Here is a 461,373-nt window from a genome sequence, read left to right on the forward strand (position 1 = left end):
TGAGTTAGGGTAATTGCAATTTTGGTGATATTGGCAGGAAGGAGTGAGAGATCGAAATCGATACAGTGAATGACGGTTGAATTTTGGGTGGAAGGCGAGATAAACGATGCTGCTCCGGAGGCATGGCGCGGAGCATTGAAGAAGACCATGTCATTATCGCTAATAGCTTTTCCGGAATCAGTGACTAAAAAGGCGGTCAGATTAATATCAAGATTAGCCGCAGCCGAATGAGAAACGCGTACTTGTCCTTTGGCCTGAGAAAGTGAGGTGTTCTCACCGGGTTTTAACGATTGAAGCATTAAACCTCTCCTTAAATGATATTCCTTTTGAAGGGCGTCCGTAACACTAACCCGCACACCAGATAAAACACATTACGATTTTATCTGGCCAGAATTAGTGATTTCCTTCAACGTGGTGGTATTTTGATATTAAGAATAAGCAATTGCTTGATTATACATCATAAATACTCAACCCAGAATAAATCGATGGTTCAATACTGTCCATTGGCATGGGTGGGAAGTGAATTATCCCTCCAATCAAAACACCTTTTCCTGCAACACCCACACCGCCGCTTCGACCCGCGATTTAAGCTTCATTTTTCTCAGCAGATGTTTCACATGAACTTTCACCGTGCTTTCTGCAATATCCAGCTTACGGGCGATAAGTTTATTGGATAACCCCTGAGCAATCAGTTTTAATATTCCCTGTTCACGCGGAGTGAGCTGCTGTATGTCGCGTTCGCCGGAAGGTTGGGTGGTACGCAAACTGGCGGCCAGAATGGGCGTCAGCTTTTCACTTAATACCATCTGACCGGTAGCGGCCTGACGCAGTGCTTCCAGCAGATCTTCTGGTTCCATATCTTTTAACAGGTAGCCATCGGCACCGCGTTTTAAGGCAGAGACAATATCGTCTTCATGATTGGAGACGGTAAACACCACAATACGACCTGAGAGCTCCCGTTTGCGCAGCAAATCCAACGTTTCTAAACCATTCAGACCGGGCATATTTAAATCGAGCAGAATAAGATCCGGATCGTACTGTTCCGCAAGCTCAACACCCTGTTCACCGCTGCTGGCTTCCGCGATAACGCTCAGGGAAGTATCCATACTAATCAGCTGCTTAACACCATTACGAATCATTGGATGATCATCGATCAATAAAATAGAGGCGGTCTGGTTAGTCATTGATTGCTCCTGGTAATCTGATCTCGGCAGGCTGTGGGGTAAATTCAACGTTGACTTCAGCCCCACCCTGCGGTCGATTATAAATTCCAAATTTGCCGTTCAGGCTTTTAGCCCGGTCACGCATGATGATCAGCCCGTAATGATTTTGTCGGGCGTGCCCTTCCGGTAGTCCACATCCATCATCACTGATAAGCATCTGAATATTGCCCTGATGTTGTTCAAGACTAATGGTGACCTGGGTGGCATTGGCATGTTTATAGATATTATTCAGTGCTTCACGGGCGATTTGTATCAGATGAATCGCCTGATGGCTGGGAACTTGATGTAGCGATAAGTGATAGTTGAGGGTTACCAGAAAGTGTAATTTTTCACTGAACTCCTGAACCGTCGCCTGTAACGCCGCCAGCAGCCCGGCCTCCGGCAACTGTAGACGGAAGGTGGTAAGCAATTCCCGCAACAGCTGGTAGGCGCTGTTCAACTCATTGCGCATTTCTGTCAGGCGTTTGGCGCTGCTCTCTTCCGGAAAAGCATTTTCCATCTGCAGGCAACTGACCTGAATTTTGAGAAAAGAGAGAGACTGGGCAATAGAGTCATGCAACTCCCTGGCGATAGCTGAGCGTTCTTCCATTAACAGCAATTGCTGCCGTTGGTGGGACTGTCGCTCCAGCGTCAACGTGCTGGTTAGTTGGTCAATAAGCATATTAAGAAGCTGCTGGTGCTCGTCGGTTAATGCGATATCAATCGGGCGCTCAGCTAATATTAGTCCATATTGCCCGTGTTGATCGGCTAAGCGCCAACTTAAGGTTTGACGAGGCCCGCTGTATCGCGGGTGTTTTGTCATACATGCATGACAACTCTCCTGACGGCAGTGCTCCGGGCGGATGAGCTCGTCATTACTAATCTGTTGAAAATAATTAATATCATTATTTTCATACAGCCTGATTTGCAGGTTATACAACGGCGTAATGTTCTGAAACTGATTCAATACCGACAGCAATCTTGAACAGAGCGGCTGATTAGTATGTAACTGCTGGCTGGTGTGATAGAGAAATGACAACGTCTGGTTCTTATTTTGTAGTTCGGCGGTTTTCTCTTTAACGCGGGTTTCCAGACTGGAATAGCTCTGCGAAAGCTCATCAGACATAGTATTCAGCGTTGATCCCAGTATTCCCATTTCATCGGCGCTGGTGGCATTAAAACGCTGGGTGAAATCGCCATGACCAATAGATTCAGACATCGACAGCAGCTTGCGCCACGGGCGTAAAAAGCGAGTACGCAAATAGTAGACGGCGATAGCCATCACTAACAGCGTCAGAACAATAAAGGTAATTTGCTGATGGCGAATCGCTATCAGACTTTGTTCTGTTTTATGGTCGATGGCCAGTACCAACTCATCCAACTGATGAACGAACTGAATAACCTGAGCGGTAGCCTGTTCAGGGCTGGGAGCCCGTTCCAGCTGTGGACGTAGCTGCTGACGCCAGTAGTTTTTAAGCGCGGTTAATTGTGAGGTTAACTGCTCTTTTTCCACCGTTTGTTCGAGCATTGGACTGTTCTGATCCTGCTCTAACTCATCCAGATAGCGTTTACTCTCATCATTTAGCGGCACCATGGTTAGAATGCGGTAGCTCTGCATCCTCAGTGAACCGGCTTTATTGATGGCATGGGCATGTCCCTGAATTGCTTCAGCTCTCCAACTGGAAATCGACATACTGATAATACTCAACAGGCCAAGTATCAGTAGTAGCAAAATAACCTGATTCACAATGGAAAAGGGAACAGGGCAACGTTTTATCACAATGCAATTATTCCTGAATGGATCTACACAGCTTCTTTTTAGACCAAATGTTCACCAAACCACATACCCAGATGGGATTACTCCCAAATAGTTGAGTGGGTAAAAATTGCATTGGTTATCAAATACTCTGGCATTCAATTTGGTGATAAATAACAGGTTTTCTTTGAATGGTGGCATACCCACTAAGGGGATAGGGGGATTTACAGGCTAAAATATTACTACAGCCCCTTTGATGTGCATCAAATATAACTGACAAATTGGTACTAGGGTAGCGGCTAAACAGCTTGCAGATTTTTGAATTGAATTCAACTTAAGAGGCCTATATGAATAACCAATCTGCCACTCAATCCCCTAACAATCGGGCATTGATTCAGGACTGGAAACCGGAGGATCCGAAATTTTGGCGAACCACAGGCCGAAAAATTGCACAACGTAATTTATGGATTTCCGTTCCCTGCCTGTTATTGGGGTTCTGTGTCTGGATGTTATTCAGCGCGGTAACCATTAATCTGAATAAAGTTGGCTTCCAGTTCAATACCGATCAGTTGTTTATGTTGACGGCGTTACCTTCCATTTCCGGTGCCATATTACGGGTACCTTACTCCTTTGTAATCCCTATTTTTGGTGGTCGTCGTTGGACCGCGTTCAGTACCGTGATTCTGGTGATCCCTTGTATTTGGCTGGGGATTGCGGTGCAGGATCTTTCCACCTCTTACAATACCTTTGTGATGATCTCTTTGCTGTGTGGTTTTGGTGGCGCTAACTTCGCTTCCAGCATGGCGAATATCAGCTTTTTCTTTCCCAAAGAGCGTCAGGGTGGGGCGTTAGGTATTAACGGCGGTTTAGGTAATCTGGGGGTTAGCGTTATGCAACTGGTTGCCCCGTTGGTCGTTACCTTAGCGGTTTTTGGTGGTGCAGGTCAGGCTATCGGTGGTGGTGAAACGCTGTGGTTACAAAACGCGGCTTTTGTCTGGATCCCGTTACTGTTGATTTTTACTCTGGCGGCCTGGTTTGGCATGAACGATCTGTCGGCGGCTAAGGCATCGTTGAAAGATCAACTGCCGGTGTTGAAGAGCGGACACCTGTGGTTAATGAGCCTGTTATATCTGGCAACTTTTGGCTCGTTTATCGGTTTTTCTGCCGGTTTTGCCATGCTGTCAAAAACTCAGTTTCCGGATGTGAATATTCTGCACTTTGCCTTTTTTGGCCCGTTGTTTGGCGCTCTGGCTCGTCCGGTTGGCGGCATGTTATCTGACCGTTTTCGCGGTACCCGGGTTACGCTGATTAACTTTATCTTTATGGCGATTTTCGTGGCGTTGCTGTTTACCACTTTACCGGGTGAGGGTAAGTCCGGTTCGTTTATGGCTTTCTTTGCGGTATTTATGGGGTTGTTCCTGACGGCAGGTTTGGGTAGTGGTTCCACTTTCCAGATGATCTCAGTGATTTTTCGTCTGATTACGGTGCAGAAGGTGAAAGCGCGCGGCGGTAGCGATCAGGAAGCACAGCGTGAAGCCGCGACAGATTCAGCGGCAGCGTTAGGATTCATTTCAGCCATTGGCGCAGTGGGCGGATTTTTTATTCCTAAAGCGTTTGGTACCTCGTTACATATGACAGGATCGGCAGTTGGCGCGTTGGACCTGTTTTTGGTGTTTTATATTGTTTGTGTGGTGATAACGTGGGGAGTGTATGGGAGACGGAAGGGGTAGTGTTGTTTTAGTATCGGGATATTTCGTCCACTAGTAGCCCCGTGTATTAATTAACAGTTATGAGAAGGCGTATAAACTCGCTTTTATGCGCCTTCGTTAGTAGACAAGTCCTGTAGCAGTGATTATAGGTACGTTAGTTGTCGTACTATTTCGGTCTATTTCCCAATTTCTTGATTTCTGCCAGACCTATCAGTGAGTGCATCTGTGTGATAGCAATCGTATTTAACTGTGACAGCCGTTCTTGTGCTGTCAGTCCCTGATGAATGAAGACAGAGTTGATGCTCTCCAGATTGGATAGAATAACTAACTGTTCAAGTGTAGCGAAGTCTCGCATATTGCCGGATTGTTCAGGATTTGTTTGTCTCCATTGGGCGGCTGTCATGCCGAACAGAGCAACATTAAGTAAATCGGCTTCGCTGGCGTAGACGGTAACCATCTGTGCTTTGGTTAGCTGTGGTGGGATTAATCGCTCTTTGATGGCGTCAGTGTGAATGCGGTAATTGACCTTTGCCAGTGTACGTTGAAAACTCCATTCCAGTGAAATCGTTCGAGCTTCTTCATCTTTAAGCCTCTGAAATTCCTTGATCAGATACAATTTGAATTCTGGGCTGAGCCATGAACCGAACTCAAAAGCGATATCTCGGTGGGCGTAAGTGCCACCGTAGCGTCCTGCTTTAGCGTTTAAGCCAATTGCGCCTGTAACATCGCACCACTTTTTTGCTGAGAGGTAGAAACTGTTTCGGCCAGCTTCATTTTTAATTCCCCCGAATTCGGGGGAATTAAAATCAGGATTGTTGATTTTTTCCCACACGCCTAAAAACAGTACCGTGTCCTTTCACCCTACGGTCAGCGTTAGTGCTGTTCTAACTGGTTTTATGTCTTAGGATAGCTCATCGTTGGGAGGGACGGGTGTTGGGGTCGACTTGGCGTAAGCCAACGAAGCGCCCCTAACCCGGCCAGGCCCAACGCACTCTGTAGTTGAGTACAGATGGTTTACCGACCGTTCCTGGTGCAGATATAAGCACCATGCTTTTACGGTCGGAATATTTTCAGGTGCTGATTATTTAGATTCTTAATAGCTCCTCCACTAATCGAAAAATCCTCGCTGCATTTCTGGCGGGGATTTTCTATTTTTAGCTTTAATCATGTTTCTCCTCCCTCCCTCTACCCCCAAATAGTTCACTGTGAAATTATTCATATGCTTTTTGTTAATGAAATTTAAATTTAAGTTAAATATCAATAAATTAAATTAATAATACTGTGTGCCACTTTGGTGGTAGTTACGCTTTTTCCAGAATTTCAAGTGTCAGGCAGGATTGATTAAAGTCAACTTTACTCAAAGCGACACGGATAAGATGTGCCCATTCCATAAGTAATGCGTTCTGCATTTTTATCATAACGGCAGCGACTTCAGGCTGTGTTGCAGGAGAGTCCCGGATGAGTAAATTTCTCGATAGGTTCCGCTATTTTAAGCAGTTGGGTGATACCTTCGCCGATGGGCATGGTCAGGAGTTGAATGTTAACCGAGATTGGGAAGATGGTTATCGTTCACGCTGGCAGCATGACAAGATTGTTCGTTCTACCCATGGTGTTAACTGTACCGGTTCCTGTAGCTGGAAGATCTATGTCAAAAACGGTTTGGTCACCTGGGAAACCCAGCAAACCGATTATCCTCGTACCCGCCCCGACTTACCTAACCATGAACCACGCGGCTGCCCGCGTGGTGCCAGTTATTCATGGTATCTGTATAGTGCAAACCGCCTGAAATACCCTCTGATGCGTAAGCGCCTGATTAAGCTCTGGCGTGAAGCGAAAAAGCAATATAGCGATCCGGTTGAAGCCTGGGGCTCGATTGTTGAAGATGCAGAAAAAACCAAAAACTATAAGCAGATTCGCGGTCGTGGCGGCTTTGTGCGTTCTGACTGGCAGGAAGTGAATGAGCTGATCGCTGCGGCTAACGTTTATACCGCTAAACAATATGGCCCGGACCGGATTGTTGGTTTTTCGCCTATTCCGGCCATGTCGATGGTCTCTTATGCCGCAGGAACGCGCTATCTGGCGTTGATTGGTGGTATTAATCTGAGCTTCTACGACTGGTATTGCGATTTACCTCCGGCATCACCGATGACCTGGGGGGAGCAGACTGATGTTCCGGAATCTGCCGACTGGTATAACTCCTCTTATATTATTGCCTGGGGTTCAAACGTACCCCAAACCCGGACGCCGGATGCGCACTTCTTTACTGAGGTTCGCTACAAGGGCACCAAGACCATTGCCATTACTCCGGACTATTCTGAAATCGCCAAGCTGTGCGATCAGTGGCTGAGTCCGAAACAGGGTACCGACAGTGCCATTTCGCTGGCAATGGGTCATGTGATCCTGAAAGAGTTCCATCTGGATAAGCCAAGTGACTATTTCACTGACTATGTGCGTCGCTATACCGATTTACCAATGCTGGTGATGCTGGAGCCGCGTGAAGAGGGTTATTATGCTGCCGGACGCTTGCTGCGTGCTGACGACTTAGTTGGAAAGCTGGGTCAGGACAATAACCCGGAGTGGAAAACCGTTGCCATTAATCAGGCCACCGGTGAACTGACCGCGCCACAGGGCTCGATTGGTTTCCGTTGGGGCGAGAAAGGCAAATGGAATTTGGAGCAGAAAGACGGCAAAGATCAGCAGGAGATAGCATTACAGCTTAGCCTGTTGGGTCAGCATGATGAAGTAGCGACCGTTGGTTTCCCTTATTTTGGCGGCATTGAGAACGAAAACTTCAAAAGCGTTGAGCTGCAGGAAGTGCTTCATCACCAATTGCCGGTTAAGCGCCTGCAACTGGCGGATGGCAGCAGTGCATTAGTGACCAGCGTTTACGATTTAATGATGGCTAACTACGGCATCGATCGTGGTCTGAATGATGAAAACTGCGCTAAAGATTATGACGATGTGAAAGCCTATACGCCAGCGTGGGCAGAGCAGATCACCGGTGTTAATCGTCAGAACATTATTCGTATTGCCCGCGAATTTGCCGACAACGCAGACAAAACTCACGGTTGCTCAATGATTATTGTCGGTGCCGGTTTAAACCACTGGTACCACATGGATATGCAGTATCGTGGCTTAATCAATATGCTGATTTTCTGCGGCTGTATCGGTAAGAGCGGTGGTGGCTGGGCTCACTATGTAGGACAAGAGAAGCTGCGCCCACAAACCGGTTGGCTACCGCTGGCGTTTGCCCTCGACTGGCAGCGTCCACCGCGTCATATGAATACCACGTCATTCATCTATAACCACTCCAGCCAGTGGCGTTATGAAACGCTGGCAACAGAAGAACTGCTGTCTCCACTGGCGGATAAATCCCGCTTTAGCGGTAACCTGATCGACTTTAACGTACGGGCTGAACGTATGGGCTGGCTGCCTTCGGCGCCTCAGCTTAATACTAACCCGTTAAAAATTGCAGAGATGGCCCGTGCTGCAGGTCAAAGCCCGGTGGATTACACGGTAGACAGCCTGAAGAACGGCAATCTGAGTTTTGCCGCTGAAGACCCGGATAACCCGCAAAACTTCCCGCGTAACCTGTTTATCTGGCGTTCTAACTTACTGGGATCTTCCGGTAAGGGGCATGAGTACATGCTGAAATATCTGCTGGGTACCGAACACGGTATTCAGGGGATGGATCTGGGCCAGCAAGGTGCGACTAAACCTGAAGAAGTACAGTGGTGCGACGATGCCGGACAAGGAAAGTTGGACCTGGTGGTCACGCTGGATTTCCGTATGTCCAGCACCTGTCTCTATTCCGATATCGTATTACCAACCGCGACCTGGTACGAAAAAGACGATATGAACACCTCGGATATGCATCCGTTTATCCACCCGCTGTCTGCGGCGGTAGATCCTGCCTGGGAGTCAAAAAGCGACTGGGAGATCTATAAGGGTATCGCGAAAAAGTTCTCCGAAGTGGCAGTAGGACACTTGGGGGTAGAAACCGACGTAGTAACGCTGCCGATTCAGCACGACTCTGCCGCTGAACTGGCGCAGCCTTATGGTGTGAAGGACTGGAAAAAAGGCGAATGCGATCTGATTCCGGGAAAAACCGCACCGCACATTATGGTGGTAGAGCGCGATTATCCGAATACCTATGCCCGTTATACCGCGTTAGGACCACTGATGGACAAACTGGGCAACGGTGGCAAAGGCATTAGCTGGAATACCCAAACCGAAGTGGAATTCCTGAAAAAACTTAACTATGTGCAGACCGACGGTGCAGCCGCAGGGCGACCTAAAATTGAAACTGCCATTGATGCCGCAGAGGTCGTGTTGTCTCTGGCACCGGAAACCAACGGTCAGGTAGCGGTTAAAGCCTGGGAAGCGCTGGGCCAAATTACCGGTCGTGACCACCGTCATCTGGCGCTGAATAAAGAAGATGAAAAAATCCGCTTCCGCGATATTCAGGCACAGCCGCGTAAGATTATCTCCAGCCCAACCTGGTCGGGTCTGGAAGATGAACATGTTTCTTACAGTGCAGGCTACACCAACGTTCATGAGCTGATCCCGTGGCGCACCATCAGCGGCCGTCAGCAGCTGTATCAGGATCATGAATGGATGCGAGCCTTTGGTGAGAGCCTGCTGGTGTATCGCCCACCAATCGATACCCGTGCGGCTAAACCGTTACTTAACGCCAAACCGAATGGCTACCCGGAAAAAGCGCTGAACTTCCTGACACCGCATCAGAAGTGGGGCATTCACTCCACTTACAGCGATAACCTGCTGATGCTGACTCTGTCACGCGGTGGTCCGATTATTTGGATCAGCGAAGAGGATGCCAAATCGTTGGGTATTGAAGATAACGACTGGATTGAAGCCTTTAACAGCAATGGTTCACTTAGCGCCAGAGCGGTGGTGAGTCAGCGTATTCCATCGGGCATGACCATGATGTACCACGCTCAGGAACGCATTATTAACCTGCCGGGTTCAGAGATTACCGGTCAGCGGGCGGGTATTCATAACTCGGTCACGCGGGTGAGTCCAAAACCAACCCATATGATTGGTGGCTATGCCCAACTGGCATACGGCTTTAACTACTACGGTACCGTGGGTTCTAACCGTGATGAGTTTGTGGTGATTCGCAAAATGAAAAACATTAACTGGTTGGATGACGAAGGCCACGATCAGGTTCAACAGGATACCAAACGGGAGAAAGCCCAATGAAAATTCGTTCACAAGTCGGGATGGTGCTGAATCTGGACAAGTGTATCGGCTGCCATACCTGTTCAGTAACCTGTAAAAACGTCTGGACCAGCCGGGAAGGCATTGAGTATGGCTGGTTTAATAACGTAGAAACTCGCCCGGGAATTGGTTATCCCAACGACTGGGAAGATCAAGAGAAGTGGAAAGGCGGCTGGATCCGTAAAATCAACGGCAAGCTGGTGCCGCGCATGGGGGGAAAAGTGGGCCTGTTAGCCAAAATATTTGCTAACCCCCATCTGCCTCAGTTAGATGAATATTACGAGCCGTTTGACTATGACTACCAGCATTTGCAAACCGCCAAAGAGGGCAAAGCACAGCCGGTTGCCCGTCCACGTTCGCTGATCACCGGTCAGCGCATGGATAAAATTGAAGGGAGTGCCAACTGGGGCGAACTGCTGGGCGGTGAGTTTGAAAAACGCGCCAAAGATCAGAACTTTGAAAATATGCAGAAGGAGATGTACGGCCAGTTCGAAAATACCTTCATGATGTATTTACCTCGGCTGTGCGAACACTGTCTGAACCCTGCCTGTAGCGCAACCTGTCCGAGCGGTGCAATTTATAAGCGCGAGGAAGACGGCATTGTACTGATCGATCAGGATAAATGCCGGGGCTGGCGCATGTGCGTTACCGGCTGTCCGTACAAAAAAATCTACTTTAACTGGAAGAGCGGTAAGTCAGAGAAATGTACCTTCTGCTACCCGCGTATTGAGAGCGGTCAGCCAACGGTCTGTTCCGAAACCTGCGTAGGGCGTATTCGCTACCTTGGCGTGCTGCTGTATGACGCGGATATGATCGAAAAAGCGGCATCGGTAGAAGACGAAAAAGATCTGTATCAAAGCCAGTTGGATGTGTTCCTCGATCCTAACGATCCAAAAGTGATAGAGCAGGCGCTGAAAGATGGCATTCCTTTAAGCGTGATTGAAGCTGCTCAACAGTCACCGGTATATAAAATGGCGGTGGACTGGAAACTGGCTCTGCCGCTGCATCCGGAATACCGTACCTTACCCATGGTGTGGTATGTACCGCCGTTGTCGCCAATTCAGTCAGTTGCCGATGCTGGCTACCTGCCGCACACCGGCATCTTACCGGATGTTGAAAGCCTGCGTATTCCGGTGGAATATCTGGCAAACCTGCTGACTGCCGGTGATACCAAGCCAGTGCTGCTGGCGCTGAAGCGCATGATGGCAATGCGCCACTATAAGCGCGCCGAAACCGTAGAAGGCCAAAAAGATCTGCGGGCACTGGAAGAAGTTGGGCTGACAGAGGCTCAGGCGCAGGAAATGTATCGTTATCTGGCGATTGCTAACTACGAAGATCGATTTGTGATCCCATCCAGCCACCGTGAAATGGCGCGTGAAGCCTTCCCGGAAGCCAAAGGCTGCGGTTTCAGCTTTGGCGATGGTTGTCACGGTAGCGACAGCAAATTCAATTTGTTTAATACCAAACGTATTGCTTCGATTGACGTGACGGCGAAAACGCCAAAAGACGTGGGAGGACAGGAGTAATGATCAGTTTAAAAATACTCTCTTACTTGCTGGAGTACCCGGATCGGGCGCTGTGGCAGGGAGCAGATGAACTGCTTGCTGCGACCGCTGAAGCGGATGAACTAACTGCGGAGCAGAAAAGTACACTGGCGGCGCTGATCCACTGGCGTTGTCAGGGCAGCTTGCTGGATGCTCAGGAAGAGTACAGTAGCCTGTTCGATCGCGGCAGAGCAACATCGCTATTGCTGTTTGAACATGTACACGGTGAATCGCGGGATCGCGGTCAGGCGATGGTGGATCTGCTGGATCAGTATAAGCAGGCCGGTTTACAAATTGACAGCTGTGAACTGCCGGACCATTTACCACTGTTTCTTGAGTTTCTGTCGGTTTTAGATGAATCACAGGCACGTGGCTGGCTGCAGGATATTGCTGCCATTCTTGCGCTGTTGGGAGCTCGTTTGCATGAACGCGATAGCGGCTATGCCGCGCTGTTCGATCTGTTAACCGATATCTCCGGTAGCGAAGCCCGTAGCGCAAACCTGAAAGAAACCGTTGCGGCAGAAGCCCGGGACGATACCCCACAAGCTCTTGATGCCGTATGGGAAGAGGAGCAGGTGAAATTTATTGATGCACAAAGTCAGAATGAGTGCGGTAATTCTGCACAGCAGGCTCACCAGCGGCGTTTTGCCGGTGCCGTTGCTCCGCAATATCTGAGTGTTGAATCAGCCTCGGCGCGAACCGGAGGAAACCCTGTATGAATTACGTGAACATGTTCTTTTTTGATATTTATCCTTATATGGCAGGCACTATCTTTCTGGTAGGCAGTTGGATCCGTTATGACTATGGTCAGTACAGCTGGCGTGCCGGTTCTACCCAGATGCTGGATAAGAAAGGCATGCTGTGGGCATCGAACCTGTTCCATATTGGTATACTGGGGGTTTTTGCCGGTCACTTTCTCGGAATGTTAACACCGCACTGGATGTATGAATCATTTTTGCCGTTGGAAGTGAAACAGAAGATGGCGATGATTGGCGGTGGAACCTGCGGCTTGTTAATGCTGATTGGCGGCGTGGCATTGTTAAAGCGCCGTTTAACTAACCCACGGATTCGCGCTACCACCACTACCATGGATATTCTGGTGCTGACTCTGCTGTTGGTACAGGTAGCATTAGGTTTGCTGACTATCCCATTCTCTGCTCAACACATGGACGGCAGTGAAATGATGAAACTGGTGGGATGGGCGCAAAGCGTGGTGACTTTCCACGGTGGTGCATCAGCCCATCTGGAAGGGGTAGCGCTGGTGTTTAAGATCCATTTAGTTTTGGGTATGACACTGTTTGTATTGTTCCCGTTCAGTCGTCTGGTTCATATCTGGAGTGTTCCGGTGGAATATTTAACCCGTCGCTACCAATTAGTGAGGAATCGTCACTAACAGAGAGGATTTTGGGCAATTGTCTCTATCCTGTTAGTTATTGGTTCAGTCATAATATCGCATCGTACAGACCCGGCTATTTGCCGGGTCATTTATTTCAGATACACCACGTAATGAATACAAATCCATTTGTCGCTCGTTGGGGGCGATCCGGTAATCTTTTGTGTCACGGCGAATGGCACATTACCTATCTTGAACATCCTTTTATTCTGCCGGAAAACCGAAGGGATAAAGACATGGGAACCTACGGCATCTATTACATTATTGACCCGGAAAACCAGCTGTTTGCCGAGGGGCGGGATGAAGATGACTGGATACTGGAAAACATAGACTGGCTGGCCGACAGTTTAGTGGATAACGGCCTGCCTATTGATGAAGAGCATGTTCGGTTTTTTTATCGGGCGATTAACCCACAGGACTGGCGCTGTGGCAGCTGTGCCGGATGTATGTAAATCTATTACCATGCCTGGCCTCTCTTCTGCCGGTGGGCAAACCCGTGAAGGTTGATTAAACCACTCTTTTGCCAAATTATAAATTAAAAATCTAAAAGGTACCCTTGGTGCCTTTTTTTAGTTCTTAATGTGTATTTAATTCTGTTTATTTATTCTGGTTAATGACTTTGTTTAATGGTTGTCTGATATCTAAAATATTGTAATAGTTTATTTTGTTACTATTAATACTTATTGGTTATTAATCTTAAAGTGTTTTTCCTTTTTTCTGCATCATTTCTTGATTTTAATTTTTTTATTTTTTTGTCGACGCTTTCTTTCCTTTCAATATTTATCATCATTTTTTTATTTAAGTCGATCGATTATTTTGGCTTTTTATTATTAATCAATATTAAAATCTTTAGTAACTTTTTTTAGATTGATTTATCGAGTAATTCGTTGTTAAATCCATTTTGTTCGATCTATTGTGTTGGTTTTTTGTTCGATTTTAGTGCTGATGAATTTATTGTTTATGAACATTTTTTCTGATTAAGATATTTTATTATTTTCATGAAATGCGTTGCTAATTTGTTTTTGTTGTATTGGTTTTTGGGCTTAATCATCAGTACTGAAGGGGTGTTGCGCTGTGCTGATGTAAAAGTTAACTACGCATTTTGGTATGTTGATAACCTTGATTTTTAGAGGGTTATTCAAACAATAAAAATTGATATGTTCATTTAATTTATCAGGCATTAAATATCATGACTGGCACGGTAATTATAGTGATATGGCATTCAGCAGCGAAATGTAAAGAATAAACTAGTATGTGTTCAGTTCTCGCCTGAACGGTGGGGAACTGGCAAGTAAGGCAATTCACGGGAGGTTTATATGGTATGGGATGCATACAAATTAATGACGACACCGGAATGTAAATACTGCGGTCAAAAAGAACATATCCGTAAACATGGTAAAGGTAGTACAGGTGCACAGCGTTACCAATGTGTGGCCTGCGATAAAACATTTCAGCAGAAATACATTTATATCGCCTATCAACCGGAAGCGATGGAAGAGATTATTGCTCGTTACCAGACAGGGGAATCTACTCAGCAAATTAGCGAACATATGAAAGCTAATATGAGTACGGTGAAACGCTGTCTGGGACAGGCGGATCTGCTTGAAAAAGTTTGATCGATAGAAAAAAGAAACATCCCAATATCAATCATGTTTTCAGGCAACGGAAGGCTGATTGAAACAGTATCGATAGGAAGACTCGTACTTCCTGTCGATATTTATGCAGGAATAGCCCCTTAGTTAAAGAATGTTCTGTTCATATCAGGTTTTCATTACCTGCTTCTGATGGTTTCTCTACTTATACGCTAGCCAGTGTTATAAATCTCCCGCAAATATCACTTTTGAGTTTTCGTACTATAATTTGAATAACAATATGATTACGGTAGTTATAATTAATCATGTTACTTTTTGAGTTAATTAAATCGAACATACTTTGAATTTTTAATCATTAATTCATAGCAATATATTCATTTCTATTTATTTGACACTATTTCTCCCTTTATTTGTTATAAAGGCATTTTCTTTTGATTTTATCGTACTTTCAAAATCATAAGATTTATTATCTTTTAATTTATGATGTTACAGAATAATTTTCTGAAAATATTCTATATGATTGATCTATTGTGTTGATGTATGTTTTTGGTTGTAGCGTTATTGGTTTTACCATCGATATAAGAATTTTTATTGTCTGAAATATAATTTTAATTTCGTAAAAGGAGTTGATGGCTTTAGTGTTGAATAACCTGAGTCGGCATATAAATAAAGGGTAAATGACGTGGCGATAGGGAAAACTAAATCATTTTTTATAGGTAAGGCGTTGCACATGCCTTAGGAATTAGACAGTGCAGCAATTATCAATTCACTGTTAGAATTATCATAATCGTTGGGTTGTATTATGAGTGGGATTTTTGCGCTGAATAAGGATATGGCAATGAGTACCTGGCTAATTGTTGACGATCACCCGGCAATCTGTTTTGCGGTTAAAGCAATTCTTGCTCCTTTGGGCGATAACACCATTATCAGTGCCACCGACGGCATAACCGCGCTGGCTCAGATAAAAGAGAAGCGACCGCAGTTGGTGATTTTGGATATCATGCTGAATAAGATGGATGGCCTGCAAATTTTGCAGCATCTGCGTCAGTTAGAAAATCCGGGCAAAGTGATTATCTATACCAGTTTACCGGCAGAAACCTATGCCGAACGCGCATGGCGTGCCGGAGCCAGTGGCTTCTTTGGTAAAGATCAAGACATCAGTCAACTGGCCTCCATGTGCCAGTTGGTATTACAGGGCTATCACTGCTTCCCTGACTTTATGACCGAGTCTCTGCAGCGAGTCGTGGAGCCGGAAGAAAAAGATAAGCATGCACTGGCGCGCTTGTCCGATCGCGAATTAACCGTTTTACGCTACTTATCCGAAGGATTAAGTAATAAAGATATTGCTGACAGGCTAATACTCAGTAATAAAACCATCAGTACCTATAAGTCGCGCCTGATGGAAAAATTGCAGTTAAACAGTGCAGAAGAGCTGGTTACTTTCTTCGATAATTATTCTGCCAGTGAGCGACCTGATGAAGATCAATAAGCTATTTTTTATTCTCTTATTCTGGTGTTTTGCAACGTTGGCAGACGAGCCGCCATCATTTCGCGAAGTGAATCTGGTCAGTCGCGAGCAGGTACAGTTGCCTGAACCAACGTTAAACGGCAGTGACTGGCAATGGCTACGCCAAAAACGCACCCTGGTGTATGGTACTTCAGCACCCAATTATCCCCCTTATGACATCACCTCTGGCGTACAGGATTACGGCGGCATTAATGGTGACTATCTCGGTATTATCGCCTATACCCTTAACGTCCAGATTCGAGTGCGTTATTACAACAGTGAAGCGTTATTGATGCAGGCGTTGGCTAATGGCGATGTTGATCTGATTGGTAATGCCGGTAGCGAAGAGGCGAAAAAATATAAGCTACTGCTAACTCAACCCTATCTGACAGCTGTACCTGCTCTGGTGGAACGCACCGACAGCCTGTTGCATGACAAACCACCGCAGCGTATTGCCATTGAGCGACTTTACAGTAATCGCAAAGCATTAACCGGGCGCTACGCGGGTGAGGATCAGGTTTATGACTCGCCAAGACGTGCGCTGGAAGCCTTGTCGTTTAACAATCTGGATGCTTTTATTGGTGATGCCACCTCGGCCCAGTATCTGATTAATCAGTCCAACCTGAATAATTTACGGCTACAGCTGCTACCTCAGGAAGATGTTGATGGTTTTTCCTTTGCGGTAGCAGGTAATAATACCCGACTGGTAAAAGCGCTAAATTCCGTTCTGACCATTATCCCCGATCGTACTAATGCTACTATTCAAAGCCGCTGGAGTGGTGGCAGCCCGGAAACCACCAACGCTCGCCACCTGCTGTTTACTTCGCTGGAACGCAAATGGATAGAAGAGAATCCTACCGTGCGGGTGGTGGTAAATGATGATTTTCCTCCGCTGAGTTTCTTTGATGCTCAGGGCGATTTTCGTGGGCTAACCGCGGATATTATGGAAGAGATCACCAATCGAACCGGACTGAAGTTTGACGTCATTCGGGCAAATACCTTGCGGCATTCGTTAGAAGAGGTCAAATCAGGCAAAGCGGATGTGGTGGCAGGCGTTACTCTTGATACCGTATGGCCTAATGGACTTTTAACCACGCGCTCCTATTTGTTTAGCTCATGGGTACTGGTCGGGCACGAAAAACAGCAGGATGAAGCGGAGTTACGGCAAATTGCTCTGGTAAAAGGGCATCCACTGGAGGCATTTCTGAAACAGCAATATGCCGAAAGCCGTATCTTACCGGTAGATTCACCACAGGATGGCATCGATGCTTTAATGGCGGGTCGCGCTGATGCCTTAGTGCTGCCGATGATTAGCGCTGATTTCCTGCTTTCTCATGACCAGATGGCCGACTTAAAAATTATCCGTGGGCTAGAAACCGAGCCAGCACGTTTTGTTATGGGGATTTCAGAAAATGAATATCCGCTGGCGACTATTCTCGATAAAGCACTGCTGAATATTCCGCCAGAAGAGATGCATGCCATGACCCGTAACTGGTATAGCAAAGCCTATTTAATGAAGGTGGCGGATAACAAAAAAGATCGGCTGACCGAGTATTATCCTCTGTTGTTCACGGTGCTGGCCCTGTTATTAGTACTACTACTGTTCGCGCTGCTGATTGGACGCCGTCGTTTACGTACCGCGTTACAGCGTCAGCAACAGGCATTATTAGATGCGTTGCCTCTACCGGTTTATCTGACCGATTTTAATGAACGCATTGTTGCCGCCAACAGCCACTTTCACCGTGCGGTAGGTGATACACCACCTCAGGCGGTTGGGCAGTCACTATCCCATTATCAGTTAAGCCAGTCGGGTGCGGTAGATAAAGTTTTATACTCTGATGACAGCGATCCGAATGCGCTGTTTATTACCCGCAGTTGGGAGGTTGCGGGACAACAGCGAACGCTTCAACAGTGGAGCATGCTGCTGATGAATACCGCTGATTATGCCGGTAATAAGGTGGGCGGCTGGTTTGATATCACCGAACGGGAACGACTGATTAGCGAACTGCAACAGGCGAAAGAGCGCGCCGATGCTGCTAATCGGGCTAAAACCACCTTCCTTGCCACCATGAGCCATGAAATCCGCACGCCGCTCAATGCCATTATCGGCATGCTGGAACTGGCATTACGCCAACAGCGGCAGGGTGAACCGCTGGATGACGGGCTGCTAAATATTGCTCATGACTCTGCGCACTCCTTACTGGCCCTGATTGGCGATATTCTGGATATTTCACGCATAGAGTCTGAGCGTCTGGTGCTGCATCCGGAAAGAGCTGACCTGCGTCATTTGATTGAGGCGGTAGCCAGTTTATTTGACGGTGTAGCCCGCCAGAAAGGGCTGGATTTTGGTCTGGAAATCGATGCCGAAGTGCATGGTGATGTGTTAGTGGACCCATTGCGCTTTAAGCAAGTGCTATCGAATCTGGTAAGCAATGCGATTAAATTTACCCAGCAGGGCCAGGTCACTCTGAGCGTGATGGTTGAACAAATCAGTACCGAACGACTGGATGTGTGCATTCAGGTACGGGATACCGGCAAAGGCATTGATGAAGTGACTCGCCAGCGACTGTTCCAGCCATTTTCTCAGGCGGAAAACTCCGGTAGTGGCGCAGGGCTGGGGCTGTATATCAGCCGAACGTTGGTAGACATGATGGGCGGCAGCATCACCCTGAACAGCGAACCGGCAATAGGCAGTGAATTCACCGTACAGCTGTCATTACCTCGTCTGGTTACACTGGAACTTCCGGCTTCAGCGATAGCGACAAATGAAACCAGCCAACGTCTGCGTATTTTGATTGCCGAAGACCATAGGGCAGGCAGAATGCTGCTGACCCATCAGCTAACCCATTTAGGGCATCAGGTGACAGCAGTGACGGATGGACAAGAAGCACTAACCGCCTGCGAAAACCAAAACTTTGATTTGGTGATCACCGATTGCCAGATGCCAAATATGGATGGCTACCACTTTACCCGACGACTGCGAGGATTGGAGCGAGAGCTACAGCGCCCGGCAATCACCGTGTGGGGCTTGACCGCCAATGCTCAGGACAGCGCCTATGATGCCTGTTTGCAGGCCGGAATGAACGATTGCCTGTTTAAACCTATCAACCTGAAAGGGTTAATGGAAAAGCTGGCGACCCTGATTACAGCCTCTCCGGAACTGAAGCCGGAGCCTGAAGCACAACCTGCGGCATTCAATGTTGCCAGTTTACCTGCGGCATTACAGCAGCCTGAGGTGTTGGCGGAATTTATCACCACGCTACAACAATGCCTGACAGAGGACGCGGCAGCATTAACCGCAGAGGCAGAACAGGAAACGCTGAACGTTGAAAACATCGCTGCTCTGGCACATAAACTGGCAGGCTCGGCCCACCTGGTACACGACGCCGGACTGGCTCAGGCGTGCCAGCAATTAAGACAACAGTGCGACCGGGAAGGGATTGCGCTGGTTCAACAACAGATTGCCAGACTGCAAATACAGCTACGGACTACAAACGGTTAAGCCGTTCCTACAAGCTTCTGAGGAAGGCGCAGGGTATCAAAGTAATTAGCGAAAAACTTAATATGCAATGGAAGGGAGGGGAGTGAATGCTCCCTACTGTAAAAGCAAATTGAGGATTTTTAACATGAGCAAAGCTAAATTACTGATTTTACCTTTAGTACTGGCAATGGGCGTTGGTTTCTCTTCTATGGCATCAGCTGCCGGTAATGATTGCGCTGCTAAACGTGCTGCAATTGAAAACCAAATCAGAGAAGCGCAAAAGTACGGTAACGCGAACAAAGTAGCCGGCCTGAAAAAAGCGCTGAGCGAACTGAACGCTAACTGCACCAATGGCGGTCTGGTTAAAGATGCCGAGAAGAAAGTTGCCAAACTGGAAAAGAAACTGAACGAAAAACAGGAAGATGTACGTGAAGTACAAGCTGACCTGCGTGAAGCTCAGGCCAAAGGTGATGCCAAGAAAGTGGCTAAATACCAAAGCAAACTTCAGGAAAAACAGAGTGACGTAAAAGAAGTTACTGCTGACCTGAACCAGGCCCGCGCTGAACTGGCAGCCCTGAAAGGCTAACAGAATCAATTGATGAAAGGTGCTTCGGCACCTTTTTGTTTGATGGCTAAATCTGATGGTTAACTATCTATATCTGGATACAGCCAATCGGAGGGAGAGCTTTCCGTTGGGGTCGACTTGGCGTAAGCCAACGAAGTGCACCTAGGAAAGGTAGGCCCGACGCTCACCAATGCTGAGTATTTGGCCCTTCCGGCCGGGCACGATAGTTATATTCGCTCATTGAATTTACGGCCGGAATATCCACAAAAATAAACAAAGCTGCCACCACTAGCGGAATGAATCATGGACCGAATCAATTCCACCTTACGTACTTTTTTGCTGGGGCTGATTTGGGTTGCACCCGTCTGCTACGCCGAAGCAGATAAAACCTACGTTATGGTTAACGATGCTTATCGGGGCCGCGTACTGCTGGATTTTCAACGCATCGATGAACCCTGCCTGACCGCGCCGCTATTACGTGAATGGGGAGTACATCACGAAACAGTAGAGAAAATGAGTTTCTCTGCCAACCATTGCGTAATGCCCAAAGCACTGGACCGGCTGAACATTCTGCACTTTTACGATCCTATCGCACAGCTACTGACACTGGTGATCCCCACAGAGCTATTTTCTAATATGGAAAATGGCGTAGCCACCAGCCGTTGGGATGACGGCATAACGGCGATGTTCGTCGATTATCACATCAATTACGCCAATTACCTTGGTGAAAAATATCAGGATGCCGATCGCAATGACAGCCTGTATGCGGATATCACCACTGGTATTAACCTCGGAGCCTGGCGCTTACGTTATGAACCGGTTTATCAAAAAGATACCTGGGGCAATCCCCAATGGCATACCGAACGGGCGGTGGCATTTCGCAGCCTTCAGACATGGCGTTCCCTGCTGACACTGGGTGACAGCACCTCTTCATCAACACTGTTTGATAGCGTGAAATATCGCGGCCTGAGCCTGAACTCCGACGATCGTATGCTGCCCGATGGACTACGTACCTTCTCCCCCTGGATACGGGGTTATGCCCGTAGCAATGCGGAAGTCAAAGTGCGGCAAAATGGTGAAGTGATCTACCAGACGTTTGTTTCTCCCGGCACTTTTATTCTGAAAGATGTATATCCACCGGCCCCGGATGGGGATATCGATATTACCATTAAGGAAAGCGACGGAACCGAAAGCTCCCGCAAGATCCCCTATTCAGCCATGCCGAATCTGGTTCATTCCGGTCAGTGGAAGTACGATCTGATTGTCGGTAAATATCAAAATTATTTCGGCATAGAACAGCAGGAACCCGGATTCCAACAAGTTTCCCTTAGTTATGGTTTGCCGGGCAATACCACATTGTATGGTGGAACCCTTAACTCAGGAATCTATCGCAGCACCGTCATGGGAATGGGCAGAAGCCTGGATAAATGGGGAGCGCTGTCGCTGGATTATAGTTATGCCGTAGCAGACGATCCGCGTATTAAGGGCAAAGATCGCGGCAGCATGGTACGGATGCGCTATGCCAAAGCATTTCCTGCTCAGGAATCAGCCCTCAGTTTGCTGGCCCAGTATTATCCAAACCAGCGTTACCGCACTTTGGGGGAAACGGTGGCACAACAAAAGACCTACTGGTGGGATTGGGACGAAGGAGTATACGTTGGTGATTTCGATGATGAGCGAAAATATCGGCTGGAAGCCCGCTATAACCAGTACATTTCCGACTCCAGCAACCTGTATCTGACACTGTCGCGAGAAGCCATGCGCGGCAAAGATAAAGGGGAAACCAGCGTAGAACTGGGCTACAGCAATACATGGGGTGATGTGGACATCAGCCTGTATGCGGAATATACCAATTACAGTTACAGCAAAGCACAGGCTCAGGTTGGGATTTCGTTTTCGGTCTCGCTGGGAGAGATTGGCATGCCGCGTATGAAGCTTAATTACGATCATACGCAGACAAAGAATGGTGCTAACAGCCGACGGGTAGGGGTTAGCGGCACCATGCTGGATGACTATAGCCTGAGCTATAACGCCAGCACCAGCCAGAGCCAGGAATATGGCAGCAGTCAGGATCTCAGTGCCGATTACCAATATAACGCCGGAGGGCTGCGGTTAGGCTACTCACAGGGAGAAGGCTATCGCCAGAAAACCCTTGAGCTTACCGGCAGCGCCGTGGTTCATCAGCATGGTGTCACATTGGGACAAAGTTTGGGTGAAACTATGGCAATCGTGAATGTGCCAGACCGGCCGGGAGTCGGGGTGGATAACCAGTATGGCACCACCACCGACCGAAGAGGCTATGCGGTAGTGACTACCTTAACCCCTTATCGGGTGAATCGACTGTCACTCAATACCTACGATTTACCGGAAAGTGATGATTCACCGTTAATGGAGATCGAAGTAGTTCCTACCGCGGGCGCTATTATGTTTAGCCGCTTTGAACCGGAACAAAAAGTGAATTGATGTTTTTTGATGGAGGCTTGAATCACATCGATTTTACGAGCATTATCGCAATAACTTCAAATTGTTAGCAGGCTGCTTATATGGTCACCGGTAAAACACTGCAAACAGCAATTTCTCATCTTTCCATCTGGCGTAAGGGAGATCAGCGCGCACCACATAAGCCATTACTGCTGCTATTTGTTTTATCTGAATATCAAAAAGGTCATCAAAGGTTATTTAGCTATGGTGACGAAATTCATCCTGCACTGCTTGAGTTACTTAAAAGTTTTGGCCCTCAACGAAGAGAGCACTATCCTGCGATGCCGTTTTGGCGCTTACGTGGAGATGGTTTTTGGCAATTGCAAAACGATGAACTCTGTACCCTACAAAAAGGCAGTAAAGAGCCACCAAAGCGGGAATTGATTGAACACAATGTGATGGGCGGTTTTAATCTGCAAAGCTATCAACTATTACTCGATAATCCTAAGTGGATTGATAAATTAGCCCAGCAGATCCTGAGTGAGCATTTTCCCGATAGCGTTCAGGAATTGATTGCCAGCCGTTTAGAACTCTCTCTTAGTGATGTTCGTAAAGCTCGCGATCCTAATTTTCGTCAGAACATATTACGAGCATACAACTATCAATGTGCGGTATGCGGTTATAACCTGAGACATGACAGTACTCCCGTTGGATTGGAAGCGGCACATATTAAATGGAAACAATATGGTGGCCCCTGTACCGTAACTAATGGACTGGCGCTGTGTTCATTGCACCATTCTGCATTTGATATGGGTGTGATTGGTATTGATGATGGTATGAAACTGCTGGTTTCCGAAGGGGTAAATGGTAGCAAAATGGTTGACCGTTTGTTCTGGGATTTCGCCGGACACGCGATTTTTTTGCCAAAAAGCCCGGAATATTATCCGCTGGAACAGTTTGTTGAATGGCATCAGAAACAGGTGTTTAAAAGCTGATATTCGTAGCTTAAGTAATATACGTTTACAGCATTCTCTCTATGTTCTTTGGCTGTAGCGCTCATGCCCGCCAGGTAATAATATCTGACATTAGCTTCAGGCTGATATCTCATCAAAACAACTCGTCCATCATTCCATTAAAAATGTCTGTAATACTATTGTTAATGAATTTTATATAAATTAACAACGTATTCACTATTTGTATGACTGTATTTTGATCGAATCTTAATGTGATTTTTTCAGAATTGTTGTTATTTTGCATCAGATGAGTTGGTATTTCATGAACATTGAAATTTATTATTTAATGTATAAATTAATAATTTTCAAAATAAGCTTGTCGATCTTAAAATCTATTTTTTGTTTATTATATCAATATAAATATTGATAACGTATTAGGTCGTAAAATTAAATATAGAAAAAGATCTAAATGTCAAAACATTCAATTAGGCGATGTCGCTAAAAAATCACATAAATAAGAACTAAAATCTACTTAATTATTGATAAGTAGATTTTTAGATCGTTTACACTCAAAAATCGATATGTTAACTTAAAAATAAGAGCGGGGTTTGAACCGGAATTTTATCTGGTTTTATCTGAGATATAACCGCATGTAAATTAAATTTAACACTCTTTAGTTAATTGAAGGTCTATATGAACGTTATGGCTTGCCATATTTCGTGCGGGCTCGCTTTTTCTAAAAAGTGAAATAGGGAGGCTCTCTTCCTTCCTTATTTCATCGGCTAAAACAGAAGAGAAGAAGAAACACTTTTATCAAAAAATGGAGTTTTTATGAAACTGAAGAACGTATTTTTATCCGCTGCTATTGTCGCTGCATTAGGAACCACTGCTGCACAGGCTGCTTCTAACGGTACCGTGAATTTTACCGGCGAAGTCATCGATCAAACCTGTGATATCACCATTGATGGTAACACCAGCCCGGCTACCGTGGCACTGGATGCAGTTGATAAAGCACAACTGGCAAGCCCGGGCGCAACGGCTAAACGTACTGGTTTTAACATCGGTCTGTCTAACTGTTCTGGTACCGCAACCGTAACTAAAGCGTCCGCGTTCTTTGAAAACGGCGCAACAGTTGACCCAATCAACTACCGTCTGCTGAATACCCTGACCGGTGCTACTGCGGCAACAAACGTTCAGCTGCAACTGCTGGATGCCACTACCGGAACACCCATTCAGGTTGGTAACCCTAGCCAGTCAACTAACTCAACCACTTATGACCTAACCTCAGGTTCAGCCACCCTGCCATATGCCGTTGAATACTATGCAACAGGCGCGGCAACACCGGGTTTGGTTGCCAGTGCGGTTAACTTCACCATCAACTATTTCTAATCGTTATACGGTGAATTTCCTTCAGGGTGCGGCATAAGCTTCACCCTGTATCAGGGAGGATAAGCAAATGAATAACAGAAAAGTATCCCGTCAATTGATTGCGCTGGCTTTCACTTTATCGCTAACCGCTCCGGCTATTGCCGGTGTGGTGATTACCGGAACCCGGGTGGTTTATCCGGCGGGGGAACGTGAAGTGATGGTGAAAATTGATAACAAAGGCGACAAACCGGTACTGATACAAAGCTGGGTGGATGATGGCGATCCTGAAGCGACACCAGAAACTGCTAAAGCACCATTCACCATTACTGCACCGGTTAACCGGGTGAATGCCGGTAAAGGCCAGACGCTTCGCCTGATGTTTACCGGAGAAGATTTGCCGAAAGACAAAGAATCGGTGTTCTGGCTTAGCGTACTGGAAGTACCGCCGCGGGCTAAAGAGCAGAAAAATCAGTTACAGATGGCGTTTCGCTCGCGCATCAAAGTTTTCTATCGCCCGCAGGCTTTGCCGGGTGATGCCAATATTGCCGGTGAGTCAGTGACCTGGCGCAAAGTGCAGGGCGGTGTGGAAGGCAAAAACCCAACGCCATATTACGTTTCTCTGGCCAATATCGCTTCCGATAAAGACGGCAAAAATCTGGTTGGTGAAGGTGGAATGATTGCTCCCAACAGCACTGAATTTTTCCCGATGAAAAAGAGCCTGAGCACCATATATCCGTCTTATATCAATGACTATGGCGGTATTCGACCAACGTTACAGCAGGTAGCGCCCTGACAGTTGCCGGGCAATCGCAGAACAATAACGGGGAAGTTATGGCTTCCTGAAGATGAAATGATGTCTTGAGTGAAAGGAATTCACATGTCAGCTTTTAACCGTTCGCTTTCTCCATTGACAGCTGCCATCCTGCTTGCCCTGTCCGGGTGGGCCGTAGCGGATGACACCAATGACGCGTTTGAGTTTAACCCCTATTTTATGAGTCCCGACAGCCAACAGCGTATCGATCTGACCCGTTACAATCAGGACTTAACGCCGGTTGGCACCTATCGGGCCGAGCTGATCGTTAACGGTCGACGTATTGGCCGTGATGAAGTATCGATTAAAGATCGCCTGGTTGATGGCCAAACCGTCGCCAGAGTGGATGTTTGTATTAAGCGTAGCACCCTGAGTGCGCTGGACCTCAATGTTGAAAAGTTCAGCCCGGAAGCGCAGGCACAGATTAATGATGCTAAAGAAGATAGTTGTCTGGCACTGAATCAACTGCTGCCGGAAAACAGCGTAGTTTTTGATGCTAACGATCTGACCCTCAATTTAGATCTGCCGGAAATTTATCTTATCCAGCGCCCACGGGGTTATGTGAACCCGGAACAGTGGGATCAGGGGATAACTGCTGCCACGCTGGGTTATAACCTTAATGCCAGCCGTACCCACTACGGTAATCAGGATTATGACAATCTGTACGGTAACCTGAATGCCGGTTTTAACCTGAAAGGCTGGTATTTCCGCCATAACGGTATCTATACCAAGCCCAATGACAGCAGCGGCGATTACAACAATATCAATACTTTTGTACAGCGGGATATTACCGCAATACAGGGCCGCCTGTTAGTTGGGGATGCTAATACCAAAGGTGAGCTATTCGACACTCTGTCATTTCGCGGTGCACAAATTGCTAACGAAGAACAGATGCTACCCAATGCACTACGGGGCTATGCACCGGTGGTACGGGGCAGTGCCAGAACGGCCGCGAAAGTCGTGATCCGCCAGTCCGGCGATATCATTTATGAGAAAAATGTCGCGCCGGGGCCATTTGAAATTACCGATCTGTATCCCACCGGTTATGGCGGTAATCTGGATGTCACCATCGAAGAAGCGGATGGCAGCTCACAAAATTTCCAGATGCCTTATGCCTCCACCAGTAATCTGCTGCGTCCTGGCACCCATCACTACAGTCTGACCTACGGCAAGTTACGTTCCAGCTGGCTGAAAAGTGAACCGGTACTGGTGGAAGGAACCTATCGTCGCGGTATCAATAATAGCCTGACGCTGTACGGCGGCGTGCAGGGTAACGAAGATTATCAGGCATTACAGGGGGGAACCTCTATTGGTACGCCAATTGGCGCTTTCTCCTTTGATGTCACTCATGCCAAAACCAAACTGGGTGAGGCCTGGGGTGTGGATCAGGGCTCAATGTCTGGTCAAAGCTATCAGTTGAAGTACAGCCAGAATATTGAATCCACCGGCAGTAATTTATCGGTGGCGGCCTATCGCTTTTCTACCGATGGTTATATGGATTTCACCACTGGCATGTCCACCCGGGAAGTGATTGGCGATGGCTACAACAAAGACTGGATCCGTCGGGCGAAGAATCGCCTGTCGGTGAGCGCCGCGCAGACATTGCCGGAAAACTACGGTCAGTTTTATCTCAGCGCCTGGCAGCAGGCTTACTGGAATGACGATCGTACCGATCGCCAGTATCAGTTTGGCTATAACAATCGGTTTAAGAGTATCAGCTATGGTCTGAACATGACCCGCAGTCAGGATGCTTATGGTAAAGCGCAAAACACCTACATGCTAAACATTATGGTGCCGCTGGATAACCTATTTGGCTTCAGTCAGATGGGGATCACCGTTAACCGTGGACCGGAAAGCACCATGAACGAACAAATTTTTGCCAATGGTACCGCCGGTGAAGATCGCCAGTATAACTACAACATTACCGCAGGGATGACCCGTGATGGTCGTGAAGACAGTCGCAGCAGTAGTCTGGTGGTGAACGGTTCTGCCCGCACCCCTTACACCACCATCAATGCGCTGGCGGGGGCCGGAAAAGGTTATGAAACCTACTCCGCCGGTTTAAGCGGCGCCATGGTAGCTCACAGCGGCGGCCTGACCCTGACGCCATATAGCGGAGATACCTATGCATTGGTCGAAGCCAAAGGTGCCAAAGGAGCGAAAATGGTCAGCTATCCGGGCATTAAAGTGGACAGCTTTGGCTATGCGGTGGTGCCTTATCTGACCGCCTATCAGATGAATGATGTGGAAATCAGTCCTAAAGGACTTTCCAACAACGTTGAACTCAACCTGACCCGTCAGAAAGTAGCACCGTACAGTGGTGCTGTAGTGAAAGTAACCTATGACACCACGGTCGGCTATCCGGCTCTGATTAATGCGCCGTTGGCCAGCGGTAAGCCACTGCCTTTTGGTGCCGATGTGTATGACGAACAGGAACGACACATTGGTGTGGTCGGGCAGGGGGGACGTCTGTTTGCCCGCGTGCCATCCACTGAAAGTAAGTTAAAAGTGGTATGGGGTGATGCTATCGATCAGCAGTGCTCTCTTAGCTATCTGATGCCGAAAGATGCCAATCCGGAGAAGGATAACGTGATTAAATTTAACTCAGTCTGTCAGTAAGGAGGACGTGATGATACGTCTAAACCCAGAGTGCCCTCATTGCCACCGAAAGGAGGGGATCAGAAAGCATGGTATCAGCAGAACTCGATTGCAGCGCTACATGTGTATTGACTGCGGTAAAACGTTTCAGACTCGCTATTACTATCGGGCCAATTACCACAACATCAACAGCCAAATCAGCGAATTAGTCAGGAAAGGCTGGAGCGCGCAGAAAATAGGTATTCATCTGAAGATCAGCGTTAACACGGTGAATCGTCGGTTGAAAGATCTGTTAATTCACAGTGACTCGCTAACGGACTAAGGGACGAGTAATGATGCAATCAATGATTAATGTAATGCCGCGTGGCAAAAGGAAGATAGGGCTGCCAGGTCAAGTGGTATTGGGATTACTGGCGCTGGTGGCAGTAGAGGCGAAGGCGGCCACCTGTGCCCCTTACGATCCTGCTTACTATCGGGATATTTCTGTTCCGGTGGTTGGACCGGGTATTGCCAGTGTTGGGGAAGAGGTCGCTGTTGGATCGATCATTTATTATGGTTCATATCAGATTGAATACATGAATATGGGATGGCGCTGTACATGGGCTTATGGTGAAGCACCTGTAACCATAGAAGCGTTTACCAAAGTTAATGTAATTTCTCAGCCATCCGGCGCTCCGGTGCTTTTAGGGGGCAAAACAGTCTTTCCAACCAATATCCCGGGAATTGGCATGGCTGTTCAGATGAGCACGGGTATTATGACCAGTTGGCAATATCCGGTGGGCTGGATTCATACTCCCTATGTGAGTACCTCGCCTACTGGAGGGGGGATGTCGCATTCACCTCTGGGTCATTTCAACGTTCAACTCATTAAAACCGGACCTATTTCAACTTCGGGCACTCAGCAGGTGCTGGCGTCATCATTTCCTGTTTTTGAGGCATCACAGGGAACGACTGCTCCCTCATTTTTTAGTCAGAAATTCTGGACCGTGCGTTTTAACGGCGCGATTAATATTGTGACTAAAACCTGCCAGGTCGAAGATGTGGATGTGGATTTAGGCTCGCATCAATTATCTGACTTTCCTACCAGATACAGTACTTCTGAGTGGAAGGATTTTAATATTACGCTGAAGAATTGCCCGCCTTTTCATGGGTATATGACAGGTACCGGCAGATATATTTATGATGAAAAAACCGGTCAGACAACCTCCTCAGGCTCTCCGATAACGGCCAATAAATTGAATTTTTCATTTACCAGCGTTCACGGTAATTACAATACTTATGCTGCCAATACCGAAACCGGACCGGGTACGGCGGAAGGGTTTGCCATTCAGATGGCAACTCAGTCCAGCAGCAATGCAAATATTAGCCTTACATCAAACGTTCCGCATACTTCATTAGGCATTACGTTGACGACTAATGATGGGGCTAATTATGTGATCCCATTGAAGGCCCGGTATTATCGATATGGGGAGACGGCGAAGGCCGGGAAAGCGAATGGGGCGGTGACGTATACGGTGAATTATTACTAGGTGTTCTTTTGGGCGGATTTAGTGTGGAGTAAGTTTCGTCCGCAAATAATACCGCTTTTTACTCGGCGGCTGTGCGGCGGCCGAGCAAGAGGTGCTTGGGCGAGCGCCTCCTGCACCTCCGCGCCTTCGCACGCGAATTCAGGTCGCCTGATGGCGACTTCCTTCCTCCTTCGTTCGGCCTTTACGCACCGGCACAGAGCCGCTCCAGACGTCGCTGTGCCTCGCCCCGCGTCCATGCGGGGCGTGCTGGCCTCTCTCAGTCGTCAGCTGAATTCCAGTGCTCCTGAAGGTCAAAGGATTTAAGGTCAAAGGATTTAAAGTCAAAAGATTTAAGATCAAGGGATTAAAGGGGGGATATTTGAAGTTGATAGTTTACCGACCGCATTCAGTGCTGATTTAAGCTTATTACTTTTACGGTCGGGATATCCGCTGAAGTTAATTACTTGATATATAAAATAGTTAATTGAAGGGCAGTCTGCCGTAGGCAGGTTTTTATCGTCAGATACAGACGGTCTTCCGGTTTCCGGCCGGGTGCGAAGGTAAGATGAGCAATAGGGCTTTTACGGCCGGAATAGGCACAGTTGCTGATTTATCAGGTTTATCAGCAGTCAAAAAAAGACGCCATTTGGCGTCTTTTTTATCTTTCGGTCAACTAACCGCTTATATCCTGGCTGTCGCCAGATATTTCGCCATTTCGACTTCTGGTACCATGCCGCCGCCGGTTGCCCATACCAGATGGGTGGCGTTACGCATTTTTTCAGCAGTTAGCTGTTTGCTTTCCAGATAGGTTTTATCAGCGGTTACGCGGGATGGGCCCGGTATACCAGCCAGTGCGGAAGGTTCCAGTTGGATGCCTTCGTCGCGGTTCATCAGGCCTAACAGGTCGTACATTTCCTGATCGCTTAAGGTGTAGTAGCCGTCCAGCAGGCGTTCCATTGCCCGGCCAACAAAGCCGGAGGCGCGGCCTACTGCCAGACCGTCTGCGGCGGTGACGTTATCAATACCGATATCCTGTACTGAAGTACCATCATGTAAACCGGTATGCACTCCTAGCAGCATGCAAGGGGAGTGGGTTGGCTCGGCGAAAATACAGTGAACGTTATCGCCAAAGGCCAGTTTCAGGCCAAAGGCCACACCGCCGGGGCCACCGCCTACGCCGCAAGGCAGATAGACAAATAATGGATGGTCTGCATCTACCACCACATTCATCTGCTCAAACTGGGCCTTTAATCGGCCTCCAGCCACAGCATAACCAAGGAACAGGGTTTGAGAGTTTTCATCATCAATAAAGAAGCAGTTAGGATCGGATTCAGCCTCTTTACGACCTTGCTCAACCGCTACACCGTAATCCTGTTCGTATTCCACTACGTTCACACCGTGGGAACGCAGTTTTTGCTTTTTCCATTCGCGGGCATCGGCGGACATATGAACGCTGACGCTGAAGCCTAACTTGGCGCTCATGATGCCGATAGACATACCGAGGTTACCGGTTGAACCAACCGCAATGCTGTACTGGCTGAAGAACTGCTTAAACTCTTCAGAGAACAGTTTGCTGTAGTCATCGCTCTCTTGCAGTAATCCTGCCTGCATAGCCAGCTTCTCGGCGTGGGTCAGAACTTCATAAATACCGCCACGCGCTTTAATTGAACCGGAAATAGGCAAATGGCTGTCTTTCTTCAACAGTATTTTTCCCGTGACCTCCACGCCATAGCGCTGGTTCAGAGTTTGCTGCATGGTGGGGATTGCCACGACTTCTGATTCAATAATACCGTTAGTCACCTGCGTTTCCGGGAAGGCTTTGCATAAGTAAGGAGCAAAACGCTTGAGTCGGGCTTCGGCCTGTTGCACGTCGCTGATGTTCAGCCCTACGTATGGCAGACCTTCTTTCAGCGTGGTGGCTCGCGGGTTAAACCAGCTCACTTCCTCTAAATCAATCAGGCGTTTAACCAGAGGGAAGTCGTTGATTAATTGTTGAATCTCTGTGCTTTTCATAATGTATCTCTTTTTCAATTAAACCACGTAAGAAAGGAGGAATGTGCCAGCCAGGGCAATCAGCGAGGCGATAAAGGTTGCCGTGGTGTAATACTTGAAGGTTTCGTTCAGGGTTGCTCCGCAGTATTGTTTCACCAACCAGAACAGAGAATCGGTCACAATGGTACAGCCGATAGCGCCGGAACCGATAGCTAATGTAATGATTTCAGGGCTGATATCCGGATACATTGGCAGCATTGGAGAAACAATCGCCGTTGCGCCCATCATGGCAACGGTGGCAGAACCTACTGCGGCGTGCAGGATGATAGCTACCAGCCAGGCCAGCAGAATTGGATGCATATCCAGATTCGACAGAATAATCGCCAGCGTATCGCTCAGGCCGCTGCCTTTCAAAATACCGTTAAACGCACCGCCAGCACCGATAATCAACAGGATGTTAGCAATAGAACCAAAGCACTCTTCGGTTTTTACCAGCAGGGTGCTCATACCCATGTTGCGTTTAATACCCAGAATGTAATAGGCCACGAACGCTGCAATAAACATGGCGGTAATTGGGTTACCGACAAACTCCAGCACGGTATACAGGGTGGTGCCCTTGGTCATGTTCAGTTCTGCGGCGGTTTTGATTAGCATCAGTGCAATAGGTAGCAGAACGGTAAATAACGTGGCGCCCAGCGAAGGTAAATCTTCTTCTTTACGTACTTCGATATCGGAGAACTCGGCCGGAACTGGTTTAAACGGCAGACGGTTGCCTAAAAACTTCAGGAACAGCGGGCCGCCGATCAGTGAAGCAAACAGACCAACAATCAGGCCGTACACAATGACCGAGCCAATATCGGCACCCAGTTTATTGGTAACGAACAGTGCCGCCGGATGCGGAGGAACAATACAGTGTACCGCCATCAGTGCGGTACACAGAGGAATAGCCAGTTTTAATAAGGAGGTATTGGTCTTTTTAGCAATGGAGAACGCCAGAGGAATAAGTAATACCACACCGACTTCCACAAACAGCGTGATACCACATACCAGACCAACCAGCACCATGATGACATCAGGGGAGAGCCAGCGGCAGCGTTGCAGGGTGATACCAATGCGTTCTGCTGCACCGGATATTTCCATCATCTTACCCAGAATAGTCCCTAAACCAATGACTGCCGCCAGGAAACCCAGCGTGCCGCCAATACCGCCTTCAATGGCGTTGACCATTTCCAGCGGATTCATTCCCATTAGCGCACCAACGTAGAAGCTTGCCAACAGCAGCGCCAGGAACGGGTGAATCTTTAATTTTACAATGGTAAAAACAATCAAAATGATACTTGTCAGTAAAGTACCGATAACCCAGAGATGTGAGTCCATATCCGACCTCGTTTTATAATAATAAATCCCGTTTGTATTGGATAAGAACCGGCGTTTCCTGACAAACGATAAAAACGACGTCTTAGATGAACCAGATTGAATCAAATTGGTGATGTTTATCAAAAAATCATCACGCTTTGCGCTTTGAATCACATAAATTCATGCTAAAAGCCTGTCAGGGCATGCTCTTCGGTATACTTGTTAAACGCTTTAGCATCAGATTTAAGACTTATGTATACCGAAGACAGTTACCTTGCCAGAAATCGACTGCTGAACAGTTATCAGTTATCAAAACTTCACACCTTTGAGGCAGCTGCACGCCACAGCTCTTTCGCCATGGCAGCGGATGAACTTAGCCTTAGCCCCAGCGCCGTTAGTCATCGGATTAATGGGCTGGAAGAAGAGCTGGGCATTAAGTTGTTTCAACGTTTTCATCGTAAAATTGAGCTGACGCCAGAAGGGCAGCGGGTTTACTGGGCGCTGAAGTCATCTTTGGAGTATCTGAATCAGGAAATTCTGGAGATTAAAAACCAGGAGCTGTCGGGTAATCTGACGGTATATTCCCGTCCCTCTATCGCTCAGTGCTGGCTGGTGCCCAAACTGGCAGATTTTGGTCGTCAGTATCCTTCCATTAGCCTGAATATTCTCACCGGCAATGAAAACGTAAATTTTCGCGGTTACGGTATCGATCTGGCGATCTATTTTGATGATAAAACGCCGGAAAAGCTGGCCTGTCAGCATCTGATGGATGAGTCGATGGTGCCGGTATGTAGCCCGGAATATGCTGAGCAGCATCAATTGCAGGGAAATATCCATAACCTGAAGCACTGCACATTGCTGCACGACAGACAGGCGTGGAGTTATGATTCAGATACCGATGAATGGAGCTCATGGGCCCGACACTTTAACGTCACGTTAGAGGCAGATCGACACAGTATGGGGTTCGATCGTTCCGACTTGGCAATTATTGCGGCGATTAACCACGCGGGTGTGGCAATGGGCAGGAAGAAGCTGGTGAATAAACGACTGGCGAATAACGAACTGGTAATGCCATTCCCTGAAATGGAAGTGATGTGTGAACAGCGCTATTACATCGCAACATTGCCGGAACGTAGGGACCCTAAAATTGATGCGTTTATTGGCTGGTTAAGGGCGGTGGTGTGAGGGCATGATGTTCGGTTTGGGGTAGTTTCATTCACGACATCGCGTCTTTGGCGCTAATTGTGCATTATTCTGACTCATTAACATGATGGGTAATTAGCACCGCTCAAATATCTTTTTTAAGTTTGGGAGCAATATGATCATTGAATATTGTTAGACACTATATCGCTGCATAGTGTTTATATTCTGTCTGTATCCTCATTATTGGTGATAAATTAAACTTTCCTTACCTGTAATTCATATTAGCCTTACCTTTAATTTGTATTAGTATTTTTTGAAGTGAGTATTTATTATTTCAATGTGTTGCTGTGTTTGTTTGTTTTTTTAAATTTATGTTTTAATGTTTTTTATAAGATTGTTAATTTCATGTATTTATTGAATATTAAATTATTATTTTGATTGGTAATGGTTTTTGGTTTTTATTTCATTAACCATTTGAAATTATTGGTTTAATGCTCAATTCGTGAAGTGATTGCTTCTTATTGAATATCATAGCTTAAAAATAAATAGCATTGTAATTAATTAGTTCTTATAAGCATTATTTTTTGAAGTGGACTCAAATATATTGGTTGAATTAATTTATTTCAACGCATTAATTAGCAGCCATTTTATTAATATTTTTGGGAATTATTATGAGCTTTAAGTTAAAGAGAACGCAACCTATATGCCATATTTGTGGTAGAAATGATAGCACAAAAAAATATGGTATCGGTAAGGCCGGACAGCAACGTTATTATTGTATGAACTGTGGTAAAACGTTTCAGACAACCTATATATACAAAGGTAAAGAATTTAATATTGCCGCTCAGGTGGAGATACTATGGGAGAAGAGCCATTCTGTTGAGGAAATCAGTACTGCGCTTCAGGTACCTTTGGTGAAAGTGAAAGCGGTTGTTGCGCTGTTAGAAAAAGATAATGTGTAGTATCGACGGTAAGCATGGTTTTTGTTTATCCATCAGCGGGCAATGGATTAAGAGCCTATTGCTCAAGAGGTTAAAGGGCTTAAATATATTAAAACCCAAGGCTTGGTGTTATTCAGCCTTGTAGAGAGTGTGGAACAGGGACGCCATCTTTTCATGCAGAATAAACAATAACGACTCTTTTATTGGCTGGTTAAGGGGAGGGTGTGAAGGCATGATGTGCTGTTTTGAGGCAAGTTTGTTCACTATGCCATACGTGTAACACCATGCCCTCACTATACAAATCTTGCAGAAGCTGGGCGGACTAATATAACCGACAGGTTCTCCTTTAAAGCGATGAGGGGGGATCGACCATATTTTTTATAAAATCAATGGTTTCTTGTACTTGTGAAGCTAACGGTTTACCTGCAATCCATACCGCACCTACCACCAGATCGGGAATTTGTTCGCTAATATCTCGTCGAATAATACGATTACCCTCCAGCGACCAGGGCCTGTAGGAAAAATCGGACAGAATTGAGACACCCAGTCCGAGTGCAATCATGCTGCGAACGGCCTCAATGGATTTAGTTTGCAGCTTTATGTTGGGACTAAGCTGGTATTCCCCCCAAAACATATCGGCCATTGCGATATGCCCTTCCATATCCAATAGCAGGTAATGTTGCTCAGCAATATCGACTAAGGATATTTCCTCTTTTTTCTGTAGTGGATGGTGAGGCGCGATCCAAAGTTTTTGTTTAGAGCGTAATAATGGCGTGACACCGGTAGCAGGGGTTAGTTGATAGTTTGATGTTACCATCAGTGCGAAATCGATGGTTTCTGCCAGCAGTGCTCTCTCCAGTCCCTCCTGATCGTCTTCAAATAAAATCATAGATAGTGCAGGAAAACGCTGATCCATAGCCTGAAGGACATTCGGCATGAGATAAGCGGCGATGGTATCGGTTATACCAATACGGATTTCCCCGACTAAAGCATGAGGTTGTTGAGTGGCAGAATAGAGGGCGGTTTGCACCGAATCCATAATCTGCCGGGCATGTTCTAAAAAAGATATCCCAAAACCGGTAAGCCGAATCCCTTTGGCATGACGGGTATACAGTTTTGCCCCCAGTATCTTCTCCAGGTTTTGGAGTGAGATAGTCATTGAGGATTGTGAAATATTACACCGCTGCGCTTGATATTTTGCCTGTCTCCGCAACAGCAATAAAAAATTCAAGTTGCCTTAATGAGAATGACATTGATAAAACCAATAATGTGAAATAGAAAATTTATATTAGCATTCCTTGTTGGAGATAAGTACCATCCAAACATAAATTCTAATACGTTGCTTTTACTATAAGGTTTGACTCTTAATAGTATAGATTAGTATTGGTTTTTTTACATAAAATAATAATTAAATTTGAATTTATTTCGTTGTTATCATTTTGTTTAAATTAATTGAATTTTAACTTTTAGCGTTATTGAGTATACGTGTTTTATCTGTAATAAAATCAGGCGTACCTGATTGAAATTATTTTATATGAAATATATTTATTCGTGAATGTGTCTTACTTATTGTTTTTACTTGACAAAATAATCATAACTACATGTATTAATTAATTATTTTTATAATCATTCATAAAGAATAAATTATTGTATATATCATTTTTTAACTAATTTCTTGCTACTAAAAAATAAAAAATATTTTCAATTATTCATCATTTAATAATTTTTGTGATTTTTATTAATTATTTTTGATGTGGCTTATAACATTTTCAGAAATAGAATTCATTTAAGAATCTATGTGGCCAAATAATCTATAACAGGTATTAAGAATGTCATTTAAATTGTATTTCTTATATCAAAATATTTAACAGGATTCATTTTACTATAGCTATTAAATCTGGAGGGATATATGAAGATTAGCTCAAAGAAAATACAACCAATGTGCCACATTTGCGGCAGAAACGACGGCACTAAGAAGTATGGTGTTGGGGCGGCCGGGCAGCAGCGTTATTATTGTATGAACTGTGGTAAAACGTTTCAGACAACCTATATATACAAAGGTAAAGAGTTCAATATTGCCGCTCAGGTGGAGATGCTATGGGAGAAGAGCCATTCTGTTGAGGAAATCAGTACGGCGCTTCAGGTACCTTTGGTGAAGGTGAAAGCGGTTGTGACACGGTTAGAAAAAGATAATGTGTAGTATCGGCAGTAAGCATGGTTTTTGTTTATCCACCAGCGAGCAATGGATTAAGAGCCCATTGCTCAAGAGGTCAACGGGCTCAAATATATTAAAACCTGAGGCTTGGTGCTATTGCGCGTTGTAGAGTGCGTGGAACAAAGACTCCATCTTTTCATGCAGAATAAACTGCAGCGATTCTTTTATTGATGCATTGTTAATCTTGATGACTGCACTGGCAAGGGCAAGACATTGTTCAGCCAGTTCCAACGGATCACCCGGGGTTGAATCGATAAGATTAAGCATGGGAGCATCTCCCAATTTTCAGGTAACAAACTGAAATCGAGGATCGTTTTTCCGATCCGGATCCGTAATTGGATCGTTGTGAGTGTATAAATTCAGGGTGAGTTTGGGTATGCTTCACGACAGCCATGATGTTACTCCATTAACGTTGTGGTCAGAGACCCCGTTAGTGTTCGCGCACTGCGGGGTTTCGCTTTTTTGACTACCGGCAAAATTGCGGGTAGTGAAGGGACTGTATATTTGTGCAGTCCTGGGGTCAATGGCGAAGCCATATCGTTGGTTGATTTCTTTGATATTTTGAAGAAGGTTCGCAAAATGGTTAAAAATATAAGAGATGTGAAAATTTTTATTTTATTAATAAGGACATGTCATCTAAGATAAATTTTATATATCAGTTAGTGTCATAAATTAAACTAATTGCTTATCTTAATAGTATATTTTTTATATTATTTTCTCATGGATAAATAAAATGGATAATTTGCTCTTTCAGAAATTTAATGAATTTAATCATGATGATCCTTTCTTTGATTCCTTAAAAAATGATTATATTGATTTTTCTCATTGGTTAAATAGAAAGTCGCTTTCAGGGGATTCAGCATATGTTCTTTATGAAGAGTCAGGATGTATAGAAGGTTTCATGTATTTAAAAGACCATGATGATGGTGAAGATATATCCCCAAAGTTACCTGATGGTAACCTTTTGAAAATTGGAACATTTAAGTTTTGTTCTAAACAAACATTGAGGGGGCAAAGATTTCTTAAGAAGGCATTTGACCGTGCTATTAGCACAAAGGCTGACTATATATATTTTACTGTTTTTGAAAAACATAGTTCATTAATTAACTTGTTTCAGACATATGGTTTTTATAAGCACGGTGAAAAACAAACTATCAATGGTATTGAATATGTTTATTTAAGAAATCTTAAAAATATCAATGGAGACATTTTACTGGATTATCCTTTTATAATGACTAAAAATGCAAATAAGTATTTATTATCAATATATCCTGAATATCATACTAAATTGTTTCCTGATTCAAAACTGATTACTGACTCTCCTGATATTGTGCAAGATGTTTCCCATACAAACAGTATACATAAAATTTATATATGCGGAATGAGGCAAGTCGCTGATTTAAAACGAGGAGATTTATTAGTTATTTATCGTACGGGCGATGGAAAAGGCCCGGCCTATTATCGCGCTGTTGCTACATCTATAGTAGTAATTGAATCAGTAACTCATATAAGTCAATTTTATTCAGAAGATGATTTTATCAATCGATGCAGAAAATTTAGTATTTTTAATGAATCAGAATTAAAAGGCTTTTATAGAAAAAAGAACCTTCCTTTTGTTTTAAGGTTTACTTATAACCTCGCTTTATCTAAACGTCTCACCCGTGCTAAATAACTGCGCCTAATAGTAGATCACCGAATGGAACTCAATCCGGTTTGAGCGATCTGATCAATCGCCAAAAAGAACATATCGCCAACCGGACTGAGTTATGCCGATCATAGCACCGATACCCAGAAATGAACGACGTCAGATGGAAAAAATTGTCCATAAAACAACAGACAAAAACCATTCCAGACGTCTCATGGCCATGCTGATGTTACATCGTGGTGAATCACTCAGTTATGTCGCTAAAAACCTGTGTGCAGCACGTTCCTCCGTCGGTCGCTGGATTCACTGGTTCACACTATTTGGCATCGAAGGCCTGAAAAGTCTTCCGCCCGGACGCCCAAAAAAGTGGCCTGTTGAGGCGATGATGCGCATGCTCAATTTACTTGTTGAGCGCTCTGCACAGGACTTCGGATATCTGCGGTCACGGTGGAGTACTGAGATGCTAACGATTGAAATTAATAAACTATTTAATTCAACTTTGCATCCAGGAACGATCCGTCGCTGGCTACCTGAAGGTGGGATTGTCTGGCGCAGGGCAGCTCCGACATTACATATTCGCGATCCCCTCAAAGATGAAAAACTGGCAGCGATTAATGAAGCATTAGAAAAAAACTGCGCTGACCATCCCGTCTTTTACGAGGATGAGGTGGATATCGATTTGAATCCCAAAATAGGCGCTGACTGGCAGAAAAAAGGACAGCAAAAACGAATCCCTACGCCGGGAAAAAATGAAAAGCATTACCTTGCCGGAGTACTTCATGCGGGAACGGGCAGAGTGGACTACGTCAGCGGGACAAGTAAGAACTCAGGTCTATTTATCAATATGTTACGAAAGTTGAAAAGTACATATCGCAGTGCAAAAACAATTACGCTAATCGTTGATAATTACATCATTCACAAGAGCAAAAAAACGTTGAAATGGTTGGAGGATAATCCGAAATTTACTGTTATTTATCAGCCAATTTACTCTCCGTGGGTAAACAAAATAGAACTCTTATGGTTGGCCTTGCACGAGACCATCACGCGCAATCATCACTGCAGAACAATGTGGCAATTATTGAATAATGTCAGACAATTTATGAAAGCCGCTTCACCTTTCCCGGGCAACAAACATGGGCTAACGAAAGTGGAGCGGTATTAGGCGCAGTTATTTAGCCTCATTAACAATATTGGGTTGGATGGTAGGCCAGATGTTCGTTGGGGACTGTTACAATTGAGCAATCAACAATTCGAAAGCATAGTAGCTCTTGGTGAAGTAAATGAAAGTTTTATTATCAATTAAGCCTGAGTTTGTAGATAAGATTTTAAACGGCACAAAACGATTTGAGTTTAGAAAAGGGGTGTTCAAAAACGATAAAGTAAAGTCAGTGGTGATTTATGCCACGATGCCTGTAGGTATGGTCGTTGGTGAGTTTAATATACAAAGCATATTTTCAGGTTCCCCTTCTGAAGTTTGGAATGAAACAAGTGAATATGCTGGAATATCTAAGAGTTTTTTTGATAGTTATTATGAAGGCAGAGAAAAAGCCGTAGCTATTGAGATTGGTGATGTAACTAAATTTGATATCCCTCTTCCTTTAGACGCTTTAGGAGAAAACATTACACCGCCACAATCTTATCGATATCTTTATACATAGATTTATACATCCCTCTTTAGCGGAGTTTTGTATTACTGGATATAAGAAAATAAAATGAAAAAAACACCAATCCTTCTTTCCATAATATTGTCAGCGATATGGCTTTTACTCTCAGCCCCAGCCATCTCGGATTCCGGCAACCTCAAACCCACCCAACTCCCCCTAAAATTCATGGACATCTACACCTGCGACTCCAACTGCGAGTCCCGCTACCCCATGCATCAGCTATCTCAACTTCCTGCGCCACTACAGCAGATAATCAACCAACAAAACCAGAAAAACATCTATAACCTGGATGGCGGCGAAGACGACGGTTACCTCTTTCTACCCGCACGAGGTGAAGTGCAAATTGTGATAGCAGCGCGCTCCATCGTGGTTAACAGCTTCAGATTAATGACCATAAAAGACAACCAACTTATCGACCAACAGCTGATTGGCTTTTCCGGCCCGGATGACGAAGGGGTAATTGATTTCAGCATTGATAAAAACTATCGCCTGACAATCAAACGCGGCATGGCGGATATCGAACATGAGAAGCCGGTTGTCTGGAGCGAACAGCGAGTTTATGAGATTAGCGAAAACGGCAAACTTTCTGAAATTAGCAAAAAGACGTTTAACGCTCAGAAGGGGAACAGAGGTTAATATTTTCTGCCGATCGAGGTTTTTGATTCACAGGCCGCGAATAGCAGCCTGTAAACAATAACCATGATTAATGACAAAACTGAATTTCACAGTTTTCGATAATCACTTTCTCGCCGGGTTTGATCTCTTTCTTTGTGCCGGTTTTGGTGTCATTCAAATAACACTTACCGTTTTCCAGCGTAATCAGAGAAACCTCTTTACTCATGGCAATGCCTTTGCCTTTCAGCAAGATATCCATATCCGATGAGTAACCAACCTGAATCGCATCTTTACCAAGATTGAGCACATACTGGTTAATCGGTTTCGCCATACTGATGCCGCTCTGCTTCAATGGTTCAGAATAAACCGTCACATCAACCCAGCCTTTACGGAACATCACTTCAGCGCTTGCTACCACAATTCCGATAGCGGCACCGGTTACAGCAACTCCAGTCACAAAACCTAAATGGAGATACATTAATAAACAGCCCGCTACGCCGCCGACGGCACCGGCAATAATTGCCAGCTTAGCGCCCATATTGGGTATATTTCTGGATACCAGAAATCCACAGGTCGCCCCACAGATGCCCCAGCCAACAATACGACCGTAATAGGCAAACTCAGAGTTTGTCATAATGCAGAAATAAACAATCGCACCGCCAAGCGCACCAAATATAAGACCCTGAAACAGAACAGCAGTCAGTTTTGATAAGATCGGGAAGGTTTTTGATTGGTAATAGGACTGACCAATCACGATAAATAACGAAATCAGTGCGGCATTATAACCACCACCAACGGACCAGCTTGTCAGCGGACCTGGAATAGGCATTGCATGATATAACAACGCGCTGAGAAAACCGGCCACGCCCCCGGTAATACCAAAAACGATACTTTTCTTACCGTTAAAAACTGCCATAAAACCATCCATTTTATTAAGAGAATATCCAACAAATGCCAACCTGAGGATTTAAGCGTCCGGATAGTATCGTGAATTCTGGTTATCAGTAAACCAACTATAAGCTGTTAATTTTTCACAAATCAGTTAATTGAAACTAATGGTTTTATATTCTTGTTAGTAAAAAAACAACGCAATCTAAAAAGCATTATCAACTCTATGTCAGGATAATTCATTGTGATGGTTTTAATCTCAAAACCATGGCTGGCATCATTAACCATATGTAACTTCTTCTGTGGTTTATTATATAAAAAACGAGTATTTGCAAGGCGTTATTGATTATGACTTAATGCGCTTTCCGCAGGGGAAGTGGTAATCAAAAGCAGCTAATGGATAATGTTTTTTCTGCCTTTTTCTCACTGATTTTTATAGTGAATTTCTACTTTCATTTTGAATGACGTCAATATAATAAGAGATAATTTATAACCAATAAGTTATTCACATCAGACCTACTTTTGGAAAGCCGACTTTTAACTTATGCCCGAAATAGAGAAGCGTACTATTTTTATCATCGCTTAAGATATTCGCTTATTCAGGGGAATTGGTCTGTTCTCTGGCGGAAGAAACAACGCTTAAACTTGCTGGTGAATCTATTGCTCAGTTAAGCAGGCTACAGCATTTTTTAGCGTGGCAATAGCATTTAAGCTGCAGGCAAAAAGGTGTACCAATGGCACAACTCAATGGAACGGTAAATGGATAATTCTCGCTTTTGGATATGGATGACGGCCATCATCTTATGTGCTTTTTCACCAATAAAAACGGCGTTTGCCGATCAGACCGATATAATTCGTCCGGAAAAAACGGCGCTGACAGTGACGACTATGTCCCCCAAAATGATGGAGTGGGACAATACACTGCTTGCCACCGGTAATATTGTTGCCTGGCAGGAAGCCAATGTGAGTACCGAAGCCAGCGGTTTAAGTATCACGCGCGTGCTGGTTGATGTGGGGGATAAAGTCGATAAAGGGCAACTGTTGGCCGAATTGCAAAACCATACGCTGGAATCGGAACTGGCTCAGGCAAGTGCAGAGCTGGTTCAGGCCATTGCACAGCGGGAAGAGGCGAGAGCCGATGCCGAACGTGCGCGTAAATTGCAAAAGTCAGCGGCATTAAGTGCCCAACAAATTACTCAATATCTGATTACGGCAAAAATCGCAGAGGCGCGGGTTAAAGCCCACGAGGCGAAAGTCAGCTCCGCACAGTTTCGCCTTTCTCAAACACAAATCGTCGCTCCGGACGCGGGGACGATTACCATCCGGCAGGCTACATTGGGCCATGTTGTCTCCCCCGGCGATATCCTGTTTAAACTGAACCGTCAGGATCGTATGGAATGGCGTGGTGAATTGCCGTCAAATGAACTGGCTCAGATTCAGCCAGGGCAAAAAGTAAAACTATCGATTAACGGGCAAGATGTCGTTACCGGCCAGGTGCGTCAGGTTGCTCCTACGGTGGACCAAAAAACCCGTAATGGGCTGGTGTATGTTGACCTGCCTGATGCCCCATCGATTCGTGCAGGAATGTTTGCCTCGGGAAATATTACCATCAGCCAGCGCAAGGGGCTGGCGGTTCCCCTGTCGGCATTGTTGTTACAGGATGGTGCGGCGTTTGTTTCTCGTGTCGGTCCCGATAATAAAATTGTGCAAACCAAAGTGACTGTCGGATCTCAGGTTGATGGTTGGGTGCCAATCCTCAATGGATTGCAGCCAGAGGATAGCATTGTTGTCAGCGGCGTCAGCTTCCTGTCCGAGGGTGATTCCGTACGCATTGCCTCTCATCAGGCCGACTAAGGAGAAATGCATGAACGTTTCATCCTGGTCTATCAATAATCCTATTCCGGCCATATTGCTGTTTATGCTGCTAACCATTATTGGGTTAGGGGCGTTTAACAGCATGAAGATTCAGAGCATGCCGGATGTTGAACTTCCTATTGTTACGGTTACTGCAACCCTGCAAGGGGCTGCGCCTTCTCAAATAGAAACGGATATCGCGCGTAAGCTGGAAAATACCATTTCCTCAGTACAGGACGTCAAACATATCACTACCACCGTGCAGGATGGCGTCGCGACTCTGGTTATTGAGTTCCGGATAGAGAAATCGATTCAGGATGCCATGGACGACGTGCGTGATGCAGTGGCTCGTGTTCGCTCTGATTTACCCGCCGCCATGAATGAACCCATTATTGCCAAGTTGGATCTGGCCAATATGCCGGTTTTGGCCTATGCGGTGCACTCTTCCAAAATGGATGAGCAAGAACTGTCATGGTTTGTGGATAACGATATTGCCAAAACATTGTTGAATGTTAAGGGTGTCGGTTCCGTAAGCCGCGTGGGTGGAGTGACGCGGCAAATTAATGTGGAGCTTTCGCCAGAACGTTTACTGGCATTGCAAATCTCTGCCGCCGATATCTCCCGACAGCTAAAAATGACTCAGCAGGAAGCATCAGCAGGACGTGCAGATATTGGTCAGTTAGAGCAGCGCGCTCGTACATTGGCAACGGTACGCAACGTTGATGAGCTGGCAAACATGAATATGCTGCTATCCGACGGGCGGCAGGTACGTTTAAACCAAATCGCTACCGTGAGTGATGCTACGGCAGAACAGCGCAATGCCGCCTTTCTTGATGGAAAACCGGTGGTGGCGTTTGAAGTGGTACGAACCAAAGGCGGCAGCGATGTGGATATCATGCACGCCGTACGGGAACAGCTGGCAGAACTTCATCAAAAACATCCGGACGTAGTAATAAGCGAAGCGTTTAACTTTGTAGACCCTACGGTTGAAAACTACGAAGGCTCTATGAGCTTGCTGTATGAAGGTGCTTTTCTGGCTATTATCGTGGTGTGGATTTTTCTGCGTAACTGGCGGGCAACCTTTGTGGCTACGGTCGCTTTGCCACTGTCGATTATTCCTACCTTTGCCGCGATGTACCTGATGGGATTTACGCTTAATACAGTCACTTTGCTATCGCTGTCACTGGTGGTGGGCATTCTGGTGGATGATGCGATTGTTGAAATTGAAAACATCATGCGTCATCTGTCGATGGGAAAAACGCCGATGGAGGCTGCCAGAGAAGCAGCCGATGAAATCGGTCTGGCAGTTATTGCCACCACATTCACTTTGATTGCGGTCTTCTTACCGACTGCATTTATGCCCGGTATTGTTGGGCGCTTCTTTATTCAGTTTGGCTGGACGGCGGCTATTGCGGTATTTTTCTCGCTGGTGGTTGCCCGTTTATTAACGCCGATGATGGCGGCTTATATACTCAAGCCATTAAAACATGCACATCGTCAGGCCGGGTGGGAGCGAGGCTTTTCCCGGGCAGCGGTCTTGGCAATGAAAAACCGCTTCAAAACCGTCATGATAACGATGTTATTTTTCTTTGGCGTGTTACTGGGGTTAGGGCCACTTCTGCCTACGGGGTTCACCACGCCGGACGATTTGTCACAAACTCAGGTTAATCTGACACTGCCGCCGGGCAGTCGTTTTGAACAAACGCTGGCGCTGACTAAGCAGGCAGAAGCCATTGTCAAAACTCATCCTCATGTGCGAACCATTTATACCACCATTGGCGGCGGTACTGCCGGGGGTAATTTGGGGGACGATCAGGGCGCGTCAGATCCTCGTCAGGCTACTCTGACCATTAACCTTTCCCCACGAGGGGAACGCAGCGGTATCAGCAAACAGCAAATTGAAGCGCAATTACGGGAACAACTGGATGTGTTACCAGGAGTCCGACTGAAGGTGGCTTTTGGTGGTTCAACGGAGAAATATGAAATTGCGTTAACCGGGGATGACAGCGAAGCGCTTATTGCTCATGCCCGAAAAGTCGTCAGCGAAATGCGGCGTATTCCCGGTATTGGACATGTTACCTCTAATGCCAGTCTGGTGAGATCAGAAGTGATCATTCGTCCGGATTTTGCTCGGGCAGCGGATTTAGGCGTGACGACCGAAGCCATTGCAGACACGCTGCGGGTTGCCACCATCGGCGATTACGATCAGGCGCTGGCTAAACTCAATTTGGATCAGCGCCAGATTCCAATCGTTGTCAAATTAGAGGAGAAGGCGCGGCAGAATCTGGCGTTATTATCCCGCCTTACGGTTCCTGGTGCTCAGGGGCCGGTGATGCTGGCGAATGTGGCAACGGTTACCGTGGTTGACGGTATAGACCAGATAAAACGCTACGATCGTCGCCGTACTGTGGATATCGAAATAGAACTTAACGGTATTCCTCTTGGTGATGTTGATGAGAGTGTTTATAACTTGCCGAGTATGCAACAGCTTCCACCGGGGATTTACACCACTCAGGTCGGTGATGCCGAACTGATGGTGGAGTTAATGTCAGGGTTTGCGGTTGCCATGGGAACTGGCGTTCTGTGTATTTTCATTGTGCTGGTGCTGCTGTTTAAAGATTTTATGCAGCCAGTCACTATTCTTGCTGCCCTGATATTGTCAGTACCTGGCGCAATCCTGTCGCTGTTTCTTGCCCAGAAGGCGTTTTCTATGCCTGCCATGCTGGGGCTGATTATGTTAATGGGGGTAGCGACTAAGAACTCGATTCTACTCGTGGAATATGCGATTAAAGCCAGGACAGAAATGGGCATGGCGCGTTTTGAAGCGTTAGTTGACGCCGGTAAAAAACGCGCCCGTCCTATTGTGATGACTACCTTTGCTATGGGGGGCGGTATGTTACCTATTGCGCTGGGTCTTGGTGTAGACCTCAGTTTCCGCTCTCCAATGGCGATTGCTGTAATTGGTGGCTTAATCACATCGACATTTCTTAGCCTGATCGTTATCCCGGTAATTTTTACCTATATCGACGATCTGCGGTTGTGGGGAATACGTTTGTTTGAGCGCCTGCGGCGTCGTTAAGCACTATTTTTTATTAGAAGGGCAAAACTCAGGTTTGCCCTTTTTTATTATCAGCAATATTTTTACGCTCGCCCTTCAAATCAAACTCTGCATTAATTCAGACATTTTACTTTAGCAATCAATAAACTACCTTCTCTGACAGCAGGTTTTCTTATAGTTATTCACTAATTACCAGTTTAAAAATATTAATAGGGCGATTTTATTTATTGTTGGTGAATATAACTACTCTTACACAAGCTAACCAATAGAATTGATCGTAAATTCATTTTATTTTTTATTTAATGTTTATTCTATTTATTTTTATTTATTGCAACACTTATTGTTTTTTGGTTTTTATTTTTCAAGCTAAGAATTAAAAGTGAAAAATAGTATTATGGGCTACATAACTAGCTAATGCCTGTTGAAAATTTCATCAGGCAACCAAAAAATAGTTGTTTATTGATATTTTATGACTTTTTTAGGGGTAAAAGTTCGGCTTATTGAGTTTACTTGAAGTTATTGATCGTGTTTCAATGTGTAAAGAGTTGTTTTTATGTGTGAGTGAAAACGTATTGAAATACTGAACGTGCTGAAAGTTTATATATAAAAATATGGAGATACGCTATGTTCAAAAGAAGAGTTCATTGTCGTTATTGTTCCAAAACGAATGCTGTGAAAAAGCATGGTACTGCACCTTCAGGGTATCAGCGCTATCGATGTGGCCATTGCCAGAAAACATTTCAGATAAATTACATTTATCAGGCCTATAAAATCTCTGATGAGGAGATTGTAAATAAAATGCAAAATGGTTTGGATAATGAGTTTAATGATTTAAGTATTAATGTTAATTATCTTTAATAGTAAATACGTAAGTATTCAGCCGTCCATTTTAATTATTATCAGGTATTTCTGGTCTTTGTTTTCTATCAATTCATATTGATAAATAAAGTATGAAAATATTTTAAAGAGTTAGTTTTTGACGTGTTTTTTAATAACCATCATTTAATATTAGAAAGTAATTAAAAGAAAGGTATCTAAAGTTGCAACTCGTTTGGTGATGAATGATATGCCGAATAGAGAGGATAGAAAAGTATCAATATGGAGAATTATAACATCATGAGAAAACAATGGAAAAAAGTGATGCCGGTAGTATTGGGGGGGCTCTTTTCTTTATAGCTTCATGACTCAGGCAGCGGAACTGACAGATCAGTTTTATACCAGTAGCATTAGTTCGATTACCAGTGGAAACCATACCGTTAACAATGGTGATGTCACTTTAGATGCTTCCGGTTATACCGGGGCATTTGCCTACCAAAGGGCAATCATCAATACAATGAATGGTGCAGTTAATATCGGTATTGGCCAAAGCAACACATTAACCATAAAAGGTTTTAATAATAATTCCTCTCAGCAAAATTCTACGCTTTACGCTTACAAGAGAGCGCCAACCCTCAGTGGAACCATGACTTTTACCGGCGGCAACATTGTTGTCAGTAACGAAGTCACCAATAGTTATGCCAATATTTATGGTCTGTTTGCAGATAATGAAGGGCAATTTAGTTTTAAAAGCGACGGGGACAACAAAGTCAATCTGACCGTATTAATGCCACAGGCCGGGCTGGTGGATACCCATCGTCATGGTATTGCACTCTATAATTCCGGACTCGATTTTGATGGTGGAAATTTTATTGTCAAAGTGGATGGCGATCCTGGTGCGAATTCTATTGATCGGCGGATTGGTATTGCAGTATCGGCGGGGAGCAATGTGGATGTCAAAGCCGATAACGTTTTGATTGAAGCAAATGAGGTAGCGTTATTCTTTCCGGCTACTATCGGGGATTATCCTAATCATCCAACGGCTTACGATGTGGTTAATACGGCAAAGTTTGATGCAGAGACCATTATCTTTAGGGGCAGTCAGGGCATTATGGCAGGGCTGTCGAGTAATACCTTCAGAACTCGAAACGTGGTTGAGTTTACCGGCAATACGCTAATTGAAGCCATTGTGCGAGGTGATGAAAATAATATTTTTGGGGAAATCGGAGGTGGTCGGGCAATTGATGTGATGGCTACTGATATTACCTTTAACAGCAACGATACCGTCAGGATTATTGGTGAAAACTTAACGCCATTGGGTATTCGTCCTGGCTATGAACATGATTATTTAGGATGGATAGATGGTTACTGGCTTAGAACCGTTTCTCTTACTGATGGCTCAACGCTAACATCAAATGCTGACCTGTCATTAAGCAGTAACGGCGGTTACTACAATACCGGCTTGTATGTATGGAAAAGCCAGGCGCAATTTAATGGTAAAACCGATATTACGCTTAAAAATGGTGTCGATACCGCAAGAGCAGTGTATGTCTATGACGGCGGCACAGGAACCAGTAAAGCAGAATTTAATGATGATTTAAGCATCTCTCTGATTGATACCGAGGCATCTTATATTGCCGGAATTGAGGTCACGGCAGGAGGTAAGGTCGATGTGAAAAATGGCCTGCTGTTAAATGATAACAGCGATATTTACTGGTCGCTTTATTCGCGAGGTGCTGATAGTCAGATTGGTGTGAATACCACCGCCACAGGAACGGTACAGGTGAAAGGAGATATTGGCGCTATTAATGACGGTGCAATTGATATGACGTTGAATAATCAAAACTCATATCTGACGGCGGCCAGCTACACGTCGACTTCTGGTTCAACCAGCAGAGGTATTGTTAATTTGGATATTTCCAATCAGGCAGTCTGGAATATGACTGACAACTCCAGCGTAACCAGTCTCTCTTTAGCTTCGCAAGGTCGGGTTAATATTTTGTCTCCGGACAATAATGGTTCGTTTAAAACCTTGACGGTTCACGGTGATTATACCGGCGGCGGTTCCCTGACTATCAATACCGCATTAGGTGGTGATGATTCTGAAACTGATAAGATGATGGTGGAGGGAAATACCTCTGGCATTACCGATTTGTATGTTAACAACTACAATGGTATCGGTGGGCAAACCACCAACGGTATCGAGGTGATTAATGTCGCCGGTGAGTCAGATGGTATCTTTCAGTTAGCTTCTGGTCATCGGGTGGTGGCGGGAGCTTATGAATATAATGTCACTAAGTCTGGTAACAACTGGTATCTGGTTAATACCATTCCGCCAGTTGTTATTCCACCGGAACCAGAGCCGGAGCCAGAACCAGGCCCAACGCCGGAACCAACTCCAGAGCCGGAACCTGAAGATAATGGTGGCGGTATCAAAGTTATCCGCCCTGAAGCCGGTGCCTATATTGCCAACCTGGCAGCCGCAAATTCGATGTTTACCACCCGATTGCACGATCGTTTAGGTGAAACTCAGTATACCGATCTCTTAACTGGTGAAAGCAAAGTAACCAGCCTGTGGTTGCGTCAGGAAGGCGGTCATAACCGCAGCAAAACTCAATCGAGCCAAAGCAAAACTCAAACCAATCGCTATGTGGTACAAATGGGTGGCGATATTGCTCAGTGGAGCAGCGATGGGCTGGACCGTCTGCATTTGGGGTTAATGGCCGGTTACGGTTATGCCAGCGGTAATACCGATGCCAAATACACCGCTTATCGGGCGAATAGCCGGGTGGATGGTTACGCGCTGGGATTATACGGCACCTGGTACGCCAATCAGGCTGACAAGTCCGGGCTGTATGTTGACAGCTGGGTGCAGTATGCCTGGTTTGATAACAGCGTGAAGGGCGATGGTCTGGCGGAAGAGAAGTATGATTCCAAAGGCTGGCTGGCCTCAGTAGAAACCGGCTACAGTTTTAAGCTGGGCGAAAATGAACGTACCAGCTACTGGTTACAGCCTAAAGCACAGCTGACCTGGATGGGTGTTCATGCCGATACGCATTATGAAACCAACGGCACTAAAGTGACCGGTAACGGCGATAACCTGTCCACTCGCTTAGGTCTGCGGGCTTATGCTCAGGGTCATAATGCGGTAGATGACAATACCGGTCGGGTATTCCAGCCGTTTGTCGAAGCCAACTGGTTATACAACAGCAAAAACTTTGGCGTCACCATGAACGATACCTCTGACTATCAGGCCGGTACTCGTAATATTGGTGAGCTAAAAGTGGGTGTTGAAGGCCATTTAAACAAAAACCTGAACCTGTGGGGCAACGTAGCTCAGCAGATTGGTGATAAAGGCTATAGTGATACTCAGGCGACGATTGGGGTTAAGTATAGTTTTTGATCTCTTCTGACTTTATTCTCTGATAAAAAGAGCAGAACTTAAGTTCTGCTCTTTTTTGTCGTTCTATCCTCAAACTCATTATTCAATCAATAAATTGCAATAAGTTAGCTTAGCTGACGGCAGGCGCTCATTGATATCAACCGGACCTGAACTAATTATGCTATTGAACAAATAGCAATAGGGGAATTTAATTTTTTCAAATGAAAAATACACGTGAACGATATTTATATCCATGAATTGATATGTGATTAATATATTTGTTTTATTTGATGTAAATCATTTAATGATAATTATATGCAACACATGTGTTTTTATTTAAATATTCATTTTTTTGATTAAATAGTGTCATTAACTACATTTTTGCTAGATTGCTGGTGAATGTGTTGGTTTATCGTCAATTGCTCGATCTGTTAATCTGGGTATTGGTCATTATTGTTTTATAATAATCTGTATTTATCAATTTGATTGGAATTATAGATCGTGTTTAAATATGTTTTAGTACATATGATGCTCATAAGAGCCACGTGAACCCTATTAATAAGTTAAGTTCTGGTTTTATCAAATTTTGAAAGTTAAGGCGTATTTATATTAATCGGTCACTGATTTTTATGAGGTTTTATATAGGTAAGAATATTGGAGAAGCACTATGTTCAAAAGAAGGATTTATTGTCGGTATTGCTCCCGCTCGAATGCAATTAAAAAACACGGCACGGCACCTTCAGGCTATCAGCGCTATTTGTGTGGCCATTGCCAGAAGACATTTCAGGAAAACTATATTTATCAGGCTTATAAAACTCCGGATGAGGTAGGCGTAAAAGAAACCCAAAGGGGGTTGAGCAATGAATTTATTACTCAGGAAATTAGTGCTAATTAAATTTAATCAGAATTAACTATACATAGAAAAATAAATATAAGACTAATTTTATTGTTGGTCTGATTAGCTATTCCCCATATTTTTTAGATAGTGTCAGTAACAAGTAAGCAAATAAAAAAACATATTTTTACGTTCTTATGGGGAATGCCACACAGAAATTAAGGATGGCAAAAATATCAAAATGGAGAGTTATAACATAATGAAAAAACCATGGAAAAAAGTGATGCCGGTGGTATTAGGGAGCAGCCTTTTTGCTACTCCGCTAATGGCTGATGCAAGAGAGTTGACAGATGAAACCTATACTACCTCGATTAATCGAATTGACTATGGAAATCATACCGTTAGCAATGGTGATGTTACGCTTGATGCCAGTGGATATACCGGAGCCTATAATAATCAAAGATCGATCATCAGTACGCTTAATGGGGCAGTAAATATCGATATTAGCGAGGGTAACACCTTAACGATAAAAGGTTTTAACTATAATTCGGCAGACTATTATTCGGCATTACACGCTCATAAAAGAGGCAATTTAAGCGGAACCATGACGTTTACGGGTGGTAACGTTGTTGTCAGTAATCATGCGACCAGTGTTAACTCATTCAGTAGTTATGGAATGTATGGTAATGAAGGTGGGCAATTTGATTTTAAGAGCGACGGTGATAATAAAATCAATTTGACCGTTTATGTACCTGTGTCTGGTAAGTCTACCAACCGGACTGGTATTTATCTTAATGATAGTGCATTAAATTTTGATGGGGGGAATCTTACCGTCAATCTTGATGGTGTCCCTGCTCCTAATCTTTATAACAGTGAGACCCGCACTGGTATCAATATTAATGATAGCGCATTCAATTTTAATGGAAAAAATCTTACCGTCAGTATTAATGGTGACCCTACTCCTAATCCTTATAACAGTGAGAGCCGAACGGGTATCAGTACTTATGATAGTGACTTTACGTTTAATGGCGAAGATTTTACTGTCAGCATGGATAGTAATTTTGGCAGTGGTGGGCGTCGAACAGGCCTGAATATTAATAACAGTGAGTTTGACCTTAACGGGAAAAACTTTAGTGTCAGAATTGATGGTAATCCCGAGAGTGGCACACTTGAGAATCAGGTAGGGATGAGAGTATACGGCGGGAGTAATGTAGATATTAATGCCGAGCACATTTCAATTGAGTCTGATGGCTATGCATTACGTATGGGAAATTATGCATCTTATGATCCGGTTAATACGGCGAAATTTGAAGCTGACACCCTTATTTTTAGAAGCCGGGGTGGAATTCATGTTGGAAACCATGCCTATGCGTTAGGCATTTATGATGGTATTCGAAATACCCTTGAGTTCACCGGTCATACGCTAATTGAATCAATCGCCCGGGGAGGCGAGGATGATACCTATCGGCTGAATAGTAATGGTCAGGCACTGAGTCTGGTGGGAACGGATATCACCTTTAACAGCGATCGTGGTGTGACGGTTTATAGCGAAAATCTTACCCCTCAAGGGCTTATTCCTGAAATAGTCGGAGATTTAGCGCCGTTAGAACCCGAGCCCTACTGGTTACGGGCTGTTTCTCTGATTAAAGATACTGAGTTAAAGGCGAATACGGATTTCTCAATAACCAGTAATGGTGGTTACTATAATGTGGCGTTATATGTGTCGGAGAGTCAGGCGCAATTTAATGGCAAAACCAGTCTTACGGTGAAGAATGGCATAGATACTGCGAGGGGTATCTATCTGAATGGGGGAGTGTATGGTCGGCCGACTAAGGCAGAATTTAACGACGACTTGTCGATTTCATTAGCCGATACTCAGGCTGGTTATATTTCCGGAATAGAAGCGGTAGCTGGCGGCAAAGTAGATGTAAAAAAAGGCTGTTTATCAATGATAATAGTGACATCTACTGGTCACTTTATGCCAGCGGCGTGGATGACCAGGGTGTGGGGAGCCAAATTGACGTTAATACCACCGGAACGGGAACCGTACAGGTAACGGGTGATATTGGAGCCTATGATAATGGCGTGCTTCAGATGACGTTAAATAATGAACGTTCATACCTGACAGCATCCAGCTATACCTGGGACAATAGCGGTACTGTTAATCTGGACATCTCCAATCAGGCGGTCTGGAACATGACAGGAAATTCCAGCGTAACCAGTCTTTCTTTAGCACAACAAGGTTGCGTTAATATTTTATCTCCGGACAATAACGGCTCGTTTAAAACCCTGACGGTTCAGGGCGATTATATCGGAGGCGGTTCCCTGACCATTAACACCGCGTTAGGCGGTGATGATTCTGAAACCGATAAAATGATGGTGGAGGGAAACACCTCTGGCGTTACCGATCTGTATGTTAACAACTACAACGGCAGTGGTGCTTATACTGTCAACGGTATTGAAGTGATTAACGTTGCCGGTGAGTCCGATGGTGTTTTTCAGTTAGCTGCAGGTCATCGGGTAGTTGCGGGTGCACATGAATATCATGTGGCTAAATTCGGTAAGAACTGGCATCTGACCAATACATTTTCACCACAGCCACCCGATCCGACTCCAGAACCAACACCTGAGCCAACGCCGGAGCCAACACCAACGCCGGAGCCAACACCAACGCCGGAGCCAACACCAACGCCGGAGCCAACACCAACGCCAGAACCAACTCCGACACCAGAACCTGAAGAGGGTGACGAAAGTATCCGGGTTATCCGCCCTGAAACCGGTGCTTATATCGCTAATCTGGCGGCGGCAAACAGTTTGTTCACTACGCGCCTGCACGATCGTTTAGGTGAAACTCAGTATACCGACTTCTTAACCGGTGAAAGCAAAGTAACCAGCCTGTGGTTGCGTCAGGAAGGCGGTCATAACCGCAGCAAAACTCAATCGAGCCAAAGCAAAACTCAAACCAATCGTTACGTGGTACAAATGGGTGGCGATATTGCCCAGTGGAGCAGTGATGGACTGGACCGTCTGCATTTGGGGTTAATGGCCGGTTACGGTTATGCCAGCGGTAATACCGATGCCAAATACACCGCTTATCGGGCGAAGAGCCGGGTGGATGGTTACGCGCTGGGACTATACGGTACCTGGTACGCTAATCAGGCCGACAAGTCCGGGCTGTATGTTGACAGCTGGGTGCAGTATGCCTGGTTTGATAACAGTGTGAAGGGTGATGGTCTGGCGGAAGAGAAGTATGATTCCAAAGGCTGGCTGGCCTCAGTAGAAACCGGCTACAGTTTTAAGCTGGGCGAAAATGAACGTACCAGCTACTGGTTACAGCCTAAAGCACAGCTGACCTGGATGGGGGTTCATGCCGATACGCATTATGAAACCAACGGCACTAAAGTCACCGGTAACGGCGATAACCTGTCCACTCGCTTAGGTCTGCGGGCTTATGCTCAGGGTCATAATGCGGTAGATGATAATACCGGTCGGGTATTCCAGCCGTTTGTCGAAGCCAACTGGTTATACAACAGCAAAAACTTTGGCGTTACCATGAACGATACCTCTGACTATCAGGCAGGTACTCGTAACATTGGTGAGCTAAAAGTGGGTGTTGAAGGCCATTTAAACAAAAACCTGAACCTGTGGGGCAACGTAGCTCAGCAGATTGGTGATAAAGGCTATAGCGATACTCAGGCGACCATTGGGGTTAAGTATAGTTTTTGATTTTCTTTAATGACTCCTGCGAATAGCAGGTAATCAGAAACCCCGCAGGTGTTAACTCCCTGCGGGGTTTCACTTTTTTAGCTACCCTTAATGTAATCATCATTAAGGAGCCGCTATGAGTGAGAAAATCCCTGTTGGTATCAGCGCCTGTCTGTTAGGGGAAAATGTTCGTTTCGACGGCGGGCATAAGCGACTTACGTTTGCGGTAGAGGAACTGAGCCCCTGGGTTCAGTTTGAACCGGTCTGTCCGGAAATGGCTATTGGCTTGCCGGTACCGCGTCCGGCGCTGCGACTGGTTAAACAACAGGATGGACAGATTGCCTTGAATTACAGCGATAAGCGCCAAGGTGACTTAACCACCGCGATGGTTGAGTTTTCGCAAAAGCGTACGGCTCAATTCTCCCATTTATGCGGCTATATCGTTTGTGCCAAATCGCCAAGCTGCGGTATGGAGCGTGTGCGGGTTTATGAAGCGGACGGGAATAATAACCGTAAAGCAGGACGTGGTGTCTATACCGATATTCTGATGAAAACCATGCCGTGGTTGCCGGTAGAAGAAGATGGACGGTTACAGGACCCACATATCAGAGAAAATTTTGTGGAACGCATTTATGCCCTGCATGAACTGAATCAGTTGTATCAGCAAGGACTGACGCGGGGTGCGCTAATGGCATATCACAGCCGTTACAAATTGCTGTTACTGGCCCACTCTCAACCGGATTATCGTCAACTGGGGCGTTTTGTGGCGGCAATGCATCAGTGGTCACAGCTGGAGGATTTTTTCGTAGAATATCGCCAGCGGCTGATGGATCTTCTTTCGCATCAGGCAACCCGCCGCAATCACACTAACGTTTTGATGCATGTTCAGGGTTATTTTCGTCCTCATCTTAATCCACGTCAGCGCCATGAGCTGACAACGCTGATTGAACGCTATCGTCAGGGAACTCAGCCGTTGCTTGCGCCGGTGACATTACTCAAACATTATCTGTCGGAATTTCCGGATGCTTATCTGGCCGGACAGCGCTATTTCGATCCCTGGCCGGAAGCGCTACGCTTACGTTACGGGCATTAATACTGGATAAATATGGCTTCTCATCTGATGTGGTTTCGCGCAGATTTGCGCGTGCATGATAATTTGGCTCTGGCTGCCGCTTGTAGTTCTGGCGATGTGGACGTATTGGCGTTGTTTATTGCCCCGGTTAAACAATGGCAACAACACGCCATGTCACCCCGTCAGGCGGCATTTATGCAGAGCCAGCTTAATGCCTTGCAGCAGGCACTGGCACAGAAGGGCATTCCCCTTATGGTTAAGCAGGTAGACGACTTTACTGCCAGCATAGATACGTTACGCGAAGTATGTGAAACCCATAAGGTGACGTCACTGTTTTATAACTACCAGTATGAGTTTAATGAGCGCCAGCGTGATGTTGCCGTTGAGCAAGCGTTGAGCCATATCACCTGTCAGGGGTTCGACGACAGCGTAATGCTGGCACCGGGTAGCGTGATGACCGGTAATCATGAGATGTATAAGGTTTTCACGCCGTTTAAAAATGCCTTTTTACGCCGACTGCGTGAAGATCTACCAGAATGCGTTAACCCACCAAAGGTAAGGCCGGAAGGCGCTTTGTCCGATAAGTTGGTACCCATTGAGCTGAATTATCCACAACAATCATTTGATTCAGATTTGTTTGCTGCGGATGAGGAAAGTGCGTTGTCCCGGTTGCAGCATTTTTGTCAAAACCATGTGGCGAATTACGACACACAGCGGGACTTTCCCGCTATTGATGGTACCAGCCGGCTTTCTGCCTGTCTGGCTCTGGGAGTATTGTCACCGCGCCAGTGTTTGCACGCTTTGCTGAAAGCTTGCCCTGATGCACTGGAAGGACAAGCCGGAGCGGTCTGGCTTAGTGAACTGATCTGGCGAGAGTTCTACCGGCATTTGATAACTTACCACCCAAACTTATGTAAACATCGCCCCTTTATTGACTGGACCGATAAGGTGCAGTGGAATCCCGATAGCGCCGCACTGCTGGCCTGGCAGCAGGGGAACACCGGTTTTCCTATTGTTGATGCGGCGATGCGTCAACTAAATCAAACCGGCTGGATGCATAATCGCTTGCGGATGATCGTCGCCAGCTTTTTGGTGAAAGATCTGCTGATCGACTGGCGAGAAGGGGAACGCTATTTCATGTCACAACTTATCGATGGCGATCTGGCTGCGAATAACGGCGGCTGGCAGTGGGCGGCATCTACCGGTACCGATGCGGCACCGTATTTTCGTATTTTTAATCCCACCACTCAGGGGGAAAGGTTTGATAAACAGGGGGCATTTATCCGTCAATGGTTGCCTGAATTGAATGATGTTCCAACAGCAGCGATACATGCGCCATGGATATGGGCTGATAAGGCGCAGCAAACGATTGATTATCCGCGCCCGATAGTGGATCACAAACTGGCACGAAACCAAACTTTAGCGGCTTATGAAGCGGCAAGAAAGAGAAACTAACGGAATATTAGCGCAATACTGACGAAAATAAGGGGAGGAAGTCGATCAATCCTCCCTACCTCAAATCGGGTATGCTTTCATTAATACAACATAGTTTACTTATATAAACGCTTTTCAGTTAATCATTAAACTAAAAATCGTTAATTTAAACACACGTATAATGTTGGGTTGATATTCGTTTTTTAATTGTTTATTTCAATAATTCCTAATCATTTTCAGTTATGCTTTATGCCATTAAATGAATTCTATTAAAATAGTTTTTTGGCTAACTATTTTAGCTTGTTATTAATCTGGTATTGTAAAGGTTATTAATTTTTAATGCGCATTAACTTTATAATAACAACCAGCTTAACTTATTGTTTTAATTGATTAAATAAAATAAATTTTGATTTTAAAAGAGTTGTTGTTGAAAACATTATATTTTTATATAGAATGATTATTGATTATATAAATATTTCTGATTTTCTATTTACAACATGATTTTTTGTAATTGTATGTTTGATTAACAGTTGTTGATGGTCTTTTTTTGGTTTTTAGCAACACTTTAATTAAATGGATTTATAACGTATTTGAAATGGATGTCACTATGTCTGTTTATAGCAAGTATTTTCTTCTTATCAGTGCAGTAGCCACCCCTTCAATTGGCTTTTCAGTTAATGCCGCCCCTCCTTATTACAATGAATCTGGCACTGCCAGTAGTGGCCTGTGGGACTGGGAAAATAAGGGTAACATTATTGGTGGCGGCGACGGAAATAGCGGTGAGTTAGTTCTGCAAGGTTCCGCCAGTTACAACAATATGTTTTCCGTTGGCTATAACGGCGGCAACGGTACACTGACAATTAAAGATAATGCTACACACACCGGTGAGATTACCCGTTTTTATGTAGGATTTGTTAGCAATACACAAACGCGAACCGAAGACACGGTTGGTGTTTTGAATCTGATCGGCTCTGGTATTGGACATATTGATACCTCGGTATTGAGGGTCGGTGATACCACGGTATATGACAGGAATACCGTGCGGGATAAAACAATTGCAGGGACACTCAATATTCTTGATGGTGCCAGTGTGAATGTTGGTCCGGTTTCAGGTACGCCAGGAAGTGTTTCTGGTGGAGTGATGTGGGTAGGAACCGGAAACTCAGTTAACACCGGCACCGTTAACGTTAGTGGCGCAAACAGCAAGCTGTCTCTGATTAATAAAGTTTTTGAGGAGAGCCCTTATGTTGTCGATTATCTGGTCGATGGTGATGCCTATTTAGGTTATTTCGGCGATGCCAACATTAATATCACCGATGGTGGCTCACTGGTTACCGGCCGTATGATCGCTTCATTTGCAAAATACAACGACGTCATCAATAGTGGTGAAAAACTGTCTACGGTAAACATCAATGTTAGCGGCGCAGAGAGCAAATTAGCCATTCAAAGCGTATTAGCACTGGCTTCAAGCGCGGGTGGTGTTGTTTCCAGTATCGATTTCTCCTCCAACATTAAGGGAGTGGGAAGCGCCATTTTAACCGTTGAAGACAGTGCTGAAGCCTATTTCGAAGGCAAAGCCTATGCAGATGTATTTGGTTTTCCTGAGAAAACCTCGGGGTTATTCCTGGCCAGTGATGTAGGTTCTTCGGCAACGGTTAATCTTAACGCTGGTGGTACCATTTCTATTTCCGACAGCAATTTAGCACCAGAGAAAAATGGCATAGTGGCCGGTGACGGTAATTATGCTTTCAATCTGAATGGCGGAACGCTGCGGGTTAATTCATGTGAATATTGCGATGATAAGCTGACCACCTCGGTGAATATGAATGTGCTTTCCGAATCGTTTCTGGAGGCCGATACCGCCGATAAACGCATGCTGTTAAACGGCAATCTGGTGGGTGACGGTGGGCTGGTTAAGACCGGTGAAGGCGCGGTTATTTTCTCCGGTGATAATAATTACACCGGTGGAACTCGCGTAGAAGCAGGGGAACTTCGGGCAGATTCTGCCGGAGCATTCGTTGATAACACCACCTATATTGTTAACGGCGGTCTGTTAAATCTAAACCAGCATGACCTGATTATGTCGTCATTGTCTGGTGCTGGCGGTGTGGTTGATGTGACACCTGCAAATCTGACAATAAACCAAAACAATGATAGCTATTTTGCCGGTCAGTTTGCCGGTTCCGGCACCATTACCAAGTCAGGAACCGCTCAGTTAGCCCTCAGTGGCGACAGTAGCGGTTATAGCGGTTTGACCACCGTTTCCAGCGGTAATCTTGATTCAACGAATGCACTGGGTTGTCAGATCGTGGTTGAGCAGGGTGCTCTGCTTTCTGCCACCGGTTATCTTGGTGATACCACGGTAGCATCTGGCGCAAGCCTGATGGTAGGAAGCCTGTACCATGCCAATCAACCCGCTTTATCAACGCTGAATATTGATACTAACCTGAATAATCAGGGAAATGTCTATGTGGGGCGAGCCAATAACAGCGCTCAGTCACTGGTAGGCAATAAACTGCTAGTGAATGGTAACTATCAGGGTGGTGGTGCGTTGCACTTTAATAGCATCATTGGTGATGATAGCTCTGTTACTGACCATATGACGGTGACGGGTGATACCGCAGGGGAAACCAAAGTTTATGTAACTAATGTTGGTGGTATGGGGGCTTATACCGAAAAAGGTATTGAACTGATTAACGTTCAGGGCCAATCCAATGGTGACTTCCAACAGGGCGGGCGTATTACTGCCGGTGGTTATGAGTATTTCCTGAACCGAGGAAATACGGAAAAAGGGGCCGATGAGAAAAACTGGTATCTGACCAACTATCAGCCAAGCCCAAATCCGACGCCGGAAGAGCCGGATCCTGAGCCAACTATCAGACCAGAAGCCGGTGGTTATATTCATAACATCGCCGCTTCTAATATGCTGTTTGTACATCGTCTGCACGATCGTTTAGGGGAAACTTACTATACCGACGCACTAACCGGTGAAGAAAAAGTTACCAGTATGTGGATGCGTAATGTAGGCGGTCATACTCGCTCAAGAGACAGCAGTGGTCAGCTCAAGACGCAAACCAATCGCTATATTTTACATCTCGGTGGCGATGTTGCTCAGTGGAGCAGCGATGGTCAGGACCGTTGGCATTTAGGGATTATGGGTGCTTATGCTAACAGCCACAGTAATACCCGTTCAGCAGTCACTCGCTACGGTGCGGATAGCTCGGTGGATGGTTACAGCCTGGGTGGTTACGCCACCTGGCAGCAAAATAAAGGTGAGAACACCGGTGCCTATGTTGATACCTGGGCCTTATACAGCTGGTTTGATAATGAAGTGAAAGGGCATCAACTGGCGACGGAATCCTATAAGTCTAAAGGGGTTACCGCTTCCATCGAAACCGGCTATACCTTTAAAACCGGCGAATACAAAGACAGCAAAGACGAAACCAATGAATGGTTTGTACAGCCTCAGGCACAAATCGTCTGGATGGGCGTTAAAGCCGATTCATTCAAAGAAGCCGACGGCACCCGAATTAACAGCGATGGCGATGGTAATATCCAGACGCGCTTAGGGGTTCGTACTTTTGTTAAAGGACATCATCAGTCTGATGAAGGAAAAGGACGGGAGTTTGAACCATTTATTGAAGCTAACTGGATACACAACACCAAAAAATTCAGTACCGAGATGGGCAATGAACGCATCAAACAGGCCGGTACCGATAATATCGGCGAACTTAAACTGGGTGTGGAAGGCCAGATAAATCCTAACTTTAACCTGTGGGGTAATGTTGGTGTGCAGGTTGGTGACAGTGGGTATAGTGATGCAGCCTTTACCTTAGGGTTTAAGTATAACTTCGGGCAGGCTTCGAAGAGATAACCCTGCTGTATTTGTGAAGTAATACCGATGCCCTGGCAATATGCCGGGGCATTTTTTTGCTGCCGGAATGAGAGCCAGATCAAAAACTGTTATTGCCTGACAGGACATTTTATCAACGCTACCTTTATAGTGAAATTTATCGTGGAGCGTTGTAAATGGGATCGTTAGCGCAAATCGGGAAATAAAATAGTGGTATTTCAATAAACCTACCCAATGCCATCATGTTATTAAGCCGAGCTTTTAAATATGAATGAGATAAATTCACCAATCTTGCCGACTCCTCAGCAAATGACGGCTGAGCAGACAGACGATAATCCGCTTTCTGCTTCAGCGGCCGATAGTAATAGCCCTACAGCTGATAGCCTGGCAGCGCTTATGGTGCCGGTAGGCATCTCGAACCGGCATGTTCACTTGTCCCGTGAAGATATGGATACACTGTTTGGTTCTGGTTCATCATTAACTCGCCTGAAAGCGGTTAAACAACCGGGGCAGTTTGCCGCCGAAGAGACAGTGACCCTGAAAGGGCCGAAAAAAGAGATTAACCATGTGCGCATTCTTGGCCCGCTGCGCAGTGAAACCCAGATTGAAATTTCGGTGGCTGACAGCTTTGTTCTGGGTGTGGATGCGCCGATTAAAATGTCCGGCGATCTTGCTGACTCCTGCCCGATTGAGATTATTGGTCCTGAGGGCCGCGTGAGTAAACCAGGCGGTGTGATTGTGGCATGGCGGCATATCCATATTCCCAGTGATATGGCAGCGAAGTACGGACTCACTGATGGTCAGGAAGTTAGCGTGCAAATAGAAGGAGATCGAGCCGGTATTATGCAGCGCGTTATGGTGCGGGCGACTGAGACTTCAGCACTCGAAATACACGTTGATGTGGAAGAAGCGAATGCCTACGGATTAAAAAATGATAGTCTGGTTAAAGTTGTTAAATAGGGCATTGAGTATGGTTAGCACTTACTCACCTGAAGCGTTCAGGTCTCGCAATCAATAAAGGAATATTAGAAAGTAATGCTTTTGGCTATTGATGTTTATTATATTGATAATTTAGCAAAAACGGTTGGGGTTTTGTTTGATAACTGGCAGGCTGATTCTCCAGCTGAAATCTTAGTGGCTTATAAACATGACATAGCGCCTTACCAGTCTGGCGAGTTCTATAAGCGTGAGCTTCCTTGTATTACTGAACTGCTTAAACAGGTGGATTTATCCACGCTATCTGCGATTATCGTCGATGGCTATGTCTGGCTGGACAATCAGGGAAAATCGGGTCTGGGAGACTATCTGTATCAATATATCAACCAGCAAGTGCCGATAATTGGTGTGGCAAAAAAAGCGTTCAATGAAAATACCCAATACGTCGCGGAGGTTTTTCGTGGCAAGAGTAATAAGCCACTGTATGTTACCGCGGTGGGTTTGCCATTAGAGAGCGTGGCGGAAGCGGTTCGCACTATGCACGGCAAGCATCGAATGCCAACGCTACTGACGCTTATGGATCAGCAGACCAAAATATTTAAGCTGGAGTGATGTTTATCTGTGGCCGCTCTGCGATCCCACTTATAGCTGAAACAGCTATAAGTGGTCGGATTGAATAACGTAATTACTGGTCAGGTGTGGCCAATATCAGACTGACCCCTCTGTGTGATAAAGCGCCTGAAACAGCGCTTCCATCTTCTCATGCAAAATAAACTGCAATGACTCTTTTACCGATGCTTCATTGATTTTGATTACCGCCGTAGCCAGAGCCAGGCACTGCTCCGCCAGTTCCAGCGGATCGTTGGGGGGTGAGTCGATAAGATTAAGCATGGAAACATCCTCCAATTTTCAGGCAATTTGCTGAAACAGAGGATCGTTTTTCCGATCCGGATCTGAAATTGGATCGAGGGTGATATATAAAATCAGGACGAGTTTGGGTATGCTTCACGACAGCCATGATGTTACTCCCAGTAACGTTGTGGTCAGAGACCCCGTTAGTGTTAGCGCACTGCGGGGTTTCGCTTTTTTCATTACCCGCAAAATTACGGGTAATCACCACACGGTATATTTGTACAAGGAAAGGGTCAATGGAGGAGGGAGGGGATATTTGGAAATGTCGGGGAGGATCGCAAAAGTTTGCAAGTGGATGATATTAACGTTACTTATTCATGAGCCAGATAAATAGGGCTATTCAGGGTGGCTAAATAATATACCTGAACAATTCAGGTAATATTAAGCAAAACTGACAGAGAGGACATAGCCTTGAAGACACTTATAAAAACGCTGGTGTTTTGTATGATAGCAGGTGGTTTTGTAGCCCAGTCCGTAAATGCAGAACCATTGATTATTCAGGAGCAAGGAAGCTTTTCCGTCGGTGGTACCGTCATTAACGCTCCCGGGACATTCGATGCTAAAAAGCCGCTGGATTCTGCCGGGCAGACTTATCATGGCGATCATGCTTATGTGTTTTATCAAATTCCGGAAAATCCCCATAAATATCCACTAGTCATGTTGCATGGTGCGGGACAGTTTTCTCGTACCTGGGAAAGCACACCGGATGGTCGTGAAGGGTTCCAGAATATATTCCTGCGTCGTGGGTTCTCAACTTATCTGGTGGACCAACCTCGCAGAGGTAACGCAGGCCGTAGTACAGTTGAAGGAATCGTGACACCAAAACCGGATGAGCAAATGTGGTTCAATCAGTTTCGAGTTGGCGTCTGGCCGGACTATTTTGAAGGCGTTCAGTTTTCTCATGATAAACAGGCTTTGAATCAATATTTCCGTCAGATGACTCCGAATACCGGGCCTTTTGATGTCAACGTCATTTCTGATGCTATGTCGGCAGTTGTTGATAAAACAGGGCCTTCAATCCTTTTTACTCATTCTCAGGGGGGCGGTCCTGGTTGGTATACTGCGATGAAAAACAACAAGGTGAAAGCGATTGTCGCCTTTGAGCCCGGCAGTAGCTTTGTGTTCCCGGAGAATGAACTGCCTGCACCGATGCCTAGCGCTTTTGATACCTTGAAAGGTGAGCCAGTACCTTTGAATAAATTTATAGCGTTAACCAAAATCCCTATTGTGATTTTTTACGGTGATAATATTCCGGATAAACCAACTGCAATGCCTGCGCAGGATAGCTGGCGTGTACGTCTGGCGATGGCCCGTGAATGGCGTGATGTGGTGAACAAGCACGGTGGTGATGTTACGGTTATTCATTTGCCTGAGAACGGTATTAAAGGAAATACGCATTTTCCGTTCTCCGATCTGAATAATGTCGAGATTGCCGATCTGGTCAGTAAGTTTCTGAAAGAAAAAAATCTTCAATAGCGTGAACACAGAGAGCAGGATTTATTCGTTTGTTAATGAATCCTGCTCATTAACCCTATCAAATTACCACCTCTAATCGAATAAATAATTCTGCGTTATGCTTTCTTCACACAGAGTATTGAGGATAACGTCATGCAAACAGTAAAACTGAATAACGGTATTGAAATGCCCCTGTTGGGCTTTGGTGTCTTTCAAATGACGGATACTGCAGAATGCGAACGTGCAGTTATTGACGCTATTGAGACAGGTTATCGCCTGATTGATACTGCTGCTTCCTATCAGAATGAAACGCAGGTAGGAAATGCACTTCAGCAGAGTGGTATTGCACGAGATGAACTGTTTATCACAACTAAATTGTGGTTGCAGGATACTAATTATGAAGGCGCAAAAGCACAGTTTGAACGTTCATTGAATCGCCTGCAATTGGATTATGTCGACCTGTATCTGATTCATCAGCCTTATGGCGATGTTCATGGCGCATGGCGGGCGATGGAGGAATTACATCAGGCTGGTAAAATCCGTGCAATTGGTGTCAGCAATTTTCAGCCTGATCGCCTGGCTGACTTGATGGCATTTAACAAGACGATTCCAGCTATAAACCAGATTGAAGTGAACCCGTTCAATCAGCAGTTGCATGCTGTGCCATGGATGCAAAGTCGTGGTATTCAACCGGAAGCGTGGGCACCGTTTGCGGAAGGCAAAAATGGCCTGTTTCAGAATCCAGTATTAGCCGCGATTGGTAACAAGTATGGCAAGAGTGTGGGACAAGTTATATTGCGTTGGCTCCTCCAGCGCGGCATTGTTTCGCTGGCAAAATCGGTACGTAAAGAACGCATGATAGAAAATATTAACCTGTTGGACTTCGAGCTTAATAATGAGGAGATGATAAAAATCAGTGCGATGGACACGGCAACCAGCGCTTTTTTCTCTCATCGTGACCCCGCCATGGTTGAATGGTTAACTGGCCGCAAACTCGATGTTTAATGACGGATCGTTCAGGTGTTGGTAAACGTTATCCCGTTTTTTACGAGCTTGTTGAGATCGTTAATATGGCTTGTGGTCACTCGCAAGCCATTATTCAGAATAACGCAGTGCATCAATCATAAGAGCAAAAGCGGTTGGATGTTGTTTTCTGCTTGGGTAGTAAAGGTAATAACCCGAAAAAGACGGACACCACTCTTCAAGAACCTGAATAAGTTCGCCTGATTTAACAAAGTCATCAATCATATCCTCCGGCACGCAGGCAATACCAAATCCTGATAACACCGCATCTATTCTTTCTGACAACAAATTAAATGTCAGTTGTCCTTCAACCCGGACACGTAGTGGCTTTCCTTCTTTCTCAAACTCCCAGTGATACAGGCCACCGGCGGTAGGTAAACGCATATTGATGCAGCAATGGTGTTGTAGTTCATGTGGGGTCAGGGGAATACTGTTTAATGCAAAATACGCAGGGGCGCCAACTACCGCCATACGCATATCCGGGCCTATTTTTACTGCAATCATATCTTTATCGACACTTTCGCCAAGACGAATTCCGGCATCAAAGCGGTTGTCCACGATATTAACGAAACCGTTATCAACTACCAGTTCAACATTAATGTCCGGATACTTGCGGAGAAACGGCTTCAGTTTTGGCCACAACAGGCTACGTGCTGCATGCTCCCCAGATGAAAGTCGGATATTACCAGATGCCGTACCGCTTAACTGAATGAGAGATTCCAGTTCCTGTTCAAGATCGGCAAGGCGGGGTTCGAGACAAGCGATGATTCTTGAGCCAGCTTCAGTAGGGGCAACACTCCGGGTGGTCCGGGTTAGAAGGCGAATATTTAAACGCTCCTCTAGTGTCTTCATTGCATGACTGAGCGCTGACTGTGAAACACCAAGTTTACCTGCTGCTTTGGTAAAACTTCTCTCGCGTGCAATAACAAGAAAAATTTGAAACTCATTGAAATTCTCTTTAAGCATTGTGCATTTCCTTAGTTCATACCCATCACCGTAGACAGAATTTATGAAACCGGTTCATAGATGCAATCATTTTAGCCTGATTACTCATGGCTATTACAGTTGGTATCCTTGAAATAGAGCACCAGCCATGAACTATATACTGTTTTTATAGGTAACCTATTTACTGAACCGGATGTGCCCATAATGAGTAGTAGATACTGATAGAAGTAAATATAATAAAAACATATTAAAATCAAAAAGATGTTGATAGGGTTGGCGATTTCAGACACAAAAAAAGACGCCCTTAAGCGTCTTTAACTGTCATTTTAATGGTGCTGAGGCTGACTCGAATTTTTTATTAATTTATTGATATTTAATTAAATTAATATTATTTTGAATTTTAAACCCCATTATTGACCCCTTTTACGTTAATCTTATATGAGTGTTAATTTATTGAATTAAATGTATTTTAATTAAATTATATTAAAATTCAATTTAACATACGAATCTTTATTTTTTGTGATTTTAAAATTTATCCACCAAGTTGTTGTAACTTGGCTCTCTGAACTTTTTATGCTGACTTTATCAAGTCGCTCTTAGGCTTAAATTGAGATGCATGTTTAATTTTGACAGCTGATATGTGTAAATTCCTTATCCCCCAGCGTCAGATATTATCCAAAAGATCAGCGATAACATATAGCTTAATAATCTATATTTTTTCTATTTAAATTTACGAGTGAAAATATTTAATCTTACTCACAGTAATATAATTAATTTTATGAGATATGGTATTAGTAACTTACATTTCATTTAGGTTTATAATGGGGAATATATGAAAATATCAATTTTATCTAAATTATTGATAACTTTTTTTACAATAACTTTATCCAGCGTATGTTTTGCTGATAGTGTCATGAAAGCTGAATTTGAAAATTTAGATGAGTGTCTTAAAGAAATAAAAATGAATACTGGATTAACTCTTAAAATTATCAGAGATAAACCAAGTATTGTTACTGGTAACTTGTCAAATGGTAAAACATTCGCTTGTGAAAGAAAAGAGTCTGGAACTAAAGGTGTTTATTATGAGGGATGGTATATGGTCGATGATAAGTAAGTGTTTTTTTAGTGTTTAGTATAGGTGTGTTGAAATCATCATAAAGATTAATTAATTTAGAGTTGCATAATTACAATACGTTATTAATTAGGTGTTAAGGTGAGAGTGATGAAAGTAGAAGCTGTTCTTTTTGACTTGGATAATACATTAGCAAACACAGATATATTACAGGATATTAGAAATAGACGTGCTTATGAAGAGTTAACTGATGCTATATTGAATAAGGTTATAGTATTTGAAAAGGGTGTTGAAATATTAAAGGAATTAAAATCAATGGGGGTGAAAATCGGCGTGGTAACAAACTCAGGTCGTGCATATGCCGAGAGGTTATTAACGTATTTTAAATTAAATTATTTTGATGTGGTGATAACATATACTGATGTTGGTGCTGGAGGTAAAAAACCATCTCCTGATGGGATTTTAATGGCTTTAAAGCAACTGAATGTTAGTCCAAGTCAAAATGTATGGTTTGTTGGTGATGACTATACGGATATTGAAGCTGCTTATAGAGCAGGTGTGAAACCGATAATCCCTACATGGGGACCAAAAAATTCTGTATCCCAGATGCCAGCAGCAGTTCTGAGTAGTACTTTTTTTTTTAGAAAGTGTAGAAGATAGTGATGCTGTAATTTTAGCTGCAGAAAAAAGTGCTGAACTTGGAACATTTAATTTTCCTAAAAAAAGACTCTATTTTGCACCATTAGATTTATCTTCAAATGTAATAATAGTAAAAAATGAATTTAAAATTGTATGTTTTGGTAGATATTATAGTCAAAAAAATATAATAACAGCGGCATTGCACGATGAACATGCGTTATCTCAGGATATCTATGAAAAAGAAATTGATCCTGATTTTATTGCACCAAAATATTGGGTTGACCTTTTAAGTCATGCAATAAAATCTCTGTATCAATATTATTTTAATAATAATACTGGTTTCGATATTGTTAGTGTAATTCCAGCAAAAAAGAATAAAAATCCAAGGTTAGAAAATCTATTGGAAAGAATATCTAAGAATTTTATTGGTGGAGTTAATTTTATTCCAGATCTTTTTATATTTTCAGAGAATGCTCGGAGCTTAAAAACCTTAAATCAACAGCAACGATATGTTGAAATAACTAATACACTTTTCTTAAATGATAAATATAGAAATTTAGTTCGTGGGAAAAGAGTATTAATCATTGATGATGTAATTACAACAGGTGCTACATTTGAAAGAGCATTTAGTATATTGAATGAAAATCAATCTTATATCGTTCTTGGTTTATGTTTAGCTAAAACGGTATCAATAAATGAAACCAGTAAAATTTGTGATTCTTGTGGTAGAACTATGAGAATTCTTAAGAACTCTGATACTGAAATAAGATTTTGGGGGTGCACGGGTTTTAATGATACGAATACCCCTTGTAGCCATACAGAAAGTATAGTTGTTAAAGATTGCCCTCTCTGTGGACGTTCAATGTATAAACACTATAATAGGCAGCATAACTCTTACTTTTTATCTTGTGAGGGTTGGAACAAAAATCCGAAATGTACTTACAGCGAGTCATTATAATGAATGTAATATCTTCAAATACAAAGAAGATTTTAGAGTTGAGTGCTATAACTGGTGTCGGTGCTAAAACACTTAACTCACTTAAGAATCTACCTGATTTTTCAGCAATGACTACCAAGGAGTTAATTAATTTGGTTCCTTCATTAGATAATAAAATTAATAAATTATCTGATTTATATGATTTTGCTGAAAAACAAATTAGTTTTGGTGAAACACTAAGCCATACGATAATTTCTCAATTTGATGATGTGTATCCGAAAAATTTGATGGGATTAGAGGATGCACCTGCCTTATTGTATTGTTCTGGTGATGTGAGTATTTTAAATAAAAAATGCATTTCTGTTATAGGTACTCGTGAACCTACTGAACATGGGAAAATATTTGCAAAAAATATATCTAAGTGGTTTGTTTCTAATGGCTGGAATATTGTGAGTGGCTTAGCAAAAGGGATAGATACAATTGCACATGAATCTTGCCTTAACTCAAATGCAAAAACTATAGCAGTGCTTGCTCATGGACTTGGTAGTAAAGTCTATCCAGCTGAAAATAGAGGGCTTGCTCAGAAAATTATTCAAGATGGGGGAGTGTTGCTTAGTGAGTATCCTTATGGCTCGAGTATTTTTAAAACAAATTTTGTTCAGCGAGATAGGATTCAAGCAGGATTGTCAGCGGCTGTATTTCTAATACAAAGTGATATATCTGGCGGAAGCCTACATGCTTCAAGAGCAATTTTGAAATATAAAAGACCCTTAGTTGTCACAGGGCAATCATCTAAAGATAGAAAGAATAATGAGCCTAAGATTCAAGCTAATTTGGGATTATTATACGGAGAGGATAATGATATTAGGAATATTTTAAAATTGGATCATATTGATAGAAATCTAATTCTGAAGATGTTTACAAGTAAGGATTATTTCAGCATTGAGAAGTTAATTGAGAACTTAGCAAAAAAAAATGATGTTAACTATTCTCAGCAATTCGATTTCTAATTTTATTTAATTTATAACGATATGATATATTTTGTACGAAGTAATAGCGAAGGCAATCACACTTGGAATCCATGATAATATCTGAAAAAATATTAAGTATTTTGATAGTGTTTCTTGATTTGTATTGAGATTTTCATTTGTACTGTTAATGATCTTTTTTAAATCCTCTGGGTAGGTATTACTTTTAATCAAAATGGGGTCGAATGTTATGTCTTTCGCATTACATATTATTTTGAATTGCTTATATTGATTTCTAACTACTAAAAATATAAAAATAGATGTTAATATAATTCCTCCAAATAATATAATTATTTCCATAATAGAGTCCACTTTAATTATTCCAAGGGATGCAACAAGAGAAATTGGAATTCCAAGTAGTTTAGTTATCATATCAGTCATTATTTTTGATGACTTTTCTGCCAGTGCTATTTCAGTTTCTGCAATTTCTTTTCTGACTTTATGAAATGAAAATCCACTAAGATATGTATTTAGATTATTTTGATATAACTTTATAAAATCATCCCATTTATTTAATAGGGTAAAGAATATTTTTTCGTATTCTATATTTGATAAAAAATCAAATAGAGTATTAACGAAAATACCTTTTCTGTCATAATAGTGAATATCTTTTAGTTTTTGGTTTTCAGATAGTAATGTTAATATATCAAAGTTGGCATTGCTTATTAATAAAGTTTCCTCGCTTATTTGAGTATTAATAATTAATGGGTGAGTATTTGAACTCGCACTTTTTAGGAAAATAAGATTGTTCTGCCAATTATCACCGCCTGAGTGATTATAATTAGATATACTTGTTAATGAGTTAATGAGTTAATGAGTTAATGAGTTAATGAACGTGCAGATCTTTTCTAATTTTTCTACTTCTTTTGGTTTGTTTTCATCATCAGGATAATAATCCTCTTCAATTAAATAATATTCATTTGAAAGTTTTCCTGTATTAAGGTGTGGTGTTTTTTTAATAAAATCTTTTATGTTAATAAAGAACGATGATGATGTTCCTGTAGATATATGAATAGAAAGAAAAATTTTATTCCCTGATGTTGGAATTACATCATGATCATCGTATTGTTCATCATCTATAACGATTTCTGAAAAGTATCCCCAATCAGTACTGTCAGGATCGTGAACTTTAATCGCGCATAGAATTTCATGGATTTTATTGGTATATGTAGTTTCAATTTCAAAACTATAACTTTCTTCATTAAAGGTTGGTTTACCTAATAATCTATATAGCTCAACGATACTTTTTAGTAAACTCATTTTATTCCCATAAAGCTCAGTTTTTAAAACAAAGAAGAAATATTCTTCAGTGGTGGGCAGATTACCTTGACTATATTATCATTACTCCAGCCTCACCAGATGAATATGCTCAAATAAATGATGGTTCATATCAATCTATAAAATAAATTCATTTTTAATAAACCCAATGAAATATATTGATATGATTTTATTGGGTTTATATTATCATTGAGTGATATTGACAATAATAAAATTATATATGATAATATTACACATATGTTTGATAATATAATTTATCAATTTGATGTTTAGTGTTTAAAATAAAGAGTAATGAACTAAAGATAAAATGTAGTATCCCTACTTTTCTCCCATCTTTCATCCGATTAACCCCATCAATGCACAGAATATCTTCACTTGCAGCTTAGAGAACCAAGCATAGGTATTGTTCTGTGAAACTTCACATATAGAAAAAGCAACAAGGTTATTCGATTAACTATATGTTAATACTAAGCTTTCATCTATGAAGTGCATATAACTAAATCAAAGGACTATATATCGAGTAAAAAAATGAAATTTCTTAAATTAAAAGATGTCATAGAAATGACCGGAATGGCAAAAAGCACTATCTACGCAAGGATTCAAGCAGGAACATTTCCTAAGCAATATAAGTCAGGTACAAAAAGTTCAGTTTGGCTTCTCAGTGAGATTATTACATGGATGGAAAATATTATTAATAAATAACAATAGAATTTTAGCAAAAAAATCATTGTTTATCATTCAACCTGAGACATAAGGTTGACTTCAGCATAAAAGAGAAAAAATGAAAGTAATAAAAAAATACACTCCAAAAAATAATAATTGGAGTGAAATAAATAAATTAAAATATAAACGAGGTGGCAAGGTGCATTATATCTATATTTTAGACATTAGTTACATATTATTTTGTATTATAATGGATAGGCAAGTGTATATAATAATTACCAACACTACCTCTTACAGAGGTAATAACCATAAATATGAGATACACATTAATACATGAAATAACAAAATACTTAAATCCATTAACAAATCACTTTATAGATAAATTTAATACTCATTATTCTACTCTACAAAAGCGTAAATTTGATGATGAGTTACTTCTTTATTCTATAAACTCTTTACTAACAAACGCTTTATATTCTATTCATAACAATTACACTACTGGTGTACTTCCTATGAATCGAAATAAATATATAACAACCATCGTTAATGGACATGAAATTAAGTTTAAAGGATGTTATAAATATTCTTTATTATTCTGGGAAATGTTAGAGGATTTAAACTATATTTCTATAAAGCGAGGGCAACGATCTTATACTAAAATCTGTTATAGTTATATAACTCTACTTGAACCCTTAATAGAATTATTAACCCCTTATCTGAAAAATGTAAATCTATTACCTTTGAATAATTGTATAATACTAAGAGATAAGGAAAAGAATACTGTTAATTATAAACGTTGTAAACTAATCAGACATAAGATAAATCTTATTAATAATTACAATAAATTATTACTTAATACTTCTGTCAATGAAATATCTACTAATTCTGATTTCTGTATTCAATTTCATCGAATTTACAATACTAACTTTGAAAAGGGCGGTAGATATTATGAACATAATGGTCTCGTCCAATGTATGAAATCATCATTGCGTAGAAACATATTAATTAATGGACAAGAAACTGTTGAAGTAGATTTTAAATCTTTACACCCAAGATTAATTTATACTGCTTCGGGTATTGATTTGGCTGATGATTTCGATCCTTATGCTATTTCTCCTATCTTATTTGGATTATCCGATACTCCTGAGGTCAGAAAGCAATTAAGACGTCTTGCTAAATTCGGATTGTTGATACTTATTAATGCTTCAAATTATCATAAATCCCGTGGAGCTTTAGATAAAGAATTTAATGAAGCTAAGATTGAAGGTGAGTTTGATCTATTACCTGATGACTTGTGTATTCGTACTGTTATTAATGCATTGAAAAAGGTCAATCCTAATATAGCAAAATGCTTTCATACTGGTCTTGGATCTTTACTTCAGTGTCATGATAGTGATATTGCTGAACTAATAATTCAGCATTTTACTGATAAGAATATACCTATTATTCCTATTCATGATAGTTTCATCATTGCTAAAGAATTTGAACACGAAATGCATGATGTGATGAAAAGCTCTTATAAGTGTATTATGAAAACTTCATCAAATTGTATTGTTGAAACAAAATAAATAATATAGTCCTGACCTCAAGTCAGGATTTTTTTTAAATAGATATAATGATTTTTTTTAGCTCTGTAAGAGATTTTAAGCTGTTTTTATCACTACCCTACCTTACTCTATACCTAATCAATCTAATCTCTTCTAACTGCGTTATAGTTCGATAAACAATAGGTTAAATATCAAACCACTCTTACTGGCAATAGACTGCCATGTTTGCTCTCCGTAAATCCTCCCAGCTCTTTTTTTTCTTTCTCTCATATTCTAAAAAAATACCTTATCACATTGATTTAAAATAAAAAATAAACCTTTCACTAAGAATAACCATCAATTTAAAAGACTTAACTTGAAACAAATGACTACATTGATCAATGATAACGATCAATTTGATCGATAATTAATTATTTTACAATATATAAATTTATTTTAAATTTAATATTCGATATAAATGGGTTGGCTTTTTGATTAAGTGCAGAAGAAAATCTGGTTAAGTCACTACATATCATCAGAAATAGATAGGAAATGGAGATAAATGAAAGGATTAGCCATTACAGGATTAGTTTTAGCCATATTATCAATACTTGTGCCATCAGGATTTTTATCATGAAAAGGATATTGCTACTGATACCACTACTTTATTGCTCGTATTCCTACGGAGAACCAGAACCATTCTCTGTAGAAAGTATTGAAGGATTTGAGCAAAACATGCCTACAGAGCCACAACAACCCGAAGAAACAAAGCCCAAAGCCTCTTATGAAGAAATGACTACATACCGTACTGCAATCCATGATTCGGTTATGCGTAATTTTGCTAAGTCAGAGGAATATAAAGGTAAGCAGTGTGAAATTCGTCTTCACTTTGATGAAGATGGCAAACTTCATTATGAAGGTAAAAGCCTCAGAATGTTCAACGGTGATGGCACACTCTGTAGTGCTGCATTTAAAGCCATTACCACTGCAAAACTTCCTAAACCACAAAATTCAGATATTCATAACGAATTTAAAATCATCTTTTTCTACTTTCATTCTAATGATTTTGTCATGAAAAACTTTAGTGAATATGAGGAATAATTATGGTCAGTTCTTGGCTAAAAACACTTATCGCTATTGTTGGAATGACAGCATCATTTTATAGCGCTGCAACCATACCTGATTACGATAAAGCCTATGGTAATACGAGATGTCATGATAACCATAAGCAATATAAGGCAGTAAGAGAAAAGATTTCGCAGTTAGGACAAATTACAGACTCAAAAGTAAAGCAACTCACTGGTAAGCCAACATTGGGAAAACAGTTTAACTTTCTTCCTAATCTATTAATGATCCCTTTTCCTCAAAAGATATCTGACAGGGTTAATCAGGACAAAATGTATGGGGGAGAATTCGCAGATAAATTAGCGTGTGTGCAAATGTTTGAAATTGACTATCACAAGATTGCTTATCATTTGTTTTATCGAATTAAAGGTGACCAAATCCAATATCACGATATTGGCACTGTTATTGTTGCTGACAACAAGAAAAAAGATGAGTTTTTGTCTTGTAAAGAAGCCGCCAAAAACATTATTGAACATCATGAAAAACAAGGCGAATACAGAAAATCATATCTGGTCGGTATAGGAATTCCTTTTGGATTTAACCGCGTAGATAAATTCAATAAAGGAAAACTGAATGGTGTTCCCTCAAATGCAGTGCAATGTCAAATGAAGGCACTTCCGAGAGAAAATGCAAAACATGAATATATTCTTTATTACACATGGGAGACCACTAAAAAGGCAAGATTTATTGGTGAAGATAAAATCTATATCAATGTCCGGATTGTTGATGAGAAATAATTAAAGGAACTTAATATGAACGTTAAAAAAGTAGAAAATCAGATTATTTTGAGCTTATCCATTATAGGGTTAGCTTTGTCAGTTATTTCAATTATATATCTGCTAAATATTTCATCGAAAAATGAATATACAGATTGTCTATTTATCTCTTTAGCTTCATTTTTATTTAATTTAATCTCATCTGTTAATGGAAGGTATAAAATCATTTTAATAACCGTAGGTCTGAATCTAACTTTTTCATTTATCATGACAATGAGTTCCAGCTTTTCTAATGAAATAAAAGATACCTTTAGAGATTATCACTTTTGGTTTACAGGGCTGACATTAGCAGGTGTGGCAATAAATTATATTCAGGAAAGAGCACAAGGTGTAAAAAACATCGCTAATGAAGAAGCATTAAATGTAAATGCTGAGAGCTGATATTATGACTAATTTTGAAAGATATAATAAAGTGATGAAGATAATAAAAATGACAGTAATTATCATTAGCCTGTTATTGGCAATTTTATCACTATATGAAGTATTTAATAAGAAATTAACAGGAGGATATAATCTTTCATTCTTGTCATTAGCTATCGTTTTAATTTATTCACTGAGTCAATATAAAAGAATTATCTTGGCTACTATCTCAATAAATACATTCAACATATTTTTTATACTCTTTATTGAAGCCATCAATAATAGAATAATTAATGAGTATAACAATCTTAATTATCACTTCTTTGTTTTGGCGACATCAATCATCTTTTTCATGTTAAAGCATTATTCTCAAAAAGAATCATCAAACAATTCCGTTCATTAAATCACGAGGTAAAAATGAAAATCTCAACAGTCTTAATCATTGCTATTTCAGCCATATCATTCTCAGCCAGTGCAAGCGTATGGACGATTAAAACACAGAAAAACCTGAACGCTCCTTATGGTTCAAAAGTGATTGAAAAAAACAGTGTCTGTACATTTGATAAGGCTTTTTACAATGATGTCAACAGCGCTAATAAAGTCGGTGCTGGCGTAGCTAAAGAGCTCATTGATGAACAAATGGAAAAAGATGAAGCAAACATTAATCAGGCTATAGCCGCCGCCTCTTCAGAAAAAGAAAAGAACAAAATCATGCGTGAAACACAAGATGTTGGAAGTTGTTATATGCATCTGAGACGACAATTCTAATTGTTTATTACCTAAATAATAAGAGAAAAATCATGAATACATTCATTTTAATTATGGTTCTTATGGGTAGTAAATAAATCACTGTAGACCATATTGAATTTGATAGTAAAGAAAGTTGTGAAACGGCAATGCATAACATTATGGAAAGCATTGGCAGTGAAAGACATCACCTTTCATGTGAAAAGAAATAACATCATTTAATATTTAATGTGGTTCTGTCAGGAACCACATTTTTTTGGAGAAAAGATGAGAGAAGTTGAAGCCATCATTTTATTAGATAAAAAACATGTCAATAACAATATAAAACATTTAATCTTTCAGGAAAAAGATCACCATCTTTTTATAAAGATAAAAACATTTAATAACTATAGAAAAGATGATGAGACTGTTTTACATAACATTTATCATCATCTTTTTGAATTGGGTATCGATGTTTACAATATTGAAGTAAATATTTTATGGAATGAATTTACATATTAGTGTTATTCAATGAAATCTATAAGCTTTAGTAAGATATTAACTAATCAGGAAGATTAGCCGCCAAATTAATGACGGCTACAGAAAAATTAGTTAGAGTCTTTGAAGTTGGGTAACCCTTGCGAAGAGCGCCATTGTTTAATTATTTTAGTGATTGCTTCCGGAGTACTATCAGCATCTGATGGGGCATAGTAAATTAAATCGGCTCCTTCGGGATGAGCCGTAATACGTTCAAAATGTTCCAATAATATATCTAACTTTTCGTCTGTTGGTGCTGCATTTTCTTTAAAAATTTCCTTCATACATTCAATGAATTCATATTCTGTGTAATCTGTAATAGAATTTTTTAGTTTCATTATATTCGAGTCTGTCCATAATTCTGTGTAACTGCCAACCTATTAAAAGTGATCGTCTAAGCGGTCACCGAACTCGATAATAAAACGACTCATTGCCAACCGCCAGTTCTGGATCGGCATATTCCATTTTTTCGACGCCGCCTGGATTGCCAGATAAATCACTTTTCGCACTGAATCGTCTGTCGGGAATACTTTACGCTTCTTAATCGCCTGCAGGATCACGCTGTTCAGCGATTCGATAGCATTGGTCGTATAGATGGCCTTGCGGATATCCGCGAGATAACCGAAGAACGTGTTGAGATTTTCTCAGTGAGTTCGCCAGCTTTTGCTGATTTGCGGGTATTTCTCATCCCAGACGCCTGCGAACTTCTCCAACGCCATCAGAGCCGCTTCCTCTGTCGGAGCCTGGTACACCATTTTCAACCCGCTGGTGACCGCTTTATAGTCTTTCCACGACACATACTTCAGGCTGTTACGCACCATGTGGATAATGCACAGCTGAATGTGGGTTTGCGGATAACGTAGGGATGACCGCCGAGACTCATCATTTTCATTAATGACTTTATCCGCATCATGCAAATGTACCAGTGCGACCAGCATATATATGCAGAAATAAAAGTTAATACCACTGCTGTTAACAGTGGTATTTATTAAGGAAAATATGATATAGCACCTATTCGATTTTAGGCCTTTTTAAATCCTGGCTTATTGTTGGCTGCTCGCCATTCTTTTACTTCTTTAACAATACCTTCTGGACTGTCCTCTCTACCATCATTTGGATAAAATATAAGATCACTTTTATCTGGATGCTCTGACAATTGTTCAAATTCTATGACAGCTTTTGTTTGTTCAGATTCTGATTCATAATCAGCATCACATATTTTACGGACAAAATCTAAGAATTCACTTTCGGTATAATCAGAAATAGTTTTTTTATCCATTTTATTTACCTTCTTTATGTATTTCAATGTGACGTTTAGGTGTTGTGATAATAATATTATCAATATGATAAACAAGTCCACCTTTACTAATTTGTTGTATATGGTGGAGTTCAAACCGTTTTCTACCACCAACACTCTCTGAATTTTTAGTAAAAGGCGAGTGTCCTTTCCTTAAGTAACTTTGGTTATTCGGGTTAAACTGTGCCATTAGTTCAGGTTCTTTTCCAACTTCTTCCCACAATGCTTTTCTGAATTGATCGAAGTTTGAAAATTTACGCCCCCTCATCCTATTCGCAATTTGAACTGGAATTGGGGCACCCTCTTGGGCTGCGCTATTCAACCACCCATCTCCGACAACAGCACCATTCCCTGAAACTTCGCCTGGTTTATATCGGGGACTGCTAAGCATGATATAAATAGCTTCAAGTCCACTATCAGCAGGGAAAATTAAAACAAAATCACTAAAGTGAATATCTTCCGGCACTGGTGATATAAATACCTGAGGGAAATCGAATAACTGTGCTGTTGTACCAGTATGTGTTGGTAGCTTAATTTCAGGAATAGGAATGCCTAACGGTGGAATATTTGTTTTAGGTGGATTTATTGGTGTTATTAAAATAGTTTCAAATGTTCCTGGTAAGCTTACACTATATAACTCAGAGTGCTTATCAAACTGAGGGAATAAAACCGGAACCAGTGATGGTACCCCACCTTCAGTTGCCTGATAGAGAATTAAATTTATTTCGTCACCATTTAGCACCATTTCACCACGTAGTGAGATATTGGCTACAAAATTGTTAGGTTCTATCTCGTAAACATCATCCAAGCCAACGGGTATTGCCAGGGCTAAATCTTTGTGATTAGGTGATGTTATTGAGAGTAATTCAAAACCTGAATCATCAAGGGGAACTTCAAAATTATTGATAAGAGATGAAACGCTATGCAATACAGTTTCAACGTCTTCCGACAGTTCACATTCACCAGAGCCTAAAACGGATAACTGGAATATTTTATCGGTAGTGCTGCCTTTGAAAGGAATAACATTTTCGTTGGTTAATAAATCAGAAATTTCTTGTTGTCTGGATTGAATGGCTACCTTCTTTAATCTTTCTTCCTCCGCTCTTTTCTCAGCTTCGATCCTGTCTTTTTCTGCCTGTATCTCAGCCGCAATCCGATCTCTTTCGGCTTGTGCTTCCGCAGCGATACGATCCTTTTCTGCCTGAATTTTAGCGTGTTCAAAGGCCAGTTTATCTCGCTCGTTTTTCAACAGATTTTCAGCATTATTTAGTGCGGCTTTAGCATTATTAATGGCTGTTTGAGCCAAAATTAACTGATCACTGAGATAATATAAGTCTTCAAGATAATATTTACGTTGTTGTATCTCAATACTTGTTGTTACTGGTGGTAATGGATGTGTGGTTTCCCAGCTTTTTCTTATATAATAGACAACATTTCCGGGTATATTAATTCGGATAGTTTTGGGTGACATTGGATAGTCAAATGCACCATATACAATACGGCGTTCAGGGCGAACAAACGTCATTGGATTATTTGTTACATCAGTTATTAATAATCCAAATGGTGTACTTTTAGCCTGACTTAGCAGTAATTGCTTCTTATTTACATCAAGTTCAGCGGTTGCAATTCTGAGTTCCAGTGCCTCGATTGGATAAGCTTTTTCCCAGGCCTCTTTTTCTTTTCGGGCTTTTTCTGCCTGAGCTTCTCGTTCAGCCTCTGTTAATATTGGGGATACTGATACATAGACGGGTGCATGTCCGGAACCATCAGGGAATGCAACAATAGCATGATGAGTCTCTACTTTTTCTGCGGCTGATACTGGTGTGGTAAATGTTGGGCCAGTTTCGGCTATTTTGGAAGGAGCAGATACCAGCTGGTTCGTCATATTAATCTGCATTGCGGGTTTACCTGGCACAATCGCTGCGGTGTATACGTTTTTTTGCGATGTGGGTTGGGCCTTTACAACGGTAGCAATATCTCTTTTATTAGATGCTACAGGGGTATTTAAACTCATCATTTGTAGTGCAGACGAAATGATGTTTGCCGGAACACCTTGACATCCTCCCCGCCCTAAAGGGCGAGGAGGATGTCAACCTGGAACAATATTGGTACCGTGGCCTATAACCAGGTGATTTTGCGTCAGAATGGTGCTGTCGTGCTATCGGTTCAGGTACCCGGTTCATTGACCCGGCTTAGCGGGCTGCTGCGCGGTACTTATACGGCCCATGTGACTGCCGTTAACTTTATGGGTGCGCGATCGCCGGAAGCCTGGCTGGAATTTGTTATTGATGCGCCGGATGCACCTTCCTCAATCCGGGTGGAGCAGGGGTATTTTGCTATTACGTTGTTCCCCGTGCTGTCGCAGTTGACCAACGTCTCCACCCAGTTTGATTTCTGGACATCAGGTGAAACCCCGTTATCGGATACGTCAACCTATACTGTGGAGACTCACGCCAGCCGAATGGGGGTTGGTAGTCACTGGTCATCACATGAACTTAAAAACGACCATACCTATTACTGGTATGTGCGTTCTATTAACGCGTTTGGGGCATCTGCCTTTACTGAGGTAGCGGCGCTGTGTCTGACGGATACCGGACAGTTAATTGATTATATCGATGAAGCGGTCAGGGATAGCGGGGCATTCAGACGACTGCAGGATGGCGTGGATAATAATCTGGAAGCCATTATTCATAATGCGCTGGCAGCGGATGCCGCAGTTGACCATCAGTGGAAACAATACGGTGAAGTCAGAGCCGATGTTATTCATATCACCACGACAATTGCTGATGTAGAAGGCGCCTTTGCGGAGTTTCAGACTCAGGTACAGGCTCAGGTTAGTGATGTCACTGCGGCAGTAAATCAAAAGTTAACGGCTGAGGTGAATTCAGAAGGGACAGCCAGCGCTTTCTATACCCTTAATATGGGGATCACCCGTAATGGCGTGAAGTACAATACCGGACTTTCGATGGGTATTGAACCCGATGGTTCAGGTGGTTATCAATCGACAACTGTCTTTGCAGCTGATCAGTTTGGGATTTACTCTGGTAATACCCCCGGTAATTATCAGGCTGCTTTCTTTGTCTATAACGGTCAGGTCTTTATGAACAGTGCGTTCATTCAGGATGCCTCGATTACGTCTGCAAAAATTCAGGATGCGGCAATTGGGTCGGCGAAGATTGCTGACTATATCCAGTCAAATAATTATGTTCAGGGGGTTACCGGGATACGGATAGGCTTTAGGACCGGTTCTATGGAAATCAATGGCTCTACTGCCGGACAAGGAAGGACAGTCACCGACAATACTGGCATTGCTACTTATGATGCGGGTGGACTGCGCAGAGTTAAATTGGGTAAATTACGATGAATGAGTATGGATTATCAATCCTGCCAAATGTGACAGGCAAAGAGATCGAGATTACATCAGGTTCACGAGCAATGAGTTATCTCGGATATTACAAAACAGTAACGGATAGTAATAATTACATCACCGTAACAGTTCCCAATAAAACACCGGGCTCTACGTTATATATTGTTCCAGTAAATATGGGAACCATGGTCAAAGGTGGTACAGGTGCCGCTACCAGCGCCATTATCGTTGACAGGATCGCTATCAATGATAACGTCATTACTCTTCATATCAATGAGTATTATATATTCATTGAACCAAGCTTTGCCGTGTTTGAAATTTTAGGGGCCAGTGACATAACAGAAAGTTATGGAATTGCTTTATCGGATGCCACTAACTATTTGGAAATCTCTGACACTTCTAAAGCAGGGTGCTGTGTCTGGAGTGGGAATGTCACGATTAATGGTTCCTGGAGTATTCCTCTGGATGTTCCGGGGCGACAAAATGCCGTTGTGTTTGTTAACTGGAGCTCACCTGATGCCACCCTGATGTTTGATGACTCAACAAAAACAATCAGCTGTTATCAGGTCGTAGGCGCTGGAAACATTCAGTCGGCAACGGTTAATGCCAACATTGCCATTTTCTCTTCTGATTTTAATCTTGAACTTCCCGAATACGGACTGGCTATCTGGAATGCCAATGGCGTCTGTACTTTCTCATCTAAATATGCGCCGATGCTTTTAGCCGGAACGGTATCGTTAAACACCAATCCGGGTACATGGGTTTATTGTCCCGTTGCTATGCCTATGGTCCCGGTAGGCGGTGTCGGCGCGATGAAAGTCTGGACATCAGGCGGGCAGGCGGGATGGAGTGAGTGTGGTGTTAAAATGTCAGGCAATGCCATCACCGGTGGTGCAGGCCGGTATATGAATGCTGTGACCGATACCAACATGAATCAATCGCTTGTTACACCAATTAGCTTCCCTGTTCTTGACGGAACGAATTACTTCTAATCGATTAACAAACCATTGACATCCTCCCCGCCCTGAAGGACAGGGTTTTACGGCACACCGGATAAGCCCGCTATATGCGGGTTTTTTATTTATTGAATAAGGCTAAAACATGAGCGCAGGAACTATTACATTAACCAATGGATCAGACCAAATAACGGGAAGCGGGACGGCCTTCCTAACTGATAGCGCCGCTGGTGACATGATCGTTGCCGTAGTTGGTGGCGTTACGTATACGTTGCCAGTGAAAAGTATTGAGAGCGATACAGCACTGACTACCACACTTAAATACGATGGCCCAACACAAAGCGGAAGCGCCTGGACAAATGTCCCCCGTGATACATTAAATAGTATTACAGCTCAACTGGGTGCTGAGGCGGCAAGGGCATTGAGAGGGTTAAACCTCGATAAGCAAAACTGGCAAAGCGTTTATAGTGCCCCTGGTAATATTACTGTAACCCTTCCAGATGGTTCAACGTTCAGTGGCCCATCATGGAACAATATTGTTGATATGATAGATGCTGTTACAGCGGAATTTACTCCATTCGGACGAACAATTATTGCCTCAGAAGACGCTCCTGAAGCCCGTTCTAATTTAGGCCTGGGCAATTCAGCAACAAGAAATACAGGGATTACATCCGGGATGGTTGCTGCTGGTGATAATCCCAGACTGAATACTGTCGGTGGTAAGTCTGGTGGTGTGATAGCGGGAGATATTGCACTTGAGAGTGGCAACCTTGATTTGAGGTCTACAATTGCCGCAGGGTGGCCTTCTATCATCAACTTTATGGCAGGAGCCGGGCAAAATGTAGTGCTAGCCCGTATTTATCAGGAGCAGTACGGAAATATTAATATAGCCACTAATATGCAATATAGCGCAAAGTACTTTCAATTCATCCAAACAGGGCAGTTTGTTGCTCCAGGTAATATTACTTGCGTCAGTCTTACCCAGACTTCGGACAGAAACCACAAATCTAACATAGAGGTTATTAATGGTGCGCTGGATAAGATTGAGAAAATAAGTGGCTACACTTACATACTAAAAGATACCGGCGAGGAATCTGCAGGCGTTATAGCGCAGGAGTTAAAAGATGTGCTTCCTGAAGCGGTTGGTGAGATTACGCGAACTGTTCAGACACTTGATGAGTCTGGTTATTCAACAGGGGAAACAACAGAAGTTACAAATTGTACAGTTGACTACTCTGGTGTATCAGCTCTGACAATCGAAGCGGTTAAAGAACTTCACATGCTCGTTAAAAGCCAACAAGCACAAATTGAAAAGCTTCAGGATAAAATCAAAAGCTGAGTTTGCTGGATATCCTATAGCGTACGACAGCACCGACGCAGATATTGAGTGGCCGGAGAAGCCGGAGTAATCCACTAACACAACAATCTAGCTCACCCAGTTAAGCAAAAACCCCGAACCATTAGCAGTGGTACGGGGTTTTTTACTTTCCAGCGTTACGGAACTAACGAGGAACATAGATGAATTTTACTACAGGAGATTGGATTGTGAAAGCTTTACGCCTCCTTGAAAGAAGCAAGCCGTTAAAAAGAATCATTTACGCGGTCATTGCCCTGTCGGCGTACTACATTACGCCAATGATGTTAACGGCGGTTGTTGAGCTGCTAAAAGTACTGAAATAGTCCCGCCGCGCGTGTGCATAGCGGGGTGGGTGGTTAAGCTCTTAACTGTGGTAGAACCGTTCGCCAGTTTCGCGACAGGCTCGGTGTATCCTGAATATGGCGGGATTCGCGCTCCAGTATCTCTCTGGTTTGTTTTTGCGTATAACCGAACTCAGCACTTATATCGTAGCAACGTCCGGCATAGCGTGAATCTATAGCTCTTAATGCCGGGTATATTTCTTTGGCAAATTCGCTCATGGTGATTGATGCTTTCCAGAGCCAGCAGAGCGAACATAATTCTTCATCGGTCAGGGTTAAAGTATGAGTTTGTTGCTGAGTTGGCTTATTACCGCTTAATTCGGCTTCCATGCGGTTAAACTCACTAATGTAAGCTTCTTTGAACTGAGCTGCTTTTTTGCCTATGAATCCCATGACCAGAAATATGAAGCCGTCTTTGGTCATTTCGTAGGCTGGACGTTTTTCACCTTTTGCATCGATATAATCAACCTCCTTAAAATTAAGGGCGTTGAATTCTGGTGAGCAATCCAGTGATTTAATCTTCTGAATAATATTGTCATGACGCTTAACGAAATAATCAGCAACAGACTGCGAGGAGGTAACGGCTTTGCCATCATGGATTATTACATTTGGTGAAGATAGAGAGATTTGAGTATTCATTTTTACGTCCTCGTATATGTTCAATTTATCCCACTGTTCAGATGGGTGGTCGGGTACTTGAACACCGATACGAGACGGCCAGCAGTTTTCCCTTTCATCCCGAAAGGTATTGTATGTGCTGCTCGCTACCCGACCATAATCTATGGACGTAAAAAAACCGCATAACTGTCGGGTGCGGATATCCGCTCGTATGGTGTGTTCAGCACCTACAGCGAATATAGCGCACAGACAGGAATAGGTCAATTGGTGGTTAGTTTGCTATTGATGAGAGCGGGGATTTTGTGAAGGCAAGGTAGATGCTGGTAAATAGGTATGGGGCAAAAATGGGGCAAAGGATTATCTCAAATGAGCTTTGATAAGCATTATTTGTAAAAGCTTGCTTGAGATAATTCTATGTTTTTCAATGATGAGTGAAGATAAGCAAAGTTGAATATATCTAACACATTGCCGTGTAGACGTATTGTGCCACTGTATTATAAGCCTCTTAATTACTGGGTTTCTTGATTATCCGTAAACGCTATACAACATAATCACCGAGCTATATCCCTTACATGCCGCGATATCTGTTGGGTCAGCCCAGTTGATAACTGTCGGCTGGTATAACAGGATTCCAGCAGACAGATATTATGATGGCGTAGTTTAGCCCTTTTCATCGTGCTATCCCAGCTATCTGCGAGTAATGTTGCAACAAAGTGATGTTTGACACGATTTCATCTGAAATGACGTAACGGATTAGATTGACCTGATTTTGATTCCCTGACGTTCTTTATCGTGATTACAGCGCGTGATTATTAATTTTACTTATTAATCCAAGGTGTTAGTTACTTCTTTAATAATATTAAAATTTCTTATTTAATATTTTTTCTAATCAGTTGTTTTTCAATATATCAATGGTCTTGATGGCGGTGTGAATACACGTAATGCATTGACTTAGACTCGCTTATTGGCATTATATAGGCCCTATTTACCAACGTTAGCAACATCACCTTACAAGGATGTCCCATGAATAAAAAGAAATCGACCCAGGAAAAGAAAATAACTCACGGATTATATAAAGTCGGTGAGTCAAACTATTTACTATCCAATGGTCCGGACATGATTAGTGTTCATCTGCGTAAAGGAAAAGTATGGGAACAGGCTTGTCTCGATATTGCGCAGCTATTAATTGAACGAATTCAAAATCCGGTTTTGATTGATGTTGGCGCGAATTTAGGCGCATGGTCAGTACCAATGGGGCGTCATGTTAAAAAAGTTGATGGTCAGATTTATTCTTTTGAGCCACAACGTCAGGTGTTTTATCAACTCTGTGCTAATTATCTAATTAACGATTTATCTAATTGCTATGCCAATAATATGGCGGTTGGTGATTACAATGGTGAAATCGATGTTCCTCAGTTGGACCCTCATCGCTCACATAATCTTGGGGCACTATCTTTAAACCCGGAGATTCGAATAGAACAGCGATTTATTCTTTCCCCGGAAACCCGTTCTGAAAAAGTCCGTATTGCTACTTTAGATAGTCTCAACCTGCCAAAGGCTCATTTAATTAAAATAGATGTAGAAGGCCTGGAACTTGAGGTTATTTCTGGTGCTAAAAACTGGCTATCAGAATCTGGCTATCCTCCTATTTTGTTTGAAGTATGGGGGGATTATATGCAAGGTATGATCGCTAAAAGAAACGAACTGATGAGTCTGGTTGAAGGGCTTGGATATCATGTCGACTTGTTTGGCGAGTTATGTATTGCTCAGCATCATACTAATAAGCGTTTGGAATTGACGATAGGTGAAAACCAATTAACTATTAAACGGTTATAATATTTTTAATCCATTGTCTGATATAAACCCTCTCAGGAGGGTTTTTTGTTACCTGGTCTTTTTTGAGGGAATCAAACGGGTATTTCGTTGTCTTAGTGAAATTACGGCCTCTGGCAATTTAAAAGAGATGCTATTGCCAACAATGGCAAAGTTTCATTGTTTATCATTGATATGATGTTTTTAGTTTAGTTAATTTCTTCAGAGCGTTGGTTTTTTCAGCGTCGGTCAAGATAACGCTATACTCTATATTACATACTTATAGTGGCGTGGATGTCGCGTGTGATGCTAACTGAATTAGCTCTGAATCAGGCTAATATTAATAGCTTAATTGCAGAAAAAGTGGAGATATTTGTGACGGAAAATTGGCGCAGCTTAATCAATAAAAGTACATTTATAGCGGGGCTGATGGTCGCCGTAACGGCTCAAAACGCATGGGCTGATTCTCTCGGCGCTCAGCGTGAGCGCTATCAGCAAGTGAAAATGGCATGGGACAGTAACCAGATGGATGAGGTTTCTCGTTTAATGCCAACGCTAAGTAGCTATCCACTCTATCCTTATCTGGAATATCGCCAACTGACTCAGGATTTAACCGCTTTAAGCGTTAAACAAGCCGGGCAGTTTGTAACTCGTTATCCTACGCTGCCGCTTTCGCGCAATTTGAAAAATAACTTTATTAATGAACTGGCTCGTCGTCAGGACTGGAATGGTATCGTTAGTTTTACGGTAGAAGCGCCGTCTTCTGTTGCGGCTCGCTGTAATTTCCACTATGCCCAATGGGCCACCGGTAATCGCCAGCAGGCCTTTGATGAGGCCAAAACTATCTGGCTAACCGGTAAATCATTGCCTTCATCCTGTGACAAACTGTTCAGCGAGTGGCGTAATGCAGGCCATCAAACGGCATTGGTCACTCTGGAGCGAATCCGTTTAGCCAGTGCAGAAGATAATACTTCATTAGTGAGTTCTCTGATTTCACAACTACCTGCTAACTATAAAAGTATAGGGGATGGGATCAGTCGATTACAGAAGGATCCGTTAAGTGTTGATGCTTTTGCCCGTGAGTTTTCACCAACGGACTTTACACGAGAAGAAACCCGTTTAGCGTTTGCAAAAGCGGCCCGTAAAGATGTGGAAAGAGCTCGGGCGATGTTACCGCAAATCGCCAGCGCACAAAAAATGAGTCAGCAGGATAAACAAGCGCTGGAAAGCAGCATTGCTATTCGCCTGATGAATAATAATGTCACCAGCGAGCAGGCCAACTGGCGTGATGCCGCAGTGGCGCGTAGTACTGATGGTGATTTGATTGAACGCCGTATTCGCCTGGCATTGAGTAATGGCGACCAAAATGGCATCGCACAGTGGATTACCCGCTTGCCTGCCGAATATGCAGCAAAAGATGAATGGCGCTACTGGCTTGCTGATAGCTTAATTACTAAAGGTAAGAAGAGTGAAGGGCAAACTATTCTGCGTGACTTAATGACCAACCGCGGTTTTTATCCGATGGTTGCAGCTCAGCGCCTGAATGTACATTATCCGGTCAGGGTGGAAAATGCAGTCAAACCAACCAAGTCGTTAACTCAACGTGCTGAAGTCAATCGGGTACGTGAGTTGATGTACTGGAATCAGGATAATCTGGCGCGCTCTGAGTGGCGTAATCTGGTTGAGAGTTTACCAAAGCAACAGCAGGAAGCTTTAGCCCGGTACGCTTTTGAGCAAGGTTGGGCGGATCTCAGCGTTCAGGCGACCATTGTCGCTAAGCTGTGGGATCACATTGAAGAGCGTTTCCCTCTGGCTTATCCAAGCATGTTTAAAACCTCAACCAATGATAAAGATATTACGGTTTCTTTCGCGATGGCGATTGCCCGTCAGGAAAGCGCCTGGAATCCACAGGCTCAGTCACCGGTTGGGGCGCGTGGATTAATGCAACTAATGCCAGCAACGGCGAAGCAGACTGCACAGCGTAATAGCACCATTAGCTATAATAATGTCAGTCAGTTGCTCGACCCTGAAACCAATATCCAGTTGGGAACAACCTATCTGGAACATACTTATCAGATGTTCGGCAAAAACCGTATTCTGGCTGCTGCGGCATACAATGCGGGCCCGAGTCGGGTTAATAGCTGGCTAAATAACAGTGCAGGGCGTCTGGATGCCGTTGCATTTGTGGAAAGTATCCCATTTAACGAAACTCGTGGCTATGTGAAGAACGTATTGGCTTACGATTTGTTCTACCGTAGCTTTATGAGTCAGCCAACTGTTGTTATGACTGACACCGAATGGAAACGCAGCTACTGATAATATGTTTATCTCTGCATTTTTCTCCGGCTTATGCTATTGTACTAGCAAGATAGTTCATCAGCCGGAGAGAATCTCATGTCAGCATCAAATCAACAGCAAGAGTGGCAAGATTTTGTCACTCTGTTACAGAAATCTTTTGCCGATGAATATCAGCTTGACCTGTTACAGCTGTTAATGACGCCAGATGAGCGAGAAGCACTGGGTACACGCGTCAGGATCATTCAGGAACTTATGCGTGGTGAAATGAGTCAGAGAGAGCTGAAGAGTGAGCTGGGTGCTGGTATTGCTACTATTACCCGTGGTTCAAACAGTTTAAAAATGGCCAGGTCTGAATTCAGAACCTGGCTGGAAGAGACATTGCTTAACGAGACTGATAAATAATCTGAGTTTTGGTTTAATTTATTTATCATGTACCTGATAAATATCGTTATGAAAGGGTACAAAAGCCAGTAAAAGCGCTTGTTGATAGACGCTGGTACGGGAAAGCCGACCTTCAGTAAACAGACCAATTGCTCCACCCTGTTGTTTAATATTACTGATTCCGGTTAGCTGAGCCATTTCATCACCCAGCTCTTTACCTTCATACAGGCTTTTCAGGATCACTGGAGGTAAAGTCAGACTGGCTGAACGAGCTTCACCACGACACTGATTATTTTCAATGACAATCCAGGCAAATGTCATATCATCATCAATCCCGGCTTCGATACCGATCCAAAAGTCAGCTTCCGGTCTGACCTGACGGGCAGACATTACCCGATGACGAGCGCCGGTACGGGTTTCTTTATCGCCCATAGGTTGATTAGGGACTCCGCTGTTGACTTCAACGCTCTCGATTCGACAGCTATCAGGGCCAAACAGTTCGGTGAATGCCTCGCTAATGGCATTGATCTTAGCGGGGTTAGTGATTGCTGCAATCACATGATACATAGAATTAAATCAAGGTAGTAAGAAAACAATTTCCACAGTATAACGGATAACAGGCATGACACAGGTATACTTAATTCGACATGGTGAAACAGAATGGAATGTTGCCCGCAGAATTCAGGGGCAAACGGACAGTAAATTGACCGCTCTAGGCGAGTTACAGGCCCGTCAGGCCGGTAAACGCTTAAAGAGTATGGGTATCACCCATATTATTGCCAGTGATTTGGGGCGAACTCGCCAGACAGCTCAATTGCTGGCCGAATATTGTCGTATTGAACCCACTTTTGATTCTCGCCTGAGAGAGTTGAATATGGGGGTTTTAGAACAGCGCCGTGTCGATTCACTTACCCCGGAAGAAGAACAGCAGCGCATGTTGATCCTTGATGGCACGCCAAATGGTCGTATTCCTCAAGGTGAATCGCTAACTGAGCTTTCAACTCGTATGCGTGCAGCATTAGAGGATTGTAAAAAACTGCCTGAGGGTAGTCGCCCGATTCTGGTTAGCCACGGTATTGCACTAGGTAGTTTGTTGGGAAATGTGCTGGGGCACCCCCCTTATGCGGAACGCCGCTTACGTTTGCGTAACTGTTCTCTTTCTCTGGTAGAGAGTCAAAACAGCCCATGGCTGGCACCGGGATGGATAGTGGAGTTTGCCGGAGATACTCAGCACCTCACGGCAGATGCTCTGGATGAGATCCAGCGTTAACGCTGGATCGGAATCATATATTCGCCGGAAATTACCGCCGGGGCGCTGTCACCAACTTTAACGCCTTTAGGATGGAATATTTCAATATCATAGCCTTTACGGCGCGTCAGCTTCAGAAGCGGCAGGCAGGTTCCGTAGAGCGTCATGACAAACTGTTGTAATCCATCCGGCGGCCCATTGTAGCGGAACAGGGCATATTCACCCCCCTGAAGGATAACTTCATGGCCTTCAACGCCTGGCGGCACATGTTCAGGTTCAATGGCTGTGGTATAGAATACTTCCTGCTCATCATCCTTCTCCTGACTTGGCCGGGTGTGGTTAAGACCATACAGAATCGGCGGAACTTCAGTCAGGGCATTACCTAAATACTGGGTCCAGAACTGGGTACGAATTGCCGTTTTAGACCGAGATAGCTCTTCCAGAGTACAGGTATAGCTCTGGGTCATTCCCACCAGCTGTTTCTCTTCCTGAATAACATATTCTACTGGTACTAAATTGTTGCCGGATAATTTAATTGGTGGACACATACCAATAGCGCTCCATGAATCGGAGCGACGATAGAATGCCGGTGTTTGAGCAAACTGCTTTTTAAACGCCCGGGTAAACGTTTGTTGGGAGTCAAAACGGTACTGTAGCGCCACATCCAAAATTGGCCGGGCCGTCAACCTTAAGGCTACGGCAGCTTTGGATAAACGGCGAGCGCGTATATAAGAACCAATAGCTTGTCCGGTAACTTCTTTGAACATTCTCTGTAGGTGCCATTTAGAATAGCCTGACTTCGCAGCAACATTATCCAGAGATAATGGTTGGTCTAAATGATTTTCTAGCCAGTCTAGAAGATCGTGGATAATACTGGCTTGATCCATAAAAAACTTCCTCATTAATTGGGCGCATTATCTACAGAATTGGCGTAGCTATACTGACTTATAACACTTTATGGTTGGTTTTAAACACTGCATCACAAAAAATGTTTTTTTAACAGGTGAAGGATACTGGCGTAATCCTTAGCTTGAAACAAGGTATTACTGTGCTATATCACAACACTTCCCGTGCATCATAACAATTTTTAAATGTTCTGTTCCACGTCTATTTGACATAAGTTTGTGGCTATGGTTCAGCGGGTTGAAACCGGGCTTTAGTTGTGTACCGACGGGTCATAATTGCATTAATATAGTAATTAATTGATGTTCACTGGAGATAGCGAATGAAGAAGGCCATTTTAGCACTTTGCTCTGCCACACTGTTTTGGTCGGCCTGTGCTCAATCAGAAGAGATTGGCTCTGTTGATACGGTATTTAAATTGTTGGGGCCTGACCATAAAATTGTCATTGAAGCTTTTGACGATCCGGATGTTCAAAATGTGACCTGCTATCTGAGTCGGGCAAAAACCGGTGGCATCAAAGGTGGGCTGGGACTGGCAGAAGATACTGCTGATGGCGCGCTTTCCTGTATTCAGGTGGGACCAATCACGCTGACCGATCGAATTAAAAATCGTAAAGCGGATGGTGAAGAGGTATTTCGTAAGCGAACTTCGATAATCTTCAAGAGTATGCAGGTGGTTCGTTTTTATGATAACAAGCGTAATACGCTGGTGTATCTGGTCTATTCCGATAAAGTGGTTGATGGTTCGCCTAAAAATGCGCTGAGTACTGTGCCTATCATTCCCTGGGGCAATAGCCAGTCCGGTAAGTAAATTTAGATAATAAAAAACCAGCATAAATGCTGGTTTTTTTGTTCGCTAGTGCTGATTATTCTTCGAGATCGCCACAGAAACGGTAGCCTTCACCATGAATCGTTGCAATGATTTCTGGTGTATCCGGCGTTGATTCAAAGTGCTTACGAATACGACGAATAGTCACATCAACTGTACGGTCGTGAGGTTTTAGTTCACGTCCGGTCATTTTCTTCAATAGCTCTTCACGAGACTGAATTTTGCCCGGATTCTCACAGAAATGCAGCATCGCGCGGAATTCGCTACGAGGCAGTTTGAACATTTCTCCGTTAGGATTAATCAGAGAACGGCTATTGATATCAAGAGTCCAGCCGTTGAACTTATAGTTTTCAACCAGCTTACGCTCTTCACCACTCACTGCGCCAAGATTCATCGTCCGGGATAGCAGATTGCGTGCACGGATAGTCAGTTCACGTGGATTAAATGGTTTAGTGATGTAATCATCTGCACCAATCTCCAGGCCAAGAATCTTATCTACTTCGTTATCTCTGCCGGTTAAAAACATCAATGCAACCGCAGCTTGCTCACGTAACTCTCGAGCTAGCAGTAGTCCATTCTTGCCGGGCAGATTGATATCCATGATGACCAGATTAATATTATGGTCGGACAAAATCCGATGCATTTCTGCACCATCATTGGCTTCAAAGACAACGTATCCTTCCGCCTCGAAAATGCTTTTTAATGTGTTACGAGTTACTAGTTCGTCTTCAACGATCAGGATATGCGGGGTTTGCATGTCTGTTACCTAATTTGCCAACAAAATCAATTTAATATTACAGTGGTCTGGTTTTGTTTTTAAAACCATCTATAGCTAAAACAGACTACCGCAGTATAAGGGACGAATCCCCGTGCTATTTCAAATTTCAACACAATCGCTGGTTCGGCCAAGGCAAACTACCTACATACCTGTGATTTGTTAAAACTGATCACTTATTACTCTTTATTGTAGCAGCAATATAACAGGAGTCTTTCTTTTGCCGATCAACAAACTTGTGGCTTGTTGATATATATCAATAATAGTTATAGCACATTAGCTGATTTGTGAGAAAAATCTACAAAAACAATGCATATCACATGCCAGTTTTTGACCTTTTTTTCACAATTCAACCTCAATAAAAACCTCAATTTGAAACATTTATGCCGCTGTGTTTTTCACTAAAGCCAAGGCGTGTGTGGCAGCGGGAGGATTTTCCTTCTTTTTATCCTAAAAAGAAATATATTTTAACAAATATTTTTCAATTGCAACTTTTATGAGCACAAAAACGTGTTCAGGATAAACGGGCCGTAGTAAAAGATAATGTATTAATATTATAGCTAATATCATCAATATTGAGACTGTATCTTCATTTTTCATCTGAACGGTGTTTATTTGTCAGGTTCTACGGCATGAATTCTCATCACTATCAAAATGAGAGAGCGTTAATGAAAAATCAGATGCTGATAAATAGTTGCGATTTGATGATTTTAATTATTTGAATTTAATTGAAATTATTTAAATTCGATATAAAAATTCGTAGTAAAATCAGAGAATAAATTTTAATGAAATATGAAAAATAATTTGACTCTGAGTCGCAATTGCTTTAACCAGTATATAGCGTTAATAAAACAAACCAGAGACAAACACCAAACATGCAAAACGTTAGCCTGATGATTACAATCATTACCACCACCGGTACAACCAGTAGCGGGGCGGGCTGACGCTTACAAGAAATAAAAAAAGCCCGCACCGTAGAATCGAGTGCGGGTTTTTTTTTGCGAATAATTTACATCATAACTGGATTAAGGCAGGAGAGGCCAAGAGATGCGAGTTCTGAAATTTGGCGGTACATCAGTAGCAAATTCCGAACGCTTTATGCGCGTGGCGGATATCATTGAAAATAATGCGCGTCAGGGCCAGGTTGCTACGGTACTGTCTGCTCCGGCAAAAATTACTAACCATCTGGTTGCCATGATTGAGAAAACGGTAGCCGGTCAGGACGTAATGACCAATATGATGGATGCCGAACAGATCTTTGCTGAACTGCTTTCCGGGTTGGCTGAAGATCAGCCAGGATTTGAATATGGTCGATTAAAGAGTTTTGTGGAGCAGGAATTTGCTCAACTGAAACATGTACTTCACGGTATTTCTCTGTTGGGCCAGTGTCCTGACAGCGTTAACGCTTCTATCATCAGCCGTGGTGAAAAGCTCTCTATTGCCATTATGGAATCCGTTTTTCAGGCTCGGGGATATGGCGTAACGGTAATTAATCCGGTCGCTATGTTGCTGGCTCATGGGCACTATCTGGAGTCTACGGTTGATATTACTGAATCAACTCGCCGTTTGGTTGAGTTGGGTATTCCTGATAATCACGTTATTTTAATGGCTGGTTTTACTGCCGGTAATGAGAAAGGCGAGCTGGTAGTCTTGGGGCGTAATGGTTCCGACTACTCAGCAGCGGTTCTGGCGGCCTGTTTACGCGCTGACAGTTGTGAAATATGGACTGATGTTGATGGGGTATATACTTGCGATCCGCGTTCTGTTCCGGGAGCCAAGTTGCTTAAATCAATGTCTTATCAGGAGGCGATGGAGTTATCCTATTTTGGCGCTAAAGTTCTTCATCCTCGTACTATCGCCCCCATCGCCCAGTTCCAAATTCCTTGCCTGATAAAAAATACCGCTAATCCACAAGCACCGGGAACTCTCATCAGCCGTGAGAGCGGTGACGATCGTTACCCGGTTAAAGGCATCACCAATTTAAATAATATGGCGATGATTAACGTTTCCGGTCCGGGAATGAAAGGGATGGTGGGGATGGCTGCCAGAGTATTTTCCGTCATGTCCCGTGCTGGTATTTCAGTGGTGCTGATTACTCAATCCTCTTCTGAATACAGTATTAGCTTTTGCGTACCGCAAAGTGAGCTGGCCCGCGCCAGCCGTGCGCTGGAAGATGAGTTCTATCTGGAGTTAAAAGATGGACTGTTGGATCCACTGGATGTGGTCGACAAACTGGCGATCATTTCAGTGATTGGTGACAATATGCGGACGCTACGCGGCATGTCTGCGCGTTTCTTTAGTGCATTAGCTCGTGCAAATATCAATATTGTAGCCATTGCTCAGGGTTCTTCAGAACGTTCGATTTCTGCGGTAGTGAGTAATGACTCAGCGACTACTGCCGTACGCGCCAGCCACCAGGTATTATTTGATACTAATCAGGTGCTGGATGTGTTCTTAATTGGCGTTGGTGGTGTTGGTGGCGCGTTGTTGGATCAGATCTATCGCCAGCAGCCATGGTTGAAACGCAAGAATATTGAGTTGCGGGTATGCGGCATTGCCAATTCTCGCGGTATGGTTACCAACACGCTGGGAATCGACTTAACTAACTGGCGTGAAGCGCTGGCTGCGGCAGAAGAGCCGTTTAATTTGGGGCGTTTAATTCGTCTGGTAAAAGAGTACCACTTACTCAATCCGGTGATCGTAGATTGTACTTCCAGCCAGGAAGTCGCTTCTCAATATGCTGATTTCCTTGCGGATGGCTTCCATGTGGTAACGCCAAACAAGAAAGCAAATACCGATACGATGAACTATTATCATCAGTTGCGACAGGCGGCCAGCAGCGGTAACCGTAAATTCCTTTACGATACTAACGTAGGTGCGGGATTACCGGTTATTGAGAACTTACAGAACTTGCTAAATGCCGGTGATGAGCTGATGCGCTTTTCGGGTATTCTTTCTGGCTCACTGTCGTTTATTTTTGGCAAGCTGGATGAAGGATTAAGCCTGTCGGAAGCGACCCGTCTGGCAAAAGAAAAAGGTTATACCGAGCCCGACCCGCGTGATGATTTATCCGGTATGGATGTGGCACGAAAATTACTGATTCTGGCTCGTGAAGCAGGCCACTCGCTGGAGTTGGATCAAATTAAAGTTGAATCCGTATTGCCGCCATCTTTTGATGCCAGTGGTGATGTGGCAACCTTTATGGAACGTTTGCCACAGTTAGATGCTGAATTTGCAGAACGTGTAGCATTGGCCGCCAGTCAGGGCAAAGTGTTACGCTATGTAGGTATGATTGAAGAGGGTGAATGTCGGGTGAAGATTGATTCAGTGGACGATAACGATCCATTATTCAAAGTGAAAAACGGCGAAAACGCGCTGGCATTCTACACCCAATATTATCAGCCACTACCACTAGTATTACGCGGTTATGGTGCCGGTAACGATGTTACCGCCGCTGGTGTTTTCGCCGATATGCTACGTACTCTGTCAGGAAAGCTGGGAGTTTAATATGATAAAAATTTATGCGCCGGCCTCGATAGGTAACGTTAGCGTGGGGTTTGACGTATTGGGTGCAGCAGTATCGCCCATTGACGGAGCTTTGTTGGGAGATTGCGTCAGCATTCAATCGTCGGACAGCTTTAGCCTGAGCAATAAAGGGCGTTTTGTTAGCAAATTACCGACAGAGCCTAAAGAAAACATCGTTTATCAATGCTGGGAGTTATTCTGCCAGCGCCTGGGGCGCGAACTGCCTGTGGCGATGGTGTTAGAAAAGAATATGCCGATTGGTTCCGGGTTAGGTTCCAGCGCCTGTTCAGTGGTAGCCGGTTTAATGGCGTTGAATGAATTCTGCGACCGACCGTTTAATCAGACTGAACTGCTTGGCATGATGGGCGAGCTGGAAGGGCGAATCTCCGGCAGCGTGCATTACGATAACGTGGCTCCTTGTTATTTGGGGGGTATGCAACTGATGCTGGAAGAAAATGGCATCATCAGCCAGTCGGTACCCGGTTTTGATAACTGGTACTGGGTGATGGCCTATCCGGGCATTAAAGTTTCTACCGCCGAAGCGCGAGCGATATTACCGGCGCAGTATTTGCGTCAGGATTGTATCCGTCATGGTCGCTATCTGGCTGGCTTTATTCATGCCTGCCATACCCAACAGCCAGAGCTGGCAGCTAAGCTGATGCAAGATGTGATTGCTGAACCGTACCGTACCCGCTTGTTACCGGGCTTTGCTGAAGCTCGTAAAGCCTCACAGGATATTGGTGCACTGGCATGTGGTATTTCTGGTTCTGGCCCAACGCTGTTTGCGGTGAGCGATCGTCTGGAAACTGCACAGCGCCTTGCCGACTGGCTGGCAAAACACTATGTACAAAATGATGAAGGCTTTGTTCACGTCTGCCGTCTGGATACTGCCGGTGCCCGTAAATTGGATTAATGGAAAATAGCGACACAATGAAACTGTATAACTTAAAAGATCATAACGAACAGGTTAGTTTTGCTCAGGCAGTACGTCAGGGATTAGGTAAACAACAGGGGTTATTTTTCCCGGCTGATTTGCCTGCTTTTGATAGTTCAGAAATCGATGATTTACTCTCACTGGATTTTGTTACCCGCAGCGCCCGCATTTTGTCAGCCTACATCGGTGATGAAATATCAGCGGATGCTGTAGCTAAACGAGTCGCGAATGCTTTTCAGTTTCCAGCCCCGGTAGTGGCGGTTGAAAAAGATATTGCGACCTTAGAGCTATTCCATGGTCCAACGCTGGCGTTTAAAGATTTTGGTGGACGCATTATGGCGCAAATGCTGGCTGAAGTAGCTGGTGATACGCCGGTAACCATTCTGACGGCTACCTCCGGTGATACCGGTGCCGCCGTTGCTCATGCATTCTATGGTTTAAAGAATGTACGAGTTGTAATCCTTTATCCTGAAGGCAAAATCAGCCCACTGCAGGAAAAATTGTTCTGTACCCTGGGCGGTAATATTCATACCGTGGCTATTGATGGGGATTTTGATGCCTGTCAGGCACTGGTTAAACAGGCTTTTGATGATGAAGTACTGAAAAAAGAGCTGGGTCTTAACTCTGCTAACTCCATCAATATTAGTCGACTGCTGGCGCAAATTTGTTATTACTTTGAGGCAGTAGCGCAACTGACTCAGGAACAGCGTAATCAATTAGTAATTTCGGTCCCAAGCGGTAACTTTGGCGATCTGACGGCAGGTCTGTTAGCGAAATCATTAGGTTTGCCGGTGAAGCGCTTTATTGCCGCCACTAATGCCAATGATACCGTTCCTCGCTATCTGGCAAATGGCCAATGGCAGCCTCATAAAACTGTTGCCACCTTATCTAACGCGATGGATGTCAGCCAGCCAAACAACTGGCCGCGTATTGAAGAGTTATTTCGCCGTAAAGAGTGGCCTCTTAGTTCATTAGGCTATGGTGCAGTGAGCGATGAGACTACGGCTAAAACATTACGCGAGCTGGCTGCGCAGGGATACACCTCCGAGCCTCACGGTGCCATTGCCTATCGTTTGCTGCGTGATGAGCTGAAAGAAGGTGAGTTTGGATTATTCCTGGGTACCGCGCATCCGGCTAAATTTAAAGAGAGCGTAGAGCAGATCCTTGGCACCACATTGCCACTGCCAAAAGAATTGGCTGACCGGGCTGAGTTACCATTACTGTCTCACTATTTACCGGCAGACTTTTCACCGTTACGCGCATTCCTGATGGCGTTGCCAGCGTAAGACTTATTGAATAGAAATGGCCTCCTGATGCATCACTGCATGGAGGCCATTTTTTTATCTGTCACTCTATTAATATCTATTGCTCAGGACGTTTAAATACCAGTTCATTACCCTGAGATGCGCTTTCATCAAACTGATAACCTTCCAGATCAAAATCAACTAATTGTTCCGGGCGGGTCAATCGATTTTTAATAATAAAGCGACTCATCAGGCCGCGAGCTTTTTTGGCATAGAAGCTGATGATTTTATATTTACCGCTTTTTTGATCTAAAAATACTGGTTTAATGATGGTGCCGTCTAATGATTTGGTTTGAACCGATTTAAAGTATTCATCAGAAGCTAGATTAACCAGAATATCGTCCCCCTGGTCTTTCAGTGCCTGATTTAGCTTGTCAGTAACCCGTTTGCCCCAAAATTCGTACAGATCTTTACCCCGTTGGTTTTCCAGCTTTGTACCCATCTCAAGGCGATAAGCCTGCATCAGATCCAGCGGACGCAAAACACCATACAGGCCTGACAACATACGCAAATGCTGCTGGGCGAAATCAAAATCAGCATCGTTAAAATCATCAACGTGCAGGCCAGTGTAAACATCCCCTTTAAACGCTAACAGTGCCGGACGGGCATTTTCGGGCGTGAAGTCCGGTTGCCACTCTGAAAAACGAGCGGCATTCAGACCGGCTAATTTATCACTGATACTCATCAGGCTGGCGATTTGCGCTGGGGTTAACTTGCGACACGCTTTAATTAAAATTTTCGACTGGTCCAGCATTTCAGGTTGGGTGTAACGTTCAGTCACCAGAGGGCTTGTATAATCGAGAGTTTTTGCCGGAGATATAGTAATCAGCATAATCATATCCTGTGATAAATCGTTTTTTGCTACTCTAGCAGAAAGTGGCAATGGAAAAAGCGATGGATTTAATAGGGGGCGTAGGAAATTCTTTGAGTAATGTGATTTTTGTATTATTTATCATTGAGTAATCACCTTGTTAGCCAATGGGGTGAGATAAATTTTATGGCTAAAATCTGCGACCCATACGTTCCGTCGTTGCACCCTTGTTAAGTCATGTTATTATCAGGCTAGTCCGATAATACTTCGATGCCTCACAAGCTTAACAAGAGATCTATCATGACAGATAAACTTTCCTCTCTACGTAAAATTACTACCGTTGTGGCTGATACCGGCGATATTGCAGCGATGAAACTGTATAAGCCTCAGGACGCGACAACTAACCCTTCTCTGATTCTGAATGCGGCTCAGTTACCTGAATATCGTAAGCTGATTGATGATGCGATTAGCTGGGCCAAGAGCCAAAGCAGCGATCGTGCACAGCAAATTGTAGATGCATCCGATAAGCTGGCAGTGAATATCGGCCTGGAAATCTTAAAACTGATTCCTGGTCGTATTTCTACTGAAGTTGATGCGCGTCTCTCTTATGACACTCAGGCCAGCATTGTTAAAGCTAAACGTTTAATCAAACTTTATAACGATGCGGGTATCAGCAATGACCGCATTCTGATCAAACTGGCTTCTACATGGCAGGGTATTTGTGCAGCAGCTCAGCTTGAGAAAGAAGGCATCAACTGTAACCTGACTCTGCTGTTCTCCTTTGCTCAGGCACGTGCTTGTGCTGAAGCAGGCGTATTCCTGATTTCTCCATTTGTTGGCCGTATTCTTGATTGGTACAAAGCTAACGGCGATAAGAAAGAGTTTGCACCTCACGAAGATCCAGGCGTTGTTTCTGTCACCAGCATCTACGAATACTATAAACAGCACGGTTATAAAACTGTGGTCATGGGTGCCAGCTTCCGTAATTCTGGTGAAATTCTGGAACTTGCCGGTTGCGATCGTTTGACTATTGCACCTGCATTATTAAAAGAACTGTCGGAAAGCCAGGGTGAAGTTGAGCGTAAACTGGCTTATAGCGGCGCAGTAAAAGATCGTCCGGCTCCGTTGAATGAAGCGCAGTTCTACTGGGAGCACAATCAGGATCCAATGGCAGTTGATAAACTGGCAGACGGTATCCGTAAGTTTGCTATCGACCAGGAAAAACTGGAAAAGATGATTGCAGATTTACTGTAATTATTTTTGATAAAAATATGAATACCGGCCATCAGGCCGGTATTTTTTTATCTGTGGCTCACTACGGATAATTGCATCCACTGTGCGTGCCATGCTGCAAAAATAACGCCAACAATAGTATGATAGCGCGCGGGTAAGAGTACAGTTTAGTGACAGAGGATTAGATATGAATAAGTTACGCATTGGTTTGGTTTCTATCTCCGATCGCGCATCCAATGGGGTTTATCAGGATCAGGGGATTCCGGCGCTGGAATCATGGTTAAAAACGGCGTTGAGCAGTGAGTTTGAAACGCAAAGTAGATTAATTCCTGATGAGCAAGCGCTGATAGAAGAAGCCTTGTGTGAACTGGTTGATGAACGAGGCTGCCATCTGGTTCTTACCACTGGTGGAACCGGACCGTCTCGCCGTGATGTGACTCCGGATGCCACGTTAGCCATTGCCGATAGAATTATGCCGGGGTTTGGTGAACAGATGCGCCAGATCAGTTTGTATTATGTACCAACGGCAATTCTTTCCCGCCAGGTGGGAGTGATTCGTAAACATGCGCTGATTATCAATCTTCCAGGGCAACCAAAGTCGATTAAAGAGACACTGGAAGGAGTGAAAGATAAAGATGGAAAAACCGTGGTATCCGGTATTTTCGCCAGCGTCCCCTATTGTATTCAACTGCTGGATGGTCCTTATGTTGAGACTCATTCGCAGGTAGTAGAATCCTTTAGGCCTAAGAGCGCAATCCGCGATATAAAAGGTTAAATTAAGACTTTTTACAAAATAAGATTTCCATCTACTGGTGTATCGTAAAGAGTACGATATAGTAAAAATTAATTTACAGATGGTAAGTTAATTTTTTTATCAACCTATAGAAAAAGATGGAATTTTATGATTCAGCAACAAAATCGCCGACTAAACAAACAGGATTATAAAACGCTGACTCTGGCAGCATTAGGCGGTGCGCTGGAGTTTTACGACTTTATTATCTTTGTATTCTTTGCCGTAGTTATCGGCCAACTTTTCTTTCCTGCCGATATGCCCCAGTGGCTGGTGCTAATGCAAACTTACGGTATTTTTGCCGCAGGTTATCTGGCCCGCCCGTTGGGGGGAATCATTATGGCGCACTTCGGTGATTTGGTAGGGCGCAAACGCATGTTCTCGTTGAGCATTTTGCTGATGGCGCTACCTACACTGGCCATGGGGATGCTACCAACCTATCAATCAATCGGCATTGCTGCTCCACTTTTACTGCTACTGATGCGTATTTTTCAGGGCGCAGCTATTGGGGGTGAAGTTCCGGGTGCCTGGGTATTTGTGGCTGAGCATGTGCCTTATAAACGTATCGGTATTGCCTGTGGCGTACTGACGGCGGGCCTGACTATCGGAATTTTGTTGGGCTCTCTTGTCGCAACCATGATTAACTCCATGATGAGCGTGGAAACGATTCATAACGGTGGATGGAGAATACCTTTCTTTCTGGGCGGTATTTTTGGTCTGATCGCCATGTATTTGCGCCGCTGGTTAAAAGAAACACCGATTTTTATCGAGATGCAACAGCGTAAGGCGCTGGCCGCAGAGCTGCCGTTAAAATCTGTGGTAGTGAATCATACCCGAGCGGTAACGGTTTCTATGCTGCTCACCTGGTTACTTTCTGCTGGTATTGTGGTGGTTATTTTGATGACACCAAACTACCTGCAAACTCAGTTTGGTATTGAGCGAGTCATTGCGCTGAAGGCTAACAGCATAGCGATTATCTCACTGTGTGTAGGCTGTGTGATTGCAGGTATGTCTGCCGATCGTTTTGGTGCCAGCAAAACCTTTATTGGTGGCGGTTCGCTGCTGGCGGTTGCCAGTTGGACGTTTTACCATTCGGCAACCAATGTAGATCTGCTGTTTATTACTTACAGTATCGCAGGGCTGTGTGTGGGAGTGGTAGGTGCCGTTCCTTATGTGATGGTACGAGCGTTTCCGGCTGAGGTTCGTTTTTCTGGTATCTCTTTCTCTTATAACGTCTCTTACGCCATCTTTGGTGGTTTGACACCGATATGTGTCACTTCTTTAATGAAACTCACACCAATGGCTCCGGCATATTATGTTTTGGCGCTATCAGTGATGGGAATATTGCTGGGAATTTATCTGCGTAACGATCTCAGAGCGACGGATAATATTGTAGAACACAGTGATTCTGAGTTAGAGAAAACACCAGTGACGGCGATATAAACGAATCATATTGCGTTTAGTTAAAAGCCATCTGTTATGTGGGTGGCTTTAGATTGCTGGCAAAGTCTGATAGTTTTATTTTGTCTTGCAAGATGGCTAATCGTTGGGAGGGACGGGTGTTGGGGTCGTAGCAGCTTTAGCTGCCGAAGCGCCCCTAACCCGGCCAGGCCCAACGTACTCTGCGGCTAAGTACAGATTGTCTTCCGGTCGAGCACCAAGTCAATATAAGCATTTTGAATTTTACGATCGGAATAATCTCAAATGCTGATTTATTCGGTTTGTCAGCAGTCTGAAACTATCGTTTATACAAGTGGCTTTGAATATTTGTAGTATTAAAGATATTTAATAAATCTAGTTTGCCCATCGGCCTGTAAACCATCCTCAATCCATCCCAAATAGCGATAGAATCCATTAGCACGTACATTGAGGTTGCTATCCGTTTCCAGCCATATTTTGGTGCATCCCATCTCTGCCAACCATTGTTCTGCGGCGAACATCAGCTGTCGGCCAATTCCCTGTCCTTCAAAAGCAGGTTTGACGAAAAGTGCAAAAATGCTGGCTTCAGTAGCATCAGCCATGGCAAACGCGACTATTTGTTGTCTATCTTCTGCCACCCAGCCTCGCCCCTGACCGGTTAACATGGCAGGAAGTGACTGATGAGTGATTCCGTGGGCGCTCAGCTCTTCCTGCGTCATTTTATTGTCATTAACGCTGAGTCGTACGCGAAACATCTCAGTGACGTCATCAGGATGCGCGATTCTTATTTGCATCTGTCATTTCCTGTTTATTGATTTATGAGAATAATACAAACAAAAACGCCTGCATTAAGCAGGCGTTTTTTAGTGATAAATAAAACGAGGATTAACCTGCTTTACGTTCACCAATAGGCAGAACGGTACGGCCATACTGTTCATTCAGTACTTCCGCCATTGCCAGATAAATTGCGCTGGAACCACAAACGATACCAACATAACCAGCGACGTTCAACAGACCGGTATTCGCTGTAATGTTACCGATAGATAACATAAAGAACAGCACCGTCAGGCTGGCAAAAACAAACTGTAAGCCACGATTAGCACGTAGGGTACCAAAGAACATAAACAGGGTGAAAATGCCCCATAATGCTAAATAGATGCCCAGGAAGGTAGAATCTGTAGCATGTGCATGTCCGACTTCAGGAAGCAGCCAGATACCCACTAAGGTCATCCAGAAAAAGCCATAAGAAGTAAATGCGGTAACGCCAAAAGTATTACCTTTTTTGAATTCTAAAATACCGGCAATAACTTGTGCCATACCACCATAAAAAATACCCATAGTAATAATAGCTGTGGTTACCGGGAAGAATCCGGCGTTATGGATATTTAACAGAATAGTGGTCATCCCAAATCCCATTAATCCTAGTGGACCTGGGTTTGCTAATTTATTCGAGTGCATATTTCCTCTGTACTCACGAATGCTGATTTATTAAGTGGATTTTTATCCGCATAGAGGCGGAATTAACTAACAACGACCACGGGTAAATGACACCGCGTATTACACGTGAGCGCGCATAATAATGAGGCACGAGTCACGAAACAATGGTTTTGATCAGGATTAATGCGAAATTTTTTTTATTTGCCCCCCTTGATGCCGGATTTGTCGCCCCCATCTTATGAACAACGGTGAAGCAAGCCTATGGATGTAAGACTTTTATTGGCAGTTGAAAAGTCATTTTGCACCCCCATATAGGTGAGTATGTGAACGAATATAGTTTTTAAGTGGAGAACATGTAATGGGTAAAATTATTGGTATTGACCTGGGTACAACGAACTCATGTGTTGCTGTTATGGACGGCACGCAGGTTCGCGTAATTGAGAACGCGGAAGGGGATCGTACAACTCCGTCAATTATCGCGTATACCCAGGACGGCGAAATTCTGGTTGGTCAGCCTGCAAAACGTCAGGCAGTGACTAACCCACAAAATACACTTTTCGCAATTAAGCGTCTGATTGGTCGTCGTTTTGGTGACGAAGAAGTTCAGCGCGACCGTGACATTATGCCTTTTAAAATTATTGGGGCAGAGAACGGTGACGCATGGGTTGAAGTAAAAGGTCAAAAAATTGCACCACCTCAGATTTCTGCTGAAGTTTTGAAAAAAATGAAGAAAACAGCAGAAGACTTTTTAGGTGAACCAGTAACCGAAGCGGTAATTACCGTTCCGGCTTACTTTAACGATTCTCAACGTCAGGCAACCAAAGATGCCGGTCGTATCGCTGGTTTAGATGTAAAACGTATCATCAACGAACCAACCGCAGCTGCTCTGGCTTACGGTCTGGATAAAGAGATGGGTAACCGCACTATCGCCGTATATGACTTAGGTGGTGGTACATTCGATATCTCTATTATTGAAATTGATGAAGTTGACGGTGAAAAAACCTTCGAAGTATTGGCAACCAACGGTGATACTCACTTAGGTGGTGAAGACTTTGATACCCGTTTGATCAACTACTTAGTTGATGAATTTAAGAAAGAGCAGGGCTTTGATTTACGTAATGATCCGCTGGCGATGCAACGTCTGAAAGAAGCGGCAGAAAAAGCGAAAATCGAGCTTTCTTCTGCTCAGCAAACGGACGTTAATCTGCCGTATATTACTGCAGATGCAACCGGTCCTAAGCATATGAATATTAAAGTGACTCGTGCAAAACTTGAGTCACTGGTTGAAGATTTGGTTAACCGCTCTTTAGAGCCGTTAAAAGTTGCATTACAGGATGCTGGCCTGTCAGTAAATGAAATCGACGATGTTATCCTGGTCGGTGGTCAAATCCGTATGCCATTAGTACAGAAGAAAGTATCTGATTTCTTCGGTAAAGAACCGCGTAAAGACGTTAACCCGGATGAAGCAGTAGCTATCGGTGCTGCGGTTCAGGGCGGTGTGTTAGCGGGTGATGTAACTGACGTATTGCTGTTAGACGTAACGCCTCTGTCTCTGGGTATTGAAACCATGGGCGGCGTGATGACTTCATTGATTGCCAAGAACACCACTATTCCGACTAAACACAGTCAGGTGTTCTCAACGGCAGAAGACAATCAGTCTGCGGTAACTATCCATGTTATCCAGGGTGAGCGTAAGCGTGCGGCAGATAACAAATCTTTGGGCCAGTTTAATCTGGACGGAATTCAGGCTGCTCCACGTGGTATGCCACAAATCGAAGTCACGTTTGATATCGATGCCGATGGTATTCTGCACGTATCGGCAAAAGATAAAAACAGCGGTCGTGAGCAAAACATTACCATTAAGGCCTCTTCTGGTTTGAACGAAGAAGAAATCCAAAAAATGGTGCGTGAAGCTGAAGCCAACGCCGATGCTGACCGTAAGTTCGAAGAGCTGGTTCAAACCCGTAACCAGGGTGACCACCTGTTGCACAGTACCCGTAAGCAAATTACGGAAGCTGGCGACAAGTTACCAGCGGATGATAAAACCGCTATTGAAGCTGCGTTAAGCGCACTGGAAACTTCATTGAAAGGTGAAGATAAAGCGGATATCGAAGCAAAAATCCAGGCTCTGGTTGAAGTATCCGGTAAGCTGATGGAAATGGCTCAACAGCAACATGCTGAAACCGCATCAGAAGGTGCACAAAGCGCGCCGGGTAAAGATGACGACGCCGTTGACGCTGAGTTCGAAGAAGTTAAAGACAAGAAGTAATCGCCCTTAAGCGGGCACGGTAATGATGCTTAAATTGTGGTATCGTTAACGGAACTTGGCACGGGCGTTGAGGTAACTCTACGCCCGTGTACGCATATATAGGGTAAAGTCCACAGATGGCGAAGAAAGACTATTACGAAGTTCTTGGCGTTGGCCGTGACGCTGATGAGCGTGAAATTAAGAAGGCCTATAAACGCTTAGCGATGAAACATCACCCGGACAGAAATCAGGGTGATAAAGAATCTGAAGAGAAGTTCAAAGAGATCAAAGAAGCCTATGAAATACTGACCGACGCGCAAAAGAAAGCGGCCTATGATCAATATGGTCATGCTGCTTTTGAGCAAGGTGGTATGGGCGGTGGTGGTTTTGGCGGCGGCTTTAGCGGCGGCGGCGATTTTAACGATATCTTTGGTGATGTATTTGGCGATATCTTTGGTGGTCGTCGTCAACGCGCAAGCCGTGGTTCCGACCTGCAATACACCATGACGTTAACGCTTGAAGAGGCAGTTCGCGGTGTAGCGAAAGAGATCCGTATTCCAACGCTGGCTGAGTGTGACGTTTGCCACGGCAGCGGTGCGAAAGCAGGAACCAGCTCAACTACCTGTTCAACCTGTCACGGTGCTGGTCAGGTTCAAATGCGTCAGGGCTTCTTTGCGGTACAGCAAACCTGTCCAACCTGTCATGGTCGTGGCAAGATCATTAAAGATCCATGCAATAAATGTCATGGTCAGGGTCGGGTAGAGAAGACCAAGACGCTGTCGGTTAAGATTCCAGCTGGCGTTGATACCGGGGATCGTATTCGCCTGTCAGGCGAAGGTGAAGCCGGAGAAAACGGAGCACCGGCAGGTGATTTATACGTTCAGGTTCAGGTGAAACAACATCCAATCTTTGAACGTGATGGTAATAACCTCTATTGTGAAGTGCCAATTAACTTCGCAATGGCAGCTTTAGGTGGCGAAATTGAAGTCCCTACGCTGGACGGCCGGGTAAATCTGAAAGTTCCGGCAGAAACCCAAACCGGTAAGTTGTTCCGCATGCGTGGAAAGGGCGTGAAATCGGTTCGTGGTGGAAGTCAGGGTGACCTGCTGTGCCGCGTAGTGGTTGAGACACCGGTTAAGCTTAATGAGAAACAAAAACAACTTTTACGCGAGCTTGAAGAATCTCTGGGTGGAGAAAAAGGGGCTAAAAATAGCCCGCGCTCCAAGTCATTCTTTGATGGCGTGAAGAAGTTTTTTGATGATTTGACTGGCTAATTATTTAGCGTTTTATTATCAGAATAAAAATCCCCGATCTGTGATTGGGGATTTTTTTGCCTGAAATCGAAAAAGTAACGGCTTGATTTCTCAGTTTAATGATTAATAAGAAACAAGTGTTATGTTTTTAGCAATTATTAATATTACATCATGATTAATAAGAATGTTTTAGTTCGCCTGCTATGGATAACTTTGGGTATTAATGTAATTAAAGACTGATTTTTGTAAAATTATAGATTCTTAGTCTAATTTGAGAGTATCAGGTGAAATTTTATAGTACTATTCGATACTGCTAAATTGAATAATAACATTAAGGTATCTTGTTATAAGGTATTAAAGGAGCCGTTTTTATCATGACTCACTATTTGCGCCAGTTTCTAAAATTAGAGGCATCAGGCGGTATTTTACTGATTATTGCAGCATTAATTGCCATGGTTATGGCGAACTCTCCTTTACAAACCGCTTATGAAGGCTTTTTGCATTTACCCATAGTTATCAAGATTGCCGCTCTGGATTTAAGTAACTCACTGGCTCATTGGATCAATGATGGTTTGATGGCCATCTTCTTTCTGGTGATTGGGCTGGAAGTTAAAAAAGAGCTGATAGAAGGATCGCTGGCGGGAAGAGACAAGGCGATGTTCCCGGTGGTAGCGGCGATAGGTGGCATGGTTCTACCCGCACTGGTTTATCTGATATTTAATATGGATGATACGGTAACTCGTACTGGTTGGGCCATTCCTGCTGCAACGGATATTGCCTTCGCACTTGGGGTTATGGCGTTGTTAGGAAGCCGGGTACCAACCAGCCTGAAAGCATTTCTGATGGCGTTAGCCATTATTGACGATTTAGGGGCGATAATTATTATTGCTCTGTTTTATACCAAAGAGCTTTCAATGGTTGCGCTTGCTGGTGCCGCAGTGAGTATCGCCATGATGGCGGTGATGAACTGGCGTGGTGTAGGTAACAAACTGGCTTACATTGTAGTTGGCGCGATACTCTGGGTATTTATGCTTAAGTCAGGTGTGCATGCCACATTAGCGGGAGTAATTACCGGCTTTTTCATCCCTCTTAATGGCTCTGAGGATAGTAAACCACTGGATAGCCTGATTCATCAGCTACATCCTTGGGTCACCTATTTTATTTTACCGCTGTTTGCTTTTGCCAATGCCGGTGTTGCTCTGGCGGGAGTTACGCTAAGCTCACTAAGCGGTATTTTGCCATTGGGAATTATGCTGGGTTTAGTGGTAGGTAAGCCGTTGGGGATCTTTGGTTTCTGCTGGGTTGCATTAAAAACTGGTTTGGTAAAAATGCCAGAATCCATTCAATTGAAGCACATCTTCTCTGTTTCTGTGCTCTGCGGTATTGGCTTTACCATGTCTATTTTTATCTCCTCTCTGGCATTTGAAGGTTTGTCCGCTGAATACATCACCTATTCGCGCTTAGGTATTTTGATTGGTTCAACGGTGGCCGCAGTATTAGGGTATTTCCTGTTAAAAATCTCATTAGCGAAATTACCGTCACATGAGATTGTGAAGTAATTAATAATAAAGCCTGATTTCTTCAGTCTTGTGTTTAAAAAGAGCTAATTGCCCGTAGGCAGCCCAGGCCCGACACGCACTGAAGCTAAGTACAGATGGTCTTCCGGTCGAGCACAAAGCTAATATGAGCATTTTAGATTTTACGACCGGAATATTAATTGGGGCCAATTTATTAGGTTTATCAGCCGCCTCAAAGGTTCTGCCAAAAGGCAGAACCTTCACTCGGGTAAAATAAAAAATGATATCAGGCTACCGGAACTTTAAGATTTTTATAGCGCTGGAAGACCGGCATATTAGCATCTTGTGGATTCTGTAACTGCCACAGGTTCCGATTGATACCATCGTTAATCAGATAGATAACCCCAGTTTCAATAGCAGACATCAGACACATCATTACGGGTTCATTAGAGGTATAGCCTACTTCACCTTCCAGCAAACGCTGATAATCAATAAAGCGGAATACACCAGCCTGAACTTCATAAGAAAGAATCGTTTTGCTGGTATTCACCGATGAAAGAATTTCCCCGGTACTAACATTAACGACCCGTAAGTTAACGGCAATCTGATCGAGTTGATATTGGGTACTGCCTCCGATACCAAAGTACCTTGCACCGATTCCCCCTGATTTCACATTGCTTTCGTAACCAATTATGGAGCCTTCAATCAACACGTTTGCTGCGACCAGTGAGGAAAGTGGCTGCATATTATTAACTGCCGCTTTACCATTCTCTTGAGCTGCCCGAATAATTTTCCGTTCATTTAACAGGTTTTGCAGACCTTGCCGTTCCAGTGGAATAAACCAGTTGGAGTCCTTTAAGGCTGATATCAACATAGCCGTTGCGCTCTGTGGTACAGAGGTCGAGAAGTTACTGGCAGGATAGGGTTTAAACTGCCCGGTTTCATCCTGAATATTGTATACCGAGACAAAAATTTTACCTTTTGGCGTTGGTAACTGTACTAAGTCCTGATAGCTTGGGCTGCGAGGCAATAGTGTTGGTTCAGCTGCTTGTCTTGGTGGATTGGTCAAACAACCATTTAGTAAAAACAGGCTGGCAAGTAATAAGAGATGGCGCATAGGTCGTTACCTTGTCTTAGTTAGCGCTGATACTGGTCAAGCCATCGACTTGAATGGTCGAGCTTTTACCACTGGCACGGTCGAGAATGTTCATGGTCAAGTTGCCATCGGTATTAGTGACATCAACAATAAAGTCTTTTGTCACCAGTCGGCCCGGTTTTCCCTGATTGATGTTGCCCATCAGACTACCCAGAAGTTGCGATTGAATGGCCGAAGTAAAATTATCCAGTGCTGAAGGCGTAGAGGATTCAAAATCATATCCGTCAGGATCTTTATATGAGTTTTGAGCATTGGCTTCAGATAGCAGAAAAGAGCCATTATTTGGGTTACCGCCAAAGTTAGGATTTACGAATTGGAATACCATGTTTCCGCCCCAGGAGAGGGGAGAGAACAGAAGCAAAGATAGAACCAAGTTTTTGATGCGCATAATACTCTCCTTAAAATTCATCGTGGGTTAAATCACCAGTATTCAGAAGGCTTTGATCTATCTGTCTTCTGGCCAGCTTTTGTGCCACCTGATCGATAGCTAAATCTACGTTACGGTTAAAGTCGCGTTTGCTTGGAAACAGAAACGCCTGATGTAACACGTCCTGATCAATTTTTATGGTTATCCAGCTTCCCCAGCGTGCGCTGGGTTTTTCGCTGATGGTGATGTTCCCTTTAAAATCCTTTTCCCATTTATCACTAAAGGCGCGATAAAAGTCGTGCCCGGTGGCGGTTACCGTGTGATCGGTAATCAAACCAGGTACTTCAACTTCAACGGCCCATGTGACCGGGCTAAACGCTAAAAAGAGTGAAATAACAGCCGCAGACAGATAACCGTTCATGATTCAGCGCCTAAGATGTTCATTAGCCCAGGTTGCTGCCTGAGTACGATTCTTCACGGAGATCTTCTTGAACAGGTTATACAGGTGAGTTTTAACCGTGTTTTCACTGATAAATAGCAGTCTGGCAATCTCTAAATTGGAGGCGCCCATACTTAATTTATGCAGGATCTCTTTCTCTCGATGTGTCAGGTCGGTTGCATTATCACTATGGTTATAGTGATAAAAACGGGACTGATTGAGCAGATGACTGGCTAATCGCTGAGAAAAGTAATATTCGCCACCCATAACGCTGTTGATCCCTTCGATTAATTTTTCCTGGTCGGCAGAAAGATAAAATACAGCACTAATCTGCGGCCATTTTTCAATTTCTTCAAAGTGATAATCTTCAGGCGTATTAAGCAACAGCAATTTGATACGATCGCGATTTTGGTTGAGAACTCCTTGCCAAAAAGTAATCAACTTTCTGTCTACGCTCATTAAATCAAAAAGAACCAATACTTTTTCAGTCGGTGGTTCATCAAGTGGTTTATGAATGTTTTGCAACTTAACATTAATGGGTAAGGCTGTATTTAACTGATGTAATAACGCTGTAGCTAATAACGATGGTTGTGTTATTAACAGCAACAGGCTTCTGTTTGCTTCATTACTCATAATGAAACTCCAAAATAATAGACTAACCCATCCGCGCAGAATCTTAGAGACTGCAGTAAACGTAATTATTTAATGACTTTCTATTTTTAATAAAAAGATTTCATTTGAAATATATATGACAAATAAATTGGTGTTTTTTTGGTTTTATCGGTTCCTTTTATTGTGTGTTTTTTACATATTCAATCTAGTATTAACGATTCCTAAAGCAAGGTCTATTTTTGTTGCAAAATGTTTCTTTTGATTTATAACATTTTCAATCAATTCAACTAACTAATGATGGGTATGATTTAAAAAATCAATAAAATCATGCGGTAGTGCTATTTAATAAAGCAATTAACAATGTGAAACGTAATTTTTTTCTGCGTTATATGGCGCATTTGAGATGTATCTATTAGCTGATCATTATTGCTTAATGATGAATGGTTTAGTGTTTCTTTTTTAAATTTTTGATAATGGAAATTATTAATGAGATTTTTGATGAGAAATGATTGGGTAGTATGGTAATAGCATTTTTTATTTTTCAGATATGGATTTTTTATATGGATTAAATGATTCTTCCTCTTTTTTAAATTAAATATTAATAAATAGAAGTGTTTCTTTTTCGCTCTAAAACTTTTGTATCAATACCGAAATTTTAAAATACGAAAAGAAGGTGAGTTTTTTATTTTTGAGTGATTGCATACTCAAATCATTATGTAACGAAGCGAATAATCATGATGGTAATTATCTGAAAGATAATCATTGATTTTATTCTTCATGTTTATGCTAAGTCAGCCCATTAGATTTAATCAGGGTGACAAAATGAAAAGATTGATATGTGCATTAGCGTTGCTTTCTGTTTCTGGCGTATCGATTGCTCAATATGACATGGCAGGTTCTGAATTTGTTTCACCTGATTATCAGATGAATCGAAGTTCTGCTGCGGGACAAGGAAATCGAGCGAGTATTGAGCAAAACGGCACTTCCAACCTGGCAATCGTTGTACAAAAGGGTGGAAATCAGGCGCAGATTAAGCAATCAGGGAGCAATAACACGGCGGTTATGGCTCAAAGAGGAATCGCAAATAACGCTGAAATTATTCAGACCGATGCTAACAATGTGGCTTATATAGCACAGTCCGGTGTGGCAAATTCGGCGTCTATTGAGCAATCAGATTTTGATAATGAAGCTTATATTATCCAAAAGGGTAAAGGGAACGTAACGCAAATTATTCAAAACGGTGTAAACCGGTCAGCCGGTGTTATACAAAATTCGTCAGGAATGGCCATTCGAGTGATTCAACACTAAGAATGACTGTTTTTTGACAATCATAGAAAGCCTATCTACGACGGGGTAGTATCATGAAACTGTGGAAAATTCTTGCTGTAACAACGTTAGTGATTTCAGGCAGTGCAATGGCAGATTCTAGTAGCTTTGGCCATGGCGGCGGCGGCGGCGGTGGTGGCGGCGGTGGTGGCGGCACACCAACAGTACCTCAATATACTTCAGCGTCAGCAGAGATTCGTATTTATCAGGCAGGTACCAGCAACTTTGCAGATGCCAGCCAAACTCAGGCTTATAAATCTTTAACGGATATTGAGCAACGTGGCGATCGTAACAAGTCTTACAGCAATCAAAGCGGTGACAACAGTCTGATTAACGTTGACCAATTTGGTAATGATAACTTGAGCGTAGCAGCGCAAACTGCCAATAAAGCAGCAATCTATGTTTCTCAAAGCGGTAGCGGCAACGTTTCTGGTGCATCACAAAGCTATGATGGCGGCTTAATCTCCGTTACTCAACTTGGTGCAGGTAACGTTGCATACTCTAACCAACACTAATTTGGTTCTTTCTGTGAAAAAACAGGGCTATTGCCCTGTTTTGTTTTTTTGGGTTTCCCGGAGGAGTTCTTATGTCTTTCTTACTTGCCGCCGCCCTCAGTAATCAGCTTTGGTTTAGTACGCAGCAGGATGCCCGTTATTACACTATTACCCCCATGGTAAATCTTGATAGTAGCTGTGAGTGCACGATATCAATAGAGGTCCAACGTAAGGGCAGTCAGGGAGAGAGCCGAAGCTTACAACAACGCCATATTTCTCTGGAAGCCAAAAAAGAGCATGCATTAGGACAAATGAAGTTCAATGTTTCTCAGGGGGATCGGGTGGATATTACCGTTACCTTAAGCAATGGTAGCAATATAGAAATGAAGAAGCAGTGGAGTTCATCTTCTGAGGTTTGATTTTTCAGGTTACGGAGGTTTTTCTGGACTTTGTTAAATTGCAGACATAAAAAAACCGGCATTGCCGGTTTTTTTAAGAAACGCTCAACATTAATTACATAGCGTTGATTTGTGCAGTCAGGTTTGACTTATGACGTGCAGCTTTATTCTTATGAATTAAGCCTTTTGCTGCCTGACGGTCAACAATTGGTTGCATGTCATTAAATGCTGCCTGAGCAGCAGCTTTGTCACCTGCTGTAATCGCCATTTGTACTTTCTTGATGAAAGTACGCATCATGGAGCGACGGCTTGCGTTATGCTTGCGGCGCTTCTCAGATTGGATGGCGCGTTTCTTAGCTGATTTGATATTAGCCAAGGTCCAACTCCCAAATAGTTTCTTGAGGACATTCTAAAGGCGAAGGAATATGCCCTTTCGACCTTCTTTTGTCAACGGATTTGTGCAAATTAGCGCCGCCATTTTCTCTTTTTACTAAAAAAGAAGGGGCGACACCGCGGTTATCGATGGCGCAGAATTCTAACAGCTTTGTACAACAGAATACAGTAATTAACGCGTTTTCTTTATGTGGATGTTGAAGATATAAGCATTACTGTATATTTATCGATAGATTAACGCCTGAAGACCATAAACCACAGAAGATTTTCGTTTATCACGTAATCGCGGGTTAACCTTAGGCGCGGCTATTGCTATAATCGATGGTTTCCAACTGTACAGAGCCCAAAACTGATTATGGAGCTGATTCGCGGTATACACAATATCCGACCTCGCCACCACGGGTGTGTTTTGACGATTGGTAATTTTGACGGCGTTCATCTGGGTCATCAGGCGTTATTACGTCAGTTAAAACGAGAAGGGAAGCGCCTGGGCCTGCCAACCATGGTGATGATCTTTGAACCCCAGCCGTTGGAGTTATTTGCCCCACAGCAGGCCCCTGCAAGGCTTACGCGCCTGCGCGATAAGTGTAAGTATCTGGCGCAAGCCGGTATCGATTATCTGTTGTGTGTGAAGTTTGATTCTGTTTTTGCAGCCAACAGCGCTGAACAATTTATTTCTAAGTTGCTGGTAGATTTGTTGGGTGTTAGGTTTTTAATGGTTGGCGATGATTTTCGCTTTGGGGCGAAGCGGCAGGGAGATTTCTCTTTACTGAAAACCGCCGGAGAAACCTTTGGTTTTTCTGTCGCCGATAGCGAAAGTTTTTGCGAGTCGGGTACTCGAATCAGTAGTACCATCATTCGTCAGGCATTGAGAGACGATAATCTGGCACTGGCGGAATCTTTGCTTGGGCGACCATACAGTATGTGTGGAAGAGTAGTGCATGGTGATGAGTTGGGGAGAACCATTGGTTTTCCTACGGCGAATCTCCCTATGAAACGACTGGTAGCGCCAATTAAAGGTGTGTATGCCGTAGAAGTTAATGGATTGGCTGATAAGCCATTACCCGGCGTTGCCAATATTGGCACCCGACCTACAGTTTCCGGCGTACGCCAACAGCTTGAAGTGCATTTATTAGATGTTGATATGGATCTGTATGGTCGCCATATTGATGTAGTAATCAGAGAAAAATTACGCAGCGAGCAGCGTTTTGCTTCGCTGGATGCTTTAAAACAGCAGATTGAAAATGATGTCGTGACCGCCCGTGAATATTTTGGGCAAGCGGTACGGACTTAAATATCTAGCCGAGAGATAGGGAACCGAGAATCGAATGACTGACTATAAGAACACGTTGAATTTGCCGGAAACCGGTTTTCCAATGCGCGGCGATTTAGCCAAGCGCGAACCGGATATGCTAAAACATTGGTACGAATCTGACCTTTATGGTGCGATTCGCCAGGCCAAAAAGGGGAAGAAAACCTTTATTCTTCACGATGGCCCTCCTTATGCAAACGGCAGCCTTCATATTGGTCATGCAGTAAATAAAATTCTCAAAGATATTATTATCAAGTCAAAAAGCATGTCTGGATACGATGCGCCATACGTGCCGGGCTGGGACTGCCATGGGTTACCTATCGAACTGAAAGTGGAACAACTGGTAGGTAAGCCGGGTGAGAAAATCAGCGCTGCGGAATTCCGTAAAGCTTGTCGTGACTATGCAGCGGAACAGGTTGAAGGCCAGAAAAAAGATTTTATCCGTTTAGGTGTGCTGGGTGACTGGGATCATCCATACCTGACCATGGAATATAAGACTGAAGCCAACATCATTCGTTCTCTGTCAAAAATCATCGGTAATGGTCACCTGCATAAAGGCGCTAAGCCTGTGCACTGGTGCATTGACTGCCGTTCATCTTTGGCTGAAGCAGAAGTTGAGTATTACGACAAAACCTCTCCTTCTATTGATGTGCGTTTTGCCGCTGTTGATTCAGCTGCAGTAGCCGCCCGGTTTGGCGTAAACCAGTTGAATGGTTCGGTTAATGCAGTTATCTGGACCACTACGCCCTGGACCTTACCGGCAAACCGCGCTATCTCCCTGCATCCTGAGTTTGAGTATCAGTTAGTTCAGGCTGGAAGTGACAACCTGATTCTGGCTACCGACTTGGTTGAAAGCGTGATGAAACGCGCCGGTATTGATAGCTGGAAAGTTCTGGGTAGTGCGAAAGGTGCAGACTTAGAGTTGATGCGCTTTAAACACCCATTCCTGAATTTTGATGTGCCAATTGTTCTGGGGGAGCACGTGACTCTGGATGCGGGTACCGGTGCGGTACATACGGCTCCTGGCCATGGTCCTGATGACTATGTGATTGGTCAAAAATATCAGTTAGAAGTGGCTAACCCGGTAGGTCCGGATGGTTGCTATCTGCCGGGAACTGGCGCTGGCCTTGATGGTTTAAACGTATTTAAAGCCAACGACGTGATTGTTGAGATGCTGCGTGAACACGGCGCTTTATTGCACGTTGAAAAAGTGCTGCATAGCTATCCATGCTGCTGGCGTCATAAGTCACCGATTATCTTCCGTGCAACCCCTCAGTGGTTTATCAGCATGGATCAAAACGGATTACGTAAACAGTCGCTGGAAGAGATCAAAAGCGTTCGCTGGATCCCTGACTGGGGTCAGGCGCGTATCGAAAACATGGTAGCAAACCGCCCTGACTGGTGTATTTCACGCCAGCGTACCTGGGGTATGCCAATGTCACTGTTCGTGCATAAAGAGACAGATGAACTGCATCCTCGCGCATTAGAAATTATGGAGCAGGTAGCTCAGTGCGTTGAACAACATGGCATTCAGGCATGGTGGGATCTGGACCCTAAAGATGTATTGGGTGAAGACGCCGATAATTATGTGAAGGTACCAGATACGCTGGACGTTTGGTTTGATTCGGGCTCGACACACTCCTCAGTTGTTGATGTACGTCCTGAGTTCCACGGCCACAGTGCGGATATGTATCTGGAAGGTTCAGACCAGCATCGCGGCTGGTTTATGTCTTCCCTGATGATTTCAACTGCAATGAAAGGCAAAGCGCCTTATCGTCAGGTTCTGACTCATGGTTTCACCGTGGATGGTCAGGGCCGTAAGATGTCTAAATCTATCGGTAACACCATTAGTCCTCAGGATGTAATGAATAAACTGGGTGGCGATATTCTGCGTTTGTGGGTGGCTTCAACGGATTACACCGGTGAAATCGCAGTATCCGATGAAATTTTAAAACGTTCAGCGGATGCTTATCGTCGTATTCGTAACACCGCGCGTTTCCTGCTGGCTAACCTCAACGGTTTTGATCCGGCAAAAGATATGGTGAAACCAGAAGAGATGGTAGTTCTGGATCGCTGGGCCGTTGGTCGTGCTCTGGCAGCACAAAATGAAATTGCAGCCAGTTATGATAATTACGACTTCCATGTGGTTATTCAGCGTCTGATGCAGTTCTGTTCTGTAGAGATGGGTTCGTTTTATCTGGATATCATCAAAGATCGTCAATACACCGCGAAAGGCGATAGCCTGGCGCGTCGTAGCTGCCAGACCGCGCTGTATCATATTGCTGAAGCGTTGGTACGCTGGATGGCACCGGTGATGTCGTTTACCGCTGATGAAATCTGGAACTATCTGCCGGGAGATCGTGAGAAGTTTGTATTTACCGGTGAATGGTATCAGGGATTATTTGGTCTGGCCGATGGCGAAAGTATGAATGACAGCTATTGGGAAGAATTGCTGAAGGTCCGTGGTGAAGTGAATAAGGTGTTAGAGCAGGCGCGTAACGATAAGCAGCTAGGCGGCTCTCTTGAAGCATCGGTTACTTTATTCGCAGATTCTGAGCTGGCAGATAAGCTGAATGCACTGAAAGACGAGCTGCGTTTTGTGCTGCTGACTTCTGGTGCGGAAGTTGAACCTATTACACAGGCAACGGCAGACGCACAGCAAAGCGAAATGATGAAAGGTTTGAAAGTTGGGCTGGCTAAAGCGCAGGGTAATAAGTGCCCTCGTTGCTGGCACTATACGCTGGATGTCGGTCAAAATGCAGAACATCCGGATCTTTGTGGCCGCTGTGTAACTAACGTTGCTGGCAATGGTGAAGAGCGTAAGTTCGCCTGATGAGTAAATCTATTGGTTCTACCGGGCTCCGCTGGCTATGGCTGGCGGTTGCCGTTCTGATTGTCGATCTGGCCAGTAAGTTTTGGGTGGTAAAGAATTTCCGCCTGGGCGAATCGGTGGATTGGTTACCGTTCTTTAATTTCTACTATGCGAGAAATTATGGTGCAGCCTTTAGTTCCTTTATGGGACAGCGTTGGGCGTTGGCGGCTGTAGCGATAACCATTACTATTGTATTAATGGTGATGATGTACCGCACGGCAGCAACGGCTAAATGGAGCAATATTTCCTTTGCTTTGATTATCGGTGGTGCATTGGGCAACCTGTTTGATCGCCTGTACCATGGTTTTGTCGTCGACTTTTTTGATTTTTTCATTGGCGATTGGCACTATCCAACTTTCAACGTTGCTGATTGTGCAATATGCATCGGGGCAGTGATGGTGGTACTGGAAGGTTTCATTTTCTCTAAAAAAGAGAAAAAACCAGCGTAATGCAAGTCACAGTGACGTAACGGTTTTATTGACGGTGTAGCCAGCAAGGTTGCTGACTACACCGTATATATATTTGGAGAGTAAAAATGCAGATATTGTTAGCCAATCCGCGAGGTTTCTGTGCAGGAGTCGACCGGGCTATCAGTATTGTTGAACGTGCGCTGGAAATTTATGGCGCTCCAATTTATGTACGCCATGAAGTGGTGCATAACCGTTATGTTGTTGACAGCCTGCGTGACCGTGGCGCGGTATTTATTGAACAGCTTAATGAAGTTCCCGATGGTGCGATTTTGATTTTTTCCGCACACGGCGTGTCTCAGGCTGTTCGTGCTGAGGCAAAATCCCGTGACTTAACGGTATTCGATGCCACTTGTCCGCTGGTAACTAAAGTGCATATGGAAGTGGCTCGCGCCAGCCGTAAAGGCCGTGAAGCGATTCTGATTGGTCATGCCGGGCATCCTGAAGTGGAAGGCACTATGGGGCAATACAGCAATCAGGAAGGCGGCATGTATTTGGTCGAGTCACCGGAAGATGTATGGCAGCTAAAAGTCAAAAATGAGAAGAATCTCTGTTTTATGACACAAACCACGCTGTCCGTTGATGATACATCTGATGTGATTGATGCCCTCCGTGAGCGTTTCCCGGATATTATCGGCCCGCGTAAAGATGATATTTGCTACGCCACCACTAATCGTCAGGAGGCTGTGCGCAATTTAGCACTGCAGTCAGATATGGTGCTGGTGGTTGGTTCAAAAAACTCATCTAACTCAAACCGTTTAGCTGAACTGGCTCAACGTATCGGTAAGCCCGCCTATCTGATTGATACCGCAGAAGACATTCAGGAAGATTGGGTAAAGAATTTGAATTCTGTTGGTGTAACCGCTGGCGCTTCTGCTCCCGACGTTTTAGTTCAGGCAGTGATCACTCGCCTTCGTTCTCTGGGTGGAGAACCTGCGGTAGAAATGGAAGGGCGTGAAGAGAGTATTGTATTTGAAGTACCAAAAGAGCTAAGAGTTAAGCAGGTGGATTAAACCTGAGTGGCTGTTTTGAATAAAGACATTTGCGGGCTGATATATTCAGCCCGTTTTCATTTTTATCGTTTTATTTTTTCACCAATATAAGCTTAGCTTTTAATTAGTTCGGCATAATTAGTAAATTTATTTGTCACCGTTCAGGGTGAACGTTAATCTGGTAGTTAAGTTAGTTACAGAATAAAAATTCAGAGGATCATTATGACCAATAAGCAGGTTAGGATTGCGATTGCCGGTGCTGGCGGACGAATGGGACGTCAGCTGATTCAGGCTGTTCATCAGGCAGAAAACGTAACGTTAGGAGCCGCATTAGAACGACGTGGTTCTTCACTGGTTGGTGTTGATGCTGGTGAACTGGCTGCCATTGGTCAGATAGGCATTCGGGTTAGTGATAATCTGGAAGCGGTTGCAAAAGATTTTGATGTGTTTATTGATTTCACTCGTCCAGAAGGCACTCTGGAACATATCTCTTTTTGCCGTCATCACCATAAGGCAATGGTTATTGGTACCACCGGATTTGATGATGCCGGTAAAGCTGCCATTCAACAGGCTTCAGCAGAAATTCCGATTGTATTTGCCGCTAATTTTAGCGTTGGGGTTAATCTGGTGCTTAAATTACTGGAGCAGGCGGCAAAGGTAATGGGAGATTATACCGATATTGAAATCATTGAAGCGCACCATCGCCATAAAGTTGATGCGCCTTCAGGAACCGCGCTGGCAATGGGTGAAGTTATTGCCGATACATTAGGCAGGGACTTAAAAACCTGTGCAGTATACGGTCGGGAAGGGCATACCGGCGAACGAGCCCGTGAAACGATCGGATTCGCTACTCTGAGAGCGGGTGATATTGTGGGAGAACATACGGCGATGTTTGCTGATATTGGTGAGCGAGTTGAAATTACTCATAAAGCTTCCAGTCGTATGACCTTTGCTAACGGAGCGGTAAGGGCTGCCGCCTGGTTAAGTCAGCATAAGTCTGGTCTTTATAGTATGCGTGATGTTTTATCACTTAACGATTGATTTTTGTATGTTTAGTGTCGAGATTAATTGATTTATTATAAGATTAATCTCGATGTTTGTTTTTTTAATTCATTTTTAACCAATGAGTTAGTGTTGAAAATTATATTTTATACTCTTAGTGTTAAATTTAATTTAATTTGCTTTTTTTTGTAAGTTAACCTTGATTTTTTATCCTTAAGTCTCATTTTTTCACCTGAATTTCTCTTTTTTGTATTCAAATATCGTTTTATTCTTTCATATGCTTTAGCAATCGTTTTCTAAGCATGCTTTATTGGTATTTTTTGCCATTACATCCCGGTTTTTATGTTGAAGTGCCAAAAATACAATAAAAAATGTGTGTTTCAGTAGACAAGAGACGATTCGATCATTAGAATGCGCCCAATTTGCCAAAAATTTGCCAGTAAGGCTTTTTTTGTGCCTTTTTAAAAGGTATAGTTGTGAATTAATATGCATATTTTGTGACTGTTTATTCTAGGAGGGTGTTTTGAGTAAGACAGCGCTACTGGTTCTCGAAGACGGAACCCAATTTCATGGTCGGGCCATCGGGGCCAAAGGGATGGCAATTGGGGAAGTGGTTTTTAATACCTCAATGACAGGCTATCAAGAAATCCTTACTGACCCATCTTATTCCCGCCAAATTGTTACTCTTACTTATCCCCATATTGGAAATGTCGGCACGAACTCTTCAGATGAAGAATCCACTTCTGTTCATGCTCAGGGATTAATTATTCGTGATTTGCCACTGATTGCCAGTAACTACCGCAATCAGGAAGGACTGTCAGAATACCTGAAGCGCCACAATATAGTTGCTATTGCTGATATTGATACGCGTAAATTGACCCGTTTGCTTAGAGAGAAAGGGGCACAAAACGGCTGCATTATTGTAGGCGATCAGCCAGATGCTCAGTTGGCTTTGGAAAAAGCGCGCGCCTTCCCTGGTCTGAAAGGCATGGATTTAGCCAAAGAGGTAACAACGCAAGAGTCCTACCGTTGGGCTCAGGGTAGCTGGACGCTGGAAAATGATTTACCGGCAGTAAAAAATGACAGCGAATTACCTTACCACGTCGTCGCTTATGACTATGGTGTAAAACGCAACATCCTGAGAATGTTGGTGGATCGCGGCTGCCGTCTGACGGTAGTTCCGGCACAAACCTCCGCAGAAGAGGTTTTGAAACTTAATCCGGATGGTATTTTCCTGTCAAACGGACCGGGCGACCCTGCACCCTGTGACTATGCGATTAAAGCTATTCGCCAGTTTCTGGAAACTGATATCCCGGTATTCGGTATCTGTCTGGGCCATCAACTGCTGGCTCTGGCTTCCGGAGCGCAAACCATCAAGATGAAATTTGGTCACCACGGCGGTAACCACCCGGTGAAAGACCTCGATGCTAATAGCGTTATGATCACTGCACAAAACCATGGTTTTGCAGTAGATGAATCCTCATTACCAGCGAATTTGCGCATTACTCATAAATCGTTGTTTGATGGCACATTGCAGGGTATTCACCGCACCGATAAAGCCGCATTTAGTTTTCAGGGGCACCCGGAAGCCAGTCCCGGGCCGCATGATGCTGCACCGCTGTTCGACCATTTCATCGAGCTGATTGAATCTTACCGTTCTACCGCTAAAAACAAATCAGGAGCCTTGAGCCATGCCAAAACGTACTGACATAAAAAGCATCCTGATTCTTGGAGCCGGCCCAATCGTCATCGGTCAGGCTTGTGAGTTTGACTACTCTGGTGCACAGGCTTGTAAAGCGCTGCGGGAAGAGGGATACCGGGTGATTCTGGTGAACTCCAACCCGGCGACGATTATGACTGACCCGGAAATGGCTGATGCAACCTACATTGAGCCTATCCAGTGGGAAGTGGTACGCAAAATCATTGAGAAAGAGCGTCCGGATGCGGTTCTGCCTACGATGGGCGGACAAACCGCTCTTAACTGTGCGCTGGAACTGGAACGTAAGGGCGTACTGGCTGAATTTGGCGTAACCATGATTGGTGCCACTGCGGATGCTATTGATAAAGCAGAAGATCGCCAGCGCTTTGACAAGGCGATGAAAAAAATCGGTCTTGATACGGCACGTTCCGGCATTGCTCATAATATGGAAGAAGCTTATGCCGTGGCTGCGGATGTGGGCTTCCCTTGTATTATTCGCCCATCATTTACCATGGGCGGTACCGGTGGTGGTATCGCCTATAACCGTGAAGAATTTGAAGAGATCTGCGAACGAGGTCTGGACCTTTCCCCTACCAAAGAGCTGCTGATTGATGAGTCGCTGATTGGCTGGAAAGAGTATGAGATGGAGGTAGTTCGGGACAAAAATGATAACTGTATTATCGTCTGTTCCATCGAAAACTTCGACGCCATGGGTATTCACACCGGTGATTCTATCACTGTAGCTCCGGCACAAACCCTGACTGATAAAGAGTATCAGATCATGCGTAACGCCTCGATGGCTGTGTTGCGTGAAATTGGTGTAGAAACCGGTGGTTCCAACGTGCAGTTCTCGGTGAACCCTAAAAATGGTCGCCTGATTGTTATCGAAATGAACCCGCGGGTTTCCCGTTCTTCAGCATTAGCCTCTAAAGCAACGGGCTTTCCGATTGCCAAAATTGCCGCCAAGCTGGCGGTTGGCTATACCCTCGATGAACTGATGAACGATATTACCGGCGGCAGAACTCCGGCATCGTTTGAACCTTCTATTGACTATGTTGTGACAAAAATCCCTCGCTTTAACTTCGAGAAGTTCGCCGGTGCCAATGACCGACTGACCACTCAGATGAAGTCCGTCGGGGAAGTGATGGCCATTGGCCGTACACAACAAGAATCGCTGCAAAAAGCATTACGCGGCCTGGAAGTCGGCGCCAGTGGATTTGATCCAAAAGTCAGTCTGGACGATCCGGAAGCGTTGACCCGAATTCGTCGTGAACTGAAAGAAGCGGGCGCTGAGCGTATCTGGTACGTTGCTGATGCATTCCGTGCCGGTATGTCAGTAGACGGCATCTTTAACCTGACTAATATTGACCGCTGGTTCCTGGTACAAATCGAAGAGCTGGTTCGTCTGGAAGAGCAGGTGGCTGAACGCGGCATTAACGGCCTGGACTATGATTTCATGCGCTTGTTGAAACGCAAAGGTTTTGCCGATGCGCGTCTGGCTAAGCTGGTTGGCTTCTCTGAAGCGGAAGTGCGTAAGTTGCGCTATAAGCATGGCATTTATCCGGTATACAAACGGGTTGATACCTGTGCGGCTGAGTTCGCCACGGATACCGCTTATATGTATTCAACCTATGAAGATGAGTGTGAAGCTAACCCAACTAATGACCGGCCAAAAATTATGGTGCTGGGCGGTGGCCCTAACCGTATTGGACAGGGAATTGAGTTTGATTATTGCTGCGTTCATGCTTCGCTGGCGCTGCGGGAAGATGGTTATGAAACCATCATGGTTAACTGTAACCCTGAAACGGTTTCTACCGATTATGACACTTCCGATCGCCTCTACTTCGAGCCGGTTACGCTGGAAGATGTACTGGAAATTGTACGCGTCGAGCAACCTGCCGGGGTTATTGTTCAGTACGGCGGTCAAACCCCATTAAAACTGGCTCGCTCATTAGAGGCCGCCGGTGTACCGATTATTGGTACCTCTCCGGATGCTATTGACCGGGCAGAAGACCGCGAACGTTTCCAGCAGGCGGTTCATCGTCTGGGCTTAAAACAGCCGGCAAACGCAACGGTATCAGCGATTGAAATGGCGGTAGATAAGGCTGCTGGTATCGGTTATCCGCTGGTAGTTCGTCCTTCTTATGTGCTGGGCGGACGAGCGATGGAAATTGTCTATGATGAAACCGACCTGCGTCGTTACTTTCAGACTGCGGTTAGCGTTTCTAACGATGCGCCAGTACTGCTGGACCGCTTCCTGGATGATGCAATCGAAGTTGACGTAGATGCTATCTGTGACGGAGAGCGAGTACTGATTGGTGGCATCATGGAACACATCGAACAAGCGGGCGTTCACTCCGGTGACTCAGCCTGTTCTTTACCGGCCTACACCTTAAGCCAGGATATTCAGGATGAAATGCGCCGACAGGTTGAAAAGCTGGCATTTGAGCTCTGTGTTCGCGGCTTAATGAATGTGCAGTTTGCGGTGAAAGGAAACGATGTTTACCTGATTGAGGTGAACCCTCGGGCAGCACGTACCGTACCGTTTGTTTCCAAGGCAACGGGCGTACCGCTGGCTAAAGTGGCTGCACGAGTAATGGCCGGCAAATCACTGCTGGAGCAAGGTGTAACCAAAGAAGTTATTCCGCCTTACTACTCGGTAAAAGAAGTGGTGCTGCCATTCAACAAATTCCCTGGAGTAGACCCAATTTTAGGGCCTGAAATGCGTTCAACGGGTGAAGTGATGGGCGTTGGCCGCAGCTTTGCTGAGGCGTTTGCTAAGGCGATGCTGGGTAGCAGTCCAAACCGCATTCCACGTGGTCGCGCACTGTTATCGGTACGTGAGGGCGATAAAGCTCGGGTGGTTGATTTAGCTGCCAAGCTGCTGAAGCAGGGCTTCGATCTGGATGCTACTCACGGTACCGCAGTGGTGCTGGGTGAAGCGGGTATTAATCCCCGTCTGGTGAATAAGGTACATGAAGGTCGCCCACATATTCAGGACAGGATTAAAAACGGTGAGTATAACTACATCGTCAACACCACCGAAGGGCGTCAGGCCATTGAGGACTCTAAGTTGATTCGCCGCAGTGCGCTTCAATATAAAGTTCACTATGACACCACGCTAAACGGCGGTTTTGCTACCACGATGGCAATGAATGCGGACCCTACGGAGAAAGTGATTTCCGTTCAGGAAATGCATCAGTTGTTGAAGTAGTTAATAGATAATTGGGACCGGAGTAAGTTTCGTCTGCTAAACCTATAGAGTCTATCTGAACGATGGTTTATGCAGCCGAGCAGGGGCATTAGGGCGAATGCCCCTGCACCCCGCGCCTTTCGCACAGGAATTCAGGTCGCTTAGGCGACTGCCTTCCTCCGTCATTCGGCCTTAACGCACCGGTGCAGAGCCGCTCCCGGCGTCGCTGCACCTCGCCCCGCATCCGTGCGGGACGTGCTGGCCTCTTTCAGTCGTCAGCTGAATTCAAGTGCTCATTAAAGGGCATAAATAGAAAAAGGCATAGAATTAGCCTCTTTGATAATCTGCATCTAAACTTTAAAAACCATAATAAACAGTAACTGAGCGTTTGAAGCGGTTCAAAAATCAGTGTTATTCTAACTGGCGCTTTTGAAAGCCCGGCAAACGGTAGGGTTACCCGTTTATTTCCTCTCTATTTCACTCAGGTAAACATAAAGTGGAATTTGATAAAGTCCATCAACGCCAGCGGGAAATTACCCGTTTGTGTATACAGTGTGCGCTGTTATTGCTACAGCACGGTGCGGAAAGTATGTTGGTCGAGCAGCTTTCTACTCGACTTGGCAAGGCACTGGGTGTTGATGAGGTAGAAAGTTCTATCTCTGCGAATGCAATAGTGTTGAGTACCATCTATAAAGGGCACTGCCTTACCTCTACACGTAAGAATGTCGACCGCGGCATAAATATGCATGTGGTAACTGAAGTTCAGCGAATAGTGATATTAACTGAGCATCGCTTATTAGGCATTGATGAAGTTGAAAAACGGCTAAACCATATCAAGCCACTACGCTATCCACGTTGGTTAATGGTGCTGATGGTGGGATTATCCTGTGCCAGCTTCTGCAAACTGGCCGGTGGTGACTGGGATGCGGTATTAGCCACGTTATTAGCCAGTGGTGTAGCGATGTATGCTCGTCAGGTTATCACTTCTTTTCAGATTAACCCGCTAATTAACTTTTTTGCCACTGCCTTTGTGGCCACTACCGTTGCAGGCTGGCTGGTTGACTGGATGGATATTTCCAAAGCTTCAATAGCCATGGCTTCCAGCGTATTGCTGTTAGTTCCCGGCTTTCCGCTGATTAACTCAGTGGCGGATATGTTTAAAGGGCATATCAATACCGGTATCGCCCGTTGGGTGATGGCCAGTCTGTTAACCCTTTCAACCTGTATTGGGGTTGTGGTGGCGATAACCGTTTGGGGGTTTCGGAGCTGGTTATGAATCTGATATTAACGCTTATCGAAAATATGTTTCTTGCAGCCATTCCGGCGGTTGGCTTTGCGCTGGTGTTTAACGTACCGGTAAAAGCCCTGAAGTATTGTGCATTGCTGGGGGCAATAGGCTATGCCTGCCGTACCATATTAATTTATTACCAGTTTCCTCTGGAGTGGAGCACATTACTGACTTCTATGCTGACAGGTACTATCGGTATTCGCTGGTCGCGATGCTTTCTTGCCCACCCGAAAGTCTTTACCGTTGCGGCGGTGATCCCTATGTTCCCCGGCGTTTTTGCCTATAAGGCAATGATTGCTCTGGTAGAGATCTCCCATAAGGGGTATTCTGCCGAACTGTTTGAAACCATGATTACTTATTTTTTAAGGGCTTCGTTTATCGTTGGGGCATTGTCCATTGGGCTTTCTTTACCGGCTCTGTGGCTGTATCGCCGTAAGCCCAGCGTTTAACTGCCTGTTAGCAGGATGTTGTTATGATTATTAGTCTGATTGCCGCAATGGCAGCAAACCGGGTGATTGGTGCCGAGAATGCGATGCCCTGGCATCTTCCCGCCGATCTGGCATGGTTTAAGCAAAACACCCTGAATAAACCGATAATTATGGGGCGTAATACCTATCTGTCCATTGGTCGTCCTCTACCTGGCAGATTGAATATTGTCATCAGCCGACAGCCTCAAACCGATGAAAGAGTTACCTGGGTTACTTCACTGGAGCAGGCTATTCAAGCGGCTGGCGAAGTGGAAGAGGTGATGATTATTGGCGGAGGAAGCGTTTATCAGCAGGCATTAGCACAAGCTGACCGCCTGTACCTGACTCATATTGAAGCTGAACTGGCGGGAGATACCCATTTTCCTGACTATCAGCAACTGGCATGGCATCAGGTATTTTCTCAGCATCATCCGGCTGATGAAAAGAACCCACATGCTTATCAGTTTGAAATACTGGAACGGCAAAAATAATGATTTTCCGGCACATCAGAACGATATGCCGGAATGATTTTACTCATCGTTTTCAGCGATTTTCGCCAGAGAGTGTTGTTGAAAATACTGTTTATCTTCCCATCTCAACATCGTGAGCTTCCCTCCCCAACAGCAGCCGGTATCCAGTGCATAAATACCTTCTGGCGCACCTTTTCCTTCCAGTGAAGCCCAATGGCCAAAAACAATTGAATAGTTTTCAGAAACTGGCCCGGAGAGTTCAAACCAGGGTTTTAACGGTGCAGGCGCTTTTTTAGGTACGTCTTTACAGATCATATCCAGACAGCCGTTTGGATAGCAGTAGCGCATGCGGGTTAGTGCATTAGTGGCGTAGCGTAATCTGGGTAACCCTGACAGCTCATCGTGCCAGCAGTTGGGTAAATCGCCATACATTGAGTCGAGAAACAGCGGGTAGCTATCACTGGACAGAATAGCTTCAATTTCACGGGCGCAGCGTTTAGCGGTATCAATATCCCATTGAGGCGTAATACCTGCGTGCCCCATAACTAATGCCTTTTCTTCGTCTACCTGTAGCACAGGCTGGCGGCGTAACCAATTGATTAATTGGTCACAGTCTGGTGCTTCAAGCAATTCAGTCAGGTTATCTTTCGGTTTATTGCGGCTAATACCAGCATAAATTGCCAACAGATGAAGGTCATGATTACCCAATACGATACGGACTGAATCGCCCAGCGATCGAACATAACGAAGAACTTCAAGGGAATCTGGTCCTCGGGCGACTAAATCGCCCGTTAACCAAAGGGTATCTGTGGTGGGGTTAAAACTGGCTTGTGCCAGCAAAGCTTGTAGTTCCTGAAAACAACCGTGCACATCACCGACTAAAAGTGTTGCCATAAGCGGGAGCTAACCTTTTATTATTATTGAATCTTTTTTAGTGAATCAGGGACGGAATCGCCAGGCGGAATACCGGAATCACTATCTGAAATGGTTGCCCCATATGATCGATCATATTGTAGTGGCCTTCCATTGTACCCAGCGGCGTTTCCAGAATAGCGCCACTGGTATATTGAAACTCATTGCCTGCTGAAATAACCGGCTGTTCACCAATAACGCCTTCACCCTGAACTTCAGTATGCTTGCCGTTAGCGTTAGTGATCAGCCAGTATCGGCTAAGAAGCTGTACCTGCTCCCGGCCCAGGTTGCGAACTGTCATGGTATAAGCAAAAACAAAGCGCTGTTCATCCGGCAAAGATTGGGCTTCAACATAGAAACTTTGTGCCTGAATAAAAATCCTGGGTTTATCGATCACGGTATTACTCCTGTTCAGCCTCCGGCAGTTTGGTGCCTTTGGTTGATAACCAATTTGCCATTTTGCAATACAGTTCAACAGAGATATTTTCTGCCCGCATATTCAGATCTAAGCCCAGTGCTGTCAGTTGTTCTGGCGTGAATAGATGGCCCAGACTGTTGCGGATAGTTTTACGCCGTTGATTGAATGCCTCTGTAGTCAGACGGCTCAGGATACGAATATCTTCTACAGGATAGGGGATGCTGTCATGCGGAATCAGACGTACCACCGCTGAATCTACTTTTGGCGCAGGGCGGAATGCCGTTGGCGGCACTTCCAGTACCGGAATCACCCGGCAATAATATTGCGCCATTACGCTTAACCGACCATAGGTTTTGCTATTTTCCCCAGCCACCAGTCGGTTAACTACTTCTTTCTGTAACATAAAATGCATGTCACTTATAGCATTAGTATAGCTGAAAAGATGGAACATCAGCGGCGTTGAGATGTTATACGGCAGGTTGCCGAATACTCTCAGCGGTTTTCCCATCTCTTTGGCCAGTGCCGCGAAATCAAAGGTCATGGCATCTTGCTGGTAGATAGTCAGTTTATCTTTCAGCTTAGGATTAACTGCCAGACGAGCGGCCAGATCGCGATCCAGCTCAATAACGGTCATGTGTTCTAACCGTTCAGCAACCGGTTCGGTTAACGCAGCCAGACCCGGACCAATTTCCAGCATAGCCTGACCCGGTTGTGGATGAATCGCCGAGACGATGCTGTCGATCACATAAGGATCGCTTAAAAAGTTTTGCCCGAAACGTTTGCGGGCAAAGTGGCCCTGATGAACACGATTATTCATTACGATTATTTATCATTTTAATAGCGAGATTAAGCGCAACGGTAAAACTACCTGCATCGGCAGTACCCGTAGCGGCAAGGTCTAATGCGGTGCCGTGGTCGACAGAGGTCCTGATAAAAGGAAGGCCCAGAGTGATATTCACTGCCCGGCCAAATCCCTGATATTTCAAAACAGGTAATCCCTGATCGTGATACATGGCTAATACTGCATCAGCATGTTGTAAATATTTAGGCTGAAATAGGGTATCAGCCGGAAGCGGTCCAATAAGGTTAATACCCTGTTGGCGCAGTTTTTCCAGAGTAGGGGAGATAATATCTATCTCTTCATGACCCATGTGACCACCTTCACCCGCGTGAGGGTTTAGCCCGCAAACATAAATTTGTGGATGCGAAATACCAAACTGAGTGACTAAATCATGATTCAGAATGGAGATGGTCTCCGTCAGACTCTCTGGTGTAATAGCTTCAGAAACGCGAGACAGAGGCAGATGAGTGGTCACCAAAGCTACGCGTAACTCTTCCGTTGCCAGCATCATGACAACCCGTTGCCGATGGCTGCGTTCTGCAAAAAACTCAGTGTGGCCGGTAAAGGCATGTCCGGCATCATTGATAATGCCCTTATGCACCGGACCGGTAATTAATGCGGCAAATTCACCACTCAGGCAGCCATCACAGGCGCGGGCCAGTGTATCTATAACATATTGGCTGTTTTGAACATTAAGTTCCCCAGGGATAACAGAGTTGCTCAATTTAACCGGCAAAACGGTTAATGTGCCTTTTTTCTGCGGTTGAGGTGATTGCTCTGGCTGGTAAACATGTAATTGCAAAGGCAGCCCGAGGAGGGCTGCCCTTTGCTGGAGCAATTCTGGCGCGGCGCAAACCACCAGCTCAACGGGCCATTCCCGCTGAGCCATCTGCACAATTAAGTCAGGTCCCACACCGGCAGGTTCTCCCGGTGTGATAACCACGCGTTGAATATTACTGAGCATTTGCGCTGGTACTGCTACTGTTGCTGCCATTCATAATTTTAACGTAAGCACTGGCGCGAATTTCCTGCATCCAGCTTGGTACTTCTTCAGAGAACTTACGGTTGAACAGCATGCGGTAAGCACGATCTTTTTGAGCAACGTCGGTTTTATCAACCTGACGGGTGTCCAGCAGCTGGATCAGATGCCAGCCAAATGAAGAGCGAATCGGCGCGCTGATTTCATTTTTCTGTAAACGCATCAGAGCGTCGCGGAATGCCGGATCGAAAACTTCCGGTGAAGACCAGCCCATATCACCACCCTGACGGGCAGAGCCTGGATCTTCAGAATATTTACGCGCCATTTCGGCAAAATCTGCTTTTCCGCTGCGGATATCGTCAGCAATCGATGCTAATTTTGCCTGAGCCTGTTCGTCAGTGACGACAACAGATGAACGAATCAGAATATGGCGGGCGTGAACTTCCATCACAGAAATGGCTTTCTGCTCACCACGAATGTCGTTCACTTTTAAAATATGGAAACCTACGCGAGAGCGAATTGGTCCAACGATGCCACCTTTTTGGGATGATTGCAGCTCGCTGGCAAAAATGGATGGCAGTTCCTGCATTTTAGCCCAACCCATTTTACCGCCTCTTAGTGCTTGCGGATCGGCAGAGTAGGTTGCAGCCATTTTGCCGAAATCAGCACCATTTTTTAACTGTTCAACAATGCTTTTTGCTTGTTCATCCGCTTTGGCTACTTGATCCGGACTTGGATTTTCACCTAAAGGAATCATGATATGGCTCAGATTCAGTTCTGCGCTGGCATCTAACTGATTAGCCATTTGACCGGCTAATGCCTCAACTTCCTGAGGTAATACGGTAACCCGACGGCGAACTTCGTTATTACGCACTTCACTCATCAGCATCTCTTTACGGATTTGCTCACGATAAGTTTTGTAGTTCATGCCTTCGGCAGAAAGACGGCTTTTTAGCTGGGCAACACTCATACGGTTTTGCTGAGCAATGTCAGCAATACCTTTATCAAGCTGAGCATCGTCAATTTTAATGCCCATGCTGGTACCCAACTGACTGATGATGCTATCCATAATCAGTCTTTCAGTAATTTGGGCACGTAAGGCTTCGTCATCTGGTAATTGTTGACCAGCACGGCGAGCGCCATTCTTAACGGAAGACATCATATTGTTGACGTCACTCTCTAAAACGACACCGTTATTGACGATGGCTGCAACACGGTCAACGTGTTGTCCCGCAGGTGCAGCAAGTACAGCATGTGAAGCCAATGACATTGAAGTGACTGATGCACAGAGCGCCAGACTTGCGGCAAGCGATCTCCAGTTTTTCATTACTTTTCTCATATAGTCCATCCGCACGGGGCGGTTTATCTTAGAAATAATACCAACGTCTTCACGATGGATATCAGAAAGCCTGTTGATATGGCAAAATTCCGGTACGTAACATTTTGCTTCCGCCTAAGTTATGGTTGCCACTTAAGCCGCGCAGTTCGATGTTAAAGGATACCTTGTTGTCGTAATCACTCTGGAAGTCACCCTTCGAGTTCCAGCCAATAATTTTTCGTTCATAGCCAACACCAATTGCCCAACAGCAAGTGTTGTACTGAACGCCTATTAGACCATCGGCAGACTGTTTTAGTTTCGTGTCATAGTAATATGCACCAGTAACAGACCATCTGTCTGCAATTGGCCAGGTTGCGATACCACCAACTTGTGAAATATCCTGATTATACGCGGTATAACCGTTAGATATGTTAGTGGTCATTGCTGACACGTACTCTTTGCTGGCATAACGATAGCTAAGCTGAACGACACGCTCGCTGTCTTTACGATATTCAGCTACCGCGTTACCTACAGCGAAAGTATCCAGACGAGTATCATATTGTACGCCACCGCGCAGACCGAAGTTAGAGTCAATCTTCCAGTAGCTATCCGCAGCCCAGACTACGCTGCCGGTTTCTTTGTTCTCATCTATTTTGTTTGAGTAGTAATCGTCATCACCAGTACGGGATTTCTCAAAGAAATAGATTTGCCCGATAGAGGCGTTAAAACGTTCGTTTTGGCGATCGTCATACACCCGCGTAGTTAAACCGGTGGTTACCTGATTGGCTGAAGCAATACGGTCCAGACCGCCATAAGTGCGATCGCGGAACAGGCCGGTATAGTCTGATTGCAGCAATGTCGAGTCATAGACATAGATATCGCTCTGATCCTTATATGGAACATAGAGATATTGAACCCGAGGTTCCAGCGTTTGAGTAAAGTCTTGCCAGGTGTCCATTGGACGGTCAAACACTACTTTTCCTGAAATTTTGTATTGTGGTAATACCCGATTTACTGAATCTTTCAGGTCCGGGGCTCTGGTACCATAATATTTGTAGAAGTTATCTGAGAAATCTTGTTCGTAGTGAGTTGCCATCAGCTTAAATTCACTATCAATACTTCCCCAGTTATTGGCGATTGGATAGTTAAATGTTGGCTCAAGGTGTGCCCGTACAGCCGTTGGGTTATTCGGGTTTTCACTGGAGAATTTGGATAACTGACCGTAAGTATGCAGATCGAAACCAGCTATATCATACAGGTAGTTATTGATATCAATTTGTGGCTCTGCACGATAGGCGTTGATGTTACCGCCGCTGGCGAAGATCTGGAATTTTTTCATCGCGATAGTCGCATCCCAGTTCTGATTAGCATATCCCACACTGTATTTCTGGGTTGCATAGCCATCGGTACTGGAACCGTATTCGCTGGTAAAATCACTTAAATAGCGGCTGTCACTGAGCTTGGTATAGTCAATATTGAAGCGCCAGTGTTGATCCATTACCCCACCGTGATTCCAGTAGAATAACCAGCGGTCGGTATTTTTCTCATTTGGGAAATCGGAGGCGTACTGGTCATCACTTTTCAGCCAGTCAAATTCCATGATGCCAGCACCAGGGGAGAGTAAGTAACGAAACTCATTCTGGAACTGCATTCCACGTTGTTCAATATAGTGTGGGGTAATGGTGGCATCGAAGTTTGGTGCAATGTTCCAGTAATACGGCAGAATAAATTCAAAACCGCTGTTGTTACCGTACTTGGCATTCGGTAACAGGAAACCGGAACGGCGCTTATTACCAGTAGGTAATTGTAAGTAAGGGCTATAGAAAACCGGTACCGGGCCAATTTTAAACCGGGCGTTCCAGATTTCTGCCAGCTCTTCTTCATTGTCATGAATAATTTCAGAACCGACTACGCTCCAGCTGTTATCGTCTGGCAGACAGGAAGTAAAAGTCCCGTTTTCTAAAATTGCATAACGGTTATCTTCCCGCAGTTTCATGGTATCAGCCTGGCCACGCCCCTGGCGCCCAACCATCTGATAGTTACCCTGATAAAGATCGGTATCTTTGGTATTTAAATTAGACCAGGCTTTTGGACCGCTAAGTTTGATCATATTGTCATCATACTTAACATTGCCGGTTGCCGTAACGGTACGAATAGGTTCCGCCTGGCCTTGTTGTTCTGTCTGATTTACTTCTGCCTGATCGGCAATCATCAAGCGGTTACCCTGAGCAACGATAACGTTACCAGTAAAGATCGCACTCTCAGGATAGTTAACCTGACTGTCATCAGATTCAATATTGACCGGTAAAGAGTTTGGATCGCCCGACACCAGCGGACGCTCATAAATAGGGATTCCAAGCCGACATTGTTCGGCCAATGGGTTAGCCAAAGTATTCTGGCTGTATAATGCCATCCAAATTGTGGTGGCCAGCAGTGTGGGATAACGTTTTTTCATACGGTTATTCTTGGTATTCCGTTGGTTACGGCTATGTAGGCAGAAGCAAGCCCGATGAGATTATCGTACTCGTCTCTGTTACACCAGCGTTAAATCTTACCATCACCGTTAGGTGGTTCAATATTTGGCAGGTATGATAATGCAATTTGCGACAGACGGCATTGTCAATTAGAGGGTGATATGCAGTATTGGGGAAAAATCCTTGGGGTTATTTTAGGTGTAATATCCGGCGGCGGCTTCTGGGCAATAGTTCTGGGCCTGATTGTTGGCCATATGGTAGACAATGTAAGAAGTGCCCGTCGCGGTGGTTTTTTTGCCAATCAGCAGGCGCGTCAGTCGCTATTTTTCCGTACCACCTTTCAGGTTATGGGCCATCTGACTAAGTCAAAAGGTCGGGTAACCGAAGTTGATATTCAAAACGCGTCTATGATTATGGATCGTATGCAGATACATGGTCCGCGCCGCAGTGATGCTCAGCAAGCGTTTCGCGAAGGCAAGCAGAGTGGTTATCCTTTGCGGGAAAAACTGCGAGAGTTAAAAAGCATCTGTTTTGGTCGTGCCGATTTGATTCGTATGTTCCTGGAGATCCAGCTACAGGCAGCATTTGCTGACGGTGTACTGCACCCTAATGAGCGTCAGGTGCTGTATGTGATCGCTGAAGAGTTGGGCATTTCCCGCGTGCAGTTGGATCAACTGCTGAGCATGATTGATAGTGGTCGTCAATTTGGGCAATCCGGTGGATGGCAAGGGCAGCAGCATAATGGCTATCGCCCGGCATCCGGACCTACGTTGGAAGATGCCTGTAAAGTATTAGGTGTAAAACCAGGTGATGATGCAGCCACGATTAAGCGTGCCTACCGGAAATTAATGACAGAACATCACCCGGATAAACTGGTGGCAAAAGGTTTACCGCAAGAGATGATGGAAATGGCTAAACAAAAAGCTCAGGAGATTCAAGGCGCCTACGATTTAATTAAGCGAGAGAAGGGCTTTAAGTAATTTATCCTCTTTTTATGCGATTGATTGAACATTATCAGTTAAAAAGCGTGTGTAATTAAGTCAAATCTTGGTATGTTGCAGTAGATTAATTTTTCATATATTCATTACCTTGAGCTTTGTTATAAAAGCTCAAGGTAACAGCCAAAGCGGTATTAGTTGTCCGGATCTTTGAAACGGAGAGCACCATCTTTTAAACCCATCCGTTGCAAGCCCATCCGGTAAGTCTGGTGATAAACCAGAAGTAAAGATCTGCGCAAGTCAGAAATGACTCATCTTAATTGACTGGAGGCTTAGATGTTAATCGTATTCAGCGGGTTACCGGGCGTTGGTAAAACCTCAATAGCTAAAGCACTGACAAAAAAGATGGGCGGCGTTTATCTTCGCATAGACTCCATTGAACAAGCTATTCGTAACGCCGGAGTACTGCTGAAAGACGTAGGAACCTCCGGGTATGACACCAGCTATATGCTGGCAAAGGATAACTTGCTGTTAGGACAAACAGTAATTGCTGACTGTGTTAATCCGGTGAGTTGGTCGCGGGATAACTGGATGCAGGTTGCTACTGATGCACAAGTGCCCGGTGTGGATATTGAGATTATCTGCAGTGATATTGATGAACATCGACTGCGGGTCGAATCCCGCCAGAGTGACATTCCTCATTTGGCATTACCCGCCTGGCAGCAAATTGTAGAAAAAGAGTACCAGGAGTGGAAACGCCCACGCATTGTGATTGATAGTGCTGCTAAGGATATCGAAGGTTGTGTGGATGAAATTCTGAACCATCTTCAGGTGTGTACCTGAAGAGTTTTTGCATGCAATAGGTTAAAAATCTGGCTCACATTTAAAATGCATTGGACCACCGAATGCCGGGTGATGGATGCATAACTCTTGAGCATGTAACTGTAACCGCGGAGCCATCGCTTTAGCTTCCGGGTGCGCATAAAATTTATCACCTAAGATAGGATGGCCCATCTCCAGCATATGTACACGTAGCTGATGAGAACGTCCGGTAATTGGCATCAGTTTTACCCGTGTGGAACCATCCTCGTCACGACTAATCACCTGATATTCTGTTTGGGCGCTCTTCCCGGTGTCATAACAGACTTTTTGTTTCGGGCGATTAGGCCAGTCACAAATCAGCGGCAAATCAATCAAACCCTCATCTTTTTCCAGATGACCCCAAACTCGAGCAATATAAGATTTTTTGGGTTCACGTTCGCGAAATTGCCGTTTTAGTTCCCGCTCTGCCGCCTTATTTAATGCCACCACCATCACACCACTGGTTGCCATATCCAGCCGATGAACCGACTCGGCCGTGGGGAAATCACGCTGAATTCGAGCCATGATGCTATCTTGATGTTCCGGTGCTTTACCGGGAACAGACAGCAAGCCGCTGGGTTTGTTCACCACCATGATATGTTCATCCTGATACAGAATGTATAACCATGGGTCTTGTGAAGGGTGATAGGCTTCCATCATGTTGAAGAGCTCCGGTGATGTCAGGTCAACGTCAGTACTGATACCGGCCGCACGTAGCGTGACAACCGGTATCCTGAACCATCGTTATTGATGAGAAACAACTATCATGCGTATTGCATCCAGCCGCCAGCTGGCTTGCTGCAGGCAGTCGAGGATTTGCTGACGGTTATCTTCAATGGCTTGCAGTTCGTCATCACGAATCGTGGGGTTGACGGCTTTCAGCGCATTCAAACGATTAAATTCCAGCGTCAGGGTATCATCAGCTTCCTGCTTGGCGCCATCAATCAAGGCTTGAGCCTGTTTAGCGATCTCTGTTTCTGCCATTTGCAGCACTTCATGAATATCTTTCTGTACCGCGTTAACCAGCTTGCTGCCAGTATGGCGATTTACTGCGCTAAGTTGACGGTTAAAGCTTTCAAAACCTACCTGTGCAGCAAGGTTGGTTCCTTTGCGATCCATCATCAGGCGAATTGGGGTTGGCGGCAGGAAACGGGTAAGCTGCAAGTTCTTTGGTGCCTGCGCTTCAACCACATAAATCAGTTCCATTAGCATGGTACCAACAGGCAGAGCTTTATTTTTCAATAATGAAACGGCACAACTTCCGGTATCACCTGACAGAATTAAATCCAGGCCGTTACGCACAATCGGGTGTTCCCAACTGATAAACTGTGCATCTTCCCGCGACAGCGCTTTTTCTCTGTCAAAAGTAATGGTGCAGCCATCTTGTGGGATCCCCGGAAAATCCGGCACCAGCATATGGTCAGATGGGGTAAGAATCATCAGGTTATCGCTGTCATCTTCTTGATTGATACCAATAATATCAAACAGGTTGATGGTGAAGCCTATCAGGTCGACATTGTTATCCTGTTCGGCAATGGCCTGAACCAGTGCCTGAGCCCGTTCTCCACCGTTGGAGTTCATTTCCAGCAGTCGGTCACGACCGTTTTCCAACTGCGCTTTCAGGCTTAAATGTTTTGTGTGGCAGCGCTGGATAAAGTCATCAAAGCCTGCTTGCTCTGCGGGTTCAGCCAAATAGGTCATTAGCTCATCATGCACTGCATCGTACACCGGACGCCCGGTTGGGCAGGTGTGTTCAAAGGCATCTAAGCCTTCATGGAACCAGCGGATTAGAATAGCCTGCGCCGTGTTTTCCAGATAAGGCACGATAATTTGGATGTCGCGGGTTTGGCCGATACGGTCCAGACGACCGATCCGCTGTTCTAACAGATCCGGATTAAACGGCAGGTCAAACATCACTAACCGGCTGGCAAACTGGAAATTGCGGCCTTCAGAGCCTATTTCAGAACACAGCAGAACCTGAGCACCATTTTCTTCAGAGGCAAACCAGGCGGCAGCGCGGTCACGTTCTATGATGGATAAGCCTTCATGGAATACGGCAGCATGGATACCTTCACGCTCACGCAGCGTCTGTTCAAGCTGTAAAGCGGTTGCGGCCTGGGCGCAAATCACCAGAATCTTTTCGTTGCGATTTTGCTTCAGGTATTCCATCAGCCACTCAACGCGTGGATCGAAATTCAGCCAGCTGACGCTATCCCCTTCAAAATTCTGGAAGATTTGCTCAGGATAAAGCATGTCATGGGCCTGAGTATCAATTGGCTTTTTGCCATTCATGATTTTCGCGACTTTAAACGCGGTTTGATACTGAGTTGGCAGAGGCAGTTTTATTTGATGCAAATAGCGGATAGGGAAGCCTTTCACACCCTGACGGGTGTTACGGAACAGGACACGGCTGGTACCGTGGCGGTCCATTAGCATATTAACCAGCTCGGTACGGGCTGATTCATTCTCTTCGCTGTCAAGATTCGCTGCCTTTAATAACGGCTCGATATCCTGCTCGCTGATTAATTCACTCAGGGAGTTTTTCGCCCGATCGTCCAGCATATCGCCGCTGACTAATAAACTTACTGCGTCAGCAACCGGGCGATATTTCTGCTGTTCGTCAACAAACTCCTGATAATCGTGGAAACGATCCGGGTCCAGCAGTCGCAAACGGGCAAAATGGCTCTCTTGTCCCAGCTGTTCCGGGGTTGCCGTTAGCAATAACACGCCGGGCGTATGCTGGGCCAGTTGTTCAATCGCCAGATAGTTGCGGCTTGGTGCCTCTTCGCTCCACGCCAGATGATGGGCTTCATCGACCACCAGCAGGTCCCAGTTAGCTTCAACCAGATCGTTCAGGCGCTGTTTGCTTTGACAAACGAAATTCAGGGAGCAGATAACCAGTTGTTCAGTTTCAAATGGGTTATCGAAGTCCTGACGGCTTTCCGCATAGCGCTCTTCATCAAACAGAGAAAAATGCAGGTTAAAGCGACGTAGCATTTCAACCAGCCATTGGTGTTGCAGGGTTTCAGGTACCACAATCAGCACTCGCTCAACCCGACCCGCCAGCAATTGCTGGTGGATAATCATCCCGGCTTCGATAGTTTTTCCCAGACCTACTTCATCCGCCAGCAAAACACGTGGTGCATGGCGATGACCAACTTCATTGGCAATATGTAATTGGTGGGGAATTAAGCTGGCGCGTATACCTGTCAGGCCACTCCACGGCATACGATACTGTTCGCTTTGATATTTTCTTGCCCGATAACGCAGACTAAAACGATCCATACGATCGAGCTGACCAGCAAACAGACGGTCCTGTGGTTTGCTGAAAGTCAGTTTGCTATCCAGCATGATTTCCCGCAGGGTGCTATTTTCTTCATTGGTATCAAGACGACGACCGATATAGGTCAGAACGCCATTTTCTTCTTTAACGCTGTCAACCAGTAACTGCCAACCTTCGTGGCTGGTTATGGTATCTCCCGGATTAAACATGACGCGGGTTATCGGAGAGTCAGCTTTTGCATACAGCCGATTCTCCCCAATGGCAGGGAACAATAAAGTTACGGTTCGGGCATCCTGCGCAACGACTGTTCCTAGTCCTAAATCACTTTCCGTATCGCTAATCCAGCGTTGACCTAAAGTAAAGGGCATATATTTATCGGCTTCTCATTAATTAACATTTACCCCAAGGTTGCCATCGGGAAACGATGGAACACAACGTAGTCAATTATTACGATGATTTTTAGGGGTATGGAGCAAGGGCGCTATGGTAATGATCGACGGGCGTTAAAACAACCCCATTTGACCAGTAACCAGTGAATCAAAATTATCGTGCATAAATGGCAATATTGCATCTGCAATTGGTTCTAACTGGCGAGAAATATAGTGTTGATAGTCAATAGGCGACTGTAGGTTTTCCAGCGGTTGCGGGCCCTGTAGGGTAATTAAATAGCGAATGGTCCCCCCGTTTTGATACTGCAGGGGGCGGCCGTGGGCCTGATTATATTCATCGGCCAGTTTTGCGGCTCTGGCATGTGGTGGTACATTTTTTTGGTATTCCGACAGCCGTCGGCGCAGTCGCTTACTGTAAATCAACTGCGAATCAAATTCGCCATTGAGGGTTTTTGCCACATAATCGCGGATAAATTCCTGATAAGGCTGATTGTGAAATATCAAGGAGTACAACTGCTGCTGAAAATGTTGTGCTAATGGAGTCCAGTCGGTCCGTACCGTTTCCATGCCTTTATAAATGATCTCACTATCGCCATTATCGCTTGAGATCAGGCCAGCATAACGCTTTTTACTGCCTTGTTCAGCCCCACGAATAGTTGGCATTAAGAAGCGGTTAAAGTGAGTTTCAAACTCCAGTTCAAGTGCTGACTCGAGGCCCATCTCCTCTTTGAGCATGGTTTGCCACCACAGATTGACATGCTTAACCAGCTCTCGCCCTATTTGGTTAGCCTGTTGGTTAGTATGGGCTTTTTTGAGCCAGACGAAAGTTGAATCAGTATCTCCGTAAATGACCTGATATCCCTGTTGTTCAATCAACTCACGAGTTTTCAGCATGATTTCATGACCACGCAGGGTGATAGATGAGGCAAGACGAGGATCGAAAAACCGGCAGCCGCTGGAACCTAACACACCATAAAAGGCATTCATGATAATTTTTAGCGCCTGAGATAGCGGTTTATTATCGGAACGTTTAGCTTCTTCGCGTCCACGCCATATTTGCTCAACAATGTCGGGCAAACAGTGGGTGGTTCGGGAAAAACGGGCATGGCGGAAACCGGGTACCGTTTGCTGTTGTTCTTCTTTTAGCGTTCCGGCAATCAGACCAACAGGATCAATGAGAAAAGTACGAATAATAGAGGGATACAGGCTTTTATAATCAAGAACCAACACTGAGTCATACAGACCGGGAGTGGAAGACATCACATAACCCCCGGGGCTATGCTCTTCCGGTAAAGTACCCAAATTAGGCGCTACATAGCCGATTCGATGCATACGGGGAAGATAGAGATGAGTAAAAGCCGCAACCGAACCGCCACTGCGATCGGCCGCTAAACCCGTGACGGTTGCTCGTTCTGACAAGAAGGTCATTAACTGGGTTTTATCAAAAATGCGGGTAACCAGCACGCAGTCCATCAGATTGTAGTAGGCCAGCGCAGGCTTATCCTCCCTGAACATGCGATTGATTTCATCCATTCGCTGGTAGGGATTATCGATGGCTTTTCCTTCGTTTAATAATTCCCGGGAAACATTTTCCAGACTAAAGGAGGCAAAGTTCCAGGTGGCGCTTTTCAGTGCTTCAATACCATCAATAATTAAACGCCCGCTAGCAGAAGCAAAGAAATGCCCCTGTTTGAAACCATGTTCTCGCCATTCCAGTGGGCTATTATCCCGGCCAAAAGTGAGGGGTATCTGATAGCGTTCAGCATGTTTTTGTAACACCCGTAAATCGAACTGCACCAGATTCCAGCCAATAATGACATCGGGATCGTGTTCTGCGATCCATTGGTTAAGTTTTTGCAGCAGCAAGGGACGGCTGGCGACATACTCGAGATTAAAGTCATGCTGGTGAGGTGTGCCATTTTCCGGACCGAGCATATAGACCTGCTTTTGCCCACAGCCGTACAGACCAATAGAATAAAGCTCTCCGTGTTCTGTGGTTTCAATATCCAGAGAAACGGTAGTTAAGTTAGGGCGATAATCAGGTGCCGCTTTTATCTGAGCATTTATCAGGCTACCATCGGCAGCTGGTTCCCCCTGAAACCAGACCGGAGCTGTAATAAAACGTTCCATCAGATAACGTTCTGGCGGTCGGATATCCGCTTCATATAGCGTAATGCCTGATTCGTTCAGACTCTTTTCTATGCGTTGCAGTTGGCGATACTGGCGGCAGTACAATCCATCTACCGGCTGGCAGCTAAAATCCTGCATTTCCAACGGACGCAAACTCCATCCTCGTTCAGAGGAGAGCAAGGTAGTAATACGGGCATTACTGGATGCAGGAGAAAAAGCAACGGCTTGCTGTAAGGGTAAACGTATACGCTGTGGGCCACTGTCCGTTGCCAGCCAGTAGTCAATTTCAATGCCTGAAGGGGTATCCCGCCAATGACGAGTCAGGATAAAACCTTGTTGAACTGAATTCACCGTATGCTTACCTTTAGTCGTTTAATGCAGTAAAGAATCGAGCTGGCAGAAGTATATTCTAATATGTATATTTATACAGCTGTTATCCATTGTCATTTTTATTGGGAATGAAATGGTTTTGTTCTATCTTTAAAGAGCAGAGATGTTCTTTTTAATTGCCGTAATGACCTACGATATATTCTGTATGACCTGTTTTTTAGATGTATCCATTGGGTTGGGGGCATTTAATCAGAAATAATGGGAATAACGTGATGCTAAAAATATTTATTGGGTGCTAGCTTTGTTGCCCCCACTTTTATTCAACGGTTAACTCAGAATTATCGTGAAGGACAAAAGTATTATGAAAATACAAATATGGTCTGATTTTTCCTGCCCGTTTTGTTATATCGGTAAACATCATCTCAAACAAGCGCTGGTTTCTTTTGCGGAAAAAGAGAGTGTTGAGATTGTATTGCGTAGCTTTCAGCTGGACCCCAGTGCACCAAAGCTAAAACAAAAAGATATTTATACTCATCTTTCTGAAAAATATGACATGAGTATACCTGAAGCCAATGAAATGACGGCGAACATTGCTCAGCAGGCAAAACAGACCGGACTTGATTTTCATTTCGAAAAACTGATACCAACTAACACTTTTGATGCACATCGATTATTACATTACGCTGCAGAACAGGGTGTGATGGAGGCCACCAGTGAGGCCTTGTTCAAGGGTATGTTCACCGATGGACTCAATTTGGCGGATATTGATACGCTGATTAATCTGGCTAATGAAGTTGGATTGGAGCCATCCGAAGTTAAGGCAGTATTAAATTCCGATCGTTATGCGGATAGCGTTCGTACGGATGAATCCTTTGCCCGACAGTTAAAGATAACCTCAGTACCTTTCTTTGTATTTGATAATAAATATGCGGTATCCGGAGCGCAGCCTGCAAATGTGTTTAGCGACATTCTGGTAAAAGTGCAGGAAGAGAAGGCTCGCTTAATTCAACTGGATAATGCCTCACAGGGACCATCCTGTTCTGATGATATTTGCTATTGATTATTATCTGACCGATGTTTTCCGGCTGGTGGCATATTCTGGTCGGAAAAATACCGGATCATCTGGCGACAGGCCAAATCGGACTGTTTAGCTTTAGCTGGTTACACCCAATATGCGTGCTGCATCAGATTTTCCACTGAGAAGGTCCTGTGTTGAATCGTCATAAACGATATTACCTTCTACCACCAACAGTGTTCTCGGTGCGATACGTGCTGCATCATCCAGATTATGCGAAACCATCATTAATGTGAGCTGTTGTTCATCACATACGCTTTCCAGCAGAGATAACATGTCGTAGCGCAAAGCAGGATCGAGCGCAGAGAATGGTTCATCTAAAAGCAGGATAGGTTTATCTCTGACCAGACAGCGGGCCAGCGCAGTACGTTGACGCTGGCCACCGGATAGCTGAGAGGGCAAACGGTCAAGGTAATCAATGAGTCCTACCCGACGGCAAATCTCCAGCCGTCTTTGTTGCTGATCTGGCGTTAACTTAAGGCCGGGATTAAGCCCCAATCCAATATTTTGCTCAACGGTAAGGTGAGCAAACAGATTATTTTCCTGAAATAGCATAGAAACCGGACGCTGAGCCGGTGGCGTATGGCTGTGTTCAATATTGTTCAACCATAAGCTACCGCTTTCAGGCATGACGAATCCGGCAATCAGATGTAATAAAGTGCTTTTCCCGGCCCCGCTGGGGCCTAGAATGGCAACGCGCTCACCAGCCTGAATATTCAGGTCAAAACACATGGATAGCGGTGGATAAAGATAGCTTAATTTATTCAGAGCGATCATGGCTACGTCCGGGAAGTCGTTCAATCAAAGAAAACAGAAAAAAGCACAGCAGCAATAACAGTAAGGCCGTTACGGCACCAGATTCACTGCGGTAATTTCCCAACTGCTGATAGAGATAGTAGGGTAAGGTGCGAAATTGTTCATTGCCGAACAGCGCGATCACGCCAAAATCACCAATCGACAGCACACTGACAAAGGCTAATGCCTGAGCCAGTGGGCGCTTCAGGGCTTTTAACTCAATCCAACGTAATCTGTTCCAACCGGTTAACCCTAACGATAAGCTAAGTAAAGAATAGCGCTCACCCAGATCGCGCATCGGGTTTTCCAGTACTTTTAACGCATAAGGAATTGCCATCAGTGCATTAACCAGTATTACGATGCCATCAGCAGAGTCTGGCAGTCCGGTGGTGCTGTTTAGTAGTAAAAAGAAACCGGTGGCTAACACAATGGCTGGCATAGCCAAAATGACCATACCGCTGATTTCGAGTCTGGCTCCCCAGGGGTTGTGGCGTAGGCGAAGTTCTCTGCTGCTCCACAATAACATCATAGTTAGCGCCAGGCTGAGCAACCCGGAACCCAGAGCAATACGCAACGAGGTAAATAATGATTGCCACATTGCGCTTTGTTGAAGCACCTCAAGTGCTGCGCTATTAATACCATCCAATATTACGGCCATCAGAGGTGGAAGCAGCAAACATAAGGTCAGGGTAATCAGCAGACCATCGGTTATTTTACTTAGCTGGGAATCTTGCCGGTCTCGCCATTGTTGACCGTAGGTATTTCCCACGGGTAATGACGGGTTGAGGCGCTGGCTGAGAAGTACAATAGACAGACAACAGACCAGTTGAATTAATCCTAATAAAGCGGCGCGTTGAGGATCAAAGTCATAATGCAGCGCCTGATAAATGGCCAGTTCAACGGTGGTTGCTTTAGGACCGCCACCGAGAGATAACACGGTAGCAAAGCTGGCAAAACATAACATAAACACTAATGCACCGGTTGGCAGGATTTGACGCTTTAAGGCTGGCCATTCAACAAAACGAAAGCGCTGCCATGAGTTCATGCCTAATTGCGCAGCTAACTGACGTTGCTCAACCGCAATACCTTCCAGCGACTGGAGCAGCAGCCGGGTCGATAACGGTAAATTGAAGAAGGCATGCGCCAGCAAAATGCCCTGTAATCCATAGGGAGAGAAATCATAGTCAAACCCCATGGAGCTTAGTAAGTTAGCCAGCCAGCCTCGTTGACCATATACGCTGAGTAAGCCAAAAACAGCGACCAGCACCGGCAATACCAGCGTCATTGCGCACAGGCGCAACATCAACGTTCTACCAATAAAACGTCGGCGATAAAGTGCCCGGGCAACAAAAATGGCCGGTATCAGAGAAACCAATACTGATAAAAAGGCCTGCCAGAAAGTAAAACGTACCACATGCCACAGGTAGCTGTCATTTAATAGCTGCCGGATATCCCCGGCAGGAGAATAAAACCACAGCGCAGCAAAAGCAGCGAACGCAACGCTGAGGATCAACGTTGCGGCAATCAAACCCGGCCAAAGCCAGAAGGGAATTAGCGGCTGACGGCGTTTTGCCATGCCTGAATCCATGAACTACGGTGTTGTGCTACATCTTCAGGGCTAAACTCCAGCGTTGCTGCAGGTTTTGCTGTTTGCGTAAACGCTTCCGGTAGTGGAATATCAATAACCGGATACATCCAGTTGGTGGTTGGAATTTCCTGTTGGAATGCTGGCGTCATAATAAAAGCCATAAATTTGGCTGCCAACTCAGGCTGTTTGCTATTAGCCAACATACCTGCAACTTCAACCTGCATATAGTGACCTTCACTAAAGTTAGCCGCAACGTAGCGATTATCTTTCTCTTCAATCACGTGATAGGCCGGAGAAGTGGTATAGCTGAGGACTAAATCGGCCTCGCCTTTAAGAAACAGGCCATAGGCGTCACTCCAGCCTTTGGTTACGGTAACCGTTTTCTTTGCTAACTTTTGCCAGGCCTGTGGAGCCTTATCGCCGTAGACTTTTTGCATCCATAGTAGTAAACCAAGACCCGGTGTGCTGGTACGTGGATCCTGATAGATAACTCGCCATTTCTCAGGGCTTTCAATCAATTCATTCAGGCTTTTTGGTGGCGTCTTTAGCTTTTCGGTATTGTAAACAAAAGCAAAATAGCCATAGTCATAGGGAATAAAGGTGTCGTCTTTCCAGCCGCCGGGTAAGGTTAGTGAGTGGGCATTTACATCTAGTTTATGTGAAACAAATAAGCCAGACTGCTTCGCAGCAACCAACAAGTTGTTATCTAAACCCAAGACCATATCTGCGGTACTTTTTTTCCCTTCCATCTTTAAGCGATTAAGTAATGATACGCCATCAGCCAGCGGAACCAGTTTCAATTCACATTGGCACTGCGCTTCAAAAGCTTTCTTAATCTTTGGGCCAGGGCCCCAGTCAGAGGCAAAGGAGTCATAAGTATAAACGGTTAGAGTAGGGCGGTTGTCTGCCGCATTAGCCAGTAACGGGCAAATGGCAAGAAACCCGATTGCGGTGATGAATTTTTTAAACACTTTGCACTTCCCTAAATAGATTAGTCGGAAACAAAGGTCTTTGAGTAATTTAAGCTATTCAGCGAGCGGATAAAAAAACTGAACAAACTCTCAAATCCCTCCGCCGGGATTAACCGGATCAGGTTCTACGGGTATGGTCTGGTGTGGTTTCACACGATGAACACATTCTCAGCTTTATTTAGCACCCCGTTGAGAAGGGCACATTGTAGAGTCTGTTTAGCTTGTGGGAAAGGGATTATTATCAGGAGTGAATACTAACTTATTTATTACTGCTTTCAGCCACAGCCTGACAGCTTTTCAGACAGTGGCGGTTTATCAACGGCAATTGCCATTAGCCCATAAATTTATGCCAGTACAAAGAGATAGGAATAATAAGAATTAAAGCGGGTAAGAAGTTGACCACGGCAAAGGTTTTTATCTGAGCAATACGTAATCCAACGGCAATCATAATAATACCTCCGCAGGCGGAGAAATCCCCCAGCGTAATCTCTGTCATATACGGCATAATCAAGCGAGCAGAAAAATAGAGGGTACCCTGAACTAAAAGCTGAGGGATAGCGATAGACATGACGGCTGCCCCCATGGTGGTGGCAAAAATCATGGCAGTGAAGATATCCAGAATAGACTTAACCACCAGCAGTTGATAATTACCCGTCATCCCTTCAGTGAGCGCACCAACAATACCGGTACCTCCAGCACAAAACAGAACGATTAATGCGGTAAAATTCTGGGTGTAAAGCTCAGGCGTCATGCTATGGTTTCGCACTGGAATAATTCGAGCTAGTCCACGTTGCACCAGAGAGCCAAACTTTTGCACGCCTTTTTCCATATAGCAGATTTCACCGATAGCCAGCCCCACGATCAGGGCAAGTGCAACAGCGGGTAATTGCTGAACTTTAATCGTCATTACCACACCCATGGCAATGGATATCATGGCGAATGCAGCCGGCAGGCCATCTTGCAAACGTTTTGGCATCACTGGTGCTAAAAAAAGGCCTAATCCTCCGCCAATGAAAACGGCTGCGCTGTTTAGTAATGGACCAACCATGATTTCTTCCTACTTTTGTTTTTTTACAGGCAACGTCATCCTGTTCTTTTGGAGATAGCCTGGTTATCAGTACCCATATGGGCTAGGGGATGAACGCTTATGAAGTTTGTTGTTAGCAGAAGGTACAGATTCAACAACAAAGAGTAATGTAGATGATATCCCATTTTATCAAAGTTGTTTTTGCTTATTGTGGGCAAATTTATATCACATAGTGTGTAAATTAAAAATGACGGCAGCCTGATAGAGAGCGAGAGTGATTACGCGGGTTTATCAGGCAGAACTCGCTACTTTTTGATACTTGTCAGGATTATCTTGTTTTTATTAGTTATTTATAATAAATATATTTATCAGAAACTGTCATCAATATATTCTGGTTTATAGCTTAAATAATATTTGTATATTGATAGAAATAAGTATTTCTTAGGTGTTTTACTTACGCTGTATTTGTCATTTGTTGTTTTTATAAGTACCGTCTTGCACCGTTTTAATGTATTAATTATTCGGTCTTATATATGATATAAAATTAGTTTAAATTAATAGAAATAAAAAAATCATTTGTGATAAAAATAATCACGCCTTAGAACTTCGAGGCTTTTATTTCGACCATCAGCTTTTGATTGGTTTTTATATCTATAAAAGGGAATTATCATGCGTGAATTACAAAACAGTGAAATTGAACAAGTAAGCGGTGCTTGGGCTGCAAACTTTACTGATGCTCTGGAAGGTGCTTTAGTTGGTTTCGGCGAAGGCTTCTCAACTGGCCTGGGTTTAGGTACTAAAGTTGGTGGCTCTGGTGGCGGCGTATTAGGCTTTGGTCTGATCGGTTCTCTGGTTGGTGCTTTTGTTGGTCCAGTTGTTGGCGGCATTTACGGCACAATCGGTGGATTTGCTTTAGGTAAAGATGAAATCAAATCTATCGCTAAAGATTACCGTGACGCGTTCACTAAATAATCTTAGATTATAGTTTGTGTGTAAAACAGAGAGCCTGGCTCTCTGTTTTTCGTTTTTGATTATAATTATTTGAAGATAAAAAGCGATTCTTCAATAATAGTGATTATCATTTAATCAATCTTCTGCTGTACGGTAATAATCAAAATTAATTAGCCTGTAAGGCTAACTAATACTCAACATTATGATTTATAAAAATTAATATATTAATAATTGATTAATGTAAAACAACGCTTTTGAGGTGCGTATACTGACCTGGATTTAAAAAGAAAATTCGTTAACAGGTCAATTATATATAAATTAAAGTGTGTTACTTGATTAACGAATGATAGGAAATTATCTTAGTCAGGTGAAATATTATGCACCCCAAACCAGTTTCTTCTGCGAGTGACACCACCTTTGTTGCTATTTCTCCTGCCTCTTTAAATTTATTTTCTCAAGCAAAAAAGATCGCTAAATACCATGTTCCGGTGCTGATTACCGGAGAAACAGGCACGGGAAAAGAGTGTATTGCCAGATATATTCACCACCATGCTTTTGGTCAGGATGCGGCCCCTTACGTCGGCGTAAACTGTGCCGCGATTCCGGAAGATATGCTGGAAGCCATGTTGTTTGGTTATGAAAAAGGCGCTTTTACTGGTGCGGTAAATAGTATGCCGGGAAAGTTTGAGCTGGCGAATGGTGGAACTTTACTGTTGGATGAAATTGGCGATATGCCGTTATCGCTGCAGGCTAAATTATTACGCGTTTTACAAGAACAGGAAGTGGAGCGATTAGGGAGCCACAAGAAGATTGCTTTAAATATTCGCCTTATTGCCTCTACCAATAAAGTTCTGGAAACAGAGATTGAACAAGGACGTTTCCGGCAGGATCTATTCTATCGTTTATCGGTTGTACCTATTCATATTTTGCCATTGCGGGAACGCCCGGAAGATATTTTACCGTTAGCTAAACGTTTTATTCGTAAATATAGTTCTTTCTCTGATGATGTTCTCCATTTGGATGAGTGCGCTGAACAAACACTTTTACACCATGCGTGGCCTGGTAATGTTCGGGAATTGGAGAACGTTATTCAGCGGGGCATTATTATGAGCAATGGTGGATTAATTCAGCATGCGGATTTAGGGCTAAATAATAGCGTTGTCACAGAGGGGATTTCCGCTTCAGAACCATCAGAACAATCAATAAAAAATCTAAAAACGCGCGGACGTCTGGCTGAACACCAATACATTATGGACTTGCTGAAACGGCATAAAGGCAGTAAGTCCAAAACAGCACAATTTCTTGGTATTACTCCCCGAGCGTTACGCTATCGCCTCGCCTCTATGCGTAAGCTGGGGATTGATGTGGAATGCATTTCATCATAGCGTTTTATATCTGAGCCTGTTATGCCCGGGTGGATAATATCTGATGGTTAAGCGCACTAAGCCTGCTGCATTCATGCATCCGTTGCATGATATCGTTCCATAACTCTTTAGCCTGAATATGATGATTGGCGGGTAAGCGGGAAAATAAAAACAAAATGCCTTCGTCATGCGGGGGAATGCATAAGTTTTTTAGTGTCGATATACGTTTCTGTGCAGACTGAGTCAACTGATGATAAATATGGCTAATACGCTGGTTAATCTCATCTATTGCATCAGTTTTACGTGCGGTAATCATAGCCTGCTGCTGTTTTAGCAACAAAATAAGCCTGATATAAGATCTTCGGTCGAGCTGAAGTTCCGCCAGCAATTCCATAATTTGTTCTTGTAGCATCTTCACTTGTCCACACCCCGATAGTAATCCAGGATCGTGCTGGCAATGTGCTCTGGGTTGACGCCTATTCTTCCAAGTTTGAGTGCTGCTTTAATAGTAGTGACTTTTTGAATATCCACTTCCGGCAAAATAGCGAGTATCCGCAAGGCTTCTTTCAGGTGTGAAGGTGAATCTTCATCGCCTTGTATGCTATGACTTTCTTGCGATTGTTTAGTTAAGGTTGACCGATTTTTACTTTGATAATCAAATAAATGTGGATGAGTTTCTTGAGTATGAATCGCTTTCATAACGCTTCCTTTGGCTTAATTAATCAGAGGTAAGCCATCTGCTGTTATCATCGAACGTATATTGTTACGCTCCGTAGAAAACCGACACTCACCGGTTTTATTCAGGTGAGTGTCGGTTTTGTCATACTCAGATTAAGCGGTTGTACCTGATTAAAACTTTAACTGTTTGGTCAGGAATTTTTATTTCAGGCGATATTTGATCTTTTTCAGAAGAACCAAAAGGATCGTTTTGCCGTCGTATTTTTAGGTGCCGGTATCATACTAATCGGAGAGCCGTTGACATTGGATATCTTATCCTGAACGACGCTATTGGGATAAACGAATAGTAATCCATTCTGAGAAACGATTAGCTGGTTGGTTTCTACGGCATAGCTACTGAGAGCCAGATTTCGCTGTTTACTAAAGTCCATTACGCTATTAATCAATTCATCGTGCTCTGGGCTGTAGTAATAGAGTGGTGTAAATGTAAAATCTGGGTATTCATCATCATGATTTTCTTCATCCAGAATCATTTTTCCTTTAAAAATGAATCTCTCATCAGTTGGTTTGGTAATGCTGACTAACAGGTTCTGAATACCGGAATAAAGACGAATGTTGTAGACCTCGTCTTTTTCAGATAGCAGATCGTAAAAACCAATTTGCGACTCAAGATCAATATTTGATAAGGATGGTATTCTGACGGATTCCGGTATCGCAGGTAACTCGGCAGATGTTGTTCCAATACATAACCCTGTGATAAATATAATGAATGATAATATTTTTAATTTGTTAGCTATGACAAGTAACCAGTTCATTTAATTTTCTCTCTGTTTCCTGATAAACCAGCGTATTTAATTTTTCGCCGTTAACCCGCCAGTGAAAAATGTTCATGCTGAGCTCTTTATTTTCACAGGCTGATTGAATTGAGAAGGTGTAATGCAGTATTGAATCCGTAGCCCGATAGTAAGCATGAATAATGGTTTTGGTATTACTCAAAGACTGGTTAATTTTATTTAGTGATTCTTTTAGCCTTTCAGGAACACTGTAAGATTCCTGTCTGGTTGGTGTGGCTTTTTTTGCTACATTGTGAAGAATTATATGGTCATAAGGCTGAATCTGATCTCTTGTCACGCTCATTCCATCAGGTGGTGAAAGGGGTGCCGGAGAGCTAAATAATAATTTGCCAGAAGCAAAAGCCATCAGCATTATTGCGGCCATCCCAAAAAGATATTTTTTGGTTTTTTTCAGAATAGCCCCTACATTGCGTTTCTTAGTCGGAACCTCTTCCTGTTTAAGAGCTGCTGCCAGGCAGAAATCTTCAGCAACAATTTTAGTTCCTGTCTGATGCTCTATCGATTGATCTTCAATCTGCTCAATATTTTTGATATCAGAATCATGGAGGACTTCATCGTTACTGATTTCATAGGTTTCATACTGACAGTACTCTTTTTCCAGCAAGTAGCCTTTTTTAGGAATGGTTTTAATAATGCGCTGATGTTTACCGTTATCATCTAACGCAGATCTCAGTGCATGAATGGCATTTGGTAAACTGTTATTACCAATAACTCGATTTTCCCAAACCAGATTAGTTAGCTGTTCTCTTGAAAGTACGGTACCTGCATGTTGTGCAAGCACGTCCAGTAGCTTTAACTGATATTCACCAAGGCGTTTAACGTCTTTTGTTTCTCTGTGGTTAATCGCTCCTTGTTGGTAATCGATTAACCAGCCGTCGATGAAACAGTGTGTGTTAGTTACGTTCATGTGAATGAATTTTTGCCTTTTCAAGTTGTATTTTAAGTAAGTGATGCTATCGAGAATTATATATAGAGAGGCAAAGGAATAATTATTTCGTTTCAATGAGTGTTTTGTCATTAAAACAATTGCGAGTTCCATTCAGGCAGGGGAAACGAAAGGGTACTAAAATGTCTGATTAACTATTAATCCTCAAGTGGAGGTTTCAGACAGTTGTATAACGTTTATTTTAACCTTTACCTAATTTATCGTATGTTCGATGGCTATATTTTTACGCGAATAATCATAAGCATTCAATTGTTTTGAAAAAAAACCATTATTAATAGTTGTAACAAAATAAGTTTTATTTATTTATTTTTGATTTAATTATTTGATTTTTATGAAATTAATTTCATTAATTGTTTTAATTAATGAAATTAATTGTTTTAATTAATTGTGTTTGTATTGATGGTTTTTTGGGGTTTTAACTCTGTGTGGATAATGTTTTTATTGTTGATTATTTGTTATTTTATCACTTGTTATTGTTAAGTTTAAAGCGTTTTTTATGTGTATGTTATATTAGTGAATTAAATGTCTTAGTGATGATAATTATTATTTCAAATTTTAAGACGTTTAGCTGTCTTTTAAAGAGCACATATCTTTAATTGGTATTTTATTATTCTGACAGATAATGCTTGTGAAGCCATATATAGAGTTTATTGAAATACTCATTTATTTAAAGGTGGGCATTCTTAATAAAGAATTAAAATTTTTATACATGGCTTCTATAAATTCTCCTGATTATTGGATGATCTTTATTCACATCATTATCTCTTTTAATCATCTCATCTTATCGCTGAGTTAAACCACCGGAAATGAGGAGGATGGTAAGCCTTCCTTTTCCGGAAAATTCATTTCCCCTATTTATCTATTTGATTGTTTTTTAAAAAAATAATTTCTGGCACGTGAATTGCTATACAAAGCTCAGAGAATAACCTGAGAGAAAAGTCAGGAAATTTTTAAAGCATTAGCGTCATGACTATTCAAACCAAAGAATACATGACCATTCACATGCCAGCGGGCTTGCTGGCCCTAAAAATGGATAAGCAAAAGGACATGTTACTACCGGGTAACAGCAGCTTTTGATAGGGAGTAACAGACCACATGCAGACAACAGCACGCAATATATCCAACATTAAAGCCCCTGTTTTAATGAGTTCTCAGGAAGAGGGGCAATACTTGCAATGCTATTTGCCTCTGGTAAAACGAATCGTCAATCAACTGGCTTATCAGGCAAATAGCGTTATGGACCGTCAGGATATGGAACAGATTGCACTGATGGGATTGCTGGAAAGCCTGAGGCGTTATGGCCGACCCGATGAACAATTTGCGGCTTATGCAGTACATCGGGTCAGGGGCTCGATTTTAGATGAGCTTCGTCAACTTGACTGGCGACCACGTAGTTTGCGTCAGAAGACCCATCGGTTTAATGACGCGATTAGAGAATTGGCTAAAAAGCTGGGTAAACAGCCAGATTTTGAAGAGATTTCGAGTGCTTTAGGTATTTCTGCTCAGGAGTATCTGGAATATCAGTTGCTGGAAGGCGCAAGAGCAATGGAGAGCCTGGACGAACTATTAATGCCGGAATCTCACTGTGATGCGTTACAAAGTCGTTCTATTGAAGATCAGGAAGTAACACGAAGAATGTTTGTTGATGCCATTCGTTCGCTGGATGAAAAGGAGCAAATCATTTTGCGTCTTTATTATCAGGAAGATATGAACCTGAAGGAAATTGCGTTGGTGATGGAGTTAACTGAAGCTCGTATCTGTCAGATCAATAAGAAGATATCTGAAAAGATTAGACGTTTTTTTTATCAATAGTTGTTATTGGGGATTTTGTTTGGTGATTGTTGATAAACTAGATAAATTGGCAGCAATGAATATTCCGGTCGTAAAATCTAAAATTCTTATATTGGTTTTTGTGCCCGACCGGAAGACCGTTAGTGCTTGGCTTTAGTGCGTGTCGGGCCTGGTCTGCCTACGGGCAGTTATGAAACACCTTGCGGTGTTTCACCCTTCGGGCCAGCGCAAGCGCAGTTCAAACAGGCTTCGCCTGTTTGTCGTTGGCTTACGCCAAGTCGACCCCCACGGCAGCCCCTCCCGGCAATTGGCTATTTTAGAACGTAAAACTGAACTACCAGACTGTATCATTAGACGAAAACAAACAGGCCAGCATATTGCTGGCCTGTTTGTTTCTATCTCTTACCGCAAAAACACTGGCTGTTTAGCTTCATAATCGCTAATTGCACTATCATGCTGTAGCGTCAGGCCGATGCTATCCAGCCCGTTAATCATGCAATGCTTACGGAAAGCGTCAATATTGAAGCTATAGCGTTTACCACCAGCAATCACCTGTTGGTTTTCCAGGTCGACAGTAAATTCAACACCTTCCTGACTGGCGACCAGCTTAAACAACTCATCAACTTCTGCTTCAGTTAAGATAACTGGTAACAGCTGGTTATTGAATGAGTTTCCGTAAAAGATATCAGCAAAACTTGGGGCAATAACTACTTTAAAACCGTAATCCGTTAAAGCCCATGGAGCATGTTCCCGTGAGGAACCACAGCCGAAGTTTTCTCGAGCCAACAGAATTGAGGCCCCTTTATAACGTGGCTTATTTAAAACGAAGTCAGGATTTGGCTTTTGACCTGCATCGTCCAGAAAGCGCCAGTCGTTAAACAGATGCTGACCAAAACCGGTACGGGTTACTTTTTGCAAAAACTGCTTTGGAATAATGGCATCGGTATCGACGTTTGCTGCATCTAACGGAACTACAATGCCAGTATGTTGAGTAAATTTAGTCATGTTGTAGTCTCCTTAGCTCAGCTTGCGAATATCGGCAAAGTGACCGGCAATTGCTGCCGCTGCGGCCATTGCCGGACTCACCAGATGAGTGCGTCCACCGCGGCCCTGACGACCTTCAAAATTACGGTTACTGGTTGATGCACAGCGCTCTCCTGGTTCTAACCGGTCATTATTCATGGCTAAACACATGGAACAACCTGGTAAACGCCATTCAAAACCCGCATCAATAAAGATCTTATCCAGACCTTCGGCTTCAGCCTGAGCTTTGACCGGGCCTGAGCCGGGAACGACCATCGCCACCACACCAGCGGCAACTTTGTGACCTTTAGCAATAGCGGCAGCAGCGCGCAAATCTTCAATACGAGAGTTAGTACATGAACCGATAAACACTTTATCAATAGCCACATCGGTCAGTTTGGTTCCCGCTTTTAAATCCATATAGGCTAGCGCTTTTTCTGCTGATGTACGTTCAACGGGATCGCTGAAAGAAGTTGGGTCGGGAATGCTTTGGTCGATAGCCATGACCTGACCAGGGTTTGTTCCCCAGGTTACCTGCGGTGCGATATCAGCGGCATTCAGGGTAACAACGGCATCAAATTTAGCACCGTCATCAGATTTCAAGGTGCGCCAGTAGTCGACCGCGGCATCCCATTGCTCTGCTTTAGGGGCAAATTGACGGCCTTTTACATAGTCAAACGTGGTGTTATCCGGAGCAACCAGACCTGCTTTAGCACCCATTTCAATCGCCATATTACACAGGGTCATACGGCCTTCCATGGACAGTGCTTCAATGGCTTTACCACAGAATTCCACCACATAACCGGTACCACCGGCATGGCCAATTTTACCAATAATAGCCAATACAATATCTTTAGCCGTAATGCCTTTTGCGGTATCGCCCTGAACTTCAATTTTCATGGTTTTAGCACGCGCCTGTTTCAGGGTTTGGGTGGCTAAAACATGTTCAACTTCAGAAGTACCAATACCAAACGCCAGTGAACCGAAAGCACCGTGGGTAGCGGTATGGGAATCGCCGCATACGATGGTCATACCCGGCAACGTCATACCTTGTTCAGGTCCGATAACGTGAACAATACCTTGATAAGGATGGTTCAAATCATATAAAGAGACATTGAACTCTTTGCAGTTTTTAATCAGCTCTTGCATTTGAATACGAGCCATCTCACCGCAGGCATTAATGTCTTTGGTTTGCGTGGAGACGTTATGGTCCATGGTGGCAAAGGTTTTACCTGGTTGACGAACCGGACGCTTCATTGCCCGTAAGCCATCAAAAGCCTGTGGAGATGTGACTTCATGTACCAGATGGCGATCGATATACAATAAAGGTGTTTCGTTCGGCGCTTCGTAGACTACGTGGGCGTCGTACAATTTTTGATACAGTGTCTTAGCCATTTTATGCCCCCTGAGCGACGAACTGAGCGATAATATCGCCCATTTGACTGGTGCTGACAGACTTACCGTCACCGGCTAAATCTGAAGTACGGTAACCTTGTTCTAAGGCCTGATTGATTGCTTTTTCGATAGCATTGGCAGCATCGTCAGCATTCAGGCTATAGCGCAACAATAATGACAGCGAAAGAATTTGCGCAATTGGGTTAGCAATATTTTTCCCGGCAATATCAGGAGCAGAACCACCAGCCGGTTCGTATAAACCAAAGCCTTTTTCATTCAGGCTGGCTGATGGCAACATTCCCATCGAACCGGTAATCATGGCGCATTCGTCTGACAGAATGTCACCAAACAGGTTGGAGCACAGCACAACATCAAACTGAGAAGGCTCTTTCACCATCTGCATGGTGGCGTTATCGATATACATATGGTTTAGCGCCACATCCGGGTACTGCTTAGCGATTTCAGTGACCACTTCACGCCATAAAATAGAGCTTTGTAACACGTTAGATTTATCGATAGAGGTGACCCTGGCGCGACGCTTACGGGCAGCTTCAAAAGCGATATGAGCAATACGTTCAATTTCGAAACGATGATAAACCTCGGTATCAAAAGCTTTTTCCTGTGGGCCAGAACCTTCACGACCTTTAGGTTGGCCAAAGTAGATGCCGCCAGTTAACTCGCGTACACACAGAATATCGAAGCCTTTATGGGAAATATCACTTCTTAATGGACTAAAATCTTCCAAACCCTGATACAAACGGGCAGGGCGCAAGTTACTGAATAACTGAAAGTGTTTACGTAAAGGTAACAATGCACCGCGTTCTGGTTGCTCTGCCGGTGGCAGATGTTCCCATTTTGGTCCACCAACAGAACCAAACAAAATTGCATCTGCCTGCTCGCAACCCGCTACGGTTGCTGCGGGTAATGGCATGCCGTGACGGTCGATGGCAGCACCACCTACATCATATTCACTGGTGGTAATTTCAATATTAAAGCGCTGGCGAACAGCTTCCAGTACTTTGATTGCCTGCTGCATCACTTCCGGGCCAATGCCATCTCCGGGCAATACTGCAATGTGGTAAGAACGCGTCATAATTGCTCCATACTTTATGGTTGTTTTGTTGCAACAAATGTTGTTGTAGCTAATGTTTGCTTAAAAATAAAATCTAAATATTACTCAGTGGTTTGCGCCAGGCGTTGTTTTTGCATTTCCACCTGTTGAGCGCGCCAGATATGATTCAGTACGTGAACCAGTGCCTGAGCAGAGGATTCAACGATATCCGTTGCCAGGCCAACACCGTGGAAACGACGGCCTTCATACTCAGCAACAATATCTACCTGACCTAAAGCATCTTTTCCCTGACCTTTCGCAGTTAATTGATACTTCACAATTGAAATAGGGTAGTCAGCAATACGGTTAATTGCCTGATAAACCGCATCTACCGGGCCGTTACCCGTTGCCGCTTCAGACTTAATTTCACCACCACAGGTCAGGCGCACAGAGGCGGTTGCCATCAAATTAGTACCTGACTGCACGCTGAAGTAATCCAGTGCGAAATGGTCCTGTTCTTCCTGCTGCTTACGAATGAATACCAGCGCTTCTAAATCGTAATCAAATACCTGACCCTTTTTATCCGCCAGTTTCAGGAAGGCTGAGTACAAATCGTCCAGAGAGTAATCATTCTCACTGTAACCCATGGCTTCCATACGGTGTTTCACCGCTGCGCGACCAGAGCGAGAGGTCAGGTTTAATTGTACCTGACTGAAGCCAATAGATTCCGGCGTCATGATTTCGTAAGTTTCGCGGTTTTTCAGCACGCCATCCTGGTGAATACCGGAAGAGTGAGCATAGGCATTAGAACCAACTACTGCTTTATTTGCCGGAACAGGCATGTTACACAACTGGCTAACCAACTGACTGGTACGATAAATTTCCTGATGGTTGATGTTAGTGTGTACGCCCATAATGTCCTGACGCACTTTAATCGCCATGATGACTTCTTCCAGTGCGCAGTTACCTGCACGTTCACCAATACCATTGATGGTACCTTCCACCTGACGGGCACCTGCCTGAACGGCAGTAATCGAGTTAGCTACTGACATACCTAAATCATCATGACAGTGAACGGACAGAATCGCTTTATCGATATTAGGTACGCGCTGGTACAGGGTTTCGATGATATTGCCAAACTGACGCGGTACGGTATAGCCCACAGTATCTGGAATATTAATGGTGGTGGCACCGGCGCTAATGGCGGCTTCTACCACACGGCACAGGTTGTCAATGGGGGTACGACCAGCGTCTTCACAGGAGAATTCAACGTCATCGGTGTAGTTACGGGCTCTTTTAACCGAACGTATTGCCATTTCCATGACGTCTTCAAAAGAGCGCTTCAGTTTAGATTCGATATGCAGGGTGGAGGTGGCTAAAAAAACGTGGATACGGAAGGCTTCAGCTACGCGTAATGCTTCTGCAGCAACATCGATATCTTTATCGACGCAACGTGCCAATGCGCACACCCGGCTATTTTTGATCTGTCGGGCGATGCTTTGTACCGATTCAAAGTCACCGGGAGAAGAGACCGGAAAGCCAACTTCCATTACATCTACGCCCATACGCTCTAACGCCATGGCAATTTGCATTTTTTCTTTTACGCTCAGGCTTGCCTGTAAAGCCTGTTCGCCGTCTCGCAGGGTGGTATCAAAGATAATTACTTGCTGGCTCATATTCTGTACCTTCTGTTTTTAAATCGTTTAATCGGGTTAAAACTTCCTGCGAGGCCAAAAAAAAACCCGCGCAGGTAGCGCGGGTTTCTTGTGTTTTTTCTGAATCTAATCAGTTCGTCTTCCACAAGCCAGCCGCGCAACAAGATGCGAGGAGGAGGAGGCTGAGAAAACGAATAGATGCAAACATGCGATTCAGTACTCTTTATAAAAAATTCAGTAGTGGGGTAAATTGATACTGGATTGCTGAACTATTGTCAACGGTTGTTTTGTTTTTAACTAAAAAATGTTTGCTCGCGGTGAGTGAAAAAGGATAAGTAAAAAACTTGATGTAATGGTTAACAGATTCTTTTTTCCTCCAGTTACCCCTTTCTCCTGGTAGCAACTACACTTACTAAAGTTGTGTCATTTATTGAACTTTCTTAGCGTTATTAGGAGGATGTATGAGGAAATGGTTAGTGACGGCAATTGGCCTTACGGTACTGGCAACCAGTGCTATTACCCAAGCGAATGGTGTTGATGATCAAATGAAGTTGATTGCCAAAAATTACCGTACGGTATTAAACACAGATTCGCCCGATGAATTTAAGCAAAGTTTAGCCGCCATGAAGCAGGCGGCGCAAAAAGCACAGCAAGGCACTCCTGATAAGTTGGAAGGGCAGGCAAAAGATAGCGATAGCATGAAAGACTTTCGCCATGGTCTGGATACATTAATTGGTGAGATTGATAGTGCTACAGCCTTAGCGGATTCCGGTAAGTTTGATCAGGCCAAACAGGCGGCAGAACAGTTCAAACAGACTCGCGATCAGTATCATAAGAAGTATAAGTAAATGATTCAGCGTTGGGATTGGGTGGTCAGAACCACGCACTGGTGCGTGGCGTTAGGTTTTTTGCTCAATCGACTGCATATTACTGAACCGGGTAAAACCCTGCATCAAATCGTGGGGTTAACCGTTGCTACATTGGTGATTGTACGTCTGATATGGGGAATGACTGGAGCAAAAGGGCCTGCTCGTCTTTCGGCTATTGTCCCAACCTGCACGGCAATACGTCAGCATCTGGAGGAGGTGCGCCAGCGCTCGGCTCACCGAACTCTGGGGCACAATCCTATTGGCGCTATCAGCATTTGGTTATTTTGGTTATTGTTACCATTAGTGGCTTTCAGCGGATGGGCTCAGGATACCGCGTTGATGGATCGCTGGCCAGTGGATGAATGGCACTACTGGCTAGTCAATGTAGTGACTGTTTTGGTTATTTTACATATTTTAGCGGTTGTAACCCTTTCGATTTGGCTTAAACGCAATCTGATTGTTGCCATGCTACCGGGTAAGCGTTAAACACGCCTCTGAGACACTTCTGTTTCTCTCATAAATATTCATCCTTTAGAACGCTGTTTCTAAGGGATTTTCAGCTCAAAGTTTGCAACCATTCACGCATATTTAGTTAATTCCCATTGACCCGCACTCGAGAAAATGTAGACTTCCCAGCATAAAAATAGCGAACAGCTGTAAGCTGAAAATGAGAGTCATTTATGAACCAAACACTCAGGCAATTTCACCCGGTTGGGCGTGTGCAAGATCGTATCCAGCAGAACCCAGGCAGAATTGCATTCAGAGAGTGGGATCAACATCAGGAAAAATCACTCAGTTGGCAGCAAATTGGTGAGTGTATTTCTCAAACCGCCAGAGCGTTATTAAGCACCGGTGTGCAGGTTCAGGACCGTATTGCTATCTTTGCTAATAACAGTATTAACTGGGCGATTACTGATTTATCTATTCTTCATTTACGCGCTATTGCGGTACCCATTTATTCGACCAATACGCCAGTACAGTCTGCTTTTGTGATTAATGATGCACAGGTCAGAACGCTGTTTGTTGGCGCTCAGGCTCAGATGGATGCGGCATTAACTATTTGTGAACTGTGCCCTCAGCTTGAAAGAATCATTGCGTTTGATAACAGCATCGATTTACATGGATGTGATATTGCCATCCATCTGGATGATTTCTGTCAACGAGCTGATGATAGTCAAATGGCTGAATTTCAGACGCGTATTGACGCTCGCGATATTGACGATCTGTTTACTCTGATCTATACCTCGGGTACTACTGGTGAACCTAAAGGGGTGATGCTGGATTATCGAAATCTGGCTACTCAATTTTGCCTGCATGATGAGCGCTTAACGGTTAGTGCTGATGATGTTTCGCTGAGTTTCCTGCCGTTATCCCATGTTTTTGAGCGTGCCTGGAGCCTGTATGTGATGCATGCTGGCGCTCAAAACGTCTATTTGCGTGATACCGCTTTAGTACGTGAAGCCATGTCAGACGTAAAACCTACCGTGATGTGCGCAGTGCCGCGGTTTTATGAAAAAGTTTTCTCAGCGATTCATGACAAAGTCGCTCAGGCTCCATGGCATCGTCGAGCCTTATTCCATAGCGCGTTGTGGTGCGGTAAGCGTAAATTCTGGGCTGCTCATCAGGGCAAAAAACTCAATCCTCTGATGGCTGCAGGTCATCGTCTGGCGGATAAGCTGGTGCTGAAAAAACTGCGTGGCGTATTAGGTGGAAATATTCGCTTTTTACCAGCGGCGGGTGCCAAGCTGGATGACAACATTATCCTGTTTTTCCATGCGGTAGGACTGCACATTACTTACGGTTACGGTATGACCGAAACTTGTGCCACAGTATCCTGCTGGGAAGAGACCGGTTTCCGTTTTGGTTCTATTGGTCGTCCGTTACCGGGTGTTGATGTTCGTATTGGTGATGAAAACGAAATTCAGGTGCGTGGTCCGATTGTGATGCGTGGTTATTATAATCGTCCGGAAGAGAGTACTGCGGCATTCACTGCGGATGGTTGGTTAAAAACCGGTGATGCAGGCATGTTGGATGAGTCTGGCAATCTGTTTATTACTGAACGTATTAAAGATTTAATGAAGACTTCGTGTGGCAAATATATTGCTCCGCAGGTGATTGAAGGAGCACTAGGACAGGATCGTTTTATCGATCAAATTGCGGTTGTAGCCGATGCCCGTAAATTTGTTTCTGCTCTGATTGTTCCCTGCTTTGTAAGTCTGGAAGAGTATGCTTGTTCGATGAATTTGATTTATAAAGATCGGATGGAGCTATTACGTAATAGCCATATTGTGGAACTGTTTGAACAGCGTCTGAATGAACTGCAAAAGGAATTGGCACGTTTTGAACAGGTGAAGCGTTTTACGTTATTGCCAGATGCTTTCAGTATGGAGCTGGGGGAATTGACCCCGACGCTTAAATTACGGCGTAAGGTGATACTGAGTCGTTATCAGAATGAAATTGAGATGATGTATAGGGAATAGTGGTGACAGGAAAGCGATTTAATTTTCTGAAAAACCTATGCAATTGACTGCTGAGAATATTCCGGCTGTAAGAGCTTCATATTTATATAGACATTGTACCCGGCCGGAAAACCATTTATACATAATCTCGGAGTGCGTCGGGCCTAGGCTGCCTACGGGCACTTCGTTGGCTCGCGCCAAGTCGACCCCCACGGCACCCTCTCCCGACGATTGGCTCTTTTTAGATGCAAAGTTTAAACCACCAATAATTTTATCAACCCTGGGCGCATGTAATGCGCCTTTGTTTTTTCTGGGTTTTATCTGATGTGTGGGTTTTTAATCGGAACACTCAGGTGGAGGATGACCGATTATTCTGCTGGTTATCGGCTTAATGGCTTGAAAAACTTTCTTTTTAATGATGAAAAAATGCTTTTGCCAGTATGAATATACGGCGGTATGGTAATAAGCTGGTCCTTGGCTATCTTTTATGTGATGTCTTTTGGCAATGTGATGCTTTTAGAGTAGTAATACACAAGCAGGCCAGACAAGAACAATATCATGGGTAAAACCCTGTATTTCGCCTTATGGCTTATTATCGCCTGAGTGCACAACAACAATAACCTGGAGGAAACCCATGGAAACGTTATCCGGAGCTGAGATAGTTGTCCGATCGTTGATCGATCAGGGGGTTAAGCATGTATTTGGTTATCCGGGTGGGGCAGTGCTGGATATCTATGATGCATTGCATACGGTGGGTGGTATTGACCATGTGTTAGTTCGCCATGAGCAAGCCGCAGTACATATGGCTGATGGCTTTGCCCGCGCAACCGGTGAAGTAGGGGTGGTATTGGTAACTTCGGGGCCGGGGGCAACCAATGCTATTACCGGTATCGCTACTGCCTATATGGATTCTATTCCTCTGGTGGTACTTTCCGGTCAGGTGGCGACCACATTGATAGGTAACGACGCCTTTCAGGAATGCGACATGGTGGGGATTTCCCGTCCGGTGGTAAAACATAGTTTTTTAGTTAAGCATGTCGAAGATATCCCAATGGTGCTGAAAAAGGCATTCTACGTTGCCAGTACAGGCCGTCCCGGTCCGGTAGTGGTCGATTTGCCCAAGGATATTCTCAATCCGGCGATTAAGATTCCGTATTCTTATCCCGATCAAATTTCTATGCGTTCCTATAATCCAACGGTGCAGGGCCACCGGGGGCAAATTAAACGTGCTTTGCAAATGCTTCTGGAAGCCAAAAATCCGGTGGTATACGTTGGTGGTGGGGCTATCACTTCAGGCTGTGATGCTGAGCTGAAGACGCTGGTAGAAACGTTGAATCTACCGGTAGCCAGTTCATTAATGGGGCTGGGCGCTTTTCCTTCAACGAATAAACATTTTGTTGGTATGTTGGGTATGCATGGTACTTATGAAGCCAATATGACTATGCACCATTCCGACCTGATCTTTGCGGTTGGTGTACGTTTTGATGACCGTACTACCAACAATCTGGCTAAGTATTGTCCGGGGGCGACGGTATTACATATTGATATTGACCCTACCTCAATTTCTAAAACGGTGAATGCCGATGTACCTATCGTTGGTGATGCCAGACAGGTTTTGACCCAGATGCTGGAACTGCTAAAACAGCGGGATCCTGCGCAAGGTTTTGAGAATCTGGAGAGCTGGTGGCAGAACATTGAAGAATGGCGTTGTAAACAGTCGCTGGCTTACGATCACAGCGGTGATCGCATTAAGCCACAGGCGGTTATTGAAGCCTTGTACCGTTTAACTCAAGGCAATGCTTATATCGCTTCTGACGTAGGGCAACATCAAATGTTTGCTGCGTTGTACTATCCGTTTGATAAACCTCGTCGTTGGATTAACTCCGGTGGTCTCGGCACCATGGGCTTTGGTCTACCTGCTGCGCTGGGAGTTAAACTGGCGTTACCAAGAGAAACCGTCGTTTGTGTCACCGGGGATGGCAGTATTCAAATGAATATTCAGGAGCTATCCACGGCACTGCAATATGATTTACCTGTTGTGGTCCTCAACCTGAATAATAAATTCCTGGGCATGGTAAAGCAGTGGCAGGATCTGATTTATGCTGGCCGCCACTCCCATTCTTATATGGATTCTCTGCCAGACTTTGTCAAACTGGCGGAAGCCTATGGTCATGTGGGAATCTCCATTAGCAAACCTGAAGAGCTGGAAAGCAAACTGGCGGAAGCGCTGGCAATTAAAAATCGCTTGGTGTTTGTTGATGTTGCCGTTGATGAAAGAGAGCACGTCTATCCGATGCAAATTCGCGGCGGTGCAATGGACGAAATGTGGCTAAGCAGAACGGAGAGGAGCTGATTATGCGCCGTATACTATCAGTATTACTGGAAAATGAATCCGGCGCTCTGTCGCGGGTGATTGGCCTGTTTTCCCAACGGGGATACAACATTGAAAGTCTGACCGTAGCGCCAACGGACGATCCGACTCTTTCGCGTATGACAATTCACACTAAAGGCGATGCGAAAGTACTGGAACAAATAGAAAAACAGCTACATAAGCTGGTTGATGTTCTGCGGGTATCTGAACTAACCGATGGTGACTGTGTTGAACGTGAAATCATGCTGGTGAAACTACGCACTTCCGGTGATGGCAGGGAAGAGGTCAAGCGCTGTGCAGATATTTTCCGTGGTCAAATTGTGGATGTTACATCCTCGTTGTACACCGTTCAGCTAGTGGGCGCCAGCAGTAAACTGGATGCGTTTTTAGCCGCTATTCGTGAAGCGGGCGAAATTGTAGAGGTTGCCCGTTCAGGAATCGTCGGTGTAGGGCGCGGTGAGCGGATTATGCGCTAACCATTTTTCAGGCAAAAACAGGAGCTCTACCGGTGGTGTAGAGCTTTTTATTTTGTATTACACTGACTGAATGGATTAAGCAGTTGCTGAATCGTCATATCTTGGGTTAGATCTACATTACTTAAAGCCATTTATATTAATATGGCTATTATGCCACCAATGACGGGGCGAAATGATACTTAAGGGGTTAACGTGAAACTGGATGAAATTGCGCGTCTCGCTGGTGTTTCACGCACGACGGCCAGCTATGTAATTAATGGCAAAGCCAAGCAATATCGTGTGAGCGATAAAACAGTTGAGAAAGTCATGGCGGTAGTCCGGGAACATAATTATCAACCTAATGCGGTTGCTGCTGGCTTACGTGCTGGTCGTACACGTTCTATCGGGCTGGTTATTCCTGATTTAGAAAACACCAGCTATACAAGAATTGCTAACTATCTTGAACGTCAGGCGCGCCAGCGAGGCTATCAGTTGCTGATAGCCTGCTCTGAAGACCAGCCGGATAACGAAATGCGCTGCGTTGAGCATTTACTGCAACGTAAAGTGGACGCCCTGATTATTTCCACCGCGTTACCGCCGGAGCATCCGTTCTATCAGCGCTGGGTAAACAGTTCTCTACCGATTATCGCTCTGGACCGGGCGCTGGATCGTGAACACTTTATCAGCGTTGTTGGAGCCGACTACGAAGATGCTGAAATGCTGGCATCGGAGTTACGTAACTTTAAAGCAGATAGCGTGGCGTATCTTGGTGCGTTACCTGAATTATCCGTCAGCCAATTGCGTGAGCAGGGGTTCCGTCAGGCGTGGAAAGGGGATAAGCGTCAGGTTAGCTATATTTACGCCAATAGCTATGAGCGTGAATCAGCGGCAGAAGTCTTTAAAAACTGGTTGGAATCTAACCCGATTCCTCAGGCAATTTATACCACGTCCTTCTCATTGCTACAGGGTGTGATGGATGTGATTTTACAGAAACAGGGCCGTTTACCTGCCGATCTGGCGATTGCTACCTTTGGTGATAATGAACTGTTGGATTTCCTTGAGTGCCCGGTATTATCCGTTGCTCAACGCCATCGTGAGGTTGCCGAGCGGGTGCTGGAATTAGTTCTGGCAAGTATTGATGAAACTCAGAAACCAAAACCAGGGCTGACACGCATTCGACGCAGTCTGTTCCGCCGCGGTAGTTTGAGTCGCGTATAGTGTGTAAATCATATTAAGAGTATCCGTTTGATAATCGGAGAAAACCGCAGGGGGCCTGAAACGGGCTCCCTGTTTTATTATCAGCAAGCCGCATTGAGCTTACTTCAAGGCGTTACGTTATGTTACTATTACGCGCTAAAGTATCGGTCAGGTCGACGAGTAAAATAGCCAACCACATCTATTCCCTTCCATTCACATCAGATCGTGTCAGATTTATGCTGTAGTGGTTATAGAAACATTTTTTTTATATTAACGGATTTTTTATTGATTGATTGCCAACGCTGTTAACCGCCAGCTACTCTGATTCTGAATTAGATAAATAATTATTATTATTCATATTGTTAGTTTGATTCCTTTAAGATTAACACTCATTTATTCCATTTTCAGAAAGCTAAATAGCCCCTCTATTTAGTGTAAAGTCGCGGTTCTTCGCCTTGACAAGCTTTTAATACCCTCCGTAAACTCTATTCAAGTGGGAATTTGTGGGGTAAAGTGGTAAAACTTGTCGCGAAGGAGTGACCCGCCCATGTTTCGTGGAGCAACAACAATAAATCTTGATAGTAAGGGGCGATTAGCTATCCCCACTCGCTATCGGGATTCACTGCTGGATGAATGTGAAGGACAATTGGTATGTACCATTGACCTCCATCAGCCGTGCCTGTTGCTTTACCCCCTTCCTGAATGGGAAAAAATTGAACAGAAGCTATCCCGACTATCCAGCATGAATCCGGCGGAGCGCAGAGTACAGCGCCTGTTATTAGGCCATGCCAGTGAATGCCAGTTGGATAGCGCTGGTCGTGTATTGATAGCGAATACATTGCGGCAACATGCGCTTTTAGTAAAAGAAGTGATGCTGGTCGGACAGTTCAATAAATTTGAATTGTGGAGTGAAGAGGCTTGGTATCAACAAGTTAAGGAAGACATCGAGGCTGAGCAGTCTGCTAAGTCACCTCTCTCAGAGCGGTTACAGGATTTTTCATTATAAGCTATGTTGAATAATTATCAGCACACCACAGTGCTTTTGGATGAAGCAGTTAATGCCTTAAGCATTCGACAGGATGGTATCTATATTGACGGTACTTTTGGCCGTGGTGGACACTCGCGCCTGATCCTATCCCAGTTAGGACCTCAGGGGCGTCTTATTGCGATAGACCGCGATCCTCAGGCTATTGAAGCCGCATCTGCAATTTCAGATTCTCGTTTTTCCATTATTCATGGTCCTTTTTCCGATCTGGCCAGCTATGTCCGTGATCTTGGCTTAGAAGGTAAAATTGACGGCATTCTGCTGGATTTGGGTGTCTCTTCACCACAGTTGGATGATGCCGAACGTGGTTTTTCATTTATGCGTGATGGGCCACTGGATATGCGTATGGACCCTACTCGTGGTTTGTCAGCAGCACAATGGCTGTTAAAAGCGGAAGAAGAAGATATTGCCTGGGTGCTAAAAACCTTTGGTGAAGAGCGGTTTGCCAAGCGTATAGCCCGGGGCATTGTTGAACGCAACCGTACCGATCCAATGACCCGCACCCACGAGCTGGCAGAGGTTATCGCGACAGCAACACCTGTTCGTGACAAACATAAACATCCGGCAACACGTAGTTTTCAGGCGATTCGAATTTATATCAACAGTGAACTGGAAGAGATTGAGCGTGCACTGGATGGCTCTCTCGAAGCGTTGACGGAAGGCGGACGCCTTTCGGTTATCAGCTTTCATTCACTGGAAGACCGTATTGTTAAGCGTTTTATCCGCCAGCATAGCAAGGGACCACAGGTTCCGGCGGGTATTCCGTTGACTGAAGAGCAATTAAGACAACATGGCGCAAGAAAGTTAAAAGCGCTGGGAAAAATGATGCCGTCTGAGCAGGAAGTGGCAGATAACGCACGGGCTCGTAGCTCAGTATTGCGTATCGCCCAAAGGACAGCTGAATGATATCGAATGAGCGCCACAGTTTAGCCAGCATCATCGGTGATGATTTGCTGCGTAACGCAAAGTTACCGCTGTTACTGACTGTGTTAGTTCTGGTATCGGCAATAGCGGTGGTGTTGTCCAGCCACCGTACGCGTTTGCTAACCGCAGAGCGCGAACAGCTGATTTTAGAGCGTGAAGCGTTGGAAATTGAGTGGCGTAACCTGATTCTGGAAGAAAATGCGCTGGCTGACCATAGCCGTATTGAACGTCTGGCTAATGAAAAGCTGCAAATGCTGCATGTAACACCGGATCAGGAACAAATAGTTATCCAGAAGCAGTAAAAAGAACTGATAAAACAGTCGGCGTGCGGAGCGCGTTATAAATTAATGGATTGATGAACTTACCATGGCTAATGAAATGAGATGAAAGCAGCACGAACCAATAAGATTAAAGTAAAACGTCCTGAAAATGAGGCCGGCTTTGTAAGCTGGCGTTTTGGTTTGCTCTGTTTGTTTATTGTATTAGCTATGTTTGGTTTGATGGCCCGCGCTGCATGGTTACAGGTTATTGAACCAGACAAACTGGTTAAAGAAGGGGATATGCGCTCTTTACGGGTGCAGGAAGTGCCTACTGTTCGTGGGATGATCTCCGATCGCTTTGGGCGTCCATTAGCGGTTAGCGTTCCGGTTAATGCGATTTGGGCCGATCCAAAAGAACTGAATGAGCGTGGTGGCATTTCGCAAGACATGCACTGGAAAGCGCTGGCTGATGTGGTTGGTTTACCTCTGGATAAACTATCAGAAAAAATCAATGCTAATCCTAAAGGGCGCTTTGTCTATTTAGCGCGTCAAATCAATTCTGAAACCGCAGAGTATGTGCGTAAGCTTAAACTTCCGGGCATCTACTTAAAACGTGAATCTCGTCGTTTCTATCCTGCCGGCCCCGTGACTGCTCACATTGTTGGTTTTACCAATATCGATGATAACGGTCTGGAAGGTATTGAAAAGAGCTTTGAAGACAAGCTGGTGGGTAAATCGGGTGAGCGTACAGTACGTAAAGATCGCTATGGTCGGGTGATTGAAGATATCTCCTCAGTGGATAGTCAGGCCGCTCACAACCTCACGTTAAGTATTGATGAACGCCTTCAGGCGCTGGTTTATCGTGAGTTAAGCAATGCGGTTGCTGCGAACAAAGCTGAATCAGGTACCGCTGTGCTGGTCGATGTGAACACCGGTGAAATTCTGGCGATGGTTAACAGTCCTTCTTATAACCCAAATAACCGGGTTGGCTCACCGGAAGACTTCTTCCGTAACCGGGCAATAACTGACATTTTTGAACCGGGATCAACCGTTAAACCGATGGTGGTTATGACGGCGTTAGATCGCGGCATCATCAAAGAAAATTCTGTATTGAATACCAGACCGTATCGGGTAAATGGTCATGAGATAAAGGACGTTGCGCTTTATCCTGAACTGACTGTCACCGGTATTTTACAAAAATCCAGTAACGTCGGTGTTTCTCATCTGGCGTTGGATATGCCAGCCGATGCGTTAGTTGATACTTACTCGCGCTTTGGTCTGGGACAACCTACCAATTTGGGATTGGTCGGAGAAAGCAGTGGCTTGTTTTTACAAAAAAAACGGTGGTCTGACATAGAGAGGGCCACCTTCTCATTTGGCTACGGGCTAATGGTAACGCCATTACAGTTAGCGCGAGCTTATGCAACCATGGGGAGCTTTGGGGTTTATCGCCCGCTCTCTATCACCAAAATTGACCCGCCAGTACAGGGAAAACGAATCTTCCCTGAAAGTACCGTTCGTACTGTGGTTCATATGATGGAATCAGTAGCCTTACCAGGAGGCGGTGGTACTAAAGCCGCAGTGAAAGGTTACCGTATTGCAATCAAAACCGGTACCGCGAAGAAAGTGGGTCCTAACGGTGGTTATATCAATAAATACATTGCTTATACGGCCGGTCTGGCACCCGCCAGTAAGCCGCGTTATGCGCTGGTGGTGGTGATCAACGATCCTGGTGCCGGTCAATATTATGGTGGTGCCGTTTCTGCGCCGGTGTTTGGCGCAATTATGGGCGGGGTTTTACGGACAATGAATATCGAACCAGATGCATTGCCCGTAGCGGATAAAAACGAATTAGTGATTAATCAGAAAGGAGCTTCCGGTGGCCGATCTTAATTTAAGCGATCTGCTCGCTCCGTGGAATATTCAGGTTCCTGAGCGCAAATTAAAAGAGATGACGCTGGATAGCCGCGTGGCTGCCTCTGGCGATCTGTTTATTGCCATTGTGGGCCATAAAGTGGATGGGCGTCGTTATATTTCTCAGGCGATTGCTCAGGGCGTAGCGGCAGTGATTGCCGAAGCCGAGGGCGAAGCCCCTAACGGTACTGTTGTGATGTCTCACGGCGTTCCCGTTATCTATATTGAGCATCTGAACTTACATTTGTCGGCTATTGCGGGTCGTTTTTACCAGCAGCCTTCAGAGAAAATGCGTTTAGTTGGTGTAACAGGAACTAACGGTAAAACCACTACCACTCAGCTGTTAGCACAGTGGAGTCAGCTTCTGGGAGAGAGAGGCGCGGTGATGGGTACCGTAGGTAATGGTTTATTGGGCCATGTAGTGCCAACCGAGAATACCACCGGCTCAGCAGTTGACGTACAGCGTGAACTGAATGAACTGGTAAAAAGTGGTGCAACTTTTACCGCGATGGAAGTGTCTTCCCATGGCCTGGTTCAGGAGCGGGTCGCTGCTCTGCATTTTGCTGCGGCGGCATTTACCAACCTTAGTCGTGACCATCTTGATTATCATGGCAGCATGGAAGAGTACGAAGCAGCTAAATGGCGTTTGTTTGAACGTCATCAGGTTGGTGAGATCATCATTAATGTGGACGACCGCGTAGGAGCTCACCGCATAGCGACTATGCCAAATGCCATTGCCGTTACGATGGAAGATAACCTTCCTCAAGGCTGGCAAGGTCGTTGGTTAAAAGCCCATGAGGTTTCTTATCACGACAATGGCGCGACGGTGAAGTTTGACTCCAGCTGGGGTGGCGGTGTAGTTGAAAGTCGTTTGCTGGGGGCATTTAACGTTAGCAACCTGCTTGTTGCTTTGACTACGCTGTTGTCACTAGGCTATTCACTTAATCATCTGGTAGAATCTGCGCCGAATTTACAGCCTGTTTGTGGCCGTATGGAAGTGTTTACTGCACCTGGTCGTCCAACCGTGGTGGTTGATTATGCTCATACACCTGATGCACTGGAAAAAGCTCTGGAAGCGGCGAGACTGCACTGTAAGGGTGAGCTGTGGTGTGTATTCGGCTGCGGTGGCGATCGCGACCGTGGTAAGCGCCCGCTAATGGGCGGAGTGGCTGAACAGTTTGCCGATCGCGTTATTGTTACTGATGATAACCCTCGCAGTGAAGATCCTCAGGCGATTGTAGCCGATATCCTGACCGGATTTACCGATACCAAACGTGCCAATGTAATTCATGGTCGGGCAGAGGCCGTAACCAGTGTGGTTATGCAGGCTGGCCCTGATGATGTGGTAGTGATTGCGGGTAAAGGTCATGAAGATTATCAGCTGATTGGCAATCGTAGACTGGATTATTCTGACCGTACCACAGTGGCAAACTTGCTGGGTATGGCGGCAGGGGTATTAGCATGATTCCCATTACCCTAAAACAGCTGGCCGAAGTGGTCGATGGTAAACTTATCGCCTCTACGGCAGATATTACCGGACAGCAAATTGTGGATGTTATTACTGACACCCGCAAAATTGTCGCTGGCTGTTTGTTTATTGCTCTAAAGGGTGAACGTTTTGATGCTCATGATTTTGCCGCAGAGGCAATCAATCAGGGAGCCAGTGCTTTAATAGTTAGTCAGCACTTACCGCTGGATGTGGCTCAGGTCATTGTTGCGGATACCCGTATTGCTTTGGGCAAACTGGGTGGCTGGGTAAGACAGCAGGTACCTGCACGCGTAGTAGCATTGACAGGATCGTCTGGCAAAACCAGCGTGAAAGAGATGACTGCTACCATTTTGCAGCAGTGTGGTGAAGTTCTGTATACCGCAGGTAATTTGAATAACGATATTGGCGTTCCGCTAACGTTACTACGTCTGACGAAACGCCATCAGTTTGCTGTTGTAGAATTAGGCGCCAACCATGCCGGTGAGATTGCCTATACTACGGCGCTGACCCATCCGGAAAGTGCGCTGGTAAATAATCTGGCAGCTGCACATCTGGAAGGATTTGGTTCACTGGCTGGCGTCGCGAAAGCCAAAGGCGAGATCTTTCAGGGATTGCCTTCCCACGGTATCGCTATCATCAATATGGATAGCAATGATTTACCCGGTTGGCAAAGCCTGCTGACCGATAAAATCGTGTGGCGCTTTTCTGCCAGCCACACTGAGCAGGTTGAGTTTTATGCAACAGATGTAACGGTAAAACCACAAGGTACCCGTTTTGTCTTGCATTCGCCGGTAGGAGAAATGGAAGTTTTACTTCCTCTGCCGGGCAAACACAATATCGCCAATGCGCTGGCGGCTACTGCATTAGCCATGTCCGTGGGTGCATCGTTAGAGAATGTTACAACAGGGTTGTCACAGCTTAAAGCGGTTCCGGGGCGTTTATTCCCGGTCCAACTGAGCGCGGAAAAACTGCTGTTGGACGATACCTACAACGCCAACGTAGGATCGATGACTGCCGCCGCTCAGGTGCTTGCTTCTATGCCTGGTTATCGGGTCATGGTTGTTGGCGATATGGGTGAGCTGGGTGATGAAGCCGAACAGTGTCATCGTCAGGTTGGTGAAGCAGCCCGCGAAGCGGGTGTAGATAAAGTATTAAGCGTTGGTCATTTAAGCGAAATGATCAGTAACGCAAGTGGCAATGGCGAGCACTTTAAGGATAAAGAGGCAGCCGCCCAACGTCTGGGTGAATTGCTATCTGAGCATGCGGTCATAACAATTTTAGTTAAAGGTTCACGTAGTGCCGCAATGGAGCAGGTAGTACGCAGAGTACAGGAGATAGCACAATGTTAGTATGGCTGGCGGAACATCTGGTCTCAATTTTTTCAGGCTTTAACGTCTTTTCTTATTTGACGTTTCGCGCCATTGTCAGTCTGTTGACCGCGCTGTTTATCTCTTTGTGGATGGGACCGCGTCTGATTGCGTTCTTGCAACGTTTACAGATTGGTCAGGTGGTCCGCAACGACGGTCCGGAATCGCACTTCAGTAAACGTGGTACGCCAACCATGGGCGGCATCATGATTTTGACATCAATTACCATTTCGGTACTGCTGTGGGCGAACTTAAGCAATCCTTATATCTGGTGTTCGCTGTTTGTTTTGCTGGGTTATGGTGCCGTTGGTTTTGTGGATGACTACCGTAAAGTCGTGCGCAAAGACACCAAAGGATTAATTGCCCGCTGGAAGTATTTTTGGCAGTCAGTGATTGCTCTGATCGTAGCATTTAGCATGTATGCCATCGGCAAAGACACACCAGCGACTCAGCTGGTTGTGCCGTTTTTTAAAGACGTCATGCCGCAGTTAGGCGTGCTTTATATCCTGCTGGCCTATTTTGTTATCGTTGGTACCAGTAATGCCGTTAACCTGACCGATGGTCTGGATGGTCTGGCAATTATGCCAACCGTATTTGTGGCCGCTGGTTTTGGTCTGGTTGCCTGGGCGACGGGTAACGTCAATTTTGCCAGTTATCTGCATATTCCTTATATCCGCCATGCCGGTGAGTTAGTCATTTTCTGTACTGCAATTGTTGGCGCAGGGTTGGGCTTCCTCTGGTTTAACACCTATCCGGCGCAAGTCTTTATGGGTGACGTTGGTTCACTGGCGTTGGGTGGTACTTTAGGTGTGATTGCAGTGTTGCTGCGTCAGGAGTTTTTGCTGGTAATTATGGGCGGGGTGTTTGTGGTTGAAACTCTGTCAGTCATTCTGCAGGTGGGATCGTTTAAACTTCGCGGCCAGCGTATTTTCCGTATGGCACCGATTCACCATCACTATGAATTGAAAGGCTGGCCGGAGCCACGAGTGATCGTGCGCTTCTGGATTATCTCATTAATGCTGGTGCTGATTGGCCTGGCAACCTTGAAGGTGCGGTAATCATGACAATCGACTATCAGGATAAACAGGTTGTTATCATTGGATTAGGTTCCACAGGGTTGTCCTGTGTCGATTATTTTATTGCCCGGGGTGTTTCCCCCAAAGTTATTGATACGCGCTCAACCCCTCCGGGGTTAGACAAACTGCCGGAAAACGTGGAACACCATACCGGTGGTTTTAACCGTGAATGGATACTGGCTGCCGATCTACTAGTGGTTAGCCCGGGTATCGCTCTGGCAACCCCAGTTCTGCAAGAAGCTGCCGCCGCAGGTATCGAAATTGTCGGTGACATTGAACTGTTCTGTCGTGAAGCTAAGGCTCCGATTGTGGCCATCACTGGCTCAAACGGAAAAAGTACCGTTACCACGCTGGTGGGTGAAATGGGAAAAGCTGCCGGTTGGAACGTTGCCATGGGCGGCAATCTGGGACAAACCGCACTATCTCTGTTAGATCCTGAATGCCAGTTGTATGTTATGGAACTATCCAGTTTTCAACTGGAAACTACATCCAGCCTTCATGCTGCCGCTGCGACTATTCTGAACGTTACTGAAGATCATATGGATCGCTATCCGCAGGGGATGGAACAGTATCGTGAAGCTAAACTGCGCATTTATAACAATGCCAGCGTTTGTGTAGTTAATGCTGATGATGCACTAACCATGCCGCTGCAAGGGGCTGACAGCCGCTGCGTTAGCTTTGGGGTAGATGTGGGTGATTATCACCTCAGCTATCAGCAGGGCGAGACCTGGCTGCGAGTCCACGGTGAGAAAGTGCTTAATGCCGCAGAGATGAAAATTGTTGGTCAGCATAACTATTTGAACGCACTGGCTGCATTGGCGCTGGCTGATGCGGTATCACTCCCGCGCGCTTCCAGTTTGCAGGCGCTGACTCAGTTCACTGGTTTAGCGCATCGCTTTCAACTGGTGTGGGATAATAAAGGTGTTCGCTGGATTAATGATTCTAAAGCCACCAATGTGGGCAGTACTGAAGCTGCATTAAACGGTATTCGCGTTGATGGCGTTTTACACTTATTGCTGGGTGGTGATGGAAAATCAGCTGATTTCTCACCGCTGTCGACCTATTTAAAGGGTGACAATATTCGTCTTTATTGTTTTGGTCGCGATAAACAGCCGCTATACGATTTACGTCCTGAAGTGGCGGAAATGACCGATACCATGGAACAGGCAATGGTTCATATTGCACAGCGAATCAAACCGGGAGATATGGTGTTACTGTCTCCCGCCTGTGCCAGTCTGGATCAGTTTAAAAATTATGAACAGCGTGGGCTGGAGTTTGCCCGTCTGGCTCAGGAGCTTGGCTGATGAGCGCATTTAGTTTAGTTAGACCTTTCCAGTCATTTACCCAATGGGTAACTGGATCTCGTCAAAGCAGTGAAGCGGTCGATTATGATGTTATGTACGATCGTACTTTGCTGTGGATGGCTATTGGTTTAACTATTGTTGGTTTTGTTATGGTGACATCGGCATCAATGCCGATTGCCCAACGATATACTGACGATCCATTTTTATTTGCCAAGCGTGATGCTATTTACATTCTGTTGGCTATTGCTGCTGCACTGGTAACGCTGCGTATTCCAATGGAGATGTGGCAGCGCTACAGCCCGATTATTCTGTTGATTGCTATCGTAATGTTACTCATTGTACTGGCGGTAGGCAGCTCGGTTAACGGTGCATCTCGTTGGATTGCTTTTGGCCCGGTGCGCATTCAGCCAGCGGAACTTTCCAAGTTGGCGCTGTTCTTCTATCTGGCCAGCTATCTGGTTCGTAAGGTAGATGAAGTTCGTAATAACTTCTGGGGCTTTTGTAAGCCGATGGGCGTTATGGTGATTCTGGCGGTTTTACTGCTGGCTCAGCCCGATCTGGGAACGGTAGTTGTCCTGTTTATCACTACGCTGGGCATGCTGTTTTTAGCAGGTGCTAAGCTTTGGCAGTTTTTAGCAATTATCGGTTCTGGCGTGTTTGCCGTAGGATTACTGATTGTCGCAGAGCCTTATCGTTTACGTCGGGTAACTTCATTCTGGGATCCATGGGCTGATCCTTTTGGTGCAGGTTATCAGCTGACGCAATCGCTGATGGCATTTGGGCGGGGAGAGCTTTGGGGACAGGGATTAGGTAACTCAGTACAGAAACTGGAGTATCTGCCTGAGGCCCATACTGACTTTATTTTTGCCATTATCGGTGAAGAATTAGGCTATTTTGGTGTGGTTTTGATCCTCTTAATGGTATTCTTCGTCGCTTTTAGAGCAATGCTGATTGGTCGCCGTGCTTTAGAGGCAGGGCAGCGTTTCTCTGGTTTTCTCGCCTGCGAGATTGGTTTGTGGTTCAGCTTCCAGACGTTAGTTAACGTTGGTGCAGCGGCCGGTATTCTACCAACCAAAGGTTTGACTTTACCGCTAATCAGCTACGGTGGTTCCAGTTTACTGGTGATGTCTACCGCGCTGGTTTTATTACTTCGAATTGACTATGAAACGCGTCAGGCTAACTGCCAGGCGCATGTAAGAGGTACCCGATGAAGCAGAAGCGTTTAATGGTGATGGCAGGTGGAACCGGAGGACATGTCTTCCCGGGGCTGGCTGTTGCTCATGACCTGATGGCGCAAGGCTGGGAAGTTCGCTGGCTGGGAACTGCGGATAGAATGGAAGCCGATTTAGTGCCAAAACACGGAATAGAAATCGATTTTATTAACATTTCCGGACTTCGTGGCAAAGGTATCATTGCGTTATTATGTGCGCCATTCAGAATTTTCCGCGCCGTATGTCAGGCTAAAGCCATCATGCGTAATTATAAACCGGACGTGGTGTTAGGCATGGGCGGCTACGTTTCTGGTCCGGGTGGTTTGGCTGCCTGGATGTGTGGCATTCCGGTGGTATTACACGAACAAAACGGCATTGCAGGATTAACTAACCGCTGGCTGGCAAAAATTGCTAAGCGCGTGTTGCAGGCATTTCCGGGTGCATTCCCGAATGCAGAAGTGGTAGGCAATCCAGTTCGCACAGATGTATTAGCGTTACCGCTACCGGAAGTTCGTTTATCTGAACGCAGTGGAGCGATTCGGGTTCTGGTGGTTGGCGGTAGTCAGGGCGCGCGGGTACTCAATCAAACTGTTCCACAAGCGGCTGAACGTCTGGGAAATAAAATTATCCTCTGGCATCAGGTTGGTAAAGGTGCTCTGGAAAGCGTACAGCAGGATTATCAGCAGCGCGGTCTGGATGGACATAATATCACTGAATTTATTGACGATATGGCGTCTGCCTATGCGTGGGCCGACGTGGTGGTTTGTCGTTCCGGTGCTTTGACGGTAAGCGAAGTTGCGGCCGCGGGTTTACCGGCTATTTTTGTGCCATTTATGCATAAAGACCGCCAGCAATACTGGAATGCACTACCGCTGGAAAAAGCGGGTGCCGCCAAAATTATTGAACAACCTCAGTTTAATGCAGATTCATTAACTGAAGCGTTGGAAGAATTGAATCGATCAAAACTACTGGCAATGGCGATGGAAGCCAGAGCGATAGCCATACCGGACGCGACTGAGCGCGTTTCTGCGGTAGTTAAAAGCGTCGCCCTGTAGTTTTGAAGTGAACTTTAAATATGACAAGAGTAAATAGAAAACCGTGAATGAGCATGTAGATATACAACGATTGGCGAAACTTCGCACCATGGTGCCGGAAATGCGACGCGTCCGGCATATCCACTTTGTTGGTATTGGTGGAGCAGGCATGGGAGGTATCGCTGAAGTTCTGGCTAACGAAGGTTACCAGATCAGTGGTTCCGATTTGGCGCCAAATGCTGTCACGCAACAATTAATTGCGCTGGGTGCAGAGATTTATTTCAATCACCGGGCAGAAAACGTCAAGGGTGCCAGCGTAGTTGTCGTTTCAACCGCGGTGCCTGCGGATAATGCCGAAGTAGTTGCAGCGCGAGAAGCACGAATTCCGGTTATCCGCCGTGCAGAAATGCTGGCCGAACTGATGCGTTTTCGTCATGGCATCGCTATCGCCGGTACTCATGGCAAAACTACCACTACTGCATTAGTGACCGGTATTTATGCAGCAGCAGGATTAGATCCAACTTTTGTTAATGGTGGTCTGGTTAAAGCAGCAGGAACTCATGCTGCATTAGGTTGCAGCCGTTATCTGATCGCTGAAGCCGATGAGAGCGATGCATCGTTCCTGCACTTACAGCCAATGGTTGCCATTGTGACCAATATTGAAGCCGACCATATGGATACTTATCAGGGCGACTTCGAAAACTTAAAACAGACGTTTATTAATTTCCTGCACAATTTGCCGTTTTATGGTCGGGCAGTGATGTGTGTAGACGATCCTGTGGTGCGTGAGCTTATTCCTCAAGTTGGCCGTCAGGTGATTACTTACGGTTTCAGCGAAGATGCAGATGTGCGCATTAAAGATTATGAACAAAAGCGCTCTCAAGGATTCTTTACTCTTTGCCGTCATGACAAAAGCGATTTAAAGGTGATGCTTAATGCACCGGGCCGCCATAACGCGTTGAATGCGGCCGCGGCAGTGGCTACCGCAACGGAAGAGGGCATCGGTGATGATGCTATTGTTCAGGCGCTGGCTAACTTTCAGGGCACCGGTCGTCGCTTTGACTTCCTGGGTAAATTTGAGCGTGAAGGTGGCGGCGACATCATGCTGGTTGATGATTATGGTCATCATCCAAGCGAAGTGGATGTCACCATTAAAGCGGCCAGAGCAGGTTGGGAAGAGCGTCGTTTAGTGATGATTTTCCAGCCGCATCGTTATTCACGTACCCGTGACCTGTACGATGATTTTGCCAACGTACTGTCTCAGGTTGATGTGCTGTTTATGCTGGATGTTTATCCGGCTGGAGAAGCGCCAATTCCGGGAGCAGATAGCCGTTCACTGTGTCGAACCATTCGTGGGCGCGGTAAGTTAGATCCGATTTTTGTGTCAGATGTAGATACGCTACCGGATATGTTGCAACAGGTGTTGCAGAGTGGCGATCTGGTTCTGACGCAGGGTGCCGGTAATATTGGGCGAGTGGCCCGTCGGTTAGCAGAATTAAAATTACAAACAATAAATACAAACGAGGGAAATCATGACTGAGAAAGTGGCAGTCCTTCTTGGCGGGACATCAGCAGAGCGTGATGTATCACTGAACTCTGGTGCTGCTGTGTTAGCAGGCTTACGCGAGGCGGGCGTTGACGCTCATCCGATTGACCCGAAGACCTATCCTGTGGCTCAGCTAAAAGCTGATGGATTCGATAAAGTATTTATTGCATTACATGGTCGTGGCGGTGAAGACGGTACTTTGCAGGGCGTATTAGAGTTTCTGGATCTGCCATATACCGGCAGTGGCGTAATGGCTTCTGCATTAACTATGGATAAATTGAGAACTAAATTGCTATGGCAAGGCTCTAACCTTCCGGTGTCGCCTTATGTTGCATTAAGTGCCGATCAACTGACGCAGGTTGATACCGATGCCATCATCAAACAGTTGGGATTACCGCTGATTGTGAAGCCAAGTAGTGAAGGTTCAAGCGTTGGTATGAGCAAGGTAAATGCAGCAGCAGATTTACTGCCGGCATTAAAAGAAGCCTTTAAGCATGATACCAGCGTACTGGTTGAGAAGTGGCTGAGTGGCCCGGAATTCACCGTGGCGATTTTAGGCGATGAAGTATTGCCTTCTATCCGCATTCAGCCAGCCGGTGTGTTTTATGACTATCAGGCAAAATATATCTCTGATGATACTCAATACTTCTGTCCAAGCGGCTTAAGTGACGAACTGGAGAACCAAATTCGGGCATTAGCAGCGGCAGCTTATAAAGCCGTAGGTTGTCGGGGTTGGGGTCGTGTCGATGTGATGCAGGATAGCGATGGTCAGTTTTATCTGCTGGAAGTGAATACGGCTCCGGGTATGACTAACCATAGTCTGGTACCAATGGCGGCACGTCAGCATGGTTTAAGTTTTTCTCAGCTAGTCGTTAAGATTTTGGCGTTGGCTGATTGATATGTCCCAGGCAGCAAGAAACGTTCGTGATGAGCAGGAAAAAAAGAGCACCGGACGCAGTAACGGAACTCAGCTCATTGGTCTAATCTTTCTGCTGATGGTAATCGGTACCGTGGTATGGGGATGCTGGGCAGTTATTCACTGGATGAATGATGCTGAACGCTTACCGCTTTCTCGTTTAGTAGTTACCGGTGAGCGGCATATTACTACCAACGATGATATCCGGCAGACCATTTTGTCGTCGGGTGCACCGGGTACCTTTATGTCTCAGGATGTGGACGTTCTGCAACAGCAGATTCTACACCTGAAATGGATTAAACAGGCCAGCGTACGTAAGCAATGGCCTGATGAGCTTAAGATTCATATTGTGGAGTATGTCCCTTACGCTCGCTGGAATGATCTCCAGCTGTTAGACAAAGATGGCAATGTATTCAGCATACCGGCAGAGAGAGTGAGTGATAAGAATCTTCCTCTGCTGTATGGCCCGGAAGATGGAGAAAAAGAAGTTCTGGAAGGATACAACAGCATGAACCAAGCGTTGGACGCCGCAAAGTTTAAGCTGAAAACCGTGTCAATGAGTGAACGACGCTCTTGGCAGTTAGTGTTAGATAACGATGTGCGCATCGAGCTGGGAAGAGAAAACCGAACCAAGCGTTTAGACCGCTTTATCGCTCTCTATCCTACGCTGTTGCAACAAGTACCTGCGGATAAGCGTATTGCCTCGCTGGATATGCGCTATGACACCGGTGCTGCGGTTGGTTGGGCTCCCGCATTTATTGACAGTCAGGCAATTTTTTCTGATTGAGTGAAACAACAACTAGAGTCAGGCAATAAATAATGATCAAATCGACAGACAGAAAACTGGTGGTTGGACTGGAAATCGGCACAGCGAAAGTCGCTGCGCTGGTTGGAGAAGTACTGCCTGACGGTATGGTTAATATTATTGGCGTAGGAAGCTGCCCGTCCCGCGGAATGGATAAAGGCGGAGTTAACGATTTAGAGTCAGTGGTTAAATCAGTACAGCGAGCCATTGACCAGGCCGAACTGATGGCAGATTGCCAGATTGCTTCTGTTTATCTGGCGCTGTCAGGTAAACATATCAGCTGTCAAAACGAGATTGGCATGGTGCCTATCTCAGAAGAAGAAGTCACACAGGAAGACGTGGAGAGCGTGGTTCATACCGCTAAATCGGTGCGGGTTCGTGATGAGCACCGGATCCTGCATGTGATCCCGCAGGAATATGCCATCGATTATCAGGAAGGCATTAAAAACCCAGTGGGACTTTCTGGTGTACGGATGCAGGCAAAAGTGCATTTGATTACTTGCCATAATGATATGGCTAAAAACATTGTTAAAGCGGTAGAACGCTGTGGACTTAAGGTAGATCAACTTATTTTTGCTGGTTTGGCCTCAAGCTATGCCGTTTTGACAGAAGATGAACGTGAATTGGGTGTCTGCGTCATTGATATTGGCGGCGGAACCATGGATATCGCTATTTATACTGGTGGTGCTCTGCGTCATACTAAAGTTATTCCTTACGCAGGTAATGTGGTTACCAGTGATATCGCTTATGCATTCGGGACTCCGCCAACGGATGCCGAAGCAATAAAAGTGCGTCATGGATGTGCTTTGGGTTCTATCGTCAGCAAAGATGAGAATGTGGAAGTCCCTAGCGTTGGTGGCAGACCACCACGTAGTTTACAGCGTCAGACGTTAGCTGATGTGATTGAGCCGCGTTATACCGAGCTGCTTAATCTGGTAAACGATGAAATTTTGCAGGTGCAGGAACAACTGCGTCAACAAGGGGTTAAGCATCACTTAGCCGCCGGTATCGTGTTAACAGGGGGAGCCGCTCAGATTGATGGTTTAGCTGAGTGTGCTCAAAGAGTGTTCCATACCCAGGTGCGTATTGGACAGCCACTGAATATCACTGGACTAACGGATTATGCGCAAGAGCCTTACTACTCAACGGCAGTAGGTCTGTTGCACTACGGTAAAGAGTCTCATCTTCGGGGCGAGACTGATGTAGAAAAAAGAACATCTATGCGTAGCTGGGCACAGCGTTTGACGGGTTGGTTACGTAAAGAATTTTAATCAGTAGTGCAATTAGCGTGTTTTAAGCGATAATTCATTGCGTAAGAGTTAAAACGGAGAGAGAAATTATGTTTGAACCAATGGAGCTAACCAACGATGCGGTGATTAAAGTCATCGGCGTTGGCGGCGGCGGCGGTAATGCCGTCGAACATATGGTGCGTGAGCACATTGAAGGCGTTGAGTTCTTCGCCATCAATACTGATGCTCAGGCGTTGCGGAAAACGGCCGTTGGCCAAACTATCCAGATCGGTAGTGGCGTAACCAAAGGCTTAGGCGCAGGTGCTAACCCTGAAGTGGGTCGCAATTCTGCAGAAGAAGACCGTGAACAACTACGTACTGCACTGGAAGGTGCGGATATGGTGTTTATTGCTGCCGGCATGGGTGGTGGTACCGGAACCGGTGCTGCACCAGTTGTTGCTGAAGTGGCAAAAGATTTGGGTATTCTGACCGTTGCCGTAGTAACCAAACCGTTTAACTTCGAAGGTAAAAAGCGTATGACGTTTGCAGAGCAAGGCATTGCCGAACTCTCCAAGCATGTTGACTCGCTGATTACTATTCCTAATGACAAGCTACTGAAAGTATTAGGCCGCGGTATTTCTCTGCTGGATGCTTTCGGTGCAGCCAATGACGTATTAAAAGGAGCGGTGCAGGGTATTGCCGAACTGATTACTCGTCCAGGCTTAATGAACGTTGACTTTGCAGACGTACGTACAGTGATGTCTGAAATGGGTTACGCCATGATGGGTTCAGGCATTGCTCGTGGTGAAGATCGTGCTGAAGAAGCTGCTGAAATGGCTATTTCCAGTCCGTTACTGGAAGATATCGATCTGTCTGGTGCCCGCGGCGTTCTGGTTAACATTACGGCTGGCTTTGACTTACGTCTGGATGAGTTCGAAACCGTTGGTAACACGATTCGTGCCTTTGCATCGGATAATGCCACCGTGGTTATCGGTACTTCACTGGATCCGGACATGAGCGACGAGCTGCGTGTGACTGTTGTTGCAACAGGTATCGGTATGGACAAGCGTCCTGAAATTACGCTGGTTTCTAAATCACCGGCTACTCAACCTGTCGATCATCGCTATGCTCAACATGGTTTAGCTCCTCTGCAACCGCAAGAGAGTAAACCTGCTGCAGCTAAAGTGGTAAATGACCAGGGTGTTCAGCCGAACAAAGAGCCTGATTATTTAGATATCCCAGCCTTCTTACGCAAACAAGCGGATTAATTAGGCTGTTAACGCTGAATGATTTGGATTCTCCGCTCTTTATGCTAAACTGGCGCGGAGACCGTGGTGTAAACTACGGTAAATTGGATCAACAATGCGAGATAATACGATGATTAAACAGCGGACACTAAAACGCATCATTCAAGCTACTGGCGTCGGTCTTCATACCGGACGCAAGGTTAGCCTGACTCTGCGCCCGGCCGCAGCTAATACGGGTGTCATCTATCGTCGTACTGACTTGAATCCACCGGTTGATTTTCCGGCAGATGCAAAATCCGTGCGTGATACCATGCTGTGTACTTGCCTGGTAAATGAAGATGACGTACGTATTTCTACTGTGGAACACCTTAATGCTGCATTAGCAGGATTAGGCATCGACAACATTATTATTGAAGTTGACGCACCAGAAGTTCCAATTATGGATGGTAGTGCGGCACCTTTCGTCTACTTACTGTTAGACGGCGGAATTGAAGAACTTAACGCACCGAAGAAATTCCTGCGTATTACTCAGCCTGTTCGCGTCGAAGACGGCGACAAGTGGGCTGAACTGACACCTTTTAATGGTTTCAGCTTAGACTTTACTATCGATTTCAACCATCCGGCGATTGATTCCGGTTCACAACGCTATCGTATGGATTTCTCTGCCGATGCGTTTGTTCGTCAGATCAGTCGTGCACGTACCTTTGGGTTCATGCGTGATATCGAGTATTTACAGTCTAAAGGCCTGTGCCTGGGTGGCAGCTTCGATTGTGCTATCGTAGTAGATGATTATCGTGTGCTGAACGAAGATGGTTTGCGTTTTGAAGACGAATTTGTTCGTCATAAAATGTTGGATGCTATCGGTGATCTGTTTATGTGTGGTCACAACATTATTGGCGCATTTACTGCGTTTAAATCTGGTCACGCATTAAACAACAAGCTTCTGCAAGCTGTATTAGCGAAACAAGAAGCCTGGGAATACGTTACTTTTGAAGACGAAGCTGAAATGCCACTGGCTTTCAAAACGTCGAGAACTGTACTGGCTTAATAGTCAGATAATATTACGGTTTTTTAGTACGATTTAAATTATTACGGCTTGTTGCGCTGGTTAACTCTCTCTCCAGCTAGTGCAGCAAGTCGTTCTAGTTTCTCTCTCAGCCTTTTTGGGCTCCTCGCTGCCAATTCCTTCAACTGTTTTGCACTTTGTTCACTAAGCTGACGCATAGGCATTTCATCTTTTGTGCTTTCCGGAATGTAGCGATGGACTAAATTTTCAGCAGTCTGCTTATTTGTGCTTAACTTTGGATTAATCTTTATGTCGATTGACACTAAAGATGGTAATATTTCACCCCTGAGTGTGCTTAATAACGTTTGCTGTTCATAACGTAAAAGTGTCAACCAACTGGCATTTGCCACCTCAAGGACTAAAATACCTTGACGGTAGTTAGCAACTCGACAGAATTCGTGCAGTTGTTTAGGTAACAGAGCCTTAACTGCCTTATTAAGTTTTATCAGCGCTATGGCACGTTGCTGGACGTTCCGCAACAGGTCAGTATCATCAAATAGCGTATCTAATAATAATGGGCGACTATCGCGCATAAGCAGATTCCGGCAGGTAATAGTTAGTTGATAATGGGTATTTTAAATCGTTGGCGACAATTTGGTAGGCGTTATTTTTGGCCGCACCTCTTATTGGGGGTTGTGGCAGCCAGTATTGGCGCGCCTGCAAGCCTGAACGGTTTACCTCAACAAGTTTCATTATCTGCGGCCTTTTCAAACGTCAATCCAATTAATCCGGCGGTTCCGGGTGTTGGGCAGTTGGCGTTATCCAGCGAAGTTAACAGCCGACCACTGCAGAATCTTAATCCGTGGCAGCACTTTGCGATTCGTAATTATCTTACCCGTCTTGCTGTTTCCTTCCCTCAGGATGAAGTGACCCCCGATGAGGTGAAGGTGAGTGATGATAAGTTAAGACTTAGTCATCACGCTCTTCTTGATTCATTATCAATACAAGCGGCAATTGAAGCAACGCTGCCTTCGACAGTATCGCGTCTAATTCCCCTTGAGTCGACTTTTATCCTCCACCCTGTCAGATTTTGGCTGAGCAAGGTTCAGGGTATCCGCGCAGGTCCTTCTTCATACGCATGATAATCCCGGTAATGAGGCTATTCTTGTTACTGCGGGCGCATTTTTTCTGATTTTTTTCTTTGAATTCATATTGCCAAAAACGGCAGTACTAAAGAGATATTTAGACCTATGTTAACTAAATTAATGACAAAAGTTTTCGGTAGCCGTAATGACCGGACACTGCGCCGTATGCGTAAAAACGTTGAGACGATTAACCGCCTTGAACCAGAATATGAAGCGTTATCTGACGATGAGCTGAAAGCTAAAACTGAGGAGTTTCGTGAGCGTCTGGCTAAAGGTGAATCGCTGGAATCAATTATGCCAGAAGCGTTTGCTGTAGTGCGTGAAGCCAGTAAGCGTGTATTTGGTATGCGTCACTTTGACGTCCAGATGCTCGGTGGTATGGTGCTGAACGATCGCTGTATTGCGGAGATGCGTACTGGTGAAGGTAAAACCCTGACCGCAACACTGCCAGCCTATCTGAATGCCATCACTGGTCGTGGTGTACACGTGGTAACCGTGAACGACTACCTGGCACGACGCGATGCGGAAAATAACCGCCCACTGTTTGAATTCTTAGGTTTAACCGTTGGTATTAACTTGCCTGGCATGCCACCTCCGGCAAAACGTGAGGCTTATGCTGCGGATATCACCTACGGTACCAATAACGAATTTGGTTTCGATTATCTGCGTGACAACATGGCATTTAGTCCTGAAGAGCGTGTTCAGCGTAAGCTGTACTATGCGTTGGTGGATGAGGTTGACTCCATCTTAATCGACGAAGCGCGTACTCCGCTGATTATCTCCGGTCCTGCGGAAGACAGTTCTGAGCTGTACAGAAAAGTTGATAAAATTATTCCTAAACTGTTGCGTCAGGAAAAAGAAGATTCTGATACCTTTGAAGGTGAAGGCCACTTCTCCGTCGATGAGAAGAGCCGCCAGGTCAACCTGACCGAGCGCGGTCTGGTACTGATTGAACAACTGCTGATGGAAGCAGGAATGATGGAAGAGGGTGAGTCGCTTTATTCACCTGGCAACATCGTATTAATGCACCACGTAACGGCAGCGTTGCGTGCTCATGCGCTGTTTACTCGTGACGTTGACTATATCGTTAAAGATGGTGAAGTCATTATCGTTGACGAACATACCGGTCGTACTATGGAAGGTCGTCGCTGGTCAGATGGTCTTCATCAGGCCGTGGAAGCAAAAGAAAGGGTTGAGATCCAGAATGAGAACCAAACTCTGGCTTCTATTACTTTCCAGAACTACTTCCGTCTGTATGAGAAACTGGCCGGTATGACCGGTACTGCGGATACTGAAGCATTCGAATTCCGTCAAATTTACCGTTTAGACACTATTGTAGTACCAACTAACCGTCCAATGGTTCGTGATGATATGCCAGATCTGGTCTATATGACCGAGAAAGAGAAGATCGATGCCATCATTGAAGACATTAAAGATCGCAGCACTAAGGGACAGCCGATTCTTGTGGGTACTATCTCCATTGAAAAATCGGAAGTGGTCTCTAACGAACTGAAAAAAGCGGGTATCGCGCATAAAGTTCTGAACGCTAAATTCCACGAAATGGAAGCAGAAATCGTGGCTAATGCAGGTCAGGAAGGTGCAGTAACCATCGCTACCAACATGGCGGGTCGTGGTACCGATATCGTGCTGGGTGGTAGCTGGCAGAGCGAACTTGCTGAACTGGAAGATCCAACAGAAGAACAGATTCAGTCGATTAAAGCTGCATGGCAAGAGCGTCACGATCGCGTACTGGCAGCAGGCGGTTTACATATTATTGGTACCGAGCGTCATGAATCTCGTCGTATTGATAACCAGTTGCGTGGCCGTTCTGGCCGTCAGGGTGACCCGGGTTCATCGCGTTTCTATCTGTCGATGGAAGATGCTCTGATGCGTATCTTTGCTTCTGACCGCGTAGCCGGAATGATGCGTAAGCTCGGTATGAAGCCTGGAGAAGCGATTGAACACCCATGGGTAACCAAAGCGATTGCTAACGCTCAGCGTAAAGTAGAAAGCCGTAACTTTGATATTCGTAAGCAACTGTTGGAGTTTGATGACGTAGCTAACGATCAGCGTCGTGCGATTTATGCTCAGCGTAATGAATTATTGGATATCAGTGATATCAGCGAAACTATTGACAGCATCCGTCAGGATGTGTTTACCACGGTGATCGATAATTACATTCCACCTCAATCTCTGGAAGAAATGTGGGATGTTCCGGGACTGGAAACACGTCTGAAGAACGACTTCGATCTTGACCTGCCGATTGCTCAATGGCTGGATACTGAACATGAACTGCACGAAGAAACACTGCGTGAACGTATTGTAGAAGAAGCCGCTAAAGTTTATCACCAGAAAGAAGAAGTGGTTGGTGATGAGATGATGCGCAACTTTGAGAAAGGCGTAATGTTGCAGACTCTGGACACTATGTGGAAAGAGCACCTGGCTGCGATGGATTATCTGCGTCAGGGTATCCACCTGCGTGGTTATGCTCAGAAAGATCCTAAGCAAGAATATAAGCGTGAGTCATTCTCTATGTTTGCCAGCATGCTGGAAGCGCTGAAATATGAAGTTATCAGCGTGTTGAGCAAAGTTCAGGTACGTATGCCGGAAGAAGTTGAGGCTGTGGAGCAGCAACGTCGTGAAGAAGCAGAGCGCTTGGCTCGCCAGCAGCAGTTTAGCCATCAGGAAGAAAATGCGTTGGAAGAAGAACCAGCACCTAATCAACCAATGGTACGGGAAGAGCGCAAGATTGGCCGTAACGATCCATGCCCATGCGGTTCCGGTAAGAAATATAAACAGTGTCATGGTAGTTTGCAGTAATATCCTTAAGAAATGAGAGCGCCTATTGGCGCTCTCAGGCCAGATTTTCAGTTTTGTGTTTTGACAGAATTAATCGTTGGGAGAGATCGCCGTTGGGGTCGACTTGGCGTGAGCCAACGACAAACAGGCAAAGCCTGTTTGAACAGCGCTTGCGCTGGCCCGAAGGGTGAAACACCGTAAGGCGTTTCATAACTGCCCCTAGGCGGGCTAGGCCCAACGCACTCTGAACTCAAGTATCAGGCCCTTCCGGCCGAGCAGGATAGTGATATAAGTAAATTATATTTACGGCCGGAATATCCACTGAAATAAATAAGTTTATTAGCTGTCCAAGAGCGCCATTGGCGCTCTTACTTTATCTACACAATAATAACTGACCTGCGAGTATGCATATGAAGCGAATAGAAATAGCCGTTGGAATAATAATCAATACCGAGCAGGCTATATTTGTTACCCAAAGACTTAAAGGTAGCCATCTTGCCGGTTATTGGGAGTTTCCCGGTGGAAAAGTGGAATCAGGGGAAGATGCAAAACAGGCGCTAAGGCGCGAGCTTCAGGAGGAAGTTGGCATTGAGATGACTCATTCTAACCTGTTAACAACGTTGGAGTATGACTATCCCGATCGCCAGCTAACGTTGCATTTCTTTATTGTAGATAGTTGGAAAGGTCAGCCGGAAGGGCGTGAAGGTCAGGTATCTCGCTGGATTGATGTTTCACAGCTGAATGTTGCAGAGTTTCCGGAGGCTAATCAGCCGGTGATTGCTGAACTTAAGCAGCGTTACCGCAAGGCATAATCGGTTATCCATGCGGTAACTTGTAAAGGATAAGGAGGTGAAAATTACTTCTCCTCTTCACTCCATTCATCACTATCTGACTGGTCACCAGAGCTTGGAATTCGTTTTTCTTCATCGGCCCATTCACCTAAATCAATTAACTGGCAGCGCTTACTACAAAATGGCCGGTAAGTGCTTTGTTCATTCCAGATAACCGGTTTTCCACAGGTAGGACAGTTTACCTGAAGGGGGGTGTCACTCATGAAATACTCCCAAATAACATAATCAATAGCAAAACTAAAGGGTCACCCATTTGAGGTGATAATCTGACATCGCAGATATCAGCGACACCAGTAAATAATTATTAGCAGCAGGCAATCTCAAAATTAAATTTTTCCGGTGTATCACCAATATCGCTGTCAAATGGCATAAAGCGAATGGCAAAGCGAGACTTGTGACCGGAAACCTGCGGATAAAGTTGATAAGTTGAATCCACTCTGATGCGCAAAATATCACAGTCTTCGGCATTATCCTGGTAGAAACCATTCAGACTGGTTTGTTTTTGAAAGACACCAGACTGTCGAACTAAATCGAGACAGGCATTAAGTGCATTACTGAGCGGTGTTGTAGTTTCAATCCATTCAGCTACCTGTTCGTCTCGCTGTAATTTTGGATTATGTAGCCACATATGCAATACGGGTAAATCAAAGCTGCAACAGCCACCAGGAATGCTTAAACGTTGACGAACCATACTAATTAAGCGGTCGTCTTTCAACTCCTGTCCAAGACGTGGCGCTGCCAGTAATGTATTTGCCAGCTCTTTTAAGGTATGACGTAAAGTACTAAGGCGCTCGCTATCAACACCGGGAACATCAATCCACTGCAGTAGCTTATGCTGTTGACGGTCCAATTCTTTAACCAGCTCGGTACGAACATCACCACGATCCATGATGTCCAGCAGTTCACTAACCGTACGGAAAAAACTTAATGTGTTGGTTAAATTAGTTAAAGAGCGATTGTGTTGTAACTGTTGTAGCAGGAATTCAAGGCGTAACCAGGTACGGACTTTTTCATTAAGCGGATGTTCAAAAAGTATGTTCTGGGATAAATCACTCATATCGACAAATCCTGCTTGTTGAATTGGTTGGCTAAAGCTAAATACTTTTGATGCAATAGGGCAATTTGCGGTATTAACGCTTCAGGTTCCCTATCATTATTTAGCACATCATCTGCATGAGACAGGCGCTCAGCGCGGGAAGTTTGGGCAGATAAAATTTGTTCTGCCAACTGTAAACTGCTTCCATCGCGGGCTATTAATCTACTTAATTGGGTCTCTTTGCTAACATCTACCACTAACACGCGGTTAGCTCGGGAACATAAATTATTCTCTATCAATAATGGGACAACCCAAAGCAGATAAGGTGCAGTTATATTTGCAAATTGACGTTGGGTTTCCTGTTGAATCAGTGGATGGAGCAGATTATTTAACCACTGTTTGTCAGCAGAATGACTAAAAATACGTTCACGTAACTTTTTACGGTTCAGAGTACCATCGGCCAACAGTATTGAATGGCCGAAATGATGAGCAATTTGTTGGAGAGCATCGCGACCCGGCTCTACCACCTGACGGGCAATAATATCAGCATCGATGACGGGAACGCCCAAACGGGAAAACTCATTGGATACGGTTGATTTCCCGCTACCAATTCCGCCGGTAAGTGCCACGATATAACTCATATAAAAGCCTGTAACAGTATTGATAGCTCAATAATAAAGGGATCTCACAGAAGTGCAAGCCATCCGGCAACAGCAAGGAAAGGGCCAAAGGCAATTGTGTTGTTTTTAGTTTTCTTATTCAGCTTAATTAGCAAAAAATAAGTTAGTCCACTCAGGCTGGCAATTAGCATTATTGTTGGTAAAGCCTCTATTCCAACCCAGCCACCAAGTCCTGCCATGAGCTTTATATCACCGCCACCCAACCCATATTGATCTTTTATTAATCGAAATAGCATTCCAGGTATCCAAAGAAATATGTATCCAATGAGTGTTCCTGTCAGAGATTCTGATAAAGACAATGGCGATAAACCAAGTAGAGCAAAAATTAGTCCGCTCCAAATTAGTGGTAGTGTAAATATATCCGGCAACAGTTGATGAGATATATCAATCAGCGATGCGGTCACCAACCATAGGGTTACAGATAACAGCATGATTATTCTGACAGGATCGGCACTTGAAGCGGCAATAATCATAAACAGTAGACTACAAATCAGTTCAGTTAAGGGATAACGGCAACTGATAGCTTTATGGCAGGACGGACATCGACCATGAATACATAGCCAGGAAATAACTGAATATACGCAGCGTTTAGAAAATGGTTGGTGACAGTGAGGGCATCGAGGATGGGAAAGTAAAGCCAGAGAGAATTTTGTTGGTCCGATTGATAAGTGGAGGTTGGTATTGGTTATCTGGCAATATTGTTGCTGCCAGCGAGCAAATAAAACAGCAGGGATTTGGTGGGCGATGCGAGTGGTCAGACTACCACTTAACAGACCAAATAATCCAAAACCAAGGATTACAAAGGCGTTATCCATGAATTACCTTAGATCTGCTTTTTCGCAGATAAATTTATGGGATTATAGCTGAAATTTTTTGAAAATCTCAGACTTGTTCATTAATTATTCATGTGTATGATAACGTCACTGGAAATGGCCAACATTCAGCTTATAGCTAATTTGCGATACGTCGCCAAAAACCAGGAAAACTACAGATATGCGCATTGAAGAAGATTTGAAGCTGGGCTTCAAAGATGTCTTAATCCGTCCTAAGCGTTCCACGCTGAAAAGTCGTTCTGAAGTAGAACTTGAACGCACCTACACCTTTAAACATTCAGGCCATCAGTGGTCCGGTATTCCTATTATTGCTGCGAATATGGACACGGTAGGCACCTTTACCATGGCTGAGGCATTGGCGTCGTTTGATTTGCTAACTGCCGTGCACAAACACTATACCGTTGAGCAATGGCGTGAGTTTGTTGCCCGCGTACCTGAATCTGTATTACGTCACGTCATGGTATCAACCGGAACATCAGAAGCGGATTTCACTAAACTGGGCCAGATTATGGCGCTTTCACCAGCACTGAAATTTATCTGTATTGATGTGGCGAATGGCTATTCTGAGCATTTTGTTGCTTTCTTGCGTAAAGCGCGTGAAGCCAATATGGATAAAGTGATTTGTGCCGGTAACGTGGTTACGGGTGAGATGGTGGAAGAGCTGATTCTTTCCGGTGCGGATATCGTTAAAGTCGGTATTGGCCCTGGCTCTGTTTGTACTACGCGCGTGAAAACTGGCGTTGGTTACCCACAACTGTCAGCGGTAATCGAATGTGCTGATGCAGCTCATGGCCTTGGTGGTCAGATCGTCAGTGATGGCGGTTGTACAACCCCGGGCGATGTGGCTAAAGCTTTTGGTGGTGGCGCAGACTTCGTCATGCTAGGCGGAATGCTGGCTGCTCATGAAGAGTGTGAAGGCAAGATTATCGAAGAGAACGGCAATCAATATATGCAGTTCTATGGCATGAGTTCTGAATCAGCGATGAACCGTCACGTAGGCGGTGTTGCAGGGTATCGCGCAGCAGAAGGTAAAACCGTGAAGCTGGCTTACCGTGGCTCAGTAGAAAACACCACCAGAGATATTCTTGGTGGCCTGCGCTCAGCCTGTACCTATGTTGGTGCTGAACGCTTGAAAGAGCTGACCAAGCGCACCACTTTTATTCGGGTCGCTGAGCAAGAAAACCGAGTTTTTGGACAAGGTTAGACCGAGCCTGAAATTTTAAAGTATTAAGAAAAGTGCGCCATTTGGCGCACTTTTAGTCATTAAGATTGTTAATCATTGAGTCTGGCTTGATGCTCCTGATGTTAAGTCCTAAATTGTATTACGCAGAACTCACCGCGTTAATATCATGAGGATTACTACCAATTCGTCTTGCGGTAGAAATCTGACGATTCGCCCAAAATACTGTTAATATTCTCTGCAATCCGATAAACCCAAACAGCAGGATGCCAATAACAATCTTGGTCCACCAGGAGCTAAGCGTACCGTCGAAATTAATGTAGGTCTGGATTAGCCCCTGAATTAATACGCCAAACAGAGTACCAAATACGGTACCAACTCCTCCACTTAGCAAGGTTCCTCCGATAACTACAGCCGCAATGGCATCTAACTCAACGCCGATTCCGGCTAGTGCGTAACCAGCGGAGGTATAGAAAGAGAAAACAATACCTGCCAGAGTTGCCAGTCCGGTAGAGAGCATATAAATACCAATAGTGGTTTTGCGGGTTGAGATCCCCATTAGTTCAGCAGAGGTAGCGTTGCCCCCGATAGCATAAACATTGTTACCAAAACGCGTTTTATGAGCGAGAACCATACCGAAAATGACTACCAGTAACATAATGACGGCTAACAGGCTAAAGCGACCACCACCCGGGATCTTCCATGCTACTGAAGATAATGTGCTGTATAACGGATGATCGATAGGAATCGATCGTTCGGAAACTAAAAAGCTAACGCCCCGCAGAAAGAACATTCCGGCTAACGTAATAATAAAGGCGGGAATTTTTAAGGCATCGATTAACCACCCCATCAGGGCGCCAAATGAGCAGCCCATTACCATAATAACCACAAAGGCTGTTAATGGATCAAAGCCCCATTCACCAATGGCTTTAGCCAAAAATACACCGGTAAAAGCAATCACCGAACCAACAGAAAGGTCGATACCACCAGACAGAATGACAAACGTCATGCCTACCGCCACAATGCACAAAAAGGCGTTATCCGTCAGAATATTGCAAATAACTCGGGTGGATGCAAAGCCGGGGAAGCGGGCAAAGCAGAACATATAGCCCATTACAAAAACGGCGATGGTAATCATCAGGGGAAGGTGACGTTTAAACATGACCGGTTCTCCTTTTAAACAAACGGATAAATGCCGGAGACTGCAATACCAGAACCAGCAAGACTACTAACGCTTTAACCACTAGGTTCCATTGAGGCTGATAGCCGGAGAGTAAAATACCGGTATTCATCCCCTGAATAATCAATGCGCCGATAAGAGAAAGAATCAGGCTAAAGCGTCCCCCCATTAATGAAGCTCCACCAATGACCACCGCAAGAATAGCATCCATCTCCAGCCATAAACCGGCGTTGTTAGCGTCGGCACCACGTATATCCGCAGCAACAATCACACCAGCAATTGCCGCACAAATACCGCTGAGAATATAGGTCGACATCACTACCATGCTGGTATTAACACCGGCATTTTTGGCTGCCCGAATATTGATGCCTGCCGACTCAATAAATAGCCCCAACGCGGTTTTACGGGTAAGTAGCCAAAGCAGCACAAATACTGCAACAACAATAGAAACAGGTGTCGGTAAGAACAGGAAAGTACCACTACCAATCCAGGCCAGAGCCGGATCGTTAAAGGTGACAATTTGACCTTCAGTAATTAGCTGAGCGATGCCTCGACCTGCAACCATTAACATTAGAGTGGCAACGATGGGCTGTATTTTGAAGATAGCCACCAGAAATCCATTCCATACGCCACATAATGCCCCGGCACCCAGGGCTGTAAGCAGTACGATATACAGTGGAAAACCAGCGGTTGTCATACTGGCGGCGGTTGCTCCGGCAATGGCCATAACGGCACCTACGGAAAGGTCAATACCACCGGTAGCAATCACCAGAGTCATACCCAGTGCGAGAATAGCCACCGGAGCGCAGCGATTTAAAATGTCAATAATACTGCCAAACAGACGCCCATCCTGAATATGAATATCGAAAAAGTTATTCGCTACCAGTGCATTGACTATCAAAATAGCAATCAATGCGGCGATCTGGGCACTCCCTTTAGGCAAACTAAATCCTTTTCTGTTTGCTGATGGGACAGGAGGTGCTGAGTTTGATGCCATGGATTCCTCCCTTAAGCCGCAATGGCGTTCATGATGGCGGGAACCGATAGCTGTTCCGCTGGAATTTCTGCAATTTGCTTTCCATCCCGTAAAATAATCACCCGGTCGGCGTAGCCAATAAGCTCTTCAAGTTCAGAAGAGATAACCAATAATGCCAGACCGTCGGCGCACAGCGTTTCGATCAGGCGAATGATTTCGGCGTGTGCTCCAACATCGATACCCCGGGTAGGCTCATCAAGGATCAGAAACTGTGGTTTGGTTACCAGCCAGCGCGAGAGCAGGACTTTTTGCTGATTGCCTCCGGAAAGAAATTGAATTGGCTGTTCAGCACTCGGTGTTTTGATGCCCAACTGGCGAATAAAACGAGCAGCGATATCATCTTGCTCTTTACGTGAAATTGGGTGTAGCCAGCCGCGTTGGGTTTGCAAAGCCAGAATAATATTTTCTCTGACTGATGCCGCAGCAATAATGCCTTCAGTTTTACGATCTTCCGGACAGAAACCAAAACCTAATGATGATGCCTGACGAGCTGATTTTATTTTTACTTCCCTACCTTTCACCAAGGCTTTACCACTATCCGCGGGTTTAATACCAAAGATAACCTCAGCAGTTTCGGTTCTGCCTGAGCCCAGTAGCCCCGCCAGAGCAACCACTTCACCAGGACGAACCTGTAAATCAAAGGGAAGAATAGTGCCTTTTTTACCATACTGCTCAAAAGAAACCGTTGGTTTATCGCTTCTTAGCGTGCGACCGGCACGGCGCAGGGCATTATCTTCTAACTCTCTGCCAAGCATCATTTTTACCAGTTCAATTTGTGGTAGCTCAGCAGTAACTCGCGTACCCACCAGCTCTCCATTGCGTAATACGGTAATTCGGTCAGTAACTGTGTATACCTGTTCAAGAAAGTGAGTAATAAAAATCAGGCTTACACCCCGATTGCGCAAATCACGCATAATACTGAACAATAACTCTACTTCGCTGGTATCCAGACTGGCAGTAGGCTCATCAAGGATTAAAACTTTAGCGGAAAGGTCAACTGCTCGGGCAATAGCAATAATTTGCTGCATGGCGACCGAGTAATAACCCAGCGGTTGGGTAACATCCAGCTCGAAGCCATAGCTGGCCATAATCTTCTGAGACTGGTGAATAATTTCTTTTCGGTTTACCAGCCCAAATTTTTTGGGTTCACGACCAATAAACAGATTATCTGCGACTGACATATTGGGTAGTAGGTTAACTTCCTGATATACCGTTCCAATACCAATCGATTGGGCATGGGCGGTACTGGTTGGATTAATCTCTTTTCCTTCCAGATATATGGTTCCACTGTCTTTTGGGTAGACACCAGTTAACGCTTTAATCAGGGTTGATTTACCTGCGCCATTTTCCCCTAGTAGCGCCATAATCTCGCCACGGCGAAGCGTCAGTGAAACATCGTGCAGTGCTCTGACGCCGGGAAAAGATTTACTGATCCCTTTGATATCCAGAAGAATATCGTCTGAGTGCTGTTGCTCTGTCATAGATTCCCCTGTTTTCACCGGTGATAATATTTTCGATTGCAGACAGATATGGGTTAGAACCGCTGCTATGGCTTGCCATAGCAGCGGGTGAAGCAGGTTAATGGATATTAGTAACCCATGTTTTTCTTCAATTCGATTTGTTGCTGAGCACTGTCCGGACCAAAGGCTTTAGACTCGGTCAGAATGACTTTAGGTGGAATGGTGCCATCTTTCTTATAGGCCTGCAGAGCATCAAATGCAGGGCCAGCCATATTTGGGGTCAACTCAACGGTTAAGTTAGCTTCACCAGCCTGCATAGCTTTAAAGATGTCCGGTACGGCATCAATGGAGATGATCTTAATATCGCTGCCTGGTTTTAAACCTGCTTCTTTAATGGCTTGAATTGCACCGATGGCCATATCATCGTTATGTGCGTAGACCGCACAAATGTTTTTGCCGCGGTCTTCGGCTTTAATAAAGCTTTCCATTACCTCTTTACCCTTACTGCGGGTAAAGTCACCAGACTGAGTACGAACGATTTTTATTGAAGGCGTTGAAGCTATAGCATCAGCAAAGCCTTTTTTACGGTCTAACGCTACGCTGGCACCAACGGTACCTTGTAATTCAACAACGTTACAGGTTTTGCCTGCCATCTCTTTCACTAACCAATCACCAGCAACTTTGCCTTCGTAAACGTTATCAGCAGTAACCACTGACATATAAAGCGACTTATCTTTAGCGGTAATATTGCGGTCTAACAGGAATACGGGGATTTTTGCATCTTTAGCTTCTTCCAGTACTGGTTCCCATCCGGTTTGTACTACCGGAGCAATAAAGATGGCGTCAACGCCCTGAGCGATAAAAGAGCGTACTGCTTTAATCTGGTTTTCCTGCTTTTGCTGAGCATCAGCAATCTTTAGGGTAATACCGCGCTGTTTAGCCTGTTCTTTTGCGACAGACGTCTCTGCAGCCCGCCAGCCTGATTCAGAACCAATTTGTGAAAAGCCAACGGTAAGGGATTGTGCATAAGCTGCGCCGGAAAGAAGTGTTGCGATAGAACTTACGAGCAATAAGCGTTTTAGCATGTTACTTTCCTCTAATAAAATTTAGCGGGTTGGTAAAGCAGTAAAATGATTGCTACTACAATTTTGCAAAACTCACAGAATAAAAAGAGAGCAACTTCTCATATAGTTACAAATAGCAGAATAGTGAATATAAATAACCCAATATGTATGGTCTTCTGAATTATAGTTGTAACCTTATTTTTGTGATTATAATTTTTTTGTATTTTGTTTTTTATAGTGTTTTTAATAATGTGCTCGCAAAATATGAGACATGAGTTTTTATTTGAGCTTATGTGTGGCTAATTATTATTGGCTATCTGCCGTTGGTCTTTTAATGAAAAATAGAGCTTCTGATTTTGTATTATCCCATTACATTACCCAGCTGAAATATAGGGAGATAGATGGCAATAACTAGCCCACCAACAATGATGCCAAGTACTAGCATCAATACAGGTTCTAAACGAGAAGAGAGGTTCTCAGCCTGACTTTCAGATTCAGCCTCATAGATACCAGCGAGTTTATCCAGCATCACATCTAACATTCCTGACTCTTCTCCAACACGTATAAGCTGATAACAAAGCGGTGGAAAAAGAACTTGTTGGTGTAATGCTTTAAATAGCGGTGTTCCTTGTTCAATCAGTTTTATTGTTGTTGTTAGTGCATTCAGAAACTGAATATTTCCGGAAGCGTTGGCTGCTGATTTTATTCCAGCTATCAGCGAAATGCCTGCATGTTGTGTCATTGCCAGCGTGCGGAATATTTTTGCCAGTGCACTTATTTGCAGCAACTTCCCACATAGCGGCAGGTTTAATAGTATTTTCTGTTCTTTCTCTTTCCAGTTGTCCTGTGTTTTCAATTTTTTGATGTAATAGCCATACAGTAAAACAGGAAAGGAGCCGATAAATATCCCGTAATCAATAATAGCTTCTGATAGCGAGATAATAGATTGGGTAAACCAGGGAAGGGGAGCATTAAACGAACGATAAATCTCGGCAAATGAAGGTAGCACAAAGATCAGCATTAAAAGCGTAACTATGCTGGCAACTGCAAGAATAAACAGTGGATAACGTAGTGCTTTACGTACCTTTTTCTGTAGTTTTAATAACTTATCCTGCTGTTCGGCAATTAAAAAGCAGCATTCATCCAGTTTACCAGTAAGTTCACCCGTGGCTATTAACTCTCTAAATAGTGGAGGAAATGCATAGGTGTGTTCATTTAATGCCAGCGAGAATGACTTTCCCTGTGAAATAGCCATTTGCAGCTCTTTTAACAGGTAGCGCCATGCCGGATGAGGGTGTTCAGCGGCAATTAACAATAAGCAGTTAGATAATGGTAATCCAGCCTGAAGCATGGTAGCTAATTGGCGAGTAATAATTGAGAGAGCAGTTAACTGCCAGCAATTTTTTCCTAACCTTATACTGGCCTCTATTTTTATGGGAATAACGCCCTTAAGTATTAGCATTTGTCGTGCATTGATGATGGATGAAGCAGGGATTTCGCCACTTAGGCCATCAACACTACGCCAGATGTAGAGTCGGGAGTTATTCATCATAAAATATCCATTATGAATTATCGGACTCTGAGGATGAGCCCAATGTTCGATAGAGTTCAGTTAAAGAGGTTGTGCCTTGTTTTACCAATGCGATACCTGCCTGTAAAAGTGAAGTCATACCGTGATGACAGGCTAACTGATGCAACTGGGTAGCAGATTGGCCTTTAAGTAACCCGTGACGGATACCCTCATTGATAACCAACATTTCATATAGCCCTGTTCGCCCATAGTAACCGCCGACACAATGTTCACAGCCAGATGCATCAAAAGTACGGCAACTAATGGTACCTTGTTCAAAATGAATTTTATCGGGTTCAGGGCGTTGCTGTTTGCAATGAGGGCATAAACAGCGAATAAGGCGCTGTGCAACGATAAGTTTCAGGCTGGAAGCTAACAGGTAGCCAGGTATCCCCATCTGGCCCAGACGAGTTAAGGTTTCTGCAGCAGAGTTAGTATGTAAGGTTGCTAATACTAAATGCCCGGTTTGGGCCGCTTCTACTGCGATTTCCGCCGTTTCTTTATCGCGAATCTCTCCTACCATCAGCACATCAGGGTCCTGACGCAGAAAAGCCCTTAATGCCGTATTGAAAGTGATACCAATTTTGCTGTTTACCTGAGTTTGGTTAATACCGGCTGTGGGAATTTCCACCGGATCTTCCACACTACAGATATTGCGGCTGGTATCATTCAGCAGACGTAGCCCGCTATATAGAGTAATGGTTTTGCCACTACCCGTTGGTCCGGTAACCAAAATCATGCCCTGAGGTTGATGAAGCATCTGAATATACAATTGTTGTTCAGTGTCAGACATACCCAAGGTATCAATTGACTGTTGATGTTGTTCTGATTCCATAACCCGTAGAACGACTTTTTCACCATCAGAAATGGGTAATGTGGATATTCGTAGAGCACGCTCCTGTTTATCGTGCTGAAAAGTGAGCTGTCCATCTTGTGGCAACCGCCGTTCGGCAATATTTAACTGCGCCATGATTTTTAGTCGGGCAACTAACTGGGGGGCCAGAACCACGGGCGGTGAAGCCGTTTCTTGCAAAGCCCCATCAATGCGCAGGCGAATACGAAAGTGGCTGGCATAGGGCTCAAAGTGAATATCTGAAGCCCGACGCTTTAGAGCTTGATGGATAACCTGATTGATAAACTGTACTACCGGTTCATCATCATGTTCCTGAGTCGTTGAGATCTCAACAGGTTGCTGTTGTCCGGCGGCTTCCAGCAATGCTTTATTTGGCCGATGATGGTTTAGTGTGCTGAGATATTGCTCAACTTTGATACGTGGCCAGTATTCAATTTTAACCTGCCTCCCACAGGTAAAGGTGAGGGAGGCAGTGACTTGATGAAGAGGTTCTCCTGGTACGGCGGCGATGGTCAGGTATTGTGGGTTTAGCGCTACCGGAACGACCTGATGGCGTAAACATTCAGTAATGATTTCTTCACTTATCTGTTGAGTCATTAAACTGAGATCACTCATGGGTTACTTACATCATCAAAACGGAAGATGTCATTACAGGCCTGGACCATATTAATCGTTTTGCTTATCGCTGGAGCATTTGCGCTGCCATTGCAGGCCGCCAGATGCATTATCGAGAGTAGGTGTAAGGTCAACGCTTAATCCAGACAGGGCATTTTTGCCTGCAAGTGATATCACACCATTAGCCACAGCAATTCGGGAAACGTAGCGGGTTTCTTTCGTCGCTGCGATACCAGCGTTGCCGTTATTACACTGACTGAGTTCACCACTTTCTAGAGCACAGAGCTCGACTGCGGTTTTGTAAGGCACCATTGCCTGTAACATATCGGTAAGGGCTGCTTTTTGAATATATCCCTGATAGGCGGGTAATCCAATGGCGGTCAGAATGGCAATGATTGCAATAGCGATCATTAGTTCGAATAGGGTAAAGCCAGCTTGTTGATTCATATTTTTACTCCTGAATAATTGAAAGTGCTGACATCATATTCAGGCCTGAAAGGAAGAAAATGGAGAATCTAACGTTTAGGAAACTGGCTTCAGATAATGTTGTGATAACGTATTTCTTGCATCAAATAGTGGGAGACGTTTTGCATATTTGGTCGGGTGAGTATTTCACGTAAAGAGAAATCAGTACGCAGAAGTGGCCGGTATATTTATAATCAGGTGATAACAGCAGGGTAATTGAGGCATTAAATGAAGTTAGAGCAAGGATGGATAGTTGGTGTTAAGCGTGTACCGTCCCCCCATTTTGATGAAAGGCCTGAAGGGGAGATACCCTCGCTGCTGGTGATCCACAATATTAGCCTGCCACCTGGCGAGTTCGGTGGCCCCTATATTGACCAACTGTTTACCGGTACTTTAAATCCGCAAGAACATCCTTATTTTGCTGAAATTCAACATCTACGAGTCTCGGCTCATTGCCTTATTCGGCGTGACGGTCAGATTGTTCAGTATGTCCCCTTTGATAAACGTGCCTGGCACGCTGGCGTCTCTCTGTTCGAAGGCCGGGAACGTTGCAATGACTTCTCCATTGGTATCGAACTGGAAGGAACCGACACCACGGACTTCACCCCGGCACAATATCAAAGCCTGCAACAGCTAACCCAACAGTTAATTCAACATTACAACATCGTACCGGAAAGAATCACCGGCCACAGCGACATCGCCCCCGGCCGCAAAACCGACCCCGGCCCACACTTCGACTGGCAACGTTATAAAAAACAAATTAAGACCGGTAACTAAATTTGAACTAATGGATTCCAAGCCTTGAGTTTGTGGTCTTGGCTTTTTTTGGGGTGTTAGCAATGGTTATCAGAGGGAGAGGCCGCCGTGGGGGTCGACTTGGCGTAAGCCAACGAAGCGCCCCTAGGCGGACTAGGCCCGATGCACTCAGGGCTTATGTATTAATGGGTTACCGACCGAGCACAATGATAATTTAGAGATACAGTTTTTACGGTCGGAATATCCATTAAGGCTGATTTGTTGGGTGTTTCAAATCCCCCTTAAATTTACTAAAGGCAGTCCAACGCTCTTTCAAAACACCAGATACAAAAATCCCCGCCAACTTCAGCAGGGATTTTTCATCAAAAAACAGCAACAGTTCTTACTTCACCGTCTTCCGAGTAATCAAATACCCAATCCCTAAAATAATCAGCCAAACCGGAATCAGTTGTACTGAAATACGAATTCCTGGCGTCATATACATAATGACCAATACACCAGCCAGGAACAGCAAACACAGATAGTTACTGAATGGGTAGAGAATTGCTTTAAATTTCGGCGTCACGCCTTCACGATTTTTAGCTGCGCGGAACTTCAGGTGCGACAGGCTAATCATCGCCCAGTTAATTACAATACTGGAAACCACCAATGACATCAGAATACTGATAGCTTCTTTAGGGATTAAGTAGTTAACGACAATACCGATAGCTGCCACCGTGCTGGAAAATATAATAGCATTAACCGGCACGCCGCGACTGCTGGTTTTCGCCAGTGCCTGAGGTGCGTTTTTCTGCAGAGCCAGACCGTAAAGCATACGGCTATTACTGTATACACAACTGTTATATACCGATAGTGCGGCAGTCAAAACGACGATATTCAGAGCTGTAGCCACCATGCTGCTGTTTAGGTGATGGAAAATCATCACGAATGGGCTACCGCCTTCTACTACTTTGGTCCACGGATAGAGCGAAAGCAGAACGACTAACGAACCAATATAGAAAATCAGAATACGGTAAAGTACCTGATTGATAGCTTTTGGGATGGTTTTTTCCGGGTTATCAGCTTCAGCCGCGGTAATACCAATCAACTCCAGACCGCCGAAAGAGAACATAATAATAGCAGTAGCCATTACTAAACCTTCAAAGCCAAAAGGCATAAACCCGCCCTGCGACCAGAGATTACTGATTCCAGCTTCCGGACCACCAGTACCGGTTGCCAATAACCAAATACCAAATGCAATCATACCGATGATGGCGGCAACCTTGATAATGGCAAACCAAAACTCCATCTCTCCATAAACTTTAACTGTGGAGAGGTTAATCAGATTGATTAATACAAAGAAGAAAGCCGCAGAAGCCCAGGTAGGTATATCTGGCCACCAGTATTGAACATAAATACCCACGGCAGTTAGCTCTGCCATGCTGACCAGTACGAATAGCATCCAGTAGTTCCAGCCTGACAGGAAACCGGCAAACGGCCCCCAGTATTTATAAGAGAAGTGACTGAAAGTACCTGCTACCGGCTCTTCAGTAATCATTTCACCCAACTGACGCATAATCAGAAAAGCAATGATGCCGCCAATAGCGTAGCCTAATATAACCGACGGCCCCGCCATATTGATGGTCTGGGCGCTACCTAAAAACAGGCCAGTGCCGACGGCACCACCTAAGGCAATTAACTGAATATGGCGATTTTTAAGACCGCGTTTGAGCTGATCACTCATTATTATTCTTTCCTCACAGGCTTTTTTGTATTCATTTAGCGGTTTGTTCTTATTGGGTTTTCAGAATGATGTTTGAATATCAGATAAGTGATAATCATCATTCTGTATAAAAAGATTTACAGTCGCCAATAAAAAGTTTTTAGATACCGTCTATCAGTGCGGCAAGAATAGTGGTAAACAAAAATGTTTGCATTATTTTTCTTCCTTCAACGCTTTATTCTCTTCTTTTCTGTGTAATAAATTAAAAACGATAACTGTAAAATCGTCTATTTTTCAATGAAATAATATCGTTGTTTTAACCTGAGTCGCTGAGTGTTCAACCACGTTGTAATGGTAAACAGCTTATTTCATCCCTCTCATTAACAACAGATGTCATATAAAGGTGTTTTTACTGGTTTTTGTCATCTATTACACCAGATAAAAATAATGTGCTTTTAGTGCTAAAAATAGCATCTGATAAAGGCTTTTCCTTCATTTACTGATGTTATTAACCGGGCAGTTGCACAGATCTTCAGTAAATTTTTTGGAAGGGGATAGTTGAATACTTCCATTCATTCACTTCAGTTTAATTGAATTTAATTTCTTTATTTTTGATTTTATATTCAAAAATTGGTTTGCTGATCCGCTTCAGTTTCAGTTTTTATTCGTTTCAAAAACGTTAAATCCTTGTGGGTGTTGCTGAATCGTTTATACCTCTGCAGAGGTACGTCAGTTAACGATATCCTGTATAAATCACAGTGATAGGTGAGGTTTTATGATTTAGGTCAAAGGCTATATGGACACAAGGTGAATAATTTGTTACTTTATCGTCACACTTTTGATATTGGTATTACCAATTGACTTCGGGGCATTTTGAGAAGCATTATGGTTTATAGCAAGGTTCGTCAACCCAAGTTATCCGACGTGATTGAGCAACAGCTCGAGGCGCTGATTCTTGAAGGAACCCTCCGTCCCGGGGAGAAACTTCTTCCTGAACGTGAGTTAGCTAAACAATTCGATGTTTCCCGCCCGTCATTAAGAGAAGCCATCCAGCGTTTGGAAGCCAAAGGATTATTGTTACGTCGCCAGGGGGGCGGTACTTTTGTACAAACCAACCTGTGGCAAAGTTTAAGAGATCCTTTAAGCGAGCTGTTGGCCGATCATCCTGAATCCCAGTTTGACCTGTTAGAAACACGGCATGCCTTAGAAGGTATTGCGGCCTACTACGCAGCTTTACGCGGTACTGATGAAGATTTTCAACGTATCCGTGAATATCACCAACAAATCGAAGTCGCACAGGCTTCTGGTGATAAGCAAAACGAAGCTGAAGCCGTAATGCAGTATCAAACAGCGGTAACCGAAGCCAGCCACAATGTGGTACTGCTTCATCTGCTGCGCTGCATGACGCCGCTGTTAGAACAAAATGTCCGCCAGAATTTCGATTTACTCTATTCCCGCCGTGAAATGCTGGAAAGAGTGAGTAATCACAGGGCTAGCATATTCGAAGCTATTGTTGCACGTGAACCAGAAAAAGCGCGTGAAGCATCGCATCGGCATTTAGCCTTTATTGAGGAAGTGCTGCTCGACCTCGACAGAGAACACACTCGCCGCGAGCGATCGCTGCGGTTGTTACAGCAGCATAGGGATTAGAGCTTTCGGCTCACCACAACACCGAGCCTGTCTTAATAACGTCTGCGTCCCTCTGGTGTAAGACGCTATTAAGACAGGCTTTGAATAACTAACGTAAAGATAGAATAAGGAAACAACCATGTCGGAAATTGTAAATCAAGACGTGGATCCGATTGAAACCCGCGATTGGTTGCAGGCGATCGAATCGGTCATCCGTGAAGAAGGCGTTGAGCGAGCTCAATACCTGATTGATCAGGTTATGGCGTCTGCACGTAAGGCCGGCGTCAATTTACCTTCAGGTGAAGGTTTCGTCAGTGATTACATTAATACCATCCCACTGACTGAAGAACCTACCTATCCAGGTAACCTTGATTTAGAACGTCGTATCCGTTCTATTATTCGTTGGAATGCGGTAATGACCGTGCTGCGTGCTTCCAAGAAAGATCTGGAACTGGGTGGCCATATGGCATCATTCCAGTCTTCAGCGACCATTTATGATGTGTGTTTTAACCACTTCTTCCGTGCTCGTAACGCTAAAGATGGCGGCGATCTGGTGTTCTTCCAGGGCCATATTTCTCCGGGGATCTACTCTCGTGCTTTCCTTGAAGGCCGTCTGACCGAAGAGCAAATGAATAACTTCCGTCAGGAAGTTCACGGTAAAGGTCTTTCTTCTTATCCTCACCCTAAACTGATGCCGGAATTCTGGCAGTTCCCAACCGTTTCCATGGGGCTGGGGCCAATCAGCGCCATTTATCAGGCTCGTTTCCTGAAATATCTGCATAACCGTGGCCTGAAAGATACTTCTGCACAAACCGTTTACGCTTTCCTGGGTGATGGTGAAATGGATGAGCCAGAATCTAAAGGCGCTATCACCATTGCGACCCGTGACAAACTGGACAATCTGGTGTTCATCATCAACTGTAACCTGCAGCGTCTTGATGGCCCGGTTACAGGTAACGGTAAAATTGTTAACGAACTGGAAGGCATCTTTAAAGGCGCCGGCTGGGACGTAATTAAAGTTATGTGGGGCAACCGTTGGGATGACCTGCTGCGTAAAGACACCACTGGTAAACTGATTCAGTTAATGAATGAAACCGTTGATGGTGACTATCAGACATTCAAGTCAAGAAACGGTGCTTACGTTCGTGAACACTTCTTCGGCAGATATCCGGAAACCACTGCGCTGGTCAAAGATATGACCGACGACGAAATCTGGGCTCTGAACCGTGGTGGTCACGATCCAAGAAAAGTGTATGCCGCACTGAAGAAAGCACAAGAAACTCAGGGCAAACCAACCGTGATTTTAGCTCACACCATTAAAGGTTATGGTATGGGTGAAACCGCAGAAGGTAAAAACATCGCTCATCAGGTTAAGAAAATGAACATGGAAGGCGTTCGCCAATTCCGCGATCGTTTCAATGTGCCTGTTGCTGATGCAGATATTGAAAATCTGCCGCTGCTGACGCTGGATAAAGATTCTGAAGAGTACAAATACCTGCATGAACGCCGTAATGCGTTAGAAGGCTATCTGCCAAGTCGCTTGACTGAGTTTAGTCAGCCGCTGACCATTCCTGCATTAAGCGAATTCGGCCAACTGCTGGAAGAGCAAAATAAAGAAATCTCTACCACTATCGCCTTCGTTCGTGCCCTGAACGTTATGCTGAAAGATGCTTCAATCGGTCCACGTTTAGTGCCGATTCTGGCTGATGAAGCGCGTACCTTCGGTATGGAAGGTCTGTTCCGTCAAATCGGTATTTATAGCCCTAAAGGCCAGCAATACGTTCCTCAGGACCGTGAGCAAGTGGCTTACTATAAAGAAGATGAGAAAGGTCAGATTCTGCAGGAAGGTATTAACGAGCTGGGTGCAGGTGCATCATGGTTGGCTGCTGCGACATCATACAGCACCAATGATTACCCAATGATTCCGTTCTACATCTACTACTCCATGTTTGGTTTCCAACGTATTGGTGACCTGTGCTGGATGGCAGGGGATCAGCAAGCACGTGGCTTCCTGGTGGGTGGTACTTCTGGTCGTACTACGCTGAATGGTGAAGGTCTACAGCACGAAGATGGCCACAGCCATATTCAGGCACTGACTATCCCTAACTGTATCTCTTATGACCCAACTTACGCTTATGAAGTGGCTGTTATCATGCATGACGGTTTACAGCGTATGTATGGCAATCAGGAGAACGTTTATTACTACATCACTACCCTGAACGAAAACTACCATATGCCAGCAATGCCGGCAGGTGTGGAAGAGGGTATCCGTAAAGGTATCTATAAACTGGAAACCGTAGCGGGCAATGGTAAAGGTAAAGTTCAACTGATGGGTTCAGGTTCTATCCTGCCTCACGTACGTGAAGCGGCTCAGATTCTGGCTAAAGACTACGGCATCAGCTCTGATGTTTACAGCGTAACGTCATTCACCGAACTGGCTCGTGATGGTCAGGACTGTGAGCGTTGGAACATGCTGCATCCATTAGAGACGCCACGCGTACCTTATGTAGCTCAAGTAATGAATGATGCACCAGCCGTAGCTTCAACCGACTATATGAAGCTGTTTGCTGAACAGATTCGTAACTTTATTCCAGCCAGCGAGTTCCGCGTACTGGGTACTGATGGCTTCGGTCGTTCAGACAGCCGCGAAAACCTGCGTCACCACTTCGAAGTTGATGCTTCCTACGTTGTGGTTGCTGCACTGGGTGAACTGGCAAAACGTGGCGACGTACCGGCCAGCGCTGTGGCTGAAGCGATTACCAAATTTGGTATCGATGCAGACAAAGTTAACCCACGTCTGGCATAAGAGGTAAAGATTAAATGACTATTGAAATCAAAGTGCCGGATATCGGCGCTGACGAAGTAGAAGTAACCGAACTGCTGGTGAAAGTGGGTGACACCGTTGAGGCTGAGCAATCACTGATTACCGTTGAAGGTGATAAAGCTTCAATGGAAGTTCCTTCACCACAGGGTGGTGTAGTTAAAGAAATTAAAGTACAGGTGGGCAGTAAAGTGTCTACCGGTACGCTGATTATGATCTTTGATGGTGCTGATGCAGCGCCAGCTCCAAAAGCAGAAGCTCCGGCTGCTGCTCCGGCAGCCACTGCTCCAGCGGCTTCAGCAGCTAAAGATGTTCAGGTTCCTGACATCGGTGGTGATGAAGTTGAAGTGACCGAAGTATTGGTGAAAGTAGGCGATAAAGTTGAAGCTGAACAATCACTGATTACCGTTGAAGGCGATAAAGCCTCAATGGAGGTTCCGGCGCCGTTCGCTGGTGTGGTTAAAGAGATTAAAGTACAAGTGGGTAGTAAAGTGTCTACTGGTACCTTGATTATGGTATTTGAAGTCGCGGGCGCTGCGCCTGCTGCGGCAAGTGCACCGGCTCCAGCGGCTGCTCCTGCAGCAACGGGTGGCGTATCAGCTAAAGATGTTCAGGTTCCGGATATTGGCGGTGACGAAGTAGAAGTGACCGAACTGCTGGTGAAAGTAGGCGATAAAGTTGAAGCTGAACAATCACTGATTACTGTTGAAGGCGATAAAGCCTCAATGGAAGTCCCGGCTCCGTTCGCTGGTACGGTTAAAGAGATCAAAGTTCAGGTAGGCAGCAAAGTGTCTACTGGCTCGCTGATTATGGTGTTTGAAGTTGCGGGCGCTGCGCCTGCTGCGGCAAGTACACCAGCTCCGGCAGCCGCTGCTCCGGCTCCTGCAGTTGCAGCGGCTAAACCAGCGGCACCGGCTGCTTCTGGTAGCAATGAGTTTGCCGTGAACGACGCTTATATTCACGCGACTCCGGTTATTCGTCGTTTGGCTCGTGAGTTTGGCGTTAACCTGGCGAAAGTGAAAGGTACGGGTCGTAAAGGCCGTATCCTGAAAGAAGACGTTCAGGCCTACGTGAAAGATGCAGTGAAACGTGTTGAATCTGGTGCGGTTGCTGCTTCTGGTGGTTCTCTGCCAGGTCTGCTGCCGTGGCCGAAAGTTGATTTCAGCAAGTTTGGTGATATTGAAGAAGTTGAACTGGGTCGTATCCAGAAGATCTCTGGTGCTAACCTGCATCGTAACTGGGTGATGATCCCTCATGTTACGCAGTTTGATGAAACTGATATTACTGATGTTGAAGCTTTCCGTAAGCAGCAAAACGTTGAAGCCGAGAAGAAAAAGCTGGATGTGAAAATCACTCCGCTGGTGTTCATTCTGAAGGCAGTTGCAAAAGCGCTGGAAGAAATGCCTCGCTTTAACAGCTCGCTGTCTGAAGATGGTCAGAAGCTGACGCTGAAGAAATACATCAACATTGGTGTAGCTGTTGATACACCAAATGGCCTGGTGGTTCCGGTATTCCGTGATGTGAATAAGAAAGGTATCGTTGAACTGTCTCGTGAACTGGCTGAAATCTCCAAGAAAGCACGTGCCGGCAAGCTGACAGCGTCCGATATGCAGGGTGGTTGTTTCACCATTTCCAGCCTGGGTGGTATCGGTGGTACTGCGTTTACACCAATCGTTAACGCACCAGAAGTGGCTATCTTAGGCGTATCTAAATCGTCAATGAAGCCGGTTTGGAACGGTAAAGAGTTTGCACCACGTCTGATGCTGCCACTGTCTCTCTCCTACGATCACCGCGTGATCGACGGTGCTGATGGTGCGCGTTTCATCAGTTTCATTAACGATGCGATGTCTGACATTCGCCGTTTAGTGATGTAATTTGAGGGCCGGCCAGTGGCCGGCCTTTTAATTCTTGTTTTTGTACGGAATTATTGGGAACTCTTGTTTGCAGAATTGTTATGTTTCTGTAAACTGAAGTGGTCACACAGGTTCCGGCAATGCACGCTATGATGAAACAGAACCAACGCCGGTCGGCCGGGAAAAAATTTAAGAGGTCATAGATGAGTACTGATATTAAAACTCAGGTTGTGGTACTTGGAGCAGGTCCCGCAGGTTATTCAGCAGCTTTCCGCTGCGCGGATTTAGGTCTGGACACCATTATCGTTGAACGTTATTCCACTCTGGGTGGCGTATGTTTGAACGTAGGTTGTATCCCTTCAAAAGCGCTGCTTCACGTTGCTAAAGTAATTGAAGAAGCGAAAGCACTTGCCGTACACGGTATTGTTTTTGGTGAGCCAAAAACTGATATCGATAAGGTTAGAGTCTGGAAAGAAAAAGTTATCGACCAACTGACTGGCGGTCTGGCGGGTATGGCCAAGATGCGTAAAGTTCAGGTGGTTAATGGCTATGGTAAGTTTGTTGGTCCGAATACCATTGCGGTTGAAGGTGAAAATGGCGTAACTAACATTAATTTTGACAACGCTATTATTGCTGCGGGTTCGCGTCCTATCCAGTTGCCATTTATCCCTCATGAAGATCCACGCGTTTGGGACTCTACCGATGCGTTAGCACTGAAGACTGTACCTAAGCGTCTGCTGGTTATGGGCGGCGGTATTATCGGCCTGGAAATGGGTACCGTTTATCACGCTCTGGGTTCTCAGATCGACGTAGTAGAAATGTTTGATCAAGTGATCCCTGCTGCAGATAAAGATGTGGTTAAAGTATTCACCAAGCGTATCAGCAAGCAATTTAACCTGATGCTGGAAACCAAAGTCACTGCGGTTGAAGCGAAAGAAGACGGTATCTATGTGACAATGGAAGGTAAGAAAGCGCCTGCCGAGCCACAGTGTTACGATGCGGTTCTGGTTGCCATTGGTCGTGTGCCAAATGGAAAACTGCTGGAAGCGGGTAAAGCAGGTATCGAGGTTGACGATCGCGGCTTTATCCATGTTGATAAGCAAATGCGCACTAACGTTCCTCATATTTTTGCTATCGGTGATATTGTTGGTCAGCCAATGCTGGCACACAAAGGTGTCCATGAAGGCCACGTAGCCGCAGAGGTTATCTCTGGTAAGAAACACTACTTTGATCCGAAAGTTATTCCATCTATTGCCTATACCGAGCCAGAAGTGGCATGGGTTGGTCTGACAGAGAAAGAAGCAAAAGAGAAAGGGATTAACTATGAAGTCTCCACTTTCCCTTGGGCGGCCTCTGGTCGTGCGATTGCTTCTGACTGTGCAGACGGTATGACTAAGCTGATTTTTGATAAAGACTCTCACCGTATCATCGGTGGTGCCATTGTTGGTACCAACGGTGGTGAACTGTTAGGTGAAATTGGCTTAGCAATTGAAATGGGCTGTGATGCTGAAGATATCGCATTAACTATTCATGCTCACCCAACATTGCATGAATCAGTTGGTCTGGCTGCGGAAGTTTATGAAGGTACAGTGACCGACTTACCTAATCCAAAAGCTAAGAAAAAGTAGTCAACAGACTATCCAGTCATATTAAAAAAACCGCTTCGGCGGTTTTTTTATGTCGAAAATTTACTGAATTATTCATTACTACCACCTTTCCATTTTGGTTTTGACTTCCGCATTATTCTTCCCTGATTGAACTGATATAACCATTTTTTTGCTAAAAATGACCGGCTATCATTTTTCGTTATAGAAAATATGTTAAATGATTAGTCAGTTATTTAATTTTGATAATTATCTTTGTGATAACACGCAGGGTTACTTTTGTATTCAATGTGTTTTAAAGCTATACATTTTTGCATGTAAAACAATCGATTATTTTAGTTAGTCGGTTTTTTTCTCCATTTGTGCCTTTTTTATCATTTTGTGCCACAGGTCATGATTTTAACATTTACTTATAATATGCGTTGATAATTCGCGTCGCGAAAAATATGCTTGAGCTTACTAAACATTACAAAAGCTCATTCAGTGGGGATTCTGAGATGAGCAATTTTAACGATGTGATATCTTGGAGACTTCGAGGATGAGAGCAATTAATAGTTTCAAGCGCAAGTATTTGGCATATGTTATCGCAGGAGCCACTTTAGCTTCAGGACAATTTTTTATTCCTGAAGCAGCGGCAGAAGGTAAAGGCTTTGTTGAAGATTCGAGCCTGACCGGTGGTATTTATTACTGGCAGCGTGAACGGGATCGCAAAGACGTTAGCACTGGTCATTATGAAACTAACCTGTCTCACTCAACCTGGAACGCTAATCTGGATTTTTCCTCCGGTTATGCAGCCGATATGTTTGGTCTGGATGTTGCGGTATTTACTGCCATTGAAATGGGTGAAGCGCACGACAGTGGACATCCAAACGAAATTGCATTCTCTTCGAAAAACCGTACTTACGAAGAAGATTACTCCGGTGATAAGAGCGGAGTCAGTTTGTACAAAGCTGCGGCTAAATTTAAATATGGTCCGGTTTGGGCGCGAGGCGGATATATTCAACCAAGTGGTCAAACTCTGCTGGCTCCACACTGGAGTTTGCTGCCAGGTACCTATCAGGGTGCTGAAGCAGGTGCTAACTTTGATTTTGATAAAGCAGGTGCACTGAGCTTCTCCTATATGTGGGCTAATGAGTACAAAGCACCATGGCACACTGAAACAGATAATTTCTATCAGAATGATAAAAAAACCAAAGTAGATTATCTGCACTCTATCGGTGCTAAATATGATTTCAAAAATGACTTTGTGTTAGAGGCTGCTTTTGGTCAGGCGCAGGGTTATGTCGATCAGTACTTCGGTAAAGGTTCTTACAAGTTTGATGTGTTGGGTAACCCATTAAGCACCAGCTATCAGTTCTACGGTACCAGAGACAAAGTAACCGGTGGTGGTGTTAACGATATTTATGACGGCTTAGCCTGGACTCAGGCGCTGACTATGGGCTACAAAGCGGGCCAGTTTGATTTCCGTTTAGAAGGTACCTGGGTTAAAGCCGAAGGTAATCAGGGCTTCTTCCTGCAGCGTATGACGCCAACTTACGCCTCTTCTAACGGTCGTTTGGATATCTGGTGGGATAACCGTTCAGACTTCAACGCCAACGGTGAAAAAGCCGTATTTGCTGGCGTAATGTATGACCTAAGCAAGTGGGATTTAGCCGGATGGGCAGTGGGTGGTTCTTATGCTTACGCATGGGATGCTAAACCAAGTACCAATGATGCCTATGACCAGAGCCAGCGTGTTAAAGAGAGCTCTTATAGCCTGGATGCGTTATACACCGTACAGGAAGGTCGTGCGAAAGGTACACTGTTTAAACTGCACTTTACCCAGTATGACAACCATTCAGATAACCCAAGCTGGAGCAATGGCTACGGCAACATGTTCCAGGACGAACGTGACGTTAAGTTTATGGTTATTGCACCATTCACTATTTTCTAATGCCTTCACCTCAGCCTGATTTTTCAGGCTGAGGTTTTTTTACAGGATTATCCGCCATGAAAAAAGTTTTACTAGTTATTGCGATGACCGTTGCTTTAGGCGCCTGTGCCCCACAAACAGAAACCGTGCAGGAAGATGTTTCGCTGAGAGATGCTTACAGTGCCTGCATTAATACTTCTAAAGATTCTCCGGAAAAACTTCAGGCCTGCCAGTCAGTGTTGGATGTTTTAAAGAAAGATAAAAAACATCAAGAGTTTGCCGAGAAAGAAAGTGTTCGCGTACTGGATTATCAACGTTGCCTGCAGGCAGCTAAAACCGGTAATGGTCAGGCATATGAGAAGCAATGCGATAAGGTCTGGCAAGAAATTCGCGCAAATAATGGTTAATTAAAAATGGAGCAAGATAAGCATGAATAAGTTCAAACTAAGTACCCTTGCAGTCTTAGCCGCCACCTGCGGTTTTGTTGGTAGCGCTAATGCGGACCAAAAAACCGTCGATCAGTTGAGCCATCTTAAAGTTAATTACAAGATTGTTGATAATCTGGCGGCTGAGCACGGCGTAGATTGTAGTGCGCTGGGCGCCGACTGGGCATCTTGTACTAAAGTCATGATTACTCTGACTAACCCTTCTGCAGAAATTAAAGGTAAAGATTGGGCGATCTATTTCCATAGCATCCGTCAGATCCTGCGGGTTGATAATGACCAGTTCAAAATTAGTCTGGTAACCGGTGACTTACACAAGCTGGAACCAACTGATAAGTTCACCTCTTTCCCTGAAAACAAAGCCATCGAAATTCCAATTATTGCTGAATACTGGCAGATCTTTAAAACTGACGCGATACCACGTTGGTATGCGGCTGCTGAAGGTGCAAAAGCAAAAGTTATCGCCAGCACTGACACCGAAGATTTGAGTAAATTCAGCGATCCACTGGCTGGTGAAGATTATGGTGATGTATGGAAACGTACTAAAGACGACCATAACATCCTGATGAATACCGCTAATCGTTTTGATAAAAACGCAGACGTGAAAGTATTGCCTGCCGCGGATCTGCGCGGACAAATCATTCCAACGCCAATGGAAGTGAAAGTTCACGAGAAAGATGTGGATCTGAGCAAAGGCATCTCTCTGGAAGCGAAAGATCTGGATCAAGTCGCCGCTGACGTTGTACTGAAGCACTTTAAAGCACTGGGTGTTGCTACCAATGCTTCTGGTTACCCGATCAAAGCAGCAATTTCAGCTGATGTATTTAAAGGCCCAATGGCCGTTTCTGGTGCCTATGAGCTGAAAATCGGAGAGAAAGGCGCTGAAATTACCGCGTATGATAAGGCCGGTGTATTCTATGGTCTGCAATCGATTCTTTCCCTGTTACCTGTTGATGGCAGCAAGAAAATTGCTACGCTGGATGCTAAAGATGCGCCACGTTTTGAATACCGTGCGATCTTCCTTGATGTGGGACGTCACTTCCATACCAAGCCAGCAGTACTGCGTCTGTTAGATCAAATGTCGACCTACAAGCTGAACAAGTTCCACTTCCACTTAAGTGATGATGAAGGCTGGCGTATCGAGATCCCAGGGCTGCCTGAATTGACCGACGTAGGCAGTAAGCGCTGTCACGATCTGGATGAGAAGAGCTGCCTGTTGCCTCAGTTAGGTTCAGGTCCGGATAGCAACAATAACGGTAGCGGTCACTTCACCCGTGCTGACTATATCGAGATTGTAAAATATGCTAATGCTCGTCAGATTGAAGTGATCCCTGAAATTGATATGCCGGCTCACGCCCGCGCCGCTATCGTATCAATGGAAGCGCGTCACGATCGCCTGATGAAAGAAGGCAAAGAGAAAGAGGCAAATGAGTTCCGCCTGCTGGATCCTACAGATACCTCTAATACTACTTCCGTTCAGTTTTATAACCGTATGAGTTACCTGAACCCATGTCTGGATTCATCCAAACGCTTTGTAGATAAAGTGATTGGTGAAGTTGCCGCGATGCACAAAGAGGCCGGTCAGCCAATCGGCACCTGGCATTTTGGTGGCGACGAAGCGAAAAACATTCGCTTGGGTGCAGGCTATCAGGATCTGAATGCAGAGAAGAAAGAAGCATTTAAAGGCACTATCGATCAGAGTAAAGAAGACAAACCTTGGGCTAAATCTCAGGTCTGTCAGACGATGATCAAAGAAGGTAAAATTGAAGATTATGAACATCTGCCAAGCCATTTTGCACAAGAAGTCAGCAAGCTGGTTAATGCTCACGGCATTGAAAGAATGCAGGCATGGCAAGATGGTCTGAAAGATGCCAAAGATTCTAAGGCATTTGCAACCAAGCGCGTTGGCGTTAACTTCTGGGATACCCTGTACTGGGGCGGTTTTGACTCAGCTAATGACTGGGCAAACAAAGGCTATGAAGTGGTTATCTCTAACCCGGATTACGTCTATTTAGACTTCCCGTATGAAGTGAACCCACAAGAGAGCGGTTACTACTGGGGCACACGCTTTAGCGATGAGCGCAAAATATTTAGCTTTGCACCAAACAACTTACCGCAAAACGCAGAAACCTCCGTTGACCGTGATGGCAATGCGTTTGCCGCTAAGAGCGATAAAGAGTGGCCGGGAGCTTATGGTATCTCCGGACAATTGTGGAGCGAAGTAGTACGTACCGATAATCAAATGGAGTACATGATCTATCCACGTATGATGCCGCTGGCAGAACGCGCATGGCACCGTGCTGCATGGGAAATGGATTACCAGAAGGGTAAAGAGTTCAAAGGTGGCGAAACCACATTTGTTGATAAAGCGTCATTGCATAACGACTGGGTCCGTTTTGCTAACATTGTTGGTCAGCGTGAACTGGCAAAACTGGATAAAGCCGGTGTTGCTTACCGCTTACCAGTACCGGGTGCAAAAGTGGTGAATGGCAAACTGGAAGCAAACGTTGCTCTGCCAGGGGTTATCATCCAATACACCACCGATAACGGTAAGAGCTGGAAACGTTATGATGACAGCGCAAAACCAGAAGTGAAGGGTGATGTGTCTGTACGCAGCCAGAGCCATGATGGTAAGCGCTTCAGCCGTTCCGGCAAAGTAAACTAAGCAGTTAGTTAATAACGTTCTCTGTTTTGGCCACGGCAGAGAACGTGAACTTAGTGGCTACTTTCTCATAGGAGTGGTGAACCTCTGGTGCTATAGGTGCCAGAGGTTTTTTTATTTATAAGCAATAAAGGGGGAATAACGATTGGATAGTATAGGTATCCGGAGATAAGTTTTACCTGTTATGTTCGAGCCTGACTATTTAACTTCCTTCATCTTTAAAGCTAAAGAAAAAGAACATGGAAAGCAGGGAGCCAATAGAGATCAAAACGATTAACAGGTAGTGCAGACCAAACTCCAGAGAGGAGAGTAGTGGATTCCATTCAACTTCCGATTCAACTTCATGCAGCGGTAATTCAATTTCACCGGCAGGATGATAAATATCAGCATTAAAATGGTAAATCGAGAAGCGAGCTATCACCAGCAAAATGATTGTAATGATAATAACTAACAGTATGTAATGATAGGGTTTTAAACCCCGTTTGAGGTTCATTCTGGCATCCTTGCTTGAATGATGTGATAAGCCTCAAATATACCTGATTACCCCTTTAAAAACTAATGCTATTTTTTTTGCGAAAATGTAAAAAAAATGTAATAAAATACTATACTCGATGGGGCCGGTTAAGGTAGTTTGGAGCAAGGCGTAATTTGCTTCATAAAGACCATAATGCGCATATAGACTTAGTGTGATTAGATTAACAAATTGCAGGTATATCACTAGGCTAACGGCGTGCGCTGGTGCAATTTATCCGAAGTGAGAATATACCGCTGATTAACAAAATTGTGGTCTTTAACGCTATAAAGTTCACTGCTTAATATAACAATGATAGTGGGGGAAGTCGTCGTGCTAGATGAATACCGTAAACACGTTGCTGAGCGTAGTGCCGAAGGCATTGTGCCAAAACCGTTGAATGCTGAGCAAATGGCCGGTTTGGTGACGTTATTAAAAAGTCCACCTGTTGGAGAAGAAGCCTTTCTTCTCGATCTGTTAACTAATCGCGTACCGCCGGGTGTAGATGAAGCAGCTTATGTTAAAGCGGGTTTCCTGGCTGCTATTGTTAAGGGTGAAGCAACATCACCACTGATTTCACCAGCAAAAGCCATTGAGTTACTGGCTACTATGCAGGGTGGGTATAACATCCAGCCGCTGATCGATGCACTGGATGATGAAAAGCTGGCTCCGATTGCGGTAAAAGGCTTATCCCATACTCTATTAATGTTTGATAACTTTTATGATGTTGAAGCAAAAGTCAAAGCCGGAAATAAATACGCTCAACAGATTATGAAGTCCTGGGCCGATGCCGAATGGTTTCTCTCGCGCCCGCCGTTAGCCGATAAGCTCACCATGACCGTATTTAAAGTCAGCGGTGAAACCAATACTGATGACTTGTCACCAGCTCCTGATGCCTGGTCTCGTCCTGATATTCCTCTGCACGCGCTGGCGATGCTGAAAAACCCTCGCGATGGCATTGTGCCGGATGAGCCAGGAAAAGTAGGTCCAATCAAAAAACTGGACGAATTGAAGCAGAAAGGCTTCCCGCTGGTCTATGTAGGTGACGTAGTGGGCACCGGCTCTTCCCGTAAGTCAGCGACTAACTCCGTTTTATGGTTTATGGGCGACGATATCCCATTTGTACCAAACAAACGGGGTGGCGGTGTGGTGTTAGGTGGCAAGATTGCACCTATTTTCTTTAACACGATGGAAGATGCAGGCGCTCTGCCGGTTGAAGACGTTGATGTTTCTAAACTGAATACCGGTGATGTGATTGATATCTATCCGGTGAAAGGTGAAATTCGTCGCCATGATAACAATGAACTGCTGGCAACTTTTGCACTGAAGACCGATGTTCTGTTAGATGAAGTGCGTGCCGGTGGTCGAATTCCATTAATTATCGGACGTGGTTTAACCACCAAAGCCAGAGAGTCACTAGGTTTACCTCGCAGTGAGGTGTTTGTTCAGGCACAGTCAGCCGATGCCTCCAGCAAAGGTTATACTCTGGCACAGAAAATTGTGGGTAAAGCCTGCGGCGTGAAAGGCGTGCGTCCTAAAGAGTACTGCGAACCTAAGATGACCTCAGTAGGATCTCAGGATACCACTGGCGGTATGACTCGTGATGAGCTGAAAGACCTGGCCTGTCTTGGCTTCTCTGCCGATTTAGTCATGCAGTCATTCTGTCATACTGCTGCTTATCCTAAGCCGGTAGACGTTCAGATGCATCACTCGCTGCCTGATTTCATTATGAATCGTGGTGGTGTATCTCTGCGTCCGGGTGATGGCATCATTCACTCATGGTTAAACCGTATGTTACTGCCGGATACCGTGGGTACCGGTGCTGACTCCCATACCCGTTTCCCAATAGGTATTTCCTTCCCGGCAGGCTCCGGTCTGGTAGCGTTTGCTGCGGCAACAGGGGTTATGCCTCTGGATATGCCGGAATCTGTACTGGTGCGTTTCACCGGTAAAATGCAGCCGGGTATTACGCTGCGTGATTTAGTGCATGCGATTCCTTATTATGCGATCCAGCAAGGTATGTTGACCGTAGAGAAACAGGGTAAGAAGAATATCTTCTCTGGTCGTATTCTGGAGATTGAAGGTTTACCGGATCTGAAAGCAGAACAAGCCTTTGAGCTGGCCGATGCCTCGGCAGAGCGTTCAGCAGCAGGTTGTACCATCAAGCTGAACAAAGAGCCGGTGGAAGAATACCTGAGATCTAACATTGTTATGCTGAAGTGGATGATTGCTGAAGGCTATGGCGATGAGCGTACTATCGGTCGTCGTATTGAGGCAATGGAGAGCTGGTTAGCCGATCCTCAGTTACTGGAAGCCGATGCTGATGCAGAATATGCAGCGGTACTGGAAATCGATCTGAACCAAATCAAAGAGCCTATCCTTTGTGCACCAAACGATCCGGACGATGCCCGTCTGCTGTCTGAGGTTACTGGCGATAAGATTGATGAAGTATTTATCGGTTCATGTATGACCAATATCGGTCACTTCCGCGCAGCCGGTAAGTTACTGGAAAAAGTGAAGGGTAAACTTCCAACTCGCTTGTGGGTGACTCCACCAACCAAGATGGATGCAACCCAGTTGAGCGAAGAAGGGTATTACAGCATCTTTGGGCAAAGCGGGGCGCGCATTGAAATGCCGGGCTGCTCTTTGTGTATGGGTAACCAGGCACGAGTCAACGAAGGCGCTTCAGTGGTATCCACTTCCACACGTAACTTCCCGAACCGCTTAGGTAATGGCGCTAACGTCTATCTGGCTTCCGCCGAGCTGGCAGCGGTAGCTGCACTGCTTGGTCGCCTGCCAACGGTAGAAGAGTACCTGGGCTACATGGCTGAAGTCGATAAAACTGCGGATGACACCTATCGCTACCTGAATTTCGACCAGTTAAACGAGTACACCAAAAAAGCCGAAGGCGTAATCTTCCAAACGGCTGTTTGATAGCACGCTGTTCTACAATAAAACCACGCCCCAGGGCGTGGTTTTTTACATAAAAAGTCTTTCAGAAAGCAAATCGTCGGGAGAGGCCGTCATACACCGTTGCTAAGTACAAATGATCTTCTGGTCGGGCACAATGCATATATGCGTATGAAGTTATTACAGTCAGAATACCCGCTAAAGCTGATAAGAGTATTTCCTACTATATTTCCCCTCTGACATTGCAATACCCCAAAAAGATCATAGTACCTAACCCCATTCCATGACTATTATAGAGATATCATCTACGGGATTATCCCGCAGTAAAACTAACGGAAACCGCACCGCGACAGGAGCATATTATGGACTATGAACTCAGGCTGGATGTTACTGGTCAGGTCTTTGCCAGTTTCTCTATGGGCCATGAAGCTATTGGCCACTGGCTAAATGAAGAGGTGAAAGGCAACTTAGCCCTGTTAGATGAAGTAGAGCTGGCTATACAACAGGTTCGGGGTAGTGAACGCCAATGGCAAAAAATTGGTCATGAATATACGCTGTGGCTGGATGGAGAAGAGGTAATCGTACGTGCCAATCAAATCGATCTGGAAGGTGATGAAATGGAAGAGGGCATGTTTTATTACGATGAAGAAAGTCTCTCCTGCTGTGGCGTAGAGGATTTTCTTGAGGTGCTCAAAGGCTATCGTGAATTTATAGCAGGAGGCTAACTATTACCGGCGTTATTCCTGCTGGCAGACCAGCAAAGCAGAGAACCTAAAATAACCATCACCAGCCCGGACCAAAAGCTGTTGCCCGGCCAGGTGCTAAGCCACAGGCTGGCAATCAGAATAGAGAACAGCGGCGTAAAGTACGAAAGCGCTGCCACCAGCGTCATATTGCCCTGACGCATTGCCTTATCCCAGCAAAGATAAGCAATGGCAGTGGTTCCCCCCATAAGCAGTAATTCCAGTAATGTGGCCGTAGAAGGCATCTTCGTTGGAAGACCGGAAAACACAAAAGTCATTCCCCACAGGCAGACTGAGGTGGCTAACAAGAATAATGGTAAAACACCTTTTCCCTGACAGTATATTCTTACCAGATTAGAATAAAGGGCCCAGGACAGAGCCGCGATTAGCGCCAGTAGATAAGCAACAGGGTTTTCCCTTGCATGGGTAATAAATTGCTGAAGGCTCAGCGTGCCACCGCTCACCACCCAAACGACACCGCAAAATGCCAGGAATACTCCTGGCCATAGCCACCAGCGAGCCTTTACCTTTAATAACGGCATGGCAAAAGCCAGCGTCAGGCTTGGCCAAAGGTAATTGATTAATCCAATTTCTAACGTTTGGGCGCGATTGGCTGCCATACCAATTGCCAGAGCAAAACAGACCATATAAACCACAAACAGTGCACCACAGCCCCAAAGATAGGTGGATCGCTGTTCTCTGACCTTTGGCAGACCAATGACACACAGCACCAACAAGCCACTTACGCTATATATTGCGGCACCGGCACCAAAAGGGCCTAAGGCTTCAGAGATACTGCGAGTTAAGGCTACGCTCATACTCCACAGTAAGATCGCAATAACGCCGCACAGAGTGGCAAGTTTGTTCATAGAGTCAGATATAGTGAAAAAGAGATAATGGGCATGGAGTTTACCATTATCTTATCTGTTTAGTAGATCTGACGTTTGAGAGTAGCAGATAATTTTATATTTATATTAACAGGGATATTTGCGCTTTCCTGAAAAATAGCTATTAAATATTAATTTTCATCAATCGTTGTGTATATTTATTTATAGCGGTTAAGTTTTATAAATAAATGAATTTAGCATCATTGATAACTGCTAAATATATTGGTTTTTACTATGTAAAATCTAATTTTACGCCATCAAAACACCCATTTATTTTTTGTCTTTTTTCTTGTTGTTTTTTAGCATCCTGATTTATCACTATGTTATTTATTTGAATTTTTTAATAACAATATTTTTATATAATTAAAAAATATATCAAATTATTTTTATAATTCTTTTTTAATTTTTCAAATGATAATGAAAATCAATAACCTTATTTTTTATATGGTTATTGTTTTTTAATTGATAACGATCACGGATTATTATCATAAAGAGGGTGATTATTAAATCAGATACCCACTTAGAGGTATCAGATTTTCCCTTGTTTTATAAAAATAATTTTAATTGCGTTGTTATTTTAGCGAGTACGGAAGAGGATGTGAATTAAATGCCTAATAATGCTGAACGCCCATTGTTAGCAATGGGTTTAACACGACTCGAGTTTTTACGTATCTCAGGTAAAGGTCTTACCGGATTGGCAATAGCACCTTCTCTGTTATCTCTTTTTGGTTGTAAACAAGAGGATGTTGATAACGGTACGGTTGGCTTAATAACAACGCCAAAAGGTGTGTTGGTAACACAGAGAGCGCGATGTACCGGTTGTCATCGCTGTGAAACCTCCTGCACAACCTTCAATGACGGCTCTGTCGGTACCTTTTTTTCCCGAATTAAAATTCACCGCCACTATTTCTTTGGTGATAACGGTGTCGGCTCCGGCGGCGGCCTGTTTGGTGATTTAAATTACACAGCGGATACCTGCAGACAGTGTAAAGACCCTCAATGTTTGAAAGTCTGTCCTATTGGCGCTATCTCCTATAACGAAAAAGAGGGCTGTATCGCCGTCGATCATAAACGTTGTATTGGATGCAGTGCCTGCACCACAGCCTGTCCATGGATGATGGCCACCGTAAATACTGAAACCAAGAAATCATCAAAATGTATTTTGTGTGGTGAATGCGCTAATGCCTGTCCTACCGGGGCATTAAAGATCATTGAGTGGAAAGATATCACTGTTTAATCGGCAACATCCGAAAACAGCTCCTTTTGATTTATGTGCTCTAAGGAAAACATCATGGCTAATGGTTGGATGGGTAACATCTTAAGAATCAACCTCTCTTCAGGAGAGATTAGCGTGGAAGACACCAGCAAATATAAGAAATTTGTTGGTGGCATGGGGATTGGTTACAAAATCATGTATGACGAGGTTCCTGCCGGAACCAAACCCTTTGATGAAGCTAATAAGCTGGTGTTTGCCGTCGGTCCCCTGACCGGGTCTGGAGCACCATGTAGTTCAAGGGTCAATATCACCTCTCTTTCTACCTTCACCAAAGGCAATTTGGTGGTTGATGCGCATATGGGCGGTTTTTTTGCCGCACAGATGAAATTTGCTGGTTATGACGGAATTATTATTGAGGGCAAAGCCAGTTCCCCGGTATGGATCAATATCAAAGACGATAAAGTCACCATTGAAAAAGCTGATTTCTTATGGGGCAAAGGAACCAGAGCAACCACGGAAGAGATCTGTCGGATAGCCGGTTCTGAAACCTGTGTCGCGGCCATCGGCCAGGCAGGTGAAAATCTGGTACCGCTCTCTTGCATGCTGAATAGCCGTAACCACAGCGGTGGTGCGGGTACCGGTGCCATTATGGGTTCCAAAAATTTGAAGGCGATTGCCGTTGAAGGCACCAAAGGGGTCAAGGTAGCAGATCGTAAAGAGATGAAGCGTCTTAACGATTACATGATGACCGAGTTGATTGGCGCCAATAATAACCATGTAGTGCCAAGTACACCTCAGGCATGGGCTGAATATTCATCTCCAGGTTCCCGCTGGACGGCGCGTAAAGGATTGTATTGGGGAGCGGCAGAAGGTGGACCAATTGAAACCGGTGAAATACCTCCGGGTAATCAAAACACCGTTGGTTTTCGCACCTATAAGTCAGTGTTTGACCTGGGGCCGGCAGCAGAAAAATACACGGTAAAAATGAGCGGCTGTCACTCTTGCCCGATTCGCTGCATGTCCCAGTTGAATATTCCCCGGGTGAAAGATTTTGGCGTACCGACCACTGGTGGTAACACCTGCGTGGCTAACTTTGTTCATACCACTATTTTCCCAAAAGGCCCTAAAGATTTTGACGATAAAGGCGATGGTAGCGTTATTGGCAATCTGGTGGGGCTCAATCTGTTCGATGATTATGGCATCTGGTGTAACTATGGTCAGCTGCATCGTGATTTTACCTATTGCTATACCAAGGGTGTTTTCAAGCGTGTTTTACCGGCAGAAGAGTATGCGGAAATTCGCTGGGATCAGTTAGAGGATGGCGATCCTAATTTTATTAAAGACTTCTACCACCGCCTTGCTCATCGTACTGGCGAGCTGAGCCATCTGGCGGACGGCTCTTATGCCATTGCTGAACGCTGGAATCTGGGAGAAGAGTACTGGGCTTACGCCAAAAACAAACTTTGGTCTCCGTTTGGTTTTCCTGTTCACCATGCGAATGAAGCTTCCGCGCAAGTGGGTGCTATTACCAACTGTATGTTTAACCGTGACTGCATGACCCACACCCATATCAATTTTATTGGCTCGGGTTTGCCGCTCAAATTACAGCGAGAAGTAGCAGCAGAACTGTTTGGTTCTGAAGATGCTTATGACGAAACCAAAAACTATACCCCAATTAATCAGGCCAAAATTAAGTATGCCAAATGGACCTTACTAAAAGTCTGTTTACACAATGCGGTCACCTTATGTAACTGGGTATGGCCAATGACGGTCTCTCCACTGAAGAGCCGTAATTATCGCGGCGATTTAGCGTTAGAAGCCAAGTTCTTCCAAGCTATTACTGGTGATGAAACCACCCAGGAAAGTCTGGATTTGGCAGCCGAACGTATTTTTACGCTGCACCGGGCTTATACCGTGAAGCTGATGCAAACCATGGATATGCGCAATGAACACGATCAGATCTGTTCATGGGTGTTTGATAAGGATCCGCAAATTCCGGTATTTACTGAAGGTACTGACAAAATGGACAAGGACGATATGCATAAAGCATTCACCATGTTCTATACCGAAATGGGTTGGGACCCTGAGCTGGGTTGCCCGACGAAAGAGACGTTACATCGTTTAGGTATGGAAGATGTGGCCACTGATTTGGCTTCATTGAACCTGTTACCTTAAATCAGAACGGTGGAAATATGCGTGAATCGACTGAAGACCTCTCCTTGATTAATGAAGGCGCTGTTAATACTACGGCAACCGAGGCGGTTGATAGCGGTAAACGGCGCTGGATAACGGCGATAAGGGATGAGGCCGGTACTCTTCAACAGGATATTGAGTCAGCACAGCAACAACTGGCTGAACAACAAGATTCTCCTGCTGATGTGGTGGTCGATTTTATCCGGCAGAGTTCCATCGCAGGCGCGCTGGTGCCCCGAAGTATGTTACTGGAGCCTCCTTACTCGATGTCAGAACCGGATCTGGCACAAGTACTGGAAGAGATCGAGCATACCGAAGCCTTTGCCGACATTATGATCAGTGCCGGAGCCAGGGATGATTATTACTATTCTAGCCAAAGTATTTCGGTGAATTACGCCAACATGTGCGTGCTGGTGATTGAGAAAGATGTTTGTCGAACCATCGCACAAGCGGTGAGGTTTGAATGTGAAACCTATCCCCGTCCTTACAAAGTTGCGATGCTGACTCAGGCTCCTTACTTTTTTGAACCGGAACAGATTGAAGCGGCTTTGACGGCGATTGACACTCATCCTGATTATGCAGATATCCGGCCGGTAGCTTCATCTGACGGGCAGGCGTACTTGTTCAGTGAGCGGTTTATGAGTTACGGAAAAGCTTATGGACTGTGTGAATGGTTGGAAGTTGAGCAGTTTCAAAATCCATAACGCATCAAAATGGCCAGACAGTACAACGTTGCGTATGGATTACAGGGTGTAATGACAATTAAAAAACAGAAGATTCAGGTCATTATTCATAAGCAGTACCTTGCTATTTCATCATATTAGAAATAGAGAATGGCGGAGAAAGAGAGATGAGCAATGCATTGTTAACGTTGTGGATGATGCCGGGATACTGCAGTCAACAGAATCAGGGGATAAGCAGATGACCTACACTCGGCGTAAATTTGTCATCGGTATGGGTACGGTTATATTTTTCTCCGGCCCGGGCCAAAGCTTACTTGCAGCATCAAACAAAACCAATCAGGTTCGTTACGCCATGATTCATGATGAGACTCTGTGCAATGGCTGTAATCTGTGTGCCAGAGCCTGTCGCAAAGTGAATCATGTTCCCGATCGGGGAAGCCGTCTATCCATTGCCCATATTCCGGTTTCCGACAATGAAAACGAAACCCAATATCACTTTTTCCGCCACTCCTGTCAGCATTGTGAAGATGCGCCCTGTATTGATGTTTGCCCAACGGGAGCCTCATGGCGTGACGATCGGGGAATTGTGCGGGTAGATAAACAACGTTGTATTGGATGTAGTTACTGCATTGGTGCATGCCCTTATCAGGTTCGTTACCTTAATCCGGTGACTAAAGTGGCGGACAAGTGCGATTTCTGTGCCGAATCCCGACTGGCAAAAGGTTTTGCCCCTATTTGCGTTAATGTTTGCCCGCAGAACGCGTTAATTTTTGGCCGTGAAGACAGCGAAGTGGTACAGAACTGGCTAAAAAATAATAAATACTATGAGTACCAGTTAAAAGGTGCCGGTGCTCCTCATCTTTATCGCCGTTTTGGTCAACATCTGATTAAAAAGGATAATGTATGAACGCGATGCCAAATGCTGAACAGTTTCAGTCCCAGCTAAGTCTCTACATTCCCGTATTTACGCCAGAGTTCTGGCCGGTATGGTTGGTGATTGCAGGAATAGCGTTAGCAGGGATGTTATTGGTGCTGGCGCTGCATGCCTTTTTACGTTTCAGGCAAGCTAACCGACAAATGCAGGACCACGGCGAGAAAGTTTATCTCTACTCGAAAGCCGTGCGTTTATGGCACTGGTCTAATGCCCTGTTATTTATTCTGTTACTGTGCAGCGGTTTGATTAACCATTTCAATTTAGTTGCTCCGGCAGCGGTTAAAAGCCTGATTGGGGTACACGAAATTTGCGGGTTTCTATTGTTAGCCTGCTGGATTGGTTTTGTGCTGATTAATGCATTGGGGGGTAATGGTCATCATTATTTGATCAAGCCTCAAGGTTGGTTGGGGCGTGCTATAAGGCAGGTGAACTTCTATCTGTTTGGCATTATGAAAGGAGAAGAGCATCCTTTCCCTGCGACTCAAAGCTCTAAGTTTAATCCCCTACAACAGGTTGCCTATCTGGGAGTCATGTATGGACTGGTGCCTCTGCTGCTGATTTCAGGATTGATCTCCCTCTATCCGGAGGCTTTGGGTTTACAGCAGATTGGTATTCGATACTGGATCCTTCAGGCTCATTTCTTACTGGCAGTGTTTAGTCTGTTTTTTATATTTGGTCATCTGTATTTGTGTACTACAGGGCGTACACCAACAGAAACCTTCAAATGTATGATTGATGGTTATCATCGTCACTAATGCTGCTGATTACCCGCAAAGAGCTAAGGGCCTGGCGAACAGGCCCGAAAATTTACCGCTGGTTTCTCAGGAATTTTCCTGAGGGCGGGCGTTACGCTGATGTCCACAATGCTTTGATTCGGCATGGCTATGTTGACTGGGCTACCAGTCTGGTTGAGTACGCCTATTCCCTGTGGCTGGAAAAAGAGAACTTTGCCCTGCAGGAAACGGATGCCACCGACCTGCTGGCCGATGTGTTAAGCCATCGGCTGATGACCGTTGATATCTCTTCATCTTTGTTTCTACCCTCACTGCATTCTTCAACACCAAATGATTTCAAGTCGGCCGTTGCCAATCAATATGCAGGGCGGCAAGCGAGTGGTGCAGACTATTTCAGCGTAATGAATATTGATAATGGTAGCCAGATTAGCAATAGCGGCGATGAAGCCCGGATAGGTAGCACCGGCAGTAGCGTAAGAATCGCCAGCTCTGGAGTAAACAGTCAGATTGGCAGTTGTGGCGAATATGGCTGGATTAGCAGCTCAGGCTACTCAACTCAGGTTGCCAGCTGTGGCTATGGTGCCCGAGTTGGCTGTGTCGGACATGATGTTCGGGTCGGGAGTTCAGGGGACAGGGCGCGTATTGCCGCTGCAGGGAATTCGGCCAAGATTAGCAGCTCCGGGCGAGGCGTAAAAATAGGCAGCGCAGGAATGCGAGCACGTATAAGTAGTGTGGGAGATAGCTCTAAAGTGGCCAGTGCTGGCGATCTCTCACATATTTCCAGCTTTGGCACCGAAGCCAGAGTGGTTAGTGCCGGAAATGATGCACGTATTGTGGCAATGGGAATGGGTTCACTGATAGCTTGTGCTGGCTCGATTGACTATGTGGTATTAGGAAAAGGAGGCTGTGCTTCTATTCCCTATTTTGATGGTGAACGGATTCGTTTTGCTGTTGCTTATGAAGGGGAAGGAAACATTAAGGCCGGAGTGAAATACTGCCTGAATCACCAGCATCAGTTTGTAGAATGGGATAGCGAAATCCGGTGATATCAGGGATATCACCGGAGAGTAATCACTTACGCAGCCAGTTTTGCAAAGCAGCGTTCAGCGGCATCAATAGTGCGTTGAATATCTTTCGCTGAATGAGCCAGTGACATAAAGCCCGCTTCAAATGCTGATGGCGCCAGATAGACACCTTCCTGCAGCATCAAATGGAAGAAGCGCTTAAAGCGTTCAACGTCGCATTTCACCACGTCCTGATAACAGGTTACGCTGTCAGTATCAGTGAAGAAAATACCAAACATACCGCCAACGTAGTTCATCACCAGAGGGATACCTTGTCTTTTTGCTGCTTCCAGTAAACCATTAGCTAACTGCTCGGTTCTTTCTGCCAGCTGTGAGTAAACACCCACATCGGTAAGCTGGCTCAAGCAGGCATAACCTGCGGCCATTGCGATAGGGTTACCTGACAGGGTTCCTGCCTGATATACCGGACCAGTTGGAGCCAGAGCGGCCATTACATCGCGACGACCACCAAATGCACCAACTGGCATACCGCCACCGATGATTTTACCTAAGCAGGTCAGGTCTGGCGTAACGTTGTAGTAAGCCTGAGCTCCGCCCAGCGCAACACGGAAGCCGGTCATCACCTCATCAATAATTAACAGTGCGCCGTACTGGTCACACAATTGACGTAAGCCCGGCAGGAAGTCGGCAGCCGGAGGAATACAGTTCATATTGCCAGCTACGGGCTCAACAATAATACAGGCGATAGAGTCAGGATTTTGTTCAAACGCCTCACGTACAGTATTGAGATCGTTATAAGTACAGGTCAGGGTATGTTTAGCAAAATCAGCTGGTACGCCCGGAGAGTTTGGCTGGCCTAAAGTTAGTGCGCCCGAGCCTGCTTTTACTAACAAACAGTCGGCGTGGCCGTGGTAGCAACCTTCAAATTTAATGATTTTATCGCGACCGGTAAATCCTCGAGCCAGGCGAATAGCGCTCATAGTGGCTTCAGTACCAGAGTTAACCATCCGTACCATATCCATGGATGGAACCAGTTCGGTAACCAGGGTTGCCATCTCCACTTCCATTTCGGTTGGTGCACCAAAGCTTAAACCGCGCTGTACAGCTTCAATGACTGCGTCACGAATAACATCATTATTATGGCCAAGGATCATTGGACCCCATGAGCCTACATAGTCGATATAGGCTTTACCATCAGCATCATACAGGTAAGCACCGTCAGCACGTTCAACAAACAGTGGTACTCCGCCCACGCCGGTAAATGCACGTACTGGTGAGTTAACTCCGCCGGGGATGACCTGCTGGGCCTGTAGATAAAGACTTTCTGATTTACTCATGAAGAGGCTCCTGCCTTGTTATCGGAATAGGTTATATCCGCCTATTCTAAAAGAACTGAGGATAAATATCAGCTTTAGAATCTTTACCAGTCTTGTCAAAGGGTTTCAATAGTTTGAGTATTATTGAAAAAAGGGAGGTAAAGGCAGGAAAAAATAAAGCGTAATTTGACGCATTTTGTTACCGGCGTTGGTGGTAAAATGAAGCAATCAGGCGTAGCTTACGGGCTATGTTTTTCTTATGCCTCTTGTTGATTTATTGTGGAATGAGGCGCGACTGCGTATAATACTTGAACGTTTTAGTCAACTATTAGATAATTATAAGATTATCAGACTCGCCCGTGTCGCGAGTCTGAACCAGATAAGCCGGAGACAATTGATGAGTGATTCAACTGCTTTGCCCCTCGAATTTACCGATGCGGCAGCAAATAAAGTAAAGGCGCTGATTGCGGATGAAAGCAATCCTGAATTAAAACTGCGTGTTTATATTACCGGTGGTGGTTGTAGCGGCTTCCAGTATGGTTTCACCTTTGATGAAAAGGTTAACGACGGCGATATGATTATCGAGAAACAGGGTGTTTCTTTGGTTGTTGACCCAATGAGCCTGCAGTATCTGGTTGGCGGTGCGGTTGATTATACTGAAGGTTTGGAAGGTTCTCGTTTTATTATTCAGAACCCAAATGCGAAGAGTACTTGTGGGTGTGGATCGTCGTTTAGTGTTTAAGTTTTAGCATTGCGAATTTGCTGGTAAATGTTGTAAATCGGCATTTGAGGATATTCCGGCCGTAATGACTGTGTGCTTATATTTGTATTGAGTGCGGCCGGAAGACCATCTGTACTTGGGCCCGAGTGCGTTGGGCCTGGCCGGGCTAGGGGCAGTTATGAAACACCTGGTGGTGTTTCACCCTTCGGGCCAACGCAAGCGTTGTTCAAACAGGCTTTGCCTGTTTGTCCGGCAGCTAAAGCTGCTACGACCCCAACGCCCGACCCTCCCAACGATTGACTGTTTTAAGAAAAAATTTCAACTGCCAGACGTTGTTATCAATCTGGAATAACCTTTACCTGTTTTTTCTGGCTTAATCTAAGTCAATCCCTGAATTTTCGGACAATTAACTCTTCAATTTTTTTACTGATTCTATTTCTTACTTTTCCAAACTAAACGTTGGGAGTTTCAGGCTCCAGCGGATGGCGGCCAGGCGGATGGTGAGGGTGATGACCATGCCTATCATACCGGATTCTTCCAGGCCCAGATTGAAGTAATAGTGGGCGGTGGCGTGCACACAACCGCCGATAATACAGGCAGTGGCGTAGACTTCGGTGCGTAGAATCATTGGGATTTCACGGGCCAGTACATCGCGGATGATACCGCCGCCAACGCCGGTTAATACACCCATGCAAGTTGCCACCAGTGGACCGGTTCCGGCCAGAAAGGCTTTGTTAACGCCAATACCGACGAACACCGCGAGGCCGATGGCGTCCAGTACCGGTAAGATCCATTTTGGCAGGCTGCGGGGGTGGCGAACCAGCAGAATAGTGAACACACAGGTTACCAGTGCTACCACTAAATCGGTGGGGTCTTTAACCCAGAATACCGGGCCATTGGCTAATGCCATATCGCGGATAGTTCCACCGCCTACTGCTGTTACCACACCAAGTACTAAAACCCCAAATGGGTCCATGCGTAACTTTCCCGCTAACAGTACGCCAGAAATAGCAAAAACAGCAGTTCCAAGAATATCCAGCCAATAAACCAACATATAACAGGTACTCCAATCCTATGGTGTATCTAGGGTGTAGATGATATTTCAGACATCTTTTGGCATATGACTTCAGCGGCCTGTATTATCCTTGGTCCGCTGCGGTTAAACCAGTCTTCCGGAACGGTAACGACAGGAATATCTAACTGACCGCGCCAGAATGCTTGAACGTTTTTAATTTTTTCCTGTTCACCCGCAATCACTATTAACTGTGGTTTGCGGGTAAGTACCTGCTCACGACTAACCTGAGGCCAGGGGACCGGGCTGTCGGCAAAGATATTTTTTCCACCGCACAGAGAAATGACTTCGCTCTGTAATGTCTTGCCTGAGGCAGTAAACAGCGGCTGATTACTAAATTGTAGAAACACTCTGACCGGTTCGCCTTTTCGCTGATAGCGCTGTTCCAAAGCCTGTTTGTCAGTCAGCAGTTTAGCGGCGGCCTGATGGGCTACTGCTGGTTTTGGGCTGTAGCTGGCTAACTGGTTCAGATTATCCGCAATTTCCTGAATAGTTTGTGGGTCGGAATAGAATAGCGAAATACCAAATCCGGATAGCTGATCCAGGACTTTCTGTGGATTGCCACCACGCCAGGCCAGTATCAGGTCGGGCTTTAGCGCCAGTACACGCTCCAGATTTATACCCTGCCAGGAAGCCACTTTTTCTAACTTGCTGGCTTCAGGAGGGTAGTCTGAATGATCACTGGCGGCTATCAACACCTCACTCATTCCAGCGGCATAGGCCAGCTCGGTGGTATGAGGTGCCAGGCTGATAACCCTCTGTGGGGTAGCCTTTGCCTGATGAGAGCCCATAAACAAGCCAACCGCTGCTAGCAGAACTAACAGCGGCATGGTCAGGTATTTTTGTCGTAAAGGCTGAACGGTCATTATTGTTGTTCTGCCAGTGCCTTAAGCATAGTGCCAACCATCAGAGAAGACTGCTGGGCGGCTAACACCAGAAACTCATCAAAGCTTAGATGAGATTCCCGATCGGCAACGTCAGAAATAGCACGAACCACCACAAAAGGTGTACCAAACTGATAGCAAACGTGACCAATGGCGGCGGCCTCCATCTCAACGGCAATGACGGAAGGGAAGGTGGCACGAATACGTGCCAGCGGCTCAGCACCGTTAATAAAAGCATCACCGCTGCAAATCAGGCCACGAACCGCATGCAGGTCGCACTGTTGAATACAGCGTTCCGCCAGAGTAATTAATTTTGGATCTGCCGGAAAAGCAGCCGGGCAACCCGCCATTTGACCTGGCTCGTAGCCGAATGCAGTGACATCGGCATCGTGATAGCGAACTTCGTCTGATACCACGATATCACCCACTTTAAGTGTTGATGCCAGACCACCAGCAGAACCGGTATTAATGACTACATCGGGCTTACAGGTTTCCAGTAACAGAGTAGTACCCAGCGCAGCGGCGACTTTACCGATACCAGATTTTAATAAAGCTACGTCAATACCATTTAAACGACCGGTATAAATTTCGCAGCCAGCGCGTTTAATGGTTTCACCGTGTTCGATTTGAGAACGCAGCAGGGCAACTTCTTGCTCCATGGCGCCAATAATACCTATTTTCATCGCGATCTCCTGCTAAGTTCGATGCATAAATTGGCGCGTAGTCTATCATGCTAATGAGCGAAATGAGTCGCTTCAAATGCAGAGATTTTTACCTGCTTTTGATTAATCTTTAATCCGTGAGCGGATAATGTATGATTGTGGCTGAAAATGTCATATCGCGATGAAACAGAACAGCTTTGGTTTTCATCAGGATAGAATCAAAAAGGCAGGGCTCCGGGGGAAGAACGTAGCACTGCCACCAGCAGAATGGGAAGAGGCTATGTCCGGGATTGATTTTGGCAAGCGAATAACAGTGCAGCGTCCTTTTAGTTCATCATCGCCAGCCCCGGTGGGGGAATACGAAATTACCCGCCAGTTTGAAAGCGATCGCGGGCGTATTATCAATTCTGCGGCTATTCGCCGATTACAGCAAAAAACACAGGTATTTCCACTGGAGCGCAATGCGGCGGTACGTAGTCGTTTGACCCATTCTATGGAGGTACAACAGGTCGGTCGTCATATTGCTAAAGACATCTTCCACCAGTTGAAAAAAGAAGGGAAAATTGAGCAACTGGGGTTGGACAAAACCTTAGAGGCTTTTGAAAGTATCGTTGAAATGGCCTGTCTGATGCACGATGTGGGTAATCCTCCTTTTGGTCATTTTGGTGAAGCAGCAATTAATAACTGGTTTGGCAAACGCCTGAACGCTGGGGCCGGTAAGCTATGTCACTACAATTGCCTGCGGCTGGAAGATGACCAGCCAGAATTAAACCAACTGCGCTTGCGCATTTGTCAGGACTTAAGCAATTTTGAAGGAAATGCTCAGGCGATTCGTCTGGTGCATACGCTGCTGAAACTGAACCTCACCTATTCTCAGGTTGCCTGCATACTGAAATACACCAAACCCGCTTACTGGTCAGACAGCGTTCCGGCCGAGTTCAGCTATCTGATGAAAAAGCCTGGCTATTATTTGGCGGAAGAAGCCTTTGTAACCGAGCTGCGTTATAAGCTGGGCATGGAAGAGTTCAGCCGTTATCCGCTGACTTATATTATGGAAGCGGCAGATGATATTTCTTATTGCATTGCCGATCTCGAAGATGCGGTAGAGAAAAGCATTCTGACCATTGAACAGCTGTATGACCACTTGAAATGTGCATGGGGAACGGTATCAACAGGGGATCTGTTTGATAAAACCGTTGGCAGTGCCATTCGTAAAATGGAGCAGGGCAGCGGTTATCGTCATCGCGAAGATCAATTTTTTATGTACCTGCGGGTATATACCGTCGGTCAGTTAGTGCCTAAAGCGGCTCAGCGCTTTATTCAAAATTTACCGGCGATTTTTGCCGGAAACTTTAATCAGGCATTGCTGGAAGATGGTGATGAAGCCTTTAAGTTATTGAGCGTCTATAAAGATGTGGCGCTGAAATATGTCTTTAGTCATGAAGAGGTTGAACAATTAGAACTACAGGGCTACCGGGTGATCAACGGCCTGCTGGATATTTACAGCCCGTTGCTGGATATGCCTATGGCTGATTTTACCCGATTGGTAAAAGAGAATAGTCACCGAAGCTATCTGATAGAGACCCGATTGTTTCATAAGCTCTCCACCAAACACTGTATGGCCTATAAAGAGGCTATGGCTAAATTAGTGCATTTGCCTGAATCACAGTTGGAGATTCGGGAGTTCTATTATCGTGCCAGACTGATTCAGGATTACATCAGTGGCATGACCGATCTCTATGCTTATGATGAGTACCGTAAATTAATGGCGGCAGAGTAACGCTCTGTCACCAGTTTTACTGTTTCCTGCCATATCCCGCTTTATCTTCTCCCTGTTTCAGGGAGATATGCCACTATTGTTATCAAATTGATATTTTTTCTATACAAATTGCTGTTTTCTCCGTGCATAAATGTGACTGTTTCCGCAATTTGAACAAATAGAATACAAATTTGTGCATTTGCACAATGCTCTGAGTAAAAACAGCAATTAGTCTTGAGGGTCAGAACCACTTCAGGGATACCGCCATGTCTTTTTATCACCTTGATGCCAAACTCGCTCAGGATATCGTCGACAGAACGATGCAGATTATTGACAGCAACATTAATGTGATGGATGCCAAAGGAACCATTATCGGTAGTGGCGACATTAACCGTATTGGTGAGTTACATGAAGGGGCATTGCTGGTTCTTTCGCAGGGGCGAATAGTAGAAATTAATGAAGCAGTAGCCGCCAGCCTTCATGGGGTTCGTCCGGGTATCAATCTACCTCTGAGGGTTGAAGGTGATATCGTTGGGGTGATTGGCCTGACGGGGGAACCTGACGTTTTACGCCAGCATGGTCAACTGGTCGGCATGGCAGCAGAGATGATGCTGGAGCAGGCGCGGTTGATGAATATGCTGGCACAGGATAGCCGGATGCGCGAAGCGCTGGTATTAAACCTGATCCGCAGCGATGAGTTACCCACATCACTGATGGAGTGGGCACAGCGTTTAGGCATTGATCTCTCTCAGCCGCGAGTCGTAACCCTGATCGAGCTGGACAGCGGTCATCTGGGCGTAGATGTCTCGATGAAAGAGCTGCAACAGTTGCAAAGCCTGTTAACGGTTCCGGATCGGGATAATCTGATCGCTATCGTCTCGCTAAATGAAATGGTGGTGCTGCAACCTGCTTTAAATAGCCATGGACGTTGGGATGCGGAAGAACATCGTAAGCGAGTCGATAGTCTTCTGCTGCGTATTTCTGAAAGCAGTCGTTTGAATGTCAGAGTCTCTTTGGGTAACCATTTCTCTGGTCCGGGCTGCGTTGCCCGCTCTTACAGTACTGCCAAAGCGGCAATGTCAGTGGGTAAGCAGCGAATGCCTGAACAACATAGTTATTACTATCAGGATTTGATGCTGCCGGTGTTACTCGATAGCCTGCGCGGCGGCTGGCAGGTTAATGAACTGAATCGACCTCTGTCCAGGCTGAAAGCCATGGATAATAACGGCTTATTACGTCGCACCTTATTGGCCTGGTTCAAACATAATATGCATCCTGGAGCTACGGTTAAATCTCTCTATATTCATCGCAATACGCTGGATTATCGCTTAAATCGTATCTCAGAAATTACCGGATTAAATCTGAAGAAGTTTGATGACCATATGCAGCTGTATATTGCGTTACAGCTGGATGATGAATGATTGGTCTTATCAACAGACTACCGGTTTTTTTGTGGTTTATCGCAACAGAAAAATATGCGATGTTTCTCGAAGGGTTGTAGTGTGTATCTTGGTTTAAAAAATATGAGGCGCTATACTGATTAAAATCTCAACAGGGAAAGAAACTAAGGAAAAGGGGGATATAGCGTGACAACAAAAAGCATGGCGACAAAATTATTGCCAGTTCGATCTGAGCCTGAACGTCAAGAGCAGGCTGATAGTTACGAGCGTTGGTTTCGCGACAAAGTTGAATCTGCAATGAATAGCACTAAGCCCAGAATTCCTCACAAAAAAGTAATCGCTGAAATGCAGTCGCGTTTAAACGCAAAGCGGAAAGGACATAATGTGGGTTGAATGGACAGAAGAAGCTCAGGAAGAGCTATGGACAATAATTAATTATATCGACGATCGTAATTCTCAGGCAGCCCTTCATCTTTATCGAGATATCATAACTTCAGCAGAAATGTTACTTCCTTACCCCTATATGCATCGTCAGGGGAGAATTTTGGGTACCAGAGAGATAGTGGTTCATCCCAACTATATTGTGGTTTATCGAGTGACCAGTTGTGTTGAAATCATTAGTGTCCTTCACGCCAGGCAAGAATATCCATAGTGAGATAAATAACGCAGGGAATTGGGATATTTTCAGGGTTTGATTTATTAAGTTTATCAATAGACTGAAAGGTCAGTGCATAATGACTGACCTTTCTTTAATAAAAGAAATCAGGTCACCGGAGCTGGATTAAACACCGCCAGCGCATTATGTAATCCCCAATGATCTGACCATGGTTTTTTACGTCCGCTGGCAACATCCAACAACAGGTGGAACAGTTCCCAACCAACTTGCTCAATGGTTGCATCACCGGTAGCGATAGTACCTGCATCAATATCCACCAAATCGAACCAACGCTTGGCCAGTGCGCTACGGGTGGACATCTTGATTACCGGTACCGCAGCCAGACCGTAAGGCGTTCCGCGACCAGAAGTGAATACCTGCAAGGTGATACCAGAAGCTAGCTGCTGGGTTCCACAAACAAAGTCACTGGCTGGGGTTGCAGCATAAATAAGCCCGCGTTTAGTAGGGCGCTGACCGGGAGATAGCACTTCAACAATGGCGCTTTTACCTGATTTAGCAATCGAACCTAAGGCTTTCTCAACCACGTTAGCCAGACCGCCTTTCTTATTGCCCGGTGAAGGGTTGGCGCTACGGTCGGTCTCACCGCTGTTCAGGTAGTTATCGTACCAGGCCATTTCACGCAATAAGTCTTTACCCACTTCTGGCGTTACGGTACGAGGCGTAAGTAAATGGATCGCATCACGAACCTCTGTAACTTCAGAGAACATCACGGTAGCGCCACAGCGCACCAGCAGGTCGGAGGCATATCCAACTGCCGGGTTGGCGGTAACGCCGGAGAACGCGTCACTGCCGCCGCACTGCATACCCACCACCAGCTCTGAAGCCGGGCAAGTTTCTCTCTGGCGCTTATTCAGCCGCAGCAGATGTTTTTCCGCGACAGACATGATCTCTTTGATCATGGCTTCGAAGCCAACATGCTGCTCATCCTGCAGGCGAATGATAGGACTATCAGTGAGAATGATGGTTTGTACGTCCGGCGTGCCTTCCAGCAATCTTTCTGGCTGGAGCTTTTCACAACCCAGACCGATCACCATCACTTCGCCACCAAAGTTCGGGTTCAGTGCCAGGTTATGTATCGTTCGGATAGGAATAACTGCCGCTGGTGCATTAATCGCAACCCCGCAACCATAAAGGTGGTTCAGGCCAACAACGCCGTCAACATTAGGGTATTTAGGGAGCAGGTCCCGTTCGATTAGTTTCACTACATAGTCAACAACACCAGCAACACACTGAACGCTGGTGGTAATACCTAACAGATTTTTGGTGCCGACACTTCCATCTGCATTACGGTAGCCTTCAAAGGTGTAACCTTCTAATGGAGGAAGTGCATCAGGAACTTTAGTGGATAATGGCAGGGTTTCTAATGCAGGAGCCTGAGGAAGTGTCACCAGCGACTCTTCAATCCAACTACCCTGAGGAATATCGTGTACAGCGTAACCAATAATTTCCCCATAGCGCACAATAGCGGCATCTTTGGCGATGGTTTGCAGAGCAACTTTATGTCCCTGAGGGACATATTCAGTTAACTCTAAACCACAGCCAAATCTGGTGCCGGCAGGCAGCCCATTATCATTCACTACAATCGCCACATTGTCCTGCTCGTCGACTTTAATATAAAGCGGAGCAGCAAGATTGTTGTCTTTATTCATTATAAATACCTTCAGTGTTAAAGAGTTTTAACAGGTGATAATTTTAAAAGTATTGTAATTAGCGGCGGTTTAGCGAATTTTTTCTATTTACATTTATATTCTGTTTATATTTTTACTGCCTATCTTTGCAAATAACAATGGCTATTTTTTTTACTGATTTAATAAATGAATAATTGGCGATTGATATGTGACAAGTATCAACTTTCTGGACTATTTTTTCACTGATTTTTGGGTGAAAGCAAATGTAACAACAAAATGATTTTATTGGTATTTTTTATATAATCACCTAAATTAATGCGCAAAAAATGGTCTGAATTACATAAATGATTGTGCATATGCCCAATGCTTTAGCTAACCCGAAACAATTAGTATCCTCCCAGCGGTTTTATGAATTTTTAATTTTTCTATTTTCTTATTTCTGACGAAATAAATCTGCGGGTTTATTTATTACTTGCTCGAAGAATAATTTTTATCACAACCATTATCACTAACAATATTAAAAAATGATGGATAAGTTGACCGAATAACTTTATCTACAGGAGAATACCATGGAGTCTACAAAGTCGGTGACAGGGGTAGGGGAAAAACCCACTCACGTTCGCTTTTGGATCGTTGTTATGCTGTTTGTGGTCACCGCAATTAACTATGGCGATCGCGCAACCTTATCGATCGCTGGTGCCCCAATGTCTACCTCACTGGGGCTGGATGCTATCGGCATGGGATATGTGTTCTCTGCATTCTCATGGGCCTATGTACTGGGCCAATTACCGGGCGGCTGGTTACTGGATAAGTTTGGTTCTAAACGCGTTTATTTCTGGAGTATCTTTATTTGGTCAACCTTCACGCTATTACAGGGCGCTATTGGATTCCTGAGCGGTATGTGGGCACTGGTATTACTCTTCTCATTGCGTTTTCTGGTTGGTTTAGCTGAATCCCCATCATTCCCGGGTAACAGTCGAATAGTTGCTGCGTGGTTCCCGGCACAAGAACGTGGTACCGCAGTTGCTATCTTTAACTCGGCGCAATATTTCGCAACGGTAATCTTTGCTCCAATCATGGGCTGGCTGACTCATACTTTAGGCTGGCAGTTTGTGTTCTACTTCATGGGTGGTCTGGGTATCGTCGTTAGCTTTATCTGGCTAAAAGTGATCTACAACCCGAAAGAGCACCCAAGCATCAACCAGGGTGAAATCGACCATATCGAACGTGGTGGTGCGCTGACCAATATGGATCAGCAGAGCGCTAAGAAAGATGGCGGCCCTAAACTTCACTACATCAAACAACTATTAAGTTCACGTATGCTGGTGGGTATTTATATCGGTCAGTATTGTATCAACGCATTAACTTACTTCTTTATTACCTGGTTCCCGGTTTATCTGGTCCAGGCTCGCGGTATGTCCATTCTGAAAGCCGGTTTCGTAGCGTCTGTTCCAGCGCTATGTGGTTTTGCCGGTGGTATTCTGGGCGGCATTATCTCTGACTATCTGATGAAGAAGACAGGCTCCATTACGCTGGCAAGAAAACTACCAATCGTACTGGGTATGCTGTTATCTATCTCAATGATCTTCTGTAACTATGTTGAATCTGAAATGATGGTAGTTGGCTTTATGGCACTGGCATTCTTCGGTAAAGGTATTGGTGCATTAGGTTGGGCAGTTATGGCAGATACCGCACCTAAAGAGATCAGTGGCCTGAGCGGCGGTCTGTTCAATATGTGCGGCAACATCTCCGGTATCGTAACGCCAATTGCTATCGGCTACATCGTACACACTACCGGCTCATTCAACGGTGCTCTGGTTTACGTTGGTATCCATGCGGCAATCGCTATTGTCAGCTATCTGTTTGTGGTTGGTAAGATTCAGCGTATTGAACTGAAAGTGTAATCATCGGGAGACAAGTACTATGCATATGCAAGATACACCAAAAATTGTTTCCATGCGGGTTGTTCCGGTTGCCGGTCATGACAGCATGTTGATGAATATCGGTGGTGCTCATGGCGCTTACTTCACTCGCAATATTGTGATTATTAAAGACAACGCCGATCATACTGGCGTAGGTGAAGCCCCCGGTGGTGAAGTAATTTATAACACGCTGGTGGAGGCTATCCCTCACGTGGAAGGTCAGTCGGTAGCAATTCTTAATCGACTGGTCGATAAAATGCACCAGGGCAATTTGAATTCAGATTATGACACCTTTGGCAAAGGCGCATGGACCTTCGAATTACGGGTCAATGCGGTAGCTGCTGTAGAAGCAGCACTACTGGATTTGATGGGCCAACATCTTGGCGTTCCGGTTGCGGAATTGCTGGGGCCAGGCAAGCAGCGTGATGAAGTTACCGTGCTGGGTTATCTGTTCTACATCGGCGATAGCGAACAAACCGATCTGCCTTATCTGGCACCAGAAATCGGTAAGCATGACTGGTATCGTCTGCGTCATCAAAAGGCTATGGATACCGCATCAGTGGTGGAACTGGCTGCTGCCGCTAAAGACCGCTATGGCTTCAAAGATTTTAAAATGAAAGGTGGTGTGCTGGCAGGTGAAACGGAAATTGAAACGGTCACTGCGTTAGCCAAAACTTTTCCGGATGCACGAATCACATTAGATCCTAATGGTGCCTGGTCACTGGATGAGGCTATCCGCTTATGTAAAGGTATGGACCATGTTCTTACCTATGCGGAAGACCCTTGTGGTGCCGAAAATAGTTATTCTGGTCGCGAAATCATGGCTGAGTTTCGTCGGGCAACCGGATTACCGACGGCAACTAATATGGTAGCGACTAACTGGCGTGAAATGTGTCACTCCATCATGTTACAGGCGGTAGATATTCCGTTGGCAGATCCACATTTTTGGACATTAACTGGTGCTTCCCGCATTGCTCAAATGTGTAACGAATGGGGTCTAACCTGGGGTTGCCACTCTAACAATCACTTTGATATTTCACTGGCGATGTTTACCCACGTAGGTGCTGCGGCACCGGGTAACCCAACCGCACTGGATACCCACTGGATCTGGCAGGAAGGCCAGCATCTGACCAAAGAGCCAATGCAAATCGTTAACGGCAAAATTGCCCTGAGCGATAAGCCCGGTTTAGGTATCGAGCTGGATATGGATCAGATAGAGAAAGCCCATGAACTGCATAAAAAAATGCCATCCGGTGCACGTAATGATGCCATGGCGATGCAGTATCTGATCCCGGGATGGACCTTTGATAAAAAACGTCCGGCAATGGTGCGTTAATGATGATTTGCCGATGGGTTGTTAACACCAGCCTGTCGGCTAAAACAGACTTAATTTATTGAATAATACAGAACAAGGTGGATTAATTATGAGTTCTTCAGCATCCCCAATTATTACCGAAATGCAGGTGATCCCGGTTGCCGGACACGACAGCATGTTGTTAAACCTTAGTGGTGCTCATGCGCCTTACTTCACACGTAATATTGTTATTATGAAAGACAATGCCGGTAATACCGGTGTAGGTGAAGTTCCGGGTGGAGAGAAGATCCGCCAGACGCTGGAAGATGCTAAGCCATTAATCATCGGTAAAACTCTGGGTGAATATAAAAATGTCATGAACGCCGTTCGTGCACAGTTCTCCGACAGAGATTCCGGTGGTCGGGGTACTCAGACATTTGACCTGCGCACCACTATTCACGTAGTAACCGCGGTGGAAGCGGCAATGCTTGACCTGCTGGGACAGCATTTAGGGGTAACCGTTGCTTCTTTACTGGGTGATGGTCAACAGCGTGATGAAGTGGAAATGCTGGGCTATCTGTTCTACATCGGCGACCGCAAGAAAACCGATCTGCCTTATCAAAGCCAGCCGGATGACAAATGCGATTGGTATCGCCTGCGTCATGAAGAAGCGTTAACACCGGACAGCGTAGTGCGTCTGGCGGAAACCGCTTATGAAAAGTATGGTTTCAATGACTTTAAATTAAAAGGCGGCGTACTGGCAGGAGAAGAAGAGGCTGAGTCTATCATTGCTCTGTCTAAACGTTTCCCACAGGCGCGTATCACGCTGGACCCTAACGGTGCCTGGTCGCTGGATGAAGCAATTCGGATTGGTAAATACCTGCGTGGTTATCTGGCTTATGCGGAAGATCCATGTGGTGCGGAAGCGGGCTATTCTGGTCGTGAAATCATGGCTGAATTCCGTCGCGCGACGGGCCTGCTAACAGCAACCAATATGATTGCCACCGACTGGCGTCAAATGGGGCATACCATTCAGCTTCATTCGGTGGACATTCCACTGGCTGACCCACATTTCTGGACTATGCAAGGTTCGGTTCGCGTAGCGCAAATGTGCCACGAATGGGGCCTGACCTGGGGTTCTCACTCCAATAACCACTTTGATATTTCACTGGCGATGTTTACTCAGGTTGCCGCTGCGGCACCGGGTAAAATCACCGCTATTGATACTCACTGGATCTGGCAGGAAGGTAATCAGCGCATCACCAAAGAGCCACTGCAAATTAAAGGCGGCATGGTACAGGTGCCGAAGAAACCGGGTCTGGGTGTTGAGATCGATATGGATCAGGTATTTAAAGCCCATGAGCTGTATAAAAACATGGGACTGGGTGCCCGTGATGATGCAATGGGTATGCAGTATCTGGTTCCAAACTGGACCTTTGATAACAAGCGTCCTTGTCTGGTTCGTTAATCAAAGAGGGGCTGCGGTCATTGCCGTAGCCCATCTGAAACGCTATCACTCAGGCTCAATTAATACTGAATCACCAGCCACTGCGCTGCAGATAATAAAAAGGATTCATGATGTCTAAATCTACCGTTGTTAACCAATTTCGTCAGGATCTCCTGGGTGGTAAAACATTAATTGGTTGCTGGGCTTCACTTGCCAGTCCGATTACTACCGAGGTTCTGGGCTACGCCGGTTTTGACTGGCTGCTGCTGGACGGCGAACATGCACCAAACGACGTAACTACTTTTATTCCTCAACTGATGGCGTTAAAAGGCAGCGATAGCGCAGCCATTGTACGCCCTCAGTCGAACGATCCGGTCACCATTAAGCGTTTACTGGATATTGGTTTCCATAACCTGCTGATCCCATTTGTTGAGTCTGAAGAAGAAGCACTACAGGCAGTCGCTTCCACCCGCTATCCACCACAGGGTATTCGTGGCGTGTCGGTATCTCATCGCAGCAACTGTTATGGCACCGTAACTGATTACTTCAGCAAGATTAACGACAATATCAGCGTGATGGTTCAAATCGAAAGCCAGCAAGGCGTAGATAATCTGGATGCGATTGCTGCGGTAGATGGCGTGGACTGCATATTTGTGGGACCAAGCGATCTGTCGGCTGCGCTGGGCTATTTAGGTCAGGCAGGACATCCGGAAGTGCAAAAAACTATCCGTCATATTTTTGACCGTGCAAAAGCGCATGGTAAAGCCTGCGGCATTCTGGCTCCGGTTGAAGCAGATGCGCGTCGCTACCTTGAATGGGGCGCAACGTTTGTTGCCGTTGGCAGCGATCTTGGCGTTTTCCGTACTGCCACTCAGGCACTGAAAGACAAATATAAGTAATTGTCTGACGACAATTCTGTTTTACCCCTTCTTCTGTGGTGAGTGCCACAGGATTGAGAACGAACTATGAGGAATATGTAATGAAAATCGGTTTTATTGGCTTAGGGATTATGGGCAAACCAATGAGCAAAAATCTGTTGAAAGCAGGTTACTCATTAGTGGTAATGGATCGCAATGCGGATTCAATTGCTGAAGTGGTTGCTGCCGGTGCGGCCTCTGCGGCAACGCCAAAGGCGGTAGCAGAGCAAAGTGATGTGATCATTACCATGCTGCCAAACTCACCGCAGGTAAAAGAGGTTGTTCTGGGAGAGAACGGCGTTATTGAAGGTGCGAAAAAAGGCGCTATTGTCATTGATATGAGCTCTATCGCTCCTCTGGCCAGCCGTGAAATCTGTGCAGCGCTGGCTGAGAAAGGCGTAGAAATGCTGGATGCGCCAGTGAGTGGCGGTGAGCCAAAAGCCATTGATGGCACTCTGTCCGTCATGGTTGGTGGTAATAAAGCAATTTTTGATAGCTGCTTTGACATTATGAAATCGATGGCAGGCTCTGTGGTTCATACTGGCGATATTGGTGCCGGTAACGTGACCAAACTGGCTAATCAGGTGATTGTTGCGCTGAATATTGCGGCTATGTCTGAAGCGCTGGTACTGGCTACCAAAGCGGGAGTTAATCCGGATCTGGTGTATCAGGCCATTCGTGGTGGATTAGCGGGCAGCACTGTACTGGATGCCAAAGCACCGATGGTAATGGATCGTAACTTTAAGCCTGGTTTCCGTATCGATCTGCATATTAAAGATCTGGCGAACGCGCTGGATACATCACACGGTGTTGGTGCTCAACTGCCACTGACTGCGGCAGTGATGGAAATGATGCAAGCACTGAAAGCTGATGATATGGGAACTTCTGACCACTGTGCTTTAGCCCGTTACTATGAGAAGTTGGCTAAAGTTGAAGTTACCCGGTAATAACCGTTTGCCCGCCTTCACAGGTGAATGGCGGGTAGAAATATCGTATCTATCGTTGGTCATTCAATAATCTTATATATGGATAGGTTATGAAAATAGTCATCGCACCGGATTCCTACAAAGAAAGTCTGAGCGCACTGGACGTTGCGACCCAGATTGAAGCTGGATTTCGTGAGATTTTCCCACAGGCCGAGTATGTAAAATTACCGGTTGCCGATGGGGGCGAAGGAACAGTAGAAGCGATGGTAGCCGCGACATCAGGAAAAGTTCTTACAGTAGATGTGACCGATCCATTAGGTGAACGAGGCTCTGCTTTTTTAGGACTATCCGGTGACGAGCGCTATGCCATTATTGAGATGGCGGCAGCCAGTGGACTTGAGCGAGTTCCAGCCAGTCAGCGTAATCCAATGATAACCACCTCTTTTGGAACGGGTGAGTTGATTGTTGAAGCCCTTAACAGCGGTGTAAAACACTGCATTATCGGTATTGGTGGCAGCGCTACTAATGACGGTGGTTCAGGGATGGTTCAGGCACTGGGTGCTAAATTGCTTGATGAGAACGGCCAACAAATTGGATTTGGTGGTGCAGAGCTTGCCCGCTTACATCGTATTGATGTTAGCCAGATGGATAAGCGTATTGCCAACTGTCGGTTTGAAGTTGCTTGTGATGTAACTAATCCATTAACCGGTACTCAAGGCGCTTCAGCGATATTTGGTCCACAGAAAGGCGCAACGCCAGAGATGATCGAACAGCTGGATGCTAACCTGCTTCACTACGCAAAAATTATTCAGCGCGATCTCGGGCTGGATGTGAATGATGTTCCGGGAGCAGGCGCTGCGGGCGGTATGGGGGCTGCTTTACTGGCTTTCCTTGGTGCCGAACTGCGTCCGGGGATTGATATTGTTACCGAAGCCGTTGGGTTGGATGCGGTGGTTAGGGAAGCGGATCTGGTGATTACCGGTGAAGGCCGGATTGATAGCCAAACGGTTAACGGCAAAGTCCCTATTGGGGTAGCCAGAGTGGCTAAACGTTATCATAAACCCGTGATTGCTATTGCAGGCAGCCTGAGTAGCGATGTGGATATTGTCTATCAACACGGTCTGGATGCGGCATTTAGCGTGCTGTATAAAATCAGTTCGTTGGATGAAGCGCTGGCTCAGGCGGCGGATAATGTCAGGATGACAGCCAGGAATGTGGCGATGGTGTATCACCTGGGATTGTCTGCAAAATAATAGTTTTATTTGTAGATGATTTAGTTTTGAGTAAGTTTCGCCCGTAATAATGCAGTGTCTCATTTGACTACAGTGCAACGGTCGAGCAAGGGGCGTTAAAAGGCGAACGCCCCCTGCACCCCCGCGCCTTCGCACCCGAATCCAGGTCGCTGGGCGCGACTCCCTTCCTCTTTCGTTCGGGTTTACGCACCGGCACTGATTCGGAGTACTCGCCTCATCCATGAGGCTCGGCCCTCTGGGCCAGCACGTTGTGCTGTTCAAAATTGCTCCTGCAATTTTGTCAGGCGAAGCAGTGCCTCGCCAAACATCCATGTTTGGCGTGCTACCCTCTCTCAGTCGTCAGCTGAATTCCAGTGCTCTGAAAGGTCAAGGGATAAGACCAGAAGAGAAGACCATTAATAAAAAACAACCTGTGTAGCGACGACATCAGGTTGTTTTTTATTCAGACAAATAAGAATATAAACAACAGGTTTATTGTTTATAGTTAATGCTCAGCACTCCGATGCGCAGCTCCGCCACCAATAATAAACGGCGGTTTAGCAAACCAGACAAATACCAGTAACAGCAGGAAGATTCCACCAAACAGCCAGAAGATCTCATTGGCAGAAATGATTAGCCCCTGATTGGTTATCTGATTGTTGAGATAAGCGTTAATCTGTTCCGGCGACATACCCATTTTCCCCATAGATTCATAGGTCTGCAGTGATAGCGGATTATGCGGGTTAATGGCCTCAGTTAAACGGGTATGATGCAACGCCTCCCTTTGAGTCCAGGAAGTGGTAGTAATGGATGTACCTACCGAACCTGCCAGCGTACGTAAAAAGTTAGACAGACTGGACGCTGCTGCGATTTTTGATGGTTCCACATCGGAAAGCGTAATGGTCGTCAACGGCATAAAGAAGCAGGCAATGGCAAAGCCCTGTACAAACTGCGGCCAGGCCACGGCGGCAAAGTCCATTGCTGGTTCAAAGGTATAGGCACGCCAGTAGAAGCAACCGGCATACACAATAAAGCTAAAGGTAACCAGTCGACGTAAATCGATTTTAGGACCATATTTACCGATGATCGGCGCTAATAATAGCGGAATTAATCCAATTGGTGCAGCTGCCAGGCCTGCCCAGGTGGCGGTATAACCATATACCACTTGCAATAGCTGTGGCTGTAACACAATTGAACCGATATAAAGCATAAATGCCAGACTGATACACAGGCACCCTATGGTGAAGTTTCTCGATTTAAACAGCGATAAATCCACTATCGGGTGGTCGTCGGTTAGCTCCCAAATAATCAGGAAGGTGATCGCCACAACGGCTACCACTGATAACACGATGATTTCAGTTGAGTGGAACCAGTCCAGCTCTTTGCCCCGGTCAAGCAGCATCTGGAAGCAGCCAATCCCTACCACCAGCAATACCAGCCCAACAGTATCAATAGGTCGGATTTCCGTTGGTGTTTCCCGATCTTTTAAGATACCCCAGGTAATGATAACCACAGCGATACCGACCGGAACGTTAATATAGAAAATCCATCCCCAGTGGTAGTTATCGCTAATCCAGCCTCCCAGTATTGGCCCAAAAATAGGTGCTACCGTTACCGTCATTGACCAGAGAGCCAGCGCCATACTGCGCTTGAGCGGAGGATAGTTATTTAGCAGCAGGCTTTGCGACAGTGGCATAATCGGCCCGGCCACCAGCCCCTGAATAACCCGGGAAATAATAAGCATCTCCAGGCTGTGTGACATTCCGCATAGCCATGAAGCTACCACAAACAGCGTAATGGAAGCCATAAACAGGCGAACTTCACCGACGCGTTTAGCAAACCAACCGGTTAATGGAATGGAGATAGCGTTAGCTACACCAAAAGAGGTGATAACCCATGTACCCTGAGAAAGGGATGAGCCCAGATCGCCAGAAATAGTTGGAATAGCCACGTTGGCGATGGTTGAATCCAACACCTGCATAAATGTAGCCAGTGCCAGAGCCAGTGTGATCCAACCTAATTGAGCCCCTTCAAGGGGCTTTAGCGGTGCGTTATTCATGTTTGGCATCAGTTGCCAGCGTTGGCATGGATAATATCGGTAATCAATGTATTCACCGGCGTCAGGTCATAAGTGAGCGCATTAGTTTCATAGGCGACTCCCTGACGTGGTTTTTCAGCCAGTACCAATCCATTTTGATCGGCAGTATCTACAGTGACTTCCATTGACAGACCAATACGCAGCGGATGCTGTGCAACCTGTTGTGGGTCAAGCTCAATACGTACCGGCAGGCGCTGTACTACTTTAATCCAGTTTCCGGTCGCGTTTTGTGCCGGAAGTAAAGAGAAGGCGCTACCGGTTCCCATATCCAGTCCGGCGACAGTACCGGTATATTCCACATCATCACCATAGAAGTCACTGGTAATCTGGACCGGCTGGCCAATGCGCATATTAGCCAGTTGGGTCTCTTTAAAGTTAGCATCAACCCAAACTTGATCGGCTGGTACAATCACCATTAGCGGAGTACCCACAGCGATTTGTGAGCCAACCTGAGCGCTGCGGCGTGAAACGTAACCATTTATAGGGGAAACTACCTTAGTGCGCTGTAAGGTTAACCAGGCATCCCGCAGCTGAGATGAAGCATGCAGTACCGAAGGGTGCTGTTCGAGTGGAGTATTAAGCACCAGTGCGTTGTTGGCCTGATATTGCTGTAATGCCACTTCCAGTTCAGCACGAGCGCTGATGGCCGCGTCTCTGGCATGTTGCAGCTCTTCTTTACCAATGGCTGCCGCTTTACCCAGAGTTTCTCTGCGTACCAGATCTGCTGTAGCTTGATTCAGTGCGGTTTTCTTCAGCTCAATATTAGCCTGAAACTGGCGGTTATTAATAATGAGTTGATGAGTTTGACGTACGCTATTTGCCAGCGCGGTTTTTGCGCGCTCAAAGGCTTGCTGTGCGTCCGTTGGGTCCAGCGTAAGCAGAACATCTCCCTGTTTTACCCGATCGGTATTATCCACATGGATAGTGGTTACGTTTCCGGCTATCTGGGCCATAATCTGAATCTGATTACCGGCCACATAAGCATCGTCAGTTGTTTGATGATGACGTAACGCCACAAACCAGTAGATGGCATAACCCGCGCCAATAATGATAAACAGCACAGATGCTATTGCCATTGCCAGCTTACGAGTTTGCTTTTTGTTTCTTGGTTGCGGGGAGAGCGTTTCCGCGGACATTTGGTTCTACCTCAAATAAGTTTGCCCTGAATGGTATGAAGCCATTCAGTTACCCTGAAATTCAGCGCTATAGTTTATGGGTATTTTGTGCAATAAGGCAGTGATAAACTGCTGTAATTTAGCAGTATACGATGGGATCGCATATTTAGCTAAATTACAGCATTAACAATCAGGCGTGATCGATAGTTTCCAGGCGGGTAAGCAGTTTGCGATTTAATGATTCAAGTTGAGCGCGTTCTTCTTCAGAGAAAACGTCCCAAATTTTAATTAAATTAGCATGTTGCTGCGGGAACATACCGCTAAGAAAGTCCTGTCCGGCTTGAGTCAGAAACAGGTGCAGACAACGGCGGTCCTTGCCACTCTCTTTACGAACGATCCATCCTTTTTTCTCCAGATCGTCAGCAATGCGGGTAGCATTAGTTCTGGACGAGCCGAGAGCCAGACTTAATTCAGATGGTTGAATTGATTTGTCTTTTTGTGCATTTAATATGACCAACGCCATAAATAGCGTTTCATTTATCCCCTGAGCCTTGAAATTCTTATTACGATATTCAAGTAACTTTGAGTGGGTATGCATGCTAAGACGGGTTAACTGGATTTCCTGGCGCGGAAACTCTTCCTGTGTTGTTGCGTACAGGCTTAAAATACTTTCAGTAGGCGAAAATGAACTTTCCATGTGCTACATTCTCCTCGTTAGCGTTGCATAATAATAACGTTGATAATACCCATAAGTAAATATTTCAAATATTGTAACGTGGTGTTTATTAGTTTAATCGGATTAATTAAGCCCATTTATACAACGCTTTGACAATGTTTTTTTTATAATATTTTTTATCTGTTATTGTATAGATAGTGAATAAGGCAATAATCACGCGGTTTGTGGAGTAGGCAGTTAAAAGTATTGATGGGTTGCGCCTGACAGATTTGTGATCTGAACAGGCTTTTTTTAGATATATAAAACTTTTTGCTTACCAAAGCGTGGATGACCAGAAAACACGCCCAATAATATGAATGCGTTGTTCAAATTCGTCTCTGGTTAGCTGCTCATCGGGATAATCTGTGTTGTTAAAGCTTTTAATGATCATCCCACCGTCCGGACGAGGGATCAGTTGCTTTACTCTGATCAGATTACCATCCCGGATAGCGTACAGATCGCCATCAATAATAGTTGAATTGTTGGCAGTATCGATACCTACCACATCTCCGCTACGTAACATTGGCGCCATACTATTACCGATAACCCGAACAACTCGCGCATTGCGGGCATTAACTCCCATTCTACGCAAAGTATATCGGCGAAACGGCAGGGCATAGATTTCATGCTCATTATCCGCCATTGCACCATCGCCACAGGCTGCTTCCACATTCAACATTGAGACTTCGACGAATTCGTCTTTGTCGCGATTCATTGATTCCCATTCTTCAACCCGTAGGCTGCTGGCCTTGATTTCACTGTCGTAGATATCAACGGACTTAATGGGAACCGATTCATCACCAAATAACAACCATTGTGGGCTGACATCTAACGCTTCTGCCAGTCTGTCCAAATTACGTGGCGACCGGGTCTGCCCCGATTCAATTTTATTAATTGATTGTTGGCTGACCTGAATCTTTTCTGCCAGGGTTTTTTGACTTAAACCCAACTGTTCGCGCCGCTTTGCAACGCGTTCTGCTAACGTCTGCATAGTGATTCTCATAATAGATAAATGGTGGATATGACAACTAAATATAGTTCTACTATAACAACTAATATATGTTGATCAACCTTTAATTTTCGATTACTATAGCTTCACAACCAATTGTTGTTAATGTCCGGGGGGATAAATGCACAATATCAAGACAACTTTAGAGATGTGGGGCAACTGGGCTCGTTGTAATGTCGGCACTGAATATTCCAAAGTAAATGTCACTTTCCAGTCTGTTTTACCGGACAGCAGTTCGACATTTTTTCGCACTGATGATGAGCAGGGCATGGTGGTTGATTCTGCTGTTGCCGGACTTCGTCATTATGACCAGTTAGCTTATAAGTTAGTGATTGCACACTATGTTTACCGAATTAGTCAGTCGAAATTAGCGAAGCAACTGGGTAAGGCCCAGAGCTATATCTCTGGGATTTTAAGAGTAGCGGAAGCTTTTATTGCCGGACAAATTTTTGTTCAAACGGGAGAGGCGGTTTCTGTCTGATGTCATCTTTTTAAGTTTGATTTCTACGTTTATGTGCTGCCAAAAGGCGGCACTTTTCATTTTTAAGCTCCCCATAAATAAAGTTGTTAAAACAAATAAAAGGTGTTGATTTAATCTGATTATCAGGTATAGTAAGCAGTATAAAGTCACAAAGTTGTATCCAAAGAGTGCTTCCACAAATGCCCGCTATTGAATGCGGGCATTTTTGTTTTTATCACCTATGGAGCATTGTTTTGTGGCCTTATTTGATACGAATAAGCACAAATGGAAAACAAGCCCGAATGGCAAAAGGTGTCATAAATGCTGTCCGTCAACAGCCCTGGTACTTATTAACAAAAATTGTTAAACCACAGGATGCCGTACATTAACCATGTGTGACGTATCAATCTGTCAAATTTAGCCCCGCTTTGCGGGGCTTTTTTATTTCTCCCGTTTAGGAGTTGAAAGAATAAATGCCAATAAAAGAGCCTGAAAACTTCAGTTTATTTAGCTACTTACTCGTACTGATTATGACTTTGCTGGGTGCTATCGCCAGCTATGCCTATCGAATCCTTAATGGTGAAGAGTTTCGCTGGTCGATCCTTCTTCTGCAAGCCATCGTGGCTATCTTCGCCGGTGCGTTGGTATTGCTGGCTGCCAATTACTATCACTGGGCAGCTGAATTTGCCGGTGGTATTGCAGGATTATCCGGCTGGTCTGGTGCGGAGTTTATTAAAACCCTGGAGAAGCGCTTTCTGAAGCGGGTCCATGGAGGAAATCATGATAACTAGTCAGCATGGTGTGGACCACATTAAGTCTTTCGAATCCTGCCAGCTAAAAGCATATCTCTGCCCGGCAAACGTCTGGACTATCGGCTATGGCCATACCGCAGGTGTTAAATCCGGGGATCAGATTAGCCAGATGCAGGCGGAACGTTATCTGAAGGCCGATTTGGTTCGTGTAGAACAGGATATTCAAAAAATTGTTCGAGTTCCTTTAACTCAGGGACAGTTCGATGCGTTGGTTTCTTTCGCATTTAACTGTGGAACACGAGCGCTTAGCACTTCAACCCTGTTACGCAAGCTTAACCAGCGAGATTACACCGGCGCTGCTGAAGAGTTTTCCCGTTGGGTGTATGCCAATGGAAAACGATTGGGCGGGTTAGAGCGTCGACGCCGTCTGGAAAAACGGATGTTTGAGTCATGAGTTTTACCAGTAAATGGATTACTGCCGCATTAGCGGCTTTATGCATTGTGATGTTGCTGTTTTATTGCCGTTGGTTGAGTCACCAGCTCAATCAGCTAAGAAATGAGAAGCAACAGGCAGTGGTGGCGTTAGCAGAAGAACGGGCCTATTCAGCCAAAATCAGGACCCAGTACATGCAAATCCAGGAGGTGATGGATGGTGTTGCAGAGCAAAAACAACAGAGTGAAAAACGTACTGCAGCATTGCAACGGGCACTGGTACAAAGCCAACTGGAGAGTCCCTGCGTTGCTGTTCCCGTTCCTGATGCTGTTACTCAGCGGCTGCGTGAGCGAGCCGCCGAAGTCAACGCCACCGCTGCCGGTGCCAACAAGTCTGTTCAAGCTTTGTCTGGTACCGGAATACCAGGTTCAACATTACGGTGATTATCCTGGTTATATCGCCGAGCTTTTCGCCGTTATTGAGCAATGTAATAGACAAATTAATGGGATTCAGAGGATTTTGGGTACTCATTGAGAGGACATACTATTTTGATTATGTTTGGGATAACTATGTTGACTAATATTCCGGAATTTCAATCTACTGAAGATTTAACGACTGCCCAGTGGGATACCGAAACTAATACCCTTATTTTTCATTTAGCGCAACAGCAGGGCGAAAAAGGAGATAAAGGAGATAAAGGTGATAAGGGCGATACAGGAGCAACGGGGATTACGGGTGAACCGGGCCCAAAGGGAGATAGCGCTTATCAAACATGGCTAAATTCAGGTCATATTGGTTCTGAAGAGGATTTTGTGAACTGGGTTGCTGATATCCAGTTGCGTGAAGAGTTAGCTGCATATGATGGTGCTAAATTAGTTGGTTGTTGTCCATCAATTGAAGTCTTAAGAACTATTACGCCGACTCACCATGGACAAAAAATCGAAGTAGCAAATTATTATGCTGATAGCGTTGGTGGTGGTGGGTATTTTTATTATGATGCTGGCGATCAACATAGTTTAGATAATGGTGGAAATATTATTATCTCTAATGGTGCTCGCTGGAAATCGTTAAAAAATGCATTTGTTCCGGAAGATTTCGGTGCGCGAGGTTGCGATGCTGAGACCGATACATTAGCACTACAACGATTGTTTGACGCAAAGGTAAAAATAGCACCGGTAACCGGTCATTATCACCTGAAAAATTTAAATCGTCCTGTTGGTAATTTTAAATCATGGATGACCTATAACTATATTTTGAAGATTGATGGTTTTTCCGGTGAAGCTGATTTTAGCCAGGCTACATTTACGTTACCTGTAGGCGTTGCTCGTATTACTGCAATTGTTGTGCTTAATAGTACCGGAAGAATTCATTTCCCCATTATTCAGGGAAATATGCAGAATACGGTTATGCCATCAATTTATATTGATGATTGTGCTGTGCGTATTGGGGCAGGATGTAAATATCTGGAAATAGTCATTGATGGTATTGACCATTATCCTGGACATGGAATTATTGTCCGCCATTATGAGCAAGATGGTGTATCGAATCTGACAGAAGGCATTCCCAATAATATTACTATTATTGCTAAAGGTGTTCATCACTGCTGGCAATCGGGAATTGTTCCCATTCATGGGATTCAATTCGTATTATTGATTTTGATGTACAGAACTCAGGCTCCACTGAGAACATGAATTCTCAAGCCGCAACGGTTGGTCATAATATTCACACTGAACCAGTAGCTGACTCTGGGGGAATAAATAATTTATTGCGTAACGTATGGATTCTAAATGGCAACGGGCTAAAAGCTCGGATGCATGGATTGATGTGCCATACCGCAATAGATAATTTCGTTATTGAAGGGTGTAATTTCCAATATAACTTGATGGATGGTGCTCGTTTTGAAGCGTCAGCTCATAAAATCAGATCTTGCAATAATACATACAGCAATAATGGTTACCGTGGTGTGACATTTAATTGTGGTAGTTTAACCGCTGCTGGTTTTCCATTGCTTAAGCATGATGCCAAATTTGATGACACATTTGAGTTTAACGGAGATGATGGATTTGTTGATATGAGCGGCAGCCATGGGGTGATTATTTCAGGAACCTTTGGACGAAATGCTGGTAATGGTATCACCGTTCAGGAGAATGGAGAGCAGCAGATTGTAAATGCTATTATTTATGATAATGGGCGAAATGCAGTTACTCAAAAATATGGTATCGCTTGCGGAAAAACGAGTCTTTCAAATATCCAAACATATAATTCAGACCCTACGGTTTATAAGCAAATTCCATTTTTATTTCGTAAAAATTGTAAGGCAAGGAATATTACTACAGATTATTCAACAGTTGATTATGTTCTTAATGATTTGCATCAGACCTATCTTCCTGAAAACGACAGTAGTTTGCGCTTAGTTGGGGATTCAAGTCGTATTGTTGGTCGACGTTGTTATATTGATAATCGAGGCATTGGAACATGGTATATGTCTGATGTATATGATGCTATTCATATTGGTTTCACGTCGTCTGGAACTATGATGTTTCCTGGGGGCATCATCAAATAACCTAATGGTTACTTTTACGCTTACTATTACCTCTGGTGTTGGATACGTTAAAGTCAGATCGGGTACTGTTAATGATACCAATCAGTATGTAGTTCAATCAGGTAATATTTATCAATTAACTTATATTTCGCCGACCAATCTTCAGATAACCAAGCTTTAGATAAGTTTATTATCTGGTTATTGGCATGCTTCAGTGTGTCTTTTTTAGAGTGAATATAATTATAAAGGAGCATTAAATGGCTTTAACAACCGAACAAGAACAAGCATTGCTAGCATTATTAGATGAAAAGAAAATGACACTATCTGAATTACCAGCTGCAACGGATTTAAGTACAGAAGATCTGCTGCTTATTCGCCAGGGCATTATTGATAAATCGGTTAATAATAATGTATTAAAGAAATACTTTACTCCATCGGCATCTTCTTTCACTGAATCTGGAATTGTGAAATTAAGTAATGCGATTAACAGTGATGATGAAAATATTGCAGCGACTTCTAAAGCAGTTAAATCAGCTCATAATGCTGCTTTGCAAGCTAGCCAGGATGTTGTTACTAATGCATTAAGTAAAAGTGCGAATTTATCTGATGTTAGCGATCCTGTGGAAGTTCTGAAAAACCTTGGTTTATCAGAAAAGGCTGCAACACGAAAAATTGGAAATAGTGAAGCTCAAATTCCAGACATGTCGTTTTTCAAATCATCGAACTTAGAGTTTGGATGGCAAAAACTACCATCGGGAATAATCATACAATGGGGATGCTGTAAGAGTGCAGGCTCGGGTTCTATCGAAGCTGGTGCTCTAAACAGTTTTCCGATTGCTTTTCCTAATAAATGTCTGGCTGTGACAACTACCCATACTGGACACTCCCCAGTGGTAGTAGGGGCTACATCTGTTTATGTTGTCAGTAATGCTCTTTTTAGGTGCTATCGTTCTGGTTCAGGAACGAATGAGGTTTCTGTCTATTATATTGCTGTGGGCTATTAACAAAATAAATTACATGTATCTAGCTAAAAAACTGCATTTTATCTAATTGAGTTTAAGCATGAATATGACGATGTAATAGCTTAGCCTAATTCTACAGGCTTGCCTATATGGTTATATAAACTAATTAAGAGTGCAGAAAGCATCTAACTATCTAAGTTAATGAGATTATAAAGAATAGTGGTCTTTAAAATGGCTAATAAATAGCTTATTAAAGAAGAAAAATATAATTTGATGAATGGCTTAATTATATTGACGCTGTAAACGTATTTGATACATTTACAGCATTTGATATAAAATGGTCTATACAATCAAATATAAATTAACTGAGACTCGGTACTTGTATCATATTTTTTATTGAGTAATAAACGATACAAGTACCATTTATTATTAGGTTAAATAATTATTTAAAATCACTGAGCTCTTACTATATATGAAAACGCAACGCTACGAGGACGAGTTTCATTTGCTGTTCTGACGACACGGGACGCATCAAAAGACCAATTTGGTGCACCATACCCAGTTGATCCTGTGGATAAAGTTAATCCTACAGATTGTAAAGTATCCATTTGTCGGAATGCTCCAGATTGAACGCCATGCTCAAGCAATTGGGTTCTTCCAAATACTCCCTCTATATTTTGAATAGTATCAGTCTGAAAAGACATTAATGTGCGGCCAGGCCCATCATCCCATCCTCGAATAAATTCACCTCTTAAATCGGGTAAAATACCAGATGGGTAAATAAGTGCTAACTTAGGATACTTTTTTATATCAAACGTGGTGCCATTGCATTTCAGATAACCAAATGGCAATGTCGCTGACGGATATGGAATGGGGACACCAATAGGTAAAAAACACGATTCCATTAAACCAAGGTTTTAAAGAATATATCTTTTTTCCTCCTCTCATATTTGAGACTATCCTCTACAAAGATGATAAGGGGAAAAATGGGTGCTAATTGGATATGTCAGAGTGTCAACAAATGACCAACAGACCGATTTACAGCGAGAATCGCTTAATCGTGCAAATTGTGAGCTGATTTTTGAAGATAAAATTAGTGGAACTAAGTCTGAACGACCAGGATTAAAAAAGCTATTAAAAAGGGTTAAAACTGGTGATACGGTGGTTGTATGGAAGTTAGATCGGCTTGGACGAAGTGTTCGGCACTTGATAACTTTAGTTGCTGATTTAAAAACTCGTGGGGGACATTTTAAGAGTATTACCGATAATATTGATACCAGTAGTGCTGCCGGTCGGTTCTTTTTTCATGTAATGTCAGCTTTGGCTGAGATGGAACGAGAATTGATAGTTGAACGTACGCTGGCGGGATTGGCTGTTGCTCGGACTCAAGGAAGAATTGGGGAATGCCCAAGGAGATTATCTTCTGTACAGATAGAACAGTCACAGAGATTATTGGATAAAGGGCACTCTCGTAAGGAGCTGGCGTTAATTTATAATGTCAGCCTCGCAACTATTTATAAATATTTACCAGCATCGAATGCCAGACAATAATATTTTGTTCAGTGAAAATAGAACTATAATTTTTTCATAAAGATAGGAGATATAAATATCACGCCATATTATTTTACTATCTGTATATATTGTCTCTATTTTTTTAATTTTATTCAAACATGATGCCCATACCCCACATCACAACTCCCTTTCTTTTTACCTTTCTTTGGTGTTTTAAACAAAAATGCCAGTGGGATAAATATCAGGCACACAGCTGCCATCAGGTAGAAAATATCCAGGTAGCTAAGCAGGCGAGCTTGAGCGAAGGCGATCTCTTTTATGTTTTCCAGCGATACGCTTAAATCAACACTTTCAGTAACCCGATCGCTAATGCGGCTGTAATGCATATTGGTTCGGCTGTGGAGCATGTTTGCCATTAATGTCAGGCCAACGCTGCCGCCGATATTACGCATCAGAGCAGCAAAAGCGGCGGCTTCGTTACTTTTGTTAGCCGGGAGTCCTTCATAGGCCAGCAGGCTTACCGGAATTAACATCACCGGGAACCAGATCACCTGCAACAGTCGGGCCCACACGAAGGTGGCGAAATCAACGCTTAGTGTCATTTGCGACATATGCCAGGTTGAAATCGCGGTACCCAACAGGCCAACAACCACTAAACATTGCGGATAAGCTATTTTATTAGTAATCGCACCGACGATTGCCATAGGCACAATCACCAGAAGACCGCCGATGCCCAACATCACGCCGGCAATAGCTGCCGTGTAGTTAAACAGTTCCTGTGTCATTTGTGGCAGGACCTGAGTGGTGCTATAGCTGAGAAAGCCGATTAAGAAGATGATCAGGCTGCTGATGGTAAAGTTGCGATGACGCAGCAATCGGATATCCATAATCGGCTGAGGATGGAACCATTCCCATATCACCAAAAAACTGAGAGAAACCGCAGCGGTAACAGCCATGGTGCAAATGAAGCTGGAAGAGAATCCATCGTTGATTTCATATCGGTCAAGAAACAGCTGTAAGGTACCAAATCCGATAATCACCAGTGAAATACCGACGTAATCGATATTACTTTTTTGCAGTTTGCGTTGTTTACGCTCTTCTTTCAGAAGTGGTGGTTCTACGATGAAATAATAGCTGAGTATCAGAGAGACGATACCAATCGGCACATTGATTAAGAAGATCCAATGCCAGGACATATTTTCTGTTAACCAGCCGCCCACAAAAGGTCCGATAGCTGGAGCAACCAGAATGGTAATGCCATACAGTGCAAAAGCATGCGGGCGTTTCTCTATTGGAAATGAGTCGGTGATCATCGATTGTTCAACCGGCGCCAGTCCGCCGCCACTCAAGCCTTGCAGTACTCGGGCAATAATTAAGAACTCAATACTGGTGGCGATACTGCAGAGCAGAGAGCCAATAGTAAATCCGGCAATGCTCAACATATAGTAACGCTTTCGACCAATAGTATTGGACAACCAACCGCTCATCGGTAGCACTAATGCGTTAGCGACAATATAGCTGGTTAATACCCACAGCGATTCGCTGTAGGAAACGCTAAGCGAGGCTGAAATATGATAAAGCGAAACGTTGGCAATGGTGGAGTCCAGCAGCTCCATAAATGTGGCAATAGAGGCGATAATAGCCATTAGCCACGGGCTGCGGTTTCCGGCAGCGGAGCGGGGGAGGTGCGCCGTGCTGCTATTATTTGATGTGGACATTAGGCACTACCGACATACCGGGAGACAAAGGATGCTCGGCGTCATTAATTCTTGGGTCAGTAAACAGGATTTTTACCGGTACACGTTGAACTACTTTAATATAGTTACCGGTGGCATTTTCTGCCGGTAGCATGCTGAATACCGGGCCTGTTCCCCGCTGAATGCTGTCTATTCTGGCGCTGTACTTATATTGAGGATAGGCATCAATTGAGACTTCCACTTCTTGCCCCGGGCGCATATTGGCGAGCTGGGTTTCTTTAAAGTTTGCGGTTATCCAGACGTTATTTGAAACCACTGATAGCAGAGTTCTGCCCGGATCGATATAGCTTCCCAGTTCCACGCTGCGTTTGGTGACATGTCCACTTTGTGGCGCAATAATTTTAGTATAGGAAAGCTGTAATCTTGCATTTTCAATTTCGACTTCCAGCTGTTTTAGCTGGGCGTTGTTTTCTTCCAGCGCGGCTTTACCTTTATTGAGTAGCGCCTGGTTATAAATTACGGACTGACGTGCGGCATCTAACCGACCCGCGCTGGCTTTAAATGCCGCATGCTGCATACTGAGCTGGCTTTGACTCCAGGTTTGCTGAGATTTTTGATAGCGGTCATAGTCATCTTTATCTCGCTGATACTCAGCCTCTGCAGATTTCACGTTAGCCTGAGTCTGTTTTAAGTTAGCTTCCAGCGCTTCAATTTGATTATGTAGCTGTGGCGTCTGTGCTAATGCGACGTTCTGGGCTGCAATAGCTTTATTTAGCAGATTTTGATAGTCGCGGGCATCAAGTTCAATTAACACACTACCAGCTTCTACATACTGATTATCTTCCACCAGAATACGATCTACCCGGCCAGGTACGGCGGCAGATACTTTTGCAATATTGGTATCAATAAAAGCGTCATCGGTACTTTCATAATCTTTCAGAAAAAACCAGTAATAACCAAAGGAAGACAGCCCGATGATAAACAACAATAATATATAAAGTGTGAATACTTTCTTCTTATTATTCTTGTTTATTTTCGTATTGGTTGTTGTTGACGATATTGTGTTGTTGTCGGGCGACATGCTGATTTTGTTCCCTTTGTTAAAACGAAATTCCTTTGCTAATTACCTGACGAATAAATAAGGTGTTTCTTATTTTTTATTATCCAAAAGGTACTTAAAAATAATTGATATTAAGTATTTCTCATTCGGCGCTATTAATAATATTTAACGTGATGGATGTCAATAAGTATGGCTATAAATTCTATTTTAATTATATAGTTAGCTAGATATTACTAAGTAATACCTTGGTTTTTATAAGTAATTGTATAGTTTTTTATGGTAACTTATTTGGTAGCTAACCAGTGGGATTTGAAAGGGGTTTATTTGATTTTTGAATAATAAATTAAATGATTATTTTTTAGCTATGAAATGGAATTGCCATTAATGATAGAAAATAATCATTAATGGCAAACCAGTTGTTTCAAGATATTAAACTTTAGGTAAATCAAATACCAAAATTTCACTATCGCTATGAACGGTAATATTCATGGTTGATTCATCCCACAAAGCGATACCGTCACTCTCTGAGGCTTGAACACCATTGATCTCTACTTCACCTTTGACTACTTGTACCCAGATACGGCGTCCTTCTTTGATACTGAATTCAGCTTTTTCTTTGGCATCCAGCGTCCAGCGCCATAGCTCCATATCCTGATAGACTTTTAAAGAGCCATCACGGGCATCAGGAGACAGAACCAGTTGACGTGCATGCTTGTCAGCAAAGGTCTTTTGCTCATAACGTGGCGTAATGTCCTTGCGATCGGGAATAATCCAGATTTGATAGAAGTGCAGTGGCTCGCTATCACTCGGGTTGTATTCTGAGTGGCGAACGCCGGTACCGGCACTCATAATCTGAAAATCACCCGCAGGAACACGCTCTTTGTTTCCCATACTGTCCTGATGTTCAATGGTACCTTCCAGAACATAAGAGAGTATTTCCATATCTTTATGTGGATGGGTTGGGAAACCCTGACCCGCTTCTACTCTGTCTTCGTTGATGACTCGTAGTGCAGAGAATCCCATAAAGTTAGGATCGTAGTAGTCAGCGAAAGAGAAACTATGCCAGCTATCAAGCCAGCCGTGATTGGCATGGCCGCGTACATCAGCTTTACGTAAATAAATCATGTGAAACCTCCTTAACGTTTTAAACAGTTTAGTCGATAGCACAAAGATAAAAAGCGGAAAAAAGTCACTCAGATATTCAAAAAAATTGAACGATTAAAATGGGTTTTACTGCCGGTGGTATAAAGCATCCGGCGAGACAACAATCGCCGGATGCCGTTTCGAATAGCAAAATTACTGAGCGATACTGTCCAGCAGGTTAACGCCAGATATTTTCGACATCTCTTTACGATAAGCATCGACTTTAGGCGGGTATTTCACACCCTTCACAATGGAGATTCCCCGGATTGATGGAAACAGGTGAATATCATCTACCGACAGCTCACCGTTACAGGCTCCCGGTGATTGAATCAGTTTTTCCAGTTGGGCAAGGTTCTGCTCTAACTGTTTAACCAGTTCCGGCGTTTGTGTCAGTGCTTCAGCAAAGTTACCAATCATGGCTTCTTTTTTATGGCTGAAATACTGGCGGGCGGATGGTGTTCTGAATTCACAGAAGTCAGCCTGAGCATAGCGAGGGATCAGTAGCTTGTTGAGATAAGGAGAAACCTGCTTTAACCAGTCGGCAATGGCCGGGTTGGTTTTACCGGTTAAGGCCGGTGTGCCAAATGTTTCATCCACATAGTGCACGATATCCATACTTTCTGGCATGTAACTGCCATCGTCTTTTTCAAGAATCGGTGCCATTTTTTGGCCAATCATGCGGATGGGGGTTTCTTCATCATCGTTCAATAAAGTTACCAGCTCAAAAGGGATCTTTTTGATGCCAAATATCATGCGTGCTTTCACGCAGAAAGGGCAATGGTCATAGACATAGAGTTTCATAATATATCCTTAGCCAGCAGAATCAGGGGATAGTATAGGTTTAACCCAGAATGAAAATGGATGCCATTATTATCTTACCTGTCTGGTTAATCGAAAAGAGAAAATCGGTAAGCAGAATAGAAGACCGGCGGCAGATTTGCCGCCAGCAGTCAGGACATCGGGCTACATAATTCCAGCAGAATTCCGGACGGTGCCCTGACATAAGAGACGGTTTGCCCCCAAGGCATCACCGTTGGTGCTTTTAGCTCGGTAGAACCATAAACAATGGCGGCATTGTGAGTGGTTTGAACATCTGTTGTCACCAGTGCAATTTCAATACCCAATGGTTTTTCTGAGCTACCGGCCTGTATATAACCGTCAGGGAAATGGCCATGGCCCAATTCATGAGAGGCAAATGCCAGAATGGTCTCACCGGTATCCAGCTCGCCATAAGCCCCGGTATCGTGTAAAAAACGGGTTTTCATATTGAAGGCTTCATTGAAGAAGTGAAGCGTTTTCTCAACATCGTCGACATAGACAATGGTGTATCCGAATTTAACCATAATACAATCCTGTCTGTTTATGCGGTCAGTAATAAAATTATGGCAAAAGAATAACGAAAATCTATTCAGGAAGGGCAAGAATATTGGAATTGTGAAGCAGGCTGGTGAACAAAGAGCCTGACGTAGTGATTCAGGCTCTTGGATATAACAGCATTAACGGAGATGTGACGGCCGACCACCGCGATGGTGGTATGAACCTGGTCGATTAGCCGGACGATAATTACCTTTATATGCCGGGCGATAGTTATTCAGGTTATAGCGATATTGAAAGCTGATACCGGGATTGTACCGATGGTTATAGCGGTGATTATAATAACTTTTGTAGTTATAGTGGGATGGAGCACGATATTGCTTCTGCCGGTTGTAATTATAATGCTTTGGATAACTTTTATAACCGCGATAGTCTCGATGATCCCTCGGCCCTGCAGATGCGCAGAACGATACCGCTAATAATAAAATAAACAGTGTCTTCTTAAGCATGTTGATATTCCTGAGCGAGTGAACATGCATCAATCATTACATTTAGAGGAAATTGTTCAATAGAGCTAAATCAGTTTTACGAAACTTTTACGCTTATAATACGTAAAACTGGGTTATATCGCAGGAAATGCTAAGCCCACGCTATCAGACGGGAAAGAAAATAGAAGTGCTGGTGGTGAAGTCGTACTTTTAGGAAATAAATAAAACGCTTTGTTGATATGTCCGGAATGGCAGGCTTACCCTGAATTAATCAGAGTAAGCCTGTTTCAGACGTGACAGACTAAATATTAAGCCGTTTGGCCTGCCATTTTCTTGATTTCCAACGCCAGGTATTAGCCAGGCCGCGCAGCCACTCATCGCACATAAAGCCGATCCAGATCCCCACCAGACCCATTTCCATGGTAATACCAAGGAAATAACCCACCGGAATTGATACACACCACATAAAGAAGATAGCGGTATATAGAGGGAAGGTGGCATCGCCGGATGCCCGCAGGGCGTTTACCATCACGATATTGAAGGTTCTGCCCGGCTCCAGGAATACTGAAAGTAAAAACAGCGGCAGCAGCAGCTTATTAATCCCATCATCTTTCGACAGGAAGTGCAGAATATGCACATCTGCCAGCCAGAAGCCAATCACCACCAGAATGGTAACGCCAACCCCCAGCTTCAGGCTGCGAAATGTCTGACGATAGGCATCCTCGAAGCGTTTAGCTCCCACCAGATGACCAACAAAAATTTCATTACCAATACTGACGGAAATACCAAACAGCATGACAAATAACGCTATCTGGAAATAAAGGGTTTGTGCCGCCAGAGAGGTTTCACCCATCAGGCCGATAAAGGCATTAGCGGTCATATATTGCAGAATCCACACCATATTCTCACCGGCAGCCGGTAGTCCAATGCGCAGAATTTTCCCCAGTTGATCTTTAGACCAGTGGAAAAATAGTTTTATTTCAAAGCGAATGCGTAAGCCGTAATTCAATAAGCAGGCCAGCAAAATAATACAGATAACGCGACCAAATACCGTTGACCAGGCTACGCCCACCAGACCGGCATCGAAAACATACAGCGCCAGAATATTACCGATAATAGTAATAATATTTACAATCAGCGTTACGTACATGGCGGCTTTAGACTTGCCATAAACCCGCAGACAGGCAGCCAGAATCAACGAAACCGCTTCAGGGATCAGACAAATACCCAGAATATGCAAATAGTTGAAGCCATCTGTCATCAGATGTTCCGGCATATTCATAATATTTAGCGCTTTGTAACCAAAGAAGAAGATGGCACCCGCACAGAACAGACCCAGTACAAAGTTAAACGCAATAGAAATATGAATGGCTTTCTTTGCCATATCCGTATGGCGAGCACCCAGATACTGAGCAATAACAACGCTACACCCAACGCTGATAAAGCTGAATATGGTAATACACATATCGAAAACCAGGTTACCGGGCCCCATCGCAGCAAGATAGGCGGTAGACACCTGGCTGACCATATAGGTATTAATCAGCAGCGTCGAAAAGTGTAAAAACAGATCGATGAAGATCGGCCAGCTCAGAGAAAATAATGAGCGCTCTGTAACATCATGGTGATGCATTAAAAAATCCTAATACTTTTTTATCAGATAAACGTTAAAACGGAAGTTCAACTCAGGTGAGAAGGGGAAACAACGCGGCGTATTGTAACATTGTTCAACCAATAGTCTCTAACAGAGTGATAATTTTTTAAACTAAAAATGCTGGTCTGAAATGGCGCATATTTACTCCCTGAATAGGGGTATTATTTCGGACTGTCAAAGCATAGCTTTTCTGGCGAAGAGGGCGGCCAGATAAAATTAATTTTGATTAAATAAAACCAGAGTATTAATTCTGCTTTGGAATATTTGATAACATTGGTTAAAGTCTAAAGCGGTTTTTCTTTTGTTAATCATTTAGGTTAGTGGAAGAAGGAGCACGGCAAGATTAAAACAATAACTGAGACAGGGATAACCATGACTAAAAAAATTAGAGCGGCCGTTGTCGGCTATGGAAATATTGGTAAATATGCGATTGAAGCCCTGAACGCGGCAGATGATTTTGAAATTGCTGGTGTAGTACGTCGTAGCGCGGGTGAGCCATTAGCAGAGCTGGCGGCTTATCAGGTGGTGGACGACATTGATAAATTAGACAATGTTGATGTGGCCATTCTTTGTTCACCAACCCGGGCAATTAAGCAAATAGCTCAAAAAATTCTGGCGAAAGGTATAAATACCGTAGACAGCTTTGATGTTCACTCCCAGATTGTTGATTTAAAAAATACGCTGGACCCTATCGCCAAAGCTAACAATGCGGTATCCGTTGTAGCAGCAGGTTGGGATCCGGGTTCTGATTCCATCGTGCGTACTCTGATGCTGGCGATGGCACCAAAAGGAATCACCTATACCAACTTTGGACCGGGTATGAGCATGGGCCACTCGGTGGCTGCCAGAGCTATTTCTGGTGTTAAAGAAGCACTATCCGTAACGGTACCAATGGGAACCGGGGTACATCGCCGTCTGGTTTATATTGAGCTGGAGCAGGGCGCTGACTTTGCCACGGTAGAAAAAACGCTGAAGGCCGATGACTATTTTGCTTCGGACGAGACTCACGTTAAGCAGGTTGATTGCGTTGATAACCTGAAAGATATGGGACACGGCGTGCATTTAACCCACAAAGGCGTATCGGGCGAAACTCAAAATCAACTGTTTGAATATTCAATGCGTATCAACAACCCGGCATTAACCTCACAGTTTTTAGTTTCTGCTGCCCGGGCTACCACTAAATTAGGCAGTGGCGCTTATACGGTAATCGAAGTCGCTCCGATTCATTTCCTGCAAGGGGAAACGGATAAGCTGATTGAGCGTCTGGTGTAATACAGCTTAACGTTTAGCTATTAATAACAAAACCCGCGTTAACCAATTGGTGTGCGGGTTTTTGTTTTTATGGTGATGAATAATAGTGAAGTAAGATTAACGTGGAACGCGGATACCACCCTCAACCCCTTTAGGGCTGAACAGAATTTGCCACAGTTGAATATCCCGGGCACGAAAAGCACCGGCACAGGCATTCAGATAGTAAGTAAACATGCGTTTAAAGCGTTCATCATACTGCCCGGAAAGCTCGCTCCATCCCTGAATGAATCTTTTATACCAGGCCATTAGTGTATGGTCGTAGTCAGCGCCAAAGTTATGCAGGTCTTCCATCACAAAATGTTTTTCGCTGTTCTGTGCAATATTGGTGACAGAAGGCAGGCAGCCGTTAGGAAAAATATATTTATGGATCCATGGATCGACATTCACCTTGGTCTGTTTAGAACCAATAGTATGCAATAAAAACAGTCCGTTCGGTTTCAGGTTACGCGCAACCACATCAAAATAGGTGTGATAATTTTTCGGCCCGACATGCTCAAACATACCTACTGAAACAATTCGATCATACTGATTATGTAAGTCGCGGTAATCTTCCAGCAGAATAGCGACATCCAACCCGCTACAGCGCTGTTGTGCCAGCTTTTGCTGTTCGGCAGAGATGGTTACCCCTTCCACTGAAACACCATAATTTTTCGCTGCATAGGCGGATAACCCACCCCAACCACAGCCAATATCCAGCAGGGTCATTCCCGGCTTTAGCTGAAGCTTTTCACAAATCATTTTGAGTTTTGCCTGCTGAGCCTGTTCCAGCGTATTCGCTTCTTTCCAGTAACCGCAGGAGTATTGCATATAGGGATCGAGGATCTGGTTAAACAGATCGTTACCTAAATCGTAGTGCTTTTTGCCAACCATCCAGGCGCGATGTTTTGACTGCAGATTAATCAGGCGGGCGGTGGCGATACGCAGAAAATCTTTAATATGATGAGGGACTTTCTTATCCAGCCCGCAACGCAGGATACGATGAAATAGCATATCGGGGCGCTGGCAGTCCCACCATCCGTCCATATAACTTTCCCCCAGCCCGAGGGAGCCTTGCTGTACTACGCGTTTGAAGAACTGGGGATGGTGAACTTGAATATCAAACGGACGTGAACCGTTAATTTCAATATCAGCCTGTTGTAGTAACTCACTGATAATTCGATACCACGGATTATCCTGAGTGCTGACATCTTCAATACATGATGAGCTCATAGTTTCTCCATAACTTTATCTGGTCACTGCCTTAAGGCACACCCGATATAACGGATACGGCGAGTAAATACCTGAGGGCAGGTAAGCCACCAACGATGAAAACCTATTTTTGGTTTAGAAACAGAGAGAAAATCCGGAGGCAAGCAGCAAACCGGTGAACCAGTCCATGATAGAAACAGGGGCGATAATCCATCGCCTGCAAGGCGTTTGTAAGATAAACGTTTTAATAATGTTATGTATGGTGGTTTTTCGAGTATAGAGCGGCTAAAAGCAAGACTCAAGACGTGATTTGCATCACCTTTGATGTTTTTTTAATCATGCAGGGTAACGCAATGATTTAGGGGAAATAATCAGCTGGTGAATAAAGCGCGGCAGAGTTGACGCTCTGCCGGCCAGATCAATCAGGAAAAAAGGGTTACTCTCCATATCGGTCAAAACTTTCAGCCCCTTCACCGCACAAGAATACCTGTACCCAGTCCACCAACAGTAACTGGTGTTGTTTTACGAAATCGTCCATTAATGGTGCTATGGCGGCAGATTCCGTGTGTGTTCCCGGTCTCAGGCACAGCGTGGTGATATAACCGGCATTATCCGTCTGACCCCAGAAGATCCAACCCGATGCAGTTTGCCGGGCGAAACCGTTAACTACCGTAGCCGCCGCGTTGCTGAATGCGATGCCATCATAGGTTTTTTCCAGACTGAAGAAGTTCTCCAGTTCTGAAAGGGAAAGTGATTTTTCAGGTAGCGGTATATCAACCCGACGGCGAACATGAAGTTGCTTAAAACCGTGACCATCATGTTGGGTTTGGTAGATGTTAAGGGTATCTTCCAGCTCCTGACGGATTTCATTTTCCAGTCGGGCTGAAAGAAACTCAAACTGGCGCCAGTCGTCTTCATACACCACCAAAACGTTTTCCAGTGAGGTTGCTGCTTCCACTCCCGGTAAGTCTGAACTGATGGTGGGCAAACTGTAGAGGATTTTCGCAGGATCAATCTGTGTCACTTGGTATTTTGCCAGCGTAATCACCAGTGAGCCGGTTTTACGAAATTCGGCTTTGCGTGGTGGTTCCGCGCTCACCACCGTCCATTCATCCCCGGCGATACTCAGAGTTGTATTGATTTCAAAGGTATCAGGCAGTTGATCAATCGGCACCTCGGAAGCGGCAAAAGCGTTTTCCTGACCGCTTTCAATAAACTGAACCCGAATGATTTCTTTATCTTTCTTTTTACCAAAGCCGAACATTGCTCAATTCCTTTTTCGGGAAGCAAAATACAAGGCTTTAACGTTATCTAAATCAAATTAAAAATCAAATATCAGGCATTGTTTTTTAACCAAAACTCGATCGTATCGACAATATTGTGTTTTTCTTTATCGCGATGTTTTATGTTACCTGTCAGGTTTTAATCCATTTACTGACGGTAACAGGAAAGTGTCATTTCCCGTGGTAATGGGAACGGCTATAGTGAGCTATCTCTATTTATTAAGGACAATATGATGGAAAGAATAAGGCAGTTTATTTACTCGTTATTTTTTGCTTTGACGTTGGGTTGTAGCTTTTCGGCATATGCTGGTATGCCGGGACCATACTGGCTGGTGTTTCTGGATATCTCGGAAGAACCCTATCAGGATGGTCAAAAGTTGCTGATTGATTTGAGGAAAATGGCGTCATTACCTGATGGAAAAAGGGAATATTGTTTTATGTGTGGCGGTGAAGATGCAGATCGTGATGTAGATGTGCTCTATCTCTACTCCACGCCGGTAGGGTTGTCTGTTGAGGAACTGCGCAAAGCGGTGAAAGGGGATGATGCAGCCAAACGGAAAATGCAAAGCGTCCTGAATAAATTTGAAGACAGTAAGGGGGCATGGGGTTGATGGTTTACTGATTTACGACCATCAGCCGGGAAAAGTGACTATCTATACCATGGATAAAAAAGTGGGTTCAAAGCTGACCACGGAAAGCAAAGAAGTGAAGTCTAAGCTGCTGCATTCCAGTCTGGATAAGTTGCTGGAGGATGCTGCTGGTAAATTGGATCGACCGGTGTAAGGTTATAGAAGAAATTTTCTTCCGGCGATAAAAAACCGGTGGTAACACGATAATTAGTACAGACAAATTTGTTTAATTTCAGTGGATATTCCGGCCGTAAATGATAAGCACTCATCTAACCTGAATGCTCGGCCGGAAGGGCCATGTACACAGCTTCAGTGTGCGTTGGGCCTAGCCGGGTTAGGGGCGGTTATGAAACACCTTACGGTGTTTCACCCTGCGGGCCAGCGCGAGCGCTGTTCAAACAGGCGAAGCCTGTTTGTCGTTGGCTTACGCCAAGTCGACCCCAACACCCGTCTCTCCCAACGATAGACTTCGTGATTTTACTAGCAATATGCTTCAGTATTGATTGCTTATCTTCTCTTCTGGCCCACCAACAATATGAACTTTAGCCATTTCTCAACTAGGCTTAATGCAGTACTTCTGATTTATTGCCCCTGAAATTTGTTGTTATCACCTCTGAAGGGGCAGCACACAGCTTCCGGGAGAGTGGGATGAACAGAACAGGAAAAGTCCTGAGCTGGACGGGTGGAATCATTGTTGTTGTTATAGCTTCAATCCTGATCTTTTTAGCGACCTTTGACCTGAATCGCCTGAAACCAACGATTAATGAGAAAGTGACTGCGGAGCTGCACCGGCCGTTTGCCATTCGCGGTGATTTAGGGGTTAACTGGCAGCGACAACCTGATGAAACAGGCTGGCGGCGCTGGGTTCCCTGGCCAATGTTGCATGCTGAAGATATTGTTTTAGGTAATCCTCCGCAGATCCCCGGCGACAATATGGTGACCTTACAGCGAGTTGAAGCGTTAATATCACCGTTATCATTACTGCATAAAGAACTGTATATCCAGCGTATCTGGCTGAAGCAACCCTATGCATCCATTCAGCGTTTAGCCAATGGTGATAATAACTGGACTTTCGCAGCCAATAAGACCGATCCTTCCGCACCGCCTTCAAGCTGGTCAGTGAATATTAATGATATTGTGTTTGATAGCGGCAAGGTGGATTTTAAAGATGCCACTCTGAAAGCGGATGTGCAGGCAGTTATCGATCCCTTGGGTAAACCGTTACCCTTTAATGAAGTCACCGGAAGTGATAATAAACCGCAGACAAATAGCGTGCCGGAGTATGTATTTGGTTGGAAGGTAGAAGGCAAATACAACGGGGAACCGCTGAACGGCAGCGGTAAAGTCGGTGGTATGTTGTCTCTGAGAAGCGCAGAGCGCCCATTCCCGGTGCAGGCGGATGTTCGTTCAGGCACAACCCGTATTGCACTGGCGGGAACGCTGACGGACCCCATGAACCTCGGTGCGTTAGATTTGCAGCTCAAACTGTCAGGTCGTAGTTTAGGCAATCTGTATGGCATAACCGGCGTATTGCTGCCAAATACTCCATCCTATTCAACCAATGGTCGTCTGATTGCTCATGTGCATGGGGAAGGTGGTGCTACTTTTGATTATCAGGATTTCAACGGCAAGATTGGCAGCAGCGATATTCACGGTAACCTGAAGTATACTGCCAGCAAACCGCGACCGGTGCTGAAAGGGGAGTTAGTCTCTAAACAGTTACTTTTCGCTGATTTGGCACCGTTAATCGGGGCAGACTCTAACAAGCAGAAAAAGCAGCGGGGTGAGAAAAGCCTTCAGCCAGCAGATAAAGTATTGCCGGTTGAACCGTTCGAAACCAAAAGCTGGGATGTGATGGATGCGGACGTAAAGTTCACAGCGAAGTACATTGAGCATGGAAAATCACTGCCGGTAAATAATCTGTATACCCATCTGATACTAAATAACGGTGAGATCCTGATGGATCCTCTGCGCTTTGGCGTAGCGGGAGGCAGTTTAAATTCCACCATCCGGTTGGATGGAAGTAAAAATCCCATGCAGGGAAAGGTTGATATGCATGCCCGACGCTTTCAGCTGAAGCAGCTATTGCCTGATGTGGAGATGATGAAGAACAGTCGTGGACAAATCAACGGTGATGCCAGTTTAACCGGGCGGGGTAATTCAGTTGCCGCGCTGTTAGGCAGCAGCAGCGGTGATTTATGCGTGCTAATGAATGAAGGCATGATCAGTCGGGGTCTGATGGAGATTCTTGGTCTCAATGTCGGCAACTATCTGGTTTCGCAAATCTTTGGTGATGATGAAGTAAAAATTAACTGCGTGGCGGCGGACGTGAATATTCGTGACGGGCTCGCATCCCCACGTTTGCTGGTGTTTGATACTGAAAACGCCATTATCAACGTCACCGGCCAAACCAATTTTGCTACCGAACGGCTGGATTTATCTATCGATCCGCAAAGTAAAGGTATGCGCTTACTCACATTGCGCTCTCCACTGTATGTGAAAGGCACGTTTAAGAATCCACAACCGGGCGTAGAAGCCGCGCCGCTAATTGCCCGGGGTGCTGCGGCAGTGGCTTTGGGTGTGGTTGTTGCTCCGGCAGCCGCCTTACTGGCGCTGGTGTCACCAAGTGAAGGGGAAGAGAATCAGTGTGGGCAGGTATTAAAACAAATGAAGGATAAGCCAAAGGGCAAATCAGTAGTGGTAAAGAAAGGCGCTAAAGCTAAGTAAAACTATTTGGAATGCAGATAAGCGATGGTTAGCGACTTTTATCTGCATATTGCATAGTTTTTCGAGATACTTCGCATTGTTGGTATGAATTTGAAAAGGTCGATTGCTGGTGGTTTTGGGGTTGGTATAGTGGCGGGGCATCCTGAGTTGGGATGCCGGGATTTGCAGCCCGAACAACTTTCTGGGTTATTTCTCACTACTTTCTGGAGTTAGCCCATGAACGAACTTACCCAACAAGATTCTTTAACCCCTGAAGATATTACCGTTCAGTGTTTAGCCGTGATTAATGCCACGTTAAATACTGAAAACCTCGCCACTCGTGAAGCATTGATGTTTGTGCTGCAGGAAAGATTGAGGGAGTTGTATAAGGTGTTGGGGGAGTAACGATAAGTTAAAAAGGATTGTGGGGGCAATCCTTTTTATTCTAGATAGTTTGATTACTTCTTATAGAGTTCACTTCGATGCCAATCTAAATATCGGCATGTCTTAGCAGAAAAAGATCCTACATTGCACTTTTTCAAACCAAGTTGAGAGAAGACTTGCGGTTTAAGTTGCGGACTAACCATCATGTCACCATTGTCAGCAAAGCTTATCCACCCCTTATCAAACAAGTGGTCAACGTGTGGTGCAAGCATTAATCCATTGTAGGGATCCAATCGTTCTAAATTGTTCGATTCACTCCAAGGTTTAATATGGCTAGCTTTTAAGAATGTAGTATCACTAATTTTTGTTACTCGACATATTGGCTCTAATTTTATGACGTCTTTTCTAAATGCTCCTTGACCAACTCGGGAGGATATTAGGCGTTCTTTTTCTGTTGTTGTTAGGTTTTTGTCCTCTTCGATGAGATTTATTTCTTCTTGTTCAGCAACAACATCACGACAAATGAATGATTCAGCAAAACTTTCGGTTTCAGTTAAGGATAAGAGTAATAAACCTAATTCATCACTGATTTCTGCTAAGTAACAACTTTGCATGCCAAAGCCCGTTTTAGGACTAATGGGGAAGTGTTTTGCATTCAATAAAGGGGCTAATTGATTGATATAATCAGAGGGTTTGATTTTGTGTTTTACCTCATGAAATTTAACATCAACTTTCCAACCATCTTTATTCCAAGCGTCTCCCGCTTTACCGAATTCATTTGGTTTTTCTGCTGAATAAGCTATACCCTTTGCAACACCATAAGCCTGAATAACAGATGAATAGGAAAAAATAATATCTCCTTCTCTAACCTTAAGTAGATTGTCATAGGGAACATTTCTTGCGCCATTTGATTTGGTTTTGGGTGCCCAAATGTAATTATTTTCTCTTTCTTGCTTACCAGTTTGTTTGTGATTTACCCAGAAGAAACGTTTTTTCATGGGATACTCGCTTATTGGAGAAGAAGGAGTAATAGTTTAACTTAGTTGAACAGGTGAGTGGAACGAGTAAAGAGACAATAACTATATTATTTATATAGTATTTAATGAGTAAGATTAAATATGAGAAATGATAAAGAAGTGAAAGCCCTAAAAACCGCATCCTCCCGAATACAGTCTTTAGGGCAAAACTATTAATTACGATTGATTAATGTTGCCCAATCCCCCGCAACTTAACCCCAGCATAAATCTGCAATACCCCATACATCAAAACAATCGCCCCGAGCCAAATGGTGGTAATCACCAATCCAACGATTGGTTGTGCCATCAACAACGCGCCCAGAATAATCGCCAGCGCACCGCTGAGGATAATCATCCATTCTCCCTGAATCTGGTTACGAACCTGAATAGCAAACAGAATGCGGTAAATACCACCAATAATTAGCCATACTGCTAAAAAGATCATCAGAATGCTGGCAGTGGCTGCCGGGTTATAAAGGGCTAGCACACCAAAAATGATGGAAATAACCCCATAACCAAATAACCATCCTTTAGAAACCACAATTCGGTTAGTAAACAGCGAAACAATAGTAATTACCCCTTCCAGCAGGGCAAACAGACCAATGGCCCAGGCCACCGATATTGCGGTTGATAACGGAGCGGTTAATGCAGCAATACTAAATAAAATGGCAATCACGCCATAAATAATTAATACCCACCAGTTTCGGGAGAGTACTCCCAATATTTCCTGTCTCATATTTATTCCCCATATCATTCAGATGGTGATATTCAATTTATGTAGTGAGTTATGAATAGCTACATCAATAAATATAGGCCTGATTGCATCAGGCCGTTTACCACATGATGTTATTTAAAATATGCGAATATCAGGAGGGCAGACTAATTCAGGTTTGCATGGTGTTTCTGTAATCCAATCAACGTATTTAACGCACGATCGGCATCTTGTTCCGGAACAAAGATATGATCGTGATAATAGGCCGCCACAACGTTGGCACTGATATTGTTATCCGCTAAAGCTTTAGACACCGCAGCAGTTAGGCCTACAGCCTCAAGGCTTGAGTGCACTGTTAAGGTGATCTGGCGGAAAGTACCACTAAAGGTCAACTGATGAGCTAATGCCGTTTGTTGAGTAATAATCAGCGTTATGCCTTCCTGTTCCACAAACAGCCCTTTGGGTTTGAATCTGAAAAGCTGTTCGGAAAACGCTTCCACTACGGTGCAAAACACGTAAGTTTCACTGCTTAATGCTGGTGACATGGAAGAGAGCAGAGTGCTAAGTTGTTTAATTGGTTGCATAGATATTCTCCTTAATTGCCAGCAGGATAGAGATATTATTCGGATATGGGTAATTAAACTTTTTACTCGGGGATTAGGATAACTTATGGCTAAAATCATATTCTAAAATAATCATAACTATAATCTCTGCTTTATTATTACCTGGTTAAATTATTTCTATATATCAAGCGATAAGAAAACGAAAATTATGTCAAGGATGTGTAAAGCACATTGACGGAGAAATGCCTTAGTATATTTTGAATCGCGTAGAGGGCATTTTCTCACTAATAAGGAAATATGATGAAATTAAAAGCTATTGTTATCGGACTATTTAGCGCTACATTATTAACCGGTAGTTTCAGCGCATTTGCTGAGTCAGATAATGCACCGCAACCTCAGGATGCGCAGCAGAGCGAAAGGTATTCTGATGGTAAGTCGGACGACCGTAAAGACAAGCGCGATAACAAACGTTCTGATGCCAACAAGGATGAGCGTAAAGAGAAAGGCGACCGCCCGGACAGAAATTCAGAGGATCGTAAAAATAAAGGCGACAAACAGCGTCCGGATGCTAAATCAGAAGATGGTAAAGAACGGGGTGATAAGCAGCGCTCTGACGTAAAACCGGAAGATCGTAAAGCAAAGGGCGATAAAAACTCTTCTGAAGAACGTAAAGCTAAGGGTGACAAAAAGCGTTCTGATGGCAAGAAGGGCGACCGTAAAGCTAAAGGCGACAAGCAGAGCTCGGATGCAAAGCCAGACGATCGTAAAGACGATTGATTGGTAAGTGTTCATCATGATGTTAGTAAAGGGGCGAAAGCCCCTTTACTGTATTTAGCGTATCAATATTCCCGACTGGAAACCTTTCTCCATAAGATCAGATCTTCATCTCTCAAATGATAATGAAAATAATTATCATTATGTGTTGTTAATTAACCTATTGTTTGATTCAATAAAACGCGATGCTGAGGATAAAGACTCATGTCTGATGTTTAGTTTTCCTCTGCAGCGCAACAGTTGATATTTAGGCAGGATCAATCAAGGAAACGAATAATGAACAACAAAAAACTGTTGGCAGGGCTGTTACCTATTATGATGGTGGTGGGTACAGCAAATGCGGCCGAACTCTATAACAAAAACGGTAACAAGTTAGACTTCTCGGGACAAATCGAAGGTAATCACTACATCTCTGATGATAAAGGCGAAGACGGCGATAACAGCTTCGTTCGCTTTGGTATTCGTGGTGAAACACAGGTTACCGAACAAATTATTGGCTATGGTTACTATCAAACTGAGCTGACAGCCAGCTCAAGTGAAGGCAGCGGTGACAATAGCTCTACCACCCGCTATGCCTTCGCTGGTATTAAATTTGGTGATGCAGGTTCTCTCGACTACGGTCGTAACGATGGGATCCTGTATGACGTTGGTGGCTGGACCGATGTTCTGCCTGAGTTCGGTGGCGACTCCTATCAGCAAACCGATGTCTTTATGACTCAACGTGCTGGTAATCTGGCTACCTATCGTAATAAAAACTTCTTTGGCGCCGTTGATGGTCTGGACTTTGCCGTTCAGTATCAGGGCCGTAACGACTCCGGAGACCGTAATAAAACCGATCGCAACGGCGACGGCTGGGGTATGTCCACCACCTATGATTTAGGCATGGGGCTTTCTGTTGGTGCTGCTTATGCTTCATCTGACCGTACTTATGACCAGTCGCAAGACCACCTTGGCGATCGTGCTAACGGTGTAAGTGCTGGTGTTAAATATGATGCTAATGATGTGTATCTGGCTGCTATCTATGGTCAAACCTACAACATGAACCTGTATGGTGACGATTTCGTTGCTAACAAAACTCAAAACGTAGAGCTGGTGGCTCAGTATCAGTTCGACTGTGGTCTGCAACCGTCGCTGGCGTGGGTTTACTCTAAGGGTAAAGACCTGGGGCATGACATAGGTGGCAAAATTTACGATAGCGAAGAGCTGGTTAACTATATTGATGTTGGTGCCAACTACCACTTCAATAGCAACTTCACAGCTAAGGTCGACTATAAGATCAATATGCTTGATAGCAGCACTTTCACTGAGAAAGCTGGAATATCGGCGGATGATATTGTATCGGTGGCGTTTGTTTATCAGTTTTGATTGATGGGCTGCTTGCTGGTGGGTTGGTGAGTGGCTGGAGTTTGAGGAAAGGCGCGATATGCGCCTTTTTTTATAGTTTTTAGACTGAGTTATCTTTGATGCTAATTTTGCGGATAAGAGTCATAAGCGAAGAAAAATGGTTGCCAGTATTTAACATCCTTCAGATAATCAGTGCTTATATAAAACTAAAAAAAATTAAATGTATATGAGAGAATTATTTTTTAAAATTCTGGACTACAAAGGGAATAATTTATTTAAAGATGAGTTAATTCCCTGGCTTAAGGAAAATGAAAACTATTATTCTAATTTCATGAAGCAAGTTAGCGAATTGACTGCGGATATAGATAATATTTCGCTTATACCTGATGAAGTTTCATGGGAACTATATGCACTCTCGCGTGTATTAGATTGTTTAACAGAGAAATTTCAATATAAAGAAGACATTAGTTTTGATAAAAGTGCTATTCCTTTATCTCAAGCTCAATATATCTATTTTGCTCAACGTCTTGGACTAACGGCAACGGAGTCTAAAGTATTTAGCACTTTCTATTGTGAAATAATAAGAGCTGAATGCAGTGAATCAAATTTCGATATATTGGATACTCGCTATCCTGCTTTAATGCTCGGGCATTTGTTAATTCACAGAGGAGGAGTGATTATTAGCATGTCTCCGTCGATGTTTAATCTCGAATTGGTTAACAATGCAGAAATCTACTGGGCATACTTGAGAGCTCATCGTGAGTCACATGATTTATCTAAAGGTTGGGGTTCTAATTCTCAATGGCGAACACGCTTTCGTTTTGATTTCGAGTGCCCGGATGGCTTCCTTTATAATGCACAGGGTGATGTTGATTTAAATCAGAAGTCAGACGCAGCTTTTGAAAGGCTTAAGGAATATGATTTATCGTTGGCAGAAGCTGAGGAATTGACTATGTATCGGCATTTTATTACTTGTACAAAAAAGGGTGGTGATGTTTTTCCTTATGACTATAAGTTTTTTGATGAAGTAGGTGTTTTGGACGACCCATTGCGACATAAAACTGCCACATGAAAACTTTGTTTGATTTACGTGTGCTTGGTTTTTTCGATAGGGTTGGAATTAAGATACTTAGCGTTTGGCAACATTGCTTGTAGTTCGAATGTGTGATTTTTTGTCAGAACGACTAGTGTCACATCATAAGTTTCACCTTTAATCGTATGTATTGTTGATAGCTAAATATGAAAGTCATCTTCATGATTTAGGGTGTTATCCTTCAACGAAATCAGCGGACTTGCTTGTTTCGTTTATCCGGCTTCATAGCGGATACTATGACATGTGATGTAACCCTAAACGTTCTAAAAGGTCTATTAACCTGCTTTAATCTTTCTATCGCAATAGCTTCCAACAAGGCCATTGTTTGTTCAATAAACTAATTAATTCTTGTTTTATCAATCATATTCCTAATCTAATTCTATGATAATTGTTGATTAGACCAATATCCTGTAATTAATGATTTTTATTATCATATATATAAAATTAATCAACATTTTTGATTAAATGTCTTTTTCTGGTGAGCTGAAATCATCATTCATTTAATTTTTTTGTAAAGAAATAAAAATCCATTAAACAATGCTTTTTTGTTAATTATTGATTTGGTAGAGAGTTTTTGAGTGAAACTTAGAGTATTTATAATCAACCTTATTTTTGGCTTCTAATAGGAGTTGTTTAATGAATATCATCGACCGCTTTATTGCTTATACAAAAATTAATACTACAACCAATCGTGAAAAGGGGGCAGCAGGTATTATGCCCTCTTCAGACGGGCAGATGGTATTAGCGCAGAAGGTCGCGGAAGAATTACGGACATTAGGCATGGAGAATGTTCAGGTAAATGAGCGGGCGATTGTTACCGCACTATTACCTTCTAATGTCGATTATTCGCTACCAACGGTGGCGTTTTTTGGCCATCTGGATACTAGTGCTGAACACACTGGTGATGCTCATGCTCAGATTTTGCCTTATTCAGGCGGCGATCTCTGTTTGAATAAAGAGAAAAATATTTTTCTGCGCCAGAGCGAATTTCCTGAGCTGGCGGACTATATCGGTGATGAACTGATTGTTACTGACGGTACCAGTCTGCTCGGTGCTGACGATAAAGCGGCTATCGCATCTATCGTTAATGCGGTTCAATATCTGATTGGACACCCTGAAATCAAGCATGGACCGGTAAAGGTAGGTTTTGTTCCCGACGAAGAACAGGGATTGCGTGGGGCTAAAGCCTTTGATGTACAGGCATTCGGTGCAGATTTCGCTTACACGCTTGATTGCTGTGGCGTTGGTGAACTGGTTTATGAGAACTGGAACGCTGGTGATGCGGACATTATTTTTAATGGTCAGTCAGCACACCCGATGTCCGCCAAGGGAAAACTGAAGAATTCGCTGCTTATGGCTCATAAGTTTATTGCCATGTTGCCGGGAGGCGAAGCACCGGAGTATACCGAAGGTCGTGAGGGTTACTACTGGGTTAAGCAAATGCAGGGCAATAGCGCCAGGACTGTATTGAAGATGGACGTCCGCGACTTCACTGAGCAAGGTTACCGTCAGCGTATGGAATTTCTCGGTAAACTGGCGGAAAACTGCGCTGGATTATGGGGAGAGGGCAGTGTGGTTTGCAATCTGGCAGATCGTTACGCTAACGTTTATAACAGTCTGCAGGGAGAAAATCGCTTCCCAATTGATATCGCTCTGGCAGCTTATCAGGCTTGTGGTATTGAACCGAAAGTCATCCCAATGCGCGGCGGTTATGACGGAGCGGCACTATCGCAAAAAGGCCTACCTTGCCCAAATCTGTTTACCGGGGTGCATAACTTTCACTCCATCTATGAATATCTGCCGGTGAAATCACTGCAGGCTGCAAGCAACGTAGTGATCGAAGTCATTAAGCAAACCCATAACCGTTTCGCCCAAGGAAGTGCTCAATGATTCAGATTATTATTGCGTTACTGGTCATCGTTGTAGTCGCCCGGTTAATTTTAAAAGGTTATAAAGCAGAGCCTGTATTGCTGGCGGCAGGCCTGCTGCTGATGTTTTGTACGCTTGTGACCGGTTGGGGCGAGCTGTTACCTAAATCGGTAAAAAGTACCGGTATCAGCTGGTTTGATCCTTTTGAGGTCACTAAGTGGCTGTTCAGTACCCGGGCTGCCGATTTGGGCCTGATGATTATGGCGTTGATGGGTTTTGCCCATTATATGGACCATATTGGTGCCAATGATGCGGTAGTCAGGGTTGCCACCAGGCCATTACGCAAGCTGCGTTCACCTTATATTCTATTGTTTTTCTCCTACCTGTTAGCCAGCGTATTACAGTTAGCGATCCCCTCTGCTACAGGTTTGGCGGTATTGCTGATGGGCACGATGTTCCCGATTATGTTAGGCCTTGGGTTGTCTTCCGCTTCTGCAGCAGGGGTTATCGCCACTTCATTAGGCATTGCCTATACGCCGACCGCTATTGATGCTATTCGAGGCTCACAGGCGGCAGGGATGGAAGTAGTACAATATGTATTAAATTATCAGGGGCCTGCGGCAGTAGCAACGGTACTGGTTGTTGGTATTACCCATGTATTTTGGCAACGCTATTGCGATAGCAAGCAGGGATTAGTTGCAGAATTACCTGACGTTGAAGAGCAGACCGGTAAGAATGCTCCGGGCTTTTATGCTCTATTGCCGATGTTACCTATCATTATGGCAGTGGGGTTCTCGCCGATTTTTGTCTCCGGCGTCAGGTTACATGTAGTGACTATCGTACTGATCGCCATGTTTATCTGCATGATAATAGAACTACTGCGATTACGGGATTTTAAACAGGTTAGCGCCGGTTTTAATAAGTTTCTCGGCGGAATGGGCAGTGCTTTTGCTAATGTAGTCGGCCTGTTGGTAGCCGCCGGGGCTTTTGCTCATGGCATCATGAGTATCGGCGCTATCGATCAAATGATTCTAATGGCAGAAGCGGTTGGATTACCGCCATTTGCTATGGCAATTGTATTTGCTATCGTTACGTTGGCTGCGGCAATCATTATGGGCTCTGGTAATGCGCCGTTCCTGGCCTTTGTCGAGCTTATCCCTAAGATTGCCGAATCAATGGGGGCTAACGCTACGGCGATGATCCTACCAATGCAACAAGCATCTCACATGGGACGGGCTATGTCGCCGGTTTCCGGAGTAGTGATCGCCGTTGCCAGCGGTGCTAAGCTGCAGCCGTTCGAGGTGGTAAAAAGAACTTCAGTACCACTGTTGATTGGATTAGTGGTTCATACGCTGATTATTGGTCTGTTCTATTAAGGTTTTATAAAAGCGAAATGGCGGCCATGTTTCCTGCCGCCGTTTTTGATTATTCAATTAATCATTACCTTGATAGTGAGCATGACTAGCACAAATCATCTCTGCTATTTTGCGATCGTTGCATTGCTGAATTTCCCAATGTTGGCATTGATTAAAGTGGCTAAAACTATTAAGTGCAGATATTAGAGAAAGAACAAATGCGTCAGGTTTGTTGAATCGCTTTTCAGTAAATAAATTATAGATAATAAGCGTACGATTTTGTCGGTCGGCTTTAGCATCCATTCGCCCGACAAATTCACCCTGCCATAGAATTGGCAGGCAAAAATAACCAAATTTTCTATCTTGAGGCTTTAGGTAACATTCAAGTTGATAATCATAATCAAACAGATTTTTGAGACGTTTACGCTGGATGACGAGATTATCAAAGGGAGAAAGAATTTTTACATCGGCTTTTGGCACGTTTTTATTAAGCAATTGCAGTGCTTCTTTGTCAGCATAATAATCGTTTTCGCCCAGCTGTAATTTGATGATGTCCCCAGCCTCAAGCATGTGTAATAACTCTTGCCGGATGGCCCGCTGCATACCCTGACGTAAATAGCTAAACTCAGATTCACTACCTAAACCGTTAGCCTGTAAATAACGTTTAATCAGATACTGAGCATATTCAGCTTGGGTAGGTAGGGTAGTATCAATATGGTTAGGTAATACCCGTTCAGTCAAATTGAACACTTTTTGAAATCCAATACGCCGTTCAATCATCAGCTCACCCTGTAGAAACAACAGCTCCAGAGCCGATTTGGCAGGCTTCCAATCCCACCAAGGGCCATTTTTGTGGCTTTTATCTTCGAAGTTTTTTGATTGTAACGGGCCTTCGGCCTTAATGCGGGCAAGCACTTCAGCCTTAATCTTCTTGGCCTGAGGATGCCAGGGCTTTTCATGTTCCGTCATATGAAGCATTTTAATGCGGCAATAACGGAAGTCTTCTATTGGCAGGTATGCAGCTGCATGTGCCCAATATTCGAATACTTTACGTTGTTGTTGAAGAGAATCTAAAATATCGGGTTTATAGCCGCTAACGCGATTCCATAGCGTGTGATGATGAGCCCGTTCAATACGAGAAATCGTATCAATCTGTATATAACCAAGTTGATTGATAGCTGCTATCGTCGCCTTCTCGGCACTTTTGTGAGAAATTGTTTTCGGAAGCGCCTGGCTCAGTAACACGATTTTCCTGGCTTGTTTTAGTGATAACGTATCAACCATAATAAATCCTTATATACTCTTTCCGGACTATGGATAACGCATAATTAGCGTTGTGGTTAATGTTACTACAAGTCATATAGAAAATAGGCTAATAACGTGATGACAGCGTTTTTTCAGTACAGATATTTGAAAAAATAATGAGCCCAGAATATTTGAGCAAAAACGTCCCGGGCCTATTTTTCATAGAAGGGTAAGGATGTGTACGGATTGGTCTGGACACAAAAAAACCGTATCCCCTTGAGAAGATACGGTTTTCGGTACTTTTAAGGACTTGTCTGGACGTCCTCGGAAGGTTATGTGGTGGAGCTGGCGGACACTTAACTCCACACATAACCCATTGATTTAAATGGGTCATAAAATAGTCTCTAAGTTGTTCTGGGCCGTATTCTGGGCCGAATATTTAATATACTGCCGGGATAGCTGAGTTCAGCTATATGACGAAGTCTAACCATTTTCATAACAAATTTGAAGCATAAATATTCAGCCTACCGGGAGTTGAACTGGGTCATTTCAGGAGTTGAACTGAGCTATTTTGGGGAGTTGAATTCAAACCATGCTCAGGAAATGAGTTAAACAAATCATATAGTCTCAACTTGCCATCCAGATTCCCGCAGCAACTGAGTTTGCTCATCTGATATACGGTCTGCGTGCAGGGCTAAACATAGTAGATGCCTTGGTCTACTCATTGCGACATAAAATTGCCGCATAAATACTTTATTTGATTTGCGTGAATTTGGTTTATCTTTCAGATTGGAATTAGGATGTGCAATACTTGGTAGCTCTCCTGTCAAATATGGCAGCATAGCTTGCATATCAAATGTGTGATTCTTTGTCTCAACGACCAGTGTCGCATCATGAGTTTCACCTTTAACCGCATGTATTGTTGAAAGCTCAATATGGAAGCCATCTACGTGGCTTATAGTGTTGTCTTTCGAAGAAGCTAATGTCGGGGCTTGCTCTGTTCGCATAGGTTTACTGGAGGCAGTGCTTTCATTAAATGCCATATATTCTCTAGTTTCTGCCGAAATATCTAAGAGTCCAATTAAAGAGGATAGTATCGAGCATGCTTGCACCCAACGGATAGGTTGCGTTGCTTCGGTTTCAGTGAGTAAATAAAATAATCCTTTGCGAAAGCGAGCCCAACTATCTTTTTTTATTAAATATTCGCGTAGAGTCGAATTAGTAAAGTTGCGACCATCGTCATCTGTGATGTTACTCATTCGCATAATCTTAAGGATGCAAGTTAATAAGAATTTATAATTATCAGCTAAATCGATAGATGAATTTTGTTGACAATGACGAACGGCATCTATAAAGCAAGACTCTTTGAAGTTAACCTTCGATTTTGCCTTGTCAAAATCAGGCCAATAATGACCTAATCTGAATTGGTCTTTATCTGGCGTTATTTCTGCACCAACCGCACCAACAACTTTTACCGTAAATTTTTTGTCTTTTTTATATTTATCTGCGAATTGATTTGAAATAATCTGAGCAAAATACTCAATTACTTTTTCACAAGTATCATCATTAAAAAGAATAATGGTATGAGTGAATTTATTACCAGAAATATGTGCTTGTGCTCTATCTAATAAACTTGTTTCTGTTAATTCAGTTTCTAAAGGGATTTCATTGAAGCTTAATCTATTGATTTTTTCAGATAAAGCCCCATCAAAACGATGAGATTTATGAATTATATAATCCATTTGGTCTCGCAACTTACCGTTGAAGCTTTGATTAGGCTCTTCTGTTCCAATGCTATTAAAAATAGATTGGTCTGGATCTCCAAAACGTTGAATAATCGAATTTTGATTAAAGGGAAAAATTTTACATAAAAGTTCATCTTGGAATTTTTGTGTATCTTGCATCTCATCAATCAAAATAAATGGGAATCTTGTTCTTATCACCTTAGCTAATTCAATATTATTTGTACATGCTTTATCGGCTTGTATATACATATCTCTAAAAAGGAATACACCTCGTTTATCCAAATAATTTTTTAATCGATTTAGATCACTGATTGCCTTTTGGAAATTATTATCGCTTTTCCAAGCTTTGGATTTTTTATCAATATTTATTTCCTCACCATTCTGTGAGATATATCTAAATGATCCCCTAAAAAAGGCCTCCTGTTTTTCCGTATTTCCTAATCCACTCAATGTCGCTTTAAACCAGGAAAACTGAGCTAATTCAAGGAGCTTCACTGCTTGTTTTGCGTAGGTGTCATTGTCTACCGTGATATCACTAACACCACTAGATCTTATATATGGAAGAGCTAAAAAGCGGTGTACAAATTCCTGAATGGTACCGATAAAGTGTGGGTAGCTCAGTAGACGCTGTGCAACTTTTGATTTTGAGCGCTGAAGGCGGTCAATGATCTCATCTTTAGCCACATTGGTATGAGATAGGACGCATATCCCTTGGTGTGGATAGTTCCACTTTTTAGCCAGAAGAATGAGTTTTGTGGCAATCAATGTTGTTTTTCCACTTCCGGGGCAGGCTTGTACATCAATGGAGTGCATAGCCTTCAAAATAGAAATGCGAATATCATCCTGAAGAATAAGTTTTTCAGTTTCGGCTATCTCGGTAATGTCATCATGTGTAATGAGGCCTTCAAGTGAGTGCCGCATGCCGCACCTCCTCGGGCTCTTCTTCAATTGGCTCTGTTACATATTCAATAGCTTCAATAAGGTAGTTTGGAAGTTTCTGTCTGAGTTCAACTGCAAATTCGGTTTTTGCCCGTGTTTGGACCGAGTTAGAAATATCGTTATTACTGGCATCAGCATCACTAAGAGAAGCTATCGCTGCATCAACTTTTTGTTCTTGTTGTTTTTGAAGAATGCGAGACAGTTCATATGCAAAGTCAGTTTTTGAAACCTGGCTAAGAATGAATGTTGCTTTGGTATCATCATCGCCAACGATGTCATCAATTCCTGTATTAGAGCCAACGATAGCTTCATAACACTCGCCAAAAAGACCGTATTTAGCCAGGCAATATTCAAACGTCCAATCATCCGATATTTTGACTGCAACATTCTGCCTATCTAATTGAGCGATATGTTCAATTTTTCTTTTCTGGTCGTCGGGGCAATTTCTTCGCCAATAGGCTTGGTTTCTGCTGTTCTCTTTTCTAAATCCGTATGGATTACTACCGTCATCTTTTTCTTCGGCACAATCTGGCCAAAGGTCAAGATCCCTAAGTACGCATACTTTTGTCGGATGCCATGCGGTTTGGTTTTCATCTTGGCCGGATCTTAAGAATAATCTGGCAAAGCGCTTCCATGAGCCACTATTGTCGTATTTGACAATAGATACGCCATAATTTTCTAAAGGGCGTCCCAATAATTTTGCTAATTCAGGTAGCAGGATATTTTCACCATCACCTTCCACAAGCATGACTGCTTTAGCAAAAAAAACATTAGCTTTGGTTGAATCTAAAAATTTCCTCAGAAATTGATAATCATCCTTAGCAAGTTCTGTTTCACCTACAGCAAGCGGCCAAGCACCCCCTTCCGATAACATGATGATTTCGGCAGGATCGGCTTTAGATGCTATGTTAGGGCTGTGAGTTGTCAGAATACATTGTACTCCATCTGGTTTCTTTTCAGTTTTAGTTGTCTTGTTTATAAACTGAAGGAGCTTCATCTGTAGTTGGGGATGAAGATGTGCCTCTGGCTCTTCGATGAGAAGCAAAGGGAATTCGTTGTTTGCTTCTTGCTCCAAAAGTAATAACTCAGCACCCATAAAAAGAAGATTGAGATAACCAAGCCCATGTGTTCGTTGGTCATTAGTAAGAGATAACGTTAATCCTTCCAATAAGGTGCGTAAATGACGTTTTTGGATATGTCTTGGTAGATTGGAAAGGTCTTCTTCTTTAATGCCCGCTATATCAATAAATGCACCAAGTTTTGATTTATCTTTCTCAAAAATAAGCTTATGGAGATATTTTTGCTGAATGTTTTCTGCCGATTTTTTCAATGCCGCATCGTCAGTAAGAAGCTCATCATTTGCTTTAGCGACGATAGTAAGAATGCTTTCCATTCCCTCTATAATGTCTTTTGAGGAGCTCAGTATTTGAGATAAACGAGAGGCTCTACCACTAGAAAGTTCTACTTCGGCATCTCTTAGTGGCTTAAGGTACGTTGAGGCGAGAAAATCTCTGATCTCAGACTCAACGGCTAAACCGTTCCCGTTTATGCCTGAGCGTAATTCGGTCTTTATGTAGGGATAGCCTCTTTTCTCTAACCCCGTAATTTGAGCGTGTAGCTGAACATAAAGTACTGAACGGAGTTTTTTTTCACCGTTCTCATCTTCATATTCTTCATGAGAAATATGTTCGACAAAGCGATGAGCATGAGATGCTACTTCAGAAAATTTTAGTTTTATTTTTAAATCATCAGCATCATTGTGAAAGTCTTGCTCTGTAAGATAGGCCCGATCATTGGATTTTGTGCCTAGTGTATACCGAATTGCATCGATCAATGCCGTTTTGCCAGAGTCATTCTCTCCAACTAAGACATTTAGGCCTCGGTTTAGCTTCAAATGTAAATGCTGGAACAGCCTAAAGTTTGATATTTCAATATGTGATAAGTACAAATTAAAGCCTACTTAATGACAACGCCCATGAGACACGCCTATGCAACAAGGTTGTTAGGCCTCTAGTACTGCGGTGAATCAACAATTACTTAACCTTTGATTTTACACCTATTTACAATTTTCTATCTGTGATATTGATCCAAAGACGGAATACAAGCCCACTGGAACAATCAGTTACTTGCGATTTAGTGAAATAGTAGACATTTAACTATATTTCTAGAATAATGGAAATATGGTTTGTTGGGAGGTGCTATGAACATTGACGATGCGGCCAATCTCCTGAAAGAGCTTGGCCATCCAACGCGTTTACGGGTTTACAAGCAGTTAGTTAAATCGGGTAAGGAGGGAACACCGGTTGGAGAGTTGCAGGAAAAACTGGGTGTACCTAATTCGACACTCAGCCATCATCTGTCTGCGCTGATCTCAGTGGGTTTGATCCGACAACATCGAGTAAGCCGGACGCTTTACTGTATTCCAGAGTATGATTTACTCAATGAGCTTATGATTTTTCTAACGGATGAGTGCTGTGTAGATGAAAAATAATCTTAACGACCTGAGCGATATTGAACAATTTAATCATTGTATGGCAACCTTCTGGCGTCAACATGAGCAGGAACTTTACCTGTTTTTTCTTGGCCGTTTAGGCGACAGAGAGCAGGCAAAAGATTACTTGCAAGACCTGTTTTTAAAGGCGCGAACCATTGCCGACAGTTTTTGTTCGATGGACAATCCTCGCGCCTGGTTGTTTAAAGCAGCAAGGAATATGTTGATTGATAACTGGCGTAAAAATAGGGAGTTCACGGAGTTATCTGAAGAACTACCAGTATTAGACCGTGATACGCAGCCAATTGAAAAACTCACGACGTGCCTACCTCAAACCTTGCAGAAGTTATCGGAGCAAGACCAATACATTATACAGGCATGTGATATTGAGGGGTTTCCACAGTTAATGATTTCTGAGCAGATGGGGCTAACCCTACCTGCATTTAAGTCACGCTTGCTTCGAGCCCGGCTTAAGTTAAAAGAGATCATGTTGTCAGAGTGTCAGATTGAGTTTGCCGATGACACCTCCATTTGTTGTCATAAACACGATGATCAATAAATTTTCGATTTTATAAATAATTTTTGCATCCTTTTCCCATTTCATACGTTTACCTCAGTGAAGCTTATCAAGAGCAATTTAATTCACTGAGGAGAAATACCGATGAATACCATTTCTATTTATGAACCTGCCGGATGTTGTGCAACCAGTAGCGTTGTGGTTGATGAGAAATCATTAGCTTTCAATGCGGATATGGACTGGTGCAAAGAGCAGGGGATTCATGTCGAACGCTTTAATTTGCTGAAACAGCCTGCGGCCTTTGTCTCAAATGCCGTGGTTAAGGACTTTCTTACTACCTCAGGTCAACAATCTTTGCCATTGGTACTGGTCAATGGACAAATCGTACTCGCTGGGCGATTGCCGGTACGCGATGAATTGAAGCGCTGGTCTGGCGTTGATGTCGATAAATCGACTGAGGATTTTCCTCCTTCATGCTGCAACGTTCCACGTATGCCGTAATTGACCATGATTAACTTTAATTAATAGATAAGAATTGATAGGTAAAGAATATGACACCACTATTTTTGCAAAACATGCCGCCATTTATCTTTTTCACCGGTAAAGGTGGCGTAGGTAAAACCTCTTTAGCCTGTGCGACAGCGGTAGCACTAGCAGATCAAGGAAAGCGTATTTTATTAGTAAGTACCGATCCAGCATCAAACGTCGGGCAGGTATTTGATCAAACGATAGGACATCAGATTGTTGAGATTGAAAAGGTCAATAATCTATCCGCAATGGAAGTCGACCCAATGGTTGCTGCTCAAGCGTATCGTAACCGAGTGTTAGATCCCGTACGGGATGTGATGCCTGCTGATGTGCTCAGCAGTATCGAAGAACAATTATCGGGTTCATGTACGACTGAAATTGCTGCATTTGATGAGTTTACTGATTTACTGACGAATACTGATTTACGTGAGCGTTTTGATCATATTGTTTTTGATACGGCACCTACTGGACATACTATTCGGATGTTGGAGTTACCGGGAGCCTGGTCAGGGTATCTAGATGCGAATCCAGATGCCGCAGCTAATTTGGGGCCTCTAATTGGGCTTGAGAAGAATCAAACTCAATATTCAGATGCCGTCGCGGCATTGTCCAATCCGGAACAAACTCGCTTGGTATTGGTGGCTAGAGCCCAATCTTCTACGTTAAAAGAGGTCTCTCATACCTATGAGGAGCTTTATAATATTGGTATTCAACAACAGCATTTGGCGATTAATGGCGTTCTTCCACCAGAAGCGGCAGAGAATGACGCGTTGGCTCAAAGTATTGTTGAGCGAGAGGCTCGTGCACTAAATGAAATGCCTGAGAATTTGGCTAATTTACCCCGAACTCAGCTGGCTTTAAAACCGTTTAACTTAATGGGCGTTGAATCTTTGCGTGCACTGTTTTCACCGGTCACTGAGAACTCCCTTGAAACTAACCGGGCAACTTTTGAGGATATTGCTTTTCCACCTCTTGAAACATTGGTCTCTGATCTGAGTAAACAAGGTCATGGATTAGTGATGATGATGGGAAAAGGCGGAGTAGGTAAGACCACCGTCGCTGCATCCGTTGCCGTTGCACTGGCAGGACGTGGCCATAAAGTCCATTTGACTACCTCTGATCCGGCCGCTCATCTTTCTTATACGCTGGATGGCTCATTGGATAACCTGACGGTCAGTCGTATTGATCCAAAAGCGGAGACAGAGAGATACCGTCAGTTTGTCTTGGATAATCAAGGTAAAGGACTTGATGCTGAGGGATTAGCCGTATTGGAGGAAGATTTACGTTCACCTTGTACCGAAGAGATCGCGGTATTTCAGGCGTTCTCGCGAATTATTAAAGAAGCTGACCATCAATTTGTTGTTATGGATACGGCTCCGACGGGTCATACGCTACTGTTACTCGACGCTACAGGTGCCTATCATAGAGAAATGGTACGTCAGATGGGACAAGGGGGGGAAGATGTTTTAACGCCAATGAGGCAGCTACAGGACCCTCAAAAAACGAAGGTTATGATAGTTACGTTGGCTGAAACAACACCGGTATTGGAAGCCGCTAATCTACAAGAGGATTTGCGCCGGGCAAATATTGAACCTTGGGCATGGGTGATAAATGGCAGCTTGGCTGCCGCTGCTCCAAGTTCACCTTTTCTTATTACCCGGGCGAACCGTGAGCTACCACTGATTAGGGATGTGGAAACACGTTATGCAAATCAAGTTGCGGTTATTTCTCAGCAGGCAATAGAGCCTGTAGGCGTAGAGCAACTGAGTAAACTGGCCAATAATCTCTAATTCCACTATAAATACAAACATGGCGTATCAATCAGATATGCCATGTTTGTATTGTCATTTCTTTCTCACCTTGATGTAACTGATTCGTATTACACATTCGATAACTCGGATGTATCTTTTCATTTTTGGTAAGTGATTTGTGATGCTTGTCAAAGTTAAAGAAAATTTATGAATTGATAATAATTAATATAAATCAATTTGTTATTTAAATTCTCCCTCTCATTAATAAATATACATTTCGGTAAGTTGATTTGTGTCACTAATGCGTTAACTTAAATTGATATATTCGATTTTGCAGATCTATTGATTTGCTAAAATAAAAAATACATATAAATCAATTTAATAAAATTTAAGCATTTGAAATGTGAGGTATGTTTAATATGTCATCATGCTATTTCGGTGGAGTAAGCCGGAGGACTTTTTTATTGGGTACAGCAGGGGTAACCGCGCTGTCACAATTCCCATTAAGTCCTCTAGCCCAAGCAATGTCAGAAGACCGCCTACTTTCAGCTAAACCAGGAACGGGGAAATGGATTGCCACTACTTGCAATGGTTGTACTTCATTTTGTGCAAAACAAATTTATGTCCAAGATGGTCGCGCATTACATATTCGGGGAAACGAATTCTCAAAAGTACATGGAAAGGCCAGTTGTCCAAGGCAGTACCTCTCACTACAGGAGCTCTATGATCCCGATCGCGTAAAAACCCCTCTGTTAAGAATGAATCCGAAAAAAGGCCAAGGTATTGATCCCGTATTCAAACCAATTAGTTGGGAAGAAGCCATAAGCCTGTTTGCCGATAAAATTATGGCACTGAGGGAAAAAAATGAAACGCATAAATATGTGGCACTGAGAGGTCGATATTCATTTTTAAGCGATATTCTAATTAAAAACTTTACGACAGTCCTCGGTTCTCCTAATGCGATTACACATAGTTCATTGTGTGCAGAAGCAGATAAATTTGGTTCTTATTACACAGAAGGAGGGTGGGAGTATAGGCAATATGATATTAAAAATACTCGCTATGTTCTGTCGTTTGGCGTGGACCCTTTAAGTGCGAACAGACAAGTCTCTTATTATTGTAGCGAGTGGGGAAACATGCTGGATCATGCACAGGTGGCAATTGTCGATCCTCGATTTTCATCATCAGCTTCGAAAGCTGATGAATGGTTACCCATTATTCCAGGGCAAGATAGCGCACTTGCACTAAGTCTTGCTCATCAAATATTAGTTAATGATGGTTGGCATAAAGCATTTGTGGGTCAATTCATTGATGGTGTAAATCGCTTTCAGTCAGGAGAAGTTGTCGATCCTCTGGCCTTCAACGAACTACATACCTATGGGCTTGTTGAGTGGTGGAACTTAGAATTAAAAGATCGCACCCCTGAATGGGCGGAAACCGTTTGTGGGATTTCAGCTGAACAAATTAAACGTATTGCACAGAAACTTATTGCAGCGGCTCCTAAAGTTCAAATCTGGCGTTCCAGAGGCGCACAGATGCAGCATCGTGGGGCTTATACAACGATTGCCTGTCATGCATTAAATGGGCTATTAGGTGCGGTGGATAATGAAGGCGGCGTTATTCAATATAATAGTTCTCGTGAAGACTCTGTTCCTTCTGCCAAAGAATTTGTCGATGATTTGGCGAAAAAAGGTCTAAAACAAGAACGTATTGATCGGGTTGGTCGGCTGGAGTGGCCTGCACTCAAAAGTGGCAAAAGCGGAGGGGGTGTTTTAACTAACGTTGTTGCCGATAGCATATTGAGTGCTGATCCTTACAAACCTGAAATTGTTTTAGGCTATCTAAACAACTTCACCTTTTCAGCACCAGGAACTCAGCGTTGGGAAGACGCATTAAAATCTGTTCCTTTTGTTGTTCATGTGACGACTAATATTAGTGAATTTAGTTGGTTTTCTGACCTTATTCTGCCTGGTTCACATTTCATGTATGAGAAATGGGGTGTTCAGGGATCGTGTGGAAATATGCATTCACAGGTTTCAATTATTCAGCCCATTATTAAAAGGCTTGGCGATACTGTTGATGACGAGTCCGGTATTCCTTGGTTGCTGGCGAAGGAATTGGATAAGCGAGGATTTTCAAATCCACTGGCTTACTTGAAATCAATTAGAGATCCCGAAACGCAAAAAGAGCCAATAACAGGTGACGAACTTGGACTATATGCCGCAAAGGTTGTAACACAACCATTGTGGGATCCTGCAAAGTATGTTGATGGCGATAAATTCTCAGGATGGGATGAATTCCTTCAAAAAGGAGTGTGGAACTCTGAACCTTATCAGTTCCGTCAGCTTTGGGGAAAAATGAAAACAAAAACAGGGCGGTTTGAGTTTTATAGTGAAACATTGAAATCAGCGTTGAGTAAGCATGCAGAGAAACATAATACAGATGTCGATGAAGTCATGCGGATTTGTAATTATCAGGCTCAGGGCGAAATGGCTTTTATTCCTCATTATGAACAGCCTTACCGTTTCGGTGAGCCAGCAGAATATCCTATGTTATTTATCGACCATAAATCTCGTTTAAATAGAGAAGGGCGATCGGCCAATAACCCGTGGTATCAAAACAATCTCGATATAGATCCTGGGGCCGTAAAGCATCAGGATGTCGTTAAGATTAATCCGATTGATGCACAACAGTTAGGGTTAAAGAATGGCGACCGTGTGAAGATCACATCAATACAGGGCGAAATAGCCTGTCAGGTTTCAATATTTGAAGGCGTGAGGCCGGGAACTGTTGCGAAGGCATTTGGTCAGGGGCATTGGGCCTATGGCAAAGTGGCTTCAAAGGTTTTTGGTCAAGAAGCTTTAGGGGGGAATAACAATACAATTTTACCTCCCGCCCATGAACACTTATCTGGCGCTGCTGCATTCTACGGGCAGATAGGCGTTCGTATTGAAAAAATGATTGAGGGCTGATAAATGCGCTACGGTATGGTTATCGACTTACAGAAATGTGTAGGCTGCACGGGATGCGTATTTGCCTGTAAAGCAGAAAATAATACAACGCCGGAAATTAACTGGTGTGACAAAATCATTAATACATCAGGAACGTTCCCTGACATTTCTTTTGAATACATTTCGACAATGTGCAACCACTGCGATGATGCTCCCTGTGTGAGTGGCTGCCCCACTCAGGCGATGCATAAATCAGAGGGCGGATTGACATTACATGATCCCAATAAATGTATTGGTTGCAAAGCCTGTATGGTTAATTGTCCCTATGGTGTTATTAGTTTTAACTGGAATACACCTCATAAAGAATGGAAAGCAACTGAAGGTGTCACCATTTTAGGAACTTATACGCCAGCAGGAATGTTACAAGCTTCTAGAGGAGAGGGTAGTCCTCATAGTAATCCAGAAAGAGCAACAACGTATCCAGTCGTGCGTCAGCGTGGCACCGTTGAAAAATGTACGTTTTGCGATCATAGATTGAAAGTGGGTTTACAACCAGCTTGTGTTGACGCTTGTCCATCTCAGGCGCGAATTGTCGGCGATCTTGACGATCCCAATAGTGAGGTTTCACGCTTAATCCAGCGTTATAACGGGAAAACACTTCGGCCGGAGTTAGGTACTGGCGCGAAGGTTTTCTATATTCGTCAATATACGCCTTCAGGCCGGTGATTAAGGAGCTATAACATGCAAACTAAAACCTTGTATCATCCCGTGAATTTATTGGCAATTGTTGGCGTTGCCGCGGGTGGATATGTCGCCATTGATGAATGGTTCTTTCAGTCCTCTTTTCGGACTAATGACGGCATCGTATGGACCCTGCCACTAATCAGCTATATTTTCCTAGCGCTAATGAGTACCGGAGTATCCATACTTTTAGCCGCTGGCAAAATTGGCAGGATAGAGATATTAGAGAAAAATACAAAGCATTTGTTATGCCTTGCTATTGGTGCTTTGTTAGGGGCTTTTGCTGCATTATCAACGGAGATGGGTTCTCCATTAAACATCTACTGGCTCATTTTTAGCCCTAATCTCACGTCGCCTATCTGGTGGATGGGAACGTTGTACTTTATTGAACTCATCTTGCTTGCCGTGAAGTTTTTTGAGCTTTACACCAATAAGCATGTTGTTAATGAACGAGTACTGGCGTGGTTAACAGCGATAGTTGCCATCTCCGCTGCTTTGGTATTAGGCAGCGTATTTGGGACAGTTATTGGCCGGGTGAGCTATGTTGGTCTGAGTGCATCCGTGTTCACTTTACTTGCAGCGTTGGCGAGTGGGATAGCTTTGGTAACTATGCTATCAGCTCAGGCTGTGCGCCAGTTTATCATGCCTTATTTCCGCCTCGCTCTTGCCATATTGCTTGTGTTCCTGATTGCCGGGTTTATTTATCAAATCAGAAGCACGGTTGATAATGAAGTCATTACGGTATCGGCGATTTCGTTAATTTTATTAGTCGCCGCTATCTTCCTCGCTTCTCATACATCGGTAATGAGTGCTGTCCTGGCTTTAGCTGGCATTCTGTATGCTGAATACAAGTTTGTTATTGGTGGGCAACTCTTTACGCTAGGGCCGAAAGCGGCATGGTTTGGTGTAGAACAGAACTACCTTCCTAATATCTATGAGTATGGCGTACTGATTTTAGGAATAGCGTTTGCCTGGCTAGCTTATTCTGTACTCTATAGAGTGCTCAATAAATAATAATAGGCAACATAAAAAAGAGGGGTAGATTATTATCCCTCTTTTTGTTTATACACTGAATAAAACTTATTTAGTTATCCGCTTGCCCTCAGCGTCAATCACCTGCCCTCTATCCCTTTTTGTGAGTGCACCTTATGTGGAATGAGTAAGATATCTAAAACGACCTTCAACGGTTGACAAAATTTGGTGACTAATTCGAAGACGGCTAACAACATTTACGTTGCAACTGAATTGGTGGGCATGGCATTGAACCAAATGAACAGTAGACGCAACAGTCACCCTGTTTAGGACGTAATAATGTTTTGCAATTCTCACATTCGTAATAGAATTGACAAGCATCAGTAGGCATTGTTTCCTGTTTACTAAAACCACAATGAGGGCAAGTGAGTATTGATTCTAAAATGACTGTTGTCGGTAATTTGGACATGCTATTGCTCCCTTTTATGTGAGGGTAAACTCAGGATGAGTTTACAAGCAAGATTTATGATTGGCTAAAGACTTTCTTGTTTTATTAGGAAGAGGGTTAATCCTCTTCCTAATGTGGATATTAAAAATTAAATTCTATTTAATCAATCGCTTACCTTTAGCGTCAATCACTTGCTCACCATCCTCTTTCGCGAATTCACCTTTTTGTGGCGTGGGTAAAATATCCAAAACCACTTCCGAAGGGCGACACAGTTTGGTGCCTAATTCTGTCACCACAATCGGCCGGTTAATCAGAATAGGATATTCCAACATAAAATCGATTAACTGATCGTTACTCCATTGGGTTTCATCCAGCTTGAGAGTTTCATAGGGTTCAACATTCTTTCGAAGTAATGCGCGTGCAGTAATACCCATATCAACAATCAGTTTTATTAGCTCTGCACGGCTTGGTGGGGTCTCTAAATAATGAATCACTGTGGGCTCAATACCACTGTTGCGGATCAGTTCAAGCGTATTGCGGGACGTGCCACAAGCCGGATTATGATAAATAGTTACGGAATGCATGTTTACCTCTTATTTCTTAATAATAGTAAAAAAGCGACAGAGTTATCTCTGTCGCATAATTTAACTTATGTCTATATGGTTAATGATAAACGTAAGGCGAGTGCCACTAGCGTGACAAACAGTACCGGGAGCGTCATCACGATCCCGACCTTGAAGTAATAGCCCCAGGTAATGGTCAAATTTTTCTGCGACAGTACATGCAGCCATAGTAAGGTGGCGAGACTGCCAATTGGCGTGATTTTAGGACCGAGATCACTGCCAATTACATTGGCGTAAACCATCGCTTCTTTAATGAGTCCCGTCGCGTCACTGCCCTCAATAGACAGTGCGCCGACAAGCACCGTCGGCATATTGTTCATGATGGATGACAGAATAGCGGTTAAGAAGCCTGTGCCGAGAGTGGCAGCCCATAATCCCTGTTCAGCCAGATAATTCAGAATTTGAGAAATGTAGTGAGTCAATCCTGCATTGCGTAAACCATAAACGACTAAATACATGCCGAGTGAGAAAATCACGATTTGCCATGGAGCACCACGAATGACTTTCTTGGTATCGATAACGCTGCCTCTCTTGGCCACGATATACAGAATGATGGCACCTACGGCCGCAACCAAACTCACGGGGACGCCAAGATGATTAAGTCCAAAAAAGCCAACCAGAAGGAGTACTAGAACAATCCATCCGGCTTTAAAGGTTGATAAGTCACGGATAGCCTCTTTTGGTGATTTCAACAATCCGATATCGTAGGTTTGCGGAATGTCTTTGCGAAAGAACAGATGAAGCATGACCAGAGTTGCACAAATAGCGGCAATATCGACAGGGATCATGATGGCAGCATAATCGGTAAAGCTAATGTTGAAGAAATCTGCTGAAACGATATTGACAAGGTTAGAGACAACCAAAGGCAAACTTGCGGTATCTGCAATAAATCCGGCAGCCATAACGAATGCCAGCGTTGCACCTCGACTGAAGCCTAACGCAAGTAACATGGCCATAACTATCGGCGTCAAAATGAGTGCAGCACCATCATTGGCAAACAGGGCGGCCACGGCAGCACCGAGTAAGACGATGTAAGTAAACAGCTTACGCCCGTTCCCCCCTCCCCAACGAGCAACGTGTAGCGCAGCCCATTCAAAGAAGCCCGATTCATCCAATAACAGACTGATAATAATTACCGCGACAAAGGCCGCAGTAGCATTCCAGACTATCTGCCAGACAACAGGAATATCACCAAGATGAACAACACCAAACAGCAGAGCTAAAACGGCACCAAAGCATGCACTCCAGCCAATGCCTAGCCCTTTAGGTTGCCAGATAACCAAAATAATGGTCAGAACAAAAATAGCACCGGCCAACCACATAGAAACCTCCGTTTAGGCAGACGCTATAACGTCTGCCAATTATTTGTTATTAAATTTACTCTGCCAGTTTGTTTAAGCGTTCAATCCCGACAGGCTCTTCTTCCTGCAAGGGAATTAATGCTAGTCGGGTGGCGTACTTTTCTTTAACCAGATTGATCTGCTTGATTTCTTGCACTGCGCGGTGACGTAACAGAGGCGAAGTTGTGCCGGTAGCGGCAAGACTGTTATTAATCAACCATGCCCAAGGTTCAATGCCAGCACGACGCAAATCTTCCTGCAAATTACCGGCCTCTAATACAGGAGTAGTCTCCGGCAGCGTCACGAGCAGTATCTTGGTTCGCTGAGGATCTTGCAGCTGCATCATGGGGGTAACATAGTGGCCATTGCTGCCCATTTTTTGGGCGATTTCACGATGGTAAGCGCCCGTAGCATCTAACAGCAGTAAAGTATGGCCAGTTGGGGCCGTATCCATAATGACAAAGCGTTTACCGGCATCGCGAATAACACGGGAAAATGCCTGAAATACGGCAATTTCTTCAGTACAAGGCGAGCGAAGATCTTCTTCTAGCAGTGCTCGACCTTGAGCATCCAAATCTTTCCCTTTGCTTTCCAGAACGCTTTGACGATAACGTTCGGTTTCCGCTTCGGGATCGATACGGCTGACTTCAAGGTGAGGTAATTTACCGTGCAGAGTATTTTCCAAATGTGCAGCCGGATCGGAGGTGGTTAAATGAACATCCAGTCCTTTTTCAGCTAATTTTACCGCCACTGCTGCTGCTAATGTTGTTTTGCCGACACCGCCTTTCCCCATCAACATCACTAAGCCGTGCTTATCTTTTGCGATTTGCTCAACCAGTACCGATAGTGGATCGATTGGCGGTATTGTCAGGTCGTGATGTTCTTCATTGTCGAGTTGCACATTGGTTTTAAATAAATTACGCAGCGCATCAATACCCACCAGATTGACGGGTTGAAGAATAATGCGATCCTGAGGGAGTGAGGCCACAGCGGAAGGGATGTTTGCCAAGGCCAACTGCTCGCGCTGGTAAACGGCCTGAGCCAGTTTATCATTATGTATAGCGGCTTCAGGCAAAATACCATTAATCACTAAATATTGATTTTTGATACCAAGCTGAGAGAGTTCGCCATAGGTTCTGGCTACCTCGGTTAGTGTCGATTTTTGCGCACGGGCAACTAATATCAATCGGGTTTTATTGGCATTGCCTAACTCAGCAACCGCTTGTGCGTAGCGTTCACGCTGTTTTGCTAATCCTGATAGGGGGCCTAGACAGGATGAACCTTCAGGATTTTCCTCAATAAAACTGCTCCAGGCACCGGGTAACTGCAACAGCCGGATCGTGTGGCCGGTGGGAGCAGTATCAAAAATAATATGGTCGAAATCGGCTAACAAGCAGGCATCCGTGAGTAAGTCGGTAAACTCATCAAATGCGGCAATTTCAGTCGTACAGGCTCCCGAAAGCTGTTCTTCAATCCCACGGACAACGTCATCCGGTAAAATACCCCTGACGGGATCAACAATACGTTCACGATAGACTTGTGCGGCGGCCTGTGGATCGATTTCTAATGCTGACAGGCCTGATACTGATTCTATCTTGGTAATATGATTACCAATCGTTTGATTGAAGACTTGGCCGACGTTGGAGGCTGGGTCGGTGCTGACTAACAGAACGCGTTTACCCTCATCGGCTAAGGAAATTGCCGTTGAACAGGATATGGATGTTTTTCCTACGCCGCCTTTACCAGTAAAAAACAGGAAAGGAGGCACATTTTGTAAAAATTTCATGGCTGTACTCCTTATGTTTTTAACAGCAGGAATCATTTCCGTTGCAGCAGGCCTGAATAGACTTAATTTTTGGTGCTAAAGATAAATCACACCAACGGGCCATATCTTCTCGGGTCGGATAACGACCAGCCATTACAAAAGCGCCGTCTACCAGAATGAGGGGGAGACCTTCCGCTCCTGAGTTCTGAAGAAAGTTTTTAACCAATTCATTTTCAACAAACGCCATCGGTTGTTGAGCAAGGTTGAAACGCGTTAACGTGACGCCTTGCTGCTTAACCCAATCGGCATCGGCAGAAAAATTGACTAATGATTGATCGACGTCGGTTCCACACACGCCGGTACTACAACATAGAGCCGGATCGTAAACGGTAATCGTTTTCATAATAAGTTCCTTATAAATTAAATGATTAAATAGTCAGTGTTCCGATATGATCTAATTCAACCTGTAGTTGTATTGGATCACCTTTTAATTCAGCCAAAGGTAGAGCAAGCAGAGCCTGTATCCTGATTTTCAAAATGTTGTAGGTTGTCTCAAAGGCTCGGTCGATTTCCGCGTCACTGCCCGTCGCTTTATCTGGATCGTCAACCCCCCATGAGCCCGAATGGCAGGAGCTAGATAAGCAGGGCACACTTCGCCAGCGGCGTTGCCGCATACCGTAATAACAATATCGGGTGTGTAAGGAAGAGAGTCCCATGACTTGCTAGAGTATCCTTCGGTTGAAATTCCTTTGCGTGATAGCAAGGCTAACGAACGAGGATGTATAAAACCTTTGGGCTGGCTCCCTGCGCTGATGGCGTGGTGTTCTGGAGAGGCTAAGGTATTAAAGATTGCCTCGGCGATAATGGATCGACATGAGTTACCGGTACATAAAAATAGAATATTCATCGTATAATGCCTTTTTCATATATGAAAATTCGAATATATCAAGATAAATTTTTTTTTTTACAGACAAGTGGCGCTATTCGTTGTTGAACCCGACGCGTTCTTTAAACGTTTAGAGAGTGTTTTTATATTGAGTTCTTGGCTTTGGTATGCTTGTTCAATGATCGCACCCGCCCACATAGGCATATTATGCGACAAGCGATAGTGAATCCATTTACCCGCACGGCGATCGAGAAGAATGCCGTTCTCCCTTAGCATGGCAAGATGACGTGATATCTTGGGCTGGGGTAAGTCCAGTGTTTCACACAGCTCACAAACACACAGCTCTGTCGCTTCTTTGAGAAGCAGAACAATGGTCAAGCGGGTCTCATCAGAGAGACATTTAAAGAGTTGTAACGGTGTTAACTGGCTCATCACAAATACCTTCTATTTAGTTATCGTAATCATACGACGTTTTTCATTGCTGTCAATGATCAAATTCGTTTTTTCAAATGTGTTTTTAATAAAGGCTTTCAATTACTTTGTTGATTTTATAGGTTTTTATTTTATTTTAAATAAATGCTTTTTCTCTAGATTGTGGATTTTCTACAATCTAGCTCTTGGAATATAGCCCTACCTATATGAGAAATGACATTTTTATTCTTCATATTTAAAGGGATCTTACTTTAACTCTCTAGGAGTTAACTTGATTTAAGTACCACTTGCCATTACCTGCGAGTGGCACTAAGGGTTACAATCTACCAACCGATTGATATTCCGCTATTTATCCCCATTCCATTCTGAGTGTCGTGTGTGATGTTCATGCCTATAACAACATTGTTCCTAACATTAACGTTAGTGCCGACGGCCGCGGCGCGTTCACCCCGGAATGTTCCAGCACCTAGTCCAAATGATGTCTTATATCCAAATTTTGTTGGGATTGAAGTTGCTGCAATAGTTGAGGCTATGCCTGCATTCAAACGTTTATCATTGCGTTTAATTGAGTCGTCTAAACGATGTAATTGGTTATCAGCGTATTGTTGCAGCTCATTCCTAAATTCGGTATTAACCGTATTTATACGGTTATCGGTGTATGAGGTACCTCTGTCTATGATGTTATGCAATGTAGCGTCGGTATAGTGATTAGCATTGACAAGCGTTGTGTCCAGTTGGGCGTCTGTATACTGTTCAGTGACGTTTTTAACGTTATACAAGGTACGATCCGTATAATCATTGGCATCAATTTGGGTCTTGTCCAACTGGATATTGGTGTATTGTTCAACGACGTTCTTGACGTTGTTTAAAGTGCTATCCGTGTAATCATTGGCATTAACTAAGGTTTTGTCTAGTTGGGCATTGGTATAGTGTTCAGCGACGATCTTAACGTTGCTTAAGGTATTGTCAGTATAATGGTTGGCATCAACCAGAGTTCTGTCTAGTAGGGTATTGGTGTACTGCTCAGAAACATTCTTGACGTTGTTTAAGGTACTATCCGTGTAGTGATTAGCATCAGTCAACGTTCTGTCTAACTGGATATTGGTGTATTGCTCAGCGATGTCTTTAACGTGGTTTAAACTAGTGTTCGAATAATGATTGGCATCAGTCAGTGTCCGGTCCAATAGGTTATTCGTGTACTCCTTAGAGATATTTCTAACGTTGTTTAAGCTGGTGTCCGAATAATGATTAGCATCAACTAATGCGCTATTCAGTTGGGCGTTGGTGTACTGTTCAGAAATGTTTTTAACATTGATAAATGAATCACTAAGCTGAGCTATATTAATGGCATCATGATCCTCAATTCCATCTTTGACAGCCGTAATGACGCGGTCGCCGATGTTAAATTCATCGGCTTTCTCGGCATGAGAACCAGAGCCCAATGCAACACCGCCATTACTGGCATTTGAATTGTGCCCCAAACTAATCGAATGGCTACCATTGGCGGTTCCGCCAATATTAGTCAGGTTGTTACCTGAAGTGCCGGAACCATTGATTGAAACCGAGTCAGATAATGAACTCCCTGTTGCGGAGCTGGATGTGTTTCCTCCCATGACAATACTGTTTTTTATGTCGGTGATATTATTTCCGACACCGGCGTTACCACTGCCGTACAAAATGGTATCATTCAGATTATTAAAGGAATTGCCTAAATTCACCCCATTAACAACATTATTATTACCATTTTTAATGGTGTTGTTATTACCTGTAACGACAGAGTTAATTGAGTTATTTACCGTATTATTATCACCTTTTACATTGACGCTGTTAGTATTCGAGAGCTCATTATTACTCCCCGTTACTCTAAACCCATCACTATTAACAATGTTGTTATAATGCCCATTATCAATCCGGCCATTATTTGCCGACGTTAGGATGTTTTCATGCCCCAGAACAACATTATTACTTGATGTGTCAAAATGATTGTTATTACCATTTTGTTGTGCCAGGAAGTTATTATTGCTGTTGTTAAATGTATTGCCGTCAGTAACGCTATAGTTATCATTGGAGTTTTCGAGTTTATTGCCGCTTCCAAATATTCTATTTTTATCTGCGTCAGTTAGGATATTACCGGTGCCACCAGTAATATTATTATTAGAATTGGTTAACTGTTGATTGCGCCCTCCGACATCGTTGCCATGACTATTAACTAAAGTACTACCATAGTCCCTCATTTTTAATATCCCATCTCTGGGGTCAATGAAGTAGGTGTATTCTTCACTCCCGACTTTATTGTTATGGGAATTAATCAGCGTCTGATCTTTACCCCAAACACTGTTGTTATTTGAATTATTGAGACTGTGGTTTTGACCGACTAATTCATTATTATCTGAACCATTAGTTATCGTCATTCCCCAACTCGTCACATTTTGACCGGAGCCCTCAACATTGTTCCAATCATGGATATTGTTAGCTGATAGAACAGGAAAGCTTGAGAGTGACACAATACAAAGTGCAGTTTTAATCAGTTTCATAGCAATTTCCTGTGATTAGTTTGCACCGAATGCAAGACCGGCACCGAACCCAACGCCACTTTTTGTATCAATGGAAACATTAATTCGAGAAACCAAGCGTGAGTTAACGTTCCAGTCCGTGCCGAATGCTAATGCCTGCTGAGAGCGGTAATTAGAAATAGCCATGCCAAATGATTTTTCAAAACCGTATTTTTGTGGAATAGAACTCATCGCCATTGCACCGGCAATCCCGGCGTTGCCTCGTTCATAGTTACGATTGATTTTTTTATCTAACTGATTGGCTTTATTATCAAAGTATGACTTTCCCTCACTGAGGGAGTGATTAAATGATTCGGTGATGCGATTATCCGTATAGGTATTAACTTCATTGACTGATGCTTCGACTTTGCTGTCTGTATAGGTATTGGCATTAACTAATGTTTCTGAGGATTTGTCGTCGGTATAGGATTTAGATTCGTTCAGTGTTGTCATGGCTTTGCTGTCTGTATAGGTATTGGCATTGACCAGAGTTTCAGAGGCTTTATCGTCGGTATAGGTTTTGGACTCGTTGAGTGTTGCTGTGGCTTTGCTGTCCGTGTAGGTATTGGCATTGACCAGAGTTTCAGAGGCCCTATCGTCGGTATAGGATTTAGATTCGTTCAACGTTGCCGTAGCTTTGCTATCCGTGTAGGTATTGGCATTGACCAGAGTCTCAGCGGCTTTATCGTCGGTATAGGTTTTGGACTCGTTGAGTGTTGCGGCAGCTTTGCTGTCCGTATAGGTATTAGCATTGACCAGAGTCTCGGATGATTTATCGTCGGTGTAGGTTTTGGACTCGTTGAGCGTTACGGCAGCTTTGCTATCCGTATAGGTATTGGCATTGACTAATGTTTCTGAGGATTTGTCGTCGGTATAGGTTTTGGTCTCGTTGAGCGTTGCAGTAACTTTGCTATCCGTGTAGGTATTGGCATTGACCAGCGTTTCAGCGGCTTTATCATCAGTATAGATTTTGGACTCATTCAGTACGGTATCAGCCGTAGTCTTAAGTTGCCCCACGTTTGCTGCATCACTTTGGTTTACACCGTCTTTGACGCCAGTAATTTGTCGGTTACCGATATTCATCTCATCGGCAGAACTGGCTACGCTACCTGAACCGATCGCTATCCCGCCATTTGATGAATGGCCACCTCCAATTGATACGCCATCACCATTCTCAACGCTGCCACCGTTACCGATGATAACGCCATTTTCTGAGCCAGATAGCTTACTGTTATTGCCGAGAATGATGCCGTTTGAACTGGAACCGGCGTCATTGTTATTACCAACAACAGATGCATTGCTCGAAACACCACTATTACCATTACCGATATTGCTGGCAGCATTAGCGGTAGGGAGGACTAAGTAGGTTGATAGGGTGATGGTGATTAGGTAAATTTTTAAGTGGGAATGTATTTTCATTATGGTTACTCCGGCTTGGTCTACGAAATGAAACGTAGCTCGGTAATTGAGCGACCGGGGTAATGTTGAAGGTGAAAAAGGAGCAGGGCATTAATCAACTGAAAATGCGAAAAAAAGGTTAATTTGGGCGACTAATAATGGCAGGTGTGACCGTTTTTAAATAACGATGTAAAACGATATCTTCTGCCATATAACACACTATGTCTCGATAAGTGTCAGGTAGGGATTGCTGTCTGGAATGATACTTTCTTCGCCAAATAATAGGGTCGGAGTTTCTAAAATATACCCCTTAATTTTTCTAGTCTTGCGTGGTCCCTGAACTTCACATGTCCAGATATTGATTCCATCTTTACCACGGCGATGAATTTTTTGCTTTTGAAAGACCTTTTGTACCTCTCGCCATTCCTCTCCGGTTGACCCGATTGTCTCTTTGACAAAGAGTTTAAAAATCTCGGGAGACACGAGAAATATTGAACCATTTACCACATGTATTTTTGCCTGAACATCGTTTATCTGTAGGTGTTTGGTCATTATTCCCTGTTTCAACCAGTTCAAAAACGCTAGATCAGCAATAGATGAGGTTGGCTTTTCTTGAGGGCGCTCTGATATTGGCGCTTGTTGAATAAAAGAAGATGGCTGTGGCGGCACATCAACTCGATCTGGCTGTATACGTTCTGGCATAAAAGGGACAATCGCTGGTGGATCTTCAGGTGAAGAGAATAATGACAAAGTCAGTTCTTCCAGATTCACTTCTGGCGGATGGTTGTCACTGTTATTAGGCGATGGGTTATCTAGCGGTGGAATGGAGTTAACTACGGCCACTGGGGTTACCGTTCCGTCAAATAGCGGCGGCCGATTTTCGACTTGTTCCCATATCAATGATGGCGATACACGAAGTAAGGTGAGGTCGACGCCAGGGCTCCAACCACTCGATGATTTTACGGTACAATTCCAAATGGCTTTTCCTTCATTTGATAAAACGATGCCATGATCCTGCATCTCATCAAACAAACGAGAGTTACTGTCTGGAACGCCGGTAATTCCATGTTGCAACAACCATGCACGGGTTTTGTCTGACGCTGTTTTACTGACTAACCACAACGCTTCTTCCGTAAGCCAACCATCAGAGCCAAATTTTGTATTATTAAGTTTTAACGTGTTTTGTACCAATTCACGTAATGCCGCAATAATTTGTTTAGGCAACGTTGACTGCGGCCGAGCGAGGGCTTTTGATGCATCGCCGCCCATATTCTGGGCAACGGAGGCCTGGTCCGCTTTTTGTATCAGTTCACCAATGATCCCGGCACTTTCATAATGGCCTGCGATGGAATACAGCAAAGATGAAAACAGTTGTTGATACTCAGAGAGCCAGTTGAGAGCCGCTTGAGGCAGTATATGTGTACACAGAATAGCGCCAGCGGCGGGATGCAGGCGATAGTCACGCTGCGGATTATATTGCAACCGATAGGGTTCTGTTAGTGGACCATGCCATGGATGCCAGCGTGCTCCTGATTCAGTCATCACGGTCATATCAACCAAAGGTTTACCGATATCATGTAATAACGCGGCATAGACAATAGCGGCCGTCCAGACTTTAGCTTCTTTTGTTTGATCTTCAGGTGGACAGCCGGGTGGTAAGAGATGCGTTTGTCTCATTTTCGCAGCAAAGCAAACCACCTCTAAAGTATGGTCTAACATACCGCCTAGATGGGCGTGATGATGAGATTCTGAGGCAGGTAAGCGTTGAACCAATGCCGCATATTTCTGAATCGGATTCAAATAAAGCTCGGTGAACAGGGGATTGGAGAGTGATGTTCTGTGCCAGATGAGCTGAATAAGCTGCTGGCGCAATGGTGTCGATAACAGGTTATCGGCGGTGTCGGGGAGTAACCAGCCGTCTTCCGGCATGCCGATATCAAGCGTTGAGGTCGGCTTCGTTGGCACTTTGCTGCGGGTTAACCATTTAAACATAGTGTTCTCCTTATCATGACATCATGCTTTCATGACTTAATTGTTAACCTTCCTATAGAGACGATAACCATCGAGTAATAACTCGGTCATCGATTTATCAATCTCTGTCGCATAGGTTTTGATCTCTCGATGAAGAAGAGGATCAATTTTTAGTTGAATAGGTTTTAGGACACCTGCATTAAATCTGGAATTAGTCACCTCAATGGTGGCCGTTGTTGAAGAAGGCGGTATTATTTTAGGTGGCTTTACCATGAGTACAATTCTCCATAAGAATAATGCTTTTATGAATTAATGAGGCTGGCGATCTCATCAATAATGGAACATGCGGCGGTGTTAAGCGTAGGATAGTGAGTTTCAGTAATGGATTTACCTGCATCAAGAGCCTGACTATAGCCCGGCATAAAACGGATAAAGTGATAAGCACACTGAAATCCCCAGGCGGAAATGGTGCGTTGAGCGGCCTGTCCTTCGGCAATACTCGGAGCTTTACAGACAACAAACAGAATTTTATGCAGAGGGATTTGCCGTTTCTGTAAAAATTCTCGGCCTAATAACAGAGAAGGTTCTAAATCATCGAGAGAGGTGCCGGTGGCAATAACGATCAGGTCTGATGCTTCAGCAATATCGACCGATGAAATATCAGCGAAAGGACGAGTATCAATAAGAAGTAGCTGATTTAAAGCGGCAGCTTTTAGTGCAACATTATGACGACGATAGACTGCCGTTTCGATAGAGGGGGTAAGGCTCGCTAAATCTCGCCGTTCTGCCCATTTACTGCTGGTTTGTTGCTGAGTATCTAGATCGGCTAAGTGAACTTGCCAACCGGCTTTAGCAAACTCGGTTGCGGTTGCTCTTGCTAGTGTAGACCGGCTTACGCCACCTTTCTGACTAATAAAGCTAATAATCATAGGCTCCTCGATACTGATTTCATTAATTAATGATGTGAGGAGTGTGGTTCTATGTGACTATGTTTACCGCAAGAAACTGAATTGTCAGTGAAGAGAGTTATTAATGAATTAATGCTTTCATGATACTCGCATTTATATGAGGTGATAGATCCGAGCGATGCCAGCCAATTCAGCCTTTTGGCCTTTTCGGGTAGGGCTCTTACCTTTATAAATATTACCCTTCAGGCCATTTAACCTTTTATCAGTTGAGCCATTTAAGTCTCGAGTTTACCATTTGATTAAGCGTTTTTACGACACGTCGAAAGGCAATAGAGTCTTGAAATACATCGTGAATAATGATGAGCAGATAACGAGAAACATTATGAAAGTGTTGATCTCCATATTTGAGCTCTAATTCTGAATCGATGGCATCAAATATCGTATCAAGCGCTGAAATAATATTGCTCGCTAGTCGGAACTCATTCTCGGGTAGATTTAGTTCTGGCAGCGATTTTAGGTAGATTCCAAATTCTGTCATAACCGTTATATATTTACCGAACCATTTATTATTCAGGAGGCAGGAAAGGTGATATTGCAACGCCCATCTCTCTTAAATCATCCATAACGAGAGTGTTAATCCATATTTTTTATATGAAACTTTTGTCACAATACCACCAAGTTTATTTCTGGAACATTTCTCTGGTTTTTCTCTTTTGTTTCCCTGATGTTAGCGAATCGATTGTAGGAAATATTGGACAATTTAACAACAAAAAAATGAAGTTAAACTTTATATTTGTCGGTGTACTGGCGTTAACTGCTGGATAGTTAAGCGCATTTTCGAAGTTTAACTTCAAAAAATAAAAATGAGAATCGAAGAAAATCTTCATTTTAGTGGCTAATGAGGGTTCAGGTTCCCATGTTATCGACTCGGTTAAAAGCAATACGCAAACTGCGTCAACTATCTCAGGAGCAACTTGCTCATCTCGTGGGTATAGAGGAAGCATCAGCTAGCACAAGGATCAGCCAATATGAGCGAGGTGTCCATGAGCCTCCTTATAAACTGATGATTAAAATTGCAAAAGTACTCGATGTCCCCGTCGCCTATTTTTATGCAGACAATGATGAGTTGGCTGAAATTATTCTTAAATATCACTCTGAGAAAAAGCGCTGATTCGCCGGTAGCCATTGACACCATACAGACTCGGTTGAGAATTTAATGGCATCCATTGCTAAAATGTTTCTGAAGGGATAGGGTGAGCTAATGGTTGAATAATAGCCATACTTCATTATGATGAATCATCGCTTCAGAGTGCAATGGAGGATTAATGAAATCATGTATGCATGAAGGAAATACTCCTCATAATAGCCTCGGTTACAAAGCGGGGCGCTTAGCCGTTAGAATGCGTAATCGAGTCGCTGAATGGAACACTAGATTAGCGCATTTGGCTCATAAAAGAGGTTTACCCTTATGGGTGGCTAAACTGCCGTTTATTGTCTTTATCATGGCAGTGATTGGATTATTCGCTGCAAGCCTATTCCTGCTGGCCTCCGTTTTGCTCATCTTAGCGATCATAGGATTCTCACTTATTGCCATAGCTAAGGGGATGGAGTCAGATGATATTGTTGAGTTAGATAGTCAGGTTCTTGAAGGTTATTGCGACGGACCTGATGGCGTGGGGGAATATGCAGGTGGTGAGCGTATTGATAAAGATTAATGGGTAACATAATGTTTACTGGCTCATATTTAATTTGATACGTTTGCTACTCTGGATGTAATCAGCTCCGACAGTCGACTAAGAGCGAATAGCCGACTGCACTTGGAGCTAAAGAGCGACTTGTTAGATGCGCATAAACCAATAAGGAACCTTAGCGCCTTCTTCTCTTAAATTTTCACAACAAAAGCCGATGAACTCGCATGCTGCTTCATGAGCAGTTAGATTATCGGGGATTTTCTCAGCTGCATAAAATGCATCATCCATATTTATAAGCGTTCCTGTTGCAGAAAATATATGGCGTTTATCTTTCGCATCACTATTTAGGGATAAATTGATTGCATTTGTAATAAGTGCAGTTTGAACTTCAGTGATAAACTGAAACTTCTTCCAGTTAAGCTCTTGATTCATTGATGATCTCCAATATTAATTTTAACGCACGCATCGCATGCCAACTCTGCGGCGCGCATTAGCGCGTCCGCCCTAGGGATATACTGCTTTTGATTGTTATGTGTTTTTTGTCTGATTCAGAAGTTGGCTATAACCAAGCTCCATTTTTTCTATAAAACTCTCTCTAATCGTAGGGAAGCCATACACAAGGAGCTCTTTTTCTTGAATTTTAAATAACTTGTAGAGATGGCTTTCTTTCTTATTTGAAACATGTACAGAAGTAAATGGCCTATTTCGTACAATTTCTTTGTTTAGCTCTCTGGCACTAATAATGTTGTATTGGTCTCCAGTTATATCAATGACAATTTCACCTATTTCTAGCCAATAGTGAGTTATTTCATTATTTTTTCCTGTAGCAGCCATAACACCTTTTAACTCAAGTTGTGGCCATAATTTCAGAAAATGGTAGGCAAGAAGCATTGAAGAAAGTTTACAGCTCATAACCGGAAAACAATCTATTACAAGCTTGGTTTTCGATTTATCACAATTTTCAAGCAATTCCCGAAACTTTAATGCTTCTTCTTTTATTTCATTGAATGTTGCCATAAATTTTAAACCCTTAGCTGTACATCACGCTTGTATCAGGAGCGCCCCTTACCTGTATATAAAACAATTTTATAAAAGGCACTGTACACGCAAGGTAAATATTTTTCTGCCTCCTTTTATAATTCCCAGTCAAATTGGTGGTTATATAATTATATTTCAAATGGTTGTATTTAAATAACCTAAATGTAATCGGACAAAACTCATAAAGCAAACAGCCTGATGGTCGCTTGGCCGATCAAACGATAGAGCGTTGATAATTTGATTACGCCAAAATCGCTTGGCAATCATACAGTCTGTATCTGTTGGTAATCACACTAATACACATTATGATTACCTCGTATGGTGTTTGAGCCCCTATTTTTTGAAGGAACTCCCCGCTTTTAGCATTACATCACCTCCTTTTCCTCCCGCTGCTCTGGCGTCTTGCGTTCCCGCTCTGGCTGCATTCTCTAATGCCCCTCCGACCCGAACGCCAGCCCAGCCTAAGGCGCTCATCCAAAATGCGGGTAACACCAGAAACATTGTCCCCATAACGAAGTTAATGATTAGGTCGTCCTGTGAGTTCTGTATCCCGGCTAAATTCCAACTGCTGTGAGTATCGCTATCATACAGAGCACCTAGCAGCCAGCTATCTAACCATCTGGCCAGATCCCACCAAAACGTCAGAAAAATGAGAGCAAACTGTGCGAACGTTACGGTGACTACCGTTTTAATATCATAGGCTGAAAAAACGATGATGAGCGGAATACAGATAATCAGCGCCATTAACAATATGGCTTGAACCATTGGCAACGCCTGTCGCATGCTGTCAAACGCGGGAAATGCGGCAATGCCAGCGAAGGCTTGACCGACCGTTGCAGCGGTACGGCTAGCGGCGTTCGCTAACGTACCGTCGATATTGCCGCCAAAACCGGGATAAACCCGCCCATCTTGCGAAACTTGCATATTTCTTGGGCTGACCAGAGAGCGTAAAACGGCTTCTTCATATTCAGCTTTAGATTGCCCCAGCTTTTTTAACTGCTGCCAGACCGACGGTTGAACCAGTTTTAGTGTCCTATCTTTAATGCCGGTTGTGCTGTCTGACCACCATTGTTTACAGCTTGGATAACCTCCGGTACCGGCATCAAAAAGTCCGGCATCCCGGCTGGTATTGTAGGGCCAAGCGCTGCGGGGAGATCGGGCCCGGTCGGTATCATAATAACCCGGTGTATTCATAAAAAATTGTGACCCGATCCATGACACATCAGTACTTTCCGCTGATTTTAGATTCGATTCACGCATCTTCAATCTCGCTAAGGAAGGTGCATAACATTCCTGAACAAAATCTTGTAGCTCTTGAGCTAGGGTAGGATCGCTGATGCGCGTATGCTGAACTTCAAAGCGGATTTGGCGTAAGTCAGGCTGACAGGGGAGCGTCGAACTGGCTGCGTTAGTGACGCCTTTCGACAGTGAATGAACCAGATACCACCACACCGGGACGGCGGCTGTTTTCCCGCCAATCTCACTGGTTAGCGAGCTATAGCCTGATTCTGATGGTTGCGCTACCGTATAGCCGCACTGTTTTGAGCGGCTGATATCATATTGAATGGTGTTTAAATCAACAGTGATCAGCGGTACGCAGGTAAACATAATGACGATCATCGCCATATATGCCACGTTTTCAAACCAGGTTAGTGCTAGTCCGCCCTGATCGCCTTCATCTGCCCCTTGTCCTCTAGCTTTAAGCCAGACGCCAATCAATTTGGCCAGTAGAGGAAAAGCGAAAATGCCGGTTGATGTAATGATGCTCCAAATACCGTTATTAACGGACCAGCCGAGTAATGTCAGAAAATACTCCAGATAGCTATGGGTTATCATGCAGCTACCCCCGTATTCACATAATTAGTGTATTCGCACAGAACGGCGAGAATAGCGAAACAGACAATAATCTTTGTGAACGTATTACTACGCTCTGGATTGTTTTTGGTTAGCACCAGACGGACTTTATACAGTAACCAAACAATCGCCAAATACAGGACTAGTCTCCAGACTAACAGTGGAAGCAGGACGCTATTTAACTGAGTCATAATATTATTAGTATCAGCACTAAATCGTAGACTTAGCCAACCTATCAGTACCATGGCCATAATGATGCCAATGCTTATCGTGATAAATTTTCCTATTCGTCTGATGTTTGGGATCATTATGGTTCCCCTACATGAGTACTATTCAATTTATTCACTCGGCTATCAACATCATCACTACTTTCAACGGCACGGCCCTGTAACGTATCGCGTAGGGTCTTGCGGTTGAGAATGGTGGTCGCAGCGTTATCTGCCAGTGATTTCCTCATATCCATCTCTAATTTGAGCTGGGTGAGTTCCTGATCGAGGATCTGGGAGGAGCGTCCCAGTGCATCTTGGGCTTCTTTTTCATTGGCGATATTTGGTTCTCGCATACCGGCAAGCATGGCTCTACGCGCTAATAGCGCTTGCTCTGTTACCTCAGCAATAGCCATTTCACCCGACAGGCGTTGAACCAGTACTGCTGCATCTGGGTCATCTTGTAGTGCCTCGACCACGCCTCGAGTGAGCATGAGATTCCCACCACTGGCTTTTGCTAAATTCTCTGAGGTTGGCTTGATTTTACCGTTGACCAAATCGGCCATCACTTCAATGATGCGATCTTGTTCTTCCTGAATTAGCGGGTTTAGGCCGACGCCAGCCTGAGCGCCGCTCTTGTTACTGTTGTTACTCCCTTGATCGTTAGTCGGTGCAACGTTAATGGTCTGTTCTCCAACGACTCGAGTCATCCATTTAGCAGCGTCTTCCGGTTTAGTCCATGTTTTACACAATTGCCCCTTACAATCGGACTTATTCACCGTGGACGTGGAATTCGGTTCGCGGCCATTCAGGATATTGAATCCAGCAACCGTGGTGTCGCGGATAAGTTTTATCGGAGCCTGATTTTTGCCGCCGCGCTGTTGGCCGCCAACCCATCTTTTCCCTTTTTCGGCTGCTTCTTTACTGGCCTGCTGATTAGCTCTGACCGCATCTGTTTCTCCTGAGACAATGGTTTGATAGTTTTCTGCTTTAGCGCCTTGAACCCAGGCAGAGCCATACGCGTAATCAGCCATTTTTTCAGCCATGTTTTCGCAGCTTAGTTTCGCTTTATCAAAATCTAACCGACCTTGTAAGACACCATTGGTTAACAGGTCATAAAGCTGTGGATTGGCTCGCTGAATAATCATCGCTGGAAGGCTTGCTACGGCACCGGTCGCATTACTGATGACATCACCCATCAAGTCTTTAAACCCGTCAGTAACACCATTAAGTTGATTTTTAACGGTGGTATTAATATCAAAATTGCCGCACATTAGGTCTGCGTTCCATCCAATCCCCACCGTCAAGGGATTGGTTGAACGCCGTGTTAAAGAAGGAGAAATCGCTGAGCCACCGCCAATCTGATAGTAAACATTGTCAGCAATGGCCCCGTGATTATCGAAACCATACTCATTAGCAGCGCAGGTACTTATGGAGATCGATAAAAGAGCCATTAAGATGCTGGTGCTCAGGACATTTCTTGCTGGAAAGTTGACGTATTTCATCATGATTAACCTCCGGTGCTGCCGAGAAAGGTTTGGCCACGGCGCTGGCAACAGCTATAAGGACGCCATAATGCCCACGCATAGCCGCCGTCAGCGGCGAGTTTATCTGAGTAGGTATCGAGAGTTGAACGGTCAGGGAATATGGCACAGCTGTTATCGAGTCTAGGTGCCAGCATCTGCCATTTATGGTTGTTAGTTTTTCCCTCTTGTACGGATTCTGGTGGCCAATATCCGGGACTATGACTTGCCGTTAGCGGTAAGTAGACATGAGGTTGCCCTGCGCGCGTCACGATATCCGCGACGCGCTGAGCGATAACAGCTCCTACCTTATAATCATGAGTTTGGCTCAGCGCTCCGGCGCGGGGAAATACATTGCCCCAGAGATCGCCCGTTTGTTTAACCTCACGCTGTCCAGGAATTAGTGCTTCAGGATAGAGACTTTCTGGCAAACCGGTTCGCCAGGCTAACGCATCCAAAGTACTGATAAAATAAGGTTGAAAAGCAGTGGCTGAACCGCTGCAACTGTAACCAAAACCAGACAAAAATTTATAGAATGCTTCACTGCTTGGGTGACCGATAGCATCAGCATTCTTGAATCGAGTCTGCGTTTTTTCATTACTCGGACGTGCATTCGTATTGCCGCCTGATTCAGCAATGATCGGGATGGACACACCCAAAAAGGCCATTTCACTCCACGGGTTATCGCCGGTATTGCTATAGCTGGAAACGACCAGATCGGGAATATAGTGTTTTACTTTTACTGAGGTTTTAACGCTACAACCGTAGGGTGTACAGAGTAGCCAGTAGCAAATGCCAACCACCTTATATTCAAGACAGGGCGCTGAGAGTGAGGATGCAATAATTCCAGCGGTATTGATAGCAGAGGCGGGGAGTGTCACGGTAGCTATCAAAGAGAGTATGAGGCGGAGGCGCATCAATGGCCCCCTTGAAACTGCTTCAGCTTTTCTCCGGCAAGTTCTACATTGGTTGTACCATAAACAACAAACCTACCTTCCATCACAATAGCTGGGACTTTTTCTATGCCTAACGACCAGGCTTTGATAACGCCTTTGAAGGATTCTCTTAGAGCGGCATCTTGTTGTTGCCAATTTTTGGAAGACATGACTTTTTGACTATGCTTTTCCGCCGTTTTGCGATCGGATGGAAGAGAACTAAAGGCGTTGGATATCAGACGCTCAGGATCATCGAGATTGTAGATCACAGTATTTGTTGGAGTGCCTAATAATAGATTATTGTTATTGGTAAAAATGATGGTTTCTTTTGTTTCCGCGATCCCTTGGGAGGTGAATAACATAAGAAAAGTAAGCGTGAGAACTTTTGATAAATTAGATACTGACATAAGGTACCCCCCAGTGCAAAGAGGAATAGATGTAACAGTTTGATCTATAGCTCTCAGCAGAAAACCCTATTTTCGCTAGCGAAGGTTTCTTCACAACGTAACAGTACAATGGTGAAGTCTTGTACATAAGTAATGGAGATTAGAAATGCTTTTCGTCAATCGATTGTGGTTATTTCTGATATAATATCTAGAGATACATTTTGTTTCATTTTTTTAACTATATGATTTTATGTTTATTTTTTTATGTGAAGTCGACAGGAAACACATATGGAAAGACATGTAAGGGATAGCAATGGGTGATAACAGCTATAAATTTCAAAAACTAACGCCTATCAGCGACGTTGAGTTGGGCATATATGAAGATGCTATAGACTTTGTTTTTGACAATGACGATCTAAAAAATATTGCAATATCAGGACAATACAGTGCAGGTAAGAGCAGTCTTGTCGAATCATATAAAAAAATCATCCGCAACTAAAATTTGTTCATATATCACTTGCTCATTTCAGAGCTGCGGATCAGATTAGTACTGATGACCCCAGCAAGGCTATTAATGAAGTTGCGTTAGAAGGTAAGATCCTTAATCAGTTAATTCACCAGATTAATACTGATAACATTCCTCAGACGAATTTTAAAATAAAGAAAAAAATAAAAACTAAAAGTATTTTTATCAATACATTCTTTATGGTTTTATTCATTGCGACAATATTGCATATAACATTATTTAAGAAATGGATTGAATTTGTACCATCTTTATCAGAAGGTGTCTTAACAGATTTTTTAAGGCTATCAACTAAATATGATTCGTTGCTCATAAGCGGTTCTATATGTGCAATTATATCTTGTTTTTTTATTTATAAATTAATAAAAGCTCAAAAGAATAGAAATGTACTTAAGAAAATAAATTTACAAGGTAATGAAATAGAAATTTTTGAAGAGAGTGATGACTCTTATTTTGATCGGTATTTAAATGAAGTGCTATACCTCTTTGAGAACGTTAGCGCTGATGCAATTATTTTTGAGGATATGGATCGTTTTAATGCTAACCATATCTTTGAACGGCTGCATGAGGTAAATAGATTAGTCAATATTCATCGCAAGTTGGTTGAAAAGTCTTGGTTCTCATTTATATATAATAGGTTCTTAGCCAAAAATAAAAAGCCAACATTACGTTTTATCTATTTACTTCGTGATGATATCTTTATTTCTAAGGATAGAACTAAATTCTTTGATTATATTATCCCTGTCATTCCAGTTGTTGATAGTTCTAACTCTTACGATCAGTTTATCTCTATCTTTGAGAAAGGTGATATCTTATCATTATTCAATGAAAGGTTTTTACAAGGACTTTCATTATATATTGATGATATGAGGATATTAAAAAATATCTATAATGAATTTCTGGTTTATTACAATAGATTAAATATCACCGAGCTTGACTGTAATAAAATGCTGGCTATTATTGCCTATAAAAACATTTTCCCTAGAGACTTTAGCGAATTACAGCTTAATCAGGGTATGGTTTTCGCTATATTTAACAGTAAGGAAAATATTGCCAATGATGAAATAAATCGATTGGAGAAAGAAATTGTTACTAAAGAAAATGAAATTAATGAAATAAATAATGAAATACTCGAGTCTAGTCAGGAGGTTAATGTTTTATATGATCATCAACTAATTCCATATAATAATTATCGTCATGGCTATCAGAATGAAATAGCAGATGTAGAGAGAAGAAGAAGTGCTAGAGTGTTGAATGTTGAAAATAGAAGTAATGGTAAAGTAAACAGTCTAAATAAGGAGCTTGTTAAGTTAAGAAATGAATTAACTTACATGAGTAGTAAAAGGCTAAAAGAAATTATATCAAGAGAAAACATTGATAGTATATTTAAACTCATCTATACCAATGAAATCGGCGACAAAAGAGATTTTAATGAAATAAAAAGCAGTGAGTATTTTGACTTGCTCAAATACCTTATCCGTGATGGCTATATTGATGAAACCTACACCGACTATATGACCTATTTTTACGAAAATAGCCTGAGTCGGATTGACAAGGTATTTTTACGCAGTATTACCGATCAAAAAGGCAAAGAGCCTACCTATCAACTTAAGAATCCCAAGCTGGTCGTTGCCCGCCTTCGAGAGGTGGATTTTGAACAGGAAGAGGTGCTTAATTTTGATCTATTAACTTACCTGCTTCAGACGCCAGCTCATGTGAATTTAATAAAACGCTTATTTAAACAGCTTAGAGAGAACAAAAGCGTTGAGTTTATTCGCGACTACTTTGAAGCAGAGAGAGCCCAGCCTGGCTTTATTAATCGATTAAATATGCTGTGGCCTGAGTTTTTTTCTTATGCTCTTAAAGAGAGTGAGTTTTCTGCTGATTGGGTTAAACGCTACTCGATAGGCACATTTTATTATTCTGCTAGTAATACCATTGAGGCCATCAATATTGATGATTGCCTAACTGACTACCTCTCTGATTCGGCGGATTATTTAGCAATAGCAGAGCCGAAGGTTGACAAGTTAATTAGTGGTTTTAAGCTGCTTGGCGTCTCTTTTGCCAGTATTAATTTTGAAAGCGCAAATAAAGCACTCTTTGATATGGTTTATCAGCATTCACTTTATGATATTAATTTTTCCAACCTGACCTTAATGCTGAGTGAGGTTTATCAGCTTAACAGTGAAGATGATATTCGCCATAAGAACTATACGTTAGTGATGTCACAGCATGATTCTCCCTTGGCTAGTTATGTTAATAACCATATTAGTGACTATCTGAATATGGTTTTATCTAGTTGCGATGGTTCAATCGTGGATGATGAAGCTATTGTTTTATCTGTTCTCAATAATGAGGAAATATCGGATGAGCAAAAAGATAGGTATATAAACTATTTGCAAACTTCCGTGACCTCTCTCAGTGAGGTCGAGAACAAATCCTTATGGTTATCGCTACTGGATAAAGATATAGCAGTTTGTTCTGAAGAAAATATAGTGTCTTACTTTGCAAATATTGATGGATTAGATGATTCACTTATTGGATTTATCAATAGAACGGATGCAGAGTTGGATTTTGCAAGTATTGATATTGAAGATGAGCAAAAAATTAAACTGTTTAGAGCGATTATTATCTGTAACGATTTATTAAATGATAAATATGAGAAATTAATTTGTTCGCTAAATCGTATTTATAGTTCCTCCTTTGGTGTCAAAGGTATTGTAGGTGATAAATTCAAAATATTAGTGGATAAGAAAATTATTCGTATAAGTTTGGATTCACTTAAATTTATACGAGAAAACTATCCTGAACAGCTTTTCTATTATATCAAACAGAATGTCGAAACCTACGTTGAAATAATGACGGAAGAGAGCTTTGTCTTAGATGAAGCTATGTCGATACTTTCTTGGAACGTTGATGATGATATAAAAATTAAGCTACTCGGGTTTGTTAAAGTACCGCTTATTATTAATAGCAAGGAATATTCCCTTGCCGTTAATGATTATATTTTAGAAAATAATTTTGAACCAGACGAACTCTTAAGTTTGACGTCATCATATAAAACATGGGGAACCTCCACTCAGTCACTCATTCTGAGTCGAGCAATAGAGTATATCTCAACATTGATAACAATCCCCAATTACATTTCTGAACCGTTACTAAAAGACCTGTTTACCTCAGAGAATCTGGATAAGCAGGATAAAATAGCACTATTAATCGCCTTATTACCGAATAAGGATTTGAGTAAGACGGTCTGTAAAGAGTATCTTGATCTGCTTGGTTTATCGGAGTTTAGTAAAATTTTGGGGCGAGGCAAGCCTAAGATTGAGGTCGATGCAACTAATCAACGTTTATTAACAGCATTAAAAGATAATCATTTATTCTATGATTTTGAAGAGGATAAGGAAAATCCCCCTTATTATAAAATAATAAGGCGACGCTCTATGTTTGATTCAGATACATAGTGTTATATATTTTTCGACAGTTTGGGCACTTTCATGGTGCCCAATTTTTTACGCTGAAATCTACGTAGCTAATCCTCTAAACCCATCAATATTCTTAGCCACCATCAGTGCGGCATCCAGTTCACTGATTTTATGTTTCAGCATAAGCTGTTTACGCTCCGCTTTTTCATGCTTTTCTGTCATTCCAAGCGCCAGATAAATACTTGGCGGTACGACGCGGAACAGTGCTTCAACCTTATGGCTAAGCACCACGCCTTCAGTGTATTTACCCTGTGCTTTGGTTGCCGATAATAACAATAACCGCTGTTCTTCGGTCAGGGATTTGAAACGACTAATTTGCTTAACTTCGTCCGGCGGCATGACCAGTAACTCCCACCACTCAATCATATTCAATAGCTTCTCTGCATCAGCCGGGAAGTCGGCCAGATTCTGGGTTGCCAACCACAGCCAAACGCCTAATTTACGCCACATCTTAGAACCTTTGGTGAGGAACTTAGCCAGCAGCGGATTGACGGTAATAATATGGGCTTCGTCGGTAATATTAACGATAGGGCGCGATGAGTGCTGGTTTTTCTCGCCCAAATTATTGATGTGATTAATCAGGGAAATATAGGATATCGCAAGTTGTGCTTCATAGCCCTCGCGAGCAAAGGTAGCAAAGTCTACCAACGTAATGTCAGCGTCTGGCCATGTCTGACCCTCACGATTAAACAATTCACCCTCAAATCCGGAGCAAAATAGCCCCATTGATTCTGCCATTTCATAGGCTCGGTTTCGGCGAGACTCGGGCAGAGTGTTATCGTGAGATAACTCAAACAGGGCATCCCGAATATCTTGCGTTAAGGTCTGCCGTTGCTCCTCATAGGTTTTATGGGCTGCATTCATAATCGCTTGCCGAATCATGGCTCTATCCGGACGGGTTAGTCTGGCATCTTCTCTGGCTTCACCGCCGGTGATCATTAGACGTGCCGTGATCTCCATTTCACCAAGAATGTCGCGTTGAGCGTCTCCGTCATCTTCATTGGTATTTTCTTCGGTCTCATCCTCAAACTGTTCGACTTTAGCGGGGTCTTCACCCATCAGACGCCAAGAGTCGGCAAATAACGGCAGGGTGATGCCGGAACCGGGTTTTAAGCTGATCTTATTAACCGTCAATCCGTAGCGTTCGGCATAGTCAGCGGTGAGACCAAATGAGTCACCGGCTTCAATGATAAACAGATGTGGGCGATGGAGCGCCATCAGTTGAGCTATTTTACCGTTCAGCGTGGCTGATTTACCGGCCCCAGTCGGCCCTAAAAGCAATAGATGTCCATTTTGCGATCGATCATTTTTGTTTAAGGGATCGAAGGTTAATGGCGAACCACCCCGGTTGAAGTAACTGACTCCTGGATTTCCGGTGCCAGTCTCTCTGCCGAAAAAAGGCAGTAAGTTAGCCATGTGCTGAACAAAGTTAAATTTGGTATACAGGTTACGTTTGTCTCTGGCGGGTTCAAAGCACATCGGTAGCCAGCGGAGATAGGCACTCAGCGGCGCGACCTCATCATTTTCCTGAATAGGCACTAAAGAGGCATTGAGTAAAACATTGTTCAGCTCTCTAACTTGTTTTTGCAGTAACTGAGTATTTTCAGCGGTTAAATAAAACGCTAATGCGCTGCGATACATCTTGTGGCCATCTTTGAGATAGGTTTTTACTTCCTGACAGTCCGATTTTGTGTAGATCGAATCAGTATTTTCACCAATAGCTCGGTCAGCCAGCTTATTCAGATGCTCTTCAAGCTGGTCCTGTGGATAGATGACGATAGTCATGCTCATAATTGTGGATTCAGGCATTAAATCGAATAAGGCATTAATCCCATCACCTTTGCGGTTCTCTCCTGTGATATGCCCGACTCTCGGCGCTTTGCGTAAGCGATCTACCACCACAACCCGGTGAGGTCGAGCATCAAAATACCAGTTACCCTCTTTACTGTTTGACGCTGGTTCAGTAAACAGCAGCGACTCGGCAAAATCGGTCAGAACTGGCAGATTCTGAGCGTCCTGTTCGGCATACCCGGCGAGCTGATAAAACTGTTGCCGATCTTCAATAAACGCTGGGGCAGGATTAAACCAACGCAGCAGCCAGTCATGAACCTGCGCTGCCGACTGGCGGTGCAGTTTGAGGCCTGCGCCTTTGAGTGCGCCGATGATGCGTTCACAAATATTGTTGAGTGCGTCTTCCGGTGTCTGCCCTAGCAGGGTGGGATCGTTGTTAGGAATATAGCGATAGATAACCATCCGGTTTCGGCGCAATTGCCCCCGCCACGGGGTTTTTGTCACTACATCGTCAAAGAACAATCCGTTAGGTTTTGATATGTTATGCAGGTGCCGGTCCATCTGATTCAGCCATTCCTCAGTAAACGCGCTGCCTTTGGCCTCGGGGACTACATAATTACGCAGTGTCTGCATATAAGAGGAGAAGTCACTTTCATTTTGACAGTAGAACTGAACAATCCATGGATGGTTGTCTGTCTCTTCGAAACTGTCTTGCAGGGCATGGGTAATGATATCCCTGACTTCTTCCAATCGTGACTCTGCCCGACCTTCGGTGCCGATGGGCGTTATCTCATAAACTGCACCAACGCTGTGGCCATCATCAAGCAAGAGCGTTTCACTGTGACTTTGATACTCAACCCACGGCAACAAATCGACAAAAGATTGCCCTTTGGCATAGAGAAAATTCACATCAGCCTGCGTTGTTTTACCACTGCGTACCGGTCGTTTTTGGCCTGTTTCAGCAGGTTGAGTTTCGGCATCTTTCTTTATTGAGGCATGAAATAATGATTTCATTACAACTCTCCTGTTCGTTCGCCTGGTAGAGCGTACTCAACGCGGCTATGTAGCGAAAAAACGGTGGAATAGCCGGGCACTGGCGTCGTTCCCTTACCGGTTAAATGAGGGAAGACATACATGACCAAATCAGGGTTCGGCAGGCGTGGAAAAAGTTGGTTAACTTCATTTTCCGCCGTACGAGTATACTCCCGCTGGGCAGCGGTCATTGTATCCGGTGATGTTAGCGGTCGTCGTAGCTGAGTGCGCATATCGAGTAAGGTTTGAGAACCACCGGCTTGCTGATGCCACAGATCCAGCATACTTTTGCCATTTGTCGGCAGGATATCTTCTTGAGAGGTACTGCAACCCACCAAGGTGATGGTGAGTATGAGTAAAAGTGTTTTTTCATGTACTCACCTAATCCAGTTCTGCGTTGATATTAGTGGCATCGTCATATTTAACTTTGCGGCCCTGTTGCTCATAATCAATGGGGATCTGCTTGCTGATATGTATCGCGATAGGATGGCCCGGAGGGACATACACAGCATCAAACATTTGGCCGTAACGTTGCTTAAACCAATCACTGGTCTCTTTTAAGCCGCCCCCGAGCATCTGACCAAGAACATACTGGCCGCTGCTGCCAGTGACGGCAGTTGTTACAGAGCTGCCATCGACGACGGTGGTCGTATTACCATTGGCAAAGGCATCGGCGGCAGCGGCTGAACCTGACAGCAAGAATTGGCTGCCGATATATTCAGCTGCGTTGGATTTTCTCGTACCCGGTACGCAGGGTAATCCCTGTGGATCGGATATCCAGCCAATCACACTGCTTTGCTGGCTATCACCACTATTCTGCGCTTTGTCTGAGGCTGGAGGGACGGTACGCACTGTTCCGTCACGGAATACGAAGGTGATTGAATGAACATTGCCCCTGACGCATGAAAGCGTCCAGTCGCCGGAGGCTGAACCTGACATAACGGCTCCTTCAACGTCGGGCAGTTCAATCCCGTTAGCAGTCAGGTTATCTCGACCTATCAACACCTTAAATGGATACGGGTCGGTTACCGTGCCGTTAATTGGCACTCGGCCAAGTAGGGCGGTCATAGCGACGGAACCCATCAACGTTGAATTTTCAGGGAGTGTGTAGACAGGCTTCGCATCTTCAATATCCCGCTCGCCTTTGAGTGCTGCACGAAATTCCTTTTGATCTTGACCTAATTCAGAGTCATCAAGAGATTTAAAACGGGTAGGGAAGCTGAAACCCGGAGATGATTTTTGGGCATCATCATTAATGGCATCCTGAGGCTCAATCCAACGAATGTTATTGCCCGATTGGTCGGGTAGATCGCTTGACTCTAAACCCAGACCGATAGGTAAATCCCCCGATAGATGGTTACTACTGGTCAGCTTTTCTAAACGTGATTGAAACTCATCAACCAGTGAGTTTTGTTGAGAACGCATTTCACCCCGCAGCGTATCCCGCTCAGAATTAAGTGCGGACGCTATTCGAGTATCAACGCTCTGCTCTCGTTCTCTAAGAAGCTGGTTTTCTTTTAGTAGCGTGGAATTGTTGGTTTTAATCTCTTGGAGTTCACGCCTATATTGTTTCATTTGACCCACTAACGTCGCCACCGTATCGGCAGCGGTATCACCGTCAATACCGAGTGCTTGCAGCTCCTCATCGGTTAAGTCAGCCACCGCAATTGACACTATCTTTTGATTATCCGAATCTGGTGACGGCGCATTACAGGATTTAAGTCCGATAAATATGGCCCCTAAAACAGCAATAGGTAGGATCAGCTTGAGCATATTATTGGGTTTCAGCTTCATGGCTTTGCTCCCAATTTGTTACTGGTTTCAGGGACTGGCTCTGGTAGAACCGCTTGTTCTGCCCCATGGTTGCGAGTCACTAAATACACCACCGTTGTGTCTTCAGGCGTTCCGATTGCCCCTAACCAAGCGTGCTGGAATGTGGCAGCATAAAAATGGCCTTGGAGCGCCCTGGGGTCGAGAGCAATTCGTTGGCGACTGGTATTTTTTAGCTTAATTGCAGTAACAACATAATTGCCGCTACGCCAGGCATTGAGTGGGGTTGCGATGATAGGTTCACTGGGCAAGAGCGTTGAAATAGTAGCAGGGAGTCTGACGGATACTTGCTGAATTCCTGGTAATGCCTCGATGGTGCGCAAAGGGGCATACAGACTTTGCGCTGCATAGCGCGTCAGGGCAACCGGCTGTGGAATAGAAAGCGTGTAGGGCTGCTCTGGTTGAGCCTCCGATGCTGTGTTTTGAGTTCCCCGCCCCCCATCTTGCTGATTGCTGAAAACACTATCACCGTAAACTAACTTAACTGGTTCAAGCACCGTTTTACCGACTTTAGCACTGATATCGAGCAGTATTAACTCACCATTTTCTACGTTCCGCAGCTGTAAACGGCTGGGGGGAAATGGCTCGTTGGCCAGTAGATACACTGTACCACCGGCGCTCTGTAGCCGAATTTTACCGTCAAGGCTGGCTGGATAGCCGATTCGAACGTTTCTATCAACGAAAATGATCCGCTCTTGATCCACGTTTAAACTAATTTGCAGAGGAATGCGTTCCCATTTCATCAATTCAACCGCTTGGGCACCGGCACTGATTAAAACCGATAGGAAAATGAGGATATGTTTCATTTATCCGCTCCTGAAGCTGGGGCAGCTTCTAATCGCTGTGGGTTAGCGGAGTAACAGTCGATGGCTAATCCCCATGGATTATTTTCTGCATCCACGTCATAGCGTACAACTTTGATGGGATAACGAACGAGAGCCCGTTTAACCGGCTCAGAACGGTAATATTCATCGACCGTCAAATCGAGCGTAACTAACCAGTTGTCCCGGTCGATAACTTCGACACGTTTGTTATTGAAACCTCTGCCCGGGATCTCATAAGTCCCTCGGACACGATCTCTTAGCTCACCGGCGTCACGCCGATAACGATAATCTTGTTCTAATTGAGAGTGGCAAGCGGGTGTCAGGTAAGCATTTAACGATTGCAGGTTACGGGCGTAGTCAACGTCGCCATTGGTTGGCCAGCGGTTGAGCTGCTGAAAAATATAAAACGTAAAGGCGTAGACACTACCGGGAGGGACTTCCCACCAGGCTCTGGTGCTCCCGGCTCGTAAGTCTGGAGGATTATGAATGGTTAAATCTCGTGGTGCGGTTTGCCATCCGTACCACAATCCCATGGCGATGATCAGAATAATAACCAGACCTAAACGCAGCGAGTTGATATGAGAATCTCGGGCGGCCAGTGCGTGTTTAAATTTGCTCATGGCTTAACTCCGTTTTATTGACCAAATGGCGCCGAATTGAATTAATCGCGTATCACCAAACCCACGTCGGGCGAACCATGCAGCAATTGCCAGATAGAGCCAGGTATCTGGCCTGCCGCGTTTAAGGCGTGCAAAGTATTTACCGCCCCATAAAATAGCTAAGGCCGCAAATAGCAGGGCGCAGGTGGGTATGAGGGGCCAGAGTTGCAGAGCTATAGCGGGAATAACGCCGAAAAATAACCCGCTAAAGAACCCAAGCAAGAAGGCGATAAAAAGCTCGCTGGTGGTGAGACCCCGAAATACGGACGGTTCTCTGTTGAGTCGGTCGGGTAAAAAGTCGATTGAGGCCATATCAAAGTATCTCAGAGGCTTTGGTCAGCAACCAAATAATGACAACCAGCAGAACAGCACCTACACCGGCGATAGCCCCAAGGTCTTTCCACTGCTTTTTACCCGTTTGGACTTCTGCGTAGGTTGCGATACAGCTATTAGCAACTGAGAGAAATCCGACGGCACAGATCCCCAACGCCAAGAGAATGACAATATCGTAACCGTAGTTTTTTATGGTATCGACGATCCCTTTGCCTTTACCTCTAGAGGGATCTTCCATGGTGGGTAAGTCGGCTCGGGCCATGACGGGAGTTAAAAAAATGATGACGCTAACGATAGCGCGTTGATATATCTGAACGATAAATTGTATAAAAGATATACGCATGCCATGTTCTCCATTAGCTTAAGGCGAGCCATAAGCAAAATAAAATAAGTAATACTGTGCGCCCGGTGATACTGCCGAGCTGTTTCCAGCTAACCTGTCCCGAACTTATCCCTCTAAAGGCGGTAATCAGCACCCAGGCGGCAAACAAAAACAACGAGGCAGAGAAAAGCGCGAGTAGCATCAGGTTCATCGATTCAGGTTTGGCGTTACTGCCAGCTTGAAATGCCGCAGATAAGTCAGCGCTGTTCATCGAACGGTTTCTCGTCGGTATTCACCCACCAAGGGAATAGGTACTCGGGGTTGAGCTCGTGAAGGCGATAGATATTGTTCAATGCCGGAACGCATTAGTTGGATATCATGATGGATCTGCGGGTAATCAAAGAAAAAACGTTGCTCAGTTACATTGGATTGCGCCGTCTGGTGGGCTCTTTTCAGCGTTGATTCAATTTGAGCTAATTGTTTTAAAGTAAGAGCGAGTTCTTCATTCTCACTGGCATGGAGTGGCAGATTAAATGATGCGCTAATCAATAGCACTAACCATTTAGAACAGCGCATAGAAGGAGCCTCCTGTTGACGATAAGTGAGTCAACAGGATGGCGTTAAGATAAGACTATTTCAGTGGGAAATTGAGTTTTGGTTTAGAAGAGTTTCTATTTTATGTTTAAAAGTTCATCACGAGCTTTAGGTTCTAATAGTCCACATGAAATTAATTCTTCAATATCTTTAGGCCTACTTTGTAATGATTTCAATTGAGCTTTAAGATATACCTCATTCCATCTCAATTGCTCAATGTCAATTTCATTTTCAGCTAAAGGTGGAATATCAAATACAATATCGCGAATTGAATAAGCTTTAACTGGAGCCATTGAAAATGGTTGTTTAGGCTCAAAGGGGGAAAGTTTATTTCTAAGATCAATCAGTTTTGGTAAATTATTAGCTGAGTCAACCATATTTTGTGGGTTTTTTTCTCCATTCAATTCTCTAGCTTGAATTTGAATTCTTGATTTTATAGCTGTAGTACTGGGTAAAATATAATCTCTCAATAGAAAGTAATATTCAAGCTGTCTTAACATTGCATTTTTACCCAATAAATATGAGTTTTTCATACTGTCTTGCCAAAAAGATTTATCTAAACCTTGATTCTGCGTAGGACACGCATGTTTCAATGTTCTTATAACATCTTCTTCAAACATATTAATGCTAGTTAGTGTTATTAATGTTTGCCTGTAATCTTCATGCATTATTTTTTTATGGCATCAATTTCTTCTAAACTAACTGAGCTAAGAAATACAGATGAGTCTTCAATATGTTTATCAAAATTGGCCAAAGCTGACTCGATAGGGGTAATACAGCTTTCTTTAAATTCTTGGCTAAATATGAAATTGCTTTTGTTAAGTTCTAAATAACAGCTAGAATATGAATCACCTAATTCATTCGTTAAATCTAAAGCCTGATTAAGCGAGGTTAGTGATAAGTTTTTTTGTTGTAGCTTGTCATTTTTGTACTCAGAATACTGTTTTACTCCAATATAACCAACGAGTAAGAGAATGAAAATAAAGAATGAGCGTAAACACCACTGAGTGATGGTGAGACGTTGAAACCAATGCCCATAAAAACTTTTTTGAATGTCAGGATACAAACCTATGTGATCGCATATTGTATTCCATCCCCACAGAGATATTTCACATTTACCTTGTTCTAGACGTTCTTGGGTTAACTTTACTACATATTCTTGGATTTTTCGGTCATCGGGTGCAGTGGTTAAGATAATTAAATGATCAATTTTTCGAGGAAATTTAGAGATATCTTTGATAATTTGATCAATTTCTTTAATCGAAAAGTTTTGTCCAAAACCATCACCTTTGCCTTTACACTGTAATGCAATGAATTTGTTATTTTTTGTAAGAGTATATAAGTCAACACCATTCTGAAATTGGCCATTACGGCCCCAACGTTGAAATTGCTTACCATATATTTTACTGAGTAATGCTCTACAGAGTCGTTCAAAATGTTGCCAATCTCTTGAAGGGGAATAGCTTGCTGAATGGGGCATATCGTACTAAATAACTGCGCCTAATAGTAGATCACCGAATGGAACTCAATCCGGTTTGAGCGATCTGATCAATCGCCAAAAAGAACATATCGCCAACCGGACTGAGTTATGCCGATCATAGCACCGATACCCAGAAATGAACGACGTCAGATGGAAAAAATTGTCCATAAAACAACAGACAAAAACCATTCCAGACGTCTCATGGCCATGCTGATGTTACATCGTGGTGAATCACTCAGTTATGTCGCTAAAAACCTGTGTGCAGCACGTTCCTCCGTCGGTCGCTGGATTCACTGGTTCACACTATTTGGCATCGAAGGCCTGAAAAGTCTTCCGCCCGGACGCCCAAAAAAGTGGCCTGTTGAGGCGATGATGCGCATGCTCAATTTACTTGTTGAGCGCTCTGCACAGGACTTCGGATATCTGCGGTCACGGTGGAGTACTGAGATGCTAACGATTGAAATTAATAAACTATTTAATTCAACTTTGCATCCAGGAACGATCCGTCGCTGGCTACCTGAAGGTGGGATTGTCTGGCGCAGGGCAGCTCCGACATTACATATTCGCGATCCCCTCAAAGATGAAAAACTGGCAGCGATTAATGAAGCATTAGAAAAAAACTGCGCTGACCATCCCGTCTTTTACGAGGATGAGGTGGATATCGATTTGAATCCCAAAATAGGCGCTGACTGGCAGAAAAAAGGACAGCAAAAACGAATCCCTACGCCGGGAAAAAATGAAAAGCATTACCTTGCCGGAGTACTTCATGCGGGAACGGGCAGAGTGGACTACGTCAGCGGGACAAGTAAGAACTCAGGTCTATTTATCAATATGTTACGAAAGTTGAAAAGTACATATCGCAGTGCAAAAACAATTACGCTAATCGTTGATAATTACATCATTCACAAGAGCAAAAAAACGTTGAAATGGTTGGAGGATAATCCGAAATTTACTGTTATTTATCAGCCAATTTACTCTCCGTGGGTAAACAAAATAGAACTCTTATGGTTGGCCTTGCACGAGACCATCACGCGCAATCATCACTGCAGAACAATGTGGCAATTATTGAATAATGTCAGACAATTTATGAAAGCCGCTTCACCTTTCCCGGGCAACAAACATGGGCTAACGAAAGTGGAGCGGTATTAGGCGCAGTTATTTAGCTTCTTGAACTTTATTTCCCCACCATGCCATGAGTTCTTTACGTTGCTCAAGGTAGGTTGAACGATTATAAGAACGACGAACATCATTCTGATCCACATGGGCTAACGCTGCTTCAATAACGTCTGGATTCCATTCAGCTTCATTCATTGCAGTACTAGCTATTGAGCGTAAACCGTGTGCAACAAGCCTTCCACCCCATCCGATTCGTTTTAATGCCGCATTAGCCGTTTGGCTATTCATCGGTTTTCCTGGGTGAATTCTGCTTGGAAATACGTATGAGTATGCTCCACTAATTGGTTTCATTCGTTCCAGTATCTTTATTGCCTGAGGAGATAAAGGCACGGAATGGGCCCGGCGCAGTCCTGTTCTGCCTTTCATATTCTCCGCCGGGATATGCCAAATAGCTTGTTCAAGATCGATATTTTCCCATCGAGCGTTGACCGCCTCATTGGGTCTGATTAACGTTAGCATTTGCCATTCAATTAAATATCTTGTCGTCAATGACAGGTTAGATAACCTAATTGAGGACATCAGTTCTGGTAATAATTCAGGCCTAATAGTTGGGAGGTTTTTTTTGAGCGGCTTTTGAAATGCTTTAGCAATACCGGAGGCAGGATTAGCATCTAACAAACCAACATTCATCGCATATATCATTATTTCATTAATGCGCTGTATTATCCGACGCAGTGTTTCAAGCGCACCTCTCTCTTTTACCGGCTGTAATATGTCAATGAGCTTTCGGGCTGAAATTTCGCTGATGGGGATATTTTGGATCGCGGGTATAACGTCATTTTCTAAAGAGCGCCACACATCTAACGCATAATCTTCAGTGACCGTTTCTTTCTTTAACTCAAACCATTCCTTAGCTACATTGAGGAAGATACTTGCCTCTAATACTTTTTGTTCCTCTTTATCCGCCGTTTCTTTAACTTTAGGATCGATACCACTCGCCAGCATCGATAAATAAGTTGCTCGTAGCTCTCTTGCCTGGGCTATTGAAATAGAGGGGTAAGACCCTAAACTAATTCGGTTCCTTGCGTTGCTGTAAGGGCGCTTATAACGAAAGTGCCAGTATTTATTGCCGGTAGGTGATACGACCAAGCTAAGACCATTACCATCTGAAAGAGAAAACTCTTTAGTTGCGGGTTTAGCTTTACTCACTTCTGCATGGGTTAAAGGACGAGTAATGATAGCCATGGCTAGCTCCTAACGTTGACAGTGAGAGGGAGTGGGTTAGTACTCAGTAGTGCCTGAGGACGCTGAGGCAAACCGTCGTAATCATCTGTGGCGTAAGTAATTTCAGCTATACGAAACTGAATTTGGGCCCAAGAAAATTGATGTGTCAGATGTTGGGCCGATATCTGGGCCGATTTTTTGTAGAATGGTGTGGATGCATATGGACTAATATGGACATAAAAAAACCGTATCCTCTTGAAGAAGATACGGTTTCCTGTACTTTTAAGGACTTGTCTGGACGTCCTTGGAAGGTTATGTGGTGGAGCTGGCGGGAGTTGAACCCGCGTCCGAAATTTCTACACCGTCGGTACTACATGCTTAGTCTGGTCTTTACATTCGCCTGACAGCTGCGGACAGACACGCCACTACCAGACTAGCTTGATTAATTTTAATGCTTCAACCCCAAGCAAGGCATCCACACGATCTCTTTTGGTTTTGACCTCTCTTGATCCCCGTCCTAAGAGCGGAGGCTAGGGAGAGAGGGCTCTGAGCAGGTTATTAAGCTGCTAGTGCGTAGTTTTCGTCGTTTGCGACTATTTTTTTGCGGTTTATTAACGAGGCCTACCGCACCTCGGCATGCACCTTGGGTTTCGCAAATCCCGTCGAATCCAGAATCAGCCCCAAGTTGATTAAACGATTATAACAGATTTATCCCTGCACACACCAGCGACTTAACCGTTTGCCGGTTTTATAAGCAGAGTGATTAAACGGGCGGCCTGACAGAGCATCGAGACACCACCGTCAGGCCGGTTAACGTTTGAGGATTACTTGCGCTGCCCTTTAGAGAGCATCCATTGCCATTTTTGTTCGCGGTTTAGCTCCGGAGGGGGAACGCGCAGCGATGGATCTAAACGTGAAACCGGATCGTTGTCAGCTTCATTATTGACCGCGTTCTTGATGCGGGTAGTGATCACCTCATCAATATGGCTCACCTGAATCAGGCGCTGACACTGACAACCTCGACCTTCCAGCTGGTTAGGCACGCTTTTGGTTTTGCAGGTTATCTCATCAACCGCAGAAAGAATATAAGATACGGTGTTGATGGCTTTACACGGAGTCAGCTCGAAATGCTCGGCTATCTCTGTTGCGCTAATCCAACGACTTTGCTGCATTACCCAACGGGCGACGGAAAGATATAAAGGTTCTTGAACATACTGTCTGTACATATTCTCACCTATTTCATCAGGACTACTAACCTATAATATTGCCAGCATTTATCTATTTTTTAGTGCAATAAATAGATGTCACGACGATGTATTGATATTTAACTTTTTAATTATCAATCTGTCTGAATATACCTAATCATGCTGCAAAGAACTATGTGTTTTTATGCTATTTTTTATAAAAATATCAATAATTTGATAATGTTAATTCATTGTTTCAATAAGGTGTCTCTGGCGTAATTTAAAATGGCTATTTGTGACATTTAAATAAGACGGGACTACCTTTTTTGATCGCCATCATTAATTGATAATAGATGATGACTTTCGCTATTTTAGTGCCAGACGATAAATCAACTTTCGGATTTATTTTATTATTTTGTTTTAAGTTTCATTGGATTACTGTTTTTGTGCGGTGGATCTGAGTTCGGTTTCAGATAACGAATAAAATTAATCAATATCTGCCTGGAGGATAAAATGAAACCGGAAAATAAAGTGAATGTTCTTGAGTGTATTTCTCAGGAAATGCGTGATGTATTGCAATTTCAATTACAAAATGCCAAACCTCTACCCGCTAATTCAGATTATGGAACTATTCGCCAAAGTTATATTGACGAGCGTAAATATTGGAATAGTGAAGGGCCTGAAATGGCAAAAACGCAATCGGTAAAAATAACCACTAAATATGGTGAAACCGGGACGCGAATATATTATCCACAACACACAACCCGGGCCACCCTGTTTTATTTACACGGCGGTGGTTTTATTGTGGGTAATCTCGATACTCACGATCGCATCATGCGCCTGTTGGCACATTACACCGGCTGTGCGGTGATCGGGGTCGATTATTCACTTTCTCCTGAAGCACGCTTTCCGCAGGCAATTGAAGAGACGGTTGCCGTCTGCCAATTTTTTCATGCTCACGCAGCAGATTATCAGCTAAACATGCAGCAGATTATCAGCTAAACATGCAGCAGATCGGCTTTGCGGGGGATTCTGCCGGTGCCATGTTGTCATTTGCTACTGCTCTGTGGTTGAGGGATCGTAACATTGACTGTGGTCATGTTGCTGGTGTGCTGCTCTACTATGGGCTGTATGGTTTGCGGGACTCCATGACTCGTCGCCTGTACGGTGGCAGTTGGGATGGCCTAACTCAAAAAGATTTAGAAGAGTATGAGCAAGCCTATCTGGCTAACGAACAGGATAAGGAATCACCTTATTACTGCATATTTAATAATGATTTAACCTGTGATATTCCACCTTGCTTTATCGTTGGGGCGGAATTTGATCCGTTAATCGACGATAGCCGGACGTTATACCAAACCTTGCGTGAACATCAACAGCCTTGCTGCTACCAGATGTATGCCGGAACCCTGCATGCATTCTTACACTATTCCCGCATGATGAAGAGTGCCGATCAGGCCCTGCGCGATGGGGGCTGATTACTTCTGTCGCCATCTGGATTAACCCGTCTGCTGAAGGTTGCCCGTTTGGGCAACCCATTCAATACATTAGTAAAACTAGCTTAGTAAAGTTTCATTTGGCTGGTCTGCTCCAGCGACATGCCACGAGTTTCCGGTGCCAGTATGACAGACACCAGTAAGCCAAACAGTGATACACCGGCACCAACCAGCATGGTGGCAGAAATTCCGTACTGCTGCATAAACAGCGGTAATCCATAGATGGAAATCATGGTACCTATGCGGCTGAGGGACATGGCCGCACCAACCGCAGAGGCGCGAATGGCGGTAGGGAACAGCTCATTAGGATACAACCACTGTAGAATACCGGGGCCTCCGGAGAAGAAAGCATAAGTAGCAAAGGCAATAATAATAAACAGAATGCCGGGCTCAGAAACAAAGCCCAACAGCGCCAGGGCGATGGTCATCATGGTAAAACTGCCAATCAACAGCGGCCTGCGGCCAATACTGTTCAGCCAGTACATGGCAGGAAGACAGCCGAGCATGAAAAACAGACTGATGACTACATTGCCCAATACTGCATCTTTTCCTTCGCTAAGACCCAACTGGGTGATGATCTGTGGGCCGAAGGTATAAATGGCAAACATTGGGATCACCTGACAGGTCCAGATAATGGCGACAAACAGCAGCGAAGTGAAATGGCGGCGGGTAAAAATCTGGCGATAGCGGGTTTCAGGTTCCTGCTCCTCGTCGAAAACCACATGCTCGCCAAACAGTTTAAACATCAGCTCTTTGCACTCTTCCACCCGGCCTTTACGGATCAGCCAGCGGGGTGATTCCGGCAGTTCAAATCGACCCAACAGAATGATAATACAAGGAATAGCTGCGCTACCCAGCATCCAGCGCCAGCCGTTTTCCATATCGTAGAGTAAGTAACCCACCAGATCGGCAGCCGTTGCGCCGATATACCACATGGCGGCAATAAACCCCATGGTAAAGGCTCGTTGTTTGGTACTGGAGAATTCCGCAATCATGGAGGTAGCAATGGGGTAGTCAGCCCCAATCACAATGCCAATCAGAAAGCGCATTATTACCAGTTCCAGCGGGGATGATACAAACATCGTAGCCACTGAAATCAAACCGATGGCCAGAATATCAATTAAAAACATCAGGCGGCGACCAACCAGATCGGCGATATAACCGAACAGGGCAGTGCCAATAAACAGGCCAACCAGCGTAGCGGCACCGATTAAACCTATCCAGTTAGCATCCAGTTTCAAAACCGGGGTAAGTTGTTCCAGTGAAATACCGATGATGACCAGAACATAGCCATCAAGAAAAGGGCCTCCGCTACCCCACAACATAATTTTGCGGTGTATCGGTGAAAAACTAATGTCATCGAATTTTTTATATTGTTCCATAAAGTGTCAGGCCACATTTGTTATGCCTTTGGCCGATTCGGGAACCATCAGGCTATTGTTATTATGTGAAGAGCGGAAACAGATATTCCATCTATTTCCGCATCGGCCTTAACCGTAACGATATTCAACCCCAAAGGTACCGCGCGGGTAGGTCCACTCTTCCAAAACGGAATGGCGACATAGGATGCGACAGGTTCCGCACTCCAGGCAGCCGGCATAGTCAAAACGAATAGAGCCATCTTCCAGTTGCTTATACAGCCCGGCAGGGCAGGCAAGGGTCAGGGTACGAAATGCTGCCATATCAGGGTGTTCGCGAATAATGATATGTGGATGTCCCTCATCCACATGAAACTTATTCAGCCCCAGTTTCACGTCAATATTGACTGGTTCACTCATAGCGCAGTTCCTCCTTTAATACCGTCCTTAAACAGATTCAAATAGCCGACCTGTTTAGCATGTCGCATGATTTTTTTGCGTAACGGCTGTGGCGGTTGCCCGTCAATGGTGAACAGATCCGCCATGATGTTGGCGGCCATTTGCGGGTATTGGGTAAACATTCGTGGGTTATCCATCATGGCAGGCACTTTGCGGTAGTGACGCAAATCTTGCATTACCGACAGGTTTTCCAGATGTTGGGTATAGCTGCTTAACCCCTGAGCGCTGAAGTCGTTTTTGGCTTTGGCATCCAGTACGGCACGGGCTGCGGCTTCACCTGATGCAATGGCCAAATCCATACCGCGAATAGTAAAGCCAAGGTTGAGGCACATACCTGCGGTATCACCGGCGATCAGAACACCGTCACCAATCAGTTTTGGCATCATGTTGATACCGGCTTCCGGCACCACATGAGCGGCATACTCTATGGTTTTTCCCCCGGCGATCAGCGGTCGTACTGCCGGATGATGTTTAAAATCTTCCAGCATTTGCGGCACGGATTTGTTGGCCTGTTCAATGTGATGCAAACCATATACCAGCCCCAGAGAGATAGTATTGCGGTTGGTATACAGGAAGCCGCCACCCATTTGACCATCGGAAGGCGTACCGGCAAACAGCCAGGCGGCACCCTGATTACTTTCCAGACTAAAGCGCGCTTCCAGCAGATCTTGCGGTAGCTCAATCAGTTCTTTGACGCCAACGGCAACGGAAGCGGGAGACACGGGCTTCGCCATACCGATTTGCTCAGCCAGAATAGCGTTAACGCCTTCGGCGAGAATCACGGTATGGGCTTCCAGCACATCGCCATCTGCCTCAACGCCAATCACTTTACCGTCACGCTGAACCAGCTTATCGACGCGAATACCACAAATGAATTGAGCGCCGGCTTCTTCTGCCTGTGCCATTAGCCAGGGATCGAATTGAGCACGCAGTACCGAGTAGGAGTCTTTTAACGGCGTGGCATCACCGGAACGATGGTAATCAAGGGTTACGGCGCTGTCATCGGTGAGAAAAGAGATCTTCTCGTGGGTAATACGACGTTCAACAGGAGCCTGTTCGGCAAAGCCGGGAATAATACGCTCCAGACTGTGGGTATACAGCCGACCGCCGGTAACGTTTTTGGCTCCGGCATAGTTGCCGCGCTCAATAACCAATACGTTAGCACCTTCACGGGCCAGCACCAGTGCGCAAACGCAACCAGCCAGCCCGGCACCTACGATAATGGTATCAAAGATATCTTCGGACATAGTGTCTCCAGGTAGACGATAAAACGGCGCAGCATTAAATAGCTGCGCCGTTTCGTTAACGTTTTAACGCCTCAGTGAGCGCAGGAACGATCTTCATCAGATCGCCAACCAGACCATAGTCGGCATACTGGAAAATCGGTGCGTTTTTATCTTTGTTAATTGCCATGATGATTTGAGCACCATTGGCGCCAACCATATGCTGGATTTGACCGGAGATACCCAGTGCCAGATAGAGCTCGGGCTTGATCATAATGCCGGAAATACCAACATAACGTTCCCGCTCCATCCACTTTTCGTTTTCTGCTACCGGACGCGAACAACCCAGTTCGGCACCCATGGCATTGCTGAGGGCTTCTGCAATAGAGATATTTGCCTGATTACCAATACCACGGCCCACGCTGACCACCAGACGTGCTTTGCCCAGGTCGACGCTGTTACTTTGCTTAGCGTTACGGGATACGCAGGTAATTGGATTTTTCGGCGCAACAAACTCCAGCGGCGTGGCGCTACCGGTGCGGGCTGAGTCTTCCGTAGCGGCTTCAAACACCCCGCTGTTCAGGGTGGTTACGGCATAAGGTGTAGTAATTTGCTCTTTACCGAATGCCAGCCCGCCATACACCATATGGGTTGCTACTAAATGACCATCCTGCAACACCAGTTCGTTGGCGTCATTAACCACACCGGCAGCAAGTCGGGCACCCAGCCGTGCTGACAGCGCTTTACAGCGGCGAGTGGCGGGTAACAACACCAGAGCACTCGCACCTTGGCTCTTAATGGCTTGTACCAGAGTATCCGCATAGTCTTCGATAATACGATCTGCAGGAATGGTTCCTAAATCATAAGCGGCATCTGCTCCAAGGCGAAACGCCTGAGCCGACGGCTCGTTGCCTTGCACAATAACGCGGACGTTTTCGCCGAGCTGACGGGCAGCCCCCATCAGTTCTGGCAAACGGGATGCTGTATCGCTAAATACCCAAACAGTTGAAAATTTGCTCATGTCATCCCCTTATTAACCGATTACTTTACGCAGGTGTTCTGCAAATTCGGCGATTTGATCTTCGCCATCGCCTTCAATGATCACGCGGGCACGCGCTTTCTGTTGAGGGGCCAGTACGCTGAGTAATGTAGTGTAAGAACTCACATTGCCCAGACCTAAATCAGCGGATTGCCAGGCCTGAACCGGTTTTTTAGCCGCACCGAGAATCGCCTTCATTGACGGGATTTGTGGGGCGTTAATATCGGTAGACACTGCAACAACAGCGGGAAGATTGAGGGTTAAGGTTTCCACTTCATCTTCCAGAGTGCGTTCTACCTGAATTTGTGTGTCGGAAAGGTTGATGATGCGGCTAACGCCGTTAATGGCACTCACACCTAAGGCTTCACCCAGTAACAAGCCAACTTGCTGGGCATAAAGGTCAGCAGAGCCATCACCGCACAGAATCAGGTCGAAGCCAGATTTTTGTGCCGCTGCAGCCAGAGTAGCTGCTGTTTGATGGGGGAGGGCATTCTCCAGCCCCGGTTCAGAGACAACAATCAGCTCATCCGGGCCGCGTGACAGTACATCTTTACGCCCTTTAGGATTTGCCAATGCTTCACCACCGGTGCTCATGGCAACAATATGAATATCGCTATTTTGCTGTTTTAGTGCACAGGCAGCTTCAATGGCGTTAAGGTCGAATTGGCTGATTTTTGCATCTGTTTTACTGAGGTTCAGCGTGCCATCACCGTTAACGGTAATATCCTGCTCCTCGGGAATGAGTTTATAGCATGCAATTATTTTCATCACTTCTCCGATTAGGCAATATAATTTTCAATATTGTGAAGTATTTCCCAAATTAGAAAGTAAATACAAATTAAGGAAAATATAATATAACGGCATGTTTGAAGCCGTTTAAAAGTTTACGTGGTTATTAACAGTAAAATAGTTCACCAGATTTAATATGATTAATTAATATTCTATTTATCCATTCCTCAACATCAAATTATCCTGATGGCAATAGAAATACCATGATTCACCGGGTCAAAATAATACGTAGATCACCAATATTGAAAGTGTCACCTGTTCCTCTAACTCTTTTTTAGTAGTGTCTATTTTTTGTATTTGCATGATTTTAAATAATATTTTTTAGTTTAATACAGGGTGGCTTCTTTGGTGTTCATCCGTGAGGTGCTGAGATCAGGGACATGACTTGATTAAGATCACGGATTATTCAGCGTTCAAATTTCATTATAAACCTCATGTTAATTAGCTGAGATTTTTGCATTAAGGAATATGTTCTGAAATCTGTTTATATATTTAATGCGTTGCGTTATTGATTTTTTTGATTCTGAAGTTTAATTAAAAAGATAATTTCATGCCGGGGTGTGTTCATCTATTAAAAGGTGACATGGATAGTTTCTGTTTAGAAACGTAGCTCTCAATATTGCCATTGTGAGGAGAATATTTCATGGGGCAGATACAAAAATGAAAACTGAAAATGAAGCAGGTAAAAAGAAAACGGGAATAGAACCCAAAGTCTTTTTTCCTTCACTGATTATTGTCGCAATCCTTTGTTATCTGACGGTTCGCGATCTGGAGGCGTCAAACGCAGTAATTAATGCGGTATTTAACTACATTACTTACGAATGGGGATGGGCGTTTGAGTGGTACATGGTAGTGATGTTTGGCGGTTGGTTCTGGCTGATTTTTGGACCCTTTGCCCACCGCACTCTGGGGGATGAAAAGCCAGAATTTAGCACGCTAAGCTGGATTTTCATGATGTTCGCCTCCTGTACTTCTGCCGCGGTACTGTTCTGGGGTTCCATTGAGATTTATTACTACGTTTCCTCACCACCATTTGGGCTGGAACCATTCTCTACTCCGGCTAAAGAGTTAGGGCTGGCTTATAGCCTGTTCCACTGGGGGCCGTTGCCGTGGGCAACTTATAGCTTCCTGGCGGTGGCGTTTGGTTACTTCATGTTTGTAAGAAAAATCAATGTGATGCGCCCAAGCGGAACGCTGGTGCCGTTGCTGGGAGAAAAGCGCTGTAAAGGCTTCATTGGTACGATGGTGGATAACCTCTACTTAGTTGCGCTGATTCTGGCAATGGGAACCAGTCTGGGACTGGCGACACCGCTGGTCACCGAATGTATTCAGTACCTGTTTGGTATTCCACATACCCTGGAGTTGGATGCATTAATCATTGGCTGCTGGATTATATTTAATGCCGTTTGCGTTGCCTTTGGCCTGCAAAAAGGGATCAAGATTGCCAGTGACGTGCGCAACTATCTGAGCATTATCATTCTGGCCTGGGTCTTTATCATTGGTGCAACCAGCTTTACGGTGAACTATTTCACCGATTCGGTTGGGGTGCTGCTGATGAACGTGGGCCGCATGCTGTTTTATACCGATGCAATTAGCAAAAGTGGGTTCCCGCAGGGCTGGACGGTATTCTACTGGGCGTGGTGGATCGTTTACGGCATCCAGATGTGTATCTTCCTGGCGCGTATTTCCAAAGGACGTAGCGTTCGTCAGCTTTGTCTGGGAATGGTCGGCGGCCTGACGGCATCTACCTGGCTGTTATGGACCATTCTGGGCAGTAACACGCTGTCCCTGATCAATAACCAAATCATCGATATTCCTCAAATTATTGAACAGCACGGTGTGGCGAGGGCCATTATCCAAACCTGGGCTGCATTGCCGTTAAGTACGGTCACCATGTGGGCATTCTTTATTCTCTGCTTTATCGCCACGGTAACCCTGATTAATGCCTGCTCTTACACGCTGGCCATGTCGACCTGTAAAGAAGCCAACGGCTACGACGAGCCGCCAGTTTGGGTGCGTGTAGGCTGGTCGGTGCTGGTTGGGGTTATCGGCATCATCCTGTTGGCATTGGGTGGTCTTAAACCAATTCAGACAGCGATTATTGCCGGAGGATGTCCACTGTTCTTCGTCAACATAATGATAACCATATCTTTCCTCAAAGACGCCAAAGCGACTCATTGGAAATATTGATCTTTTAACACAGAAAATAGAAGAGGCCTTACCTATGGATTTTACATTGACCGATGAACAGGAACTGTTTGTTGCCGGTATTCGAGATTTGATGGCGCAGGAAAACTGGGAAGCCTACTTTGCCGAATGCGACCGTAACAGTGAATATCCTGAGCGCTTTGTCAGAGAGCTGGCAGAAATGGGACTTGATAGCCTGCTGTTGCCGGAAGAGCACGGCGGTCTGGATGCGGGATTTGTCACGCTGGCGGCGGTTTGGGCCGAACTGGGGCGCTTGGGAGCACCTACTTACGTGCTGTATCAGTTGCCGGGCGGTTTTAATACTGTGCTGCGTGAAGGTACTCAGGAACAAATCGATAAGATTATGGCGTTTCAGGGCACCGGTAAACAAATGTGGAACTCAGCCATTACCGAACCGGGCGCTGGTTCTGACGTAGGCAGTCTGCAAACTAACTACACCCGCAAGAATGGCAAAGTGTATCTCAACGGTAGCAAATGCTTTATCACCAGTAGTGCCTATACCCCTTATATCGTGGTAATGGCCCGGGATTCCGCTTCGCCAGATAAGCCAATTTACTCCGAGTGGTTTGTGGATATGAGCAAACCGGGCGTTAAAGCCTCCAAGCTGGAGAAGCTGGGCCTGAGAATGGATAGCTGCTGCGAAATCGTATTCGATAACGTTGAGCTGGAAGAGAAGGATATGTTTGGCCGGGAAGGCAACGGTTTTAACCGGGTGAAAGAAGAGTTCGACCATGAACGTTTTATTGTGGCGTTAACCAACTACGGTACCGCTTACTGCGCCTATGAAGATGCGGCTAAGTATGCGAATCAACGGGTACAGTTCGGTGAAACCATTGGTCGCTTCCAACTGATTCAGGAAAAGTTCGCCCATATGGCAATCAAACTGAACGCCATGAAAAACATGCTGTTTGAATCAGCCTGGAAAAGCGATAACGACCTGATGACCTCTGGTGATGCGGCAATGTGTAAATTCTATTGTGCTAATGCCGCTTTTGAAGTGGTGGATTCTGCCATGCAGGTGCTGGGTGGTATTGGTATCGCCGGGGATCATCGGGTAACGCGCTTCTGGCGTGATCTGCGGGTTGACCGTATTTCCGGTGGTTCTGATGAAATGCAGATTCTGACCCTGGGCCGTGCTGAACTGAAAAAGTATCGTTAATCACTCTCACCAGAGACAGGGATGCTTTAGATGAAGCACTAATCTGAAGCATTCCTGAACTGGTGCCATACAAAAGGCTAATAATTATGTCTGAACGGTTATCCATGCCCACATTCGGTCCACTTTCCGGTTTACGGGTAGTTTTTTCCGGAATTGAGATTGCCGGTCCCTTTGCCGGACAAATGTTTGCCGAGTGGGGAGCCGAAGTTATCTGGATCGAAAACGTCACCTATGGCGATACCATTCGTATTCAACCTAATTATCCTCAGCTCTCAAGGCGTAACCTGCACGCGTTGTCACTGAATATATTTAAAGATGAAGGGCGGGAAGCTTTTCTCAAGCTTATTGAAACGACGGATATCTTTATTGAGGCCAGCAAAGGACCGGCTTTTGCCCGTCGTGGTATTACCGATGAAGTGCTGTGGGAACATAACGAAAAGCTGGTGATTGCTCACCTCTCTGGTTTTGGTCAGTACGGTACGCCGGAATATACCAATCTTGCTGCTTATAACACCATTGCTCAGGCTTTTAGCGGTTATCTGATTCAAAATGGTGATAAAGATCAACCGATGCCGGCTTTCCCTTATACGGCGGACTATTTCTCTGGTATGACGGTAACCACAGCAACATTGGCGGCCTTGCATAAGGTGCGCGAGACCGGCGTTGGTGAAAGTATCGACGTAGCAATGTATGAAGTGATGTTGCGTATGGGCCAGTACTTCATGATGGACTATTTTAACGGCGGCGAAATCTGCCCGCGAATGACCAAAGGTAAAGATCCGTATTATACCGGCTGTGGCCTGTATAAATGCCAGGATGGCTACATTGTTATGGAGCTGGTGGGTGTGAATCAAATTCAGGAAATGTTCAAGGATATGGGGATTGATGACCTGTGGGGAACGCCTGACATTCCGGAAGATACTCAACTGATTCACCGTATCGAGTGCCCTAAAGGCCAGTTTGTTGAAGATAAACTGGACGAGTATCTGGCTGAAAGGCCAATTGCTCAGGTGCTGGCTCGCTTTGCTGAACTGAAGATAGCATCGACTAAAGTGCTTACCATTCCTGAGTTGGAAGGTAATCCACAGTATGTTGCCCGTGAATCTATCACCCACTGGCAAACCATTGATGGCCAGGACTGCAAAGGGCCAAACGTCATGCCTAAGTTTAAGAACAATCCGGGGCAAATTTGGCGCGGTATGCCAACCCTGGGAATGGACACCGCCGCTATTTTAGCCAACGTTGGCTACAGTGAGGCGGAAATCCAGCAGCTGGTAACTAAGGGGCTGGCCAAGGTGGGGTAACCGCTTTAGTTATGCATTGGATAATATTTTTGCCGTCATTTGCACCCCGCCAACCGTGCAGCGATATTGGGTAGGTATGGAATGGATATAGTAGGTAGACAAGATTTACGTCAAATGTGGGATGACCTTGCAGAACTGCACGGCGATAAAACTGCATTGATTGTAGAGAATCTTCAGGGGCTGGCGCTGGAATATAGCTACCAACAGTTGAATGAGGAGATTAATCGTACCGCTAATCTCTTTCATTCACTTGGCGTGGCTAAAGGCGACAAGATAGCGCTACATCTCAATAACTGTGCTGAGTTTTTCTTTTGCTGGTTTGGTTTAGCGAAAATCGGAGCGGTGATGGTGCCGGTTAACGCTAATCTGCTAAAAAATGAGAGTGCCTATATTGTTAACCAGTGTGAAGCTTCGATGGTGGTAACCAGCAGGGAATTTTTTGCCATGTATCAGGAGATTCAACAGGAGGCGCTGGCGCCCATACAGCAGCTGATGTTGATCAACCCGATGGCAGAAGATAAGTTTTCATCTGATGTACTGGACTTTCATCGTCTGCAGCAGGTTCAACCCCGCCATTTGATGCATTGGGAAGATCTCGATGTTGAAGATACGGCAGAAATCTTGTTTACCTCCGGTACAACTTCGCGTCCCAAGGGGGTAGTGATCACTCACTATAACCTGAGGTTTGCTGGTTACTATACCTCCTGGCAGTGTGCATTGCGTAAGGATGATGTCTATCTGACGCCGATGCCAGCCTTTCATATTGACTGTCAGTGTACGGCGGCGATGGCAGCTTTTTCGGCGGGAGCCACTTTTGTACTGTTGGAAAAATTCAGTGCACGTACTTTTTGGGCTCAGGTATGCAAATACCGGGCAACCGTGACCGAATGTATACCACTGATGATCAAAACTCTGATGATGCAACCGCAAATGCCTTGGGAAAAACAGCACTGCCTGCGTGAAGTGCTGTTTTATCTCAATATCTCCGATCGGGAAAAAGATGCCTTTGTGCAGCGTTTTGGCGTTCGGTTATTTACCTCTTATGGAATGACAGAGACCATCGTTGGTGCCATTGGCGATCGCCCCGGAGATAAGCGCCGCTGGCCATCTATTGGTCGTGCCGGATTTGGTTATGAAATACAGATCCGCGATCGGGATGGAACCCTGCTGGAGGCTAATGTCACCGGAGAAATTTGTATTAAAGGTATTCCCGGCAAAACCCTGTTTAAAGAGTACTACCGCATGCCTGAAGAGACAGCCAAAGCACTGAGTGCCGACGGCTGGTTGCGTACCGGTGATTATGGCTATGTAGATAATGAAGGCTTTTTCTATTTCGTTGAACGTAGCTGCAACATGATCAAACGTAGTGGGGAGAATATTTCCTGCGTTGAGCTGGAGAATATTATTTCCACCCACCCAAAAATCATGGACGTCACGGTAATTGGCCTGAAAGACTCAATTCGGGATGAGGCGATTAAAGCTTTCGTGGTGCTCAACGAAGGGGAAACCATCACTGAAGAAGAGTTTTTCTCGTTTTGTGAAAGCCATATGGCCAAATTTAAAGTGCCATCCTTTCTGGAGATCAGGAAGAATTTACCAAGAAGCTGCTCGGGGAAAATTATTAAAAAAGGTCTGCACTGAGTTTGTTGAAGAAATAATAAACAGAGCGTTCATACGACATGATTATTCATGATAATGCCGTATTGGTTTGCTGCGCTCGATTATCAGCTCAGTGAGGTTATTAATTGCCAGTCAATGGAGTATTAATATGAGCGAATCGTTACATGTAAGCCGGAATGGTCACATTCTGGAGATTATATTAGACAGGCCCAAAGCTAACGCTATCGATGCGAAAACCAGTTTTGAAATGGGTGACGTATTTATTAAGTTTCGTGACGACCCTGAGCTGCGGGTAGCGATTATTGTTGGTGCTGGTGAGCGTTTCTTCTCTGCCGGCTGGGATTTAAAAGCCGCAGCGGAAGGGGAAGCCCCGGATGCCGATTTTGGCCCGGGCGGATTTGCCGGGCTGACGGAGCTTTTCAATCTGGATAAGCCAGTGATTGCGGCAGTAAACGGCTATGCCTTTGGCGGTGGTTTTGAACTGGCGCTGGCGGCAGATATGATCGTTTGTTCTCAAAATGCCAGTTTTGCAGTACCGGAAACTAAACTGGGTATCGTACCCGACAGCGGCGGTATGCTGCGCTTGCCTAAAATACTCCCTCCAGCCATCGCGAATGAAATGATGATGACAGGACGTCAAATGGGTGCTGAGGAAGCGTTGCGTTGGGGAATTGTTAATCGGGTAGTAGAAAGCGGGCAGTTAATGGACACGGCTCGTGAGCTGGCTCATCAACTGGCGCTCAGTGCTCCGTTAGCGGTGGCGGCAATTAAAGAAATCTATCGCGAAACCGGTGAAATGTCGGTGGAAGAGGGGTATCGTTATATCCGTAGCGGCAAGCTGAAAAATTATCCGTCAGTGCTTCATTCAGAAGATGCGCTGGAAGGGCCAAAAGCCTTTGCAGAGAAGCGCGATCCGGTATGGAAAGGGAAGTAAGTCAGAAGTCAGAAAGTGATTTGCCAACAGGATATACATGAAATGCGTATCCTGTTGGTGAAAGCTGAATTGACAGAAAATTGCCAACCCTTAGCGGTTGGCGTTTTTCATAATCCGCGCTTTATTTAACTGCCATTCGCGATCTTTAATATCGGTACGCTTATCGTGCAGTTGCTTACCTTTTGCCACACCGATTTTGATTTTGCTCCAGGCGTTTTTCCAATACATGGAAAGGGCAACAATGGTGTAACCATCACGATTTGCCAGACCAAACAGCTTATCAAGCTCTCTTCTGTTTAACAGAAGTTTGCGGGTGCGGGTTGGGTCACAAACAATATGTGATGAGGCAACGTTAAGTGGGATAATAGTGGCGCCAAACAAATAGGCTTCACCGTCACGGAATACCACATAGCTGTCGCTGATATTTGCTTTGCCTGCGCGCATGGATTTGACTTCCCAGCCTTGCAGGGCTAAACCCGCCTCGATCTCTTCTTCAATGAAGTATTCGTGACGTGCTCGTTTGTTCATCGCAATGGTTGCGGAACCGGGTTTGTATGCTTTTTTCTTTGTCATAATGTTTTTATTATACTTAATGCTGATTTGAAAGATATCCCCTAAGCCCTCTGCTCAGGTAATTTTCTTCCATTGCGTTTTATTATATCGGTGTATTAGCCGGATGATTGGTTATGGTTGACTTTTTTACAGAGAAAAGAGACGGGTAATAAGGTTTTTTGGTCACAATCCGGTTAGATGATATGATTTGCGCCGTTAAAATTTTTCTCGCTTTTAAGATCCATTGATTAGGAAATGTTATGCAGCGTATCAAACGTTCGGCACTGGTCAATTATAGCGCCGGGCAAATGTATAAACTGGCTAACGATGTTCTTTCTTACCCGAAGTTTTTACCGGGTTGTGTGAGCAGCCGCATACTTGAGCAGACAGAAAATACCATGACGGCATCTATTGATGTCGCGAAAGTGGGAATTCGTAAAACCTTTACCACCAGTAATCAAATGGTGGAAGACTCCATTATTGATATGAAGCTGGTGGATGGGCCATTTCGCACCTTACAGGGCGGCTGGTTGTTTACGCCTCTGGGGGATGATGCCTGTCGCATTGAGTTTAATCTTGAGTTTGAATTTAGCAGTAAGCTGATTGAAATTGCTTTTGGTCGAATTTTTCAGGATTTAGCGCAAAACATGGTGCAGGCTTTCACTCGCAGGGCGAAAGAGGTTTACGGTGTCTGACATTCATATCGAAGTGGTCTATGCCTTACCTGAGCAGCAATACGTTAGAAATCTGATGATAGAAGAAGGAAGTAGCGTAGAGCAGGCGATTATTGCCTCCGGTATTCTGGAAATGCGTAAAGAAATCGATCTGAAGGTGAATAAGGTCGGCATTTTTAGTCGGGGAGCTAAATTAAGCGATCCGGTTCATGATGGCGATCGGGTTGAAATCTATCGTCCATTGACTGCAGACCCTAAAGAGTTGCGTCGGATGCGGGCGGAACGTTCAAAAAAATAAGACGCCATTAGGCATCAATAAATATTTCGACCGTAAAAATATGTGATTAAAATTACATTGAGTGCAGACAAAACCGCCGTACTCAGCTATGGAGTGCGTCGGGCCTAGGCTGCCTACGGGCACTTCGTTGGCTTACGCCAAGTCGACCCCCACGGCACCCTCTCCCTCCGATTGGATTATGTTTAGTCATAAAATTGAACTATCAGGATTTTTTTATCAGTATAAAAAATAAGACGCCAAATGGCGTCTTATTTATGTCATTCGTTTTAGTAACTGATTGGTGTTACTTAGTTTTCTTGCTTCATCATTGAAGTATCGTTGGAGATACCGCTTAGTGAACCGCCACCGTCAAACGTTAGGGTTAACGTTTGTTGTGTCACGTCCTGGTGTCCTGGCTGCTGGCGGAAGACATAAAACCAGGTATCGGAACCAAATGGGTCCTGCAACATCGGTGTGCCTAGAATATAAGCCACCTGCTGCTTGGTCATGCCTTTTTGCAGTTTGGAGACGTCAGCTGGCGTTAAGAAATTACCCTGATTAATATCCGGACGGTAAACTACTTTCTCTAAAGTAGAACAACCGGTTACCAGAATTCCAAGAGCCACCACAGCGGCAGTCAGCAATTTGCAGCGCATAATAGTACTTTCCTTTAGAACATAGGCTGTCGATGATAATAGACCTTGCGACATTTGGAAACCTTTACTGGTTGTTTATCGAGGTCATTTAATAAAATTCTATCTGCAAATCTGTTCTTATGCTTCAGATATGTGCTGATTCGACCCCAATTATCACAAAAAGTTGAGCCGCATTAAAACTTTTGTTGTTAATGCGGCTCTTTTTATCGGTGGTTACTATCACTTAATGGTCGTTTCACTCTCAGGTTTTACTCTCAGATCGTCATCAGGCAGCCAGAAGTTCTTTGGCGTTTGCCAGAGTGTTACGGGTGATTTCGCTGCCGCCCAGTAAGCGGGCCAGTTCTTGCAGGCGGGCATTTTTGTCCAGCAGCAACATCTGGGTTTCGGTCTCTTCGCCATCGGTTTGTTTGCTGACATAGAAGTGTTGATGGCCATTACCGGCAACTTGAGGTAAATGCGTTACGCACATAACCTGAGTGGATTCACCCAACTGACGTAGCAGCTTACCGACGATAGCGGCAGTTGGTCCGCTGATACCTACATCCACTTCATCAAATATTAGCGCCGGGGTATCCATCTTCCGGGCGGTAATCACCTGAACCGCTAAAGCGATACGTGATAGTTCACCGCCGGAAGCGACTTTAGACAACCCTTGCAGCGGCTGCCCCGGGTTAGTGCTGACACGGAAATCAACCCGATCGGCACCTTCGGTATTCAGATGCTCAGGCTGCCATTCCACACCAATAACCAATTGGCCATGCGGCATTGCCAGTGAGTGCATACTGTCAGTGATCATAGTGGACAGTTCTGCTGCATAGTGAGCGCGTTGAACGTGCAGACGTTTAGCCACTTCCAGCGCCTGTTTATGATGCTGGGCAACCGCTTCGGTTAGTGCTTCGTAGTCATCTCCCTGGCGGTTAATTTGCTGCTGTTCATCTAGCAGTTGCTGGTGGATCTCGGGCAGTTGTTCTGGGGAAATATGGTGTTTACGCGCTAAAGCTAACTGGCGAGACAGGCGCTGCTCCAGTTCATACAGGCGTACCGGGTCCATATCCATTCGTTCGGAATAGTGGCGAAGCTCTTCGCTGGTTTCGCTAACTTGAATAGACGCTTCTTCTAACATGGTCAGTAAGCCAGCCATTTTTTCATCAATGGAGGAAAGCTCTTGCAGGCTATGTTTTGCGTGGTTCAGCAGGCTGAGTACGTTCTGTTCTTCGTTTTCAGCCAGTACCTGTAAAGCATCCTGACTTAGCGAGAGCAACTGGCCACTGTTAGCCAGACGTTTGTACTCTTCATCAATCTGTTCATATTCGCCAGCCAGAGGGGCAAATTCATTCAGCTCTTTTAGTTGATACTGTAATAGCTGCTGGCGGGACTCATGTTCAAGACTCTGCTGTTGAAATTGTGCCAGTTGAGCACAACTCTGATGCCAGCATTGATACGCCTGTTGCATCTCGGTTGCCAGTTCAGTCTGGTGCATATAAGCATCCAGCAGGTGTTTTTGGTGTTCAGGTTTTAACAGTAGCTGGTGGGCATGTTGACCATGAATTTGAATCAGTAACTGTCCCAACTCACGCAGTTGGGAAACTGGAACGGCGGTACCGTTAATAAAGCCACGGGAACGACCATCAGCACTAATTACCCGTCGCAACAGGCACTCTTGCTGATCGTCTAACTGATTATCTTCCAGCCATTGGCGAGCTGCCGGGGTATCTTTCAGGGAGAAGCGGGCGCAAATATCTGCCCGGTTGGCACCGTTACGTACCATTGCCGCTTCGGAACGGCTACCCAGACATAAGCCTAATGCATCAATAGCAATAGACTTACCGGCACCGGTTTCACCGGTAATGGCAGTCATACCTGACTGAAAATCAATTTCCAGCTCGCGAACAATGGCAAAATTACTAATGGTTAACTGTGCCAGCATGATTATCTTCCTGTATAACCTAACAACTGTAGTTACATACAGTATAATCTGGTTTTTTATACAGTAAAGAGGGATATCTGATTTTTCAGAATAATTTTTTTGACCATCCCAGTTTTGTGCTTAATGTATTGTAGTAACTGTAGTTTTTAGGATGAATCAGATTCAAATGAGCTTCACTGCGTTTGATGATCACTTCTTCATCTTTTTGGATTGGCAGTGCTATCTGGCTGTCGCAGCTGATTTCCAGGTCACGGCTATAGTGAGAGAATTTCAGATGAATAACGCTGTTACTGCTGATAACCAGCGGTCTGGAGGTCAGCGTATGTGGAAACATGGGCACTAACGCAATAGCATCCAGCGTTGGGGTCAAAATAGGGCCGCCAGCGGACAGAGAGTAGGCTGTTGAACCAGTAGGCGTAGAAATAATTAGTCCATCGGAACGCTGAGAGAAGGCGAAATTATTGTCAATATACACTTCAAACTCAATCATATGGGCCACTTTGCCCGGATGCAGTACCACTTCATTAATGGCAGTACTGAGGCGCGTTGGCTGACCTGCCCGATGCAATTGGGCTTCCAGCAGAAAACGTTTTTCTGTGATGTACTCGCCGGCAAGCACTTCAGAAAGTTGCTGATGCAGATTATCCGGATTGAGATCGGTAAGAAAACCGAGGTTTCCGCGGTTAACACCAATAACTTTGATGTCATAGCGGGAAAGAACCCGGGCCGCTCCCAGCATATTTCCGTCACCGCCGATAACTACCGCCAGATCGGCCTGCTGCCCAATTTCTGACAGACTGCCGGTGGTCATATCTTCCAGTTTTAGATCATTTGCTATTTGTTGCTCTACAATAACGGTATAACCGTTGCTCTTTAGCCAGTGGTATAGTGTCTTGTGTGTCGCTAGTGCTGAAGGATGACGTGGGTGTCCGACTAACCCAATGCAACTGAACTTGTTATTATTCATTTAATTTTTCCTGTCAGATGCGACAATAGCATCCATACAATATGAATGACTTCCTTGATTCGTCAATTTTCATCCCCATAATATAAGCGAACAAGTGAGCGTAATGCCAAACTGCGGAGATTTACATGAGTAGTAAAGAACAAAACACCCCTAATGAGCAAGTCCTGGATGAGACATTAAACGAGCACCAACAAGTGGAAGGTGCAGAGCAAGCCGCAGAGTTAGACGTAAATACTCAAGTTTTTGAGCAAATCGCTAATCTGGAAGCTCAACTGGCTCAGGCACAGCAGCAAGAGCGTGAGAATATTTTACGCGTTCGTGCTGAAGTTGAAAACGTTCGTCGTCGCGCAGAGCAAGATGTGGAAAAAGCACATAAATTTGCTCTGGAAAAATTCTCTATTGAGTTGCTTCCGGTGATTGATAATCTGGAACGCGCGTTGGCTTCTGCCGATCAAGAGAATCCAGACTTTGCTGCGCTGGTAGAAGGTGTAGACCTGACCCTGAAATCACTACTTAATGCGGTGCGTAAATTTGGTGTAGAAGTGGTGGAAGAGGTTAATGTTCCTTTCAACCCAGAGTTGCATCAGGCAATGACCATGATGGAATCTGCCGATCATGCACCAAACCATGTAATGATGGTGATGCAAAAAGGTTATACCTTAAATGGTCGTCTGATTCGTCCTGCTATGGTCGCTGTTTCTAAATAATAGTCATAAAAATTAATGCTAATAGAGCTTGATAATAATTAGCGTTATGATTAATGTGAGATAAGAGTCTAATATGCGCCTTATCTCACATTCTTTATATTTATTATATTATTCATTAAGTTAGTCTCTGTTTTTTATTTTCCCTTCGGTTTTTCTTCAGATATTTCTTACTAAATACCCATTAATAGCTAGAGCCTATTCTAACGATAGGTAAGACCGCCCGTGATACTTGATCCGAATCAATTTGATATTTCCCTTACCAGAGATAATCCAAGCGATTTTCATCATGAGGTAGGATTTTCTCATGACATTCCAATAAGACAGAGAAGAATGTGAGGGAACTATGATAAAGAAGCTAATCGTAGGAGCTTGTGCTTTAGGCATAGTCGGTTATCTGGGGACGGCAACCTATATTTACAATTATGACGCTAAGCGAAGCGAGCGCTTAATTGCTACCGCAGCACCGAAAGGTGATGCACACGTAAGAGAAATTTTTTATCAGCGCGGTTGCGAATATTGCCATACCGCTAATGCCGATATGCCTTTCTATGCATCATTCCCGATTGCCAAGCAATTAATGGAATATGATGTGAAGATGGGCTATGTGCACTTTAACCTGCAGGCCACCATGGATAGCTTGGTTAATGGTACTGCAGCACCAGAATCAGACTTAGCTAAAATTGAACGTGCTATTCAGGACGAAATCATGCCTCCTGGCCGCTATACCGCGGTGCACTGGAGTGGTGGTGTAACAGCTGAAGATAAAGCGGCTATTCTGGCTTGGGCACAAGAGCAACGTTCTAAATACTACGTGACTGAAGGCGTAAGCCCGGCCTTTAAAAACGAAGTTGTTCAACCATTACCAGAACCAATGCCAACCGATCCGAAGAAAGTGGCAATGGGTTCTATCCTTTATCATGACAACCGTTTATCCGGCGACAACTCACTTTCATGTGAAACTTGTCATAAGCTGACTGCTGGTGGTGTTGATAATCTGATTACCTCAAAAGGTATTAATGGTTCAATTGGACCAATCAACGCACCAACCGTGTTTAACTCGGTATATAACATTGAGCAGTTCTGGGATGGCCGTGCGAAAAACCTGCAAGAGCAGGCGGGTGGACCACCTCTTAACCCAATTGAAATGGGCTCAGAATCCTGGGATCAAATCATTGGTAAACTGTCTCAGGATCCGGCTCTGACCGCGGCATTTACTGAAGTTTATCCGCAGGGTTTCACTGCAGATACTATCACCGATGCTATCGCTGAGTTTGAAAAGACTCTGGTAACGCCAAACAGTCCATTTGACCGCTTTATGAAAGGTGATGATAGTGCGCTGACTGCTCAACAGAAGCATGGCTTCCAGCTGTTTAAAGATAACAAGTGCGGAACTTGTCACGTAGGTAAAAACCTGGGTGGTCAATCGTTTGAAATGATGGGCCTGAAAGAAGACTACTTTGCTGCTCGTGGTAGCATCACTGAAGTTGACCAGGGGCGCTTTAACTTCACTACCTTTGAGCGTGACCGTAATCGCTTTAAAGTACCAACGCTGAGAAATATCGAACAAACCGGACCATACCTGCATGATGGCAGTATGGACACCCTGAAAGGTGCGGTTGAGATGATGCTTAAGTATCAGTTAGAAGTTAACCTGCCAGAGAAAGATGTAGACGATATTGTTGAATTCCTGAAGTCTACTACCGGTGAATATAAGCTGGATCAACCGACCAAGCTTTAATATTGACTGAAGTTACAATGTATAACCGCGCTATTTAGCGCGGTTATTTTTTTGTCAGTCTGACAGGGTATTAAAGGTTGTCTAATTGCCAGCGGATAGGTGTTAAACCCTGTTGTTCTAACAGCGTATTAGCCTGTGAGAAGTGCTTGCAGCCAAGAAAACCACGATGAGCAGATAAAGGTGAAGGATGAGGTGCAGCCAGTACGTGATGGCGTTTGCGGTCAATAATACGGCCTTTCTTCTGGGCGTGAGAGCCCCACAGCATAAAGATAATTCCGTCACGATGTTCGTTGATGGATGCAATCACCTTATCAGTAAAGGTTTCCCAACCCAGACTGGCATGAGAGTGCGCTTTACCAGCCTCAACGGTGAGTACAGTATTGAGTAACATCACCCCTTGTTCTGCCCAACTTTGCAAATAACCATGATTCGGGCGTTGAAAATCGGGAATATCGGTCATAAGTTCTTTATACATATTGACCAGTGACGGCGGCGGTTGAATGCCCGGCAATACGGAAAATGACAGCCCGTGTGCCTGATTAGGGCCGTGATAAGGGTCCTGACCCAATATTACCACTTTAATGTCAGCCAACTCCGTTGAGCTGAACGCATTAAAAACGTCTTTTTGTGGTGGATAGATCACTTTTCCAGCCGCTCTTTCACAAGCGACAAACTTGAGAGTGTCCTGAAAGTAAGGCTGCTGCTTTTCCTGACCAATAACATCGTGCCATGTCAGTTTGTCGCTCATAAAGGATCTCCTTTCTTTTGAATGGTATATCGAGCGCTAAGAAAAAGTTATCGCTGAATAATACAGCAAGGTGGCTACGATTATGATCTTTTAATCGCACTTTTGGACGATGAATTGGCTGCAGTTATAAAAAAAGTTGAAAATTTACAAAAATAATTAAATGTTAAAAAATGGCAAAAATTGATATAAAACAAAAAGTTGATTAAATGGTAATTTTTTATGAGTTTTCAAAATTGATTTTAATCAAAGAATTTTGGTGGTATCACTGATATATAAGATGAAAAATAATGTTAGTTTTGTGTCACTAATGTTACGACTGAACGAATTCGATATCGTTACCCCTAAAAATTAGGGGGAACTTAAATTTAAAATACTGATGGAGGCACCAAATGATTACTGGTATCCAAATTACTAAAGCTGATAACTCTGCATTGCTGAACTCTTTCTGGTTGCTGGATGATGAAACTGCTGAAGCACGTTGTGTTTGTGCAAAAGCTGATTATTCAGAAGATCAGGTTGTACCGGTTAGCCAACTGGGCAAAATCGAATACCGTGAAGTTCCAATGGAAGTTAAGCCAACTGTACGTGTAGAAGGTGGTCAACACCTGAACGTTAACGTACTGAGCCGTGATACTCTGGAAGACGCTGTTAAGAATCCAGAAAAATATCCACAGCTGACTATCCGTGTATCTGGTTATGCAGTGCGTTTTAACTCACTGACTCCGGAACAACAACGTGATGTTATTACTCGTACTTTCACTGAAAGTTTGTAGTAGGTAGTTGTTTTTTGGAAGGGCCGCTGGGAACAGCGGCCTTTTTTATTGTGGTTTTTGAATTGGTTTATTGGTCGTATGGTGTAAGTTTCGCCGCTTTAAGTTCTGTGTTTATCTCGGCAGTGGAGTTTGCGTCGAGCAAAGGGGCGTTGGGGCGAACGCCCCTCTGCACTCCCCGCGCCAACGCAGCCGACTGTTGACCGCCGCGTTGCGGCGGCAACCTCAGACAATAAAAAAGCCAACGCACCGACGCAGAGCCGCTCCCGACGTCGCTGCGCCTCGACCAACATCCATGTTGGTCGTGCTACTTTTTTATTGTCTGAGGCAACATTCGGATGCTTTAACCTGAAGGGCCAAGGGCTAAGGAGCTCAAAAAATAACGGCTCCGAAGGGAGCCGTATTGCATTATGCTTTATCTGTTGATGTGTCCGGAGATGCAGCATTATTGGCTGACTTACGCCGTTTGCCTACGTTTTTGCTGTCCCGGTGACGAACTTTTACTTTGACCTTTTCTTTATTCTTCTCTTTTTTCTTTTCTGCCGCTTTTTCCTTAGCTCTCTTCGATTGCTTACGGCCGTTGGTTGGTCCCGGAGCTTTGCTGGTTGGACGCAATTCCTCAATCACGCGCATTTTCAGCGGTTCCTGAAGATAACGTTCAATTTTGCCCAGTAGCAGATGGTCGTGAGATTCCACCAGAGAGATAGCGATACCTTTTTTACCTGCGCGGCCGGTACGACCAATGCGGTGCAGGTAGGTGTCAGCGGTACGCGGTAAGTCAAAGTTGAATACATGACTGATGTCCAGAATATCCAGACCGCGTGCAGCGACGTCGGTGGCTACCAGTACATTAACCGTGCCATCCTGCAGGCGTTTAATCGCTTCATTACGTTTTGCCTGCACCATTTCACCTTCAAGGTAGAAACATTGAATCCCGGCATCACGGAGCCAGCTTACCAGCTCATGCAGACGTTCACGTTTACGTACGAAGATGATCGCTTTATGCACATCAGGTTGTTTTAGCAAATGGCAAAGCAGGGCGGTTTTATGCTTGATATCATCAGCGCGATAGTACCACTGATGAATTTTTTTACGTTCACGGCGGGAAGGATCGGCTTCAATTTCTACCGGATCGTTTAACAGGCGTTCGGCGAAGTCACGAATAGCTTCTCCTTCCAACGTTGCGGAAAACAGCAACGTTTGTTTACGCCAGCGAGTTTCCGCGGCGATGCGTTCGATGTCTTGAGCAAAACCCAAATCTAACATGCGGTCGGCTTCATCAAGGATCAGCGTTTCTACCGCACGGCAGTCAAAATTCTCTTCTTTAATATATTGCAGCAGGCGACCGGTAGTAGCGACCACGATATCCTGATTCTCGCTGAAAACTTCAGCGTGATTCATATAAGCTACACCGCCAGTAATAGTCGCAATATCCAGGTGGGTATGGGCGGCCAATTCACGCGCCTGTTCTGCTACCTGCATCGCCAGTTCACGGGTTGGCGTCAGGATCAGAATACGCGGCGGGCCGGACTTTTTGCGCGGATAATCGAGCAGGTGCTGAAGTGCGGGCAGCAGGAATGCCGCAGTTTTACCGGTTCCCGTTGGTGCGGAACCCAGTACGTCACGTCCATCCATCGCTGCCGGAATAGCTGCGGCCTGAATGGCGGTTGGGCGCTCATAGCCCTTGTCACTTAATGCATCCAGCAACGGCTGGTCGAGATCGAGTGCGGAAAAGTCTAATACTGTCATGGTCTACCTCTGCTTGGGGCGCCGATTATAGATGTATTGAGCGGGATCTTCATCTGTTATTGTTGACATCAGGCATTTATCTTCGTTTTCGGTTAGAATTCATCTGACATTATTGATGAGTGAAATTACTGGCAAAATACAGAATAATTCTCTGTATTGGCTGTAAAAGCGTATGGGTTATTTATGCAGGTTACGATGAAACAGAGTAAGGAGAAACCTTTACTTCGCCGCGGCGGTTTCACATTTAAACAATTCTTTGTTGGTCACGATCGATGTGGAATGAAGGTTACGACAGATGGCGTTATTTTAGGTGGCTGGACTAACGTGACTTCATGTCGACGCATTCTGGATATTGGTACCGGAACCGGATTGTTAGCGCTAATGCTGGCGCAACGTAGCGAACAGCAAGTTATGATTGATGCGGTTGAAATTGATCTTGCCGCTTGCCAGCAGGCGCAAGAGAATGTTCAGGCTTCACCATGGCGTCAGCGTATCAGGGTATTTCATCAGGATATCGCTGATTATGCTGAAATAGCGGATAGCGGCTATGATTTAATCATCAGTAATCCTCCCTATTTTCCGGAGGGAACGGATTGTCGCGATGAATCCAGAGCCAAAGCCCGTTATACCCATATTCTCAGTCATCAGAATTTATTAATGTATGTTGATAAGCTATTGGCTCCACAGGGGCGATTCTCGGTGATGCTACCTTGCGCTTCAGGTGAACAACTGGAAAAGCAGGCGTTAGAGATGGGATGGTTTGTTGCTCGCCGTACCTGGGTTTGTGATGTGCCAGATAAAGCACCTTATATTGTGTTGTTGGAATTATCCAGGGCACCACTGCTTTGTGATGAACAGAAGTTGATAACGCATCAACCGGGTAGAAAAGATTACACCGAAACGTTTAAACAGTTAGCTAAAGATTTTTATCTTGCTCTCTGAAAAATATATAAAAATAGCCTGATGAATTATTGCAATCTTTTGTATAGAGTGAGGCTGAAAGTGAAAAATCATGTTAGCCTACACCGAATCAGGCCGGAAACAGAAGCGTATTGGCTGAATATCCTGATGTCATGCGCCTGATGGGAGCTCCGGGACGACAAAATAACAGGCAGATTGGTTGAAAAACCAGCTAACGATATAATTACGCGTGAGATGTTGGGAACTAATCATTCAACAGCGTCTCTAAGAAGTTGCTTGCTCAAATTAGTACAATAATAGGTTTGGCAGCACGAAACGCATCGAGATAGTTGAGGAGACTTTACCTCGAATGAGCGAGCAGTTAACCGACCAGGTGTTGGTTGAACGGGTCCAAAAGGGCGATAAAAACGCATTTAATATTCTGGTTGTTCGCTACCAGAATAAAGTTGCGGGCCTTGTTTCCCGCTATGTACCACAGGCGGATGTTGCCGATGTGGCACAGGAGTCCTTTATTAAGGCCTACAGAGCGTTGGAGTCTTTTCGTGGTGACAGCGCTTTTTATACCTGGTTATACCGAATAGCAGTAAATACCGCGAAAAATTATTTAGTGGCTCAGGGGCGCCGTCCTCCCTCAAGTGATGTGGATGCCGGCGATGCAGAAAACTTCGAAAATGCAGGTGCATTAAAAGAAATTTCGAACCCTGAGAACTTAATGTTGTCAGAAGAACTGAGACGTATCGTTTTTGGAACTATCGAGTCATTGCCAGAAGACTTAAAGATGGCAATCACGCTACGTGAAATCGATGGTTTAAGTTATGAAGAGATTGCAGAAATCATGGATTGTCCGGTTGGAACAGTAAGATCAAGAATATTCCGGGCCCGTGAAGCAATTGATAATAAAGTACAACCACTGATACAGCGATAGTATTTGTATCTGACTTCCAGGATGTTGTAAGAGAAAGGGTATTAGGCATGCAAAAAGAAAAGCTTTCCGCTCTGATGGATGGAGAAAGCATTGATAATGAAGTTATCAATGGACTGTCCCAAGATAGAACGCTTCAGCAAAGCTGGCATCGCTACCACCTGATTCGCGATACTCTACGTGGAGATATCGGCGAAGTGGTTCATTTCGATATAGCAGACAAAGTATCAGCCGCATTGGCGCTGGAACCGGCGTTATCAGGCTTTGATAAGCCGGTCGTATCACAGCCTCATCCGGCAACCTGGCAGAAGATGCCGTTCTGGCACAAGGTTCGCCCATGGTTTGCTCAGGTTGGGCAAATTGGTGTTGCAGCCTGTGTGTCTCTGGCGGTGATTGTTGGCGTTCAACAGTATAACCAACAGGGTACTGACAGTACGCCAGATACACCGGTATTTAATACTATTCCGTTAGGTGGACAGGCATCACCGGTCAGTTTTGATGTGGCAACGGAAGGCGCTCAGAATACTAATCAACAGGTTCTGGAGCAGCGTAAACGTATCAACGCCATGCTACAGGACTACGAATTACAACGTCGTTTACACGCGGAACAGCTGAAAATCGCACCAAGGGCTGATACCAGTGCAAAAACCAGTAATTCTGCGTCAACAGGATTAACTCAGTAGTCGATGAAACCAATCGCGTTTATTGTTTGTAGTTTGCTGGGGGGGCTCCCCCTGGCTGCGGTTTCCGCACCGAATCCAACAGAAGTTTTATTGCAGCAAATGACCAGTGCCAGCCAGACTTTAAGCTATGAGTTCTCTTATGTGAACGTTAGCAAAGTTGGTATTGAATCCCTGCAGTACAGACACTCTATACAAAATGGTAAACCGCTGGTTCAGCTAATTAATATGGATGGACCTCAGCGGGAGGCAATACTGCGTGGTATCGAAGTGAGTTACTTTGAACCCGGTATGGAGCCTTTTAGCATTCGCGGTGACCATATCGTTGACTCATTACCCTCTCTGGTATTTGCCGATATTGACCGCCTGGAACAATACTATGATTTTGTTCCGGTGGGGCGTTCACGTATTGCTAATCGTATTTGTGATGTTGTGCGGGTCGTACCGCGCGATGGGTTACGTTATAGCTATGTGGTTTGGTTAGATACTGAAACTAAACTGCCTCTGCGTACCGACTTACTTGATAGAGATGGTGACACACTGGAGCAGTTTCGCGTAGTGGCCTTTAGTGACGGTGATAGCGTAAAAGCGAAAATGGCTGATTTTTCAATGCCAGTTATGCCGCCGCTGTTAGCCGTTCCTCCCGGTGATAAACTGACCATGAGTTGGAGTGTGGGTTGGTTACCTCAAGGTTTTTCCGAATCTTCCCGCAGTCGTCATACGGTTTCTGACGCTAAAAGTAGCGTGGTGGAATCCCGACTCTATTCCGATGGCTTATTCAGTTTTTCCCTGAACGTATCACCAAGTAGTTATCAGGGGCAAACCAGTGAACACTCATTGCGTCAGGGGCGTAGAACTATTCATACTGAAACCCGTAATAATGTAGAAATTACGGTGATTGGTGAATTACCTCCGGCTACAGCTAAACGTGTTGCTACCAGCGTCGTGGTGAATTAAGGCTGATAAATGTTACGTAAGTGGGCGACCGTCATCGACTGGCAACAAGGCATTGCGACTTTACGCTGTGAACAACAAGCGGGTTGTAGCAGTTGTCAGTCAAAAGCTTCCTGCGGTACTCGTGTACTGAACAAACTGGGTCCTCAGGTTATTCACGATCTGCAAATTCCGGTTGAGCAACCTTTATCTCCAGGTCAGCGCGTTGAACTTGGCATTCCTGAGTCCGGCGTGCTGCTATCTGCACTGTTGGTATATATGGTGCCTCTGTTAGGCATTCTGCTGTGTTCAGGATTGTTTTATTATGGCTTAGGAAGCGATATTGCTGCAATTATCGGGGCTATCGTTGGCGGTGTTAGTGGTTTTGTTATTGCTCGTTTTTATGCTGCAAAATTTGCTACTAATGCATCAGTTCATCCGATTATATTGCAAATAGGCATTCCATCTGTAAGTCAGACCGGGAATTAAATTTCACAGAATTCCTGCGTTCTTCCCATTTTTATCTATTCTCAATAACACAATAGAAAAATCACCCCGCAGGGCGGAGTGATTGATTCAGGAAGACAGGATGATGAAAGCGTATCTGGCTTATTTATAAATGATCGCAGTACCGTGGATATTTTCGCTGGTAGATGCAGAGTTAATATAATAATGGCTTGCGCCCATTGCATCGGCTTTAGCGGCCAGTTTGCTTTCTAATGCAGATAAAGAGCGTGCATCGCTGGCAGAAACAGTACCAATCTTATCCAAATTTTCTGTTTGAGTACGAGTCACTTGTTCAGCAGCAAAAGTGCTGAAAGATAAGGTAGTCAGGATAGCGGCAGTAGCAATAAATTTGATGCTTTTCATAGTAGGTAACTCCAGTTAATTAAAATGTTGAAAGATTGTTGTCTTTCGGTAACACACATTCTAGATGAGTTACTGTAAATGAATAGCGGAGAGAATTGATTTACTTGTTCAGTTTATTTGAATTTCTAAAAAGATGATGTCTAATCCCTGGAGTTTCATTTTTTGCAATTTAACGCGATGACTGATTTTCAGTGATAATTCGTCGGCAAAAAAACAGTCACAAGCGCAGTTAACTGGTTAGCAGATAGCGTATGTTGCTATGTTTTAGTCATGGTGACGTGTAGAATGTCCGCCAGTTTAGAGATTAAGTGAATTTTTGCTGTGTGGGGATTTGCAATATATTCCCTGCATCAGTGGGTTTCTGTATCAGCCGGATCTAGGTAAATGACTGATAATAAAAGTATAGCAAATAAGAATATAAGAAACTTTTCGATCATCGCCCACATTGACCACGGTAAGTCGACGTTGTCCGACCGTATTATTCAAATTTGTGGCGGGTTGAGCGATCGTGAAATGGCGGCACAGGTTCTGGATTCTATGGATCTGGAGCGGGAGCGTGGCATCACCATTAAAGCGCAAAGTGTGACGCTGGATTATAAGTCACAGGATGGTAAAACCTATCAGTTGAACTTTATCGATACCCCAGGACACGTTGACTTCTCCTATGAAGTATCACGTTCACTGGCGGCTTGTGAAGGTGCACTGTTGGTGGTAGATGCCGGACAAGGGGTAGAAGCCCAAACGCTGGCAAACTGCTACACCGCGATTGAAATGGATCTGGAAGTGGTTCCGGTTCTGAACAAGATCGATTTACCGGCTGCGGATCCCGATCGTGCAGCTCAGGAAATTGAAGATATTGTTGGAATCGACGCTACCGATGCGGTTCGCTGTTCGGCCAAAACCGGTCTGGGCGTACCTGATGTGCTGGAGCGCTTAGTTCGCGATATTCCGCCACCGACAGGTTCAGCTGATGAGCCGTTACAGGCACTGATCATCGATTCATGGTTTGATAACTATCTTGGCGTTGTGTCGTTAGTACGGATTAAAAATGGCGTACTGCGTAAAAACGATAAGATCAAAGTGATGAGCACCGGCCAAACTTACGGGGTAGACCGTTTAGGGATATTTACACCAAAGCGGATCGATACCGAAGCCCTTGGCTGCGGCGAAGTAGGTTGGGTAGTTTGTGCTATTAAAGATATTCTTGGTGCACCGGTAGGGGACACCCTGACCAATGCGCATAAGCCAGCAGAAAAAGCGCTGCCGGGCTTTAAAAAAGTTAAACCTCAGGTATATGCGGGTCTGTTCCCGATCAGTTCTGATGACTATGAAGCATTTCGTGATGCATTAGGCAAATTAAGTCTGAATGATGCATCTCTGTTTTATGAACCGGAAAACTCAACGGCACTGGGCTTTGGCTTCCGTTGTGGCTTCCTGGGTCTGTTGCACATGGAAATCATTCAGGAACGTCTGGAACGTGAATACGATCTTGACCTGATTACTACCGCACCAACGGTAGTGTACGAAGTGATCACCACCAGTGGTGAGACGGTTTATGTCGACAGCCCGTCTAAACTTCCTCCATTGAACAATATTGAAGAGCTACGCGAACCTATCGCTGAATGCCATATGTTATTACCACAGGAATTTTTGGGTAATGTTATTACGTTATGTATTGAGAAACGTGGCGTACAAACCAATATGGTGTATCACGGCAATCAGGTTGCTCTGAGCTATGACATTCCTATGGCTGAAGTGGTTCTGGATTTCTTCGACCGCCTGAAGTCCACCTCTCGTGGCTATGCTTCGCTGGATTACGGTTTTAAACGTTTCCAGACTTCTGACATGGTACGGGTAGACGTGTTGATTAACAGCGATAGGGTAGATGCTCTGGCCTTGATCACTCACCGGGATAATTCCCAAAACCGTGGCCGTGAGCTGGTGGAGAAAATGCGTGAATTAATTCCGCGCCAGCAGTTTGATATTGCAATTCAGGCGGCTATCGGTAACCACGTGATTGCCCGTTCTACCGTCAAACAATTGCGTAAAAACGTATTGGCCAAATGTTACGGTGGCGACGTGAGCCGTAAGAAAAAGCTATTGCAGAAACAGAAAGATGGTAAGAAACGCATGAAGCAAGTAGGGAACGTTGAAGTTCCTCAGGAAGCGTTCCTGGCTATTCTTCACGTTGGTAAATAAGTAATAAGGAGTTCGCATGGCGAATATGTTTGCCTTAATTTTAGCTGTGGCCACACTGGTGACCGGTATCATCTGGTGTCTGGACCGCTTTAAGTGGGCGCCTGCGCGACGCATTAAGATCGAAGCTCTCAGGGTTGAGACCGACGGAAAGATTGATGGTAAAGCGCTAGCCAGAGTGGCCAGACAGCCGGGATGGATTGAAAGCTGTGTTTCTGTGTTTCCCGTATTGGCAGTGGTATTTGTGCTGCGCTCTTTTTTATATGAACCTTTTCAGATTCCGTCTGGTTCAATGATGCCAACGCTGTTGATCGGTGATTTTATTCTGGTGGAAAAATTCGCTTATGGTGTTAAAGATCCGATTACCCAGACAACACTGATGAAAACCGGTACTCCGCAGCGCGGTGATATTGCGGTATTCAAATATCCGCTGGATAAGAATATTGATTATATTAAACGTGTAGTAGGGCTACCGGGAGACACTATTCATTTCGACCCGAACTCGAAAAAGCTAACCATCACTCCCGCTTGCCCAACAGGTAGCGAGTGCAAACCTGCTGCTGAGTTAGAGTATTCTGATTTGGTGAAAAGCAGTTGGTTTATTGGTTTTGAGCCCTCTGCTGGTGGTGCAAATCAGATGACCACCCGTTTCTTCGATACCAAAACTGAAGCAGGACGCGCTGAAGGTTTACGCGGTGTGTATATGGTTGAGCGTAACGAAAAATTGGGTAATGAGTTCCATCAGACATTAATGATTCCTGGCGTAGCGAACAGCGCAGGTGATTATTATCAGCAACCAGGCGCTCCGGCGAATACCTGGATTGTACCGGAAGGCAAATACTTCATGATGGGTGATAACCGCGACAACAGTGCGGACAGCCGTTTCTGGGGTTTTGTACCGGAAGAGAACTTTGTTGGTAAAGCAACAGGGATCTGGATGAGCTTTGAGAAACAAGAGGGTGAGTGGCCAACCGGTATTCGTTTTAGCCGTATTGGCGGAATTCACTAATTCGTTCTAAGTTATACTGTCTCAGATGTAAATAGTCCGGATTTAGAACCCTTTAGATCCGGATTTTTTATTATCTCGCCATAACATAGTAGTGCTTTAGCTGGATAACCGTTAAGCTAGGCCGTTATTTTTTCTCGTTAGGAACAATTTGTTGGTAATGCATGAACCCCATCATCATTGAGAGGCTACAGCGAAAGCTGGGTTATACGTTTCAACAGCAATCGCTTTTACAGCAAGCTCTGACACATCGAAGTGCCAGCAGTAAACATAATGAACGTCTGGAGTTTTTGGGCGATTCTATCCTGAGTTTTGTTATTGCTGATGCACTATATCAGCGCTTTCCTCGTGTTGATGAAGGCGACATGAGCCGTATGCGTGCGACATTGGTTCGAGGCAATACGCTGGCTGAAATGGGACGAGAGTTCGATTTAGGCGAATGCTTGCGTCTGGGGCCGGGCGAACTGAAAAGCGGTGGTTTTCGCCGTGAATCTATTTTAGCTGATACGGTAGAAGCGTTAATCGGTGCAGTTTATCTTGATAGCGATATTCATCGGGTTCAGCAATTAATTCTGGCCTGGTATCAAACCCGCTTAGATGAGATCAGCCCGGGTGATAAACAAAAAGATCCTAAAACACGTCTGCAAGAGTTCTTGCAGGGGCGTCATTTACCGCTACCAAGCTATTTAGTGACGCAAGTGAAGGGCGAAGCCCACGATCAGGAATTTACCATTCACTGCCAGGTGAGCGGTATTGATGATGCAATTATCGGCATTGGTTCCAGTCGTCGTAAGGCAGAGCAGGCTGCGGCAGAGCAGGCGCTTAAACATTTAGGCTTAGAATAGCCGATACAATGCGCTCATGTTAATAAGGTGAGCGCATTAGTTAAATTTCTTTGCTGGTGTTTTATCAAAGGATTGATAATCAATGAGCATACTACTCCCATTTGTTTATTTTCTTGCCCCTGTTTGTTTTATCGCCGGTAGTGCAATTCTGGCGATCGCCATTGTTCGAGCACGAAAAATTATTTCACCTAAAACTCGCTATGTTTTTGAGGTTGCGCCTGAACCGGGAGAAGAGATCGAACTTTCAGAACCGGGACGTTATGTGATCTCGGTGGTTATACCTCCGCTAAAGTTTATTGTCGGCGTGGCTCATTTTTCCGCTAAATTCTCCATTAAAGAACGCAGTTCTGCACAAAGTATCGAATACACTCCCTTTGGCCGTTTTAATCTGTTTACCGTACGGCGTACAGATATGCGTGGCAATAAATCACTTCCTTTAGGATATTTCCAATGTGACAGACCTGGAAAATATCAGGTCACCTGCACCACGCCGGAAAAAATACGTCCTGAATTTAAATTAGAAGTCGCCCCTTACACCCGCCCAATTGTACTTGGTGCACTGATTCCCATCATCATTATCGGCAGCGGCTTAACGTTGGTTGGGCTTATTGCCACAGTAGCGGCCAGCCTTGGACGACTGTAGTTAATAAAACAGTAACGAGCCCTTAACCTTAAGTCTTTTGTCCATTAAGTTAAGCATCCGAATGTTGCCTCAGCTAATAAAAAAGTAGCACGACCAACATGGATGTTGGTCGAGGCGCAGCGACGTAGGGAGCGGCTCTGCGCCGGTGCGTAAGCTTTTTTATTGGCTGAGGTTGCCGCCGCAGAGCGGCGGTCAACAGTCGGCTGCGCGGGCGTGGGGAGTGCAGAGGGGCATTCGCCTCAATGCCTCTCTGCTCGACGCTTACACAAATGCTAAGATAGTCGCTGTATCTAAAGCGGCGAAATGTTCACGATACTGTTCGTAAATAAAACACACTAAATAACTGCGCCTAATAGTAGATCACCGAATGGAACTCAATCCGGTTTGAGCGATCTGATCAATCGCCAAAAAGAACATATCGCCAACCGGACTGAGTTATGCCGATCATAGCACCGATACCCAGAAATGAACGACGTCAGATGGAAAAAATTGTCCATAAAACAACAGACAAAAACCATTCCAGACGTCTCATGGCCATGCTGATGTTACATCGTGGTGAATCACTCAGTTATGTCGCTAAAAACCTGTGTGCAGCACGTTCCTCCGTCGGTCGCTGGATTCACTGGTTCACACTATTTGGCATCGAAGGCCTGAAAAGTCTTCCGCCCGGACGCCCAAAAAAGTGGCCTGTTGAGGCGATGATGCGCATGCTCAATTTACTTGTTGAGCGCTCTGCACAGGACTTCGGATATCTGCGGTCACGGTGGAGTACTGAGATGCTAACGATTGAAATTAATAAACTATTTAATTCAACTTTGCATCCAGGAACGATCCGTCGCTGGCTACCTGAAGGTGGGATTGTCTGGCGCAGGGCAGCTCCGACATTACATATTCGCGATCCCCTCAAAGATGAAAAACTGGCAGCGATTAATGAAGCATTAGAAAAAAACTGCGCTGACCATCCCGTCTTTTACGAGGATGAGGTGGATATCGATTTGAATCCCAAAATAGGCGCTGACTGGCAGAAAAAAGGACAGCAAAAACGAATCCCTACGCCGGGAAAAAATGAAAAGCATTACCTTGCCGGAGTACTTCATGCGGGAACGGGCAGAGTGGACTACGTCAGCGGGACAAGTAAGAACTCAGGTCTATTTATCAATATGTTACGAAAGTTGAAAAGTACATATCGCAGTGCAAAAACAATTACGCTAATCGTTGATAATTACATCATTCACAAGAGCAAAAAAACGTTGAAATGGTTGGAGGATAATCCGAAATTTACTGTTATTTATCAGCCAATTTACTCTCCGTGGGTAAACAAAATAGAACTCTTATGGTTGGCCTTGCACGAGACCATCACGCGCAATCATCACTGCAGAACAATGTGGCAATTATTGAATAATGTCAGACAATTTATGAAAGCCGCTTCACCTTTCCCGGGCAACAAACATGGGCTAACGAAAGTGGAGCGGTATTAGGCGCAGTTATTTAGACTAATTATTACTCTTCGTTCATCCCAGCATCTGATATCAAACCCCCCCAATCAATGCTAATATTACCCACATTCACAACGAAAACCGCTGAGCAAAGATCAACCACGCTCACGTCTGCTTATTAGCAAATACATTAGAATCAACTCATAAAAATTAATTGATTGATTTTAATGAATAAATAATTCGTTATATTTAGGATTGGAATGACAACAGATAAACAATTAACCGATACCGATAAGCAATACTGTGGCTTTATCGCTATCGTGGGTCGCCCTAACGTTGGTAAATCAACATTGCTAAATCAACTGTTGGGTCAGAAGGTATCAATTACTTCACGTAAAGCGCAGACCACTCGCCATCGTATTATGGGCATTCACACCGAAGGGCCTTATCAGGCTATTTATGTGGATACCCCGGGATTACATATTGAAGAAAAACGCGCCATCAACCGTCTGATGAACCGGGCTGCCAGCAGCTCAATTGGTGATGTTGAGCTGGTGATCTTTGTGGTGGAAGGTACCCACTGGACGCCAGATGATGAGATGGTGGTGAATAAGCTGCGTAGCTTAAAATGTCCGGTTATTCTGGCTATCAACAAAGTGGATAACGTTACGGATAAAGAAGCGCTGCTGCCGCATATGGCTTTCTTAAGCCAGCAGATGAACTTCATGGATATTGTTCCTATCTCTGCCGAGAAGAACATGAACCTTGATACTATTGCCAGTATCGTGCGTAAACTGCTACCGGAAGCAGAGCATCACTTCCCGGAAGATTACATTACCGACCGTTCCCAGCGCTTTATGGCTTCTGAAATTATTCGTGAGAAGCTGATGCGTTTTCTGGGCGAAGAACTACCTTATTCAGTCACGGTAGAAATTGAGCGCTTTGTCACTAATGAGCGCGGTGGCTACGATATTAATGGTCTGATTCTGGTCGAACGTGAAGGCCAGAAAAAGATGGTTATTGGTAATAAAGGCCAAAAAATCAAAACCATCGGTATTGAAGCGCGTCACGATATGGAAGAGATGTTTGAAGCCAAAGTTCATCTGGAGCTTTGGGTGAAAGTGAAATCAGGCTGGGCGGATGATGAACGTGCATTACGCAGTCTGGGATATACCGACGATCTCTGAAGGTAAGCATGATTGACGGCTGGCAACGGGCTTTTGTTCTGCACGGACGACCTTACAGTGAAACCAGTTTACTACTGGACCTGTTTACAGAAAGTCACGGCAGAATAAAGTTGCTGGCGAAAGGCGCCCGCGGTCGTCGTTCTGCTTTAAAAGGCTGCCTGCAGCCTTTTACGCCTCTTTTAGTGCGCTGGGGGGGAAAAGGTGGAGTTAAAACGTTACGCGCCGCGGAAGCCGTTTCCCTCTCGTTACCGCTCTCTGGCCTGACACTGTACAGCGGACTTTACGTCAATGAAGTGCTGGACAGGGTATTGGAAGCCGAAACACCATACTCCTCGTTGTTTTTCGATTATTTAGAATGCATTCAATCCCTTGCTGGCGTTTCTGGCTCGCCTGAACGTATCTTGCGTCGTTTTGAACTCGCTCTGTTAGGCCATTTGGGATATGGCATTGATTTTCTGCACTGTGCTGGCAGCGGTGAGCCCGTTACCGAGCAGATGACTTACCGCTATCGGGCAGAAAAAGGATTTATTGCCAGTCTGGTAGTGGACCATTTCTCTTTTACCGGCCGTGATTTACAGGCTCTGGCTAACCGGGAGTTTCCTGATGTTGACACCCTTAAAGCCGCCAAGCGTTTTACCCGCATCGCACTAAAACCCTATTTAGGTGGAAAGCCGCTGAAAAGCCGCGAGCTGTTCCGACAATTTACCATTAAGAAACCTACCTCCGACTCAGTATTACCCGTTGACGACCAGTAATAGTTAAAGGTTTACACTCTGTTCATCAGTTAAAATTTTTGATTTCATTTTCTTTTTTGATTAAATCCGGTAAAAGAATGGAACAGATTTTTTAGTCCATTTCGAACATCGGGGCTATATCACACAGGATTGTGATTAAAAACGATTGGAAAATGAAAAATATCAGCCACTGACGTCGGAAAGGCATTCATTAACTTTTAAGGTGGAGTCATGTCGGATTTATTGTTAGGCGTTAATATCGACCATATCGCAACTTTACGTAATGCCCGTGGTACCCAGTATCCCGATCCGGTTCAGGCGGCCTTTATCGCTGAGCAGGCGGGAGCAGATGGCATTACGATTCACTTGCGGGAAGATCGTCGCCATATTACCGATCGGGATGTTAAGTTACTTAGCCAGACTATTCAGACGCGTATGAATCTGGAAATGGCAGTAACCGATGAGATGGTGGATATTGCCTGCGAAATAAAACCGGCATTCTGCTGTCTGGTTCCGGAAAAACGTCAGGAAGTGACCACCGAAGGTGGGTTAGATGTAGCGGGGCAAATCGATAAAATGACCGTGGCAGTCGGGCGTCTGGTAGAAGCGGGTATTTCTGTCTCCCTGTTTATTGATGCGGACCATCGCCAGATTGACGCATCCGTGGCCGTTGGTGCTACTTTTATCGAAATCCATACTGGCCGCTATGCTGATGCAGAAAACGAGCTGGAACGTGAAGCAGAACTGCTGCGCATCGCTCAGGCTGCTACTTATGCAGCCAGTAAAGGTTTGCATGTAAATGCCGGACACGGATTGACCTACCATAACGTTCAGGCAATCGCAGCGCTGCCTGAAATTTATGAACTGAATATTGGACACGCCATTATTGGCCAGGCGGTGATGTCCGGGTTACATGCAGCAGTGGCTGATATGAAGGCATTGATGCTGGCTGCGAGAAAGTAACTCTACTTTTATTCTATTTGAATGACATCGCCCCGCTATAAGCGGGGCGATAGGTACAGAATCACGAGATAGTTGATTTATTCCTTACTCTGTTTTAATAAAATCCACCGCCTCTCTTCTGACGTTTTCAAATTCATCCAACAGCTCCATCCATTCCGGCTCCAAATCTTCCGCTGACGTTCCGTTACGCAGTTGGCTTTCCAGATACTGGCAGAGTTGTTTCAGGCGCGGTACGCCACTGTAGCTACAACTTCCGTGCAGTTTATGGATGATATTAATGATGTCATCATCTTTATTGCCGTCCAATACAGCCTGAACTCGCTCTTCTACTTCAGACAGGAAATCGACCAATATTATTAGCAGGTCACGAGCTAAATCTTCTTTGTTTGCCGCCTGACGCAGGGCCAGCTCCCAGTCCAGAGATGTTGAGGCTACACTAACCGGTCTGGTTTCCACATGGCTTGCTGGAATGAGTGGTTCTTTAGTCTGAATGCTTAATGGAATGCGGCACTGAGCTTTCAGCACATTAAACAACATATCTTCGTTTATTGGCTTAGCCAGATAGTCGTCCATACCCGCATTCATCAGACGTTCCCGCTCGCCAATCGCGGCGTGGGCGGTGACAGCAACAATTGGCGTAGTGATATGGTTTGGTAACTTACGAATCAGTTCAGCGGCTTTAATACCGTCAATTTCCGGCATCTGGATATCCATCAGGATAATATCCAGATCGTGCTTTTTCGCCTGAGCGATGGCTTCTTCACCGCTATGACACAGAATCACGTTAGAAACCAGATCTTCCAGCAGTACGCCAATCAGTTTCAGGTTTGCCGGATTATCATCAACAGCCATCACGCTGAGTGGCAGGTGGTGGGTTTTCGTTGATACCTGTGGTTCAGGCGATGACTGCGCAGCCAGCAGCGCATTAAACAGTCGATTACGGGAAAGCGGTTTAAACAGGCAGGCCTGAGCTCCGGCCTGTTTCAGTGTTTCCGCGTCCATATGCGGCTGATTTGGAATCGCCAGAATCAGACGCTCAGACAGCGATAGCGCCTGCTTCATTACACCATTGGTGTATTTATCAATATCATCGGTAGCAATAGGCACACCGTGCAGAACGATATCGTATTGCTGATGTTTTTCCGGAATCTGATCGAAATTATCATAATGAATAACTTCTACTGGCTCAGACTGGAAGATATTTAACGTGGCCTGAGTTGCGGCCGGGTTAGCTTCGACATACAGAATTCGTTGACCTGACAGTTTGGTCAGGTGGCGGCCATCACCCAGAATAGAGCGATCGCTTAGTTCCAGATTAATGTGGAACCAGAAGGTTGAGCCTTTATGTAACTGGCTGTGGAAGCAGATATCACCACCCATTTCCTTAACCAGACGCTGAGTAATCACCAAACCTAAACCGGTACCGCCATGACGACGAGAAATACTGGCGTCAGCCTGACGGAAAGCCTGGAACAGCTGCGATTGCTGACGTTCAGAAATACCAATGCCGGTGTCATGAACCTGAATCTCAATATCGGCACTATTATCATGCAACATACGCAGTTCAATATTGATATCAATATTGCCCTGTTCGGTGAATTTGATGGCATTTCCCAGCAAGTTCATGATCACTTGTTGCAAGCGTAATGGATCGCCTACGATATTATCCGGCACATCATTGTTGATGTTCAGCGTCAGTTCCAGAGATTTCTCATGGGCGCTGTGAGCCAGCAGAATCGCGGTTTCATCTACCGTATCCCGCAGTGAGAATGGAATATGTTCTAACACCAGTTTACCGGCTTCTAACTTGGAGAAGTCGAGCACATCATTAATGATGTTCAGCAGGTTGTTAGCCGAGCGTTCAATGGTTTGCAGGTAATCAGTTTGCGTTGGTGTTAGTGATGTTTTGAGTGTTTGACGCGTGAAACCAATCACACCGTTAAGCGGCGTTCGAAGCTCATGGGACATGTTGGCCAGGAACTCAGATTTAATTCGGGCCGCTTCCTGAGCACGCTTTTTAGCCAGATCCAACTCTACGTTTTGAATCTCCATCTGTTCCAGCGTTTCCCGCAGGTCAGAGGTTGCCTGATCGATATTTTGCTGCATCTCTTCATGATAGGCGGCAAGAGACATGGCCATCGAGTTTATGCCGTTCTTTAGCATATCCAATTCGCCCAGCATATAGCCTTCGACCCGACTATCAAGCTGGCCGCGGCGAATACGGTCTACGGTGTTAACCATGTTGCGAATCGGGCCAGTCACATCGCGCATCAGACGGTAGGCAAACAGCATGGCAATACATAAGCAGAGGCTAAGCAGCAGTGTCGCAACGAAAATTTCTTTATATTGTTGTAACCGAACAGTGCGTAAATCTAATTCAATAGCAATATAACCCAGAGTGCTGTGACCGGGTTCCAGGCTGACATCCATATCCGGCAGTTGATTTTCCGAAACAATCGGGGTTCTGAGGGTCAGTGAGTCCCCTTTGGTGGTAACAGTTAAATCATCCGGAATTGTCGCCCCCTTGGGCAGCTGTAATAAGGTATAATTCTGATGGAAGTTAGAAGTCACTAATAAGTGATTTTGAGTGTCAAAAACAGCAATAGAACGCACGATATTTGAATGGCGTCGGTGTAACATACTGACCAATTGACGAACGCCTTCGCGGTTGCTGAACGTCATGCCATATTCACTGGCAATGGCGAGAGGTTCGATGATGCTGGAGCCGGAATCAACCAGTTGATCCTGTAGCTCGTTATAGCGGTGAACCACGAAAAAGGTACTGATCAGAAGCCCGATTAATAGGGTTGGGGCAAGGATCAGTATCATCATGCGTGCCCGAAGGCTGTATTTGGTCATAAGGTTCCAATATGGGACGACAATATGTGACAATTAGCGACTTAGTGACGTACCCGATTGTATAGATAGTAATAAACTACGGAAATCTTTATTCAGATATTATGGCGCAATTTTACTCGCCCGGCCGCCGTAAGGCGACACCACAAACCATCAATGTTATTCCCCATGAACTTGATACTCAAGGGCAGGGGGTTGCTCGTGATAACGGAAAAACTATTTTTATTTCTGGTGCGCTTCCTCAGGAGCAGGTTGAAGCGCAGATTTACGAGAATAAACGAAATTATTCTAAAGCCAAAGCGATCCGTATCTTATCGCCGAGCCCGCAGCGAATGACACCGCCTTGCTCACATTATGGTATTTGCGGAGGGTGCAATCAGCAACATGTTTCCACAGATTTGCAGCATAGTAGCAAATCTAAAGCGCTCAGCCAGCTGTTTAAGCGAGAAACTGGGCTGGATCCTACTCAGGGGACGGTAATTTTTGCTCAGGGATATCATTATCGACGCCGTGCTCGTCTGGGGTTGCAATATCAGGTGAAACAACAGCGTTTGCAAATGGGATTTCGTCAAAAAGCTTCTAACGATTTGGTCGAGATGACCGAATGCCCGATTTTAGTTCCTGAGCTGGAGCAGTTGCTGGTTCCTTTAAAAGATTGCCTTAGCGCGCTCTCGGTAGTGAAGAAGCTGGGACATGCCGAGTTGGTGATGGCGGATAATGGACCTTTGCTGGTACTGCGCCATTTAGCGCCACTCTCAGGCATTGATTGCCAGCGTCTGCTACAGTTTGCTGAACATCATCAAATAGCCATCTATCTGGCGGGAGAAAGTGATTCACTGACACAATTGGTTGGTGAAGATCCTTACTATCAGGTGGATGGTTTAACCCTTGGCTTTAATCCGCGGGATTTTATTCAGGTTAATGCTGGTGTTAATCAGTTAATGGTTGAGCAGGCGCTCACCTGGCTGGAACTACAGCCGACTGACAGAGTTCTGGACCTGTTTTGCGGTATGGGAAACTTTACCCTACCCATAGCCAAACGCGCTTTACGGGTGACTGGTGTGGAAGGTGTGGAGGCCTTGGTAGCCAGAGGGCAACAGAATGCTCGCATAAATGGCTTATCAAACGTTGAGTTTTTGCACCACAATTTAGAACAGGACGTTAGTCAACAGCCGTGGGCGAGAGACGGTTTTGATAAAGTATTACTGGATCCGGCCCGGGCGGGTGCAGCAGAAGCCATGGCACAAATTGTTAGTTTAAACCCTGAACGCATTGTGTATGTGTCCTGCAATCCACCGACGCTGGTGGAAGACAGTAAAGTTCTGTTGTCAGGTGGATACCAATTAAACCAACTGCGTATGCTGGATATGTTTCCACAAACGGGGCATATTGAGTCAATGGCGTTATTTATTAAAAATTAAGTATCTTAGTAGTCAGTAATGAGGAAGCCTTATGGTTGCGGTAAGAAGTGCGCATTTAAATACAGCCGGAGAATTTGAGCTGGATAAATGGATCGGTAGTCTGGGTATTAGTAGCCCCGAATTATGCGAACGTTTGGCAGCGACCTGGCGGTATTGTGAGCAGCAGGTTCAGGGCAATCCGGATGCTTCCCTTCTGTTATGGCGAGGGTTGGAGGTAGTAGAAATTCTGGCTACCCTCAGCATGGATAATGAAAGCATGCGTGCTGCGCTGCTGTTTCCATTAGCTGATGCCAAAATTATTGATGAAGAAACAGTCAAAGAGCAGTTTGGTAGTGAGGTCGCCAATCTGGTACATGGTGTACTGGATATGGATGCCATTCGTCAGCTTAACGCGACGCACAATGGGTCTAATACCTCTATCCAGGTGGATAACGTTCGTCGTATGTTATTGGCAATGGTGGAAGATTTTCGCTGCGTGGTTATCAAGCTGGCAGAACGTATTGCCCATCTGCGTGAAGTTAAAGATGAAGCGGAAGAAGTCCGCGTTCTGGCAGCAAAAGAGTGTTTTAACATTTATGCTCCACTGGCTAACCGTTTAGGTATTGGTCAGTTAAAGTGGGAAATGGAAGATTTCTGTTTCCGCTATCTGCACCCGGCAGAATACAAACAGATTGCTAATTTATTGCATGAGCGCCGTATCGATCGTGAAGTGTATATTGATACTTTTGTGCAAACCCTGCGTGACTCGATGAAGGAGCAAGGTATTCAGGGGGAGATTTACGGCCGACCAAAGCATATTTACAGCATCTGGCGCAAAATGCAGAAAAAGGCACTGGCCTTTGAAGAACTGTATGATGTGCGAGCCGTGCGCATCGTAGTCGAACGTTTGCAGGATTGCTATGCGGCGCTGGGTATTGTGCATACTCATTTCCGTCATCTGCCCAGTGAGTTTGATGACTATGTGGCTAACCCAAAACCTAACGGCTATCAGTCGATCCATACTGTGGTGTTTGGTCCCAAAGGACATGCGGTAGAGATTCAAATTCGTACCCGTCAGATGCATGAAGATGCGGAGCTGGGGGTTGCAGCCCACTGGAAATATAAAGAGGGCAGTACGGTTTCAGGCCGTTCCGGTTACGAAGAGCGTATTGCCTGGTTGCGTAAACTGATCGCCTGGCAGGAAGAGATGTCTGACAGCGGCGAAATGCTGGATGAAGTCAGAAGTCAGGTATTTGACGATCGGGTATATGTATTTACTCCAAAAGGCGACGTGATTGATTTGCCAACCGGTTCCACACCGTTGGATTTCGCTTATCACATTCACAGCGATGTGGGCCACCGCTGTATCGGTGCCAAAATTGGTGGGCGTATCGTTCCTTTCACCTATCAATTACAGATGGGCGATCAGATTGAAATTATCACCCAAAAACAACCTAACCCAAGTAGGGACTGGCTGAATCCGAATCTGGGGTTTGTTAACAGCAGCAGAGCACGAGCTAAAATTCAGGCATGGTTTAAGAAGCAGGATCGGGATAAGAATATTCTTGCCGGTCGCCAAATTTTAGATGATGAGCTGGAACGTTTGAGTATCAGCTTTAAAGATGCGGAAAAGCTGCTGGTACCTCGTTATAACGTGCACTCTTTTGATGAAGTGTTAGCGGGTATTGGCGGTGGTGATATTCGCCTCAACCAGCTGGTGAATTTCCTGCAAAGCAAATTTAACCAGCCAACGGCGGAAGAGGCAGATCGTGAAGCTCTGCGTCAACTGAATCAAAAAACGGCCAATGCTCAGCAGCGTAATGCGAAGAATAACAGCCAGATTGTGGTAGAAGGGGTTGGTAACCTGATGCACCATATCGCCCGTTGCTGCCAGCCAATTCCGGGCGATGATATTGTTGGCTTTATCACTCAGGGGCGTGGAATCTCGATTCACCGTTCCGATTGCGATCAGTTAAATGAACTGAAGAATCATGCGCCAGAGCGTTTGGTGGAGGCGGTATGGGGTGACTGTTACTCCAGTGGTTATTCGCTGGTAGTCAGAGTAGTTGCTAACGACCGCAGCGGTTTGCTGCGAGATATCACGACTATTCTGGCTAACGAAAAAGTAAATGTACTGAGCGTGTCCAGCCGCAGCGATGTGAAAAAGCAGATGGCCACCATTGATATGGAGATCGAACTGTATAATTTGCAGGTGTTGGATCGGGTACTGTCGCGGATTAATCAGTTGCCGGATATTATTGAGGCTAAGAGGTTGGGGGTTAAGTAACCTTTTTGTTGAGGTTGTTTGATTGGCTGTTGTGGATATTCCGGCCGTAATTATAAAGTGCTTATATTGCCTTTGTGCTCGGCCGGAAAACAATTTTTACTCAGCTGTGGAGTGCGACGGGCCTGGATTCCCTAGGGGCGCTCCGGCAGCTAAAGCTGCTACGACCCCAACGGCAATCCCTCCCGTCGTTTAGCTCGATTAGTATCATTATTTTGCTCAGTTTTGTGTTTTAAAATAGCCAATTGTCGGGAGGGACTCCCGTGGGGGTCGACTTGGCGTAAGCCAACGAAGTGCCCGTAGGGAGGCCAGGCCCGACATACACTGAAGCCAAGTATTGGTGGTCTTCCGGTCGAGCTCTAAGCCAATATAAGCATATTAGATTTTACGACCGGAATGTCCATTGATGCTGATTTATTAGGTTTGTTAGCAGTCTCAAAAGATCAATTAAAGCCCCTTTATACATTTATAATTTTGAATGTATTTTCACTAATCAGAAGATAAATAATGGATCAGATTACTCCGATTCAGCGGTTGCTGAATATTATGAACCGGTTACGTGACCCGGAAAATGGATGCCCTTGGGATAAGCAGCAGACGTTTGAGACCATTGCGCCTTATACGCTGGAAGAAACTTATGAAGTGTTGGATGCTATCCGACGTTCAGACTTTGGCGATTTGCGTGATGAACTGGGGGATTTGCTGTTTCAGGTGGTGTTTTATGCGCGTATGGCGGATGAGCAAAACCGGTTTAATTTTGATGATATCTGTAACAGTATCAGCGATAAGCTGGAGCGTCGCCATCCCCATGTTTTTGATACTCAAACTCAACACGATAGTCAGGAAGTGATTGCCGGTTGGGAGAAGCGCAAAGGTGAGGAACGGGCTCAGAAAGCGCAGTTTTCCGTGTTGGATGATATTCCGGAAGTGTTGCCTGCATTAATGCGAGCCCATAAAATTCAGAAGCGCTGCGCTTCAGTGGGATTTGACTGGACAACCTTAGGCCCGGTGTTGGATAAGGTGTACGAAGAGATCGATGAAGTGATGCATGAGGCTAAGCAAGTTGTCATCGACCAGTCTAAACTGGAAGAGGAGTTGGGTGATTTATTTTTCGCCACCGTTAACTTGAGTCGTCATCTGGGGCATAAAGCAGAAAGTGCCCTGCAGGCCGCAAATCGTAAGTTTGAACGTCGTTTCCGTCAGGTAGAACAATTGGTTGCTCAATCAGGAAAATCGATGGAGCAAGCATCGCTGGATGAAATGGAAGCAGCATGGCAACAGGTAAAAATCCTGGAAAATCAGACAGAAAAATAGATTAATTTTCACTATCTGATTTCAGCGTTTGTTGTGTGGGAAAGGGTCTGGTATACTACTTTCCCGTCCTAGTACCTCCATTTTAGTCTTTTAAACCTAACCTTCAGGTTCAGCATGACAACTAATTATATATTTGTGACAGGCGGGGTTGTATCCTCACTCGGTAAAGGTATTGCAGCAGCCTCTCTGGCCGCTATTCTTGAAGCTCGTGGCTTAAATGTCACTATGATGAAGCTGGATCCATACATTAACCTCGATCCAGGTACCATGAGCCCAATTCAACACGGTGAAGTATTTGTCACCGAAGACGGTGCAGAAACCGATCTGGATTTGGGTCATTACGAACGTTTTATTCGCACTAAAATGACCCGCCGTAATAACTTTACGACCGGTCGTATTTATTCCGATGTATTACGCAAAGAGCGTCGCGGTGACTATCTGGGAGCAACCGTTCAGGTTATTCCTCATATTACCAATGCGATTAAAGAACGCGTTATTGCTGGTGCAGAAGGCCATGATGTGGCTTTGGTTGAAGTTGGCGGCACCGTTGGTGATATTGAATCACTGCCGTTCTTAGAAGCCATTCGCCAGTTAGCGGTTGAAGTAGGTCGTGAGCACACACTGTTTATGCATTTGACACTGGTGCCATACATGGCGGCTTCAGGTGAAGTGAAAACTAAACCAACCCAGCACTCGGTAAAAGAATTACTCTCTATCGGTATTCAGCCAGACATTCTGGTATGTCGTTCCGATCGTGCAGTTCCTGCCAATGAGCGGGCCAAAATTGCCCTGTTCTGTAACGTGCCTGAGAAGGCGGTTATTTCTCTAAAAGATGTTGATTCTATTTATAAAATCCCTGCACTGTTGAAGTCGCAAGGGCTGGATGAATTCATCTGTAAACGCTTCCGTTTCGACCTTCCTGAAGCTAACTTAGCTGAGTGGGAACAGGTGATTTATGAAGAGTCAAATCCTACTCGCGAAGTCACTATTGGCATGGTCGGCAAGTACGTAGAATTGCCTGATGCATATAAATCTGTCATCGAAGCATTAAAGCATGGTGGACTGAAGAATCGATTCAGCGTTAATATAAAGCTAATCGACTCGCAGGATGTTGAGGTCAGAGGTGAAGAAGTTCTGTCTGGTCTTGATGCGATTCTGGTTCCCGGTGGTTTTGGCTACCGTGGTGTAGAAGGCAAAATCACTGCTGCCCGCTATGCCCGTGAAAACAAGATCCCTTATTTGGGTATCTGTTTAGGCATGCAGGTTGCGATGATGGAGTTTGCACGTAATGTTGTTGGTATGCCCGATGCTAACTCGACCGAATTTGTGCCAGACTGTAAGTACCCGGTTATCGCGTTGATCACTGAATGGCGTGATGAAGAGGGGAATGTTGAAGTTCGCACAGAAGAGAGCGATTTAGGCGGAACCATGCGTTTAGGCAGCCAGTTATGTCATTTAACTGAAGGCAGTCTGGTTCGTAAACTGTACGGTTCACCAACAATTACAGAACGCCATCGCCATCGCTATGAAGTGAACAATATGCTGCTGCCGCAGATTGAAGCAGCAGGGTTACTTGTAGCAGGGCGTTCTGCTGACCATAAGCTGGTGGAAATTATTGAACTGCCTGATCATCCATGGTTTGTTGCCAGTCAGTTCCACCCGGAGTTCACATCAACTCCGCGTGATGGCCACCCACTGTTTGCCGGTTTTGTGAAGGCTGCTGGTGAGTACCAGAAGCGTCAGGAAGACTAAGCGGTCAGTAATAGTATTAAAAGTATTCAGTAAACCCGGCCTGATTACCGGTGGTAAGCGCAGTATGTTCAGACATCGCGTTTCTTGATACATCAGGCCAGAGTGTGCGACGCAATGAGGTGTCGCGATCTACAGTTTGTAGTTTAATCAACTTGTACTGAGGAAAACCGAATGTCCAAAATCGTTAAAGTGCTCGGTCGTGAAATTATCGACTCTCGTGGCAATCCCACTGTTGAAGCTGAAGTTCATTTAGAAGGCGGTTTTGTAGGTCTGGCTGCTGCGCCATCAGGTGCTTCTACTGGTTCTCGTGAAGCTCTGGAACTGCGTGACGGCGATAAAGCTCGTTATATGGGTAAAGGTGTACTGAAAGCTGTTGCAGCGGTAAACGGCCCAATTGCACAAGCTGTTATTGGTAAAGATGCAAAAGATCAGGCTAACATCGATAAGATCATGATCGACTTAGATGGCACTGAGAACAAATCTAAATTCGGTGCTAACGCGATTCTGGCGGTTTCTTTAGCAGCAGCTAAAGCAGCAGCAGCATCAAAAGGCATGCCTTTATTTGAGCACATTGCTGAACTGAACGGCACCCCAGGCAAATTCTCTATGCCATTACCAATGATGAACATCATCAATGGTGGTGAGCACGCTGATAACAACGTTGATATTCAAGAGTTTATGATTCAGCCAATCGGCGCGAAAACTCTGAAAGAAGCGGTACGTATCGGTTCTGAAGTATTCCACAACCTGGCAAAAGTGCTGAAATCTAAAGGCATGAGCACTGCGGTAGGTGACGAAGGTGGTTATGCACCTAACCTGGAGTCTAACGCTGCTGCACTGGCTGCTATCAAAGAAGCAGTAGAACAAGCAGGTTATGTACTGGGTAAAGATGTGACTTTAGCGATGGACTGTGCAGCTTCTGAGTTCTACAACAAAGAAACTGGCAACTATGAGCTGAAAGGCGAAGGCAAAACCTTCACTTCTCAAGAGTTCACTCACTATCTGGAAGAGCTGACCAAGCAATACCCAATCGTTTCCATCGAAGATGGTTTAGACGAATCAGACTGGGATGGCTTTGCTTACCAGACTAAAGTAATGGGTGACAAAATCCAACTGGTTGGTGACGATCTGTTCGTAACTAACACCAAGATCCTGAAAGAGGGTATCGAAAAAGGTATCGCTAACTCTATCCTGATCAAATTTAACCAAATCGGTTCTCTGACCGAAACTTTAGCTGCTATCAAAATGGCTAAAGATGCTGGTTACACGGCTGTTATCTCTCACCGTTCAGGTGAAACTGAAGATGCTACCATCGCTGATTTAGCGGTAGGTACAGCTGCTGGCCAAATCAAAACGGGTTCTATGAGCCGTTCTGACCGTGTTGCTAAGTACAACCAATTAATCCGTATTGAAGAAGCGCTGGGGGACCGTGCTCCATTCAACGGTTTAAAAGAAGTGAAAGGTCAGGGTTAATTTTTAATCCTCCTGTAGCTTAGTTAAATCCCGTATTGGTTGATATCAATACGGGATTTTTGTTTTTAGTTGTACTGTCTGAAAAATTTCCGAGAGAAAAATGTCATATCCCGTTAATGAGCTATTTCAAACCCTACAGGGTGAGGGTTTCTTCACCGGTGTTCCCGCTATTTTTATTCGTTTACAGGCTTGCCCGGTTGGCTGTAGCTGGTGTGATACCAAACACACATGGGAAAAGATTGCTAATCGTCAGCAACCAATAGATGACATTCTGGCGAAGACTCAGGAAAGTGACAGTTGGGGAGAAGCTAATGCTTCACAACTACTGACTATTTTGCATCAGCCGCAATATACGGCACGCCACATAGTCATTACCGGTGGTGAGCCTTGCCTCTATGATTTACTTCCTCTGACCAGTTTACTGGAGCAGCATGGTTTTCAGTGTCAGATTGAAACCAGCGGTACTCAACCGGTGACCTGCTCGGCAGATACCTGGGTGACGGTTTCCCCTAAAGTCGATATGCGCGGTGGATTGAATGTCATATCTCAGGCTTTGATAAGGGCTGATGAAATAAAACACCCGGTGGCCCGTGAACGGGACATTGAACAGTTAGATGAGCTGTTAGCCATGCTGTCAGATAATAAAAAGCGCGTGATAGCGTTACAGCCGATTAGTCAAAACCCGAGGGCGACCGAGCTTTGCATTAAGAGCTGTATTGAACGCAACTGGCGGTTGTCGATGCAGACGCATAAATATCTTGGAATAGAATGAGTTCAGGTTATCTGTTGGACTTATTAGATTTAGTGTAAGTTTCGGCCATAAATAGTGTGGTGAATTTCTGGGCTTTCGTGCCGGGCCGAGCAGGGGCATTATGGCGAATGCCCCTGCACCCCGCGCCTTTCGCACAGGAATCCAGGTCGCTTAGGCGACTGCCTTCCTCCTTCGCTCGGCCTTAACGCACCGGCACAGAGCCGCTCCCGGCGTCGCTGTGCCTCGACCAACATCCATGTTGGTCGTGCTGGCCTCTCTCAGTCGTCAGCTGAATTCAAGTGCTCATTTAGAAGGGCAAAGGACAGGGCTAAAAGAATAAAAATATCTATTCCCCTTTATACACACACCCGGCACTACACGTCTCTTTCACTCTAACCCCACTCAACAATGGAAGCTCTGGCTTTAACTGTTGCCAAATCCAGTGGGCTAAAACTTCGCTGGTAGGGTTCTCCAGTCCGGGGATATCGTTCAGGTAGTAGTGGTCTAAACGGTCCAGTATGGGCTTAAAAGCGGCTTTAATTTCAGAAAAGTCCATTACCCAGCCGGTAATCGGATTTACTTCACCGGTCACTTCGATTCTGACTGCAAAAGAGTGCCCATGCAGACGGGAGCATTTATGGCCTTCGGGAACATTTGGCAACCGATGTGCTGCTTCAAAAGTAAAATCTTTAAATAATGTGGTTACCATAATCGCCTCTGATAATAATTTCGGCGGTATATTACTAAAAAGCGGGCCAGGTTGCCACGGTGAGGTAATCTCAAAATGTATCTAATGCTGTTGAGTTCTTGATTGCGACAGGTCTTTATTTTTTGCCAGTATTAAATGAATTATTTTAATTATGACTGAGTTTTAATGCGTTCTATTTAATTTTGATATGCACTAATTTTTTAAATTTACCTTTCTATTTATATTGATTTTGAATGTTGTGTTTTTGTTATTAAAATAATTTATTGCATCTCTTTTTATAATTCCTATTTACAATGAATATCTCTTCTTATTTAACTTAATGAAACCGTTATTATTTATTTCTATAGATTGTAATCGTGTTTGGTAATTTATTTCTTTATGGATTTCAATACGGAAAACCCGCCTCGCGAGATAATCATGCCAGATCTTATAAGTCAATTGACCTGAGTCTCATCTTTTAACAATGATGCTCGCTGGATTTTATTTATATGATTCTAAATGATTATTTCTAATTAAATAAAATAACCTGAGATGTAAACATAAATGAACATCTGATTATTCGCTCCACTTCGATGTTCAGAATGTAATTCAACATAGATCTTGAATATAAAATTTGACTCCGATCACATTAATGGCTTTATTCAAGCTGCGAATTAAATTATATGCCTGATTAAACGATGAGTGTAATAAATATAACACTCGTAATAATAAGGTTACAGATAATGATTTTTATCAATCAGGTGCTGGTATTGCAAAAAGATATTTAAAAGTAAGAATGAAGGAGTCCGAAAAAGCCTGAATTAATAAAATCACAAATGAGGAAAGTATAATGTCATACCCAGCTGAACCTTATAAAATTAAAGTTGTTGAACCAATTGCAATGACTACTCGCGAGCAGCGAATCCAATATATTAAAGATGCAGGATATAATACATTTTTACTTCAATCCAAACAGACTTATATCGACCTGTTAACCGATAGCGGCACCACCGCCATGAGTGATAATCAGTGGGCCGGTATGATGTTAGGTGATGAAGCCTACTCAGGCAGTGCAAACTTCTATCATCTGCAAGAAGTCGTCAGCGAATATTATGGCTACAAGCATGTTGTACCCACCCACCAGGGCCGTGGTGCAGAAAACCTGCTCTCTTCTCTGTTAATTAAAGAGGGTGACTACGTACCGGGTAACATGTACTTCACCACTACCCGTGCTCACCAGGAGAGAAACGGCGCGACTTTTGTTGATATCATCATCGACGAAGCACACGATTCACAAAAAGAGCTGCCGTTTAAAGGCAACATCGATGTCTCTAAACTTGAAAAACTGATTAACGAAGTAGGTGCAGACCGCATCCCTTACGTTTGTCTGGCAGTTACCGTAAACCTGGCTGGTGGTCAGCCGGTGAGCATGGCTAACATGCGTGAAGTCAGCAAACTGTGCCGCAAAAACAAAATTCTGGTGATGTATGATGCGACACGCTGCGTTGAAAACGCCTATTTCATTAAAGATCGTGAGCCAGAGTATAAAGACGTCACTATTGCCGCCATCCTGAAAGAGATGATGAGCTACTCTGACGGTTGTACTATGAGCGGTAAAAAAGACTGTCTGGTAAACATCGGTGGCTTCTTATGTATGAACGATGACACCTTGTATCAGAAAGCCAGCGAACTGGTTGTTCTGTATGAAGGTATGCCTTCTTACGGCGGTCTGGCTGGTCGTGATATGGAAGCAATGGCGCGCGGTATTGTTGAGTCTGTTGACTATGCTTACATCCATCACCGCATTGCTCAGTGTCGTTATCTGGCAGACAAACTGGAAGCAGCTGGTGTACCAATTGTAAAACCAGTTGGTGGTCATGCGGTGTTCCTGGATGCAAAAGCCTTCCTGCCACACGTTCCTCAGGATCAGTTCCCGGCTCAGTCTTTAGCGGCTGAACTGTATATCGATTCCGGTGTTCGTAGTATGGAGCGCGGCATTATCTCTGCGGGACGTGATAAGAAAACCGGTAAGAACCATACGCCTAAGCTGGAACTGGTTCGTCTGACGATTCCTCGTCGTGTTTACACCTATGCGCACCTGGATGTTGTCGCCGATTCTGTGATTCATCTGTACAAAAACAGAGAGAAAATCAAAGGATTGGATATGGTATATGAGCCGAAGTTCCTGCGCTTCTTTACCGCAAGATTTGAGCCACTCAAATAAGGTTCTCATTAAGCAAAGTATAAATTAACCATCAAAGAGTCTTTCATTCTGCAGGATGAAAGACTCTAAAAGTCTGGATCAGTCACAGGTCATTAATATGTTTTTCCCACTTAGAATTTTAATTAAAGGAATCAATTATGACGGTCAGCGTAGAGGCTCAGGGGTCTGCTCAGGTTAAAAAGAAGTCGGTTATTGGTGGAGCTATGATCACCACGGCGACCGTCGTTGGCGCCGGAATGTTCTCTTTACCTGTAGCCATGTCCGGGGTTTGGTTTTCCTGGTCAATTGGTATCCTTGCTGTTACCTGTTTTATTATGATAATGGCTGGTTTCATGCTGCTGGAAGCCAACCTTAATTATCGTATTGGTGCCAGTTTCGACACATTAACAAAAGATCTATTAGGTCGATTCTGGAATATTGCAACCAACATTACTTTTGCTTTCGTTTTATATATTCTTGCCTACGCCTATATTTCAGGAAGTGCTGCGGTTATATCCCAAACCTTAACCCAGTATTTCACGATTGGAATTTCTTCCCGTATTACCGGTGTGATATTTACCATTGTTGTGGCATTTATTGTCTGGTGGAGTTCAACAGCAGTGGGGCGTATTACTACCATCTTGCTGTTGGGCAAATTTATTGCTTTCTTTATGACGTTCGCCAGCCTGCTGGGCTATGTGCAGGTTGATAATCTGATGGACGTTATGGCTCCACAAGGAACCAGTTATCTACCTTTCCTGTTAATGACACTGCCTTTCTGTATTGTTTCATTTGGCTTTCACGGCAACGTACCCAGCCTGGTAAAACACTATGGTAAAGACCCAAAACGTATTGTTTCCTGCATATTAATTGGAACGCTATTTGCGTTGTTCCTGTATGTCTTCTGGTTATATTGCACCATGGGGAATATCTCCCGGGCGGACTTTAAGCCAATTATTGCTCAGGGCGGAAACATTGACGTCTTTATCACAGCCATGGGGGCGATTCTTAACAGCGCATCAATGGATGTAATCCTGACATTCTTTGCCAACTTCGCGGTTGCCAGTTCTATGTTAGGTGCAACACTGGGCCTGTTCGATTACATTGCTGACCTGTGTAAGTTTAAGGATGACAATGGCGGCAGGGCGAAAACAGCACTGGTTACTTATATTCCTCCGGCGCTACTGTGCTCCATCTATCCAAATGGTTTTCTGTATGCCATTGGTTATGCTGGACTGGCGTTTGCGGTATGGGCAATCATCGTTCCCGGCCTGTTGGCGAAAGCCTCGCGCGAGAAATTTGGTAACCCAATGTTCCGCACCTGGGGTGGAACCCCGCTGGTGTATGTAGTGATTGTGTTTGGGGTGATCACTATGCTGGCGCATATATTGTCGACGTTTAATATATTGCCGACGTATAGTTAATTATTTTTATTGAGATAGAAGAGCCGCCCTAAGGGGCGGCTTTATTATTTAACGATACTGTTAAGAGTTAAGTTCAGGGGATATTCCGGCCGCAAAAGATATAGTGTCTATTTTTATATTGTGTACGGCCGGAAGGGCATTTGCTCTTAACATTGGTGAGCGTCGGGCCTAGCCGGGCTACGGGCACTTCGTTGGCTTACGCCAAGTCGACCCCCACGCCCGTCTCTCCCTCCGATTAGCGTAGTTAATATAGTAAAAAACCGCCCAAAGGGCGGTTTTAGGATCAAAGCGAAAATACCATCACAGTGATTTAATAATGCGACTCAGCAACTTAATCCGCGGAATAATACTCTCCAACTCAACATATTCTGCCGGGCTATGGAAGTCGGCACCGATAGGGCCAAAACCATCCAGAGATGGAACCCCTAATGCCGCCGTATGGTTAGCATCAGAACCACCGCCTACAGCCTGCCATTTCACCGGAATACCTTCTTCCTGACCACAACGCTCAACTAATGTCATTAGTTTTTCTGTTTCTGCCGAAGGAGACATTGCCGGAGTATGAGCCATTTCAGTAACGGTGGAGGTAACATCAGCCACGTAAGCTTTTTTGCTCATTTCATTGATGGCTTTATCAATGCGGTGATATTCGTTGTTATCCCAGAAACGTACATCAACCACTGCCTGAGCTTTATCAGGAACGATATTGGCAGCATCACCACCTTTAACCACGCCGACGTTCAGCGTGGTACCGGCTTCGGCATTACCTAACTGGTTAATTGCCAGAATCCAGTTAGCCAATTCGGTAATGGCTGAACGGCCTTTCTCCGGTGCGTTACCTGCGTGAGCAGCACGCCCGTGGAAGTCAATATTATAACGCGCCATACCCTTACGGGCTTTAACCAGCGAACCATCAGCACGTGCAGCTTCAGCAACCAGCACATAACGGCTCTGTTTAGCGTATTTACCCAGCCATTCATGAGAGTAAACTGAACCGGTTTCTTCATCCGGGTTCATTGCAACAGCAATGGATAATCTCTGAACATCACTGTCATCCAGTGCGCGAATAGCCCACAGGATATTTAACAGGCCAGATTTCATATCTGCCGCACCCGGACCATATAGACGAGTAGCATCAGTAGACATTGGGCGCTCGGCCGCGGTTCCCGGTGGGAATACGGTATCCATATGACCAATCAGTAAAACGTCAAACTGAGTGGCGCCGGGTTTATTGGTGGCAAATACACCCGGGCCTACCTCTTTACCCAGATCTACGATTTCTGCATGCCAGCCTAAATCCTTATATTTCTTCTCCATCAGACCGGCAACAACGGCAACGCCTTCGGTGGTTTGAGTTCCACAATCAATATTAACCAGCGGACGTAATTCATCTAAATATTGGTTTAACTGCATGGTTCATCCTTCCTTAATTGTCTCGTGTTGAACAGACATAATCATTTAGATATTAATGATGATTCTCATCAGCAGCATCGCACCAAATGAATTGATAACGGCAATAAGCAACATTAATGGAATGCGGCTGCCCTTAGTGCCAACAACGCCTAAAACACGTCCGACATATTGCACTAATGAACCCATCAGATAGATAGCAGGGGCAAGAATTGCCAGGTGCTCACCATTGAGGTGACCGCTCTGGAACAGGCTTACGGCAACACCAATTGCGCCACCCATCGACATTAAACTACTAATTAAAACTGCGGCAGCCTCTCCGGGCAGGCCAAACAACGCCATGACAGGTTCACATAGCTTGCCTAACAGATCTAACAGTCCGGTGATTTGTAATGCTTTAATAATAACGAATGCCATCAGTACGTTTGGTAGTGTACTTGTGGTGGCAATTCCCCAGCCTTTACGCGCTCCGGCAACAAAAATATCAGTGATCATTGGATTTGAGTTATTAGACATGATGCATTATTCCCTTATTATTTTTCTGTCGCTGTGCTTGATGGCTGTTGTTCTTGTTCGTCTTTATCCGGGAAAGTCGTCAGATAAAGACGCATGATATTGGCACCAACAATTTTCATAATGAAAATAACGCCAATACAGGCTCCAATCGTGGTTGGAACGGCGAGTTCACCAGATGCCAGGACCAGAGTGAATAAAACGGCACCAGAAGAGAAAAAGTTAGTAATCATTACTCCGCCAGAAAACTGGAACATGGTTAACACTTCTTTTTCTTTGGCATTGATTTTTTGTTCATCAGCCAGAGCGCGAGTCAGTGACGCACCAACGTCTGTACTTTGCAGGCTACCAATAATAGCCAGACCAGTAACACCAGGAATGCCCAGAAGAGGGCGTAAAATAACGCTTAATAACTTACGTGCTGCGTTCAGAGCACCGTAGTGTTCCAGAACATTGATCATGGCCAAAGCAAACATGACTGAAGGGATCAGACCAAAGGCAAACAGGAAACCTTCCATTGCACCGCTACCGCCAGTACCACGATAAGTACCATTGGTTGCTTTTAGTGCATCATCTACCTGACTAACTCCGGTTAACACTTTACCAAATGAGCCGTTGAGAGTAGTGAAATCAATGGTTGATAACAATGGAACAATCCAATCCGTTAACCAGTGAGACAATCCAATCCGTTAACCAGTGAGACAATCCCGGATTCTGCGCATGGAGTTCTTTAATCTGTGAAGCAATCCAGAGAGTGGTTGAGGATGTAGGGCCAAAAATTCCGGAGAAAAAGACAACGGCAAAAAACAGTGCAAAGTAGGCACCGGCCCCAATCTTTATCTCCTTAGACGGGACAGGTTGTGAGTTATCATTTGACATATTAATGGTTCCATTAAGAAATAATGATAGTGGTAAATAGTTCCCGATTATCTATTAGTTCTGTTTTACCTGCATTTGACTTCGATCAAATAACCTAGCTGCTTGAGATCACGCTTCTGGTATTAATATGGTCTTATGCCATTACCTTGATTAAATGTTATACAAAATAATTAGTTATGCGGATCGTGATGTGATTTTTTTGTTAAATAATCGATGGGATTTAGCGGATTTTTCTGTCATAACAGGAAAATAGACATAAATCTTATTTATTTACATAACCATTATATATCCAGTGTATTTTTATGCGCTTTTCATGCATAATTTCACGATTCCCAATGCAATAATAAAGGATGCGCAAATGTTTAAACGTCTTTCTGTTTTTGGTGTATGCCTGGCAGCAGCCCTGTGTACACTACCTGTTGCCAATGCAGCAGAACCAACCTACGTCGTAGGTTCTGGTGGTACATATCGTCCTTTCGAATTCGAAAATAGTAAAAAAGAGCTGGAAGGATTTGATATCGATATCATCAGTGCGATTGCTAAAGCTGAGAACTTCAATATCAAATTAGTGAATACACCGTGGGAAGGGATCTTCGCCACATTAGGTAGTGGCGATCGTGACATCATTATTTCTGGTATCACTATTACCGATAAGCGTAAGCAAATGGTTGATTTCTCAGCACCATACTTCCCCGCAGAGCAAGCTATCGTGATACCAAAAGGTAAAGATATTAAGTCTATTGCTGAACTGAAGCCGCTGAAAGTGGGCGTAGTTAACTCCAGTACCGGCGATATCGTGGTATCCGAAGTATTGGGTAAGAACAGCACTTCAATTAAACGTTTTGACAATACTCCTCTGATGCTGCAAGAACTGTATGAAGATGGTATTGATGCCGCGGTTGGTGATGTTGGTGTTGCTAAGTTCTATATCAAAAACCATCCGGAAAAAGAGTTCTCTCTGGTTGCTGATGACAAATTTGAGCGTCAATTCTTTGGTATTGCAGTGGCTAAAGGTAACGAAGAGTTACGTAATAAGATTAATTCCGGTCTGAAGAAAATCATTGCTGATGGTACTTACGCTACCATCTATCAGAAGTGGTTTGACAGCAACGTACCGGTATTACCTGCCGAGTAATTTTTTCACTGATATTCCTTTCAGGGCGATTATTCGCCCTGAATGTTTTTCTATAACGGATTCATTTTTATGTCAGGATTTCGCTGGGAGATAATCCAGGAGTATGCCCCGCTGTTTGCCGAGGGCGCATGGATGACCATCAAATGTACCATCATCTGTGTGATACTGGGCGTAACCTGGGGATTAATTCTCGGGTTGGGTGGCACGGCACAGGCACCTCACAATCGCGGTTTGAACCGTTTACTGCATATTTTCGTACAGTGGCCGGTTAAGATTTATGTCAGTGCTTTTCGCGGTACGCCACTGTTTGTTCAGATCATGGTGGTGCACTTTGCCCTGATCCCTCTGCTGATCAATCCTCGTGATGGTTTACTGGTCAGCAGCGGCATCATGTCGGTGGATTTTGCCCGTATGTTGCGGTCAGAATACGGTGCGTTTCTCTCCTGTGTTGTCGCCATTACCCTTAATGCAGGAGCTTATGTTTCCGAGATTTTCCGCGCCGGTATTCAGTCTATCGACCGTGGACAGATGGAAGCGGCTCGCTCGCTGGGAATGAGCTACGGTAAAACCATGCGTAAGATTATTCTTCCGCAGGCGTTTCGTCGTATGCTGCCACCGCTGGGTAACAACGCCATTGCGATTGTTAAAGACTCTTCTCTGGCATCCGCCATCGGACTTGCCGATTTGGCCTATGCCGCCCGTACTGTTTCTGGCGCCTATGCCAGCTACTGGGAACCCTATCTGACAATCTCTATTGTTTATTGGGTGATTACATTCTTACTTTCGCTGATGGTAAGGCATATGGAAAAGAGGTTAGGCCGAAGTGATTAAGATTCGTAATTTACAAAAACAGTTTGATAAAACTCACGTTTTACGCGGTATCTCCTGCGATATTGCCGCTAATGAAGTGGTATGTATCATCGGTCCTTCAGGCTCAGGTAAAAGCACTTTTCTACGCTGTATGAACGCACTGGAAGAGATGAGCGGTGGTGAAATTACCATTGATGGTTATGAGGTTCATGACCGTAAGACCGACTTAAATAAGCTGCGTGAAAGCGTAGGGATGGTGTTCCAGCGTTTTAATCTGTTTCCTCACATGACGGTACTGGAAAATCTGATTCTGGCGCCGATGGATGTGAAAAAGCTGTCTAAATCAGAAGCGATAAAACGTGCTGAGCAACTGCTGCAAAAAGTAGGACTGATCGATAAAATTGATGCTTACCCAAGCCAGCTATCTGGCGGGCAGCAGCGTGTGGCAATTGCTCGTGCGCTGGCGATGGAACCAAAAGTGATGCTATTTGATGAACCCACTTCAGCCCTCGATCCTGAGCTGGTGGGGGAAGTACTGGCAGTGATGAAAGCACTGGCCCATGAAGGTATGACTATGGTGGTGGTAACCCACGAGATGGGATTTGCCAGAGATGTTGCCGACAGGGTTATCTTTATCGATCAGGGGATTATTCAGGAAGAAGATGTTCCGGAGAAGCTGTTTACGGCACCGTCGAATGACAGGACTAAGGCTTTTTTGAGTAAAGTTTTAGCGGTTTGATTAAGACAGTTTTGTGATTACGGCGTAGTGCTACGAATATGGCACTACGCCGTTTTGTTTTTGTTTCTTGACCTTTTTATTGAGCACTGGAATTCAGACACTACACTGTTAGTGGACGAAACTTACTCGAAACTAAATTTCAGTTAAACTACCAGCAGCTATTTATAACAACCAATATTCAATATGATAAAAATCTGGTCATTAGGTGATGTGGTGGTAGATCTGCTACCGCTGGAAAATATGCAATATCAGGCCTGTGCTGGTGGTGCTCCGGCTAATGTGGCAGTAGGGATTGCTCGCTTAGGCTATCCATCCGCTTTTGTCGGGCGGGTGGGAAACGATCCATTTGGTCGTTTCATGGCTGAATCACTGGCGCAGGAAGGGGTTGACTGTCAGTGTATTGAACAGGATGAGTGTTACAAAACCAGTACCGTTATTGTCGATTTAGCTGCCAGCGGTGAACGCAGCTTTACCTTTTTAGTCAGCCCTTCGGCAGATCAGTTTCTCTCTCTAAATGTCTTACCCGACGCTTCTCCTGCTATTTTGCATACCTGTTCATTAGCCCTGACAGGAAAAGTCTGTCGTGATTCATTGCTGAATATTACGCATCAGGTTAAACAACAGGGCGGTATGGTGAGTTTTGACCTGAATCTGCGCGCTCAGATGTGGGCAGATAAACAGGAAATGCATCAGGTCATTGCTGAGTATTGCACTAAGGCCGATGTGCTTAAGTTATCAGAAGAAGAACTGTTTTGGTTAACCCAGAGTTCTGATGATAACTGGTCTGATGCATTGGCTGGTCTGAATGATTATCCTGCCGCGCTGATAGTCATTACCCGAGGTAAGCAAGGGTGTCTGGTATGGTGTCAGAATACTCTTCACGCCTTTGACAGTTATCAGATAACCAGCGTGGATACTACCGGAGCAGGTGATGCTTTTATGGCAGGACTATTAGTGGGTATTGCCCGTTATGGTATTCCGGGGCAAGAAAATGATGAACTACAAACCCTGAGCCAGATTGTCAGTCAGGCCAGCGCGTGCGGTGCATTATCAACAACCCACAAGGGAGCATGGGCGGCATTACCAAATCAAAATCAGTTACAACACTTTCTTTCAACACAGGGAATGTTAAAGCCGGGAACGCGATAAGTTCAGTTTTATCCCATTTCTGTATGGAGTCTGGCCTTGAGTTATGGGATGATTAGCCGGTTTTTAGGGGGCGGGATGAAAAAACTTACGCTGTTATTAATTGTTCTTATTGGCTGGTTGCAGTACTCCCTGTGGCTGGGCAAAAATGGCATGCATGATCATGCCCGTGTAGAAGAGGATTTGGCTATACAGCAAGATAATAATGCCAAATTAAAATCTCGTAATGCACGATTGTTCGCAGAAATTAACGACCTGAAAAGTGGGCAAGGCGCTATTGAAGAACGTGCCCGTAATGAACTGGGAATGATTAAACCGGGAGAGAGTTTCTACCGGATTATTCCTGAGCAGTCTCAACCAGTACAAGGCGGTAAAAAGTAGTGACGCAGGCCAATTCTTCCTCCACGTCATCTTATCCAGACATTGTTGCCATACTTCCCGCCGCAGGTATTGGCAGCCGCATGCAGGCCGATTGCCCCAAACAGTATCTTACTATTGGTCAACAGACGATCATTGAATATGCTATTTATGCGCTGTTGTCTCATGCTGCTGTTCGCCAGGTGATTGTTGCATTAAATCCTAACGATAACACTTTTTCTCAACTGGCAGTGGCTCAAGACCCACGAGTTTCTGTGGTGATTGGCGGTGCTGAGCGTTCTGATTCTGTTTTGGCAGGTTTGGAACTGGCCAGAACTTTGCAGGCTGATTGGGTTTTAGTGCATGATGCCGCACGTCCATGCCTGAGTTATGGCGATTTAGATAAACTGATTCAATCGGTATTGCAGGTAAAGCAGGGCGGTATTTTAGCTATGCCGGTCAGAGACACCATGAAACGTGCAGTTGTCGAGAATGCCGCCATTGCTCATACCGTTGAGCGCAACGGCCTTTGGCATGCTTTAACACCTCAAATGTTTCCACTGGAACTGCTGTTTGAATGCATGATTCGGGCACAGCAAGACGGTGCAGTAGTAACCGACGAAGCCTCAGCATTGGAACACTGCGGTTTTCATCCGCTGCTAGTATCCGGTCGTTCAGACAATATTAAAGTTACCCGCCCGGAAGATCTGGCGCTGGCAACATTCTATCTTACACACCAATAATAGACAGGAGAGTGGCTGATGCGTATTGGTCATGGTTTTGACGTACATAAATTTGGCGGTGAAGGCCCGCTGATTATTGGTGGGGTTCGCATCCCTTATGAGTTTGGCTTACTGGCTCATTCCGATGGTGATGTGGCACTGCATGCATTAACCGATGCGTTGTTGGGCGCAGCGGCGCTGGGAGATATTGGTAAGCTGTTTCCTGATACCGATCAGGCCTATAAAGGCGCAGATAGCAGAGAGTTGCTACGCGAAGCTTTCCGACAAGTAAAAGCAAAAGGCTATGTGATAGGTAATGTTGATGTCACTATCATCGCTCAATCGCCCAAAATGGCACCTCACATTCCACAAATGCGAGTGAATATCGCAGAGGACTTAGGCTGCCATATGGAGCAGGTCAACGTCAAAGCCACTACCACAGAACAGCTTGGATTTACCGGTCGTAAAGAGGGTATTACCTGTGAGGCCGTAGCGCTGTTGGTTAAGGCATGATGTCGTTATCCTGGCTATACGGTGAACCAACTGCTACTGGGATACTTAAAAAGTCGCCGCAAGACTTTTGCGTTAAAGAAGATCTGGGATTTGAACCCGATGGTGATGGTGAGCACGTGCTGGTCTATCTGCGTAAGACAGGCTGTAATACTCAGTTTGTCGCGGATAATCTGGCGCGCTTTGCCAAGGTATCCGGACGGGTAGTGAGCTATGCCGGACTGAAAGATCGCCATGCGGTCACCGAACAGTGGTTTTGCCTGCAGATGCTGGGTAAAGATACGCCTGATTTCAGTGCTTTTGCTCTGGAAGGTTGTGAAGTACTGAAAGTGGCTCGTCATCGCCGTAAATTGCGTATTGGTACACTTAAAGGCAATTTTTTCCAGCTGGTGTTACGAGATATCAGTCAGAAAGATGATGTTGAGTTGCGTTTACAAAAGATTCAGCAGTCTGGTGTTGCTAACTATTTTGGTGAACAACGTTTTGGTCGTCAGGGCAATAATCTGGTGATGGCAGAACGCTGGGCTAATAATGAAATCAGCGTAAAAGAGCGTAACAAACGCAGCTTTTATCTTTCCGCTGCCCGTAGCGCGATGTTTAACCATGTAGCCAGCCAACGAATTACGCAATCTTTGCATCAACAAGTGATAGCGGGTGATGCCATGCAATTGAGTGGCAGAGGAAGCTGGTTTGTTGCTCAGCCAGAAGAGCTTGAATCTTTGCAGCAGCGCTTAATCGATGGTGAATTGCGAGTGACAGCGCCATTGCCGGGTGACGGCGAGCTGGGAACGCAACTGGAAGCTCAGGTTTTTGAACATCAAATATTAGTTGATGACCAGACGCTGTTTTCACTGGTGAAACGTGAACGGGTTGAGCCTGCCCGGCGAGCGATTCTGGTTCAGCCACAGCATATGACATGGCAATGGCTGGATGATGCTACGTTGTCCGTCAACTTTTGGTTACCGGCGGGTAGTTTTGCTACCAGTGTGGTGCGAGAGATGATGGTAACCGTCGCCGGTGAAGATATACCGGAAGAGTGATTTATAACCACTATTGTCAGATAGTGGTTGATATATTTACTTATTTTCACTTCAGTGAATATTCCGGCCGTAAATACAAGGTGTGAATTTCACCATGGTGCCCGGCCGGAAGAGCCATTTACTTAGCCTCTGCATACTTCAAATCTGTTTTTCAGTATGAGTTTTAAACTTCCTTGGTTACCTGATTATTCCTGCGCCCTGCACCCCTGCAGAATATCCAGTTCAGATTTATATTCCTGAGTCTTTATATCCAGCATTCCAAGAATAGTGTGAAACAGGTTATCTTGTGAAAATTCCTGCTGTTGAGCTTTATGTTCCAGACAGCGGCTATCTACCTGATAATCTTTTTTATAGTCATCCGACATCCACATCAGGAAAGGGATATGGGTTTGCTCATCCGGTGCCAGTAAGTAGGGGGTTCCGTGCAAATATAGCCCTTTCTCACCTAATGATTCACCATGGTCGGAAAGATAAACCAGTGCGGTAGCAAATTTTTGCTGATGGCTTTTCAACAGGTTGAGGGTTTTATCCAGCATGGCATCGGTATACAGCAGCGTGTTGTCATAAGTATTCATCAGTGATTGATGGTCGCAGTCTTGTATCTGATTACTGTCGCAGGTTGGGGTGAATTGTCGGTATTCTGACGGGTATCGTTCAAAATAGGCGGGTCCATGACTGCCCATTTGATGCAGCACGATCAGGCCATCATTCTTCAGGCTGTTAATGTAGTTATCCAGTTTACTGAGTAATGCGTCATCATAGCAGCTGCCATTGTGGCATAAACCATCAGGATTTAACTGAGTAATATCCTGATGGGGAATACGGTCGCAGGCACCTTTGCATCCACCGTCATTCTCGCGCCACAATACGCTGACTTTAGCTCTGGCCACGATATCCATCAAACCTTCCTGATGGGCGGTTTTGACTGCGTCATATTCTTTTCGCGTCATATCGGAAAACATACAGGGTACAGAAACTGCAGTTTCTGTACCGCAGGAAGTGACATGAGGAAAATAGATAACGTTATTTTGCTTTAGTCTGGGGTTGGTCTCGCGTGGATAACCACCCAGTGAGAAGTTAGCCGCCCTGGCAGTTTCACCTACTACCAATATGACCAGCGTTTTTTTCGGTTCCTGCTTAATAACCGAACCTTCATGCGCATCCATACCAATATCGACTAATGGTTTATGGCTTTCTACCTCTCGTTTGAGGGCGCTGGTTAAACCAGAAATGTAGTTGGTAGGTACCAGCATCTTAACCAGATGGGGATGATTACGAATTAAAGGCGCGTAGTCTTTATAGCAAAAGAAAGCGATAACCAGAATTATCAGCAGTGAAAAACCGATATTTGCCAGCCTGGCTCCCGCTGCTTTTAACCAGTGTTGCGCTGGTTGAATTTTTACCACAATAACTAATATAGAAGGCAGTACTCCCAGCAATAATAACCACAGCATCATTTTAGGTGTTATCAGCGCCATGATTTCCTGATAGTCAGTCTCTAAGGCGTTTTGCATCATATTACGGTCAATAACTACATTAAAACTGTACATCACATAGTTAACGTAGGCTCCACCTAACAGCAAAATGATGGCCAATGGTTTACGCAGCCAGGGCAGTAACAGTAAGCTAAAAATAATATTTAAGGCGCAAAATAGTGTCACTGGAATCGTTGCCATAAAAATCCAGTGTTGTTGTCCGGTATCAGCAATAGCCTGCCAGAAGGCAGTTAATGCCAGTGCGTTTTGAAACAGCGTGAAAAACAGTGCAGTTATCAAAACAAAGGTAAGTCCACGGCAGCGTAATTTACTGGCAATACTCATAACGTTACTCCGTCAGATAGTCTGACAAGGTGGTGATAGCGAATGGCAGCCATTTGGATATTGTGGTTATAGTTTAGTTCAGACCGGGTAATGGATAATTGTTTCATTGGTGATAGTTTGCATGATTTATCGCCATCCTGAGGCCCATATCAGAAGAAAGCACCATTGAATGGGGTTGTCAGGTTTTCCTGCTGGTGCAGAAGTGGTTATAATCAAATTTGTGTTAATAGTGATGAATTGCTTCTGGCAGATTAAGACAGGGGATAAATATCATTCATACTTATTCAGATTTTAAGGGCTGCTGGCAGCATTGATGATGAGAATACTTCTGAGTAATGACGACGGCATATCTGCTCCGGGCATTCAGATACTGGCTGAACACCTGCGGCAGTTTGCTCAGGTACAGCTGGTCGCTCCGGATCGCAACTGCAGCGGCTCCTCCAATGCGTTAACACTGGAATTACCTATACGTATCCATACCCAGTCACAGGGGGATATCTCTGTGCGGGGAACGCCAACTGACTGTGTATATCTGGGGGTGAATGCGTTGATGGTGCCGCGTCCGGATATAGTGGTGTCCGGCATCAATGCAGGGGCAAATCTGGGTGATGACGTTATTTATTCCGGTACAGTTGCTGCAGCAATGGAAGGTCGTCATTTAGGATTACCGGCGTTAGCGGTTTCTCTGGTGGGTAATCAACACTTTGAAACTGCGGCGGTAATGACCTGTAAACTATTGCGTATGCTGGAGCAGGAACCGTTACGCACCAATCGTATTTTGAATGTTAACGTACCGGATTTACCCTTAAGTGAAATCAAAGGGTTTAAAGTAACGCGTTGTGGTAAGCGTCATCCGGCAGATCAAGTTATCTGCCAGCAGGATCCCCGAGGGCACGATATCTACTGGATTGGTCCTCCGGGAGAGAAGGATGATGCCGGTGCTGATACTGATTTTGCCGCGGTTGAACAGGGATATGTCTCCATTACACCATTGCAGGTTGATTTAACCGCGTATGCAGCACAAGATGTGATTAATCAATGGCTATTGCAAACTAAGGTTACCTGAGAATGCCAAGTAAACGTATGCAGACATTGCTGAAACAGCTTGTCGGGCAGGGGATCCGTGATGAACGGGTTCTGCAGGCCATAGCATCCGTTCCGCGCGAGCTTTTTATTGATGAGGCGTTATCTCATCAGGCATATGACAATACCGCATTACCTATAGGTGCCGGGCAGACCATCTCTCAGCCCTATATGGTGGCAAAAATGACTGAGTTGCTGAAGCTGACTACCAATTCCAAAGTGCTGGAGATTGGCACTGGTTCTGGTTATCAGACGGCAGTTTTAGCCAAACTCGTACAACATGTTTATTCTGTTGAGCGTATTAAGAGCCTGCAATGGCAGGCAAAGCGTCGTCTGAAGCAGCTTGACCTGCATAATGTATCAACCCGCCACGGTGATGGTTGGGAAGGCTGGCCGGTTCGTGGACCTTTTGATGCAATTATTGTGACCGCTGCTCCGGATGAAATCCCGCCATCTCTGTTGACACAGCTGGCTGACGGTGGCCGATTGGTACTGCCGGTGGGCGAACAACGTCAGTCTCAGCTGTTGCAACTGGTTCAACGTTATGGCGATAAGTTAATGGTTGATACTATTGAGATGGTGCGCTTTGTTCCTATGGTTAAAGGCGAACTGGCCTGAGTCATATGTAGAGATAGGTAAATTTATCTATTCTTGTTTGACGTTAGATATCAATTTAGTGTCCAATTTATAACTATCTGTCTTTATTACAGAGTTGTTAGTAGTATAAGTCGCATAAAAGTGATGTTATCTGCCGCGATCCTGACAGTTTTTCAGCAACGGCAGCATCAGATTTACCTAATTTTAAGTCGCCATATTTATGGCAGGTTTATTCCGCAATTAACGGAGTAATCATGGATATTATCAGTTTTGATTCTGCTACACGGTGGGGGAAGCATGAATAAAGGAAGCCCGATGATGACATATCGGCGTATAACAATAGGCGCAGCGATAAGTATGTTACTGATTGGTTGTAGTAGTGAGCCAACTAAACCTGCTCCAATTACTTCTATTAATAATAGCAGCGGAACCTACTCCACTGCTTCCACCTCAACTCCAGCAAAAACCTCCGGGTCAGCGACGACAATGGCGATGGATACCAGTCGTCCAAATATTGTTTATACCGAAGGGCAGGAGTTGGCTCCGGCAGCATCAAACACAAATGCATCAGCTCAGAGCAGCGGTAATCCGTTTAATCAGAATAAAGCTGTCAGTAATCAGGCCACCACTTCCGGCGAGCGTATTGTTTATAACCGTAGCTACTCAGATATTCCAAAAGGTTCTTACAACGGGGGACCAACTTATACCGTCTCCCGTGGAGATACTTTATTCTATATTGCCTGGATTACCGGTAATGACTATCGTGAACTGGCACAAAAAAATAACATTTCAGAACCTTATGCTTTATCAGCTGGTCAGACCCTGAATGTTAGCGGAGGCACCAATACTGGTGGAGCATTGGCTGGAACCAGCAATAATGGGGCATCCGTCTCATCTGTGACTTCTAATCAAAATCCTACAACAAGTGTTGATTCTGCAAATTCAGGCGCGTACACTGCCTCAAGTAGTAAACAAAATGTTGATAAAACGTTACCAACTACAGCAGCGGCAGGAACCGCAACGGCAGCAACCAGTACCGCAACGACTCCGGCAAGCAGTAGCAGTACTTCAAATGTTCGCTGGCGTTGGCCGACTGAAGGAAAGGTGATCGAGAACTTCTCTACCTCTGAAGGGGGTAATAAAGGGATCGATATTGCAGGATCTCGTGGTCAGTCTGTACTGGCAGCCGCTGATGGGCGAGTTGTGTATGCGGGCAATGCGCTACGTGGATACGGTAATTTAATCATTATCAAACATAATGATGACTATCTGAGTGCGTATGCACACAATGACTCGATGCTCGTGGCTGAGCAACAAGAAGTCAAAGCAGGTCAAAAAATAGCAACAATGGGTAGTACGGGCACCAGCTCAGTGAGATTGCACTTTGAAATCCGCTATAAGGGCAAGTCCGTCAACCCGCTGCAGCATTTGCCGCAGCGTTAACTGGGCAGGAGATGTTTTCCTGCCTGATTGTCGCAATTTACAGGTAGGAAAACAAAAATGAGTTCCAATACGCTGAAAGTAAACGAATGGCCTGAAAATGCCGAATTCGATGACAATGAACCCACGGAGTTCGACGAAAAAGCTCAACTGGATATCGTCGAAGAAGATAGCTCCACGGATGACATACTGCTTTCACAAGATGTGACTCAACATGTGCTGGATGCGACACAGCTGTATCTCGGAGAAATTGGTTTTTCACCTTTATTAACCGCGCAGGAAGAAGTCTATTTTGCACGGCGGGCATTACGTGGTGATGCTGCGGCCCGTAGTCGTATGATCGAAAGTAACCTGCGTTTGGTGGTTAAAATTGCTCGTCGATATAACAATCGCGGTCTTGCACTGCTTGATCTTATCGAAGAGGGCAATTTGGGTCTTATTCGTGCGGTAGAAAAGTTTGATCCTGAAAGAGGATTCCGTTTTTCTACTTATGCAACCTGGTGGATTCGTCAGACCATTGAACGTGCCATCATGAATCAGACCAGAACTATCCGCTTGCCGATTCATATCGTTAAAGAGCTGAATGTTTATTTGCGTACTGCCCGTGAGCTTTCCCAAAAGCTGGATCACGAGCCGCGTGCAGAAGATATTGCGCTTCAACTGGATAAATCAGTGGGTGATGTCAGTCGAATGCTGCGCCTTAATGAGCGTGTGACTTCAGTTGACTCACCGTTGAATGGTGAATCAGATAGCGCATTATTAGATATCCTGCCGGATGAAAATAATAATGATCCTGAATATACCACTCAGGATAACGATATTAAGCAAAGCATTGTTAAGTGGTTATTTGAACTGAATCCAAAGCAGCGGGAAGTATTAGCTCGTCGTTTCGGCCTGTTAGGCTATGAAGCGGCCACTCTGGAAGATGTCGGTGCGGAAATCGGGTTAACCCGTGAACGTGTTCGTCAAATTCAGGTAGAAGGGCTAAGCCAACTGCGTGAGATTCTGGTGAAACAAGGGCTGAATATTGAGGCGCTGTTTCAGGAATAATCGTTTATAAATCTCGAAAAAACACCTGCGTTGATACGCGGGTGTAGCGCCGCGAATTTTTTTGCGTAACACCGCGATAAATTTTGCATAACAAAACAGTGGATAATTTACTGTAATTTGCATTATGCAATAGATATCGCGGTATAAAATGAACTTAGGGTCTATTTAGTGACGCGTTGAGAGTTTGTCTTACTATTGATTGCCGCTCATGAATAATACTCGACAAGAAACCCATTGTAGACAGCATAGCGCCAATATTCTGAATCCCTTGCCCTGACATTGACTCTATTTGAAGTGCTTCTCCAATCGCTTCCAGCCCGTCATTAATAGAATAAACTAAAATATCAGCCTCCTTATCCATACCATTGAGCTCTGATTCATTACTCTTTGATATATCGCAAAAAAACAGATCCCTCTTCATATTCACGCCCCTTTTGTTAATCTGCATTTCTACATTTTTAGCTTATCGTTACACTTTTACTACCTGTCTTATTTGACAGGTAGTGGTTGCCAAAACAACACTTAGTGCACCTACACGCACTTTAGTAACAATTATGTTACATCCCAAATTACGTGAAATCAGGGATGATCTGCATAGAAACACAATAACTTATTCTGAATTTGCAGAACGCGTTAGCATGACCGAAGACCAAATTAAGAAAATATTTTCAGGAAAACAGAGGGTTACACTTGAGCTTTATGACACCCTTAATAATGCAAAAATTGACTTAATAATTAAAAAAAGAGGTTTCTAACTATTGTTAATAGCATTAACAATACATATTCTTACAAATGTGAGGTAAATCAAATAAATCGTGACATCTAACTTATGGGTTGTTCTGGCCACTCAATATCTGGTGCAGTGCTAGTATCAACACGGGTTAGTAATACACGGTATTTCTTCCACGTTTTAAGTTGTGCTACTTCTTCAGTTGTGGCTATATCCAGCTCAATCGCATCATTTAACGGGGCTATTTTGTCAGCGGACAGCGCTAAGTAAACAGACTTTTGAGCAGCAGCAAAGGCTACCAACTCTTCTTTTGTAGCTGCTGGAATATCAGCCCAAAATGGTAGTCCATCATTACCAACTGAGCGCACCTTTCCAACTGGCGATTCTGATGCCGAAAATTCATCATAAACAGAATCAGGAACAAAAATACAATCATCGGGCCACACACCATGAAACTCATAAGTAGAACGCTCAGATTCAGGGTAAAACGCGTTATTTTTTGCACTATAGTTATACATATTAAATACCCTCTGCGCGCCAGAAATAAGCGCTAGCTGAATTAGTGACAGGAGAGGTTGCCATCATTGTTCTGCATCTGAAGCCTAAATTTGTCATTGTTGTGTCATCCAATACTATAGATTGTGCATATGACGGATAAGCCCCTTCTCGAAAACCGAAAATTATTGTGAATGGACGATTAGAAAACGCAATCGGAAACGTCACATTAGATAAACCATTACTCCCGATTGCCGATCCCCATTGAGTTAATAGTCCAGACGGCTCGCGTTTCCAACCATTTTGAGCAAGATTTGCACTAAACATAATGGAATGCTTAAACACCCCATCACCCGTGGCGTGCCACATTTTATTTTGTTCAACAATAAAAGTAGCGCTTTCAGTGGGTTTCAATATAAGACTTTTTACTGTGGACATGGGTATTGATATGCTATTACTTGAGTTACCCACGGAGATAGTAATATTGGTATCTTTGACATTCCAGATCGTTATTGTCTGGCCGCAGCTATCTATGTTGCTGATATCAGGCAAGGTAAAAGACGACGGGCAACTTTGGTCAACCCAAAAACGGGAACCGAAATACTCAGTAGCTATTGCTGATGTTGATAGCATACTGACATCCGAGTAAGCAAAACCCTTACCAGCAATAATTTGGTTAAGCGCTTTCAATAACTGATTTTTTTTACTTAAATCAATACTCATCCCCGCACTTTCTAAAACAGTTAAAATCTCTGATTGTGTCGCCTGTGTGGCTTCCTGCATATCATTAAGCCACTTAGCAGTAGCAATTGTCCCTAGCTCACCCGTGAGCGGATTTCCGTCATGAAATAGCCCGTCGGGTGACTCAATTGGTGGAATGAGTTCTTTCATTGAATATCCTCAAAATATTTAAATACCACGTAGGTATGTGCGGGTTTTAAGTCGTTAAAAATGGTTTCTATAATTGCATCGCCAAAGCTTGTCAGGCGTTCGCCTGCACGGCTAATATCCGCTCTGAATCGATAAACTGGCGTGCTACTACCAAAGATATTGACCTCCCAGACATGAATGATGTCAGGAGAGTAAATTCTATCGCCAGCACGGCCTTGACCTGCTCTGAATGGTTGTGGTTCATTTATAGTGATGGTGTAACCTAAAGAGGCGGCTAGACGGGTAAAATACGGAACATTCAGGCCACCCGTCTCAGCCAGCTTGGCAATAACACGTTCAAGTCGTTGCTGGTAAGTCGATTCATTAGGTGGAAGTATGGCCAGTAGACGTTCCCAGTCGGATAATAGATTACCGGCATAAAATGGGGTTATTGCCCCTAAAACGAGCTGGGCATGTTCTTTTACCTTGTCGAGTTGTATCCCTTCGGCACTCAATTCAGTCTTAATGCGCAGGCCATTAGGGTCATAGCTGACAGGAGGAAGCAATAATCCGAGTAACTCAGCGCTATTCATCTGGATACCCGGTATCGATGTGACCCACTCGGATCCATTCCAATACTGTCGCAGAAATGGCGGCGCTTACATTTCTAGCCGGGGCTACAATATCAATATCCGTAATGCCCGGTATAGTGAGTATTAGTGCAGATATCTGAGCGCGGATAAGTGGCTCACCCGGCTGTAGCCGGTTTACGGCCATTGTAACGATGGATGTGATCTGGCTGGTAGCGTCATTAAAATTGATGCCATCCAGTGTCATATCAAATTCAAAATCAACGGGTTTTATAGTCGGCGAGAATACATAAGCATTACTTGCGGTGACTGGACGAACGTTGTCTATGTAATCTTGAGTTGCTTTGATAATTTCATTAGACGGCAAATTATCGTTCGATGTAATAGCAATATCGACCGTTCCCAGCCCCCGGCGCAACGGATAGACAAACGCCCCCGTGACACCATCCACTTCCAGTGCCCAACGCCGATAATCGTATCGATTGCCTCCCGCCGGTGGTCGGCGGATCAACTCAAGGTATCTAGCCAGTAAAGCAGCATCGGTTTCAGACTCGGTACCACCAACCATAATGCCAACCATCACCGCACTATCAATACCATAAGGGGCACTGACCAACGTCGCCCCCAAGACGCTCGTCATATTGCCTCCGGTACCTGCCGACGACGATGAAGCGCGCATAGTCAATTGACCGCTTTCAGGAAGAGTGCCTCCCTCAGTCGTAATCCAAGCCAGGCTATCACGCCGAATTTCCAGCCCGACATTGACGGGAGTACCTGGCTCGCCGGTTAATGTGATATTACCGGTGGCGGTGGTGGCTACCTTTCTTCGCAGTCCGCGCGTTCTCGCGTGCAGTTCCAGATTATCGCTGTCGGCGGTATCCGCAAAGATTTGGCGAACGATCCAGCGCTGGTCACGATATAGGCCATCTATCGCACTGGCGACAGCGGAAGCCCGAACATGATAATCACTGTCGGGGGTGATGTCGGCATCCGGACGCTGATTGCGAATATCCCGTAACTGGTCATCACGAATTTGCTCAAATTTAGGGGTTAAATGTGGCATTAAATAACCCTCACAGGGTGTTTAAAGGTGGCTTCAGTACCCGTCGCCTCGATAACCGTAATCAGTAACAGTAACCAGCCGGGCTGATAGCGTTCGGCAGTGACCGTGATGCGCTGAGCGCGTTTATCTTTAAGTAAGGGCTGTAATGCCTGTTCAGCATATTGCTGGGCAAGTTTGTAAACGCGGGTGACGTCTTTTTCTCGCTGGAGCTCATACAACCGGGAACCTAATAACGGGTCAGCCCAGTAAGACCCCAGAGGGGTCATTAGACGCAGATACACGGGATTCTCTAGCCCCTGAGAGCGGGAGCCTGTGTAATCGCCAGTTGAGGTATTAATGAGCATATCCATGCAGCCATTATTGCCGCACGGATAAAAATAAGAGAGGTGATGGGGTTCAGTGGGTCGGATTACTGCTTAGGTTCTGAGGTTGTGCCACCGGAATCACCGTCATGAATATGACCTTGAACGCTGACTTTGCCCGCGACGATATCTTGCGTTGCTTTTATGCCGCCGTCAACTGTTGCGCCACTCCCTCCCGATATTGCCATCCCACCTTGCCCGGTAATTTTACTCTTGGCCGTAACTTGCTCACTCGCGGTCAGCATAGGGGTATTAAAATCAGCGTTATTCGAGGCATTCACTTCATAGGTTTTACACTTAATACGATAAATGTCGCAATCGACATCAATAATACGACCTCGCTTGAGGACAATCTTTGCACCTTCATCGGTATAGATGGCCACCTCACCCGTGACCAGCCCCTTAATGCGATATCCCCCGTGCTCAGTCGCAATAATTACGCTGTGGCTGGTCATTCCATTTAAGGGTAAGGCAATCACCTGAGTACCGGCGGGCGGGTTAGAAGTGAAACCGTAATGCTGATACAGCTCAGCATCCTGAAACGTCTCCCCAGCAAGCCCTTCACCCTGAAGGGTCTGCACTGAGCCCGCGCTGTTAACGCGGGTTAAAACGCCCCTAAAGGCTTGTCTAATGCCACTTAATGCACGTTGAACTTGGGCTTTAATGGTACTGGCTTGCATCATGGCAAATCCCCTTTATTTATTACTGGCATCAATGATGGCCACCTTGTCTGATTTCTTTTTGCCTTTACGTTTCTTTTTCTTCTCAACGTAGGCGTCGGGGATAAACACACCGTCATACTTAAGCCGGAGCTGGGTGATTGTTCCCCCGGAGCGGCCGCCCAGAAAACTCCGCCCAATCAGGAAATAAACGTCGTCGATATCCATCGGCTCACAGATGACATGAATACGCTGGCCAGGCTGCCATAAGATGCCGTCAGATGTCCGGTGACCATGAACCTCACCGACCAAGTCAAAGCTGTTTAACTTCGCATCAGACATGATTTTTCGGGCGCGGTACCGGAGCTGCTCCTGGTTATCGATATCACCACAGACCACGATATTGGGACGGTAATAAGGAACATCAGGGTCGGTGACGACCACCTTCAGGTTATGGGTGCCGACTTCCGGACTGCTGCTGACATAAGCAATATCATCGTATTCATCCTCACTGGGTTCACTGGCACTACTCAACGAACGGGCCTGACGACCAGTTGAAGAATTTGACGCATCAATCACGGCGACATCGCCTTTTTTGCCTCGTTTGCCCTGAGCATGACCTTGGCCCAATACCGTCAGTTCGGAATAACACCCCAGCACGGAGTCAGTTTCATCCAGCGATATCAGGTTATTTTCTTCGCCGTCGAAACGCATAATCAAGGTCGCGACTGGCGGTTGGGTATAGTCTACGCCGCCAACGACTAACGTTCCGTCAGGTTCAAACCACGGCCACAGACCTCGGGCCGCTGCTGCTTTCTCCAGCGTATCCCAGGCTTTCTCACCGGGCTCGACCGTGATTTTATCGGTCTGAATGGTGCTGTCGGCATCGATACGTATTTTTGTGATACCTAACGGGCGCACCACGTTTGCAACAATTTCCTCAAGACTAAGCTGCTTAGCGGTGAATATCGGCGTTGTACAATCCATCAGAATACCGGCTTTATCCCGACCATTCAGTGAGAGTACGACCTGCTTGCGGGCAACTGAGCGCTGACGGCGGTCAATTCGCCCCTCTAACACCACATCATCGCCCACTTTAACCAGTACCGGCATACCTTTCTTAATGTCATTCGGAAAGATACCGTCAGGAATACCCAGAGACACACTCCAACCATCAGCCGGGATAAGAAAATCAGACTCAATGCAGTACCGGTTCCAGTCACTTCGGGACTGACCGTTCACCACAATGGTGACTTTATCCGGATCGATATCCTGCTCTGGCTGCTGCTTATCGGGCGTAGGCATAAATTAACTCTCCGGATTGAATGTTATTGACGTCGCGCAAATGAGGATTAAGGCGCTGGAGCTCGTTGGCACGGTCATAATTGCCGTACCATTTATGAGCCAGAAGATGAAGATTACACGGGCTTTCAACCAGCCGACGTACCAGCGGCGGGCGCGCTGTTATGGCGGCGTTCCCGAGGTTTTGGATATCCAGGGCGATACCTTTCATGCTGTCGATCAGTGGCTGCCAGCGGATGGCGATATCAGTTTCAGCACTGCTGGCAATATCCAACGTCGGGGTATACACCTCACGAACGGTGTCAATGGCCAGTTGTAACGTCACCCGGACATCATTAACAATCAGCTCAATATCGTCCGGAGACAGAGTTTCAACGATATCCTTCTCACTCAAGATATTGGCCGCATTACCGGCCAATGAGGCGGCGGTTTCAACGGCCACGGCCGCAACCAGTTCTTTAATATCATCCACGGTTGCACCGTTGGGAATGCCGGTCGGCGAGTCTTTTTCGCCGCTAATCAGCGCAGCCGGCAGATGGATAACCTCATCATGCAGGGCCTTCGTATCTTTCCAATTGGCAACGATGGTCGAGCCGCTATAACTGCTATAGCTGCCCTGATTATTTTTGATACTGGATGTAGAGTCATGAGATTTGAAACTGAGCGCCGAGCGTAAGTCACTCAGGAAGGCTGACGGGTAGTTTAGAAAGTCCCGAACGCTACTGATAAAACCGACAATCTCACCGCGCCAGATTGTCACCATACCCACCATCGCGCCAAGCAATGCTTTAGCCTTGGCCATGTATTTCTGAACCATCCGGATAGGGGCCATAATGGTATCGAACAAGTCTTGAGCCATATCCATCAACCCCTGAATTTTATTGAAGAGTTCATCAATAAACGAGGTCGAGTATTCATTGGTAAAAAAAGGATTACCGGGAGTGCACTCAAGAAAGACCAGCTCAACAACGCAGTAATCAGGCATATCCGCTTCATGATAGGCCCCGTACTCAATGCACTGCATGTTCGGCATGGAACCGAAAACAGGATGAATCAGCTCATCACCGCCGTATTCATCCAGAGCTGCAATCAGCGCCTGCAAATTCTGTTCGTAAGTATCACCCCAAAATACAGCAGTCATACGCAGATTACGGGGCTTGCGTCCTAAATCCTCTACGTCACCGCCGTCCACATAAGGATACTCATGGACAGCCACATCCCGGCTACCGGTATCGCGAGTGCAAATAACATCAAAAGTGACCTTGCGAAATGAGGCCGGGAGCATTCCATCTGACCATGACATTATACCGGCCCTCCGGGTATGCCGCGCTGGCTTTGGGTATTGTTATACTCGTTAACTATTTCAGCCACTTTCCGACCGTCAATCTCAAGCTTTGTTGTCACCTGAACCGGCTGAGGTGGGGGTTGCAATGAGCCCGTTGGATTGATATTTAGCGACGTGGCGGCGAGTACTTTTTTAGCCATCTCATCAAACGGGTTGACCTGAATAGCGCTGATAGGTTGCGTCTGCTCATCACCATTCCACACCTGTTTAATGGGTGAAAAAACTTTATCATCCAACCATTTGTTAGGGTTGAATCCTTTCTCTTCGAGCCATCCGTTGATTTTTTAGCCTCGCGCGTCGCCTTTTTCCTTGGCTAAGTCCGCTGCGGACATACCTCTTTTCGCTGCCTCTTCCTTGATATTCCATTGTTCTGTTACTAATGCCAGAGCGGTATCAACAATCCCTGTACTCATGTCGGGTTTATCAAGTTTATCGTCATCATCTTTACCAAAGAGACCACCCTCAGGCCAATTGGTGACTTCGACAGGTATCGCGCCAGCTACGCTCTGAGTCAAGCCCGGTAAGCCCGGAATACCGATACCGCTTTTAGAACCAGGGAACTTGAGGCCACCGCCATTCCCACCCATTCCACCACCGAGCATTTTAATACCACCAAAGACGGCCGCTGCTGCTGCCATCGCTTTAATGGCATCGGTAGCACCGACGACAATGGTTGTTAAGCCTGGATAGGCGCTACTGTATTCGGTTAATTTGTCGGACAGGTCGCCGAGAGCGTTAGATAATGGATCCATAGCCTTAATTTCGGCAAAGTCCTTGGCGTTATTCAACTGATTAACCTTGAAGTCAGGTGTGCTTTTCATTACCTCAAAACCAATGTCAACCGCAGATAATTCACCGGGCTTAAGATTACGTTGTGCATTACTTTTATCCGCAACCCCTTTGGCATATTCACGATTTGACCGATAGCCCACTAATGCCATCATGGCTTGCTGATCACTAATTACAGAACCGGCAGCAGAACCATCAAGAGTTTTCTTCATGGATGTATATAGTTGTTCTTTTTCCGTCCCTTTAGCTTGCAGATAGCGTTTCTCCATCTTTTGATACGCAGGGTCATTGGCAACCACGGTATCAACAATATTCATAAACGCATCAAATTGATTAGTACCTTTTCCCTTAGCTTCTGCCAGTGTTCCCGGAAGGTCGATCCCCTTACCATTAACTTTAACTTTAGCTAACGCGCGTTTAGCATCTTGGCTATTCATTTTGGTCAGCAGGTTAATCATATTGGTACCCGCCTCATCGCTGGATCCTGCTGTAATGGCGGCAGCCTGATTAGCACTCAATATGGTAGCAAGGTCATCCAAGCCCCCCATACCAAGATTACCAGCAGCGGCAAATTGTTTCGGCAGCGAACGGGCCATATCCGATAGCTCAAAACTACCTTCCTGACCCGCGACAAGAGTCATATTCAGCGCCGTGGCCATATCCTCATCTTTAATACCAAAGGTCGTCTTAAGCGCTTTCATAATATTAACCACGTCTGCCGGTGCCGCTTCTGCTGATGTGGCAAATTTTTGGATGACAGGTAATAGGGATTTAGCTGAATCAATATTTACAGCGCCCGAAGCTAACATGATGTCCAATGCCTCTGCGGCTGTTTCTTTTGAACCGCCACTTTGAGTGACCGCACCTTCAATCATTGTATCCATGTTTTTCATGCCAGCTTGACGTTCTTCAACACCGCCATCGGCATAAGCGGTATTAGCCATCAATGCTAAACGCTTTTTGTAGGACATATTATTTCGCACTGGCTGAGCTATCACTGCACTGGCTGCGGTAATCCCGCCAACGATAGCGCCACCCGTTAAGGCCATGCCTTTGGCGCGCTGAAACATCGACATCTGTTGATTAACGCCACCAAGCTCGGTCTTCAGGGAGCCAATGCGCTTTTGCATACCGGCATAGGCGCGGGATTGTTCATTCGCTGACATCGTGCCAGATCGGGCGAGACGGTTATAAGCCGCTTCGGTTTGCTGAATTTCACGACGAATTTGTTGTTCAGAACGGATACCTAAAGTCGAGCGGGCCGACGCAGAACGGCGCATTTCGTCGGCCAAGGTGCGACTGGCTTTGATGCCGGTGTCTGCGGATTTCTTCTGCTCGCCGGCAAGTTTATCCGTGGCTTTTTGGGCGGCCGTTGAGCCCTTAACCACATCTTGCAGGGTTTTGTTAATGACCTTCGAGGCGTTATCACGAGCAAACAGGGTGAGCGCAAGATTCAAACCACTTCGTGACATCCTTAACCTCTCTTCTTACGTTTTGAGACCACGCGTTTACGGGTGGTTTTGGTGCCCTGACCACCGCGAGAGCGTTTTCGCCCCTTCACGATGGCCAGTGCATCAAGATAACCATTGAGCTCCGTGTCGGTCATCTGACCTATTTGCTGTTCACTGACGCCGCATTCACCGAGGGCGAGGACAACGGTTCGATATCCGGCAAGGAGTTCACAGCGGCCAACCTCTTTTTTTTAGCGTCGGCAATGGCGGCGTTGATAATGTCCAGGTCAGTATCAACCAACCCATCAAGCAACAACGTCGGCGTGATATCCTCCTTAGGAATATTCCCTAACGAGACCAGCGCCGAGGCCATGACTGCCACACGATAACGCATATTTGCGGCGGGGCTCTCGGTCTCACCGCACGCGTCTTGGGTATCGGTCAGGGCGGCAATGGTGTCCTTGATGACCGGAAGTCGCACATCAAACACCCGATGGATAACGCCACCAAACTCAACGCCGTAAACCAGTTTTGGCTTTTCCTCTATCACTCGATCACCTCACGTAATGCCATCATTTTGATATCGCGACGCGCTTCACTGTCTACCGTGTATTTCGCGCCGACGTCGGTGGTAAAACAATCCAGGTAAGAGGTGCGCTTACCACCGCTACCACTGAGCGGATAGAGCGTCAGCTTTGCCCCTTCAATGGCCATCCAATCAAGGTCACCATCCAGCGGCACCACAACGGATAAGTTGATTGCAAATTCAGCAATACCCCGCGAGAAGCCTTTAGCCCGACCCGTCTTGTTCATGGTTTTGACGAGTTTGCGCCCGGTGGTGGTCTGGATATCCGCATCGACCACCTCCAGTTCTCGACCATCGAGCTCCAACACGATGGAGCCTACATATTCATCTGCCATAGATAACTATCTCCTACAGATACAGGTCGATACGACCGGCCATAACATGAAGACCATTGACCACATCCGCAGGAATGGCCGCGTTGATCCGATTTGGATCTTGTTCGTCACGCTCAACCAACAGCTTTTCAAGGTTGGCGGCGACACGCTCAATAATTTCAAGCGCTTCCAGCTTATACAGCACGTCAATGGTTTCGGATCGAACCTTTGGCGGTGTACGCTCGCTGAGTTTTTCACGCGGAAAACGCAGCTCCCAACGCTCAAGGATGGCTTTACGCACATAATCCAGCGTACGGATGGTGGTAATATCCAGCAGTGAAATATCATCCGCGCCGGCGTCATTGACCATATAGGTCGAAATGGCCCGCACGATACGCACCTTGTCACCGGCACCCACTTCCAGCGGCGTCAGACCGTTATACAGCGCGGCTTCTTGCTCCGTTCGCCCTGGGCGAGATTCCAGCGGGGTAACATCCAACCCCAAGACAGACAAAGTGTTATAAGGTCGAGCGGGATCTTCTTCACTGGCCATGACCGCGCCATAGCCGGCCGCAATCTCAAACGGCGCCATCACAGAACCGTTATGCCAGGCAACCGAGAATCGACCCGAGTTAATTTTTCGGGTCAGGGTTGTTCCGGTTGAGAACGATTTACGCCAGCCGGCAACGCCGATAGCGCCACGTTGCTCCAGAGGGTGGCTCACTGCATCAAGATGATCGCGAAATGCCGTGATAGCTTCATCAGTGGCATACGGACAAATCAGGATGTTATGCCCGCCAGCAAAGACCGCCGCTAAGACGTCTTTCACATCTGGGTCAATAGCGCCGCCTGACATGGGGGTCAGGGTGGAGGTGATGCCGGCGACGGTTGACGCTACCCGCAAAATAATGTCATTACTGGCCGCCCCTTTATTTCGGGCGGTCAGGACGACAGCCGCTTGGCTGACTTCGGCCGTGAGCGGTAAATCCAACAGCTTACTGACTGCCGTCTGTAATGTGGCCATGAGTGTTTCAGCCGTATCACCATTGCGCGCAGAAATATCAACGCGCGTTTGCCCCACATAGAGACTGATGACACCACTACCACTCGCGGTACCCGCAAGCTTGACCGAACCAGATGCGGCAATCGCCTGAGCGTCATCAGGAATGCCAATAATGCTCAGGTTCAGATACGGATTCGCCTTAATGGCACGCTCCGCCATGATGTGTGCCATCGAACCACGACCAAATAGCTCAGCGGCCATAACATCAGAGAACACCGTATGGGATTGCAGCGGCTCCGCCGTGCCGGTAGGTAACACCTGCCCCACAATCAGCACTAATTGACGGTTAGCCGGTAAGGTACTGACGGCCAGACGGGTATTAAACTCAATATGCTTACCCGGCTTGCGGATACTGCTTTGGATTTGGTCAAAAGAAATATTTTTACTGGCCATCCGTCCCCTCCGGTTTGGTTTTTTCTTTCGATTTCGCGGCGGCCGGCAGCGAGCTCTGTGCAGTCACTTCGGGAACCGGGTCATTGACAAGGTCTTTGCGAAGTAAATCACCACAGGCCAGGCAGCGACGGTAATACGCATTATCAGGGACAGGCACAATCGCACCGTCCGTGATATAGCGCTTAGGGTCATCGTGCAGCGGAACATCCACCCCGACTGCGGCAATGACATTAATGGTCTGGGTCATAATTAACGATCCCTTCTATGTCAGGAATTAACGGACTATTCACTTCATCAATACTGGCGTGAATAGAATGGAGATTTGGATAAGGCTCACTACCTTGACCGCCGTACCGGGTAAATAAATAATCCGGATGATTGACCATCTCTTCAGGTGGCCGTGTTGGCGGTGGAATATCAGGATAACGCCCGGCATCTAACGCCAACTCTATCCAGTGGGTATCAAACTCACAGGCAAAAACTGAAATAGCCTGATGCTCCAGTGCGGTGTTAAACAGGGTGCGGACTCTCCCTGGCATCAGGGCATCAATTGATAACCCTAAATCCTGCCCGGACAGCAGCCGGCGAACGGCGTAAACCAGATTGTTCGTACCGACCTCTGTCGAGTGAGCGCCACCGTGTCGGGACGCTTCCTCCCCGCGAACGTTGGTATCACCGACCATCACCACAAAACGACCATGCGCCCGGTACTTCCGCCTGGTTGTGTTGACGGGCTCGGTTTTCTGGATCCCCCCAAAGGTGACCCAGGCACCCGGTAACACCCGGACAACTTCAGCCAGACCCGCATCCAGTTCGCCACCGTAGCTCTGAACGCCATCGACCATGCGCCCCATGCCTTTGGTGAGACGCGCAATGATGGCGTTCTCAATCTGCGTGATGATCAAAATGCACCCCCGTGAGTTTTATCTCGGCCAAACTGACGGCCACCCGAGACGAATCGAGCAGCGTTATTGGTTCGGGCGGAACCGGCTTCACCCGGCCCGAGACGAATAACACCTGACGCCACCTTCTCCAGATACCGAATGGCATCTTCGTAACGCAGACGAATATCATCCGTGAGCTGAACACCACCGGAACCACACAACTTGTAGCGGGCAATATCACAGCAACGGTCACGTAACGCTTCAGGCACAATCGACGGTGTCAGCGGCAGTGCATAACGCCCCCCCGATATAGCTGTCGATTTCCGAGGCCGCACGGGCCAGAGATTTACCCACAACCACCAGGTCAATTTCACCGCGCCGGTCACGGTCAGTGAGCTTAATCAGCTCAGCCTGGCCGAACACGTCCTGCATATCCTGAAGCGTCGCGTACATTACTTACCCTTACTTGGTTTGGTCGGGGTGTCGCTGATGGCACCGGCGGTGGTATCAGTCGCCACGCTGTCAGCACTCAGGTAGTCACTGAGTTGATCGAACTGGGCCTTTAGCTGGTCATACTTCGCTACTTCAGACGCCAGCTTCTGGTCGAACTCCGCTGCCAACGTCGCTTTTTCTTGCGCCAGGCGACCCGCAAACAACGCTTCAAAACGGGCCCGCTCGTCATTGACGGCATCAGCAATAACAGCGGCGGTATCCGGCAGGAACTGCACGATCAATTGTGGTTCCGCCTTCAGCACATCAAGTTGATCCGCCGTAAAGTGGCCAGCCGCGTAGTCGACCGGTGTATCCGGGTGAGATATCCCGCAACGGTTAAACCCGTTGCGTTTTGCAGTGATACGAATTTTCATCATGCCTCCGTCCCGGTTGATCCATAACCCATCTGCCAGAAGCCATAACCTGACTGGCCGCGCGCTTCCACACCAAACTTGTATTCCGCCTTCATAAAGACGTCGTCGGAATCCATATTGGTCTGAGACACAAACTCAGGGGCTTCACGCTCCTGGAAGATGAATGGCTTGATGATTTGATTGGTATCAAACAAGAACCATTCTGTATCGGATTCCAGCTCATCCACCACCATCAGTTCGGCAGTACCCTTGTAGATATTTTTGGTGCCATCAGCGAACTTCTCTGACTCCAGCAGCATACGGGCTTCATCTTCCAGCGCCGGCGGCACCACCAACAGGTTAGGTTTAATTTTTAGCGGTGCGCCTTCTTCGTCCTTGAACTTGCGCATAGCGGTACGGGCTAAACCATAACTGCCCTGAGCCTTGGCGAGCGTCGCGGCGGACAGTTGCTTCTTGCCTGTATTGGACACAAACAGACTACCGACCGGATGATCCGTATCAAAGTACGGTTGACCGTCATAACACAGGTTGGTGAAACCACCGTGAAGCAGCGCAAAGACCAAATCACCGGGCCACTCTTTGGCAGACCGCCCGATACTTTCGGCCGATACGCGATAGCCGGCTAACTGATTGTCTTTGATGTGGTTGCGCTTAATGGCGACCGTAGCCTCAAAGTCTTCATTGACCAGGGTGTACTTGAACGCCCCGAGTGCTTTGACGGCCTTTTCACCAATCCACTTGCGCAGTTTCGGGAAGCGATCCAACCACCAGTAATGCTCCTCACTGGTCGTGGAGGTGACTTTCATGGCCAGCTTTTCCCAGTCGCTGTCCGTCTCTTTGAACGCCTTTTGGAACAGAGTTCGCAGGTTGACGTAAATACCTTTAACGGTTGCTAAATTAATAATCACAGTGGATCCCTTACTAAATGAATACCCAGACGCCATCAGCGTCGATAAACAAAACGGTGCCGGCAACAACATCACCAACGGCGGCAACAGACTGGCTGTCAGCGATATAACAGGGCTTACCGACCAGCGCTTGTGTCACGGGTGATGCACCATTATTACTGAAGGAAAAGGCCTTACCTTTGCGCACCAGAATAGACTGGTCACCGTCACTGCCGGTGCTGTTATCCACAAACTCGGTGGCCATTCCCAGCGATGTCAGACCGGTGGCATTGCTGCCCATGACGGCATAGCCGCGGGCATTAGCGCACACCATATGCCCAGCATGGATGCGGGCGGCGGCGGCCATCAGAACGCCGAAGAGCGCGCCATCGCGATACGGGGTTTTACGATCCATTAATTCTCCTCCTTCAGATTGGCGGCAACTTCACTCGGGTCTGTACCCATGATGGAACAGACTGCTAAGGTCTCGGCATCCAGGCCGTGGGTTTTGTCTTCCGGTAAGGGGGGTTCATTCCCGAGGGTCTGAGTACGGCCCAGTGCCGCAATCGGTTGGGCTGACTCAAGATACGTGGTCAATAAAGCCGGGTTGGTCTTACCCAACTGGCTCGCCCAATCTTTCTGCGCGGGCATTAAACGGCCATCAGACAACGCAGCCATAATGGTTTCGTCCAGCTTTTCAGCCTGACGCTCAGCCGTGAGTGCGGCGACCTGGTGTTGCAGCGCAATAAGCTGCTCCAACGGCACCATGTTGTTGGTGTTGAAGGCACTTAATGACGCAACTGATGCCGATAAAGTGGCAATTTGTTGGTCGTTGTCGGTCAGTATCTGCAATAAATTGACACTGGCAGCGGCAGTCCCTACGCCGCCAGAAAGGCGGTCGATCACTTTTTGCAACTCGGCTATCACTTCTTCTGCCGTTGAGGTAATGGGCAGGTTTAGCATCCAGCGGAGATTTTGAAGAAAGTCTTCCATCTGAGAGTTCTCTGTGTGGGTGGTGGATAACGAGACGAGATAAGAAGCGGCCGCAAGCATGACCTCATCCATACCGTCTAGGGCTGGGGTGTTGGTGAGGGCAGCGTGTAAAACTTCAATCACACGCCCGTTTTTGTCATACAGAAATACGGCTGAAATGTAGCGGTATTCCTTTGCAGCAATCATCGTCGCTGCGTTCTCTGTCCACCGGACGTCGGTGGCAAACAGACCTGTTTCGTCATCCCACTCCATCTGCTTAAACCAGCCAGAGGCCGGTGCGGGTTGACCATTTTTAGCGGACTTTAATGTCTGGTGTTCGTAGTCGATAGCCAGATCATTGGTTTTTCCTGCTGCTCTGGCGATAACGGATGCGGCAATATCCGCATCAATAAACCAACCATCACACTCAAAAGGGCGACCGTCAGTAGCGCGAAAGTGACCGGCCGGAAGCAACTGGATTCGATTGCCGGTATGAGAGAGTTCAAATGAGAGCGTGGCGATTTTTAGTTTCATGCCGCCATGATGGCAGCGAATATTTTGGACAGAGAGATGATGGGGTTCAGTGGGTTAACGCTGGGGTAAATGGGCTAAAATTATCCTGCACGGGAAACTGAGATTTTGCAACTGCTATGCAATAGCGTTTAAACCCCGTTTAAAAATGATTTAAATCGACGATAGAGGAAATCATCATGTAGGTTATAACAAACATCTCATGAACGCCCTGAGCACCTTACAGGGCGTTTTCTTTATTTGATTATTTTAACCAAATACTCACTTACTGCATGTTCGATCTCATTGATATCATCATTGCTTAATGTCAGGAATGGACGAGCGGGCATCGTCACCTGATGCGCACCGATATTCGCTGTTTGGGAAAAGTTGGATTTAGATTTGCGGACAAACCGGCGACCGACTGACCCATCTTTATTCTGTTTAAAATACAATGACTGAGTGCGTGCCTTCTTTTTAATGACGCCACCGAAGTGGTGGATAGCAGCATATTTACTGTTGGTGCCCACAACAGCATTATCATTATCACTGAAGGCTGTGTTACTGGCAGCTAATCGGCCTTTGTCCTGCAACACCTTGCCATCTCGCTTTATCCCTAACCATTTAGGCCGGCCTTCCTGAGCAAAGTTCTCTTCAACCGCATCCGCCATAATACCGGCAATATCACGCATCAGCGGTTCCCTGTGCTGGATTTTATCCACCAGGGCAGTCAATTGATTTTCTAATTCCGCACTGTCGATTTTGATATCAATCATCCAGTCTTCCCCACAAAAGCTGATAACGCGAGGTATCGCCCAGGTTATCATCTGGGGTAAGGACGCGGGCACCCGTCACTTGGTTAGTCTTCATTTTGCCCCCAGTTCCTGCAACGGGAACATCCATCGTCATCGCGATAACCTGCTCTTCGGACTTCAGTACGTAGACCAGGGCGGGATTATCTTTCTGGATATCACGAAGAATAGCCGTCGGGTGGTAAAGGTGCTCCGGGAGCTGCTGCAAGAACGTCTTCGGTAATAGACTACCGGCGGTGTTAGGCAAGCTCTTTAATAGATGGTTATCCGTCAACGTGATAACGGCAGACTGTGGGGCTATGCCGGACTCAGACAATCGATTAATGACCTCAGGCGGTAATGCGCCAACGTGACGCTGCGCGCCCCGAACTTGCTGATTCAATAACACATTATTCACAAAGGTATTAATGTCTTTTGATAGTGCATTTAACACCGGTGTATGGCTGAGCGTTTGCTGTACCGCCTGTGAGGCCAGTGATGTAGACGCCACCGCGGAACGGTCTAGCAGATGCTGACCCAACGATGACAGGTAACCTTGTCCCGGATTGTGACCAAACCCCGCATCCGGTGTATACAATTGCCCATTAATCGGATTCTTAAAGGCTGTGACCGTACGAGTCTCACCATTGCCCCAGGCTTGCTCAACCTCGACCAGTCGCCCCTCACTGGTGTGAACGGTCAAATCGTGTCGTTCAACGTCTCGCGCTGAACGCGCACGAACCCGGCAACGGCAACGATAACCATCGGGTGGATAGAGGGTGGCCCAGATAGGATCATCAATATGGGCGATAAACCCATTTAATGCCAGATGAGCTGGACGGGTACGGCTGTCAGCAATCGCAACACGTTCAAGGTAGGGGCGACTTTCGGCATTAGCCCGCTGTTCCTGATAGCGCCCGGCATTATAAGCCGCCTGCATATTGGTTTGAAAAATGGTCTCCAGACGTCGAGGCGTTAGCTGTTTTCCCTGTAACACCCCATCCGCATCAGCGACCAACCCTTTACCCATCCAGCCTTTTTGCTCCAGCGTAGGTATCAGGTTCTTTTGAAAATCCGCCAGTGTGCCGCCATCCTTGAGGCTCACCGATAGCGCTTTGCGGATATCTTCCAGCACATCTTGCTTGAGTACGCCAGCCACCGTAAAGGCGTTAGCATGGGCGCTGGCCTCAACGTCATGCCAGTTAAACCCAAAGGTATATCCCTTAGACTCAAAATAAGCGATAGCTTCATCAGGTGGCAAGCCAATCGCATGGCGCAGATCAACCGAGTTATTCGCTGGCATTGAGCCGGCCCCAGATATCAGCGACGAACTGCGCTTGGGTTAAAATCTGGATAAGCTCGCCATCATCCAGCGCAGGGTAACTGGCGGCGATAATATCCAACGCCTCATCGGGGGACTGGCCTTGCTGTAACGCAGCAATCACCGGCGATAACAGCTTGGATATGGCTTGATTAATCACGTCTGGAATATCGGGCGCATTATCTAAGGCGACCTGAGCGGGGTCGATAAGCCCATCCTGAGTGTGACTGAGGGCGGCGAACGACCGGTAAGGTGACTGTGACAGTAGCGCCGGCGTTAACGGCGCGATCCGTTTGAGAACGGGCTCATTACTCTTCGGCTCCGGAATAGCCAGCTTCTTATGCACCCAAGAAACAGGGATAGTTTCCATACCCGCTTCAACTAACTTCGCAATCCCTTCCGCAAACGTAGTCAGGTCGGCAATCTCACGGACATCAAAGACCAATCGAGGCAGCCGGCGCGAGTTAAAATCCTGATAGCCATTGAGCTGACACAGCATCTGGATAAGCTGGCGGAATAAACCCTCTAGTTGGCGGGCGTCCGCAACGGTCAGGTCGTGCCGGACTTCGTTATGCACATTGCCCAGCGCGTTCGTGCTGCTTTTTCCGTCCGCCTGGGAGGTGAGCGTCGCCCCAAGAATGACCTTCGACACGGTTCGCTCACACCAATCAATCATCACCTGATAATTGTTGGCCTGACCTTCGGCCGCTGACTGAAAGTCGATGGTTGTTCCTTCCGGAATGATGCCGGCCGCATCATGGCCCAGCATCACTAACGCCTCAAGTAAGGTGTCTTTCTCTTCTTGCGTCGCGCCCTGAAGATAGGTGCCGACTCGGGCAGGTAATCCGTAGATCTCCAGAAACTCAGCCAGGTCACGCAAGGCAAAGTTCTTGAACAGGTACGGCCAGGCTAACACGCGAACCAGCCCAGACTCAGCAATAAACCCTGACTTCGCATTATGCTGATGAACCAACCAACCGAATGGCCAGAGCGGCGCACCCTCAAGGGAACCATCATTGAGTAACAACGTATCTTTTTGCCCTGGCGTCGTACGAAACCAAGACTGAGGTCGAGGGATGATCGCCTTAGGCAGCCATTCGTTCTGGTAGAACTCCCACTCGATCTCCTGAGCGGAGAAACCGTGGCCAATCGCATCCAGCGCATTAAGGATAATATCCTCAAAATCCGGCAGTGCCTCAAACCACTGGGCCACTTTAGCCGCCAGCGCCTTTTCTTCTGCCGTTGAATTTTTTGGCGGCTCAATGCTCCAGTCGAGCTTGAGCAGGGCATTCTTGCGCTTTTGCATTTCGGCAAAGATATGGCCATCACGCTCTTGCATATCGTTAAAAAGGCTGGCTTGCGCGGATAAATCCCCTTGCTCGGCCGCTTCCAGAATGCGGGGGAGCTTTTGGATCGACAATCCCTTTGACGGGTGCTCAGCAAAGGTACGCTTTAGGCTGCTGACCTCAGCAGTCTGTGATTTCTTTAATTCTTTTTTCGTGAATGGACGGCCATTGGCGTCCACTATTTTAGAGGCAGTCATAACTTACCATCCCCCTCGGGAGCCAAAGCGAGCACCGTCATGTCGAGGTACACGCGTAAATTGAAATTTTCCGCCAATGCCAGAGACGGCAGCGGCCCACAGCATATGCAGGCAGTCGGGGCCATCATCGTGGTCAGCTTTGGGGAAGTGCCGAAGTTGGTCTATCAGGGTTTTCTGGTTAGGATGCAGACGGATCAATCCATTCGCCATGTGAGGTTGCAGGGATTCAATTCGCAACAGCTTATCGGTGTGGGGTTGAACGGCCCGCGCCGGCACCGGAATACCCTGAGCCGCCGAACGTTTCACTAACTCAGTCCGTAGGAACTCCTGAAACTGGATAGCTTCCACAACCCATAACAGGCAGCGGTAATCCTTTTGAAAGCTGATGATATCTTCAATAATACGGTCGGGCAGACGCTTACGAATGGAAGCCTCCACCACATCCAGTATGCCGGTGGTGCGGTTGAATCCCCCGACCAGGAGCGCTGACGGGTCACGACCCGCGCCGGCTTTACCCAGACTGGGGTCACAGGCCCCGAAGAATACCCACTCGGGTAATCGGTTAACCCAAAACGTAATACAGTTGGCGAACGGGGCATCGTCACCGCTTACCGGGTCATTCTGATATTCACTGTCAAATGTTGCGCTGCCATCCCGAACGCGGATCAACATCAGATCATAGAGAGGTCTCGCGGCCCAACTGACCTTTGCGCCATCATCCATATCACGACGGTGATGGTGATAGAAGGCCAAGGCTTTATCAACACCGTCATTACGTAACACTTCTTCCCACTCATCCCAAAGTGACATATTCAGTGGCCAGTCAATGATCGCCTTAAAGATCGCCTTATTCCACAGCGGATTTTTCTGTGTTCGGGCAAGGACGGAATCATAGTGCAGGATGGTACCGATATAGACGATATCCGTCTTACCGCCAGCGGCCCCCAGTGGCATCACCGTTTTCTTCAGCCAGCTATCGAGCTTATCGCGCTGCTCAGGATTCCTGACCTGCTCGTCATTCTCAATATCATCCAGGACAACCAAGTCAGGACGATAAGCACCATGACGCAGACCACGCAATCTCTTATTTGAACCTGCTACAGTGACTTTAATATCATTGCGGGTGACGATAGTCCCCGCTTGCCAGACACGGCCACCGCCTGCAATCTCAGGAAAATCCATGGCAATACGGGGATTAAATTCAATCTCGGCCTTGATGGCTTCGAGCATCGGATACGCCTGGTCAATACTGTCCATAATGATGACCGGGTATTTCTTGATACCCCGGATAATGCACCACAGAACAAACAATTGACTGACCAGCGTGGACTTCGCCTCGCCTCGGGGTGCCGCGATAGCGTCACTCTGTCCGAGTAACTGGCTGACGATTTCCGGTAATCGGGTAAATAGATGGCGATGTAACTCACTTTTATCCTGATGGCGGACATAATGCGGAAAGTACTGATTAACGAAATACTCATAACCGGTCACCGGGTCATTCACCTGGTGGCGACGTTCCTTAACGGCGACGGGGTCAGGATCAAAACCGACACACTCCGCTTCGATAGTCAAACGCAAGCTGGCCGCATATTCGGCCAAACTCTTTTTAAACTCGCGGATAGAGAATTTCTTACTCACGAGACTCGACCATGCAAAGCGAATAGCGCAGACAGCAACATAGCCGCCTGACTATGCGACATCCCGGCGGCGATAGCACCTAACACACCCATTCGGCAACGATGCAATTCACTCTGTTTCAAACTCGTCGAAACCCTAAAACATTCACGATGAGTGCGGCGATAAATATTCATAGGAATAACCTGATAAATCCTTATAAAAGAAACAGTCGCCACCGGCGAGTTTAAATATCAGTGCAGCACTGCACCACTACCGCAGCCTGATGCGGGCCGCATAATGCTTGCATCGCTATCCACAACGACTCTTGCGGCAGTCGATCACGCCAGAAGTCAACACCAAACTGTGCCGTCAGCACATCAACAATCCGTTGAGAAACCTGAGCGTGAGTCAAGGTATCGAGTTCATTCATGATGACGTCCTCTCTATTGGGGAAGTGTCGCTCAGCGCGGCATTAATCACGCTAGCAATATCTTTTTGATAAGCAGCAAAAACCCGACCATCAGTTAATGTGATATCTGATCGGCCAACGTAGGCATCTTTTAACACAACCGAAACGACTTGCGAGGCCATGACATGAATGCCATCGCCAAGATAAATTAATTTATCCATAGGATTTCTCTATTACGTCACCAAAGGGCTCAAGCACTTCAGCGAATACAGGAAGGTGTTGCGGGTACTTCTCCGCAATAAATGTACCCATTGACTGAACCACTTCGAGCGCGATGGCCAACTGACTGGTTTCTGGCAATATGCGCTTACTGGCGGAGATGGATTTATTGTAGGCATCCGTGAGGCTGGCCAGCATATCCACCCGAGTCTCCAGCTTGACGCCTTCCGTATTATTCACTTCATCCATCAGGGTCTTGAACTGAATGACCAGGGCAAACAATAACGCCCGACTCACGTCTTCCAATCCGCCGCCCGCCATCATGTGCGCCGAACGCTGCTTATCCCAGTCGTCCCCCTTATCCGCCGATTCCTTTTTCCAGCGTCGGGCGGTCACAAAGGAGACGCCCGCCTGAGCAGCCGCAATCTCCATCGACAAGCCGTTAAATACATAGGCCTTACGGATTTGGTCGCGCGTTTCCTGAGGGTGGGCCATGACTCAGAATAACCCTAGCTTGGACTGAATGACGGCAATACCGGTAGCAACCAGAGCACCCGACAAACTACCCGCAACCGCACCGGCCACAGCACCGCTTTTCGTTGCTGCTGCCTGAATATCACTCAGGTGGTCTTCAATCCGGTCTAACTGAGCGCTGATATTTTGGAGCTCACCCACCGCCACCACTGACGAACGGCCACGAGAGCGCCTGCTTTTCTTACTTCTCATTTATCGGCTTTCCTATCCAGTTTGTTATCAATGCGTTCAATACGCTGTTTAATGTCAGTAATTAGGTCTTTTAATACGGAGAAATCCCGGTCAGCTTCCAGCCGGGGCTGGTACTTATCCTTGATTTCTTTTATTTCAGATTGCAGGCTTTTGATATCGTCTTGCAGACGTTTGATCCAAATCCCGCCAAAAAAGCAGGCCAGCCCTAAAACGAGCTGAAACGCTATGTCTAAAGTCATTTATTGCGCTCCCAGCGCCCGATAGCATTCAGTTGCTCTTCAAGTTTGTTGCAGTATTCGCCGTAGTCGGCGGCGTGGGCGAGGAGGTCATCTGGTGATAACCCGGCTTCGGCACACCCGGTTTGACTGGCATCTGTATCAGTGCCGCTGGGATGAGTGGGCAGACATTGATTATCTGTGGCGTATCCGAGTGCGGCACGGTAGAGCCGCAAGCCGTTAGCACCAAGGCCAGTATAGCCATGACCATCTTTCTGAGTTGCATTGTTGATACTCCGTTGAAGTTCTTGCTTTGTGGTCTGAAGCTGTTGCTTGACCGTTTCCAGTTCCCCCGTCACCCGCTGACTTTCTGCGGTCGCCCGGCGTTGTTTTTCCACCGCTTCGGTCAGCGCCCGATTCTGAGCTTGGGCCACTGCGGTGCGCTCTTTTTCCCAGTTGGCCTGATCAGTGGTATGAGCCAGCGTGAGTTCACTGATATCAGCCTGATAGGCTTTCTCTGTGAACCACGTTCCCGCCGCCACACCGCCTGCAAATATCGCAAGGTAGACCGCCAGTGTGATAAGCAGAGTTTTGTACTTGATAACAAGGGTAATGAAATTACTCACTGGGATTGACCTCTCGGCTTCGTTTAATGGCGGCCTGCTTAGAGGCTTGGCTTTGAGCCACCCATGCACCGAGATAGCCGATATATAACCACTCAGTTAACTCGCCTTTAAAGGTGCAATAAATCAGGGTGAAAGTGGACGCAAGGAATGCAGCGACAATCAGCGTGTCTGATGTTGACAGCCGCTGACTCGACTCATTGGTAATTAACTGAAGGAGCTTTTTAGAGAGTGACATCAGGCTACCCCCAGTCGGGCTAGACGGATATCGAACTCCGTCACGCTGGCCCAACCTTTGCGATACACTGTCTGGTACGTGGCGTAGCGACTGAACAAAGGCACTTTGTCCGTCGGCTGACCAGCCACAACTAGAGCGATATGGGCTTCCCGTGCATCTTCAAAAATCCGCAGGTAACGAGGATTTTTAAGCTCAGGCATACGTTTAATGAACTGTGCTGAGGATGCCTTTATCATGATACCCCCTGACGTTTAGCTGCTTTTACGGCCTTTCGCAGGAAGTTAAGGTCATGGGCAGCGCGGATTTTTCGCCAGGTATAATCACAGGTAAGCGCAAGCAATAAGGTCGTTAGGGCAATACCACCCAACACGCAGACGGTGACGCCAAGCAACTGAAAAATGGCCGTCATTCTGCCGCCTCATAAACCCAACTTTCAAGCGGTGACATCCCTAACGCTAACCAGCCGGTGACCTCAAAGCCCGGACAAATCTTCGTCCATTCATTAGCGGTAATTTTACCGTCACCGTTCAGGTCGGGTGATAGATCACGGTGGCCGCAGATATCAGCATTGGGGTATTTGTCCCGCAAAGACGTCACCAGCGACGCTAATGAATCCCATTGTTCGGCGGTAAACTGGTCAGTACCCACCATGCAGATCCCGATAGAACCTGTGTTATACCCTTTGACGTGCGCACCAGTTTCACCCTGAGCACGCCCAGTCTCAACGACACCATTGGTATCAATGACAAAGTGGTAACCGATATGGCGCAATTCATTATTGAAGGTATTGACGAAAGGACTGGAGCGCTGAAAGCCCCGGTCTTTGTGCCAACGGTTAATCACCTGAGCGGCGGTTTCATTGCGGGCTGCGAGTCTGCGGCCGTTCTTAGAGGCGGCGCAGTGAATGACAATACGTTTGATAGAAGCCATAAAAAAACACCATCTAATTTAAGATGGTGTTAGTGTTGAATATTATGGCTCTTCGTGCGGCGTGAAAGGGTTCAGTGGGTTAAGGGTTAGACGCATCAATAATAGCAGTTTCTTCTTTTGTTGGGCTAGGCGGTATTTTTATTTCATTGACACACTCATTACGAGAATGCAGATAATCCGCCTCCGCAGCAGCAAGTTCTTTACTCTCACTTTTCCCCAATCGAGCAAGATCTTGACGTGCTGTCCACATTGAATCGACATGATAAATCAACTCGCGGCATGATGGGAATGGTGTCTCAACCAGACTATTACCAAAGAGCTGATCGGCATCCTCCCTCAAGCGCTGTATATGTCGGCTATGTGTAGCAACCTCAGGCAACCCACGAAACTGACTATAGGCTTTTGCAATATCAATACCCAAATCGACAGTGACTACAACTTCCGTTACTAACGCTATAACATCATTAACCTGAGCGTTATACTTTTTCACCATAGCTGAATTATCTACCTGAGCGGCCCAGACAGGGCCAAATCCGAATAGCGCAACTATTATAACCATGTCTTTTAACTTCATAATTTAAATCCTTAAAATAATGAATCTTGTTTAACAGGTTGAGCGCCATTGCGTTTATTCAGTAGATCCCAAGCAAAGCGGTCTGTAAAACCATAGCGCGGACAAAGCATGGACAAGGCCATCAATACTGACGTTCCAGTACTACGTAAGTCATTCAGTTCAGCAATAAACCGCCGGTTACGCGCTTCACGAAAAGCGACGGCACAACGGGGGATGAATAAATCCTCACCGCCAAAATGTCCCATCAACTTATCAGCAGCATCTTTACCTACCGCATGGATAAGCATATCAACACGGGTCTTACCAAGCGCACTGATGCCTTTGGAGAACGGAAAGGAGACTCCGCCCAGAGCTTCTACTAATTTCAGGGTCGCAGGATAACCAATAATTTCAGCAATCTCCAGTATACTCTCAGGGAGCAGCTCTTTTAAATCTTCAAAATTCATGAACCACCTCGACGTTTAGCGTCAATAATGAGCGCCTGCATCAGCTTAGTCAGCTCCGCATAAGACAGCCATTCAATCACTGACTGCTTAAACATTTTCAGACTCATGGCCTCCGCATAATCCCAGCTACGCCCAGCAGATGTCAGTAACGCCTTGATTTTGGCTAGGGTCTTTTTCTTGCCTTCAGACACATTAGGAAGACGGCCGTAACCCTTTGCGGTAGGAATAAAGCCTTGCGTTTTCATATGGCTTAATACTTTCTCAAGCTCATCGATATTGCAGGCGGTAGAACTGGCGCGGCCAGTAATCCGATAGAGCACATCACGGTAAACCTCATCCGTCCAACATAGCGACGACTTACCGATATGGATTAGCTTAATCAGCCTTTTTTTCATAGTTCCTCCCTCTGTTGGCCTGAATAGCGATAATCTTTGATTTCTGCTATTGCTGACAAAATAAGTTGGGTGAAATTATCGCTTAACATATCGCTGAAACCATCATCACCGGAGCAAGCAACATGCATCTTTAGCGCTGATAAATCAGTCCTCTCCATTGGCTCTTTGCATAGTTCACGGAACCGGGCCATAAATAGCACCTCAGCGAAATGAGAGTTATGTGGAACAATCTGGCGGGTAGATGGTTCAATCTCGTTCAATACAGGCCACGTACGATGAGGATCAATAAACATATCCCGCTTTTCTGTTGCCAGAGCAATTAAATCAGCACGTTTGACGATAGGACTAGGGAGCGGTGGTAACCCGAATTTTTCACGGATAACCCAATCAAAGCGATTTTCTATACGCTTATAGTCAGGTAACAGGTGTTTTAACGGTGATGGAATATCACAGCAATATGCTTCGGCGGCATCGTGTAATAAAGCTTCTAAGGCGAACTCTTCCGGGACAATATGACTAACAAACACGGAGTGTTGAGCAACGCTATAAAATGTATGCACATGCCCGGAATAACGGCATGTATGAGCCAGAGCCTGAGCAATATCAGAAATGATAATGCTGTCAGCTGTTGGGTTCAGGTAGTCCACTTGACGGCCTGAAACGGTGCAAAGATATGTCATAGTGCGTCTCCTGATTGAGATTTCTGCTCTATGTATTTCATGATACTTCTGGCCACATTAACGGCCCATGAACTCGCCTCGAAAGACAATGAACCATTGCCGCCACGCCATAAAAAATCAGGCGGAAAACTATTAGTATCAGTGACCCATTCATTCCATTGCTGCTGCATACACTCCAGAATTATGCCGGGTGTTAATGCTGATGAATGAGCTTGTTGCTGGCTTAGTTCCGGTGATGCTGATGCAGGTAACGAAACAAATTTATGAACGCGGTCTAAGTGCATTTCATATTCATTGTGATCTATTAGATATCGAAAAGATGATTTCGATATTTCAGTAATAGTGGCAGTGTTGTGGCCACCATTGACCCAATACACTTTACACCGTTCGCCTACCTCAGGAATCCAAGCTACTGACTGAGATAGTACCGGTGACGCGTAGAGCGGGATGTCACGACCAAAACCAAACGGTTTTTTCCACATATCCCCATTATTTTCTTTAAAGCTCAACTCTTCGGAATCAGTCCACGCGACAGGCTGACCCTCTAGTTGTCTATATGCCAGTAGCTCTCTGGCGATAAAAACGCCTTCTTCCTGGCTCTGACGAACTGAGCCATAAGCTATTTTTTCCAGTCTCTCAATGCTTAATTTATCACTCATCATCACACCTCTAAGTTTGCGTGACCGGTCACGTCGGTTAAATTCAATGAACGACAATCCCGCGTAAACCAGCACGCCGATTCACCTTTAAATGAACTGCCACAGCCTTTAGGTAAGTCTTCACCGCAGTGCTTGCATGTTCCGAGAAGGGCTTCCTGACGCTCTAATCGTTCGAGTTCGCACAGGAGCAATAAAGAAATAAAGTCATTACGGGAGTAAGGCTCCCGCCCCGGATTACGGCGAGCGCGTAACGCTTCCAGCGCTTGATACTCGCGGTCGCAAAGGATCACTTCTAAACGATGCTGACCAAACCGTTTAGCCTGACGCGCCCGCTGGAGGCGCTTACGGGCAGTTGCTTGAGTTTTGGATTTAAGATTAGACATCGGAGATAGACTCCAGCATTAACCCCTTAATTCGCTTGTACTGGCGAACGACTGAAGCGGCTGTTTTGAACGTAGGTAGATAGAATTCAAAACGACTGCGCAAGTTTGGATATTCTTTTAACGACTGGCGCTTACCGAAAATCTTTTCTATCTGCTTGATTTGACGAGTGGTATAGAGAGCCGCACTTGCTTTACGCCAAAGAGTGACCACCAAAGGATTGAATGAATCACCACTAGGATGCCCCCAGCTGTACTGAATACTATTGTCAATGAAAACAAACAGCTCCGTTTTCCCCTCGCTCACGGAACGGCGAGCGATACTGATGGTCAGGTCATTTAATTTAAACTCCACCCGGCCGAATAGGGTCTTTAGTTCAGCCTCGATCTCGTTCCATTTTTCTTTAGTAATCATTTGACTATTAACCCCGCGACTTTCTTACCCACCCAAACCCCAAAGCGGATCCAGTAAATGGCGGCGATAACACCAAGGTAACCACCAAATCCGATCCCCACACCCAGCCCAATGACCGCAAGCAGAATATCAATCACGTCTTTCATAATGCGGGCTCCTCATCCAGACGGGTATTCCAGCACTCAATCGCGGACAAGAACGCGGCCTCATGAATGCGCAGGCATTCGTCTTTATCTGCAATCGCGCCCGTCATGCCTTCAGGTGGAGTGAAGTCACCAGGGACAGAAGCACCGCAACACTCGCATTCAACACTGTAGTAAGGTGTCCATGAATTACTGACAGTTAGATCGTCGGAGGCGCAGAACGGACAGTTTTGCAGAGCAGGATCGATACCTTTTTGGTATTCGCCATGTCCTGACCAGTCCGTATTTAATGCACCAATAAATGTATATTCCATACCGATTACCTCGATTTAGGCGTAAGCCAGCCCCGGCGGGTTTACGCCAAATAAAATTTAAATAGTGTTTAAATCAGGTTTAAATAATGCTTAATCTTCGGGTATTAATTCCTCGCACTTCACAAAATAAGGTGACTGGTTAATTTCGACTATCGCGCCATCTTTACCCATCGTTGCCATAGCGACCGTTTTAACCACCTTGAACCCCATCAAAACCGGATCATGAATACGCAATAATGACCCAACTGGCCAAAGCTGATTAAACTGCTCCGCGTCGTTACCTTCGACCTTGGAAGCCACCAAGGGGAGAGTACCAAGAAAAACCAGAGCCACTTTCAGACCACGACGAAACGGCCCGACTTCCGCTTCCGTAAGGTGATGAGTTTTACCACCATCAAATTCCATCGGCTTATCGGCATGTTCGATAAGTGTTTTTACACCATCAACGGCGTTTTCGTGCCAGTCGATAATGCCTTGCAATAACTCAGCATATTTCAGATTAGTTGTCGGCATGATGTCCCCATCCATTTCGGTCAAGTGATGCGCAGGTATCACGGCGCTTAGCGGCCCATTCAATATTTTCATCGCGGTTAGCGACCATCGCGGCCCGATGCCAAAAAATCGAGGCGTCGGAATAATCGCTGGTCTTCTCACATTCCACGGCTTTTTTAGATAAAACAGAATATCCACGATTGGCCATCGTTAAGCCCCCGATACATCAAGTGGGATAGCGCTATAGTCATCGGAATCACCCAGACGCTCGTAAACGCGAATATAGGACTTACTCCCCACCACCTGAACCGCCTCGCCAATAGCGTTCATAGCTCGCTGCCAGCGCTCATCAGCAATCTCATAGCGGCGTAGGGCAAGGACGCGGCCGGTATTGATATTGCCTTCTTTATCCGTATCAAACGCCTGAGATACGATGGCGTGAATTTCAGGGCGGCTCCCTTCAATCCATTCAGTGACGCACTCATCAATCAGCGCCTTAGCTGCCTGTAAGCGCTCATCAAACGTAATACGTTCTTGAATCGCAACCTGAACCCGATACTTACCATCGTAAGTGAACAGAGAGATATTCCCTTTTTTACCGCCGACATTGGCGCCATATTCCTCGGCAGACAGTTCTTTAAACGCCTGAATATCCGCAAAGGCACCTTGTTTAAAGGTGGTTAACTGGTCGCTCACCGCACGGGCCTGCTCGACGATAGCCCTGACGAGTTGGTCACGTTCTTTGTCGATCGGCTTAATCAAGTTCTCTGGCGTTAGGATGCCGCGAGCATCTTTCCAGTAGCCTGGGAGCGTGGTGTTTTCAATGGGTTTTGTCATCATAATTACCTATCGTTGTTGATTAATGGGTGTACTCAATCCAGACCACGCGACAGCCGTGTAGCGGGTATTGAGCTTGTTTATACTTACCGTATTGCTTATGACCGAAGGCATAGTAAACGGCGATTTTATCGTTGATAAAACGGGCCAGTGCCGGGGTGTATTCCACCTGAATAGTGGGTTTGCCGGGCTGGCAAAGGTTGATATTGGAGACAAGGATCCCCTGAGCGGTGAGCGCCATCACGGCACGTTCGGCATTAAGCAAGGAGTCTGCGAACATCAAGTTATTCTTATTACTCTTCGTCGGTTGCGCTTGCATAACGACCCCTTAATTAATCAGCATCTGAGAGAACTTCCTGACGGCCGCGGCTGAAATCGGCGCATCACTGATATGGCACATACGAACGGTGCCCTGGATTAACTTGGACAGGCGGCGGGCGTTACCATGGGACAATGAATAAAACGCCTCACAGGTCTCATCATCAAGGCCATCAATCACCCCGGATGAGATAGCCCTGACATCAGCCTGCGGTAAGGACTGGCCAAGGTTCAGAGCAAAGGCAACACGACTATAAAGCTGCACGAGCTCACCACGCTTGCCCTTCAAATTCATAATGAGCCGAGGCATACCGGACAGCACTAAACCGACACCGGACAGGTCATGGATACGGCGTAGCACCTCTAACGGGCGCAGAGACAGCAACTCAGCCTCATCAATAATCAGCAGCAGGTCAGAGCCTTTCAACTTAGCGATACAGGCTTCCATGAGCTCATGCAGACTGCCCATTGTTGGCAGGTTTAACTGCTTGCATAACTCCGTCAGCAAGACTTTGGCGGTATAACCGGGGTCAACTTCAATCAGAAGGACAGAGGTTCTGTTTTCATCTGCATACCGTTTCAAAATCATGGTCTTGCCCAAACCCGCCTCACCGTACAGGACGTTGATCTCGTGGCTCTCATGTGCGATTTTTATCAATTCCAGCCCGCGCTTGGCGGTAGAAGTCATGATAAACGGCACTTTGATATTGTGTGACCGGTCACGCTCGCGACTGCGTTCAATGAACGACTGAATGTCCGCTTCCAGCGATGGCGTATCACCGTTGTATTTATTGGCTAAATACAGGCTGATGGTCGCGGTGCTTTTATTGATTGCCTGGCCAACACGAGACTGACTCAACCCTTTAAGGTTCATCAGCTCGATTAACTCATTCTTAACTAAGGACATGTTTAATTACCTCCAATGGCGTGTTTTTGTTGATTGGCGCGGAATTCATCCCGCTCCGATTCAAACAGGAATAACTCTTCTGGGTTTTCTTGCGGAACAAAGACGTCGGATAACAAGGTACTAAAATCGGGGTTCGCCTCTTCCAGAGCGGGGCGTAGTTCTGCGCGCGCTGTATCGATACGCAACTGTGCGCGCTTCTCCATACCTTCAACGCGCTTTTGTCTTTGCTGGTCAATTCTGGCCACAGGGAATGCGGCGCGCTTATTGCCGTTCCATTTCGCTTCACAGACAAAGGTTCCGTCCAACTGGCGGATAATGACCTTACTCGCATCGTGAATATCAAAACTGACGGTCACGAGCTCACCATCAACATTAATCAGCGACTCGGAGAAATAATCGTTATTAAACAGTTGCACCCAGCCTCGCTGAGCGGTGCGGGTCACCTGAGGCATGAACATATTATTCAGCTCAATGTCAGACAGATAATGCATCGCCTTACCTTCTAGCAATTCGGCGCGGTACTCGGCAGGGGTGTAGTGCTTACCGTTTTTCTTCGGTAGTTCGCTATGACGGTGCTGGGTGTTGTACCACTCGATACCGTCCTCCAGTGCATCAATCAGTTGATTCCAGCTTGGTAATTTAGCCATCGCGTTGCGCTGAGTGGCATTGAGTTCTTTACCTTGATTCTGAGCATTGACCGCTGAGTTAATCTGGCGAGAAGTGATACGGACATGATCGCGATCGGCGCTACTGCCGTGGAACGTCGCAAACTGAGCCGCTATGCGATACAGGATGGTTTTATGCGCACGTTCGATGATGCCACGCCCCTGAGGATTACCGGGAATACCGAGCTCATGGCCAATACCCAGGCGCGGAAATATCCCCGTCACATCGGCATCAAAGATTTTATTCTTCTCACCGCCACCGTTATCCGAATAATAAAACAGCGGCAGTCCGTTTCGGCTCATGCCATAACGCAGGGCATCAGCGACAGCGACAGTATTCTCCGAAAGGCTGACGCTCCAGCCCACGACGTAACGGGTTACGCCGTCCAATATCATGGTAACTTCAGGAATAAACGGCTGGCCATGAATAGGGTGAGCCACCTTCATCTTGAGCCCGTGACCATCACCAATCCAAACATCATTCACGGTGAGTTGTGACCAGTCACGCTTAACGTAAGTTTGAAGCGATCGCCACGCTGCACCGGTAACCCGACCTCTTAGTAATACGCTCTTCGGTAACTTGTCTAATGCTCGCTGAACAGCATCAATCAACGGTACCGCACCCAGCATGGCGGGCTGGTCTGCGTACACCTCAGCCCATTGTTTACAGAACTTGCGATAACATTCAGCAACCGACTCTCCCTTAGGTTGGCGATAGATGACCAGGAACATTGGTAACCAGGCAATATCCTGCGCTTTTTTGGCTTTATGATGACCGGGTGATAACAACATCAGACGTTCGGCACTGTCTTCAGCGCGGAGATAATCGACAACCCATTGATTTAATGAGCGCTCGCCGATGGTACGAAACGCACCCTTACGGGCGTTAGCCTTCTCGACATGCTGCAATAAATGCGCCGGTAAAATACCTTCCTGCGCCTGAGAGACAATCAGGCGGATAGCACGAATACGTCTGAGGCCAGCCTGACACTCGAGGCGAAGCACCTCCATAACCAGTGCCATACGGGAATCAGCAATCCCTTTTTGCTTCTCGGTCAGTTCACCCAGTTTACTTTCCAGCAACGCCGGACACTGGCGTAGCAAATCCAGTTGCACTGAAGGCTGAGCCTTGTTGGTATTGAGGGGTTTGGGTTCAACGTCTTGTTGTGACGAGTCATGCAAGATCGCACTGAAGTGATTCTCGCGAACGGTGAGCTGGGTTTCAGACGGAAGGCAGTCGATGTGATACTCAAATGCTTTTGAACCTTCCCGGCGGCGTTGCATATTTGGTGAATTAAGTACCACTTTTTTCAGTGATGACCTAACCCCTTGAACAGTGCCAGGCATTCCAGTCAAGCCTACAAGCTCATTAGCAGACAGATACATATCACATCACCCTCACTAAATACCTGCTAGGCCAGATTTCTTCAGGTGCAACACCAATGGCATTAGCAATGATTTGCTCATATTTAGGGCACTTCCGGTAAAGTGCATTTTTAACGGAATCCTGGCTTAAACCGGCAGCAAGAGATAATGCCCGCAGACTGGTTCCTCTAACATGAACCTCCGCAACAATGCGGCGCGGGTGCCAATCATTAGTTTTCACTTCATTTCTGATCATCATTCATTTATCCTGAAAAGTTATCCGCGCGGATAATCCCGCCGTGTTACCTCTACGGATAAGTATTGTTCTTAGAAAAGAAAATTTCAAGCTTTCTTTTCTATAAAAAGAACAATTTTGTTTTTAATGTAGATAATTATTATTAATCAATTAGTTATGAGAAAAGAAAATGAAAGGAAAAAATGCAGTCGGAGTTTCTTTTCCTGGTGATGGAAAAGAAACTATTCAGGAACGATTGAAGGGGTTAATGAAAGGGAGAAGCTTAAGACAAGTCTCATTTGATTGGGGGTTACCATATTCAACAATTAATAATTACTTCGCTAAGGGTACTATGCCTGGCGTTGATGTGCTTGTAGCTGTTTCAAATATAGAACAGGTGTCTTTAGAGTGGTTAATTTTAGGAACGTGTCAGGCGCAAGAGACAGAGGATCAGAGCAATACTCATGAGCAGGCAATCGTTTCACCTATTGATGAAGAGTCAGACTATATAGTTAAAATTATTAGCATGTTAGATCAAGAATCACGTAAAAAATTATTGAAAGTATTGTTGATGAAAGGTGCCGAAGCAGTGCTGCTTTTAACTAATGAAACAAACCTTAAGTTAATGCAACTTCCCGAACGAGAGAAGATGGCCATGATGAAGCTTTGTGATAATACAAACCCAGAAGTAGCAAAAATTTTACAGCAACTGGCTGACTTGGGGGGCGAGCAATCAAACGATCCGGTAACGAAGAAGGCCGTTTAATTCCATTAAATTAAAGTGATTGTAAAACCGATTTCAAGAAGATTTAAAAACTGTTTAAAAGTTATCAATCCCTGCTCATAGTTATGCAGAAATAAACACAAGAATACTCAGTTTTGCTCATTTTTTTTCGACCTATGCAAAATACATAAATCCCCCGCCACGCCAATCATAGCAAGGCTCTGAGCCTAATTTTTTCACGCCCTGAATAATGCAGAAATGATCACTCCCCCACACGGGTGTTTTTTTATCTGAATCAGTTAGACCGATCGCTATTGATTCCCTTCAGACAAATTATCGCCATGGATAGGGTGACTTATATGTTGAATCGCGTTCGTCTCTTCTGTTTTTCAATGGGATTATTGATTCGGGAGTTAAATGCCAGAAAGTGGATCCCTTTGATTGCTGATACAACTGAATAAAAAAATGGCCCTGATTCAAAACCGGGGCCATTTTTGCATTTATCAATGCCAGTAATTACCAGTGGTAGTTAACTTTAGCAGTAACGTTACGGCCTTCACCGTAGTAACACCAGTAGTTACAGCCACTCACGTAATTAGTATCTGTCAGGTTGCTGGCGTTAACCTGTACCTGCCATTCTTTATTGATGTCATAGCGAACCATGGCATCCCACAGTGTATAAGCCGGAACTTTCAGATCTTTATCGTTGGTTTTATCGCCGTAGGTACTGCCAATATAGCGAACACCTGAACCAATAGTTAATCCTTCAAGCTTTCCATTAAAGGAATAGTTTGCCCACAGTGAAGCCATGTGCAGTGGTGTTAACGGCAGGCGGTTACCAATTTCATCACTATCGCCGGAACGAATGGTTTCTACGCGGTTTAGCGTATAGTTGGCGTGAAGTTGAAGGGAGTCGGTGACATAGCCTACAGCTTCAAGTTCCAGTCCGCGAGAACGCGCCATTCCTGTTTGAACCTGAGCATAGTTAATAGTAGGGTCGTTCGAAGTAGTCAAAATGTTCTTTTGATACATTTCAAACGCGGCAGCATTAAAGTAACCATTGAAGCCTGCAGGTACATATTTCACACCGATTTCGGTTTGTTGTCCTGTTTGTGGTTCATAAGGTTTATTTCTGCCATCACGACCGGACAGTGGCTGGAAGGACTCAGAATAACTGATGTACGGGTTCAGGCCATTGTCAGACAGATACATTAAACCGGCACTTTTCGTGTACTTATGGTCATCCATATCGATACGGCTGTCAGCAGTGTTACTGTTTGCACCAGCATTTGAAATGATATCGCTGGAACGTGCTTTATCATAACGACCGCCGAGCAGTAATAACCATTTGTCATCAAACTTCAGCTGGTTTTGAACATATAAACCAGTCTGGAAACGCTTAGTGTGGTGACCAAATAGCTCGTCGTCGCTGGCAGGTGTGTAGTTACCGTAGACTGGGTTAAATACATCCAGTGGGCTGCCGAAACTGTAGATATTACCATCGGTACCACGTGAATTAATGGTCGAGTAATCGGTACCCAACAGCAAGGTGTTTTCAAAACGATCTGATGTCCAGTTACCCACTAAGCGGTTGTCGATAGCATAGTTTTGAGCGCTACCGTCGCGATAGGTCAGGCCACGTTGAACGTTGCGGTCATCCAGCATATATGAGCCGTAAACGTTACGTAATAGCAGGTTAAGGTAGCTGTAAGAACCGTTTTGCTTAAATGTCCAGGTATCGTTGAACATATGGCTCAGCTCATAGCTGATGTTGAACTGCTCTGAATTACCTTTGCTGTAGCCCGGCTCGCCAAAGCTAGTGTCTTTATCCACCTTACCAAACGGCGTGCTGTGCAGCGTACCGTATGGTAGCTTAAAGCCGCTTGTTGGGTTGGTGTTATCTTTCATGTAGCTGGTAAGCAAAGTCAGGCTGGTTTTGTCGTTGAAATCAATCGACATGCTTGGAGCGAAGTAGTAACGCTCGCTGGATGCGCCATCTACCGGACCGTTATCTTTTTTGGCAAAGCCGACGAAGCGATAAAGTACATTACCTTCATCATTGACCGGGCCTGAAGTATCGATGCCAAAGTGGCGATAATCGTCTGAGCCATAGGCAACATCAATTTCACCCTGCTTTAAACGGGTTGGGTGTTTGGTGATGATATTTACCAGACCTCCCGGTGGGTTTTGACCATACAGCATAGACGCAGGGCCTTTAAGGGCATCGATGCGCTCTATACCGTACGTTTCCTGATGCCAGGAGTAGAATCCCGCTTCATTATAAATACTGGCCAGACCGTTTTGATAAGGCGCCCATTCGAAACCCCGAATGATCAACCAGTCAGTACGGTTATCCGCGCCATACTGGCCAGTCTGGATACCTGCGCTGTAGCGTAGCGCTTCATCAATTTTTTTGGCGCTACGGTCTTTAATATCTTGTTCTGTGACTTCAGATACCGATCTTGGCGTTTCTGCCGCAGGGGTATCCATTTTCATTGCTGTATTGCTACCGGTAACGATGAGTGTTTCGTCGCCATTAGCATCTTTATTATTCGTGGTTTCTTCGGCCATAGCAGGAGAAACGGCAGCAAAACTGAGTAAAATAGCATAAGCCAATGGCTTGTAAGCCGGGCTATTCGGTGCAACCGGGTTGTTCATAGATGGGGCATCCTGATGAATTTTTCTAAAATGAGAATACTTATCATACGTATTCTCTTTTCTTTTGTATGTTTATGTCAATTGAAACTATAGAAAGCATGATGAATAGTTCTTATCCCGTGATATAGCGCGTACTAACTCAATATATTGCGAATAGTTATCATTATTTCTGAGCTATAGTTATCAGCGGTGGTATGATCTGCCGGTTTCAGATGGGTTAGGCTATCAACCGTTTTCACTTTTGATATAAAAGGTTTTAGAATTCGATGAGCAAAAGCTTGTTAAAGCTGGTGTTAGTACTGATTTTCAGTATTTCAACGGTCAGCGCAGCGGAGTGGCCAAAAACGGTCACCGACGTTTTAGGTAATCAGGTGGTTATCAAGCAAAAACCACAACGCGTGGTTTTGGCATCAGGCTATAGTTTTGTTGCTTTATCATTTGCCCATGAAGATCCAACGTCATTTTTGGTTGGCTGGGGAAGTGAATTAAAGAAATTTGATATTGCCACTTATGAACTTTATCAGAAAACTTTTCCTAAACTCTCCTCGCTAAAGACGATTGGTAGCGGCAGTGGTGATGAGCTGTCTTTAGAAACCATTTTGTCTTTATCTCCGGATTTAGTGATTTTTGAGGCGTGGCAGGCTCCGCGTTCGCAATCTCTGATCGCATTGCTGAACAAGAGCAAAATTCCTGTGGTGTTTATTGATTATTATCAGTCACCATTAAAGAATACCGTTCCTTCTATGCGTATACTGGGGCAGGTGTTAGATCGTGAGGCAAAAGCTGAGGAACTAATAACCTTCTATCAAAACCATATGGAGCGATTAACCTCGCGTCTTAATAGCCCTAAATTACAACATCCACGCGTATTGCTTCATGCCTATCCTGGTATGTGGGAATGTTGCTGGAGCAGTGGTTCTGGTGGACTTGGTGAGTATATTTCACTGTTTAAAGGCGAGAACGTTGGTGCCGACAAATTCCCAACGGCTAATGGTGGGTTACTGAGCCTTGAGTACTTAATTCAGAAAAATCCTCAGGTATATATTGCAACCGGTCATTCTGCCGTCGATCCTCAAAAAGCCCTGCCATTAGGTACCAGTGTTGATATGGCATTGAGTCAGCGTCAGTTAAAAGCGCTGGTGGAGCAAAAAGGGGTGAATACCTTTGATGCAGTTAAAAACGGTCGGGTGTATGGCTTCTGGAACTATTTTTCCGGTTCGCCATTTAATATTGTTGGCGCTGAAGTGATGGCGAAATGGATTCAGCCTGAACTGTATCAGGATATCGACCCGCAACAGACTATGGACGAAATAAATCAACGGTTTCTTCCCGTGAAGCTGACCGGGACTTACTGGCTTACTTTGCAGAGATAGTATTATGTATATAAAACCTGACCACGTGGTCTCTTCTTCGCAACAGCTGCGTGAACACTATGAGATGCCTCATGAGATAGTGGTGAAAAAGCAGATTGATCTTCTGGCACCTTATGGTCAGAAGTTGATCTCCATGTCACCGTTTTTTGTACTGGCGACAGTGGGTAAGAACGGTGTAGATGCCTCTCCTAAAGGTGGGTATCCTGGCTTTGTCAAAACGGTAGGGGAGAAGACGTTGTTAATCCCTGACTATGCTGGTAATAACCGTTTAGATGGCCTGCAGAATATTATTGAGAATCCTCAGGTTGGCCTAACCTTTTTAGTGCCGGGTTATAACGAAACCTTCCGGGTTAATGGTAAAGCAACTATCTCTATCGATCCTTCACTGTGTGAGTTTTTCACTGATACCGGTAAAAAAGTAAAGTGTGTGATTGTGGTTGATATTGAAGAGGCATTTATTCACTGCGGTCAGGCGATTAGCCTGGCTAAATTGTGGGATAGCGAAAGCCAGACTAATAAGGATAAAGCGCCGACGCTTGATGAGATTATACAGTTTCACACCGGGCGTGAGACGGCGTAATTAATAGCGGTATTTGTTGCGGTAAAACGCCAGGCAGTGAAAATATTGCCTGACTTCAGATATCAGGCAAACTAAATGAATTGGAATCGATGGATATTCCGGTCGTCAAATCTTAAGTGCTTATATTGGCTTTGTGCTCGACCGGAAGACCGTCTGTACTCAACTTTGGAGTGTGTCGGGCCTAGCCGGGCTACGGGCACTTCGTTGGCTTACGCCAAGTCGACCCCCACGCCCGTCTCTCCCTCCAATAGACTGTTTAAGATATAAAACAGGGCTATAGAATTTCGTCTTCAATCTGAAGTCAGACAATGAAAACATTGCCCGACTTTTTACGTTCAGAAAGAAACAATCAGACCAGATCTTTTAGCCGATAGATCCACTCAAGTGCTTGTTTAGGCGATAGGGTATCCGGATCCAGATTTTCTAATGCCTCTACTGCTGGTGACGTTTCCTCAACGGCGATCAGCGCCATTTGTGAACCTTCTGCCGTGCTGTTCGCTGCATTAATTGATAGCGACTCCAGCTCTTTTAGTTTCTGTCTGGCACGCTTAATCACGTCTTTTGGAACACCGGCCAGTGCGGCAACCGCCAAACCATAGCTTTTACTGGCGGCACCTGGTTGTACGCTATGCATAAAGGCGATAGTGTCACCATGCTCAACCGCATCCAGATGAACGTTCTCCACACCTTCCATACGTTCCGGCAGGGTAGTCAGTTCAAAATAGTGAGTGGCAAACAGCGTCATGGCTTTAATCTTATTCGCCAGATTTTCAGCACAGCTCCACGCCAGAGAAAGGCCATCATAGGTGGAAGTGCCACGACCTATTTCATCCATCAGAATCAGGCTTTGTTCGGTTGCGTTATGCAGAATATTGGCGGTTTCCGTCATTTCAACCATAAAGGTTGAGCGACCGGATGCCAGATCGTCAGCAGCACCAATACGGGTGAATATGCGATCGACCGGGCCAATGATGGCACTCTTTGCGGGAACAAAACTGCCGATATGGGCCATTAATACAATCAGTGCAGCCTGACGCATATAAGTGCTTTTACCCCCCATATTGGGGCCGGTAACAATCAGCATTCTGCGCTGTGGTGATAATTGTAGAGGGTTCGCAATAAAGGGTTCGTTCAGCACCTGCTCAACCACCGGATGGCGACCACCAGTAATAGAAATGCCTGGTTTATCGGTTAATTGTGGGCAAGTGTAGTTAAGGCTATAGGCGCGTTCAGATAAATTACAGAGTACATCCAGCTCGGCCAGTGCAGAAGCACTCTGTTGCAGCGCTTCAAGGTGCGGCAACAGCAGGTCGAACAGTTCATCATACAGACTTTTCTCTAATGCCAGCGATTTGCCTTTAGAGGTCAGAACTTTGTCTTCGTATTCTTTAAGTTCCGGGATGATATAGCGTTCTGCATTTTTTAGCGTTTGGCGACGAACGTAATTAATCGGTACTAAATGACTTTGTCCACGGCTAACCTGAATGTAATAGCCATGAACCGCATTAAAGCCCACTTTTAATGTATCCAGCCCCAGTTTTTCCCGTTCGCGGATCTCCAGTCGATCGAGGTAGTCAGTGGCACCATCGGCTAACGCTCGCCATTCATCCAGTTCGGCGTGGTAACCGGGGGCGATCACGCCACCGTCACGGATTAATACCGGCGGTGATTCGATAATGGCGCGTTCCAGTAATGCCTGTAATTCATCAAATTGACCAATTTGCTTTTTGAGCGTTTGAATATAACCGGAGTCCAGCGGTGCCAGAACATGGTGAATGTCCGGCAACTGTTGAAAAGCATAACGCATACGTGCCAAATCGCGCGGACGAGCAGTGCGCAGAGCCAGACGGGCTAAAATACGCTCCAAATCGCCGATATTACGCAAATATGGCTGAATATTACCGTAGTAGTCTTGTAACTCATTGATAGCCGACTGACGGTTACGCAGTAGTTCAATGTTGCGCGTTGGAGCATGGATCCAGCGTTTGAGCATCCGGCTACCCATTGGGGTTACCGCATGATCAAGAATGGCCGCCAGCGTATTTTCCGTGCCCCCTGACAGGTTGATTGTCAGTTCCAGATTGCGGCGCGTAGCAGCATCCAGAATGATGCCATCCTGTTGGCGTTCCAGCGTAATGCCGCGAATATGAGGAAGAGAGGTGCGTTGGGTATCTTTTACATATTGCAGCAGGCAACCTGCAGCACGCAGCGCACGTATGGATTTCTCTACGCCAAAGCCATTTAAGTCTTTAGTGCCAAACTGTAGATTAAGCTGCTGGCGGGCAGTATCTATTTCAAATTCCCACAAAGGACGACGGCGTAAACCGTGGCGCTGGTCGATAAGCTCCATAGAGGCAAAATCTTCCGGATAGAGTAATTCAGCAGGATTAGTTCGCTGAATTTCTGCTGCCATAGTCTCTTTATCCACGGGTTCGGAAACCTGAAAACGGCCTGAGCTGATATCCAGAGTGGCGTAGCCAAACTGTGCGCCTTCCTGCCAGATGGCAGCTAACAGGTTATCCTGGCGTTCCTGTAACAGGGCTTCATCACTCACGGTGCCTGGAGTAACAATGCGTACCACTTTACGTTCTACCGGCCCTTTACTGGTGGCCGGATCGCCGATCTGTTCGCAGATAGCCACCGACTCACCCATTTGCACCAGCTTTGCCAGATAGTTCTCTACCGCATGATGAGGCACACCAGCCATAGGAATCGGTTCTCCGGCAGACGCTCCCCGTTTGGTCAGGGAAATATCTAACAGCTGAGAGGCACGTTTGGCATCATCATAAAATAGTTCGTAGAAGTCACCCATCCGATAGAACAGTAAAATCTGAGGATGCTGCGCCTTAAGCTTTAGGTACTGCTGCATCATGGGGGTGTGGGAATCTAAATTTGCACTATTACTCATATGATTGGTCTGTTTAATATATTGAATTTAATATCGATTATGGTTTCACTAAAAATCATTCAATCCCATAAAATGCAGGCGAGAATACAGGACTACGAGTTTCTGGTGGGCGACCGACGTCAAAAATTTTCTAACGCTATACTAGCCCAGTTATGGGTAAACGCATACAGCTAATAATTGGAAGCTTCCCGCAAAATTCACTTGTAATAGCAATGACTAAGGTTCAGGTTATTTAAAAAATAGGAGAATTGTCGGGAGAAGTGACGGTAGAAATGTCGGGGAAAAATGAGCCGATTGCTCTACATAAAGTCGCTCGCCAGATCTTTTACGTATTAAAACAAAACCCAACGATGACGATACCCATGATCGCAGAAAAGCTGCAAGTCAGCACCAGAACAGTTGAACGTCATATTAAGACTTTGCAACAGCTGAAACTGCTTGAACGGGTAGGTTCGACAAAGGTGGGGTATTGGAAGGTGGTTTAGATATAATGCAATCTTATTAAAATAAGCAATAAAGGTGCGGCATAATGGAGCACACGTACTTCTCCCCTTTATACAATTACATCATCAGTACTTTGAGGCCAGAGAAAAACGGGTCAATGCCGTTGATAAATCGGAGTTTACATACCAAATACAACATGAAAATTTTGGCTCTAATCTATCCGGGAATATTGGTGAGTATGTAAACCATGGAGCGAGAGGTTATGGATGATGAACTGCTGCGGATTATCAAGCTGTTTCAACAGTCTGTAAAACAATTGTTTGAGCAGGTCGCCGATTATTATGGCATTACACTGCCAGTGACTAACACAGATTGGCTGGCGATCGATATGCCTGTTCCCGCAATACTTCCCAATGGCATTCGATGTTTTAAGCATGGTTTTGGCATTGCAATGCATCTGGATGGCAGCGTGACCAATTTTGATTTAGGAGATAACGGTGAAATAGATGGTTTCACCGCCAGCTGGTTAGCCGGTTTTATTGATAGTCATCGAATTGATACTGATTTGACGGATATGAAGATGATTCAGTCGCTCATTGATCAAGGGGTTGATAGTGGCAAAATCCGCTTTTCTGGCTATATCAATTACTACCTGAATTAGCACAATGAAAAGAAAACGCCTGAAAGTGGTTGCTGGTAACGTGCTGGACTATTTTATCAGCGAAATAATGATATTTCCGGTTACTGGGTCATGGGGGTTCTTACATCTCCACTTGATACAGACCATCATCCAGCCATTGAATATGGCACCCTCAACATATGCCGCTTCGCTTATACAAAACAGACTGTCATGACTCGTTTACCAATGTAAAACCGTAAAGAACGTTGACGTTTTCAGATGACAGTAATTATTCACAAATTGTGTTTATTGCTATCACGAATGGCTAATTTTATTCACGATTTATGACTGTTAACATTGATTCACAATAACGCTATTCCGTGTTTGCTGTAGCCAGGCGCTTGATTTCGAAAACATTCATTTACGGATAAGAGGTGTGGATCATGGTGTATCTTCATGTTGTATTGTTAATAGGGATTATTATATTAGCTGCGAGGCTTGGCGGAATCGGCGTTGGGCTTGCCGGTGGGCTGGGTATGGCGATAGCGGTATTCTTATTTGGTATAAAACCCGGTGAAATGCCGATTGACGTCATTTTGATTATTCTTTCCGTTATTCTTGCTTTATCGGCGATGCAAAACGCCGGTGGACTAAGGTTTATGGTTCAGGTGGCAGAAAAATTATTACGTGATCACCCTCGCTATATTAACTTTCTTGCGCCATTAACGACTTTCGTTCTGACGGTACTATCCGGTACTGCGTATATCACGCTATCTGTCTTGAAAGTAATTCAGGAAGTCGCTAAATCCATTGGTGTACGGCCAAGTCAGCCGTTAACTGCGGCGGTAGTTTCCTGTCAGATTGCCATCACGGCATCACCGATTTCAGCCGCGACAGCGGCAATGTATGTTGTTGAAAAAATGGGTGTTCCTTACGGCGATGTGCTTTTGGTTATTGTTCCGACCGGATTTGTCGCTATTTGCGTTGCGGCGTTTGTTGCCAGTCGTCAGGGGGGTGAATTACTTAACGATCCAATATTCATCGATAGAAAAGAAAAAGGATTAATTGAAGTCGGCATTCAGGATTCAAAGGAACTCCCTGACAGCCATTTGGCGAAACGCGCTGTTTATTTGTTTCTCGCCTCAGTGGTATTTATCGTTACCATGCTGATTTTCAAGCCAATAATTGGTCATAAAATAGGTTCACGCGACATTATTATTATTACCATGTTTGTCACCACATTATTGATTGTTGTGACCTGCAATGTGAGTTTGAGAAGCATTAAAAAAGCCAGCCTGTTTTCCGATGGCACAGAGTCGCTGGTGGTTATCCTTGGTATCGCTTGGCTGAGTGGTTCAATTATCGGTGCCTATATTCCTGAGATAAAAGAACAGACCGGTGAAATTCTGAGGCAATATCCTGCGCTATTGGCGCTGGTGTTTTTTATTACCAGTGCGGCGTTGTTCAGCCACGGCGCAGCGGCAGCTTTGCTGATACCAATTGCTGCTTCGTTAGGCATTGAAGCTTCGACTATTGTCGGTGCTTTTGTCGCGATGAGCGCGATGTATATTACGAATATTTATCCAACGGCAGCTTATGCGATTGCTGCCGATGATACGGGTTCTTATATGAGTAAACGTTGGAACGGTTCCTATTTGGTTAACCATCCTTTTATTTTACCGGGGTTGTGTGGGGTAGGCGCTGCGTTACCCGTCGGTTTTTTTCTGGCTAACACGTTTATTGGTGGTTAGAACCAGAGAAATTGATATTCGGAAAGAGTATGCAAAATAAAGGCGTTTAAAACAAATCCCGATTGGGTAAAACCGATTGGGATTTGTTCTATCAGCAATTAAAATTGTTGGCGCAAGCAGGTTCGACAAAGACGAAGGTAACACCACAAGCGCGATGAATTTAGCTCACGATGAAACCCCACACTACACACTCAACCCCTTCAATAACTGTTCGACAGCAGGGTTTTCCAGCGCTTGCACAGCATAGCAAATACCTACCCGACGTATTAATGGATGGCCAGGCAGGGGACGGGAAGCTAAATCACAGCGTGTTTCTATTAACGGCTTCGGAGCAATGGTTAAGCCAAAGCCCGCTTCTACCAGATCCAGCGCCAGCATAAAGTTTCCTGCGTTGGCGGTGGGAGTACTGGCGGACGCGCCGTAAAACGGTAGAAATCGCTGGTGGGAATCGTGAGTTGGGAACATCACCCACGGTTGATCGTGAAGTTGTTCGGTGGTCAGTATGGATTCCTGATTAAAGGGATGTGTTGCCGGAAAAGCCAGTTCATAATTCTCGTCAAATAACGGAATAAACAGTTCATCTTCACAGCGTAAGCTTTCACAACCAAGTCGGATATCCCCGGTACAGCCCGGATCAAGGGTAAGCAGTAGGTCGGGCATACTGGTACGTGCTTTTTCCAACAAGGTTACCAGATGCAATGAGGCAATATCATGCTCGATACCAATAGTAAGCGGTGTCTTATCCCGGCGTTTGCGAAAACGCGATGCTAATGCCGTCATATCGTTAATCATGCGTCGGGCATGAGGGTAGAGCACTCGTGCATCTTCGGTTACGTCCACACCGCGGGTTTTACGGATGAATAAGGGGATCCCCAGATCGTCTTCCAGTGCCTTAATAGTGGCGGATAGCGCAGGCTGTGTCAGACTTAATAGTTGAGCGGCGCGAGTGATATTGCGTTCTTCGAAAACGCAGATAAAGGCTTTGAGTTGACGCTTATCCATAGAAATTTCTTATGACGGTGAAAGAAATAAACCATTTTTCACTAAATTCATTCGGATTTAAAGTAGCGGCATGACATTTGTCATCATTATTATTTATGAGGAACACCAATGAGTATTGCATCTAAACCTTTAATCGTTATCACTGGTGCCAGTTCTGGTATAGGTCTGGCGACGGCTAAGCTGTTGTCTGCAAAAGGTCATGCGCTGCTGCTGTTGGCTCGTCGTATTGAGCGTATGACGGCGTTGAATTTGCCAAATACGCTATGTCACGCTGTAGATGTGACTGACCGTGATGCGTTTGCCGCTGCGGTAAAAGATGCTGAACAGAAATTTGGTCCAGTGGATGCGCTGGTAAATAATGCCGGGGTGATGTTACTGGGCAATATTGAGCAGCAGAACCCGAATGAATGGGATCAAATGCTGGATGTGAACGTCAAAGGTTTACTGAACGGTGTTCATGCGGTAACGGAAGGAATGATTGCGCGTAAAGCAGGAACCATCATTAATATCAGTTCCGTGGCTGGTCGTAAAACTTTCCCTAACCACGTGGTCTATGTAGGTACTAAATTTGCGGTGCATGGCATGTCTGAAAACCTGCGGGAAGAGCTTTCGCCGCATAATGTGCGTGTAGTGGTGATTGCCCCTGGGGCGGTGGAAACGGAGCTGTTAAGCCATACCACCAGTGATGAAATCAAAACCGGCTATCAGGCATGGAAACAGGATATGGGTGGTAAAGTACTGAGCCCGGAAGACGTGGCCAATGCGATTGATTTTGCTTATTCTCAACCGCAATATGTCTGTATTCGTGAAATCGTGCTGGCGGCTACCCGTCAGGGCGCTTAATAACGGTTGATTAAAACAGGGGGGATTTTTCCCCTGTTTTATTGAATAACATTTACTGATTCAACCAGATTTGTCCTTCAGCTTTCATGGTTTGTTCCAGTTCACTTCCACGTGTGGCGAACACACGATTGACTGGAAAACCGCTCTTTTCCAAAATATAGGCAAGAGCAGCATATTCTCGCGGATATTTTGCCGTTAAAGATTGATCAACCTCCACCAATCCTAATGGAAACGTAAATGTTCCCATATCATATACGCTCTGACGTTTGAGCAGTTTCCAGATGCCATTACGCTTTTCTGCCAAATCATAAAAGCGATTATGTACGTTACAACCAAGATTGAGTTTGACATTCTCGCCAATAATCATCGCATTGGTTTCAACGATGGCTTTGTCACCATTAAATCTGATGATCGGTGCGCCAATCAGATGCTTAGTCCGCAGGTCTGATTTTCCCATACGCATAGAGCCATTAACGAACTCGCTGAATAATCCTTCAAACCAGGTGATTTCAATCGTACCGTCAGGGTGAAATAAGCTGCGTAATTGTTCCCATTGACCGAGATCCCGGTGTATCCAGCCATTAATTAAGTCAGCGATTTGTGTGCGATCTTCAAGGTTGTTTTGCATGATGCTTCTCACTTTGAATACTGAGTTATTGGTATCTACTCTAGTGGTAAATTAAAATAAGACAAATATATAGATTTGACTGATTCATCATATTTATTGATTAAAGGTAACGGATATGGATTTGCGCCACTTGCGGTATTTTTTAGCGGTTGCTGAAGAGGGGCATTTTGGTCGCGCAGCTGAGCGACTGAACATTGTTCAACCTGCATTGAGCATGCAGATACGGGCACTGGAAGATGAGCTTGGTGGCCCTTTGTTTGCCCGAACCAGCCGGCGCGTGGAGCTAACCGAAGCCGGGAAGTTACTGCAAGTAGAAGCCCAACGTACTCTGGAACAGGCAGAACATGCCAGAACCATAGTACAGCGTTTATTAAGGGGTGAAACGGGTTGTGTGCGGGTAGGTTTCGCTGGAAACGCCGTTTTTAGCGGCAAGCTGATGAAGGATTTACGCGCTTTTCGTAAAACCTATCCCAATGCGGAATTGATTGTTCGGGAAATGCCACCACAGGCGCAGGTGGAAGCTATTATGGGTGGGCGGATAGATATTGGTTATGCACCGGATCACAACACCATGCATAACCCGACACTGATTTGTGAACAGATAGGCAGCTGGAACCGAATGGTAGCGTTGTCCTGCGATCATCCATTAACCAGTGAACCTCATTTGACGACGGCTATTCTGGCTGAGGAACCGCTGATTCTTTACGATACCCATGATGCTGATGAGAGGCTGTACCGAACGCTAAGCAGGCTATCAGGCCGTGAACCGCATGTAACACATCGTTCGACTTCTACGCTCAGCGTTCTGGCGCTGGCTGCTGCCGGACTGGGTGTAGCCCTTGTGCCTGAGCCTTTGTCGCAGGTGGCAATTCCGGGGCTAATCTATCGAACGTTAAATGAACCAGAGCTTTCAGCCAGTTTGATGTTGCTCAGTCGTGCGGATGAAACCAATGGCGCGGTCCAAGCCTTTCTGGCTTTGATACGTTCTGATAGCTTATGAAGATATCAACCAACATGCTTTAATTTCCTCTTAATTCATTAATCCGTTTGGTTGATTTATTGGATTTATAATCGGAGACGCGTGCACTTTTATCTTCAATTTTTTCATCGGAAGATTTCTGTGTTCCTGTTCTGTCGTTTTGTCTTGCGCCAGATTTGGTTGATATCACCGGGATTGCCTGTGCGTTATCAATCCGTTCTGATGATATGCCTGATTCAGCGGTGACGATTTTATCGACATAGCTAATGTTCTTTGTGCCTTCCCCTTTAAATCCACGGGTAAAATTCCCGCTGTAGTAGCAAGAATAAGACGCTAATAGCGCATCTCTTTGGGTTGGGAATTGCGATAACGCGCGTTGATAGCACTCATTGAATATTTTTGAGGCCACGCGTAAGTTTTCGCAGGGCTCAAATGCCTGTTCAAAGGTTAAACTGTATTTGGGCAGGTTATGAAGATTAACCTGCCCAATACCCATGGAAAAATTCCACCCGCCTTGATGCAGCATTTGCGCCGTTGCCAGCGCTTCTTGTTTATTTTTGGGCTGCCTGACAAGATAACCATCAACAATACCGATAGCGTAAGGATTGTGGTTCGATTCAACTTTAGTAATGGCAACGAGCGTTTGAGGGGAGATATCCGGTGCACATTGCGCGGCTAAAAGAAAAATATCAAGCATTTGCACGATCCATGGCTAAGTTATCGTAAAGCGTCAGTAGCATTAAGGTAATAAAGTGATGTGCGGTTATATTGAGGCGGTGTTAATGGCCTTAATCATCCTCTAACAAGAACGTCATTTCTTCACCTGGCCAGGGGATATTTTTGGTACTGTTCGGAAGCAGTTTATAAGCCGCGCCATAACCAACGGCATAGGCTTTGCCGTCGAACGTCCAGTAGTAGAGATGCTCTTTGCCGCCACCAAAGCCTTCAATGACGCCATGAGGTGATTCACGCAAAGTGGGTTTGTGCCCATAGATGTCAAATGCAGAGCCGGAAGTTTGCCCCCAGGTATAGAATTTACCCGATTTAGTCAGGGCGGCAGAGCCAACATATCGGCCATAAAGGTAAGCCACATTGTCTAAAACTTTTCTGGGTGTCGCGCTGTTGTTGGTATAATGTGTTGAACCATTGCTGGTTTGTCCGACAGATGCACCGCGTCCCCAGCCCCATACCTCTCCATTATTCAGCAAAACCTGACCCCAGGCGTTTCCACCGGTGATTTGTATAATATTATTGGGATTAATGCCTGACAGAGTAAATTCACGAGGCGTAGTTACATATTCATGACCGGAACAAATTGATTTCCCTGTCATAACGCCAAGCTCACAGTCTTCGTTATCTCCCCAACCCATGACTTTGCCGGAATGAGTGACAACATAGGCTGTTTCATAAGCAACACCCAGTAAACGCGCTTTTTCGCCTTTTAAATCAACTTCATGTACAGTGCCAGGCTGCTTTGCATTTTTTAAGTAAGATGTTCTTAAGCCGTCACCACGCTGACCGTAAATACCATGCCCCCAGGTATAAACCTTACCGTCTTCACCCATGGTGGCTGAGAAGTATTCTCCGGCGCCAATGATGGTGATTTTCTTTCCATTTAATACCTTACAAGGTGTCGTGACATAACCCGTGCCGCATCCGGTCTCACCGTAGCCGCTTTGTCCCCATCCCCAGACGTCACCATTCTCATCCAGAGCAATCATATGATAAGCACCCGCGGTTAATGCGACGATTTTAATGTTTTGCTCGGAGAATATTTTTACTTTAGTCGGTGCGGATCTCTGGTTAACCACCATGGTTCCATTACCCTGTTGGCCTGAGCCGCGAAAACCCCACACCCAAACTTCGCCATTATGTATGGAGAGCCCGGTATCAAGGGATGAGCCGGTAGGCATAAAATTGCCCGCGGAATTTGGCTCATTGTCCCCCGGTAGAATGGAGTCTCCCGCGTAAAGAGGGGGACAGAGTATCAGCCCGGATAAGCATAATAAAATCGCTAACTTTGCTTTTTTCTGTTTAATGAATCTCATAATCATAATTCACCTCGTAACAACGTCCTGTTTATATTCAGAATGAAAGTGTGGGTTAACGGGATATCGAAATAGGTTATTTCTGGTCATTCCGAATGTAATATCCCGTTTCAACGCCAATAATGGATTTTAATGTGCTGATAAGTGAGGAGTAGTCAGTGGCTGTATGGACATATTGGGTGCTGTCAGTTTCTGTCTCGCCTTTAGCGCAGTATTTCCCCCAAAAAGCAATGCGTTCAGCGTTGGTGTAATCATCATTAATTGATACATAGTGAATCTCTGCTGTTTCTGCGACGACACCAATTTTATTGGCGGCATACAGTGATTCGCTCTTCAGACCTGACTTAATGGCATCGCACATTCCTCGGGAGTGAAGCTCTGTTGAAACAATGGCGGGGTCAACTTCATCTTCACCATCAGAAATAACAATAATGACTTTTTTGGTATTTTGACCCGCGGCAATAATAGGGACGGAACGCAATAGTCCAACCGAGCTATCTGTACCGCCACCGGCAGCCATTTTCATGAAATCGGAGACCAGGTTTTCTTTCTCTGAACTATTGGTGGTAAGCGGAATGAGAAACGCACGGGATTGAGCTGATGAAAAGCTGGCGGCCATGTTCTTTTCCGCCTGTTCCTGAGTCAGGCTATCACTCACGGTATATAAAGGTGTTGCTGACTGGCACATGCCGGTAAAGGCCCGGTATTCATACATATTAGGGGCCCAGGGTTGGATAAACTCCTGTACATTGCTGTGACTAAAAAGATTGTTGATATCTATGGTTGCGTCATAGTTGATAGTCAGGCTGTTAACTATGGATGAGCGCTCAAGGGATGAAGCTCCACGCATGGTTTTGGTTAAATCGACAACACGATTATATTGATCATTAAATTTCTGCTGGTTAGTTGAAGTGAAAATACTTCGGGTAGAATCTTGCTCGCAACTGAAAAGATACAGGCCGGTTGTTACGCCTGATGGGGTATTATGAACACACCATCCTCGCTGCTGTAAATCGCCGATATCCTGCTCTAGCGATTCACCGACGATAAAGCGATAGTACAGATATCTTGACCGGTCAGTATTATAAAGTATGGTATTTTTGTTGCTGTCATAATCCGGATATTGAGTTTGCATAATGTGTTTATTAGCCCAAAACGCATAATCAATATTGGCTGGAGAATAAGTTGAACGTGGGACATAGAGTGCGGAGCAACCAATTAATTCACCACCGGCTTCATTTTTTTGATTTTTATAAGCTAATGCGGCATTGACTGCATTTTCTACTTTAAAAGGAACCCCTAAATCAAAAGGAACAAGCGCAAATTGCGAGTCTGAATGTTTACTTCCGCTAATGACATCGTTGACTACAGTTTTAAGCATATCTAAGCGAGTGGTCGCTAAACCGTTTGAATCGGTATAGCTTGAATTCATGGTATCTGAAAAATCAACCACGAAAACATAATCGGCAGGGGTGGCATTGGTAGTGATAAACTTTCTCGCATTACCACTGTTATCGCCCTGATTACCCACATTAATGTTTTTATCAAAACTGGGAAAACCCAGATCTGACACGGGTAATAAAGCCGGAAGGTTGACAGAAGCAATCAGGCTATAGTCAACATAGCCTTCTCTATCAATATTATCTGTCATGGTGATATCTAAATGCTGGAGCTGCTCGGAATTATCCGGTAAATAAAAACCAATATATTCTTTTGCTATCGCTTTATTGGCATTACGTGCACGCTCATCGACAAGTCGATTATCTATCGCCGCGATGGCTAATATCGCTTCACTGGTGGCGTCGGCCAGCCGGGCTTTTCTGTTTAAGGCTAAAGAGCCATCAAGCGCAAAAGCCACAGAGGCAAGTAAAAACGGGAAAATGATAACGTATACAATAGCAATGGCGCCGCTTTCAGACATAAATATTGTGCGTAGCTGTTTCATCATGTGATCACCCAATAAATTATTCCGTAAGATATTTAAGAAATAATGATTCCCTGTCTTTTTAAATTCTTGAAATAACCACGTCACTGGTTGCTAAGTCAGGCAATATTTCGTTATTGAAGGCGTGAGTAAATCGTTTAAAAATGCTGGCTTCATTAGGGATACATACGCTAACGCGATAAATTGGCACCCATCGACCGGTACTTGTCGCATAGGGAGAAAGGCCTTTTAGTTCAGTAATATCTACGGATTTTTTAATTAATTGGCATACATTATTGCCGGCAGTAAAGGAGAGGGTTTTACTCACGCGCGCTGAGGCATTATTTTCTGGATCCAAAGGGTCTGGTGCGAGATAAAGTGCATCAATAGCAATAGTCAGGTTAGGCTCATGCAACAGAGTTTGGCCAACGGATAATAACTGGTTAACCTCTTCTTGTGTTATGTCTTCATCGGATTGATAAAGCGCTGCTCTTTCCCTTATCATTGTCGCCAGCGAATGGCTGGTGCGATCGAGTCGTCCTTGCTTGGTGATGGTAATACCAAAGTCCGTGACCAGATACATAATAAGAATGAAAGAGATCATAACAATCGCAAACTCAACGCTAACCGAACCATTTTCGGATTTAATATTTTTACTTGCGTGTTTTAAATAAGACGCTTTGATTTTATTATTCGTTAACATTATTTATTATCCCTCTGGTATTCCTGGACATAAACAACCGTTCTTTGCAAATAAGAATTTAACGTAGCCGTAGGCATAAAAGAAAAAAGAAGCGTGTAGTGATAGCCAACATTATATATAGCCAGTGATTTCTGGTCAGGGTTATTATCACAGTTACCGGTTATAACATCATTAATCGTGCTGCAATAGTTGACATCAACATAAAGATTTTCATCTCGTGTTAATAATGGCCAGAAAGGAATATCAGTATTTAATTTACGATAAAAGACGGCCTGATAGTCTTCTTCAGTCAGGGTTGATATGGCTGCATAACGACTTGCTTCCGCCACCGCGAGATCTAATGCGGAAGAAATATAAACAATTCGACAGAGTTCAAATATTAAAAGAATAATGAAAATTAAAGGAATAAATATCAGTGAAATTTCAACCGCAACTGCACCTTTTTCCTCTTTGAGTGTAGCAGGTACTTTTTTATTAATAGCAAACATAATTCTTGAGTAATTAATCATAATAAACCCAACGTATAATTTACTAATGGATATCAATTGAAATAGAGATATTCGGAGTTTTGTCTAATCAATTAATATTAGAGAAATAGAAAGAAACAATTTCTAGTATTTATCAGTCAGCAATCGTCTGGCGAGTGTTTCACTGCCTCCAACCAGATCTTTTAAATGGTTTAATTGAGTATTATCGTAGGCCTGAGTAAATGTAGCGACATCCAGAGCCAGTACTTTTCTAAATGCGATAACGGCTTCCGGACCTTTTTTCTCAGCCACTTCAACGCCATAACGATCAAGAACATCAAACATGGCTAATGGATAGCGTACGGGTAAACCGATTCGAACATGTGCCATGCCGATACGAAGGCGGTCTAACGCATAATTTTTATCATAGTTACCGCAAAATAATTTCACAAACCATTGCGCCAGAGTTCTTTTTAACGCATCCAGGTCGGTAATAAATTCTCTTGTCATCTCATGGGCTAACAGGCGATCGTAATATTCATCAACCATGCGTGCGGTGATAGCTTCGGCATCGCTTTGTAAACTTTGAAGTAGTTGGCACTCCTCAGTGGTAATGCATAATAGTGTGACCAGATCATCAACGATTTGCTCTTCCTTCACATTCCAGCTCATTTTTTCCATTAGATTATCTCCCCGGCTAAAATGGTTTTAATTGCACGGGAAGTTACAATATTGAGAATGGCAATATTGCAATCATTCGGTGCCACAATAGCCAGACAAAAATTTTGATTAAGTTTAAAAACAAAAATTCTTCCTGTTTTTCCCGCTAAGCTTAATTCAATGTTAGTACCAATATTCAGCGAGGTACCGATGCGTGAAGATACACCAAGCATAGTGGCAACTTGTACCGCGACACGCTTAAGGTCAACTTCGATACCGTGATCGGTTTGTACGATTAAGTCACCGTCTTTGGAACAAACCAGAATGGTATTTTTAACCGGAATACTGTCGCTTAAATTCTCAATGATTTTCTGCAATAATTCTGTTCTCATTTTTTTCTCAATATATCAGATGTGATTAATTTACAAGGAAAAATGCTATCTCCTGAACAGTATTATTTATGACAGGATAGTATTTAAAACATGGGAGCAGTGATTAAAAAATACCCTAAAGAGATAGCAATACCATAAGGGACGGTTACCTTTTTCTTTTTGTAGATACTGGTAATAATAATTGGAATGACTACAATCAATCCGGAGATAGCTGTCATCAATATAAAATTGAAAATTAATGAATCTGATAATGATAAAGAAAGTGCAAATATAAGCTTTATATCTCCGGCACCAAAAAAACCTAAAGCGCTTAATATGAATCCAATAAAAAGAATTAATAAAGGGAGGATGATTTCAGGTGTATCATATTTAATAATACCAATGAGTATTGATAAAATAGCAACAGCAATAACGGTTTTGTTCTTAATGGTTCTACGGGTAATATCCGTATAGCAAGCATATAAAAGAAAAATATAATTAAATAATAGAATAGTTTTTATCACTAACACACCTTAGAGGATTTTACTGAAAAGACGATTTTTTCTTTCTCCTGTGTTTTTTATGCAGGGATTTAATTTTATCTAAACTCATTACCGGGGTTTTATCAGGTATGTCATTGTCAAAAATAATTTCATTTTCCTCATGATATTGAGGCGCTGTGTCTTCATTTTTGGCAGAAATCGCCGGTTGCAGCTCTTCATCCTGAGGTGTCAGAGGGAAGTAGTCCTTTAGCCTGTTGAAATGAAAAATGATTCTTTCGTTTACTTTTTCTGTTCTGTCATAAAGTACGGGTTTTAAAGAGATGGCCTCACTGATAATATCTGCCGCGGTTAATTCAATGGCGCTATGCCACAGCTGATCCAACACTTTATGTTCGATGCCAACAAATTCAGGTGTTAATGTGCTTTCTATATTATCTAATAAAATCTTATAGATAATTTGTTGATTTTCTATTAATTCATCTCTGTTATCGAGAATAGGATTAACCGCAATATAGGAGCAGCTAATATCTGCTGCACATAAACTTACTGCGAGCTTTTCTTTTAAAATTCGATCCATAGAAATATCTCCCGCTTAGTTTTCTGTCGTTTTATTACAAATCTCCGTTATTTCTGAAGAGAGCTTGCGTATCAGCCAAAATAGCTGACCTAAAGGTTCATTTTCAGCACTTACCAGGGTTAGCACTAATTCTGATTTAACATTTTGTACAATAAAGATCAGAATATTATTATGTTCTCCTTCTAAAGTGAGAAGACGCTGGCCGCCGGTTCCAATTTCCCTGAACATTGCAATACCAATTGATAATATGGAACTGGTCATCGCTGCTAAACGTCTCATACTGGCACGATCTTGTTCTTCCAATACGGCTGCTACTTCAAAACCGTCAACGGTCGCTAAAAGCATATTGGTCAGCCCGGGATGATCCTGAGCGAATTGCTCAATCGTTTTTTGAATTTCTGAACATTGTTCAGAGGTTAAACCAGAATAATTATTGACTATCCAGGTATCGGATATGGTCATGATTGTTTTGCCTCATCGTGATTATCGATAGATCTCTCTAAATGACGCGACATGACTCTCAGCAATAACATGACACTGGTCGGATCTCGTGCATCAACATTGATAACAGGGAGAGAAAGTCCCATATCGCGTAATAATTGTTCGTAGCTGTTTTTATCGGGGTAGGGAGCAAGATCGGTTTTAACAATACCCAGTATTGCCACTGAGTTTCCTTCTGTCAGCCGTGAATGAAAGGCGTTCAGATAGCTTTTTAGTTCACCAAAAGGGTCGCTACGGCTGTTATCTGACAGGAAAATAATGCCAACGGTTCCTTTACCCAAAATATCCCACATAAAAGAGAAGCGTTCCTGACCGGGCGTTCCATATAGTCGTAGCAAATTAGTCTGACCGGGCAGGGTAACTTCGCCGTAATCCAGCCCAACCGTGGTGACCTCTTTGTTATAGTTTGCTAAATCGGTATTAGTTACATCCGTTGTTACCGTACTAATTTCGCTGACGCTGGCAATAGCTGTGGTTTTACCAGAGCCACTACAGCCAACAAACATAACTTTGAAATCTCTCATTTTTGGGCTGACCCTTTATATAATCGTCGAAATAACGCGGACAATATGCCGGACTTCTCTTTTTGGGGGAGGTCTGTTTCATCATCGTTGTTTTCTGCAGAGGTATTCTCTTCAATACGAATATTAACAATATCGTTATTCATTAAGTTAACCTCTGAATATCCTTCTTTTATCCGATCGTTGGGGGCTTCAGGCATCGATATCGTCGGTGATATAAGTGAGGCATCAGTTACGGATATCTCTTCCTGAGCCACTGGTGCTGTAGGCTGAGGTAGCCCGGCCAGGCTACCTCCCGCTCCAGATTCATCAAACGTTCAGATATCCTGGATGGTTGATTCGAAGTCGCTAACTTTGCGTCTGGCTAACGCTAAATTAGAATTCCGAACATCGAGCACTAAATAGATAAATATTCCCTCCACTGAGTGGAGAGGTTTAATAATGTGATATTGCTTTTCCAGAGTAATAAGAATATCTGAGACCTTATCGTTGAGGCCTAATAAGTTGATGGTTTTCAGTTTTGCGCGTAATACATCAGTATTACCTGCGGCGGCTATTTCAATATCGACGCCAGAACCCGCTGAAGCTAAGAGCATACCATTTTTGCTATCAACCATTGCTGCACATAATGAACCATCAATATCTAGCAGTTCTTTAATTTTTTCATTCAAATTTGCCATTACTAATTTCCTTTCTCTTAACTTTAATTATAAAAAATGAAGGTGTTTCTATACGGCATGTAATTCATGCAAAATTTCAACGACACTCGAAAGTAACTGGTTATCAATCGATAATCCGTTAACATGTACATGAATAACTTGTGTCCAGGGTGCAGTTCCTGGGGTATAACAATTAACCACGATATGTACTTCGGAATTAAGACAGACCTCCTCATCAACAGATGACTGAATAATATATTTATCTCCAATTTTAAAAGGTTTTGAGCCAGGGGCTACCGTCTCAGTTAATACTAACGGAGCAAAAACTTTGAGCACTGAAATATCAATTAATGATTTATTTGCATTCAAGACCGTTAAAGGTGAAGCATGGCTATCATCTAAAGAACCATCAAAATTAGTATCAGGCATTTTAGTGAAGGCTTTAATTGCCCCATCAGCGCCAACGCCAATAAATTTTGTTGTTTCCGGAACCCTAACTAAAACACCCCTGTATTCATAAATTTTCATAAAAACTCGCGATTAAAGTGTTGTCATGTAAAATCAAAAACAAGCCGTTCCTTTTTGTT

General features: G+C 44.9%; 430 protein-coding genes, 1 other RNA gene, 4 pseudogenes, 1 riboswitch and 1 other annotated feature (2 of these 437 cut by a window edge). Of the genes and pseudogenes, 222 read left to right on the forward strand and 213 right to left on the reverse strand.

What is annotated here, in order from left to right:
• From GOL65_RS14655 to narX, 3 genes are all read right to left on the reverse strand, one after another.
• A protein-coding gene (locus tag GOL65_RS14655) for a TerD family protein (protein WP_140920301.1) crosses the window boundary here: on the reverse strand, positions 1-299 show its 5' end (the start). It extends 943 nt beyond the left edge of the window; the window shows 299 of its 1,242 coding nt (coding positions 1-299); its start codon is at positions 297-299; its stop codon lies beyond the left edge, outside the window.
• Between the two features lie 237 nt (positions 300-536).
• Positions 537-1,184 carry a two-component system response regulator NarL gene (narL, locus tag GOL65_RS14660; RefSeq protein WP_140920300.1) on the reverse strand — a complete coding sequence of 216 codons (648 nt, stop codon included), beginning with the start codon at positions 1,182-1,184 and terminating at the stop codon, positions 537-539.
• Positions 1,177-2,979: a nitrate/nitrite two-component system sensor histidine kinase NarX gene (gene narX, locus GOL65_RS14665; RefSeq protein WP_140920419.1), complete on the reverse strand. Its 1,803-nt coding sequence runs from the start codon at positions 2,977-2,979 to the stop codon at positions 1,177-1,179. The genes narL and narX overlap by 8 nt, the downstream gene beginning before the upstream one ends.
• 326 nt (positions 2,980-3,305) lie before the next feature.
• On the opposite strand from narX, the gene GOL65_RS14670 reads away from it, so the two are divergent.
• Complete coding sequence (locus GOL65_RS14670) at positions 3,306-4,688, forward strand: NarK family nitrate/nitrite MFS transporter (protein WP_140920299.1); 1,383 nt, start codon at positions 3,306-3,308, stop codon at positions 4,686-4,688.
• 145 nt (positions 4,689-4,833) lie between these two features.
• On the opposite strand, the gene GOL65_RS14675 is transcribed toward GOL65_RS14670, so the two are convergent.
• Positions 4,834-5,499, reverse strand: coding sequence for a KilA-N domain-containing protein (locus GOL65_RS14675; RefSeq protein ID WP_228723127.1), 666 nt, complete (start codon positions 5,497-5,499; stop codon positions 4,834-4,836).
• 626 nt (positions 5,500-6,125) lie between these two features.
• On the opposite strand from GOL65_RS14675, the gene GOL65_RS14680 reads away from it, so the two are divergent.
• The 16 genes from GOL65_RS14680 (at position 6,126) to GOL65_RS14755 (ending at position 29,670) form a co-directional block, all read left to right on the forward strand.
• Positions 6,126-9,890 carry a nitrate reductase subunit alpha gene (locus GOL65_RS14680; RefSeq protein WP_140920297.1) on the forward strand — a complete coding sequence of 1,255 codons (3,765 nt, stop codon included), beginning with the start codon at positions 6,126-6,128 and terminating at the stop codon, positions 9,888-9,890.
• Positions 9,887-11,434 (forward strand): nitrate reductase subunit beta, encoded by a 1,548-nt coding sequence (narH, locus tag GOL65_RS14685; protein ID WP_140920296.1) that lies wholly within the window; start codon positions 9,887-9,889, stop codon positions 11,432-11,434. The genes GOL65_RS14680 and narH overlap by 4 nt, the downstream gene beginning before the upstream one ends.
• Positions 11,434-12,171, forward strand: coding sequence for a nitrate reductase molybdenum cofactor assembly chaperone (gene narJ, locus GOL65_RS14690; protein ID WP_140920295.1), 738 nt, complete (start codon positions 11,434-11,436; stop codon positions 12,169-12,171). The genes narH and narJ overlap by 1 nt, the downstream gene beginning before the upstream one ends.
• Entirely contained in the window at positions 12,168-12,845 is a 678-nt protein-coding gene (gene narI / locus GOL65_RS14695) for a respiratory nitrate reductase subunit gamma (protein ID WP_140920294.1), read from the forward strand. Before narJ ends, narI begins: the two co-directional genes overlap by 4 nt.
• 113 nt (positions 12,846-12,958) lie before the next feature.
• Positions 12,959-13,297 (forward strand): hypothetical protein, encoded by a 339-nt coding sequence (locus tag GOL65_RS14700; RefSeq protein WP_140920293.1) that lies wholly within the window; start codon positions 12,959-12,961, stop codon positions 13,295-13,297.
• A gap of 864 nt (positions 13,298-14,161) precedes the next feature.
• Positions 14,162-14,461 carry an IS1 family transposase gene (locus tag GOL65_RS14705; RefSeq protein ID WP_140920292.1) on the forward strand — a complete coding sequence of 100 codons (300 nt, stop codon included), beginning with the start codon at positions 14,162-14,164 and terminating at the stop codon, positions 14,459-14,461.
• Positions 14,462-15,275: 814 nt separating this feature from the next.
• The gene (locus GOL65_RS14710) at positions 15,276-15,926 is read left to right on the forward strand and encodes a response regulator transcription factor (protein WP_179038434.1); all 651 of its coding nucleotides are present in this window, start codon (positions 15,276-15,278) and stop codon (positions 15,924-15,926) included.
• Positions 15,913-19,446 (forward strand): ATP-binding protein, encoded by a 3,534-nt coding sequence (locus GOL65_RS14715; RefSeq protein WP_140920290.1) that lies wholly within the window; start codon positions 15,913-15,915, stop codon positions 19,444-19,446. The genes GOL65_RS14710 and GOL65_RS14715 overlap by 14 nt, the downstream gene beginning before the upstream one ends.
• A gap of 124 nt (positions 19,447-19,570) precedes the next feature.
• Positions 19,571-20,011: a DUF1090 domain-containing protein gene (locus GOL65_RS14720; protein WP_130592519.1), complete on the forward strand. Its 441-nt coding sequence runs from the start codon at positions 19,571-19,573 to the stop codon at positions 20,009-20,011.
• A gap of 282 nt (positions 20,012-20,293) precedes the next feature.
• Positions 20,294-22,453, forward strand: a complete 2,160-nt coding sequence (locus GOL65_RS14725) for a fimbria/pilus outer membrane usher protein (RefSeq protein WP_218652050.1) — start codon at positions 20,294-20,296, stop codon at positions 22,451-22,453.
• An 80-nt stretch (positions 22,454-22,533) separates the two neighbouring features.
• A complete protein-coding gene (locus GOL65_RS14730; protein ID WP_179038435.1) occupies positions 22,534-23,406 on the forward strand; it encodes a phosphorothioated DNA-binding restriction endonuclease in 873 nt (290 codons plus the stop codon).
• A 789-nt stretch (positions 23,407-24,195) separates the two neighbouring features.
• Positions 24,196-24,753 (forward strand): fimbrial protein, encoded by a 558-nt coding sequence (locus tag GOL65_RS14735; protein ID WP_228397056.1) that lies wholly within the window; start codon positions 24,196-24,198, stop codon positions 24,751-24,753.
• Positions 24,754-24,820: 67 nt separating this feature from the next.
• On the forward strand, positions 24,821-25,525 hold the full coding sequence (locus GOL65_RS14740; RefSeq protein WP_140920288.1) for a fimbrial biogenesis chaperone: 705 nt from the start codon (positions 24,821-24,823) through the stop codon (positions 25,523-25,525).
• An 84-nt stretch (positions 25,526-25,609) separates the two neighbouring features.
• Positions 25,610-28,162 (forward strand): fimbria/pilus outer membrane usher protein, encoded by a 2,553-nt coding sequence (locus GOL65_RS14745; protein ID WP_140920287.1) that lies wholly within the window; start codon positions 25,610-25,612, stop codon positions 28,160-28,162.
• Positions 28,163-28,172: 10 nt separating this feature from the next.
• Entirely contained in the window at positions 28,173-28,463 is a 291-nt protein-coding gene (locus GOL65_RS14750) for an IS1 family transposase (protein ID WP_140920286.1), read from the forward strand.
• A gap of 10 nt (positions 28,464-28,473) precedes the next feature.
• Positions 28,474-29,670, forward strand: a complete 1,197-nt coding sequence (locus GOL65_RS14755; protein WP_140920285.1) for a fimbrial protein — start codon at positions 28,474-28,476, stop codon at positions 29,668-29,670.
• Between the two features lie 660 nt (positions 29,671-30,330).
• Here the strand turns inward: GOL65_RS14755 and GOL65_RS14760 are convergent.
• Positions 30,331-31,662 (reverse strand): D-serine ammonia-lyase, encoded by a 1,332-nt coding sequence (locus GOL65_RS14760; RefSeq protein WP_140920284.1) that lies wholly within the window; start codon positions 31,660-31,662, stop codon positions 30,331-30,333.
• Between the two features lie 18 nt (positions 31,663-31,680).
• On the reverse strand, positions 31,681-33,018 hold the full coding sequence (dsdX, locus tag GOL65_RS14765) for a D-serine transporter DsdX (protein WP_140920283.1): 1,338 nt from the start codon (positions 33,016-33,018) through the stop codon (positions 31,681-31,683).
• Positions 33,019-33,249: 231 nt separating this feature from the next.
• On the opposite strand from dsdX, the gene dsdC reads away from it, so the two are divergent.
• Positions 33,250-34,182 carry a DNA-binding transcriptional regulator DsdC gene (dsdC, locus tag GOL65_RS14770; protein ID WP_140920282.1) on the forward strand — a complete coding sequence of 311 codons (933 nt, stop codon included), beginning with the start codon at positions 33,250-33,252 and terminating at the stop codon, positions 34,180-34,182.
• Between the two features lie 629 nt (positions 34,183-34,811).
• Positions 34,812-35,102, forward strand: coding sequence for an IS1 family transposase (locus GOL65_RS14775; RefSeq protein ID WP_140920281.1), 291 nt, complete (start codon positions 34,812-34,814; stop codon positions 35,100-35,102).
• A 325-nt stretch (positions 35,103-35,427) separates the two neighbouring features.
• Here the strand turns inward: GOL65_RS14775 and GOL65_RS14780 are convergent, their stop codons facing one another.
• Entirely contained in the window at positions 35,428-36,312 is an 885-nt protein-coding gene (locus GOL65_RS14780) for a LysR substrate-binding domain-containing protein (RefSeq protein ID WP_322091296.1), read from the reverse strand.
• Between the two features lie 678 nt (positions 36,313-36,990).
• On the opposite strand from GOL65_RS14780, the gene GOL65_RS14785 reads away from it, so the two are divergent.
• A complete protein-coding gene (locus tag GOL65_RS14785) occupies positions 36,991-37,281 on the forward strand; it encodes an IS1 family transposase (RefSeq protein WP_140920280.1) in 291 nt (96 codons plus the stop codon).
• Between the two features lie 108 nt (positions 37,282-37,389).
• Here GOL65_RS14785 and GOL65_RS14790 read toward each other — a convergent pair whose 3' ends face one another.
• On the reverse strand, positions 37,390-37,563 hold the full coding sequence (locus tag GOL65_RS14790; RefSeq protein WP_179038436.1) for a hypothetical protein: 174 nt from the start codon (positions 37,561-37,563) through the stop codon (positions 37,390-37,392).
• Between the two features lie 466 nt (positions 37,564-38,029).
• Here GOL65_RS14790 and GOL65_RS14795 point away from each other — a divergent pair, with 466 nt between their 5' ends.
• From GOL65_RS14795 to GOL65_RS14810, 4 genes are all read left to right on the forward strand, one after another.
• Positions 38,030-38,968: an N-acetyltransferase gene (locus GOL65_RS14795; RefSeq protein ID WP_140920279.1), complete on the forward strand. Its 939-nt coding sequence runs from the start codon at positions 38,030-38,032 to the stop codon at positions 38,966-38,968.
• Between the two features lie 94 nt (positions 38,969-39,062).
• Complete coding sequence (locus GOL65_RS14800) at positions 39,063-40,103, forward strand: IS630 family transposase (protein WP_140921537.1); 1,041 nt, start codon at positions 39,063-39,065, stop codon at positions 40,101-40,103.
• 118 nt (positions 40,104-40,221) lie between these two features.
• Positions 40,222-40,599 (forward strand): ASCH domain-containing protein, encoded by a 378-nt coding sequence (locus GOL65_RS14805; protein WP_140919455.1) that lies wholly within the window; start codon positions 40,222-40,224, stop codon positions 40,597-40,599.
• 54 nt (positions 40,600-40,653) lie between these two features.
• On the forward strand, positions 40,654-41,241 hold the full coding sequence (locus tag GOL65_RS14810; RefSeq protein ID WP_218652051.1) for a hypothetical protein: 588 nt from the start codon (positions 40,654-40,656) through the stop codon (positions 41,239-41,241).
• A gap of 67 nt (positions 41,242-41,308) precedes the next feature.
• On the opposite strand, the gene GOL65_RS14815 is transcribed toward GOL65_RS14810, so the two are convergent.
• Positions 41,309-42,136: a hypothetical protein gene (locus GOL65_RS14815; protein WP_140919457.1), complete on the reverse strand. Its 828-nt coding sequence runs from the start codon at positions 42,134-42,136 to the stop codon at positions 41,309-41,311.
• Between the two features lie 731 nt (positions 42,137-42,867).
• On the opposite strand from GOL65_RS14815, the gene GOL65_RS14820 reads away from it, so the two are divergent.
• From GOL65_RS14820 to GOL65_RS14875, 12 genes are all read left to right on the forward strand, one after another.
• A complete protein-coding gene (locus GOL65_RS14820) occupies positions 42,868-43,962 on the forward strand; it encodes an efflux RND transporter periplasmic adaptor subunit (protein WP_140919458.1) in 1,095 nt (364 codons plus the stop codon).
• Between the two features lie 10 nt (positions 43,963-43,972).
• Positions 43,973-47,041: an efflux RND transporter permease subunit gene (locus GOL65_RS14825; RefSeq protein ID WP_140919459.1), complete on the forward strand. Its 3,069-nt coding sequence runs from the start codon at positions 43,973-43,975 to the stop codon at positions 47,039-47,041.
• Positions 47,042-47,644: 603 nt separating this feature from the next.
• Positions 47,645-47,878, forward strand: a complete 234-nt coding sequence (locus tag GOL65_RS22610; RefSeq protein ID WP_140919460.1) for an IS1 family transposase — start codon at positions 47,645-47,647, stop codon at positions 47,876-47,878.
• Between the two features lie 322 nt (positions 47,879-48,200).
• A complete protein-coding gene (locus GOL65_RS14835) occupies positions 48,201-51,239 on the forward strand; it encodes an autotransporter outer membrane beta-barrel domain-containing protein (protein WP_179038437.1) in 3,039 nt (1,012 codons plus the stop codon).
• A 646-nt stretch (positions 51,240-51,885) separates the two neighbouring features.
• The gene (locus GOL65_RS14840) at positions 51,886-52,113 is read left to right on the forward strand and encodes an IS1 family transposase (protein ID WP_179038438.1); all 228 of its coding nucleotides are present in this window, start codon (positions 51,886-51,888) and stop codon (positions 52,111-52,113) included.
• A gap of 199 nt (positions 52,114-52,312) precedes the next feature.
• Complete coding sequence (locus GOL65_RS14845; protein WP_179038439.1) at positions 52,313-54,109, forward strand: hypothetical protein; 1,797 nt, start codon at positions 52,313-52,315, stop codon at positions 54,107-54,109.
• The gene (locus GOL65_RS14850) at positions 54,058-55,779 is read left to right on the forward strand and encodes an autotransporter outer membrane beta-barrel domain-containing protein (RefSeq protein ID WP_228723128.1); all 1,722 of its coding nucleotides are present in this window, start codon (positions 54,058-54,060) and stop codon (positions 55,777-55,779) included. Before GOL65_RS14845 ends, GOL65_RS14850 begins: the two co-directional genes overlap by 52 nt.
• Before the next feature lie 115 nt (positions 55,780-55,894).
• On the forward strand, positions 55,895-56,851 hold the full coding sequence (locus GOL65_RS14855; protein ID WP_140919461.1) for a YbgA family protein: 957 nt from the start codon (positions 55,895-55,897) through the stop codon (positions 56,849-56,851).
• 12 nt (positions 56,852-56,863) lie between these two features.
• Positions 56,864-58,285, forward strand: a complete 1,422-nt coding sequence (phrB, locus tag GOL65_RS14860) for a deoxyribodipyrimidine photo-lyase (protein WP_140919462.1) — start codon at positions 56,864-56,866, stop codon at positions 58,283-58,285.
• Between the two features lie 586 nt (positions 58,286-58,871).
• On the forward strand, positions 58,872-62,138 hold the full coding sequence (locus tag GOL65_RS14865; RefSeq protein ID WP_140919463.1) for an autotransporter outer membrane beta-barrel domain-containing protein: 3,267 nt from the start codon (positions 58,872-58,874) through the stop codon (positions 62,136-62,138).
• Positions 62,139-62,384: 246 nt separating this feature from the next.
• On the forward strand, positions 62,385-63,077 hold the full coding sequence (pduL, locus tag GOL65_RS14870) for a phosphate propanoyltransferase (RefSeq protein WP_407657507.1): 693 nt from the start codon (positions 62,385-62,387) through the stop codon (positions 63,075-63,077).
• 75 nt (positions 63,078-63,152) lie between these two features.
• Positions 63,153-63,665: an endonuclease V gene (locus GOL65_RS14875; protein WP_140919464.1), complete on the forward strand. Its 513-nt coding sequence runs from the start codon at positions 63,153-63,155 to the stop codon at positions 63,663-63,665.
• 96 nt (positions 63,666-63,761) lie between these two features.
• Here GOL65_RS14875 and GOL65_RS14880 read toward each other — a convergent pair whose 3' ends face one another.
• Positions 63,762-63,944, reverse strand: coding sequence for a hypothetical protein (locus tag GOL65_RS14880; protein ID WP_140919465.1), 183 nt, complete (start codon positions 63,942-63,944; stop codon positions 63,762-63,764).
• A 432-nt stretch (positions 63,945-64,376) separates the two neighbouring features.
• Here GOL65_RS14880 and GOL65_RS14885 point away from each other — a divergent pair, with 432 nt between their 5' ends.
• The gene (locus GOL65_RS14885) at positions 64,377-65,441 is read left to right on the forward strand and encodes an alpha/beta hydrolase (RefSeq protein WP_140919466.1); all 1,065 of its coding nucleotides are present in this window, start codon (positions 64,377-64,379) and stop codon (positions 65,439-65,441) included.
• 132 nt (positions 65,442-65,573) lie between these two features.
• Positions 65,574-66,425 (forward strand): aldo/keto reductase, encoded by an 852-nt coding sequence (locus tag GOL65_RS14890; RefSeq protein ID WP_140919467.1) that lies wholly within the window; start codon positions 65,574-65,576, stop codon positions 66,423-66,425.
• 90 nt (positions 66,426-66,515) lie between these two features.
• On the opposite strand, the gene GOL65_RS14895 is transcribed toward GOL65_RS14890, so the two are convergent.
• Positions 66,516-67,409 (reverse strand): LysR family transcriptional regulator, encoded by an 894-nt coding sequence (locus GOL65_RS14895; protein ID WP_140919468.1) that lies wholly within the window; start codon positions 67,407-67,409, stop codon positions 66,516-66,518.
• Positions 67,410-68,220: 811 nt separating this feature from the next.
• On the opposite strand from GOL65_RS14895, the gene GOL65_RS14900 reads away from it, so the two are divergent.
• From GOL65_RS14900 to GOL65_RS14915, 4 genes are all read left to right on the forward strand, one after another.
• Positions 68,221-68,502 (forward strand): hypothetical protein, encoded by a 282-nt coding sequence (locus tag GOL65_RS14900; RefSeq protein ID WP_228723129.1) that lies wholly within the window; start codon positions 68,221-68,223, stop codon positions 68,500-68,502.
• 108 nt (positions 68,503-68,610) lie between these two features.
• Positions 68,611-69,120 carry an HAD-IIIA family hydrolase gene (locus GOL65_RS14905; RefSeq protein WP_140919469.1) on the forward strand — a complete coding sequence of 170 codons (510 nt, stop codon included), beginning with the start codon at positions 68,611-68,613 and terminating at the stop codon, positions 69,118-69,120.
• Between the two features lie 178 nt (positions 69,121-69,298).
• Complete coding sequence (locus tag GOL65_RS14910) at positions 69,299-70,057, forward strand: ComF family protein (protein ID WP_179038440.1); 759 nt, start codon at positions 69,299-69,301, stop codon at positions 70,055-70,057.
• Positions 70,057-71,046, forward strand: coding sequence for a DNA-processing protein DprA (locus GOL65_RS14915; RefSeq protein ID WP_179038441.1), 990 nt, complete (start codon positions 70,057-70,059; stop codon positions 71,044-71,046). Before GOL65_RS14910 ends, GOL65_RS14915 begins: the two co-directional genes overlap by 1 nt.
• Before the next feature lie 828 nt (positions 71,047-71,874).
• Here the strand turns inward: GOL65_RS14915 and GOL65_RS14920 are convergent.
• A complete protein-coding gene (locus tag GOL65_RS14920; RefSeq protein ID WP_140919472.1) occupies positions 71,875-72,324 on the reverse strand; it encodes a hypothetical protein in 450 nt (149 codons plus the stop codon).
• Between the two features lie 546 nt (positions 72,325-72,870).
• On the opposite strand from GOL65_RS14920, the gene GOL65_RS14925 reads away from it, so the two are divergent.
• From GOL65_RS14925 to GOL65_RS14955, 7 genes are all read left to right on the forward strand, one after another.
• Positions 72,871-73,044, forward strand: a complete 174-nt coding sequence (locus GOL65_RS14925) for a helix-turn-helix transcriptional regulator (RefSeq protein WP_140919473.1) — start codon at positions 72,871-72,873, stop codon at positions 73,042-73,044.
• Between the two features lie 473 nt (positions 73,045-73,517).
• Positions 73,518-74,573, forward strand: a complete 1,056-nt coding sequence (locus GOL65_RS14930) for a hypothetical protein (RefSeq protein WP_181377704.1) — start codon at positions 73,518-73,520, stop codon at positions 74,571-74,573.
• Between the two features lie 591 nt (positions 74,574-75,164).
• The gene (locus GOL65_RS14935; RefSeq protein WP_179038442.1) at positions 75,165-75,632 is read left to right on the forward strand and encodes a cell envelope integrity TolA C-terminal domain-containing protein; all 468 of its coding nucleotides are present in this window, start codon (positions 75,165-75,167) and stop codon (positions 75,630-75,632) included.
• 2 nt (positions 75,633-75,634) lie between these two features.
• On the forward strand, positions 75,635-76,393 hold the full coding sequence (locus GOL65_RS14940) for a hypothetical protein (RefSeq protein ID WP_140919476.1): 759 nt from the start codon (positions 75,635-75,637) through the stop codon (positions 76,391-76,393).
• A 15-nt stretch (positions 76,394-76,408) separates the two neighbouring features.
• Entirely contained in the window at positions 76,409-76,813 is a 405-nt protein-coding gene (locus GOL65_RS14945; protein ID WP_140919477.1) for a hypothetical protein, read from the forward strand.
• A gap of 396 nt (positions 76,814-77,209) precedes the next feature.
• Positions 77,210-77,560 (forward strand): hypothetical protein, encoded by a 351-nt coding sequence (locus GOL65_RS14950; RefSeq protein WP_140919478.1) that lies wholly within the window; start codon positions 77,210-77,212, stop codon positions 77,558-77,560.
• Between the two features lie 246 nt (positions 77,561-77,806).
• Complete coding sequence (locus tag GOL65_RS14955; protein ID WP_140919479.1) at positions 77,807-78,040, forward strand: hypothetical protein; 234 nt, start codon at positions 77,807-77,809, stop codon at positions 78,038-78,040.
• Positions 78,041-78,126: 86 nt separating this feature from the next.
• Here the strand turns inward: GOL65_RS14955 and GOL65_RS14960 are convergent, their stop codons facing one another.
• From GOL65_RS14960 to GOL65_RS14975, 4 genes and pseudogenes are all read right to left on the reverse strand, one after another.
• Positions 78,127-78,393: a bacteriocin immunity protein gene (locus GOL65_RS14960; protein ID WP_140919480.1), complete on the reverse strand. Its 267-nt coding sequence runs from the start codon at positions 78,391-78,393 to the stop codon at positions 78,127-78,129.
• Between the two features lie 42 nt (positions 78,394-78,435).
• Positions 78,436-78,912: pseudogene (locus GOL65_RS14965) on the reverse strand (transposase); the annotation flags it as partial.
• Positions 78,913-79,076: 164 nt separating this feature from the next.
• The gene (locus GOL65_RS14970; RefSeq protein ID WP_140919481.1) at positions 79,077-79,334 is read right to left on the reverse strand and encodes a bacteriocin immunity protein; all 258 of its coding nucleotides are present in this window, start codon (positions 79,332-79,334) and stop codon (positions 79,077-79,079) included.
• 1 nt (position 79,335) lies between these two features.
• Positions 79,336-81,369 carry an S-type pyocin domain-containing protein gene (locus tag GOL65_RS14975; protein ID WP_140919482.1) on the reverse strand — a complete coding sequence of 678 codons (2,034 nt, stop codon included), beginning with the start codon at positions 81,367-81,369 and terminating at the stop codon, positions 79,336-79,338.
• A 69-nt stretch (positions 81,370-81,438) separates the two neighbouring features.
• On the opposite strand from GOL65_RS14975, the gene GOL65_RS14980 reads away from it, so the two are divergent.
• From GOL65_RS14980 to GOL65_RS14995, 4 genes are all read left to right on the forward strand, one after another.
• The gene (locus tag GOL65_RS14980; protein WP_140919483.1) at positions 81,439-82,716 is read left to right on the forward strand and encodes a phage tail tip fiber protein; all 1,278 of its coding nucleotides are present in this window, start codon (positions 81,439-81,441) and stop codon (positions 82,714-82,716) included.
• Positions 82,713-83,711: a DUF6453 family protein gene (locus tag GOL65_RS14985; protein WP_219993946.1), complete on the forward strand. Its 999-nt coding sequence runs from the start codon at positions 82,713-82,715 to the stop codon at positions 83,709-83,711. Before GOL65_RS14980 ends, GOL65_RS14985 begins: the two co-directional genes overlap by 4 nt.
• A gap of 109 nt (positions 83,712-83,820) precedes the next feature.
• A complete protein-coding gene (locus GOL65_RS14990; protein WP_140919485.1) occupies positions 83,821-85,014 on the forward strand; it encodes a tail fiber domain-containing protein in 1,194 nt (397 codons plus the stop codon).
• A gap of 179 nt (positions 85,015-85,193) precedes the next feature.
• Positions 85,194-85,355, forward strand: a complete 162-nt coding sequence (locus GOL65_RS14995; protein ID WP_179038443.1) for a hypothetical protein — start codon at positions 85,194-85,196, stop codon at positions 85,353-85,355.
• A gap of 33 nt (positions 85,356-85,388) precedes the next feature.
• Here the strand turns inward: GOL65_RS14995 and GOL65_RS22615 are convergent, their stop codons facing one another.
• On the reverse strand, positions 85,389-86,012 hold the full coding sequence (locus GOL65_RS22615; RefSeq protein WP_140919486.1) for a Rha family transcriptional regulator: 624 nt from the start codon (positions 86,010-86,012) through the stop codon (positions 85,389-85,391).
• A 1,002-nt stretch (positions 86,013-87,014) separates the two neighbouring features.
• Between GOL65_RS22615 and GOL65_RS15005 the strand changes: the two genes are divergently transcribed.
• From GOL65_RS15005 to trpR, 3 genes are all read left to right on the forward strand, one after another.
• Positions 87,015-87,827, forward strand: coding sequence for an FkbM family methyltransferase (locus tag GOL65_RS15005; RefSeq protein WP_140919487.1), 813 nt, complete (start codon positions 87,015-87,017; stop codon positions 87,825-87,827).
• Between the two features lie 375 nt (positions 87,828-88,202).
• On the forward strand, positions 88,203-90,119 hold the full coding sequence (sltY, locus tag GOL65_RS15010) for a murein transglycosylase (protein WP_228723189.1): 1,917 nt from the start codon (positions 88,203-88,205) through the stop codon (positions 90,117-90,119).
• Between the two features lie 78 nt (positions 90,120-90,197).
• Positions 90,198-90,503, forward strand: a complete 306-nt coding sequence (trpR, locus tag GOL65_RS15015) for a trp operon repressor (protein WP_140919489.1) — start codon at positions 90,198-90,200, stop codon at positions 90,501-90,503.
• Between the two features lie 18 nt (positions 90,504-90,521).
• Here the strand turns inward: trpR and yjjX are convergent, their stop codons facing one another.
• On the reverse strand, positions 90,522-91,049 hold the full coding sequence (gene yjjX, locus GOL65_RS15020) for an inosine/xanthosine triphosphatase (protein ID WP_140919490.1): 528 nt from the start codon (positions 91,047-91,049) through the stop codon (positions 90,522-90,524).
• 55 nt (positions 91,050-91,104) lie between these two features.
• On the opposite strand from yjjX, the gene gpmB reads away from it, so the two are divergent.
• The gene (gene gpmB / locus GOL65_RS15025; protein WP_140919491.1) at positions 91,105-91,752 is read left to right on the forward strand and encodes a 2,3-diphosphoglycerate-dependent phosphoglycerate mutase GpmB; all 648 of its coding nucleotides are present in this window, start codon (positions 91,105-91,107) and stop codon (positions 91,750-91,752) included.
• Here the strand turns inward: gpmB and robA are convergent.
• Positions 91,749-92,618, reverse strand: a complete 870-nt coding sequence (gene robA, locus GOL65_RS15030; protein WP_140919492.1) for an MDR efflux pump AcrAB transcriptional activator RobA — start codon at positions 92,616-92,618, stop codon at positions 91,749-91,751. The genes gpmB and robA overlap by 4 nt on opposite strands.
• A 338-nt stretch (positions 92,619-92,956) precedes the next feature.
• Between robA and creA the strand changes: the two genes are divergently transcribed.
• Positions 92,957-93,445, forward strand: coding sequence for a protein CreA (gene creA, locus GOL65_RS15035; RefSeq protein ID WP_140919493.1), 489 nt, complete (start codon positions 92,957-92,959; stop codon positions 93,443-93,445).
• A gap of 55 nt (positions 93,446-93,500) precedes the next feature.
• Here the strand turns inward: creA and arcA are convergent, their stop codons facing one another.
• Positions 93,501-94,220 (reverse strand): two-component system response regulator ArcA, encoded by a 720-nt coding sequence (gene arcA, locus GOL65_RS15040; protein ID WP_130592399.1) that lies wholly within the window; start codon positions 94,218-94,220, stop codon positions 93,501-93,503.
• Positions 94,221-95,120: 900 nt separating this feature from the next.
• Positions 95,121-95,239, forward strand: a sequence feature (Thr leader region).
• Positions 95,240-95,285: 46 nt separating this feature from the next.
• Here arcA and thrA point away from each other — a divergent pair.
• The 3 genes from thrA to thrC are packed head-to-tail and all read left to right on the forward strand — an operon-like array spanning position 95,286 to position 99,983.
• A complete protein-coding gene (gene thrA, locus GOL65_RS15045) occupies positions 95,286-97,745 on the forward strand; it encodes a bifunctional aspartate kinase/homoserine dehydrogenase I (protein ID WP_140919494.1) in 2,460 nt (819 codons plus the stop codon).
• A 1-nt stretch (position 97,746) separates the two neighbouring features.
• Positions 97,747-98,676: a homoserine kinase gene (thrB, locus tag GOL65_RS15050; RefSeq protein ID WP_140919495.1), complete on the forward strand. Its 930-nt coding sequence runs from the start codon at positions 97,747-97,749 to the stop codon at positions 98,674-98,676.
• A gap of 17 nt (positions 98,677-98,693) precedes the next feature.
• Positions 98,694-99,983 (forward strand): threonine synthase, encoded by a 1,290-nt coding sequence (gene thrC / locus GOL65_RS15055; RefSeq protein ID WP_140919496.1) that lies wholly within the window; start codon positions 98,694-98,696, stop codon positions 99,981-99,983.
• A gap of 76 nt (positions 99,984-100,059) precedes the next feature.
• Here thrC and yaaA read toward each other — a convergent pair whose 3' ends face one another.
• Positions 100,060-100,833: a peroxide stress protein YaaA gene (gene yaaA, locus GOL65_RS15060; protein WP_140919497.1), complete on the reverse strand. Its 774-nt coding sequence runs from the start codon at positions 100,831-100,833 to the stop codon at positions 100,060-100,062.
• Positions 100,834-101,112: 279 nt separating this feature from the next.
• Between yaaA and tal the strand changes: the two genes are divergently transcribed.
• From tal to GOL65_RS15075, 3 genes are all read left to right on the forward strand, one after another.
• The gene (tal, locus tag GOL65_RS15065; RefSeq protein WP_140919498.1) at positions 101,113-102,066 is read left to right on the forward strand and encodes a transaldolase; all 954 of its coding nucleotides are present in this window, start codon (positions 101,113-101,115) and stop codon (positions 102,064-102,066) included.
• 166 nt (positions 102,067-102,232) lie between these two features.
• Complete coding sequence (gene mog / locus GOL65_RS15070; protein ID WP_140919499.1) at positions 102,233-102,820, forward strand: molybdopterin adenylyltransferase; 588 nt, start codon at positions 102,233-102,235, stop codon at positions 102,818-102,820.
• A 126-nt stretch (positions 102,821-102,946) separates the two neighbouring features.
• Positions 102,947-104,278 (forward strand): MFS transporter, encoded by a 1,332-nt coding sequence (locus GOL65_RS15075; protein ID WP_140919500.1) that lies wholly within the window; start codon positions 102,947-102,949, stop codon positions 104,276-104,278.
• Positions 104,279-104,610: 332 nt separating this feature from the next.
• Here GOL65_RS15075 and GOL65_RS15080 read toward each other — a convergent pair whose 3' ends face one another.
• Positions 104,611-105,048 carry a GNAT family N-acetyltransferase gene (locus GOL65_RS15080; RefSeq protein ID WP_140919501.1) on the reverse strand — a complete coding sequence of 146 codons (438 nt, stop codon included), beginning with the start codon at positions 105,046-105,048 and terminating at the stop codon, positions 104,611-104,613.
• A 91-nt stretch (positions 105,049-105,139) separates the two neighbouring features.
• Positions 105,140-105,712, reverse strand: coding sequence for an acetate uptake transporter (gene satP, locus GOL65_RS15085; protein WP_140919502.1), 573 nt, complete (start codon positions 105,710-105,712; stop codon positions 105,140-105,142).
• 337 nt (positions 105,713-106,049) lie between these two features.
• Here satP and dnaK point away from each other — a divergent pair, with 337 nt between their 5' ends.
• The 3 genes from dnaK (at position 106,050) to nhaA (ending at position 110,751) form a co-directional block, all read left to right on the forward strand.
• Positions 106,050-107,960 (forward strand): molecular chaperone DnaK, encoded by a 1,911-nt coding sequence (gene dnaK, locus GOL65_RS15090; protein ID WP_140919503.1) that lies wholly within the window; start codon positions 106,050-106,052, stop codon positions 107,958-107,960.
• Between the two features lie 116 nt (positions 107,961-108,076).
• Complete coding sequence (dnaJ, locus tag GOL65_RS15095; protein WP_140919504.1) at positions 108,077-109,213, forward strand: molecular chaperone DnaJ; 1,137 nt, start codon at positions 108,077-108,079, stop codon at positions 109,211-109,213.
• 353 nt (positions 109,214-109,566) lie between these two features.
• Positions 109,567-110,751, forward strand: coding sequence for a Na+/H+ antiporter NhaA (nhaA, locus tag GOL65_RS15100; RefSeq protein ID WP_140919505.1), 1,185 nt, complete (start codon positions 109,567-109,569; stop codon positions 110,749-110,751).
• A gap of 244 nt (positions 110,752-110,995) precedes the next feature.
• On the opposite strand, the gene csgG is transcribed toward nhaA, so the two are convergent.
• The 4 genes from csgG to csgD are packed head-to-tail and all read right to left on the reverse strand — an operon-like array spanning position 110,996 to position 113,304.
• Positions 110,996-111,826, reverse strand: coding sequence for a curli production assembly/transport protein CsgG (csgG, locus tag GOL65_RS15105; RefSeq protein WP_140919506.1), 831 nt, complete (start codon positions 111,824-111,826; stop codon positions 110,996-110,998).
• 16 nt (positions 111,827-111,842) lie between these two features.
• The gene (gene csgF / locus GOL65_RS15110) at positions 111,843-112,253 is read right to left on the reverse strand and encodes a curli production assembly/transport protein CsgF (RefSeq protein ID WP_130592386.1); all 411 of its coding nucleotides are present in this window, start codon (positions 112,251-112,253) and stop codon (positions 111,843-111,845) included.
• A gap of 10 nt (positions 112,254-112,263) precedes the next feature.
• Positions 112,264-112,653 carry a curli production assembly/transport protein CsgE gene (gene csgE / locus GOL65_RS15115; RefSeq protein ID WP_140919507.1) on the reverse strand — a complete coding sequence of 130 codons (390 nt, stop codon included), beginning with the start codon at positions 112,651-112,653 and terminating at the stop codon, positions 112,264-112,266.
• 3 nt (positions 112,654-112,656) lie between these two features.
• Positions 112,657-113,304 (reverse strand): biofilm master transcriptional regulator CsgD, encoded by a 648-nt coding sequence (csgD, locus tag GOL65_RS15120; RefSeq protein ID WP_140919508.1) that lies wholly within the window; start codon positions 113,302-113,304, stop codon positions 112,657-112,659.
• Between the two features lie 801 nt (positions 113,305-114,105).
• Here csgD and GOL65_RS15125 point away from each other — a divergent pair.
• The 3 genes from GOL65_RS15125 to csgC all read left to right on the forward strand — a co-directional run bounded on the left by GOL65_RS15125 (position 114,106) and on the right by csgC (position 115,522).
• The gene (locus tag GOL65_RS15125; protein WP_140919509.1) at positions 114,106-114,591 is read left to right on the forward strand and encodes a curlin; all 486 of its coding nucleotides are present in this window, start codon (positions 114,106-114,108) and stop codon (positions 114,589-114,591) included.
• Between the two features lie 53 nt (positions 114,592-114,644).
• A complete protein-coding gene (locus GOL65_RS15130) occupies positions 114,645-115,124 on the forward strand; it encodes a curlin (protein WP_140919510.1) in 480 nt (159 codons plus the stop codon).
• A gap of 71 nt (positions 115,125-115,195) precedes the next feature.
• Complete coding sequence (csgC, locus tag GOL65_RS15135; protein WP_140919511.1) at positions 115,196-115,522, forward strand: curli assembly chaperone CsgC; 327 nt, start codon at positions 115,196-115,198, stop codon at positions 115,520-115,522.
• 94 nt (positions 115,523-115,616) lie between these two features.
• On the opposite strand, the gene rpsT is transcribed toward csgC, so the two are convergent.
• The gene (gene rpsT / locus GOL65_RS15140; RefSeq protein WP_130592380.1) at positions 115,617-115,877 is read right to left on the reverse strand and encodes a 30S ribosomal protein S20; all 261 of its coding nucleotides are present in this window, start codon (positions 115,875-115,877) and stop codon (positions 115,617-115,619) included.
• Between the two features lie 372 nt (positions 115,878-116,249).
• Here rpsT and ribF point away from each other — a divergent pair, with 372 nt between their 5' ends.
• The 10 genes from ribF to folA all read left to right on the forward strand — a co-directional run bounded on the left by ribF (position 116,250) and on the right by folA (position 129,677).
• On the forward strand, positions 116,250-117,188 hold the full coding sequence (ribF, locus tag GOL65_RS15145) for a bifunctional riboflavin kinase/FAD synthetase (RefSeq protein WP_140919512.1): 939 nt from the start codon (positions 116,250-116,252) through the stop codon (positions 117,186-117,188).
• 34 nt (positions 117,189-117,222) lie between these two features.
• Entirely contained in the window at positions 117,223-120,039 is a 2,817-nt protein-coding gene (gene ileS / locus GOL65_RS15150) for an isoleucine--tRNA ligase (protein ID WP_140919513.1), read from the forward strand.
• On the forward strand, positions 120,039-120,527 hold the full coding sequence (gene lspA, locus GOL65_RS15155) for a signal peptidase II (protein WP_140919514.1): 489 nt from the start codon (positions 120,039-120,041) through the stop codon (positions 120,525-120,527). The genes ileS and lspA overlap by 1 nt, the downstream gene beginning before the upstream one ends.
• An 86-nt stretch (positions 120,528-120,613) precedes the next feature.
• Entirely contained in the window at positions 120,614-121,558 is a 945-nt protein-coding gene (ispH, locus tag GOL65_RS15160) for a 4-hydroxy-3-methylbut-2-enyl diphosphate reductase (protein WP_140919515.1), read from the forward strand.
• 201 nt (positions 121,559-121,759) lie between these two features.
• Complete coding sequence (dapB, locus tag GOL65_RS15165; RefSeq protein WP_140919516.1) at positions 121,760-122,578, forward strand: 4-hydroxy-tetrahydrodipicolinate reductase; 819 nt, start codon at positions 121,760-121,762, stop codon at positions 122,576-122,578.
• 484 nt (positions 122,579-123,062) lie between these two features.
• Positions 123,063-124,247, forward strand: a complete 1,185-nt coding sequence (gene carA, locus GOL65_RS15170; RefSeq protein ID WP_140919517.1) for a glutamine-hydrolyzing carbamoyl-phosphate synthase small subunit — start codon at positions 123,063-123,065, stop codon at positions 124,245-124,247.
• The gene (carB, locus tag GOL65_RS15175; RefSeq protein ID WP_130592373.1) at positions 124,231-127,452 is read left to right on the forward strand and encodes a carbamoyl-phosphate synthase large subunit; all 3,222 of its coding nucleotides are present in this window, start codon (positions 124,231-124,233) and stop codon (positions 127,450-127,452) included. The genes carA and carB overlap by 17 nt, the downstream gene beginning before the upstream one ends.
• 475 nt (positions 127,453-127,927) lie before the next feature.
• The gene (locus GOL65_RS15180; RefSeq protein ID WP_140919518.1) at positions 127,928-128,707 is read left to right on the forward strand and encodes a threonine/serine exporter family protein; all 780 of its coding nucleotides are present in this window, start codon (positions 127,928-127,930) and stop codon (positions 128,705-128,707) included.
• Positions 128,704-129,168 (forward strand): threonine/serine exporter family protein, encoded by a 465-nt coding sequence (locus GOL65_RS15185; RefSeq protein WP_140919519.1) that lies wholly within the window; start codon positions 128,704-128,706, stop codon positions 129,166-129,168. Before GOL65_RS15180 ends, GOL65_RS15185 begins: the two co-directional genes overlap by 4 nt.
• Before the next feature lie 23 nt (positions 129,169-129,191).
• Positions 129,192-129,677, forward strand: coding sequence for a type 3 dihydrofolate reductase (gene folA / locus GOL65_RS15190; protein WP_140919520.1), 486 nt, complete (start codon positions 129,192-129,194; stop codon positions 129,675-129,677).
• Between the two features lie 39 nt (positions 129,678-129,716).
• Here folA and apaH read toward each other — a convergent pair whose 3' ends face one another.
• From apaH to lptD, 6 genes are all read right to left on the reverse strand, one after another.
• Complete coding sequence (gene apaH, locus GOL65_RS15195; protein WP_140919521.1) at positions 129,717-130,550, reverse strand: bis(5'-nucleosyl)-tetraphosphatase (symmetrical) ApaH; 834 nt, start codon at positions 130,548-130,550, stop codon at positions 129,717-129,719.
• Positions 130,551-130,587: 37 nt separating this feature from the next.
• Entirely contained in the window at positions 130,588-130,965 is a 378-nt protein-coding gene (gene apaG / locus GOL65_RS15200) for a Co2+/Mg2+ efflux protein ApaG (RefSeq protein WP_140919522.1), read from the reverse strand.
• Between the two features lie 4 nt (positions 130,966-130,969).
• Positions 130,970-131,803, reverse strand: coding sequence for a 16S rRNA (adenine(1518)-N(6)/adenine(1519)-N(6))-dimethyltransferase RsmA (gene rsmA, locus GOL65_RS15205; protein ID WP_140919523.1), 834 nt, complete (start codon positions 131,801-131,803; stop codon positions 130,970-130,972).
• The gene (gene pdxA / locus GOL65_RS15210; RefSeq protein ID WP_140919662.1) at positions 131,796-132,791 is read right to left on the reverse strand and encodes a 4-hydroxythreonine-4-phosphate dehydrogenase PdxA; all 996 of its coding nucleotides are present in this window, start codon (positions 132,789-132,791) and stop codon (positions 131,796-131,798) included. Before pdxA ends, rsmA begins: the two co-directional genes overlap by 8 nt.
• Positions 132,781-134,145: a peptidylprolyl isomerase SurA gene (surA, locus tag GOL65_RS15215; RefSeq protein WP_140919524.1), complete on the reverse strand. Its 1,365-nt coding sequence runs from the start codon at positions 134,143-134,145 to the stop codon at positions 132,781-132,783. Before surA ends, pdxA begins: the two co-directional genes overlap by 11 nt.
• A gap of 61 nt (positions 134,146-134,206) precedes the next feature.
• Positions 134,207-136,579 (reverse strand): LPS assembly protein LptD, encoded by a 2,373-nt coding sequence (gene lptD, locus GOL65_RS15220; protein ID WP_140919525.1) that lies wholly within the window; start codon positions 136,577-136,579, stop codon positions 134,207-134,209.
• A 180-nt stretch (positions 136,580-136,759) separates the two neighbouring features.
• Between lptD and djlA the strand changes: the two genes are divergently transcribed.
• Positions 136,760-137,578 carry a co-chaperone DjlA gene (gene djlA, locus GOL65_RS15225; protein WP_140919526.1) on the forward strand — a complete coding sequence of 273 codons (819 nt, stop codon included), beginning with the start codon at positions 136,760-136,762 and terminating at the stop codon, positions 137,576-137,578.
• Between the two features lie 294 nt (positions 137,579-137,872).
• Entirely contained in the window at positions 137,873-138,379 is a 507-nt protein-coding gene (locus tag GOL65_RS15230; protein WP_140919527.1) for an AAA family ATPase, read from the forward strand.
• A 21-nt stretch (positions 138,380-138,400) separates the two neighbouring features.
• Here the strand turns inward: GOL65_RS15230 and rluA are convergent, their stop codons facing one another.
• The 3 genes from rluA to GOL65_RS15245 all read right to left on the reverse strand — a co-directional run bounded on the left by rluA (position 138,401) and on the right by GOL65_RS15245 (position 144,550).
• On the reverse strand, positions 138,401-139,054 hold the full coding sequence (rluA, locus tag GOL65_RS15235; RefSeq protein WP_140919663.1) for a bifunctional tRNA pseudouridine(32) synthase/23S rRNA pseudouridine(746) synthase RluA: 654 nt from the start codon (positions 139,052-139,054) through the stop codon (positions 138,401-138,403).
• Between the two features lie 87 nt (positions 139,055-139,141).
• Entirely contained in the window at positions 139,142-142,048 is a 2,907-nt protein-coding gene (gene rapA / locus GOL65_RS15240) for an RNA polymerase-associated protein RapA (protein WP_140919528.1), read from the reverse strand.
• 135 nt (positions 142,049-142,183) lie between these two features.
• Positions 142,184-144,550, reverse strand: a complete 2,367-nt coding sequence (locus GOL65_RS15245; RefSeq protein WP_140919529.1) for a DNA polymerase II — start codon at positions 144,548-144,550, stop codon at positions 142,184-142,186.
• 340 nt (positions 144,551-144,890) lie between these two features.
• On the opposite strand from GOL65_RS15245, the gene GOL65_RS15250 reads away from it, so the two are divergent.
• Positions 144,891-145,589: a DsbA family oxidoreductase gene (locus GOL65_RS15250; RefSeq protein ID WP_140919530.1), complete on the forward strand. Its 699-nt coding sequence runs from the start codon at positions 144,891-144,893 to the stop codon at positions 145,587-145,589.
• Positions 145,590-145,682: 93 nt separating this feature from the next.
• Here the strand turns inward: GOL65_RS15250 and thiQ are convergent, their stop codons facing one another.
• The 4 genes from thiQ to GOL65_RS15270 all read right to left on the reverse strand — a co-directional run bounded on the left by thiQ (position 145,683) and on the right by GOL65_RS15270 (position 150,006).
• Positions 145,683-146,381, reverse strand: coding sequence for a thiamine ABC transporter ATP-binding protein ThiQ (gene thiQ / locus GOL65_RS15255; protein ID WP_140919531.1), 699 nt, complete (start codon positions 146,379-146,381; stop codon positions 145,683-145,685).
• Entirely contained in the window at positions 146,365-147,975 is a 1,611-nt protein-coding gene (gene thiP, locus GOL65_RS15260) for a thiamine/thiamine pyrophosphate ABC transporter permease ThiP (protein ID WP_140919532.1), read from the reverse strand. Before thiP ends, thiQ begins: the two co-directional genes overlap by 17 nt.
• The gene (gene thiB, locus GOL65_RS15265) at positions 147,951-148,958 is read right to left on the reverse strand and encodes a thiamine ABC transporter substrate binding subunit (RefSeq protein ID WP_407657508.1); all 1,008 of its coding nucleotides are present in this window, start codon (positions 148,956-148,958) and stop codon (positions 147,951-147,953) included. Before thiB ends, thiP begins: the two co-directional genes overlap by 25 nt.
• Positions 148,959-149,035: 77 nt before the next feature.
• Positions 149,036-149,157: riboswitch (TPP riboswitch) on the reverse strand.
• 132 nt (positions 149,158-149,289) lie between these two features.
• A complete protein-coding gene (locus tag GOL65_RS15270) occupies positions 149,290-150,006 on the reverse strand; it encodes a DUF554 domain-containing protein (RefSeq protein ID WP_140919533.1) in 717 nt (238 codons plus the stop codon).
• Positions 150,007-150,654: 648 nt separating this feature from the next.
• On the opposite strand from GOL65_RS15270, the gene GOL65_RS15275 reads away from it, so the two are divergent.
• Positions 150,655-150,957, forward strand: a complete 303-nt coding sequence (locus tag GOL65_RS15275) for a DUF5862 family protein (protein ID WP_140919534.1) — start codon at positions 150,655-150,657, stop codon at positions 150,955-150,957.
• Positions 150,958-151,313: 356 nt separating this feature from the next.
• Positions 151,314-152,321, forward strand: a complete 1,008-nt coding sequence (locus tag GOL65_RS15280; RefSeq protein WP_140919535.1) for a sigma-54 interaction domain-containing protein — start codon at positions 151,314-151,316, stop codon at positions 152,319-152,321.
• A 19-nt stretch (positions 152,322-152,340) separates the two neighbouring features.
• Here the strand turns inward: GOL65_RS15280 and flgN are convergent, their stop codons facing one another.
• The 4 genes from flgN to GOL65_RS15300 form a co-directional block, all read right to left on the reverse strand.
• A complete protein-coding gene (gene flgN / locus GOL65_RS15285) occupies positions 152,341-152,712 on the reverse strand; it encodes a flagellar export chaperone FlgN (RefSeq protein ID WP_228398122.1) in 372 nt (123 codons plus the stop codon).
• A 2-nt stretch (positions 152,713-152,714) separates the two neighbouring features.
• On the reverse strand, positions 152,715-152,999 hold the full coding sequence (locus tag GOL65_RS15290) for a hypothetical protein (protein ID WP_140919537.1): 285 nt from the start codon (positions 152,997-152,999) through the stop codon (positions 152,715-152,717).
• A 206-nt stretch (positions 153,000-153,205) separates the two neighbouring features.
• Entirely contained in the window at positions 153,206-153,793 is a 588-nt protein-coding gene (locus GOL65_RS15295; protein ID WP_140919538.1) for a hypothetical protein, read from the reverse strand.
• Complete coding sequence (locus GOL65_RS15300) at positions 153,768-154,739, reverse strand: winged helix-turn-helix domain-containing protein (RefSeq protein WP_140919539.1); 972 nt, start codon at positions 154,737-154,739, stop codon at positions 153,768-153,770. The genes GOL65_RS15295 and GOL65_RS15300 overlap by 26 nt, the downstream gene beginning before the upstream one ends.
• A 1,134-nt stretch (positions 154,740-155,873) precedes the next feature.
• Here GOL65_RS15300 and GOL65_RS15305 point away from each other — a divergent pair.
• A complete protein-coding gene (locus GOL65_RS15305; protein ID WP_179038444.1) occupies positions 155,874-156,590 on the forward strand; it encodes a FliA/WhiG family RNA polymerase sigma factor in 717 nt (238 codons plus the stop codon).
• A gap of 381 nt (positions 156,591-156,971) precedes the next feature.
• On the opposite strand, the gene leuD is transcribed toward GOL65_RS15305, so the two are convergent.
• The 4 genes from leuD to leuA form a co-directional block, all read right to left on the reverse strand.
• Positions 156,972-157,574, reverse strand: coding sequence for a 3-isopropylmalate dehydratase small subunit (leuD, locus tag GOL65_RS15310; protein WP_140919541.1), 603 nt, complete (start codon positions 157,572-157,574; stop codon positions 156,972-156,974).
• Positions 157,575-157,586: 12 nt separating this feature from the next.
• Positions 157,587-158,987 carry a 3-isopropylmalate dehydratase large subunit gene (leuC, locus tag GOL65_RS15315; protein ID WP_140919542.1) on the reverse strand — a complete coding sequence of 467 codons (1,401 nt, stop codon included), beginning with the start codon at positions 158,985-158,987 and terminating at the stop codon, positions 157,587-157,589.
• A 1-nt stretch (position 158,988) separates the two neighbouring features.
• A complete protein-coding gene (gene leuB, locus GOL65_RS15320; RefSeq protein ID WP_140919543.1) occupies positions 158,989-160,080 on the reverse strand; it encodes a 3-isopropylmalate dehydrogenase in 1,092 nt (363 codons plus the stop codon).
• A gap of 80 nt (positions 160,081-160,160) precedes the next feature.
• On the reverse strand, positions 160,161-161,714 hold the full coding sequence (gene leuA, locus GOL65_RS15325) for a 2-isopropylmalate synthase (protein ID WP_179038445.1): 1,554 nt from the start codon (positions 161,712-161,714) through the stop codon (positions 160,161-160,163).
• Between the two features lie 440 nt (positions 161,715-162,154).
• On the opposite strand from leuA, the gene cybC reads away from it, so the two are divergent.
• From cybC to lpxC, 22 genes are all read left to right on the forward strand, one after another.
• Positions 162,155-162,541 carry a cytochrome b562 gene (cybC, locus tag GOL65_RS15330; RefSeq protein ID WP_140919545.1) on the forward strand — a complete coding sequence of 129 codons (387 nt, stop codon included), beginning with the start codon at positions 162,155-162,157 and terminating at the stop codon, positions 162,539-162,541.
• Positions 162,542-163,048: a cytochrome b/b6 domain-containing protein gene (locus GOL65_RS15335; RefSeq protein ID WP_179038446.1), complete on the forward strand. Its 507-nt coding sequence runs from the start codon at positions 162,542-162,544 to the stop codon at positions 163,046-163,048.
• 194 nt (positions 163,049-163,242) lie between these two features.
• The gene (locus tag GOL65_RS15340; protein ID WP_140919547.1) at positions 163,243-165,042 is read left to right on the forward strand and encodes an AMP-dependent synthetase/ligase; all 1,800 of its coding nucleotides are present in this window, start codon (positions 163,243-163,245) and stop codon (positions 165,040-165,042) included.
• Positions 165,043-165,655: 613 nt separating this feature from the next.
• Positions 165,656-167,374 (forward strand): acetolactate synthase 3 large subunit, encoded by a 1,719-nt coding sequence (gene ilvI / locus GOL65_RS15345; protein ID WP_140919548.1) that lies wholly within the window; start codon positions 165,656-165,658, stop codon positions 167,372-167,374.
• Positions 167,374-167,868 (forward strand): acetolactate synthase small subunit, encoded by a 495-nt coding sequence (ilvN, locus tag GOL65_RS15350; protein ID WP_140919665.1) that lies wholly within the window; start codon positions 167,374-167,376, stop codon positions 167,866-167,868. The genes ilvI and ilvN overlap by 1 nt, the downstream gene beginning before the upstream one ends.
• A gap of 192 nt (positions 167,869-168,060) precedes the next feature.
• Positions 168,061-169,065, forward strand: a complete 1,005-nt coding sequence (gene cra / locus GOL65_RS15355) for a catabolite repressor/activator (protein WP_130592339.1) — start codon at positions 168,061-168,063, stop codon at positions 169,063-169,065.
• Between the two features lie 526 nt (positions 169,066-169,591).
• Positions 169,592-170,050 (forward strand): division/cell wall cluster transcriptional repressor MraZ, encoded by a 459-nt coding sequence (gene mraZ, locus GOL65_RS15360; protein ID WP_130592338.1) that lies wholly within the window; start codon positions 169,592-169,594, stop codon positions 170,048-170,050.
• Positions 170,051-170,053: 3 nt separating this feature from the next.
• Positions 170,054-170,995 carry a 16S rRNA (cytosine(1402)-N(4))-methyltransferase RsmH gene (gene rsmH, locus GOL65_RS15365; RefSeq protein WP_179038447.1) on the forward strand — a complete coding sequence of 314 codons (942 nt, stop codon included), beginning with the start codon at positions 170,054-170,056 and terminating at the stop codon, positions 170,993-170,995.
• On the forward strand, positions 170,992-171,315 hold the full coding sequence (ftsL, locus tag GOL65_RS15370) for a cell division protein FtsL (protein WP_130592336.1): 324 nt from the start codon (positions 170,992-170,994) through the stop codon (positions 171,313-171,315). Before rsmH ends, ftsL begins: the two co-directional genes overlap by 4 nt.
• Before the next feature lie 81 nt (positions 171,316-171,396).
• Positions 171,397-173,166, forward strand: a complete 1,770-nt coding sequence (gene ftsI, locus GOL65_RS15375) for a peptidoglycan glycosyltransferase FtsI (RefSeq protein ID WP_140919550.1) — start codon at positions 171,397-171,399, stop codon at positions 173,164-173,166.
• A complete protein-coding gene (gene murE, locus GOL65_RS15380; protein WP_140919551.1) occupies positions 173,153-174,652 on the forward strand; it encodes a UDP-N-acetylmuramoyl-L-alanyl-D-glutamate--2,6-diaminopimelate ligase in 1,500 nt (499 codons plus the stop codon). The genes ftsI and murE overlap by 14 nt, the downstream gene beginning before the upstream one ends.
• Positions 174,649-176,025 carry a UDP-N-acetylmuramoyl-tripeptide--D-alanyl-D-alanine ligase gene (gene murF, locus GOL65_RS15385; protein ID WP_140919552.1) on the forward strand — a complete coding sequence of 459 codons (1,377 nt, stop codon included), beginning with the start codon at positions 174,649-174,651 and terminating at the stop codon, positions 176,023-176,025. Before murE ends, murF begins: the two co-directional genes overlap by 4 nt.
• Complete coding sequence (gene mraY / locus GOL65_RS15390) at positions 176,019-177,101, forward strand: phospho-N-acetylmuramoyl-pentapeptide-transferase (protein ID WP_140919553.1); 1,083 nt, start codon at positions 176,019-176,021, stop codon at positions 177,099-177,101. Before murF ends, mraY begins: the two co-directional genes overlap by 7 nt.
• A 2-nt stretch (positions 177,102-177,103) precedes the next feature.
• Positions 177,104-178,423, forward strand: coding sequence for a UDP-N-acetylmuramoyl-L-alanine--D-glutamate ligase (gene murD / locus GOL65_RS15395; RefSeq protein WP_140919554.1), 1,320 nt, complete (start codon positions 177,104-177,106; stop codon positions 178,421-178,423).
• Positions 178,423-179,634 (forward strand): cell division protein FtsW, encoded by a 1,212-nt coding sequence (gene ftsW / locus GOL65_RS15400; RefSeq protein WP_140919555.1) that lies wholly within the window; start codon positions 178,423-178,425, stop codon positions 179,632-179,634. The genes murD and ftsW overlap by 1 nt, the downstream gene beginning before the upstream one ends.
• On the forward strand, positions 179,631-180,689 hold the full coding sequence (gene murG, locus GOL65_RS15405; RefSeq protein WP_140919556.1) for an undecaprenyldiphospho-muramoylpentapeptide beta-N-acetylglucosaminyltransferase: 1,059 nt from the start codon (positions 179,631-179,633) through the stop codon (positions 180,687-180,689). The genes ftsW and murG overlap by 4 nt, the downstream gene beginning before the upstream one ends.
• Positions 180,690-180,777: 88 nt before the next feature.
• Entirely contained in the window at positions 180,778-182,208 is a 1,431-nt protein-coding gene (gene murC, locus GOL65_RS15410) for a UDP-N-acetylmuramate--L-alanine ligase (protein WP_218652067.1), read from the forward strand.
• A complete protein-coding gene (locus GOL65_RS15415; RefSeq protein WP_140919558.1) occupies positions 182,201-183,112 on the forward strand; it encodes a D-alanine--D-alanine ligase in 912 nt (303 codons plus the stop codon). The genes murC and GOL65_RS15415 overlap by 8 nt, the downstream gene beginning before the upstream one ends.
• A 1-nt stretch (position 183,113) precedes the next feature.
• The gene (gene ftsQ / locus GOL65_RS15420) at positions 183,114-183,917 is read left to right on the forward strand and encodes a cell division protein FtsQ (RefSeq protein WP_140919559.1); all 804 of its coding nucleotides are present in this window, start codon (positions 183,114-183,116) and stop codon (positions 183,915-183,917) included.
• Between the two features lie 32 nt (positions 183,918-183,949).
• On the forward strand, positions 183,950-185,206 hold the full coding sequence (gene ftsA, locus GOL65_RS15425; protein WP_108900158.1) for a cell division protein FtsA: 1,257 nt from the start codon (positions 183,950-183,952) through the stop codon (positions 185,204-185,206).
• Between the two features lie 68 nt (positions 185,207-185,274).
• Positions 185,275-186,432: a cell division protein FtsZ gene (ftsZ, locus tag GOL65_RS15430; RefSeq protein ID WP_130592326.1), complete on the forward strand. Its 1,158-nt coding sequence runs from the start codon at positions 185,275-185,277 to the stop codon at positions 186,430-186,432.
• 109 nt (positions 186,433-186,541) lie between these two features.
• Positions 186,542-187,459 (forward strand): UDP-3-O-acyl-N-acetylglucosamine deacetylase, encoded by a 918-nt coding sequence (lpxC, locus tag GOL65_RS15435; RefSeq protein WP_140919666.1) that lies wholly within the window; start codon positions 186,542-186,544, stop codon positions 187,457-187,459.
• A 41-nt stretch (positions 187,460-187,500) separates the two neighbouring features.
• Here lpxC and GOL65_RS15440 read toward each other — a convergent pair whose 3' ends face one another.
• Positions 187,501-188,010: a DUF721 domain-containing protein gene (locus tag GOL65_RS15440; RefSeq protein WP_179038448.1), complete on the reverse strand. Its 510-nt coding sequence runs from the start codon at positions 188,008-188,010 to the stop codon at positions 187,501-187,503.
• 33 nt (positions 188,011-188,043) lie between these two features.
• On the opposite strand from GOL65_RS15440, the gene secM reads away from it, so the two are divergent.
• Positions 188,044-188,559 carry a secA translation cis-regulator SecM gene (secM, locus tag GOL65_RS15445; protein ID WP_140919561.1) on the forward strand — a complete coding sequence of 172 codons (516 nt, stop codon included), beginning with the start codon at positions 188,044-188,046 and terminating at the stop codon, positions 188,557-188,559.
• Between the two features lie 108 nt (positions 188,560-188,667).
• Positions 188,668-191,382, forward strand: coding sequence for a preprotein translocase subunit SecA (gene secA, locus GOL65_RS15450; RefSeq protein ID WP_140919562.1), 2,715 nt, complete (start codon positions 188,668-188,670; stop codon positions 191,380-191,382).
• A gap of 34 nt (positions 191,383-191,416) precedes the next feature.
• Here secA and GOL65_RS15455 read toward each other — a convergent pair whose 3' ends face one another.
• Positions 191,417-191,572: a hypothetical protein gene (locus tag GOL65_RS15455; protein WP_179038449.1), complete on the reverse strand. Its 156-nt coding sequence runs from the start codon at positions 191,570-191,572 to the stop codon at positions 191,417-191,419.
• A gap of 199 nt (positions 191,573-191,771) precedes the next feature.
• Between GOL65_RS15455 and mutT the strand changes: the two genes are divergently transcribed.
• Positions 191,772-192,173: an 8-oxo-dGTP diphosphatase MutT gene (mutT, locus tag GOL65_RS15460; protein WP_140919563.1), complete on the forward strand. Its 402-nt coding sequence runs from the start codon at positions 191,772-191,774 to the stop codon at positions 192,171-192,173.
• 44 nt (positions 192,174-192,217) lie between these two features.
• On the opposite strand, the gene yacG is transcribed toward mutT, so the two are convergent.
• The 4 genes from yacG to GOL65_RS15480 all read right to left on the reverse strand — a co-directional run bounded on the left by yacG (position 192,218) and on the right by GOL65_RS15480 (position 194,743).
• Positions 192,218-192,415 carry a DNA gyrase inhibitor YacG gene (gene yacG, locus GOL65_RS15465; RefSeq protein ID WP_130592321.1) on the reverse strand — a complete coding sequence of 66 codons (198 nt, stop codon included), beginning with the start codon at positions 192,413-192,415 and terminating at the stop codon, positions 192,218-192,220.
• Between the two features lie 101 nt (positions 192,416-192,516).
• Positions 192,517-193,269, reverse strand: a complete 753-nt coding sequence (gene zapD, locus GOL65_RS15470) for a cell division protein ZapD (RefSeq protein WP_140919564.1) — start codon at positions 193,267-193,269, stop codon at positions 192,517-192,519.
• The gene (gene coaE, locus GOL65_RS15475; RefSeq protein WP_140919565.1) at positions 193,266-193,889 is read right to left on the reverse strand and encodes a dephospho-CoA kinase; all 624 of its coding nucleotides are present in this window, start codon (positions 193,887-193,889) and stop codon (positions 193,266-193,268) included. Before coaE ends, zapD begins: the two co-directional genes overlap by 4 nt.
• Before the next feature lie 44 nt (positions 193,890-193,933).
• Positions 193,934-194,743 carry a prepilin peptidase gene (locus GOL65_RS15480; RefSeq protein ID WP_140919566.1) on the reverse strand — a complete coding sequence of 270 codons (810 nt, stop codon included), beginning with the start codon at positions 194,741-194,743 and terminating at the stop codon, positions 193,934-193,936.
• A gap of 178 nt (positions 194,744-194,921) precedes the next feature.
• On the opposite strand from GOL65_RS15480, the gene GOL65_RS15485 reads away from it, so the two are divergent.
• Positions 194,922-195,965, forward strand: a complete 1,044-nt coding sequence (locus GOL65_RS15485) for a GMP reductase (RefSeq protein ID WP_140919567.1) — start codon at positions 194,922-194,924, stop codon at positions 195,963-195,965.
• Positions 195,966-196,083: 118 nt separating this feature from the next.
• Here the strand turns inward: GOL65_RS15485 and yjfF are convergent, their stop codons facing one another.
• The 7 genes and pseudogenes from yjfF to ppdD form a co-directional block, all read right to left on the reverse strand.
• Positions 196,084-197,103 carry a galactofuranose ABC transporter, permease protein YjfF gene (gene yjfF / locus GOL65_RS15490; protein ID WP_140919568.1) on the reverse strand — a complete coding sequence of 340 codons (1,020 nt, stop codon included), beginning with the start codon at positions 197,101-197,103 and terminating at the stop codon, positions 196,084-196,086.
• Positions 197,096-198,118: a galactofuranose ABC transporter, ATP-binding protein YtfT gene (ytfT, locus tag GOL65_RS15495; protein ID WP_140919569.1), complete on the reverse strand. Its 1,023-nt coding sequence runs from the start codon at positions 198,116-198,118 to the stop codon at positions 197,096-197,098. Before ytfT ends, yjfF begins: the two co-directional genes overlap by 8 nt.
• An 11-nt stretch (positions 198,119-198,129) precedes the next feature.
• Positions 198,130-199,638, reverse strand: a complete 1,509-nt coding sequence (locus GOL65_RS15500; protein ID WP_140919570.1) for a sugar ABC transporter ATP-binding protein — start codon at positions 199,636-199,638, stop codon at positions 198,130-198,132.
• Positions 199,639-199,745: 107 nt separating this feature from the next.
• Positions 199,746-200,702 carry a galactofuranose ABC transporter, galactofuranose-binding protein YtfQ gene (ytfQ, locus tag GOL65_RS15505; protein WP_130592313.1) on the reverse strand — a complete coding sequence of 319 codons (957 nt, stop codon included), beginning with the start codon at positions 200,700-200,702 and terminating at the stop codon, positions 199,746-199,748.
• 340 nt (positions 200,703-201,042) lie between these two features.
• Positions 201,043-202,233: a protein transport protein HofC gene (hofC, locus tag GOL65_RS15510; protein ID WP_140919571.1), complete on the reverse strand. Its 1,191-nt coding sequence runs from the start codon at positions 202,231-202,233 to the stop codon at positions 201,043-201,045.
• Positions 202,234-202,243: 10 nt separating this feature from the next.
• On the reverse strand, positions 202,244-203,701 hold the full coding sequence (gspE, locus tag GOL65_RS15515; protein ID WP_140919667.1) for a type II secretion system protein GspE: 1,458 nt from the start codon (positions 203,699-203,701) through the stop codon (positions 202,244-202,246).
• 14 nt (positions 203,702-203,715) lie between these two features.
• Positions 203,716-204,166, reverse strand: a pseudogene (ppdD, locus tag GOL65_RS15520) (prepilin peptidase-dependent pilin).
• 246 nt (positions 204,167-204,412) lie between these two features.
• On the opposite strand from ppdD, the gene ampD reads away from it, so the two are divergent.
• The gene (gene ampD, locus GOL65_RS15525) at positions 204,413-204,961 is read left to right on the forward strand and encodes a 1,6-anhydro-N-acetylmuramyl-L-alanine amidase AmpD (protein ID WP_140919573.1); all 549 of its coding nucleotides are present in this window, start codon (positions 204,413-204,415) and stop codon (positions 204,959-204,961) included.
• A 361-nt stretch (positions 204,962-205,322) separates the two neighbouring features.
• Here ampD and GOL65_RS15530 read toward each other — a convergent pair whose 3' ends face one another.
• Positions 205,323-206,663 carry an amino acid permease gene (locus tag GOL65_RS15530; RefSeq protein ID WP_140919574.1) on the reverse strand — a complete coding sequence of 447 codons (1,341 nt, stop codon included), beginning with the start codon at positions 206,661-206,663 and terminating at the stop codon, positions 205,323-205,325.
• 864 nt (positions 206,664-207,527) lie between these two features.
• On the opposite strand from GOL65_RS15530, the gene pdhR reads away from it, so the two are divergent.
• From pdhR to GOL65_RS15565, 7 genes are all read left to right on the forward strand, one after another.
• A complete protein-coding gene (pdhR, locus tag GOL65_RS15535) occupies positions 207,528-208,292 on the forward strand; it encodes a pyruvate dehydrogenase complex transcriptional repressor PdhR (protein WP_130592308.1) in 765 nt (254 codons plus the stop codon).
• Between the two features lie 118 nt (positions 208,293-208,410).
• The gene (gene aceE, locus GOL65_RS15540) at positions 208,411-211,077 is read left to right on the forward strand and encodes a pyruvate dehydrogenase (acetyl-transferring), homodimeric type (RefSeq protein ID WP_140919575.1); all 2,667 of its coding nucleotides are present in this window, start codon (positions 208,411-208,413) and stop codon (positions 211,075-211,077) included.
• A gap of 14 nt (positions 211,078-211,091) precedes the next feature.
• Positions 211,092-212,966, forward strand: coding sequence for a pyruvate dehydrogenase complex dihydrolipoyllysine-residue acetyltransferase (aceF, locus tag GOL65_RS15545; protein ID WP_140919576.1), 1,875 nt, complete (start codon positions 211,092-211,094; stop codon positions 212,964-212,966).
• Between the two features lie 182 nt (positions 212,967-213,148).
• Positions 213,149-214,573 (forward strand): dihydrolipoyl dehydrogenase, encoded by a 1,425-nt coding sequence (gene lpdA, locus GOL65_RS15550; RefSeq protein WP_140919577.1) that lies wholly within the window; start codon positions 213,149-213,151, stop codon positions 214,571-214,573.
• Positions 214,574-215,087: 514 nt separating this feature from the next.
• A complete protein-coding gene (gene chiP / locus GOL65_RS15555) occupies positions 215,088-216,482 on the forward strand; it encodes a chitoporin ChiP (protein WP_140919578.1) in 1,395 nt (464 codons plus the stop codon).
• Between the two features lie 56 nt (positions 216,483-216,538).
• Positions 216,539-216,868, forward strand: a complete 330-nt coding sequence (gene chiQ / locus GOL65_RS15560; RefSeq protein WP_140919579.1) for a ChiQ/YbfN family lipoprotein — start codon at positions 216,539-216,541, stop codon at positions 216,866-216,868.
• Positions 216,869-216,890: 22 nt separating this feature from the next.
• Entirely contained in the window at positions 216,891-219,569 is a 2,679-nt protein-coding gene (locus tag GOL65_RS15565; RefSeq protein ID WP_140919580.1) for a family 20 glycosylhydrolase, read from the forward strand.
• Positions 219,570-219,768: 199 nt separating this feature from the next.
• On the opposite strand, the gene GOL65_RS15570 is transcribed toward GOL65_RS15565, so the two are convergent.
• Positions 219,769-220,059: a hypothetical protein gene (locus GOL65_RS15570; RefSeq protein WP_140919581.1), complete on the reverse strand. Its 291-nt coding sequence runs from the start codon at positions 220,057-220,059 to the stop codon at positions 219,769-219,771.
• A gap of 351 nt (positions 220,060-220,410) precedes the next feature.
• On the opposite strand from GOL65_RS15570, the gene acnB reads away from it, so the two are divergent.
• Complete coding sequence (acnB, locus tag GOL65_RS15575) at positions 220,411-223,011, forward strand: bifunctional aconitate hydratase 2/2-methylisocitrate dehydratase (protein ID WP_140919582.1); 2,601 nt, start codon at positions 220,411-220,413, stop codon at positions 223,009-223,011.
• A gap of 338 nt (positions 223,012-223,349) precedes the next feature.
• A complete protein-coding gene (yacL, locus tag GOL65_RS15580) occupies positions 223,350-223,712 on the forward strand; it encodes a protein YacL (protein WP_140919583.1) in 363 nt (120 codons plus the stop codon).
• Here the strand turns inward: yacL and yddG are convergent.
• Entirely contained in the window at positions 223,709-224,599 is an 891-nt protein-coding gene (gene yddG, locus GOL65_RS15585; RefSeq protein WP_140919584.1) for an aromatic amino acid DMT transporter YddG, read from the reverse strand. The two genes, yacL and yddG, sit on opposite strands and share 4 nt — an antisense overlap.
• Before the next feature lie 625 nt (positions 224,600-225,224).
• On the opposite strand from yddG, the gene GOL65_RS15590 reads away from it, so the two are divergent.
• The 6 genes from GOL65_RS15590 (at position 225,225) to GOL65_RS15615 (ending at position 231,423) form a co-directional block, all read left to right on the forward strand.
• Positions 225,225-225,854 carry a ferredoxin-like protein gene (locus GOL65_RS15590; protein ID WP_130592260.1) on the forward strand — a complete coding sequence of 210 codons (630 nt, stop codon included), beginning with the start codon at positions 225,225-225,227 and terminating at the stop codon, positions 225,852-225,854.
• Positions 225,855-225,908: 54 nt separating this feature from the next.
• Complete coding sequence (locus tag GOL65_RS15595; protein WP_140919585.1) at positions 225,909-228,008, forward strand: aldehyde ferredoxin oxidoreductase; 2,100 nt, start codon at positions 225,909-225,911, stop codon at positions 228,006-228,008.
• 17 nt (positions 228,009-228,025) lie between these two features.
• Positions 228,026-228,730: a YdhW family putative oxidoreductase system protein gene (locus GOL65_RS15600; RefSeq protein WP_140919586.1), complete on the forward strand. Its 705-nt coding sequence runs from the start codon at positions 228,026-228,028 to the stop codon at positions 228,728-228,730.
• 217 nt (positions 228,731-228,947) lie between these two features.
• Entirely contained in the window at positions 228,948-229,616 is a 669-nt protein-coding gene (locus GOL65_RS15605; protein ID WP_140919587.1) for a 4Fe-4S dicluster domain-containing protein, read from the forward strand.
• Positions 229,613-230,398, forward strand: coding sequence for a thiosulfate reductase cytochrome B subunit (gene phsC, locus GOL65_RS15610; RefSeq protein WP_140919588.1), 786 nt, complete (start codon positions 229,613-229,615; stop codon positions 230,396-230,398). Before GOL65_RS15605 ends, phsC begins: the two co-directional genes overlap by 4 nt.
• A complete protein-coding gene (locus GOL65_RS15615; protein WP_140919589.1) occupies positions 230,398-231,423 on the forward strand; it encodes a hypothetical protein in 1,026 nt (341 codons plus the stop codon). Before phsC ends, GOL65_RS15615 begins: the two co-directional genes overlap by 1 nt.
• 29 nt (positions 231,424-231,452) lie before the next feature.
• Here GOL65_RS15615 and hemL read toward each other — a convergent pair whose 3' ends face one another.
• On the reverse strand, positions 231,453-232,739 hold the full coding sequence (hemL, locus tag GOL65_RS15620; protein WP_140919590.1) for a glutamate-1-semialdehyde 2,1-aminomutase: 1,287 nt from the start codon (positions 232,737-232,739) through the stop codon (positions 231,453-231,455).
• Between the two features lie 376 nt (positions 232,740-233,115).
• Between hemL and erpA the strand changes: the two genes are divergently transcribed.
• Positions 233,116-233,460, forward strand: a complete 345-nt coding sequence (erpA, locus tag GOL65_RS15625) for an iron-sulfur cluster insertion protein ErpA (protein ID WP_108900121.1) — start codon at positions 233,116-233,118, stop codon at positions 233,458-233,460.
• A 418-nt stretch (positions 233,461-233,878) separates the two neighbouring features.
• On the opposite strand, the gene GOL65_RS15630 is transcribed toward erpA, so the two are convergent.
• The 3 genes from GOL65_RS15630 to mtnN are packed head-to-tail and all read right to left on the reverse strand — an operon-like array spanning position 233,879 to position 236,078.
• Positions 233,879-234,493, reverse strand: coding sequence for a TRIC cation channel family protein (locus GOL65_RS15630; protein WP_140919591.1), 615 nt, complete (start codon positions 234,491-234,493; stop codon positions 233,879-233,881).
• A 29-nt stretch (positions 234,494-234,522) separates the two neighbouring features.
• Positions 234,523-235,377, reverse strand: a complete 855-nt coding sequence (gene btuF / locus GOL65_RS15635) for a vitamin B12 ABC transporter substrate-binding protein BtuF (RefSeq protein ID WP_140919592.1) — start codon at positions 235,375-235,377, stop codon at positions 234,523-234,525.
• Entirely contained in the window at positions 235,377-236,078 is a 702-nt protein-coding gene (gene mtnN / locus GOL65_RS15640; protein ID WP_140919593.1) for a 5'-methylthioadenosine/S-adenosylhomocysteine nucleosidase, read from the reverse strand. Before mtnN ends, btuF begins: the two co-directional genes overlap by 1 nt.
• Positions 236,079-236,337: 259 nt before the next feature.
• On the opposite strand from mtnN, the gene dgt reads away from it, so the two are divergent.
• From dgt to GOL65_RS15655, 4 genes are all read left to right on the forward strand, one after another.
• Positions 236,338-237,837: a dGTPase gene (gene dgt, locus GOL65_RS15645; protein WP_140919668.1), complete on the forward strand. Its 1,500-nt coding sequence runs from the start codon at positions 236,338-236,340 to the stop codon at positions 237,835-237,837.
• 245 nt (positions 237,838-238,082) lie between these two features.
• Positions 238,083-239,237, forward strand: coding sequence for a CdaR family transcriptional regulator (locus GOL65_RS15650; RefSeq protein WP_140919594.1), 1,155 nt, complete (start codon positions 238,083-238,085; stop codon positions 239,235-239,237).
• A 180-nt stretch (positions 239,238-239,417) separates the two neighbouring features.
• Positions 239,418-239,609 (forward strand): type II toxin-antitoxin system RelB family antitoxin, encoded by a 192-nt coding sequence (gene relB, locus GOL65_RS22280; protein ID WP_140919669.1) that lies wholly within the window; start codon positions 239,418-239,420, stop codon positions 239,607-239,609.
• Positions 239,599-239,868 carry a type II toxin-antitoxin system RelE/ParE family toxin gene (locus tag GOL65_RS15655; protein WP_140919595.1) on the forward strand — a complete coding sequence of 90 codons (270 nt, stop codon included), beginning with the start codon at positions 239,599-239,601 and terminating at the stop codon, positions 239,866-239,868. Before relB ends, GOL65_RS15655 begins: the two co-directional genes overlap by 11 nt.
• 110 nt (positions 239,869-239,978) lie before the next feature.
• Here the strand turns inward: GOL65_RS15655 and garD are convergent, their stop codons facing one another.
• Positions 239,979-241,541: a galactarate dehydratase gene (gene garD / locus GOL65_RS15660; RefSeq protein ID WP_140919596.1), complete on the reverse strand. Its 1,563-nt coding sequence runs from the start codon at positions 241,539-241,541 to the stop codon at positions 239,979-239,981.
• A gap of 548 nt (positions 241,542-242,089) precedes the next feature.
• Here garD and GOL65_RS15665 point away from each other — a divergent pair.
• The 7 genes from GOL65_RS15665 to GOL65_RS15695 all read left to right on the forward strand — a co-directional run bounded on the left by GOL65_RS15665 (position 242,090) and on the right by GOL65_RS15695 (position 249,697).
• A complete protein-coding gene (locus GOL65_RS15665) occupies positions 242,090-243,424 on the forward strand; it encodes an MFS transporter (RefSeq protein ID WP_140919597.1) in 1,335 nt (444 codons plus the stop codon).
• A 19-nt stretch (positions 243,425-243,443) separates the two neighbouring features.
• Positions 243,444-244,778 (forward strand): enolase C-terminal domain-like protein, encoded by a 1,335-nt coding sequence (locus tag GOL65_RS15670; RefSeq protein ID WP_140919598.1) that lies wholly within the window; start codon positions 243,444-243,446, stop codon positions 244,776-244,778.
• Between the two features lie 88 nt (positions 244,779-244,866).
• Entirely contained in the window at positions 244,867-246,204 is a 1,338-nt protein-coding gene (gene gudD, locus GOL65_RS15675) for a glucarate dehydratase (RefSeq protein ID WP_140919599.1), read from the forward strand.
• 110 nt (positions 246,205-246,314) lie between these two features.
• On the forward strand, positions 246,315-247,082 hold the full coding sequence (garL, locus tag GOL65_RS15680) for a 2-dehydro-3-deoxyglucarate aldolase (protein WP_140919600.1): 768 nt from the start codon (positions 246,315-246,317) through the stop codon (positions 247,080-247,082).
• An 80-nt stretch (positions 247,083-247,162) separates the two neighbouring features.
• Positions 247,163-248,047: a 2-hydroxy-3-oxopropionate reductase gene (gene garR, locus GOL65_RS15685; RefSeq protein ID WP_140919601.1), complete on the forward strand. Its 885-nt coding sequence runs from the start codon at positions 247,163-247,165 to the stop codon at positions 248,045-248,047.
• Between the two features lie 89 nt (positions 248,048-248,136).
• Positions 248,137-249,279: a glycerate kinase gene (locus tag GOL65_RS15690; protein ID WP_140919602.1), complete on the forward strand. Its 1,143-nt coding sequence runs from the start codon at positions 248,137-248,139 to the stop codon at positions 249,277-249,279.
• A 220-nt stretch (positions 249,280-249,499) separates the two neighbouring features.
• Complete coding sequence (locus GOL65_RS15695) at positions 249,500-249,697, forward strand: hypothetical protein (RefSeq protein WP_140919603.1); 198 nt, start codon at positions 249,500-249,502, stop codon at positions 249,695-249,697.
• 66 nt (positions 249,698-249,763) lie between these two features.
• On the opposite strand, the gene emrB is transcribed toward GOL65_RS15695, so the two are convergent.
• The 4 genes from emrB to GOL65_RS15715 form a co-directional block, all read right to left on the reverse strand.
• A complete protein-coding gene (gene emrB, locus GOL65_RS15700; RefSeq protein ID WP_140919670.1) occupies positions 249,764-251,317 on the reverse strand; it encodes a multidrug efflux MFS transporter permease subunit EmrB in 1,554 nt (517 codons plus the stop codon).
• 8 nt (positions 251,318-251,325) lie between these two features.
• A complete protein-coding gene (emrA, locus tag GOL65_RS15705; protein WP_140919604.1) occupies positions 251,326-252,492 on the reverse strand; it encodes a multidrug efflux MFS transporter periplasmic adaptor subunit EmrA in 1,167 nt (388 codons plus the stop codon).
• Positions 252,493-252,661: 169 nt separating this feature from the next.
• Positions 252,662-253,168, reverse strand: coding sequence for a transcriptional repressor MprA (gene mprA, locus GOL65_RS15710; protein ID WP_140919605.1), 507 nt, complete (start codon positions 253,166-253,168; stop codon positions 252,662-252,664).
• Between the two features lie 292 nt (positions 253,169-253,460).
• Positions 253,461-254,177 (reverse strand): XRE family transcriptional regulator, encoded by a 717-nt coding sequence (locus GOL65_RS15715; protein ID WP_140919606.1) that lies wholly within the window; start codon positions 254,175-254,177, stop codon positions 253,461-253,463.
• A gap of 139 nt (positions 254,178-254,316) precedes the next feature.
• Between GOL65_RS15715 and GOL65_RS15720 the strand changes: the two genes are divergently transcribed.
• The 8 genes from GOL65_RS15720 (at position 254,317) to GOL65_RS15750 (ending at position 259,386) form a co-directional block, all read left to right on the forward strand.
• Positions 254,317-254,676, forward strand: coding sequence for an antiterminator Q family protein (locus GOL65_RS15720; protein ID WP_140919607.1), 360 nt, complete (start codon positions 254,317-254,319; stop codon positions 254,674-254,676).
• 452 nt (positions 254,677-255,128) lie between these two features.
• Positions 255,129-255,446 (forward strand): phage holin family protein, encoded by a 318-nt coding sequence (locus GOL65_RS15725; RefSeq protein ID WP_168189653.1) that lies wholly within the window; start codon positions 255,129-255,131, stop codon positions 255,444-255,446.
• Complete coding sequence (locus GOL65_RS15730) at positions 255,436-255,861, forward strand: lysozyme (RefSeq protein WP_140919608.1); 426 nt, start codon at positions 255,436-255,438, stop codon at positions 255,859-255,861. Before GOL65_RS15725 ends, GOL65_RS15730 begins: the two co-directional genes overlap by 11 nt.
• Positions 255,858-256,283 (forward strand): hypothetical protein, encoded by a 426-nt coding sequence (locus GOL65_RS15735; RefSeq protein WP_140919609.1) that lies wholly within the window; start codon positions 255,858-255,860, stop codon positions 256,281-256,283. Before GOL65_RS15730 ends, GOL65_RS15735 begins: the two co-directional genes overlap by 4 nt.
• Positions 256,222-256,374 carry a hypothetical protein gene (locus GOL65_RS22645; protein WP_456152042.1) on the forward strand — a complete coding sequence of 51 codons (153 nt, stop codon included), beginning with the start codon at positions 256,222-256,224 and terminating at the stop codon, positions 256,372-256,374. Before GOL65_RS15735 ends, GOL65_RS22645 begins: the two co-directional genes overlap by 62 nt.
• 35 nt (positions 256,375-256,409) lie before the next feature.
• Entirely contained in the window at positions 256,410-257,531 is a 1,122-nt protein-coding gene (locus GOL65_RS15740; RefSeq protein WP_179038450.1) for a hypothetical protein, read from the forward strand.
• On the forward strand, positions 257,528-258,403 hold the full coding sequence (locus GOL65_RS15745; protein WP_140919611.1) for a right-handed parallel beta-helix repeat-containing protein: 876 nt from the start codon (positions 257,528-257,530) through the stop codon (positions 258,401-258,403). The genes GOL65_RS15740 and GOL65_RS15745 overlap by 4 nt, the downstream gene beginning before the upstream one ends.
• A gap of 236 nt (positions 258,404-258,639) precedes the next feature.
• Positions 258,640-259,386 (forward strand): phage tail protein, encoded by a 747-nt coding sequence (locus tag GOL65_RS15750; protein WP_140919612.1) that lies wholly within the window; start codon positions 258,640-258,642, stop codon positions 259,384-259,386.
• A 410-nt stretch (positions 259,387-259,796) separates the two neighbouring features.
• Here the strand turns inward: GOL65_RS15750 and GOL65_RS15755 are convergent, their stop codons facing one another.
• The gene (locus tag GOL65_RS15755) at positions 259,797-260,249 is read right to left on the reverse strand and encodes a phage tail protein (protein WP_140919613.1); all 453 of its coding nucleotides are present in this window, start codon (positions 260,247-260,249) and stop codon (positions 259,797-259,799) included.
• Between the two features lie 85 nt (positions 260,250-260,334).
• On the opposite strand from GOL65_RS15755, the gene GOL65_RS15760 reads away from it, so the two are divergent.
• Positions 260,335-260,895, forward strand: a complete 561-nt coding sequence (locus GOL65_RS15760; RefSeq protein ID WP_140919614.1) for a recombinase family protein — start codon at positions 260,335-260,337, stop codon at positions 260,893-260,895.
• A 113-nt stretch (positions 260,896-261,008) separates the two neighbouring features.
• Here the strand turns inward: GOL65_RS15760 and GOL65_RS15765 are convergent, their stop codons facing one another.
• The 6 genes from GOL65_RS15765 to GOL65_RS15790 form a co-directional block, all read right to left on the reverse strand.
• A complete protein-coding gene (locus GOL65_RS15765; RefSeq protein WP_140919615.1) occupies positions 261,009-262,574 on the reverse strand; it encodes a DHA2 family efflux MFS transporter permease subunit in 1,566 nt (521 codons plus the stop codon).
• Entirely contained in the window at positions 262,558-263,634 is a 1,077-nt protein-coding gene (locus GOL65_RS15770) for an HlyD family secretion protein (protein WP_140919616.1), read from the reverse strand. Before GOL65_RS15770 ends, GOL65_RS15765 begins: the two co-directional genes overlap by 17 nt.
• A gap of 408 nt (positions 263,635-264,042) precedes the next feature.
• Positions 264,043-264,738, reverse strand: a complete 696-nt coding sequence (locus GOL65_RS15775; RefSeq protein WP_140919617.1) for a pirin family protein — start codon at positions 264,736-264,738, stop codon at positions 264,043-264,045.
• Positions 264,739-264,909: 171 nt separating this feature from the next.
• Entirely contained in the window at positions 264,910-265,557 is a 648-nt protein-coding gene (gene grxB, locus GOL65_RS15780) for a glutaredoxin 2 (protein WP_140919618.1), read from the reverse strand.
• Positions 265,558-265,706: 149 nt separating this feature from the next.
• On the reverse strand, positions 265,707-266,099 hold the full coding sequence (locus GOL65_RS15785) for a VOC family protein (RefSeq protein WP_140919619.1): 393 nt from the start codon (positions 266,097-266,099) through the stop codon (positions 265,707-265,709).
• A gap of 760 nt (positions 266,100-266,859) precedes the next feature.
• Positions 266,860-268,188 carry an MATE family efflux transporter gene (locus GOL65_RS15790; RefSeq protein WP_140919620.1) on the reverse strand — a complete coding sequence of 443 codons (1,329 nt, stop codon included), beginning with the start codon at positions 268,186-268,188 and terminating at the stop codon, positions 266,860-266,862.
• A 393-nt stretch (positions 268,189-268,581) separates the two neighbouring features.
• Here GOL65_RS15790 and GOL65_RS15795 point away from each other — a divergent pair, with 393 nt between their 5' ends.
• Entirely contained in the window at positions 268,582-269,481 is a 900-nt protein-coding gene (locus GOL65_RS15795; RefSeq protein WP_140919621.1) for a diaminopimelate dehydrogenase, read from the forward strand.
• A gap of 96 nt (positions 269,482-269,577) precedes the next feature.
• Here the strand turns inward: GOL65_RS15795 and cfa are convergent, their stop codons facing one another.
• Together cfa and GOL65_RS15805 are read right to left on the reverse strand one after the other, a co-directional pair.
• The gene (gene cfa / locus GOL65_RS15800; protein WP_140919622.1) at positions 269,578-270,729 is read right to left on the reverse strand and encodes a cyclopropane fatty acyl phospholipid synthase; all 1,152 of its coding nucleotides are present in this window, start codon (positions 270,727-270,729) and stop codon (positions 269,578-269,580) included.
• Positions 270,730-271,144: 415 nt separating this feature from the next.
• Positions 271,145-271,972 (reverse strand): hypothetical protein, encoded by an 828-nt coding sequence (locus GOL65_RS15805; RefSeq protein ID WP_140919623.1) that lies wholly within the window; start codon positions 271,970-271,972, stop codon positions 271,145-271,147.
• A gap of 252 nt (positions 271,973-272,224) precedes the next feature.
• Here GOL65_RS15805 and GOL65_RS15810 point away from each other — a divergent pair, with 252 nt between their 5' ends.
• The 4 genes from GOL65_RS15810 to GOL65_RS15820 all read left to right on the forward strand — a co-directional run bounded on the left by GOL65_RS15810 (position 272,225) and on the right by GOL65_RS15820 (position 275,731).
• Positions 272,225-272,602 (forward strand): hypothetical protein, encoded by a 378-nt coding sequence (locus GOL65_RS15810; protein ID WP_228723130.1) that lies wholly within the window; start codon positions 272,225-272,227, stop codon positions 272,600-272,602.
• Positions 272,574-272,774 (forward strand): hypothetical protein, encoded by a 201-nt coding sequence (locus tag GOL65_RS22285; RefSeq protein ID WP_228723131.1) that lies wholly within the window; start codon positions 272,574-272,576, stop codon positions 272,772-272,774. The genes GOL65_RS15810 and GOL65_RS22285 overlap by 29 nt, the downstream gene beginning before the upstream one ends.
• A gap of 494 nt (positions 272,775-273,268) precedes the next feature.
• Entirely contained in the window at positions 273,269-275,347 is a 2,079-nt protein-coding gene (locus GOL65_RS15815; protein ID WP_140919624.1) for an AsmA family protein, read from the forward strand.
• 216 nt (positions 275,348-275,563) lie between these two features.
• Positions 275,564-275,731: a hypothetical protein gene (locus GOL65_RS15820; protein WP_179038451.1), complete on the forward strand. Its 168-nt coding sequence runs from the start codon at positions 275,564-275,566 to the stop codon at positions 275,729-275,731.
• Positions 275,732-275,784: 53 nt separating this feature from the next.
• Here the strand turns inward: GOL65_RS15820 and GOL65_RS15825 are convergent, their stop codons facing one another.
• The 3 genes from GOL65_RS15825 to GOL65_RS15835 form a co-directional block, all read right to left on the reverse strand.
• Complete coding sequence (locus GOL65_RS15825; RefSeq protein WP_140919625.1) at positions 275,785-276,708, reverse strand: HNH endonuclease; 924 nt, start codon at positions 276,706-276,708, stop codon at positions 275,785-275,787.
• Positions 276,709-276,913: 205 nt separating this feature from the next.
• Complete coding sequence (locus tag GOL65_RS15830) at positions 276,914-277,462, reverse strand: HdeD family acid-resistance protein (protein WP_140919626.1); 549 nt, start codon at positions 277,460-277,462, stop codon at positions 276,914-276,916.
• A gap of 143 nt (positions 277,463-277,605) precedes the next feature.
• Positions 277,606-278,022 (reverse strand): ACT domain-containing protein, encoded by a 417-nt coding sequence (locus GOL65_RS15835; RefSeq protein WP_140919627.1) that lies wholly within the window; start codon positions 278,020-278,022, stop codon positions 277,606-277,608.
• A gap of 276 nt (positions 278,023-278,298) precedes the next feature.
• On the opposite strand from GOL65_RS15835, the gene GOL65_RS15840 reads away from it, so the two are divergent.
• The 5 genes from GOL65_RS15840 (at position 278,299) to dcuC (ending at position 284,457) form a co-directional block, all read left to right on the forward strand.
• Positions 278,299-278,778 (forward strand): hypothetical protein, encoded by a 480-nt coding sequence (locus tag GOL65_RS15840; RefSeq protein WP_140919628.1) that lies wholly within the window; start codon positions 278,299-278,301, stop codon positions 278,776-278,778.
• 273 nt (positions 278,779-279,051) lie between these two features.
• Positions 279,052-280,140 (forward strand): porin, encoded by a 1,089-nt coding sequence (locus GOL65_RS15845; RefSeq protein WP_140919629.1) that lies wholly within the window; start codon positions 279,052-279,054, stop codon positions 280,138-280,140.
• Positions 280,141-280,345: 205 nt separating this feature from the next.
• Positions 280,346-281,191: a hypothetical protein gene (locus tag GOL65_RS15850; RefSeq protein WP_140919630.1), complete on the forward strand. Its 846-nt coding sequence runs from the start codon at positions 280,346-280,348 to the stop codon at positions 281,189-281,191.
• Positions 281,192-281,848: 657 nt separating this feature from the next.
• Positions 281,849-283,102, forward strand: coding sequence for a peptidase T (gene pepT / locus GOL65_RS15855; protein WP_140919631.1), 1,254 nt, complete (start codon positions 281,849-281,851; stop codon positions 283,100-283,102).
• Positions 283,099-284,457 (forward strand): C4-dicarboxylate transporter DcuC, encoded by a 1,359-nt coding sequence (gene dcuC / locus GOL65_RS15860; RefSeq protein ID WP_140919632.1) that lies wholly within the window; start codon positions 283,099-283,101, stop codon positions 284,455-284,457. Before pepT ends, dcuC begins: the two co-directional genes overlap by 4 nt.
• 57 nt (positions 284,458-284,514) lie before the next feature.
• Here the strand turns inward: dcuC and GOL65_RS15865 are convergent, their stop codons facing one another.
• The 3 genes from GOL65_RS15865 to GOL65_RS15875 form a co-directional block, all read right to left on the reverse strand.
• Positions 284,515-285,720: a winged helix-turn-helix domain-containing protein gene (locus GOL65_RS15865; protein WP_140919633.1), complete on the reverse strand. Its 1,206-nt coding sequence runs from the start codon at positions 285,718-285,720 to the stop codon at positions 284,515-284,517.
• A gap of 578 nt (positions 285,721-286,298) precedes the next feature.
• Positions 286,299-288,347, reverse strand: coding sequence for a UvrD-helicase domain-containing protein (locus tag GOL65_RS15870; protein WP_140919647.1), 2,049 nt, complete (start codon positions 288,345-288,347; stop codon positions 286,299-286,301).
• A complete protein-coding gene (locus GOL65_RS15875) occupies positions 288,331-290,313 on the reverse strand; it encodes an ATP-dependent nuclease (RefSeq protein ID WP_140919648.1) in 1,983 nt (660 codons plus the stop codon). Before GOL65_RS15875 ends, GOL65_RS15870 begins: the two co-directional genes overlap by 17 nt.
• Positions 290,314-290,565: 252 nt before the next feature.
• On the opposite strand from GOL65_RS15875, the gene GOL65_RS15880 reads away from it, so the two are divergent.
• The 7 genes from GOL65_RS15880 (at position 290,566) to GOL65_RS15910 (ending at position 298,358) form a co-directional block, all read left to right on the forward strand.
• Positions 290,566-290,856, forward strand: a complete 291-nt coding sequence (locus GOL65_RS15880) for an ArsR/SmtB family transcription factor (protein WP_130592190.1) — start codon at positions 290,566-290,568, stop codon at positions 290,854-290,856.
• Positions 290,846-291,415 carry a sigma-70 family RNA polymerase sigma factor gene (locus GOL65_RS15885; protein ID WP_228723132.1) on the forward strand — a complete coding sequence of 190 codons (570 nt, stop codon included), beginning with the start codon at positions 290,846-290,848 and terminating at the stop codon, positions 291,413-291,415. Before GOL65_RS15880 ends, GOL65_RS15885 begins: the two co-directional genes overlap by 11 nt.
• Before the next feature lie 102 nt (positions 291,416-291,517).
• Positions 291,518-291,874 carry an arsenic metallochaperone ArsD family protein gene (locus GOL65_RS15890; protein WP_130592189.1) on the forward strand — a complete coding sequence of 119 codons (357 nt, stop codon included), beginning with the start codon at positions 291,518-291,520 and terminating at the stop codon, positions 291,872-291,874.
• Positions 291,875-291,924: 50 nt separating this feature from the next.
• The gene (gene arsA, locus GOL65_RS15895; RefSeq protein ID WP_130592188.1) at positions 291,925-293,691 is read left to right on the forward strand and encodes an arsenical pump-driving ATPase; all 1,767 of its coding nucleotides are present in this window, start codon (positions 291,925-291,927) and stop codon (positions 293,689-293,691) included.
• Positions 293,692-294,116: 425 nt separating this feature from the next.
• Positions 294,117-296,624 carry a molybdopterin-dependent oxidoreductase gene (locus tag GOL65_RS15900; RefSeq protein ID WP_218652052.1) on the forward strand — a complete coding sequence of 836 codons (2,508 nt, stop codon included), beginning with the start codon at positions 294,117-294,119 and terminating at the stop codon, positions 296,622-296,624.
• Positions 296,625-296,627: 3 nt separating this feature from the next.
• Positions 296,628-297,329 (forward strand): 4Fe-4S dicluster domain-containing protein, encoded by a 702-nt coding sequence (locus tag GOL65_RS15905; protein WP_140919650.1) that lies wholly within the window; start codon positions 296,628-296,630, stop codon positions 297,327-297,329.
• Positions 297,330-297,344: 15 nt separating this feature from the next.
• Complete coding sequence (locus GOL65_RS15910; RefSeq protein ID WP_140919651.1) at positions 297,345-298,358, forward strand: polysulfide reductase NrfD family protein; 1,014 nt, start codon at positions 297,345-297,347, stop codon at positions 298,356-298,358.
• A gap of 205 nt (positions 298,359-298,563) precedes the next feature.
• Here the strand turns inward: GOL65_RS15910 and GOL65_RS22470 are convergent, their stop codons facing one another.
• The 11 genes from GOL65_RS22470 to GOL65_RS15960 all read right to left on the reverse strand — a co-directional run bounded on the left by GOL65_RS22470 (position 298,564) and on the right by GOL65_RS15960 (position 310,660).
• A complete protein-coding gene (locus tag GOL65_RS22470) occupies positions 298,564-298,785 on the reverse strand; it encodes a GDCCVxC domain-containing (seleno)protein (protein WP_130592184.1) in 222 nt (73 codons plus the stop codon).
• A 134-nt stretch (positions 298,786-298,919) separates the two neighbouring features.
• Entirely contained in the window at positions 298,920-299,348 is a 429-nt protein-coding gene (gene arsC / locus GOL65_RS15915) for a glutaredoxin-dependent arsenate reductase (protein ID WP_130592183.1), read from the reverse strand.
• Between the two features lie 71 nt (positions 299,349-299,419).
• Positions 299,420-300,709 (reverse strand): arsenic transporter, encoded by a 1,290-nt coding sequence (locus tag GOL65_RS15920; RefSeq protein WP_130592182.1) that lies wholly within the window; start codon positions 300,707-300,709, stop codon positions 299,420-299,422.
• 55 nt (positions 300,710-300,764) lie between these two features.
• Positions 300,765-302,513, reverse strand: coding sequence for an arsenical pump-driving ATPase (arsA, locus tag GOL65_RS15925; protein WP_140919652.1), 1,749 nt, complete (start codon positions 302,511-302,513; stop codon positions 300,765-300,767).
• Positions 302,514-302,532: 19 nt separating this feature from the next.
• Positions 302,533-302,895 carry an arsenite efflux transporter metallochaperone ArsD gene (arsD, locus tag GOL65_RS15930; protein WP_029092875.1) on the reverse strand — a complete coding sequence of 121 codons (363 nt, stop codon included), beginning with the start codon at positions 302,893-302,895 and terminating at the stop codon, positions 302,533-302,535.
• Between the two features lie 129 nt (positions 302,896-303,024).
• The gene (locus tag GOL65_RS15935; protein WP_456152043.1) at positions 303,025-303,399 is read right to left on the reverse strand and encodes an arsenate reductase ArsC; all 375 of its coding nucleotides are present in this window, start codon (positions 303,397-303,399) and stop codon (positions 303,025-303,027) included.
• 57 nt (positions 303,400-303,456) lie between these two features.
• Complete coding sequence (locus GOL65_RS15940; RefSeq protein WP_140919653.1) at positions 303,457-303,810, reverse strand: metalloregulator ArsR/SmtB family transcription factor; 354 nt, start codon at positions 303,808-303,810, stop codon at positions 303,457-303,459.
• A 323-nt stretch (positions 303,811-304,133) separates the two neighbouring features.
• Positions 304,134-306,344 carry a YadA C-terminal domain-containing protein gene (locus GOL65_RS15945; RefSeq protein ID WP_179038452.1) on the reverse strand — a complete coding sequence of 737 codons (2,211 nt, stop codon included), beginning with the start codon at positions 306,342-306,344 and terminating at the stop codon, positions 304,134-304,136.
• Positions 306,345-306,359: 15 nt separating this feature from the next.
• Positions 306,360-307,781: a YadA-like family protein gene (locus GOL65_RS15950; protein WP_140919655.1), complete on the reverse strand. Its 1,422-nt coding sequence runs from the start codon at positions 307,779-307,781 to the stop codon at positions 306,360-306,362.
• A 198-nt stretch (positions 307,782-307,979) separates the two neighbouring features.
• Positions 307,980-309,752, reverse strand: coding sequence for a MobH family relaxase (mobH, locus tag GOL65_RS15955; RefSeq protein ID WP_140919656.1), 1,773 nt, complete (start codon positions 309,750-309,752; stop codon positions 307,980-307,982).
• 281 nt (positions 309,753-310,033) lie between these two features.
• Positions 310,034-310,660 (reverse strand): ParA family protein, encoded by a 627-nt coding sequence (locus GOL65_RS15960; RefSeq protein WP_130592175.1) that lies wholly within the window; start codon positions 310,658-310,660, stop codon positions 310,034-310,036.
• A gap of 895 nt (positions 310,661-311,555) precedes the next feature.
• Between GOL65_RS15960 and GOL65_RS15965 the strand changes: the two genes are divergently transcribed.
• Both GOL65_RS15965 and GOL65_RS15970 read left to right on the forward strand, forming a co-directional pair.
• Positions 311,556-311,810, forward strand: a complete 255-nt coding sequence (locus GOL65_RS15965; protein WP_130592174.1) for a helix-turn-helix domain-containing protein — start codon at positions 311,556-311,558, stop codon at positions 311,808-311,810.
• Positions 311,811-311,964: 154 nt separating this feature from the next.
• Positions 311,965-312,354 (forward strand): DUF3742 family protein, encoded by a 390-nt coding sequence (locus GOL65_RS15970; RefSeq protein WP_130592173.1) that lies wholly within the window; start codon positions 311,965-311,967, stop codon positions 312,352-312,354.
• Between the two features lie 123 nt (positions 312,355-312,477).
• Here the strand turns inward: GOL65_RS15970 and GOL65_RS15975 are convergent, their stop codons facing one another.
• The 7 genes from GOL65_RS15975 to GOL65_RS16005 all read right to left on the reverse strand — a co-directional run bounded on the left by GOL65_RS15975 (position 312,478) and on the right by GOL65_RS16005 (position 318,293).
• A complete protein-coding gene (locus tag GOL65_RS15975) occupies positions 312,478-312,762 on the reverse strand; it encodes a hypothetical protein (protein WP_130592172.1) in 285 nt (94 codons plus the stop codon).
• Positions 312,763-312,858: 96 nt separating this feature from the next.
• Positions 312,859-313,347, reverse strand: a complete 489-nt coding sequence (locus GOL65_RS15980) for a hypothetical protein (protein WP_130592171.1) — start codon at positions 313,345-313,347, stop codon at positions 312,859-312,861.
• 354 nt (positions 313,348-313,701) lie between these two features.
• Complete coding sequence (locus GOL65_RS15985) at positions 313,702-315,204, reverse strand: conjugal transfer protein TraG N-terminal domain-containing protein (protein WP_130592170.1); 1,503 nt, start codon at positions 315,202-315,204, stop codon at positions 313,702-313,704.
• Entirely contained in the window at positions 315,201-315,530 is a 330-nt protein-coding gene (locus GOL65_RS15990; protein WP_130592169.1) for a hypothetical protein, read from the reverse strand. The genes GOL65_RS15985 and GOL65_RS15990 overlap by 4 nt, the downstream gene beginning before the upstream one ends.
• Positions 315,530-316,936, reverse strand: a complete 1,407-nt coding sequence (locus GOL65_RS15995) for an integrating conjugative element protein (RefSeq protein WP_407656483.1) — start codon at positions 316,934-316,936, stop codon at positions 315,530-315,532. The genes GOL65_RS15990 and GOL65_RS15995 overlap by 1 nt, the downstream gene beginning before the upstream one ends.
• Before the next feature lie 2 nt (positions 316,937-316,938).
• Positions 316,939-317,868: a TIGR03756 family integrating conjugative element protein gene (locus GOL65_RS16000; protein WP_130592168.1), complete on the reverse strand. Its 930-nt coding sequence runs from the start codon at positions 317,866-317,868 to the stop codon at positions 316,939-316,941.
• The gene (locus tag GOL65_RS16005; protein ID WP_140919657.1) at positions 317,868-318,293 is read right to left on the reverse strand and encodes a TIGR03757 family integrating conjugative element protein; all 426 of its coding nucleotides are present in this window, start codon (positions 318,291-318,293) and stop codon (positions 317,868-317,870) included. The genes GOL65_RS16000 and GOL65_RS16005 overlap by 1 nt, the downstream gene beginning before the upstream one ends.
• 292 nt (positions 318,294-318,585) lie before the next feature.
• Here GOL65_RS16005 and GOL65_RS16010 point away from each other — a divergent pair.
• Positions 318,586-322,259, forward strand: a pseudogene (locus tag GOL65_RS16010) (YobI family P-loop NTPase).
• Between the two features lie 60 nt (positions 322,260-322,319).
• Here the strand turns inward: GOL65_RS16010 and GOL65_RS16015 are convergent.
• The 11 genes from GOL65_RS16015 to GOL65_RS16065 form a co-directional block, all read right to left on the reverse strand.
• Positions 322,320-325,085: a conjugative transfer ATPase gene (locus tag GOL65_RS16015; protein WP_140919658.1), complete on the reverse strand. Its 2,766-nt coding sequence runs from the start codon at positions 325,083-325,085 to the stop codon at positions 322,320-322,322.
• Positions 325,085-325,456: a TIGR03751 family conjugal transfer lipoprotein gene (locus GOL65_RS16020; RefSeq protein ID WP_179038547.1), complete on the reverse strand. Its 372-nt coding sequence runs from the start codon at positions 325,454-325,456 to the stop codon at positions 325,085-325,087. Before GOL65_RS16020 ends, GOL65_RS16015 begins: the two co-directional genes overlap by 1 nt.
• Positions 325,457-325,484: 28 nt before the next feature.
• On the reverse strand, positions 325,485-326,897 hold the full coding sequence (locus tag GOL65_RS16025; RefSeq protein ID WP_130592164.1) for a TIGR03752 family integrating conjugative element protein: 1,413 nt from the start codon (positions 326,895-326,897) through the stop codon (positions 325,485-325,487).
• Positions 326,894-327,739, reverse strand: a complete 846-nt coding sequence (locus GOL65_RS16030) for a TIGR03749 family integrating conjugative element protein (protein WP_130592163.1) — start codon at positions 327,737-327,739, stop codon at positions 326,894-326,896. Before GOL65_RS16030 ends, GOL65_RS16025 begins: the two co-directional genes overlap by 4 nt.
• On the reverse strand, positions 327,736-328,377 hold the full coding sequence (locus GOL65_RS16035) for a PFL_4703 family integrating conjugative element protein (RefSeq protein WP_130592162.1): 642 nt from the start codon (positions 328,375-328,377) through the stop codon (positions 327,736-327,738). Before GOL65_RS16035 ends, GOL65_RS16030 begins: the two co-directional genes overlap by 4 nt.
• 3 nt (positions 328,378-328,380) lie before the next feature.
• Positions 328,381-328,728: a TIGR03750 family conjugal transfer protein gene (locus GOL65_RS16040; protein WP_130592161.1), complete on the reverse strand. Its 348-nt coding sequence runs from the start codon at positions 328,726-328,728 to the stop codon at positions 328,381-328,383.
• A 1-nt stretch (position 328,729) separates the two neighbouring features.
• Complete coding sequence (locus tag GOL65_RS16045) at positions 328,730-329,092, reverse strand: TIGR03745 family integrating conjugative element membrane protein (protein WP_130592160.1); 363 nt, start codon at positions 329,090-329,092, stop codon at positions 328,730-328,732.
• A gap of 13 nt (positions 329,093-329,105) precedes the next feature.
• Entirely contained in the window at positions 329,106-329,342 is a 237-nt protein-coding gene (locus GOL65_RS16050; protein WP_130592159.1) for a TIGR03758 family integrating conjugative element protein, read from the reverse strand.
• Positions 329,339-329,647, reverse strand: coding sequence for an integrative conjugative element protein, RAQPRD family (locus tag GOL65_RS16055; protein WP_130592158.1), 309 nt, complete (start codon positions 329,645-329,647; stop codon positions 329,339-329,341). Before GOL65_RS16055 ends, GOL65_RS16050 begins: the two co-directional genes overlap by 4 nt.
• Before the next feature lie 95 nt (positions 329,648-329,742).
• Positions 329,743-330,285 (reverse strand): hypothetical protein, encoded by a 543-nt coding sequence (locus tag GOL65_RS16060; protein ID WP_130592157.1) that lies wholly within the window; start codon positions 330,283-330,285, stop codon positions 329,743-329,745.
• Positions 330,286-330,332: 47 nt separating this feature from the next.
• Positions 330,333-331,145, reverse strand: coding sequence for a PDDEXK family nuclease (locus GOL65_RS16065; protein WP_130592156.1), 813 nt, complete (start codon positions 331,143-331,145; stop codon positions 330,333-330,335).
• A gap of 108 nt (positions 331,146-331,253) precedes the next feature.
• Here GOL65_RS16065 and GOL65_RS16070 point away from each other — a divergent pair, with 108 nt between their 5' ends.
• Complete coding sequence (locus GOL65_RS16070; RefSeq protein ID WP_140921537.1) at positions 331,254-332,294, forward strand: IS630 family transposase; 1,041 nt, start codon at positions 331,254-331,256, stop codon at positions 332,292-332,294.
• Between the two features lie 6 nt (positions 332,295-332,300).
• On the opposite strand, the gene GOL65_RS16075 is transcribed toward GOL65_RS16070, so the two are convergent.
• From GOL65_RS16075 to caiF, 3 genes are all read right to left on the reverse strand, one after another.
• Entirely contained in the window at positions 332,301-333,506 is a 1,206-nt protein-coding gene (locus tag GOL65_RS16075; RefSeq protein ID WP_140921369.1) for an integrase domain-containing protein, read from the reverse strand.
• 296 nt (positions 333,507-333,802) lie between these two features.
• Positions 333,803-334,167, reverse strand: a transfer-messenger RNA (tmRNA) gene (ssrA, locus tag GOL65_RS16080).
• Positions 334,168-334,309: 142 nt separating this feature from the next.
• Positions 334,310-334,711, reverse strand: coding sequence for a carnitine metabolism transcriptional regulator CaiF (gene caiF, locus GOL65_RS16085; RefSeq protein ID WP_130592083.1), 402 nt, complete (start codon positions 334,709-334,711; stop codon positions 334,310-334,312).
• A 471-nt stretch (positions 334,712-335,182) separates the two neighbouring features.
• On the opposite strand from caiF, the pseudogene aes reads away from it, so the two are divergent.
• Positions 335,183-336,147, forward strand: a pseudogene (gene aes / locus GOL65_RS16090) (acetyl esterase).
• A gap of 83 nt (positions 336,148-336,230) precedes the next feature.
• Here the strand turns inward: aes and GOL65_RS16095 are convergent.
• The 5 genes from GOL65_RS16095 to fixA all read right to left on the reverse strand — a co-directional run bounded on the left by GOL65_RS16095 (position 336,231) and on the right by fixA (position 341,012).
• Entirely contained in the window at positions 336,231-337,547 is a 1,317-nt protein-coding gene (locus GOL65_RS16095; protein WP_179038453.1) for an MFS transporter, read from the reverse strand.
• A 108-nt stretch (positions 337,548-337,655) separates the two neighbouring features.
• Entirely contained in the window at positions 337,656-337,943 is a 288-nt protein-coding gene (locus GOL65_RS16100; protein WP_140921371.1) for a 4Fe-4S dicluster domain-containing protein, read from the reverse strand.
• Positions 337,940-339,229: an FAD-dependent oxidoreductase FixC gene (fixC, locus tag GOL65_RS16105; protein ID WP_140921372.1), complete on the reverse strand. Its 1,290-nt coding sequence runs from the start codon at positions 339,227-339,229 to the stop codon at positions 337,940-337,942. The genes GOL65_RS16100 and fixC overlap by 4 nt, the downstream gene beginning before the upstream one ends.
• Positions 339,230-339,284: 55 nt before the next feature.
• The gene (locus tag GOL65_RS16110; protein ID WP_140921373.1) at positions 339,285-340,226 is read right to left on the reverse strand and encodes an FAD-binding protein; all 942 of its coding nucleotides are present in this window, start codon (positions 340,224-340,226) and stop codon (positions 339,285-339,287) included.
• Between the two features lie 12 nt (positions 340,227-340,238).
• Positions 340,239-341,012: a putative electron transfer flavoprotein FixA gene (gene fixA, locus GOL65_RS16115; RefSeq protein ID WP_140921374.1), complete on the reverse strand. Its 774-nt coding sequence runs from the start codon at positions 341,010-341,012 to the stop codon at positions 340,239-340,241.
• A gap of 681 nt (positions 341,013-341,693) precedes the next feature.
• Between fixA and caiT the strand changes: the two genes are divergently transcribed.
• The 5 genes from caiT to caiD all read left to right on the forward strand — a co-directional run bounded on the left by caiT (position 341,694) and on the right by caiD (position 348,258).
• Positions 341,694-343,223: an L-carnitine/gamma-butyrobetaine antiporter gene (gene caiT, locus GOL65_RS16120; protein ID WP_140921375.1), complete on the forward strand. Its 1,530-nt coding sequence runs from the start codon at positions 341,694-341,696 to the stop codon at positions 343,221-343,223.
• A gap of 34 nt (positions 343,224-343,257) precedes the next feature.
• Positions 343,258-344,400 carry a crotonobetainyl-CoA dehydrogenase gene (gene caiA / locus GOL65_RS16125; RefSeq protein ID WP_140921376.1) on the forward strand — a complete coding sequence of 381 codons (1,143 nt, stop codon included), beginning with the start codon at positions 343,258-343,260 and terminating at the stop codon, positions 344,398-344,400.
• Positions 344,401-344,486: 86 nt separating this feature from the next.
• Positions 344,487-345,704 (forward strand): L-carnitine CoA-transferase, encoded by a 1,218-nt coding sequence (gene caiB, locus GOL65_RS16130; protein WP_140921377.1) that lies wholly within the window; start codon positions 344,487-344,489, stop codon positions 345,702-345,704.
• 81 nt (positions 345,705-345,785) lie between these two features.
• Positions 345,786-347,345 carry a crotonobetaine/carnitine-CoA ligase gene (gene caiC / locus GOL65_RS16135; RefSeq protein WP_140921378.1) on the forward strand — a complete coding sequence of 520 codons (1,560 nt, stop codon included), beginning with the start codon at positions 345,786-345,788 and terminating at the stop codon, positions 347,343-347,345.
• Positions 347,346-347,472: 127 nt separating this feature from the next.
• Positions 347,473-348,258 carry a crotonobetainyl-CoA hydratase gene (caiD, locus tag GOL65_RS16140; protein ID WP_140921379.1) on the forward strand — a complete coding sequence of 262 codons (786 nt, stop codon included), beginning with the start codon at positions 347,473-347,475 and terminating at the stop codon, positions 348,256-348,258.
• A gap of 90 nt (positions 348,259-348,348) precedes the next feature.
• Here caiD and smpB read toward each other — a convergent pair whose 3' ends face one another.
• Positions 348,349-348,831, reverse strand: coding sequence for an SsrA-binding protein SmpB (smpB, locus tag GOL65_RS16145; protein ID WP_140921380.1), 483 nt, complete (start codon positions 348,829-348,831; stop codon positions 348,349-348,351).
• 239 nt (positions 348,832-349,070) lie between these two features.
• On the opposite strand from smpB, the gene GOL65_RS16150 reads away from it, so the two are divergent.
• Positions 349,071-349,505: an SRPBCC family protein gene (locus GOL65_RS16150; protein WP_140921381.1), complete on the forward strand. Its 435-nt coding sequence runs from the start codon at positions 349,071-349,073 to the stop codon at positions 349,503-349,505.
• Positions 349,498-349,782, forward strand: coding sequence for an RnfH family protein (locus GOL65_RS16155; RefSeq protein WP_140921382.1), 285 nt, complete (start codon positions 349,498-349,500; stop codon positions 349,780-349,782). Before GOL65_RS16150 ends, GOL65_RS16155 begins: the two co-directional genes overlap by 8 nt.
• A gap of 287 nt (positions 349,783-350,069) precedes the next feature.
• Here the strand turns inward: GOL65_RS16155 and bamE are convergent, their stop codons facing one another.
• From bamE to nadK, 3 genes are all read right to left on the reverse strand, one after another.
• Positions 350,070-350,417, reverse strand: a complete 348-nt coding sequence (gene bamE, locus GOL65_RS16160; RefSeq protein ID WP_140921383.1) for an outer membrane protein assembly factor BamE — start codon at positions 350,415-350,417, stop codon at positions 350,070-350,072.
• Positions 350,418-350,682: 265 nt separating this feature from the next.
• A complete protein-coding gene (gene recN, locus GOL65_RS16165; protein WP_140921384.1) occupies positions 350,683-352,344 on the reverse strand; it encodes a DNA repair protein RecN in 1,662 nt (553 codons plus the stop codon).
• Positions 352,345-352,429: 85 nt separating this feature from the next.
• Positions 352,430-353,311, reverse strand: a complete 882-nt coding sequence (nadK, locus tag GOL65_RS16170; RefSeq protein WP_130592069.1) for an NAD(+) kinase — start codon at positions 353,309-353,311, stop codon at positions 352,430-352,432.
• A gap of 125 nt (positions 353,312-353,436) precedes the next feature.
• Between nadK and grpE the strand changes: the two genes are divergently transcribed.
• Entirely contained in the window at positions 353,437-354,018 is a 582-nt protein-coding gene (gene grpE, locus GOL65_RS16175; RefSeq protein ID WP_140921385.1) for a nucleotide exchange factor GrpE, read from the forward strand.
• Between the two features lie 343 nt (positions 354,019-354,361).
• A complete protein-coding gene (locus tag GOL65_RS16180; RefSeq protein ID WP_140921386.1) occupies positions 354,362-355,756 on the forward strand; it encodes a cytochrome c peroxidase in 1,395 nt (464 codons plus the stop codon).
• Positions 355,757-355,826: 70 nt separating this feature from the next.
• Here the strand turns inward: GOL65_RS16180 and ung are convergent, their stop codons facing one another.
• On the reverse strand, positions 355,827-356,504 hold the full coding sequence (gene ung / locus GOL65_RS16185) for a uracil-DNA glycosylase (RefSeq protein WP_140921387.1): 678 nt from the start codon (positions 356,502-356,504) through the stop codon (positions 355,827-355,829).
• Positions 356,505-356,893: 389 nt separating this feature from the next.
• Here ung and grcA point away from each other — a divergent pair, with 389 nt between their 5' ends.
• Complete coding sequence (gene grcA / locus GOL65_RS16190) at positions 356,894-357,277, forward strand: autonomous glycyl radical cofactor GrcA (protein WP_130592065.1); 384 nt, start codon at positions 356,894-356,896, stop codon at positions 357,275-357,277.
• A gap of 405 nt (positions 357,278-357,682) precedes the next feature.
• Here the strand turns inward: grcA and srmB are convergent, their stop codons facing one another.
• Entirely contained in the window at positions 357,683-359,023 is a 1,341-nt protein-coding gene (gene srmB / locus GOL65_RS16195; RefSeq protein ID WP_140921388.1) for an ATP-dependent RNA helicase SrmB, read from the reverse strand.
• A gap of 195 nt (positions 359,024-359,218) precedes the next feature.
• Between srmB and trmN the strand changes: the two genes are divergently transcribed.
• From trmN to rseC, 5 genes are all read left to right on the forward strand, one after another.
• Positions 359,219-359,965, forward strand: coding sequence for a tRNA(1)(Val) (adenine(37)-N(6))-methyltransferase TrmN (gene trmN / locus GOL65_RS16200; protein WP_140921389.1), 747 nt, complete (start codon positions 359,219-359,221; stop codon positions 359,963-359,965).
• Between the two features lie 328 nt (positions 359,966-360,293).
• Positions 360,294-360,869, forward strand: coding sequence for an RNA polymerase sigma factor RpoE (rpoE, locus tag GOL65_RS16205; RefSeq protein WP_108900045.1), 576 nt, complete (start codon positions 360,294-360,296; stop codon positions 360,867-360,869).
• Positions 360,870-360,916: 47 nt separating this feature from the next.
• On the forward strand, positions 360,917-361,549 hold the full coding sequence (gene rseA / locus GOL65_RS16210) for an anti-sigma-E factor RseA (RefSeq protein ID WP_140921390.1): 633 nt from the start codon (positions 360,917-360,919) through the stop codon (positions 361,547-361,549).
• Between the two features lie 3 nt (positions 361,550-361,552).
• Positions 361,553-362,503: a sigma-E factor regulatory protein RseB gene (rseB, locus tag GOL65_RS16215; RefSeq protein WP_140921391.1), complete on the forward strand. Its 951-nt coding sequence runs from the start codon at positions 361,553-361,555 to the stop codon at positions 362,501-362,503.
• A 9-nt stretch (positions 362,504-362,512) separates the two neighbouring features.
• A complete protein-coding gene (rseC, locus tag GOL65_RS16220) occupies positions 362,513-362,968 on the forward strand; it encodes a SoxR-reducing system protein RseC (RefSeq protein ID WP_179038454.1) in 456 nt (151 codons plus the stop codon).
• 120 nt (positions 362,969-363,088) lie between these two features.
• Here rseC and bhsA read toward each other — a convergent pair whose 3' ends face one another.
• On the reverse strand, positions 363,089-363,349 hold the full coding sequence (gene bhsA, locus GOL65_RS16225; protein ID WP_130592059.1) for a multiple stress resistance protein BhsA: 261 nt from the start codon (positions 363,347-363,349) through the stop codon (positions 363,089-363,091).
• A 384-nt stretch (positions 363,350-363,733) separates the two neighbouring features.
• Between bhsA and lepA the strand changes: the two genes are divergently transcribed.
• The 8 genes from lepA (at position 363,734) to pdxJ (ending at position 372,359) form a co-directional block, all read left to right on the forward strand.
• Positions 363,734-365,548: a translation elongation factor 4 gene (gene lepA / locus GOL65_RS16230; protein ID WP_140921393.1), complete on the forward strand. Its 1,815-nt coding sequence runs from the start codon at positions 363,734-363,736 to the stop codon at positions 365,546-365,548.
• 16 nt (positions 365,549-365,564) lie between these two features.
• On the forward strand, positions 365,565-366,554 hold the full coding sequence (gene lepB, locus GOL65_RS16235) for a signal peptidase I (RefSeq protein ID WP_140921394.1): 990 nt from the start codon (positions 365,565-365,567) through the stop codon (positions 366,552-366,554).
• A gap of 161 nt (positions 366,555-366,715) precedes the next feature.
• Positions 366,716-367,396, forward strand: a complete 681-nt coding sequence (rnc, locus tag GOL65_RS16240) for a ribonuclease III (protein WP_140921395.1) — start codon at positions 366,716-366,718, stop codon at positions 367,394-367,396.
• An 82-nt stretch (positions 367,397-367,478) separates the two neighbouring features.
• Positions 367,479-368,039, forward strand: coding sequence for a hypothetical protein (locus GOL65_RS16245; protein WP_140921396.1), 561 nt, complete (start codon positions 367,479-367,481; stop codon positions 368,037-368,039).
• A gap of 437 nt (positions 368,040-368,476) precedes the next feature.
• Entirely contained in the window at positions 368,477-369,517 is a 1,041-nt protein-coding gene (locus tag GOL65_RS16250; protein ID WP_140921537.1) for an IS630 family transposase, read from the forward strand.
• 218 nt (positions 369,518-369,735) lie between these two features.
• Positions 369,736-370,662 (forward strand): GTPase Era, encoded by a 927-nt coding sequence (era, locus tag GOL65_RS16255; protein ID WP_140918399.1) that lies wholly within the window; start codon positions 369,736-369,738, stop codon positions 370,660-370,662.
• A gap of 11 nt (positions 370,663-370,673) precedes the next feature.
• Entirely contained in the window at positions 370,674-371,417 is a 744-nt protein-coding gene (recO, locus tag GOL65_RS16260) for a DNA repair protein RecO (protein ID WP_140918440.1), read from the forward strand.
• A gap of 210 nt (positions 371,418-371,627) precedes the next feature.
• On the forward strand, positions 371,628-372,359 hold the full coding sequence (pdxJ, locus tag GOL65_RS16265; RefSeq protein WP_140918398.1) for a pyridoxine 5'-phosphate synthase: 732 nt from the start codon (positions 371,628-371,630) through the stop codon (positions 372,357-372,359).
• A gap of 84 nt (positions 372,360-372,443) precedes the next feature.
• On the opposite strand, the gene barA is transcribed toward pdxJ, so the two are convergent.
• On the reverse strand, positions 372,444-375,218 hold the full coding sequence (gene barA / locus GOL65_RS16270) for a two-component sensor histidine kinase BarA (RefSeq protein ID WP_140918397.1): 2,775 nt from the start codon (positions 375,216-375,218) through the stop codon (positions 372,444-372,446).
• Between the two features lie 101 nt (positions 375,219-375,319).
• Here barA and rlmD point away from each other — a divergent pair, with 101 nt between their 5' ends.
• The 6 genes from rlmD to queE all read left to right on the forward strand — a co-directional run bounded on the left by rlmD (position 375,320) and on the right by queE (position 384,210).
• Positions 375,320-376,636, forward strand: a complete 1,317-nt coding sequence (gene rlmD / locus GOL65_RS16275; protein WP_140918396.1) for a 23S rRNA (uracil(1939)-C(5))-methyltransferase RlmD — start codon at positions 375,320-375,322, stop codon at positions 376,634-376,636.
• Positions 376,637-376,667: 31 nt separating this feature from the next.
• On the forward strand, positions 376,668-378,902 hold the full coding sequence (relA, locus tag GOL65_RS16280; protein WP_140918395.1) for a GTP diphosphokinase: 2,235 nt from the start codon (positions 376,668-376,670) through the stop codon (positions 378,900-378,902).
• A gap of 504 nt (positions 378,903-379,406) precedes the next feature.
• Complete coding sequence (gene mazG, locus GOL65_RS16285; RefSeq protein ID WP_140918394.1) at positions 379,407-380,213, forward strand: nucleoside triphosphate pyrophosphohydrolase; 807 nt, start codon at positions 379,407-379,409, stop codon at positions 380,211-380,213.
• 114 nt (positions 380,214-380,327) lie between these two features.
• Positions 380,328-381,965, forward strand: coding sequence for a glutamine hydrolyzing CTP synthase (pyrG, locus tag GOL65_RS16290; protein WP_140918393.1), 1,638 nt, complete (start codon positions 380,328-380,330; stop codon positions 381,963-381,965).
• A 171-nt stretch (positions 381,966-382,136) separates the two neighbouring features.
• A complete protein-coding gene (gene eno / locus GOL65_RS16295; RefSeq protein ID WP_140918392.1) occupies positions 382,137-383,438 on the forward strand; it encodes a phosphopyruvate hydratase in 1,302 nt (433 codons plus the stop codon).
• Positions 383,439-383,538: 100 nt separating this feature from the next.
• On the forward strand, positions 383,539-384,210 hold the full coding sequence (gene queE, locus GOL65_RS16300) for a 7-carboxy-7-deazaguanine synthase QueE (protein WP_140918391.1): 672 nt from the start codon (positions 383,539-383,541) through the stop codon (positions 384,208-384,210).
• Between the two features lie 325 nt (positions 384,211-384,535).
• Here the strand turns inward: queE and queD are convergent, their stop codons facing one another.
• Positions 384,536-384,901 (reverse strand): 6-carboxytetrahydropterin synthase QueD, encoded by a 366-nt coding sequence (queD, locus tag GOL65_RS16305; protein ID WP_179038548.1) that lies wholly within the window; start codon positions 384,899-384,901, stop codon positions 384,536-384,538.
• Between the two features lie 826 nt (positions 384,902-385,727).
• Here queD and GOL65_RS16310 point away from each other — a divergent pair.
• Together GOL65_RS16310 and mtr are read left to right on the forward strand one after the other, a co-directional pair.
• Positions 385,728-387,101 (forward strand): tyrosine phenol-lyase, encoded by a 1,374-nt coding sequence (locus GOL65_RS16310; protein WP_130592044.1) that lies wholly within the window; start codon positions 385,728-385,730, stop codon positions 387,099-387,101.
• Between the two features lie 137 nt (positions 387,102-387,238).
• Complete coding sequence (gene mtr, locus GOL65_RS16315) at positions 387,239-388,504, forward strand: tryptophan permease (RefSeq protein ID WP_140918389.1); 1,266 nt, start codon at positions 387,239-387,241, stop codon at positions 388,502-388,504.
• Positions 388,505-388,804: 300 nt separating this feature from the next.
• Here the strand turns inward: mtr and GOL65_RS16320 are convergent, their stop codons facing one another.
• From GOL65_RS16320 to GOL65_RS16335, 4 genes are read right to left on the reverse strand one after another with little or no spacing between them, the layout of a single operon-like run.
• Positions 388,805-389,917, reverse strand: coding sequence for a M20 family metallopeptidase (locus GOL65_RS16320; protein ID WP_140918388.1), 1,113 nt, complete (start codon positions 389,915-389,917; stop codon positions 388,805-388,807).
• Positions 389,918-389,962: 45 nt separating this feature from the next.
• The gene (locus GOL65_RS16325; protein WP_140918387.1) at positions 389,963-390,430 is read right to left on the reverse strand and encodes a YjiG family protein; all 468 of its coding nucleotides are present in this window, start codon (positions 390,428-390,430) and stop codon (positions 389,963-389,965) included.
• A gap of 17 nt (positions 390,431-390,447) precedes the next feature.
• A complete protein-coding gene (locus GOL65_RS16330; protein ID WP_228723135.1) occupies positions 390,448-391,107 on the reverse strand; it encodes a nucleoside recognition domain-containing protein in 660 nt (219 codons plus the stop codon).
• Complete coding sequence (locus tag GOL65_RS16335; protein ID WP_140918385.1) at positions 391,058-391,306, reverse strand: hypothetical protein; 249 nt, start codon at positions 391,304-391,306, stop codon at positions 391,058-391,060. The genes GOL65_RS16330 and GOL65_RS16335 overlap by 50 nt, the downstream gene beginning before the upstream one ends.
• 358 nt (positions 391,307-391,664) lie before the next feature.
• Between GOL65_RS16335 and GOL65_RS16340 the strand changes: the two genes are divergently transcribed.
• The 8 genes from GOL65_RS16340 to truD all read left to right on the forward strand — a co-directional run bounded on the left by GOL65_RS16340 (position 391,665) and on the right by truD (position 397,765).
• Entirely contained in the window at positions 391,665-392,441 is a 777-nt protein-coding gene (locus tag GOL65_RS16340; protein ID WP_140918384.1) for a basic amino acid ABC transporter substrate-binding protein, read from the forward strand.
• 69 nt (positions 392,442-392,510) lie between these two features.
• Positions 392,511-393,272 carry an amino acid ABC transporter permease gene (locus GOL65_RS16345; RefSeq protein ID WP_140918383.1) on the forward strand — a complete coding sequence of 254 codons (762 nt, stop codon included), beginning with the start codon at positions 392,511-392,513 and terminating at the stop codon, positions 393,270-393,272.
• Positions 393,265-393,990, forward strand: coding sequence for an amino acid ABC transporter ATP-binding protein (locus GOL65_RS16350; protein ID WP_140918382.1), 726 nt, complete (start codon positions 393,265-393,267; stop codon positions 393,988-393,990). Before GOL65_RS16345 ends, GOL65_RS16350 begins: the two co-directional genes overlap by 8 nt.
• Positions 393,991-394,176: 186 nt before the next feature.
• The gene (locus GOL65_RS16355) at positions 394,177-395,139 is read left to right on the forward strand and encodes an aminoimidazole riboside kinase (RefSeq protein WP_140918439.1); all 963 of its coding nucleotides are present in this window, start codon (positions 394,177-394,179) and stop codon (positions 395,137-395,139) included.
• A gap of 75 nt (positions 395,140-395,214) precedes the next feature.
• Positions 395,215-395,517 (forward strand): cell division protein FtsB, encoded by a 303-nt coding sequence (gene ftsB / locus GOL65_RS16360; RefSeq protein WP_140918381.1) that lies wholly within the window; start codon positions 395,215-395,217, stop codon positions 395,515-395,517.
• The gene (gene ispD, locus GOL65_RS16365) at positions 395,517-396,236 is read left to right on the forward strand and encodes a 2-C-methyl-D-erythritol 4-phosphate cytidylyltransferase (RefSeq protein WP_228723136.1); all 720 of its coding nucleotides are present in this window, start codon (positions 395,517-395,519) and stop codon (positions 396,234-396,236) included. Before ftsB ends, ispD begins: the two co-directional genes overlap by 1 nt.
• Before the next feature lie 18 nt (positions 396,237-396,254).
• On the forward strand, positions 396,255-396,728 hold the full coding sequence (gene ispF, locus GOL65_RS16370) for a 2-C-methyl-D-erythritol 2,4-cyclodiphosphate synthase (RefSeq protein WP_140918380.1): 474 nt from the start codon (positions 396,255-396,257) through the stop codon (positions 396,726-396,728).
• Positions 396,725-397,765 (forward strand): tRNA pseudouridine(13) synthase TruD, encoded by a 1,041-nt coding sequence (truD, locus tag GOL65_RS16375; RefSeq protein WP_228723137.1) that lies wholly within the window; start codon positions 396,725-396,727, stop codon positions 397,763-397,765. Before ispF ends, truD begins: the two co-directional genes overlap by 4 nt.
• Before the next feature lie 185 nt (positions 397,766-397,950).
• Here the strand turns inward: truD and eptA are convergent, their stop codons facing one another.
• The gene (gene eptA / locus GOL65_RS16380) at positions 397,951-399,585 is read right to left on the reverse strand and encodes a phosphoethanolamine transferase EptA (RefSeq protein ID WP_179038455.1); all 1,635 of its coding nucleotides are present in this window, start codon (positions 399,583-399,585) and stop codon (positions 397,951-397,953) included.
• Between the two features lie 313 nt (positions 399,586-399,898).
• Between eptA and surE the strand changes: the two genes are divergently transcribed.
• The 4 genes from surE to rpoS all read left to right on the forward strand — a co-directional run bounded on the left by surE (position 399,899) and on the right by rpoS (position 403,755).
• On the forward strand, positions 399,899-400,651 hold the full coding sequence (gene surE / locus GOL65_RS16385) for a 5'/3'-nucleotidase SurE (protein WP_140918378.1): 753 nt from the start codon (positions 399,899-399,901) through the stop codon (positions 400,649-400,651).
• A gap of 2 nt (positions 400,652-400,653) precedes the next feature.
• Positions 400,654-401,286: a protein-L-isoaspartate(D-aspartate) O-methyltransferase gene (locus tag GOL65_RS16390; protein ID WP_140918377.1), complete on the forward strand. Its 633-nt coding sequence runs from the start codon at positions 400,654-400,656 to the stop codon at positions 401,284-401,286.
• A 276-nt stretch (positions 401,287-401,562) separates the two neighbouring features.
• Positions 401,563-402,708 (forward strand): murein hydrolase activator NlpD, encoded by a 1,146-nt coding sequence (nlpD, locus tag GOL65_RS16395; protein ID WP_140918376.1) that lies wholly within the window; start codon positions 401,563-401,565, stop codon positions 402,706-402,708.
• A gap of 57 nt (positions 402,709-402,765) precedes the next feature.
• Positions 402,766-403,755, forward strand: a complete 990-nt coding sequence (gene rpoS / locus GOL65_RS16400; RefSeq protein WP_140918375.1) for an RNA polymerase sigma factor RpoS — start codon at positions 402,766-402,768, stop codon at positions 403,753-403,755.
• A gap of 154 nt (positions 403,756-403,909) precedes the next feature.
• On the opposite strand, the gene GOL65_RS16405 is transcribed toward rpoS, so the two are convergent.
• From GOL65_RS16405 to GOL65_RS16655, 54 genes are all read right to left on the reverse strand, one after another.
• A complete protein-coding gene (locus GOL65_RS16405; protein ID WP_140918374.1) occupies positions 403,910-404,176 on the reverse strand; it encodes a hypothetical protein in 267 nt (88 codons plus the stop codon).
• Between the two features lie 401 nt (positions 404,177-404,577).
• Positions 404,578-405,003: a tail fiber assembly protein gene (locus GOL65_RS16410; RefSeq protein ID WP_140918373.1), complete on the reverse strand. Its 426-nt coding sequence runs from the start codon at positions 405,001-405,003 to the stop codon at positions 404,578-404,580.
• A 1-nt stretch (position 405,004) separates the two neighbouring features.
• Positions 405,005-405,871 (reverse strand): gp53-like domain-containing protein, encoded by an 867-nt coding sequence (locus tag GOL65_RS16415; RefSeq protein WP_140918372.1) that lies wholly within the window; start codon positions 405,869-405,871, stop codon positions 405,005-405,007.
• Positions 405,868-406,443 carry a YmfQ family protein gene (locus GOL65_RS16420; RefSeq protein WP_179038456.1) on the reverse strand — a complete coding sequence of 192 codons (576 nt, stop codon included), beginning with the start codon at positions 406,441-406,443 and terminating at the stop codon, positions 405,868-405,870. Before GOL65_RS16420 ends, GOL65_RS16415 begins: the two co-directional genes overlap by 4 nt.
• Complete coding sequence (locus GOL65_RS16425) at positions 406,436-407,503, reverse strand: baseplate J/gp47 family protein (protein ID WP_140918370.1); 1,068 nt, start codon at positions 407,501-407,503, stop codon at positions 406,436-406,438. Before GOL65_RS16425 ends, GOL65_RS16420 begins: the two co-directional genes overlap by 8 nt.
• A complete protein-coding gene (locus tag GOL65_RS16430) occupies positions 407,503-407,853 on the reverse strand; it encodes a phage GP46 family protein (protein WP_140918369.1) in 351 nt (116 codons plus the stop codon). Before GOL65_RS16430 ends, GOL65_RS16425 begins: the two co-directional genes overlap by 1 nt.
• Before the next feature lie 59 nt (positions 407,854-407,912).
• A complete protein-coding gene (locus GOL65_RS16435) occupies positions 407,913-408,545 on the reverse strand; it encodes a phage baseplate assembly protein V (RefSeq protein WP_218652069.1) in 633 nt (210 codons plus the stop codon).
• A 15-nt stretch (positions 408,546-408,560) separates the two neighbouring features.
• Positions 408,561-409,829, reverse strand: a complete 1,269-nt coding sequence (locus tag GOL65_RS16440) for a phage baseplate assembly protein (RefSeq protein WP_140918367.1) — start codon at positions 409,827-409,829, stop codon at positions 408,561-408,563.
• Positions 409,813-411,129: a DNA circularization protein gene (locus tag GOL65_RS16445; protein WP_140918366.1), complete on the reverse strand. Its 1,317-nt coding sequence runs from the start codon at positions 411,127-411,129 to the stop codon at positions 409,813-409,815. Before GOL65_RS16445 ends, GOL65_RS16440 begins: the two co-directional genes overlap by 17 nt.
• Positions 411,129-411,407: a hypothetical protein gene (locus GOL65_RS22295; protein ID WP_228723138.1), complete on the reverse strand. Its 279-nt coding sequence runs from the start codon at positions 411,405-411,407 to the stop codon at positions 411,129-411,131. The genes GOL65_RS16445 and GOL65_RS22295 overlap by 1 nt, the downstream gene beginning before the upstream one ends.
• Positions 411,408-411,455: 48 nt before the next feature.
• A complete protein-coding gene (locus tag GOL65_RS16450) occupies positions 411,456-413,432 on the reverse strand; it encodes a phage tail tape measure protein (protein WP_228723139.1) in 1,977 nt (658 codons plus the stop codon).
• Positions 413,433-413,434: 2 nt separating this feature from the next.
• Positions 413,435-413,566 carry a hypothetical protein gene (locus GOL65_RS22410; RefSeq protein WP_267313828.1) on the reverse strand — a complete coding sequence of 44 codons (132 nt, stop codon included), beginning with the start codon at positions 413,564-413,566 and terminating at the stop codon, positions 413,435-413,437.
• A gap of 5 nt (positions 413,567-413,571) precedes the next feature.
• Positions 413,572-413,961: a hypothetical protein gene (locus tag GOL65_RS16455; RefSeq protein WP_228723140.1), complete on the reverse strand. Its 390-nt coding sequence runs from the start codon at positions 413,959-413,961 to the stop codon at positions 413,572-413,574.
• Positions 413,958-414,332, reverse strand: coding sequence for a phage tail protein (locus tag GOL65_RS16460; protein WP_140918365.1), 375 nt, complete (start codon positions 414,330-414,332; stop codon positions 413,958-413,960). Before GOL65_RS16460 ends, GOL65_RS16455 begins: the two co-directional genes overlap by 4 nt.
• A gap of 13 nt (positions 414,333-414,345) precedes the next feature.
• Entirely contained in the window at positions 414,346-415,767 is a 1,422-nt protein-coding gene (locus GOL65_RS16465; RefSeq protein WP_140918364.1) for a phage tail sheath subtilisin-like domain-containing protein, read from the reverse strand.
• On the reverse strand, positions 415,757-416,014 hold the full coding sequence (locus GOL65_RS22075; protein WP_218652053.1) for a hypothetical protein: 258 nt from the start codon (positions 416,012-416,014) through the stop codon (positions 415,757-415,759). The genes GOL65_RS16465 and GOL65_RS22075 overlap by 11 nt, the downstream gene beginning before the upstream one ends.
• On the reverse strand, positions 415,998-416,672 hold the full coding sequence (locus GOL65_RS16475) for a DUF1834 family protein (RefSeq protein WP_140918363.1): 675 nt from the start codon (positions 416,670-416,672) through the stop codon (positions 415,998-416,000). Before GOL65_RS16475 ends, GOL65_RS22075 begins: the two co-directional genes overlap by 17 nt.
• Positions 416,669-416,920: a phage protein Gp36 family protein gene (locus GOL65_RS22475; RefSeq protein ID WP_322091297.1), complete on the reverse strand. Its 252-nt coding sequence runs from the start codon at positions 416,918-416,920 to the stop codon at positions 416,669-416,671. Before GOL65_RS22475 ends, GOL65_RS16475 begins: the two co-directional genes overlap by 4 nt.
• The gene (locus tag GOL65_RS22480) at positions 416,913-417,104 is read right to left on the reverse strand and encodes a phage protein Gp36 family protein (RefSeq protein ID WP_322091298.1); all 192 of its coding nucleotides are present in this window, start codon (positions 417,102-417,104) and stop codon (positions 416,913-416,915) included. The genes GOL65_RS22475 and GOL65_RS22480 overlap by 8 nt, the downstream gene beginning before the upstream one ends.
• Complete coding sequence (locus GOL65_RS16485; protein WP_140918361.1) at positions 417,104-417,520, reverse strand: HI1506-related protein; 417 nt, start codon at positions 417,518-417,520, stop codon at positions 417,104-417,106. Before GOL65_RS16485 ends, GOL65_RS22480 begins: the two co-directional genes overlap by 1 nt.
• Entirely contained in the window at positions 417,517-418,425 is a 909-nt protein-coding gene (locus GOL65_RS16490; RefSeq protein WP_140918360.1) for a Mu-like prophage major head subunit gpT family protein, read from the reverse strand. Before GOL65_RS16490 ends, GOL65_RS16485 begins: the two co-directional genes overlap by 4 nt.
• Positions 418,426-418,438: 13 nt before the next feature.
• The gene (locus GOL65_RS16495; protein WP_228723141.1) at positions 418,439-418,771 is read right to left on the reverse strand and encodes a hypothetical protein; all 333 of its coding nucleotides are present in this window, start codon (positions 418,769-418,771) and stop codon (positions 418,439-418,441) included.
• A 47-nt stretch (positions 418,772-418,818) separates the two neighbouring features.
• Positions 418,819-419,910 carry a phage protease gene (locus tag GOL65_RS16500; RefSeq protein ID WP_140918358.1) on the reverse strand — a complete coding sequence of 364 codons (1,092 nt, stop codon included), beginning with the start codon at positions 419,908-419,910 and terminating at the stop codon, positions 418,819-418,821.
• 233 nt (positions 419,911-420,143) lie between these two features.
• A complete protein-coding gene (locus GOL65_RS16505; protein WP_140918357.1) occupies positions 420,144-420,662 on the reverse strand; it encodes a phage virion morphogenesis protein in 519 nt (172 codons plus the stop codon).
• Entirely contained in the window at positions 420,655-421,980 is a 1,326-nt protein-coding gene (locus tag GOL65_RS16510; protein WP_140918356.1) for a phage head morphogenesis protein, read from the reverse strand. Before GOL65_RS16510 ends, GOL65_RS16505 begins: the two co-directional genes overlap by 8 nt.
• Positions 421,967-423,541: a DUF935 domain-containing protein gene (locus tag GOL65_RS16515; RefSeq protein ID WP_140918355.1), complete on the reverse strand. Its 1,575-nt coding sequence runs from the start codon at positions 423,539-423,541 to the stop codon at positions 421,967-421,969. Before GOL65_RS16515 ends, GOL65_RS16510 begins: the two co-directional genes overlap by 14 nt.
• Positions 423,542-423,544: 3 nt before the next feature.
• Positions 423,545-425,179 carry a phage terminase large subunit gene (terL, locus tag GOL65_RS16520; RefSeq protein WP_140918354.1) on the reverse strand — a complete coding sequence of 545 codons (1,635 nt, stop codon included), beginning with the start codon at positions 425,177-425,179 and terminating at the stop codon, positions 423,545-423,547.
• Complete coding sequence (locus GOL65_RS16525) at positions 425,176-425,352, reverse strand: hypothetical protein (protein ID WP_179038457.1); 177 nt, start codon at positions 425,350-425,352, stop codon at positions 425,176-425,178. The genes terL and GOL65_RS16525 overlap by 4 nt, the downstream gene beginning before the upstream one ends.
• Before the next feature lie 50 nt (positions 425,353-425,402).
• Positions 425,403-425,588, reverse strand: coding sequence for a hypothetical protein (locus GOL65_RS16530; protein WP_140918353.1), 186 nt, complete (start codon positions 425,586-425,588; stop codon positions 425,403-425,405).
• Complete coding sequence (locus tag GOL65_RS16535) at positions 425,585-425,788, reverse strand: hypothetical protein (RefSeq protein WP_140918352.1); 204 nt, start codon at positions 425,786-425,788, stop codon at positions 425,585-425,587. The genes GOL65_RS16530 and GOL65_RS16535 overlap by 4 nt, the downstream gene beginning before the upstream one ends.
• On the reverse strand, positions 425,781-426,281 hold the full coding sequence (locus GOL65_RS16540) for a DUF1804 family protein (RefSeq protein ID WP_140918351.1): 501 nt from the start codon (positions 426,279-426,281) through the stop codon (positions 425,781-425,783). Before GOL65_RS16540 ends, GOL65_RS16535 begins: the two co-directional genes overlap by 8 nt.
• A gap of 3 nt (positions 426,282-426,284) precedes the next feature.
• Positions 426,285-426,512: a hypothetical protein gene (locus tag GOL65_RS16545; RefSeq protein WP_140918350.1), complete on the reverse strand. Its 228-nt coding sequence runs from the start codon at positions 426,510-426,512 to the stop codon at positions 426,285-426,287.
• A complete protein-coding gene (locus GOL65_RS16550; RefSeq protein WP_140918349.1) occupies positions 426,509-426,751 on the reverse strand; it encodes a hypothetical protein in 243 nt (80 codons plus the stop codon). The genes GOL65_RS16545 and GOL65_RS16550 overlap by 4 nt, the downstream gene beginning before the upstream one ends.
• Entirely contained in the window at positions 426,748-427,353 is a 606-nt protein-coding gene (locus GOL65_RS16555; RefSeq protein ID WP_140918348.1) for a hypothetical protein, read from the reverse strand. The genes GOL65_RS16550 and GOL65_RS16555 overlap by 4 nt, the downstream gene beginning before the upstream one ends.
• On the reverse strand, positions 427,346-427,588 hold the full coding sequence (locus GOL65_RS16560; protein ID WP_140918347.1) for a hypothetical protein: 243 nt from the start codon (positions 427,586-427,588) through the stop codon (positions 427,346-427,348). The genes GOL65_RS16555 and GOL65_RS16560 overlap by 8 nt, the downstream gene beginning before the upstream one ends.
• Entirely contained in the window at positions 427,588-427,824 is a 237-nt protein-coding gene (locus tag GOL65_RS16565; protein ID WP_140918346.1) for a hypothetical protein, read from the reverse strand. The genes GOL65_RS16560 and GOL65_RS16565 overlap by 1 nt, the downstream gene beginning before the upstream one ends.
• Positions 427,821-427,997, reverse strand: coding sequence for a hypothetical protein (locus tag GOL65_RS16570; protein ID WP_179038458.1), 177 nt, complete (start codon positions 427,995-427,997; stop codon positions 427,821-427,823). Before GOL65_RS16570 ends, GOL65_RS16565 begins: the two co-directional genes overlap by 4 nt.
• On the reverse strand, positions 427,994-428,518 hold the full coding sequence (locus tag GOL65_RS16575) for an N-acetylmuramoyl-L-alanine amidase (RefSeq protein ID WP_140918345.1): 525 nt from the start codon (positions 428,516-428,518) through the stop codon (positions 427,994-427,996). The genes GOL65_RS16570 and GOL65_RS16575 overlap by 4 nt, the downstream gene beginning before the upstream one ends.
• Before the next feature lie 79 nt (positions 428,519-428,597).
• Positions 428,598-429,092: a hypothetical protein gene (locus GOL65_RS16580; RefSeq protein ID WP_140918344.1), complete on the reverse strand. Its 495-nt coding sequence runs from the start codon at positions 429,090-429,092 to the stop codon at positions 428,598-428,600.
• Positions 429,093-429,103: 11 nt separating this feature from the next.
• On the reverse strand, positions 429,104-429,538 hold the full coding sequence (locus tag GOL65_RS16585; protein WP_140918343.1) for a Mor transcription activator family protein: 435 nt from the start codon (positions 429,536-429,538) through the stop codon (positions 429,104-429,106).
• Positions 429,535-429,933: a gp16 family protein gene (locus tag GOL65_RS16590; protein WP_140918342.1), complete on the reverse strand. Its 399-nt coding sequence runs from the start codon at positions 429,931-429,933 to the stop codon at positions 429,535-429,537. The genes GOL65_RS16585 and GOL65_RS16590 overlap by 4 nt, the downstream gene beginning before the upstream one ends.
• Positions 429,930-430,613: an HD family hydrolase gene (locus GOL65_RS16595; protein WP_322091084.1), complete on the reverse strand. Its 684-nt coding sequence runs from the start codon at positions 430,611-430,613 to the stop codon at positions 429,930-429,932. Before GOL65_RS16595 ends, GOL65_RS16590 begins: the two co-directional genes overlap by 4 nt.
• The gene (locus GOL65_RS16600) at positions 430,610-431,272 is read right to left on the reverse strand and encodes a hypothetical protein (RefSeq protein WP_140918341.1); all 663 of its coding nucleotides are present in this window, start codon (positions 431,270-431,272) and stop codon (positions 430,610-430,612) included. Before GOL65_RS16600 ends, GOL65_RS16595 begins: the two co-directional genes overlap by 4 nt.
• A gap of 2 nt (positions 431,273-431,274) precedes the next feature.
• Positions 431,275-431,655, reverse strand: coding sequence for a hypothetical protein (locus GOL65_RS16605; RefSeq protein ID WP_140918340.1), 381 nt, complete (start codon positions 431,653-431,655; stop codon positions 431,275-431,277).
• Positions 431,648-432,067, reverse strand: coding sequence for a hypothetical protein (locus GOL65_RS16610; RefSeq protein WP_140918339.1), 420 nt, complete (start codon positions 432,065-432,067; stop codon positions 431,648-431,650). The genes GOL65_RS16605 and GOL65_RS16610 overlap by 8 nt, the downstream gene beginning before the upstream one ends.
• Positions 432,064-432,213, reverse strand: a complete 150-nt coding sequence (locus GOL65_RS16615; protein WP_179038459.1) for a hypothetical protein — start codon at positions 432,211-432,213, stop codon at positions 432,064-432,066. Before GOL65_RS16615 ends, GOL65_RS16610 begins: the two co-directional genes overlap by 4 nt.
• The gene (locus GOL65_RS16620) at positions 432,210-432,524 is read right to left on the reverse strand and encodes a hypothetical protein (protein WP_179038460.1); all 315 of its coding nucleotides are present in this window, start codon (positions 432,522-432,524) and stop codon (positions 432,210-432,212) included. The genes GOL65_RS16615 and GOL65_RS16620 overlap by 4 nt, the downstream gene beginning before the upstream one ends.
• Positions 432,525-432,614: 90 nt before the next feature.
• Complete coding sequence (locus GOL65_RS22300) at positions 432,615-433,037, reverse strand: hypothetical protein (RefSeq protein WP_228723142.1); 423 nt, start codon at positions 433,035-433,037, stop codon at positions 432,615-432,617.
• Entirely contained in the window at positions 433,024-433,224 is a 201-nt protein-coding gene (locus GOL65_RS16630; protein ID WP_140918338.1) for an ANR family transcriptional regulator, read from the reverse strand. Before GOL65_RS16630 ends, GOL65_RS22300 begins: the two co-directional genes overlap by 14 nt.
• Positions 433,225-433,226: 2 nt before the next feature.
• On the reverse strand, positions 433,227-433,856 hold the full coding sequence (locus GOL65_RS16635) for a DUF3164 family protein (RefSeq protein WP_407657510.1): 630 nt from the start codon (positions 433,854-433,856) through the stop codon (positions 433,227-433,229).
• Between the two features lie 19 nt (positions 433,857-433,875).
• On the reverse strand, positions 433,876-434,172 hold the full coding sequence (locus tag GOL65_RS16640) for a hypothetical protein (protein WP_140918337.1): 297 nt from the start codon (positions 434,170-434,172) through the stop codon (positions 433,876-433,878).
• Between the two features lie 9 nt (positions 434,173-434,181).
• Positions 434,182-435,078, reverse strand: coding sequence for an AAA family ATPase (locus GOL65_RS16645; protein ID WP_140918336.1), 897 nt, complete (start codon positions 435,076-435,078; stop codon positions 434,182-434,184).
• 2 nt (positions 435,079-435,080) lie between these two features.
• Positions 435,081-437,090 (reverse strand): Mu transposase C-terminal domain-containing protein, encoded by a 2,010-nt coding sequence (locus GOL65_RS16650; protein ID WP_228723143.1) that lies wholly within the window; start codon positions 437,088-437,090, stop codon positions 435,081-435,083.
• 40 nt (positions 437,091-437,130) lie between these two features.
• Positions 437,131-437,367 (reverse strand): helix-turn-helix domain-containing protein, encoded by a 237-nt coding sequence (locus GOL65_RS16655; protein ID WP_140918334.1) that lies wholly within the window; start codon positions 437,365-437,367, stop codon positions 437,131-437,133.
• A gap of 166 nt (positions 437,368-437,533) precedes the next feature.
• Between GOL65_RS16655 and GOL65_RS16660 the strand changes: the two genes are divergently transcribed.
• Positions 437,534-438,109, forward strand: coding sequence for a hypothetical protein (locus GOL65_RS16660; protein WP_140918333.1), 576 nt, complete (start codon positions 437,534-437,536; stop codon positions 438,107-438,109).
• A gap of 474 nt (positions 438,110-438,583) precedes the next feature.
• Here the strand turns inward: GOL65_RS16660 and GOL65_RS16665 are convergent, their stop codons facing one another.
• Positions 438,584-440,725 carry a TonB-dependent siderophore receptor gene (locus GOL65_RS16665; protein ID WP_140918332.1) on the reverse strand — a complete coding sequence of 714 codons (2,142 nt, stop codon included), beginning with the start codon at positions 440,723-440,725 and terminating at the stop codon, positions 438,584-438,586.
• 266 nt (positions 440,726-440,991) lie between these two features.
• On the opposite strand from GOL65_RS16665, the gene GOL65_RS16670 reads away from it, so the two are divergent.
• Both GOL65_RS16670 and GOL65_RS16675 read left to right on the forward strand, forming a co-directional pair.
• The gene (locus GOL65_RS16670; RefSeq protein WP_140918331.1) at positions 440,992-442,098 is read left to right on the forward strand and encodes an ABC transporter substrate-binding protein; all 1,107 of its coding nucleotides are present in this window, start codon (positions 440,992-440,994) and stop codon (positions 442,096-442,098) included.
• Between the two features lie 4 nt (positions 442,099-442,102).
• Positions 442,103-442,678, forward strand: a complete 576-nt coding sequence (locus GOL65_RS16675) for an MSMEG_1061 family FMN-dependent PPOX-type flavoprotein (RefSeq protein ID WP_140918330.1) — start codon at positions 442,103-442,105, stop codon at positions 442,676-442,678.
• A 349-nt stretch (positions 442,679-443,027) separates the two neighbouring features.
• Here the strand turns inward: GOL65_RS16675 and mutS are convergent, their stop codons facing one another.
• On the reverse strand, positions 443,028-445,586 hold the full coding sequence (gene mutS / locus GOL65_RS16680; RefSeq protein WP_140918329.1) for a DNA mismatch repair protein MutS: 2,559 nt from the start codon (positions 445,584-445,586) through the stop codon (positions 443,028-443,030).
• 260 nt (positions 445,587-445,846) lie between these two features.
• Here mutS and GOL65_RS16685 point away from each other — a divergent pair, with 260 nt between their 5' ends.
• The 3 genes from GOL65_RS16685 to GOL65_RS16695 all read left to right on the forward strand — a co-directional run bounded on the left by GOL65_RS16685 (position 445,847) and on the right by GOL65_RS16695 (position 448,400).
• Complete coding sequence (locus GOL65_RS16685; protein ID WP_140918328.1) at positions 445,847-446,071, forward strand: HTH domain-containing protein; 225 nt, start codon at positions 445,847-445,849, stop codon at positions 446,069-446,071.
• A gap of 221 nt (positions 446,072-446,292) precedes the next feature.
• Positions 446,293-446,691: a DUF6896 domain-containing protein gene (locus tag GOL65_RS16690; RefSeq protein ID WP_140918327.1), complete on the forward strand. Its 399-nt coding sequence runs from the start codon at positions 446,293-446,295 to the stop codon at positions 446,689-446,691.
• A 401-nt stretch (positions 446,692-447,092) separates the two neighbouring features.
• Positions 447,093-448,400, forward strand: a complete 1,308-nt coding sequence (locus GOL65_RS16695) for an anaerobic C4-dicarboxylate transporter family protein (RefSeq protein WP_179038461.1) — start codon at positions 447,093-447,095, stop codon at positions 448,398-448,400.
• 183 nt (positions 448,401-448,583) lie between these two features.
• On the opposite strand, the gene GOL65_RS16700 is transcribed toward GOL65_RS16695, so the two are convergent.
• A complete protein-coding gene (locus GOL65_RS16700) occupies positions 448,584-449,402 on the reverse strand; it encodes a LysR family transcriptional regulator (protein ID WP_140918325.1) in 819 nt (272 codons plus the stop codon).
• 108 nt (positions 449,403-449,510) lie between these two features.
• On the opposite strand from GOL65_RS16700, the gene GOL65_RS16705 reads away from it, so the two are divergent.
• Positions 449,511-450,245: an SDR family oxidoreductase gene (locus GOL65_RS16705; protein WP_140918324.1), complete on the forward strand. Its 735-nt coding sequence runs from the start codon at positions 449,511-449,513 to the stop codon at positions 450,243-450,245.
• A 52-nt stretch (positions 450,246-450,297) separates the two neighbouring features.
• Here the strand turns inward: GOL65_RS16705 and GOL65_RS16710 are convergent, their stop codons facing one another.
• A complete protein-coding gene (locus tag GOL65_RS16710) occupies positions 450,298-450,873 on the reverse strand; it encodes a nuclear transport factor 2 family protein (protein ID WP_140918323.1) in 576 nt (191 codons plus the stop codon).
• A gap of 115 nt (positions 450,874-450,988) precedes the next feature.
• On the opposite strand from GOL65_RS16710, the gene GOL65_RS16715 reads away from it, so the two are divergent.
• Positions 450,989-451,873, forward strand: a complete 885-nt coding sequence (locus GOL65_RS16715; protein WP_140918322.1) for a LysR substrate-binding domain-containing protein — start codon at positions 450,989-450,991, stop codon at positions 451,871-451,873.
• Between the two features lie 19 nt (positions 451,874-451,892).
• Here GOL65_RS16715 and GOL65_RS16720 read toward each other — a convergent pair whose 3' ends face one another.
• The 15 genes from GOL65_RS16720 to GOL65_RS16790 form a co-directional block, all read right to left on the reverse strand.
• A complete protein-coding gene (locus tag GOL65_RS16720) occupies positions 451,893-452,549 on the reverse strand; it encodes a lytic transglycosylase domain-containing protein (RefSeq protein ID WP_140918321.1) in 657 nt (218 codons plus the stop codon).
• A gap of 91 nt (positions 452,550-452,640) precedes the next feature.
• Positions 452,641-453,765 (reverse strand): RCC1 domain-containing protein, encoded by a 1,125-nt coding sequence (locus GOL65_RS16725; RefSeq protein WP_179038462.1) that lies wholly within the window; start codon positions 453,763-453,765, stop codon positions 452,641-452,643.
• Between the two features lie 211 nt (positions 453,766-453,976).
• Positions 453,977-455,848, reverse strand: a complete 1,872-nt coding sequence (locus GOL65_RS16730) for a TadE/TadG family type IV pilus assembly protein (RefSeq protein ID WP_140918319.1) — start codon at positions 455,846-455,848, stop codon at positions 453,977-453,979.
• A gap of 58 nt (positions 455,849-455,906) precedes the next feature.
• Positions 455,907-456,527: a tight adherence pilus pseudopilin TadF gene (gene tadF, locus GOL65_RS16735; protein ID WP_140918318.1), complete on the reverse strand. Its 621-nt coding sequence runs from the start codon at positions 456,525-456,527 to the stop codon at positions 455,907-455,909.
• Complete coding sequence (locus tag GOL65_RS16740) at positions 456,527-457,036, reverse strand: TadE/TadG family type IV pilus assembly protein (RefSeq protein WP_140918317.1); 510 nt, start codon at positions 457,034-457,036, stop codon at positions 456,527-456,529. The genes tadF and GOL65_RS16740 overlap by 1 nt, the downstream gene beginning before the upstream one ends.
• Positions 457,037-457,138: 102 nt before the next feature.
• On the reverse strand, positions 457,139-457,675 hold the full coding sequence (locus GOL65_RS16745) for a protoglobin domain-containing protein (protein ID WP_140918316.1): 537 nt from the start codon (positions 457,673-457,675) through the stop codon (positions 457,139-457,141).
• Complete coding sequence (locus GOL65_RS16750; RefSeq protein WP_140918315.1) at positions 457,675-458,046, reverse strand: roadblock/LC7 domain-containing protein; 372 nt, start codon at positions 458,044-458,046, stop codon at positions 457,675-457,677. The genes GOL65_RS16745 and GOL65_RS16750 overlap by 1 nt, the downstream gene beginning before the upstream one ends.
• 83 nt (positions 458,047-458,129) lie before the next feature.
• Entirely contained in the window at positions 458,130-458,549 is a 420-nt protein-coding gene (locus tag GOL65_RS16755) for a prepilin peptidase (protein WP_179038463.1), read from the reverse strand.
• 19 nt (positions 458,550-458,568) lie between these two features.
• Complete coding sequence (locus tag GOL65_RS16760; RefSeq protein ID WP_140918313.1) at positions 458,569-459,105, reverse strand: hypothetical protein; 537 nt, start codon at positions 459,103-459,105, stop codon at positions 458,569-458,571.
• 15 nt (positions 459,106-459,120) lie between these two features.
• Positions 459,121-459,567: a roadblock/LC7 domain-containing protein gene (locus tag GOL65_RS16765; RefSeq protein ID WP_140918312.1), complete on the reverse strand. Its 447-nt coding sequence runs from the start codon at positions 459,565-459,567 to the stop codon at positions 459,121-459,123.
• Complete coding sequence (locus GOL65_RS16770; RefSeq protein WP_140918311.1) at positions 459,564-460,130, reverse strand: GTP-binding protein; 567 nt, start codon at positions 460,128-460,130, stop codon at positions 459,564-459,566. The genes GOL65_RS16765 and GOL65_RS16770 overlap by 4 nt, the downstream gene beginning before the upstream one ends.
• A complete protein-coding gene (locus GOL65_RS16775; RefSeq protein WP_179038464.1) occupies positions 460,127-460,273 on the reverse strand; it encodes a hypothetical protein in 147 nt (48 codons plus the stop codon). The genes GOL65_RS16770 and GOL65_RS16775 overlap by 4 nt, the downstream gene beginning before the upstream one ends.
• Positions 460,274-460,444: 171 nt before the next feature.
• A complete protein-coding gene (locus GOL65_RS16780; RefSeq protein ID WP_140918310.1) occupies positions 460,445-460,807 on the reverse strand; it encodes a hypothetical protein in 363 nt (120 codons plus the stop codon).
• A gap of 48 nt (positions 460,808-460,855) precedes the next feature.
• Positions 460,856-461,314, reverse strand: a complete 459-nt coding sequence (locus GOL65_RS16785) for a hypothetical protein (protein ID WP_140918309.1) — start codon at positions 461,312-461,314, stop codon at positions 460,856-460,858.
• A gap of 23 nt (positions 461,315-461,337) precedes the next feature.
• Positions 461,338-461,373, reverse strand: partial view of a hypothetical protein gene (locus GOL65_RS16790; RefSeq protein ID WP_140918308.1) — the end only. Its footprint extends 1,542 nt past the window's final position; the window shows 36 of its 1,578 coding nt (coding positions 1,543-1,578); its start codon lies beyond the right edge, outside the window; the stop codon is at positions 461,338-461,340.

Origin of the sequence: Limnobaculum xujianqingii, from assembly GCF_013394855.1 — a bacterium.
Classification (GTDB): domain Bacteria; phylum Pseudomonadota; class Gammaproteobacteria; order Enterobacterales; family Enterobacteriaceae; genus Limnobaculum; species Limnobaculum xujianqingii.

Excerpts from the sequence above, each read along its gene's own strand:
- narL (WP_140920300.1), bottom strand. The coding sequence starts at position 1,184 with ATGACTAACCAGACCGCCTCTATTTTATTGATCGATGATCATCCAATG.
- GOL65_RS14670 (WP_140920299.1), top strand. The coding sequence starts at position 3,306 with ATGAATAACCAATCTGCCACTCAATCCCCTAACAATCGGGCATTGATT.
- GOL65_RS14680 (WP_140920297.1), top strand. The coding sequence starts at position 6,126 with ATGAGTAAATTTCTCGATAGGTTCCGCTATTTTAAGCAGTTGGGTGAT.
- narH (WP_140920296.1), top strand. The coding sequence starts at position 9,887 with ATGAAAATTCGTTCACAAGTCGGGATGGTGCTGAATCTGGACAAGTGT.
- narJ (WP_140920295.1), top strand. The coding sequence starts at position 11,434 with ATGATCAGTTTAAAAATACTCTCTTACTTGCTGGAGTACCCGGATCGG.
- narI (WP_140920294.1), top strand. The coding sequence starts at position 12,168 with ATGAATTACGTGAACATGTTCTTTTTTGATATTTATCCTTATATGGCA.
- GOL65_RS14700 (WP_140920293.1), top strand. The coding sequence starts at position 12,959 with ATGAATACAAATCCATTTGTCGCTCGTTGGGGGCGATCCGGTAATCTT.
- GOL65_RS14705 (WP_140920292.1), top strand. The coding sequence starts at position 14,162 with ATGGTATGGGATGCATACAAATTAATGACGACACCGGAATGTAAATAC.
- GOL65_RS14710 (WP_179038434.1), top strand. The coding sequence starts at position 15,276 with ATGAGTACCTGGCTAATTGTTGACGATCACCCGGCAATCTGTTTTGCG.
- GOL65_RS14715 (WP_140920290.1), top strand. The coding sequence starts at position 15,913 with ATGAAGATCAATAAGCTATTTTTTATTCTCTTATTCTGGTGTTTTGCA.
- GOL65_RS14720 (WP_130592519.1), top strand. The coding sequence starts at position 19,571 with ATGAGCAAAGCTAAATTACTGATTTTACCTTTAGTACTGGCAATGGGC.
- GOL65_RS14725 (WP_218652050.1), top strand. The coding sequence starts at position 20,294 with ATGGACCGAATCAATTCCACCTTACGTACTTTTTTGCTGGGGCTGATT.
- GOL65_RS14730 (WP_179038435.1), top strand. The coding sequence starts at position 22,534 with ATGGTCACCGGTAAAACACTGCAAACAGCAATTTCTCATCTTTCCATC.
- GOL65_RS14735 (WP_228397056.1), top strand. The coding sequence starts at position 24,196 with ATGAAACTGAAGAACGTATTTTTATCCGCTGCTATTGTCGCTGCATTA.
- GOL65_RS14740 (WP_140920288.1), top strand. The coding sequence starts at position 24,821 with ATGAATAACAGAAAAGTATCCCGTCAATTGATTGCGCTGGCTTTCACT.
- GOL65_RS14745 (WP_140920287.1), top strand. The coding sequence starts at position 25,610 with ATGTCAGCTTTTAACCGTTCGCTTTCTCCATTGACAGCTGCCATCCTG.
- GOL65_RS14750 (WP_140920286.1), top strand. The coding sequence starts at position 28,173 with ATGATACGTCTAAACCCAGAGTGCCCTCATTGCCACCGAAAGGAGGGG.
- GOL65_RS14755 (WP_140920285.1), top strand. The coding sequence starts at position 28,474 with ATGATGCAATCAATGATTAATGTAATGCCGCGTGGCAAAAGGAAGATA.
- GOL65_RS14760 (WP_140920284.1), bottom strand. The coding sequence starts at position 31,662 with ATGAAAAGCACAGAGATTCAACAATTAATCAACGACTTCCCTCTGGTT.
- dsdX (WP_140920283.1), bottom strand. The coding sequence starts at position 33,018 with ATGGACTCACATCTCTGGGTTATCGGTACTTTACTGACAAGTATCATT.
- dsdC (WP_140920282.1), top strand. The coding sequence starts at position 33,250 with ATGTATACCGAAGACAGTTACCTTGCCAGAAATCGACTGCTGAACAGT.
- GOL65_RS14775 (WP_140920281.1), top strand. The coding sequence starts at position 34,812 with ATGAGCTTTAAGTTAAAGAGAACGCAACCTATATGCCATATTTGTGGT.
- GOL65_RS14785 (WP_140920280.1), top strand. The coding sequence starts at position 36,991 with ATGAAGATTAGCTCAAAGAAAATACAACCAATGTGCCACATTTGCGGC.
- GOL65_RS14790 (WP_179038436.1), bottom strand. The coding sequence starts at position 37,563 with ATGCTTAATCTTATCGATTCAACCCCGGGTGATCCGTTGGAACTGGCT.
- GOL65_RS14795 (WP_140920279.1), top strand. The coding sequence starts at position 38,030 with ATGGATAATTTGCTCTTTCAGAAATTTAATGAATTTAATCATGATGAT.
- GOL65_RS14800 (WP_140921537.1), top strand. The coding sequence starts at position 39,063 with ATGCCGATCATAGCACCGATACCCAGAAATGAACGACGTCAGATGGAA.
- GOL65_RS14805 (WP_140919455.1), top strand. The coding sequence starts at position 40,222 with ATGAAAGTTTTATTATCAATTAAGCCTGAGTTTGTAGATAAGATTTTA.
- GOL65_RS14810 (WP_218652051.1), top strand. The coding sequence starts at position 40,654 with ATGAAAAAAACACCAATCCTTCTTTCCATAATATTGTCAGCGATATGG.
- GOL65_RS14815 (WP_140919457.1), bottom strand. The coding sequence starts at position 42,136 with ATGGCAGTTTTTAACGGTAAGAAAAGTATCGTTTTTGGTATTACCGGG.
- GOL65_RS14820 (WP_140919458.1), top strand. The coding sequence starts at position 42,868 with ATGGATAATTCTCGCTTTTGGATATGGATGACGGCCATCATCTTATGT.
- GOL65_RS14825 (WP_140919459.1), top strand. The coding sequence starts at position 43,973 with ATGAACGTTTCATCCTGGTCTATCAATAATCCTATTCCGGCCATATTG.
- GOL65_RS22610 (WP_140919460.1), top strand. The coding sequence starts at position 47,645 with ATGTTCAAAAGAAGAGTTCATTGTCGTTATTGTTCCAAAACGAATGCT.
- GOL65_RS14835 (WP_179038437.1), top strand. The coding sequence starts at position 48,201 with ATGACTCAGGCAGCGGAACTGACAGATCAGTTTTATACCAGTAGCATT.
- GOL65_RS14840 (WP_179038438.1), top strand. The coding sequence starts at position 51,886 with ATGTTCAAAAGAAGGATTTATTGTCGGTATTGCTCCCGCTCGAATGCA.
- GOL65_RS14845 (WP_179038439.1), top strand. The coding sequence starts at position 52,313 with ATGAAAAAACCATGGAAAAAAGTGATGCCGGTGGTATTAGGGAGCAGC.
- GOL65_RS14855 (WP_140919461.1), top strand. The coding sequence starts at position 55,895 with ATGAGTGAGAAAATCCCTGTTGGTATCAGCGCCTGTCTGTTAGGGGAA.
- phrB (WP_140919462.1), top strand. The coding sequence starts at position 56,864 with ATGGCTTCTCATCTGATGTGGTTTCGCGCAGATTTGCGCGTGCATGAT.
- GOL65_RS14865 (WP_140919463.1), top strand. The coding sequence starts at position 58,872 with ATGTCTGTTTATAGCAAGTATTTTCTTCTTATCAGTGCAGTAGCCACC.
- pduL (WP_407657507.1), top strand. The coding sequence starts at position 62,385 with ATGAATGAGATAAATTCACCAATCTTGCCGACTCCTCAGCAAATGACG.
- GOL65_RS14875 (WP_140919464.1), top strand. The coding sequence starts at position 63,153 with ATGCTTTTGGCTATTGATGTTTATTATATTGATAATTTAGCAAAAACG.
- GOL65_RS14880 (WP_140919465.1), bottom strand. The coding sequence starts at position 63,944 with ATGCTTAATCTTATCGACTCACCCCCCAACGATCCGCTGGAACTGGCG.
- GOL65_RS14890 (WP_140919467.1), top strand. The coding sequence starts at position 65,574 with ATGCAAACAGTAAAACTGAATAACGGTATTGAAATGCCCCTGTTGGGC.
- GOL65_RS14895 (WP_140919468.1), bottom strand. The coding sequence starts at position 67,409 with ATGCTTAAAGAGAATTTCAATGAGTTTCAAATTTTTCTTGTTATTGCA.
- GOL65_RS14900 (WP_228723129.1), top strand. The coding sequence starts at position 68,221 with ATGAAAATATCAATTTTATCTAAATTATTGATAACTTTTTTTACAATA.
- GOL65_RS14905 (WP_140919469.1), top strand. The coding sequence starts at position 68,611 with ATGAAAGTAGAAGCTGTTCTTTTTGACTTGGATAATACATTAGCAAAC.
- GOL65_RS14915 (WP_179038441.1), top strand. The coding sequence starts at position 70,057 with ATGAATGTAATATCTTCAAATACAAAGAAGATTTTAGAGTTGAGTGCT.
- GOL65_RS14920 (WP_140919472.1), bottom strand. The coding sequence starts at position 72,324 with ATGAGTTTACTAAAAAGTATCGTTGAGCTATATAGATTATTAGGTAAA.
- GOL65_RS14925 (WP_140919473.1), top strand. The coding sequence starts at position 72,871 with ATGAAATTTCTTAAATTAAAAGATGTCATAGAAATGACCGGAATGGCA.
- GOL65_RS14930 (WP_181377704.1), top strand. The coding sequence starts at position 73,518 with ATGAATCGAAATAAATATATAACAACCATCGTTAATGGACATGAAATT.
- GOL65_RS14935 (WP_179038442.1), top strand. The coding sequence starts at position 75,165 with ATGAAAAGGATATTGCTACTGATACCACTACTTTATTGCTCGTATTCC.
- GOL65_RS14940 (WP_140919476.1), top strand. The coding sequence starts at position 75,635 with ATGGTCAGTTCTTGGCTAAAAACACTTATCGCTATTGTTGGAATGACA.
- GOL65_RS14945 (WP_140919477.1), top strand. The coding sequence starts at position 76,409 with ATGAACGTTAAAAAAGTAGAAAATCAGATTATTTTGAGCTTATCCATT.
- GOL65_RS14950 (WP_140919478.1), top strand. The coding sequence starts at position 77,210 with ATGAAAATCTCAACAGTCTTAATCATTGCTATTTCAGCCATATCATTC.
- GOL65_RS14955 (WP_140919479.1), top strand. The coding sequence starts at position 77,807 with ATGAGAGAAGTTGAAGCCATCATTTTATTAGATAAAAAACATGTCAAT.
- GOL65_RS14960 (WP_140919480.1), bottom strand. The coding sequence starts at position 78,393 with ATGAAACTAAAAAATTCTATTACAGATTACACAGAATATGAATTCATT.
- GOL65_RS14970 (WP_140919481.1), bottom strand. The coding sequence starts at position 79,334 with ATGGATAAAAAAACTATTTCTGATTATACCGAAAGTGAATTCTTAGAT.
- GOL65_RS14975 (WP_140919482.1), bottom strand. The coding sequence starts at position 81,369 with ATGATGAGTTTAAATACCCCTGTAGCATCTAATAAAAGAGATATTGCT.
- GOL65_RS14980 (WP_140919483.1), top strand. The coding sequence starts at position 81,439 with ATGTCAACCTGGAACAATATTGGTACCGTGGCCTATAACCAGGTGATT.
- GOL65_RS14985 (WP_219993946.1), top strand. The coding sequence starts at position 82,713 with ATGAATGAGTATGGATTATCAATCCTGCCAAATGTGACAGGCAAAGAG.
- GOL65_RS14990 (WP_140919485.1), top strand. The coding sequence starts at position 83,821 with ATGAGCGCAGGAACTATTACATTAACCAATGGATCAGACCAAATAACG.
- GOL65_RS14995 (WP_179038443.1), top strand. The coding sequence starts at position 85,194 with ATGAATTTTACTACAGGAGATTGGATTGTGAAAGCTTTACGCCTCCTT.
- GOL65_RS22615 (WP_140919486.1), bottom strand. The coding sequence starts at position 86,012 with ATGAATACTCAAATCTCTCTATCTTCACCAAATGTAATAATCCATGAT.
- GOL65_RS15005 (WP_140919487.1), top strand. The coding sequence starts at position 87,015 with ATGAATAAAAAGAAATCGACCCAGGAAAAGAAAATAACTCACGGATTA.
- trpR (WP_140919489.1), top strand. The coding sequence starts at position 90,198 with ATGTCAGCATCAAATCAACAGCAAGAGTGGCAAGATTTTGTCACTCTG.
- yjjX (WP_140919490.1), bottom strand. The coding sequence starts at position 91,049 with ATGTATCATGTGATTGCAGCAATCACTAACCCCGCTAAGATCAATGCC.
- gpmB (WP_140919491.1), top strand. The coding sequence starts at position 91,105 with ATGACACAGGTATACTTAATTCGACATGGTGAAACAGAATGGAATGTT.
- robA (WP_140919492.1), bottom strand. The coding sequence starts at position 92,618 with ATGGATCAAGCCAGTATTATCCACGATCTTCTAGACTGGCTAGAAAAT.
- creA (WP_140919493.1), top strand. The coding sequence starts at position 92,957 with ATGAAGAAGGCCATTTTAGCACTTTGCTCTGCCACACTGTTTTGGTCG.
- arcA (WP_130592399.1), bottom strand. The coding sequence starts at position 94,220 with ATGCAAACCCCGCATATCCTGATCGTTGAAGACGAACTAGTAACTCGT.
- thrA (WP_140919494.1), top strand. The coding sequence starts at position 95,286 with ATGCGAGTTCTGAAATTTGGCGGTACATCAGTAGCAAATTCCGAACGC.
- thrB (WP_140919495.1), top strand. The coding sequence starts at position 97,747 with ATGATAAAAATTTATGCGCCGGCCTCGATAGGTAACGTTAGCGTGGGG.
- thrC (WP_140919496.1), top strand. The coding sequence starts at position 98,694 with ATGAAACTGTATAACTTAAAAGATCATAACGAACAGGTTAGTTTTGCT.
- yaaA (WP_140919497.1), bottom strand. The coding sequence starts at position 100,833 with ATGCTGATTACTATATCTCCGGCAAAAACTCTCGATTATACAAGCCCT.
- tal (WP_140919498.1), top strand. The coding sequence starts at position 101,113 with ATGACAGATAAACTTTCCTCTCTACGTAAAATTACTACCGTTGTGGCT.
- mog (WP_140919499.1), top strand. The coding sequence starts at position 102,233 with ATGAATAAGTTACGCATTGGTTTGGTTTCTATCTCCGATCGCGCATCC.
- GOL65_RS15075 (WP_140919500.1), top strand. The coding sequence starts at position 102,947 with ATGATTCAGCAACAAAATCGCCGACTAAACAAACAGGATTATAAAACG.
- GOL65_RS15080 (WP_140919501.1), bottom strand. The coding sequence starts at position 105,048 with ATGCAAATAAGAATCGCGCATCCTGATGACGTCACTGAGATGTTTCGC.
- satP (WP_140919502.1), bottom strand. The coding sequence starts at position 105,712 with ATGCACTCGAATAAATTAGCAAACCCAGGTCCACTAGGATTAATGGGA.
- dnaK (WP_140919503.1), top strand. The coding sequence starts at position 106,050 with ATGGGTAAAATTATTGGTATTGACCTGGGTACAACGAACTCATGTGTT.
- dnaJ (WP_140919504.1), top strand. The coding sequence starts at position 108,077 with ATGGCGAAGAAAGACTATTACGAAGTTCTTGGCGTTGGCCGTGACGCT.
- nhaA (WP_140919505.1), top strand. The coding sequence starts at position 109,567 with ATGACTCACTATTTGCGCCAGTTTCTAAAATTAGAGGCATCAGGCGGT.
- csgG (WP_140919506.1), bottom strand. The coding sequence starts at position 111,826 with ATGCGCCATCTCTTATTACTTGCCAGCCTGTTTTTACTAAATGGTTGT.
- csgF (WP_130592386.1), bottom strand. The coding sequence starts at position 112,253 with ATGCGCATCAAAAACTTGGTTCTATCTTTGCTTCTGTTCTCTCCCCTC.
- csgE (WP_140919507.1), bottom strand. The coding sequence starts at position 112,653 with ATGAACGGTTATCTGTCTGCGGCTGTTATTTCACTCTTTTTAGCGTTT.
- csgD (WP_140919508.1), bottom strand. The coding sequence starts at position 113,304 with ATGAGTAATGAAGCAAACAGAAGCCTGTTGCTGTTAATAACACAACCA.
- GOL65_RS15125 (WP_140919509.1), top strand. The coding sequence starts at position 114,106 with ATGAAAAGATTGATATGTGCATTAGCGTTGCTTTCTGTTTCTGGCGTA.
- GOL65_RS15130 (WP_140919510.1), top strand. The coding sequence starts at position 114,645 with ATGAAACTGTGGAAAATTCTTGCTGTAACAACGTTAGTGATTTCAGGC.
- csgC (WP_140919511.1), top strand. The coding sequence starts at position 115,196 with ATGTCTTTCTTACTTGCCGCCGCCCTCAGTAATCAGCTTTGGTTTAGT.
- ribF (WP_140919512.1), top strand. The coding sequence starts at position 116,250 with ATGGAGCTGATTCGCGGTATACACAATATCCGACCTCGCCACCACGGG.
- ileS (WP_140919513.1), top strand. The coding sequence starts at position 117,223 with ATGACTGACTATAAGAACACGTTGAATTTGCCGGAAACCGGTTTTCCA.
- lspA (WP_140919514.1), top strand. The coding sequence starts at position 120,039 with ATGAGTAAATCTATTGGTTCTACCGGGCTCCGCTGGCTATGGCTGGCG.
- ispH (WP_140919515.1), top strand. The coding sequence starts at position 120,614 with ATGCAGATATTGTTAGCCAATCCGCGAGGTTTCTGTGCAGGAGTCGAC.
- dapB (WP_140919516.1), top strand. The coding sequence starts at position 121,760 with ATGACCAATAAGCAGGTTAGGATTGCGATTGCCGGTGCTGGCGGACGA.
- carB (WP_130592373.1), top strand. The coding sequence starts at position 124,231 with ATGCCAAAACGTACTGACATAAAAAGCATCCTGATTCTTGGAGCCGGC.
- GOL65_RS15185 (WP_140919519.1), top strand. The coding sequence starts at position 128,704 with ATGAATCTGATATTAACGCTTATCGAAAATATGTTTCTTGCAGCCATT.
- folA (WP_140919520.1), top strand. The coding sequence starts at position 129,192 with ATGATTATTAGTCTGATTGCCGCAATGGCAGCAAACCGGGTGATTGGT.
- apaH (WP_140919521.1), bottom strand. The coding sequence starts at position 130,550 with ATGGCAACACTTTTAGTCGGTGATGTGCACGGTTGTTTTCAGGAACTA.
- rsmA (WP_140919523.1), bottom strand. The coding sequence starts at position 131,803 with ATGAATAATCGTGTTCATCAGGGCCACTTTGCCCGCAAACGTTTCGGG.
- pdxA (WP_140919662.1), bottom strand. The coding sequence starts at position 132,791 with ATGCTCAGTAATATTCAACGCGTGGTTATCACACCGGGAGAACCTGCC.
- surA (WP_140919524.1), bottom strand. The coding sequence starts at position 134,145 with ATGAGAAAAGTAATGAAAAACTGGAGATCGCTTGCCGCAAGTCTGGCG.
- lptD (WP_140919525.1), bottom strand. The coding sequence starts at position 136,579 with ATGAAAAAACGTTATCCCACACTGCTGGCCACCACAATTTGGATGGCA.
- djlA (WP_140919526.1), top strand. The coding sequence starts at position 136,760 with ATGCAGTATTGGGGAAAAATCCTTGGGGTTATTTTAGGTGTAATATCC.
- GOL65_RS15230 (WP_140919527.1), top strand. The coding sequence starts at position 137,873 with ATGTTAATCGTATTCAGCGGGTTACCGGGCGTTGGTAAAACCTCAATA.
- rluA (WP_140919663.1), bottom strand. The coding sequence starts at position 139,054 with ATGGAAGCCTATCACCCTTCACAAGACCCATGGTTATACATTCTGTAT.
- rapA (WP_140919528.1), bottom strand. The coding sequence starts at position 142,048 with ATGCCCTTTACTTTAGGTCAACGCTGGATTAGCGATACGGAAAGTGAT.
- GOL65_RS15250 (WP_140919530.1), top strand. The coding sequence starts at position 144,891 with ATGAAAATACAAATATGGTCTGATTTTTCCTGCCCGTTTTGTTATATC.
- thiQ (WP_140919531.1), bottom strand. The coding sequence starts at position 146,381 with ATGATCGCTCTGAATAAATTAAGCTATCTTTATCCACCGCTATCCATG.
- thiP (WP_140919532.1), bottom strand. The coding sequence starts at position 147,975 with ATGGCAAAACGCCGTCAGCCGCTAATTCCCTTCTGGCTTTGGCCGGGT.
- GOL65_RS15270 (WP_140919533.1), bottom strand. The coding sequence starts at position 150,006 with ATGGTTGGTCCATTACTAAACAGCGCAGCCGTTTTCATTGGCGGAGGA.
- GOL65_RS15275 (WP_140919534.1), top strand. The coding sequence starts at position 150,655 with ATGCGTGAATTACAAAACAGTGAAATTGAACAAGTAAGCGGTGCTTGG.
- GOL65_RS15280 (WP_140919535.1), top strand. The coding sequence starts at position 151,314 with ATGCACCCCAAACCAGTTTCTTCTGCGAGTGACACCACCTTTGTTGCT.
- flgN (WP_228398122.1), bottom strand. The coding sequence starts at position 152,712 with ATGCTACAAGAACAAATTATGGAATTGCTGGCGGAACTTCAGCTCGAC.
- GOL65_RS15290 (WP_140919537.1), bottom strand. The coding sequence starts at position 152,999 with ATGAAAGCGATTCATACTCAAGAAACTCATCCACATTTATTTGATTAT.
- GOL65_RS15295 (WP_140919538.1), bottom strand. The coding sequence starts at position 153,793 with ATGAACTGGTTACTTGTCATAGCTAACAAATTAAAAATATTATCATTC.
- GOL65_RS15300 (WP_140919539.1), bottom strand. The coding sequence starts at position 154,739 with ATGAACGTAACTAACACACACTGTTTCATCGACGGCTGGTTAATCGAT.
- GOL65_RS15305 (WP_179038444.1), top strand. The coding sequence starts at position 155,874 with ATGCAGACAACAGCACGCAATATATCCAACATTAAAGCCCCTGTTTTA.
- leuD (WP_140919541.1), bottom strand. The coding sequence starts at position 157,574 with ATGACTAAATTTACTCAACATACTGGCATTGTAGTTCCGTTAGATGCA.
- leuC (WP_140919542.1), bottom strand. The coding sequence starts at position 158,987 with ATGGCTAAGACACTGTATCAAAAATTGTACGACGCCCACGTAGTCTAC.
- leuB (WP_140919543.1), bottom strand. The coding sequence starts at position 160,080 with ATGACGCGTTCTTACCACATTGCAGTATTGCCCGGAGATGGCATTGGC.
- leuA (WP_179038445.1), bottom strand. The coding sequence starts at position 161,714 with ATGAGCCAGCAAGTAATTATCTTTGATACCACCCTGCGAGACGGCGAA.
- cybC (WP_140919545.1), top strand. The coding sequence starts at position 162,155 with ATGAGGAAATGGTTAGTGACGGCAATTGGCCTTACGGTACTGGCAACC.
- GOL65_RS15335 (WP_179038446.1), top strand. The coding sequence starts at position 162,542 with ATGATTCAGCGTTGGGATTGGGTGGTCAGAACCACGCACTGGTGCGTG.
- GOL65_RS15340 (WP_140919547.1), top strand. The coding sequence starts at position 163,243 with ATGAACCAAACACTCAGGCAATTTCACCCGGTTGGGCGTGTGCAAGAT.
- ilvI (WP_140919548.1), top strand. The coding sequence starts at position 165,656 with ATGGAAACGTTATCCGGAGCTGAGATAGTTGTCCGATCGTTGATCGAT.
- mraZ (WP_130592338.1), top strand. The coding sequence starts at position 169,592 with ATGTTTCGTGGAGCAACAACAATAAATCTTGATAGTAAGGGGCGATTA.
- rsmH (WP_179038447.1), top strand. The coding sequence starts at position 170,054 with ATGTTGAATAATTATCAGCACACCACAGTGCTTTTGGATGAAGCAGTT.
- ftsL (WP_130592336.1), top strand. The coding sequence starts at position 170,992 with ATGATATCGAATGAGCGCCACAGTTTAGCCAGCATCATCGGTGATGAT.
- ftsI (WP_140919550.1), top strand. The coding sequence starts at position 171,397 with ATGAAAGCAGCACGAACCAATAAGATTAAAGTAAAACGTCCTGAAAAT.
- murF (WP_140919552.1), top strand. The coding sequence starts at position 174,649 with ATGATTCCCATTACCCTAAAACAGCTGGCCGAAGTGGTCGATGGTAAA.
- mraY (WP_140919553.1), top strand. The coding sequence starts at position 176,019 with ATGTTAGTATGGCTGGCGGAACATCTGGTCTCAATTTTTTCAGGCTTT.
- murD (WP_140919554.1), top strand. The coding sequence starts at position 177,104 with ATGACAATCGACTATCAGGATAAACAGGTTGTTATCATTGGATTAGGT.
- ftsW (WP_140919555.1), top strand. The coding sequence starts at position 178,423 with ATGAGCGCATTTAGTTTAGTTAGACCTTTCCAGTCATTTACCCAATGG.
- murG (WP_140919556.1), top strand. The coding sequence starts at position 179,631 with ATGAAGCAGAAGCGTTTAATGGTGATGGCAGGTGGAACCGGAGGACAT.
- murC (WP_218652067.1), top strand. The coding sequence starts at position 180,778 with ATGGTGCCGGAAATGCGACGCGTCCGGCATATCCACTTTGTTGGTATT.
- GOL65_RS15415 (WP_140919558.1), top strand. The coding sequence starts at position 182,201 with ATGACTGAGAAAGTGGCAGTCCTTCTTGGCGGGACATCAGCAGAGCGT.
- ftsQ (WP_140919559.1), top strand. The coding sequence starts at position 183,114 with ATGTCCCAGGCAGCAAGAAACGTTCGTGATGAGCAGGAAAAAAAGAGC.
- ftsA (WP_108900158.1), top strand. The coding sequence starts at position 183,950 with ATGATCAAATCGACAGACAGAAAACTGGTGGTTGGACTGGAAATCGGC.
- ftsZ (WP_130592326.1), top strand. The coding sequence starts at position 185,275 with ATGTTTGAACCAATGGAGCTAACCAACGATGCGGTGATTAAAGTCATC.
- lpxC (WP_140919666.1), top strand. The coding sequence starts at position 186,542 with ATGATTAAACAGCGGACACTAAAACGCATCATTCAAGCTACTGGCGTC.
- GOL65_RS15440 (WP_179038448.1), bottom strand. The coding sequence starts at position 188,010 with ATGCGCGATAGTCGCCCATTATTATTAGATACGCTATTTGATGATACT.
- secM (WP_140919561.1), top strand. The coding sequence starts at position 188,044 with ATGGGTATTTTAAATCGTTGGCGACAATTTGGTAGGCGTTATTTTTGG.
- secA (WP_140919562.1), top strand. The coding sequence starts at position 188,668 with ATGTTAACTAAATTAATGACAAAAGTTTTCGGTAGCCGTAATGACCGG.
- GOL65_RS15455 (WP_179038449.1), bottom strand. The coding sequence starts at position 191,572 with ATGAAACGCCTTACGGTGTTTCACCCTTCGGGCCAGCGCAAGCGCTGT.
- mutT (WP_140919563.1), top strand. The coding sequence starts at position 191,772 with ATGAAGCGAATAGAAATAGCCGTTGGAATAATAATCAATACCGAGCAG.
- yacG (WP_130592321.1), bottom strand. The coding sequence starts at position 192,415 with ATGAGTGACACCCCCCTTCAGGTAAACTGTCCTACCTGTGGAAAACCG.
- zapD (WP_140919564.1), bottom strand. The coding sequence starts at position 193,269 with ATGAGTGATTTATCCCAGAACATACTTTTTGAACATCCGCTTAATGAA.
- coaE (WP_140919565.1), bottom strand. The coding sequence starts at position 193,889 with ATGAGTTATATCGTGGCACTTACCGGCGGAATTGGTAGCGGGAAATCA.
- GOL65_RS15480 (WP_140919566.1), bottom strand. The coding sequence starts at position 194,743 with ATGGATAACGCCTTTGTAATCCTTGGTTTTGGATTATTTGGTCTGTTA.
- GOL65_RS15485 (WP_140919567.1), top strand. The coding sequence starts at position 194,922 with ATGCGCATTGAAGAAGATTTGAAGCTGGGCTTCAAAGATGTCTTAATC.
- yjfF (WP_140919568.1), bottom strand. The coding sequence starts at position 197,103 with ATGTTTAAACGTCACCTTCCCCTGATGATTACCATCGCCGTTTTTGTA.
- ytfT (WP_140919569.1), bottom strand. The coding sequence starts at position 198,118 with ATGGCATCAAACTCAGCACCTCCTGTCCCATCAGCAAACAGAAAAGGA.
- GOL65_RS15500 (WP_140919570.1), bottom strand. The coding sequence starts at position 199,638 with ATGACAGAGCAACAGCACTCAGACGATATTCTTCTGGATATCAAAGGG.
- ytfQ (WP_130592313.1), bottom strand. The coding sequence starts at position 200,702 with ATGCTAAAACGCTTATTGCTCGTAAGTTCTATCGCAACACTTCTTTCC.
- hofC (WP_140919571.1), bottom strand. The coding sequence starts at position 202,233 with ATGATGAATAACTCCCGACTCTACATCTGGCGTAGTGTTGATGGCCTA.
- gspE (WP_140919667.1), bottom strand. The coding sequence starts at position 203,701 with ATGACTCAACAGATAAGTGAAGAAATCATTACTGAATGTTTACGCCAT.
- ampD (WP_140919573.1), top strand. The coding sequence starts at position 204,413 with ATGAAGTTAGAGCAAGGATGGATAGTTGGTGTTAAGCGTGTACCGTCC.
- GOL65_RS15530 (WP_140919574.1), bottom strand. The coding sequence starts at position 206,663 with ATGAGTGATCAGCTCAAACGCGGTCTTAAAAATCGCCATATTCAGTTA.
- pdhR (WP_130592308.1), top strand. The coding sequence starts at position 207,528 with ATGGTTTATAGCAAGGTTCGTCAACCCAAGTTATCCGACGTGATTGAG.
- aceE (WP_140919575.1), top strand. The coding sequence starts at position 208,411 with ATGTCGGAAATTGTAAATCAAGACGTGGATCCGATTGAAACCCGCGAT.
- aceF (WP_140919576.1), top strand. The coding sequence starts at position 211,092 with ATGACTATTGAAATCAAAGTGCCGGATATCGGCGCTGACGAAGTAGAA.
- lpdA (WP_140919577.1), top strand. The coding sequence starts at position 213,149 with ATGAGTACTGATATTAAAACTCAGGTTGTGGTACTTGGAGCAGGTCCC.
- chiP (WP_140919578.1), top strand. The coding sequence starts at position 215,088 with ATGAGAGCAATTAATAGTTTCAAGCGCAAGTATTTGGCATATGTTATC.
- chiQ (WP_140919579.1), top strand. The coding sequence starts at position 216,539 with ATGAAAAAAGTTTTACTAGTTATTGCGATGACCGTTGCTTTAGGCGCC.
- GOL65_RS15565 (WP_140919580.1), top strand. The coding sequence starts at position 216,891 with ATGAATAAGTTCAAACTAAGTACCCTTGCAGTCTTAGCCGCCACCTGC.
- GOL65_RS15570 (WP_140919581.1), bottom strand. The coding sequence starts at position 220,059 with ATGAACCTCAAACGGGGTTTAAAACCCTATCATTACATACTGTTAGTT.
- yacL (WP_140919583.1), top strand. The coding sequence starts at position 223,350 with ATGGACTATGAACTCAGGCTGGATGTTACTGGTCAGGTCTTTGCCAGT.
- yddG (WP_140919584.1), bottom strand. The coding sequence starts at position 224,599 with ATGAACAAACTTGCCACTCTGTGCGGCGTTATTGCGATCTTACTGTGG.
- GOL65_RS15590 (WP_130592260.1), top strand. The coding sequence starts at position 225,225 with ATGCCTAATAATGCTGAACGCCCATTGTTAGCAATGGGTTTAACACGA.
- GOL65_RS15595 (WP_140919585.1), top strand. The coding sequence starts at position 225,909 with ATGGCTAATGGTTGGATGGGTAACATCTTAAGAATCAACCTCTCTTCA.
- GOL65_RS15600 (WP_140919586.1), top strand. The coding sequence starts at position 228,026 with ATGCGTGAATCGACTGAAGACCTCTCCTTGATTAATGAAGGCGCTGTT.
- GOL65_RS15605 (WP_140919587.1), top strand. The coding sequence starts at position 228,948 with ATGACCTACACTCGGCGTAAATTTGTCATCGGTATGGGTACGGTTATA.
- phsC (WP_140919588.1), top strand. The coding sequence starts at position 229,613 with ATGAACGCGATGCCAAATGCTGAACAGTTTCAGTCCCAGCTAAGTCTC.
- GOL65_RS15615 (WP_140919589.1), top strand. The coding sequence starts at position 230,398 with ATGCTGCTGATTACCCGCAAAGAGCTAAGGGCCTGGCGAACAGGCCCG.
- hemL (WP_140919590.1), bottom strand. The coding sequence starts at position 232,739 with ATGAGTAAATCAGAAAGTCTTTATCTACAGGCCCAGCAGGTCATCCCC.
- erpA (WP_108900121.1), top strand. The coding sequence starts at position 233,116 with ATGAGTGATTCAACTGCTTTGCCCCTCGAATTTACCGATGCGGCAGCA.
- GOL65_RS15630 (WP_140919591.1), bottom strand. The coding sequence starts at position 234,493 with ATGTTGGTTTATTGGCTGGATATTCTTGGAACTGCTGTTTTTGCTATT.
- btuF (WP_140919592.1), bottom strand. The coding sequence starts at position 235,377 with ATGACCGTTCAGCCTTTACGACAAAAATACCTGACCATGCCGCTGTTA.
- mtnN (WP_140919593.1), bottom strand. The coding sequence starts at position 236,078 with ATGAAAATAGGTATTATTGGCGCCATGGAGCAAGAAGTTGCCCTGCTG.
- dgt (WP_140919668.1), top strand. The coding sequence starts at position 236,338 with ATGTCCGGGATTGATTTTGGCAAGCGAATAACAGTGCAGCGTCCTTTT.
- GOL65_RS15650 (WP_140919594.1), top strand. The coding sequence starts at position 238,083 with ATGTCTTTTTATCACCTTGATGCCAAACTCGCTCAGGATATCGTCGAC.
- relB (WP_140919669.1), top strand. The coding sequence starts at position 239,418 with ATGGCGACAAAATTATTGCCAGTTCGATCTGAGCCTGAACGTCAAGAG.
- GOL65_RS15655 (WP_140919595.1), top strand. The coding sequence starts at position 239,599 with ATGTGGGTTGAATGGACAGAAGAAGCTCAGGAAGAGCTATGGACAATA.
- garD (WP_140919596.1), bottom strand. The coding sequence starts at position 241,541 with ATGAATAAAGACAACAATCTTGCTGCTCCGCTTTATATTAAAGTCGAC.
- GOL65_RS15665 (WP_140919597.1), top strand. The coding sequence starts at position 242,090 with ATGGAGTCTACAAAGTCGGTGACAGGGGTAGGGGAAAAACCCACTCAC.
- GOL65_RS15670 (WP_140919598.1), top strand. The coding sequence starts at position 243,444 with ATGCATATGCAAGATACACCAAAAATTGTTTCCATGCGGGTTGTTCCG.
- gudD (WP_140919599.1), top strand. The coding sequence starts at position 244,867 with ATGAGTTCTTCAGCATCCCCAATTATTACCGAAATGCAGGTGATCCCG.
- garL (WP_140919600.1), top strand. The coding sequence starts at position 246,315 with ATGTCTAAATCTACCGTTGTTAACCAATTTCGTCAGGATCTCCTGGGT.
- garR (WP_140919601.1), top strand. The coding sequence starts at position 247,163 with ATGAAAATCGGTTTTATTGGCTTAGGGATTATGGGCAAACCAATGAGC.
- GOL65_RS15690 (WP_140919602.1), top strand. The coding sequence starts at position 248,137 with ATGAAAATAGTCATCGCACCGGATTCCTACAAAGAAAGTCTGAGCGCA.
- GOL65_RS15695 (WP_140919603.1), top strand. The coding sequence starts at position 249,500 with ATGAGGCTCGGCCCTCTGGGCCAGCACGTTGTGCTGTTCAAAATTGCT.
- emrB (WP_140919670.1), bottom strand. The coding sequence starts at position 251,317 with ATGAATAACGCACCGCTAAAGCCCCTTGAAGGGGCTCAATTAGGTTGG.
- emrA (WP_140919604.1), bottom strand. The coding sequence starts at position 252,492 with ATGTCCGCGGAAACGCTCTCCCCGCAACCAAGAAACAAAAAGCAAACT.
- mprA (WP_140919605.1), bottom strand. The coding sequence starts at position 253,168 with ATGGAAAGTTCATTTTCGCCTACTGAAAGTATTTTAAGCCTGTACGCA.
- GOL65_RS15715 (WP_140919606.1), bottom strand. The coding sequence starts at position 254,177 with ATGCAGACGTTAGCAGAACGCGTTGCAAAGCGGCGCGAACAGTTGGGT.
- GOL65_RS15720 (WP_140919607.1), top strand. The coding sequence starts at position 254,317 with ATGCACAATATCAAGACAACTTTAGAGATGTGGGGCAACTGGGCTCGT.
- GOL65_RS15725 (WP_168189653.1), top strand. The coding sequence starts at position 255,129 with ATGCCAATAAAAGAGCCTGAAAACTTCAGTTTATTTAGCTACTTACTC.
- GOL65_RS15730 (WP_140919608.1), top strand. The coding sequence starts at position 255,436 with ATGATAACTAGTCAGCATGGTGTGGACCACATTAAGTCTTTCGAATCC.
- GOL65_RS15735 (WP_140919609.1), top strand. The coding sequence starts at position 255,858 with ATGAGTTTTACCAGTAAATGGATTACTGCCGCATTAGCGGCTTTATGC.
- GOL65_RS15740 (WP_179038450.1), top strand. The coding sequence starts at position 256,410 with ATGTTGACTAATATTCCGGAATTTCAATCTACTGAAGATTTAACGACT.
- GOL65_RS15745 (WP_140919611.1), top strand. The coding sequence starts at position 257,528 with ATGAATTCTCAAGCCGCAACGGTTGGTCATAATATTCACACTGAACCA.
- GOL65_RS15750 (WP_140919612.1), top strand. The coding sequence starts at position 258,640 with ATGGCTTTAACAACCGAACAAGAACAAGCATTGCTAGCATTATTAGAT.
- GOL65_RS15755 (WP_140919613.1), bottom strand. The coding sequence starts at position 260,249 with ATGGAATCGTGTTTTTTACCTATTGGTGTCCCCATTCCATATCCGTCA.
- GOL65_RS15765 (WP_140919615.1), bottom strand. The coding sequence starts at position 262,574 with ATGTCCACATCAAATAATAGCAGCACGGCGCACCTCCCCCGCTCCGCT.
- GOL65_RS15770 (WP_140919616.1), bottom strand. The coding sequence starts at position 263,634 with ATGTCGCCCGACAACAACACAATATCGTCAACAACAACCAATACGAAA.
- GOL65_RS15775 (WP_140919617.1), bottom strand. The coding sequence starts at position 264,738 with ATGATTTATTTACGTAAAGCTGATGTACGCGGCCATGCCAATCACGGC.
- grxB (WP_140919618.1), bottom strand. The coding sequence starts at position 265,557 with ATGAAACTCTATGTCTATGACCATTGCCCTTTCTGCGTGAAAGCACGC.
- GOL65_RS15785 (WP_140919619.1), bottom strand. The coding sequence starts at position 266,099 with ATGGTTAAATTCGGATACACCATTGTCTATGTCGACGATGTTGAGAAA.
- GOL65_RS15790 (WP_140919620.1), bottom strand. The coding sequence starts at position 268,188 with ATGCATCACCATGATGTTACAGAGCGCTCATTATTTTCTCTGAGCTGG.
- GOL65_RS15795 (WP_140919621.1), top strand. The coding sequence starts at position 268,582 with ATGACTAAAAAAATTAGAGCGGCCGTTGTCGGCTATGGAAATATTGGT.
- cfa (WP_140919622.1), bottom strand. The coding sequence starts at position 270,729 with ATGAGCTCATCATGTATTGAAGATGTCAGCACTCAGGATAATCCGTGG.
- GOL65_RS15805 (WP_140919623.1), bottom strand. The coding sequence starts at position 271,972 with ATGTTCGGCTTTGGTAAAAAGAAAGATAAAGAAATCATTCGGGTTCAG.
- GOL65_RS15810 (WP_228723130.1), top strand. The coding sequence starts at position 272,225 with ATGGAAAGAATAAGGCAGTTTATTTACTCGTTATTTTTTGCTTTGACG.
- GOL65_RS15815 (WP_140919624.1), top strand. The coding sequence starts at position 273,269 with ATGAACAGAACAGGAAAAGTCCTGAGCTGGACGGGTGGAATCATTGTT.
- GOL65_RS15820 (WP_179038451.1), top strand. The coding sequence starts at position 275,564 with ATGAACGAACTTACCCAACAAGATTCTTTAACCCCTGAAGATATTACC.
- GOL65_RS15825 (WP_140919625.1), bottom strand. The coding sequence starts at position 276,708 with ATGAAAAAACGTTTCTTCTGGGTAAATCACAAACAAACTGGTAAGCAA.
- GOL65_RS15830 (WP_140919626.1), bottom strand. The coding sequence starts at position 277,462 with ATGAGACAGGAAATATTGGGAGTACTCTCCCGAAACTGGTGGGTATTA.
- GOL65_RS15835 (WP_140919627.1), bottom strand. The coding sequence starts at position 278,022 with ATGCAACCAATTAAACAACTTAGCACTCTGCTCTCTTCCATGTCACCA.
- GOL65_RS15840 (WP_140919628.1), top strand. The coding sequence starts at position 278,299 with ATGATGAAATTAAAAGCTATTGTTATCGGACTATTTAGCGCTACATTA.
- GOL65_RS15845 (WP_140919629.1), top strand. The coding sequence starts at position 279,052 with ATGAACAACAAAAAACTGTTGGCAGGGCTGTTACCTATTATGATGGTG.
- GOL65_RS15850 (WP_140919630.1), top strand. The coding sequence starts at position 280,346 with ATGAGAGAATTATTTTTTAAAATTCTGGACTACAAAGGGAATAATTTA.
- pepT (WP_140919631.1), top strand. The coding sequence starts at position 281,849 with ATGAATATCATCGACCGCTTTATTGCTTATACAAAAATTAATACTACA.
- dcuC (WP_140919632.1), top strand. The coding sequence starts at position 283,099 with ATGATTCAGATTATTATTGCGTTACTGGTCATCGTTGTAGTCGCCCGG.
- GOL65_RS15865 (WP_140919633.1), bottom strand. The coding sequence starts at position 285,720 with ATGGTTGATACGTTATCACTAAAACAAGCCAGGAAAATCGTGTTACTG.
- GOL65_RS15870 (WP_140919647.1), bottom strand. The coding sequence starts at position 288,347 with ATGCGGCACTCACTTGAAGGCCTCATTACACATGATGACATTACCGAG.
- GOL65_RS15880 (WP_130592190.1), top strand. The coding sequence starts at position 290,566 with ATGAACATTGACGATGCGGCCAATCTCCTGAAAGAGCTTGGCCATCCA.
- GOL65_RS15885 (WP_228723132.1), top strand. The coding sequence starts at position 290,846 with ATGAAAAATAATCTTAACGACCTGAGCGATATTGAACAATTTAATCAT.
- GOL65_RS15890 (WP_130592189.1), top strand. The coding sequence starts at position 291,518 with ATGAATACCATTTCTATTTATGAACCTGCCGGATGTTGTGCAACCAGT.
- arsA (WP_130592188.1), top strand. The coding sequence starts at position 291,925 with ATGACACCACTATTTTTGCAAAACATGCCGCCATTTATCTTTTTCACC.
- GOL65_RS15905 (WP_140919650.1), top strand. The coding sequence starts at position 296,628 with ATGCGCTACGGTATGGTTATCGACTTACAGAAATGTGTAGGCTGCACG.
- GOL65_RS15910 (WP_140919651.1), top strand. The coding sequence starts at position 297,345 with ATGCAAACTAAAACCTTGTATCATCCCGTGAATTTATTGGCAATTGTT.
- GOL65_RS22470 (WP_130592184.1), bottom strand. The coding sequence starts at position 298,785 with ATGTCCAAATTACCGACAACAGTCATTTTAGAATCAATACTCACTTGC.
- arsC (WP_130592183.1), bottom strand. The coding sequence starts at position 299,348 with ATGCATTCCGTAACTATTTATCATAATCCGGCTTGTGGCACGTCCCGC.
- GOL65_RS15920 (WP_130592182.1), bottom strand. The coding sequence starts at position 300,709 with ATGTGGTTGGCCGGTGCTATTTTTGTTCTGACCATTATTTTGGTTATC.
- arsA (WP_140919652.1), bottom strand. The coding sequence starts at position 302,513 with ATGAAATTTTTACAAAATGTGCCTCCTTTCCTGTTTTTTACTGGTAAA.
- arsD (WP_029092875.1), bottom strand. The coding sequence starts at position 302,895 with ATGAAAACGATTACCGTTTACGATCCGGCTCTATGTTGTAGTACCGGC.
- GOL65_RS15935 (WP_456152043.1), bottom strand. The coding sequence starts at position 303,399 with ATGAATATTCTATTTTTATGTACCGGTAACTCATGTCGATCCATTATC.
- GOL65_RS15940 (WP_140919653.1), bottom strand. The coding sequence starts at position 303,810 with ATGAGCCAGTTAACACCGTTACAACTCTTTAAATGTCTCTCTGATGAG.
- GOL65_RS15945 (WP_179038452.1), bottom strand. The coding sequence starts at position 306,344 with ATGAAACTGATTAAAACTGCACTTTGTATTGTGTCACTCTCAAGCTTT.
- GOL65_RS15950 (WP_140919655.1), bottom strand. The coding sequence starts at position 307,781 with ATGAAAATACATTCCCACTTAAAAATTTACCTAATCACCATCACCCTA.
- mobH (WP_140919656.1), bottom strand. The coding sequence starts at position 309,752 with ATGTTTAAATGGTTAACCCGCAGCAAAGTGCCAACGAAGCCGACCTCA.
- GOL65_RS15960 (WP_130592175.1), bottom strand. The coding sequence starts at position 310,660 with ATGATTATTAGCTTTATTAGTCAGAAAGGTGGCGTAAGCCGGTCTACA.
- GOL65_RS15965 (WP_130592174.1), top strand. The coding sequence starts at position 311,556 with ATGTTATCGACTCGGTTAAAAGCAATACGCAAACTGCGTCAACTATCT.
- GOL65_RS15970 (WP_130592173.1), top strand. The coding sequence starts at position 311,965 with ATGAAATCATGTATGCATGAAGGAAATACTCCTCATAATAGCCTCGGT.
- GOL65_RS15975 (WP_130592172.1), bottom strand. The coding sequence starts at position 312,762 with ATGAATCAAGAGCTTAACTGGAAGAAGTTTCAGTTTATCACTGAAGTT.
- GOL65_RS15980 (WP_130592171.1), bottom strand. The coding sequence starts at position 313,347 with ATGGCAACATTCAATGAAATAAAAGAAGAAGCATTAAAGTTTCGGGAA.
- GOL65_RS15985 (WP_130592170.1), bottom strand. The coding sequence starts at position 315,204 with ATGATAACCCATAGCTATCTGGAGTATTTTCTGACATTACTCGGCTGG.
- GOL65_RS15990 (WP_130592169.1), bottom strand. The coding sequence starts at position 315,530 with ATGATCCCAAACATCAGACGAATAGGAAAATTTATCACGATAAGCATT.
- GOL65_RS15995 (WP_407656483.1), bottom strand. The coding sequence starts at position 316,936 with ATGATGAAATACGTCAACTTTCCAGCAAGAAATGTCCTGAGCACCAGC.
- GOL65_RS16000 (WP_130592168.1), bottom strand. The coding sequence starts at position 317,868 with ATGCGCCTCCGCCTCATACTCTCTTTGATAGCTACCGTGACACTCCCC.
- GOL65_RS16005 (WP_140919657.1), bottom strand. The coding sequence starts at position 318,293 with ATGTCAGTATCTAATTTATCAAAAGTTCTCACGCTTACTTTTCTTATG.
- GOL65_RS16015 (WP_140919658.1), bottom strand. The coding sequence starts at position 325,085 with ATGAAATCATTATTTCATGCCTCAATAAAGAAAGATGCCGAAACTCAA.
- GOL65_RS16025 (WP_130592164.1), bottom strand. The coding sequence starts at position 326,897 with ATGAAGCTGAAACCCAATAATATGCTCAAGCTGATCCTACCTATTGCT.
- GOL65_RS16030 (WP_130592163.1), bottom strand. The coding sequence starts at position 327,739 with ATGAAACATATCCTCATTTTCCTATCGGTTTTAATCAGTGCCGGTGCC.
- GOL65_RS16035 (WP_130592162.1), bottom strand. The coding sequence starts at position 328,377 with ATGAGCAAATTTAAACACGCACTGGCCGCCCGAGATTCTCATATCAAC.
- GOL65_RS16040 (WP_130592161.1), bottom strand. The coding sequence starts at position 328,728 with ATGGCCTCAATCGACTTTTTACCCGACCGACTCAACAGAGAACCGTCC.
- GOL65_RS16045 (WP_130592160.1), bottom strand. The coding sequence starts at position 329,092 with ATGCGTATATCTTTTATACAATTTATCGTTCAGATATATCAACGCGCT.
- GOL65_RS16050 (WP_130592159.1), bottom strand. The coding sequence starts at position 329,342 with ATGAACAGCGCTGACTTATCTGCGGCATTTCAAGCTGGCAGTAACGCC.
- GOL65_RS16055 (WP_130592158.1), bottom strand. The coding sequence starts at position 329,647 with ATGCGCTGTTCTAAATGGTTAGTGCTATTGATTAGCGCATCATTTAAT.
- GOL65_RS16060 (WP_130592157.1), bottom strand. The coding sequence starts at position 330,285 with ATGTTTGAAGAAGATGTTATAAGAACATTGAAACATGCGTGTCCTACG.
- GOL65_RS16065 (WP_130592156.1), bottom strand. The coding sequence starts at position 331,145 with ATGCCCCATTCAGCAAGCTATTCCCCTTCAAGAGATTGGCAACATTTT.
- GOL65_RS16070 (WP_140921537.1), top strand. The coding sequence starts at position 331,254 with ATGCCGATCATAGCACCGATACCCAGAAATGAACGACGTCAGATGGAA.
- GOL65_RS16075 (WP_140921369.1), bottom strand. The coding sequence starts at position 333,506 with ATGGCTATCATTACTCGTCCTTTAACCCATGCAGAAGTGAGTAAAGCT.
- caiF (WP_130592083.1), bottom strand. The coding sequence starts at position 334,711 with ATGTACAGACAGTATGTTCAAGAACCTTTATATCTTTCCGTCGCCCGT.
- GOL65_RS16095 (WP_179038453.1), bottom strand. The coding sequence starts at position 337,547 with ATGGAACAATATAAAAAATTCGATGACATTAGTTTTTCACCGATACAC.
- GOL65_RS16100 (WP_140921371.1), bottom strand. The coding sequence starts at position 337,943 with ATGAGTGAACCAGTCAATATTGACGTGAAACTGGGGCTGAATAAGTTT.
- fixC (WP_140921372.1), bottom strand. The coding sequence starts at position 339,229 with ATGTCCGAAGATATCTTTGATACCATTATCGTAGGTGCCGGGCTGGCT.
- GOL65_RS16110 (WP_140921373.1), bottom strand. The coding sequence starts at position 340,226 with ATGAGCAAATTTTCAACTGTTTGGGTATTTAGCGATACAGCATCCCGT.
- fixA (WP_140921374.1), bottom strand. The coding sequence starts at position 341,012 with ATGAAAATAATTGCATGCTATAAACTCATTCCCGAGGAGCAGGATATT.
- caiT (WP_140921375.1), top strand. The coding sequence starts at position 341,694 with ATGAAAACTGAAAATGAAGCAGGTAAAAAGAAAACGGGAATAGAACCC.
- caiA (WP_140921376.1), top strand. The coding sequence starts at position 343,258 with ATGGATTTTACATTGACCGATGAACAGGAACTGTTTGTTGCCGGTATT.
- caiB (WP_140921377.1), top strand. The coding sequence starts at position 344,487 with ATGTCTGAACGGTTATCCATGCCCACATTCGGTCCACTTTCCGGTTTA.
- caiC (WP_140921378.1), top strand. The coding sequence starts at position 345,786 with ATGGATATAGTAGGTAGACAAGATTTACGTCAAATGTGGGATGACCTT.
- caiD (WP_140921379.1), top strand. The coding sequence starts at position 347,473 with ATGAGCGAATCGTTACATGTAAGCCGGAATGGTCACATTCTGGAGATT.
- smpB (WP_140921380.1), bottom strand. The coding sequence starts at position 348,831 with ATGACAAAGAAAAAAGCATACAAACCCGGTTCCGCAACCATTGCGATG.
- GOL65_RS16150 (WP_140921381.1), top strand. The coding sequence starts at position 349,071 with ATGCAGCGTATCAAACGTTCGGCACTGGTCAATTATAGCGCCGGGCAA.
- bamE (WP_140921383.1), bottom strand. The coding sequence starts at position 350,417 with ATGCGCTGCAAATTGCTGACTGCCGCTGTGGTGGCTCTTGGAATTCTG.
- recN (WP_140921384.1), bottom strand. The coding sequence starts at position 352,344 with ATGCTGGCACAGTTAACCATTAGTAATTTTGCCATTGTTCGCGAGCTG.
- nadK (WP_130592069.1), bottom strand. The coding sequence starts at position 353,311 with ATGAATAATAACAAGTTCAGTTGCATTGGGTTAGTCGGACACCCACGT.
- grpE (WP_140921385.1), top strand. The coding sequence starts at position 353,437 with ATGAGTAGTAAAGAACAAAACACCCCTAATGAGCAAGTCCTGGATGAG.
- GOL65_RS16180 (WP_140921386.1), top strand. The coding sequence starts at position 354,362 with ATGATAAAGAAGCTAATCGTAGGAGCTTGTGCTTTAGGCATAGTCGGT.
- ung (WP_140921387.1), bottom strand. The coding sequence starts at position 356,504 with ATGAGCGACAAACTGACATGGCACGATGTTATTGGTCAGGAAAAGCAG.
- grcA (WP_130592065.1), top strand. The coding sequence starts at position 356,894 with ATGATTACTGGTATCCAAATTACTAAAGCTGATAACTCTGCATTGCTG.
- srmB (WP_140921388.1), bottom strand. The coding sequence starts at position 359,023 with ATGACAGTATTAGACTTTTCCGCACTCGATCTCGACCAGCCGTTGCTG.
- trmN (WP_140921389.1), top strand. The coding sequence starts at position 359,219 with ATGAAACAGAGTAAGGAGAAACCTTTACTTCGCCGCGGCGGTTTCACA.
- rpoE (WP_108900045.1), top strand. The coding sequence starts at position 360,294 with ATGAGCGAGCAGTTAACCGACCAGGTGTTGGTTGAACGGGTCCAAAAG.
- rseA (WP_140921390.1), top strand. The coding sequence starts at position 360,917 with ATGCAAAAAGAAAAGCTTTCCGCTCTGATGGATGGAGAAAGCATTGAT.
- rseB (WP_140921391.1), top strand. The coding sequence starts at position 361,553 with ATGAAACCAATCGCGTTTATTGTTTGTAGTTTGCTGGGGGGGCTCCCC.
- rseC (WP_179038454.1), top strand. The coding sequence starts at position 362,513 with ATGTTACGTAAGTGGGCGACCGTCATCGACTGGCAACAAGGCATTGCG.
- bhsA (WP_130592059.1), bottom strand. The coding sequence starts at position 363,349 with ATGAAAAGCATCAAATTTATTGCTACTGCCGCTATCCTGACTACCTTA.
- lepA (WP_140921393.1), top strand. The coding sequence starts at position 363,734 with ATGACTGATAATAAAAGTATAGCAAATAAGAATATAAGAAACTTTTCG.
- lepB (WP_140921394.1), top strand. The coding sequence starts at position 365,565 with ATGGCGAATATGTTTGCCTTAATTTTAGCTGTGGCCACACTGGTGACC.
- rnc (WP_140921395.1), top strand. The coding sequence starts at position 366,716 with ATGAACCCCATCATCATTGAGAGGCTACAGCGAAAGCTGGGTTATACG.
- GOL65_RS16245 (WP_140921396.1), top strand. The coding sequence starts at position 367,479 with ATGAGCATACTACTCCCATTTGTTTATTTTCTTGCCCCTGTTTGTTTT.
- GOL65_RS16250 (WP_140921537.1), top strand. The coding sequence starts at position 368,477 with ATGCCGATCATAGCACCGATACCCAGAAATGAACGACGTCAGATGGAA.
- era (WP_140918399.1), top strand. The coding sequence starts at position 369,736 with ATGACAACAGATAAACAATTAACCGATACCGATAAGCAATACTGTGGC.
- pdxJ (WP_140918398.1), top strand. The coding sequence starts at position 371,628 with ATGTCGGATTTATTGTTAGGCGTTAATATCGACCATATCGCAACTTTA.
- barA (WP_140918397.1), bottom strand. The coding sequence starts at position 375,218 with ATGACCAAATACAGCCTTCGGGCACGCATGATGATACTGATCCTTGCC.
- rlmD (WP_140918396.1), top strand. The coding sequence starts at position 375,320 with ATGGCGCAATTTTACTCGCCCGGCCGCCGTAAGGCGACACCACAAACC.
- relA (WP_140918395.1), top strand. The coding sequence starts at position 376,668 with ATGGTTGCGGTAAGAAGTGCGCATTTAAATACAGCCGGAGAATTTGAG.
- mazG (WP_140918394.1), top strand. The coding sequence starts at position 379,407 with ATGGATCAGATTACTCCGATTCAGCGGTTGCTGAATATTATGAACCGG.
- pyrG (WP_140918393.1), top strand. The coding sequence starts at position 380,328 with ATGACAACTAATTATATATTTGTGACAGGCGGGGTTGTATCCTCACTC.
- eno (WP_140918392.1), top strand. The coding sequence starts at position 382,137 with ATGTCCAAAATCGTTAAAGTGCTCGGTCGTGAAATTATCGACTCTCGT.
- queE (WP_140918391.1), top strand. The coding sequence starts at position 383,539 with ATGTCATATCCCGTTAATGAGCTATTTCAAACCCTACAGGGTGAGGGT.
- GOL65_RS16310 (WP_130592044.1), top strand. The coding sequence starts at position 385,728 with ATGTCATACCCAGCTGAACCTTATAAAATTAAAGTTGTTGAACCAATT.
- mtr (WP_140918389.1), top strand. The coding sequence starts at position 387,239 with ATGACGGTCAGCGTAGAGGCTCAGGGGTCTGCTCAGGTTAAAAAGAAG.
- GOL65_RS16320 (WP_140918388.1), bottom strand. The coding sequence starts at position 389,917 with ATGCAGTTAAACCAATATTTAGATGAATTACGTCCGCTGGTTAATATT.
- GOL65_RS16325 (WP_140918387.1), bottom strand. The coding sequence starts at position 390,430 with ATGTCTAATAACTCAAATCCAATGATCACTGATATTTTTGTTGCCGGA.
- GOL65_RS16335 (WP_140918385.1), bottom strand. The coding sequence starts at position 391,306 with ATGTCAAATGATAACTCACAACCTGTCCCGTCTAAGGAGATAAAGATT.
- GOL65_RS16340 (WP_140918384.1), top strand. The coding sequence starts at position 391,665 with ATGTTTAAACGTCTTTCTGTTTTTGGTGTATGCCTGGCAGCAGCCCTG.
- GOL65_RS16345 (WP_140918383.1), top strand. The coding sequence starts at position 392,511 with ATGTCAGGATTTCGCTGGGAGATAATCCAGGAGTATGCCCCGCTGTTT.
- ftsB (WP_140918381.1), top strand. The coding sequence starts at position 395,215 with ATGAAAAAACTTACGCTGTTATTAATTGTTCTTATTGGCTGGTTGCAG.
- ispF (WP_140918380.1), top strand. The coding sequence starts at position 396,255 with ATGCGTATTGGTCATGGTTTTGACGTACATAAATTTGGCGGTGAAGGC.
- truD (WP_228723137.1), top strand. The coding sequence starts at position 396,725 with ATGATGTCGTTATCCTGGCTATACGGTGAACCAACTGCTACTGGGATA.
- eptA (WP_179038455.1), bottom strand. The coding sequence starts at position 399,585 with ATGAGTATTGCCAGTAAATTACGCTGCCGTGGACTTACCTTTGTTTTG.
- surE (WP_140918378.1), top strand. The coding sequence starts at position 399,899 with ATGATGAGAATACTTCTGAGTAATGACGACGGCATATCTGCTCCGGGC.
- GOL65_RS16390 (WP_140918377.1), top strand. The coding sequence starts at position 400,654 with ATGCCAAGTAAACGTATGCAGACATTGCTGAAACAGCTTGTCGGGCAG.
- nlpD (WP_140918376.1), top strand. The coding sequence starts at position 401,563 with ATGAATAAAGGAAGCCCGATGATGACATATCGGCGTATAACAATAGGC.
- rpoS (WP_140918375.1), top strand. The coding sequence starts at position 402,766 with ATGAGTTCCAATACGCTGAAAGTAAACGAATGGCCTGAAAATGCCGAA.
- GOL65_RS16405 (WP_140918374.1), bottom strand. The coding sequence starts at position 404,176 with ATGAAGAGGGATCTGTTTTTTTGCGATATATCAAAGAGTAATGAATCA.
- GOL65_RS16410 (WP_140918373.1), bottom strand. The coding sequence starts at position 405,003 with ATGTATAACTATAGTGCAAAAAATAACGCGTTTTACCCTGAATCTGAG.
- GOL65_RS16415 (WP_140918372.1), bottom strand. The coding sequence starts at position 405,871 with ATGAAAGAACTCATTCCACCAATTGAGTCACCCGACGGGCTATTTCAT.
- GOL65_RS16420 (WP_179038456.1), bottom strand. The coding sequence starts at position 406,443 with ATGAATAGCGCTGAGTTACTCGGATTATTGCTTCCTCCTGTCAGCTAT.
- GOL65_RS16425 (WP_140918370.1), bottom strand. The coding sequence starts at position 407,503 with ATGCCACATTTAACCCCTAAATTTGAGCAAATTCGTGATGACCAGTTA.
- GOL65_RS16430 (WP_140918369.1), bottom strand. The coding sequence starts at position 407,853 with ATGGATATGCTCATTAATACCTCAACTGGCGATTACACAGGCTCCCGC.
- GOL65_RS16435 (WP_218652069.1), bottom strand. The coding sequence starts at position 408,545 with ATGCAAGCCAGTACCATTAAAGCCCAAGTTCAACGTGCATTAAGTGGC.
- GOL65_RS16440 (WP_140918367.1), bottom strand. The coding sequence starts at position 409,829 with ATGCCTACGCCCGATAAGCAGCAGCCAGAGCAGGATATCGATCCGGAT.
- GOL65_RS16445 (WP_140918366.1), bottom strand. The coding sequence starts at position 411,129 with ATGTCATGGTCAGATGGAATGCTCCCGGCCTCATTTCGCAAGGTCACT.
- GOL65_RS16450 (WP_228723139.1), bottom strand. The coding sequence starts at position 413,432 with ATGTCACGAAGTGGTTTGAATCTTGCGCTCACCCTGTTTGCTCGTGAT.
- GOL65_RS22410 (WP_267313828.1), bottom strand. The coding sequence starts at position 413,566 with ATGACCGACACGGAGCTCAATGGTTATCTTGATGCACTGGCCATCGTG.
- GOL65_RS16460 (WP_140918365.1), bottom strand. The coding sequence starts at position 414,332 with ATGGCAGATGAATATGTAGGCTCCATCGTGTTGGAGCTCGATGGTCGA.
- GOL65_RS16465 (WP_140918364.1), bottom strand. The coding sequence starts at position 415,767 with ATGGCCAGTAAAAATATTTCTTTTGACCAAATCCAAAGCAGTATCCGC.
- GOL65_RS22075 (WP_218652053.1), bottom strand. The coding sequence starts at position 416,014 with ATGACCCAGACCATTAATGTCATTGCCGCAGTCGGGGTGGATGTTCCG.
- GOL65_RS22480 (WP_322091298.1), bottom strand. The coding sequence starts at position 417,104 with ATGTACGCGACGCTTCAGGATATGCAGGACGTGTTCGGCCAGGCTGAG.
- GOL65_RS16485 (WP_140918361.1), bottom strand. The coding sequence starts at position 417,520 with ATGATGAAAATTCGTATCACTGCAAAACGCAACGGGTTTAACCGTTGC.
- GOL65_RS16495 (WP_228723141.1), bottom strand. The coding sequence starts at position 418,771 with ATGGCCGCCGCCGCCCGCATCCATGCTGGGCATATGGTGTGCGCTAAT.
- GOL65_RS16500 (WP_140918358.1), bottom strand. The coding sequence starts at position 419,910 with ATGAAACTAAAAATCGCCACGCTCTCATTTGAACTCTCTCATACCGGC.
- GOL65_RS16505 (WP_140918357.1), bottom strand. The coding sequence starts at position 420,662 with ATGATTGATATCAAAATCGACAGTGCGGAATTAGAAAATCAATTGACT.
- GOL65_RS16510 (WP_140918356.1), bottom strand. The coding sequence starts at position 421,980 with ATGCCAGCGAATAACTCGGTTGATCTGCGCCATGCGATTGGCTTGCCA.
- GOL65_RS16515 (WP_140918355.1), bottom strand. The coding sequence starts at position 423,541 with ATGACTGCCTCTAAAATAGTGGACGCCAATGGCCGTCCATTCACGAAA.
- GOL65_RS16525 (WP_179038457.1), bottom strand. The coding sequence starts at position 425,352 with ATGAATATTTATCGCCGCACTCATCGTGAATGTTTTAGGGTTTCGACG.
- GOL65_RS16530 (WP_140918353.1), bottom strand. The coding sequence starts at position 425,588 with ATGAATGAACTCGATACCTTGACTCACGCTCAGGTTTCTCAACGGATT.
- GOL65_RS16535 (WP_140918352.1), bottom strand. The coding sequence starts at position 425,788 with ATGGATAAATTAATTTATCTTGGCGATGGCATTCATGTCATGGCCTCG.
- GOL65_RS16540 (WP_140918351.1), bottom strand. The coding sequence starts at position 426,281 with ATGGCCCACCCTCAGGAAACGCGCGACCAAATCCGTAAGGCCTATGTA.
- GOL65_RS16545 (WP_140918350.1), bottom strand. The coding sequence starts at position 426,512 with ATGAGAAGTAAGAAAAGCAGGCGCTCTCGTGGCCGTTCGTCAGTGGTG.
- GOL65_RS16550 (WP_140918349.1), bottom strand. The coding sequence starts at position 426,751 with ATGACTTTAGACATAGCGTTTCAGCTCGTTTTAGGGCTGGCCTGCTTT.
- GOL65_RS16560 (WP_140918347.1), bottom strand. The coding sequence starts at position 427,588 with ATGTCACTCTCTAAAAAGCTCCTTCAGTTAATTACCAATGAGTCGAGT.
- GOL65_RS16565 (WP_140918346.1), bottom strand. The coding sequence starts at position 427,824 with ATGATAAAGGCATCCTCAGCACAGTTCATTAAACGTATGCCTGAGCTT.
- GOL65_RS16570 (WP_179038458.1), bottom strand. The coding sequence starts at position 427,997 with ATGACGGCCATTTTTCAGTTGCTTGGCGTCACCGTCTGCGTGTTGGGT.
- GOL65_RS16575 (WP_140918345.1), bottom strand. The coding sequence starts at position 428,518 with ATGGCTTCTATCAAACGTATTGTCATTCACTGCGCCGCCTCTAAGAAC.
- GOL65_RS16580 (WP_140918344.1), bottom strand. The coding sequence starts at position 429,092 with ATGAAGTTAAAAGACATGGTTATAATAGTTGCGCTATTCGGATTTGGC.
- GOL65_RS16585 (WP_140918343.1), bottom strand. The coding sequence starts at position 429,538 with ATGAATTTTGAAGATTTAAAAGAGCTGCTCCCTGAGAGTATACTGGAG.
- GOL65_RS16590 (WP_140918342.1), bottom strand. The coding sequence starts at position 429,933 with ATGAAAAAAAGGCTGATTAAGCTAATCCATATCGGTAAGTCGTCGCTA.
- GOL65_RS16595 (WP_322091084.1), bottom strand. The coding sequence starts at position 430,613 with ATGACATATCTTTGCACCGTTTCAGGCCGTCAAGTGGACTACCTGAAC.
- GOL65_RS16600 (WP_140918341.1), bottom strand. The coding sequence starts at position 431,272 with ATGAGTGATAAATTAAGCATTGAGAGACTGGAAAAAATAGCTTATGGC.
- GOL65_RS16605 (WP_140918340.1), bottom strand. The coding sequence starts at position 431,655 with ATGTCTAATCTTAAATCCAAAACTCAAGCAACTGCCCGTAAGCGCCTC.
- GOL65_RS16610 (WP_140918339.1), bottom strand. The coding sequence starts at position 432,067 with ATGATTACTAAAGAAAAATGGAACGAGATCGAGGCTGAACTAAAGACC.
- GOL65_RS16615 (WP_179038459.1), bottom strand. The coding sequence starts at position 432,213 with ATGAAAGACGTGATTGATATTCTGCTTGCGGTCATTGGGCTGGGTGTG.
- GOL65_RS16620 (WP_179038460.1), bottom strand. The coding sequence starts at position 432,524 with ATGGAATATACATTTATTGGTGCATTAAATACGGACTGGTCAGGACAT.
- GOL65_RS22300 (WP_228723142.1), bottom strand. The coding sequence starts at position 433,037 with ATGCCGACAACTAATCTGAAATATGCTGAGTTATTGCAAGGCATTATC.
- GOL65_RS16630 (WP_140918338.1), bottom strand. The coding sequence starts at position 433,224 with ATGGCCAATCGTGGATATTCTGTTTTATCTAAAAAAGCCGTGGAATGT.
- GOL65_RS16635 (WP_407657510.1), bottom strand. The coding sequence starts at position 433,856 with ATGATGACAAAACCCATTGAAAACACCACGCTCCCAGGCTACTGGAAA.
- GOL65_RS16640 (WP_140918337.1), bottom strand. The coding sequence starts at position 434,172 with ATGCAAGCGCAACCGACGAAGAGTAATAAGAATAACTTGATGTTCGCA.
- GOL65_RS16645 (WP_140918336.1), bottom strand. The coding sequence starts at position 435,078 with ATGTCCTTAGTTAAGAATGAGTTAATCGAGCTGATGAACCTTAAAGGG.
- GOL65_RS16650 (WP_228723143.1), bottom strand. The coding sequence starts at position 437,090 with ATGCCTGGCACTGTTCAAGGGGTTAGGTCATCACTGAAAAAAGTGGTA.
- GOL65_RS16655 (WP_140918334.1), bottom strand. The coding sequence starts at position 437,367 with ATGATGATCAGAAATGAAGTGAAAACTAATGATTGGCACCCGCGCCGC.
- GOL65_RS16660 (WP_140918333.1), top strand. The coding sequence starts at position 437,534 with ATGAAAGGAAAAAATGCAGTCGGAGTTTCTTTTCCTGGTGATGGAAAA.
- GOL65_RS16665 (WP_140918332.1), bottom strand. The coding sequence starts at position 440,725 with ATGAACAACCCGGTTGCACCGAATAGCCCGGCTTACAAGCCATTGGCT.
- GOL65_RS16670 (WP_140918331.1), top strand. The coding sequence starts at position 440,992 with ATGAGCAAAAGCTTGTTAAAGCTGGTGTTAGTACTGATTTTCAGTATT.
- GOL65_RS16675 (WP_140918330.1), top strand. The coding sequence starts at position 442,103 with ATGTATATAAAACCTGACCACGTGGTCTCTTCTTCGCAACAGCTGCGT.
- mutS (WP_140918329.1), bottom strand. The coding sequence starts at position 445,586 with ATGAGTAATAGTGCAAATTTAGATTCCCACACCCCCATGATGCAGCAG.
- GOL65_RS16690 (WP_140918327.1), top strand. The coding sequence starts at position 446,293 with ATGGATGATGAACTGCTGCGGATTATCAAGCTGTTTCAACAGTCTGTA.
- GOL65_RS16695 (WP_179038461.1), top strand. The coding sequence starts at position 447,093 with ATGGTGTATCTTCATGTTGTATTGTTAATAGGGATTATTATATTAGCT.
- GOL65_RS16700 (WP_140918325.1), bottom strand. The coding sequence starts at position 449,402 with ATGGATAAGCGTCAACTCAAAGCCTTTATCTGCGTTTTCGAAGAACGC.
- GOL65_RS16705 (WP_140918324.1), top strand. The coding sequence starts at position 449,511 with ATGAGTATTGCATCTAAACCTTTAATCGTTATCACTGGTGCCAGTTCT.
- GOL65_RS16710 (WP_140918323.1), bottom strand. The coding sequence starts at position 450,873 with ATGCAAAACAACCTTGAAGATCGCACACAAATCGCTGACTTAATTAAT.
- GOL65_RS16715 (WP_140918322.1), top strand. The coding sequence starts at position 450,989 with ATGGATTTGCGCCACTTGCGGTATTTTTTAGCGGTTGCTGAAGAGGGG.
- GOL65_RS16720 (WP_140918321.1), bottom strand. The coding sequence starts at position 452,549 with ATGCTTGATATTTTTCTTTTAGCCGCGCAATGTGCACCGGATATCTCC.
- GOL65_RS16725 (WP_179038462.1), bottom strand. The coding sequence starts at position 453,765 with ATGCCTACCGGCTCATCCCTTGATACCGGGCTCTCCATACATAATGGC.
- GOL65_RS16730 (WP_140918319.1), bottom strand. The coding sequence starts at position 455,848 with ATGATGAAACAGCTACGCACAATATTTATGTCTGAAAGCGGCGCCATT.
- tadF (WP_140918318.1), bottom strand. The coding sequence starts at position 456,527 with ATGTTAACGAATAATAAAATCAAAGCGTCTTATTTAAAACACGCAAGT.
- GOL65_RS16740 (WP_140918317.1), bottom strand. The coding sequence starts at position 457,036 with ATGATTAATTACTCAAGAATTATGTTTGCTATTAATAAAAAAGTACCT.
- GOL65_RS16745 (WP_140918316.1), bottom strand. The coding sequence starts at position 457,675 with ATGGAAAAAATGAGCTGGAATGTGAAGGAAGAGCAAATCGTTGATGAT.
- GOL65_RS16750 (WP_140918315.1), bottom strand. The coding sequence starts at position 458,046 with ATGAGAACAGAATTATTGCAGAAAATCATTGAGAATTTAAGCGACAGT.
- GOL65_RS16760 (WP_140918313.1), bottom strand. The coding sequence starts at position 459,105 with ATGGATCGAATTTTAAAAGAAAAGCTCGCAGTAAGTTTATGTGCAGCA.
- GOL65_RS16765 (WP_140918312.1), bottom strand. The coding sequence starts at position 459,567 with ATGACCATATCCGATACCTGGATAGTCAATAATTATTCTGGTTTAACC.
- GOL65_RS16770 (WP_140918311.1), bottom strand. The coding sequence starts at position 460,130 with ATGAGAGATTTCAAAGTTATGTTTGTTGGCTGTAGTGGCTCTGGTAAA.
- GOL65_RS16775 (WP_179038464.1), bottom strand. The coding sequence starts at position 460,273 with ATGAATAACGATATTGTTAATATTCGTATTGAAGAGAATACCTCTGCA.
- GOL65_RS16780 (WP_140918310.1), bottom strand. The coding sequence starts at position 460,807 with ATGGCAAATTTGAATGAAAAAATTAAAGAACTGCTAGATATTGATGGT.
- GOL65_RS16785 (WP_140918309.1), bottom strand. The coding sequence starts at position 461,314 with ATGAAAATTTATGAATACAGGGGTGTTTTAGTTAGGGTTCCGGAAACA.